Genomic DNA, 324708 nt, shown 5'->3' with positions numbered 1-324708 from the left:
TCGAACGTCACATGATCGAGAAGAGACAAGCCTCATCGGCCCTGCTGAGGACCGCTGTGGCATAGACCCGTCTCCACGCTTTGAGGGGATTGACACAACTCAACCGCCTGCGCCGCTACAAGAGCTGTAAGCCAGCCGCGGAGCCGACTACATTCAAATGACAGAACGATCGCGTCTGCGCCTCGTTGGCCGCACACCTGCAGATTGCGAGCGACCACCTGAACTGGCGACCACGACTCAAGCTCCTCACATCAAGCACTGCCGCCACGGCCCCAGGCATAGCCTCACCGAACGCGATGCTCCATGAGCCACCTCCGTGTCGCCGCCACGGCCCCACCCGCGCCGCGCCGCCGCCAAGCTCTCCGTCCTGGGCGGTCTCCGTCTCGCCAAGGTCAGCTGCCATGAGCCGCAGGGGCTCCGAGATCCACTGACCTGGCTGGCCGTGCACGACGTGGAACGGACGTCGCCCCCCGAACAGCTTGAACTCCTGGCCGCTGTCGAGCTGCACATCCGCCACCCTGCGAACGCCCCCTCGCTGTCCATCGCAGCTCTTGGTGTTTAGTCCGCAGGCGCCAGCTTGCCTGCGTGTTGCCGTGGCCACCCCGGCATGGAATCAAGATCGTTGGCCATCCGGCCGGCGCCTTGCCACTAATCAAGGCACATGAGCGCCCCCTGATACGCACGCCTTCTCCGGTAATCATGGCCGGACCTTTGCTTCGCCTGCTGTCCGAGTTCGGAGCCGACCACAGGTATTTGGAGAGATGACAGGGATCAGGTGGCCCGGCTGATTGGGCGCATCAGCATGACACCACCTCACCGCAGGGCAACACAACCGAACCACGTCACCCCGCCATGTAACGAAGCCGCCCTCGTCCACGCCGTTCAGCACTCCGGCGGCGCCCGGCTGGTGCCCGATGACACCATCAGTACCAGCCGATCGGCCATCCCATGCCGGCACTCGGTACACGGCTGCTCTATCTCCCTACGCGGACGAGCGCGCATGCACCCATGAGCAGGCTCTGCTCTGGGGTGTATGCGAGAGGTGATGCGCAGCTCGATGGCCGCGCGCAAGGCGGAGGCTGGCAGCGTCGCGGCCCGGCGGTGACCGTCGGATTCGGCTTGACCATTGCCGCCCAGGTGGGCGTCGATACGCCCGTCCGACACGGTCCTGAACGCGGTGGCGCGATCATCACGGGCGTGCTCGCGTGATCCTCCCCGCCGCATCATGCCGGGCCGAATGGCACCAGCTACCCCCGGGCTACGCCACACGGCCATGACCGGGTTTGCCGCACCCCGCCCAGCCAGCGCCGACCGTCGCCTGCCGGGCCACCCGGGGGCCAGAGCTCGCTAGGGGACACCCGCCTGGATCCGGCCTGCGGTCAGGCAGCGGCACCGTGCGAACGCCGCCCACCGAATCCAGCTCGCCACGACCGTCGGCTCGATCCAGCAGCACCCGAAGAGAAGGAGACACGACACACGATGGCTGAGGGACGTACGTTCAAACGCTGCTCCTGCCGTGACAATGATGGCAAGGCGCTTGGGCAGAAATGCCCCAAGCTGCGCCGTCCTGGTGGTGGGTGGAGCTACCGGCACGGCATCTGGAATTACCAGATCGAACTGCCGCCCGCCGCGGACGGCAAGCGGCGCGGGCCGCTGCGCCGCGGCGGCTTCGCCTCGCAAGACGCCGCCGAGGTCGAGCTCGCTCAGGTGCGTGACCTGCTCGCGATAGCCGATCCACGCGAGCCCGCCACCCGCACCCAGATCGCCGACCTGATCAAACGCACACTGGCCGAGACCGACACGCTCCCGACCCTGGAGACGGTCCGCCACAAGATCAAGACCGGACAGCATCTGACCCAGGAGATCACCGTCGAGCAGTGGCTGACCGAGTTTCTGCACCGTAAGCGGAGGATCGAGGAGACCACGCGCCGCTCCTACGAAAGCCACATCCGCCTCTACCTCACCCCATACCTGGGACGGCTCAGGCTGGATCAACTCAAGGTCAGCCACATCGCGTTGATGTTCGAGCAGATCGAGGAGTTCAACGACACCATCACCGAACGCCGCGCCGACCCCGACCCGCAGTTGCGTGAGAGCGTCAAATACCGGCGGCCGATCAGCATCGCCACCATGCACCGCATCCGCGCCACCCTCCGCCACGCGCTCAACATGGCCATGCGCCAGGACCGGCTGATCGACTTCAACCCCGCCGCCGTGCTGGAGATGCCCGCCCGCGTCCGGCCCAAGCCGCTGGTGTGGACCGAGGACCGGGTCCGCGCCTGGCAAGCCGACTTCGCCCAGCACCGGGAGGCGGAAAAGCAGCGCCGGAGCGGGCAGCGAGTCAACCCGATCGACGTCTACACCAGCGCTTCCCGCCCCTCCCCTGTCATGGTGTGGACGCCCGCTCAGACCCGCCTGTTCCTCGACCATGCCCGCCGCCACCGCCTGTTCGCCCTGTATCAGCTGATCGCGCTGCGCGGGCTGCGCCGGGGCGAGGCATGCGGGCTACGGTGGAAAGAAGTCGACCTCGACGGCCACAGTCTGACGGTGAACTGGCAGCTGGTGCAGCTGGCCTGGCAGGTCCACGAGGGCACCCCGAAGACCGACGCCTCAGTACGCACCATCGCCCTGGACACCGACACCACCCAAGTCCTGCGCGCCCACCGGCAGCAGCAACTCCAGGAACGACTGGCCATGGGCGAGGCCTGGATCGACACCGGATTCGTGTTCACCCAGCCCAACGGCAACCGCCTGCACCCCCAGCACGTCTCCGACCAGTTCCTGTGGCTGGCCTACTTGGCCGGCCTGCCGCCCATCCGGCTCCACGACCTCCGGCACGGCGCCGCCTCGCTCATGCTGGCCGCCGGAGTGGACATGAAGGTGGTGCAGGAAACGCTGGGACACACCTCCAGCGCGTTCACCGCCGACACCTACACCTCCGTCTACCCACAGGTGGCCACCGCCGCCGCAGAGAAGACCGCCGCCCTGCTGTTCGGGAGGGAAGACGAGGCAGAGCCCGAGAACCTCATCCCCTTGAGGAGCTGACAGTCGGATTAAGCATCCGGCCCCGCGCACGCCGCCTTCTCGTGGCGAGGCGGGGCCGCTGCTCTTGCCGCTCAGACCGGGGATAGAGGATGATCATGGTGTGTGCAGGGTTGGTGCAACCGAGCACGCATGGAGCACGCACACGCTAGACGAAAATTCTAGAACGAGTCCGACGCCACATAACCGCAGGTCAGAACATGATCAAAGCGCGCCCTGCAGGATTCGAACCTGCGACCGTCGGATTAGAAGTCCGGTGCTCTATCCAGCTGAGCTAAGGGCGCTCCTGCCTTATTGTGCATGATCCGGCGACTTGTCACGCACACGTTTTGGTCGTGTCAGGCAGACAGGGCGATCACCAGCCACATGAACAGGGTTCCCGAGACCGTGGCGGCCAGGGTCCAGCCGGTGGCGCGTCTCGTTGTGTGGGCCTCCGGGAGGATGTCGGAGATGGCCAGATAGAGGAGGAATCCGGAGAAAAGGCCCAGGTAGGCAGTCAGGATGTGGGCCGGGATGGCGATGAGGAAGGTCAGGGTGGCGCCGATCACGGGGGCGAGGGCGTCCAGGGCCAGGAGGGTGAAGGCGCGGCGGCGGGCGTTTCCGTACAGAGAGGTGATCGTGTACGTGTTGAAGCCGTCGGTGAAGTCGTGGGCGATGACGCCAATGGCGACGGCCACGGCGAGCGAGGCGTCCGTCTGGTAGGAGGCTCCGATGGCGGCGCCGTCCAGGAGGCTGTGGATGACCAGGGCGGATCCCGCTGTGACGCCTACGCCGGCTCGGGCGTGGCGGTGGGCGGCGTAGTCGCCTTCGTGGGCGTCGTGCATGCCCATGGAGCGTTCGACGATGTGGATGCCGAGGAACGCCAGGGCGAACATGAGCATCGGGAGCGGTACGCCGAGGACTTCGACGACGTCCCGGGTGAGGGCTTTGGGGAGGAGGTCGAAGGCCACCACGCCCAGCATCACGCCCGCGGCGGCGCCGAGGACGAGGTGGCGGTTGTTCTTGACGCGGTCGGCGACCAGCCCGCCCAGCAGCGTCATGAGGAAGGCCGCCAAGGAGAGCAGGATGGGCACGGTTCCTCAGGCTAGGGGGTGGGTCGGGGCGGCGGGTGGTGCGACACTCGGCCAGGGTTCGCGGCCACGCCTTGAGGACAGGGTCATGGCGGGACGCGGTGTCCCTTCGTCGGGAAGCCCTCGCTGTCACGGCGTCCGTACGTCAGGGATCCCCTTACCGTCTCGGTGTCTGTACGTCGCGGGTGCCCTCGCCGTCGCGGTGGCCGTACCTCGCGGGTGCCCTCGCCGTCGCGGCGCCCACGCATCACCACCACCCTCGCCGTCGCGGTGGCCGTACCTCGCGGGTGCCCTCGCCGTCGCGGCGCCCACGCATCACCACCACCCTCACCATCGCGGCCGCCGCACGTCGCGGACGCCCCTCGCCATCGCGGTGCCCGTACCTCACGGACGCCCTCACCGTCGCGGCGCCCACGCATCACCACCGCCCTCGCCGTCGCGGTGTTCGTTCGGCGCGGGTGTTCTCGTTGTCGCGGTGTCAGGAGGGCCGCGTGTCGATGGTGGCGGCATCGCGGCGGTGGGCAGTGGCGGGGCTGGTCGTTCGGGAAAGGGAGGGAGGGAGGGGGAGGGAGGGGCCGGTGGGGCGGGGTAATGGGCAGGCGGCCGTGGGGCAAATGGGGCTAAGCTGTTGTGGCATGGTCGCGACGCTCCTGCATGAGATTCCCCTGCAGGGCGGGGACGTGACAGACGGGGTGGTGCGCGTCGGTGACACGGTGCGCAGGCCGGTCGGTCCGGCCACGCCCGCCGTGCACGCCCTGCTCAGCCACCTTGAGGCAGCCGGGTTCGGGGGTGCGCCGCGGGTCCTGGGTACGGACGGTTTAGGCCGCGAGATGCTCACGTACGTCCCGGGGCGGAGCGGGTTGTGCCTGGCGAGTTCGACCGACGGGTTCCTCGTCGAGCTGGCGATGCTGGTCAGGGAGTTCCACGACGCGACCGCGGGGTTCCCGCTGGACGCCGGCGGATGGGAAGGCGGGTCGAACGACGACCGCGCGCCGGAGGTCATCGGCCATTGCGACCTGACGCCGGACAACGTGGTCTTCCACCAGGACGGCGACACCACCGCGACCCCCGTCGCACTGATCGACTTCGACCTCGCCCGGCCCACCACCCGCCTGTTCGACATCGCGACCACCCTGCGCCACTGGGCCCCGATCGCCGACCCCGTCGACCGTCCCCCGCTCCAGCGCAACGTGGACGTAGGAGCCAGGATCCGCCTGTTCTGCGACGCGTACGGTCTCGCGCCCCGCGAACGACGGCGGCTGCTCGAACTGTCCAGGCTGCGCTTCCACCGCTCCTACGACGTCATGCGCACCCGCGCCCAGGCCGGCGGCAACTGGGCCAAGATGTGGGCCGGCGGCGCGGGGCAACGCATCCGCCGGGCCGCGGCCTGGCTGGATGTGCACGAAGATGAGCTTCATGCCCATTTGGTATGACCCGCTAGGTCTCGCGCTCGGTGTCGCACTCGACCAGGTTCTCGGTGATCCGCGCAGCTCAGCCCACCCGGTCGCCCTGTTCGGACGGGCGGCCGCGAAGCTGGAGAAGTCGTCGTACGGCGACACGAGGTGGCGTGGGGTGGTTCATGTCGGGATCTGTGTCGGCGGCGTGACCGCCCTGGGCGTCCTGGCTCAGCGGAGCGGCGGCCGGGCCGTCCGTACGGCGGTGACGGCGTTCGCCACCTGGGCCGTGCTCGGCGGCACGACCCTCGCCCGCGAAGGCGTGCACATGGCCGAGGCCCTGGAGGAGGACGATCTCCAGCGGGCCCGGGCCCGGCTCCCCCACCTGTGCGGCCGCGACCCCTCGCGGCTGGAGGCGTCCGAGCTGGCCAGGGCGACGGTGGAGTCGCTGGCGGAGAACACCTCCGACGCCGTGGTCGCGCCGCTGTTCTGGGGCGCGGTGGCGGGCGTCCCCGGGCTGCTGGCCTACCGGGCGGTCAACACGCTGGACGCCATGATCGGCCACCACTCCCCCCGCTACGAACGGTTCGGCTGGGCCGCGGCCAGGCTCGACGACGTGGCCAACTACGTACCGGCACGCGTGACGGGCCTGCTGACGGCGGCGCTGGCGGCCGACCCCGCCGGGGCGCTGCGGGTGCTGCGGCGGGACGGCCACCGCCACCCCAGCCCGAACGCGGGCAGGTGCGAGGCCGCCTTCGCCGGCGCGCTCGGCGTCACCCTCGGCGGCACGAACGTGTACGGCGGCAGGACGGAACACCGCCCCACGATGGGCGACGGCCCCAAGCCGGACGTCAAGGACATCCGGCGCGCCGCCCGGCTCACCCGCGCGGTCGGACTGGCGGCGGCGGGGCTGGCCGTGCTCACCGCGTGGGGCCTGCGCCACCGCCGTTCCGGAGAACCGCGGTAATCAGCTGAATGGCGGTCAACTCAGTATCCGATTGAGATTGAGCGCGAGCCAGATGACGAAGGCCGCGACCGCGGTGACGGCGACGAGACCTTTCACCGCGTTGTGCGCGGTCTCCCGCCGTACCGTCACCTGCCTCTGTGTCTGCTTCCAGACCTGCCTGAGCATGATCATGCTCTGGAAGCGGCGTCCGAGCGCGAACAGGGCCAGCCCGATGAGGACGAACAAGATGACCCGACCATCGGCAGGTTCCACGACACGGCCCCCTTTTTCGGTCTGAAGAAGGTGTGCCCCCGCACATTTGGTCACTCAGGATACTCGTCTCGCAGCTGTTCGCTGATTAAATTATCGCGTCGAGATCCACCACGATGGGCGCGTGATCCGACGGGCCTTTCCCCTTGCGCGCCTCGCGGTCGACGTACGCCGCGCGCACCCGTTCGGCGACGTCGGCGCTGGCGTACACCAGGTCGATCCGCATGCCTTTGTTCTGGTGGAACATCCCGGCCCGGTAGTCCCAGTACGTGTACGGGTGCGGCCCCTTCATCGGCGTCGGCACCACGTCGCGCAGCCCGAGGTCGCGCAGGTCGGCGAGCGCGCGGCGTTCGGCGGGGGTGACGTGCGTGGAGCCGACGAACAGCGCGGGGTCCCAGACGTCGGCGTCGGTCGGCGCCACGTTGTAGTCGCCGCAGGCCACCAGCGGCGAGCCCGTCTCCTCGGCCAGCGCGTCCCGCAGCGCGGCGAACCACTCCAGCTTGTACGCGTAGTGCGGCGAGTCGACCGCGCGGCCGTTCGGCGCGTAGAGGGACCAGACCCGCAGGCCGCCGCAGGTCGCGCCCAGCGCGCGGGCCTCGGGACGGGCGGCGCCCACCCCGTCGAGCACGGCGAAGCCGGGTTCGCCGGGGAAGCTCCGCGTCACCTCCTCCAGCCCCACCCTGGACAGGACCGCGACGCCGTTCCACCGGCCGTCGCCGTGGGCGGCGGCGGCGTAGCCGAGCTCACCCACCTCCGCCACGGGGAACGACTCCGCGGGACACTTGGTCTCCTGCAGGCAGACGATGTCGGGCTCGGTCGCGGCCAGCCAGTCGAGCAGGCGCGGCAGCCGCGCTTTGACCGAGTTCACGTTCCAGGTCGCCAGGCGCATCCTCCTAGCCTGCCACGGCCGAACCCGTCGTCCGTGGTCAGACCGCCTTCATGAGAGGGGCCGAGATCTCGCGCAGGAAACCGCCTTCGCCCGCGTCGAGGGCGGCCTTGGCCTGGCGCACGGCGTCGAGGACGTTCCCGGCCGCGCTCGGCGAGTCCTCCACCACCATGCGCAGCTCCACCTCCAGCGGGGAGCCGCCGAACCCCTCGCCCTCCAGCCGGATGAACGCGATCTTGCGGTCGTCGAGGAAGGGCAGGTACTGGGCGCCGACGTGGGTGGACGTGCCCGCGCCGGTCGCCTTGGTGGCCCGCTTGCCCGCCATCCTGGCCGGGTCCTGGAGGTTGACGAAGTCCATGTTGCCCCCGGCCAGGAGCTGGTAGCCGTCGTGCAGGCGCACCCCGCTCGCGGTCAGGGCGTCGACCAGCGCCCGGTGCACGACCGTGGCGCCGAAGGAGCTCTTGAGGTCGTCGCCGAGCAGCGGCAGCCCCGTCCCGGCGAAGCGGTCGCGCCACCGCTCGGAGCGGGCGAGCACGGCGGGCATGCAGTTGACGAACGCGCAGCCGGCCTCGATGGCGGCCTCGGCGTACAGCTCGGTGGCGCGCTGGGCGCCGGTGGGCAGGAAGTTCACCACCACCTGGGAGCCGGTCTCGCGCAGGTGGGCGGCCACGTCGGCGACCGTGGCGCCGCCGCTCGGCTCGACCAGCTCGGCCGAGCCCTCGCCCACGCCGTCGGCCAGGATGCCCTCGCGCACCGGCACGTCCAGGTGGGGCACGTCGGCGAAACGGCGTGAGTTGTTCGGCGGCGCCCAGATCGCCTGCGACAGGTCCAGGCCGAGCTTGGCGCGGCCGACGTCGAAGGCGGCGGTGAAGCGCACGTCGGAGACGGCGTACCCGGCGCACACGGGGTTGAGCAGGCCGGAGGCCTCGCCGTCGCGGTAGTACTCGACGCCCTGCACCAGGGACGACACGCAGTTGCCCACGCCGACGAGGGCGACGTTCACGGTTGTCATGCCGGAGTTCATATCAGGCCGGTCCGGCGCGCCACGGCGGCGGCCTCCACGCGGGAGGCGGCGCCGAGCTTGGCCATGATGTTCGACACGTGCACGCCGGAGGTCCTGGCCGAGATGAACAGCCGCTCGGCGATCTGCCTGTTGCTCAGGCCCTCGGCGACCAGGCCGAGCACCTCCAGCTCGCGGGCCGACAGCCCCGGCGTCGCGGACAGGGCCACCCGCGCGGTGGCCGCCACCGCCTCCGCCTGCCGCCGCAGGGGCTCCGCGCCGAGCGCGGCGGCGATGGCCAGGGCCTCGCGCAGCGGCTCGCGGGCCCGCGCCGGGTCCTGCTCGGCCGCTCTGACCAGCGCCTGCCCCAGCCCGTACGGCTGCGCCACGGCCCGCCAGGCGGCCACCGCATCCGCCCACGAGCCGCCGAGCTCGGCCTCGAACGTGGCCCGGTACGCCTTCTGCACCCGCCCGACGGTGGACAGGCCCGGCGGCGCGGCGCGCACCCGTCCGATGCGGGCCGCGAGGGCCAGCAGCGGCCAGGCGTAGCGGCGGCTGCGGGTGAGGTCGTGCTCCGACAGCACGTGGTCGACCAGCCGCCGCGCCCGGTCCAGGTCTCCCCCGGCCTCGGCCAGGCGGCATTCGAGCAGGTCGGGCTCCAGGCAGGAGTCGTAGCCGCGCGAACGCCCGCGCATGAGCGGCCTGGCCTTCGCGAGCAGCGCGTCGGCCGCGGACGCCGAGCCCTCCCACACCGCGATCGTGCCGAGCACCAGCAGGATCCAGGCGCGGTAGATCGGCGGCGGGTCGAGGGCGAGCGCGGGAGCGGCGACCTCGCGGGCCTCCTGCCAGCGGCCCAGCGAGGCGAGCGGTTCGGCCAGGTTGGCGGCCAGGTGCGCGCCGCGCGAGCGGGCCAGGCCCAGCCGGGCCGCCTCGGCGATGCCGCGCCGCGCGACCGCCTCCGCCCTGGCGTGCTCGCCGGCGGCCTCCAGCGCGTCTGCCTCACCGGCGTAGGAGACGAGCAGCGTGTCGTCGTCGGGCGCGCGGACCCTGGCGCGGGCGTACAGGGCGGAGGCGGTGGCGAGGTCGCCGTCGAGGGCGGCGAGCGCGGCCAGCGTGGCCAAGGACCTGGCGTCGCCCAGCTCGTACGCCTCCTCGGCGCGGGCGCGGGCCTCGTCGTCCTCGCCGTGCCAGGCCAGCGCGCAGGCCAGGGCGCCGAGCAGCCTGGACTCGCGGGGGGCCAGCCGTACGGCCTCGCGCAGGTCGTCCAGGCCCTCCTCGCCGTGCAGGTCGCGGATGGCGACGCGCAGCTCCAGCAGGTGGGCCGCACGCAGCGGGTCGCCGACCTCGGCGAGCGCCCTGGTGGCCAGGTCCTCGGCGCGGTGGGCGTCACCGGCGCGCAGGGCGTCCCTGGCGGCGTTCTCGAGCACTTCGGCCCGGTCCTGGCCGTCGGCGTACGCCCACAGCTCCAGCACCAGGTCCCATCTGCGGGCCCGCCAGGCCGCCTCGAAGGCGCGCGGGCCGTCCCCGGCGGCGTGCCAGTGGTCGGCGGCCAGCTCGGGCTGGGCGGGGGCGCAGCGGGCGTGCAGGCGGCGGCGTTCGCCGGGGAGCAGGTCGTCGTAGACGGCCTCGCGGATGAGCGCGTGCCGGAAGACGTAGGCGTCGCCGTCCACGAGCAGCAGCCGCGCCCGTACGACCGGCCGCAGCGCCTCGTCGAGCGCCAGGTCGTCGAGCCCGGCGACCTGGCGCAGCACCTCGTGGGGCGTCCTGCGACCGGCCACGGCGGCGATCCGCAGCACGTCGAGCCCGGGGCCCGGCAGCTTCTCGGCCCCGGCGAGCAGCAGCTCGCGCAGCGAGGCCGGGGTCGTGTCGCCCGCCTCGGCCAGCGCCTCGGCGAACAGCGGGTTGCCCTCGCTGCGCGCCACGATCGCGTCCACGTCGTCGCGCCCGAGCAGCCGGGCCACCTCGTCGCGGCCGAACGGCGGCACCCTGACCACCTCGGCGCCGGGCAGCCGCAGCGGCTCGCGCGAGGTCACGACGACCATCACGCCGGGCCGCGTCAGGTTGCGCAGCAGGTACGCCAGCAGGTCGCGGCCCGCCTGGTCGGCCCAGTGCAGGTCCTCCAGCAGGATCACCAGGGGACGGCGCTCGGCGGCCCGCTCGACCAGCAGGAGCACCTCCTCGAACAGCCGGGCCCGGCCCAGGTCTGGCGTGTCGTCCAGCTCCCCCAGCTCGGGCAGCAGGCACGCCAGCCCCTTGCGCCCGCCGCCCGGCACGAGCCCGGCGCCGTACTCCCTGACCAGGCGGCGCAGCACGGGCACGAACGGCGCGTACGCCGGCCCGCCCGGATCGGCCCCGCCCTCGGCCACCAGCGCGTCCACCCCGCCGGCGAACTCCGCCACCAGCCTGGACTTGCCGATGCCCGCCTCGCCCACGACCAGCACCGCACTCGGGGTACGGGCCCATGCGGCGGCCAGCCGGCCCAGCTCGGCCTCACGTCCCACGAACACACCCCTCATTATGAAGAGGCGGCTACGCATCATGCCCGATCCCGTCCGGGACGGGATTCGTCATCGTCGAAGGCATGATGACGCGTTCGTTGGGCCTGATGATGGCCGCCTCGGTGACCGGGATGCTCGGTTTCTTCCTGTTGTTCTCCACCGTCCCCCTGTACGCGGCGACCGGCGGCTCCGGCGCGACCGGCGCGGGCCTGGCCACCGGCGCGATGATGGCGTCCACGGTCCTGGCCGAGCTGGCCGTCCCCTGGCTGCTGTCCCGGCACGGCTACCGCGCCGCGATGGCGCTCGGCCTGCTGCTGCTCGGCCTGCCCGCCCTGCTGCTCCCGCTGTCGGCGGAGCTGCCCGTGGTGCTGGCCGTGTCCCTGCTGCGCGGCGCGGGCCTCGGCGTGCTCGTGGTCACCGGCACCGCGCTCACCGCCGACCTGGTGCCCGCCGAGCGCCGCGGCGAAGGGCTGGGCCTGTACGGCCTGGCCGTCGGCGTGCCCTCGGTCGCCGGCCTGCCGCTGGGCCTGTGGGCGGCCGACGTGCTCGGGTTCGCGCCCGTCCTGGTGGTCGCCGGGCTGCTGCCCCTGGCCGGGCTCGTGGCGGTGACCGGCCTGCCCGCCGCCAGGCCCGTCACGGCCGGCGGGGGCGGGCGCACGGGCGGCGGCCTGGCCGCGCCGATGCTGGTCTTCGCCTCGGTCACGGTCTCCGTCGGCGTGCTGGTGACGTTCCTGCCGCTGGCCGGCACGCCCGCACTGGCCTCGGCGGCCATGCTCGCCCAGTCGCTCGCCACGCCGACGGCCCGCTGGTGGGCGGGCCGGTTCGGTGACCGCCGCGGCCCGGCCACGCTGCTCGTGCCCGGCCTGCTCGCCGCCGCCGCGGGCACCGCGCTGCAGGCGTGGACGGACGCGCCGGTGCCGGTCGTGGCCGGGATGGCGCTGTTCGGCGCGGGGTTCGGGGTGCTGCAGAACGCGACGCTGACCCTGATGCTCCAGCGCGGCGAGCCGGCCCGGGTCAGCGCCCTGTGGAACCTGGCCTACGACGCGGGGATGGGCGTGGGCGCGACGGGGTTCGGGCTGGTGCTCGGGCACACCGGCTACCGGCTGGGGTTCGTGCTGGTGGCCGCGCTGATCGCGGTGACGATCCCGCTGGCCAGGGTCAGGCCCGCGTACGCGCCACTCCCACAGTGATCTCGTGGCCGAGGCGGCGGCCGGTCAGCAGCTCCAGGTCGTCGCCGCTCCAGAACCTGCCGGGGTCGTACCAGTTGGGACGGCGTCCGCCGGGCAGCAGGCCCATCTCCTCGTAGGTGACGGCCACGACCTCCGCGCAGTACGCGCTCTCCAGCGTCCGGTCGTCCCTGGCGCGGCGCGGGATCCGGCCCCTGGCCCAGCGGGCGGCCAGCCGGGCCGTGGACGGGAACGGCGTGCCGTCGAGCCGGGCGACCGTGCGCAGCGCGGCGTCCTCCATCTCGGGGGTGGCCTGCGGTTCGAGCTGGCGCAGCCAGGGACGCTGGCCGTAGCGGTCGGCCCAGACGGTGACCGCGTCGCGCAGATCGTGCAGCTGGACGCCCCGGTGATGGGTGCCGTCCCACAGGTCGAGCAGCGACTTGCCCAGCTCGGCGTGCCACATCATGGGCGGCAGGTCCTCGATCACGATCGCCATGCCCACGTGGTTGACCGGGCTGTTGGTCATCGTCTGGATGGCCCGGTCGGGCACGGACCTCCCGCGGAAGATCCACAGATCGCCGGTTCTGGTCACCTTCACGGCCTCGTCGAGAGTCAGCACATCGCTAGCCTAGGCACATGCGCTGGTGGAAGATGCTCGGTCTGGCGGGAATCGCGGGAGTCGCGGCGACGGGGGTGGTGATCGCGCGCGCCGAGCGCCGGCGGCGGGCGTACACGCCCGAGGAGATCAGGACGCGGCTGCGTGAGCGTGTCGAGGCGTCCTCGGCGGAGGCGGTTCAGCCGGAGGGGCGCAGCTCGTAGGCGAAGACCACGTCGGGGTAGGCCGGGTTGTCGTCGTAGCCCTGGACGCCGCCCAGGTAGGCCCGCTGGTACCTCACCACCCAGGGCAGCGCCGCGGCGGCCCGCACGTCGAGCACGCGTCCGGTGGCCTGCCCGTAGGCCGCCTGCGCCGCCTCCTTGTCGGTCACGCTCAGCTCGGGCAGTCCTTCGAGCAGCTCGTCCAGGGTCCTGTCGCGCAGGTAGGCCAGGTTGAACACGGGCGGGTCGGCGCTGTGGAAGACGTTGCCGAACCACGAGTAGCCGTCGGCGTAGTCGGGCCACCAGTAGGTGACGAAGATGTCCTGGCCGCCTTTCCTGCCCTGCTGCCACTGGGCGTTCCAGGACATGGCGCGGACGTCGAGCGTGACGTTCAGCGGCTTCAGCTCGGCCGCCAGCCTGGTGGCCAGCAGCCGCTGGTCGTGGTCGCCCTGCGCGTAGGTCAGCCTCAGTTTCAGCGGCCGGCCCGCGGGCCCGTACCCGGCGCGGCCCAGCAGCCGCGCCGCGCCCGCCAGGTCCTGCCGGGGTTCGCGGCCCGCGACGTGGCCGGTCAGCCCCTCGGGGACGACGCCGCTGGCCGGCACGACCGCTCCCCTGAGCGCCCGGACCAGGCCGCGGTAGTCGACGGCCTTCTGCACCGCGCGGCGCACCCGCACGTCCTTCATGGCACCGCTCGCGGTGTTGAACAGCAGCAGAGCCGTCTGGTACGAGTCCCGCTCGCTGGTGCGCACCCCCGGCGTGATGGCGGCCCTGGCGAACAGCCGGGGGCTGAGCCGGTCCACGAAGCTCACCTCGCCGCGCGCCAGCATCCGCCACGCGCGGTCGGTGTCGGGCACGACGCGGTACTTGACCACGCTGTAGTGCGGCTTGTCCCATCCGCCCCAGTACTGGAGGTACGCCTTGAGCGTGAGCTCCTCCTCCTGGCCCGGACGCCAGGCCGCCACCGTGTACGGCCCCGACCCCGCGTCCCGGCCCGCGCCGAGCCATGAGCGCAGGTCGGGCGCCGCCTGCGTGTCGTAGATGTAGGCCGCGTACCCGGAGGAGGCCACCAGGTCCAGCGGTACGGCGTACTTCAGGGCGAAGGTGACCGTGTTCGGATCCTCGGCCTTGATGGAGGAGACGGCGTCCCAGATGTAGGACGCGCCCGTGCCGGTCTTCATCGTGCGCTCGATCGACGCCTTGACCGCCGCGGCGTCCACCGGCCTGCCGGTGTGGAAGGTCGCGCCCTGGCGCAGCGTGAACGTCCAGGTGCGGCCGTCGGGCGTCGAGCGCCAGGAGGTGGCCAGGCGGGGGGCCGACTTCTTGGTGAAGGGGTTCCAGAGGGTCAGGGTCTCGTAGACGTTCTGGAAGGCGATGAGCTCGTTGGAGTGGGAGGTCGCCGGGTCCCAGTCGGAGATGACGTCCAGGTTCTGCGCGTACACGAAGACCGACTCGGCGGCGGGGGGCCGGGCGACCTCCGTAGGGCCCGAACAGGCCGACAGGAGCGCCAGCGCGGCGGCCGCTGCGAGACGACGGCGCAACGCATCTCCCTCTGTAACCGATTTGGGGGAAACCTACTGCAAGATCACGGACACATGTCCAAAAGTCCCGAAAAATTGGGCAATTGGGTGATCGAATTGCTATCCTCTGGGCTTGTCCCGTCCGGGGTTGCCAGCAGGGGACCGACCGGAGTGAGGTGCCATGGGTCGTAGCCGGACGATCCGCATGAAGATCATCGGACTACTACTCGTGCCTCTGACCTCCATGGTCGTGCTGTGGGGCGTGATCACCGCCGTCACCGCCGGCGAGAGCCTGGAGCTGCGTCAGTACAAGACACTCTGGACGAACCTCCGCCATCCGGCGTACAAGTTGATCAGCGAGCTCCAGCACGAGCGTCTCTCCTCGGCCAGGCTGCTGCGCCGGGCCGCCTCCCAGAAGGACGTGGCCGACCAGCGCACCCGCACCGACGCCGCCAGGGACGCGTTCAAAAAGCTCTCCAGCAACTCCAAGGACCGATCGGAAGAGATCCGTGCGCAGGTGGACGCGGTGTACACGCAGCTCGGCAGGCTCGACGCGATCCGGGGTGAGATCGACGACGGCCTTTCCGACCGTCTGCTCGCCTCCGAGGCGTACAACACCGTGATCGACTCCCTCTACGGCCTGCACCGGCGTGTCGCGCTCATCGACGACATCCCGATCTACGAGCAGTCCCGCGTGATCATCGAGCTGGGATACGCCAAGGAGCTGCTGACCAGGGAGCAGGCCATCGCCCTGGGGCCCGTCACGCCGTCCGAACGCCGGCAGTTCACCCAGATCGTCGGCAACCGGCGCTTCCTGATCGACCAGGGGCTCGGCGAGCTGGACCCGAGCCTGCGCGACACCCAGGTCTCCCTCGTCACCTCCCCCGCCTACCAGCGCATGCGGCTGATGGAGGACCGGATCATCGCCGGCGCCATGCCGCCGCGCGGCTGGCTGAGCACGACCGAGTCGATCTCCAAGACGTACGGGGAGTCGCTCATGCGGGCCAGCACGCTGCTCAACTCGCGCGCCGACCCGGTGGCCGACCAGGTGCTGTCGCGGGCGTTCATCCTGGCCGGCACGTGTTTCCTGCTGGTCATCGTGTCGATCGTGTTCTCGCTGCGGATGGGCAACCGGCTGTCGAAGGAGCTGGGCGCGCTCAGGCTCGCCGCGCTGGAGGTGGCCCAGGAGCGGCTGCCGCACGTGGTGGCCAAGTTGCGCAAGGGCGAGCGGGTCGAGATGCCGGAGTTGTCGGTGGCGACCAGCACGGTCGAGATCGGCGACGTCGGCCAGGCCTTCTCCACCGTCCAGCAGACCGCCGTCGAGGCCGCGATCGGCCAGGCGCAGCTCAGCGAGGGCGTCGGGCACGTCTTCCGCAACCTCGCCAGGCGTTCCCAGGCCCTGCTGCACCGCCAGCGCATCCAGCTGGAGGACATGCAGCACCGCGCCACCGACCCCGAGGCCCTGGACGACCTGTTCCGCCTCGACCACCTGACCACCCGCATGCGCCGCCACGCCGAGGGCCTGATCATCCTGTCGGGCGCCACCCCGGGCCGCGGCTGGAGCAAGCCGGTGCCGCTGCTGGACGTGGCCCGCGGCGCGACGGCCGAGGTGGAGGACTACCGCCGGGTCACCGTCGAGCCGATGTCCGGCCAGCGCCTGGCCGGGCCGGTGGTCGGCGACGTGATCCACCTGGTCGCCGAGCTCATCGAGAACGCGACCGTCTACTCGCCCCCGCACACGCAGGTCATCGTGCGCGGCGAGGAGACGGCCCGCGGCTTCGCCTTCGAGGTCGAGGACCGCGGGCTGGGACTGAGCACCCAGGAGCTGGCCGAACTCAACGAGCGGCTGGCCAGCCCACCCGAGTTCGACCTGGCCGACAGCGACAAGCTGGGGCTTTTCGTCGTCTCCCGCCTGGCCGCCAGGCATGACATCCGCGTGACGCTACGCGGTTCACCATATGGAGGGACCACCGCGATCGTGTTGATCCCGGCTGAGCACGTCGCCGATCCGGAACCGGAGGCCGACGTGAAGGAGCCCGCCCGTCCTGTGATGCGGGTGGTGCCAAGTGAGTGACGAGCGCTGGCTGGACGAGGACGCCGGTCCGATCGTCCCGGCCTACCTGCTGACCAGGGGCCGTACGGTGCCCGCGAGCGAGGCCATCGACCTCATCGCGGTCATCGTCACCGCCGGCGGGCTGACGCCCCCGGTGGGCCTCGGGCCCGAGCACCTGATCATCATGCAGAAGTGCACCAAACCCACCCGGCTGGTGGACGTGGCCGCCGAGCTGAACCTGCCCATCGGCGTGGTCAGGGTGCTGGTCGGCGACCTGCACGCGCGGCAGCTCGTCCAGGTCGAGCTGCCGCCGCCCGCGCCGGACGCCAAGGTGCTGCTGGAAGTGATCAGTGGGCTGAAGGCGCTGTGACGGCCCGGCTGTTCAGCCTTCCGTAGACCGCGGCGAACACCGCCGCGACCAGCCCGGCCGCCGCGGCGGTGCCGAACACCCACTGGAAGCCCAGGACGCCGGGCCGCGCGGCCAGGATCGCGGCGATGGCCGCGCCCGCCACGCTGCCGCCGACGATGCGCACCAGCGCGTTCACGCCGGCGGCCAGCGCGGTCCTGGACGGCTCGACGTGCTCGACGGCCATCGTGCCCAGCGCCGCGTAACCGATGCCGAGGCCGACGCCCATGAGGGAGGAGGCCACGTACAGGGTGGCCGGGCTGCCGTGCTCGAACGCCAGCCACGCCCCCGCGAGCCCGGTCACCCCCGCGCCCGCCGCCACCATGAACGAGGCGGCGAACCGGCGCATGATCCGCCCCGCGAACAGCGAGATGACCAGCATGAACAGGGTGCTCGGCAGCAGGAAGAGCCCGACCTGCAAGGTGGAGGCGCCGAAGCCGTAGCCGGTCGCCTTCGGCACCTGGGCGAACTGCGACATGCCGGTCAGCATCGTGAAGAAGGAGAACCCGAGCAGCATCGAGGAGACCGTCGCGCCGATCGTGCCCCTTTGCACCAGCATCGACATCTCGACCAGCGGCTCGGCCACCCTGCGCTCGACCAGCACCCACACCACGGCCAGCACGGCGGCCGCGGCGAACAGGCCGAGCACGCCGGGCGACGTCCAGCCCCACGAGCCGCCCTCGCTGATCGCCAGCAGCAGCGCGACCAGCCAGGCGGTCAGCAGCGCGGCCCCGGCGAGATCGGGACGGCCCTTGCCGGCCGGCGCCACGTCCCGCACGAGGAAGGCCAGAATCACGACGGCCACCAGGGAGATCCCGCCGGTGATCCAGAACACCAGGTGGTAGTCGCCGGCGGCCAGCCCGGCCAGGATCATGCCGCCGCCGCTGCCGAACCCCATCGTCGCGCTCAGCACCCCGATGCCGGTCGCGAGCTGCTGCCTGGGAAGCAGGTCGCGGACCACCCCGATCGACAGCGGCACCAGCGCGGACACCGCTCCCTGGAGGATCCGGGCGGCGATCAGCCAGGGCAGCGACGTGGCCAGCGCCGCCATGACCGAACCCACCACCAGGAGGGACAGGGCGCCCAGGATCATCGGGCGCCGGCCGTACATGTCGCCGAAGCGCGACAGCAGCGGCGTGGACACCGCGGCGACCAGCAGGCTGATGGTGAGCGTCCAGCTCACGGCCGAGAGCGAGGCGTGCAGCTCGCGCTGCAGCACGGGAAGCAACGGGACCACCGCGGTGTTCTGGAGAGCGGCTATGGAGGCCGCGAACGCCAGTGAGACCACGGTGGGCCAGGGGTTGCGCGTCGACGTCCCACGCGTCCCGGATGCGACGGCTGTCGCCATGTCGGCTCCTTTAGATAACTTAGGTAAGTAACCGAGCAACGATGATACATACGTAAGTTAGGTAAGCAAACAGATGGGCGAAGATCTCAACAAGACGGTGGCGGCCTTCCGCCGGATGGTCATCACGCTCAACCGCGCCAAGGCCCACGAGTGGCTCACCGAGGCGGCCGGCATCCGGCTCGACCGGCCCGACGTGCAGATCATCGTCCACCTGCTGGACGCGGGCGAGCCGCGCAGGATCGGCGTGATCGCCGAAGGGCTGCAGGTGGAGAGCCCGCACGTGACCAGGCACGTCGCGGCTCTGGAGCAGCGCGGGCTGGTCGAGCGCGTACGCGACCCCGACGACCGGCGGGCCTGGCGCATCGCGCTCACCGAGGAGGGGGCCGAGGTGGCCGGCAGGTGCCGCCGGGTCACCACCGGGTGGTTCGAGGAGGCGCTGACCGACTGGCCGGAGTCGGAGCGGGCCGAGCTGTCCAGGCTGATGACGAAGTTGTCGGACGACCTCTGCGAGCGCATGCGCGCCCGGTACACCTGAGAAAACGCGTTGCGGGGCCGGCGGCGCGGGCGGCATGCTCCTGCCATGGTCATCCGGCGAATGCGCGCACCGAACCCGTCCGGGGGTTCCCGCCTTTGAGATCGGCGGCCCCCGGCTCGTTCCAGGCGGGTGGGGGCGCTGGTGTGCCCGGCGGTTTCATAAGCCGCTCCAGGCGGGTTCGATCCCCGCACCCGCCACCGCGTTGCTGATAGAGATGGGCTCATGCGGATTTCGGTGGCTGCCGACAGCGACGACGGAGTGGCCGGGCGCGTGGTGTCCGAGCTGCGCGGGCGGGGTCACGAGGTGCTGACCCACGGCGCCCTCCACGACGGCGAACGCGACGACTGGGCGTGGGCCTGCGAGCTGGCGGCCAGAGACGTCGCCGAGGGCCGCGCCGACCAGGCGGTGGTCTGCTGCTGGACGGGCACGGGCGCCTCGATCGCGGCCAACAAGGTGCCCGGCGTGCGGGCCGCGCTCTGCGTCGACGCCTACACCGCCGGCGGGGCCCGCAAGTGGAACGACGCCAACGTGCTGGCCCTCAGCCTCCGCCTGACCTCCGACGTCGTGCTCGGCGAGATCCTCGACGCCTGGTTCGCCGGACGGCCCAGCACCGAACCGGCCGACGTGGCCAACGTGGCGCACGTCGCGGAGATCTAGGCTCTGCGGCATGGACAACTTACGGTGCACGCATTGCGGCGCGGAAGGACTCGAACCCGGGTTCGTCGCGGACCAGGGCGAGCACTCCCGGGGGTACGCCCGTTGGGTCGAAGGGGCGCTGGCGCGCGGGATCTTCGGCGGCGCCCGGCTGATGGGCCGTCCCAAGTGGGAGATCGACGCCTACCGCTGCCGTTCCTGTCACCACCTCGAACTCTTCGCCACCCGCCCCGACTAGCCACGCCCGCCGTCCGCGGCGACTCACAACCCTCACACCCGGGGGCACGGAAATCGTCGGTGCCGCCCTTTAGGGTGCTGGGCATGACCGACGTGCTGATCCGCGGCGGGCGGCCCCGGGGGCTCGCGTTCCCCGCCGGCCCGCTCGTCCGCGACGGCCGCGTCCACCGGGTGGGCGCGTCCCTCGACGCGCCCGGAGCCCTCGTCCTCGACGTCTCCGGCCGGCTCCTCCTGCCCGGTCTCGTCGACGCCCCCTGCCACCTCGACAAGACGCTCCACGGCGGCCCCTGGGTCCCCCGCTCCCCCGTCGACGTGCAGCAGGTCGCCTTCCCGCGACACGGCGTGCTCGCCAACCCCGGCACGCCCTCGGGCTGCCCGGCTACGGCCTGGCTCCGGGCGACCGGGCCGACCTCCTCGTGGTGCCCGCGAGCGGCCCCGGAGAGGCCGTGGTCGTTCACCCTCGGCGCACTCTGGTCATGAAGGACGGCGTAGTCCTGCACAATTGACCGGCGGGACCATCGAAAGGCAGGCAAGTGCTCTCTATTCACCAGCGGATCGCGGCAGAGCTCGACGTGCGCGACGGGCAGGTGCAGGCGGCGGTCGATCTGCTCGACGGCGGCGCCACCGTGCCGTTCATCGCGCGCTACCGCAAGGAGGTCACCGGCGCCCTCGACGACGCGCAGCTCCGCACGCTCGAAGAACGGCTGCGCTACCTTCGCGAGCTCGACGAGCGCAGGGCGGCGATCCTGGAGTCGATCGAATCCCAGGGCAAGCTCGACGACGAGCTGCGCGCGCAGATCATGGCGGCCGAGACCAAGGCCAGGCTCGAAGACATCTACCTGCCCTACAAGCCCAAGCGGCGCACCAAGGCGCAGATCGCCCGCGAGCTGGGCCTTGAGCCGCTGGCCGAGAAGCTGCTCGGCGACCCGACGCTCCACCCGGCCACGGTCGCCGCGGAGTTCGTCACCGAGGGCGTGGCCGACGCCGGCGCGGCCCTCGAAGGGGCCAGGGCGATCCTGATCGAGCGGTTCGCCGAGGAGGCCGACCTCATCGGCGACCTGCGCGAACGGCTGTGGAGCCGCGGCCGGCTGGTGTCGAAGGTGCGCGAGGGCAAGCAGGAGGCGGGGGCGAAGTTCTCCGACTACTTCGAGTTCACCGAGCCCTTCACCAAGCTGCCCTCCCACCGCATCCTGGCGATGTTCAGGGGCGAGAAGGAGGAGGTCCTCAACGTCGCGCTGGAGCCCGACGAGACCGCCGACTACGAGCTGCGCATCGGCGCCCGGTTCGGCATCTCCGACAAGGGGCGTCCGGCCGACTCGTGGCTGGCCGAGACCGTGCGGTGGGCCTGGCGCACCCGCATCCTCGTGCATCTCGGCATCGACCTGCGGATGCGCCTGTGGCAGGCGGCCGAGGACGAAGCGGTGCGGGTGTTCGCCGCCAACCTGCGTGACCTGCTGCTCGCCGCCCCGGCCGGCACCCGCGCGACCATGGGCCTCGACCCCGGCCTGCGCACCGGCGTGAAGGTGGCCGTGGTCGACGCCACGGGCAAGGTCGTCGAGACCGCCACCATCTACCCCCACGAGCCCAAGCGCCAGTGGGACCAGTCGCTGGCCGTGCTCGGCGCGCTGGCCCAGAAGCACGGCGTCGAGCTGATCGCCATCGGCAACGGCACCGCCTCGCGCGAGACCGACAAGCTGGCCGGCGACCTGGTCAAGCTCATGCCGTCGATCACCAAGATCGTGGTGTCGGAGGCGGGCGCCTCGGTCTACTCGGCCTCGGCCTTCGCCTCTCAGGAGCTGCCCGACCTCGACGTGTCGCTGCGCGGCGCGGTCTCCATCGCGCGCCGGCTCCAGGACCCGCTGGCCGAGCTGGTCAAGATCGACCCCAAGTCGATCGGCGTCGGCCAATACCAGCACGACCTGGCCGAGTCCAAGCTGTCCCGCTCGCTCGACGCCGTCGTCGAAGACTGCGTCAACGCGGTCGGGGTCGACGTCAACACGGCGTCCGCGCCCCTGCTCACGCGGGTGTCGGGCATCGGCGCGACGCTGGCCGAGGGCATCGTGCGCCACCGCGACGCCAACGGGCCCTTCCGCACCCGCACGGCGTTGAAGGACGTCTCGCGGCTCGGGCCCAAGGCGTTCGAGCAGTGCGCGGGCTTCCTGCGCATCCCGGGCGGCGACGACCCGCTCGACGCCTCCAGCGTGCACCCGGAGGCGTACCCGGTGGTCCGGCGCATCCTCGGCTCGGTCCAGACCGACCTCAAGTCGCTGATCGGCAACACCGCGGCGCTGCACACGATCCGGCCTCAGGACTTCACCGACGACACCTTCGGCCTGCCGACCGTCACCGACATCCTGCGCGAGCTGGAGAAGCCGGGTCGCGACCCGCGTCCGGCGTTCAAGACGGCCGCCTTCAAGGAGGGCGTGGAGAAGATCTCCGACCTGGTGGCGGGGATGATCCTGGAGGGCGTGGTCACCAACGTGGCCGCCTTCGGCGCGTTCGTCGACATCGGCGTCCACCAGGACGGGCTGGTCCACGTGTCGGCCCTGTCCCGCACCTTCGTCAAGGACCCGCGCGACGTGGTCAAGCCGGGCGACATCGTCCGCGTCAAGGTCCTCGACGTCGACATCCCGCGCAAGCGCATCTCGCTGACCCTCCGCCTGGAGGACGAGGTCACCCAGCCGTCCGCAGACGGCCGCCCGCCCCGCAAGTCCGGCACCCGCCCGGACGGCCCCCGCAACGAACCCCGCCGCGACGGCGGCGCTCGTGACGGCTCCGGTCGTGACGGCTCCGGTCGTGACGGCACGGCCGCCCGCGGCGAAGGCGGCCGCGACGGTGGCCGTGGTGACGGCGCTCGCGGCGGTGGCGGTCGTGACGGAGGCCGCGGTCAGGGTGGTCGTGGCGACGGTGGCCGTGGCCAGGGCCGCGGCGACGGTCAGCGCGGCGGCCAGCGCCGCCAGGATCGTCCGGCTCCCATGGGCGCGATGGCGGAAGCCCTCCGCAAGGCGGGCCTGGGCGGCGACAACCGCTGATCCAGCCACTGGACGGTGGGCCGGTCAACCATTCCCGGCCCACCGTCCAGACCGCCTGACCCACCACCCCGCGACCCCGACCACAGCACCCCACCCACCACCCCACCACTTCACCACCCGCCAAGCCGACCACAGCACCACTCCACCAGCGGACACCAGCCGGCCGGGGCACGTCCGAGCGGAGGTGAGGTGGGCGCGCTGGGCTGCCCAGCGCGTCCAGGCGGGGGTGGGTGGCAGGGCCGGGTGGGCGGTGGGTGGGCGATACGGTCGGAGGGTGAGCACAACTGCGTTTTCCGCGGCCGTCAGCCAAGCCCGCGACCTGCTTCGCTGGCGCTCGCCGCTGCGGACCGAGCTCTGGGCGGCCCGGCTCACCGCCGGTCTGGAGCCCGATGAGGTGGAGCCGTTCCTGCTCGAGCTGGCCGAGGACGGGAGCGCGGAGTCGCGCCTCACCCTCGCCGCCCTGGCCGCGGTCGACAGGCCCGGTTGGACGGGGACAGACCCCCTTCCGGACGCCGATGACGAGCCGGGCGACACGACGGTCGATCAGCACGGGACGGGCGAAGATCGGGAGGGCTCGGGCTCAGGCGCTCCCGGCACGCAGGACCAGGACCGGGCTGCTCTCGCGGCGTCCGAGGGCCGGCAGCCGGCGGCGGAGGGACCGCTGCGGATTCTGGGGGTGGAGATTCCCGGGACGACGGACGCGGATCTCGGGCTCCCCGGCTGGGTACGTCGCATGGGCCAGGTGACTTGCGAAGGAGCCTGGGACGGCAAGGCCGACCCGTACGGCGAGCAGACCTTGGCCGTCCTGTCCTTCAGGTACGAGAACGGCAAGGAGCCGCACATCCTCGTCGTCGGCATCGACCAGCCCAACGGCGGCCTCGCCGTGGACGCCGTGGTCGAGGAGGTCAAGTTCCTCGACGACCTGGGCCTGGGCCCGGCCGAGCCCGGGGTGGTGGCCGGGCGGGTGCTGGACGCGTTCGAGCTGGGCGACCGGATCATGGGGGCTCAGGTGGCCGACACGCTGGCCGCCGTCCGTCCGCTGGCGATCGCGCGGGCTCTCGCCGTGCCGGGGCTCGTACGGCAGGCGCCCGACGGGACGATGACCGGCTTCCACGACCTGCCCGACGTGCCGGGGGCGCGGGAGGCGTTCGAGAAGTTGGTGGAGTTCGTGGGTGAGCGTCCGTTGTGGTGGAGTCCGGCGCGGGTGAGCCAGTTCCTGACGTCGTGGCTGCCGCGGGAGGCCATCCTGTCGGACACGGCGGTGGCCGCGATGCCGGAGGTGGTGCGGGCGTGGAGCCGCTTCAACGGCGACCATCCCGCCGTACTGCACCAGATCGACGTGGATGCGCCGCGCCTGCCCGCCCTGATGGCCGACGAGTCCCTGGCGGGGCTCGGCAAACGTATCGCCCGCCGGCACCTGTGACGCGGCTCGCCCCATGCGGGCCGGCAACGCCCCCCGACCGCGGCGAGCCCGGCCGTCGGCTGGGCCACTGACGGCGGCGACCTGGTGATGGCCTCCCACCTGGGTGAGGCCCGGCCGCCGCGAACAGCCGGCGGACGGCTGCGCGGCTGCAGGGAAGGCCGTGGACGGCGGCCGTCGGTCAGGCATGACGGGCGGTTGTGCCCTGAGGGAAGGGTGCGAGGCCGGGCGTTGGTGCGGATGTGTGACGGGGGTTGGGCCTTCGAGGGGGGCGGGCGTCGGGGATGTGGGTGGATCGGGACGCGGGTTGGGGCGGCTATGCTGCGCAGTGACGTTTAGCGGTGCCCCACTTGGGCGTTTCGAGGGAGACTTGCGCGATGTACAAGGAGTTCGCTGTCGAGGCCGTCATGTGGCTTGTCCCGGTTGCGGTGCTGATCGGGGTCGCGCTCCTCGTCACCTCCTGACCCAAGACCCGAGGAGAAACGAGGGCCGAGCACCAGCCGGCCCCCGTTCGCCGTCCGGGCCCGGCGGTGAGGCTCGAGGCGGGCCCGCGATCTCGCTCTGCGCCTTCAGCCCGCTGAGGCCGTACCGGAGCTTGATGACGGACGCCTCGCGCGGCGGCAGCGACGTGACCACCCGCTGGACGTCGGCGCTCATGGTCCGGTGCTCGGCCACGTGGACGGGCAGGCGTACGGTGCGACTCTTGTCGTGGATGCCGCCTTCGATGGCCTGGCGGATCCACCACATCCCGTACGTCGAGAACGTGTACCCGCGGGTGTGGTCGACCTCGTCCGCGGCGGAGAGCAGGGGGTTCGTTCCGATCTGCTTCAGGTGGATGCCGAGCAGATAGGGCTCTGCGGCCGACACGTACCGGCACTACCCGGTGAACGGCGGCGAGTTCCCGGCTTCGTTGAGTTCGGCGATCGCCAGCTCGGCTGTGCTGCGGATGTCGAAGAACTTGTCCAGCGCCGTGATCGCGAACAGATGCTTGCACCGGCCGTTCAGACCGGACAGCAGCAACTTGCCGCCGGAGGCGGTGACGGCCTTGTGCAGATAGACCAGAACGGACAGGCCGGAGGAGTCACAGACGCTGACGGCCTGCATGTCGATGACGAGGAGCGGCGGCTGGGTGAGGTCGAGCGCCTTGGTGACACGGTCGCGCACCTCGGCCGCGGACCCGAAGTCGAAATCCCCTGTCAGCCGCGCGATGACGCAGGGTCCCTGGAGTCCGAGGCTGATCGACAAGGCCTGCTCCGAAGTCACCCAGCTCCACCTACCCGCGTTGCTTTCCCGCTTGTCGTCACTTCTCGACCACTTTACGAGAAGTAGCGTCTCGGGTTGAACACCAGCATCTGCTCAATCTGGTCATCGGTGACACCAGAGCCGAGCAGTGCGGCCAAAACGTCGTCGTGAATGTGATCGTAGCGCCAGTTCGGCGCGAGCGTGCTTCTGGCCTCGTCCCATGCGCCGCCGAAGTAGTCCATGAAGCAGGCGGTGTCGTGGCTGAGGACCATGCGGTCGGCGTATCCGCGCCGGCACAGGGCCGCGACCGTGGCCACGCGCTGCTCGGTCGGGTTGTAGGCGTCGAGACCGAACCGGTCCATCCCCAGCGTCGCGCCGGTGTCGGCCAGGCGCATCAGGTAGTCGAGGTCGTTGCTGTCGCCCGCGTGCCCGATGACCACCTTCTGCAGGTTCACCCCTTCCTTGGCGAACAGGTCGAGCGCGAGCAGTCCGCTCTGGGTGAAGGCGTTCGTGTGTACGGTGATCGGCGCCCCGGTCCGTACGTGGGCCCGCGCGACGGCCCGGCAGATGCGCTCGACGCCGGGCGTCAGGCCCTTGTGCTCGACCACGCACTTGAGCAGTGCCGCCTTGACCCCGGTGTCGGCGATGCCCTCGGTGAGGTCCCGGACGAAGTCGTCGATCATCGGGTCCGGGACGTCGAGGAACAGGCCGGGGCCGCGGTGCTCGTACTGGTGGGGCAGTTCCTCGAAGGCGTAGAGCCCGGTGGCGACGACGATGTTGAGTCCGGGCACCCCGGCGGCCACGCGCTGGATGCGCGGGATGTGGCGGCCCAGGCCCCACACCGTCGGGTCGACGATCGTCCGCACGCCCTTGGCCGCCACCGCGTTGAGCTTGGTGATCGCGTCGGCGACCCGGAACTCCTCGTCCCACCAGGCGCCTTTGCCGTAATTGTCCACGTGCTCGGCGGCCACGACGAAGACGTGCTCGTGCATCAACGTCTGGCCGAGCTCCTCGACGTCGATCGGACCGCGGACGGTCTCGACGGTGGGCATGGGACCACCATACCAACTGGTCAGTGAGTGCGCCCAACGTAGGCCGCCCCTACGGCACCGTCAACCATCCCCGGCTCAGCACGTCCGCGCCGGGGCCGACGTGTCCGTACATGTCGGTATTCACCGGGTCAGGCCCGGGAACAACGGCTCCGGCCGCTCCCCCGCCACCACCGCACCGCGTTCACCAGCGCCACCGGGTCGGCGGCACCAGCGCTCGTGGTTCGCGCCCTCCAGGGCGGAGACGTAGTCGGCGAGAGGCGTCCCACCACACGTACACGACCTGTGGTGGGATCCCCGGCACGGGGATGCCCCAGCCGCGGGCGCCGCCGACCGCGAGACGCTGATGTCGGCGAGGTCGAGCAGGGCGTCCTGGTAGCGGGAGAGCCGGAAGAACCAGTTGCGCTCCGACACCGCCTGAAGGGCCGCCTCGTGCCCGTGTTGAACGTCATGTCCTCAAGCGAGTCCGGCGAGCTTGTAGAGCACCAGCGACCCGGCCACCGCCACGTTGAGGCTCGCCCCGGTGCCGATCATCGGGATCTCGACCACGGCGTCGAGCAGGTCCAGCGCCTCACCGGGGATGCCGGTGGCCTCGTGGCCGAGCACGACGACGGTGGGCTCGCGGGCCATGGGCAGATCGGCCAGCCTGATGGCGTTCTCGGCCAGCTCGACGCCCAGCACGCGGTCGCGCCGGGAGGCCAGCCAGGGCAGCGGGTTCACGAAGTGCACGCACGCCCCGGCCCGCAGCGTGTTCCCTCTGGCCAGCGCCTCGGGGACCCAGGGCAGGCGCGGCACGGCCATGCAGGCGCCGGCCGCGTCGCAGGTGCGCAGCAGGGTGCCGAGGTTGACGCCGTGCATGGGCCACAGGGGGGCGACGGTGAGGTGACCGAGGCATCGGGGCCGCCTGCGCCGCCGCTGGGCCCGGAGTTCTCTGGGGGTACGCACCCGGATGCCGCTCATGCGGCCGGGCGGAGGTTCCTTACGCGGACGTTCACGAGGAGGGCGCTTTCGTCGGCACGCCCGGGCCATCGTCGAGAGGAATCACGCCCACTCTACGCCCGTGAGCCGCTCGCGCGATGCCGTACGGCCCACGTGACCAGCCCCACGGCGAAGACCGCCACCCCCGCGAGCACGGACGCGAGCGGCAGCGTGAACGCCAGCACCAGGCACAGGACCAGCCCGAGCACCGGCACGGCCTTGACCGGGGCGCCCTCGGCCCGCGAGAGGGTCAGCGCGCAGGCGTTGGCGATCGCGTAGTAGACCAGCACCCCGAACGAGGAGAACCCGATCGCGCCGCGCAGGTCGGCCACCAGCAGCAGCACGACCACCGCGGCCCCGACCGCCGCCTCGGCCCGGCGCGGGACCCGGCGCTCCGGATCGACGGCGGCCAGCACGCCCGGCAGGTCGCGCTCCCTGGCCATCGCCAGCACGGTACGGGAGACGCCGAGCAGCAGCGCGAGCAGCGCCCCGAGCGAGGCCACCGCCGCCCCAACCCCCACGACCGGGACCAGCCACTCCGCCCCGGCCCGGCGCGCGACGTCGGCCAGCGGCGCCGGGGCCCCGGCCAGCCCGGACGCCCCGAGCGTGCGCAGGGCGGCCACCGCCACCAGCGTGTAGACGACGAGCGTGACGCCCAGGGCGATGCCGATCGCCCGCGGGATGGCACGGGCCGGATCGCGCACCTCCTCCCCCAGCGTGGCGATCCTGGCGTATCCGGCGAAGGCGAAGAACAGCAGCCCGGCGCCCTGAAGCACCCCCCACAGGCCGCCCCCGGACAGGCCGGCCTCCGGCGCCCCGGGTGACCGCTCCCCCGTCAGCCCGGCGACGATCACCGCCGCCAGCACGGCCAGCACGAGCACGACGATCACCCGGGCGACCGCGGCCGAGCGCTGGACGCCGTAGAGGTTGAGCAGGGTGATCGCGACGACGGCCGCGACGGCCAGGGGCCGGGCCGCGCCGGGGGCGGCGTACGAGCCGAAGGTGAGCGCCATCGCGGCGCACGAGGCCGTCTTGCCGACGGTGAAGCCCCAGCCCGCCAGATAGCCCCACAGCGGGCCGAGCCGCCGCCTGCCGTAGACGTAGGTGCCGCCGGACTCGGGGTAGAGGGCGGCCAGGCGGGCCGAGGACGTGGCGTTGCAGTAGGCGACGACGGCGGCGAGCGCGAGGGCGGCGAGCAGCCGGCTTCCCGCGGCCGCGGCGGCCGGGGCGAAGGCGGCGAACACGCCCGCGCCGATCATCGCGCTCAACCCGACCACGACCGCGTCGCCGGTGCCCAGCCGCCGCGCCAGGCCGTCAGCCATGCCGCCCCTTCCCCTGGACCGATGCCCCTCGTCCGGGGTCGCCGGTCAGGGGATCCCGAGGGCCCCCACTCTGCCGCACGCCCCCGACATTCCCGGAGCCGGGTCCGTCAGGAGGTCGCCTCGAGGCCCGGGACCACCAGCACGGGACGGCGGGCGTGGTGCAGGACGCGGTCCGAGGTGCTGCCGAGCAGCAGCGATCGCACCCCTCCCAGTCCCCGCGTGCCGGTGACGATGAGGGTGGCGTCGATCTCGTCGGCCACGTCCACGATGGTGGACCACACCGCCACCGAGTCCAGGTCACACCGCGGCGTGGCGTCGAATCCGGCCTCGCGGGCCAGCTCGGCGCCGTGTCCGGCCAGCTCGGTCATCGCCTGGCCGATCGCCTCGTCCTCGGCCGCGGTGTTGTCGAGGGTCATCATGAGCCCGGCCGAGGCGCGGGCCGAGGTCATCGCCAGCCGCTCCCACACGGTCAGCACGACGGCGGACCTGTCCTGCACGGCCCGTCCGGCGAACGCGATGGCGGCCTTGGCGTCGTCCGAACCGTCGTAGGCGATCAAAATGGTCATGTTCGCAGCTCCTTGCCCGAGGTCAGTGCCTCTCCTCTTTCCAGGAGCGGACCGTTCTCACGCGAAAAGGGGCGGGAAGATCATCCCACCCCTTTCGTACCGGTCCGGCGTCATGCCAGCACGGCCGACACCCGCCGCGCCGCCGGCCTGAGCATCGACAGGCCCGCCAGCGCCAGCACCCCGACCTCGGTCGCGACCACGACCCGCTGCGTCAGGCCCGCCGGGATGTCGTCGTTGCTCAAGGGGATGCCGAACATGCGCACCACGTACGGGACCACGACCAGCAGCAGCGCCCCGAGTGCCACGCCGCTCAGCACGCGCATCGCCGTGGCGTACCGGATCCTGGCCTTGGCCAGCAGGAACCCCGCGGCGGGCATCACCAGGAAGGCGGCGAAGGCGGCGTACCGGTGGATGCCTCCGGACAACGAGAGCGGCACCCCGGGACGGTCGGTCGGGAACGCCCCGATCAGGAACATGCTCGCCCCCCACGCCAGCAGCAGCGCGACGACCCAGCGGTTCGCGCCGGAGCGGCGCAGTGCCTCGGCGATCAGCCCGGACCCCACGGCGAACAGCGTCAGCGAGGCCGGCAGCAGCCATCCGGACGCCTGGAAGGCGTACTCGCTGATCACGCTGTGCAACGGGTCGAGGCCCGCTTCGGCGTGCAAGGTGAGCATGGCGCCGGTGCCGGTGCCGATCGCCGTGAATCCGCTGACAAGCAATCCCTTCATGCCTTAAAGCTCGCGGAACGCGGCCTTTACCAACATCGGAGATGAGCCCCAGCGTGCCCTGACTCATCCCCTAATACCTTGGTCGCGGAGGGTCAGGGTCGGGCTCCCGACCTGCGGGAAGATGACCCTGGGTAGGGTCTGCCCCCTCAGGGTGGCTACAGCCGGCGCCACCCCGATTTGACTTTGAGTGCACTCCAAGGGTGAACCTGGATACATGACGATCCAAGAGGCCGCCCAGCGTTCGGGCCTCAGCGCCCACACCTTGCGCTACTACGAGCGCATCGGGCTCATCCACTCGGTCGGCCGCAATCTCAGCGGGCACCGGGACTACGCGGATGAGGATCTCCAGTGGCTGGACTTCCTCACCAAGCTCAGGACGACCGGCATGCCCATCGCCGACATGTGCCGTTACGCGGAGCTGCGCCGTATGGGCGAGCACACCTCCGCCGAGCGCCTGGCCATGCTGGAGCTGCACCGTGAGCGCGTTCAGGCCAGGATCGCCGAGCTGAGCAAGGACATCAAGGTCCTCGACCACAAGATCGACATTTACCAGGGACGGGTATGAACAAGCGTGTTCTGGGGACCGGCGGCCCGCTGCTGTCGGCCCTGGGCCTGGGTTGCATGGGCATGTCAGAGTTCTACGGCCAGGGTGACGAGAAGGAGTCGACAGCGGTCATCCACCGCGCCCTCGACCTTGGCATAAATTTTCTGGACACAGCCGACATGTACGGACGAGGCCACAACGAGGAGCTGGTCGGCCGGGCCATCGAAGGCCGCCGCGACGAGGTCGTGCTGGCGACCAAGTTCGGCATCAACCGCGAGGACGGCGCCCGTACGGTCGAGAACAGCCCCGAGTACATCAGGGCGGCCTGCGACGCCTCGCTGCGGCGGCTCGGCGTCGACCACATCGACGTCTACTACATGCACCGCCGCAACCCCGACGTGCCGATCGAGGAGTCGGTCGGCGCCATGGCCGAGCTGGTCGAGCAGGGCAAGGTGGGCCACCTCGGGCTGTCGGAGGTGAGCGCGGACACGCTGCGCAGGGCCGCCGCCGTCCATCAGATCGCCGCGCTGCAGAGCGAGTACTCGCTGTTCACGCGGGGGCTGGAGGCCGAGATCCTGCCCGCGGCCAGGCAGGTGGGCACCGCGCTGGTGGCGTACTCGCCGATCAGCCGCGGCCTGCTCGGCGGCGCGCTGCCGAGCGCCGACCAGCTCCCCGACGACGACTTCCGCAAGCACATGCCCCGCATGTCCGGTGAGAACGCCGAGCACAACGCCCGCCTGGTCGAGCGGGTGCGCGAGATCGCCGACGCGGCCGGGATCACCCCCGCCCAGCTCTCGCTGGCCTGGCTGCTCGCCCAGGGCGACGACGTCGTGCCGATCCCCGGGACGAAGCGGCTGAGGTACCTGGAGGAGAACGCCGCCGCGGCCGACATCACGCTGACCGCCGAACAGCTCGACGCGCTGGCCGGGGCCGTGCCGGCGGACGCCGTCCGGGGCACCCGCTACCCGAACATGTCGGAGGTCGAGCGTTAGGCCCCGCGCCTGGTCCTCCCGGTCACGACCACCAGCGCGACCAGGACGACGGCCGTCAGCGGGATCGGCGCCGGCGTCAGCGCCGACAGCAGCACCAGCACGGCCGCGCCCAGGAAGGCCGCGCTGTCGGCCGGGCCGTAGCCGTGGGGCCGCACGTGCAGCAGCCAGACCATGAGCAGGAACACCGCGACGGGCACCGACACGGCCAGCGCCGCGCCCGTGCCGGACAGGTGGGCCGTGCCCGACATGGAGTCGATGCCCACCTCGACCCCGGCGCTGAACGCCCCGACGGCCGCGAAGATGGCGTAGTGGCCGTACCCCCACAGCAGGGCGTGCCTGGTGGAGTCGAGGATCTCGGCGGTCGGCGGGTCGAAGTAGAGCCACCACATGGCGAACGCGATCACCAGCGCCCCCAGGGCCACGACGATCAGCTCGGGCCGCAGGCCGCCGTCGCGCGCCTCGCCCTGGAAGGCGACCGTGGCGGCCAGCACGTTCTCGCCCATCATGATGATCGTGAACAGGCCGTACCGCTCGGCGATGTGGTGCGGGTGCCAGGCGGTCGGGCTGCCGCGCTCGGCCCATACGGGAACCGCGAGCTCCAGCGCCACGCCGAGCGCGAACGCCGCCAGGTACCACTCCCCCGGCGCGACCAGCAGCAGGATCCAGCCGGCCTGCGCGACGCAGATGCCGGTGGCGTACCGCACGGCCGTACGCCGTCCCGGACGGTCGCCGGAGGCCGCCCGCAGCCAGTGGGCGGCCATGGCCAGGCGCATGATCAGGTATCCGGCGTAGACCAGGCGGAAGTCGTGCTCCTGGAACGCCCTGGGCACCCCGGCGGCCAGCACCAGCACGCCCGACATCTGCACGAGCGTGGTCAGCCGGAACAGCCAGTCGTCGTTGTCGTAGGCGGAGGCGAACCAGGTGTAGTTCATCCACGCCCACCAGATGGCGAAGAACGTGGTCAGGTAGCCGAGGACGCCCTCGGCCAGGTGCCCTTCGCTGAGCGCGTGGTGGAGCTGGGAGCCGGCGAACGAGACCGCGACGACGAAGCACAGGTCGAAGAAGAGTTCGAGGTTGGTGGCGGTGCGATGGGACTCGCCCGCGTCGCGTGCCCGCATGGGCCGGAGCCGGATCATCCTCCGATGTCTACACCAGGGCGGCCGGCAGGTCGAAGTAGGCGCGGACCGCGGTCGCGCCGGGGCGGCTGTGGACGCGTACGAGGTCACTGAGCAGGTTGACGATGAGCAGGCCGCGCGAGCCGGAGCGCTGCGCCTCGACGGGGACGCGCCCGGCCAGCGGATCGGTGATGTGACCGCCGTCGGCGACCTCGCAGACCAGCCGCGCGTCCTCGGTCCAGAGCCTGATCAGTCCGGAGCCGCCGCCGTAGTCGAGGCTGTTGGCGCCGAGTTCGGCCGCCACGAGGCGGATGTCGTCGAGCCGGTCGTCCCCGAAGCCCGCCGCGCCGGCCCGCTCGCCCGCCAGGTTGCGGGCCGCGGACAGGTTGGCGCGGTCGAAACGCAGCGAGACGCACGCCGCCGGCTCGTCGAAGGGCCGGTTGTGCCGCGCGACGACCAGGTCGGGCGCGTAGCGGAGGCTGGCCCGCTCGCCGGCGGCGTCGCGCAGCACGGGGTGGGTGCGCTCGGCCTCGCGCAGCACCTCGGGCGTCAGCCCCTCCAGGTCGTACGGGCACAGGATCGTGACGCGCCGGCCCGCGAACGACAGGTTGATCAGCGCCTCGTGCTGGGCGCAGGCGGGGTACTCGGTCGCCGAGCGGCCGGGCCAGATCGGCTCGCCGATGATCCGCACGTGCTCGCCGGGATGCCGGTCGGCCACGGTCCGCAGCACGCCGGGGATGATGCGCCCCGGGTTGCGGCCCGCCACGCCCATGTCGAGCAGGGTCACCCGGGCCGCGTCCGCGCCGAGCCCGGCCTCGATCTTGGCCAGGTTCACGGCGGGTACGGCCACCGCCACGGGCTCGCCGGCGGCCAGCCCCTCGCGCACGAAATCCGTGGTGGCAGCCACATATTCCGGGTCACCTCGGTAGAAGAGGGCCGGATGTACGAAGAGGTCCACCGACATCAGGCATCACGGTACCTCCGCATGAGGACTCCTAGGCAATCAAATGGGTATTTATCGGGTGTGAAGAGACTTCAGCTGGTGCGCAGGCCCCTCCGGGGGCGCCGGTACTCCCACCTCGATCTGCGAACCCCTTCGGGGCGACGCCTCCCGTTCTGACCGCCGCGAACCTATGCTCGGGACATGTCGGAAATGCAGATGCGGGTCTCCGATGAGGACCGCGAGCGCACGGCAGGGCAGCTCCAGCAGGCCTTCGCCGAAGGCCGCCTGACGCGTCCCGAGCTCGAAGACCGGCTTGAGCTGGCGTTCACCTCCAAGACCTACGGCGACCTGCTCGGCCTGATCACCGATCTGCCCGCCGAGACGGCCCCGGCCGACGACGTGGTCGACCTGGAGTCCAAGAGCGGCCATGTGCGCCGTTCGGGCGACTGGGCCGTCCCCCGGCGGCTGCGGATCTCCTCCAAGTACGGCGGCGTCGAGCTCGACCTGTCCCAGGCCGTCATCCCCCACCCGGTCGTCGACCTCGAACTCGACCTCACGTACGGCTCCGCCAAGATCATCGTCCCCGAGGGCGCCGTCGTGAACGTGGACGCCTTCCGCACCGACTGGGGGCAGACCGTCGTCACCGACGTGCCCGGCAGGCGGCGGCCCGGCGTCCTCTACCTGGTGGTCACCGGCCAGGCCAAGTACGGCGGCCTGCGGGTGCGCTATCCGCGCAGGCGCTGGTTCACCCACTGATGGAAGGCCGAGATGTGGTGCTCGCTCGGCACCAGCACGCCGCCCGCCCGGTAGGCGCGTGACCCCATCCCGAGCTGGGTCCGCTCGCAGGCGTCGAAGTCCTGCTCGTTGACCCGGTGGAACAGCTCGACCGACGGCGACAGGTCGGCCCCGGAGGCCACCACATCCGGGTGGTAGAGCCAGTCGCACTCGACGACCGTGCGGTCGGCGGCCATGGGGAACATCCGGTGCAGGATCACGTGGTCGGGCACCAGGTTGACGAACACCTGCGGCTTGACGGTGATCGCATAGTAGCGGCGGTCCTGCTCCGGCGCCACGTCGGGGAGCCGGCCGAAGCCCGCGCCGCCGTCCACGGTGAAGCCCTCGACGCGCGGGGCGAACTCGGCGCCGTGGCCCACGTAGTACTGGGCGGCGTACCCGCCGGCGAACTCGGGCAGCACGGCCACCAGCTCGGGGTGGATGGTGGCGCAGTGGTAGCACTCCATGAAGTTCTCGACGACGAGCTTCCAGTTGGCCTTGACGTCGTAGACGACGCGGCGGCCCAGGGCGAGCCGGTCGACGTGGTAGTTCTCGATGGCGGCGGGGTCGCCGAGGCGCTCGGTGGCCGCGTACGTGACGGTGTCCTCGAAGGAGGGCGGCTCGTCGGCCAGGCACAACCAGGCGTACCCGAGCCATTCGCGCAGGGCCACGGGGACCAGGCCGTACTCGACGCGGTCGATGTCGGGCATCTTCGCCAGGTTTGGGGCGGCGGCGAGCCGGCCGTCCAGGTCGTAGGACCAGGCGTGGTAGGCGCACCTGATCGTCCTTCTGACCTCGCCCCGCTCCTCCATGCACAGCCGCGCGCCGCGGTGGCGGCAGACGTTGAGGAAGGCGCGCAGCAGCCCGTCGCGCCCGCGGACCACGATCACGCTCTCCCCGCCCACCTGGACGGTCCGGAACGCGCCGGGTCTCGGCAGGTCACCGGCCCGTACGGCGCAGAACCACATGGTCTCGAAGATCTTGGCCTGTTCCTCGGCGAACAGGTCGGGATCGGTGTAGGAGCGGCCGGGAAGCGTGGAGATCAGGCTGGACGTGGTGGTCAACCGACACCCCTTGTTGCGTAATACGCACCGAGTTGCTCTATATGCGACATCGTCCGGCGGCCTTCACGAGGCTGTCAAGAGGTAGGTGCTGAAGCCGCGCGGCGACGCCGCGTGGATCCCGGTCGCCATCCAGTCGGGGAGCAGGCCCGCGAACGAGCTCTGCCTGTTGGTCACCTCCGTACCGGCGATCATGGCGGGCCGCCGGGCGATCCGCGCCCTGACCCGCTCGTACCACAGCAGCCTGCCCGCGCCCGCCGGGATCAGCCCGCACAGCTCCCGCCGTCCGGCGATCATCACGGCCCGGCGGGACCGGGTCAGCGAGGTGGTCGCGGTGGTGAAGGACGCCGACCTGTGGCTCCTCACGGACCTGTTCGCGGGCCTGGTGACCTACTGCGGCATGCTCGACCTGCCCATGCCCGGCCCCGAGGAGGTCGTCCAGGTGCTGCTGCGCGGCTTTACGCCGAACTGACGGCCGGAATGTTAGTGGCATGCAAGCGGCGATCAAGCAGAGATCGCTAATGTCCTCCTCGTACGGAAAACCAACGAAGGGCACCAAAAATGACTCCCCCTCGCCGACTCGCCCTCGCAGTCGCGACGATCTCCCTTGCCGCACTGTCCACCGCCTGCGGTGTCGGCCAGGCCGTTGACTGCAACACCGCCGTCAACGAGCTCTCGAAGATCACCACCGAGTGGAGCGGCGCCATCACGAAGAACGCCACGGACGCCACGGCGGTCGGGGACGCCTCCAAGGCCGCCGCCGCCAAGACCAAGGAGCTCGCCGGCAAGTACGACGGCGACGTCGCGGCCGCCCTGAACGACTTCGCCGCCGGCTTCGAGAGCCTGCAGAGCGGCGACATCAGCAAGACGACCGAGTTCAGCGGCAAGATGAGCGGCTTCACCACGAAGATCACCGCCGCCTGCTCCTGACCGGTCCGCGGTCGCCGCACCGCCTGCGGGGGGCAGGCCGGCGCGGTGACCGCGTCATCCGATCCACCGGAACGGGGAACGGACAGGACCGGATGACGCCTTTACGCTTGCTGCCGTGACGGACGACACGGTGATCGCACGGCCCTCGGCAGGCACCGCACTCCCCGCCAGAGTGCGCTTCCGCCACCGTGAGCGAGTCGGCGCCCTGGCGCTGCTCGCCGCGGTGGCGTACGCCGTTCTGGGGCTGGTCAAGCTGGCCACCTTCCGCGCGACCACGTTCGACCTGGTGATCGTGGATCAGGCCGTGCGCAACTACGCCCGCTTCCGGCCGCCGTACGTGCCCGTGCTCGGCGTCTTCCACGAGCGCGGCACGGACTACCTCCAGCTCGCCGACCACTTCTCGCCGATCTACGCGCTGCTCGCGCCGTTCTACTGGGTGCACGACGGGCCCGAGTCGCTGATCGTGGCCCAGGCGCTGCTGTTGGCGGGGGCGATCCCGTTCCTGTGGCTGTTCACCCGGCGCGCACTGGGGGTCGTACCCGCCTACCTGGTCGTCGTGGCGTACGCGCTGTCGTGGCCGATCGCCCAGGCCGTCGCCTTCGACGCGCACGAGGTGATGTTCGTCCCGCTGCTCACCGCGATCATGATCGAGCGCTACCACGCCGGGCGGGTGCTGCCGGCGTTCCTGGCGATGCTCGGGCTCCTGCTCGTCAAGGAGGACATGGGGCTCCTGGTGATCGGGGCGGGTCTGTACCTGTTCGTCGTCGGCGACCGCCTGCGCGGCGTCGTGACCGCGCTGATCGGCGCGGGGGCCGTCGCGCTCGTCCGCGGCCTGCTGATCACCTCGTTCGGCGGCGACAGCAAAGACTTCTGGGCCTACGGCCACCTCGGCCCCGACGCGCCCGCCGCGCTGCTCGCGATGTTGCGCGACCCGCTCGCCGCCCTGCTGCTGCCCTTCAGCGACGAGGCCAAGGTCGACACGCTGTTCCTGCTGGTCTGGCCGACGTTGCTGCTGTGCCTGCTGTCGCCGCTGTCGCTGGCGGCGCTGCCGCACGTGCTCGAACGGCTGCTGTCCGACCGCCCCCAGTGGTGGCAGGCCGACTTCCAGTACAGCGCGTTCACCGTGATGATCCTCTTCTGCGCAGGCGTGGACGGCCTGGCCAGGCTGCTGCGCCGGACCGGCCGCGCCGACCGGCAGGGGCTCGAACTGGCCTGGGCGGCCGGGGCCTGCGCCGTCGCCCTCACCTTGGTGCCCAGGTTCGCGCTCGACCAGCTCTACCATCCCGCCTTCTACAAGGAGGACAAGGCCGCCGCCGCGGCCGAGGCGGTGAGCAGGGTGCCCTCGGGGGTGACGGTCGAGGCGGTCAACTCCGTCGGCCCGGCGCTGAGCTCGCGCACCACCGTCCTGCTGTGGAGCGCGGCCCCGCGCGGCGCACCGTGGATCGTGGCCGACACCGCACGCTGGGAGTTCCCGTTCGGCTCGGCCGACGACCAGCGCAACCGGGTCGAGCAGCTCCAGGGCGAGGGGTACACGAAGGTGTTCGAACGCGACGGGTACGTCGTGCTCCGGCGGAACTGACCGTACCCGCCGATGCCGCAGAATGTCGGCATGGGAATGATCGTGCTCACCGGCGCCGCCGGCATGGTGGGCGGCGCCGTACGCGAACGGCTCCGCCGGTCCGCCACCAGGCTCGTCCTGGCCGACCGGGTGCCCATGGAGGCAGGGCCAGGCGAGGAGGCCGTCCGCACCGACCTGTCGGACCTGGCCGGGACCGTGGCGCTGGTCAAGGGCGCCGACGCGATCGTGCACCTGGCCGGCGTGCCGGACGAGGCGCCCCTGCCCGACCTGCTCGACGGCAACGTGCTGACCACCCACCGCGTGCTGGAGGCGGCCCGGCTGGCCGGCGTGCCGCGCGTGGTGCTGGCCGGCAGCAACCGCCTGACCGGCATGTACCCGGCCACCACCACCATCTCCGCCGACCTGCCGCCGCGCCCCGACGGCCTGTACGGCGTCAGCAAGGCCGCCGTGGAGGCCCTCGGCCGCCTGTACACCGACAAGTTCGGCCTTGAGGTGGTCTGCCTGCGCATCGGCAGCCTGGAGCCCGAGCCGCGGGACGTCCGCCACCTGGCGACCTGGCTGAGCCCCCGCGACTGCGCCGGATTCGTACACGCCGCCGTCACCACGCCCGGCCTGCGCTTCCTGGCCGCCTACGCCGTCTCGGCCAACACCCGCGGCTTCTGGCTGCTCTCCCCCGAACTCGGCTACGAGCCCGAGGACGACGCCGAGTCGTACGCCGCCCGCGTGACCGGCGCGCCGGGCGCCTTCTTCACCGACGGCACCCCGCAGGGCGGGGACTTCGCCTCGCCCGAGTACACGCTGCGCAGGGGCGGCCTGGCCTAACGCGCGATCGCCTGCTCGTAGGCCCGGTCGAACCCCTCCAGCACCCCGGCCCACGAGCCCGCGACGGGCGGCGTCGAGCGGTTGTGGGCGGCGATCGCCCGGCGCAGCCCCGCGTCGGAGCACAGCCTCGCCACCGCCCCGGCCAGGTCGTCCAGCGTGCGACCGAGCAGCCCCTCGGTGCCGTCCTTGACGAAGTCGGCGACGCCGCTCTGGGCCCTGGCCACCACCGGCACGCCGGCCGCCCGCGCCTCCAGCGCCGCGAGGCCGAACGACTCCCTGGCCGCGGGGGCCACGAAGACGTCGGCCGACTCCAGCACCTTGGCGATCTGCTCCCGCGTGTAGCGGCCCGGCAGCGACACCCAGCCGGTCATGCCGTGCTTGATCAGGAAACGTTCCATACGGGCGCGCGCGGGGCCGTCGCCCACGATCGTGGCGCGCATCGGGATCTCGGCGGGCACCCGCGCCCGCGCGGCCAGCAGCAGTCTGAGCAGCCGTACGGGCTGCTTGCGCGGCGCCAGCCGGCCGACGGCCACCACGTGCGCCTCCGCCCGCGCGGCGGGCACGCCGGGAGAGGGCGCCCAGCCCGTCAGGTCGAGGCCGTTGGAGACCACCCGCACCGGCACGCCGGGCCCCGCCACCGCCCTGATCGGCACCGCCGCCGCCGTGCTCACCGTGGTGGCCACCAGCCCCCAGCGCTGCCAGCCGAACGCCAGCCGCAGCAGCCGGTAGAGCCCCCGCGTGACCGGGTCCCACATGCTGTGCACGGTCACCACGCACGGCACCCCGGCCCGCCGCGCCGCCCGCACCCCCATCCAGGCGAACGGCGAGACCGCGCCGGTGTGCACGTGCACCACGTCGGGCCGGACGACGGAGATGCCCCGAGTGAGATGCCCCACTCCGAACGGATGGACCGGCAGGTCGAACGGCATCCTGGCGACGACCCTGCGCACGCCCGGCAGCGCCTCGCCCCTGGTCGCCGTGGCCACGAGCACGTCGTGCCCGGCCTCGCGCTGAGCCCGCACAAGGTCGGCCACCTGGACCTCGATCCCCCCGAGTCTCGGCAGGTAACAGTCACTCACGTGAAAGATCCGCACCCCTCCCAGACTAATCTGGGCGTGTGCCTCCACGTACCGCGGTCTTCTTCCACGCCCATCCCGACGACGAGGCCCTGCTCACGGCGGGCACCATGGCGATGCTCGCGGCCGAGGGCCACCGCGTCGTGCTCGTGGTCGCGACGGCCGGCGAACGCGGCCTGGCCGAGATCGGCCCCGGCGAGGAGCTGCGCGAGACCAGGCTCAAGGAGCTCTACGAGTCGGCCGCGCTGCTCGGCTGCGCCCGCGTCGAGTGCCTGGGCTACGGCGACTCCGGGCTCAGCCCCAAGGGCGGCATCGCCGAGGAGCGGCCCGACAACGCCTTCATCGACGCCGACACCGAGGCCGCGGCCAGGGCGCTGGCGGCGATCCTGGAGGAGGAGAAGGCCGACCTGCTGTCGATCTACGACCCGGCCGGCGGCTACGGGCACCCCGACCACGTGCAGGTCCACCGGGTGGGCAAGCGGGCGGCGCAGCTCGCGGGCACGCCGATCGTCCTGGAGGCGACGGTCAACCGCGACCCGCTGGTGCGGCTGCTGCGCATGGCGGGCCGGGTGTACAAGTTCCCGCCGGAGTTCGACGTGCGCACGTTCGAGAGCGCGTACTCGGCGAGCGACACGATCACCCACCGGGTCAACGTCCGCCGGTACGCCCGGCAGAAGCGCGCCTCGATGGAGGCGCACGCCTCCCAGGCCAGCGGCGGCGACAGCGACCGCACCCTCGCCGTCATGCTGAAGGTCCCCGGCCCGCTCTACCGGCTGGTCTTCGGCACCGAATGGTTCGTACGCCGCGACCTGCCCCCCGGCACCCGGCTCACCCACCCCTTCGACCCATGGCCGAAGTAGCACCTGGGGGTGACGTGCCCGCTCCGGCGACCCGTCAGACTGGTGGGCGATGAAGAACAAGCCGCTCCAGATCGCCCTGTCCGTCCTGTCGCTCGGGCTGGCCGTGCTGCTCGTGGTCTACCTGCCGCAGATCGTGCGCACGCTCACCGGCAAGCCGGTCTCCTGGCACGAGATCGGCGCGGTCTTCGGGGCGCTCAGCGTCGGCCAGATCGCCCTGATGACGGCCCTGTGGCTGCTGAGCCTGCTGGCGTACACGTTCGTGCTGACCAACTCGCTGCCGGGGCTGACCAACCTCCAGGGCCTGACGCTCAACGCGGCGGGCAGCGCGGTCAGCAACCTGCTGCCGTTCGGCGGCGCGGTCGGGGTGGCGCTGTCGTTCGCCATGACCAGGGGCTGGGGCTTCGCCAACCGGCCCATCGTGGTGATGACGCTGGTCAGCGGCATCTGGAACACGCTGTTCAGGTTCATCCTGCCGGCCGTGGGCATCATCGCGCTGCTCATGGCGGGCGAGGTGCTCGACCCGACGTTCGTCAAGGCGGGCTGGACGGGCGCGATCTCCATCCTGGCGCTCTGCGTGATCGTGGCCGTCGCCCTCTACTGGGACCGCGCCGCCGCCGTGCTCGGCCGGGCGCTCGACGGCCTCACCCGGCTGCTGCGCCTGAAGGTGCACGCCTCCGACGCCTTCCACCGGCTGCGCGCCGACACCGCGGAGATCGTCCGTACGCGCTCGCTCGGCCTGTCGCTCGGCATGGTGTTCTTCCTGGGCTTCCAGTGGGCGATCATGGCGGCCTGCATGTGGGCCACCGGCGCCTGGCCGGGCCTGGCCCAGTCGATCGCCGTCTTCGCGCTGTCGCGCGTGCTGACCAGCGCCGTGGTCACCCCCAGCGGGGCCGGGATCATGGAGAGCGGGGTCGCCGCGCTGCTGATCACGTTCGGGGTGCCGGGCACTCCGGCGGTCGCGACAGCACTACTTTTCGGCTTCTGGACTTACACTATCGAGATCCCGTTCGGCGGCCTCGCGCTGGGCGCGTGGGCGCTTCTGCGCAGGCGCAACGGCCGGAACGCCGCCGCGGAGCCCCCGTCAGCGATCTCGAAGGCCCCCCAGTGACAATCCCAAAGCCATCAAACACCTTGTGCGCCATTCGGAAGCCCGCATAGCGTGGCGGCTGACATGGTGGCGTTCCGGGTTCTGGGGCCAGTCGAGGCGTACGAACACGACGACGAACTCGACCTCGGCGGGTTGCGGCAGCGGGCCGTCCTCGCCCGACTTCTCGTGGCCAGAGGTCAGGTCGTGCCGGTTGACACGCTTCTTTACGATCTGTGGGACGACGACGCCGCCAAGGGCGCCCAGTCGGGTCTCCAGGTCTACATCTCCCGCCTGCGCAGAGTGCTCGAACCGGGCCGTCCGCGCGGCGGCCCCAACCGCCTGCTGGTGACCGTCGCCTCCGGCTACGCGCTGCGCGTGGCCGCCGACCAGGTCGACGCGCTGCGCTTCGAGCAACTGGTCAGGGCGGCGGGCGAGCACCTGGAAGAGGGCGACCCGCAGTCCGCCCGCGGCCGCCTGGAGAAGGCGCTCGGGCTGTGGCGCGGCACCCCCTACTCCGACTTCGCCGACCAGCCCTGGGCCGAGGCCGAGGTCAACCGGCTGGCCGAGCTGCGCCTGGTGGCCCGCGAGCGGCACGCCGACACCGGCCTGCGGCTGGCCCTGCACGCCGAGACCGTGCCCGACCTGGAGGCGCTGACCACCGAGCACCCGCTGCGCGAGGAGGGCTGGCGGCTGCTGGCGCTCGGCCTCTACCGCTGCGGCCGGCAGGGCGACGCGCTGGCCGCGCTGCGCAGGGCCAGGAACATGCTGGCCGACGAGCTGGGCATCGACCCCGGCCCCGCGCTGCGCAAGCTGGAGTCCGACATCCTGGCCCAGTCCCCCGAGCTGGAGCTGGCCGCGCCGCCGCGCCCGGCCAGGTCCGCCCCGGTCACCGACACCTGGCCGCCGCGCCCGGCCGCCGCCCACGTCGAGCCGCCGCCGCTGGAGCCCGAGCCGTTCGTCGGCCGCGACGCCGAGCTGGCCAGGCTGACCACGGCCGCCTCGCGCACCGGCCGCTTCCAGGTCTCGATCGTGACCGGCGTGGCCGGCGCGGGCAAGACCACGCTGCTGCGCCAGCTCGACGGCAGGCTCGGCGCCGACGGCTGGATCACCGCCTCCGGCGCCTGCCCCGACTCCAGCGCGACCCCGCCGGGCTGGGCCTGGGTGGAGATCCTGCGCTCGCTGACCGGCGCGACCGGCGCCGGCGAGTACGCCCAGCTCCTGGCCCCCCTGCTCGACGACACCGCCCCCGATCCCGACGAGGACGAGGTCTCGGGCGGCTTCCGCCTGCACCGCGCGGTCGGCGGCTACCTCGCCGGCGTGGCCCGTCGGGCGCCGGTGCTGCTGACGCTGGAAGACCTCCACTGGGCCGACGACCAGACGCTGGCCCTGCTGCGCGCGCTGCCGAGCCTGCTGGCCACCAGCCGCGTCCTGCTCGTCGTGACGTGCCGGGAGAGCGAGCTCGACGACCGCCAGTCCGACGTGCTGGCCGCCCTGGCCCGTCTTGAGCCGCTGCGCGTGGGCCTGTCGGGCCTCGACCCCAAGGCCGTGGCCGAGCTGGTCAAGGCCACCTGCGTACGCGAGATCGACGAGGACGCGGTCGAGTCCATCGTCGAGCGCACCGGCGGCAACCCGTTCTTCGTGCGCGAGACCGTGCGCCTGCTCGACGCCGAGGGCGCGGCCGACCGGGCCAGCGCCACGCAGGTGCTCTCACGCGTGCCCTCGGGCGTGCGCGACGTGCTGCGGCGGCGCATCTCGCGGCTGCCCGCGGGCGCCCAGCAGATCCTGCTCCAGGCCGCGGTCATCGGCCGCGACGTCGACCTCGACGTGCTGGTCACGGTCGCCGGCGACGAGGACGCGGTGATCGAGGCGGTCGAGGCCGCGCTGCTGGCCGGGCTGGTGACCGAGCCGGGGCCGGGGCTGCTGCGCTTCGACCACGACCTGGTGCGCGACACGATCTACTCCGACGCCTCCCGGCTGCGCCGCACCCGGCTGCACGCCGCGGTCGCCGCGGTGATCGAGCAGCGCACGTCCTCCGACGTGGCGGCGCTGGCCCACCACTACTTCCTGGCCGACGCGGCCGAGAAGGCCGTCCACTACGCGGGCCTGGCCGCCGAGCAGGCCGAGCGCCGCTTCGCCCACCGCGAGGCGGCCACGCTGTGGGAGCAGGCCATCGCGGCCTTCGACCGGGGCGGCCCGCGTACCGAGGAGAAGGGGCGCGAGCCCGAACCGGCGCGCGCCAAGGAGCGGCTGCGGCTGATGTTGCGGCAGATCAAGGCGCTGGCGTTGTGCGGCGACATGACGGCGGCCAGGCTGCTGCGCCGCCGGGCCATGGACGCCGCGCTGCCGCTCGGCGACCTGGAGATCACCGCGAAGGTGGCGGCGTCGCTGGCCGTGCCGCACAAGGGCATGGCGCGCGACTTCACCCGCACCGCGTGGGAGATCGTCGACGTCACCGAGCAGGCGCTCATCGAGCTGCCCGCGGGCGAACAGCGCCTGCGCGCCAGCCTGCTCACCACGCTGGCGCTGGAGCTGGAGGGCTCCTCCTCGCCCGAGCGCGGGCGGCAGGCCTCGCTGGAGGCGCTGGAGCTGGCCCGGCAGAGCGGCGACCCGACGCTGATCGCGGCGGCGCTGAGCGGCCGGCTGCGCCAGTCCTACGACATCCCGGCCGTCGACACCCGCGAGGGCATCGGCAGGGAGCTGCTGGAGGTCGCCCAGCGCTCGGGCCAGATGGCCACGCAGGCCCTGGCCCACCTCGTGCTGCTGGAGTGCGCGGCGGCCAGGGGCGAGTTCGCGGCCGCCGACGAGCACGCCGCCGCCGCCGACCGCCTGGCCAAGCAGTACGACCTGTCGGCCCCCGCCGCCGTCGTCGTCTGGTACGCCGGCCAGCGCCTGATGATCTCCGGCGACTACGCGGGCGCCGAACGCACCTACCGCGAGGCCGCCAGGATGACCGCGCGGGCCGGCATGCTCGAAGGCCGCCAGGACCTCCCGCTGATCACGACGTTCTGCCTGCACCTGGTCGACGGCCGGGCGGCCGAGACCGTCGACCTGCTGGCGCCGGCCCACCAGCGCGGCGCCAAGTGGACCCTCGACGCCTACGCGCTCGCGCTCGCCTCGGCCGGCCACCTCAACGACGCCAGGGCGGTCGCCGCGACGCGCCCGCCGGTCCGGCCCGACTTCCTCTACGAGCTGGTGATGACCTGGCGGGCCCTGGCGGGCATGTTGCTGGACGACCGCGAGCGCATGGTCGACTGCTACGACAAGCTCAAGCCGTTCGCCGACCGGGTGGCCGGCGCGGGCACGGGCGTCGTGGCGCTGTGGCCGGTGGCGCTGACCCTCGGCGACCTGGCCATCCGGCTGGGCCAGCCCGACGCGGCGCGCGCGCACTACGAGAAGGCGCTGGAGGTGGCCCAGCGGGTGGGCGTGCCGCGCTGGGTCGAGGCGGCGCGGCGCTCGGTCAGCAGCTCACCTGGAAACGCTCGCTCATGACGGTCCCGCCGGGCCGGGCGATCAGCTCGACCCGGTACCACCCGGGGTTGCCCGAGATCTGCGGCTGCCACTCCACGCTCCGGCTGCCGCCGGCGAACCCGGAGTGGTCCGCCAGGTAGGTGCGCCACGTCCTGGCCGCCGGGCTCCAGCGCGCCAGCCTCCAGCGGTACAGGACCGTCGCCCCCGGCCGCGGGTTGACCAGCAGGCCGCGGGCCAGGAACGTCTTGCCGCAGCCGGGCGTGCCGTCGGTCAGGGCGCTGAGGGCGATCTCGCCCGCCCTGACGGGGGCGCTCTGCTGGGCGGGGGCGATGATGGGCAGCTCGCGGGCCGACAGGGTGACGGTCCGCACGGGCTCGGTGGCCGATCCGGCGCTGCTGTGGGCGGAGAAGCCGGCGTAGGCACTGGTGAAGGCGAGGGCCGCCACGAAGAGCTTGACCGCGTTGGCGGTACCGCCTGCCAGGACCACTGCGCTTCTCGACGACATGATCAACACCCCTTTTGCTCAGTTCAGGTATAGGGCGGGATGGTTGAGGGGTGGTTGTCGGCTACTTGCAGCCGGTGCCCTGGCCTTGCAAGCTGATGTGGCGGAATGCCTCTTCCTTGACTAAGGTAAGGCTGACCTAAGGTGTTGGAGTGGGGGTGAGCGGGCTCATGTGGCATGCGGCTGCCGCCCTCCCCGATCCCGCCCGGCCGTTCTGGTTCGGGCTGCCGTACTGGCTGGTGGGGGCCGTTCTCATCCTCGCCCTGTTCGGCGCGTTCCAGGTCTACTACTGGGTCGGCCGCAAGCTCGGCGAGAAGCTCTACGAGTCGCGGGTCGGCGTGCGGCTCGGCCGCGAGCGCGTCGCCCGGATCGAGGGCGTCGTCGAGAAGTGGGGCGCACTGGCCGTCTACGGCTGCTTCTGGGTGCCCATGCTGCGGCACACGCTGCCGTGGGTGGCGGGCGCGCTGCGGGTGTCCTATCCCTGGTACGTGGTGGCGAGCGCGCTCGGCTGCCTGACCTGGGCGCCGATCTGGTGGTTCGGGCTCACGGCGCTGGTGTGGGGCTGGCTGGAGCTTGCCGCCCACTCGCCCGTCAGCGCCCTGGTGCTGCTTGTGGCGGTCGCGGCCGGCGTGGCCTGGTTCTTCGTCCGCCGCCGGCGTAGGGCGCCGGCCTCGTCCTAGATCGTCGCCGGGGTCTGGTCGTCGATGGCGGCCTCGGGAGCGTTCCTGCGGACGGTCTCGATGCCGTTCACGCAGGCGGCCTTGCTCGGGTACCCCTCGCCCACCGCCAGTGTCTGCCCGTTGTTCGCGACGAGCGCGAAACGGAACGCGCCCCGCTCGTCCTGACTGATGATGAACCTGCCTGCCACGGCCTCGTCTCCCCGCAGATGTCGGATCTATCAAGCATTTACCCCCAACCGGGGGCCACTTACGGCCGAGTTTCGCAAACCAACCCTTGATCTCCTGCGAACATGTCTGGCATGCGTATTGGGGGTTTCATCGGCTCTGCCGTACTCGCGTTGCTTGTGGGGATCTCTTACCCGGCGTCCGCCGCGCGGGCCGCCGACGTCCCGACCGTGAAGGCCGGGGCGGCGTACGTGGTGGACTCGGACGGAACGATCCACTTCAGGAAGCGGGAGACCCGGCGCATGCCGGTCGCCAGCCTGGTCAAGGTGATGACGGCCTACGTCGTCCTGCGCGAGGGACGCCTGAACGAGCCGATCACGGTCACCGCCGCCGACACGAAGCACGCGACCAGCAACGGCGCGACCACGGCGGGCCTGCGGAAGGGCGAGCGCCTCACGGCCAGGGACCTGCTGTACGGCCTCATGCTCCCCTCGGGCGCCGACGCCGCCAACGCCCTGGCCAGGAAGTACGGGCCGGGCAAGACGGCGTTCGTGGCCAAGATGAACCGGGCCGCCCGCTCGCTCGGCCTCGGCGACACCCGCTACACCAACCCCGACGGACTGCCCACGCCGGCCAACGGCGGCTACTCGACCGCCGTGGACCAGGTCAAGCTGGCGCAGCGGGCGCTGACCGACCCGACCTTCCGCGCGGTGGTGGGCAGCCAGGTGCACAAGGTCGCCAAGTCGGCCCTGCACCGGGCGCACACCTGGCGCAACTCCAACAAGCTGCTCGGCCGGTCGGAAGGCGTGCTGGGCGTGAAGACCGGCTACACGAACGCGGCGCAGTACTGCCTGCTGTTCGCGGGCGAACGCGGCGGCAGGCTCGTGGTGGGCGTCCTGCTCCACGACGGGGACGAGCGCCGCTTCACCGCCGCCGGGCAACTGCTGGACTACGCGGGCGAGCAGATCGCAGTCGGCTGATGGGACCCGCGCCGGTCAGCCGAAGGTGAGCCGGCCCGCCGCGGGCAACGTGCTCAGCCCCCTGGTCGCGCAGGCCAGGATGCCCATGGCGGGGGTGATCGCGCCGCGGACGCGCTCGCCGGACAGCGGCCCCGAGGCGACCGTGCCGGTCAGGAAGCTGTCGGCCGGGCTCTGGGTGGCCAGGCGGTCGGCCCGCGTGCGCACCTGCGAGGTGCCGACCGGCCGCCCGTCGAGGCCGAACCAGGTGATGCGGACCGTGCCGTGGACGTGCCGGGCGCTCGCGCACGAAGCCTGGCCGACGCTCTTCAGGGTGACCCAGCCCGAGCGCAGGTAGGGGGCCGTGCCGTCGCCCGACAGGCAGCCGGTGAGCTGGAGGTTGCCGCGGACCGACACCGGCCTCGCGGTCAGGCCGATGCGCGGGCTGAAGGTCAGCGGCCGGCCGGCCGGGGAGCTGACGGTACAGGTCAGGGCGTTGCGATCGGGAGCGGTCCACGGATGGGAGGCCGCCCATGCGTGCGGGGTCGCCGCGACGGCGGCCGCGATGATCCAGGTCGGCTTCACAGGACCTCCGTCGGTCGCTCTGGGTGATCGGCAGATCACATCTTGCCGTATCCCCGGCGGGCGACGGTCCCCTGCCGGCCGGAAGGCGACGGCCCGGCCGGCGGAAGCACGATCACGGCTGTGCGATCGCGATTGAGGCGGCCGGTCTCGGGTACCCGCGGCTCGCAACCTGACAGCACTCAGGTGGACTTCGCCCCCCGAAGCCGATCTCAGGGTCGATTCACGCAGATAAGGTGGTGAATCTACCCCTCCGCGATAAGGGAGATCATGGCGGAATTCATCGAAGTCCGCACGACGATCGAGGGCCATGAGCAGGCCGCGGAGCTCGCGCACACGATCCTGCTCGCGGAGCTGGCCACCTCGATCGACATCGCGGAAGTCCCGGCCGCGGAGGCCGGGGTCTCCTGGCAGCTCACGCTCATCACACCGCGGGAGCGGGCCGCCGCACTGGAGGCGCACATCACCGCGAACGGCGGCGCCGTCGATGCCCAGCCGGTGCTGCACGACATCGACACCTACCCCGACTGGCTCACCGAGGACACCGACCGCCCCTGAACACGGCTGGTCGAGACGCCACCAGACCCACTCGCCGCCACAGGGAGGTCAGCGGCCGGCCGGGCGCATCAGCCCGTGGCAGGCGATCGCCGCCGCGGCCACCACGTTGAGCGAGTCGACACCGGCGTCCATCGCGGCCGGGCTCATGGGGATGCACACCGCGTGGTCGGCCTCGTGCAGCCAGTGGGAGGACAGGCCGTCGCCCTCGGCGCCGAGCAGCAGCGCCACCCGTTCGCTCATCGCGATCCGGTCGATGGGGACCGCGCTCTGGTCGGGGGTCAGCGCCAGGCTCTGGAAGCCCGCCTTCCGCAGCTCGCCGAGGCCGGTGTACCAGTCGTCGAGCCGCGCGTACGGGATCGAGAAGACCGCGCCCATGGAGACCTTCACGGCCCGGCGGTAGAGCGGGTCGGCGCAGCGCGGCGAGAGCAGGATGCCGTCCACGCCGAGCGCGGCGGCGCAGCGGAAGATCGCGCCGACGTTGGAGTGGTCGACCAGGTCCTCCAGGACCAGCAGCCGGCGGGCGCCCTTGATCAGGGTCTCGGCCGTGGGCAGCGGCAGGCGTTGCATGGAGGCCAGCGCGCCGCGGTGGATCTGGAAGCCCGCGATGCCGGTCATCAGCTCGTCGCTCACCTCGTAGACGGTGGCGTCGCCGATGACGTCGGACAGCGACTCGTACCAGCGCCGGGTGGTCAGGACCGAGCGGATCGGGTAGCCGGCGGCGATGGCCCGCCTGATCACCTTCTCGCCCTCGGCGAGGAACAGGCCGCGCTCCGCCTCCAGGCTCTTGCGCAGCTCGACGTCCCGCAGCCGGGTGTAGTCGGCGATTCGGGGGTCGTCGGCGTCGAATACGTAGTCAGGCACCTTCCGATACTGCCATGCGCCGCCTGACCTGCCAGACGATCGCGTAGCAGGCCAGGACGGCCGAGAGGCCGACCACGGTGCCGGCGCCCGTCTTGGTGAGCACGCTCCTGAAGCCCAGCGCGGGGTTGGGCTCGTCCACCAGCGGCCACAGCAGGGCGCCGGCGACCGTGCCGAGCGCGCAGGCGGCCAGCACGGCCCACCGTACGGCGGGCGCGAGCCGCAGCCGGCCCGGCACGTCGGCCGCCTCGATCCTGGACAGGGCGCGCCACGCCCACCACACGACCACGGCCAGCCCGACGGCCGACGAGGTGTACTGCAGCACGCTGAACAGCCTGGTCGTGCCGTAGACGGGGGTGTCCGGCCAGGCGCCCCAGCGGGCCGAGGCGTAGGAGTGGGTGAAGGAGTCCCAGAACACGTGGGTGGCCGCGCCGATCACACCACCGGCCACCACCGGGAGGACCCTGAGCCGGCCCGGACGCAGCAGCGCGGCGCGGCCGGCCGGCGACGGCGGCAGCAGCGAGATCAGCGGGTCGCGCAGCACGAGGTGGAACAGCGGCAGGAGCAGCAGCACCGCGGCCAGGTCGAGGGTGAGCACGCCCTGCCAGGAGTGCCAGTCGCCGTAGACGGGCAGGAACGGCAGGAAGATCGGCAGGTCGGGGACCATCGTCCCCAGCGCGAGCGCCCACGGATCGGCGAAGCGCCGCGCCCGCTCGGAGGCCACCAGCGGCAGCACGGCGGCGATGTGACTGGGCGTGAACGGCACGATCCCTCCCCCGGACGCGATCCCCGCCATTATCCGGTGAATCTTGAACATCCTTTGCCGCCGAGGGCTTAAGGTCACCCTGGGTCATGGGTACGTTACGTAACGCTGTCGACGGCCGGATAGCCGGGAGTTCGGGGGTTCATGGTGTCTGACCAGCGGATTCATGAGCATCCGGCCGCGACGGCCGGCTGGCTGAGGGCCGCCCGCGCCGCGCGCGCACTCTCCGTGGCCACGCTCGGCTGGCTGGCCGTGGAGAGCACGCTCGGCCTGGCCGCCGGGCTGTCGGCGCACTCCGTCGCGCTGATCGGATGGGGGCTGTCGGCCTTCGCCGAGGCGGGGGCGAGCCTGATCGTGGTGTGGCGCTTCACCGGCTCCCGCACGCTCTCGCCGCACGCCGAGACCACCGCGAGGCGCGCGGTGGCGGTGAGCTTCTGGCTGCTCGCGCCCTACCTCGTCGTGCATGTCGCGCACGACCTCGACGCCGGTCACCGGGCCACGCCGACCGTGCTCGGCATCGTGGTCACGACGGTCAGCCTGGTCAGCATGCCGGCGCTGGGACTGGTCAAGCGGCGGCTGGGGGCGCGGCTGGCGTCGGCGGCGACGTCCGGGGAGGGCACCCAGAACCTGATCTGCGCCGCCATGGCGGCCGGCGTGCTGGCCGGTCTGTGGCTGAACACGCTGGGCTGGTGGTGGGTCGACCCGGCCATGGCGGTGGCCCTCGCGGCGGTCGCGGTGCGTGAGGGGACGCGTGCCTGGCGCGGTCACGCCTGCTGCCATTGAGCGCCACTCTCCGTAATAGGCGCACCAAAAGAGCGGTTTTGCCACACAGAGCCCACCGAGTATCGTTCCCGGAGTATTGCGGAGCAACTCCCGCTAGGGTCTCCGGAAGGTCTCAACACACCTAAGAGGACATCGTGGGGCGACACCGGACAGACGAGCTCGATGGCGGCTACCGAGCCCAGGAACCCCCCTCCCGCAGGCGGTCCGTCAGCGGGCGTGGCAGGGTGCTCGTACCGCTGGCCGGGGCCGTCGCCCTGGCCGTGCTCCTCGGTGTCGCGGCGTTCGTGATCTTCAACCGCGAGCACGACTGCTCGGCCGGCAAGCTGCCGCTGCGCGTCGTGGCCACCCCCGACATCCACCCCGCGCTCAGCAAGATCGCCGCCAACTACACCAAGGCCATGCACTCGATCGACAGCAAGTGCGTCGAGGTGACCGTGGCCAAGGAAGGCGCGGCCAAGACCGCGAACGGGCTGGCCGCCGGCAAGTCCGGCGCGGACGTGTGGGTGGCCGACTCCAGCCTGCTGGTGGGCAACGTCCGCAACTCCCCCGCGGGCTCGGCACTGCCGGAGCCGGCCGGCTCGGTCGCCGTCTCGCCCGTCGTGCTGGCGACCGCCAAGTCCGCCGCGGCGAAGCTGTCCGGCAGCCTCACGCCGAGCTGGGCGGGCATGATCGCGGCGGCGAACGTGGCCAACCCCGACGGGCCGGGCAGGAAGGTCCGGGTGCTGGCGCTCGACCCGCAGAAGAACTCCGCCGGGCTGGCCGCGCTGCTGGCCGCCGCCACCTCGGCCAAGGAGGCCGGGCAGAACAAGGCGCTGGTGGGCGCGCTGAAGGAGATCTCCGGCCAGCTCGCCTCCGACCCGGCGGCGCTGCTGGCCAGCCTGACGGTGAGGTCGGGCAGCAAGGTGCCGGTCGGCGTCGCCTCCGAGCAGGCCGTCTACGCCCACAACGCCAAGAAGCCCGAGGCCCCGGTGGTCGCCCTCTATCCCAAGGAGGGCACGCTCAGCCTCGACTACCCGATCACGGTCGTCACCAAGGACGCGGCGGTCCAGAAGGCGGCCACGGACTTCAGACAGGACCTCGGCACGGACGCGTCCAAGAAGATCCTGCGCGCCGCGGGCTTCCGCAGTCCCGACGGCAAGGCCGGCGACGCGCTGTCGAAGGAGAAGGGGTTCGTCCCCGACAAGCCGGAGGCGCTGCCCAGGCCCGACGCCAAGACCGTGGCCTCGATGGTGCAGACCTGGTCCCGGCTGAACCTCGGCACCCGCCTGCTCACCCTGCTCGACGTCTCCGGCACGATGGCGCTGCCCGTCCCCGGGACGAACATGACCCGGATGCAGGCCATCAACAAGATCGCCATGGAGGGGCTGGGCCTGTTCCCGGCCGACTCCGATCTGGGCCTGTGGACGTTCTCCACGCACATGGACGGACAGGGCAAGGACTGGAAGGAACTCGTCCCCGTCGGCCCGCTCGCCGAGTCGACCGACGGCGTGCTCCGCAAGCAGGCGCTGGCCAAGCAGTTCGGGCAGATCCAGGCCAAGGCCACCGGCGACACCGGGCTGAACGACACCATCAAGGCGGCCTACGGCGAGCTGACGAAGACGTACCAGGAAGACAGGATCAACACGCTGCTGATCCTCACGGACGGCGCCGGCAACGACGACCCCGACGGCGGCGTCACGAACGCCCAGATCCTGCAGTACCTGAAGAAGACCTACAACCCGAAGCGGCCGATCAGCATCCTGCTCATCGCCTTCGGCCCGGAGGCCGAGGCGGGCAGGAAGCAGATGAACACGCTGGCCAAGACGACCGGCGGCGAGGCCTACATCGCCAAGGACGTGCTCCAGGTCCGCGACTTCTTCCTCCAGGGCATGGAACGCCGGCTCTGCGCCCCCTCCTGCGACGGCTGAGCCACTCCCGTCACAGAAATCACGAGGTCATGCCTGTTGGGCATGGCCGGGGCCGCGCCGGTCAACCTGGACGATCGAGGCGGCGTCCTCTCCCGCGTGGGGGCTTCTAGCGCCCGTTCCACCCGCGGGGAGGGGAATCCGTGCCTGGATGGCCGACGGTCGGCCGCGCCGACGATCAGGAACTGGTCGACGCCCTGCGGCGGGCCGACACCGACGCTCCCGCCAACCTGTACGACTCCTACGGCGAGCGGCTCTACGACTACGCCTGCTCGCTGATCGGCGACCGGGAGGCGGCCGCGGACGCCGTGCACGACGCCCTGGTGACCGCCCAGGGGTGCGTGGAGCGGCTGAAGGAGGCCGGCCGCCTGCGCGCCTGGGTGTACGCGCTGACCCGGTTCCAGGTCCGGGCCAGGATGGCGCATCGCGCCACACCCGCCGGGGGCGTGACGCAGGCGCCGCCCGCCGGGGAGCCGGACTCCGAGCTGGCCGCGCTGGTGCGCGAGACGCGGGGCGAGCTGAGCGGGAACGAGCGCGAGATCGTCGAGCTGTCGCTGCGTCACGGCCTGACGCCGATCGAGGTCGCCTCGGTGCTGGGGCTGACCTCCCGCCAGGCCGCCACGCGGCTCGGCCGGGCCCGCGACCAGTTGGAGAACGCCGCCGCGGCGGTCGTCCTGGCGAAGACGGGCCGCGCGCACTGCCCGGACCTGTCGGCGATGGTGGACTCGTGGGAGGGGCCGCTCACGTCGTTGCTGCGGCGGCGGCTGTCGGGGCACATCGCCGGGTGCGAGGTGTGCACCGAGGGCAAGCACCGGCAGGTCTCGGCCGCGCGCCTGCTCGACCTGGTGCCGGTGGAGTTCCCGCCGCTCTCGCTGCGCCGCCGGGTGGTCGACACCTGCGTCAACCCCGAGCGCGACCAGACCAGGACGCTGATCACCGACCGCGGTGACAGCTTCGACAGGACCGGCTTCCCGGTGGTCGCCGAGCGGCGCTCGCGCCGCCGCCGTCCGCGCCGCCTCGGGCCGGTGGTGCTGGCCGGCGCGTGCGTGCTGGCCGCGACCGGGGCGGTGGTCGTGATGAACGGCGGCGACACCGCGCGGACGGCGCTCACCCTGACGCCCACGCCCGGCCTCTCCTCCGTCGAGCCGCCGGTCACGCCGGACCCGGACCCGGAGTCGGAGTCGGACCCGGAGTCGGAGTCGGAGTCGGACGACGACCTGACGCCCGAGCCCACGCCGAGCCCCAGTGAGGCGGAGACGTCCCCGGCCCCCACGCCCACGGTCCGGCCGCCCGCGCGGCGGCCCAGCGGCAGGCCGGCCGCGCCCACCGTGAGCCGCCGCAGGCCGGCGCCGGTCGCCCGGCTCGGCACGTCGTGCCCCGTCTCGATCGCGGGGGCCGCCAAGATCGGGCTGCGCGCCCGCAACGCCGCGGTCTCCTGGGTGGCGACCGCGTCACAGGGCCTGGACGTCTTCCCGGCCAGCGGTTCGGTGAAGGCGGGCGGCTCGGTGTCGATCTGGGTGACCGTCATGGACCCGAGCGCCGCGGGCCGCGGCCGGGTCTCGTTCACCTCCAACGGCGGCGCCGCCACTTGCTCATTGGCGTGGAACGCCGATCGCGCCCCGCAGTCCGATCCGCCGTCCGAGATGCCGACGACCTCTCCCGAGCCGTCCGAGATGCCGAGCGAAGGTCAGACGTCGAATGTGGACGCCGCGCCACAAGGGTGACGAACAGCTCCCCAGATAAAGCAGACATCACGGGATAAACAGGACCCTGGCTCGAACATCATAGGCCACATAGGGCATTCTGGTTAGCTTGGGGAACACGCCTGGAAACCCGGAGTCACCATGTCATGTGGCGGACGTCACAGGAGAAACTTCGCCATGCGGGTGAACCTGGACGGCTTTCCAAGCGTCGGCATTGACGTGTCCGGACACGGGTTGATCCCATGAAAATCGATCAACCATGTCTTAACCAGAAAGAGCAGGAGAGAAACAGGAGATGCTCAAGCACCGCAGAGCGCTGGCATGGCTGCTGGCGCTCGCCTGCATAGCGGGGGCCGTGGTCGCCTTGTTCGACCTCGACACCCCGCTGCGCCCGTTCTTGATCTCCTTGTTCCTTCTGGTGGTTCCAGGGGCCGCGGTGGTGGGACTGTTGCGCGATCGTGACCCGCTTGCCGCACTATCAGTAGGAGCCGCGGCCAGCCTCGTCCTGAACGTGCTCCTCGCCGAAGCCATGCTGCTCTTCAACGCATGGTCGCCCAGAGCCGGGGTGGCGACGGTCGCCGTGCTCGGAGGGTTCATGTACGTGCTTCGCGTGTTGTACCGGGGGAAGAACATGCAGACGGAACAGGGGGCCAGGGCAAGGTGAACATCCAGGTAGTGCGCCCGAGAGACCTCGGAGACTCCGAACGCGCCCGATGGCGCGAGCTCCAGAAGGCCGACACGAGTCTGGACAACCCGTTCCTTTCGGTCGAGTTCGCCGTCGCGATGGACCGCTTGCGTGACTACGTGAGGGTGGCGGTCATCTCCGACGGCAACCGCATCGCCGGGTTCTTCCCGTACGAGCGGCACAGCTTCGGCATCGGGAAACCGCTCGGCGGTTTCCTCACCACCTGCCACGGCCTGATCGCCGTCCCCGACCTGCGGCTCGACGCGAAGGACCTGCTGCGCGCCTGCAAGCTCAGCGTCTTCGACTTCGACCACCTGGTCGCCGGCCAGCCGACGTTCGCCCCGTACGAGGCCGACGTGCGCCCGGCCCCGGTGATGGACTTCACCGCCGGCTTCGACTCCTGGCTGGAGCAGGTCAAGGCCAACTCCCCCAAGAACCTCAAGACCGTCCGCTACAAGGAGCGCAAGTTCGGCCGGGAGCAGGGCGGGCTGCGCTTCGAGTGGAACGCGACCGATCCCGAGGTCCTGCGTACGCTCCTGGCCTGGAAGTCCGACCAGTACCGGCGCACCGGCCGGGTGGACCGGTTCGCCCAGCCGTGGATCGTCGAACTGATCGACATGATGCATGCCGAGAAGTCATCGGATTTCTCCGGCATCCTCACCATGCTTTATGCCGGGGACGTGCCCGTCGCTGGGCATTTCGGCCTCCGAACCGCCACGACGCTTGTAGGGTGGTTCCCCGCCTACGACACCGAGTACGCCCGCTACTCGCCCGGCATCGTCCACCATCTGCAGATGGCCGAGGCCGCCGCGAATGACGGGATGCACATGGTTGACATGGGCAAGGGCGGCAAGGAGTACAAAGACTGGCTCAAGAGCGGGGTCCTGTACGTTGCCGAAGGCCGCATCTCACGACCGTCCGCGACAGCGGCCGTCCACTGGATGGGCCGAACTCCTTTCAACAAAGCTCGAACAATCGTGATGGATCGACCGTCTCTCTATAGGGCGGCCGACCGTGTCCTCAAGGGCTTTGGTCGGGTGCGCACCTCGATGCAGCAGCAGCAGGAGTCACCCAATGTAGTCAAGGAACCAACGGGAGCGAGCTGAGCGCTCCTGGCACCACCCCCCGGCACCAGCACACACCCTCACTCCACAGGACCCTCAGTGCACCGCTCGTCGGCTCCGCCATTCCCGCAGCACCCGGGGATGACTCCGGGCGGTGAGCAGGGCCGGGTCCCGGAAGGATATCCCTCGCCATGAGTCCCGAGATCACCAAGCACAACGGCAAGGTCCAGAAGTCGCCCTTGCGTTCCATGCCGCCGCCTTCGAGCTTCACGCCCGTCACCCCTCACCTGGCCATTTCCCCGACGGTGAGCGTGGTCGTACCGGCGATGAACGAGGCCGAGAACCTGCCGCACGTCTTCGCGACGATCCCCCAGTGGGTCGACGAGATCGTGCTCGTCGACGGCAACTCCGTCGACGACACGGTCGAGGTCGCCAAGCGCCTGCGGCCCAACGTGAAAATCGTCACGCAGACCGGCAAGGGCAAGGGCGACGCCCTGTCCGCCGGCTTCGCCGCGTGCACCAGCGACATCATCGTCATGATCGACGCCGACGGCTCGACGGACGGCCGCGAGATCATCTCTTTCGTGGGCGCCCTCGTGACCGGGGCCGACTTCGTCAAGGGCTCGCGCTACGCCGCCGGCGGCGGCAGCGACGACCTGACGCTCAACCGGCGCCTGGGCAACAAGGTCCTCACCGGCATCGTCAACGTGATGTACAAGACCAGCTACACCGACCTGTGCTACGGCTACAACGCGTTCTGGGCGCGTCACCTCGACGTGCTCGACCTCGACTGCGACGGCTTCGAGGTCGAGACCCTGATGAACGTGCGCGCGGCCAAGGCCGGGCTGAAGGTGCACGAGGTGCCCAGCCACGAGCGCAACCGCATTCATGGCGAGAGCAACCTGCGTGCCGTACGAGATGGCTTCCGTGTGCTCAAGACGATCCTGAAGGAGTGGCGCCGCCAGCCCTCCGCCCCTCAGCCTGAGCCCACCGCCACTCCCGCCGCTGACCGAGGCGTCGCGTAAGAGGAACCGTTGTGAACACGTCTGTTGTCATCTGCGTCTACACAGAAGAGCGCTGGGAGGACATCAGGCAGGCAGTCGAGTCGGTCGAGAACCAGAGCCGCCCGGCACACGAGCTGATCCTGGTGGTCGACCACAATCCGGACCTGCACCTGAAGCTCAAGCGCGCCTATCCACAGGCCATCGTGGTGGAGAACACGCACGAGCAGGGGCTGTCCGGCGGCAAGAACACCGGCGTGGCCACGGCCACCGGTGAGATCGTCGCGTTCCTCGACGACGACGCGGTCGCCGACGCGGGATGGCTGGAGGCTTTGGAGGAGGGCTTCCAGGATTCCGGTGTGGTGGGCGTGGGCGGGCGTACCGACCCGTTGTGGGCGTCCAAGCGCCGGCCCCGCTGGTTCCCGTACGAGTTCGACTGGACGGTCGGGTGCACGTACCGCGGCATGCCCGCGGTACGCGCGCCCATCCGCAACGTCATGGGCGGCAACGCCGCCTTCCTGCGCGAGGTGGTCGCCGAGGTCGGCGGCTTCCACAGCGGCATCGGCCGCAGCGTGCAGGGCCGCAAGTCGCGCCCGCTGGGCTGCGAGGAGACCGAGTTCTGCATCAGGCTGAGCCAGCGCAAGCCGGGCTCGGTCATGCTGTTCGAGCCCCGCGCGGTCATCGGGCACAAGGTGTCCAGGCAGCGCGAGGGCTTCGCCTACTTCAGGTCCAGGTGCTACGCGGAGGGCCTGTCCAAGGCCCTGGTCACGCGGGAGGTCGGCACCCAGGACGGGCTGGCCAGCGAGCGCGCCCACGCCATGAAGACGCTGCCGCTCGGCGCGCTTCGCGGGGTGGGCGACGCCCTGCGCGGCGACCTGTCCGGACTCGGCAGGGCCGCCGCGATCGTCGTCGGCCTGGCCTGGACGACCTGGGGTTACGTGGTGGGCACGGCAAGGCTGAAGGTGGCACGCTCATGATCCGCATTCCGATCCTGATGTACCACTCGGTCAGCGACACCCCCAACGACGAGACGCGCCCGCACGCCGTCCGGCCGTCCGACCTGGCCGAGCAGCTCGCCTACCTGTCGGAGAGCGGGTTCACCTCGCTCACGCTGGGCGACCTGGTGGCCGCGCTGAACAAGATCGACGGCCGTACGGTGCCGGAGAAGCCGATCGTCCTGACCTTCGACGACGGCTACGCCGACTTCCACAGCCAGGCGCTGCCCCTGCTCGACCGCTACAACTTCCCGGCCACGGTCTTCCTGACCAGCGGCTGGGTGTCCGACGCCGGCAAGGACGCCGCGGGCCGTCCGCTCGACGACATGCTGTCGTGGGGCCAGGCCCGCGAGGCGGCCCAGAACGGCATCGAGATCGGCGGCCACAGCCACAGCCACCCGCAGCTCGACCAGCTCCGCACCGACGAGCTGCGGCAGGAGCTGCGCAGGAACAAGGGCCTGCTGGAGGAGAAGATCGGCGCGCCGGTCGCCACCATGGCCTACCCCTATGGCTACTCAAGCGCGCGGGTCCGCCACGAGGTGCGCAAGGCCGGCTACTTCGCCGCCTGCGCCGTGAGCAACACGATCGCGGCCGACCGCCACGACATGCTCGCCATCCCCCGGCTGACGGTCGGCAAGCCGACGACCATCAGCATGTTCAGGCGCGCCGTCGAAGGCAACGCCGTACCTCTCATCTACCTGCGCGAACGCATCCTCACCAAGGGGTACGCGGTCGTCCGGCGGACGAGGTACGGGCTGCAGCGGGTGCGCGGAAATGTCTAGCCTTCGGGAAAAGATCCTCCGCGACCTCAGCAATCCGCTCTTCCGCCAGGGTTACGCCCTGATGGCCAACACGGTCGTCACGGGCACCCTCGGCATGGGCTACTGGCTGCTCGCGGCGCACTTCTACACCCCTGAGGAGTTCGGGCGCGGCCAGGCGGTGATCACCGCGATGCGGCTGTTCGCGTCGCTGACCGCGCTGGGCTTCGTGGGGGCGCTGGCCCGCTTCCTGCCGGTGGCCGGGCGGCGCACTCCCGAGCTCATCCTGCGCGGCTACGGCCTGGCCGCCGCCACGGGTGGGGTCGCGGCGCTCGGCTTCCTGCTGACGCTGCCGCTGTGGGGGAAGACGTACTCGGTGCTGGCCGGGTTCGGGCCGGGGCTGTTCTTCCTGGCCTCGGTGCTGGTGTGGGCCGTCTTCACGCTCCAGGACGTCGTGCTGACCGGCTTGCGCAAGGCCACCTGGGTCCCGGTCAACAACCTGGTGTTCGGCCTGGTCAAGATGGGCCTGCTGGTCGCGCTGGCCAGTGCGCTGCCCGACGGCGGGATCTTCGTCTCGTGGATGATCCCGACCGCGCTCGCGCTGATCCCGGTCAACTGGCTGATCTTCGGCGTCGTGGTGCCCCGCCACGTCAAGAGCCTCGGCGCCACCCACGAGCCGCCCGGACTACGGCAGATCGGCCGGTTCCTGGCCGGTGACTTCCCCGGGACGCTGTCGATCCTGGCGATCGTCTACCTGGTGCCCGTGGTCGTGGCGACCAAGGTGGGCGAGGCCACGTTCGGGCGCTTCTCGATGGCCCACACCCTGGCCAGCATGATCGAGCTGCTGGCCATGAACATGGCGGTGTCGCTGACGGTCGAGGGTTCTTTCGATCGTTCCAAACTGGCCCTGAACTGCCGGCGGGCGCTGCGGCGCGGTTTCATGATCGTGACCCCGATCATCGTGGTGGCGATCCTGGGGGCGCCGCTGATCCTGACCGTCTTCGGCGCCGAGTTCGCCGACGAGGGGTCCACGCTGCTGCGGCTGATGGCGCTGGCCGTGCTGCCGCGGGTGCTGATCGAGGTGTACCTGAGCGCGCTGCGGGCACAGAGCCACGCGCGCACGCTGGCGCTGGTGCAGATCGGGCTGGCGGTGCTGGTGCTGGTGTCCACGGTGGCGCTTTTCCCGCACTTCGGGGTGAACGCGGTCGGTTACGGGCTGCTCTTCAGTGAGCTGCTGGTAGCACTTTTGATCTTCGGAAATCTACGCAAAATTCTCAATTTTGGTGAAACTGGGCAGCCGACTGTCACTCAGGGGTCGTCCGGGGCCGCATGATGGTCAACGTGAGGCAACGGGACGGCGATGGCATGACTAAGGGGAAAACCGGCTCTTCCGACGTTCGCAAGGACGCCGGGGAGGAGACAGAGGCTCCCTTCGATCCGGAGGCCACGGGGGTGATCCCGCGGCTGACGTTCGACGGTGATCAGGAGGGCACGTCCGGCGAGGACGCTGCCGGCTCTTCGGATTCCGCTGATTCCCCGCCCGAGGTAAACGCCGACACGACGACGGCCTTCCGCATCCCCGGAACCGTGCACATCGGCCACCCTCCCACGACTGACGAGCCTTCTTCCGGGCCCCTTCAGGCGTTCGCGGAGCGTGGCGCGGAGGTGCAGCCGAAGACCGCTGGGCCCAACGCGTTCACCGCGCGGGCGCCGCACGCGCCGGACGCGTCCCCGGAGACATCCCCCGGAGGCCCGGCTTCCGGTGGAGCGGCCGCCGGTGGAGCGGCTTCCGATGGCCCGGTTTCAGGTGGCGCGGCTTCGGGTGGCGCGGCTTCGGGTGGCGCGGCTTCGGGTGGCGCGGCTTCGGCGTCGAAGGGCTCGCCGACGGCTGGGACCATGCCGATACCCACCACCGGCTCCTCTCAGGCTCCCGCCTCCCAGGCCGTCAAGAGCCCGGCTCCCACGGCCCCCGACGCCGGTGACGCCCCCGGCAAGGGCACAGCGGATTCGGACGCGGCGAGCCCGACGGCGTCCCCGACGGCGTCCCCGAGCACAGCGGCCCCGAAGGGCGCGAGCACGGCTGGTACGGCCCGTCCGGGCACCGCTGATGCGGCGGGTGAAGGCCCGTCGGGCGTATCCGGTGTGTCCGGTGGGACCGGTGGGACCGGCGCCAAGGCGCCCGATGCCAAGACGGCCGGTGCCAGTGGGGCCGGCGCCAAGGTGGCCGGTGCCAGTGGGGCCGGCGCCAAGGTGGCCGGTGCGAGTGGGGCCGGTGCCAAGGTGGGCGGTGCTGGCGGGGCTGCCGCCGAGGTGGGCCGTGGCGGTGAGGCCGATGGCGATGGGGCCGGGGACGTTGACGACAGGACCGTCGCGTTCCGGGCGCCCGCTTCCAGGGCGGTCAGTGCCGGTGCGGCGGGGGTTGGGGCTCCGGTCGTCGAGCGGGCCGACGTGGCTTCCGGCAAGGGGCAGGTCGCGGAAGGTGCGCGGGGCGGGGAAGGCGCGCCCGTGGCCGAGGCGCAGAAGGGCAGGGTCGCCGGAGGGCGGGTCGGGGCGCTGATCGCCAGTGCGCCCAAGTGGCTGCCCCTCGTCCTCGTGCTTGAGGGCCTGCTCATGTACATTCTCGCCCTGCGCGTGCCCCCGGGCCCGCTGCGGGGTGTGGACCCGGCGAACATCAACGGCCTGGGCCTGATCTCGGCGCTGCCGGCGACGGCGTTCATCGCCATCCTGATCATGATCGTGTCGTTCTTCGTCACGGTCGCCCAGAGCACCGACCGCAAGTTCCTGCTGCTGTTCCAGATCGCCGCCATCACGTTCGCCCTGCACGGCGCGGGCGCGCTGGTGGCCAGCGAGCCGCGATTCCCCACGGCGTACATCCATGCCGGGTTCGTGGAGTTCATCTCCAGGACGGGCGAGACGGCGATCAGCATCGACGCCCGCATGGGCTGGCCGGGCTTCTTCGCGTTGTTCGCGTTCGTCACCAAGGCCGCCGGCATCACCGACATGACGACGATCCTGCAATGGACGCCGTTGCTGTCGAACCTGCTCTATCTGCTCCCGTTCGTCCTGATCCTGCGTCAGGTGGTGGCGACGACGCGGGCCCGCTGGTTCGCGGCGCTGCTGTTCATCCTCGTGCAGTGGATCGGGCAGGACTACTTCTCTCCGCAGGGGTTCACGTTCGCCCTGTATCTGGCGTTCGTGGCGATCCTGTTGCGGTGGTTCGGACGGGTGGAGCCGCGTACGAAGCCGGTGCCGCCCAAGGGGCTGCGCAAGCTGCTCGGCAAGCTCGACGCGATGACACCCGGCGAGATCGTGAACACCGGCACCTACCGGGCCGACAAGCTGCTGATGCTGCTGATGCTGCTGGCGCTGTTCTTCGCGTCGGTGGCCTCGCACCAGATCACGCCGTTCATGATGATGGGCGTGGTGACGGCGTTCCTGATCTTCAAGCGGACCTCGCTAACGTGGGCGCTGCCGTTCTTCCTCGGGCTCGTGACGCTGGCGTGGATCAGCTACATGACGGTGGGGTTCTGGGCGGGCCAGATCGACGCGATCTTCGGCGGTCTGGGCAAGATCCTGCAGAACATCGGCAGCGCCACCTCCGACCGCGTCGAGGGCAGCGACCCCGCGCACGCGATGGTGCTGCAGGCGCGGCTCGGCATCCTCGGGGTCATCCTCTCGCTGGCGGCGGCCGGGCTGTTCCGGCGGCTGCGGCGCGGGGTGTTCGACCGGTCCGCGCTGATCCTGCTGTGCGTGCCGGTGCTGGCGCTGGGGCTGCAGAGCTACGGCGGCGAGATCGGGCTGCGCATCTACATGTTCGCGCTGCCGGGCTCCTGTCTGCTGGCCGCGTACGCGTTCTTCCCGAACCTGCCGGCCGACAGCGCGGACGTGCGCGAGGAGACCGTGCCGCTGCGCAGGCGGAACGTGCGTTTCAACCCCGAGCTGACCAGAAAGATCTCGGTCGTGCTCGCGGCCTGCTTCGCGGTGCTGTTCGCGTTCGCGTTCCTGCTGGCCCGGTACGGCAACGAGAAGTTCGAACGGGTCACCACCGGCGAGGTGGCCGCCCTGCACTACGTGTACGACCACGACAAGCCGAGCGCCAAGGTGCTCTACCTGGTGCCCAAGGAGGGCCCGGAGGTCACGCCGACCCTTCCGTGGGGCGAACGGGACGTCGAGCTGGTCAACTTCGGCGTGCAGGCGCTGGTGCACAAGGACCCGACGCAGATCTCCGACGCGGTGGCCAAGCTGAAGGAGCAGCCGCGCAACTCGTACCTGATGGTGAGCCGCGGGCAGGTCAGCTACCTGCAGCTCAACGAGGGCTTCTCCGAGGACTGGGGGCAGCGGTTCCGGGCCGCGCTGGACGCCTCGCCCGACCTGAAGAAGGTCTTCTCCAACGACGACGCCGCGCTCTACACCTGGAAGAAGTTCGTGAAGGGGACGGAGATCCCCGAACCCAACCCCTACAAGGGGCGTGGCGACCCCACGTCGCCGTGGACGCCCGTCGGCATCGGGGCGCTGGTCGTGACCTGGGTGGCGCTGTTCGGCTACGAGGTCATCGGGCTGAACGGGGCGAACCGGGCGCGACGGGCGCGCCGAGGGCTGATGTGGCTGGCCATCCCGGCGTTCTTGATCTCCATAGCAGTGATCATTGAGAGATTTATCCACATCGCACTAAATAACTGAATTCACAGGAAACGCTAAGGTTTTGCGGGATGATGTACGCCTGATGAGGACACAGGAGACACTTCCCGCCATGCCCGACGCACGACTCGCGGCTGCGAGGATCACTTCTGTAGACGCCCTGCGCGGCTTCTCCCTGCTGGGGATCCTCGTCGTCAACATCGCCTTCCTGGCCTCCGGCTACCGGATGGCCGGAATGGCGGAGCCCGGCTTCGACTCCTCGCTCGACTGGGTCACGCGCTGGCTCGTGACGCTGTTCATGGAGAACAAGTTCTACCTGCTGTTCTCCTTCCTGTTCGGCTACAGCTTCACGCTCCAGCTCGACTCGGCCGTACGGCGGGGGCGGGCGTTCGTGCCGATGTTCCTGCGCCGCCTGGCCGGACTGCTGCTGATCGGCCTGGCCCACGCGGTGCTGCTGTTCCCCGGCGACATCCTGACGACGTACGCGTTCGTCGGGATCGCACTGCTGGTGCTGCGCAGGATCGGCCCCAAGACCGCGATCGTGCTGGCCGGGCTGCTGACCCTGATGCTCGCGTTCGGGTTCCTGATGCTGGCCCTGCTGGCGATGGTCGGCCTGGACGCGTCCGGCACGGTCGCCGAGGGCACCGCCGAGGCCGCCAGGTCCGACACCGCCCTCGGCGGGGTGTTCTGGCAGATCATCTCCGAGCACATGCGCAAACTGTCGCTGATCGTCCTGCTGCGCGTGCTGTTCCAGGGGCCGGCGGTGCTGGCCGCGTGCCTGATCGGGCTGGCGGTCGGCAAGCTGGGCGTGCTGCGGAACCTGTCGGAGCACAAGGTGGCGCTGCGCAGGCTGCAGTGGACCGGGTTCACGGTCGGCCTGGCCGGCGCCTTCGTCTACACGCAGTCGGCCTGGAACGGCACGGTGAACAAGTTCCTGGGCGAGGCGGTGGACCTGGTGACCGCGCCGCTGCTGGCCGCCGCGTACGCGGCCACGTTCCTGCGGGTGCTGCCGTACCTGCCGCGGGTGGGCCGGGCCCTGGCCGCCCCCGGACGGATGGCCCTGTCGAACTACCTGGGCCAGTCGCTGATCTGTTCGCTGATCTTCACCGGCTACGGCCTGGCCCTGGTGGATCGGGTCAGCCCCGCCGTCGAGGTGCTGATCGCGCTGGCCATCTTCGCCGTCCAGGTGCTCTACAGCCATTGGTGGCTCAAGGGACACCGGTACGGGCCGGTGGAGTGGGTGCTGCGCTTCCTGACGTACTGGCGCAGGCCCACGAGCGAGCGGCGCAAGGCCCGCGGCTCCGCGCAGGTCGCCTGAAACCGTCTGCCCAAACCCCCCTTGGGCGAGGTACGCTCTCACGTGTAAGGAAAACCTTTCACGTGACGGGAAATCATGACCGATGCCGGGCCGACCGGTGACGACCTGGTCGAGATGCTGGCGGCGCTGGCCAACCCCCTGCGGGTGCGCATCGTCGCGACCCTGTCCACCGGCCGCGACTACGTGAGCCATCTGGCCCGCGTGATCGGCGTCAGCCGTCCGCTCCTCCACATGCACCTGCGGCGGCTCGAAGCGGCCGGCCTGATCGTCGGCACGCTGGAGCTCTCCGAGGACGGCAAAGCCATGAAGTACTACGAAGTCACCGACTTCGACCTCCACCTCACCGCAGCGGCGCTGGCCGAGGCGGCCAAGACCCTCACCGTGCCCGACCCGGAGCCCAAGGAGCGCCCCTGATGCCCACCGCCTGGCCCGAGGTGATCTTCATCCTCGGTGTGCTGCTCGTGACCGGCTTCCTGATCTGCCTGGTCATCGTCGGCCTCTTCGACTTCCGTAAGGCGAAGCTGGAGGCCATGCAGAAGGACGACCTGCGCCGGCTGGTGCACAGGTTCGAGCAGCTCGCCGAGAACACCCTTGACGCCCAGCAGCGCTCGGCCGCCGATCTGGCCGAGCTGCGCGCCCGTACGGCGTCGATCGAGCAGATCCTCAGAACCGTCGAGTAGGAGCGTGCCATGAAGGCCATCCGTTATGCCGCCTACGGGCCGCCCGATGCCGTCATCGAGCTGCGAGAGGTCGATCCGCCGGCGGTCGGCGACGACGACGTGCTGGTCCGGGTGCGGGCGGCGGCCGTCAACCCGGGTGACTGGCACTTCGTGCGCGGCCTGCCGTACGTCATGCGGGCCGTGTCCGGGCTGCGCCGGCCCAGGTTCGGCGGGCTCGGCATGGACCTGACCGGGCGGGTCGAGGCGACCGGCCGCAACGTCACCCGGCTGAGGCCCGGCGACGAGGTGTTCGGCCACTGCCAGGGCGCCTTCGCCGAGTACGTCGCCGTCCCCCAGGACAAGGCGCTGCTGGAGAAGCCGGCCGGGCTGACGTACGAGCAGGCGGCGGCCGTGCCGTCGGCGGCGCTGACCGCCTACGAGGCCCTGGCCACCAGAGGTGGGGTCAAGCCGGGGCAGAAAGTGCTGGTCGTCGGCGCGGCGGGCGGGGTGGGGACGTTCGCGGTGCAGATCGCCAAGGCGCTGGGCGCCGAGGTGACGGGCGTGTGCAGCGGCGGCAAGGCGGAGTTGGTCGCGTCCCTGGGGGCCGACGAGATCATCGACTACACCAGGCAGGACTTCACCCACCACACCGGCCGGTACGACCTCATCCTCGACAACGTGGGCGACCGGCGCCTCTCGGACTGCCGGCGCGCCCTCACCCCTACCGGCACCTACATCCCCAACTCGGGCTCCGGCGGCGGGTCCTTCCTCGGGCCGTCCGGGCGCATCCTGCGCGTGCTCGCGGCGAAGCCGTTCGTCCGGCAGCGCATGGTCAACTTCGTCACGGCCGAGGACCGGGACGCGCTGGCCGCCGTACGCGAGCTCGTCGAGGCGGGCGAGGTCGTCCCCGTCGTCAGCCGGACGTACCGGCTGGAGGAGGTGGCTCAGGCCATCGCCCACGTCGAGCAGGGCCACGCCACGGGCAAGGTCGTCGTCACCCTCTAGGCGCTCCCAGGCGGCGCTGGGCGGAGCGGAGCATGGCCTGGACGACGATCGGGTGCACGAGACGTACCGGCCAGAAGTAGAGGCGGCCGCGCCACCCCTTCAGCCGGACCGTGGTCGTCACCCGAACGAGCCGGGCCTCGCGATCGACCCCCACGCCGCAGCGGAAGTCGAGATGCCGGTCGTCGGCCGAGATCAGCGCCTCGTCCCCCTCGACCCGGCCGACCCGGAAGATGTCGCGCGGCGCGCGCGGGATGCCGACCAGCGGCACGATCGCCTGGCGCAGCCACATGGCGGCGGCGATCCAGCGGGGCATCGACGCGATCGAGAAGACGGCCTTCGCCCAGATCCGCGGATCGTCGGTCGCGCGGGGTGGCAGCACGCCGACGATCATGTCGGCGTAGTCGGGCGCGGGGATGTCCTCCAGGGCGGACGACCAGTAACCGGGTGTTCTCATGACGCCTCCATACGGTGCCGTATGGTCAGGACTATACGGTACCGTATGGCGAATGGCGCAAGGGGGCCGCCGGATCACGGCGGAACAGTGGGTGGACGCCGCGTACGCGCGTTTCACCAAGATCGGCCTGGACTCGGTGCGGGTCGAGGCCGTCGCCCGCGACCTCGGCACGACCAAGGGCTCCTTCTACTGGCACCACGCCGACCGCGGCGCGCTCGTCCGGGCCGTCATGGAACGCTGGGAGGCCGAGGAGACCGAGCACATCATCGCGGCCGCCTCCGCCGAGACCGAGCCGCGCGCCCGCCTGCGCGCCCTGTTCGGCACGGTCGCGGCCCGCGCGGGGCGGCGCGGCGGCGAGAGCCGCCTCTACCTCGACGCCGAACGCGAGGGCGTCGCCGACATCGTCACCCGGGTCACCCGGCGCCGCGTCGACTTCGTCGCCGGGCTCCTGGTGGAGCTGGGCTTCGGTGTGGAGGAGGCCGAGCGGCGGGCGCTGCTCGCGCTGGCGGTGGTGCTCGGGCTGCAGCAGCTCGAACGTGGCACGCGGCCGCACATCCCCCTCGATCACGCGCTCCTCACCGAGACCGCCTTCACGATGGCCGTCACGCCGCCGCACGCCCAGGTCGGGTGAGAGCTGTTCGTGCGCGTCGGGGCCGTCACGTGTTCGCGCACGTTCAGGCGTCCGGGCTGGTCAGGTGTCTGGGCCGTTGCGTTGTAGTTCCAGGAAGTCCTGGTCACAGCTCAGGCGGTAGCCCTCCGGAGTGCGGAAGTGCTCCTGGAGGTAGGCGGCGACCTCGTCCATGGCGGGCGGCTGCGACAACGGGACCACGTTGAGCATGAACTGCGCGATCGCCAGGGCGGTTTCCAGGTCGGGCATGGTGACGAAGGCCGGGTCCGTGCTGATGCCGATCTCCCATTCGGCGCCCGCGGTGGCGGCGAAGGCGCGCCCGAGGGCGTCCAGGTCGTAGCGGTGCCCGGTGAAGCGACGCAGCAGGCGCATGCAGTCGCTGTCGGGATTCTGCAGCACGACCACGGTGAAGCCGCCCTCGGAGGTCCAGGAGGCCAGCCGCTGGAGCTGGTGCAGCCATGTCTGTTGCGGCACGTAGTACAGGACGTGCGCGCACAGCACGAGGTCGGCCGCCTCCCCCGGATCGGCGGTGGCGATGTCCTGGCCGAGGACGGTGGCCTCCGGACACCGGCTGCCCAACTCCGAGCGCAGGTGCTCGTTGGGCTCGATGGCGATGGTCCGCTCGAACCGGGGGGCCAGCCAGGCGGTGGTCTCGCCCGTCCCGGCGCCGGCGTCGATCAACGTACGGTGGTAGGGCAGCCGGTCCACGACCCGGGCCAGTTCCTCGCGGGCCCGGATCTTCTGGTCGGTGTGGGCCAGGAAGGTGGCGAAGGCGGCGTCGTAGGCCGCGCTCATCGGGTCGAGGATGTGCACGATGGGCGGCTCGGCGTTGCTGTCGGTCATCACGGTCCCTGGCATCACAAGTCGGCTACTGTCAGCTTATGGACCACCACTCTACGTTCCCGGGTGTCCGGATCAGTGACGGGCTGGGGTGGGGGGCCGTGAGCGCCGTCAGGCGCCGCCTCTCCCGGCCCACTTGATCTCGTACGCCCCCAGCGTCACCGCCCTGCCGTCCACCGTCGCCGTGACCTCCCGGTCCGACGTGTTCACCATGACGACCTGCTGCTCCTGCGCCAGCACCTTCACCTTCGGGTCGGACGACGTCACCGCCCCGTCGAGCCGCGCCCCCGCCGGGAACCACCGGGTGAACCCGCTGAGCAGCCCCGCCATCGGCATCTCGTCCCCCCGCCCGGGAGCCCAAAGGCAGCCGGGGCAGTCACCCGAGCCCTTCACCTGGGGGTTCCAGTACAGGGCGGTGGTGACGCCGCTCCTGGCGAACTCCATCAGCGCGGCCGCCTGCACGGCCGTGCGCCGCTCCTCGCTCCACCCGGAGTTCTCCGGCTCGACGTACCACTCGGCCCACCAGACCGGCAGGTCGTCGCTCTTCTGCCGCAGCCACGTCGTGATCGCGCCGAACTTGCCGAGCGCGCCGAAGTCGTCGGGAACGTTCCCTTTGTCGGTCGTCATGGAGGCGCCGTCCACGACGATGAAGTCGGCGCCCTTCTTGTGCTGGATCCAGTACTCGATCGCGTCGAGCGCCCGCTGGTCCACGGTCCCCCACGGGCCCTTCAGCCCGGAGGGCCCGCCGCCCGAGCCGCTCTCGATCGGCATGTACGGCCCACCCACCTTGATCTGCGGGTTCACCTTCTTCAACGCCGTGTAGACCTTGTTGTAGAGCTGCGTGTACCCCTCGGCGTCCCACCGGTTGGTCGAGGGGTCCCAGAAGCCCTTGAACTCGTTCCACACCATGTAGTACTTGACGGTCGGGTACTGCTTGGCCACCCGCGCGGCCAGCTTGGCGTAGTCGTCGAAATGCTCTGGTTTGGGAGCGACGGTGTGGTTCTTGCTCCAGTCGGTACGTCCGGGCTGCCCGCCCTTCATCCAGTCGGGCGCGCAGCACAGGGTGATCACCGGCACCGCCCGCGACGACGCCATGAACGTCAGCCGCCGGTCGAGGTCGCGGAAGCTGAACTGGCCGGGGCTCGGCTCGGGGTTGCCCACCCCCCAGCCCATGATGTGCTGGTTCTGCAACATCGGCACCCGTCCCAGCATGCCCCTGGCCTGCTCGACGACCTGCCGCGGCTCGGTCTCCGCGCTGTACTGCGTGTGCGTGACGCCCCACCGGGGCCAGTCGTGGAGCACGGGCGGCTGTTCGAGCTGCGGCGGGGCCTGGGTCGGCCCGACCTCGGCCACCTCGCCGCCCTTGTACCCCTCGCGCGAGTTCGACCGGATGCCCGCGTAGACCATGATGCCGACGACGAGCACGACCGCGAGGATGCCCGCCCCTAGGGCGATCGGCCATGGCGACCGTCTGCGCGCGTGTCTGCCGTCGCTGGGAATCACGGAACGCTCCTTACCATCACGCAATGTACAAGGGCCAGGCAGCGCCCGGCCCTTATGACGGTAATCGTCCCGCTTGCAGCAGACTTGCCGTCAGTCAGAAGCGGGTGGCCGCTGACCGCCCGCAGGCCCGGGAACCCCCGAGTAACGGTACGGCACCGGCTGCCTGCCCGGCTGCACGACGAGAAGGGTGCCCGGCGTCTCGGCGTAGAAGGCGGACTCGACGGCGGCGGCGACGTCCTCGGCCGTGAGCAGCGGGAATCCGGCGTTCACGAACATGTCCCGCGCGGCGGCCACCAGCGGGGTGTCGGTGAATCCGGGGCAGACGGCGTTGATCCGGATGTTCTGCTGGGACAGTGGCTCAGCCAGCGCCCGGACCAGGCCGACGACGGCGTGCTTGGTCATCGTGTAGATCGGGTCGCCGGCGAAGGCCACCAGCCCGGCCAGCGAGGACGTGGCCACGATCGCGCCCCCGCCCGACCTGATCAGCAGCGGCACGGCGGCGCGCACGCCGAAGACGACGCCGTCCACGTTCACGCCGACGATCGCGCGGTAGCGCTCCACGTCGAAGGCCGCGAGGTCGACGCCCCCGGAGATGCCGGCGTTGAGGTGCACCAGGTCGAGGCGGCCGTACCGCCGCTCGGCGAGCGCGACGGCCTCCAGGGAGGCTTCCTCGGTGCTGACGTCGGCGGCCAGCCACGCGCCCTCGACCTCCTTGGCCAGCCGCTCGACCCCCTCGCCGTCGCGGTCGACGAGGACGCACTTCGCCCCGCCCGACGACAGCCGCCGGGCCACCGCGGCGCCGATGCCGCTCGCCGCTCCGGTGATGAGTGCAACTGTGCTCATGGCGCTCCTTGAGGGGGTGCGGGCTGGTCGAGATGCGATGGGCGCGGGGGGTGAGAGCTGGTCGAGAATGCGATGGGCTCGGGAGATCAGGGCTGGTCGAGCATGCGATGGGCGCGGGCGATCAGGGTCGGCACGGCCGCGCCGATGCGGTCGAACCCCTCCCCCACGGTCTTACCCTGCTTGAACCGGGCGTGGATACCCTCCACGATGACCGCGAGCTTGAAATTGCCAAAAGCCACATAAAACCCAAGATCTGAAATATCGCGGCCTGAGACCTTTGTGTAGTGGGCGGCGAATTCGGCGGCGTTCATGAATCCCGGCGCCACCGTCACGTCCCCCGACACCGGGATGCGGGCCCGCTCGTCGTCCCCGCGATCGTGCCAGTACGTCAGCGTCAGCCCCAGGTCGGCCAGCGGGTCGCCGAGCGTGGACATCTCCCAGTCGACCACGGCCATGATCTCGATCTCGGCCGGCGGCGGCGCCAGGCGCACCAGCGTGTTGTCGAGCCGGTAGTCGCCGTGCACCAACGTGCTGTCGGACGTGGCGGGCAGCCGCTCGCGCAACCGCCGTACGAGGCTGTCGTAGTCGGGCAGGTCGGCGGTCTTCGACCGCTCCCACTGCTGGCACCACCGGTCGAGCTGCCGGGCCATGTACCCCTCGGGCCGGCCGAAGTCGCCGAGCCCCACCTCGTGGTAGTCCACGGCGTGGATGGCGGCCAGCACCTCGGCCAGCCGCTCCGACAGCCGCCGCGTCTGGGCCGGCGTCGGCTCGCCCAGCTCGGCCCTGGTCTGGACGGCGGCGCCGGGCACGTACCCCATGACGTAGAACGGCGCCCCGACCACCTCTTCGTCGGCGCAGAAGGCGACGGGCTCGGGCACCGGGACGGGCGTCGGCGCGAGCGCGGAGATGACCCGCCACTCCCGCCGCATGTCGTGGGCGGTGGGCAGCACGTGACCCAGCGGCGGCCTGCGCAGCACCAGCCGGCGTTCGCGCGCCTCCACCAGGTAGGTCAGGTTCGACCTGCCTCCGGAGATCAGCGAGACGGACAGCGGCTCCCCGGCGTCCGGCACGTGCCTGCCCAGCCACGAGACCAGCCGCGGCCAGTCGATCCCTGGTACGGTCATGGACACACATTAGAACGTCACTCGGTCCTGAAAGCCAGCTGAGAGTTGCATAACACTCGGCCCGGCCTATCCCAGGCATGGATTCTTATCCTTTAACCTGGCCGTACACCTCTGACCGCATGCTGGTCAGATCGTGGTAAGCCGACAGTAGGAGCCCATGCGCGTCACCGTTGCCCACCCTCGCGAGCTGGGACAGCCCGAGCTCAGCCGATGGCGCGCCCTCCAGGAGTCCGACGCCGCCTTCGACAACCCCTTCCTGTCCCCGGAATTCACGGTCACGGTGGGCGAGTTGCGGGATCTCGTCCGGGTGGCCGTCCTGTACGACGGGCCGGACATCGTCGGCTTCTTCCCCTTCGAACGCCATCCGCTGGGCATCGGCAAGCCGGTCGCCGCGGGGCTCACCGACGCGCAGGGCCTGGTCTACGCCAAGGGCCTCGACCTCGACCCGTACCGCCTGATCAAGGACTGCGGGCTGTCGGTCTTCGAGTTCGACCACCTGGTCCCGGGCCAGCCGCTGCTCGACGGGCGGCACACGACGCACCCCTCGCCGATCATCGACCTGCGCGACGGCTACGGCCCCTACACCGAGACGTTGAGGGCCCAGTCCGGCAAGACGTACAAGTCGACCCTGGCCAAGTCGCGCAAGCTGCAGCGCGAGGTGGGTCCGGTTCGCCACGACTACGCGATCACCGACACCGGCCCGCTGCACACGCTGCTCGGCTGGAAGACCGACCAGTACCGGCGTACCGGGCGTACCGACCGGTTCGCCCACCGGTGGATCGTCGAGCTGGTCGAGCGGCTGCTCGCGACCCGGTCCGACAGCTTCGCCGGCGTGCTCGACATGGTCTACGTCGACGACCTGCCGGTGGCCGGACACTTCGGGGTGCGCACCCGTACGACGCTGGCCGGCTGGTTCCCGGCCTACGACACGCAGTACGCCAAGTACTCCCCCGGGCTCATCCACCACCTGGCGATGGCCGAGGCGGCCGCCGCTTCGGGCGTCCAGGTGATCGACATGGGCCGGGGCGAGAAGGAGTACAAGGACAAGCTGAAGAACGGCCAGTACGAGGTGGCCGAGGGCCGGCTCGCCAGGGCCGGTGTGGCGGCCGGGGTCCACTGGATGATGCGGGTGCCGGTGCGCAAGACGCGCGCCGCGGTGATGGCCAATCCGCTGCTGCTCAAGACCGCGGACAAGGCTTTGAAAACCTTTGGGCGACTGCGTACCGTCCTACAAGGGTGAGACTCATCGCGGAGCGCACCGGACGGCACTGCCTGTGGCTCCCTTCCAACCGCCTCGGCCTCTACCTCGCGCTGCGCCACTGGTGCCTGCCGGGTCAGCGGCTGCTCATGTCGCCGATCTCGGCCGACGAGATCCTCTTCCTGGTGCTGGCGGCCGGCCTGCGCCCGGTGATCGCGCCGCTGTCCCCGCGTGACGGCAACATCGACGTCTCCCGCGCCGACCTGTCCACCGTGGACGCCGTCCTGACCACGAACCTGTACGGCCTGCCCGACCAGGTGTCCGCCTTCTCGGGAAAAATCCTGATCGAGGATGTGGCGCACGCTCTGGAGACCGCTCCCGGCGGGCGTCCGCTGGGCACGTTCGGCCAGGCGGGGGTCTTCAGCCTGTCCAAGCATCCGGGCGCGGGCTCGGGGGGCGTGCTGGCCGTGACCGACCGCGCCGACCTCGAAGCGCTCGAACGCGCCCGCGACGAGCTGCTCGTCCCCGGTGCGCTCCGCGCCGACCTGGTCAGCGTCGCCACCTCCATGGCCCGGCAGGCCGCGCTCAGGCTCGACCTCGTACGTCCCGCGCTCGCGCTCATGCGCGCCCTCGGCATGCAGGAGGAGCGCGAGGGCTACCGCATCGCGCTGGAGGCCGACGCGCTGGAGCCGGCGCTCAAGCAGGTGCCCGCGCTGCCGCCGTTCGACCCGTGGGTACGTGCCGACCTGGCGGCCTACCGCGCCCGGCGGGGACGTCTGGTCCGCTGGTACCAGTCCAGGCGCCTGGCCAAGGTGCCCGGCGAGCGGGCGCGGCGGCTGGCCGGGATCGCCCGGCTGGCCGAGCTGCCCACGGTGGCGCCCGCCGTGCTGGACAACCTGGACCAGCCGCTGTTCCGCGTCCCGCTGCTGGTGCGCGACAGGGACGCGGCCGTCGCCGAGCTGGAGCGCCGCGGGGTGGCCACCGGCTACCTGTACGACCCGCCGTACGACGACTACGCCCCCGGCTTCACCGACGCCTCGCCGGACCCCGGCCCCGCCCGCTGGTGGGCCCGGCACGTGCTGCCCGTGGACCCGGTGTACGCCTCCCGCTCCCTGCCCGTCCTGCGCGGTCTTGAGCCGCCTACGCGGGGTCCGCGCGAACCAGCCTGAGGAACGCGCGCAACCCGGTGATGATCTCCTGGTTGTCGTTCAGGCCGTCCACGGTCTCCTCGAAGCGGCGGGCCATCAGCGTGATCCGCCGGCTCAGGTCGTGGTCGGCCTGTTCCATGTCGGCCCTGGTGGCCGCGAGCTCGCCGCCGATCTCCTCGACCTGCCGGGTGAGCCGTTCGGAGGCGGCGGTCAGCGTCTCGACCTGGTCGCGCAGCGCGATCACGTCGAGGCGCGGGTAGCGGACCTCGCGGCCCAGGGTCCTGACCCGCTCGCGCAGGTGCCCGACGTAGGCCCCGGCCGGCCGGAACGCGGTGGCCAGCAGGTAGAACCCGGCGAAGTAGTAGCCGACCTGCCGGCCGGAGAAGAACGTGACCACCGCGACCACGACGGCCGAGACCACGTGCCCGGCGACCGCGAGGACGAGCATGCGGCGGGCGATCGTCCTGGCCTCCTCCTCGCGGCGGGCCGGGACCTCGATGCCCGACTCGCGGGAGACCGCGATCTCGTGCACCACCTGGCGGGCGGCGAAGGACAGGTTCCACGGGAAGGTCAGCAGGACGACCAGCCAGACCAGGCAGATCGCGCCCAGGCCCAGCGACAGGAGCGTGGACAGGGGCACGCCCGCGTAGAGCACGAGCCACGCGGTGACCGCCGTGGCGAGCAGCGAGATCAGCAGGAGCCAGGGTTTCATGCCCGCCACCCTGCCGACGGCGGACCGGCCGCCGCCAGCGCTCAGATACTCAATCCGCCCTGAGCATCCCGGATCAGGGCGGCCAGCACCGCGCAGCCGCGCCGGACGTCCCTGAGCGAGGCCGAGCCGTAGCCGAGGACCAGGCCGTGCAGGCGGGCGCGGTCGTGGTGGTGGCGGTCGGCGGGGTCGAGCAGCACGCCGCGCTCCCTGGCCCGGTCCACGACCCCCTGGACGTCGCCCGCCGGCAGCTCGGCCAGCACGTGCAGGCCGGCGGTGTCGCCGCGCAGTCGGCAGACCGGGCCGAGGATCTCCACGACGGCGGCCCGGCGGCGGGCGTACTCCAGGCGCATCCTGCGCAGGTGGCGGTCGAGGTCGCCGCGTTCCAGGAGGGTGGCGACGGCCTGCTGGACCGGGCCGCTGGTGCGGTCGGAGACCGCGGCGCGGAGGGCGGCGATCCGGCTCACCAGGTCGGGCGTGCCGACCAGCCAGCCGACGCCGACGTCGGGGGCGAGGGTCTTGGACAGGCTGCCGAGCAGCACGACGCGGGTGGGGTCGAGGCCGTAGAGGGCGGGCAGGGGGGCGACGTCGTAGCGGAACTCGGCGTCGTAGTCGTCCTCGACGATCGTGGCGCCGGTGCTCCTGGCCCACGACAGCAGGCGTTCCCTGCGCGGGATCGGCAACCGGCCGCCCAGCGGGTACTGGTGGGCCGGGGTGGTGTACAGGACGCGCAGGTCGCGCGGGAGGCCGTCGACGATCACGCCGTCCTCGTCGACCGGGCAGGGCACGACCTCGGCGCCCCTGGCCGCGAACACCGTACGGGCCACGTGGTAGCCCGGGTCCTCGACGCCGGCCCGTCCGCCGCCGGCCAGCAGGGCCAGCGCGCACAGGTCGAGGCCGTTGCCGGTACCCCTGGTGACCAGGACGTTCTCGGGGCCGACGGCCATGCCTCTGGCCCTGCGCAGGTGGTCGGCGAGCAGCTCGCGCAGGCGCGGCAGGCCGTGGAGGTCGGGCGAGTCGCCGGGCGGCAGCTCGCCGGCCCTGCGCCAGGCCCGCTTCCAGGCGGCCCGGTCGTAGTCGCGCACCCAGGGATCGCCCGGGCGCAGGTCGATCCACTCGCCCTGGGGACGGCGGGCGGGCGGCGCCGGCTCGTACGGGCTCTCGCGGGGCGGGACGTGCGACTCCATGGCCGCCACGAACGTGCCGGACCCGTGGCGGCCCTCCAGCCAGCCCTCGGCGTAGAGCTGCTGGTACGCCTCGGTGACGACCGTCCGGCTCACCTTGAGCTGGTCCGCCAGCGCCCGCGTGGACGGCAGCCGCTCGCCCGGCGCGAGCGCGCCGCCCATCATGGCGCGCCGCAGCCAGCCGGCGAGCTGGGTGGTCAGCGGGACGGTCGAGTCGCGGGACAGGGATACCGGCAGGTCAATGTGGGTGCGCACGGAAGTGGTCTCTAGGAAGGGTCGGTTAGTGGCCCTACAGGATAGGTCCACTTCGCGATTAGCGTCGAATCATGCTCTCCTCCACCCCGCGCACGACTCTCGGCCGAGAGAAGCACCGCGGCAGCACCGACAGGAACGACCTCTACGAGGTGCTCGACGCCGGGCTCGTCTGCCACCTGGGCGTGGTGGCCGACGGCCATCCCATGGTCGTGCCCACCGGCTACGGCAGGATCGGCGACACCCTCTACCTGCACGGCTCCACCGGCGCCCGGTCGCTGCGGGCCGGCGACGGCGACGAGGTGTGCGTCACGGTCACCCACGTGGACGGCATCGTGCTGGCCCGTTCGGTCTTCAACCACTCCGTCAACTACCGTTCGGCGATCGTCTACGGCCGCGCCCGGCTGGTCACCGACGCCGACGAGCGGCTGGCGGCCCTGCGGGCGCTCACCGAGCAGCTCGCCCCCGGCCAGTGGGACTACGTCCGCCCGCCCACGCGCAAGGAGCTGGCCGCCACGGCCGTGCTGGCCCTGCCGCTGGCGGAGGCGTCGGTCAAGATCCGCCGCGGGGCTCCGGAGGACGACGAGGAGGACTACGCGCTGCCGATCTGGGCCGGGGTGCATCCGCTGGTCACGACCTGGGGCGAACCGCAACCGGATCCGGCACTTCCAGAAGGTATCGATATACCGGTTCACATCCTCCATCGGGAGTAGTTCCATGAATCCGGAACCACCTGGCAAACCCGACTCCTTGATCACGCGTCTCATCAGGTGGGCCGGCTCCTGATGGGAGAGGGCGATGGAGTGGAGTGCTCCCGGTTACACGGAGATCAGACAGCTCGGCGCGGGCGCGAGCGGGCGCGTCGTGCTGGGCGTGCACGACGAGACGGGCGTGAAGGTCGCGATCAAGTACCTCTCCGAGGCGCTGTTGCGCGACCCCGCCGCCCTGTCCCGCTTCCAGGCCGAGGCGCGGGTGCTGACCTCGCTGCGCGACCCGAACATCGCCACGATGTGGGAGTACATCCAGGAGCCGAACGGCGCCTGCATCGTGATGGAGCTGGTCAACGGCGTCTCGCTGCGCGCCCTGCTGCGTGAGAACGGCACGACCGAGCCCGAGGCGGCGCTCGTCGTGCTGAAGGGCTCGCTGCTGGGCCTGGCCAGGGCCCACAGGTCCGGCGTCGTGCACAAGGACTACAAGCCCGAGAACGTGCTCGTCCGCGACGACGGGACGAGCAAGCTCGTGGACTTCGGCGTCGCGGTGCCGCAGGGCACGGCCACACATCCGGAGGGCACGCCGCCGTACATGGCGCCGGAGTTGTGGGCCGGCCGGCCCGCCTCGCCGGCGACCGACGTGTACGCGGCCACCGTGGTCTTCTTCGAGTGCCTGACCGGGCACCGGCCGTACCGGTCCACCGAGGCCGGCGTGCTCGGCTACCAGCACGTGCACGCGCCGGTGCCCTTCCATGACGCGCCCGAGCCGGTTCAGGAGCTCGTCCGGCGCGGCCTGGCCAAGGAGCCGGGTGACCGGCCGCCGAGCGCCCTGGCCTTCGTGGACGAGCTGGAGGCCACGGCGCGGGCCGCGTACGGCGACGACTGGGAGGAGCGCGGCCGGCGACGACTGGCCGCGCTGGTGGCCCTGCTCGCGCTGCTCCTGCCGGCCCCGCCGCAGCCCGTCCCCGAGGTCACCACGTCGCTGGCCAGGACGGTCTTCCACGGCCTGCGTTCCAACGCGGTGCGGGTGGGCATGGGCACCGCCCTGGTGGCGGTGGTGACGGTGGCGGTGGTGGTCGCGCTCGCCGCCCGGCGGCAACCCCCCGAGCAGCCGGTCGGCGCGGCCGTCGCGGTGCCGCCGGCCACGACCGAGGCGGTGACCGCGCCGCCGAGCACCGCGGAGGCCGTGGTCGCGCCGCCGAGCACGCCCGAGGCGACGCCGCGGACCTCGCCGGAGGGGCCGCCGTCCCCGGCGTCCTCGCCCGAGCTGCTGCCGCCGCCGACGGCCCCCGCCTCGCGACCGCCCGCCACCTCCCCGGCCCCGCGCACGCCGACGGGCACGCCCACGAGGAAGCCGACCAGGACAGCCACGCCGAAGCCCCCGGTGACGCCCACCCCGGCCGCCACGCCCACCCCGACTCCCACCCCGACTCCCACGCCAACCCCCACCCCGACGCCCGTCGCGACCGTCCTCGGGGTGAGCGTGGGTGACGTCACGGTCGACGACGACGGCCTCGCGCGCGCCTCCGTCACCGTCCGGACCGGTGGGGGCGCCGCCGTCACCGCCACCGGGACGTGGACCGCGCCGGGCGGCGACGGCCACGTCCAGCGCCTGCGGCTGAGCGGCGCGACCTCCTACACCCGCGCCTTCACCTGGGACATCGGCGAACGTCCCTGCGGCAGGACCGTCACGCTGACCGTCGCCACCTCCCCCGCCGCGCCCGGCGGCCCCCGGTCGTCCTCGGTGTCCGTGCCGGCCTGCCCGACGCGGGTGAGCGGGCTGCGCGTCTCGCTGGCGATGCCCGACGCGCCGGGGCTGACCGCGCGCGCCCAGGTCAGGGTGACCGCCGACGGCACCGGCGCGATCCCGGTCGAGGCCGCGTTCGCGGTGGACGGCGAGACCGTCGGCACCCGTACGGCGAGCCTGTCCGGCCGGACGTCCTACTCCCGCCTGTTCACCCACGCCTTCCGGTCGCGCCCCTGCGGCTCCACCCTGTCGGTACGGGTCCGCGCCGGCGACCGCGTCCAGACCGCCCGCGCCGAGGTCACCTGCCCGCCCGCCGTGCGGAAGGTCTCGATCGTCCGGGCCGGGCTCGGCGAGAGCGGCCTCGTGGCGACCGTCTCGGTGGTCACGGCCGACGACCGGCCGGTGACGCTGGACGTGGGGTTCCTGCTCGGCGGCGAACCGGCCGGTTCGGAGCGGGTCACGCTGTCCGGCGACACCACGTACACCAGGACGGTGAGCCAGGCGCTCAGGACCGTCCCGTGCGGCACGACCTGGACGGTCACGGCGAGCACGTCGCCCGCGGCAGCCGAGGGCACGGAACGGGCGACCGGAAAAACCCCAGAATGCCCTAGAGAGACACCAAAGCCCGAAGAAACCCCAAAACCACAGGAAACGCCCAAACCGCAGGAATCCCCGCAACCCGATAAGCCCGGCACGGCGGACTAACCTCGCAAATTCGGCCATATCGGCATATCGGTGGTGGGAAAGCCCTTCCCTCTGGTTAAGCTACGCAGCGTTTGATGCGGGTGGGGGCCCGAATGACTCCAGAGGAGACCGTTATGTACGGCGAAGGGCAGTGGGGGGTCCCCGGCTATACCGAAGTCCGGGAACTGGGCAGCGGTGCCGCCGGTCGGGTGGTCCTGGCCACGCGCGATCACGACGGCGTGGAAGTCGCCATCAAATATCTCAATGACGAGCTCAGGTCCGACATGGGCTTCGTGGCCAGGTTCCGGCACGAGGCCCGGCTGCTCGGCACCCTGCAGAGCTCGCACCACGCGCGCCTGATCGACTACGTCGAGTCCGGGCAGGGCGCGGCGATCGTCATGGAGCTGGTCAACGGCGTCTCGCTGCGCGAGGTCCTGCGCTCCGAGGGGCCGACGGGGGCCGAGGCCGCGCTGGTCGTGCTCAAGGGCTCGCTCCAGGGCCTGGCCGCCGCGCACGCGATCGGCGTCGTCCACCGCGACTTCAAGCCCGAGAACGTGATGGTCCAGGGCGACGGCGACAGCAAGCTGGTGGACTTCGGCATCGCGGTCCGGGCCGGCGAGGGGGTCAGCGCCGCGGGCACGCCGCCGTACATGGCACCGGAGCAGTGGACGGGCGGGCCCGCCGGGCCGGCGACCGACGTCTACGCCGCCACCGTCGTGTTCTTCGAGTGCCTGACCGGCACCCGGCCCTACCGGGCGCCCAACATCGCCGCGCTCGCCCGCCAGCACCAGAGCGCGGCGCCGCCCGTCGAGGAGGTGCCGTCGGCGCTCCAGGGCCTGGTCGAACGCGGCCTGGCCAAGCAGCCGGGCGAGCGGCCGCCGTCGGCCGAGGCGTTCCTGACCGAGCTGGAGGCCATCGCGGCCGAGGCGTACGGCGCCGACTGGGAGGAGCGCGGACGCCGCCGCCTGGCCGCGCTCGCGGGTCTGCTGATCCTGCTGTTCCCGAGCCCGCTGCACGACCCCGCCGAGACGCGGACCGCGCTCACCGAGACCCGCTTCCCCGACCCCGCCCGCCTGCTGAGCAAGCTCTCGGCCAAGGTCGCGATCGGCGCGGTGGCCGTGGGCGTGGTGGTGGCCGTGGGCGTGATCCTGGTCAACTCCTCCACCGACGAGCCGGTGCTGCGGGCCCAGACGAGCGAGGTCACGCCCAGCGCGTCCGAGCCGGGAATCGACGAGGAGCCCACGGAGGAGGAGCCGACCGCGACGCCCGAGGAGACCACCTCGGAGCCGGACCCGACGCCGTCCTCCACGGACCCGGCCGTCTCGACCCCGCCGCCCGTCCTGCCGACGGCGACGGCGGCGACGACGACGACGGCCTCGCCGTCCAGGACGCCCCAGCCGACCCCGACGCGGAAGCCGACCAGGAGGCCGGTCAAGACACCGAAGCCGACCCCGACCGACTCCCCCGAGCCGGACATCACGGGCAAGAACAGCACGACCAGCGACGGCAGCAAGCCCACCTCGGCCGCCCCCACGCCCACCCCGACCCCGACCTCCGCCCCGCCCACCAGGACGCCCCCGAGCAGCCCGCCCCCGAGCAGCCCGGCGCCTTCGGAGACATCGCAGACGCCGACCAAGACCTCGACCGACGGCGGCGACGGCGGAGGCGGCACCGAGACGCCCACTCTGGACAAGGTCGGCAAGGCGCAGGCCGGACTCCTCGCGCTCGGCCTGATGACGTCGGGCGCGGTTCCGGTCACACTTGCGGTGAAACGTCGCATGACAGGACGCCACAGAAAGCAGCGCTAGACGCGCCGGGGGGCAAGGGGGATGGACAACCACAGGAACGGTATCGCCGGGTTCCGGCTGACCGAGCACACGTGGATGACCGAGCTGGGCAACTGGATCGACGCCATCTCGCCGGACGGCCGCAGGGCCGGGGCGCTGCTGTTCGACCCGCGGGTCATCGGCCTGCCCGGCGTCCGGGAACGGGTGGTGAGCACGGTCATGACCGACCAGCACCTCGTGCTGGGCGGCCTGGGCGGGCTGATCCCGGTGGCCGACGTGGTCGCGGCGGGCGACCAGGTGTGGCTGCTCACCGCGCAGGCGGTCAGCCCCACGCTGGCCGACCTGCTCGCCGGGGCGCCCATCGACCCGGCCGGGGCGGCGTCGGTGCTGATGGAGACCGGGCAGACGCTGCTCGCGCTGCACGCCGCGGGGGTCACGCACGGCTCGGTGCATCCCGGCACGGTGGTGATCACCGCCGAGGGGGCCGCGCTGCTGTCGGAGCGCGGCCTGTCCGACGCGATCCGCGGCCAGATCTCGCCGCGCGAGCGGGACGCGGCGGGCTGGGCGTCGCTGGCCCGCGGGCTGGCCGCCTCGTTCACGCAGACCGCGCCCCGGGCCGCCGGCCTGTTCGAACGGGCCGCCGGCACGGCCACCACGCTCGGCCTCGACGCGGCCCGCGCCATGCTGCACCAGGAACGCGCGGCGCTGCCCGGCGGCCTGATCAGCCGGGACGCGCTGGCGCGGGCGGCCCGCGGCAGGTCGGCGTTCGCGCAGGCGCCGTCGTTCGCCGCGCAGCCGCCGCCGGTGCCCCAGGACGAGGGCGACATCGTCACGCTGCTGCGCGTGCCGTCGTCGGGGTCGCCGCCGCGCCTGCAGTTCGGCCCGGGGGTCGGCCCGGGGGCCGGTGCGGGGGCCGGTGCGGGGGCCGGTTCCGCCGGGACCGCGCAGCAGCCCCGCCAGGAGACGACGGCCGAGCGGATCTGGCGCGAGGGACGTGACGGCGCCGCGACCGTCCACCAGCCGGAGAAGCGCTCCGGTGGCCGGGTGGCCAGGGTGTCGCGGCGACGGCGGCGGCGCACGATCCTGTCCACCGCGCTCTTCGCGGTCGTCATGGCGGGCGCGATCGTGGCCTGGTTCCGGCTGACGGACGTCCCCGAGCTGGCGGTGCAGTCGATCGACGTGGTGGCGCCGAAGAAGACGCTGGGCTGCGGCGGCGCGATCGTGCTCACCGGGACGGTGGTCACCAACGGGGGCGTGGGCGAGATCCGCTACGAGTGGCGCAAGAACCTGGACAAGGAGGTGGTCAAGGGCAGCCTGCGCACGAGCGCCGACAAGACGTCCTACTCGGTGCCGCTGCGCTGGACGTTGTCGGGCAAGAGCAACGTCAAGGCCACGGCCACGCTCAAGGTGCTCTCGCCGGGACCGGCGCGTACGGACAAGGCGAGCTTCACCTACAAGTGTTGACCTTCACTGAATGCGCAACAAAGCGGTTCTTACTAATCTGACGGGCATGACCACGCAGACCCCCGCGGGCTGGTACCCCGACCCGTACGGAGAGCCGCAGCTCCGCTGGTGGGACGGCAACCAATGGACGGACGCCACCCACGCGCAGGAGCGGCAGCCTCAGCCGCAGCAGCCGTCCTCCGGGCCGCAGCCAGGCCCGGGGCCACAGCCCCAGTCGTCGCCCGACTGGTCGGCCGGCCCGGCGAACCCCACGCTCCAGTACGGCCAGCCCGCCTTCGGCCAGCCCCCCTACGGGCAGCCGGCGTCCGGCGGGCAGCCCGCGCAGGGTCAGCCCCCCTACGGCCCGCAGCCCACCCAGGGTCAGGCCACCCAGGGTCAGCCCACCCAGGGTCAGCCCACCCAGGGTCAGGCCGCCTTCGGGCAGCCCGCCTTCGGGCAGCCCGCCTTCGGGCAGCAGCCCACGCAGTGGAGCGGCGGCCCGCTGCCCGGTCCCGGGCAGGCGCCGCCCAAGCAGGGCAACCCGCTGCCGTGGGTGTTCGGCGGACTGGCCGCGCTGGTCGTGGTCGCGCTGATCGTGGTCGCCGGGATCTTCTTCCTCAACCGGGGAAGCAGCACCCCGGTGGCCTCGCCCTCCACCGAGGAGTCGCAGCCGTTCCCGACCGAGGAGCCGCCCTCCGGGCAGCCGCCGACCGAGCTCCCCTCGCAGGGCGGCGAACTGCCGCAGCCGCAGGGCGGCCGCATCACCGACCCGGCGAGCGGCCTGTCCTACCAGGCGCCCGACGGCTGGAAGGTGCCCGCGTACGGCGACGTCAACGGCGCGGACCCGTCCCAGCAGATGTGGACGAGCGGCGTGCAGGCCAGCTCGCAGGAGAACTACGAGGGCGACAAGGACTGGATCGGCAACGCCTACGCCGGCCCGCTGGCCGGGCTCATCCCGTACGCGGGCGCCTCGGGGCTGGAGGAGACGGCCAAGGCGCTGTTCATGCAGTTCAGCACCGAGTTCTACGAGCCGCAGCACACGACCAAGATCATCGAGAACAAGGCCACGAAGATCGGCGACCGCCAGGCGTGGGTGATGCAGTTCCAGCTCGACTTCACCGCCGTCGCGGAGAAGAACGGCTACAAGTGGAAGAAGGAGAACGCCGCGATCGTGCTCATGGACCGCGGGCCGGGGCAGCGTCCGACGCTGCTGTACATCTCCGTTCCCGACAATCTGGGCACCGACGTGGTCGGAAAGGTTCTCGGCTCGCTCAAGCCCGCGTAAGCGGGGGCACTAGGCTGGTGGGGTAACAAGCGGGCGGATTGCTCCGAGCCGCTGGGCGAGGAGATCGAATGAGTGACGTGCTGGTCTGGATCGACTGCGAGATGACCGGGCTCGACCTGGGCCGTGACGCGCTGGTCGAGGTGGCGTGTGTCGTCACCGACAGCGAGCTCAATCAGCTCGACGAAGGCGTCGAGGTGGTCATCAAGCCGCCGCCGGAGTCGCTGGAGCAGATGTCGCAGGTCGTGCACGAGATGCACACCGCCTCGGGCCTGCTGCCCGAGCTGCCGGGCGGCGTCACGCTGGCCGAGGCGGAGTCGGTCGTGCTCGACTACATCCGGCGCCATGTGCCGGAGCCGAAGAAGGCGCCGCTGTGCGGCAACTCGATCGGCACCGACCGCACGTTCATCGCCAGGGACATGCCCGGGGTCGACGCCTATCTCCACTACCGCATGATCGACGTGTCGTCGATCAAGGAGCTGGTCCGCCGCTGGTACCCGCGGGTCTACTTCGCCGCCCCCGAGAAGCAGGGCGGCCACCGCGCGCTGGCCGACATCAAGGAGAGCATCAGGGAGCTGCGCTACTACCGCGCGGCGATCTTCGTGGCCCAGCCGGGGCCCGACTCGGCGACCGCCCGGCAACTCGCCGAGCGGGTCAGCGGCTAATTGGATGGCGTAAAGACTCCCGAACCCCGCTACACTTTTCCTGTGCCGTCACGGAGCTGGCGGCCATGGTGGGTGTAGCTCAGTTGGCAGAGCGCCAGGTTGTGGTCCTGGATGCCGAGGGTTCAAGTCCCTTCACTCACCCCAAGCGCACAGCCGGTCCCTCGGGACCGGCTGTTGTCGTTTTCTCCCGACAACGCCCCCAAATCAGGACAATGCGAGTTATGCTCGCTGTCTACCGCTAACGCCGGAAGCGCGGGGGCCATCGGCGATCAGACCGTCTGCGCGCCCCCGGAGGCCGGATGAGAGTCGACGACGCAGCGTTCGATAGCGTGTTCACCTCCTTGAGCAAACGCGAGGCCGAGGTCATGGACCTGATCGCCACGGGCGAGTCCAACGGCCAGATCGCCCAGCGCCTGTTCCTCAGCGAGAAGACCGTGAAGAACCACGTCAACCGGATCTACGCCAAGCTCGGCGTCGACTCCCGGGTCACGGCCATCGGGCTGTGGCTCTCGATCAGGAAGGACGGCTCCTGACCCGGCGGTGGTTCAGCCGGGCGCGATCCTGCGGCCGGTCAGGCGGGTGGGCCTGATCTTCAGGTAGTGCTGGCGCCGTCCGCCCGCCCACGGCTCGACGCCGGTGCTCTCGGCCTCCGCGCGTTCCTTCTCGGTCGTGACGTGGTGGAGCGAGCCGTGGACGAGCACGCTCCAGCCGCTCCGCGTCAGCTCCTCGATGCGGTCGACCTCGAACGCGACCTTGTACTCGACGTCCTCCACCCCCGTGCTCAGGTCCTCGTCGGTGCTGCCGCCCGCCACGGTGCGGAACACGATCGCCCCCTCGGACATGCGGAAGTTCACCGGCAGCACGGTCAGGCCGTGGCGGCCCTCGAAGGCGATCCGGCCCACTCCCCCGGGCCGCAGCAGGCGCAGGCACTCGTCCTCCTCCAGCGCGACCAGCGTCGGGTGCGCCGAGGCCGGGCCCGCGCCGACGGGCGTCTCCGCCACCTCTCCGAGCAGGCCCTCCACGGTCGTCTCCAGCGCCACGGCCAGGCGGGCCAGGGCCTCGCGCACCGAGATGCTCGACTGGTCCTCCAGATAGGCGACGTAGCCGACCGCCACGCCGGACCTGTCGGCAAGGTCCTGCCTGCTCAGGTTCAGCGATTCGCGACGTTCGGCTATCCGGCGGCCCAGACGTTCCATCGTGGTCACTTGCTCAGACATACGAAGTGCCCTACCCCGGAATCTCCCCTCTTCCCGGTGGTGCATCTGGCAGAAATGGTTTAACCGATGCTCTGGGTGCCATATGGACCATGAATCGGAATCCCGGGAAGGAACGTGGTCATGGTGCGGAGAGCGCGCGTCGTCGTCGTGGGAGCGGGCTTCGCCGGCCTGGCCGCGACGCGGGAACTGGCCAAGGGCGGCGCCCTGGTCACGCTCGTGGACCGGAACCCCTATTCGACCTTCCAGCCCCTGCTCTACCAGGTGGCCACGGCCGGGATGGGCACGTCCGACGTCTCCTACCCGATCCGTACGTTCGCCGCGAAGTGGCCGAACGTCCGCGCCCACCGGGCCGCGCTGAGCAAGGTGCACCCTTCCGACCGGCGGGTGGAGTTCGAGGACGGCTCCACCCTCGACTACGACTACCTGGTGATCGCCACCGGCGTCACGACCAACTGGATCCACGTGACCGGCGCCGAGGAGAACGCGCTGCCGATCTACTCGCTGCGCGACGCGGCCGTCCTGCGGCGGCGGCTCCAGCACTGCCTGGAGGACACCGCGGCGGGCCGGCGCGAGGGCACCCACGTCGTGGTGGTGGGCGGCGGCGCGACCGGCGTGGAGACCGCGGGCACGCTGGCCGAGCTGCGCCGCCGTACGGTCCCGCTGACGCATCCGGAGATCCGGCCCGACCAGACCAGCGTCACCCTGGTCGAGCGGTTCGACTACGTGCTGGCGCCGTACAAGCCACGGCTGCGGGACGCGGCGGCCGCGGCGCTGCGCCGGAGAGGCGTGCGGATGCGCCTGGGAGCCACGGTGGCGGGCGTGGAGCCGGACGCCGTCATCCTGGAGGACGGGACGCGGCTGGCCAGCGACGTGACCGTCTGGGCCCTCGGCGTCACCGCGCCCAAGGAGGTGACCGACTGGGGGCTGCCGCAGGGCAAGGGCGGCCGGATCACGCTCACCGACGCGCTCAACGTGCCCGGCCACCCCGAGATCTTCGTGGCCGGCGACCTCGCGGGGCAGCCGGACCCGCTGCCCCAGCTCGCCCAGCCGGCCATCCAGATGGGCAAGCACGTGGGCAGGCAGATCCTGGCCGCGGCGCACGGCCGGCCGCTCAGCCGCTTCTCCTACCGCGACCCGGGGATCATGGCCACGGTCGGCAAGGCCGAGGCGGTGCTGCAACTGCGCAACGGGCTGACCATGCGCGGCCTGCCCGCCTGGCTGGCCTGGATCTTCGTGCACGTGGCGTACCTGCTGGGCGGGCGCAACCGGGTCAGCGTGCTGCTGAACTTCTTCTGGCGCTACGGCGGGCCGCGCCGCAGCGCCACCAGCATCGCCTCGACCGAGTGAGCGGCGCTCAGAGCGCGGCCGACAGCGCGTTCAGGCCGTGTTCGAGGTCGGCCTCGGGGATGTTCAGCGCCGGGCGCAGGCGTACGGACCGGGGTCCGCAGGGCAGCGCCAGCACGCCGTGCTCCTCCCTGAGCCGGGTCACGAAGCCGTCGCGGGCGGCCTGGTCGGGCAGGTCGAAGGCGCACATCAGGCCCCTGCCGCGCACGGCGGAGACGGTGTCGGGGTGCTCGGCCTCCAGCTTGGTGAGCCGTTCGAGCAGGACGCCGCCGAGCGTGCCGGCCCGGGCGATCAGGCCGTCGCGTTCGATGATCTCCAGGATGCCGCGGCTGCGGACCATGTCCACCAGGCCGCCGCCCCACGTGGAGTTGATCCGGCCGCTGAGCTGGAAGACGTTGTCGGCCACCTGGTCGACCCTGCGGCCCGCCATGATCCCGCCGACCTGCACCTTCTTGGCGAACGCCACCACATCGGGGGCCAGTCCGAGCTGCTGGTAGGCCCAGGGCGTGCCGGTGGTGCCGCCGCCGGTCTGGACCTCGTCCAGGACGAACAGGGCGTCGTGCTCGTGGCACAGGTCCTGCATCGCGCGCAGGAACTCGGCCCGCATGTGGTTGTCGCCGCCCTCGCCCTGGATCGGCTCGGCGATGAAGCAGGCGATGTCGTGCGGGTGGCGCTCGAACGCCGCCCTGGCCTGGGCCAGCGCGCGTCCCTCGGCGGCCTCCACGTCGCCGAGGTGGATGGCCGGCACGTCGATGCGCGGCCAGTCGAACTTCGGGAAGCGGTCGGTCTTGCCCGGCTCGGTGTTGGTCAGGCTCAGCGTGTAGCCGCTGCGGCCGTGGAAGGCCCGGGTCAGGTGCATGACCCGGGTGCCCAGGTCGCGGGGGCGGCCGGCGGCCTCGTTGTGCCGGCTCTTCCAGTCGAAGGCGGTCTTGAGCGCGTTCTCCACGGCCAGGGCGCCGCCCTCGACGAAGAACAGGTGGGGCAGCTCGGGGTCGCCGAGCACGCGGGCGAACGTGTCGACGAAGTCGGCCAGGTGCTCGGTGTAAATGTCGGGGTTGGCGGGCTTGTTCCGGGCGACCTGGCCGAGCAGCGCGGCGAAGTCGGGGTCGAAGGGCGGGTTCACACCGAGCGGGGCGGAGGCGAAGAAGGTGTAGAAGTCCAGGTAGCGGCGGCCGTTGCGGGCGTCCACCAACCAGGAGCCACGGCTGAGTTCGAGATCGAGGACGAGACGGTAGCCATCGACGAGCAGGTGGCGGGCAAGGCGGGTGTGTACGTCCATGCCTTCTCCAATGTCGTGAGACAGGCCGGGGGTTCCTCACGAGGAACCCGGTCGTATCCGTAAAATTTACGGTATTCCTGCCCCGCGAATGAACTTCTTCAAACGAAGTGACAGCACAATCATCGCGATTCCATACAGGATCGCGAAAATGCCGATCAGCCAGACGAGGCTCAGCATTCCGGCGCCCGGCCAGATGAGCAGCAGGACACCGAAGATCACCGACAGGATGCCGGCCGTGATGAACATCCACTCGTTGTCGATGCTCTTGCGGAGCCGCACGCCCGCCACGATCTCGGAGATGCCGGAGATGATGGCCCAGAAGGCGATGAGGTAGAGCAGGGCGAGGGAGGTGATCCCCGGCCAGACGAAGGCGATGACACCCGCCACGATGCCGACGATGCCCGAGAAGATCAGCCAGGCCCGTGACCGGGCGCCGTGCCGGAAGGCGGCGAACAGCTCGAAGACACCGGAGACGATGGCGTACGCACCGAAGAAGATCACCAGCACCAGCAGCGTGATCCCCGGCCAGATCAACGCCAGCACACCGAAGATGATCGCGGCGATGCCACGAACGAGCAGCAGCCACCACGAGCGCGAAAGTTCCTGCATACTGCTCTGCTTTCCGTGATTCGCACGAAAAGAGACCAGCCAAGGGTCAAATGTCTGCCTACATGTGGGAATAGACCACGATCGACACCGCGATGTACTGCACCAGGTACGCGGCGATCGTGAAGGCGTGGAAAACCTCGTGGAAGCCGAACCAGCGCGGGGACGGATCGGGCCGGCGCAGGCCGTAGACGACGGCTCCCGCCGAGTAGAAGACCCCGCCCACGGCCACCAGCACGACGGCGGCCACCCCGGCCCCTTCGAGCAGCTGCGGCATCACGAAGATCGCGGTCCAGCCCAGCGCCAGGTACAGGACGGTGTAGAGCCAGCGCGGCGCGCCCATCCAGAACACCCGGAACAACACCCCGGCCAGCGCGCCGCCCCACACGACGGACAACACGGCGACCCTGGCCACGCCGTCGAGGGCCAGCAGCCCGAACGGCGTGTACGTGCCCGCGATGATCAGGTAGATGTTGGCGTGGTCGAACCGGCGCAGCACCTCGGCCAGCCGCGGCCCCGGCGTGCCCCGGTGGTAGGTCGCCGAGATGCCGAACAGCAACCCCGAGGTGATGGCGTAGACGCCGGCCGCCAGGCGGGCCTGCTGGGTCGGGCCGAGCGCCACGAGCACGAACCCGGCCACCAGCGTCACCGGCAGCGCCCCGGTGTGCAACCAGCCACGCAGCCTCGGCTTCACGGTGATGGTCGTCATGTAACCTACGGTACCGTAGGTTACGGATTGAGCTGAAGTGCCGCCGGTCACAGTCCGTTCAGGAAACGCACCGCGATCGGCACCGCCGCCGAGCGGCCGGAGCCCCCGTTCCGGACGAACACGCAGAACGCCAGGTCGCCCCGGTAGCCGATGAACCAGCCGTGCGACGTCCGGCCCTCCACCTCGGCGGTGCCCGTCTTGCCCGCCACGCCCTCCGGCAGCCCGGCCTGGCTCGCCGTCCCGTGGTCCACGACGGCGGCCATCATCTCCCGCAACGCCCCGACCACCCCCTCGTCCAGCCGGACGTCCGGGAACGGCTCGCCGTCCACGCGGCGCACGTCGTCCTGCGACAGCAGGCGGGGCGAGCGCCATGTGCCGTTCTGCACGGCGGCGGCCACGGTGGCCATGCACAACGGGGTGGCCACCACCGTGCCCTGGCCGATGACGTTCAGGGAGAACATGTCCGTGTCGTCGGTCTCCTGCATCGTGCCGCACCGGCCGCCCACGCCGGTCGCCATCGGCCGGTCGAATCCCCACCGGGCGGCGGTCGCGCGCAGGTCCTCCATGGTCAGCATGGACGTGGCCTGCTCGACGAAGGTGGTGTTGCAGGAGTAGGCGTAGGCGTCGGCGAAGGTGACGGTCCCCCGGTCCGCGCCGCCGTCGTTGCTGATCGGCGCCGAGAACGCCGGCGTGTACGAGGCCGGGCACCCCATCTCGTCGGCCGGGGTGACCCCCTTCTCCAGCAGCGCGGCGGCGACGATCGTCTTGAACGTGGAGCCGGGCGGGAAGGCGTCGCGCACCGCGCTGAAGTTGTCCTCCAACCGGTCGGCCAGGGCCAGGATCTCGCCCGTGCTCGGTCGGAGCACCACGATCGAGGAGTCGGCCACGCCGTCCAGGGCCCGCGCGGCGGCCGCCTGGACCGGCCGCGACAGGGTGGTGCGTTCGACGTTCGCCTTCGGCAGGCGGGCCAGCAGCGCCTTCTCGGGCCGGCCCGGCCCCCTCGACACCAGCTCCAGCCCGTGGTTGGCCTTGGCGAACTCGGGCTTGAGCGGGTTGAGGTAGGCGTCGGCGTAGCTGTCGTTGGGGATCTTGGCGCCCTCGCTGGTGACCAGCTCGGCCGCCGACGCCTCGACCTCCTCCAGCTCCAGCGTGCCGCCGTCCTTGAGCAGCGGGTGCAGCGTCTCGGGCGCCCACAGCACCCGCCACGCCCGATCCCGTACGCCCAGCCGCAACGTGCTGTCGAACGGCCACGGCCCGAGGTCGGTCAGCTCGCGCACGCCCACGAAGCGCACCTCGGCCGACTCCTCCCCCGTGCTGCGCACCGGCCCCGGGGTGAGCCGGATCGACTCGACACCCAGCTTCTGCGACAGAGAGCGGTGGCGGTCGAAGAAGTCGGCCGGCGGCCGGTCCACCAGCAGAGCCATGCCCGCGACGTCCCCCTTCCGCCAGGCGTCGAAGTACGCGGCGGCGGTCTTGGCGGCGCTGCCCTTGACCCGGCCGGCGGCCAGAACGGCGAAGGTGCCCGCCCCTAATATCGCGACAACCGCGATGACGAGCACAATCAGCCTTCTCCGTCGCATACGGTTCTCCCAGGGAGGGATCAGCGTGGCACGTGGACAGCGGGAACCGATGCCTGGCCTTTATCCGGTGACGTTCGGCGAGGTCGAACTTCTCCGGGACCTGGACAGGCAGGACGGCTGGGTGCTGTCCAAGGATGGCGTACCTCAGTCGTACGTTGACCTACAAGACCCGACATTTCTGGATTTCGAGTACGTCCGGCTCATGGCCGACGTCATCGACCTCCTGCCCGAAGGGCCGCTGAGCTGCGTGCACGTCGGGGGCGGCGCGTGCACGATCCCCCGCTACGTCACGGCCACCAGGCCGGGCTCCCGGCACATCGTGATCGAGCCCGACGGCCTGCTGGTGAACCTGGTCCGCGAGCAGCTCGACCTGCGCTCGGTCCCCCGGCTGAAGGTCATCGTGGCCGGCGGCCGCGAGGGCACGGCCAAGGTGTGGGACGACTCGTCCGACCTGGTCGTGCTGGACGCGTTCACGGGCGCCACGATGCCGGTGGAGCTGGCCACCGCGGAGTACATGGGCGACCTGGCGCGGGTGCTGCGCCCGGACGGCACGCTGCTGGTCAACATGGCCGACGGCAAGGGCCTGGCGTTCGCCAAGCGGCTGCTGGCCACGGTGTGCGACGCCTTCCGGCACGTGGCGCTGCTGGCCGAGCCGGGGATCATGCGGGGCCGCCGGTTCGGCAACCTGATCGTCGCGGCCTCGCGTACGGAGCTGCCGCTCGACCTGCTGTCCCGGCGCGCGGCCGGCGGCCTCACCCAGGCGCGCTGCGTGCACGGGGAGGCGCTGAAGAACTTCATCGGCGGGGCGTACCCGATCAAGGACGGCGACTCCGTCCTCGCCCCGGTCCCGCCCCCGGCCGTCTTCGGCTGAGTCAGCGGTCGGCCGGGCCGAGGTAGGCCAGGACGGCGGCCACCCTTCTGTGCACGTCGCCGCTGTTCTCCAGCCCCAGCTTGGTGAAGATGGCGTTCACGTTCTTCTCCACCGAGGAGATCGACAGGTGCAGGGCACGGGCGATGCCGGCGTTGGAGCGGCCGTGGGCCATCTCGCGCAGCACGTCGCGCTCCCTGGGGGTCAGCGACTCCCCCGGCTCGGAGCCGGGCCTGCTGGCCATGAGCTTCCTGGCCCGGACGGCCGACGGCCGGACGTACGTGGTGTCCACGGCGGCCGTGAACCCGGCCGCCCCCTTCCAGCAGGGGCCGGTGGCCCAGGAGCTGCTGGTGCTGACGCGGGGGGCGTTCGCGCTGGTCAAGTCCTCCTAGGGCGTCGATTCCTCACAGGGCGGCGTGGGCGAGGTCGATGAACAGGGCCGAGGACCAGCCGAAGCCGGTCGTGGCCCGGCCCGCCCGCCGTCCCGTGAGGGGGTTCCAGTACTCGTAGAGGCCGCCGCCGTCGCGCACCATGGCCAGGGTCCGCGCGGCGAGCTCGGCGGCGACGTCCGGGTGGCCCGAGCGGCGCAGGCCGTCGATCAGCAGGTAGTTGACGTTCAGCCAGACCGGGCCGCGCCACATGGCGTCGGGGTCGAAGCGCGGGTCGTCGAAGGCCACCGTGGGCACCGGACGCTCGGCCCAGAAGGCGGGCGAGGTCAGGTCCTGGACCAGGCGGTCGGCGATCTCGGCCGGGAGGCGGCCGGTGAGCAGCGGCATGAGGTCGAGCGGCGTGCGCACGTCGGCGTCGGCGGCTCCGGCGACCTTGGTGACGAAGCGGCGGCCGTTCCAGCGGCGTTCGACCATGCGGTCCACGAGCGCCTGGGCCCTGGTCCGCCATCCGGTGTCGTCCTTGCCGAGCGCGGTGGCGATGTCGCCCAGGCGGTCGTACTGGAGGGCCAGGTAGGAGTTCAGGTCCGGGGGCTCGGCGCGCGGGCCACCGTCCCAGATCGGGCTGTCGTCCAGGCCCGACGAGTACGGGTGCAGGTACTCGGCCAGGCCGTCGCCGTCCGGGTCGGAGCGGGCGAACCACCATTCCTGCGACCTGACCAGCGGCTCGTAGACCTCGGCCAGGAAGGCGGGATCGGGGTCCACCTCGTGGATCTTCCACACGGCCCACGCGGTGAGCGGCGGCTTGGTGACGGGCACGACGTGCCGGATCGGCTCGCCGCCGACGTGCTGGGCGAGCCTGGCCAGGTCGGAGCGGGGCAGGTCGGTGGTCTCGGCGAGCACGCCGTGGTCGTGCACGACGTCGGGGATCAGGCCGTCGGGCCGCTGGTTGTCGAGCAGGATGCGGATCTGCTCCCTGGCCAGGGCGGGGTCGGCGTGCCTGAGGGCGATGGCGTGGAAGTAGGAGTCCCAGTTCCACAGGCCGACGTAGCCGTACTTGGAGGGGACGAGGGACTCCCTGCCCTGGATGCGTACCAGGTTGACGGCCAGCGTCCACCAGGCCTGCTCGGCGCGTTCGCGCAGCTCGGCGGGGACGGCGGGCATCCGGGCGAACCAGGCGGCCCAGCGTTCGGCGGCCCGGGCCAGGACCTCGGCCCCGTCGCGGACGGTCGGCTCGCCGGCGAGGGTGACACAGCCGTCGATGGCGGTCTCGCCGCCGTCCCAGACGGCCCGTGCGCCCTCGCCGACCGCGACGAGGGTGCCGGGGTCGGCGAAGGCCAGGGTCACGTCGCCGTCGAGCTCCACCCGGTCGGGCAGGGCCCGGCGTACGCGCAGCTCCCGGGAGCCGGCGTAGAAACGCAGGCCGGCGCGGACGGTCGTGTCGTCGAGCCGGGTCTCGTAGAGCGCCTCGGCGACGCGCAGCGAGCCGTCGTCGGCCGCCATGACGAGCAACCGCGAGCCGCGCTCGGTGAAGGGGCGTTCGCGCAGGTCCAGCACTTACTTTCCTCCCAGGCCGGAGGCGGCCATCGAGTTGATGATCTTCCGCTGCCCGATCAGGAACGCGATCAGCGTCGGCACCACGGCGATCGCCGAGGCCGCCAGGATCTGCCCGTAGTCGGTCGCGCCGTGCTGCTGGGCGAACTGGCTGAGCAGCAGCGGGACGGTGAACAGCTCCGGCGTGTTCAGGAAGATCAGCGGGAACAGGAACGAGTTCCAGGACGCCAGGAACACGATGATGCCGAGCGCGCCGAGCCCCGGCCGGATGTTGGGCAGCACGATGCTCCAGAAGCACCGCCACCGGCCCGCGCCGTCGATCCTGGCCGCCTCCTCCAGCTCGATCGGCACCGCCCTGATGAACTGGCGCAGCAGGAACACCGCGAACGGGTTCGCGATCGTCGGGACGATCAGCGACAGGTGCGAGTCGATCCAGCCGAACTTGGCCAGCATCAGGTACAGCGGCACGATCGTCACCTGCGACGGCACCATCTGCGTGGCCAGGAACAGCACGAACAGCACGCCCGAGCCCCTGAACCTGATCCGGGCGAAGGCGTAGGCGGCCATCGCCGAGGTGAGCAGGGTGAGCACCACGTTCAGGGCGGCGATGTAGAAGCTGTTCCAGTACGCCAGCCCGAACGGCATGGTCGACAGCGCGTCGGGATAGTTCTGCCAGGTCCAGGGGGCCGGCAGCCAGGCCGTCGGGTCGTTGATCATCTGCCGCACGCCCTTGGCGGAGGTGAACAACATCCACACGAACGGGAACAGCATGAGCAGCCCGCCGACCGTGAGCGCGGCGTGCAGACCGATCTGCCGTGATCTCATGCGTACCGCCTCACGAGTCGTAGTGGACGAAGCGCTTCTGCGCGGCGAACTGGACCAGCGTCACCAGCAGCGTGAGCACCAGCAGGATCAGGGCGGCCGCGCTGCTCGGCCCGAACTCGAACTTCTTGAACCCGAGATCGAAGATGTGGTACACGATCGTGCGCGCGCCCTCGTTGTCCTTCGGGTCCACCAGCACGTAGATCTGGTCGAACGCCTGGAACGAGCTGATCACCGCGACCACGGTGGAGAAGAAGATCGTGGGCGACAGCAGCGGCAGCGTGACCGACCGGAAGATCCGGAAGGGGCCCGCGCCGTCGATCCGGGCGGCCTCGACGACCTGCGGCGGGATGGTCTGGAGCCCGGCCAGGAAGATCACCACGTTGAGGCCGAGCGAGGACCAGATCGTCACCACGGCGATCGCCACGATGACCCAGCCGGGGTCGAGCAGCCAGTCGGGCCCGCTGACGCCGAACCAGCTCATGAGCGAGGTGTTCAGCACGCCGTTCTCGTCGCCGGCCAGGATGACCTGCCACATCAGCGCGACGGCCACCGAGCTGGTGACGACCGGCATGAAGTACACGACCCGGTAGACGTTGCTGCCCTTGATGCTGTTCAGGGCGACCGCGATCAGCACCGCGAGGGCGAGCCCGAAGGGCACGGTCAGCAGCGCCAGCTTGAGCGTGTTCCACACCGCGCGGCCGAACAGCGGGTCGGTGAGCTGGCCGGCGAAGTTGGCCAGCCCCGCCCACGACTTCTCGCCGAGGCCGTCCCAGTTCATGAAGGCCAGCACCACGGCGAACCCGAGCGGGATCACCAGGAACACCACCAGCGCGCCGACCTGCGGCGCGAGGAAGATCGCGGCCCACCAGCCGTCCCGGTCGCGCAGCTTCTTGGCGGGCCGCGCGGCGGTCTTGCCGCGCGGCCCGGCGAGCACGGCCATCCGCTAGCCCAGCTTGCCGTCGACGAGGGTCTGCAGCTCGGTCATGCCCTGCTCGAAGCCGAGCTTGCCCTGCCAGACCTTCATCAGGTGCTCGTTGATCGAGGCGGTCAGGCCGGGCACCGAGACCTCTTCGGGGAAGTTGGCGAAGCCGGTGTCACGCACGTCGAGGAAGGTCTGGGCGTGCGCGGGGTAGTTGCCGTCCAGCACGACCTGCTCGGCGCCCTTGATGGACGGCACCGCGCCGCCGTTCTTGAGCCGCAGGAGCTGGCCCTCCTTGCTGACGAACTCCGTCAGGAAGGTGAAGGCCTCCTTCGACTGCTTGGTGCCCTTGTTGAGCGCCAGGTAGGACGCCGCCACGGCGCCGGGCATCGGCTCGCCGGTCTCGGACGGGAACGGGACGATGTCGTAGTTGTCCAGCTCGCCGCCCTTCTTGACGATGTCGATCACCCAGCGGCCGCCGGCGTAGAAGCCGACCTTGTGCTTGATGAGCTGGGTGTTCCCGCTGTTGCTCGCGGGCTGCAGGTCCGCGCTCAGGAACGTCTTGTCCTGGTAGCCCTTGGCCAGCGTCTCCAGCGCCTTGCGGGACTTGGGGTCGGTGGTGGCGACGAACTTGCCGCCGTCCCAGACCTTGCCGCCGAAGCCGGAGACGACCGAGTACGTGGAGCCGTACCAGTTCCAGTAGACGGACCCGCCCAGGCCCGCGGCCTTGAGCTTGGCGTTCATGTCCAGGTACTTGGCCATGGTCCACTGCTTGGACGCGTTGAGGGTGGCCGGGTCCTCGGTGATGCCGGCGGCCTTCAGCGCCTTCTTGTCGTACCAGAGGACCTCGGGGTTGGTGTCGTTCGGGACGCCGTAGATCTGGCCGTCCTTCTTGGCGCCGCCGTACACGCCGTCGAAGAAGTCCTCGGGCTTGCTCTTGGAGTCGGGGCCCGCGAGCTGGTCGTTGAGCGGCTGGACGACCCCGGCGGAGACGAACTTGCCGATGTTGTCGTCGCCCACGAAGAACACGTCGGGGGCGGTGCCGCTGGTGAGCTGGGCGAGCAGTTTGGGGTGGTAGTCCTCGTACTTGGCGACGGACTCCAGCTTGAGCTTGATGTTCGGGTGACGCTGCTCGAAGTCCTTGGTGAAGGACTCGTAGAGCTTGACGTCCTCGGCCGATCCCCAGGTGGACCAGCGGATGGTGACCTGCCCTGCGGCGGCGTTCCCGCTCACGCCTGGAACGTTCCCTCCACCGCCGCTGCAGGCGGTGGCGGCGGTGGCGAGCAGACCCAGTACGGCCAGCGCACGCTTCATGATGGGCTCCTTCAGGGGGTGGTGCTGTCGGGTGCTACGCGAGCCCGCCGCCGTCGACGACGAGAGCGGAACCGGTGACGTAACTGGCGGCGTCGCTCGCCAGGAAGAGGACGGCCTGGGCGATCTCCTCGGGGCTGCCCGAGCGGCCCATCGGCCGGTCGGCGGCGTCGGCCTCGAAGGCGGCCCAGTCCTCGTTGAGCTGGCGGGCCTCGTCCCGCAGCATCGGGGTGTTCGTGTCGCCGGGGTTGACGGAGTTCACCCGGATCCCGGCCTTGGCGTGGTCGATCGCCAGCGCCCTGGTCATGTTGACGACGGCCGCCTTGGACGCGCAGTAGGAGATCGCGTTCCCGCCGCCCTTGAGCCCCCAGCCGGAGCCGGTGTTGACGATCGAGCCGCCCTCGGTCATGAGCGGGATCGCGTGCTTGCACATCAGGAACACCGAGCGCACGTTGACCGCCATCACGCGGTCCCACTCGTCGGCGTCGAGGTCGAGCGCGGTGGTGCGGCGGATGATGCCCGCGTTGTTGAACAGCACGTGCAGGCCGCCGTAGGTGTCCACGGCCGTGCGGGTGATGCGCCGGCAGTCCTCCTCCGCGGACACGTCCCCCTGGACGGCGACGGCGGACGCCCCCGCCTGCGTGATCGCCTTGGCGGTCTCCTCGGCCCCCGCGCCGTCGATGTCGGCGACGACGACCTGGGCGCCCGCCTCTGCGAAGAGCAACGCCGTCGCGCGGCCGATGCCGGAGGCACCGCCGGTGACGATCGCGACCTTGCCATCTAGCCTGTTCATCCGTAGAACTCCTCACTTGCCGCACAAATGCGATAAATCGTGCTTTCGCGGTATCCGGTGATCACCCGTACGTGCGCGGCCAGCTTCCGGTCCAGCTCCTGGTCCCCGCTGTCGGCCAGCAGCGGCCGTCCACCGAGCCCGGCCAGCTTCTGCTGCGTGGCCAGCACGACCAGCCCGTCCCCGCCGCCCGGACCGCCGCCCTGACCGCCGCCGAGCACCTCGTCGAGCACGCGGGGGGAGACCTGCTGGTTGCCGCGGCCGAGCACGAAGCCCTGGCCGCCGATCACCGACAGCACGATGACCGCCTCCCGGCCGCGTACCAGCTCGAACAGCTCCCCCTCGGTCACGTCGGCGGCCACCAGGCCGGCGCCGCCGCCCGCGCGGGCCTCGACCACGTCCACGCCGAGCAGCGTGGTGGCGAGCCCGAGCTCCCTGCCCACGGCCGCCGTGGTGGCGCCGGGGCCGAGCACGTAGCGCGCCCCCGGCCGGAGCCGGGCCGCGACCTCGCGGGCGATGCCCTCGACCGTGGCCGGAGCCGCGTCCGAGGAGCCCGCCTTGCGTCCCGACAGGGCCGCGCGGCCTGCCGGGACGCGCAGGCTACCGTAGAGCCGGGGGCTGACGAGCCCGCGGCGGTAGCGCTCCTCGTCCAGGTCCACCACCTCGGCCTCGGCGGTCTCCGGCCTGGTCAGGAAGTCGGCGGCGACGAACCCGGCGGTGGCCGGGCTGAGCGCGAAGCATCCGGAGTACACCTTGACCCCGGCCGGGATCCCCAGCACGGGCGGCGCCTGGCCGCCCAGTTCCCGCGCGGCGTCGAGCACGTCGCGGGCCGTGCCGTCGCCGCCGGCGAACAGCAGCAGGTCGACGTCGGCGAGCGCGGCGACGGCCGCCCGCGTGTCGGCCGCGGTGGTCGCGTCCTGGACGCCGGAGGGCACCAGCTCGTACGGGACCGCGGCGGCGCGGGCGCTGTCCTCGCCCATCGCCCCCGCCACGGTCACCAGCCGGACCCCGGGACGGCGGGCGAGCAGCGTGGCGACGGCCTGCGCGGCCCGCCGCCCGGCCTTGGGCTCGGCGCCCTTGGCCAGGGCCGCGCGCTGCACGTCGGCGCCGTCGCTGCCCTTGAGCCCCACGGACCCGCCCAGCCCGGCGACCGGGTTGACGACCAGCCCGATCACGCCGTTCCCTCCGGACGTCATGGCTCAGCCGCCCGCGGCCAGGTGCTTGCGCACGTACGCGCGCCAGGTCGGCGCCCACTGCTTGGGGTCGTCGAGCGGCGTCGGGTCGATCTTGTGGATCGTCTGGTTGTACGGCGCGCCCTTGACGAACTCCGGGTCCCGCCGCGCCTCCGAGGCGACGTGCTCCAGGATCGCCGCGTACTCGTCCAGGTCCTCCCGCGAGTACGACTCCGTCGGCTCCAGCGTGAACGGCTCCGGCACCAGGTACGGGTGGTGGCTGGTCCAGTAGTGGACGCCGAAGTCGGCGGCGCGCACGCCGATCTCCTCCGAGTGCACCCCCGTCTCCTCCGACAGCTCCTGCCAGGAGTAGCGGACCTGCTCGATCCGGCGCTGGTCCCACGGCGCCGAGGCCCCGGGGATCTGCAGCACCTTGTGCATCAGGTAGTTGTTGTTCAGCACCGCCGTCTCGGCCACCTCGCGCAGGCCGTCCGCGCCCAGGGCCATGATCCAGGCGTAGGCGCGCACGACGTTCGGGGTGACGCCGAGGAACGGCCGGATCTTGCCGACGCTCTGCGCGGGCGTCTCCAGCCCGTACGCGGCGCCGTCGAAGGAGACCACCGGGCCGGGCAGGAACGGCTCCAGCTCCGGCGAGACGCCGCAGGCGCCGGCCGCCGGGCCGCCGCAGGCGTGCGGCGTGGAGAACGTCTTGTGCAGGTTGAAGTGGCACAGGTCGAACCCGGCGTCGCGGGCCCTGGTGATGCCGAGGATGCCGTTGGCGTTGGCCTGGTCGTAGCAGGCCAGGCCGCCGACCTCGTGCACCAGGTCCACGAACTCCCTGATCCTGGCGTTGTAGATGCCGGTGTCCTCGGGGTTCGTGATCATCAGGGCGGCCGTGCGCGGGCCGACGGCGGCGCGCAGGGCCTCGATGTCGGGCAGGCCGTTGGCGTCCGGCATGAGGGTGATGACCTCGTACCCGGCGGTCTTGGCGCAGGCCGCGTTCGACGGGTGCGAGAACATCGTGGTGATGACCTGGTCCCGGTGGCCCTCGCCGCGGGCGGCGTGGTAGGCCCTGATCATGGCGATGTTGGCGTAGATGGCCGCCGAGCCCGAACCGGGCTGCAGCGACACGCGCGACATCCCGGAGATCTCGGCCAGCATGCGCTCCAGCCGCCAGTAGATCTCCAGCACGCCCTGCACGGTGTCCTCGTGCTGCAGCGGGTGCAGCTCGGCGATCGCGTTGGCGAACTGGTCGTTGACCTTGGGGCTGTACTTCATCGTGCAGGTGCCCTGGCCGACGTCGATGTTGAGGTCGACGCCCAGGTTCTCCTGCGACAGCCGCAGGTAGTGCCGCAGCACGTGCAGCTGCGACATCTCGGGCAGCTTGGGCGGGGTGGCCCGCCCGACGCCCTCGGGCAGCTCGACCTTCTCCGCGCCCGGCTCGGGCACGGCCATGCCGCGGCGGCCGGGGCTGGACAGCTCGAAGATGATCGGCTCGTCCCAGCGCGCCTGGTGGAAGCGGCGCAGCGGCGGCTTGGGCGCCACCGGAAGCTGCGCGAAGGACTCGGCTCCGTGCCCGCTCATGCCTGCACAACCTCCTGTACGGCTGCCGCGAGCCGGTCGATGTCGTCGATGGTGTGGCGTTCGGTCACGCAGACCAGCACCGTGCGCTCGTCCAGCGGGACGCCGCCGTAGATGCCGCGCTCGCGCAGCCCGGCCAGCAGCGCCGCGGAGTCGGGCACCTCGATCGCGAACTCGCGGAAGTGCACCGAGCCCTCGTGCCGGACGGTGACCGACCGGGCCAGGGCGCCCATGGCGTACCGGGTGCGGGCCAGGACGGTCTCGCCGAGGTCCTTCATGCCCTGCGGGCCCATGAGCGCGAGGTAGACCCCGGCCGTGATGCCCCACAGGGCGGCGGCCGTGCCCACCCATTCCTTGCCCTCTTCGCGCAGGGCGAAGGAGGTGCGGTCGTAGAAGACGTCGCCGAAGCCGTACTCGCCGGGGACCTTCGTCGGCGCGATGCCGAACAGGCGCGAGGGGAACTCGGCGACCAGCGGCTCGTGGTCCTGGGTGGCGATGTAGCCGGCGTGGCCGCCGCCGTAGTTCTGGTGGATGCCGAGCGACTGGATGTCGCCGCAGACGATGTCGGCGCCGTAGGAGGCGGGCGGGGCCAGCACGCCCAGGGAGATGGGGTCGGCGCTGACGACCAGCAGCGCGCCGGCGGCGTGCGCGAGGTCGGCCAGCTCCCGGCCGCGGGCCTCGACGACGCCGTAGACGTTCGGGGTCTCCAGGTAGAGGGCGGCGTAGGAGTCGTCCAGCGCGACCTCGCCGATCTGCCCGTCCTCGGCCACCGGGGCGAGCTCGATGGTGATGTCGGGGGCCAGGAAGTCGCGCAGCTTGCTCAGCTTGTCGGCGCTCACCGCCCCGCTGACCAGCACCTTCGACCGCTTGGTGTAGCGGCAGGCCATGCGCAGCGCGGTGCCCGACGCCTGGAAGCCGTCGTAGGTGGGGACGTTGACGACGTCCATCTCCAGGAGCTCGCCCATCATGCTGACGTACTCGAACAGGGCCTGGAAGCGGCCGTGGTCCTCGTACGGCTCGCCCGCGTACGCGGTCAGGAACTCGCTCCTGGAGTTGACCTCGTCGCAGACGGCGGGCACGTGGTGCGGGTAGCAGCCGTGGCCGAGGAAGCTGAGCGCCTCCTCGGTGTCGGTGTTCCGGGCGAACAGGCCCTTCATGTGGCGCACCAGGTCGCGCTCGGCGGTGAACGGCGCCGGCAGGTCGAGCGGCCGGTCCAGCCGCAGCTCCGCGGGGATGTCGGCGTAGAACTCCTCGACGCTCGACGCGCCGACCGCCGCGAGCATCTCGGCTCGCACGCGCGGCTCGGCGTTGGGTATGTACGGGTGCGTCACTTGTCTCCTTCGATCCTGATCACGACGGCGTCGCGGGCGGCCAGCTCGATGCCGTCCCGCAGGTCGGCCCCGGTGAGCAGGTCCGTCCCCGGATACGGGAGCGTGACCGGCTGCGGGGCGGTGGTGTGGTTGAGGAGGAACAGGTGGCCGCCCCTCCTGACGGCCTCCACGCCCTCCGGCACGTCGATGCGCTCGATGCCGTCCAGCAGCGGCTCCAGCACCGGCGTCACGTCGTCGAGCAGGCAGCCGACGTAGGTGGCCGCGCCCTTGCGGGTAACGGCGGGCAGGCCGTCCAGGTCGCCGCCCTCGAACAGGGCGACGGGCTCGGCGCCCTCCAGCCTGATCCACTCGGCCCAGGTGCGGGCCTCGCCCAGGCCGGTCCGCTGGACGTCCCCGTCGGCGAGCGGCCAGAACTCCTCCACGGCGATGCCGAGCAGATCGGCCAGCGGGCCGGGCGCGCCGCCCGGGTGCACCTGGTCGCTCTCGTCCACCACGCCGCTGAACGGGCCCACGACGAGCCTGCCCTCGTACGCCTCCAGCGCCCTGGCCTGCTCGGCGGTGCACATGTAGAGGTTCGGGGCGATGACCAGCTCGTACGGCGACAGGTCCCGGCCGGGCGGCGCGAGGTCGACGGCGATTCCCCTGGCGTGCAGGGAGGCGTACCAGGCGAGCAGCAGTTCCTTGAGCCTGAGCCGGTTGGACGGCATGGACTCGGGCGCCTCCAGCGCCCACCAGCTCGGCCAGTCGAGCAGCAGCGCGACCTGGGCGCGGGTCTCGCTCCCCGCGACCTCCGACAGGCGCCGCAGGTCGGCGCCGAGCGCCAGGGTGTCGCGCCAGCCGCGGGTCCGCGTCCCGCCGTGCGGCAGCATCGCCGAGTGGAACTTCTCGGGGCCGTACCTGGCCTGCCGCCACTGGAAGAACATCACGCCGTCGGAGCCGTGGGCGAGCGCCTGAAGGCTGTGCAGGCGCATCATGCCCGGCGGCTTGGGGACGTTCACCTCGCGCCAGGACACCGCGGACGGCGCCGACTCCAGCAGCAGCCAGGGCGCCTGCCGCAGCGAGCGCATGAGGTCGTAGCTGAGCGCCACCTGCACGTGGGAGCCGGGGTCGGCGGGGTCGGGGTAGGCGTCGTCGCTCACCAGGTCCTCGGCCGCGGCCCACTTCCAGTAGTCGAGGCCGTGCAGGATGCTCATGAAGTTCGTGGTGACCGGGACGCCCGGCGTGATCGCGCGCAGCGCCGCCTTCTCGGCCAGGAACAGCTCCAGGAGCGCGTCGCTGCAGAAGCGCCGCCAGTCGAGGAGCTGGGCGGGGTTGACCGGGCCGGGCGCCGTCCTGGGCGGCTCGACCTGGCCGAAGGACGTGTAGTGCTGGCCCCAGCAGGAGGTGCCCCAGGCGGCGTTGAGGCCGCCGACGGTGCCGTACCGGTCTTCCAGCCAGCGGCGGAAGTGGCCGGCGGACTCGGGGCAGAAGCACTCCAGCGTGTGGTCGGCGTACTCGTTGCCGATGTGCCACATGGCCAGCGCGGGGTGGTCGCCGTAGCGCTCGGCCATCGCGGTGGCCATCCGTACGGCGTGCTCGCGGTAGACCGGCGAGCTCGGGCAGTAACCCTGCCGGGAGCCGAACTCCAGCCGCACGCCGTCGGCGTTGACCGGCAGCATCTCGGGGTGCTCGCGCACCAGCCACGGCGGCGGCGTCGCGGTCGCGGTGGCCAGGTCGGCGGCGATGCCGTGCTCGTGCAGCAGGTCCAGCACCCGGTCGAGCCAGCCGAAGTCGTAGGCCCCGCGTGCGGGCTCCAGGCGCGACCAGGAGAACACCGCGACGGTCGCCATGTTGACCCCGGCCTCGGCCATGAGCCGCGCGTCCTCGGCCCACACCTCCTCCGGCCACTGCTCGGGGTTGTAGTCCCCGCCGAACAGCAGCCCCGGTATCCGGGTCAGCCCCACTCGAACTCCTCGATCATGCAATGTAATATTTTGTATGCCGAATTCATAGTGCAGTATTTTGCATCACGTCAAGGGTTAGGATTCGGTTGACCTGAACGAGAGGGAGTCACCATGCCCATCGAGCGGCGACCGTTGCGCGAGCAGATCAGGGAAGAGCTGCTGAGCCGGCTCGATCGAGGTGACTTCGCCGCCGGCACCGACATCAACGAGGCGTCCCTGGCCGCCGACCTGGGCGTCAGCCGTACCCCGCTGCGCGAGGCGCTGATCACCCTGGCGGGCGAGGGCGTGCTGGAGAGCAACCAGGGGCGCGGGTTCCGGTTCGCCCCGGTGAGCCGGCGCGAGTTCCGCGAGCTGTGCGAGATCGTGGCCGCGCTGGAGTCGCTGGCCCTCGACTGCTCCGACCCGGCCCACCTGCGCTCGATCGCTCCCGACCTGCTGAAGCTGGCCCAGGACTTCCCCGACGACGTGGCCGAGCAGCAGGTCATCGAACGCCACGACGACGAGTGGCACGACCTGCTGCTGAGCGGCTGCCGCAACGAGCGCCTGCTCGACCTCATCACCAGCGTCAAGGCAGGCATGCGCCGCTACGCGCACCTGATCGCCGGGGACGACGCGCCTCTGGAGCGCGAGGCCGCCGAGCACCGCCGCATCGCCGAGTTCCTGCTGACCGGCGAGCCGGCCAAGGCCGTCCAGGCGTTGCGCGACAACTGGATCAACGGCATGGAACGGATGATGTCCCGCATCCCGTGACCCGTGGAATAGTTGAAATCTCAACTTGGTTGCATGGGGCAGATCCCGCTGGAAGGAGCGCGACATGCCCGCCGTAACCGTTGAGAACCCCCTCACCCTCCCCCGCGTGCCCGCGCCCGTGGCGGGGGTGCCGGAGCGGAAGGTGCTCGCCGTCGAGACCGCGCCCAGCGGGTTCGAGGGCGAGGGCTTCCCCGTGCGCCGCGCCCTGGCGGCGATCAAGCTCGAATACCTCGACCCGTTCGTGATGATGGACCAGATGGGCGAGGTCGACTACGCGGCCGGCGAGCCCAAGGGCACGCCCTGGCACCCGCACCGCGGCTTCGAGACCGTCACGTACATGATCGACGGCGTCATGGAGCACCTCGACTCCAACGGCGGCGGCGGCACGATCACCAACGGCGACACCCAGTGGATGACGGCCGCGTCCGGCATCCTGCACAAGGAGGCGCCGCCGGAGTGGCTCGTACAGAAGGGCGGGCTGTTCCACGGCATCCAGCTCTGGGTCAACCTGCCCGGCGCCAAGAAGATGATCGCGCCGAAGTACCAGGACATCGGGCGTTCCAGCGTCGTGCTGCTGAGCAGCCACGACGGCGGCGCGCTGGTCCGGCTGATCGCGGGCGAGCTGGCCGGGAGCACCGGCCCCGGCAGCACGCAGACGCCGATCACGCTGCTGCACGCCACCATCACCCCGGGCGCGCGGCTGACCCTGCCCTGGCGCAAGGACTACAACGCCCTGGTCTACGCCCTCTCCGGCCGCGGCACGGTCGGCGCCGAGCGGCGTCCGCTGCACGGCGGGCAGCTCGCGGTCTTCGACGGCTTCGGCAGCCGGCCGGGCCTGACCACGCCGGGCGAGACCATCACGATCGAGGCCAAGGACACGCTCGACGTGATCGTGCTGGGCGGCGAGCCGATCGGCGAGCCCGTGGCGCACCACGGCCCGTTCGTCATGAACACCCGCGCCGAGCTGGTCCAGGCGTTCGAGGACTTCCAGGCGGGCCGCCTCGGCACGGTCCCCGCCGAGCACGCCCACTCCTGACCGCCTCTCCCCGAAGGCCCGTGCGTTCCGCACGGGCCTTCGCGTTTTCTGGTAGACATTCACTGTGAAGGACGTACATAAATTTGACCAGGAGCCGGACGGCTCCCTCTTCGACCCGCGGGCCAGGGCGGCCATGAGTGAGTTCGTCGGCGGCGGCGACACCGCGCCGTTCGAGGCGGCCGCCGCCGTGCGGACGGCGTACCAGGCCGTCGAGCGCATGCGCGCGCACGGCAGCGAGGGGCGCGGGCTCAGCTCGGGCGCGATGGACGTCCTGCTGCGCCTCGGCGCGGCGGGCGCCGGCGGCGGCGGTATCAGCATCGGCGACCTGGCCCAGGCCGCCGGGGTCAGCTCGCGCAACGTCACGGGCCTGGTGGACACCCTGGAACGCGACGGCCTGGCGCGGCGGGTCCAGGACAGCCGCGACCGGCGCTCGGTGCTGGCCGTGATCACCGACGAGGGCCGGGCGTGGATCGAGGCGTTCCGCACGCCGTCGCAGCTGGCGATGCGGGCGATGTTCCAGGGGTTCTCGGCCGCCGACCTGACCGCGCTGCGGCACCTGTGCCTGCGGCTGGCCGACAACCAGCAGCGGCTCTCGGCTCACCTGGAGGGACGATGACGAGCGCCCGCGAGGTGGTCAGGGCCTACCACGAGGCCAGGCTCCGCGCCGACGTGCCGGCCGCGGCGGCGCTGATCGGCGAGGGCTTCTCCTTCAGGAGCCCGTTGGTCTCCTCGACCGACCCCGCCGGCCACCTGGCCGGCATCGAGGCCCTGGTGAGCGTGGTGACCGGCGTCGACCTGATCAGCGAGCTGTACGGCGAGTCCGAGGCGACCCTCGTCTACGACCTGCACACCGCCACACCGGTCGGCACCCAGCGCACCGCCGAGCACTTCAGGCTCGGCCCGGACGGGAGGATCCGGAGCATCATGCTGATCTTCGACGCCGCCCCCTGGCAGCCGATGGCGTCGGCGATCAGGTGAGCGGCAGGGCGGCCGCGGTCTGGCGCCAGATCCGGCCGTCCCTGACGACCAGCGTCCCGAACGTCGTGACCCGGTTCCCGCCGACGGTCATGACCGCGTTGTAGAAGATCACGTCACCCTCGATCCGGAGCGACGTGATCTCCTCCACCTGCGGTCCGGCCGCCAGGTAGGCGGTGAACAGCTCGCGGATCTCGGCGGCGCCCCTGGCCGCGCGGTCGAACCGGACGACCACCGCCTCGTCGTGGTACTGGGCGAGCAGGGCCTCCAGGTCGCCGTCGGCGATGGCGGCGAGCTGGCGGTCGAACACTTCCTGGGTCACGGTGTGCCTTCCGGGGAGGGGCGCAGCAGGTCGTAACCCACCTGGGCGGCGCCGTACAGCAGGACGAGCGGGAGCGCCGCCGCGACGGGCAGCGCGGAGGAGGCCAGGGTGAGCACGGCGGCGGCCAGGCGGACGGCGCCCGCCCGGCGGTCGGCCGAGCACAGGTGCTGCAGGCCGAGCACGGCGAAGACCAGGGCGGCCGGCACCCCGACGGCCCAGCTCGCCCCCGACGGGTGCGTGATCGCGTGCTCGATCCCGATGCCGAACGCCACCAGCCCCAGCGAGAGCGGTAGGTGCGAGTACACCCACACCTGCCCGGCCAGCTTGGTGCGCAGCACGACGGACTCGTCGACGTGGTCGAAGTACAGCCACCAGAAGGCCATCGCGATGGCCACCCCGGCCAGCGCGACCAGCAGCACGGACGGGGTGACGTCGTGCCCCTTGAGCCCGGTGACCACGGCGGCGACCACCTCGCCGAGCACGATCACGACGAACAGCCCGAACCGCTCCGGCAGGTGCTCGCTCTGCGGCGGGAGCCTGCTCTGGTGGCCGCGGCTGAGCAGCGGGGTCGCCAGGTCGATCACCATCGCCACGGCCCACATGGCGTACCGCTGCGGCGGATCGACGGCGAGGGAGGCCGGCCAGATGACCGCGGCGACGGTGAATCCGGCCGCGTACCGCACGGTGAGCGGCTTGGCCTCGGGCACGTGCCGGCCGGCCCTGAGGTAGGCGACGACCAGTCAGGATCCGGGCGGCCGCGTACGAGAGCGCGAACAGGGCCGAACGTTGCTCGATGTCGCTGACGCTGGCCGCCATCGTGGCCACCGCGAGGATCTGCGGCAGCGCGAGCAGGCGGTGGCTGACGTCGTCGGTGTCGAACCGGTTGGCGTAGAAGACGTAGCCCGCCCAGGACCACCAGACCGGCACGAACAGGCCGACGAAGGTGAGGACGCGGCCCGCGTCGGCGCCGCCGGCGAGCACGTCGGCCAGCTCCGCGACCGCGACGACGAAGACGAGGTCGTAGAGTAGCTCCAGCCAGGTGGCCCGGCGGTGCACCTGCTCGAACAACCGTAAACGGGGCGGCTGCCATCGGCGGCTAGTCAACGCTGGACCTCCACGATATGTAATTGTGTAATTATGCACGCCTTTCGGCTAGTGCAGCGTCAAACAGGCCACCCGAGGGCCCGCCTCGCCCGCGTGGGCGCCGCTCTTCTTGGTGGGCCTGGCGTGGATGACCAGCGACTTCGGCAGGGCGGCAGGGTCGAGGCTCCAGGAGTGACGGGACGTCGAGCGGCCCGCGCCCGACCCGTCGGTGGTGACGTCGAGCCAGATCTCGCTGGCCGGGTCGGCGTGGCCGGGGTTGTGCTGGAAGTGGCCGCCCGCGTCGTCGGGGTCGGTGCCGCAGGGCGCGGTGTGCAGGTGGGCGCCGTAGTGATGGCGGGGCAGGAAGCCCTCCACGACCAGCGAGGTGCGGGTCGTGCCGCCGCTGGACTCGGCCGTGAGGCTGGCCTGCGCGCCCTCGGGGGCCAGGCGGCGGTCGTAGGCGATCGCCGCGGTGTCACCGGAGGTGAACTCCCCGCCGCCGCTCAGCTCCGGCACGCCCGGCGGGCTCGGCTTCGTGACCTCCTGCAGCGGCGCCGGCGGCCCGGCGCAGGCGGCGGTCGTGAGCAGGACGAGCAGGAGTGCGGGTACGCGCATGAGGGACCCCCGGGGTGTGCTGGCGGAAGGCCCCTCACTCTAACGAGTAGCCGTACGGCTACGCCGCGTGTTCGGCGAATCTCACTTCAGCGCGCCCGAGCTCAGCCCGGACTGGATCTGCCGCTGGAAGATGATGTAGATGACCATCACCGGCAGGATCGTCATGCTCAGCGCGGCGAACAGGCCCGGCCAGTCCGCCTCGTAGCCGGCCCTGGTGGAGATCCTGGCGATGCCGAGCGTGAGCGGCCACTTGTCCGGCGCGCCGCCCATCAGCGCCAGTGGAAGCAGATACTGGTTCCACTGCCCCAGGACGTTGAAGATCGTGATGCTGACCAGGCCGGGCTTGGCCATCGGGACCATGATCTGGAAGAACGTCCGGGTGTGCGAGGCGCCGTCGATCAGGGCCGCCTCGGCGACCGCCTCGGGCAGCGTGCGGAAGAACGCGGCCAGGAAGAAGATCGTGAAGGGCAGCGAGTACGCGATGTAGACGATGATCAGGCCGATGTGCGAGTCGAGCAGCCCGAACTGCTTGACGACGAAGAACAGCGGCCCGAGCGCCAGGAAGATGGGGAAGGCGAGCCCGGCGACGAAGTAGTAGTAGATCAGCTTGCCGCCGACGAAGTCGTAGCGGCCCAGCACGTACGCCGCCATCGAGCCGAACAACATCGTGCCCGCCGTGCCGAAGAACACGACGATGACCGTGTTGAGCATGTACTGCCCGACGTGCGCCTTGTCCCAGGCCCGGCCCCAGGCGTCCAGCCGCAGCGCCCCGGGGAGCTGGAGCGGGTCGCCGAAGATCTCGGTGTTGGTCTTGAACGAGGCCAGGAACGTCCACAGCAGCGGCAGGATGATCAGCAGGGCCCAGACGGCCAGGGCCACATGCGAGAGCCCGCTCAGCACGCCGGGCCGCGGCCTGCCCGCTCCACGCGAAGCCATCAGAGCTCAACCCTTTCACGCCTGGTCGTGCGGAGCGTCAGCACGGCGAACGTCACGGTCAGGAAGAACAGCACGACGCCCATCGCCGAGGCGTAGCCGACCTTGTGGTAGTCGAAGGCGGTCTTGTAGATGGTGATGGGCAGGATGGTGGTGGCCCCGTCGGGCTCGCCCCGGTCGCCCGCCAGCACCTGGATCAGCGCGAAGCCGTCGAAGGCCGCGATCCCCAGGTAGATCCAGCCGACCTGGAGGGTGTCGCGCAGCAGCGGCAGCGTGATGGAGAAGAACAGCCGCACGCGGCCGGCCCCGTCGATCGAGGCGGCCTCGAAGTAGTCCTTCGGGATGGCGGCCATGCCCGCGGAGAACAGCACGACGTAGAAGCCGACCGCCTGCCAGACCATCACCGCGATGATCGACCACAGCGCGAGGCCCGGCTCGGTGAGCCAGCCGATCGGCTCGGAGAGCCCCAGCCTGGCCAGCGTGCCGTTGATCACGCCGTCCTCGTCGGGACGGTAGATGGCCTGGAACAGCACGCCGACCACGGCCACGGCGAGAACCTGGGGGAAGAAGAACACCACCCGGTAGAAATTCGACCCCCAGACCCCGCGCATTCCCGCGCCGCGGGTGCCGCCGCCGAGGTTCAGCAGGAACGACAGGAACAGCGCGATGACGATCGTCAGGAGCGGCAGCACCAGCAGCAGAATTCCGTGATTGCGCAGGGCCTGCCAGAAATTGTCGTCGTCGAACAACCGGCCGAAATTGTCCAGCCCCACGTATCGGACGACCGAGCTGACGCCGTTCCAGCTCGTCAGCGAGAGCTGGAAAGCCTGAACATATGGGCTGATCACGAAGACCGTGTAAAGCGTGACCGGGACGGCCAGGAACCCGATGACGAATCCGTACTTGCGCAACCGCTCCATGTGCTCAGGCGCTCCGCGTCTGCTTGGTGACGGAGTCGTCCTTCTTGACGTCGTCGGCCTTCTTCTGCATGCGCGCGCAGAATTCGTCGGGGGTGATGCGGCCGGACATCAGCACGTTGGTCTGCTCCCAGCCGTAGTCGAACAGCTCCTTGTACCAGCCCTCGAACCGGGCGTCGGTGATGATGTTCTCGCCGGCCGCGTCCTGCGCCTTGGCGGCGCTGACCAGGCCGGGCGGGAACTCGGAGCTGTCGGCGGCGCCGGTCACCACCGTGAGGTTGCTGGTCTTCTTGGTGAAGCCCGCCGCGCCCTCCTTGGACAGCATGATCCGCAGGTACTCCAGGCCGCCCTGCGGGTTCTTGCCCTTCGCCGCGACGACGAAGTTCTCGCCCACGCCGACCTGGATCGCGCCGTACGGCATCTTGTCGGAGGCGGTGACGTCGGGGATGGGGGCGAGGGCGTACTCGAAGTCGAGCGGGATGTCCTTGGTCATCTCGTTCTCCAGCCAGGAGCCGCACGGGTAGAACAGCACCTTGTTCTGGAGCTGCTTGACCTGGGTCTGGGTGTGGTCGAGGCCCAGGTACGCCTTGTCGCCGTACTTCTGCTGGACGTCCAGCCACGCGGTGACCGCCTGCTTGACCGCCTCGCTCTTCCAGGCGTTGTCGACGAGGTTGTCGATGTCGATGATGACCTGGTTGCCACCGATCTTGGCGGCCGTGTACAGGACGTTCCAGAGCTGGTAGTACGGGCCCTTCTTGCCGGGGTAGGCGAAGAGCGCGATGCCCTCCTTCTTGGCCGCCTCGCCGAGCGCGGTGAACTCGGCCCAGGTCTTCGGCACGCTCCAGCCCTTGGCCGCGAACAGCTTGGCGTTGTACCACAGCGCCCGGTGGGACACGGTGTAGTTGAGGACCAGGTCCTTGCCGTCGAGCTTGCCGTTCTGCAGCACGAGCGGCGTGATCGTGTCGCGGACCTTCTTGGACGGGTCGTCGAAGGAGGGCGCGTCGTAGAGCGGGGTCAGGTCGGTCAGGTGGCCCTCGGCGGCCAGTGCGGCCAGGTCGAGCGCCTCGGGACCGGAGTTGTTGATCACGTCGGGCATGTCGTTCCCGACGATGCGCGGGCGGAGCTGGGTGCCGATCTGCTGGGTGGCGGTGTGCTTGACCGTGACGCCGGCGTGGGCCTTCTTGTACAGCTCTTCGTGCAGGTCCTTGGCGTAGGAGTCGCCGTAGCCGCCGCTGAAGATGACCACTTCGAGCGGCTTCTTGGCGTCGACGCCGAAGGGGTTCCTGGGGTCCGCCGACGCCGCGATCGACGTGGAGGGCGCCGCCGAGGGCTGATCGCCGCCACCGCCGCTGGTCGCGCAGGCGCCCAGCAGGCTCGCGCCGGGCCCGGCCACGAGCGCGGTCATGCCGATACGGCGGAGCAGCTGACGCCGAGTAATCTCGCCCGGGTGGGTCATGGGGGCTCCCGAAGAGGATTCAGTTAGGAAAGTTTCCTAAACGTTTGCCCGAACGTACGAACGCCTGCCGACACGCGTCAAGGGGGCGCGATCGAGACGTGACCTTGCCGTGATCCCTTGCCTAGAACGACGTTCTAAAAGCAAGGTGGGTCACATGATTATCGAGTACGCGGACCGGGTGTGGCGCGGCGAGTCTGACGACAGCATCGTGGACACCGGCATGGAGGGCAAGGGCGTCCAGACCGTGACGGAAGGCGTGGGCTGGTGGCCGGGGTTCGGCAACGCGATCGCCTTCGAGACTGAGGGCGAGCTGCTGCTCTTCGACACCAGCGGGCCGTGGGCCGCCGCCCGCCTGCACGAGGACGTACGCCGCTGGTCACGGGCGCCGCTGACCACCGCGTTCTACTCCCACGGGCACGTGGATCACGTCTTCGGCACCGGGCCGTTCGAGGAGTCGGGCCCTCGGGCCACCGTTTACGCCCACCAGGCGGTGGTCGACCGGTTCGAGCGTTACGTGCTGACAAATGGTTACAACACAGTGATCAACCAGCGGCAGTTCCAGAACACCCGCCTCCGCTGGCCCACCGACTACCGGCGGCCCGACGTCACCTACACCGACGCGCTGACCGTACGGCGCGGCGGGCTGACCTTCGACCTGCTGCACGCCAAGGGCGAGACCGACGACGCCACCATCGGCTACGTGCGCGAACACCGGCTGCTGCTGCCCGGCGACCTGTTCATCTGGGTGACCCCCAACTGTGGCAACCCCCAGAAGGTGCAGCGATACCCGCGCGAATGGGTGCACGCGCTGCGCCGGATGGCGGCCCTCGACGCCGAGATCATGCTGCCCAGCCACGGCGCCCCGATCTTCGGCGCCGACCGCGTGCGGCAGGCGCTGCTGGAGACGGCCGAATGGCTGGAGTCGATCATCACGCAGACGCTCGACCTGCTCAACGCGGGCGCCAGGCTCGACGAGATCGTGCACGCGGTGAAACCGTCCGAACGCTGTGCCGACCGTCCTTATCTGCGGGCTCGCTATGACGAGCCGGAATTCGTCGTACGCAATCTCTGGCGCCTTTACGGCGGCTGGTACGACGGCAATCCGGCCAATCTCAAACCGGCTCCCGACGCGGTGGTGGCCAAATCCGTGGCGGAACTCGCGGGCGGGCCGCACGCGCTCGCCGACGCGGCGCTCAAGGCCCTTTCCGAGGGGGACGAGCGGCTCGCCGGACATCTCGCGGAAATGGCCGCACTGGCGGCTCCTGACGACTCCGGAGTACATCGGGTCAGGGCCCAGGTTTTCGCCGCGCGGGCGGCGGGGGAACAGTCGCTCATGGCGAAGGGTATTTTCACCTGGGCCGCCACTGAATCGTCGAACCGGGCCGATTAGCGGTACGCGCCGGAGACGGGCGCCTTACCCCGGAAGGGGGTACCCGCCTTTCCCGACGATGACGAGCACCCACCGTCCCCTCCCTGTGGACGCCGACCACCCACCGCGCCCTACTGGCCGCCACCGGCCGCTCGCTGTCCTCTCACGGCGGGCGCCGGCCGCCGTCAGCGGTGGGTGACGGGCGCCGGGGTCACTCCTTCCACCAGGGGCTCGGCATGGGGGCGGGCCGCGACCTGGGCAGGGAGTCCGGCGGGACCTCGGGTCCCGCCTTCACGTGCAGCTTGACGGTGTCCGATGCGATCCGCAGCGCGTACTCGGCCGTCCACTCGTCCTTGACGTACTGGGCGTCCACGCCGTACCCCGTGCCGCTGCCGTCGTCCTTCAGCCACATCACCACGTACTCGACCTTCAGCCCGCGCCGCGCCAGCTCGGCCCGGACCTCCCCGACGCTCCTGTCGCGGACGTCCAGCCCGTCCGGAGCCTCTTCCGGGACTCCCATCGGGGCAATGGCGGCGTACCGCTCGCCCGGCTCGGCCGGACGGCCGATGCCGAAGACGATCCGGCCCTTGTAGCCGGTGGGCATGGAGACCGTGCCGCACCAGGCCGACGCACAGGTCTCGACTGTTCTGACGGTCACGCCGGTGCCGGGCGGGAAGTTCCCGGGGGTGGCGGGGCCGAACAGCTTCCCCGCGTACTGAGGGGCGACCGGGATCTTCCGCACCTGCGCGTCCAGGCCGACGGCCTTGAACGCCTCGGTGAAGGTGGCCGCGTCGGCCTCGGGGTCGGTGATGGTGACGTCGATGAAGTCGTCGCCGGTCTTGAGGGTGACGGCGGCGTTGGCGTACTCGGTGGCCGGGCCGACGATCGGGAGCGTGACGGCGAGCACGGCGGCCAGCCCGGCCGCCACCGCCCCCAGCACGAACGTCCTGCGCGGCGCACGGCGGCGCGGGCTCCGGACGGGCACCCGCTCCTCGGACATGATCGACCGCATGAGCGCCCGCGCCCCCGCGCCGGACGCCTGCCCCATGGGCTCCCCCGCGAGCTCCTCGTCGCTCAGGCGGGCAAGATCGGCGATGCGCACAGTGAGCTCCTTGTCACGCACGCGAGCGGAATCGGCGTCGTTCACAGCGAGCTCCTCGTCATGCGCACGGGCCTGATCGGCGGACTTCACAGCGAGCTCCCTTCCAGGGCCACGGCGTGCGTGTGCTCGACCCCGGCCTCGGTCAGGCGGCGGGCGAAGCGCCGACGGGCCCGGTAGAGCCGGACCCGTACGGCGTTGCGGGTGATGCCGAGGGTCGTGGCGATCTGGCCGGTGTCCAGCCGCTCCCAGGCGACCAGGGTGAGCAGTTCCCTGTCGTCGTCGGAGAGCGTCCCGAACGCCTGGGCCAGCGGCGACAGATCCTCACCGGACGGCCCGGCGACCAGCGGCGCGGCGGCCAGTTCAGCGCGCAGCGCCTCGGTACGCCGCTCGTGGCGGCGCTCTCCGCGCCGGTGGTTGGCGAGCACCTTCCTGGCCACGCCGTACAGCCAGAGCCTGGCCCCCTCCCCGCGCGGCACCTCCTCGATCCGCCGCCACGCGATCATGAACGTCTCGGCCACGACGTCGGCCGCGTCGTCGGGGTCGGGACATCGGCGCAGCGCGTAACCGAGCAGGGGCCTGTAGGAGGACGCATACATCTCCTCGAACCGGCTCTCGGGATCGGCTCCCATCCGGTCTCCTCACGTGAGTGTCAACAACACTCACCCCATGTCCGGATATTTGGCAGCATTACAGCTCTTGGCGTGATGAGTCGGTTTTGCCAGTGAATCGGATCGTAGGCGTCGGCGTCGTGCTCACGGACGCTCCGGAACACGGGCCCTCGGCCCACCTCCGGGACCCCCGGCACGCCGCCATGCCTCGGCGCCCCGTCATCCCGAACACAGTCAGAGATCTGCTGCTGAACCAGCATCCGAATCGTCGAACATGTCACGGGCGGACTGGACGCTGCCCGCACGCAGAGCCCAGCGCCTCGGCCGTAATGCTGGCGGGCGAAGGGGCTGTAGACCGGCCAATCGGTAGACATCATGATCTCTTCCGTGAATGCCCGAACCACAAGAACCACTGACAGCAGCGTGGTCGCCGGATCTTCGACGATCCTCCTGCCGCACCAGCGGAGTGGAGGGCAGCTTCACGCCCATGAGGTCACGCAGGATCTCCACCGCCGGCCGGGGCCGGTCGGCGAACACCTGTCCGAGGACGTCATGTCGGGGGGGCGACATGACACTTATTGCCACACGGCGAGCACGTGGCGTGGCCATGCGCTATGGAGAGGGCTGGGGCCTACTGGTGAGCGGACAAGAGAACGGGCCCGCGGTAGACGCCGAAGGCGCCGTCCCGGGTGGGGTCCCGCACGCCCACCCGGTGACCAGGCAACTCAGGCGAAGTGGGTGCGGGTTTCGGTGAAGGCTTGGTCGGTGGCTTCCAGGGCGCGGGCCACGTCCTCCTCCGTGTGCGCCGCCGACATGAACCAGTTGTGCCAAGGGTGCAGGTACACCCCGTGCCGCAGGCAGGCGTCGCTCCAGTACAGGGCCGTGGACAGGTCGGCGTCGCCGTCGAAGCTGAGCCACGGGATGGTCACCGGGCCCGTCTGGTTCACGACGAACCCATGAGACTTGGCCTGGGCGTACAGGCCGTCCCTGAGCTGGGTGCCGGCGCGTTCCATGGCGGCGATGCCGTCCGTGTCGCGCAGGGTCTCGATGGTGGCCTTGGCCGCGGCCATCGCGACCGCCGAGAACCAGAACGAGCCGGTCGTGTAGAGGGTCTGCGCGGCGCCGCGCAGGGCGTCGGTGCCGGTGACGGCGGCGATCGGGTAGCCGTTGGCCATGGCCTTGGACCAGGCGGTCAGGTCCGGCCGGACCCCGTACGGCTCCCACGACCCGCGCAGGTCGATCCGGAACCCGGCCCGCACGTCGTCGATCACCAGGGCTGCGCCGAGGCGGTCGGCCAGGGCGCGGGCGCCGCGTGCGAAGGCGGGCTCGACCAGTTCCTGGTCCTCGAAGGAGTCGTGCTTGAAGGGGGTGCAGATGATCGCCGCGACGTCGCCCTCGACGGTGGCGGCGGCGGCCTCCAGGGACTCCAGCGAGTTGTAGGAGAACTCGACCAGGTCGGCGCGCTCGTTCGGGGTCGTGCCGGCGGTCGAGGGCGTGCACCAGGGGTCGGCGCCGTGGTACGCGCCGTGCGCCATCAGCACCTTCGTCCGCCCGGTGGCGGCGCGGGCGACCATGAGCGCCTGGGTGGTGGCGTCGGTGCCGTTCTTGGAGAACATCGCCCAGTCGGCGCTCGGCACGGTGTCGACCAGCAGCTCGGCCAGCTCGACCATGATCGGTCCGGGGCCGTTGAGGCAGTCGCCGAGGGCGAGCTGCCGGGCGGCGGCCTCCTCCACGCGCGGGTGCCGGTGCCCGAGCACGACCGGGCCCCAGCTGCACATGAGGTCGATGTACTCGCGCCCGTCCACGTCCCATTGGCGGCAGCCCTCGCCGCGCTGGAAGAACTGGGGGTAGCCGGGGGCGAAGATGGCCGCGTTGAGGTGCCCGTACATGCCGCCGGGGACGACCTTCAGCGCGCGCTCGCGGAGTTCGGCGTCTGTCATGCGAGAGTCCTTAGGGTGGATTCGAGGTCGGTGAGGCCCGCGTCGGAGCCGAGGCCGGTGGCCACGCGGGCCGCCGCGGCGGTGCCCCAGCGGGCGGCCTCCAGCACGTCGCGGCCGTGCAGGAGCCCGGTCAGGAATCCTGCGCAGTACGCGTCGCCGCACCCGGTCGTGTCGGCGACCTCCGTCTTCAGCGCCGGCACCCGCTCGGGGCCGCCGTCGGAGGTCAGCACGAGGCTGCCGGCCGCGCCGAGGGTGACGAGCACGCCCTTGGGGCCGTCTGCGAGCAGGGTCGCGGCGGCGGCGGCCACGTCGGTGTCGCCGGTCATGAGCAGGGCCTGCGACTCGTTGGGCAGCACGTAGTCCACGTGGGGCAGGAACGCGCGGGCCATCGCCAGCAGGTCGGGCAGCTCCGACAGCAGGTCCATCGTGACGATCGTGCCCGCGGCCCGTACCTCGTCCAGGAGGGCGAAGAAGGCGGGGTCGCCCAGGCCGAAGGTGACGTCCATGCCGCCCAGGTGGATCGCCCGCGCGCGGCGCAGGACGTCGGGGTCCAGGTCGGCGAGGGTGACGCCGAGGTTGGCGCCGGGCACGTGGAAGCTGGGCCGGCCGCCGTCGGGGCGGATGGGCAGGATCGAGGCGGCGGTCTGCTCGCCGGCCCTGCGGACCAGGCGGGAGGCGTCCACGCCGCGCTTGGCGAGGACGGCCTCCAGGAAGTCGCCGAGCTCGTCGTCCCCGATCGCGCCCATGGTGATCACCTCGTTGCCGAGTTTGACCAGGTCGACGGCCGTGCCGGCGGCGGCGCCGGCGGCCGTGAGGCGGATCTGCTCGACGAGTACGGTGTCCTGGCCCTCGGGGATGTGCTCGACGGGCCTGGCGAGGATGTCGACGATGTGCACGCCGACCGTGGCGACGGTCATGGACTAAATAGACAGACGTCCGAATAAAAAGTCAATATGCTGCTGGGAGTCGCCGCGACAAGAGGGGGATCCCGATGCCGAAGATCGTCGATCACGATGAGCGCAGGGCCGAGGTCCTGTCGGCGGCCCGCAGGGTGATCGTCAGGGACGGCATCGACGCCGCCACGACCAGGGCCATCGCCAAGGAGGCCGGCTACTCCAACGGGGTTCTCGCGCACTACTTCGCCGACAAGGACGAGATCCTGCTGTCGGCGCTGAGCCAGTCGCACCAGCGGATCAGGGCGCGGCTGACGCGCAAGGTCGAGGGCGTCACGGGCCTGGCCGCCCTGCGCGAGCTGATGCTGGACAACCTGCCGCTGGACGCCGAACGCACCCAGGAGAGCCGGCTGGAGGTCAGCTTCTGGAGCCGCAGCCTCGCCTCCGAACGACTGGCCGAGGTCCAGCGCGCCGAGGCCGACGAGCTGCGCGCCGCCGTACGCGAGCTGCTGGGCCAGGCCCGCGCGGCCGGCGAGCTGCGCACGGACGGCAACCTCGACGACCTCGCCGAACACCTGCTCGCCCTGGTCGACGGCCTCAGCCTGCACCTGCTCCTCTACCCGGGCCGGCTCACCCGCGTCGACCTCGAACGCCTCATGCTCCAGGCACTCGACCGCCTCTGACGACGGAAGCGCGCAGGAACCCCGCTGGAAGTATTTCGGACGACCGACTACTGTGCCGTCGCATGAGCCTCCGCGAGCAGTTGTGCGAGTACGGCAGGCGCGCCGTCGAGCTGGGCCTGGTCATCGGCACCTCGGGCAACCTGAGCGTACGCCGGGGCGACCAGGTGGCGGTCACCCCGTCCGGCGTGGCGCTCGACCGGCTGACCCCGGAGGCGTGCCCGATCGTGGACCTGGAGGGCCATCTGGTCGAGGGCGAGCTGCAACCGTCGTCGGAGACCCCCATGCACCTGGCCGTCTACCGGGCGACGGGCACTCAGGCGATCGTGCACACCCATTCGGTGTTCGGGACGGTCGTGGCCACGACGATGACGGAGTTGCCGCCGGTCCACTACAACGCGCTGCTGCTGGGCGGCGTGGTCAAGGTGGCCGAGTACGCCACGTACGGCACGCCGGAGCTGGCCGCCAACGTGCGGGCGGCGCTGGAGGGCAAGCAGGCCGCCCTGATGGCCAACCACGGCGGGGTGACCATCGGGGCGACGATGGAGCAGGCGTTCGAGGCCACCCGCCTGCTGGAGTGGCTGTGCGAGGTCTACGTGCGCGGGCTCTCCGTAGGCAGGCCGACGGTCCTGACCGACGAGCAGCTCGCCGCCGTCGTGGACCGCGCGGCCAACCCGCCGACGTTCCCGCGCCGGCCGGACTAGGCCGACGCGGGCGACGCAGGACGACGCAGGCGAGGCGGACGGGACGGTCAGGCCAGTGCGGCCTGTTCGGCCAGGCCCAGGGGCAGGCCGCCGGAGCCGGCGATCCGGTCGTGGAACTCGCGCAGCGTCCCGGTGAAGGACTCGCGGATGCGGTCGATCTCGATGGCCCCCGTCAGGTACGACGGCGCCTGCGTCGGCCAGGCGCAGTAGCGGTTCACCTCGCCCCGGGCGGTGCCGGGCGACAGCGACGCCTTGGTGGCCATGAACGTCTCGGCCTCCTCGATCGACATGTCCTCGCAGTGCAGCGCGGTGTCCACGATGATCCGGGCGGCGCGGAAGAGGCGGAAGTCCAGGTGGGCCAGCTCGGTGGCGGGGGTGTCGAAGTAGCCCTGCTCGTGCAGCACCTTCTCGACGTACAGGGCCCAGCCCTCGGTGAAGTACGGCGTCCTGAAGACCTTGCGGACCGTACGCGGGTTGTCCGCCATGTACGACAGGTGCCAGTGGTGGCCGGGGTAGGCCTCGTGCACGGCGATCGAGGGCATCTGGGCGCGCGCGTTGGTGCGCAGGCGCTGGCGTACCTGCTCCTCGGTGAAGTCGTCGGGGGTGTAGGGGACGAAGAAGATGCCCGTGCGCGAGCTGCTGAGCGGCGGCGGCGACAGGTAGTGGGCGACGTACAGCACCGGGCGGGCGTACTCGGCCGACGGCAGGACCTCGCACTCCTCCCCCTCGGCGAAGGTGACGAGCCCGCGCTCGCGGACGAACTCGCGGGCCCGCCGGGTCTCGGCCTCGTACTCGGACCGCATGGCCTCCAGGGTGGGCGGGTGGTCGTCCATGAGGGACTCCATCGCGGCCCGCCAGTCCTCGGTGCCGTTGACGCCGAGGGCGACCCGGCGCATGCGGGCGTCCAGGTCGGCCCAGGCGGCCCTGCCCTTCTCGTGCAGTTCGGCGGCGCCGTACGTGAGCATCTCGCGCTCGCGCAGCAGGGTGGAGTAGAGCTTCTCCCCCATCCGCCAGGTGCCGCCGCACCGGAAACCTTCGAGGAAGGCGACCAGCGTGTCGAAAGCGTCGGCGGCCGGCTCGGCGGCCTTGGCGAGCCTGGCGCGCAGGGCCTCGTCGCCGACCATCGCGGGGAGCGTGCGGGTGAGGAAGTTGCGGCCGGTACGGGCCTGGCCGAGCCCGCGCGTGACCAGCAGCGGCGCGGCGAGGTCGGGGTCCAGGTTGGCCTGGCAGGCGGCCAGCACGCCGGGCACCTCGGCGAGGCGCGAGACGGCGGCGGTGACCAGTTCGGCCTCCGGCTTGAGCCGCTGCTGGAAGGCGTTGAACAGCGATCCGAAGACGGCCGAGAGGTAGAGGCCCGGGTTGCGCCGCCACTCGGGCCAGGATTCGAGCGCGACCGAGCCCCTCAGCTGGGACAGGACCAGGTCTCGGTCGATGGCGTCGTCGAGCGAGTCGGCCGGGGACTCGGAGAGGCGTTCGATCCAGCGGATCTCCTCCCGGGCGCGGTTCTCCCAGGCGGAGGCGGTGAAATCGCCGAGAGTGTGGTCGTAGCCGTCGGCTCCCAATTGGCTGGCGACGACGGGACGGTCGGAAAAGTACCAGTTGAGAAACTCGTCCACCTACGCACCATATCCTGACGTTCATGCCCCTGCAGATCACTGGCGCGCTAGGCGACCCCGACCTCATCCGGCTCCCCTGGGACGTCCCGCTGGCCGACTGGCCCCGGCATCATCTGGTCGATCTGCCGCGCGGCATCTCCCGCCACGTGGTGCGGTTCGCCCGGCTCTCCGGCAAGGTCTACGCGATCAAGGAGATCAGCGAGCGGTACGCCAGGCGGGAGTACCAGCTCCTGTGGGACCTGGCCAGGCTGGACGCCCCGGCCGTGGAGCCCGTGGCGTACGTGACCGGCCGCGACGACGGCCTGGACGCCGCGCTGATCACCCGGCACCTGCAGTTCTCGCTCCCCTACCGTGCCGTGATGTCCGGCACCCTGCGCCCCGACACGCTCACCCGCCTGCTCGACGCGCTGGCCGTGCTGCTGGTGCGCCTGCACCTGAACGGCTTCTACTGGGGTGACTGCTCGCTGTCCAACACGCTCTTCCGCAGGGACGCCGGCGCCTTCGCGGCCTACCTGGTGGACGCCGAGACGGGCGAGATGCACCCGATGATCAGCGAGGGCCAGCGGCTGACCGACATCGACGTCGCCCACACCAACATCTTCGGCGAGATGCTCGACCTGGAGGCCGGCGGGCTGCTGCACCCGTCGATCGACCCCATGGAGACCGCCGAGGACATCGTCAACCGCTACCACCGCCTGTGGGCCGAGATCACCGACAGCGAGATCATCGACGAGGTCGACTGGCACCGCGTGGAGCAGCGCATCCGCCGGCTGAACCTGCTCGGCTTCGACGTGGCCGAGATGATGGTGCGGCGCAAGGTCGGCACCGGCCGGCTGATCGTACGGCCGAAGGTGGTGGACGCCGGCCACCACCAGCGGCGGCTGATCAGGCTGACCGGGCTCGACGTGGAGGAGAACCAGGCGCGGCGGCTGCTCAACGACCTGGACGGCTACCGGGTCGCCAAGGGCCTGCGTCACGAGGACGAGGCCATCGTGGCCCACCGCTGGCTCGCCGAGGTGTTCCACCCGACGGTCGACGGCATCCCCGCGGAGCTGCGCGGCAAGCTGGAGCCCGCGCAGCTCTTCCACGAGATACTCGACCACCGCTGGTACCTGTCGGAGGCGGCGGACGGCGACGTCGGGCTGGCCACGGCCGTGAAGTCGTACGTGGACAACGTGCTGGTGCACAAGCCCGACGAGAAGGCGCTGCTGCCCGACGACCCGGACGAGGACGATCAGTAGGCGACGGTGATGCGGGTGCGCGGGTGGGCGTTCTCCTCCAGCTCGTCCGCGATCGCCACCGCGTAGTCCTCGGCCGTGATGAAGCTGCGGCCGTCGGCGTCGCTCAGCAGGTCGTCGCGGCCGATCCGGTAGACCCCGGTACGCTCGCCCGGCGCGATCTCGGCGGCGGGCGAGACGTAGGTCCAGTTCAGGTCGGTGACCTCCCGGTAGAGCCCCAGCGCGGCCCGCGCGGACCTGGCCTCCTTCTTGTAGATCTCCGGGAAGCCGGGCGTGTCGACGAGGTCGAGGCCGGGGCCGGCCTTGAGGCTGCCCGCGCCGCCCACCACCACCACCCGGCTCACTCCGGCGGTGCGCAGGCCGTCGATGAGGGCGCGGTTGGCGGCCAGGAACGGCGGCTCGGGCTCGGTGCCGTCGCGCGGCGGGGCGATGGCGCAGACGACGGCGTCGTAGCCCTCGGCGAGCGTGGCCGCGTCGTGGACGTCGCCCTTGACGGGACCGCGGCGGCTGACACCGGTGACGTCGTGGCCGCGGCCGGTGAGTTCGGTGACGATGCGCTGGCCGATCATTCCGGTCGCGCCGAACACGAGGATCTTCATGAGAAGCACAGTATCCAATGGATACTGGTTACTTCATCGTGCTATAAGTACCTTATGGATACCGGTGATGCCTTCGACCCGAACTGCCCGACCCGGCTGGTCCTCGACCGGATCGGCGACAAGTGGTCGGTGCTGGTGCTGCTCAGCCTCAGCGACGGGCCGATGCGCTTCACCGTGCTGCGGGGGCGGATCGGCGGGGTGACGCCGAAGGTCCTCACGCAGACGCTGCGGGCCATGGAACTGGACGGGCTGATCACCCGCGAGGTCTTCGCCGAGGTGCCGCCGCGGGTGGAGTACGCGCTGACCGACCTCGGACGCTCGCTGCACACGCCGATCGCGGTGGTGGCGCGGTGGGCCGAGGAGAACGTTCACGAAATCATCCTTCATCGTGAAAAAGTCTCGTGAATTGATCATATTTCCGCACGAGTGATGCTTTTCTTCGCCCTGGCCGTATAAAAACGTATCCCCCGGTAAAACGCGCGCCTTCTGGTCTCTTGTGGCCCCCTACGCTTTCCCCCGTCCCACGACGGAAGGAGGCTCGCGGTGCTGGGAGTGGACACGTGCCTGGCGGAGGTCATGTCGATACCGGGCGCGCTCGACGCCATGCTGGTCGACGGCACCAGCGGCATGGCGGTCGCCTTCAGCAGCGCGTCCGGCGTGGACGCCGACAGGTCCGCCGCCGCGCTGACCGAGGCGCTGCGCGCCACCACCGACGGGCTGACCCGGACGTGTCCCGGCGAGATCGTGCGCATCGACGACATGCTCGTCACCACCGACCGGGGGCACCACCTGCTCCGGCTGCTGGAGACGGTCTTCGAGGGTCCGCTGGTCATCTACGTCCGCCTCGACCTGGAACGGTCGAACCTGGCCCTGGCCCGCTACCGCCTGCGGGCCATCTCCGACCTGCTGACCACCTGAGCCATGGCCGCGCTCGACTCACTCCTGTCCGGACTCGCCCGCGAACGCGCGACGGGGGCGCTCCGCCTGGGCCGGAACGGCACGATCTACCTGTCGAAGGGGCGCGTGACGTACATGGAGTGCGCCCAGACGCCCGGCGTCGAGCGGCTGTTCGCGGCCAGGGGGCGGATGTCGGAGTCGGCCCTGCGCGCCCTCCAGGCGGACGGCGGCCGGACCCGGCTGCTCCAGCAGGGCCCGGTCACCCTGGCCGAGCTCCAGTACGCCGTGCTCGGCGTGGTCCAGGACGCCGCCTTCTTCCTGCTGCCGGTGACCGGCGTGCGGCCGAAGTTCCGGCCCGGGGAGGAGCACTGGCTGGGGGGGCAGTGGTTCTTCGACGTCCCGGAGCTGGTGCGCGAGTGCGCCCGCCGCCGCGAGCAGCTCGCCGGCATCTGGCCCTCGTCCGACGTGGACACCCAGCCCGTACGGCCGATCCCGCGCCTTCCCGGGCACGGGGTGGCGCTCAGCCAGGTGCAGTGGGAGGTCGTCGTACGGGCCGACCAGAAGGCCACCCCGCTGGAGCTGGCCCGGCACCTGGGCCGGTCGGGCTACTCGGTGCTGCTGGCCGTCAGGAGGCTGGCCGCCGCCGGCCTCCTCGTCCCGCCGGACCCGGTGCGGCCCGCGCAGCCCCAACGCCGCCCCGACGACGGGGAGGCGCTGCCCAAACGGGTGCCGAGCCCCGTGACGGTCTCCGCCGGCGACGGCGCGGCCGGACCGGTCGCCGGACCGGTGCCGACGGGCGACCCGACCGATCTGAGGCTGCTGCGGCGGCTGAAGAAGGCGCTGGAGGAGATGCCGTGAGGTTCCCCTCACGACGCAGGAGGAGGCCACCCGTGGAGCTACGGCAAGAGGTCCTGGCGGAGATGGAGCTCCTGCGCGGGCGCACGCCGGACGTCACCGGCAGCGTCGCCTGCACCGTGGACGGCCTGCGCATCGCCTGCGACCCCGAAGGAGAGACCGGCGAGCAGGCGGCGGCGCTGTCGGCCGCGCTGCTCGCGATGAGCAGCCGGATGCTGACCATGGCGGGCCGCGGGACGTTCGAGGAGACCCTCGTGTCCGGCACCGCCGGGTTCGTGGCCTTCTACGCCGCGGGCCCCACGATCGTCCTCACGGTCCTGGCGGGACCCGGCGCCAACGTCGGGCTCCTCCGGCTGGAGGGCAGGAAGACGGCGGCCTCCGTGGCCGCCGTGGCACGCAAGCACTGACCATCCCACCGAAGCGGAGGAAAGCATGGCAGGCATGGACGTCTCCCTCAAGGAGATGATGAGCATCGACGGCACGATCGGAGCGGCGATCGTCGACCACGGCAGCGGCATGGCGCTCGGCACGCTCGGCGGCTCGAAGGAGCTGGACCTTCAGGTCGCGGCGGCGGGCAACACCGAGGTCATCAAGGCCAAACTGCGCACGATGGACTCGCTGGGCCTCAAGGACGGCATCGAGGACATCCTCATCACGCTGACCGCCCAGTACCACATCATCCGCCCGCTCACGGGCCGCAGCGGCAAGGGCCTGTTCCTCTACCTCGCCCTCGACCGCAACCGGGCCAATCTGGCCCTGGCCCGGCACATGCTCAAGGTCATCGAGGAGAAGCTGGAGCTCTGAGCGCCGCCTCACGGTTCCGTGGCGACCTCCGGCCGTACGGGCGCCGCGGAGCCGGTGTGGCCGGTGATCTCGGCGATGATCGCGGGCCAGAGGGGGCGGGGCAGGTCGTGGCCCATGCCGGGGTAGGTGACCAGGCGGGCGCCCGGGATGGCGGCCGCGGTGGCCCGGCCGCCGGCGGGCGGCACGAGCTGGTCGTCCTCGCCGTGGATGACCAGCGCGGGCACCTTCAGCCCGGCCAGCGCCGCCGTACGGTCGCCGGAGCCCATGATGGCGGCGAGCTGGCGGGCCGTGCCGGCCGGGTCGTGGCAGCGGTCGAAGGCGAGCCCGGCCAGCCGGGCGACGCGTTCGCGGTCCAGCTCGTAGCCGGGCGACCCGATGACGGCCCAGGTCGCCAGGGCGCCGGCGACGACCGTCTCGCGGTCGGTCGCGGGCTTGGCCAACAGCACCGCGGCGGCCGCCTCGGTCGGCGGGGCCGCCTGGGGGCCGGGCGTGGACATGATCGAGGTCAGGCTCAGCACGCGCGCGGGATGCCGGAGGGCCAGCGCCTGGGCGATCATCCCGCCCATCGAGGCGCCGACGACGTGCGCGGCGGGCAGGCCCAGGACGTCCATGAGCCCGGCGCTGTCGTCGGCCAGGTCGTCCAGCACGTACGGCGAGGGCGCTCCCCATGGGGGGACGCCCTCGTCGTGGAGGTGCGTGGACAGGCCCGCGTCGCGGTTGTCGAACCTGACGACGTGGTGGCCCTGATCGGCCAGGAGTTCGCAGAACTCGTCGTCCCAGTGGATGAGCTGGGCGCCGAGTCCCATGATGAGCAGCAGGGGCCTGCCCGCGGGTGAGCCGAAGCTCTCGTAGGCGATCTCGATGCCGTTGGCGGCTGCGCGCTGGATCACAGCGACCAGAATGTCATTCTGGTCGCCCGGCGTAAAGGCCGGTATGTCCGCGGGTCCGCAGTCGATCCACGGGTCAGCGTTGATCCGCGGATCCGTCGTTGATCCGCGGATCCGTCGTCGATGCGCGGATCAGTCGTTGAGGAGCTTGCGCAGGCGCTCGCTGCCGAGCACCGCGCCGCCGCCGGCCAGCACCAGCACGCCGGCCATGACGGTGCCGCCCATCGCGACGGTCTTCCCGACGCCACCCTGACCGCCGGCGGAACCGGTCGCGTCGTCGGCGGGCTTGTCGGCCAGGACCGTGGGGGGCTCGGCCGGGTTGGCGTCGTACCTGCCCCACGCGCCGCTGGAGAAGGCCACGGGGTAGTTCTTCTTGCCCTTGCCGTCGCCCCACTTGGTGATGACGTAGTCGATCTTGATGTGGCCCTCGCCGCCGTTGCCGTCCACGCCGAGGGTGTCGGGGTTGAAGGTGCCGCCGGTCAGCTCGGCGAAGGTCTTGGCGTCGAGGTCCAGCATGACGCCGCGGCTGGAGGGCTCGCCGGGGCCGCGGTCGCCCACGAAGAACGGCATCTTCTTGCCGTTGTACGTCACGTAGCCCTCGGTCATGAGGGGCCAGCTGGGGCTGGCGGCCAGGCCCTTCTGCATGGGCTTGCCGCTGGCGGGGAGACCGGTGTCGCCGGCGCGGCCGGAGGAGTCGTCCCAGAAGTAGGAGGCCTTGGTGGAACCCTTGAGCAGGATCTTCTGGTCGTCGCCGGTGTCGGCGTGGGCGCCGGTGGCGGAAATCGTCAGCGCGCCCACGGCGGACACGGACAACAGGGCGAGAGAGCGCAGGCCAAATCGAGACATGAAGCAGTGAAGTCCTTCGCGAGGGGACAGGGGGAACGCGCGTGACTACGGTGCGTAACCGGGCAGAGCGCCGAAAAGGTGGTTACGCGGCGCGTGGGGGAAAGTCAGGGAAGAGACCGCTCAGTAGGCGGTCGTCACTACACTGTCCGGGGGTACGACGAGCTGGTACATGCGGTGAAGTCCTCTCCATCTCGCCTACCGGGTTAGCTGACGGGTTCGGGCGTGGAGATGCCCTACCGGCACATGGCCGGATTCACCCCAATGAGATGGTTCCCCGGTTCCCGACAAGTCGGGATTCGGCGCCAGCTGTCGCCCCTCTCCTGGTAGGGACTACGCCACCAGCTGGTAATTGGTTAAGACGGTACCCAGAGATTCGGACAAATACAAACGAATCGTCATGAACCGGGTAAAGATCTACCTATCGAGGTAAAGAGAAAGGGGGTACGGCATGCCGTACCCCCAGTTAAATCGGGCCTTTCAGCCGCCGCTCTTGCGCCTGAAGGATCTTTTACTCCCGGCCGGACCGTGCGCCCCGTGGATCTTCGACGGGTCCACGCCCCTGCCACCCGCGGCCGAGTCGGCCTGCTGATCACGCTTGCGTTCCAACGCCTCGCGGAACTTGCGCTTCATCTCGTCCTCGGGAGTCTCGCTGACTTCCGGCTCCGGTGTTTCCGCCATGAGGACCTCCTGGTATTGGGGACATCCACAGCTTCGCATGACGCCGCTTACGACGCGAAACCGGCCTCCACTCTGCTTTCCTGTGCCGGCGGCCGCTCCAGCCGCCTGCCGGGCATCATGACCAGCGCGACCAGGGCGATCACCGCGCCCGCCACGCCGAGCGACGGGATCACCAGGGCCGCCGCCGAGGCGTGCGCGGCCGCGAGTCCGTGCACGGGCGCGTCCGTGGTGATGACCGACGTGTACGCCGTGCCGGCCAGGGCCAGCGCCACCGAGCCGCCGATCTGCCGGAAGAAGGTGAGGTTGGCCGAGGCGGTGCCGATGTACCGCGGCTCGACGGCCTGCCGCACGGCCACGGTCAGTCCCGACAACATCGGCCCCATGCCGAGCCCGAGGAGCACCATCCACCCGGCCAGCCACAGGCCGTCGGTGTGCGGGGTCAGGTTCAGGCAGAGCAGGCTGCCGGCCGCCAGCAGGAACGGCGCCCCGACCAGCCACGGCTTGTACGTGCGCGTCCTGGACATCAGCGTCCCCATGAGCGCGCTGCCCGCCACCATGGCCAGCGTCATCGGGTAGATCCGCAGCCCGGACTCGGTGGCGCTGACGCCCAGCGCCTGCTGGAAGTAGCGCGGCAGGAACACCACGCCGGCGTACATGCAGAAGGCCGTGACGAACGAGGTCGCGTTGACCAGCGTGTACGTGCGGTCCCGGAACAGGTGCATCGGCATGATGGGGCTCGCCGCCCGCAGCTCGACCAGCACGAACGCGACCAGCAGGACCAGGGCCAGCAGGATCGGCCCGGCCACGGGCAGGGAGGTCCAGGAGTTGCCGTCCACGCCCTTCTCGGTCAGGCCGAGCAGCAGCGCGCTGATGGCCACGGTGAACACCGCGATGCCCGGGTAGTCCGGCCGGCCCCCGCCGCCGGTGCCCGGACGGAACGGCAGCCGCAGCACCACGATCGCGATCAGCACGATCCCGAGCGGCACGTTCACGTAGAAGGCCCACCGCCAGCTCGCGTGGTCGGTGAACAACCCGCCCAGGAACGGCCCGGCCAGGTACGTCAACGCCATCACGCCACCGAGCGCGCCCTGCACCCGGGCGCCGTTCCGGCCGGGCGGGAACATCTCCATCACCAGGGCCAGCGAGAGCGGCAGCAGCGCGCCCGCGCCCAGCCCCTGCACGGCCCGGAACGCGATGAGCTGGGTCATGTCCTGGGCCAGGCCGCACAGCGCCGATCCGGCGACGAACACCGACATCCCGACGAGCAGCAGCGGCTTCCTGCCGTGCTGGTCGGAGAGCCGGCCGTACAGCGGCACGGTGAGGTCCCTCGGCCTTCGCCAGGTCCGCTCCGGCATCGCCTGGGCCGACGAGACCCTCGCCGCCCTGCGCGGCGAGGGTGAACCCGAAGGGTAAAACGGAACTCTTCGCTTCCTGGTGTTGCGTTGGAGAAGCGCCGGATATAGACCCAGGCATGATGCTCAACCTCCCAGTACGGCGATGAGCCTCCTGGGTCGTGACCTGGCGATCGACCTCGGTGCGACCGGCACGAGGATCTACGCCAAGGGCAAGGGCATCGTGCTGGACGAGCCCTCGGCCGTCCGGCGCGACAGGGAGACGGGGAAGGTCGTCGGCTACGGCGCCGAAGCCGCGGAGTGCGTCGACGACGCGGACGGCGAGACGTACTGGCCGATCAGCGACGGCCTGCCCCAGGACGGCGAGCTCGCCCGGCGCATGATCAGGCACTTCCTGCGCAAGGTGCACCGGCACCCCCTCCCCCGGCCGCGGCTGGTCATGGCCGTGCCCGACGAGTTCACGCCGATCGAGCGGGTGGCGCTGCGCGACGCCGGGTTCGAGGCCGAGGCCCGCGGGATCCTGCTGGTCAGGCACGCGATCGCCGCGGCGCTCGGCGCGGGCCTCCAGGTGCGCGACGGCGCCGGGCACATGGTCGTCGACATCGGCCGCGACGCCGCCAGGGTCGCCGTGCTGTCCTGCGGGGCCGTGGTCGCCGCCGGAGCCGTGCGCGGCGGCGGGCACGCCGTGACCCGCGCCGTCGCCCGCCTGGTCGAGGACGAGCACGGCCTGCTGGCCGGCGAACGCGAGGCCGAGTCGGCCAAACTGCGCGCGACGCGGGAGCCGACCGGGAACGTGCTGATCCGCGGCAGGGACTCCGGCACCGGCGAGGAGCGCGCGGTCGCGTTGCCCGCCGCCCTGGTCCGCGAGGCCGCCGTCCAGTCGGTCGAGCAGATCGTGCGGGCCGCCGAGTACACCATGGAACGCTGCCCTCCCGAACTGACCGCCGACCTGGGCGAGCGGGGCATGGTGCTGGTCGGCGGCGGCGCGCTGCTGCCCGGTCTGCGCCGGCGGCTGCAGGACGGCCTGTCCATGCCGGTGCGGCGCGCGGAGCGGCCCGGCGACTCGGTGGCCCTGGGCCTCGGCCGCTGCGTGGAGGACCTGGGGTTGATCGCCAAGCTGAGGCGCCGGTGAACGACCTGTTCGACCTGGGGGTCTCGCTCGCCGACAAGACCGTCAGGACGATCGCGGTCTACGTGACGATCGCCGTCCTGCTCCGCATCGCCGGCAAACGCGGCATCGCGCAGCTCAACAACTTCGACTTCGTGGTCATGCTGCTGATGAGCAACGTCGTGCAGAACGCGATCATCGGCCCGGACAACTCGCTGGTCGGCGGCCTGGTCGGCGTGGTGATCCTGGTGGCCGTCAACGCGGTCGTGGTGCGGTGGGCGGCGACCGTGCCCTCGGTCGGCAGGGTGTTCGAGGGCGCCCCGGTCGTCCTGGCCCGCGACGGGCACTACATCCCCTCCGCGCTGCGCCGGATGGGCGTACGGCAGGCCGACCTCAACGTGATGCTCCAGCTCAGAGGGGCCGAGAGCGTCACCGACACCGACCTGGTACGCCTGGAGCCCGGCGGCTCGCTCCTGGTCCGCCTGCGCCCCGAGGAGATGGACGTCGAACGCGGCGACCTGGACGAGCTGTGCCGGCGCCTCGACCGCATCGAACGCAAGCTGGACGACCTGAAAAGCGGACCCTCATGAGAATGCGCGGCCGACCGGCCATTTGATATCGCTCATTAATGTCGCGTTAATCGCGCTGCGCCCGGAATTGATCTCCGATATTGTGCCAATGTGCGCCTGGCTGGTCGCTCGGTCGTGATGTCCGCGGTGCTTATCTGCGTCGCGGTCGCGGCAGCCTGTACCTCCAGCCGCCAGTCCTCCTTCGAGGAGGCGGCCAGGCAACTCGCCGCCGACACCGACACCCTGCTCACCAGCGCCCCGCTGCGCGTCTCACCGGCCCAACGCTCCGACGAGACCGAAGACCGCTCGTGCGTGCCCGGCCAGGTGCGCCGGCTCGTCCGGGCCGAGGGCGAGGCCGCCGACGCCCCCGACGGGCTGCTACACACCCTCCAGGACATGGGCTACGACCAGATCGTGGAGGACCTCGACCTGCGTGACGAGAGCCCCGAGGTCTCCGTCGTGCGCAACCCCCGGACGAACCTGACGTTCGAGCTGACCGTCCTGGACGGGCCGAACGTCAGGATCGTCGGCAGGACGACCTGCTACGCCCCGCGCGAGGACCCCCGCTCCTGACACCCGGCCCCGACGCCCGCTCCTGACGCCTCAGGGCGCCGACAGCGCCTCCGTCGGCGACAGCCGCGAGGCGCGCACGGCCGGGTAGAGCCCCGCCACCGCGCCGATGAGCAGCGTGGCCGCCAGGCCCCCGACGGTCGCCCAGGCGGGCACCACGGCGGGCCAGTCGCGGGAGAAGGCGTAGGCGACGGTGACGCCGGTCCCCAGCAGGATCCCGCCCGCGCCGCCCATCGCGGACAACAGCAGCGACTCGGCGAGGAACTGGGTGCGGATCTGGCCGCGCGTCGCGCCCAGCGAACGGCGCAGGCCGATCTCGGCACGACGTTCCAGCACCGAGATGACCATCGTGTTGGCCACGCCCACGCCGCCCACGAGCAGGGCCACCGCGCCGACACCGAGCAGCAGCCCGGCGAAGGCCTGGCTGGTCGCCTGCTTGGCGGCCAGCGCGTCGGACGGGCGGGAGACGTCCACCTCGTTGGGCGCCTCGGGGTTGGCCGTGCCGGCCAGCACCGACCGTACGGACTCCAGCCTCGCCTCCTGCGAGCGGGTGTAGAGCGTGGTCGGATGCCCGTCGAAGTCCAGCCTGGACTCCGCGACCGGCCAGCCGACCAGGGCCGCGCTGTTCAGCTCCTCGGCCAGGGGCACCGGGTCGAGCACGCCGACCACCGTGAACCGGATGCCGCCGATCACCACCTGCGTGTCGGGGGTGACCGCGCCGATGCCGAGCCGCTGGGCGGCGACCGAGCCGAGCACGACGGCCGGGTAGCGCTCGGTGGCCGCGTTGAGCCAGGCGCCGCTGCGGACCGTCGCGCCCACGGTCGGCAGCAGGTCGAGGCGGGCGGCGACCGTGGCCAGGCCGTTGGTCTGCGGCACGGGGATCTCCTCGTTCCGGTAGACCTTGGCCTCGGGCACCTTGCCCGTGGACGAGACCGTCTCCACCGGGCCGATGCGCGCGATCATCGCCTCGGCGTCCAGGGGCATCTGGGCCGCCTCGCCCAGCAGCGTGGTGCCGGAGGAGACGGTGAGCAGGTTCGTCCCCAGCGCGGACAGCGTACGGTCCAGCTCGGCGCTGGAGGAGGACGAGATCCCCACCACGCCGATCATCGCGGCGATGCCGATCGCGATGCCCAGCGCCGACAGGAACGCCCGCAACGGGCGGGTACGCAGGCCGACCGCGCCCACGCGCATCACGTCGCGCGGGCGCATCCTGGCCGGCGAGAGCCGGGGACGCTCCAGCGTGGCCATCACGCCACCTCGGTTTCGACGGATTCCCGCACACGCTCTTCACACGCCCCCGACCGCTCCCCACCGAAGCCGGAGCCCGAACCGGAGTCGGAGCCGGAGTCGGAGCCGGAGCCGGAGCGGGGACCCGGACCCGGGCCTGAGCCGGAGCCGAGGTGGGGATGCGAGGCCGTGCGAGGGCCGGAATCGGAGACGATGCGGCCGTCCCGCATGCTCACCTGGCGGGGCAGGCCGGCGGCGATCTCCCGGTCGTGCGTGATGATCACGATGGTGGTGCCGCTCCCGTTCAGCTCGTGCAGCAGGTCCATCACGCCGGTGCCCGAGACCGAGTCCAGCGCGCCGGTGGGCTCGTCGGCCAGCAGCAGCGGCGGGTCGCCGGCCACCGCCCTGGCGATGGCCACGCGCTGCCGCTCGCCGCCGGACAGCTCGTGCGGCTCGTGGTCGATGCGGTGCCCGAGGCCGACGCGGCGCAACGCCGTCCCGGCCCTCCGGCGGCGTTCGGCCAGGGGCAGGCCGGTGTAGATCAGGCCGTCGGCCACGTTGTCCAGGGCGGTCACCTTGGCGGCCAGGTGGAAGTGCTGGAAGACGAAGCCGATCGTGGTGGCGCGCAGGGCCGAGAGCTGGTTGTCCGACAGCTTGGCGACGTCGTAGCCGTCGATCTCGATGCGGCCCGCCGACGGGCGGTCGAGGGTGCCGACGATGTTGAGCATCGTGGACTTGCCCGAGCCCGACGGGCCGACGATGGCGACCCGCTCGCCGCGCCGGATCTCCAGCGACACCGAGTCCAGCGCCGCCACCCCGCCGGGGTAGGTCCTGGAGACGTCGGCCAGCACGATCATGGCAGGCGTCCCCGCGGGGACCGGAGCGGGCGTCCCCGCGGGAGACGGGGTGGGGGTTCCGTTGGGTGGGGTGGGAGGGCCGGAGGGGGGCGTGGTGGGGGTCATTTCGGGATTCCTACCGTCATGCCGTCGGTGAGGCCGTCGCCGGAGATCTCGACACGACCCCCCGCGAACAACCCCGTCTTCACGGCGACATATCGGGACCTGCCACCTTCGACCACCTCCACCCCGAACCCGCCCTCCCGCAACGCCACCAGCGCCGACACCGGGACGGTGAGCACGCCCTTCCGCCGGTCGGCGGTGAACGTCACCTTCACCGCGGCCTTGTCGAGCCCCTTGGCGGCCCTGGCGTTCCCCAGCGAGATCAGCACCTCCAGGCGGGTCTCCGGATCGGCGTTCTGCCCCTCCCCCGGCTCGATGATCGTGGCCACCTCGGTGATCCGGCCGGTCACGTCCTTGCCGTCGGGCATCGTGACCGCGACCTTGGTGCCCTTCCTGGCCATCCGCTGGTCCTCGGCCGCCAGCTTGGCCGTGACGACCTTCTTCGTGCCCGTGTAAGTGAGGATCTTCTGCCCCGGGCCCGCGGGCTGGCCCTTCTCGGCCTCCAGGCTCTCCACCCGGACCTTGCCGGGGGCGAAGACGACCCGTCCCAGCTCCACCACGCCGGTCTCGTCGAGGCCGCGGTCCTCCTGCCACTCCTTCACCGCCTGGGCGGTGTCGTAGGTGTACTCGTCGTCCACGGTGAAGCCGTCGTAGCCGAGCTTGCGCAGGTTGCGTTCCAGGTTCTCGACGTCCTTGCCCTCGGCCCCGATCCGCAGGTCGCGGTAGGCGGGGGTGGTGCCGTACAGGAGCATGACCGGCTTGTTGTCCAGGCGGTACAGGGACCGGCCGCGGGTGATCTGGTCGCCGCTGTCCGGGAGCCAGGTGACCGTGCCCGGTTTCCTGGCCATGGCCGTGGTGACCGGGCCGTAGCCGAGTTCGCCGTCGGCGTCCCTGGTGTCGTTCAGCGTCTGCCGGGTGACCGGGGCGGTGGCCGGGGGCAGCGCGGCGGCCGAGGTGGCCGGGGCGGCGCCGCCGTTCAGCAGGCCGCCGGGGTTGACCGTCAGGACCCCCGCCCCCGCGACGGCGACCACCCCGATGAGGGTGGCGATCGTCCGCCCGCCGCCGCGGCGGCGGCGGGCGTGCGGGGACGGGGTGTCCGGCTCGGCCTTTCCGTCGATGGTGGCCGTCCCCATCAGGAGCCTCCCTGTCCCCCGCCGATGTTCATCCGGCACTTCTCCTGCGCCGCCTTGAAGTCGGGGTCGTCGCCGACCTCGGGCGTGATGCGCACCATGCCGCCCTCGGGGTCGGGGAACGCCTCCACGCCGTTGTCACGCATGCACTGCGCCTGCTTGCGCATGTTCTCGGCCTGCTTGGGGTCGCCGCCCTTGCCCGAGGTCATGCCCTGCGGCTGGAACTGCTTGCAGGCGTCCATGGCCTTCTGGACCTTCTCCGGGCCGCCGGAGTTCTTGTCGAACTTCATCTCCATCCGGCCGTCCGGGCCGGGGTCGGGGATGTCCAGGCCCTGTTCGCGCAGGCAGGTGGTGTACTTGACGGCCTGCTCGTTGCGGTCCGTGGTGGCCGAGGCGCCGGCCGACGGCCGGGCGCCGGTGCCGGTCACCGACGCCACGTCCGATCCGCCCTCCTTGGCCCCGCACGCCGTCAGGAACAGCGCGGCCGCGGCCAGCGCCATGAGCGTTCGTCCTCGCATGAATGGTCTCCTCCGTCGAAGCCGGTGGCCTACGAGGGGAGATGCAATACGCGACCGTGTTTCTCCAGCGTTTCCATCCCGACTTATCCCGATCAAATGCCACCCGCGCCAGAATCGAGCCGGAGGTACGGAATGCGGGTGCTGGTGGTGGAGGACGAGCGCATGCTCGCCGGCGCGATCGCCGGGTGGTTACGCGACGAGACCCATGCGGTCGACCTCGCGCACGACGGCGAGGCGGCGCTGGAGCGGATCGCGGTCAACGACTACGACGTGGTCGTCCTGGACCGCGACCTGCCGCGCGTGCACGGCGACGACGTGTGCAGGGAGCTGGTCGCCTCCGAGTCCGACGCGCGGGTGCTGATGCTCACGGCCGCCGCCCAGCTCGACGACCGGGTGAGCGGGCTGTCCATGGGCGCCGACGACTACCTGCCCAAGCCGTTCGCCTTCCCCGAGCTGGCGGCCCGCGTCCTGGCGCTGGGACGGCGCTCGCGGCCCGCCACTCCCCCGGTGTTGCGCCGGGCCGGGATCACGCTGGACCCGGCGCGCAGGGAGGTGTTCAGGAACGGGCGGTTCGTCCCGCTGTCGAAGAAGGAGTTCGCCGTCCTGGCCGAGCTGATGCGGGCGCAGGGCACGGTCGTCTCGGCCGAGCACCTGCTGGAGAAGGCGTGGGACGAGCACGCCGACCCGTTCACCGGCGCGGTGCGGCTGACGATACTCAAGCTGCGCCGCAAGCTGGCCGACCCGCCGGTGGTGGAGACGGTGCCGGGCGTGGGGTACCGGATCGCATGAGACCGCCGCACCCCACCCTCAGGCTACGCCTCACCCTCGTGTACGGCGCCCTCTTCCTGGTGGCGGGGCTGGCTCTGCTGGGCGTCACGTACCTGCTGTTCAACCAGCAGCTCACGGAGTCGTTCGAGAGCCGCTTCCCGGTCAACAACGCCCTCCGCAAGAACATGATCTTCCTCAAGCAGGACGGCGTCGAGCTGTCCGGCCCCGCCGCCGTCGACTGGCTGCGCCAGCAGGAGCTGCGCCTGCGCGAGGCCGCCGTGGCCTCGCTGCTGACCCAGGGCGCGATCGCGCTCATCGTCGTGTGCGGGACCGCCGTCGGGCTCGGCTGGGTGGTGGCCGGACGCGTCCTGGCCCCGCTGCACCTGGTCACCGCCACCGCGCGCCGGATCGCCGCCGCCCCCATGGCCGAACGCGGCCTGCACGAGCGCATCGCGCTCAGCGGCCCCCCGGACGAGGTCAAGACGCTGGCCGACACGTTCGACACGATGGTGGAACGGCTCGACCACTCCTTCGACGGCCAGCGCAGGTTCGTCGCGAACGCCTCGCACGAGCTGCGCACGCCCCTGACGCTCAACCGGGCGCTGGTGGAGCTGGCGATGCACCGGCGTACCGCCTCCGACGACGTCAAGGAGCTGGGCGAGAACCTGTTGCAGATCAACGCCCGCCACGAACGGCTCATCTCGGGGCTGCTGCTGCTGGCCCGCTCCGAGCGGGAGATCGCCGACCGCTCCCCGGTGGACCTCGCCGACGTCGTCGCGCACGTCGTCGCCCAGACCGCCCGCGACGCCGAGGAGGCCAAGGTCGTCGTCAAGGAGGAGGCCGGGCCCGCGCCGACCCTGGGCGACGCGCTGCTGCTCGAACGGCTGGTGCACAACCTGGTCGAGAACGGCGTCCGGCACAACCTCGGAGACGGCGGCGGCTGGGTCCGGGTGGTGAGCCGTACGGTGCCCGGCGGGCTGGTCGAGGTGGAGGTGAGCAACACCGGGCCGAGCGTGCCGCCGTACGACGTGCCGCTGCTGTTCAAGCCGTTCCACCGGCACGGCGCCGAGCGGGTGGTCACGGGGATGAGCGCGGGGCTCGGGCTGTCGATCGTCCGCTCGGTGGCCGTCGCGCACGGAGGGGACGTGACGGCCCGCCCCCGCGAGGGCGGCGGCCTGATCGTCACCGCCACCCTCCCCGCCGGCTGACCCGGCTACTGGTGGGCGGCCGTGCGGAGTGAGCGGTAGAGCAGGCGGGGGTCGCCCAGGTGGTGGCGGAGGAGCTTCTCCAGGCCGCCGATCGGGACCAGGTTCTGGGGGGCGCGCGGGTCTTTGTAGTCGACCCCGGCCAGCGCCGGCAGCGCCAGCGTGACCGCGTCGGCCAGCTCCACGACCTGCGCCGGGTCGAGGTCGGCGCTGGCCTCGCAGCGGGCGATCCCCGCCCACGGCGCCGACGACTGGACCGGGAGCCGCAGGTACCAGGCGTGCCTGCGCCAGCTCGTGCCCATGAGGAACACCGGCGTACGCTGCCCCGGCGTGAGCGCGGCGACCACGGCCGACTGCGGCTGCGGCAGGTAGGCCGCGTGGTGCGTCTTGATGTAGCCGACCGTCCGCGGCAGATGGGTACGCCCCCGCAGCGGCCCGTCGACCAGCAGCAGCTCGTCGCCCAGCGACCGGTGGCGGACCGCCAGGTCCACCTCCAGCTGGGTGACCTGGCGTTGCAGGGCGAGCGACAACTCCTCGAAGCTGGAGTCGGCCGCCTTGTTCGGCCGGTAGGAGGCGTGCGCGGTCTTGACCTCGGGCGCGTACGGCGAGGCCGAGATCAGCGACCTGTCGACCTCGATCGCGGCCAGCTCGGCCCCCGCGCGCCCGCAGCGGACGATCCCGGCGGCGTAGGAGGCGGCGATCCCGGGGACGGGCATCGGCAGGTCGGGGTCGTGCACCCACACGCGGGCGTCGATCCGGCGCACACCGTCGGCGACCAGCAGCGTCTCGGGGGCCGCGGCGCCGGGGCCCGGCGTGACCGGCTTCCAGTCGGCGACCGGCCGCTCGATGTCGAGGACCAGCTCGGCGCTGGTGGCGCCCAGCTCGGACAGGGCCTCGACGGCGATCGCGGCGGCGTAGCCGGGGTCCCAGGGATCGACGGTGAAGCCCGAGGCCCCGGGGGTCGCCGACGTCACTGCCCCACCTTCCGCACGTGCGAGCCCTTGGCGTCGCGCAGCACCTCGAAACGCGCGGGCACCCGGTCGGCCAGCGCCGGGACGTGGGTGACGACGCCGATCATGCGTTCCTGCCCGGCGGCCAGGCGTTCGAGGGTGGTGGCGACGGTGTCGAGGGTGGCGGGGTCGAGCGTGCCGAAGCCCTCGTCCAGGAAGATCGAGTCGAGCCCTCTGGCGACGGCCCCCGACAGCGCCAGGGCCAGGGACAGCGCGGCCTGGAAGGTCTCGCCGCCGGACAGCGTGCGGGCGCTGCGCCGCAGGCCCGCCTCCCCGTGGTCGATGACCTCGATGTCGCCGGTGCGTTCGCCGAGCGCCAGCTCGTACTGGCCGTCGGACAGCTCCATCAGCGTCTCGGACGCCGTGGCGACCAGCACGGCCAGGGCCTCGGCGCACAACCACCGCTCGAAGGCGTTGGCCCGCAGGCGCAGCGCCAGCTCGTGGGCGACCTTGGCCTCGTGCTCCTTCTCCGCGACGGCGGTCTCCAGCTCGGCGGCCCGCCTGCGTTCCTCGCGGACCCGTTCCAGGGCGCCGTCGGCCCGCGCGACCGCGCCGGCGACGGCCGCGCCGAGCTGGTCGGGGGTGGCGTTGCGCGGGACGGTGACGCCGTGCTCGGCCAGGCGTTCGGTCAGCTTGTGGCGCTCGGCGGCGAGCCTGGCGGTGGCCTGGGCGAGCTCCCGCTCGCGCTCGGCCAGGGCGGCGCGGGCGGACTCGGCGGCCCGGTCGCGCCAGCCGAGCAGCTCGGTCCAGGCGTGGTGGAGGTCGTCGCGGGTGAGCGCCGGCGGCGCGTCGCCGGAGGGCGCGAGCACGAGCAGCCGGTCGCGGGTGGCGCCGAGGGTCTGCCAGGCGCTCTCGGCCTGCCGTTCGACCTGCTCGGCGGCGGTACGGGCGCGTTCGAGCTTCTTACGCGCGTTGCGCGCGGCCGTACGGGCCTCGGTGGCCAGGGCCTCGGCCTTGGCGATGGTGGCCAGGCGGCCTTCGATCTCGTTGCGGTCGCCGGGGGCGGGCAGCGTGGCCAGCTCGGCGTCGATCCTGCTCGACTGCGCGGCCAGCATCGACGCCGACGTCTCGGCCTTGGCCAGGGCCGCCCGGCCACGGCCGGCGTGGTCGCGGGCGGCGGCCAGGGCGCGGTCGGCGGCGCCGAGATCGGCGGGCGTCTCGTGGCGGGGCAGCTCGGCGAGCGGGCGCAGGCACACCGGGCACGGCTGCCCCACGGCCAGCCGGTGGGTCAGACCGGCCGCGGTGTGGGCGTCGCGCAGCCGCTCGCGCTCGTGTTCGGCGTCGGTCAGCGCGCGTTCGGCGTCGGCGACCGCGGGCGTGAGGCGGTCCAGCGCGACGGCGGCCTCGGCCGCCGCCTTCCGGGCGTCGGCGGCCCGGGCGGTGAGGCGTTCGCGGGCGTCGAGCGCGGCCAGCGCCGCCACCGGTTCGGCGCGGTCGCCGAGCGCGGCCAGCGCCTCGAACGCCTCGTGCTCGTCGGCCTCCGTGGCCGCCGCCTCGGCCTCCAGCGCGGCGACCGTGTCGGCGGCCTCGCGGCGGGCCGAGGCCAGCGTCGGCACCGCGGGCGGTATGCGCAGCGCGGCCAGCGCCGACTGCCGCTCGGCCACCGACGCGCGTTCCTGCTCGGCCCGCCCGATGTCGCCCTCGCGGGAGCGCAGCAGGTCGAGGTCGGTGTCGATGGTGCCGGCCAGCCGCCGCAGCGCGGCCAGCCGGTCGGCCAGCTCCCGTTCGGCCTCGTCGGACGCGCCGGCCAGCTTGGCGAGCTGGTCGCGGGCGAAGGCGGCGGCGTTGCGCGCGGCCTCCTCGTCGCGGGCGGCCCGCTGCCTGATCAGCTCGTAGACGTCGGCGTCGAGGAGCTGCACCAGCAGGTCCTGGCGCTCGCGCGGCGCGGCGTGCAGGAACTCGGCGAACCGCCCCTGCGGCAGCACCACGCACTGGGTGAAGAACTTGTACTCCAGGCCGGTCACCCGCTGCACCTCGGGCGTGACGTTCTCGCCCTCGGCGAGCGGCTTCAGCACCATCTCGTACGCCTCGTCGAGCGGGGCCGCCGGGTCCAGCTCGTCGATCCTGGCCTCTTTGGTACGCACGGTGCCCTTGGCGTCGCGGACCAGCGAGCGCACCACGCCGTAGCGCCGCCGGTCGCTCTCGAACACCAGCGCCACCTTGCCCGCGCTGGCCGACGGCGCCAGGGCGTGCGCGATGACGTTCTCCTTGCCCCAGCGCGGGACGGTGCCGTACAGGGCGAAGCAGATGGCGTCGATGATCGTGCTCTTGCCCGCGCCGGTCGGGCCGACCAGGGCGAAGTACTCGGTGTCGGAGAAGTCGACGACGGCCGGCTCGCGGAAGCTGCCGAAGTGGTCGAGGTGCAGCAGCAGGGGACGCATCAGCCGGTCACCTCGTCGTAGAGCCGGTCGAACAGGGCGGCGACCTGGTCGTCGTGGCGGCCGGTCGCGGTCAGGTACTCGCGGAACAGCTCGCGCGGGCTGCGCGCGGCCGACCCCGCCCGCCGCACCGCGGGCACCGGGCGGAACCGTTCGTCCAGGACGACGTCGACCGAGCCGGGCAGCAGGTCGCGCACCTGGTCGGACAGGCCGACGCGGGGTTTCTCCTCCACGATCACCTTGAGCCAGTCGTCGCCCGCCTCCAGGCCCTCGAGCTGCTCCAGCGTGCCGCGCACCGTACGCAGCCTGCGCGCCGAGGCGAACGTCAGCTCGCGCACCACGGCGGGCCGCCCCGGCGTGACCTCCACCAGCAGCGCGCCGGGCGTGTTGCCCTCCTCGCCGAAGTCGACGGCCAGCGGCGAGCCGCTGTACCAGATCGGGCACGGCCCGGGGATCTGCTGCCTGCGGTGGAGGTGGCCGAGCGCGGCGTACTGGGTGGAGACCGGGAAGGCGTTGGGCTCGAAGTAGTAGGAGAAGATCGACTGGGCCTCGCGCTCGCCGCCGCCGAACGCGCCGCCCGGCAGGGTGCCGTGGGTGGTGATCAGGTTGACGGTGTCGCTCTGGAAGCCCGCGGTCAGCGCGCCGACCAGCTCGGAGATGCGGGTGGCGTAGTCGCGGTTGTGGTCGGCGGTGGTGCCGGTGAGGACCTCCGCGGCGCGTACGACGTAGCGGTGGGACAGGAACGGCAGCACACCCAGCCGCACCGGCTCCCCCGAGCGCGCCGTGAAGGCCAGCGTGCCGCCCGCGTCGGGACGGCGGAAGACGCCCACCACGTGCATGCCGAGCTTGCCCAGCACCGGCCGGTAGACCTCGAAGAGCTGCGGGTTGTCGTGGTTGCCGGCCAGCACCACCACGTCACGGCCGTCGCCACGCAGCGCCATGAGCGCGTTGAGCACCAGCGACTGGGCCTCGGGCGTCGGCGCGGAGGTGTCGAACAGGTCGCCGGCCACCACGACCGCGTCCACGTCGTGGGTACGAGCCGCCGCGACCAGCTCGCGCAGCACGGCGCGGTGCTCGTCCATGCGGGAGCGGCCCTTGAGCACCTTGCCCACGTGCCAGTCCGCGGTGTGCAGGAATTTCACCGAGCTCCCTTCAGAACGGCGGAATGTCGTCTTCGACGCCCGGCAACCCCTGGAACGGGTCGGCCGACGGGCTCACCCGGGACGCCGCCTCGGAAGGACGGGTCGCCCAGGCGGGGAACGGGAAGGCGACGGCCAGCGGCACCGGGATCTCCGGCTGGGCGACGAACATGGTGCCCGGTTTGGCGATCGTGGCGCGTTCCCTGACGGCCGAGGGCAGCCAGCCGTACTCGGAGCGGGCGGCCTCGGCCGGATCGAGGCGGCCCGCGACGCGTACGGCGCTGTTGGAGACGATGCGGCGCTCCACCTCGGAGGCGGTCTGCTGGGCGCCGATGAGGATCACGCCGAGCGAACGGCCGCGCTCGGCCACGTCGAGCAGGATCTCCTTGATCGGCGAGTCGCCCTCGCGCGGCGCGTACTTGTTCAGCTCGTCGAGCACCACGAACAGCAGCGGCCTGGCCGTGCCCGAGGTCTCCTTGCGGTGGAACTCGCCGCGCAGCACGACGCCCACCACGAACCGCTGGGCCCGTTCGGGCAGGTTGTGCAGGTCGACGATGGTCACCTGGGCGTCGGACGTGCGGACCGAGTGGGCCCGGAAGAACGGCAGGTCGCCGCGGACGATCGGGGACAGCGGCTTGACCGCGCTGCGCAGCCTGCGCAGGAAGGCGTTGACCGTGCCGAGCGGGGTCTGGGCGCCGGTCCACTCGATGCGGGTGGCCTCGTCCTGCAACTGGTCGGACAGGAGCTCGACCAGGTCGCCGAAGGTGCGGCAGGCGGTGCCCCTGATCATGACCGCGCCGCCGTCGCCCACCGGCTCGGCCCACGACTTCAGCCGGGCCGCCACCTGGCCCACCAGCAGGGAGTACCCGGCGCGCTCGTCGTCGGAGTCGGCGAAGACGAACCGCAGCAGCTCCTCCTCGCACAGCTCGACCAGCGTCCAGTAGAACGAGCTGACGCCCTGGGTGCGGGCGGACACGTGCGGCACGCCGTTGGGGTCGCCGGGCCGCGGCGGCGCGAACACGTGCACGCTGCCGAACGGCTGGGCGGGCAGCCCGAGCCGGGCGTACGCGGCCCGCGCCCCGTCGTCGAGCCGGACGTTGTCGTGGTCGAGGAAGAGCAGGTCCTCGCCCTTGACGGAGAAGATCAGGGCCTTGGTGTTGGCCGACTCGGCGTCGAGCACGCCCGAGTTGAAGATCGAGTAGAGCAGGAACGTGGCGAAGGACGTCTTGGTGGCCACGCCGGAGACGCCGGAGATCGACACGTGCGCCCCGCGGGTGCCGTCGAGGAAGTCGAAGTTGACGTAGAGCGGCAGGCCGTCGCGGCCCGTGCCCATGGGGACCCGGCGGTCCATCACGTCGAAGTAGAGCGCCTGGTCGCGGTCGCCGGCCCCGGCCAGGAAGACCTTGGAGCCCGGCAGCGGCGGCACGAACACCTCGGGCTCGACCCTGGTCACCCGCACCTCGGCCACCTCGATCACGGCGGCGGGCAGCGCGCCCTCGGCGATGAGGAACACGTCGGAGTCGTAGGCGGCGCCCTCGTGCCTGGCCTCGACCGTCGTCACCACGCCCGCGACCAGCACCGGGCCGTGGCCCGGCACCTCGCGCCTGGTGACCACGACGTCGTCGAGCTGCAGCACCTTGCCGGGCTCCAGCCCGACCCAGAACGACAGCGGCGAGGCGGCCTGGGTGCCCAGGACCCGGCCGACCGCCTCACCGGACGCCATCGCAGCAGGAGACGTCTCGCGGCTCGCAGCCCCGTTGACCGTCACGAATCCCTCCACCACCAGACATGCCCTTCCAAAGGAGAGTAGTCGGGGCCCGGGGATGCGTCCGGCTCATCGACGCCTTCGCCGCGCCGCGTCAGAGCGCGAAGGCCGCCTTGGTCCAGGCGTACTGGGCGTCGAGCACCTCGCCCAGCAGGCCGGCCAGCGTGGTGTCCGGCTCCTCCGCGGGCCGCCTCGGCCCGATGCGGCCGCCCTCGGCGCTGCGCCCGGCCACCAGCAGCACCCGTGAACCCTCGCGATCGACCGCCAGGGCCGCCGCGGGCTCCCACGCGCCCTCCCTGTGCGCCGTGGCGGGCCTGCGCAGCCCCTCCCGGTACGCCGGAGGTCTCCACCCGCCCTCGCTCTCGGCGGGCGCCAGGGCATGCGCGGGGGCGACGACCACCAGCGCGTCGACCCGCATCGCCGTCGCCACCCGCCGCCGCGACTCGTCGAAGGCGCCCTCGGGCGGCACGGGCTGGGCCCGCATCGACTCGGCCATCATGCGCAGCAACGCGGGTAGGCCGAGCTCGCCCGGCGGCGCGGCCAGCTCGTACTGCAGGTAGCCGACCAGCGGGAACGGCGGATCGGGGAGGGTGTTGTAGCCCAGGAACAGCCTCGGCCACCCGGCCGCCTCGGAGGGGCCGGTCAGCGCGCCGTGAGCCACCCGCCCCAGCTCGCCGCACCCGTGGTGAGGCAGGCCATTGACTGACCGCAACATCGCCATGCACGAATTGTTGCAGACCGATTACCTTCAGTTGCGCGTTCTCCACGAGAGCCCGGGGCCTCCGCCGTCCAGCGTGATCGTCTTGATGGGAGCCATGGATACCAGCCGGGTCCGACAGAACCGGCTCCGCACAGCACGGGTTGTCCGGATGTGGACGGCTCCGTCAACCTGGGGCCGCCGTCCGCCGTCCCCTCTGTGCCACATCCGCCACAAAGGCGCGCCCCCGCCACCGGCCTGGCCGGCGAGATCAAGCTGTACGCCTACGCCGCCGTCAGCGGCATCGACCGGCTGACCTCGGCCACGGGCGTCGGCAGCCCCGGCCTGATCGTCCCGGGAGCGGTCATCCCCCTCCCCACGGCCACGGTCGACCTGCGGACCACGCCCCGGCATCCGGGAACCGGCACGGTGCGGCCCGCGTCCGTCAACTTCGGGCCGACCCCGCAGAAGCGCCTGGTCGAGTGCGAACTCCAGGACAAGGAGGCGCCGGCGTCGTACCCCCTGACCGTCACCGCCGCGGACGGGGACGCTCCGACCACTGCGGACACCCCGGCCCCCGAAAGCACGCCTCCGGCCGAGACCCCGGAGGAGAAGACGCCCGCCGCGACGCCGACGGGCGGCGCGGACACCGGCGGCGGGGGCGAGGCGGGCCCCGACGGGCGCGCGCTGGTGCTGGGCGGCTCGCTGGTGCTCGCCGCCGCCCTCACGGGCTCACGCCTGCGACGCCCGTCGCGCCCATAGCCCTGGAAAAAACGAAAACCGCCTGGCGAGCCAGGCGGTTTTCGTGTGCGCAGGTGCGCCGCCAGGGACTCGAACCCCGGACCCGCTGATTAAGAGTCAGCTGCTCTAACCAACTGAGCTAGCGGCGCTTGCAGAGAGGAATATACCGGTGATCCGCATGTTGGTCGAATCGACCTCGGATGAGCTCCTACCGCTAGAATAAAGTTCGGCCTGCAGACAGGGAGCATCGATGTTCGACTCGCCCGCCGACGTGACGGCGCGGCTCGCCGCCGTGGACTACCTCTCCGACGACGCCATCTCCACCTCGGTGTTCCTCGCCGCGGCGCTGGGCAAGCCGCTGCTGGTCGAAGGGCCCGCGGGCGTGGGCAAGACGCAGCTCGCCAAGGCCGTGGCCCAGGCGACGGGGTCCGAGCTGGTCCGCCTCCAGTGTTACGAAGGGCTCGACGAGGCCCGCGCGCTGTACGAGTGGAACTACAAGAAGCAGCTGCTCCGCATCCAGGCGACCAGCGCCGACGACGACATCTTCACCGAGGAGTTCCTGCTGGAACGCCCGCTGCTGAAGGCGATCAGGTCGGCCGACCCGACCGTGCTGCTGATCGACGAGACCGACAAGGCCGACGTCGAGGTCGAGGGGCTGCTGCTGGAGCTGCTGTCCGACTTCCAGGTCACCATCCCCGAGCTGGGCACGATCGCCGCGACGCGCAGGCCGTTCGTCCTGCTCACCTCCAACGCCACCCGCGAGCTGTCCGAGGCGCTCAAGCGGCGCTGCCTCTACCTGCACATCGAGTACCCGACGCCGGAGCGGGAGCGCGACATCGTGCTCGCCCAGGTGCCGACCATCCGCGCCGACCTGGCCGAGCAGCTCGCCAGGACGGTCGCGACCATGCGGGCGCTGGAGCTGAAGAAGGCGCCCTCGGTCGCCGAGACCGTCGACTGGGCCAACACGCTGCTGGCCCTCGGCCGGGAGGAGCTGGACGAGGCGACGGTGGCCGGGACGCTGGGCGTGGTGCTCAAGCACGCCTCCGACCAGACGCGGGCGATCAAGGAGCTGGGGCTGCCGGATGCCTGAGCGCATGTCGCTGGTGGACCGGCATGTCGGGTTCGTGCACGCGCTGCGCGGGGCGGGCCTGCCGGTCTCGCTCGCCGAGGGCCTCGACGCGACCCGCGCGCTGCGGGTGATCGACCTGAGCGAGCGCGAGTCGCTGCGGGCCGCGTACGCGGCCACGCTGGTCAAGAAGCCGGCCTACCGCCCCGGCTTCGACGTGCTGTTCGACCTGTGGTTCCCGTCGTCCACGACCGGCATGTACGCCCCGCGCCCCGACGACGCCCGGCTCGACCCGCGGACGGCCCCGGTGAACGAGTTGCGCGACCGCCTGGCCGACCTGCTCACCGCCGGCACGGACGCCGAACTGCGGGAGTTCGCCCAGGCCATGGTCGAGCGGTTCGGCCGCCAGCAGACCACCGGGCCCGGCCGCCAGAACTGGTTCTCCTACAGTGTCCTGCGCGCCCTGTCCCCCGAGACGCTGATGGCCCGCATCCTGGCGAACGTGCTGGCCGGGCAGGAACGCGGCGGACTGGCCGAGAAGACCGTGCGGCAGCGCGTCAACGGCAACGTCCGGCGGTTCGAGGAGGCCGTGGCCACCGACGTGCGCCGCCGCATCGCCGAGGACTCGGGGATCGAGCGCATCGCCCGCTCGGCCGTGCGCCCGCCGCTCGACCAGATCGACTTCCTGCGCTTCACCAAGGCCGACCTGGCCAGGCTGCGCAAGGAGGTCTATCCGCTGGCCAGGCGGCTGGCCGCGCGGCTGACGATCAAGCACAGGAAGGGGCGCAGGGGGCGACTGGACTTCCGGCGCACCGTACGGGCCTCGCTGCAGAGCGGCGGCGTGCCGCTGACCACGCACTTCAAACCGCCCCGGCCGCACAAGCCCGAGCTGGTCATCCTCTGCGACACCAGCGACTCGGTCTCGTCGTTCGCCCACTTCACGCTGCTGCTGACGTACGCGCTGCGGGAGCAGTTCACGAAGGTGCGGGCGTTCGGGTTCGTGGACAGGGTGGATGAGATCACCCGGTTCTTCGTGCCCGGCGCCGACGTCGTGGAGGCCATGACGAGGCTGGCGAACGAGTCCGACATGGTCCGCTTCGGCCGGACGAACTACGGCCACGCCCTGGAGGGCTTCGCCGAACGCCACGCCGACGCCATTGGCCCCAGGACCTCGCTGCTGATCCTCGGCGACGCCCGCTCCAACTACCAGCCGCCGGCCCTCGACGTGCTCAGGCGCCTGACGTCGGGGGCCCGCCACGCCTACTGGCTCAACCCCGAGCCCAGGCCGCAGTGGGACACCGGCGACTCGGTCGCGAGCGAGTACGGCACCGTGGTCGAGATGCACGAGTGCCGCAACGTCGCCCAGCTCACCGCGTTCATCGAGACCCTGGCCTGACGGCGGTCAGACCTTCTGCAGCTCCCTGGCCGCGGTGCGGGCCAGCAGCTCGACCTGCGCCTCGGTGAACACCACGCCCTCGACCGCCTTGATCCGCCTGGCGACCAGGCGCGGCTTGAGCAGCGTGAGGCCCTCGCCGGCCACGACGCCGCCGCGCGGCAGCAGCCCGCAGTGGACGGCCAGCATGGGCGAGATCGTGACCTCGACCCCGGTCTCGCGGGTCAGCAGCTCGGCGAACGCCTCGGCGGTGTCGACGAGCGGCTTGGCCCATTTGGTCCCGTACTTCTCGCTGAAGAACAGCCTGCCGTTGTAGCAGCCGATCTCGGTGTCGGGGCTCCAGGACTCGTTGTCGATGACCCAGATGCCCGTCGGGCCGATCACGAGGTGGTCGATCGAGGCCTTGTCGCGGATCGCGCGGCCGTCGAGCACCTGGTAGCCGTGCCTGCCGAGCTGCCTGCGCAGCAGCCGGCCGGTGATCAGCTCACCGCGCCGGGCTCCCCGCCAGACGGCCGTCGCGCGGAACGAGCGCCAGTCGATGTACCAGTCGACGGCGGCCACCAGACCGGCCGTGACGGCTCCCCAGAACAGGATGAACTCCGAGCCGAACCTCAGCGCGAGCAGGACGCCGGCCACCGCGCCCACGCCCGCCTTGACGTACCTGGACCGACGCCGGTTGGGGGCGTCCTCGCGCCAGAACTTCTCGTACCACCACTGCTGGGATGAGCCTGTGTACTTCTCGTCCTGCTGCACGTAGATAGAGCCACCGGGCACGGCAAACTCCCCGAAATGAGTAGAAACCTTCAGGATCTGCCACACCGAAGATCCCTCGCCGGTCTAACTGATACCCAAGCACGAACCAAGGTGAGCCTAAGGTGACGTAAATAAAACCCGCAAGACCGTCAACCGACCAGTCGGTATGCTGTGGCAGGTGACTAGGGGGACGATGTGAAGGAAGAACCCGTTCGGCAGCGGTTGCTCGCCGAGGCGACCAGGCTGTTCGCGGCCCGTGGATTCGAGGGGACCTCGGTCCAGGAGATCGTCCTGGCGGCCGGCGTCACCAAGGGCGCCATGTACCACTATTTTGACTCAAAAGACGATCTGCTGCACGAGATCTACGCCCGCCTGCTCCGCATGCAGATGGACCGGCTGACGCGCATCGCCGACGGTCCCGGCACGGTCCGCGAGCGGCTGCACCGGGCCGCGGCCGACGTCGTGGAGACGACGACCGCGAACCTGGACGACTCCAAGATCTTTTTCAGGTCGATGCACCTGCTCGCGACCGAGAAGCAGAAGACCGTACGCGCCGAGCGCCGCCGCTACCACGAGCGCTTCCGCGACCTGGTCGCCGAGGGGCAGCGCACGGGCGTCCTCAGCGACCGGGTGCCCGCCGAGCTGGTCGTCGACTACTTCTTCGGCTCGGTGCACCACCTGGGCACCTGGTTCCACGCGGACGGGCCGCTGACCGGCGCCCAGGTGGGCAAGCACTTCGCCGACCTACTGCTGAACTCCCTCGGGGCCGGGGACGCCGGCGAGTGAGGCCAGCGCCTCCCGGTGGTCGCCGGGCGTGCCGAGCGCGATCTCGGTGGCCTTGGCGCGCTTGAGATACAGATGCACGGGGTGCTCCCAGGTCATCCCGATCCCGCCGTGGAGCTGCACCGCCTCCTCGGCGGCGTGCACGGCCACCCCCGCGTTCCACGACTGCGCCACCGCGACCGGGATGTCCCCGGGATCGGCGGCCGCGCCGCGGGCGGCGGCCCTGGCCCTGACCACGTCCAGCCAGAGGTCGGCCAGCCGGTGCTTGATCGCCTGGAACGAGCCGACCGGCCGGGCGAACTGGTGGCGCTCCTTGACGTAGGCGAGCGTCGTGTCGAGACACCACTCGGCCACGCCGAACTGCTCGGAGGCCAGCAGGCCCGCCCCGAACCGCAGCACGCCGGTCAGGTCGCACGCACCGACGTCGCGGACCTCCGCCCCGGAGAGGGTGACGGTGGCGACCGGCCTGGTCAGGTCGAGCGAGGGCACGACCTCGACGGTGGCGCCCTCGACCTCGTACAGCCTGCCCTCGAAGGGCACGAGTAGCACGTCGGCCACGTCCGCGCCGGCCACGCCGGCGACGGTCCCGGACAGCCGCCCGCCCTCCAGCCGCAGCGACGACCCGCGCCCCGGCCGGTACGGCGAGGCCGCGAACGACACGACCAGCGCCGCCGTCCTGCGTCCCTCGGCCAGCTCGCCGAGCAGGGCGTCACCGGTGGGCAGCAGCGCCCGCGTGGCCAGCACCGCGCTGGTCAGGAACGGCACCGGCGCCACGGCCCGGCCCAGCTCCTCCAGCACGACGGCGACCTCGCTGGCCGACGCGCCCGCGCCGCCCAGCTCCTCGGGGACGAGGAGCCCGGCGACCCCGATCTCGCCCGCCAGCGTCTTCCACAGGTCCAGGTCGTAGGGCCGCGACTCGACGCGCCCGAGCACCGCGGCCGGCGGGCAGCGGTCGGTGAGCAGGCCGCGCACGGCCGCGCGCAGCTCCTCCTCGACCTCGGAGTAGAGCAGAGTCATCGCGGCAGGTCCTTCCAGGGCACGTCCTTGTCGACGCGGGGCTCGGAGGGCAGGCCGAGCACCCGTTCGGAGATGATGTTGCGCAGGATCTCGGACGTGCCGCCCTCGATCGAGTTGCCCTTGGCCCGCAGGTAGCGGTAGCCGGGGCCGCGGCCGTAGAAGTCGACGTCCTCCGAGCGGCGGAACGTCCAGTCGTCGTAGCCCAGGTCGCGGCGGAGCTCGACGTCGAAGCCGGACAGCGCCTGGTTGAGCCTGGCGAACGACAGCTTCATGCCCGAACCCTCCGGGCCGGGCTGGCCGGCGGCGAGCTGCTCGCGCAGCCGGGCCCCGGACAGGCGGGTCACCTCGGCCTCCACCCACAGCGCCAGCAGCCGCTGGTGCAGGTCGTGGGTGCGCAGCTCGGGGTGCTCGCGCCAGGCCTCCAGCACCGCGCCGACCATGCCGCCGCCGCGCCGCACGGGCGCGCCGCCGATCGCGACGCGCTCGTTCATCAGCGTGGTCTGCGCGACCCGCCAGCCGTCGCCGACCTCGCCCAGCCGCAGGTCGTCGGAGAGCCGCACGCCGGTCAGGAACACCTCGTTGAACTCGGCCTCGCCGGTGATCTGCCGCAGCGGCCGCACCTCGACGCCGGGGGCGTGCATGTCGCAGATGAAGTACGTCATGCCGCGGTGCTTGGGGACGTCCGGGTCGGTGCGGGTGACCAGGATCGCCCACCGCGAGTGGTGGGCGCCCGACGTCCACACCTTCTGGCCGTCGACCACCCACTCCTCGCCGTCCCTGACCGCGCGGGTGGCGAGGGTGGCCAGGTCGGAGCCGGCGCCTGGCTCGCTGAAGAGCTGGCACCAGATCTCCTCGCCGGTCCACAGCGGGCGCAGGAAGCGCCGTTTCTGCTCCGGCGTGCCGAACGCCAGGATCGTGGGCGCGGCCATGCCCAGGCCGATGCCCTGGACGCCGCCGTTGATCTGCGGCGTGCCGGCCAGCTCGTGCTCGACCACCTGCTGCAGTTCCCTGGCCGCGCCGAGGCCGCCGAGCCCTTCGGGGAACCAGACCCAGGCCAGCCCGGCGTCGAACCTGGCCCGCAGGAACTCCAGCCGGTCCCCGTCGGGGTCGTGTTCACCCAGGAACGCGCGTACGCGCTCCTGGATCTGCGCTTCGTTCACATGAACCTCTTCAGCTCGCGATAGGCCAGGGACCGCTTGTGGACCTCGTCGGGGCCGTCGGCCAGGCGCAGGGAACGGGCGCCCGCCCAGAGCGCGGCCAGCGGGAAGTCCTGGGAGACGCCGCCCGCGCCGTGCACCTGGATGGCCTTGTCCAGGATCCATTCGACGGTGACCGGGGTGGAGATCTTGATGGCCTGGATCTCGGTGTGGGCGCCCTGGTTGCCCACGGTGTCCATGAGCCAGGCGGTCTTGAGCACGAGCAGGCGGAGCTGCTCGATCCTGATCCGGGACTCGGCGATCCAGTCCTGGACCACGCCCTGCCGGGCGATGGGCTTGCCGAACGCCGTCCGGGCCACGGCCCGCCGGCACATCAGCTCGACCGCTCGCTCGGCCATGCCGATCAGGCGCATGCAGTGGTGGATGCGGCCGGGGCCGAGCCTGGCCTGCGCGATGGCGAAGCCGCCGCCCTCCTCCCCGATCAGGTTCTCGGCCGGTACGCGTACGTCCTCGAAGATCACCTCGGCGTGGCCGCCGTGGTCGGCGTCGGTGTAGCCGAAGACGTGCATGCCGCGTACGACGCGCAGCCCCGGGGTGTCGCGCGGCACCAGGATCATGCTCTGCTGCCGGTGCTTGGGCGCGTCGGGGTTCGTCTTGCCCATGACGATGAAGATCTTGCAGTTGGGGTTCATCGCGCCGGAGATGAACCACTTGCGGCCGTTGACGACGTACTCGCCGCCGTCGCGGACGATCGAGGTGGCGATGTTCGTGGCGTCGGAGGAGGCGACGTCGGGCTCGGTCATCGCGAAGGCCGAGCGGATCTCGCCGTCGAGCAGCGGGCGCAGCCACTCGTCGCGCTGCCACTGGCTGCCGAACATCGACAACACTTCCATGTTGCCGGTGTCGGGGGCGGCGCAGTTGGTGGCGGTGGGGGCGATGCCGGGACTGCGGCCCATGATCTCGGCCAGCGGGGCGTACTGGAGGTTCGTCAGGCCGGCGCCGTGCGCGCCCGGCAGGAACAGGTTCCACAGGCCGCGCTTCCTCGCCTCGTCCTTGAGGTCGTCGAGCAGCGGTGGCGGGCTCCAGCCGGCCGCCGCGGCCTGCTCCTCGAAGGCGGGCTCGGCCGGATAGACGCATTCGTCCATGAAGCGGAGCAGGCGCTCGCGCAGGTCCTCGGTGACGGTGTCGAAGGCGAAGTCCATGCCGGTGAGCCTACCGACCGGCCGGTATGGCTGTCGACAGGTGGTTCCCCGCAAAAACCGACAGGTGGCCGTCAACCTGCGACGGGACCGCGTCCTATCGTGGCGGCATGACCGCCAAGCTGCCCGCGCCCGTGGTGCTGGAGAACGACGTCGTACGCCTCCAGCCGCTCACCCTGGACCACGTCCCGGACCTGTTCGCCGCCGGCGGCGGGGACGACGAGCTCTGGCGCTGGCTGCCGATCGCCACCCCGCGTACGGAGGCGGACCTGGCCAGGACGGCCCGCGCGCTCATCGACGACGACCACCACGTCCCGTTCGCGGTGATCCCCAAGGAGACCGGACGCCCGGGCGGCTGGACGACCTACATCGACGTGCCCGGCTTCGACGACAGCGTCGAGATCGGCTGGACCTGGTACGGCCGCGCCCACTGGCGCACCGCGGTGAACACCAACTGCAAGCTGCTGCTGCTCGACCACGCCTTCGGCCTCGGCCACAACCGCGTCCTGCTCAAGACCGACGTGCTGAACCTGCGTTCCCAGGCCGCCATCCGGCGCATCGGCGGCGTGCACGAGGGCACCTTGCGCCGCCACCGCAGAAGGCCCGACGGCACCTGGCGCGACACGGTCTATTTCGGCATCCTCGAAGAGGAATGGCCGGAGCACCGGGCTCGACTGAACCGCTGAACGGAAGGCGGCATCTAATCCCGCATGACTGATCGGCTGGGAGGCTACTGGCTCGGCGCCCGGCTCGACGGCGGCGGACGGACGGCCGTCCGCGAGGCCTACGACGAGTCGGGCGGTCGCCATGCGCTCCACCTGCCTGGGCCGGGCGCGTACGCGCAGGTCCGGGAGGTGCGTTCGGTGCACGCCGCGCGGCTGGTCGAGGCGTGCCCGCAGGGCGATCCGCCGTATCTGGTCAGCGAGTACATCGAGGGGCCGACGCTGCGCCAGGTCGTCGACCGGCACGGCCCCTTCGCCGGCGACGACCTCTACCGCCTGGCCGCCGCCACGGCCACCGCGCTGGCCGCGGTGCACGAGGCGGGGGCGGTGCACGGGTCCCTCACGCCCGACAAGATCATTCTGGGCGCCGAGGGGCCGCGCCTGGTGGGGCTGGGGCTGGCCGACGCGGAGGCGGGGCCGGCCGGTGACGTCCAGGCGTGGGGGCGCGTCCTGCTGTTCGCCGCGTACGGGCTCACCGAGCGATTAGGCAACGGGGAGCGCCTCGACCGGCTGTTACGCGGCCTGGTCGCCGCCGCGCTCCACGACGACCCCGAGCAGCGCCCGGACGCCCGCCGCCTGCTCATGTCCCTGCTCGACGCCCCCCAGTCGCAGCTCGGCCGCCTGCTGCCGCCCGAGCCCGTCGACGACCCGCCGCTCGGCGCCCGCGCCGAGGCGATCTACCTCCAGCTCTGCCGGGCGGACCAGGATCTGGTGCCCGAGGTCTTCCTGCGCCTGGTCGGGCTCGACGAGTCCGGCGGCGACACCGTGGCCCCCGCTCCTCGCGACGATCTGGTCGCCGGACGCGCCCCCGACGAGGTGGCCGCGATCGACCGGGTCCTGGAGGCGTACGGGAAGGCCGGGATCCTGACGATCGCCGACCAGGGGCCCCTGACGATCACGTACGCGGCGCTGCTGCGGGCCTGGCCGCGCCTGCACGAGTGGCTGGACAGCGAGCGGGACGGCCTGGCCGTGCACCGGGAGCTGGCCCGGGCGGCGCGGGCGTGGGAGGCGGGCGGGCGCCGCGAGTTCGACCTCTACCAGGGCGAACCCCTCGACCGGGCGATGGCGTGGGCGGCCGGCGGGCGGCGGCGGGTCACCCTGAGCGCCGGCGAGCAGACCTTCCTGGACGAGGGCCTCGCGCGGGCCCGCGGGGGCGCGCGCAGGCGGCGGGCGCTCATGGCGGGGCTGCTGTCGGTCGCGGTGCTGGCGGCGCTGCTCGCGGTGTGGCAGCGCGGGGCCGCCGACGGGCGGCTGGAGCAGGCGATGGCCAAGGTGGCCGCCTCGCGGGCCGAGGCGCTGCGGGTGGCCGATCCGGTGACCGCGCGCCGGCTGAGCCTGGCGGCCTGGCGGCTGGCCCGGGTGCCGCAGGCGCGGCGGGCCCTGACGGCGGCGGCGGCCGACCCGGCCGTGGACGTCTTCACCGCCCCGGACGCCGGGCCCCGCACGCTGTACGCGATCAGCGACGACGGCTCGCGGCTCGCCGCGCTGACCGACGACACGGTACGCGTCTACGACGTCCCCGGGCACCGCGGGCTCGCCGAGACGGCCGGTCCCGAGCAGAGCGTGCGGGCGATGGCCTGGTCCCCCGACGGGCGCACGCTGGCGTTCGTGGGCGTGGACCGGTCGTACCTGTGGGACACCTCCTCGGGGCAGGGCGTGGGGCCGCCGTTCGGGAGGGGGCTGGGGGCGCCGGGCGAGCAGTCGGCGTGGTTCAGCCCGGGCGGCGGGCTGCTGTTCGCCGCGGCCCGGCAGTCGGGCGAGCGGTGGGCCTGGGACCTGCGGGCCCGCCGGGCGGCCTTCGTCGGCGAGTACGCCGTGGCCGGGCCGGGCGACCGGGTGGCGCTGACGTTCGAGGGACGGCGCTCGGCGATCAGGCGCGGCGACCGCGTCACCCCCGCGCCCTGGCTGGACCGGATGCCGTGGGAGTACACGACGTTCGCGCCCGACGGCGAGCGGGTGGCCATCGCCGAGGAGACCGGCATCCAGATCTACGACCTGGACGGCGTGCCCGTTCTCGGCGCCCGGCTGCGGCCCTCGCCCGGCCACCTGCGCTTCAGCCCGGACGGCCGGCTGCTGGCCGGGACGGACAACGACCGGGTGCGGGTGTGGCGCGTCCCCGACCGCACGTTGCTGGCCGAACGCCAGGTGCCGGTGGGGGGCGCGGACCGGCCGGCGCGGGCGGTGCTCGCGGGCGACGGGCGCACGGCGCGCGTGCTGACCGCGGGCGGGACGGTGCTCACGCTGGACCTGGCCCGGTCGCCCGCGGCCGGCGACCCGGCGTCGGCGGTCTGCGCCCGCTACGGGGGCCTGTCGGCCGCGGACTGGGCCCGCCACCTGCCCGAGGTGCCCTACCGCGCGACCTGTCCCGGCTGATTCCCGGCCATACGCGAAATTTTCTCGAATTCGTCCGGTGGATCGTGAACCAACCCCCTTGCCCGGCACGTAACTGTAGTCATACGGTCACCGTGAGCTGTTGGTCGAGAGAAGGAGAGTTCCCCCCGTATGGGCAGGCATGAGGCACCCCCCAAGGACGAGTCGCCGGAGGCCGAGCCCGGCGCGGCCGACGGCCACCGGGAGCCTCGCGGCAAGCACGCGAGGGACGGCCAGGACGCGGGCGGCGAGGAATAGGCCGCCGAAGGCCATAAGCGGTCGACACGGGCGTCGGCGGACCTATCCGCCGGCGTCCTCGTTCCGCAGCATGCCGGCCAGCAGGTCGCGCAGCGCGAGGGTGAGCTCGTCCAGGGTGGGCACGGCGCCCGCGCCCGCGATCGCGTCGAACATCAGCCCCTCCCCGAAGGCCACGAGCTGGCGGGCGTGGCGGACCGGGTCCTTCGAGCCCAGGGCGGCCAGCATGGCGAGCGCCGGGTCGCGGAACCGGCGGCCCGCCCGGTTGTAGATCTCGCGCAGCTCGGGGCGCCTGGTGGCCTCCAGGGCCAGTTCGTAGCGGGCCAGGGTGCGCCTGCGGTCGCCGAGCTGCACGTGCAGCACCTCGGCCAGCAGGGCGGGCAGGCCGTCGGGGGTGAGCGGCCCCGGCTCGTACGCCACGGCCATGACCTCCATCTCCAGCTCGGTGAGCCGGGACAGGGTCAGCTCCAGCAGCGCGGCCCGGGTGCGGGCCAGGTTGGACGTCGATCCGGGCGGCAGCCCGGCCGCCTCGTCCACGGCGCGGTGGGTGAGGCCGCGCATGCCCCGCTCGGCCAGCAGGGTGATGGCCGTGTCCGCGACGGCGTCCGCTCGTTTCACGGATCGAATACTACAGGGGTAGTGCGACCGAACTACAGGCGTAGTACGGTGACACTACAGACGTAGTGAACGAGGAGGCGTCATGCCCAAGGCTGTGGTGATCGGTGGCGGTATCGGAGGGCTGGCTTGTGGCGTGGCTCTGCGCCGCAAGGGGTGGGAGGTGAGCGTCCTGGAGCGGGCGGCCGCCGTCGAGCCCGTCGGGTCGGGGCTCGCGGTCGCCGCCAACGCCCTGAAGGCGCTCGACACGCTGGGCCTGGGCGACCGGGTGCGCGAGCTGTCCACGGTGGAGGGGCCGCTCGGGGTGCGGCGGGCGGACGGCCGCTGGCTGACGCGTACCACGGCCGACCACGCCGACGCCCGGTACGGGGACTCGGTGGTCGTCATGCTGCGGGCGACGCTGATGGACGTGCTGGCCGACGCCCTGGAACCGGACGTCCTGCGGCTGGGCACCACCGTGACGGGCGTGGACGCCGAGCGCGGGATCGTGCGTACGGACGCGGGCGAGGTCGAGGCCGACCTCGTCGTGGGCGCCGACGGCATCCACTCGGCGACGCGGCGGGCGCTCTTCCCCGGGCATCCGGGGCCGGCGTACTCGGGGGTGACGGCGTGGCGGGCGCTCGTCCCGCGCGACGGGCTGGCGATCCCCCGGTCGGAGAGCTGGGGAAGGGGGCTGGTGTTCGGCATCCACCAGCTCACCGACGACCTGGTCTACGTGTACGCCACCGACCTGTCACCCGCCGGCGCCACCCACGAGGACGAGCGGGAGGAGCTGTTGCGCAGGTTCGGCGGCTGGCACGAGCCGATCCCGGCGCTGCTGCGGGCCGCCGACCCCGCCCGGATCATCCGCAACGACGTCCACTACCTCAGGACGCCGCTGCCCGCCCTCCACCGGGGCAGGGTGGCGCTGGTGGGCGACGCCGCCCATCCGATGACCCCGAACCTGGGCCAGGGCGCCTGCCAGGCGCTGGAGGACGCCGTGGTGCTCGCGCACCTGGCGGGCGGCGACCTCGCCGCCTACACCGCCGCCCGGCTGGCGCGCACGTCGGCCGTGGTGCGGCAGTCGATGACGATCTGCCGGGTGACCAAGGTGCGCAACCCGGTCGCGGTACGGCTGCGCGACCTCGCCATGACCGTGGCGGGCCGGCTCAGCCCGGAACTGATGTTGCGCTCGATGGACGACGTGCTGTCCTGGCGCCCGCCGGCCGAGGCGGTCACTGACCGGACGCGGGCCGCTGACCGGTGACCGTGCCCTCGGACGCCGCCTCGGCGGCCACCGTCGCCGAGGTGAGCACCGGCGGCACGGGAGCGGGGGCGGGGGCCGGCTTGGAGTGGTCGGGGGTGAGGCGGCCCAGGGTGATCGTGCCGCCGATGGTGAGCGCCCCGGCCAGCAGGGCGGGGACCGCCGTGGACGGGCTGGTGGGCAGCGGTTCGCCGAGCAGGATCGCCCCCGCCAGCACCGACGTGATCGGGTCGATCACCTGGACGCCGGCGTAGGCGATGCCGAAGTAGCCGACCGCGTACGAGCGCTGGAGCAGCACCACCGCGCAGACCAGCAGCACCGGCACGGCCAGCGTGAACCAGTGGATCAACCGGCCCCACTCCCCCTGGAGGCCGCCGCCGACCACCCGGACGAACGTCGAGACGCTCGCCGTCACCACGCCGGCGCCCACCGACAGCAGCAGCGCCCGCGCGGGCCCGTGGAAGCGCCGCGCGAGCACCTGGGAGGCCAGCGCGATCGCCGCGATGACGCCCAGGAAGCCGAGCGCGGCGCCGCTGCTCAGCCGGGGGGTGACGTTGTGCTGCGGCACCAGCAGCATGAGCCAGAGCAGGCCCACCGCCACGGCGATCGAGCCGAGGATCTCCGCCCGGTACGGCTTGCGGCCGTACATGAAGGCGGCCAGCGGCACGGCGAACACCAGGGTGGCCACGCTGATCGGCTGCACGGCCACCAGGGGCGCGAAACTGAGCGCCACGGCGTGCAGGCACGCCCCGGTGAAGCCGATCACGCCGCCGATCCACCAGCGGGGGCGCCGGACCAGCTTGAGCGAGGCGCCCGCGGCCACGGCCTCGTACTGTTGGAGGGCGGCGCCGAGCGCGTATCCCAGCGCTCCGGCCAGCGCGATGAGCAGTCCGACCCAGGTCATCGGCGCCCGCGCAGGGGCAAGGATCCGTGCAGGAGCATTGCTCAAGCTTATGAGCCGAGCGGAGCACTACCATCATTCTTTAGGCTGATAAATCACCTAACTACGGCTGCCACCTGCACGAACATGTTGCCGATCCTTGATGCCCCGCGAGGGCGTCGCGGCCCCTACGATTGCTCGGGAACCACGCAGAACAGGTGGCCCTCCGGGTCCTGCAGCACGATCCAGCGCGTCCCCTCCTCCGTGACGCCCGGCTGGAACTCCGGCTTGACCGCCCCGAGCGCGGTGTACTCCTCGACCGCCTTGTCCAGGTCCGGCACGCGGAAGTCGAGGTGGAACTTCTTGTCCGGGCTGGGCCAGGTGCCCGGCTTGTAACCCGGGACGCGGCCGAAGTAGATGCTCGTGGAGCCGTCGCCGATGGCCGCGTACTCCTCCTCCGAATACTGGATCTCGAAGCCGGTCACCTCGTGGTAGAACGCGGCCAGCTTCCGCGGGTCGTCGCAGTCGATGGTGAAGGCGATGAGCTTGGCTTTCGTTGTCATACGTCCATGCTGGCAGGCGTACCTGTCATCTTCCGTCAGGTACGCCCGGCGGGTCAGCCGCGGCGCGTGGCGGCGGTCACCCGCTTGAGGATCCGGTCCCATTCCGTGCCGAACGGGTTGTCCTGCACCAGGTACGTCCACGTGGCCGACGGGCGCTTGAGGTCGGGCTCTGGGGCCTCGAAGGACTCCAGCGAGCGGCGTTCGACCTCGGCCTGCAACGCCTTGTACTCGGCCACGGCCTCCCGCTGGAACTCGTCGACCGGGCTCATCCGGCCCAGGGCGCGCAGGTGGATGCCCTCGCGCAGGTCGTTGAGGAAGGCCAGGTGCTCGGTCCAGCAGGTGTCGATGGCGTGCAGGACGATCTGGCGGGCCGTCTCGTCCCTGGTGTCCTCGGGCAGCTCGGCCCAGCGCTCGGGGTCGGCCTCGGCCAGCGCCTTGGCGGCGGCGTCGCCGTGCAGGACCTTGTCACGCCATTCGAGGATCAGCTCACGCTGGTGTTCGAGCAGCCGGGTGTAGCGCCAGGTGTTGCGGTGGATCTCCAGGTTGACGCCCTCGGCCACCCGCTGGGCGTGGCCCACGATGTACGCCCCGCGCCGGTGGCGCACCAGCCCGTCGGGGTCGGCGGCCGGCGGGCGCTCGTCGGGGACGAACTGGGTGATCAGGTCGTCGGTCATGCTGACGAAGAAGACCGAGCCGCCGGGGTCGCCCTGGCGGCCGGCCCGGCCGCGGAGCTGGTCGTCGAGGCGGCTGCTGGCGTGCCGGCCGGAGCCGATCACGTAGAGGCCGCCGAGCTCGGCCACGCCCTCGCCGAGCCGGATGTCGGTGCCGCGGCCGGCCATCTGGGTGGAGACGGTGATCGCGCCGCGCTCGCCCGCCCTGGCGATGATCGTGGCCTCTTCGGCGTCGTTCTTGGCGTTGAGCACGACCGGCTCCATGCCGCGGCGCTGCAGGAGCTTGGCGAGGTTCTCCGACTCGGCCACGTCGAGGGTGCCGATGAGGATCGGCCGGCCCGTCTCGTGGACCTCCTGGATCTCCTCGACCAGCGCGGCGTCCTTGTCGGGGACGGTCGGGTAGACGCGGTCGGGCTCGTCCTGCCGCACGCACGGCCGGTTGGACGGGATGACCGCGACCTTGAGCCCGTAGAACTCGCCGAGCTGCTCGTTGACCGCGACGGCGGTGCCCGTCATGCCGCAGATCTGCGGATAGCGGCGGATCAGCCCCTGGACGGTGATCGAGTCGAGGATCTCGCCCTTCTCGCTCGGCGGCAGCGCCTCCTTGGCCTCGACGGCCGCCTGGAGCCCGTCGGGCCAGCGCTGCAGCAGCGCCACCCGGCCGCGCGAGGGGTTGATGAGCTGCACCCTGCCGTCGCGGACGATGTAGTCGACGTCGCGGGCGAGCAGCGCGTGGGCGTGCAGGGCGAGGTTGAGCTCGATGAGGGTGCCGGGCTCGTGCTCGTCGTAGAGCTCGACGCCGAGGATGTTCTCGATGCTGTCGGCGCCCTTGGGAGTGAGGTAGACGTTGCGCGCCTGCTCGTCGATCTCGTAGTGGTAGCCGCGGACGAGCGTGCGGACCAGCGCCGCCATCTCCGGCACGGCGCTGCCCGGGTCGGCCGCGCCGGCCATCACCAGCGGCACCCTGGCCTCGTCGACCAGCACGGAGTCGGCCTCGTCGATCAGGGCCACCTCGGGCGCGGGCACGATGATCTCGGCGGGGTCGGTGCGCAGCCGGTCGCGCAGCACGTCGAACCCGATCTCGCTGACCGGCCCGTACGTGACGTCCTTGGCGTAGGCGGCGCGGCGCTCCTCCGGGGTGGAGTTCTGGTCGATCCAGCCCACGCTGACGCCGAGCGACTCGTAGAGCGGGCCCATCCACTCGGCGTCGCGCCTGGCCAGGTAGTCGTTGACGGACATCACGTGGACGCGCTTGCCCTGCAACGCGTAGCCGGCGGCGGCCATGGCGCCCGACAGGGTCTTGCCCTCGCCGGTCGCCATCTCGGCCACCTTGCCGTCGAGCAGGGCGAGCGTGCCCAGCAACTGCACGTCGTACGGCCTGAGCCCGAGGGTGCGGTCGGCGGCCTCGCGCACCACGGCGCAGAACTCGGCCAGATCGTCCATGGCCGGCGTCGGCAGCTCTTCGAGCTTCCCGATGCGGGCCGCGCGCTCGTCGGCCGCCTTGACGATCTTCAGATAGGGGGTCAGGTTCACCCCGCCTGGACGATCCAGGAGGTTCCTGAACATTCCCTTTATCGAGGCCACAGTTCCTCCAACGCACGTTTCGCCGGCGCCGTTCCCTTATGCCGAAACGAGAGAGCGGAGCGACGATACGGCAAGCGTCGCCGTACCGGACCTTAACTCATCACGGGCCCTGGACCTCACATCTCCGTTTCCGCTTTCAGCGCGAGAACGGCGACGGCGGCCAGCAGCAGCGCGCACCCACCCCAGGCGAGCGGCGTGAGCCGTTCGCCGAACAGCACGACGCCGATCAGCGCCGCCCCGGCCGCCTCGCCCAGCGAAATGATCGAGACCGTGGTGGCGGGCAGCGCGGTGAGCGCGCGGAAGAACAGGCCGTAGGCCAGGGCGGTGGGGACCGCGCCCAGGTAGAGCAGCAGCGCCACCGACGACACGCTCAGCTCGGGCAGCACGCCCGCCGGCAGGGCGAAGGGCGCCAGGCAGGCTGCCCCGACCGCGAAACCGCCGACGGCCGTGCCCTGCGGGTCGGTGCTGTGGCGCCGGGAGAAGAGCGTCACGCCGGCGTACCCGGCGGCCGAGAGCAGGGCGTACCCGATGCCGGCCCCGACCCCGGCCCCCACGCCTGCCGGGGACCCGGCCCGGACGACGGACTCCCAGGTGAGCAGGACGAGCCCGGCCGGCGCGACGGCCAGCGCGACGCGGGTGACCGGGCCGAGCGGCTCGCGCAGCAGCAGGCGCCCGCCGAGGGCGGTGAAGATCGGCGTGGCGCCCATGGTCACGACGGTCGCGACCGCGACGCCGGAGCCGGCGATGGCCGCGAAGTACGCCGTCTGGTAGACGGCCATGCCGGCCCCGACCGGCAGCACGTGCCAGGTGAGCCGCCGCAGGCGCGACGGGCGGCGGGTGAGCGCGAGGAGGAAGGCGGCGCCGAGCAGGTAGCGCCAGAGCGAGACGCCGACCGGGCCGAGCCCGCTGGATTCGAACAGCAGCGCGCCGGCGGCGCCGCCGGTGCCCCAGGCGGTGGCGGCCACGGAGACGTAGACGGCGCCACGGCGGGCGGAGACAGGGGTCATGACAGGAGTTCTCCGGATGGAGTGGTCGGAATGGGCCCGTGTGCGGGCAGCAACCACCCCCGGATCCGTCAGACCCGGAAATTCCTGGAACGCCGCCGCCCGCTAGAGGGCGGGCGGCGGGGAGCAGACGAGGAAGCGACGCGGCATGGCCGACACCCTAGCCGTCACCGGTCGCGCGGGGCACCAGGATTACGGCTTGCGGGCCACGCCTCCCAGCAGCAGTTCCTCCCAGGGGGCCAGCGGGCCGGGCAGCCGCTCGTCGGGGTGCCATTCGGGGAAGTGCACCACCCCGGGCTCGACCAGGACGAGCCCGTCGAAGTACGCCTCGATCGCCGCCCTGTCGCGGAAGTGGCCGGTGCCCATGGTGGCCTGGAGCAGGGCCTCCAGTGCCTTGGCCTTGGGGTTGCCGGAGGCGAGCATGTTGGAGACGGCCAGGTGGCTGCCGGGGGCGAGCTCGGCGACGTACCGCCGGACCAGGCCGTGGGGGTCGTCGCCGTCGGGGAACAGGTGCAGCAGCCCGACGGCCAGCAGGGCCGTGGGCTGGTCGAGGTCGATCAGCCGGCCCAGTTCGGGGTGGCCGAGCACGGCCTCCACGTCGCGGGCGTCGGCGGTGATCGCGGTGGCGTTGGGGTTGCCGCTCAGGATGGCGCGGGCGTGCGGCTCGACCATGGGGTCGAGGTCCACGTAGACCACCCTGGTACGGGGGTCGGCGAACTGGGCGACCTCGTGCGTGTTCTCGATGGTGGGCAGCCCGGCGCCGAGGTCGATGATCTGCCTGACGCCCGCCTCGCGGACGAGGAAGTCGACGATCCGGCCGATGAAGGCCCGGTTGCACCAGACGAGGTCGACCACCTCGGGCACGGCGTCCTTGAGCCGGCGCGCCACCGAGCGGTCGGCGGAGAAGTTCTCCACGCCGCCGAGCAGGCAGTCGTGCACGCGGGCCACGCTGGGACGCGTGACATCGACGCCCGGAGGGGCCCACTCCTGCGCTTCGCCGAGAGTCATCCGGCCCCCTTTCCTGTCCGTGACGCGGATCGTATCCGCCGCCACCGACGCTTTGTGGGGGGTTTACCGGAGTCTGTCCGGGTAGCGGGAGTCTTGCCCGAGAAAAGACGGAAGAAGAGAGGAAGAGAGCCCGATGGAGCTCTGGAACTATCGCACTGACGTCTATGACCGGGGTCAGAGTCTGGATCTCGTGGGGTACCACGTCCAGGCGACCGACGGGAAGATCGGGTCCGTCGACGAGGCGACGTACGAGGTCGGCGAGAGCTACATCATCGTCGACACCGGTCCCTGGATCTTCGGCAAGAAGGTCATGCTGCCGGCGCAGGTCGTCACGCGCATCGACCCTCAGGAGCGCAACGTGCACGTCGCGCGCACCAAGGCCGAGATCAAGGACGCGCCCGAGTTCGACGAGGGCAGGTACAAGGAGCCCGAGTACCGTACGCGGCTGGGTGACTACTACGGCCGCTACGGCGGGTGACCCTCGCAGTCTGCCCTGGAAGGAGGGCCGCGTCCGATCCGGACGCGGCCCTCCGCCCGTCCCGGGCGGCCTCCGCCAGTGCCTCCGTCAGTGCCTCCGTAAGTGCCTCCGCCAGTGCCTCCGTAAGTGCCTCCGTCAGGGCCATCGGCTCTCGCCGCCGGCCACCACCGGCTCGCTCAGCACGCCCAGCCGCTCCAGCAGGGTGACGAACGTCGTCGCGTACGGCGAGTCCGCCGTCACCGCCACCACCCTCGACCAGTCGACCTGCTCGCGCAGCGCCCGCACCTGGGCCAGCAGCGCCCCGTAGTCGCAGGCGTGCTCCGACAGCGGCAGCAGCCACGAGATGACCAGGTCGGTGGCCTCCAGCACGGGCACGATCACCGCCGACGCCTTCAGCGGCTCGGCCCGGTCCAGCAGTTCCTCAGTGATCTCGTGGTCGGAGACCCGGAAGATCAGATCCACCAGCCGGCCCTCGTCGTACGCCTTGACCAGCCAGTCCTCCGGCGGTTTGGCGGTCTGGAAACCCAGCCCGCGCAGGGCCTCCAGCGCGGCGGGCACGTCATGCTCGGTGAGGACGAAATCGACGTCGTGCAGGGAGGGGGCGGCGCCTCTGGCGTAGGCCGCGCAGCCGCCGGCCAGCGCGAACTTCACCCCGGCGTCCTTCAGCCCGGAGCTCGCGCGCTTCAACGTGTCAAGGATGGCGTCAGTGACCGCGTGACCATGGCTGCTCATGGTTCCGGGCTACCCGCACGATCGTCATGTAGGCGTTGCGGACGGCGCGTAGGGACAGGGGTTGAGGGTAGCGCCACACCCTATGACCGAGATGCTGGAGAAGACGGAACGGACGTACGGCAACGGGCATGATCGGCCGCTGGGCGGCTACATGGGCATCCTGGCCACGTACGGCGCGGGGGTGGCCGGCGCGGCGATGGCCGTCGTGCTCACCAAGAGGAAGCTGCCCGAGCGGGTCGGCGTCCTGGACATCGCACTCATGGCGGCCTGCACACACAAGGTCTCCCGGCGCCTGGCCAAGGACCCGGTCATGAGCCCCCTGCGGGCGCCGTTCACCAGGTACGAGGGCCAGGGCGGCCCCTCCGAGGTCCAGGAGGAGCCGCGCGGGCCGATGGGCGAGCTGCTGGCCTGCCCGTTCTGCCTGGCCCAGTGGGCCGCCACCGCGTACGCCGTCGGCCTGGTCTGCGCCCCCAGGGTGACCAGGCTCGTCGGCGCCACGATGACCGCCGTGGCCGTCTCCGACTGGCTGCAGCTCGGCTACGCCAAGCTGATGAAGTCGGCCGGCTGACGCACCCTCGGGAGCACTTCGCGCTCGCAGAACGGCCTCGTCCTCGGTGACCGACTCGGAGATCCACAGGGTCCCGAAACCGGCGCGTTCGGCGGCCTTGGCCTGACGTACCAGTTCTTGGGGGTTGTGTTCTTCACACGACAAGAAATTGCCGAATGTCCGTCATGAACCACCACCTGCCCGTTACGGCGGAGGAAAACATGTTATGGAGTCGCGCGTGGGGGCAGTTGCAATCCCATGGCTACTTTGCTTTGGATCATCGCCGTCATCCTCGTCATCTCCGGGATCTACGTGATTCTGGCCCGGCGCGACCTCCTCTGGGGGATCGTGCTCATCGTCCTCGGCTTCCTCGTGGGCCCGGGCGGGGTCAGCATCTTCAATGTGTAGGGCGGACGCCGCACCGCACTCCGCCCACCCTCACCCGCCCACCCTCACCCGCCCACCCTCACCCGCTGGGCCGAACCTCGAGAACGGCCCAGCGGGACCACATAGCTTTGCCGAAACATCAGCAGCATCAGCCCTCAATCCCGATTCATCGGGCATGGGGAGCGAGTGAGCAGATTTCCGCCGTTCAGCCGCTACGAGATGAACGCGGCTTCGGCAAGGGTCCGTGAGCAGCTCGCTCGCCTGCGCCGCCACCTGCGTACCCAGGCCATCCTCGACGAGGCCACGGCCCGCCTGGCCACCCGGCTCAACATCCGCCCAGGCGAGGCCGCCGTGCAACTCGCCAGGATGGCCCAGCACAGCGGTCTGGAGCTGACCGAGGTCGCCAGGGGCATCGAACCGCCGCCCGAGCAGGAGCTCGAACGGCCCGAGGTGCCCGAGTGGGTACGCGGCATGCTGGCGGGCGTGCACGCCTCGGCCCTCTTCCTCACCCCCGTCCAGGACGACGCGGGGCGCGTCGTCGACTTCCGGGTCCTGGCCGCGAACCAGCACGCCAGGACCCCGGCCGGACGCACGGCCGACGACCTGGCCGGGGGCCGCCTCCTGGCGGTCAGCCCAGGCGTGGCCAGTTCCGGCCTGCTCGACGACTACATCGCCGTGTACGAGACGGGCGAGCGGTCTCCGGATGGGAACGTGCCCAACGCCTGGCCGAGCTGGGCTGGGGCGAATGGAACCTGGCGACCGAGCGCACGCTGTGGACGCCGCAGATGTACGAGATGTTCGGCCGCGACCGCGCGGACGGCCCGATGGCCCTGGAGGAGCTGCCCAGCGTGGTCGTCCCCGACGACCTGCCGCTCGTGGACGAGCAGATCCGCACGCTGCTGGAGTTCCGCGAGGCCGTGGAGAACGAGTTCCGGATCCAGCACCGGCACGGCGTACGCCACCTGTGCGTCTACAGCGAGCCGATCCTCGACGGGGACGGCGTGCCGGTCAAGGTCCGCTCCCTGGTCCAGGACGTCACCAAGAACCGCCGCAGGGAACGCGCGCTGGCCGTGGCGCACGAGCGGGCGACCAAGGAGAAGGAACGGGCCGAGCTGGAGCACCGGATCACCGTCCAGCTCCAGGACACGATCCTGCCGGTCCGCCGGGGCCTCATCAGCCTGCCGGGGCTCACCGTCGGCGTGCGCTACCTGCCGGGCGAGGAGCTGACCCGGCTCGGGGGCGACTGGTTCAAGGCCCGGCTGATCACCGACGGCCGCGTCCTGCTCGCCATCGGCGACGCCATGGGCCACGGCCTGACCGCCGCGAGCATCATGCTGCAGATGCGCTCGGGGCTGGCCGGGCTGGCGTACACGGGCGCTCCCGCGGGCCGGCTCGCCACCTGGCTGAACGACCTCATCGGCGCGGGCAGGACCTGGATGCCGGGGTCGCCGCGCTCGTCCTGGCCTCGCACGCGTGTGTGGGGGACGATCCCGAGCAGATGATCGACTGCGTGCTGCGGCGGCTCGGCGCCGACAGCGCCACCGACGACGTGTGCGTCATCGCCGCACGGGTGTTGTGACGGCCTCGGCCTGGGCGTGGCGGCGTCAGTCGTCGTAGTCGTTGCCGGGCTCTTCCAGGCAGTAGACGCCGTACGCCTTGCCCAGGACGGGCAGGGCGACATTGCGGACGCGGATGCCGCCCGAGGTCATGCCCTTCTCCGTGCCCTTGTGGGCGTGCCCGTGCAGGACGAGGTCGGCCCCCGCCGTGTCCACCGCCTCGGCCAGCAGGTAGCTGCCGAGGAAGGGGTAGATCTCCAGCGGCTCGCCCTCCAGCGTCTCCTTGATCGGGGAGTAGTGGGACAGCACCACGCGCTGGTCGGCCACGAGCTCCTTCAGCGCGACCTTCCACGCCTCGGCGATGTAGCGCGTGTGGGAGATGAAGTTCTTGATCTCGCGCTCGCCGAACTCGCTCGCGCTCTTGCCGGCGAACCCGCCGCCGAACCCCTTGCCGCCGACCATGCCCAGCTTCCGCTCACCGCACTGGATCACCGTGCCGTCGTCGTCGAGCACGATGACGCCGGCGTCGCGCAGCTCGGCGGCGATCTCGTACTGCAGGTCGGAGTGGTAGTCGTGGTTGCCCAGCACGGCGACGGTGGGGATGGGCAGGCCGCGCAGCTCGTCGGCCACGAGCCGCCCCTCCTCCAGCGTGCCGTGCCGGGTGAGGTCGCCCGCGAGCATGAACACGTCGGCGCGTTCCTCGATGCCCTCAAGCCTGCGCCGGTACTGGCCTCTGACGTCCTCGCCCAGGTGGATGTCGCCCACCGCCGCGATTCGCAGGTCAGTCAAGATGCTCATCCTCCCCCGGCGCCGAGACGTCGACCACCCGTATCTCGTTGTGCACGTGCAGCTCGGGCGCGATCTCCCGCGCCACCTGGCCGAGCCTGTCGCGCTGCTCGGCTCCGCTCACCTGGCCACGCAGGAACAACTGGTCGCCGCGGACGTCGACCCGTATGCCGAGCTCGTGCGTGCGTCCGTCCTCGGCCAGCGCCTGTTGGACGCGGGCCGCGACGTACTGCGGAGCTTCCATCGCTTGCCTCCTTCTCTTGTCGCCGCATGCCCGGTGATGTACGGCTCAAACGGTGCGAATCAGGTCTATAACGGCCCGTTCCACCGTCCCGTGTGTGGCTAGCTGCCCGTAGTCGGCGTCGGCTCCGAGCTCCGTCAGGGCCGCGGCGATCGTCCTGTCCTGGTCGTACGCCTCCACCACCCGCGGGTCCACGTACGACGCCCGCGCCACGGTCGGCGTGTTGCCCAGATACTCGGCCACCTCCCGCATCACCCGGGTGACCGCCCGCTTCCTGGCCGTGCCGCTCCCCCGGGCGTGCTTGGAAACGGCCAGGCCGACGGCGGCCAGGACGGTCGCGTGCCAGGTGCGGAAGTCCTTGGCGGTGACCTCGTACCCGATCAGTTCGCGCAGGTAGTCGTTGATGTCCTCGCTCCTGACGTCGTCCCAGCCGCCTTCCCGGCGGCGGTAGCGCAGCAGCTCGCCCTCCACGCCGAGCGCCTTGAGCGAACGCAGCACCGTGCACGCCCCGGGATCGCCCACCTCGACCTCGCGGGAGATGTCCCCCTTGGCCTGGTAGGCGCAGGTCACGACGCCGTTCCTGCACGTCACGTGCTCCATGCGCAGGGTGGCCAGGCCGTAGGTGTCGTAGTTCTCGCCGCCGATCCTGAAGAACCCGATGTCCAGCAGGCGGGCGGCGGCGGCGAGCACCCGGTCCCTGGTCAGGCCGCGGCCCTTGAGCCGGTCGTCCACGGCCTTCCTGAAGGCGGGCAGGCGCTCGGCCACCTCCAGCACGCGGTCGAACTTCGCCCTGTCCTGCTGCTCGCGCCACAGGTCGTGGTAGCGGTACTGCCTGCGTCCGGCCGCGTCCGTGCCGACGGCCTGGAGGTGGCCGCGCGGGGACGGGCAGATCCACACGTCCTTCCAGGCCGGGGGGATGACGAGCGACCTGATGCGCTTCAGTGTCGCGCTGTCGCGCACCGGCCGCCCGTCCGGCCCTTCGTAGCTGAAGCCACGCCCGCGGCGGCGCCTGACGATCCCCGGCTCACTCTGATCACTCGGATGCAGCTCGGGCACGCAGGGCGGCTACCCAGCACGTTAGGCAACAAACAGGACGGGCAGGTGAGCGGCATGCCTGAGAACACGGATGACGGTAGATGGCACGAAGAGGGTGACCGCAAGGGTCATCCCATGGTGCCCGCCACACCGCGCGACGTGGTGCACATCAGGGTGGGATCGTTCATTCTGGTGTTCCTCTTCGCGTTCACGGTGTTGGGCCTCATAGCGGGCGCGCCAGTGATGGCAGGGATCGCGATCGTGCTGTTCATCGTCACGATCGTCGACATCGCCATGGCGGTCCGGCGGCAGAAGCAACGAGACACGGGAGAGGCAGGCTGACAACCGACATGGCATCCCTTCGAGGACGCGTGGTAGTGGTGACGGGCGCGAGCGGCGGGGTCGGCCGGGCGGTGGTGCGCGAGCTGGGCGCTCGCGGCGCCCGGGTCGCCCTGATCGCGCGCGGCACGGCGGGCCTGGGCGCCGCCGCCGTGGACGTGGGAACCGCGGGCGGGGACGCGAAGGTCTACGAGGCGGACGTGGCCGAGTACGAGCAGGTGAAGGCGGCGGCGGAACGCGTCGAGGCGGAGATGGGGCCGATCTCGGCCTGGATCAACACCGCCTTTTCCTCAGTATTCGCCAAGTTCACCGATATTTCGCCAGATGAGTACGCTCGTACCACTTCGGTGACGTACCTCGGCTACGTGTGGGGTACCAAGGTCGCCCTCGACGTCATGGGCCCCCGCAACGCCGGGACGATCGTCCAGGTCGGTTCGGCCCTGAGCCATCGCGGCATCCCCCTGCAGTCGGCGTACTGCGGGGCCAAGCACGCCATCAAGGGCTTCACCGAGTCGCTGCGCACCGAGCTCCTGGCCGACCGGAGCGGCATCGACGTCACACTGGTCCAGCTCCCCGCGGTCAACACCCCTCAGTTCGAGTGGGTCCTGTCCAAGCTGCGGCGGCACCCCCAGCCCGTACCCCCGATCTACCAGCCGGAGGTCGCGGCCCGCGCCATCGTGTACGCCGCCGAGCACCCCGGACGCAAGGAGTACTGGGTCGGCGCCAGCACTGCGGCCACCCTCATGGCCCAGCGCGTCGCCCCCGCCCTGGTGGACCGGTACCTGGCCAGGACCGGCATCAAGTCCCAGCAGACGGACGAGGAGCAGCCGACCGGCGTGTCGAACCTCTGGGAGCCGGCCGACGAGGACAAGGACTACGGGGCGCACGGCACGTTCGACAAGCGCTCGCACGGGCACAGCCCCCAGGTGTGGCTCTCCCAGCATCGGCGCGCGGTGATGCTGGCGGTGGGGGGTTTGGCGGCGGCGTTCACAGTGGCCCGCCGCCTCAACCACTGACAGTGCCCGTCACCTGGTCACCGGGTGGGCCTACGGGACCCCACCCGTTGCCCGGCCACCGGCTGGGCAACGGGAGCAATCCCCGACCGCTGTGTTCTCCAGAGTCATGGCTCTCGGATTCACCGGGCCTCCCCAGAGGCCCGAGGTGGTTCGGCTCAGTGGCCGGGTACGGCTCGCTCCAGCTCGATCAGAGCCAGCGGAGGCCCCTCGTCGAACTCGTGGTCGTGGGTCCTGCCGGTCTCGGTGAAGCCGTTCTTGGCGTAGAAGCGGCGCGCCTGCGCGGAGTCCCGGAGCGTCCACAGATGCACGTCGTCGTACCCGGCGTCGCGCACCCCGTCCAGGACGGCCGTCAACAGGACCTTCGCGACGCCGCTGCCCCAGACGTCGGGGTGGGCGAAGAAGGTGTGGATCTCCGCGAGGCCGGGGCGGAAGGTGGAGGCGCCGAAGCGGGCGAAGGCCCCGGGCCGCTCGTTCAGGTGCGCCAGCAGGATCGGGTCACCGCCCTCGGCCAGGATGCGGTGCCACTTGCCGCGCCGCTCCTCGATCCCGGCCTCGGCGACCTTCGGCGCGCACAACGGGCCGTGCGAGACACCCCAGGACAGGGCGTGGATCTCGCCGAGGACGTCACCGTCACCGGGTTGCGCGGGTTGGATCGTGATCACATCAGCCATGAACCAGACACTACTGTCTGCCGTCGTCGCCACCTCGTCCGGGGATGAAGGCCCGCCCCTCAGCCCGCAGTCATCCCCCGTATTCCCCTTCGACGAATCGTCCAGCTCGTCATACTTCACTTCACTGAGGACAACTGAGAAGTGGGTTCTGGACGACGTTACTCAGTTGTTCTCAGTACGTGCCTCCGGCAGACGCGCGCTCTCTCAAGGGAGGATCGCGGTGGCTTCGACCTCGACCAGGTGGTCGGGGACGGCCAGGGCGGCGACCCCCAGCAGCGTCGCCGGCGGGGTCGCCGTCACCCCCAGCTTCGCCTTCGCCCGGGAGATCCCCTCCAGGAGGGCGGTCATCTTGTCGGGGGTCCAGTCCACGACGTGGACGGTCAGTTTCACCACGTCGTCGAACGAGCCGCCCGCTCCGGCCAGGGCGGTGGCGACGTTGAGGTAGCACTGTTCGACCTGCGCGGCGAGGTCGCCGGCGCCGGCCGTGGTCCCCTCGGCGTCCCAGGAGACCTGGCCGGCGACGAAGACCAGCCTCGTCCCCGACGCGACCGCCACGTGGTGGTAGACGTCGATCTCGGGCAGCCCCTCGGGGTTCAGCAGGGTGACGGGCATGGGCGTGCGCCTCCTTGATACGGGCGGCCGGGACGCGTGCGCGACCACCCAACAGTCTCTTGTGGTTACTGAGGAACTGTAGGAGAGTGTCCGCTGACATGGAAGAACGCACTTTTCAGTGACTGGGGAACCTCATGGTGACCAAGCAGTTCAAGGGGCCGGACGGCGAGGCGGACCTGAGGCGGGCCGACTCCCTGGCGCGGGAGATCTTCTCGGACGTCGCCAACAAGTGGGCGTTTCTGATCATCGAGGCCATCGGCGAGGGCACCCTGCGGTTCGGCGAGCTGCGCGACCAGGTCGAGGGCATCAGCCACAAGATGCTCACCCAGAACCTGCGGATGCTGGAGCGCAACGGGCTGGTCGAGCGGAAGGTGTATCCGACCGTGCCGCCGCGGGTGGAGTACACCCTCACCGAGCCGGGGCGCGCCCTGCGCGCGACGGTCGACGCGATGTGCCACTGGACGCAGCGCCACCTCGGTGACATCGAGACCGCCCGCCGCCGCTTCGACGCCTGACACGCCGAGCAAGGATCGTCCGACACCAGGACGGCCGGAGCGGGACCGCCCACGCTAGGGATGTTTCAACTGTGGATAAATGGGGTTACGTGGCGTCAAGCCCGAGTTAAGCCGCGCCCAGGGGGTAGGCGGCGTGAAACTCACGAGGAGGGTCTTGATGCCTGAACGCGATCTCCAGTATTTGACCGAACTGGCCGCGCAACTGCGCGTCGACTCCGTACGCGCCGCCGCGGCGGCCGGTTCCGGGCACCCCACCTCGTCCATGTCGGCGGCGGACCTGATGGCCGTGCTGTTCGCCTGCCACCTCAGGTACGACTTCGACCGCCCCGACAACCCCGGCAACGACCACTTGATCTTCTCCAAGGGCCACGCCTCCCCCCTTCTCTACTCGCTCTACAAGGCGGCGAAGGTCATCGACGACGACGAGCTGCTGTCCTTCCGGCGCAGGGGAAGCAGGCTGGAGGGGCACCCCACCCCCCGGCTGCCCTGGGTCGACGTCGCGACGGGCTCGCTCGGGCAGGGGCTGCCGGTGGGCGTGGGCGTGGCCATGGCGGGACGGCTGGAACGGTTGCCGTACCGGGTGTGGGTGCTGTGCGGTGACAGCGAGCTGGCCGAGGGGTCGATCTGGGAGGCGGCCGAGCACGCGGGGGCCGAGGGGCTGGCCAACCTGGTCGTGATCGTGGACGTGAACCGGCTGGGCCAGCGCGGCCCCACCAGGCACGGATGGGACACCGGGGCGTACGCGCGCCGGTTCGGCGCCTTCGGCTGGCACACGATCGAGATCGACGGGCACGATCCCGGCCAGATCGACTTCGCGCTCGGGGACGCCTGCAACACCCGCCGCCGTCCCACCGTGATCCTGGCCAAGACCCGCAAGGGCGAGGGGGTCGTCGAGGTCGAGAACCGGGAGGGCGCGCACGGCAAGGCGCTCAAGGACCCCGACAAGGCCATCGACGAGCTGGGCGGCCCGCGCAGCGTCCGGGTGGACGTGCACAGCCCGGAGGGCGAGGCCGAGCCGTACCACTTCGACACGCGACCGGCGACCGTGCCCGAGTACGAGGTCGGCGGGAAGGCGGCGACCAGGGCCGCGTTCGGCGCGGCGCTGGCGGCGCTCGGGGCGGCCCGCGGCGACGTGGTGGCGCTGGACGGCGAGGTGGCCGACTCGACCAAGACCGAGGAGTTCGGCGAGGCGTTCCCCGAGCGCTTCTTCGAGATGTACATCGCCGAGCAGCAGCTCGTGGCGGCGGCCGTCGGCCTGTCGGTACGCGGCTGGACCCCGTACGCGGCCACCTTCGCGGCGTTCCTGACCAGGGCGCACGACTTCATCAGGATGGCCGGCGTGAGCCAGGCGTCGATCCGGCTGGTCGGCTCGCACGCCGGCGTCTCGATCGGCGAGGACGGCCCCTCGCAGATGGGCCTGGAGGACCTGGCCATGATGCGGGCGGTGTACGGCAGCACGGTGCTCTACCCGTGCGACGCCAACCAGGCGGCGGCGCTGACCGTCGAGATGGCGGACGTGTCAGGCGTGTCCTACCTGCGCACCACGCGCGGGGAGACCCCGGTCATCTACCCACCGGGCGAACGGTTCCCGGTAGGCGGCTCCCGGGTGCTGCGGCGCTCGCCCGACGACCGGGCCACGATCGTGGCGGCGGGCATCACGGTGCACGAGGCGCTGGCGGCGGCCGAGGAACTCCAGGCGGCCGGCATCCCGGTCGGCGTGATCGACCTGTATTCGGTCAAGCCGGTGGACGCGGCGGTGCTGGTGGAGGCGGCCACGACGACGGGCAACCTGATCACGGTCGAGGATCACCGGCTGGAGGGCGGTCTCGGTGACGCCGTGCTGGACGCCGTCAGCGAGCTCGGCCCGCGGGTGGTGAAGCTCGCCGTGACCGGGTTGCCCGGGTCGGCGACGCCTGAGGAACAGCTCGCGGACGCCCGCATAGACCGCCACGCGATTGCCGAGGCGGTCAAGCGGTTGCTCTGAAGGAACTAGCGGGCCTTCGCCGTGGCCTTCCTGTTGGCCTTCTTGATGGCGTCCACCAGTTCCTTCTTGGTCATCCTGGATCGGCCGGGCACCCCGAGCCTGGACGCCACGCCCTGCAAGTGCTCCTTGCTGGCGTTGGCGTCCACGCCCTCAGCGGTCCTGCCGGAGCGGTCGGTCGCGCCCTTGTCGGACGGTCCCTTCTGCCCCTTCGGCTCCCAGTGGTCTCCGACCTTCTCGAAGGAGTGCTTGAGTGCGGCGAACGCGGTCATGTGCGCGCGCCGGCCCTCTCCGTACTCCTTCACGGCGGAGTCGTGCGCCTTGATCCACGTGTTCTGTGCCTTCTTCGGCGAACGCTTGATGGTCGACGGCAGCTCGTCAACGGCTGGCATGTCGATTCACCTCCTAGAGCGGCGGCTCGTCGTAGTGGCGGCGCTCCTCGTACACCGTGGTCCTGCGGGTCTCCGGCTCCTCGTAGATCTCGTGCCGGTGCACCGGCTCGTCGATGGGGCCGACCGCCCTGCGGGTGACGCTGATCCGGTAGATGCCGAACAGCAGCCCCGCCAGGCCACCGAGCATGAGGATGACGCCGACGACGTTGATGTCGAGACCGGCGAGGTCGAACTCGACGGCCCAGGTGAGGATCGCACCGAGCATGATGAGGATGATGCTTCCGGCGATGGTCATCAGATTTACCTCCTTGACACGAAGGAACCTCTATCCACATGTCGAAAAACAAACCAGTCGTGGTGATCGGGCTGATGGGATCGGGTAAGACGACCGCGGGCCGCCTCCTCGCCACAGCGCTCGGGATGCCGTTCACGGACAGCGACCCGTTCCTGGAGAAGGAGCACGGCGGCACGGCGGCGCAGATCGCCGCCCGCGAAGGGGCCGACGCGCTGCACCGGTACGAGGCCGAGCACGTGCTGGCGGCGCTGGCGGGCGAGCCGCAGGTGATCGCGGCGGCGGCCAGCACCGTCGAGGACCCCCGGGTGCGCGAGGCGCTGCGGGACGTGTTCGTGGTCTGGGTGGACGCCTCCGACGCCGTCCTGACGCGGCGCATGCGGTCGGGCGCGCACCGCCCCGAGTTCCGGCCGGCGGAGATGCGGGCCCGGCGCGAGCGGTATTTCCAGCAGGTCGCGGACCTGACCTGTGACGTCGGCGTGCTGACCCCGGAGGACGTGCGCGACGCGGCACTGAGGAAAATGGGTTTGCCAGCCGATGACCAGGGCTGATACCCAGAGGGGATGTTCGCCGAGAAACCCACTTTGACGGGGAAGCTTGTCAGGTTGCTCCCGGTCGGCCCCGAGCACGTCGAGGGCCTGCTCACGTTGGTCAGCGACCCGGAGGTGACCCGGCTGACAGGCACCCACGGCGAGGTCGACCGCGAGGTGGCCCGCCAGTGGTACAGCACGAGAGGCGAGCACCCCAACCGGCTCGACCTGGCCGTCATGGCCGGCGACGAGTACGTGGGCGAGGTCGTGCTCAACGAGCTCGACCGGCACAACCTGGCGTGCAACCTGCGGATCGCGCTGACCGGCTCCCGGGTCTTCGGCAAGGGCTACGGCACCGAGGCGATCGAGCTGGTCCTCGGCCACGCTTTCGCCACCACGCCGCTGCACCGGATCAGCCTCACCGTCTTCACCTTCAACGAGCGCGCGCGGCACGTCTACAAGAAGATCGGGTTCGTGGAGGAGGGCGTGCAGCGCGACACCCTGCTGTGGGAGGGCGAGTGGCACGACTCCGTGACGATGTCGGTGCTGCGGCCGGAGTGGCAGACAAGATCCGGAAGCCTGGCATAATGATCATGACGCATGGGTCCCCCGAGGCGCGCGGGGGACCTGTGGTCGTTCACCCACAACCAACGGCCGGTCCGGCGCATCTAAGCATCAGTGACGATGCGCTTGGTGCCTGGTGATCCCGAGAGGCTGGGCGGCTTCTGGCTGGCCGCCCGGCTCGGCGCGGGCGCGCGCGGAGTGGTCTACGACGCCTACGACGACGAGGGCCGCCGCTACGCGGTCAAGGTGCCGCGGGTCGAGGTGGAGCCGGTCGAGCGGGTGACCTGCCCGCATCTGGCGGAGGTGGTCGCGTCCGGGGTCGATCACGGCGTCCCTTACGTGGTGAGCGAGTTCGTCGACGGGCCCGACCTGCGGCAGGCGGTCGAGCGGCACGGGCCGTACCGGGGCGCGGAGCTGGCGGCGCTGGCCGGGGCGCTGGCGGGGGCGCTGCGCGAGCTGCACGCGGCCGGGCTGACCCACCGTGACCTGCGGCCGGAGAGCGTGCTGCTGGCGGCGGGCGGCCCCAAGGTGATCGACATGGGAGTCGCGGTCGGCGGGTCGCTGGGGGCGACGTGCACGTACCTGGCCCCGGAGATCCTGACCGGCAGCGGCCACGAGCCGGCGACGGACGTCTTCTCCTGGGGGGCCGTGGTGCTCTACGCGGCCACGGGCGGCGATCCGTTCTCCGGGCGGAGCCTGGGCGCGGTGCTGCACCGGCTGCTGACCGTCGATCCCGACCTGAGCGCCCTGCCCGAGGGGTTGCGCGAGCTGGTCGGGCGGGCGCTGGCCAAGGACCCCGCCGCCCGGCCCGCGGCGGACGAGCTGCTGGTCGAGGCCGACACCGCCGCGCTGCGCCCGCCGCAGGGCGTGGCCGGCCACAGGTCGCTCGGCGAGCTGGCCGAGGACGTCTACGCCGGGCTCACGCCGCGCCAGCAGGAGGCGGTGCCGGGGCTGCTGCTGCGCCTGATGGACGGCGACGAGCCCCACGACGAGGGCGGCGTGCTGGCCCCGCTCATGGACGCCGGGCTGCTCGTCCGCCGCAGCGTCCGGGTGCCGCCGACCGAGACCCCGGTCGGCAAGCTCGTGGCCGTGCGCGACGACCGGGTGGCGCCGGCCAGCGCCGCGCTCTACCGGGCCTGGCCGCGTCTGCGCGGCTGGGTGGCCGACGAGCGCGACGGTCTGGCCGTCCACCGGGAGCTGCGCCTGGCGGCCGGCCGGTGGTCGCGCCACCGGCGCGGGCGCACGTACCTCTACCGGGGCGACCGGCTCGACACGGCGCTCGGCTGGGCCGCGGCCAAGCGCCGCCACCTGCGCCTGAGCCAGCTCGAACGCGACTTCATCGGCGCGAGCGTGGCCATGTCGAAGCAGCGCAGGCGGCTGCTGCGTCCGTCGGTGGCGACGCTGGCCGCCGCCCTGGCCGTCGCGGTGTCGATGTCCGCCGTCTCCCTCAACGGCGAGCAGGCGCTGCGGGGGCAGCTCCTTGAGGCCAACGCGCGGGCCGTGGCCGCCCGCGCCGAGGCGCTGCGCTCCTCCGACCCGCGTACGGCGATGCGGCTGAGCGTGGCGGCCTGGCGGATGTCGCCGGTGTTCGAGGCACGGGCGGCGTTGCAGGCCTCGCTCGCGCAGCCGGAGCTGGGCGTGTTCACCGACCCCGCGGCCGACGAGCGGGCCGGCTACCTGCTGCGCGGCGACGAGCTGGTCAGGTGGCGCGACGGCACGCTGACCGTCTGGGACGTCCGCGGCGGCCGACAGCTCGCCACGCACGCGCTCCCCGAGGGCAGCGCCGCCCTGAGCGAGGACGGCCGGTACGCCGAGGGCCCCGGCGGGCAGCCCGTCGAGGTCGCCACCGGCCGCGCCCCCGCGACGGGGACGTACACGATCACCAGCGGGAACCGGACCAGGGTGTACCGGGGCGGCGAGGTGCTGTTCGACGTGAGCGACAGCCGGGTGGCGGTGTCCCGCGACGGGAGCCGGGCCGCGATCTCCGGCCTGGACGGGCGGGTCGAGCTCTGGGGGCTGCCGGGCCGGACCAAGGAGCGGGAGGTCACCGTACGGCCGCAGTCCGGGCCCGACCGGTCGGCGCCACCCCTGGCGTTCAGCCCCGACGGCCGCACCCTGGCCGTCGCGGGCCGCGACGGCGTGACGCTGGTCACGCCCGGGACCGAGCCGCCGAAGGGCGCTCCCGCCCCCGCCGCCTTCGCGGCGGAGGCGGGCGAGGGGGAGCGGCTGTCGGACACCTCCACCGGCACGCCCGTGTTCAGCCCCGACGGCAGCCTGCTCGCCCTCCCCGGCCGGGACGAGGTGCGCGTCTGGAGCGTGGCCGACCGGCGGATGGCCGGCGCCTACCGATTCCGCGGCGAGCAGCACGGCGGCCTGGCCTTCTCCGCCGACGGCCGCACGCTGCGCTACCTGAGCGGGCTGGGCTCCGTCGTCTCGCTCGACGTCTCCGGCCTGCCCGCCCCCTCCCCCGGCGTCCGCACCGCCGCGTTGTCGAGCGACGGCAGGGTCGCGGCCAAGGACGTGGGCGACGCCATCCGGCTCACCGACGTGGTGGCTCGCAAACCGCTGGCCGAGATCGCCGCCACCGGCGACGTGACCTTCGACGCGGCGGGCAGGCTATTGGCCGTGGCGGGCGACCCGGTCACCGTCTGGGAGGCGTCGGGCGGCAGGAAGGTGACCGCCATCGACGCGGGCGGCGACGTGCCGGCCGTGGCCCTGTCCCCCGGCGGCGACACGCTGGCCACCGCCCGCGGCCACCTGCTGGAGACCTGGGACGTGCGCGCGGGCCGCCGGATCAAGGTCTACGAGGGGGCCGGCGACCTGGCGATGGCCTTCAGCCCCGACGGCTCGACGCTCGCCTCCGGCACGAACCTGCTCGACCTGCGTACCGGCGAGGTCACCCCGCTGGCCCCGGCCGCCGACCGGCCCACCGCGCTCGCCTTCTCCCCCGACGGCCGCACCCTGGCACTCGGGCTCGGCGGCGGACGCGTGGAGCTGTGGGACGTACGGGAGCGCGAGCGGGCCGGCGCGATCGAGACCGGCACGGCCCCCGTGCACGACCTGCGTTTCTCCCCCGGCGGCGACCTGCTGGCGATCGACGCCGGACGCACCTCCCTGTGGGACGCCGGCACGCTGCGCGAGGTCGGCCAGGTGGGGTCGTGGGCCGAGGGGCTGGCCTTCAGCCAGGACGGCCGCAGGCTGCGCGGCGTGGCGGCGGACGGCAGCGTACGCGAGAGCCCGGTCGACCCCGCGCTGACGGCGCAGGAGGTGTGCGCCCGCGCGGGCGGGCCGCTCAGCCAGGACGAGTGGAGCCGCCTGATCCCGGAGAGCGGCTACCAGGGCGGCTGCTGAGCCGGACGGCCGGTCAGGAGGCGCGGTAGGTCTTGAGCACCCGGCCCTGGGGATCGGCCACCAGGTAGCCCGTGCGGTAGGCGTCACTCAGGTAGACGAGCAGGACCTGCTTGGTGCTGGTGAAGACGAAGTTGGGATCGACGATGAGGTAGCGCGACGTGGGCTTGCGAACGCCGAGGACGCCCTCGGCCTTCTTGACCAGGCCGGGCATGGCGTCCCAGTTGTACTTGGCCAGGTCGACGGTGGGGGTGCGGACCGTGGAGCCGGCGCCCTCACGGGAGGCCACGCCGTCGCGGTAGGCGTAGCGGTCGTAGATGGTCGGGTCGCCCTTGACCGGCGCCTCGGCGGAGATGTACGTCGGGTAGACGACCATGCGGACGACCCTGGTGCCGCCCATGACCGGCTTGAGCGCCTTGATCGCGGCGCGGATGCCGTCGGCGGTCAGCAGGTTCTCCGGCTGCGGCTTCGGGTCCTCGGTCTCCGCCGGCTCCTGGACGTCGGCGGTCTCCATCGGCGTGACCCGCGGCGTCTGCGGCTGCTCCGGCTCCTCCGCGCCGCGCACGCCCGGGAGCAGCGCGTAGACCAGCACGCCGGTCACCGCCAGCGCGCCCACGGAGGCCGTCACGGCGGCGACCGGCGAGCGCCGTGAGCGGCCCGACGACACGGTCCCGTCCTGCGAGAACGACGGCGCCGGGCCCCACGGCTTCGCCGCCCCCGGCGGCACGGTCGCCCCGCGCGAAGCCCCCGGCGGCACGGTCGCCCCTTGCGGCGGCCCGTGGTGGAGCGGTCCCGGCGAAGAGGGCGCGTGGCCCTGGTGGAGCGGTCCTGGCGACGACGGCGCGTGGCCCGGGTGGAGCGGGCCCGAGGGTGGGGAGGGGTGGCCTGGCTGGAAGTGGGGCGGGGGTGGCGGGGGGTAGGCGTGCGGGGCGGGGCCGGGGTCGGTGAGGGGGGCGAGCATGCGGTCGAGGGTCTCGGCGTCGGGGCGGCCGGCCGGGTCGCGGCGCAGCAGGGCGCCGAGCACGGGACCGAGCGGCCCGGCCCGCTCCGGCGGCGGCACCTCCTGGTTGAGCACGGCGGCCAGCGTCGCCAGGGTGGTGCTCCTGCGCAGCGGGTGGCGGCCCTCGACGGCCACGTACAGCAGCATGCCGAGCGACCACAGGTCCGAGGCGGGGTCGCCCTCGTGCCCGTTGATGCGCTCCGGCGCGATGTACTCCGGCGAGCCGATGAACGACCCGGTCGCCGTCAGGCTGGTCGACTCGCGCACGGCGGCGATGCCGAAGTCGGTGAGCACCGAGCGGCCGTCCTCGCGCAGCAGCACGTTGGCGGGCTTGACGTCGCGGTGCTGGATGCCGACCGCGTGCGCGGCGCGCAGCGCGGACAGCACCTCGCGGCCCAGGCGGGCGGTCTCCCAGGGCGTCATCGGCCCGCGCGTGAGGCGGTCCTGGAGCGAGCCGCCGGTGACCAGCTCCATGACGATCCACGGGTAGCCGTCGCCGCCCGGATCGACGATGTGGTGGATGGTGGCGACGTGCGGATGGTTCAGCCGGGCCAGCGCGCGGGCCTCGCGCAGCACCCGGGCCCGCAGCTCGCGGGCGCCCTCCGGGTCGTGCTCCTCGAACGACGGGTCGGGCGGCCGGACCTCCTTCAGCGCGACCTCGCGGTGGAGGGCGGTGTCCCAGGCGCGCCACACCAGGCCCATGCCACCGCCGCCGAGCCTCTCGGTCAGCTCGAAGCGGTTGTCGATCACGCGTTTGTGCATGGGAAGCAGCGTAGGGCCGCGTCGTGGTCGCCGTCATCAGGGCGGCATGGCGGGGTGGGACGGGCTGGTTGGATGGGCGCCATGAACGCAGGCGATCACCAGCTCGGCATCTACCTGACGGGCATGCTCGAAGGCCGTGCGCCGGAGCTGACCACCGACCTCTCCGCCCTGGAGGTCGCGGCCGGGCGGGTGCTCTCGCCCGAGGCGCTGGGCTACATCGTGCCCAGCGCGGGCAGCGGCTCGACCGCCCGCGCCAACCTGGCGGCGTTCGAGCGGCGCAGGATCGTGCCGAGGATGCTGCGCGGCGTCGAGCGGCAGCGCGACCTGTCGTGCGAGGTGCTGGGCACGCGGATGGCGGCGCCGGTGCTGGTGGCGCCGATGGGCGTGCAGACGCTGGCCCACGAGGAGGGCGAGCTCGCCACTGCGCGGGCCGCGGCCGCGGTCGGCGTCCCGTACGTGCACTCGACGGCCGCCGCCCACGACTTCGAGCAGGTCGCGGCGGCGGGCGGGGACGCGCCGCGCTGGTACCAGCTCTACTACCCGACCGACCGGGACGTGTGCCTGAGCTTCCTGCGCCGGGCCAGGGCGACCGGCCACTCGGTGCTGGTGGTCACGCTGGACACGACGCTGCTCGGCTGGCGTCCGGCCGACCTCGACCGCGGCTACCTGCCGTTCCTGGCCGGCATCGGCATCGCCAACTACCTGAGCGACCCCAACTTCGCCGGGGTGGAGAACCCGGTCGCCCATTGGGCGGGCATGTTCCCCAACCCGGGCCTGAGCTGGGACGACCTGCCGTTCCTGCGCGACCACTGGGACGGGCCGATCGTGCTCAAGGGCATCATGAGCACCGAGGACGCCCTGCTGGCCGCCGAGCACGGCATCGACGGGATCGTGGTGTCCAACCACGGCGGCCGTCAGGTCGACGGCGCCCTGGCCGCCCTCGACGCGCTGCCCGGCATCGCCGAGGCGGTCGCCGACCGGCTGACCGTGCTGTTCGACTCGGGCGTGCGCACCGGGGCGGACGTGGTCAAGGCGCTCGCGCTGGGCGCGCGGGCCGTGCTGGTCGGCCGTCCCGTGCTGTACGGGCTGGCGCTGGGCGGGCAGGCGGGCGTCGAGCACGTGCTGCGCTGCCTGCTGGGCGAGCTGGACATCACGCTCGCCCTGTCCGGCTACTCTGCCCCGGCCGAGCTGGGCCCCGACGCGCTCGCCTGAGCCCTTGGCGCGGCGACGGGGCTACCGGCGGCGGGCGTGCCAGTTGAGGTAGGCGACGGAGCTCAGGTAGGAGCCGTACTGCGGCTCGACGGCGCGGGCGTCGTAGATCGAGCGGGAGTGGGTGAACACCGCGTCGTCCCACTGCGCGACCGCCATCCACCGGGGCGCCTGAAGGTACTGCCCGGGGGTGGTGGCGCCGCCGGTGCCGTCGACGCGCACGTAGGCGGTCGGATGGCCGTCGTCACCGATCGGGGCGATCAGGTTCTTGCTGTACGTGCGCGCGAACCTGGCCATGTCCCGGCCCGTGAAGAACAGCTTGTCGCGGAAGGCGACGGCGGCGAACTCGACGTCGATCGCACCGTGGCTGAGGTCCTCGACGCTGCGCACCGGGTTGCTGGACGGGGTGTACTCGGAGACGTCGTCGGCCTTGGCGAAGCCGTTGTACGTCCTGCCGAACCTGGGCCAGTACGACCACACATAGGCGTCGTCGGCGTCCACCGTGAGCTCGCGGGCGAACATGCGGGCCATCCGCCGGGCCCGGTCCCGGTAGAACGGGTCACCAGTGGCCGCCGCCAGCTCGGCGTAGGTCTGGCCGAGTGCCAGGCTCTGGTTGGTGGGCTGCTCGGTGCCGTCGTAGCCGAGCGGGGTTCCCTTGTTCCATACGAAGTAGCCGTACCCGTCGTCGGTCTGGCGCCACTCGTCGTCGTGCACGGCCGCCGCGTCCCGCGCCGCCTTCAGGTACTCGACCGCCTTGCGCCGGTACTTCGCGACGGCCGCCAGCCGGGGATCGCGCAGGACGATCTTGGCGAACGACGCCATCGGGTAACTGATCATCCCGGTGTGCACGGTGAAGACGAGCGGCTGCGAGACGAACGCGGTCGTTCCCGGGGCGGGCGCCGCATCGCCGGACGGCGAGGGCCGCAGGTCCTTGGCGGTCACCCGCGCCGGCGTCGGGAAGGCGTCGAGGATGCGGCGCACCGCGTAGTCCGCCGCCGCGGGGTCCAGTGACAGGTCGGGGAAGGTCGAGACCACGTTGGTCCGGTTGTTCCTGACCTCCAGGGTGAAGCGGCCCTCGGAACCGCCCGCGGTCACGGTGGCGACCGCGTCGTCGGCGTAGGTGAGCGAGGTGCGCACCTCCAGCAGTGGCGTGCCGTCCGTGCCCTTCAGCGTGACGCTCCCGGCGGTGTACGGCGCCCTGGCCCGCCAGGCCGGCAGCGAGCGGCCGCGATAGTCCGTCACCCCGCGCGCGGAGTCCCGGCCGGCCAGCACCAGGTCGATGTTGGTGATCAGCCGGTCCAGGTAGTGGGTGTCCCGGTATGCCTCGTACATGCGGATGAATCCGGCCAGGATGTACGACTGCCCCCAGGCGAGCCCACCGGCCTCGTTGGTGTCGCCCGGCTGCCCGACGGCGCCGCTCGCGTGGAAGGCCCGGTCGAACAGGTCGAACGTCTCGCGCGCGGTGTAGTCGTAGCCCGCGGTGGCGCGCGCGGTTCCGGCGAGCGCGCCGGTGAAGGGCGCCAGGGCGCCCATGGCCAGGGCGCCGGTGGTGAACTGTCTGCGGGACAGGTGCATGGGGACTGCCTTCCGAGGGGGGTGGGACGCGGTGTCAGCCTTTGACGGCACCGCGCATGCCTTCGAGGACGTGGCGTTGCATGATCATGAAGAAGACGACGACCGGCAGGATCGAGATCACCGTGCCGGCGGCGAGGCTGCGGACGTCGGTGCCCGTGATGCCCGCGAGGTAGGCGATGCCGAGCGCGATGGGATAGAGCGAGGAGTCCTTCAGCACGACCATGGGCCAGATGAAGCTGTTCCAGACCGAGATGAAGCCGAAGACGCCGAGGATGGCCAGCGTGGGCCGGGCCGCGGGCAGCATGATGTGCCAGAAGATGCGCAGCTCATGGCAGCCGTCCGTCCTGGCGGCGTCCACCACCTCGCGCGGCACCCCGGCGAAGGTCTGGCGGAGCAGGAAGATCCCGAACGCCGAGAGCACCCCGGGCAGGATCACGCCCAGGTAGCTGTCGGCCATCCCGATCTGGGAGACCACCAGGAACCTGGGCAGCAGCATGACCTCGCCCGGCATGAACATCGTGGCCAGAATCGCGAAGAAGATCAGGCTCCGGCCCCGGAAGCGCATCTGCGCGAGGGGATAGGCGCACAGCGCCGACACCAGGATGTACAGGGGCACCGTCACCCCCACCAGGAGCACGGAGTTGAGCAGGTAGCGCAGGAAGGGGATGGCCGTCCACGCCTCCTCGGCCCAGGTGAGCACGGGCGGCCGGGGGATGACGTCGGGCGGGAAGGAGAAGACGGCCTGTCCGGCCGGCTTGAGCGCGGCCGACAGCAGGATGAGGAAGGGGCCGACGAAGACCAAGGCGATCGTGACGAGCAACGCGTACATGCCCGCGCGCCGGGCGTAGAAGCCGAGCCTGTGGATCAACGCTCCGCCTGCTTTCCGCCGGTGAGCCGATAGTTGAGCAGGGCCATGACGATCAGCAGCACCCACAGGACGAGCCCGACGGCGCTGGCGTAACCCATGTCGTACTTCTCGAACGCCTCGGACCAGATGTAGTAGCCGAGCATGAGCGTGGCGTCCTGCGGCCCGCCCTTCGTCATGACGAACACCGTGGTGAACGCCTGCATGGCGTCGAGCATGGCCATCGTGATCGCGACCGCGATGTAGGGCATCATCAGCGGGACCGTGATGCTCCGCATGCGCCGCCAGGCGCCCGCACCGTCGACCCGCGCGGCCTCGTACAGGTTGGCGGGGATCGTCTGCAGACCGGCGAGGTAGATCATCATGTAGACGCCCATGCTCTTCCAGCCCTCCACCAGGATGAGCGCGGGCAGCGCCCAGGCCGGGTCGAGGAGGAACTGCACGGGCTCGTCGAGCAGCCCGAAGCCGGTGAGCATCCAGTTGAGGACGCCCTGCTGGTGGAAGACGTAGTTCCAGGCCACCGCCACCGCGACCATCGAGGTCACGACGGGCAGGTAGTAGAGCATCCGGAACGTCTTGATTCCCGGCAGCTTCTGGTTGATCAGCGCGGCCAGCGGCAGCGGGAGCACGACCAGCAGCGGGAACAGCCCCAGCAGGAACAGCAGCGAGTTGCGCAGCGCCGTCCAGAACCGGGTGTCGCCGAGGATCCTGACGAAGTTGTCCACACCGCTGAAGACGGGCGGGCTCACCCCGTCGTAGTCGGTGAAGGAGAGCTGAAGCGCCGTGATCGCGGGCCAGGCGAAGAAGACGCCGAACAGCACGAGGGCCGGGATCGGAAAGAGGTACGGCGTGTACCAGCGCTGTCCGGGGATCCGGCTGATGGCCATCGGCATCACATCCCTCAAAACCTAATTGTGCTGGCCGAAGCTCGAATAAAAACTGGCCAGAATGTGGAGGGAGCCTATAAACGGCCAATCAAAGCCGTCAAGGTCCACGTAGGCAGAGACTTGACGGCGCCAGCAGCCTCCTGCCATGGTGCCGAAAGAAGAATTAAGGACGGCCATAACAGCCAGGAGGTCCGCGGTGATGAGAACAGGCGCCTTAACGGCAGGAGCGCTCGCCCTGTCGCTCCTGACGTCCGGATGCGTCGCGGGCACGTCCGGCGGCACCACCGGAAAGGCCGACGACCTGCCGTTCGAGGGCGAAGTCGAATTCTGGACGATCAACCTGAAGAAGAACTACGGCCCCTATATCGACGGCCTGATCGCCCAGTACCAGAAGGACCACCCGAAAGTCACCGTGAAGTGGGTCGACGTGCCCGGCCAGGACATGGCCACGAAGCTGCTCGCCGCGGTGGCCAGCGGCGACGTCCCCGACGCCGTCAACCTCGCCTCCAGCGACCTGGGCAGGTTCGTCCCGTCGCTGGCCCCGCTCGACTCCCTCATCAAGCCCGCCGACCTGGCCGACTTCCAGCCGAACCTGGTCGAGCCGCTGCGTGTGGACGGCAAGCTCTACGCCGTGCCCTGGTACAACGGCGGCACTCCGGTGGGCATCTACCGCAGGTCCGTCGTCACCAAGGCCGGCTTCGACGAGAAGGCCCCGCCGAAGACGTTCGACGAGGCGCTGGCCCTGGCGGACAAGGTCTACGCGGAGACGAAGGTCTACGGCACCAACGACATCCCCGGCATCAACGCCGCCTCCGTCCTGCGCTACTACGGTGTCGAGCTGCTGTCGGCGGACAAGAAGAAGGCCGCCTTCAACACCGCGGAGGTCGCCGAACTGCTCGGCACCTTCAAGAAGAGCTACGACAGCCATGGCATCGCGCCCGGGGCGATCTCCAAGGACGTGCGCAACTTCCCGCAGAGCCTGGAGAACGGCCAGCTCGCCCTGTCCGCGAGCACGTTCGCCGCCACGCTGCTCAACATCCAGAAGAACGCGCCCGACATCTACGACGACCTCGTGATCACCGAGCCGGTGCAGACCGGGACCGGCGGCTACCTGCTCCTCGCCCAGCAGACCTTCGCCATCCCCAAGGCCTCGGCCCACCAGCGGGCCGCGGCCGAGTTCGTCAAGTTCTTCGCCAACGGCGCCAACCAGCTCGCCTTCTGCAAGCTGGTGCCGATCTACCCCTCGACGATCTCCTCGACCAAGGACCCCTTCTTCGCCGGCCAGGGCGGCGACGACCCGATGGACGTGGCCCGCCGCGTCATCGTGAAGGGACTGCCGAAGCTGGAGTACACCCCGCTCGGCACCCAGAAGGACATGGAACTGTCGGAGTCGCTGGCCGAGGAGCTCAGAGCCTTCCTCCAGGGCTCCAAGACCGCCGAAGAAGCACTCCAAGCCGCCGAGAAGCAATGGAATGACGCACTTGCCTAAGCTCAGAATCGGGATCGTCGGGGCCGGGATCATGGGACGCGGCCACGCCGAGGTCCTGGCCGCCCACCCGCACGCCGAGATCACCGCGGTCGCCCGCCGCCCCCTGGACCACGCCCCGCACGCGGCGCTCTATCCCGGCTACCGGGAACTGCTCGCCTCCGGCACGGTCGACGCCGTCTCGATCACCACACCGGACCACCTGCACGCCGACGTGATGGTGGCCGCCGCCGAGGCGGGCGTGCACATCCTGGTCGAGAAGCCGTTCACCACGACGGTCGAGGACGCCGACCGCTCGCTCGCCGCGATCCGGCAGGCGGGCGTGACCGCGATGTGCCTGTTCAACCACCGCTGGGTGCCCGCCTACGCGCAGGCCAAAGACCAGATGCCGCTCATCGGCGAGCCCGTCGTGGGCTACGCCCGCAAGGACGACACCATCCACGTGCCCACCGAGATGATCCGCTGGGCCGACCGCACCACCTGCGCCTGGTTCCTGTCCAGCCACGACATCGACCTGGTCACCTGGCTGTACGACGACCGCGTCGTCGAGGTCTTCGCCACCGCCCGCTACGGCAAGCTGCGCGGGCTCGGCATCGAGACCCCCGACGCGATGCAGATCCAGGCCAGGTTCGCGGGCGGCGCGGTGGCCACGTTCGAATCGGCCTGGATCTACCCCAGCACCTTCCCGACCATGGTCGACAGCTACGTCACCGTGGTGGGAGAGTCGGGCGTCATCCAGCTCGACCGGCAGAAGGAGAACATCCAGCTCGCCACCGAGCAGGCGTACTCCTATCCCAGGAACATGCTGCAGCGGGTGGTGCACGGCGTGCCCGCCGGCGCCTACCGCGACGCCATCCACCACTTCGTCGACTGCGCCCGTACCGGCGCGGAGCCCCTCGTCAGCGTGGAGAGCTCGCGGCACGTGACCGCCGTGCTCGCCGCCGCGCACGAGTCGGCCCGCACGGGGCTGCCCGTGAAGCCGGCATGAACGACGCGATGAGCCACGTGGAGAAGCCGCCGCATGTCGATCACGAGCGGATGCGGCACATAAGCGACGAGGCGCTGCTCGGCGTGCTGGGCGCGTCCGGCGTCGCCGAGGCCAGGCGGTGGATGCGGCCCCGGCCCGTGCCGGCCGCGCTCCCCGCCGCCGGTGCGGACGAGCTTCTCGGGGCCGAGGTCGACTTCCTCGACAGGGGTCACGGCCGCTCCCGGCTGTACGGCTTCCACTACCTGCGCTGGATGAGCCCGCTGGTCACGGCCTACGCCGAGACCGGCGACCCGCGCTACGCCGCCGAGTGGGACCGCCTCTTCCGCCAGTGGTACGACGGCCGTGACCAGGTCCGGGGTGACTGGCCGGGCCTCGACGTCGTCTGGTACTCGCTCGGCGTCCGGGCCCGCGCCATGTACGTCACCGAAGCCCTGGCCGTCCTCGCCGACGAGCCCGCCCTGAGCGACGGATGCTGGCTGCGGATGATGAAGACCGTCATCGGGGGCGCCCGCTGGGCCGCCGAGGAACACGACGCGTTCAGGCACGGCAACTGGCAGTTCGCCACCGCCTGCGAGCTGCTGCACACCGCCAGGCTCTTCGCCGACCTGCCCGAATCGGCCGGCTGGGCCGCCGTCGCGACGGCCCGCATCCAGGAACACCTGGAGCACGACGTACGGGCCGACGGCGGGCACCACGAGCGCTCGCCCGGCTACCACGGCATGTGCCTCGAAGGGCTCGCCCGAGCCGCGGCCGTCGAACCCGAGCTCGACGCGCACCCCCGCTACCGGGCCATGCGCCGCTGGCTGACGATCCTGTCGACGCCCGCCGGCTGGGTGCCGCACCTCCAGGACAGCGGCGTCGTCTGGCTCGACGGCGACCGGCCCGCCGAGGGCTCGCACAACCTGGCGGCCAGCGGCTACGCGACCTTCCGGCACGACCACTTCCACACCGTGATCAACTACGGCCCGTACGTCGGCCACGAGCTGGAGCCGCACAGCCACCACGCCGCGCTCGACTTCGTGCTGTCCGGCTGGGGCATGCCGCTGGCCTGGGAAGGCGGCGGCCCGCCGTCCTACGACGACCCCGGGTATTACGACTGGTACCAGGCGACCAGGGCGCACAACACCCTGCTGGTGCCGGGTCAGGAGTACACCGAGGACCGCCGCGCGGCCTGCGACGTCTATTCCGTCACGCCGGAGGCCGACGTCTTCGCCGGGCACCACCACGGCTTCGGCGCCCGCCATGACCGTGAGATCCGCTTCGTCAAGGGCCCGTCGCCGTACTGGGTGATCACGGACCGGATCGACGCCGAGGCGATCTGGCAGATCCACGGCCTCTCGCCGTGGACCGCCCACTCCGGCGGCCACATCAGCGGGTCCCGCGGCCGGCGCGGTCCGGGAATCCTCGTCGTCCCCCTCGACCCCCCCGACGAGATCCTGTACGGGAGCGGCCCGGCCAGGATCCCCGACCCGACGACGCGTACGGCCGAGTACGGCGAGATCCACTCGATCGGCCTGCGCCGCCGTGACGGCCGCTTCACGGTGGGCGTGTTCCCCTACCGCGACGAGCCGCCGACGATCCCCGACAGTTGGACGGTCCATGCTCATTGACGCTGACGCCATGCTCGGCCGCCACCCCCGCAGGGACACCGGTCCGGGAACGGTCACGCGGGCACTGGCGGGGATGGACCGCTTCGGCATCGCCGAGGCCGTGGTGAGCCACACGCTGTCGTGGCTGCACGACCCCGAGACGGGCAACAGGGAGCTGCTCGGCCTGGTCGCGGCCGAGCCCAGGCTGCACCCGTGCTGGGTGATGCTCCCTGACACGTGCGGGGAGACCGGCACGCCCGAGCGGTTCGTCGCCGCCGCCCTCGACGGGGGCGTCCGCGCCGTCCGCGCCTACCCCGCCGACCACGGCTATGACCTGGCGGGCAGGGACGCGGCGCCGATGCTCGGTGCGATCGCCGAGGCCGGGCTGCCGCTGCTGGTGGACGCGCCGCAGATCGGCTGGGCCGCTGTGGAGGCGATCGCGGTCGCGCACCCGGGCCTGCCGATCGTGGTCGGCTCGCTCGGCTACCGTCTGCTCAGGCAGGCGTCCGGCGTGCTGTCGCGCACCGGCAACGTCCACCTCGGGCTGGCCAACCTGTCCTCGCACTGCGGGCTCGAATGGCTCGCCGAGCGGTACGGCGCGCACCGCCTGGTCTTCGGCACCGGGGCACCGCTGCGCGACCGGGGCGAGGCCGTGACCCGCCTGCTCTGGGCCGAACTCGACGACGCCGCCGTGGCCGCCATCGGCTCCGGCACCCTGCTGGGACTGCTGAAGGCGGAGGCCGCGTGAACCCGCTCGTGTCCGCGCTGCGCGAGCGGCGCCCCCAGACCGATGTCCGGATCGTGGACGCGCACGCGCACGCGGGCCCGTACAGCCTGTTCTTCATCCCCGACTCGGGACCGGAGGCGATGGTCAGGGTCATGGACCGGTGCGGCGTGTCGCACGCCGTCATCTCCAGTCACCTGGCGATCCAGCTCGACGCCGCCGCCGGCAACGCCGCCACCGCCGCGGCGGTGGACCTCGCGCCCGGCCGCTTCACCGGCTACCTGACCGTCAACCCCTGGCAGGACCCGGTGGGGGAACTGGAGAAATGGGGAGGTGACGAGCGCTTCGGCGGCATCAAGCTGCACCCTGACCTGCACGACTACCCCCTCACCGGCGCACGTTACGCCCCGGTGTGGGAGTTCGCCCAGCGGACCGGCTGCCCGGTGCTCACCCACACCTACGACGGCTCCGCCTACAACGACCTGCCCATGGTGGACCAGGTGGCGGCGGCCCACCCCGGCGTGGTGATCCTCGCGGGACACGCCGGAGCCACCCCGCTCGGCTTCGAGCTGGCCATCGAGGTCGCGCTCCGGCGTCCCGGGGTGGTGCTGGAGGTCTGCGGCTCCTTCAACACCGGGGCCGACATCTCCAGAATGGTGCGCGAGGTGGGTGCGGACCGGGTGGTGTACGGGTCCGACTTCCCGTTCATCGATCTCCGGATGTCGCTCGGCCGGGTAATCTTCAGTGACCTTGCCGAGCAGGAGCGGGCGGCGGTGCTCGGCGGAACGATGACCCGCCTGCTTCGATGGCGTTCGGGAGTGGGGTGATCAGTAGCATGGATCGGTTGCGTCCCGAGACACGGTCCAGGGTGGGGATCGGGGTGGTGGGCCCGCACGACCTCGTCGAGCAGATCGTGATGGTGGCCGCCGACCTGCCCGCCGCAGCCGACTGGCGGCTGGTGGGCGCTCCCCATGGGGGCGAGCACGAGACGTACGAGAAGTTCTCCCGGATCGCCGACAGCATCGACGTCGTGCTGTTCACCGGCCCGCTCCAGCACGACCTCGCCAGGCAGGCGGGCGAGCTGCCCGTCCCGGCCACGCACGTCCCGATGAGCGGGGCCGCCCTCTACGCCAGCCTTCTGCGCGGGGTGCTCACCCGGGGCATCGACCCGGCCAGGGTCAGCATCGACTCGCTGCCCGCCGCCGACGTGGACGAGGCCTACGGGGAGATCGGGGTCGGCACCGCGGGCGTCCATCTGTCGGAGTACGACGAGCCGGAGTCCGTCCGTGGCTTCATCGGCTTCCACGAGCAGCTCTACCGGCAGGGCGCCACCACCGCGGCGCTGACCACGATAAGGAGCGTCGCCAAGGCGCTGACCACCGCCGGGGTGCCCGCCTTGCGGATGACGCCGACCACGCACACCCTGCGCCTGGCACTCAACACCGCCGCCCTGCTCGGCACCGGCAGCAGGCTGGAGGAGGCGCAGATCGCCATCGTCGTGGTCGAGCTCGCCACCTCCGCCCGGCCCAGCTACGCGGGGCCCGGCAACTACTGGCAGCAGGAGCTCAAGCTCAAACTGCACCAGGCGCTGCTGGCCGACGCCCGGCTCATGGGGGCGACCGTGGCCCCCCGCGACGAGAACAGCTACGTCGTCACCGCCACCCTCGGCGCGCTGGGCCAGGCCACCGACGGGCTGCGGGCGGCGCCCTTCATGGACCGGATCCGCTCCGACACCGGCGTCGAGGTCGAGGTCGGCATCGGCCTGGGCGGCACCGCCAGGGACGCCGACGCCAACGCCATGGTGGCGGTCGAGAAGGCGCGCAACGCGGGCGCGGCGGCCGCCTTCCTGGTGGGCGTCGACGGTGCCGTGCTGTCCCTGCCGGTACGCCGGCGCAGGCGTGCCGAGATCGAACCCGCCGTCACCACCAAGGCGGCCCAGTTGCTGGAACGCCTGATACAAGGGCTCGACGACGGGCCGGACGCGATGGTGGTGGACGCCGAGATCGTCGCCGACGTGCTGTCCATCGCGCCGCGCAGCGCCCGCCGGGTGCTGCAGAGCCTCGCGGAGGAGGGGCTGGCCTGGCCCGTGCCTCCCGTCAAGGGCGCCCAGGCGGGGCGGCCGCGCCAGCCGTACCGGCTGGTGCGCGCCTGACCTTCTGGGCCTTCACGCGTCTCCCAGCCGTACCCGGTCACCGTACCCGGCCAGCAGTTTCTCGTTGTGCGCGTCGCCTCCGGGGGTGTTGGCGGACCTGTAGACGGGCGGTTCCTGTCCGGCGGCCAGAAACCTGCCGGTCACGTCGGCCACCAGGAGCTGGGCGATCAGGATGCCGGTCACGTTCGACACCGGGCATACGGCGCCGCCACCGGGCAACGGCACGGCCGCGTCCCCGTACGGCGCCCCGTTGTCGATGACCACGTCGGCCAGCCCGTCCAGCCGCGCCCGCACCCCGGTCGCGGCCTCGGGAGCGCCGGCCGCCGCTCGCTCGCGGGTGGCGGCCTCGGCCGCGTGGGCGCGCGAGGTGATCGCGATCACCGGGTGCCCGCGCTCGCCCGCCAGCCGGGCCATCTCGACGATCGCCGCGTTGCCGCCGGAGTTCGAGATGATCACGAAGACGTCGGCCGGCTCGATGTGGGCCAGCTCCCAGATGCGCAGGGCCAGCCCCGGTTGCCGCTCGATCTTCGGGTCGAGGATGTCCTGGAGCGGGGTGTCGCCGTAGTAGGCGAGGTCGCGAATGCCGAGCTGGTTCGCCGGGACCAGCCCGCCGGCCCGCCCGACCAGCTCCAGCGCGACCGCCCTGGAGTGCCCTGTGCCGTACGCCTGCACCACCCCACCGGCCCGCAACCCGTCGTGGATGAGACGTCCGGCCCGTTCGATCGCCGGCCGCTCCGCGTCGAGCACCCGCTCCACGGCAGCCATGGCGACGTTCGCGTACGCGCTCTGGTCCATCACATGTCCTCCAGCAGTTGTCGCGCGGCCCCGGCCAGCGTCTCGGCGCTGCCCGGGGCCACCTGGCTCACCAGCACTTCGTACTCGGCCCGCCGGTACGCCTCGGCGGTCGGCAGGTAGCCGGGATACCCGTTGACGTATCCCAGCACCATGACCGGTCCCTTCGAGGTGATGCTCCCGGCCACGGCAAGGAACGGCTCACCGGGCAGGCCGGCCACGGACAACTCCCCGATGCGGGCGACATGCACGTGCACACCGATCGGGTTCGCGCGGGCCGAGCGCGCCCGCACGCCCTCCAGCCTGCTGCGGGCCATCCGGACGGTGACCGGATCGCCGCTCTCCTCGGCCGCACGCAGGCCGGCTGCCAGCTCCGCCGGATTCGCGGCCAGGGCTTCCTCGCCGGGCGCCACCGGGTCGAGCACCAGCCGCCGGGCCGCCCACGCGACCCGAGAACCCGCCGACCAGGCATGGGCGGGAGGCTCCCGCAGCAGCTCAAGGCAGCGGTCGGCGACCATCCCGGCGAGGCGGTCCAGCTCGGCCGCGTCCTGCCCGCGCCGGGTGTGGCGCGTGCTGATGTCACCTGCCGCACCCGTGGCGACCACCGCCCACACGTCCGGTCCGAGCCTGGCCCGCAGCGCCCGCCGCACGGCCCCGGCCAGGTCGGCGCTGACCAGCCGGCTGGTGGCCGGCAGCACCGTGGGATGAACGGGCAACACCACCAGCACCCCTGCGACCCGCTCGTCCTGCTCCGATCTGTCATGAACGGCGATCACGGTGAGCGGGACCACCGCCGGGGCGGATGGCCGGCTGCGGTCGGCGCCGACGCCGTGGAGTTCGCCCTGGCGCGCCTCGCCGTCGCCCGGGCGCTCGTTGTCGATCGCGCGCCGTACGGCCGCGCTCACCACCTCGCTGAGCCGATCGAGCCAAGGGCCGGGCGTGGGCCCTCCGCCTGGCACGCAGCCGGTTTCCGGCCCCGAGTGCGTGTGGGTGGCGGCGAGCCACAGCTCGCAGCCGAGTGACCGGGCCTGCGACCTGACCCGGTGGGCCAGGTCCTCGTTCACGCAGATGACGTCGGCGGTCGCGAGCGCGAAGCGGCGTTCGCCGTCGAACCAGGTGATGGCCTCCACCGACAGCGGGTCGAGGGAGCCCGCCGACGGGCCGGGACGGTCAAGGTAGCCGCCCATCGGCGTGCCGTCGGGAACGGGCAGGTCCGCGCTGCCGTGGCCCACTCTCATCGTCGCACCGTCCTGATCATCGCTTCGTAGGGTCCTGGTTCTGCGGCGGCGGCCAGCCGGGCGGCACCCGCGAGGCTGTCGCCGTCCGGCGGGCGCGGGCGGGCCCGGGGAACAAGGCGCACCAGTTCCGCCTCGAACGTGGCCCGCAGCGTCGGGTCGCGTAACAGCCGGCCGGTCCACGCCACGGGCACCTCCGTGTCACCGGGCAGGGCGCGGGCGGCCGCCGCCACAGTGGCCGCCAGCTCCCGTGCGGCCTCCGCGACGATGGCGCGGGCCGTGTCGTCGCCGGTCGGGTCGCCGCGAGCCACTTCGAGAACGTGGAGGGCGAATCGCGCCACCTGCGCCACCCCGTCCGGGGCGAGGTAGAGCCTGGCGGGCAGTTCGGACAGGTCGCCGAAGACGTCGTGGGCACGCCGGGTCAGCGGGCCGTCCGCGGCGCGGCCGTCGAAGCCCCGGGCGGCCGCCTCCAGCCCGCGCCGTCCGATCCAGTAGCCGCCGCCCGCGTCGCCGTACAGGAATCCCCATCCGTCCACCTGGCGGACGGCGACGGGCCGGGAGCCGCTGCCGGCGCTCACGCCCAAGGCGATCGCGCCCGTGCCCGCGGCCAGTACGACGCCCGGCCCGCCGGAGAACGCGCCCGCGTGCGAGGTGACCACGTCGGTGGTGACCAGCACCCGCCGGGCCGTCCTGAGCAGCCGGGTGGCCAACCCTTCCGGGTCGTCGAGGATGGTGGTCAGGCCGAGGCAGACGGTGTCGAGCTCACCCCAGCCGTCGCCGATCCGTGACAGCACCGCCTCCACCGGCGAGCCCTCGGCGTAGGACAGGCCGGGTCTGTCGTGCACCTCCCGGATCCGGCCGCCGCTCGCCAGGGCGAGGCGCAGCCCCGTCTGGCCGCCGTCGATCGCCAGGTCCATGGGCCCTCCATCACGAGCCGGGCCGGAGGCCGGCCCTGCGGTATTCGGTCGGGGAACAGCCGACGTGCCGCCGGAACGCGCCGCGCAGCGCCTTCGCGCTCTGGTAGCCGGTGCGGGCCGCGATGACGTCGATGGGCAGCGGTGAGGTGGTCAGCAGCCGCCGCGCGTGCTGCAACCTCAGGCCGGTGAGGTGCCGCAGGAAGGTGGTGCGGCGCTCCTCGGCGAACAGGTGCGAGATGTAGAACGGGCTCGCGCTGACCGCCTCCGCCACCGTCGTCAGGCGCAGCCCCGGATCGGTGTAGTGCTCGGCCAGGTACGCCTCGGCCAGCGCGAGCACGTCCCGGCGCGGAGGCTGCGGCATGAGCCGGCCGAGCGTCTCGCGCAGCCAGATGTGCAGGTAGGAGCGCTCGTGAATGTCGCCGACCGAGACAATGTCCTCGATCGGCAGCCGGGCGCACGCCTCCACCCAGTCGGTCGAGCCGTCGGTCAGCCTGGACCGGTTGGCCACGTCCACCACGAACAGCAGTTGCCCGATGAGCCAGTTGCGCAGCGTCCGGGGGTCCACGTCCCGCTCGCGGGCACACCGGTCCACCCATCCCGCGAGCAGACCCGCCGCACCGTTGCGGTCGCCGGCGCGTACCCGTCTGGAAAGCTCCTGCTCGATGCGGACGGGAGGCGCGAGCGGCGCCCGCGCGGACGACGGCCGGGCGATCACCCGGTCGCCGCCGAGCACGAGCTTGTAGTCGTTGGCCAGCCTGGCGTCGTGCTCGGCCGTCCCACCGCCCGCCGGGCTCGGCGGGCCGAAGCTGACGGTGGCGGTCCACGCCGTCTCGCGTACCATGCACGCGCGCACCTCTTCGGCCAGCGCCGCCGCGTCGCTCATGAGGGCATCGGGGTCGGCTCCGGTCAGCAGGACGAGCCACTCCTCGGGCGGCTGCGGCCGGCAGGTGGCCCCGGGGCGGCTGCGGGTGGCCGCCCGCACCACCTGGTCGGCGTGCTGGAGTTGGCGGCGCGCCCACGGCCTCCCCCGCGCCTGCTCGGAGACCATGTAGTCATCGATGTCCACCAGGGCGGCCACAGCGTAGTCCATGCCCCTACTTTAGGCGGACCGAAATTTGACCGTATTTACGAGCGTGCCGACCCCCGCGACCGTGGCCCGCATGGTGTCGCCGTCCTTGAGCGGCGCGATTCCGGCCACGGTTCCGGTGGCGATCAGGTCTCCGGGCATCAGGGTCATGCCGTCGGACAGGTCCTCGATCAGCCGGGGGAGATCGAAGACCATCTGCTTGGTGTTCGCCTGCTGCCTGACCTCGCCGTCGACCTCCAGGACGAGCTCCAGCGCCTGCGGATCCGGCACCTCGTCCACCGTCGCCAGGAAGGGGCCGACCGGCGCGAAGGTGTCGAACCCCTTCGACTGGTCCCACGGAGCGTTCCTGGCGATGTTGGCGAGTTGCAGGTCGCGGGCCGTCATGTCGTTGATCACGGTGTAGCCGGCCACGGCCTCCCGCCACCGCTCCGCGGGCAGGTCCCTGGTGACCTGGCCGACGACGACCGCCAGCTCCACCTCGTGCTCCAGATGGCGGGTACGGGCGGGCGCCACGACCGGCCGGTTGTGGCCGGTGAGCGCGGATGGCGGCTTGAAGAACAACACCGGCTCGGGCGGCACCTCCATGCCGCTCTCCTCCGCGTGGGCCTGGTAGTTCAGGGCCAAACAGCAGATCTTCGTGCAGGTGGCCACCGGAGGCTCGAAGAGCACCGCGCTCTGGTCCAGCAGAGGCCCTGACGAACGTTCGTCCACCAGCTCGGTGAGCCGGTCGAGTCCGTACGCGCTCAGGGCGGCCACCGGGTCGTCGCCGAGGTCGGCCAGGCTGAGCAGACCGCCGTCCGGGTGCAGGGCCACCAGTTCGACCGGGCCGGAGGGAGTTCGCCGAATACGTCCAAGGAACATGACCGCAACCCCATCAAGGGCCCGCGACCACCACAAGCACCGAAATTTGCGCTGACAACCTGTTTCTTGCCCTCTTTCTTGTCGCCCGGCGACATATCACCGTTTGATGGTGGCCATGACCCGGACTCTGGACGTCAGCCGCGCCCTGTACACCACCGCCCAGCGCCACCTCGCCGGCGGCGTTTCCAGCGACGCCCGCCGCATGGCCGGCGTTCCGCTCTACGTGGACCGGGCGGCGGGCGCGCGCCTCTGGGACGTCGACGGCAACACCTATCTCGACTACGTGCTCGGTCAGGGACCGGCGCTGCTCGGCCACTGTCCACCCGCAGTGGTCGAGGCCGTCACCGCGCAGGTGTCCAGGGGCATCGTCTACTCCGCCCAGCACGCGGCCGAGGCCCGCGTGGCCGAACGGCTCTGCGCCATGGTGCCCTCGGCCGAGCGTGTCAGGTTCAACACCGTGGGCTCGGAGGCCGTGCACGCCGCCTGGCGGTTGGCGCGCGGCTTCACCGGGCGGCCCAAGATCCTCAAGTTCGAGGGGCACTACCACGGCTGGCTGGACCCGGTCCTCTACAGCGTGCATCCTGCGCTGGAGGCCGCCGGGCCCGCCGACCGCCCTGTCGCCGTACCCGGTACGGCGGGTCAGCCGGAGGCCGCCGACCTGGTGATCTGCCCGTGGAACGACATCGACGCCCTGTCCCGGCTGATGGACGAGCACGCGGGGCAGATCGCCGCCGTGGTCACCGAGCCGGTGCTGTGCAACACCGGCGCCATCGAGCCCGATCCCGGCTATCTCCAGGCCGTGCGCGAGCTCTGCGACCGACACGGCAGCCTGCTCGTCTTCGACGAGATCATCACGGGCTTCCGGCTCGCTCCCGGCGGCGCCCAGGAATATCTCGGGGTCTCCCCGGACCTGTCGGTCTTCGGCAAGGCGATGGCGGGCGGGATGCAGGTGTCGGCGCTGGCCGGACGCGCCTTCGTGATGGATGCCATCTCCTCCGGCAAGGTCGCGCACGCCGGCACGTTCAACTCCCAGCCCATCGGCATCGCCGCCGCCGAGGCGACCCTGCGCATCCTCGACGAGCAGCGGGAGGAGGTGTACGGCACCCTGTACGCGCGCGGCCGGGAGCTGATGCGCGGCCTGTCGGAGGCGGCGGCCAAGGCGGGCGTCCCGATGCTGGTCGACGGGCCGGGACCGGTCTTCCAGACCTACTTCACCGAGGCGCCCGCCGTGCGCGACTACCGCGACTTCGCGGCGACGGACCGGGCCATGATGGGCCGGCTGCACGCCGCACTGCTCGACCGCGGGATCAACATGGTGCCGCGCGGCCTGTGGTTCCTGTCCACCGCGCACACCGAGGAGGACATCGCCGCGACCGTCGAGGCGTTCTCGGCGGCGCTGAACTCGCTCTGACCCTCACGGACGCCCCGCCCATCGAGGTCCGGGAACGGCCGCAATAGCCCCTACCTTTGTCCCCATGGATCCCCTCATCTCCCAGCGCGCGCTCAACCGGGCCACCCTCGACAGGCAACTGCTGCTGCGCCGCGGCGGCGGGAGCGTGCAGGAGGTCGTCGAGCGGCTCGGCGGCCTCCAGGCGCAGACCCCCCACACGTGGTACGTCGGCCTGTGGAACCGCATGGAGGGGCTCAAGCCCGAGGACGCCTCCGGCCTGCTGGCCTCCCGCGAGCTGGTGCGGATCGCGTTGCAACGCTCCACCATCCACCTGGTGACCGCCCGCGACTGCCTGGCCATGCGGCCGCTGTTGCAGGTCGTCACCGAGCGCATGACCCGTACGACGTTCGGCAGGCGGCTGGCGGGCGTCGACCTGGACGAGCTGGCCGCGACCGGGCGGGCGCTGCTGGAGGAGCGGCCGATGACCTTCGCCGACCTCGGGCGGGCGCTGGCCGAGCGGTGGCCGGACCACGACCAGCACGCGCTCGGCCAGGGCGTGCGCTGGCTGCTGCCGCTGGTCCAGGTGCCGCCGCGTGGCCTGTGGGGCAGGAGCGGGCCGGTCGCGCACACCACGGCCGAGTCGTGGCTGGGCGGGGCCGGGGTGCCGCAGATGACGCCCGCCGAGCTGGTCCGGCGCTACCTGGCCGCGTTCGGCCCGGCCTCGGTGCAGGACGCGCAGACCTGGTCGGGGCTGACCCGGCTGGGCGAGGTCGTCGAGTCCATGGACCTGGTCCGCTTCAGGGACGCCGCCGGCCGGACGCTGTACGACCTGCCGGAGGCCGTCCGGCCGCCGGAGGACGTCCCGGCGCCGGTGCGGCTGATGTACGACTTCGACAACCTGTTCCTGTCGCACGCCGACCGCTCGCGGGTGATCAGCGAGCGCGGCGCGGCCGTCATGCAGGGGTCGTTCATGGGCACGAACGTCGTCCCCCGGATCATCCTGGTGGACGGCGTCACCGCCGGCGACTGGACGGTGACCAGGGCCAAGGGCGTCTCCACGCTGAACGTCCACCAGTGGACGCCGATCGGCGAGCTGGACGAGGTCGAGCGGGAGGCGCGGCTGCTGCTGGAGTTCCTCGCCCCCGGCGACAGGCACGACGTCTCAGTCCTTGACCGCCCCTCCAAGCCCTGACACGAGCCGCCGCTGCACCGCCACGAAGAAGATCAGCACCGGGATCGTCATCAGCGTCGAGGCCGCCATGATCCCGCCCCAGTCGTTCTCGTTGGGCTTGAAGAAGACGAGCAGCGCCGCGGGCAGGGTCTGGTTGTCCTTGGCCGAGATGATGAAGGTCCGCGCGAAGACGAAGTCGTTCCAGGCGGTGATGAAGGAGAACACGCTGGTCGCCACCAGGCCGGGGGCGACCAGCGGGAACAGGATGCGCCACAGCACGGTCGCGCGGCCGGCCCCGTCGATCATGGCGGCCTCCTCCAGCGCCTCGGGCACCCCGGCGACGAACCCGCGCAGCATCCAGATCGCGAACGGCAGCGTGAACGCGAGCTGCACGACCACCAGCGAGGCCAGCGTGTTGAGCAGCCCCAGGTCCCTGACCACGAAGAACAGCGGGATCGTCAGCGCCTCGACCGGGACCATCTGCGCGACCAGGAACATGATCAGCACGGTCGTCCTGAACCGGAAGGCGAACCTGGTCACGGCCACCGCCGCCAGGAAGGCGATCCCGGCCGACAACACGACCACGACGAGCGCCACGATCGCGCTGTTGAGCAGGTAGCGGGCGAAGTTCTCCCCGGTCAGCACGCGGACGAAGTTGTCCAGCGTCGGGTGCGACGTCCAGGGCCTGACCTCCAGCGACTGGATCTCCCCCGCGGGCTTGAGCGCCGACAGGACCATCCAGTAGAGCGGGAACGCGGTGAGGAAGGCGACCACCAGCGCGACCGTGTTGGGCAGAAGACGTCGTCGGTTCACAGGCGTTCCCCACTGCGCCGCAGCGCACGGATGTAGAACAGGGTGATCACGAGCAGGATCAGCGTCATGACGACGGCGACGGCCGAGCCGAGGCCGTACTCGGAGGAGCCGAAGGCGATCTGGTAGGCGTAGACGTTGAGCACGGTGTTCTGCCCGGCCACGCCGCCGCCGTTGGTCATCACGTAGATCTGGGTGAAGATCTTGAAGTCCCAGATGACCGACTGGATGACCACGATCGTGACCAGTGGCCGCAACATCGGCACGATGATCCGCCAGAATCCCTGCCAGGCCGAGGCGCCGTCGAGCGCGGCGGCCTCCAGCACCGAGGCGGGGACGGCCCGGATGCCCGCGTACAGGGTGATCATCACCAGCGGGAACGAGTGCCACACGACCGTCGCGCCGACCACGCCGAAGGTGACCCACCGGTCGTAAAACCAGTTGAACCCGTCGATCCCGAGCACCTGGTCGACCAGGCCGAGGTCGGCGTCGAACAGGAACATCCACACGGTGGAGCCGGTCATCGCGGGCGCCGCCCACGCGCCGAGCGCGGCCAGCGACAGGGCCGTCCTCGGCACCGGCCCGGTCCTGGTCAGCAGCACGGCCAGGGCCGCGCCGACCGCCAGCGTCGCGACGACCAGCGCCGCCGCGAACCCCACGGTCTGCGCCAGCACCTCCCAGAACCGCCGGTCGCCGAGCAGCGCGGCGTAGTTGCCGAACCCGACGAACGTGCTCGGCTGCCCGCCGCTGACCTGCGCCTGCCGGTAGTCGAAGACCGACAGCAGGCCCAGCATGTAGACCGGATAGCCGAACATCGGGACCAGCACGGCCGCCGCGGGCAGCAGATAGAGCCAGGGACGCCCGCGGCGGGCGGTCGTACCTCGGCTCACGAGCGGCCGAAGGCGGTCTTGACGGCCGCGGCCGCCTCGGTGGTGGCCTGCTCGACCGTGGACTGACCGGTCGCCACCTTCTGCAGCATCGTGGGGATGACCTTGCCGTTGTCGATCTTCACCCAGGCGGGATCGATCGGCACGAACCGGGTGCCCTTGGCCACCGTGTCCAGGAACGGCTTGACGAACGGGTCCTTGACCGCCAGCTCGTCGCGGGCCGAGGTGAGCGTCGGAAGGTTGCCCATCGCGTCGTACATCCTGGCCTGGTACGCCTTGCCGCCCAGGAGCTTGACGAAGTCCGCGGCCAGGGTGCGGTGACCGGCGTTCTTCAGCACGCCCAGGTTGTTGCCGCCGGCGAAGGCGGGCGCGATCGAGCCCTCGGCCGCGCCGGGCAGCGGGACGACGGCGTACTTGCCGGCCGCCGCGCCGGCGTCCACGGCCGAGCGGTTGAAGTTGCCCAGGATGCCCATCGCGGCCTTGCCACCGGCGAACAGCTCGACCGTCCTGCCGCCGGTCAGCGAGACGCACGCCTGCGGCGGGCAGACCTCGTCGGTCAGCAGGTCCGTGTACGCCTTGACGCCCTTGCGCGACTGCGGCGAGTCGAGCGAGGTGATGTCGCCGCCGGCGTCCCAGACGAAGGGCAGGGCGCCGAAGGTGTACTCGCCGCCGACGGCGATGCCGTACAGGTCGGGCTTCTTCTTTCGGATCGTGCGGGCGGTCTCGGTCAGCGCGGCGAGCGACGTGGGCGGTTTCAGGCCCAGCTCGTCGAAGACGTCGGTGCGGTAGTAGAGGGCGCGGATGCCGATGAACCAGGGCAGGCCGTACTGCCCGCCCTGGACGGAGGCCGACCTGACCAGGTCGGGGGTCAGGTCCAGGCCCTTCAGGTCGGCGGTGAGGTCGGCGAAACCGCCGGCGGCGGCGTACTCGGCGAGGTCGGTGTTGCCGTACTCGGCGACGTCCGGGGAGCTGGCCGGGTCGTTGAAGGCGCCCTTGAACTTCTCGTGCCGGGCGGGCGAGGTGGGGATGTAGGTGACCTCGACCTTGACGTCCGCGTGCGCGGCGGTGAACTCCTTGATCGCCTCGTTGACGACCTTGTCCTTGGGGGCGCGGTTGGGTTCGTCGAAGAGCCAGACGCGCAGCGTCCCCGTCCGCTCGTCGCCGCCGCCGGAGGCGGGAGCGGTCGAGGGTGCGCAGGCGGCCAGCGTGAGCAGGGCCGTTCCGGCCGCGCAAAGTAAAGAAACTTCACTATTACCTCCTGAGCGCAGACACTAGGAATTCGTCCAGGGGTCGAGAAGACTTGTCAGAAGATGTTGTGCACTGCACAACAGGGTGCTGCATTTCGCGAAATTTCATCGAATATGGTGACGTTCGTGCCCGAACGCAACCAGTCCGCCTCGCTCCGGCGGGCCCTGGCCGTCCTGGACCACGTACGCGGCCACACCGGCCTGTCGCTCACCCAGCTCGCCGAGGCCGTCGGCCTGTCCAAGAGCACGGTGCTGCGGCTGACCGTCCCGCTCGTGGAGGCCAGGCTGCTCGAACGCGACCGCAGGACCGGGGCGTACCGGCTGGGGCACGGCACCCTCCAGCTCGGGCAGGCGTACCTGGCCACGCTCGACCTGCGCGCGGTCGCGGCCGAGGAGTCGCACCGGCTGATGAGCGAGGTGCGCGAGACCGTCCACCTGGTCGTCTACGACCACCCCCACGTCGTCTACATCGACAAGGTGGAGAACGAGACGAACGTGCGGATGGCCTCGCGCATCGGCAGCCGCGGCCCGGTGCACGCCACGGCGGTCGGCAAGGCGATCCTGGCCTGGCAGCCGGAGGACGCGCTGGCCGGGCTGGCGCTCGAACCGATCACCAAGCACACCATCACCGACCCCGACCGGCTGCGCGCCGAGCTGACCCACATCCGGCGGCGCGGCTACGCGGTGGACGACCGCGAGAACGAGCCCGAGGTGCGCTGCGTCGCCGCGCCGATCTTCAACCACAACGACGCCGTCGTCGCCGCCGTCTCGGTCTCCGGGCTCACCTCGCGGATCCCCGCCGCGCGGGTGCGGGAGCTGGGACCGCTGGTGGCCGGGGCGGCGTCGCGGATCTCCAGAAAGCTGGGCAGGCCGACCACATGACCGAACTGGTGACCTTCGGCGAGACCATGGCGCTGTTCGCCGCCCGGCGTACCGGGCCGCTGCGCTTCGCCCGCGACTTCGACCTGGGGCTCGGCGGCGCCGAGTCGAACGTGGCGATCGGCGTGGCCCGGCTCGGCCACCGCGCGACGTGGGCCGGGCGGGTGGGCGACGACGAGTTCGGCGACCTGATCCGGGCCACGCTCGCCGGTGAGGGCGTGGACGTGCGCGCGGTCGCCGACCCGGACGCCCCCACCGGACTGATGATCAAGGGCAGGCGCACGGCCGATCTCGTGGACGTGCGCTACTACCGCAAGGACAGCGCCGGGTCCCGGCTGCGGCCGGGCGACCTCGATCCGGCGCTGATCTCCTCGGCCCGGGTGCTGCACGTCTCCGCGATCACCCCGGCGCTGTCGCCGTCGGCCCGCGAGACCGTGGCGCACGCGATCGCCGTGGCGCGGGCGGCCGGCGTGCTCGTCTCGCTGGACGTCAACTACCGCCGGGCCCTGTGGGCGGCGAAGGAGGCCGGTGCCTGGCTGCGGGAGACGGTCGGCGGGGTGGACGTGCTGTTCGCGACCGTGCCGGAGGGCCGCCTGATCGCCGACGTCGAGGACCCGGCGGAGCTGGCCGAGGCGCTGGCCTCGCTCGGGCCCTCGTACGTGCTGGTCAAGTCGGGGGCCGAGGGCGCGCTGGAGCTGTCGGGCGGGGTGCTGCGGCGGGCGCGGCCGTACCGGGTGACGGAGGTGGACCCCGTGGGGGCCGGGGACGCCTTCGCGGCCGGGTGGCTGGCCGACTGGCTGGCCGGGGCCGAGCCGGAACGGCGGCTGGACACCGCCTGCGCGGCGGGCGCGTTCGCGGTGACCTCGCAGGGCGACTGGGAGAGCCTGCCCCGCCGGGCCGACCTGGGCCTGCTCGGCCGGGCCACCGACGACGTGAGCAGGTAGCCGCCCCGAGGACGAGGTTTTGCCCGTTTCCGATCCGGCCTTGAGGGCAGCCGGGGAAGATCTCGTCCGGGGAGAGGAACAGTGCGATGACAGACGTCTCCAGCAAGGGTCCGCAGTCGGACGACGAGCGCGAGGTGCTCACCAACCGGCAAGGGCATCCCGTCTACGACAACCAGAACCAGCGGACGGTCGGCCCGCGTGGACCGGCGACGCTGGAGAACTACCAGTTCCTGGAGAAGATCAGCCACTTCGACCGCGAACGCATCCCCGAACGGGTGGTGCACGCCAGGGGCACGCTGAGCTACGGCTACTTCGAGGCGTACGGCAGGATCGGCGACGAGCCGGTCAGCCGCTACACCAGGGCCAGGCTGTTCCAGGAGGCCGGCAAGCGCACCGACGTGGCGCTGCGCTTCTCCACCGTGATCGGCGGCCGGGACTCCGCCGAGACCGCCCGCGACCCGCGCGGTTTCGCGATCAAGTTCTACACCGAGGACGGCAACTGGGACCTCGTGGGCAACAACCTGGCCGTCTTCTTCATCAGGGACGCCATCAAGTTCCCCGACGTCATCCACTCCCTCAAGCCCGACCCGGTCACCTTCCGGCAGGACCCGAACCGCATCTTCGACTTCATGTCGCAGACGCCCGAGGCGATGCACATGCTGGTCAACCTGTTCAGCCCGCGCGGCATCCCCGCCGACTACCGGCACATGCAGGGATTCGGGGTGAACACCTACAAGTGGGTCAACCAGCAGGGCGAGACGTTCCTGGTCAAGTACCACTGGATGCCCAAGCAGGGCGTGCGCAGCATGACCGAGGCGGACGCGGCGGTCGTCCAGGCGGGCGACCTCGGGCACGCGACGAAGGACCTGCACGACGCCATCGAGCGCGGCGACTACCCCGAGTGGGAGCTGCTGGTCCAGCTCATGAGCGACGAGGAGCACCCCGAGCTGGACTTCGACCCGCTCGACGACACCAAGGTGTGGCCGGAGAACGAGTTCCCGGCCAGGCCGGTCGGCCGCCTGGTCCTCAACCGCAACGTCGACAACCAGTTCGCCGAGAACGAGCAGGCCGCCTTCGGCACCGGCGTCCTGGTGGACGGCCTCGACTTCTCCGACGACAAGATGCTGGTCGGCCGGACGTTCTCCTACAGCGACACCCAGCGCTACCGGGTCGGCCCGAACTACCTGCAACTGCCGGTCAACCAGGCCAGGAACGCGCCCATCAGGACCAACCAGCGCGACGGCCAGATGGCGTACTTCGTCGACACCGGCGGCGAGGACCCGCACATCAACTACGAGCCCTCGCTCCGCGGCGGCCTGCGCGAGGCCGAGTACCCGACCCTGGACGAGGAGGGCCCGGTCATCAACGGCCGGGTCATGCGCGGGCGCATCCCGAGGACCAACGACTACAAGCAGGCGGGCCAGCGCTACCTGCTCATGGAGCAGTGGGAGCGCGACGACCTCGTGCGCAACTTCGTCGACGCGCTGAGCCGGTGCGACCGGCGCATCCAGGAGCGCATGGTCTGGCACTTCCTCCTCGTGGAGGACGACCTGGGCCTGCGCGTGGGCGAGGGCCTCGGCATCACCCCGGACGACGTCTCCCGGCTTGAGCCGCTGGCGGGCCAGGAGCTCACCGGCGAGGACCGGGAGCGCCTGGTCAAGCTGGGACACAACGGCCCGCGCGACGTGGAGGGGCTGAAGATGACCCACTGCGTGCCCAACGAGCGGGCCGCCCACGCCGACGGCCTCTGAGCGGCGGCTACAGCAGCCCGGCGGCGGCCAGCAGCTTGCCGATGCGGCCGGTCTCGTCGTCGTTCAGCGGGATCTGCGGCAGCGCGGTGAGCGGGCAGTCGATGACGCCCCGCAGGTGCAGTGCGGCCTTGAACGCGCCCAGCCCCGCCGAGCTGCCGCCCATGCGGCGCGCGCCGACCCGGACGATCTCGAACAGCCTGACCAGGCGTTCCTGCTCGGTCCTGGCCGCCTCCCAGTCACCACGGGAGGCGGCCCGGTACAGCTCGGCGTACCCGTGGGGGTCCACGTTGCCGAGGCCGGGCACGACGCCGTCGGCGCCCATCCACAACGCGGAGTCCACGGTCACCTCCGACCCGGTGAGCACGCTGAACGGCGCCCGGCGGCCCAGGATGACCTGGCGCATGCCGCCCTCGTCGCCGCTGGAGTCCTTCACCCCGGCGAGCGCGCCCTCGGCGGCCAGGTCGAGCAGCAGGTCGGCGCCCAGCTTGGTGTGCACGCTGACCGGCAGGTCGTAGGCGTAGACCGGCAGGCCGCCGCGGGCGGCGATCGTCCGGAAGTGGGTGCGGATCTCGTCGGGATGGGTGCGCGTGTAGAACGGCGCGGTCGCCACCAGCGCCGACGCCCCGGCCTCCGCCGCGACACGGGCGTGTTCGAGCACCCGCGGCGTGGTCATGTCGATCACCCCGGCCAGCACCGGCACCTGACCGCCCACGTGCCCGACGACCGTGTCCAGCACCACCCGCCGCTGCGCGTCGGTCAGATAGGCCACCTCCGAGGAGGAGCCGAGCACGAACAGCGCGTCCACCCCGCCCTCCAGCAGGTGGTCCACCAGCCGCGTCAGGGAGGCGGCGTCCACCTCGTGGCCGGGGGTCAACGGGGTGCAGACCGGGGGGATCACGCCGGTCAAACTCATGAGTGCTCCTGGATCAGCTCTAGGTCGGTGGCTCCGGCCGCCACCGGGTGGTGGCAGTGGAAGAGGTGGTCGTCCCCGGCCCGCGTGGCGGCGGGCGGCTCGGCCGCGCACAGGTCGTCGGCCCGCCAGCACCGGGTGCGGAACGGGCAGCCGCTCGGCGGCCTGGTGGCCGACGGCACGGCCCCCACCAGCGGGATCGGGTTGATGGGCGAGATCAGCCCCGGGGTGGCGGAGAACAGCGCCCGCGTGTACGGATGCCTGGCCCGCCCCGGCACGGACTGCGCGGGCGTCTGCTCGACGATCCTGCCCAGGTACATGGTGACCACGCGGTCGCTCATCCTGCGTACGGTCTGGATGTCGTGCGAGATGAACACCAGCGCCAGCCCGAGCCGTTCCTTGAGGTCGAGCAGCAGGTTGAGGATCTGGGCGCGGACCGACACGTCGAGGGCGCTGGTGGGCTCGTCGGCGACGACCAGCCCGGGTTCGAGCGCGAGCGCCCTGGCCACGGCCACCCGCTGCCGCTGCCCGCCGGAGAGCTGGCCGGGCAGCGCGCCGCCCGCGCCCGCGGGCAGGCCGACCAGGTCCAGCAGCTCGCGCACGCGGTCCTCGCGCTGGGCGGGGGTGCCGTGGCGGTGGACGTCGAGCGGGTCGCGCAGGATCCGCCCGACCGGCAGCCGCCGGTTGAGCGCCGTGGACGGGTCCTGGAAGATCATGCCGACGCCGCCGCCGACGAGCGCGCGCCGCTCGCCCTGCGCCAGCGTCCACAGGTCGCGGCCGTGCAGGCGCACGTTTCCCGAGGTCGGCCGTTGCAGGCCGACCAGCACCTTGGCCAGCGTGGACTTCCCGCAGCCCGACTCCCCCACGATCCCGACGGTCTCGCCGGGCGCGACGGTCAGCGACGCGGCGGTCAGGGCGTGCACGCGGTCGCGCGAGAACAGCCCTCCCGACCGGGCCTTGTGCACGACGTGCACGTCGTCCAGCTCAAGCATGTCGCTCACTCCCCACGAGTTCGACCGCCGGGTGGTGGCAGGCCACCGCGTGCCGCCTGGCCTCTCCGGCCAGCACCGGGGTCTGCGTACGGCACACGGCGGTGGCCATCGGGCATCGGTCGGCGAACCTGCACCCGGCCGGGAAGTCGGCGGGCGCGGGCACCACGCCGGGGATCTGCGTCAGCCGCTCGGCCCCCGACTCCAGCGACAGCACCGCGCCGAGCAGCCCCCGGGCGTAGTGGTGGGCGGGCTCGCCGACCAGGGCGGCGGTGGCGCCGGTCTCGACGATCTGGCCGCCGTACATGACGACGACGCGGTCGGTGACGTCGGCGACCAGGGCCAGGTCGTGCGAGACCAGGATCAGCGCGAACCCCAGCTCCTCGCGCAGCCGCAGCAGCAGCTCGATGACCTGCGCCTGGACGGTCACGTCGAGCGCGGTCGTCGGCTCGTCGGCGACGATCAGCTTGGGGTCGCGCGAGAGCGCCATCGCGATCAGCACCCGCTGCCGCTGGCCGCCCGACAACTCGTGCGGGTAGGCCGACAGGGTGCGGCGGGCGTCGAGGCCGACCAGTTCGAGCAGCTCGGCGGGGGTACGCCGGCCGCCCCTGCGGGTGACCTGCCTGAGCTGCGCCTTGATGGTCATGGCCGGGTTGAGCGAGGACAGCGCGTCCTGGTAGACCATCGCCATCTCGTGGCCGAGCAGGCGGCGGCGGGCGGCGCGCGGCAGCGCCAGCAGTTCCTTCCGGTCGAAGCGCACGTGCCCGCTGACGTGGGCCTGGCGCGGTTGCAGGCCCATGATGGTCAGGGCGGTCAGCGACTTGCCGCAGCCGGACTCGCCGACCAGGCCGACGACCTCGCCGGGCCACACCTCGAAGCCGATGCCGTCCACGATGTCCACGCCCGGCTCGAAGCCGATGCGCAGGCGTTCGACGCTGAGGATCGGCCGGCCCTGCGGCAGGGGGCGGGCGCGTTCGGCCAGCCGGCGCGCCGCCTCGGCCAGGCCCGGCAGTTCGAGCACCTGGCCGGTGCCGGGGGCGGCCTGCTCGAACGCGTCGTCCTTCTTGGGGGCGGCCCTGCGTACCGGGGCGGCCCAGGCGTCGGAGATGCCCTCGGACAGGATGTTCAGGGCCAGCACGGTGAGCAGGATCAGCAGGCCGGGGAAGACCGTGGCCCACCAGCCGCCGAGCAGCACCAGGTTCTTGCCGTCGGCGATGACGCTGCCCCACGACGGGTTCGGCGGCCGTACGCCGGCGCCGATGAACGACAGCGACGCCTCGAACACGATCGCGTCGGCCACCATCACCGTGCAGAACACCAGCACGGGCGCCGCGCAGTTGACCGCGACGTGCCTGAGCACGATGTACGGCGTGCGGGCGCCGATGACGCGTTCGGCCGCCACGTAGTCCTCGCCGTACTGGGCGATCACGTTGGCCCGCACGACCCTGGCCACGGACGGCATGTAGAGGAAGGCCATGGCCATGACCAGCACCGGGATGCTGCCGCCGAACACCGCGACCAGCACGGCGGCCAGCGCGATGCCGGGGAAGGCCATGATCACGTCGAGCACGCGCATGACGGTCTCGTCCACGACCCGGCGCGAGGTGGCCGCGACCGCGCCGACGACCGCGCCGGCCACCAGGGCGAGGCCGGTGGCGCCGAGCCCGATGATCAGCGACCAGCGGGCGCCGTACAGGAGCCTGGACAGGATGTCGCGGTTGGCGCTGTCGAGGCCCATCCAGTGCGCCGCCGACGGGCCGCCGCCGGCGGCCTCCTGGAAGTACGGCGAGTGCGGCGCGATCAGCGGCGCCAACAGGGCCGCCAGCACGACCACGACGATGACGCCGACCGCCGGCCACGACGCCAGGGGCAGCCGCCGGAAGGCGACGCCGGGCCTGGACAGGCGTTCGGTGAGTCCGCTTCTCATCAGGCGGCACTCCTCAGGCGGGGGTTGACCAGCAGGTAGAGGATGTCGACGACCAGGTTGACCACCATGAAGCCGATCGCGATGGTGAGCACGACGCCCTGCACCACGGCCGGATCGCCGTCGCGCACCGCGTTGATCATGAGCTGGCCCATGCCGGGCAGGCCGTAGATCGTCTCGATCACCACCGTGCCGCCGATCAGGTAGCCGACGCGCAGGCCGAGCACGGTCAGCGGGTTGATCAGCGCGTTGCGCAGCACGTTGCGGCCGACCACGACGATCATCGGCAGGCCGCTGCCGATCGCGGTGCGCACGTAGTCGCGGTCCAGCTCCTCGACCATCGACGTGCGGATGATGCGGGTGAGCTGGGCGGCGATCGGCAGCGACAACGACAGCGCGGGCAGCGTCATCGACTGCAGCCAGCCGGTGAGGGAGTCGGCGGGGTTGATGTAGCCGCCGGTCGGGAACAGGCCCTGGCCGACCGCCAGCCACTGGATCATCAGCAGCGCCAGCCAGAACGCCGGGGCCGCCACGCCGACCAGCGACACGACCCGGATCGCCTGGTCGGGCCAGCGGTCGCGGAACAGCGCCGCGGTCACGCCGAACACCAGCGAGAGCACGATCGCCACGGCCAGGCCGAGGAACGTGAGCTGGAGGGTCAGCGGCAGCGCGGTCGTCACCGACTCGACGACCGGCTTCTTGGTGAGCACGCTGGTGCCCATGTCGCCCTGGGCGAGGTCGGCGACGAAGCGCGCGTACCGCAGCGGCAGCGGGTCCAGCAGGCCGTTCTCCTCCTGGAAGCGGTGGATCTGCTCCGCCGTGGGGTTCGCGCCCTGGAAGTAGGCGTACTCGGGCTTGACGCCCGAGAAGCGCATCACGACGAACACGAATGCGACCACGCCCAGGACCAGCGGGATCAGGATGAGGAGCCGCCGCAGCAGCATCCTGAGTACGAGCGTCATGTCCTCTTGGCCTGCAGCAGGTTGATGCCGGGGTAGGGCTGGGCGCGGATGCCGGAGAGCTTCTTCGGGTCCCAGGCGGTCATCAGCTCGTTGTGGACGACGGGATAGAGCACGGCCTGCTCGGCGACCAGGTCCAGATATTCGTGGATCTGGTCGGCCTTCTTGGCCTTGTCCGTCTCCTTTCCGGCCGCGTCCATCATGGCGAACAGCTTCTCGGCGTCCTTGCTGCCGTCCCAGTGGCTGTACTTCATCCACAGGCCGCCGGGCACGTAGTTGTAGTGCAGGATCAGGTCGGCGTCCATGCCGAACTGGTTGGGGTTCGAGGCCGCCGCGACCACCTGGTAGTCCTGGAACTGGTCCATCTTGGTGAACAGCGCGGCCGTGTCCTGCGGCTCCAGCGTGGTCTTGATCCCGACGGCCTCCCAGGAGGCGGCGATGGTGGGCAGGCAGTCGACGATCCAGCTCACGTTGACGGCCATGAGGTTGACCGTCAGGTTCGTCACCCCCGCCTCCTTCAGCAGCGCCTTGGCCTTGTCGGGGTCGTGGTCGTAGACGACCGAGGCGCGCCGGTGGTCGGGATGGCCCTCGTTGAGGAAGGAGCTGGAGGCCGTGCCGTGGCCCTTGAGCGCCACGTCGATCATCTTCTGCTTGTCGATGGCGTAGTGCAGGGCCTGGCGGACGCGTACGTCGTCGAAGGGCTTGGCGGCGGTGTTGAACATCAGGAACATGTGGTTCATGCCCTTGCCGCCCTCGACCGTGAGTCCCTGCTGCTTGAGCTGCTCGACGTTGGCGTACGGGATGTTGTCGGCGATCTGCGCCTCGGCCGAGCCGCCGGAGATCTTGGCCACCCGGGCGGAGGCGTCCACGATGGTCAGCCAGTTCATCTTCTTGACGGTGGCCGGGCGCGGCCCGTTGTAGCCGTCGAACGCCTCGAAGGTGGTGTTGGATTTCGGGTTGTGCGCCGTCTGCTTGTACGGCCCGGAGCCGACCGTCATGCCGCTCTTGGCCTTGTCCCACGCGCCCCCCTGGCTGAACACGTGCTTCGGCATGATCTTGGCGATGGTCAGCCGGGGCGCCGCGTCGGGGAAGGGGAACTTGAGGACCAGCTCCACGTTCCGGTCGTCCACCTTCTTCACCTCCTGGAGCCAGGACTTGAAGAAGTTGCCGGTCAGCACGTTGTCTGGGCCGAGGATGCGCTCGAACGTGAACACGACGTCGTCGGCGGTGACCGGCTGCCCGTCGTGCCACTTGGCGCCCTCGCGCAGGGAGAACGTCCAGGACGTGGCGTTCGGGTCGGTGGGCAGCGCCGTGGCCAGGGCCGGGTACGGCTCCCGGGTGACCGGGTCGGTGTCGAGCAGTCCTTCGTAGATGTGGCTGATCCCGGCCATCGCGAACGCCGACGCGGTCTGCGTCGGGTCCCAGCTCTGGTCGTTGCCGTAGCCGATGACGGCGGTGATCAGGTCTTTGTTCGATCCGGCGCCGACCGAGCCGGTCGAGGCCGGGCCTCCGGAACAGGCGGAGAGGGTGGTCGCGATGAACGCCGCCGCACCCGTGGCCCCGCTGTAGCGCAGGAAGTCACGGCGGCTGAACTCAGAGCTCACGGATGCCTCCTGGGGGGAAAGGTAGAACGTAGGACATCCCATGTCCTATCTTGTGCGTAACGTGGACGCTAAACGCCAGGGCGTCTTGAGGTCAACAGAGGATTTCCGGAATGTTACCTACGACGAAAGGAAGCTCCATGACCGCAGTCCCGCGTCCGGCACGCCCCAGCCGGGCCGTCGAGGCCCAGGAGGGCGTCAAAGACCTGATCGTCAGGCGCGGGCTGGTCGCGGGCGACCCGCTGCCCACGGAGTCGGAGCTCATGGAGGAGCTCCGGGTCAGCCGCAACTCCGTCAGGGAGGCGCTGAAGGCCCTCCAGGCGGTCGGCATCGTGGACATCCGCCACGGCTTCGGCATGTTCGTCGGCCGGATGTCGCTGTCCGGCCTGGTGGACGAGCTGGCCTTCCACAGCCGCATCACCCTCCAGAACGGCCGCAACAACCTGGCGCACCTCATCGAGATCCGCGAGATCCTGGAGAGCGGCCTCGTCCAGCGGCTCATCGACCTGGGCCCGGCGGCCGACCTCGCCCCGGTGGCCGACGTCATGGCCCGCATGGACCACGAGTCGCAGGTCGGCGAGGTCTCCCCCGAGACCGACCGGCTCTTCCACGACCTGCTCTACCGGCCGCTCGGCAACCCGCTGGTCAGCCAGCTCCTCGGCGCGTTCTGGGACGTCTACCACCAGCTCCGCGACCACCTCGGCGCCCCCGACGAGCCGCCCGGCGACGTGGCCAGGCGGCACCGCGACATCTACGCCGCGGTGCTGGCCGGTGACCGGGCCGCCGCGGTGTCGGCCGTGTACGCGCACTTCGACGGCGTGCGCAACCGGCTGGCCCGGCTGGGAGGTTAGTCCGGGTAGCGGGCCACGCGCCTGGCCCATGGCCGCCGCCACTCCTCGTACCACTCGGCGAACCAGGGGTGGGGCGCGGCCAGCGGCACGATGCAGGAGACGGTCTCCTGGTAGTAGCTCTTCTGGAACCGCCAGTGGAGGCGCTGCAACTCCTGCACCTTGCTCACCCGGTCGGCCAGCTTCACGAGCACGGCCTGCGCCGGGGCCTTGGCCAGCGCGGCCAGGTGGTCGGCCTTCGCATGCCCCGCGGGCCTGGTCACCCAGCGGACGAGCCCGGTCACGTCCGCCCCGAACCGCCGTGCGAGCTCCCGCTCGGTGCACGCCGTGTCCTCCAGCACGTCGTGCAGCACGACCGCGGTCAGCACGTCGGGGTCGCGCACCTGCGCCCCGGCCACCGCCACCTCCAGCGCCTCCAGCAGGTGCTCCACGTACGGCCGCCCGGTGGGACGCTGCTGCACGCCGTGCTGCGTCCGCGCGAAGCGCACCGCCTCGCGCAACCTCGTGACGGCCTGCGACGGGAGCGCCTCGGCCAGGGGTCCGGCGGCCTGGCCCCACGACATCCAGCTCGTGAAGATCTTCATCGGGCTCCTCTCGACGTCCTAGGCTGAGAATATGACCGAGATCGCCGTTCCCGACGGCTCGTGGACCTTCAATGGAGAGATGCTGCGCATCGTCCCCGGCGGCGACAAGAACGTCCACGAGCTCCGCAAGGTGCTCGGCGAGGTCGCCGTGCCGCTGGAGGCCATCGCGACGTGCGCGTTCGAGCCCGGCCGCAAGGGCGGTCAGCTGCGCCTTCGCCTGCGCTACGGCGCAGACCCCCTGTCCGACCTCGTCGCCGGATCGCTGGCCGCGCCCGCCGACCCCTACCGGCTGGCGGTGCCCAAGGAGCGCGCCGGCGCCGCCCAGTACTTCGCCGACGAGGTCCGCGACACCCTGGAGATCAACCAGACGCCGAGCGGCCCCTGCGAGCACTACCTCCTTCCCGGCCCCGCCATCCCCGTCTCCGCCACGGCGGGCGACGGCACGGCGATCTTCGACGGCGAGCGGGTACGCCTGGAATGGTCGGGTTTCGCCAGCTCGGAGAAGGAACGGGCCGGGTCGCAGGAGTTCCCGCTGGCCGACCTGGTGGGCGTGGAGTGGAAGCCGCAGTCCGGCCTGGGCTACGGCACGCTGCGCTTCCGGCTCAAGGGCGACGGGCCGGGCGTCAACCCGCAGAAGGACCCTCACTGCGTCTCCTGGGGCATCCAGCGCTTCGGCGGCGCGACCGCGCTGGTCGGCGCGGCGGTGCTGGCCCGGCTGCCGCGCGAGGTGCCCGCGGAGCTTGAGCCGCCGGCCCCCGGCGGCGACGCGCACGACGCGGTGCTGCGCCGCCTGGCCGAGCTGGGCGAGTTGCACCGCTCGGGCGTGCTGACCGACGAGGAGTTCGCGGCGGCCAAGCAGGCGATGATCCGCCGGCTGTGACCTGCCGCCTTTGATCTGGCGGCCTTATCCGCTTGGCGGCCGTTCGCCCTCTGTGGGACGGTTGAGCCGTGCGCGACACGCTGGACGCGTGATCAGGTCAGCACCTTGGTGATCTTGGCCAGGTCCAGCAGCCGGAACTCGGCGGGCTCGTGGCACCACACGTCGAGGTCGGCGCCGCGCACCTCCGGGCCGCTGACCGTGAGGTCCTCGCCGTCGTAGGTGATCCGGGCCGTGCCGTGGTACTGCAGCTCCATCGCCACCCGATCGCGGGCCTTGGGGGGCAGGGCGGTGGCGCACCGGCTGAACACGTCGCGCAGCCCGTGGAAGATCGGGGCCGGCTCGCCGGCGGTGGTGACCAGCCAGGCGGCGGCGCGTTCGGGGCTGAGCACCGCATGCTCGCGGCGGGCCGGACGGGCGGGGGCGCGTCTGGGCGTCCGGCCGGTCACGGCGAGCGAGCCGTCGGCCTCGCGGGCCACCGGCGCGTACCCGGCCTCCCTGAGCAGGGCCAGGGTCTGCGCCGGGTCGAGGGCGCTGGCCAGGACGGTGGGGGCGAGCAGGCGCGGACGCAGCTTCGCCAGCCTGCGATGCGCGGCCAGCTCGGCCAGCAGGGCGTGGTCGCCCACCACGCAGCAGCCCACCGGGACCACCTCGATCTCCCCGTGCCGCCGGGCGACGTCGTGGACGAGGTACGTCAGGGGCTGCGGCAACGGCCCGGAGGCCACCTCGGCCAGGGCGGAGACGAGGTCGGCCGCGGTGTGGCCGGCGTCCAGGGCGCGGCGTACCGAGGCAGGGCCGAACCGCCACGTGCCACCGGGCTCGCGGTCGGCTGCCCGGTCGAGGACCTCGGCCAGGGCGGCGGCGGGCGGGCCGGTGACCACGGCGGTCAGGTCGGTCCCGAACAACGCCTGCTGCCGGGCCACGGCCAGCAGCGCCTCGGCGGCCTCGGCCACCTGCGGGGCTGAGGGCGTCCGGAGGGCCAGGCCGGGCGGGCTGAGGGCGTCCGCGCCGACCAGGCCCAGCAGCCTCGACTCGGCCAGGACCGCCAGCACGACCTCGCGGCAGCTCGCCCGCTGCACCAGCGGAAGGTGCCAGCTCGCGGCCGCCGCCACCTCCTCGGCGTCCACCACGGCCGCCGCCTCTCCTGCCGCCGTTCCGTCCGGGAGCAGCTCGAACACCACCTCGCGGATGACGCTGGACGGCGTCCCGGTCCCGGCGGGGGCCAGCGGGGTACGCGGCTTGCCGTCGTACCGGCGGGTCGGGCTGATCGGCAACCGCCACCACGCCTCGACCAAGGCCGCGTAGCGGTCGGCCGGCTCCAGACGCAACCACGCGTCGTAACCCCTGGTCGGCGAGACCCCGCTACGCCGCGTCTCGGTCGCGCGCCGGGTACGCACCTGCGTGACCGGGTTGGCGGCCAGCAGCCCGGCGGCGTGCGTGACGTCCAGCAGCAGGCGGACCTCGTCCTCGGCGCTGCCCAGCCGGCCGGCCAGGCGGCGCACCTCCTTGACCCCGACGCCGCCGCCCTTCAGCTCGGGCAACGACTCCGCCGCCGCGGCCTCCAGCAGGGCCGCGGCCCGGTCCAGGAGGCGGAGGGCGGCCACGGACGCCTCGTGCGCGACGAGCTCTCCGGCGACCGGCCGCGTACGGACGGCCGGTCGCTCGACCGGCAGATCGATCCGGTGGTCACGCCCGCGCAGCGCGAGCGCGACCTCGATGGGCATGACGTACGTGCGCTCCCAGTCGACGCTCCAGACGAGACCGTGGTCGCGGGCCCAGCGCGCCGGGGTCATCGCACGCCGCGGCTGGTACTGGCCGCGCGGCGGGAACTCGTCGAGCACCCGCGCGGGCCCTCGTTCGACGAAGTCGTCCAGCAGCTCGCGGGTGCCCGCCGGGGCGCGGGCGACCAGCCGGGCAAGCCTGTCGGGGTCGCCGAGGACCGCCGCGATGGACTCCATCAGCATCGCCTTGCGCCCCGTGCCGGTGCCGCCCAGCCGCCGGTGCATGTCGGTCAGCTCGGCCACGGTGACCTGCGGGAGGAGCGCGGCCAGGTCGGGACCGAGCCCCAGGGGCGTGGGCAGCACCGCGGGCAACCCGGCGGCGAGACGCAACGCCCCGCCCTCACCCCGCCGTACGAGCGCCGCGCGTTCGAGCCGGTCGATCAGCTCCGAGCGGTCGACCCCGGCGTCCACCAGCTCGGACAACGGCCGCCCGGTACGGGCCGACACCAGGATCGCCTCGGTCAGCAGCAGGCAGGGCAACGGCGTCCGGGACAGCGCCAGGTGCACGGACTCGGGCGCGTCGAGCCGCTCGGCCAGCTCGACCAGCCGCCGCGGCGGCACGGGCCGCAACACGTCCGGCCGCAACGCCAGCACCTCGGCCAGCCTCTCCGCACCCAGCCCCGCCAGCCACCTCAGAAACATCTCGTCCACCGACCGATTGTCGCAAGCCGTTGGCACCGAAGGGGCCCGGAAAGCAGCGAAACCGCCTGGGAGACCAGGCGGTTTCGGTGAGGTGGTGCGCCGCCAGGGACTCGAACCCCGGACCCGCTGATTAAGAGTCAGCTGCTCTAACCAACTGAGCTAGCGGCGCAACAGGCTTAACTGTATCAGCCGCCGGACGGTGCCCGCACATCAGCCGAGCCGCTCCCCCAGCCTCCCGTACGCCCCCAGCACCAGGTCCCAGAACCCCTTCACGTCCACGGACGTCGCCACCAACGCGTTCGCCGCACGTCCGCGCAGGTTGAAGTCGGTGACGGTCATCCCCCGCGTGTACGTCCCGGCGGTCTCCACGTTCACCACGGCCGGCACGCAGGTGAACAACGACGGGTCCAGCACGTACGCCACCGCGCAGGCGTCGTGGATCGCCGGGCCGCCCTCGGCCGTCACCACGCCGTAGAACCGCGCGGCGGGCACCAGCAGCTCCGACAGCCGGCCGAGCGGCCGCATGCGGTCGAGCACGTCCGCGGTGACCAGGGCGGACAGGGTCACGTCGAGGCCGAGCTGCCGTACCTGCCAGCCGGCCTCGAAGACGATCGCCGCGGCCTCGGGGTCGGCCAGCATGTTGAACTCGGCCGCCGGGTTGTGGTTGCCCCGCGTGTACGAGCCGCCCATGATCACCAGCTCGCGGGCCCACTCCACGACGCGGGGCTCGCGGCGTACGGCGAGGGCGATGTTGGTCAGCGGGCCCACCGCGACCAGCGTGATCTCGCCCGGGGCGGCACGCAGGGCGTCCACGATGAAGTCCACCGCGTGGCCGTCCGACAGGGGGCGTACGGGGGCGGGCAGGACGACGTCCCCGAGGCCGGTGGCGCCGTGGACGTGGCCGGCGCGGACCGTACGGTGCAGCAGGGCGCCCGCGCTGCCGGGCGTGACCGGCACGTCGCCGAGGTCGAGGAACTCCCTGAGCGCCAGCGCGTTGGCGGTGGTCAGCTCCAGGTCGACGTTGCCGCCCACAGTCGTGACGCCCACCACGTCGAGGTCCGGGGAGCCGGCGGCGAGGGCCAGGGCGAGCGCGTCGTCGATGCCGGGGTCGCAGTCGATGAGAACTTTCTTCACACCACAGGACAATACGCATGAGCCACGGCTCACCAGTTCCCGGATGTGGAGTGAAGGCGGGCGGCGGGCGGGCCCATCAACAGGAGGCGGGGAGACGGGGGGACGGCAGGGGGGATGTGGGTATGGATCGGGGCCGGGCAGTTCCCCCAAATCTGCCCGGCCCCGATCGGTGGCGGTCCAGGCCGACGTCTTCCCCCAAAAACGTCGGCGGTCCCGCACTCGCGGACCGCGGTCCCCCTCCGCGTCCGCATCGGTGAAGGTCTGTTGTGGCCTCTCGACCTGCTACAACGCTACCGAGACGAATGCAACGGTCGCGTCATAACGGGGTCGAATAAGCGTTTAATCCGACTAGGGAAGCTCCAATCGAACCTCTGTACCGTCCTGCAACGATCTGCTCACCGTGCAGTACTTGTCGTGAACCCGCCCGGCCACCGCCCTGAACACCTCGTCGGCCTCCTCCGAGGGCAGTTCCACGTCGTAGGTGACCGTCACGGGCCCGAGCTTGTTCGGCTCGACCTTCTCCGACTCCACCGTCATGGCCAGGCGCACCAGCCGGTGCCCGCGCTTGGCCGTGAGCGGCTCGACGGTGACGATGTTGCATCCGCCCACCGCCGCGAGCAGCAGCTCGACCGGGGTGAACACGCCTTCCTCGTCGCCGCCACCCATCCTCACCTCGGCGCCGCGGGCGTTCGTGGCCCGGAAACCGCCGTCTTCTGTCCGCTCAACACGCACGTTAGCCATGTTTCAGACCTTACTCAGAAAGCTCTCATGTTCCTTCAGCATCGTCGTAGACATGGCTAGTGAGGTGAATGCGAGTCACGGTCCCATCCTCTTCTGGTGCGGGGTCGCGGTCGCCGAGTTCGGCGCGATCCAGCCGGGGTTCGGCTCCCCCTGGCGGCCCACCGCGTACGCCGCCGCGGCGCTGCTCGTCGCGCTCGGCTTCGCCACCGTCAAGGCCGCCGACCTGCTCCGGACGGAGCAGGCCAGGCAGCGGCTGCGGCTCGGCGGTTACCTGGCCGGCGCGCTGCTGGTGGCCCACGAGCTGAGCTCCACCGCGTACGTGACGGAGCTCAGCCGCGTCGGGTCGCTCCTGCTGTACGCGATGGCGGCCGTCATGGCGGTCCGCAGCCACACGGTGGCCCCCGAGACCAGGGGCAGGGTGCTGATCGCGTCCGGCATGGACGCGGAAACCCTGCGCGCCCGGCTGACCGGCAATACCGGGCGCGACACCGGGCGCAGCACGGGGGCCGACATCGTGGCCGTCTACCGGACCGAACGCGCCAGCACCGAGCTGCGCGACCTGGAAGCCAGGTACGGCCTCATCCTCGTCACCGGCGCCGAGCACGACCCGAGGGCCAAGGAGCGCATCAGCGCCTCCGGCCTCAGCCGCGAGATCCCCGACATCGCCGAGCGCGAAGTGGTCGTCGAGGGCCCACGCCCGTTCACCCGGTACGTCGGCGGCGCGTTGTCACGCCTCGCGATCCCCAGGTCACAGGTTCATTTCAAACCAGGGCAAAAGGTTTAGCCCCACGTTACGGCCGACGTGAGAGCGTGGGCAGCGGACAAGGAGGCCAGGTGACGATTTTCCCCGGAAGCGCCCGTGTCGACACGGTCATGGGCATGCCCGTCAGCGTGGACATCCGCACGGCTCTGCCGGCCCGAGAGCTCACCCCCCTGCTGGACGACGCCTTCTCCTGGTTGCGCTGGGTGGCCGACACCTTCAGCCCGGCCAAGGAGGACAGCCAGATCTGGCGGCTCAACCACGACCTGACCATCAGGCAGATCCCCGAGCTCGTCGAGGTGCTGCATCGCTGCGAGGAGCTGGGCGAGGCGACCGGCGGCTGGTTCGAGCACCGGATCAACGGCGTGATCGACCCCTCCGGCTACATCAAGGGCTGGGCCCTCGAACGCCTGTCGCGGGCCCTGTGCAACGCGGGCGCCGGGGACCACCGCATCAACGCGGGCGGCGACATCAGGGTGCGCGGCTCGGCCGCCCCGGGCAAACCCTGGCGCGTCGGCATCCGCGACCCGCGCACCGACGTCGTCAGGAAGGCGCTGTTCGCCCACGACCTCGGCATCGCCACCTCGGGCGGCGCGGCCGTGGTGGACCCGCGCACCGGGGAGCGCCAGCAGACGCTGGGCTCGGTCACCGTGATCGGCCCCGACCTCGGCGTGGCCGACGCCTACGCCACCGCCATGTACGCCATGGGCCCCACCCTGGCCAGGCGCTTCGCGGCCGACCTGGCCGACGCGGGCGCGTACGAGACCATGATCGTGCTGCGGGACGGCCAGGAGGTCAGCACGCCGGGCATCTCGGGGATCGCCGCGGGGGCGCGCCTGGCCGGCTGAGCGCGGCTCACGCGTCGGGGTGATCGCGCAGGTATTCCAGGTAGATCGGGCGCAACGCCTCGCCCAGCTCGCCCTCGCCCGCCGCCAGCGCGTCGCTGAGCAGCGCGGAGACCCGGCTGAGGTCGTTGGCGGTCTCACTCTCATGACCGCTGGCGGCCTCGGCGGCCGGGATCACCTTGAGCAGGTTCCACAGGAAGCCCAGATCCCCATGGCGTACGGCGTACCGCACCGCTCGGTCGTGCAACTCCGCCGCGGGCAACGACTCAAGACCATTAGCGTCCATCCCGCTCCCTTTCCCGACATGAGTCACAGGTAACCGCCACTACTGTCAGTGATCGAACGGCGTCCTGCCGTCCGTCTATCGCGCCGGCGATCGCGAAGTGGGAGGATCAACCAGCGTGAGATTCATCATCAGAACCGTGGCCGCGGCCGCCGCCCTCTGGGTCGCCATCCAGCTCCTCGACGGCATCAAGATCACCGCCCCGGAGAACTCGGCCAAGTACTGGGGCGTCCTGCTCCTGGTGGCCCTGATCTTCGGCGTCGTCAACGCCATCGTGAAGCCGATCGTCAAGGCGCTGGGGTGCGCGGTCATCGTGCTGACCCTGGGGTTGTTCCTCCTCGTCATCAACGCGGGCATGCTGCTGCTGACGAGCTGGATCGCCGGTCAGTTCGACATCCCCTTCCACGTCGACAACTTCTACCCCGCCGCCTTCTGGGGCGCGATCATCATCAGCGTCGTCAGCTGGCTGCTCGGCCTGTTCATCCCCGACAACGACTGACCCCCTTCCCATGCAGCTCAACGGCGCCGGCCTGACCTGCGCCCACGTGCACGAAGCCGCCCACGGCCGGGCCCGGGTCACGATCGCCTCCCTCGATCGGGCCCGGGCCTCGTGGGCCACCGCCCAGGGGCTGAGCGGCCCGGTCTACGGCCGCAGCACGGGCGTGGGCGCCAACCGGGACGTCCGGCTCGACTCCCCCGGCCTCGACCTGCTGCGCAGCCACGCCTGCGGAGCGGGTCCCCTGGTGGAGGCCGAACGCGCGCGGGCGATGCTCGTCGTGCGGCTCAACCAGCTCATGGCGGGCGGCTCGGGCATCGACCCGGCCGTGCTGCCCGTCCTGGCCGACGCGGTCGCCGGCGGCTTCACGCCGCCGGTCCGTACGTACGGCGCGATCGGCACCGGCGACCTGACCGCGCTCGCCACCACGGCCCTGTGCCTGCTGGGCGAGGTGCCCTGGCGGCGCGCGGGCGAGGAGACGGCCGGGCCGCGCTTCGCGCTCGCCTCCGGCGACGCGCTGCCCTTCATCAGCTCGGGCGCGGCCACGCTGGCCGACGCCGCGCTGGCCTGCCACCGGCTGGGTGATCTGCTGGAGGCCGCGGTCGACGTGGCCGCCCTGTCCTTCACCGCCGTGGACGCCTCCGCCGAGCCGCTGGCCGCGGCCGTCCAGGAGGCCAGGCCGCATCCGGGCCAGTCGCGCGTGGCCGCACGCCTGCGCGGCCTGCTCACCCACGAGCTGGCCACCCGCGTCCAGGACCCGTACGGCTACCGCGCCTTCGCGCAGGTGCACGGCGCGGCCGTGGACGCGTTGGAGCGTGCCACCGCGACCGTCGAGACCGACCTGAACGCCGCCACCGAGAACCCGCTCGTCACCGGCACCCTGGCCTGGCACAACGGCAACTTCCACTCGGCCCCGGTGGCCCTGGCCCTCGACGCGCTGCGGGCCGCGCTGGCCCACACCGCCCAGCTCAGCACCGCCCGCCTGGCCACCCTCATGAACCCCGCCTACACCGGGCAGCTCCCCTTCCTGGCCGACCGGCCGGGCGCCTCCGGCCTCATGATCCTGGAGTACGTGGCCCAGGACGCCCTGGCCGAGCTGCGCCACCTCGCGGCCCCCGTGACGACCGGGACCGCGGTGATCTCGCTGGGCACCGAGGACCACGCCGGCTTCGCCACCCAGGCCGCCCGCCACGCGCTGCGCTGCCTCGAACCGCTGGAGATCGTGCTGGCCTGCGAGCGCGCCGCCGCCGTACGGGCCCGCAAGGGGGCGCGGCCCGACGGACAGCTCACCGACGAGCTGGACGAGGCGCGGGCGGCGCTTGCGCGACCGAGCCACGCTCCCTGAGCGTCGGCTCCTGGACCACGCGGCGCCGCCGGGTGCCGCCGTCGGCCGCGGCCGCGATGAGCCGCACCGCGGCCCTGACGATGCCGTCGATGTCCCAGTCGACGGTGGTCAGGCCCGGGGTGAGCAGCCCCGACATGGGATGGTCGTCGTAGCCCATGACCGACACGTCGCCGGGGATGGACAGGCCCAGCTCCTTGGCCGCGGCGTAGACGCCGTAGGCGATGGAGTCGGCGAAGCAGAAGACCGCGCTCGGCCTGGACGTGGAGAGGATCTCGTGGGCCGCCGAGGTGGCCGCGGCCAGGTCGTGGGGGGCCGTGACGACCTCGATGTCGAGCCCCAGCCGGTCGGCCTCGGCCAGGACGTGCACGTCGGCCGGACGGTCGGGGGTGCTGGCATGGGTGGGCGTGAGCACGGCCACCCGGCGGTGACCGAGGCCGGCCAGATGTTCGAGGGCCAGGGTGACGCCCCGGCGGTTGTCGAAGACGACCTCGCCGGCCGTGCCCGCCAGTGAGTCGCCGATCGCGACGACGGGCAGCGACTCGCACAGCTCGGCCCAGAACGGCGCGGCCGGGTCGACCGGCTGCACGATCATGCCGTCGACGCGCTGGTCGCGGAGCTGCTGGGCGAGCACGCGCTCGCGGTCGGGGTCGCCGACCGCGTCGAGGATCAGGGCATAGCGGTCTTTCTCCCGCAGGCCCCTGCTGATGCCGACCGCCAGCGACTGCTGCCACAGGTCTTCGAGCGAGCCGCAGAGCAGGCCGATCATGCCCGTGCGGCCGCTGGCCAGGGCCCTGGCGATGGGGTCGGCCTCGTAGCCGAGCTCGGCCGCGGCGGCGCGGACGCGCTCCATCGTCTCCTCGGAGACCTGCATACCGCGCAGCGCATAGGAGACGGCCGCCGGAGACAGACCGGTCGCGCGGGCCACTTCCCGAATCGTCGCTCTCTTCCGCGGCATCCAGCCAGCCTATTGCCTGCCACCGACAGAAGCCGGATTCCCGCTCAGGCTCGCGGGGTTCTTCCTGACCCGGCCTCGACGTGCGAACCGTTGACAAACAGGACAGTGAAGCGGTTCACTGAACCGTATCACTGAAACGGTTCACAGGCTTGATTTCGCAGTACAGTTCGTTTACCTGTAATCTCAGTAGGAAATAGAGGGAGGTGTGATCGTGAGCATCGACGTGCATCAGCATCTGTGGACGGATTCGTTCGTCGCGGCGCTGCGCGCTCGCACCGCCCCTCCCCGGCTCGACGGCTGGACCCTGCTCCTCGACGGCGAGCCGCCGTACGAGGTCGATCCGGCCGACCACGAGCACCGGGACACGACCGGGCTCGACCTGGCGCTGGTGTCGCTGTCGAGCCCGCTGGGCGTGGAGTTCCTGCCGCCGGAGGAAGCCTGGCCGCTGATCGACGCCTACCACGAGGGCGCGCTCGCGCTGGGCGAGCCGTTCGGGGTGTGGGCGGCGACCTGCCACAGCGAACCCGATCCGGAGCGGCTGGCCGAGGACCTCGACCGGGGGGCGGTCGGGCTGCAGATCCCGGCCACCGCCGTACCGGACGATCGGCTGCTCGACGTGCTCACCGAGCGGGATCTGCCGCTGTTCGTGCATCCCGGGCCGGCCGCCGTGGCGCCGCCGCCGGGTGCGCCGTCGTGGTGGCCGGCGCTGGTGCCGTACGTGCAGCAGATGCACGCGGCCTGGCACCACTTCCACGCCGTGGTCAGGCCCCGGCACCCTCGGCTGCGGGTGTGCTTCGCGCTGCTGGCGGGCCTGGCGCCGCTGCACTCCGAACGGCTCATCGCCCGGGGCGGCACCGGGCGCGGCCTGGTCGACCCCGGCTTCTTCGTGGAGACGTCCTCCTACGGGCCGCGTGCCATCGACGCGATCGTCCGCGAGCTGGGCATCGACGTCGTCGTCAACGGCTCCGACGCCCCGTACGCCACCGCCCCCGACCCCGGCCTCGGCGCCGCCGCCCTCCACGCCATCCACTCCACCAACCCCCGCCGCCTCCTGTCCCTCCCCAAGCCATGACCCCCGCGAGGGAGCGCCCGCGCCGGCACGGGCGACCGAGCCCGCCGAACGGAGTGAGGCCATCAGACCCGCGAGGGAGCGCCGGCGCCTGGAGGAGCGGCGGGAGCGAAGTGACCAGAGCGGGGGAAGGCGCCGGCATTCAGGCGACCGAGCCGCCTCACGGAGTGAGGCCATCAGACCCGCGAGGGAGCGCCGGCGCCTGGAGGAGCGGCGGGAGCGCAGCGACCAGAGCGGGGGAAGGCGCCGGCATTCAGGCGACCGAGCCGCCTCACGGAGTGAGGCCATCAGATACAGAAGGGAGACTCGTACGTGAGTGACATCCAGATCCAGGGCGGGGGCGTGTGTGCCGGGCTTCCGGAGCGCGCGCTCGACCGGCGTGAGCTGCGCGACCTGGTCGACGAGCTGGCCGCCAACCCGCAGGAGTGGCGCGAGCTGGTCGACTTCCCCACCGACGGCGGACGGCACTACGCCTCCCTGTACCGGGACGCCTACGTGGACGTCTGGGTGCTGTGCTGGCGTCCCGAGGACGATACGGGCTGGCACGACCACGACATCTCCTCGGGCGCGGTGCACGTCGTCCAGGGGGCGCTTCAGGAGTGCAACCCGCGCATCGGCGGCGAGCACCTGGAGACCGTGGTGCCCGCCGGCCAGTCGTTCTCGTTCGGGCCCGACCACATCCACCGGCTCGGCGGCGCGGTGGGCGAGAGCGTCTCGATCCACGCCTACTCGCCGCCGCTGTGGCGGCTCGGCCAGTACTCCATCGACGACAGCGGCGTCATGCGCCGCGTGTCGGTGAGCTACGCCGACGAGCTGCGCCCTATGGACGAGCCGGTCGCTGTGGCCTGAGCACGCAGCAGCTCCCGCACGCCTCGGCGTCGGGCAGGGTGATCCACAGGCAGCACGTCCTGCGGAAGTAGCCGTCGTCGGCGGGCTCGACCAGCCCGTCGACCGGTTCGCCGATCTCGGCGAGCAGGGCCATGTAGTCGCCCTTGACGATGGTGACGAGCGGGTGGGCGAACGCCTCGGCGGTCGAGCCCCACAGCGTGCGCTCGCCGACCTTGGCGAGCGCGCCGATGGCCTTGACCAGCGGTTGCTGCGCCTCGGCCAGCGACTCGCGGATGGGCTCGACGCCCGTGCCCCAGCTCACCCGGCCGGCGGCGATCGTCACGCCGGCGTCGGAGACCTTGAAGTAGGTGTCGGCCAGGCGCATGACCGGGATGCGGCCGTCGAGGGCCCAGCCGAGCGCCATGGGCAGGCTGTGCCAGTAGCCGAAGGTCTTCCAGAACAGCGCCGCGCCGACGTGCCGCGGCGCGTTCCAGCGCGCGGCCGTCTGCGCGACCAGGTCCTCCAGCAGCGTGTACGGCTCCCGCACCAGGTCGGCGGCGGGCGTCCAGCTCTCGTCGGGGTCGATCACGAGGCCGGGCTCGACCCCGATGACGCCGCCCCGGGCGTCGGCCAGGCGCTGGAGAGCCTCGGTCAGCACGCTGCGGATCCCTTCTATAGGTTAGCCTTACCTAAAGTAGCAGGGCGTCCGGCGAACCATCCAGCCACCAGCTGAGCGCCGAGGACCCCCAGGCCGACCGTCAGCGGGAGGGTCCAGCCGCCCGAGACCTCCCTGAGGTAGCCGAACAGCAGCGGGCCCAGGGCGGCCACCACGTACCCCACCGACTGGGCCACGGCCGACAGCGCGGTCACGCCGGCGGGATCGGCCGGGCGCAACGCGATGATCAGCAGCGCCAGCGCGAACGAGGCCCCCTGGCCGACGCCGAGCACGATCATCCACACCCACGGCAGGGTGGCCGGGGCCAGCAGCACGCCGAGGTAGCCGAGCACGGTCAGCACGCCCGCGCCCACCACGTACGGCACCTGCGAGGCCCGGCGCCCGGCCAGCACCGGCACCGCGAGCGAGGTCGCGACCTGGACCAGGTTCGTCAGGCTGAGCAGGTAGCCGGCCTGGTCGGCGGGCAGCCCGGCGTCGAGGAAGATGGTCGGCAGCCAGGCCAGCATGACGTAGAAGGTGAGCGACTGCAGGCCCATGAGGGCGGTCACGTACCAGGTGACGCGGCTGCGCAGGACGACGCCGAACGGCCTCGGGCCGCCCTGCTCGGCGGGCCTGCCCCGGACCGCCTGCGGCAGCCAGAGCAGGGCCGCGACCAGGGCGGGCACGGCGAGCAGCGCCGAGACGCCGCGCCAGTCGAAGCCGGTGACCCGTTCCAGCGGGATCACCAGGGCCGAGGCCCCGGCCGCGCCGGCGACCACGGCCGCGACGTAGACGCCGGTGAGCAGGTTGACCCGGGTCGGGAAGTGCTGCTTCACGATGCCGGGCATGGAGACGTTCATGACGGCGATGGCGGTCGCGGCCAGCGCGGAGCCCAGGTAGAGCATGGGAACGCCGTCGAGCCCGCGCAGCAGCTCGCCCGCCGCGACGACGAGCAGGCCGGCCAGCAGCGTCCTGTCCAGGCCGATGCGCCGCGCGAGCAGCGGGGCCACCGGGCCGAACACGCCCAGGCAGAGCACCATGACGGTGGTGATCGCGCCGCCGGCCGACGGCGACAGCCCCAGGTCCTTCATGACCTCGTCGAGGAGCGGTGAGAGGCCCGCGATGGCGGGCCTCAGGTTGAGCGCGGCCAGCACGAACCCGGCAACCAGCAAGGCGTGTCTCAACGGCATAGGGCACCTACTCTGGCACAGGCGTCTGACAGCGTTGTCCGCCCGGGTGGAGTAGGACATGATCCATGCGTGAGACCGACGATGAAGGACGTCGCGTCGGCGGCGGGCGTGGCGCTCAAGACCGTCTCGCGCGTCGTCAACGGCGAGCCCGGCGTCCATCCGGCCACCGCCGAGCGGGTGCGGGCGGCCATCGACCGGCTGGGCTACAGCCGCAACGAGAGCGCCCGGGGGCTGCGCACCGGCATGACCGCCACGATCGGGCTGGTCATCGAGGACGTAGCCGACCCGTTCTACGCCGGTCTCAGCCGGGCCGTCGAGGACGTCGTCATCGACCACGGCTGCCTGCTGCTCAGCGGCTCCTCGGGCGAGGAGCCGGGCCGGGAGCGCGAGCTGGTCGAGACGTTCTGCGCGCGCAGGGTGGACGGGCTGATCGTCGTCCCGGCCGGCGACGACCACGCGTACCTGCGGGGGGAGCTGGAGACCGGCACGCCCGTGGTGTTCGCCGACCGGCCGCCCGAGCCGGGGATCGACGTGGACACCGTGCTCGCCGACAACGCGGGCGGGGCCGAGCAGGCCGTACGGCACCTGCTCACGTACGGGCACCACAGGATCGCGTTCCTGGGGGACGATCCGGCGATCTACACCGCGGCCGAGCGGCTGGCGGGCTACCGGCGGGCGCTCGGCGGGCTGTTCGACCCGCGGCTGGTGGCGATGCGCACGCCGTCGCTGGACGGCGTGCGGGCCGACCTGCGGCGCATGCTGGCCCTGGACGCGCCGCCGACCGCGCTGTTCACCGGGAACGGGCGGCTCACCGTGACCGCGCTGCGGGCCCTGGAGGGGCGGCGGCTCGCGCTGGTGGGGTTCGACGACTTCGAGCTGGCCGACCTGCTGCGGCCGGGGGTGAGCGTGGTGGCGCAGGATCCGGCGTGGATGGGCCGGGTGGCGGCCGAGCTGCTGTTCCGCCGCCTGCGCGGTGACGGCGGGCCTTCGGAGCACGTCGAGCTGCCCGTACGTCTCATCCCGCGGGGCTCCGGCGAGCTTCCGGCTGCGTGACCCCACCGGGCGACGTGACCCCACCGGGCGACGTGACCGCACCGGGCGACGTGGCGGGGCCGGTGGGCGGGGCTGGGCGCGGTGGGCGGAGCGACCGGACCAGGGCCAGGGCGACCAGGACGCCCGCCGCGCCCGCCGCGACGATCGCCGGGCCGGGCCCGATCGACTCGCCCAGCACGCCGACCAGCGCCGCGCCCGCCGCCTGGCCCGTCATCAGCCCCGCCGACTGCAGCCCGAACGCCTGCCCGCGCCCCTCCTCGGGCACCGCGTCCACGAACCGCCGCTGCAACCCGAGCTGGTACGACAGCCCCGCCGCCGCGCACCCGGCCAGCACCGCGGCCCACCCCATGCCGGGCCCCACGAGACCGAGCTGGCCTCCATGCGCCGGACCCCGGTCGGCCAGGCGCACGAGGGGATCGCCAGGGTGCCGGCCAGGCTGCCGCCGCCACCGGGGCCGGTCCGGGACCTGCTGTTCTCGCCGCGGGTGGTGGACACATCGAGGTGCGCCTGCACACCCACCACGGCCGCCACGCGCTGGGCGGCAAGGGCCTGGTTCCTGCCGACCGTCTTCTCCCCCTCGGCCGGCGTGTACCTGGGGGAGGCGTGGCCCAACGCCCTGGTCTACCCGGCCCGGGGCACCGGCGCCGGGGTCGGGGTGCCGGACGGCGACCTGGCGCTGCTGATCGGGCGCACCCGGGCGCGCGTGCTCACCGAGCTGGCCGTGCCCGCGAAGACCACCCATCTCGCCGCCCTGCTCGGCCAGAGCCTCGGCGCCACCGGCGGGCACCTGGCCGCCCTGCGCCGGACGGGCCTGGTCGCCGGCACCCGCACCGGCCGTTCCGTCCTTTGTGCGCGTACGCCGCTGGGTGACGCGTTGGTCGGCCGATCGCTGGCGTAGCGGGCCGGCCTGTCCCTCGCGGCCCGAGGCCGTATAGTCGTCTTCGCATGTGTTCAGCAATTGTGTTCACGCACCATCGAGGGAGCGCGCGCATGAATGCCGCCGACGTCGCACCGGAGGCGCAGGCCAGGTTCCCCCACGAGCTGATGTACGCCGCGGCCCAGCAGTACTACATGGAGGACGCCACCCAGGGCGACATCGCCACGCGGCTCGGCGTCAGCAGGGCGACCGTGAGCAGGCTGCTCACCGAGGCGCGCAGGCAGGGGATCGTCGAGATCAAGGTCCACCGCCCGGCCACGCTGGCGGACGGCCCGCTGGCCGCCGAGGTGGCGCGGGCGCTCGACCTGGAGCGCGTCCACCTGGTGCCCAAGGTCAGCGGCCCCACGCTGGGCCCGTGGCTGGCGCCCGGCGTGGCCCGCGCGCTGGCCGCCGTGGGGCTGGAGTCGGGCGACGTGGTGCTGGTCTCCTCGGGCACCACCGTCTACGAGTGCGCCCGCGAGGGCCTGGGCCAGTTCCCCGGGGTCACGATCGCGCCGGCCGTCGGCGGCCAGGAGGAGCCGCAGCCCTGGTTCCAGACCAACGAGACCACCCGCATCCTGGCCGAACGCGCCGGCGGCGTGCCCGCCTACCTCTACGCCCCCGCCTTGCCGGGCCCCGAGCTGTTCTACTCGCTCCAGCACGAGCCGTCCGTGCGCCGGGTCATGGACCTGTGGGCGCACGCCAAGTGCGCGATCGTCGGCGTGGGCTCGGCGCCGCTGATGCGGCAGATGGTGCCCGCGCTCATGCCCCGCGACGCCGATTCCCTGCGGCACGCGGTGGGCGACGTCTGCATGCGCGTCTACGACAGGAACGGCGACCCGGTGACGTACCCGGGCAGCGAGCGCCTGGTGGCCCCGCGCCCCGAGGAGCTGCGCCGCATCCCGGCCACGATCGCGGTCGCGGTCGGCGCGGAGAAGGTGCTCTCGATCGTCGCGGGGGCCAGGGGCGGCTACTTCAACCAGCTCGTCACCGACACCCCGACCGCGGAGGGCCTGGTGGCAGCCGCGCGTCAGCTCTGAACACTTTTGCTGGACAAATATTCTGACCTCGCGCTAACGTGAGCCGCACCACAGGGCTCGCCCTCCTGTGAGGGCGTGCCCCGGTCTCGGGGGCATCGAGCGTGATGAATGAGCGAGTGAGGAATGAACCCGTGAACAGAGCTCAGACGCGGACCTATGCGTTCGCCGCAATGGCAGTGCTCGCAGGCTCGGTGCTGGCCGCCTGCGGCTCGGACTCCGGCTCCGGCGGTGGCGGGAACACCGGCGGCGGTGGTGGGAGCGCCGAGAACGCGAAGGTCGCCTTCCTCATGCCCGACCTCGCCTCCACCCGGTACGAGCTGCAGGACAAGCCCCTGTTCGAGGCCAAGATGAAGCAGCTGTGCCCGAGCTGCGAGGTCATCTACCAGAACGCCGACTCCGACGCCGCCAAACAGCAGCAGCAGGCCAACTCCGCGCTGGCCCAGGGCGTCAAGGCGATCGTCATCGACCCGGTCGACTCGGCCGCGGCGGCCACCATCGTCAAGACGGCCCAGTCGCAGCAGGTCCCGGTCATCGCCTACGACCGTCCGATCCCGGCCACGCCGGCCGACCACTACATCTCCTTCGACAACGAGAAGATCGGCGCGATGATCGCCCAGTCGCTGGTCGACCACCTCAAGAAGGAGAACGCCGAAGGCGGCATCCTCCAGGTCAACGGCTCCCCCACGGACGCGGCGGCCGGGCTGATCAAGAAGGGCATCCACAGCGCGGTCGACCCGAGCGGCTTCAAGCTGCTGGCAGAGTACGACACCCCCGACTGGCAGCCCGAGAAGGCCCAGACCTGGGTCAGCGGCCAGATCACCCAGTTCAAGGACCAGATCGTCGGCGTGGTCGCGGCCAACGACGGCACCGGCGGCGGCTCGATCGCGGCCTTCAAGGCGGCCGGGGTCAAGGTGCCGCCGGTCACCGGGAACGACGCCGAGATCGCCGCCGCCCAGCGCGTCATCTCGGGCGACCAGTACAACACGATCTCCAAGCCGATCAAGATCGTGGCCGAGGCCGCCGCGGACACGGCATACCAGTTCATGCAGGGCAAGAAGCCCGCGGGCAAGGACACGCTCTACGACACGCCCTCGCAGTTGTTCGTCCCCACGGTCGTGACCAGGGAGAACATCAAGGAAGTGCTGTTCGACAGCCAGATCATGAAGGCCGCCGACGTCTGCACCGGCGAGTACGCCAAGGGCTGCGACGAGCTCGGCATCAAGTAGGAGGCGCCGATGACCGTCCTGTCCCTGCGGGGCATCAACAAGACCTTCGGTGCGGTGGCCGCCCTCACGGACATCGAACTCGATGTGGCGGCGAGCCAGGTCGTCGCGGTCGTCGGCGACAACGGCGCGGGCAAGTCGACGCTGGTCAAGATCCTCTCCGGCGTGCACCCGCCGGACTCGGGGACGATCACGTTCGGCGGCCGGGAGGTCGAGATCCCGAGCCCGGCCGCCGCGCACCGGCTCGGCATCGCCACCGTCTTCCAGGACCTGGCGCTCTGCGAGAACCTCAACGTGATCCAGAACCTGTTCCTCGGCCAGGAGATCCGCCCGCTGCGGCTGAACGACGTGGCCATGGAGACCCGCTCGTGGGAGCTGCTCCGGCAGCTCTCCGCCAAGATCCCGAGCGTGCGGGTGCCGGTCGCGGCGCTGTCCGGCGGCCAGCGCCAGACGGTCGCCATCGCGCGGTCGCTGCTCGGCGACCCCAAGATCATCATCCTGGACGAGCCCACCGCCGCACTCGGCGTGGCCCAGACCGCCGAGGTGCTCAACCTGGTCGAACGCCTGCGCGAGAACGGCCTCGGCGTCATCATGATCAGCCACAACATGGCCGACGTGAAGGCCGTGGCCGACAAGGTGGCGGTGCTGCGCCTCGGCCGCAACAACGGGGTGTTCGACGTGGGCGACGTCTCCGCCGAAGAGATCATCGCCGCCATCACCGGCGCCACCGACAACGCGGTCTCCCGCCGGGCCCAGGCCAGAGACACGAGGGAGGTCACCCCGTGACCATGACCACAGACCGTCAGGACGAGCGGCTGCTCGACCGGCAGGGGCTGCGCGGCGTGCTCGCCGACGTGGTGGAGCGGGCCCGCGGCGGCGACCTCGGCGTCATCCCCGTCGTGGTCGGCCTCGTCGTCATCTGGACGGTCCTGCAGATCCTCAACCCGATCTTCCTGTCCAGCGCGAACCTGGTGAACCTCACGCTGGAGTCGGCCGCCGTCGGCGTCATCGCGCTGGGCATCGTGTGCGTGCTGCTCGTGGGCCAGATCGACCTGTCGGTCGGCTCGGTCAGCGGCCTGTCCGGCGCGGTGCTCGCGGTGCTGTTCGTGAGCAACGGCCTGCCGGTCTGGATCGCGATCGGGGCCTCGGTGCTCATGGGCGCGGTCATCGGCTGGTTGTACGGGCAGCTGTTCAACCGGTTCGGCGTGCCCAGCTTCGTGATCACGCTGGCCGGTCTGCTCGCCTTCCTCGGCCTCCAGCTCTACGTGCTGGGCACCAAGGGGTCGATCAACCTGCCGTTCGACTCGGGGCTGGTGAACTTCGCGCAGCTCGACTTCGTGCCCGCCTGGTTGTCGTACACGTTCGCGGTGGTCGCGGCGGGCTGGTTGTTCGTCAGCGGCTTCCTGCACGCCGGGCAGCGGCGGCGGGCGGGGTTGTCGGCCAGGAGCGTGCCGCTGCTGGCGGCCAGGAGCCTCGCGCTGCTGGCGGTGCTGGCGTTCGTGGTCTGGTACCTCGGGCGGACGCGCGGCGTGGGCTGGATGTTCGTCTTCTTCGTGGCGCTCGTGCTGGTCATGCACTACCTGCTGTCGCGGACGAAGTGGGGCAGGGCCGTCTACGCCGTGGGCGGGAACGTGGAGGCCGCGCGCCGCGCCGGAATCAACGTCAGGGCCGTCTACACCTCGGTGTTCGTGCTCTGCTCGACGTTCGCGGCGGTGGGCGGCATCCTGGCCGCCGCGCGGCTGGCCGCGGCCAACCAGAGCAGCGGCGCGGGCGACGTCAACCTCAACGCCATCGCGGCGGCCGTCATCGGCGGGACGAGCCTGTTCGGCGGGCGCGGCACGGCGTTCGGCGCGCTGCTCGGCATCGTCGTGATCCAGTCGATCTCCAGCGGCCTGACGCTGCTGAACCTGGACTCCTCGATCCGGTTCGTGGTCACCGGCGCCGTCCTGCTGCTCGCGGTGATCGTCGACTCGGTGTCGCGCCGGTCGAGGACCTCGCACGGCAGGGCCTGATGGCGATCATCTGCGTGGACGCGGGCACCACGGTCATCAAGGCGGTCGGCTACGACGCCACCGGCGCGGAGACCGCCGTCGCCCGCCGCGCCACGACCGTGTCCAGGCCCGCGCCCGGCCACGCCGAGCAGGACATGCACGCCGTCTGGGACGCGGTCGCGGACGCCGTGCGCGAGGTCGCGGCCGAGCTGGCCCCCGTGGACCCCGTGGACCCCGTGGACTTCGTGGCCGTCACGGCCCAGGGCGACGGCTGCTGGCTCGTGGACCGCCACGGCGACCCCACCGGCCCGGCGATCCTGTGGAACGACGGCCGCGCCGCCGCCCTGATCGACGCCTGGACCAGGTCCGGCCTCGCCGCGACCGCGTTCGCCGTGAACGGCTCCTCGGCCGCCTCCGGCCTGCCGCACGCCGTCCTGACCTGGCTGCGCGAGCACGAACCCGACCGGCTCGAACGTTCGGCCGCCATGCTGACCTGCGGCGGCTGGATCTTCTCCCGGATGACGGGCGAGCTGGTCGCCGACGAGTCCGACGCCTCGGCCCCCTTCATGGACCTGCGCGCCCGCGCCTACTCCCCCGGCCTGCTGAGCGCGTTCGGGCTGGAGTGGGCCGAGCGGCTGCTGCCCCCGATCCGGTCCTGCCACGTCGCCGCGCTCACCTCGGACGCGCTCGGGCTGCCCCTGGGCACCCCCGTCGTGATGGCGCCGTACGACATCGTCAGCACGGCGCTGGGCGCGGGCGCGGTGCTGCCCGGCCAGGCGTGCGGCATCCTCGGCACGACGTTGTGCACCGAGGTCATGGTCGAGTCGCCGGCGCTGGACGGCGAGCCGACCGGCATCACGATCGCGGCCCCCGGCGGCTACCTGCGGGCCTTCCCCACGTTCGCGGGGACCGAGGTCGTCCAGTGGGCCTGCCGCCTGCTCGGGCTGCGCGATCCCGCCGAGCTGGGCGAGCTGGCCCTGCTGGGCGAGCCGGGCGCGGGCGGGCTGGCGTTCCTGCCGTATCTGTCGCCCGCCGGGGAGCGGGCGCCGTTCTCCGACCCGCTGGCCAGGGGGGCGCTGCTCGGCCTGTCGTTCGAGCACGGGCGCGAGCAGGTCGCGCGGGCCGTGCTCGAAGGGCTCACGATGGTGATCCGCGACTGCCTGTCCGCCACCGGCGCCCCGCCCACGGAGCTGCGGGTGTGCGGGGGCGGCTCGGCCAGCGCGGCCTGGCTGCGGCTGATCGCCGACGTCACCGGCCTGCCGGTACGGCGTCCGGCCGACGCCGAGGTCGGGGCGCGGGGGGCGTACCTGGTGGGCCTGGCGGCCACGGGCGGTGCGGCGTCCGTCGCGGAGGCGGCCGGCCGGCACGTACGCCTGCGCGCGGCCGTCGAGCCCGACCCCGGCCCGCACGAGCGGTACGACCGGCTGTTCGCCGACTTCCTGACCCTGCGGACGACCGAGGCAAACTCGTGGCCGCTGCTGGCCGGGATGCGGAGCCGGGCATGAGCGTGTGGATCGGCATCGACCTCGGGACCCAGAGCGTACGGGCGATGGCCGTGGACGCGGACGGCCGGGTGCTCGGCGCGGCCGTCCGCCCGCTGACCAGCCACCGCGACGGCCCCCGCCACGAGCAGGACCCCGAGCAGTGGTGGCGCGAGCTGGCAGCGGCCACCCGCGAGGCGCTGCGCGACGTGCCGCCCGGCCGGATCGAGGGCGTGGCCGTCGACGCCACCTCGGGGACGATCCTGCTCACCGACCGGGACGGCGCCCCGCTGACCCCCGCCCTCATGTACGACGACCGCCGCGCCACCGCCGAGGTGGACCGGGTCAACGAGGCCGGCGGGCACGTGTGGGAACGGCTCGGCTACCGGCGCATGCAGCCGAACTGGGCCCTGCCGAAGCTGCTGTGGCTGCTGCGCGACGCCCCGCCGGGCGTGCGCGCCGCCCACCAGAACGACTTCGTCAACCGCCGCCTGGTCGGCCACGAGGTGTCCACCGACCTGAGCAACGCGCTCAAGACGGGCGCCGACCTGATCGGCGAGCGCTGGCCGGACGACGTCCTGGACGCCCTCGGCGTGCCCCCCGGCACCCTGCCCGGGGTGGTGCGCTCGGGCACCCGTCTCGGCGCGGTCTGCGCGGGCGCCGCCGAGGAGACCGGCATCCCCGCGGGCACCCCCGTGATCGCCGGGACCACCGACGGCTGCGCCGCCCAGCTGGGCGCGGGCACCAGGCGGATCGGCAGCTGGAACTCGGTACTCGGCACCACCCTGGTGCTGAAGGGCGTCACGAAGGACCTGCTCCACGACCCCCTGGGCGTGGTCTACTCCCACCGCGCCCCCGACGGCTCCTGGCTGCCTGGCGGCGCCTCCAGCACGGGCGCGGGCGTCCTGACGAGGGACCTGCCGGGCCGCGACCTGAACGCCCTGAGCACTCAGGCGGAGACCCGTCGCGGCGACCTCGGGTCCGCGCCGATCACGTACCCGCTGATCGGCAGAGGGGAGCGATTCCCGTTCGCCGCTCCCGGGGCCGAGGGGTTCACGATCGGCCGCGAACCGGCCGACGACGTCGAGCGGTACGTCGCCGTCCTGCTCGGCGCCGCCTTCGTCGAACGTCTGTGCTTCGACTACCTCGACCTGCTGGGCGCGCCCGTGGACGGCGAGATCGTCCTGACCGGCGGCGCGACCAGGAGCGCCTTCTGGAACCAGCTCAGGGCCGACGTCCTCGGGCGTCCCGTGACGCTGCGCGAGAACGCCGAGCCCGCCCTGGGCATGGCCGTGCTCGCGGCGGGCGGCCCCGGCCACATGATCAGGACCCGCGCGGTGATCGAGCCGTCGGCCGCCGGCCTCCACGAGCCGTACCTGCGGTTCGTCGGGGAGCTGGAGCGGCGCGGCTGGCTGCCCGCGAACGCCGCCGGGCACGCCCGGAAGAGGAGCAGCTCATGACCGACCTCGTCCTGGTCCGCCACGGCGAGACCGTCTGGCACGCCGAGAACCGCTACGCGGGCGTCAGCGACATCGAGCTGACCCCGCGGGGCCGCGAGCAGGCGGCCCTGCTGGCGGACTGGGCGGCGCGGGCCGGGCTGGCGGCGGTGTGGTCGTCCACGCTGAGCCGGGCCCGGCTGACCGCCGGGCCGAGCGCCGCCGCGGCCGGCGTGCGGCCGGCCGTGGACACCCGGCTGCGGGAGCTGGACTTCGGCGCGGGCGAGGGCCTGACCTCGGCGGAGATGCACGACCGTTTCCCCGAGGCGCGGGCCGCCTTCGAACGCGACCCGGCCGCCCACCCCCTGCCCGGCGGCGAGGACCCGAACGAGGCCGCCGGCCGCTTCGTCGCGGCCCTGCACGACATCTCAGCGCAGCATCCCGGCGGGCGGGTGCTCGTCGTGGCCCACACGACCGCCATCAGGCTCGCCCTGTGCCGGCTCATCGGGGTCCCGCTCGGCGAGTACCGCCGGCTCTTCCCGCGCCTGGACAACTGCGCCGTGACCGAGCTCCGCACGGGCACGGGACGGCCGGCGATGCTGCGGTACAACTCCCCGATTGGAGCCGTTCGTTGACCATCCGAGTCCTCGCCGCAGGCGACCACTTCGTCCAGAACCGCCTGCTCATCGACGCGCTCAGGCGCGAGGTGCCCGGCGAGGTGCACATCAGCGAGCTGACGCTGCCGTGGCCGGTGGAGCCGTTCGGCCGCGTGGGCGAGGTGGACGAGGCGTCCGACGTCGAGGACGCGCTGATCGAGGCGCTGCGCGGCGTCGAGGTCTGCGTGACCCAGATGGCCCCGCTGACCAAACGCGTCCTGGACGCCTCCCCCGACCTGCGGCTGTTCTGCGTGAGCCGGGGCGGGCCGGTGAACGCCAACCTGGAGGCGGCGGCCGCGGCGGGGGTCGCGGTGACGTACGCGCCGGGCCGCAACGCGGTGGCCACGGCCGAGCACACGCTCGCCATGCTGCTGGCCGCCACCCGGCGCATCCCGCGCACGCACGCCGACCTGGCCGGCGGCGTGTGGCGCGGCGACTACTACATGTACGACAACGTGGGCCCGGAGCTGGAGGGCGGCACGGTCGGCCTGGTCGGCTACGGCGCGATCGGCCGCCGGGTGGCCCGCATGCTGGCCGGCTTCGGCGCCGAGGTGCTGGTCCACGACCCCTACGTCGAGGTCCCCGGCCGGGTCGAGCTGGACGAGCTGCTCGAACGCTCCCGTTTCGTCTCGCTGCACGCCCGCGCGACCCCGGAGACCGCCGGGATGATCGGCGCCGCCGGGCTCGCCCGCATGCCGGCCGGCTCGGTGCTGGTGAACTGCGCCCGGGGCGCGCTGCTCGACTACGACGCGCTCTGCGACGCGCTGGAGTCCGGCCACCTGTTCGGCGCCGCCCTGGACGTCTTCCCCGAGGAGCCCATCCCGCCCGGCTCCCGCCTGCTGACCGCGCCGAACCTGGTCATGACCCCGCACCTGGCCGGCGCGAGCAAGGAGACGGCGGCCAAGGCGGCCGGGATCGTCGCCGCGGACGTCGCCAGGTACGTCCGCGGCGAGCCCCTGGCCCACCGGGCCAACTAGCCCTTCAGCGCCCCGGCCATCAGGCCGCGCATGAAGAACCGGCCGAGCAGCACGTAGATCAGCATCGTCGGGATCGAGGCCAGGACGGCCGCGGCCATCTGCTGGCTGTAGGGGGTGGCCTGGGCCCCGGCGATGTTGACCAGCATCACGGTGATCGGCCAGCTCTGCGGCCCGGTGATGAAGACCGCGAACAGGAAGTCGTTCCACAGGGAGGTGAACTGCCAGATGATCACCACCGCGATCGCGGGCCACGACACCGGCAGCACGACCGACCAGTACGCGCGCAGCATCCCCGCGCCGTCCACCCGCGAGGCCTCGATCAGCTCGTCGGGGATCGTGACGTAGTAGTTGCGGAAGATCAGCGTGCAGATGGGGATGCCGTACACGACGTGCGCGAGCACCAGGCCCGGGATGCCGCCGTAGAAGACGCCCTCCAGCCCGGTCTGCTCGTTCAGCCAGACCAGGAGCTTGACCAGCGGGATCATCACGCCCTGGTACGGGATGAACATGCCGAACAGGAACAGCGTGAACAGCACGTCCGAGCCGGGGAAGCGCCATTTGGACAGCACGTAACCGTTCATCGACCCGAACGCGCACGACAGCAGCGAGCCGGGGACGGCCAGCAGCACGCTGTTCCACAGGCCGGGGGCCAGCTTCTCCCAGGCCACCCGCCACGCCTCGGTGGTCCACGTCAGCGGCAGGTTCCACGCCTGGCCGGGGTCGGCCTCGGTGAGCGGCTTGAAGCTGGTGGCCAGCAACACGTAGATCGGGACGAGGACGACGACCACCAGGGCGAGCAGCAGGCAGAACCGCACCACGGCGAACCCGGTCCGGCGCCCGCCGGCGACGGCCGTCATGGCCTGCGCTCCTTGCGCACCGACCAGATCAGGTACGGGATCACGAAGACCGCCACGCTGAGCACGATGTACGACGCGATCGTGGCCCCCTTGGCCGGGTCGTGGGAGTCGTAGACCGCCACCCACATGAACACCGCGGGCACGTCGGTGATGATCTGCTTGCCGGACACCGCCACGATGAGGTCGAAGACCTTGAGCGAGATGTGCCCGAGGATGATCAGCGCCGACAGGGTGACCGGCCTGAGCATGGGCAGCACCACGTGCCGGTAGACGCCCCACTCGCCGGCGCCGTCCACCCGCGCGGCCTCGCGCAGCTCCTCGGGGACGCCGCGGAACCCCGCCAGGAACAACGCCATGACATATCCGGACATCTGCCAGATCGCTGGGAGCGCCATCGCGGCCATCCCCCAGTCCGGATCCCTGAACCACTGCCACTGCGGCAGCCCGATCGCGTCGAACAGCCGGTTCAGGCCGACCGCCCGCTCACCCGTCCCCGAGTTCATCAGCCACCGCCACACGATGCCGGTCGCGACGAACGACACGGCCATCGGGAACAGGTAGATCGCCCGGAACGTGCCCTCCCCCCAGATCCCCTTCTCCATGAGGAACGCCAGGAACCAGCCCAGCACCAGCGCCCCCGCCACGAACACGATCGTGAACACGATCGCGTGGTCGACCGACAGGCGCCAGCGCACCTGGTCCCAGATGTCGACGAAGTTCTTCAGCCCCACGAACGTGCCCTCGGACACCTCATCGTGCTGGTCGGTCATGGCCAGGCGGAAGTTCCAGCCCAGCATGCCGTACACGAACACGCCGATCGCCACGATCGACGGCGCGACGAGGAGGAGTCCGGGCAGCCAGGTGCGTGCCCGCCTCACAACCGTTTCCCTTCGCGCGGGTACGGCGGGAGCGCCCCGCCGTACCCGCATGCGTCACTGAGCGTTGGCCTTGGCCGCGTCCGCCAGGGCCTGCTGCAGGCCCTTGACGTCCTTGCTGCCGATGAACAGCCCGACCGCCTCGTTGATCGAGGCCAGCCACGGCTGGCTCACCGAGACGCCGTGCTGGATGGAACCGGCCAGCTTGTTGCCCGACCAGTCCTTCAGCGCGTCGGCCAGGTAGTCGGTGTAGAGCGACTGGTCGGCGTCCTTGCGGGCGGGGATGGAGCCCTTCTTCGGGTTGAAGGCGTCCTGGCCCTCCTTGCTCGCCGCGACCTTCAGCCACGCGACGGCCCCGTCCCGGTTCTTGGCGCCCTTGGGCAGCGTGAAGCTGTCCGACAGCCACATGTAGGTGCCCTCGGTGCCGGGCGCGGGCGCCCAGTCGAAGTCCGTCTTGGACGTCTTGCCGAGGCCGCCGTCCGGCGGGTTGTGGAAGTAGCCGTAGGCCCAGTCGCCCATGATGTTGAACGCCGCCTCGCCGTCGGCCACCTGCTTGGCCGCGGGCTGCCAGTCGTCCTGCGGGTCGCCCGCGTACGACATGATCTTGGCGTAGTTCTCCAGCGCCTTGGTCATCTGCGGGCCGCTCCAGTCGGCGCCCGGCTTGAACAGCGCGTTGTAGGCGTCGGTGCCGAGCGAGCCGAGCAGCACGTTCTCCAGCAGGTGGGTGGCGGTCCACTCCGAGCCGATGGAGATCGGGATCTTGCCCTTGGCCTTGACCTTCTCCAGGTCGGCGACGAACTCCTCGATCGTCTTGGGCGCGCCCGCGATGCCGGCGTCCTTGAGCACCTGGGGGTTGAACCACAGGACGTTCGACCTGTGGATGTTGACCGGCACCGAGTAGATCTTGCCCTCGACGCTGATCTGCTCGACGAGCTGGGCGGGGAAGACGTCCTTGAGCTTCAGCTCGTCGTACAGGAACGTCAGGTCCTCCAGGTTGCCCGCCTTGATGTAGCCCTGCAACTCGGCGCCGGCGTGCCCCTGGAAGGTGTCGGGCGGCGTGTTGGCCTGCAACTTCGACTGCAGCAGCGCCTTGGCCTTGTCGCCCGAGCCGCCCGCCACGGCGGCGTCGAAGAACGTGTAGTTCGGGTTCTTGTCCTCGAATATCTTCTTCATCGCCTGGAGACCGTCGGCCTCACCGGGGCCGGTCCACCAGGAGAAGACCTCCACCTGCTGCTTGCCGCCGCTGCTCGGCGCGGCCGACCGAGAAGCCTGACCGCCGCCGCCTCCGCCGCAGCCCGCCAGGCCGAGAACGCCCGCCATCGTGATCGAGACGGCCGCTAACCACCGTCGCATCGCACACCATTCCCTTCGCGATCCCCCGAAGTTGGTGACCTTTGACAACGTTGTCAACAACGGCTATCAACCCACTTCGCGCGCGCCGACGTCAAGGGCGGAGCAGGTAACAGGTCCGCATACTCAGCCGACGCGCTCCAGCGCGCCGCCGGGCCCGGTGAGCACGGTGACGCCCGCGTCGTAGCCGTGACCGGGCAGGTCGCCGGGGCCCGCGGCCACGATCAGCGCGCCCTTGGACACGGCGAGGCCGACCAGGGCGGGCAGGTCGGCGCCGTCGCCGGGCGGCCACGTGCTGAGCACGACGTCGGACTCCTTCAGGCCGACGGGCGCGTCCAGCTCGTCCATCCTGGCCAGCAGGCCGGCGTGCGTGAGCCGGGCGCCGCCGGGGAGCGCCAGGGCGTCCTGCCGCTCGGCGTCGAGCGCGGGCAACGCGATCGGCTCCAGCACGAGCAGGCCGCGGAAGTCGATCGTGTCGAGCGCCGGGCCGAGGGAGACCACCTGGCGCACGCGGGAGCCGTCGGCCGCCGCGATCGCCGTCCCGGCCAGGTCGGGGGTGGTGATCAGCATGCGGGCGTCACACTCGCGCAGCCGCTCGGCCACCTCCTCCGCGCCGAGCCCCGGATCGACCGGCGCGGCCACCCCGCCCGCCGCCAGCACGGTGTGCAGGGCCACCGTCTGCGTGCCGGCCGTGGAGACGTGCACCCCCACCACCTGGTCGCGGCGCGCTCCCCTGCGCACCAGCCCGGACGCCGCCCTGGTCACCTCGGTCACCAGGCTGCGGTAGCCGTAGACGTGGCCGCCGCGCAGATCGATGAGCGCCGGCTGCTCGCCCCGCTCGTAGGCCCGGCCGAACACCTCGTGGATCACGGTGCCGGAGGACGAGGCGGACGGCGTCATGCCCGTCAACGTACGGTCGCCCGCGCGCCGGCCGCATCCACCGATCTATGTAGACCGGTGTGCATTTCCCCAGCCCAGGGGCAAGGTGGGCGGGCCCGAGCCCTGCGCGACTCGAGCCCGCTGTCACGCGTCCGGGAACCGGGCCCCCACCCCTCCGAGAAGGCCCGGCTCCGTCGGGACGCGTGACGTCCCTCGGTCGATCGGCCGCCACGGCCCCCGGCGCGAGGACGAGGAGCGCGGGGCGCGTTCGATCACAGGCAGAACGGTAGGCGTTCGGACCACGGCGGCACATGCGCTGACATGGCCATTCGACGATGTAACCGCCGGACGGCGGCGATGTGTAGAGAACCCGCCGGGATCAGCGCGCGCCGATCACCCATGCGGCAATCTGTGTACGCGTGGAGAAGCCGAGCTTGCCCAGGATGTTGGCGACGTGCCGCGCGGCCGTGGCCGGACTGATCACCAGTTCGTCGGCGATGGCCCGGTTGCTCAGCCCGCGGGCCACCAGTTCGGCGATCTCGCGTTCCCTGGCCGTCAGCCTGCTGTCCTGGACGACCCCGGCGACCGGCGCGGCCACGGGCTCGGACAGCGGGCCGCCGAGCGCGCAGGAGACCGCATGGTCGGCCGTCATCGTCATGCCCTCGGCCCACAGCAGCGCCACCACGGCCTCGCCGAGCCGTTCGCGGGCGGGGGCCATCAGTTCCTCGGTCCGGGCGTCGGGACGGCGGTCACGCAGCCCCAGCGAGGCGGCGGCCAGCAGGACCGCGCGCCGGTCGTCGCCCTCGGCCGCCACCAGGCGCGCCCAGGCCGCCAGCCGCCGGGCGATGCTGTCGCGCAGGCCCGCGTCGCGGCTGAGCACCAGCGCCTCGGTGAGCCGGGTGCGCGCCTCGGCCAGGTCGCCCTCGTCGAGCGCGACGCGGCCGAGCCCGGCCAGGCAGCTCACGATCTGCTGCCGGGCGTCGACGTGCCGCAGCAGGCGCAGGCCGGCCTCGTAGTGCCGCCTGGCGCCCGCCCGGTCGCCGGTGCGCCGGGCGATCTGGGCCAGGCCGACGTGGCCGTAGGACTGGCCGAGGTGGTTGTCCAGCCGCTCGCTCAGCGACAGGACCTCCTCGAACGCCCGCCGCGCCTCGTGCAGGCGACCGGCCCGCAGGCCGAAGTCGGCCCGGGTGCCCTGGGCGAGCGACTCCAGGATCGGGTCGCCGCGCCGCCGCGCCGCCTCCAGGGCCGGGGTCAGCGGCTCCTGGTCGCCGGTCGCCTGGGCCAGCATGATCAGGCCCACGGCCTCGCCGTAGGCGTCGCGGGCGTCGACGCACAGCGCCAGCCCGATCTGTACGCACCGCGCCGCGAGCTCCGCCTCGCCGGCCGCCAGCGCCAGCTCACCGCGCAGGATCAGGGCCTGCCCGCGTAACCCCTCGGGCACCTCGGGGGCGTCGAGCGCGAGCAGCCGGTCGAGCCGGTCGGCGATGTCGAGCCGGCGTCCGCTGGCCATGAGCAGGTAGCGCACGTCGGTCAGCAGGCGCAGTGCGGTCCGCGGGGAGCCGCTCGCCGCGGCCCAGTCGCAGGCCGCGCCCACCTCTGCCTTGAGCCCGTCAAACAGGTTGACGAAGCGCTCGACGACGGGCCACGACGTGCGCGCGTCCGGCGCGAGGACGTCCTTGAACCGCCCGGCCAGCCCGGCGAGGGCGGAAAGGTGCGCGCGCCGCAGCGCCACCTCCTCGCCGGACTCCGCGAGCTGCTCCAGCGCGTATTCGCGGACGGTCTCCAGCAGCCGGTAGCGCGCCTCGCCGGCGATCTCGCCGTCGAGCACGACCAGCGACTTGTCGACCAGGTCGCACAGGCGCGGCAGCACGTCCTGCTCGGGCAGGCCGGGGCCCGCGCACACCCCTTCGGCCAGGTCGAGCGTCCAGCAGGAGCGGAAGACCGCGACGCGGCGCAGCAGCAGGCGTTCCTGGGGGCTGAGCAGCCGGTAGCTCCAGTCGACGGCCGCGCGCAGCGTACGGTGCCTGGCGTGGGCCGTACGGGCGCCGCCCGCCAGCACCCTGAACCGGTCGTCGAGCCGCTCTACGAGCTGCCTGACCGACAGCACCCGCACCATGGCGGCGGCCAGCTCGATCGCCAGCGGCAACCCGTCGAGCGCCCGGCACAACACGATCGCCAGCGGCAACGTCTCCTCGGTCAGCTCGAAGCCGGGACGCGCGGCGGTGGCCCTGGTCACGAACAGGCGCACGGCCTCGCTCTCCTCGCCGACGAGCGAGAGCGGCGGCACCCGCCAGACGGTCTCCCCCGGCACGCGCAGCGGCTCGCGGCTGGTGGCCAGCACGGTCAGCCTCGGGCAGGCGCCGAGCAGGTCGCGGCAGAGCTCGGCGCACTCGCCGATCACCGGCTCGCAGTTGTCCAGGACGAGCAGCACGCGACGGCCGCCGACGGTGTCCGCCAGGTCCTCGGCGACGCCGAGCGCGGCCGAGACCCGGGCCCGCAACTCGCCCTTCTCCAGGTCGGCCAGCTCGACCAGCCACACGCCGTCGGGGTGCTCGGAGGCGATCCGGACGGCCAGGCGCAGGGCGAGGCGCGTCTTGCCGATGCCCCCCGCGCCGCACAGCGTCACCACCCGCGACACGCGACTGAGGTGCACCAGCTCATCGAGATCGGACTCCCGGCCCACGAACAGGTTCGGCTCGGCCGGGAGGTTGCGGAAATCGGCGGTTCGCAGCATCACTGTGAGTGTGGCATCAACTACCGTTCGCGCCCAGACTCAAATCCGTGGAGAACCCGGCGCACGGCGGTCAGGCGAGCGCCGCCTCCAGCACCGCGCGGGCGACCCCGGCCACCGCGGCGGCCCGGGGGCCCGGGTGCTCCAGCACCACGCCGACCGCCACCTCGGGGGCGCCCGCCGGGGCGAACGCCGTGGCCAGCGCGTGCTCGCCGTCCGTCACCGCGATCTTGGCGGCCACCTCGACGCCGGGGACGGCCACCGCCGCGCCCGGCCCGCCCGGGTGCGTCCCCGTGGTCATCATCGCGGCCAGGTAGCGGGCCTGGGCGGGCGTCATGGTGGTGCGGTACGGCGTGGCCCCCGCCCGGCCGAGGAGCGAGCCGTCCGGCAGGCTCACCTCCTCCACCAGGTACGGCCGCATCAGCACGCCGTTGTTGGCCACGGCCGCCGACAACATCGCGACCATCAGCGGGGTGGCCCGGTCCTGGTCGCGGCCGACGGCCGACAGGGCGGTCCGGGCCCGGTCCATGCCCTGCGGGTACGTGCTGGGCGCCGCGGCCAGCGGCACGCGCAGCCCCCCGTCGCCGAACCCGAACGCCTCGGCCTGGTCCCTGAGGATGTCCTGGCCGAGCTGGACCCCGATGCCCGCGAACGCGGTGTCGCACGAGGTCTGGAAGGCCCGCAGCAACGTGGGACGGGCCCTGCCGCACGGCCCGGCGAGCGACGCGGGCAGCCGCAGGCGGACGGCGGCGTCCACGGGCGCGGTGGGCGTGTACTCGCCCGAAGCCAGCGCCGCGGCCGTCGTCACCAGCTTGAACGTGCCCCCCGGCGGATAGACCTGGTTCAGCGCCCGGTTCAGCAGGGGCCGTCCGGGGGCCTCCCGCAGCTTCGCGAGCGTGGCGTCGAGCCGGGCGGGGTCGAAGGTGGCCAGGGCGTTGGGGTCGTAGGACGGGTAGCTGGCCAGGGCGAGGATCGCGCCGGTCGCCGGGTCGACGGCCACGGCCGCGCCGGGCACGCCGGCGGCCTCCAGCGCGTGGTAGGCGGCCCACTGGGTGCGCTGGCCGATGGTCAGCCGTACGTCGGCGCCGGCCACGTCGCCGTCGCTGACCATTGAGCGCACCTTGACCTTGGCGTCGTCGCCGGACAGGACGCCGTCCTCGGCCTCCTCCACGCCCGTGGAGCGGTAGAGGGACATGTAGCCGGTGACGGGGGCGTAGAGCTCGCCGTCGGTGTAGACCCGCTGGAACCGGTACGGGCCGCCGCCGGGCGCCGGGCGGCTCCTGGCCATGGTCGCGCCGTCGTAGGTCAGGATGTCGCCGCGCGGATGGGCGAACCGGGCGATGAGCGAGCGTTCGTTGCGGCGGTCGGCGTTGAGCGCCCGCGTCCCGAACGCCTGGACGACCGTGATGTGGGCCAGCAGGACGAACAGCAGGGCCGCGCAGAGCGCGGCCATGCGGCGCAGCGGGACGTTGATCCGCTTCGCCCCGGTGCCGGCCATGGTCTTTGGTCTAACAACCGGACCACCAAGGCAGGGCTACAGGACGCTGCGGTAGTAGGAAATCTTGCGGTGGATGTAGTTCTGGCGCTCGGTCAGGTTGGCGATCTGGGCCTGGACCTGCCGGTCGTGCTCCTCCAGGAGCCTGATGCGGTCGGGGATCGTCCGGTCGCCGCCGCGTACGAGCTCGGCGAAGCGCAGCAGCATGGCGATGGGCATGCCGGTGTCGCGCAGGCATCGGATCATGCCGAGCCAGCCGACGTCCTCCTCGCTGAACCTGCGCTGCCCGGCCGCGTTGCGCTCGACGCGTTCCAGCAGGCCGATCTTCTCGTAGTAGCGGAGAGTGTCGAGGCTGAAGCCGGTCTCCTCGACGACCTCGGCGGGTGTGTACACGCTCACGCGTCCCAGTCTTTCACCTGGAGCGCACTCCAGGTCAACGGCTTGACATGGAGTGCGCTCCAGGCCAGAGGGTCGGGCCCATGAACATCGCACTCGGCACGATCCCGTTCGGCACCGGCGTCGGCCTGCGGGAGACCTTCGCCGTCCTCGACCGCTTCCAGGACGCCGGCGGCACCATGCTGGACACCGCCAACAACTACCCCTTCTGGGACGAGGGCCGCACCGGGGACGAGAGCGAGGAGGCCGTCGGCGCCTGGCTGGCCGCGCGCCGCAACCGGGACCGGATCTTCATCGGCACCAAGGGCGGGGCCCGGCCGACCGTGCCCGGCGACCGCACGCTCGGCTCGGCCGAGGGCCTGTCGGCGGCGGCCGTCGCGCGGGCCGCCGAAGGCAGCCTCCGGAGACTGCGGACCGATCACATCGACCTGTACTGGTCGCACATCGAGGACCGCTCGGTGCCGCTGTCGGAGACGCTGGGCGCCCTGAACACGCTGGCCGAGCAGGGCAAGGTCCGCGCGCTGGGGGCGAGCAACATCGCCGCCTGGCGGCTGGAGCGGGCCAGGAACGTCTCGGGCGCGCGCGGCTGGCTGCCGTACGGTCACGTGCAGCTCCGCCACACCTACCTGCGCCCGCGGCCCTTCACCCGGCTCCCGGAGGGCGGCCACACGCTGGCCTCGGACGAGACCCTCGACTACGTCGCCGCCGAGCCGGACGTGACGTTGTGGGCGTACAACACGCTGATGTCGGGGGCGTACACGCGGGCGGACCGGCCGATGCCGGAGATCTACGACCACCCGGGCACCGCCCGGCGCCTGACCGTGCTGCGCGAGGTCGCCGGCGAGCTGGGGGCCACGCCCAACCAGGTGGTGCTGGCGTGGCTGATGGCCGACGGTCACGTGCCCGTGGTCGGCGTGTCCACGACGGCCCAGCTCGACGAGGTCGTCGGCGCCGCGGACGTCAAGCTGGACGCCGAGCTGCACGCCCGCCTGAACGCGGTCGCCTAGCGCAGGTCAGGGCAGGTGGTCGGCGAGGTAGCGGCGGACGAGCTGCTTGCACTCGGCGACCAGGTCGGCGTCGCCGCCGGGATCGACCCGGAAGGCGAGCTTGAGCACGGCGTCCGTGGCCTCGACGGCCACCACGAGCGCCCGGTCGAGCCCGGGGCCGGCGGGCGCGTCGAGCAGGGCGAGGGTGAGGGCGCGCAGCCGGTCGGCCACGATGACGTTGTTGTCGAGGGCGCTGTCGAGCGTGCGCTTGGTGCCCTCCAGCGGCGGCCCGCCGGGGGTGGGCAGGACCTCGCCGAAGTCGACCACCGCGAACCCCGGGGTGGTGCGCTTCATGTCGACGAACTCGTCGATGGCCAGGTCGACCAGGTCGGTCCAGTGGCCGAGGTCGGCCTCGGCGATGCGTTGGGTGACCCGCTGGAGGAACGCCTCCAGGTTGCGCAGCGCGAGGGCGCGCACCAGGCCCTGCTTGTCGTGGAAGAACTGGTAGAAGGTGCCGATGGGGACCTCGGCGCGGCGTGCGACCTCCTTCGTGGTCAACGCCTCGTAGCCGACCTCGTCGAGCAGGATCGCGCACTCGTCGAGCATCCGCTCCACCCGCTCCACGCTCCGGCGCTGGGCGGGACGGCGGCGCAAGGTACTCGTCATGTCCCCCATCCTGGCTTATTACCAGCAGGTACAGCCCGGCCACTTTGCCGTCCGTTAACATGAGCCATACTCGCATAAAGGAGCCGAGATGTTCTTTTGGGGTACGGCGACCGCCGCCTACCAGATCGAGGGCGCGGTGGCCGAGGACGGCCGCGGCGCGTCGATCTGGGACACCTTCGCCCACGAGCCCGGCCGTACCAGGGAGGGCCACACCGGGGACATGGCCTGCGACCACTACCACCGCTGGCGCGAGGACATCGGGCTCATGTCCGGCCTCGGCGTGAACGCCTACCGCTTCTCCATAGCGTGGCCGCGCGTGCAGCCCCTCGGCGCCGGCGAGGTCAACGCCGAGGGCCTCGACTTCTACGAACGCCTCACCGACGGCCTGCTGGCGGCCGGCATCCAGCCCGTGCCGACGCTCTTCCACTGGGACCTGCCCCAGGCCCTCCAGGACCAGGGCGGCTGGACGAACCGCGACACGGCCGGGCGATTCGCCGACTACGCCGCGATCGTCGCCGAGCGCCTGTCCGACCGCATCCCCCTGTGGATCACCCTGAACGAGCCCTTCGTCCACATGGCCTACGGCCACGCCATGGGCATCCACGCCCCCGGCCAGGCCCTCCTGTTCGACGCCCTTCCCGTGGCCCACCACCAGCTCCTCGGCCACGGCCTGGCGGTCGGGGCCCTGCGGGCGGCGGGCGCGCGGCAGGTGGCCATCACCAACAACTGCACGCCGGTCTGGCCCGCGTCGCAGGAGGAGGCGGACGTCAAGGCCGCCGACGCCTACGACATCCTGCACAACCGCCTGTTCAACGACCCCGTACTTCTCGGGAAATATCCAGACCTTTCGGCTTACGTCCCCACGCTCGACTTCCTCCACGACGGCGACCTGGAGACGATCTCGGCCCCCCTGGACGCCCTCGGTATCAACTACTACAACCCCACCCGGATCGCCGCTCCGCCCCCCGGCGAGGCGCTCCCGTTCACCGACACCGGCGTCACCGGATACCCCACCACCGCGTTCGGCTGGCCGGTCGTCCCCGACGGCCTGCGCGAGCTCCTGACCGGCCTCAAGGCCCGGTACGGCAGCGCGCTCCCGCCGATCCACATCACCGAGAACGGCTGCTCCCAGCCGGACGAGCTCACCCCGCGGGACACCGTCGAGGACCAGGCCCGCATCGACTACCTGCGCGCCCACATCGACTCCGTCATGGCGGCGCGGGCCGAGGGCGTGGACGTGCGCGGCTACTTCGTCTGGTCGCTGCTGGACAACTTCGAGTGGGCCGAGGGCTACCACCAGCGCTTCGGCCTGGTGCACGTGGACTTCGCCACGGGCCGCCGCACCCCCAAGGCGTCCTACGCGTGGTACAGGGAGCGCATCGCTCAGAACACCGACACGTGAACGTGGTCGTAGTGGTTGGCGGTCACGCCGCCCCGGTCGGACATGGGGTCCCAGCCACCGCCTGACCGGATGTCGTAGTACCGCTGCTTCCAGATGATGTACATGACGCCGATCCGCGAGCCGTTCTTGATGAGCCATTCGGCCAGGGCGTCCCCGCGGTCGGCGTCGGCCCCCGAGGCCATGGTGCCGCCGCGGGACATCATGAAGTCGCAGGCCCGGCCCTTGCCGTGCTCGCCGGGGTCGCCGGGGCGCAGGCAGCCCACGCCGTACTTCATCGGGAAGTTCTGCATGATCTCGGCGCGCACGGCGATCAGGCGCGGGGTCAGGCCCTCGGCGCCGCCGGGCTGCTGGAAGCCGTACTTGGCGAGCAGGCGCTCGATCTCGCGCCGCTTGCCCTGAAGGGTCCTGATCTCCTTCTTCAGCTTGCTGATCTTGTCGTTGGCGTTGAGCTTGGCCTCTTTGGACTTCGCGATGAGCTTCTGGATGCTCTGGACGCGCTCGGTGCGCTCGGTGGCGATGTACGACATGTTCGCGGCCTGCCCGAGCGCGACGGCCGGGTCGACGTTCAGGCCGAAGAGCTGGACGCCGTCGAGCGGACCGTTGATGTAGGTCTGCCGCGCGATGTCGGCCACGTCGGCCTGCGCCGCGGCCAGGCGTGCCGCCAGGTCACCGGAGGTGTCGGTGGCGTTCTTGGCCTGGAGCCTGATCTCCTCCAGGCTCTGGATCTGGCCACGGTAGAGGTCGTTGAGCCGGGACGCCTGTTTGGTGAGTCTGCGCAGCTCATCGATGTTGGGATCGGCCGACGCGGGCCGCGGGAGGGGAAGGCCGAGCAGCCCGGAGAGGACGACGACGACCGCGGCGAGCCGCCAGATCCTCACACCCGTCCCCTCCTCGCATAGACGGACCGAAACTATAGAAGATGATCTTGATTGCTGTCATCCGAACGTGCCAAGTGGCGCACCTTTGGCAGGGCCCGGCCTGCGGGCGTCCTCCTCGACGACGTCAAGGTCACCCTGGACGGCGCCGCGGCCGGTGACGCCTCCTTCGAGTCCGACCTCGGCGGCTGGACCGTCGCGGCCCCGCCGACGCCGTCCCGAGGGGCGCGGCACGCCGCCGCCGCGCAGCTCTTGCGCGTCCGGACAGAACATGGTTCGGTCGCCTTGAGGCGTACGGCCAACAAGCAAGCATTCGGTCAAGCAGGAGGCTCACGACATGCGCCAGCACGACAAGCTGTTCATCGGGGGCGAATGGGTGACCCCCGCGGGCACCGGGACGATCGACGTCATCTCCCCCCACACCGAGGAGGTCGTGGGCCGCGTACCCGACGGCACGGCCGAGGACATGGACCGCGCGGTCGCCGCCGCCCGCCAGGCGTTCGACCACGGGCCGTGGCCGCGCATGACGTTCGCCGAGCGGGCCGCCGTGATCGAGCGGCTGGCCGCGATCTACAACGAGCGGCAGGGCGAGATGGCCGCCCTGATCACCGAGGAGATGGGCTCGCCGATCACCTTCTCCAACCTCGCCCAGGCGCCGCAGCCGCTCGGCATGCTGCAGTTCTACGCCGGGCTGGGCAAGGAGTTCGCGCAGGAGGAGGAGCGTCCCGGGCTGTTCGGGCCGATCACCGTGCGGCGCGAGCCGGTCGGCGTCGTCGCGGCGGTCGTCCCGTGGAACGTGCCGCAGTTCGTGACCATGACCAAGGTCGCGCCCGCGCTGCTGGCCGGGTGCGCGATCGTGCTCAAGCCCGCGCCCGAGACGCCGCTGGACGCGTACCTGCTGGCCGAGTGGGCGGCCGAGGCCGGGATCCCGGCGGGCGTGCTGAACATCGTGCCCGCCGGACGCGAGGTGGGCGAGCACCTGATCTCGCACCCCGGCGTGGACAAGGTGGCCTTCACCGGCTCCACCGCCGCGGGCCGCCGCATCGCCTCCATCTGCGGCGAGCAGCTCAAGCGGGTCAGCCTGGAACTCGGCGGCAAGTCCGCCGCGATCATCCTGGACGACGCCGACCTCCAGGCCGGCATGGGCTTCCTGGCGATGGCCACGCTGATGAACAACGGCCAGGCGTGCGTCGCCCAGACCCGCATCCTGGCCTCGCGCAGCCGGTACGACGAGGTCGTGGACGCCGTCGCGAACATGGTCAACTCCCAGCCCGTCGGCGACCCGGCCGACCCGGCGACCGGTATCGGCCCGCTGGTGGCCAAGCGCCAGCAGGAGCGCGTCGAGGGCTACATCAAGATCGGCATGGACGAGGGCGCCAAGGTCGTCGTCGGCGGCCTCGACCGTCCCCACGACCGCGGCTGGTACGTCGCCCCCACGGTCTTCGCCAACGTCAGCAACGACATGCGCATCGCCCGCGAGGAGATCTTCGGCCCGGTCCTGGCGGTGATCCCGTACGAGGACGAGGCCGACGCCCTCCGCATCGCCAACGACAGCGACTACGGCCTGGCCGGCACGGTCTGGACGGCCGACCCCGAGCGCGGCATGAACGTCGCCCGCCAGGTGCGCACCGGCACCTACGGCGTCAACTGCTTCATGCTGGAGTCGAACGCGCCCTTCGGCGGCTTCAAGGCCAGCGGCATCGGCCGCGAGCTCGGACCCGAGGGCCTCAACGGCTACCTGGAGTACAAGACGATCGCCCGACTGGGCTGACGGCGGCGGAGAGGGACCCCGCGCGCCGCGAGGCCCCTCTCCGGGCCGGGAAGGCACCCAGCGTGCCCCCGCGACGCTAGGTGCCGGATCGGCCGCCTACAGTGGGCGACTGCCCGACTACTGAAGTATGTCCTACGGTCACCGCGAAGGCGGTTTCCTTCCCCAAGGACTTTTCTCCCGGCGGATCCTTTCCATCCGTCTTAGGTAGACGCGTATTACTCACGAAAGGTTCGAGGAGATCCATTTACCGATACGCCGGATGAGTTCGGGGCTCGCGGCCGACTCCGCGTGCCCGTAGCCGGGCTCGATCCACAGCTCCTTGGGCTCGCGGGCGCCGTCGTAGAGCTGGTGGGCGTGCTCCAGCGGGAAGAAGGCGTCGGCGTCGCCGTGCACGATCAGCAGCGGCGCGGGCGAGACCAGCGCGACGGCCTCGTGCGGCGGCATCGGGATCGGGTCCCACTGCCCGCTCGCGATCCTGGTGCGCTTGGCCACCCGGGCGGCGAACCTGCCGAACGGCTGCTCGATGGCCCAGTGGACCTGGCGCATCGGCTTGGTGCCCCGGTAGTACCAGCGGGCCGGGCCGCTGACCGCCGCCACCGCGTCCACGCCCCGGCGCAGCGCCGCGTGCCGTACGGCCACCGCCGCGCCCATGGAGAAGCCCACGACCGCGATCCGGCGGTAGCCGGCCACGCGGGCATGCCGTACGGCGGCCTCGACGTCGAGGATCTCCAGGTCGCCCACGGTCGTCTCGCCCCCCGAGCGACCGTGCCCGCGGAAGTCGAACGCGAGCACGCCGCCGTACCCGCTGAGCACGTGCGCGATGCGGCGGGCGGTGCGCTCGCGCCACGATCCGGTGAAGCCGTGCGCCATGACGATCCCGATGTCTCCGGCCGCCGAGGGGGTGTGGACGGCGTCGATGCGTACACCGTCCTCGGTTCTGAGCATCACCGGGAAATTGGGCGCGAAAGGCATGAATACCAGCTTATGTGGGGTGCGATTCGACGCCGTGCTCGGTGGCCCACACCGCGATCTGGGCACGGGAGGCGAAGCCCAGCTTCTCCATGATGTTGGCGACGTGCCGGGCCACCGTGGCCGGGCTGATCACCAGCTTCAGGGCGATGGCCCGGTTGCTCAGCCCGCCCGTGAGCAGCGCGGCGATCTCCAGCTCCCGGCCGGTCAGCCCGCCCTGGCAGGGGCCCTGCACCGGCCGGGGCCCGTCCGCCGGGACGCCCTGGCCGGGGTCGAGCACCCGCCTGGCCACCTCTTCGGGCGACTGCCGGGCGCCCCTGGCCCACAGCAGCGACACGCGCCCCTCGCCGAGCCCGCTCCTGGCCCGCGTGAGCAGCTCCTGGACCGGGCCGGGGACGCCGTACTGGCCGATGGCCTCGCGCAGCGCGGTCGCGGCGGCGGCGGCCAGCACCGCGCCCTCCAGGTCGCCCTGCTCGCCGGCCAGCGCCGACATGGCCGTCAGCGCCCGCACCACGCCCCTGCGCTGGCCGGTCCTGGTGCTCAGCGCCAGGCTCTCGGCCAGGTGCAGCCGGGCGGCCGGATAGTCGTGCATCCGGGCCGACACCCGGCCCAGCTTGGCCCGGCAGCGGGCCAGCTCGACCCGGTTGCCCATGTCCTCCAGCAGCGGCAGGGCCGAGGTGTGGCAGGTCATGGCGGCCTCCAGGTCGCCCGCGGCCTCGGCCACCGCGCCCAGGTGGGTCAGCGCCCTGGCCAGCGTCCAGTGGTGGCCGGCCTCCCTGGCCAGGGCCAGCGCCTCCTCGCCGCGCCGGCGGGCCTGGCGGAGCTGGCCGCGGAAGAGCGCCAGGTTGAGCTGGGCGATGCGGACCGTGGCCAGGTTGAACGGGTCGTCGTGCACGGTGGCCGCCGCCTCCAGCTCCTCCAGGTAGCGCAGCGCCTTCTCGCTCTGGCCGGTGCGGAAGAACACGGCCAGCGCGACGCCGTAGGTGACGCCCAGCCAGTGGGTGTACGGGTGCCTCTTCTGCTCCTCGACGCCCTGCACCACCAGCTCTTCGGCACGGGCCAGCTCGTCGCAGATCTCCAGCCCGTACGCCAGGCCGCCCTTGGCCACGGCCAGCACGTCGGAGGGCACCCGCGACAGGTCGAGGGCGAGCAGCCGCTGGTGCCAGCCGACGGTCTCGCCCAGCTCACCGCGTACGGCCAGGATCGCCAGGGCGGCGCGGGCCAGGCGCAGCCCGAGCACCGGGTCGGCCGACTCCACCGCCCGATCCACCGCCGCCCGGCAGTCGTCCATCAGCGCGCGGCCCCTGGCGAAGTGCGGGACGCGGGCGGCCCAGGGCATGCGCGGGTCGAGCGTGCCGGCCTCGTAGCAGCGTTCCATCTCCTCGCAGATCACCCGCAGGTGCCGGTCTCGCAGCCGTGTCAACTCGCCCGCCTCGGCCAGCCGCTCGGCGGCGTACTGCCTGATGGTCTCCAGCAGGCGGTAGCGCCCGTCGTGGTGGAGCACCAGCGACTTGTTCACCAGGCCGCTGAGCAGGTCGAGCAGCTCGGCCCTGGGCACGATGCCGCCGTCGGCGCACACCCGCTCGGCCACGGCCAGGTCGAACAGCCCGGCGAAGACCGACAGCCGCCGCAGCAGCACGCGCTCCTTGGGCCGGAGCAGGTCGTGGCTCCACTCGACGGTGGCCAGCAGCGTCCGCTGGCGGGCGGGCGCGGTACGGTCGCCCCTGGTCAGCAGGGTGAACCGGTCGCCGATGCGGTCGGCGATGCGGCCGGGGCTCATCAGGCTCGTACGGGCCGCCGCCAGCTCCAGCGCGAGCGGCAGGCCGTCGAGCGCCCGGCACAGGCGGACGACGTCGTCCATGCTGCCGGTCACCGACCGCGCCCCCGCCGCCAGCGCCCGCTCGACGAACAGCAGCACGGACTCGGCGTCGGGGTGATGGTCGTCGGGCAGTTCGAGCGGCGGCACCCGCCAGACCAGCTCGCCGGGGATGCGCAGCGGCTCCCGGCTGGTGAGCAGGAAGCGCAGCTCAGGGCAGTCGGCGATCAGGCCGGCGACCAGCTCGGCGCACCGGTCGACCAGATGCTCGCAGTTGTCGAGCACGATCAGCGCCCTGGCCTCGCGCAGCCGTACCCGCAGCCCTTCGAGCAGCCGCCCCGGGGCCTCGTCGCGGACGCCGAGCACGTCGGCCATCTCGTTGACGATCAGGGCCGGGTCCGCCAGGCGGGCCAGCTCGACCAGCCAGACGCCGTCGGCGAAGCCCGGCGCGGCCCTGGCCGCCACCCGCAGCGACAGGCGGGTCTTGCCGATGCCGCCGATGCCGCTGAGCGTGACCACGCGTTCGTCGTGGACCAGCGTGCTCAGCTCGGTCAGGTCGCGCCCGCGGCCGACGAAACGGTTGGGCTCTGCGGGCAGGTTGTGCGGAACTGGCGGAGTCATGTCGGCGCCCAGGGTCAGCGGAGGATCACATTTCCGCTAAGTCTCCACCTCCGGCCAGCCCCGCGCGATCACTTTCCGTGGACTGTCCGCGACTGTTCGGATACGGATGCCGCCCGCTCAGCTCGGCGACGCTCATCACGATCCGCACCCGCGACTCCTCGGCCGCCTCCAGCGCGGCCGGCACGTCGGAGATCATCACCCGGGCGCCGCTGGATCGGATGCGCTCGCCCAGCCCGGCGGGGTCGAGGTCCACGGGCACCGGCCAGACGACGCCGCCCGCCGCCATCACCGCGTCGGCCGCCACCAGCAGGTCGGGCCCGACGGGCAGGCAGACGAGCACCGTGTCGCCCGCGCGCACGCCTCTGCGCCGCAACTGGGCGGTCGCGATCGACGACCGCTCGTCCAGTTGCTTCTCGGTGAGCTCCAGGCCCGTGCCCGAGTCCACCATGACGATGTGCTCATCCATGGCGTCCACGGTAGGGAGGGGGTCACGTGCCTACATGGGGCGGAATATGCAGATCCCTATGCAGAAGCGCTGGGGTGCTCGGCGGCCCACACCGCGATCTGGGCGCGCGAGGTGTAACCCAGCTTCTCCATGATGTTGGCGATGTGCCGGGCGACGGTCGCGGGGCTGATCACCAGTTCCTCGGCGATGGCCCGGTTGGACAGGCCGCGGGTGAGCAGGCCGGCGATCTCCTGCTCGCGCACGGTCAGCAGCGAGTGCCTGACCGGCTCGGCCGCCACGGGCGGCGGGGACGCGGGCCGCTCCCCCGACAGCACCTGCAGGGCCGCGGCGTCGGGGCTCATCGCCCGGCCGCGGGACCACAGCGAGGCCGTGCGGCCCTCGCCGAGCTTGGCGCGGGCGCGCGAGAGCAGCTCCTCGATCCTGATCGTGGCCGAGTGCTGGCCGATCGACTCGCGCAGCGTGGCCGCGGCGGCGGCGGCCAGCACCGCGCCGTCGAGGTCGCCCTCGTGCTCGGCCAGCACCGACAGGCCGGCCAGGCACCGGGCCACCCCCTGCCGCTGGCCGGTCTGCCGGCTCAGCGCCAGGCTGTCGGCCAGCCGTTCCCTGGCCACGGCGAACTCGCCCAGCATGGCCGCCACCCGGCCGACCCTGGCCAGGCAGCGCGCCAGCTCCGAGTCGCTGCCCAGCTCGCACAACCACGGGACGGCCAGCTCGTACTGCGACTTGGCGGTCTCCAGGTCGCCGCGGGCCTCGGCCACCGCGCCGAGCTGGGCGGCCATCCTGGCCATGAGCCAGCGGTGGCCGTGCTCGCACGCCCGCGCCAGGGCCTCGTCGCCCAGCCGCTGGGCCTCGCGCAGCCGCCCCCTGGTCAGCGCCACCGCCGACAGCCCGGCCAGCCCCGCCGCCTGGTTCCAGGCGTCGCCCGACTCGGTGGCCTCGGCCAGGCCCCGCTCGGCGTGGTGCAGCGCCTCGTCGATGCGGCCCATGCGCAGCAGGACGATGACCACGAGGCTGTGCATGACGCAGCGCGTGAACGCGTAGTCCCCGCCGTCCCCGCCGTCCTCGCCGTTCTCGCCCAGGCCCGCCAGGCTCTCCGTGGCCACCTCCAGCGACCGGCTGAGCTCGTCGCGGGCCTCCAGACCGTAGGCCAGGTACGCCTTGCCCTGCGCGATCTGCTCGTCGGGGACGGGTGAGAGGTCGAGCGAGAGCAGCCGCTCGATCCAGCCGACGATCTCGGTCAGGTTGCCGGAGATCGGCAGCAGGGCGGTGCTGGCGGCGCACAGCCGCAGGCCGAGCCCCGCGTTGCCGGACTCGGCGGCCCAGTCGAGGGCGGCCCGCTGGTCGTCGAGGAGCTGCTTGCCGGCCATCAGGCACTCCAGCCGCTCCGGCCAGGGCACGCCCGGCCGGACCATCTCGGTCGTGAAGTGGCGTTCCTGAAGGTCGCACAGGACGGTGAGGTGCCGCTCGCGGACGACCTCGCGCTCCCCCGCCCGTTCCAGCCGTTTCATCGCGTACCGCTTGATCGTCTCCAGCATCCGGTAGCGCCTGCGTTCCTCGTCGCACAGCACGAGGGACTTGTCGACCAGGCCGCCGAGGAGGTCGACGATCTCCGCCTGGGCGATGGGCGGCTCGGCGCAGACCTGCTCGGCCAGGTCGAGGTCGAAGTCGCGGGCGAAGACCGACAGCCTGCGCAGCAGCACCTGCTCCTTGGCCGACAGCAGGTCGTAGCTCCAGTCGACGGTGGCCAGCAGCGTGCGCTGCCGCGCCGGGGCCGTACGCCCGCCCGTGGTCAGCAGGGCGAAGCGGTCGTCGAGCCGGTCGGCGATCTGCCCGGGGCTGAGCAGGCTCGTACGGGCCGCCGCCAGCTCCAGGGCCAGGGGCAGCCCGTCGAGCGCCTGGCACAGGCGGACCACGTCGGGCAGGGTGTCGTACCCGAGCCGGGTGCCGGCGGCGGCGGCGCGGTCCATGAAGAGCTGCACCGACTCGGCGTCGGCGTACCCCATCTCGGGCAGGTCGAGCGGCGGCACCCGCCAGATCAGCTCGCTGGCGATGCGCAGCGGCTCCCTGCTGGTGGCCAGGATGCTCAGCCGGGGGCAGCAGGCGACCAGCTCGGCGGCCAGCTCGGCGCACCCGTCGACCAGGTGCTCGCAGTTGTCGAGCAGCAGCAGGCAGCGCAGGTCGCGCAGCCGGGCGGTGACGGTGTCGAGCAGCGGGCGGCCGCTCTCCTCGCGCACCCGCAGCACCCGGGCGATCTCCTGGACGATCTGATCGGGACGGCTGACCCGGGCCAGCTCGACCAGCCACACCCCGCCCGGGTAGCCGTCCACCAGCCCGGCGGCCACCCGAAGGGCCAGCCGGGTCTTGCCGATGCCGCCGACGCCGCACAACGTGACCACGCGCGTCTCGCCGAACAGCCCGCGCAGGTCGTCGAGGTCGCGTTCGCGGCCCACGAACCGATTGGGCTCTGCTGGAAGATTGTGCCGGGGGGCCTCTGGCATGTGATCACCCTGCGTCGCCGAAGGCTCACACTCTTCCACAGTGCCGCACTTTTCACAGGCCAAGCGAGCTGACGATCGCCCTTTCGTCCACAACGCGCAGAATGGGGCTTCCCAGCAGCCGCCTGGCGACGTCGTACGGCGCCACGACCATGGTGGCCCTGCGCTCGGCGGCCAGCACGCGGCAGCCGATGACGGTCGGCTCGTTGGCGGCGATCACCACGTGGGCGCCGGACATCAGGGCCAGGTCGAGCACCCGCAGCCCTTTGAGCAGGTCACCGGCCGCGTTGACGACGACGTCGTCCTTGCCGATCACCAGGCGGGCGGCCAGGTTGCGCAGGTCGGCGGCGAGCTCGTCGTGGTCGAGGACGCGTCCGCCGCCCAGCGCCAGCGCCGCGCCCGCCAGCGGGCCGAACTCCACCGGGTTCGCGTTCAGCAGCCCGGCGAACGGCACCGCGCCGGGCGAGGGACGGAAGGCGTAGACCCGGTCGGCGGCGACCGCGCCGAGGTCGCGGGGGCCGCGGGTGATCATCATCCGGGCCGGGCCGGAACCGCTCAGCACGGCGACGCCGCCCGCCCAGGCCACCGCGTGGACCGCCACCGTCAGGGACACGCCGAGCGGAAGGTCGATGAGGACGCGGTCGCCGTAGGTCAGACCGTCGCGCCGCAGCCCGCCCGCCGCGCGGGTGACCCGCCTGGCGAACTGCGCGTACGACAGCACCTCGCCGGTCCTGACATCGCTCACCGCCGGCTGGTCGCCCTTGCTCGGTGCCGAGCCCATAACCAGCTCTGTCCAGGTCATGACGACAATGTAGGGACCGCGGCGGCTCCTGCCATGCACACAAATGTGCAACCTGCTATGTACGTCCCGGCTCGCGCTCGTACAGCTCGCCGAGGGGGGCGAGCCGGTCGGCGGGCACGTTCAGGCGCAGGCCGGCGTCGGTCTCCTCCCGCCAGGTGCCGTGCTCCCAGGCGAGCTGGTCCCAGGCCACCAGTTTGCTGCCCTTGAGCCGGTGCCTGATCAGGGTCTCGACCAGCCAGGGGGCCCGGCCGCCGGGGCCGCGCTCGTAGCCGAAGAGCTTGCCGGTCCGGCGGGGCACGACGATGAGGTCGCTGATCCTGAAGGCGTTCTGCACGCCCATCAGCAGGGGGCCGTCCTGGCGCAGCCGGACGTCGGCGACCCGGCCGACCACCTCGCCCGCCGCGTCGGTCACCGTGCGGCCCCTGAACCAGCTGATCGTCGGGACGGGACCGGTGGCGTGCACGACCTCTCCGCCGGGCGGGCGCCCGCCGCCGCTGCCGGGGATCCTGGCGACCACGTTCTCGCGCGCCCAGCGTTCGAGGGCGGCCTCGGCCGGCTCGCCGCTCACCTTGATCGCGCTGCCGATCTCGGTGACCAGGTGCATGGGGATGCGCCGGGGCTGCGGGTGCTCCTCGGACCTGAACAGCGTGGTCACCGACCTCATCAGCCAGCCGGGCAGGCCGCCGATGCGGGGCGCGAGCGCGAGCGGCCCGGCCAGGACGGCCGCCACGTACGGCGGGTCGCCGGCCAGCTCCAGGTCGTCCACCTTGCACACGGGGGCGTCGTCGCCGGCCCGGACCACCTGCCGGTCGAGCAGGTGCAGGTCGGCGTGGAGTTCCCTGGCCCTCATCGCCCCGCCTTCGTGGCGATCAGCAGCGGGATCGCCGCCACCGCGACCACCGTCAGCAGGATCATGTACGCGGTCCCGAGGGCGTTGGTGAACCGGCTGTTGACCCGGTCGTCCATGTAGTCGGGATCGTTGGCGATCATCAGCACGGGCAGGTACGTCAGCGGCAGCGCGGCGGCCGAGAACACCAGCGAGTACTCCGTCACCATGACCGGGTCGACGGTGGTCAGGACGAGCGCCGCGGCCAGGACGACCGCGACCAGCACCACGACGTGGAACCTGGCGGCCTCCCTCGGCCGTACCTCCTTGCCCCACCGCCAGCCGAAGTACTGGCTGAGCGTGTACCCCGACGACAGCGCCGTCTCCAGCGTCGCGCCGAACGTGGCCGCGAACACCCCGAAGATCGCCAGCACCAGCCCGATCTTCCCCAGGCCGAGGCCCACCGGCAGCATCATCTGCGCCAGCGACTCCACCTGCGCCTGGACCGGGAGGAACACCAAGGTCGCGCAGACCATGATGGTCAGCGACAGCGCGCCGCCGAGCGGGAAGCCGACGAACACGTTGGTGCGGGCGGTCACCAGGTCCTGGCGCGTCCACTTCTCCTCGACGCCGCCGGAGGAGAAGAAGAACACCTCGTACGGGGTCATCGCCCCGCCGAGCAGCGCGACCGCGTAGTACCAGTAGGTCGCCGCCCCCTCGGCCTGCGGCGGCGAGGCGAGCTGACGGCCCAGTTCGCCCCAGTCGGGACCGATCTGCCAGGCCGCCACCCCGAACACCACCAGCGCGAGCCCGGCCAGCCCGAACACCCGCTCCATGGTCTCGAACCTGACCCGCCACATCACCAGCCAGGCGACCAGCGCCACCCCGGGCACCCACAGCAGGTAGTTGACGCCGGTGGCGATCTCCAGGGCCAGCGACGCGCCGCCGATCTCCGCGGCCAGCGTGAGCAGGTTGACGAGGAACGACGCCGCCAGGTTGAGCAGGCCCGCCCTCGGGCCGAGGCGCTCGCGTACGAGGTCGAAGACCGGCCGGCCGGAGACCGCGGCGATCCTGCCGGACATCTCGGCGAACAGGCAGATGCCCACCACGCCGACCACCACGACCCACGCCAGGGACATCCCGAACCGGGCGCCGACCAGCGAGTTGGCCACGAGGTCGCCGATGTCCACGAAGCCGCCGACGGCGCTGAGGATGCCGAGCGTGACGGCGAAGAGCTTCTTCACCCCAGCGCCTCCAGCTCACGCACCGCGCCGGCCGGGTCCTGGATCCGGTCCCGCCGGACCTGGATGAGCAGGTCGTCCACCAGGCTCTCGGCCCGCTGGATGCGGTCGAGCAGCCGGTCGCGCACCTGGTCGGACCGTTCGGACGGCGGCTGGACCCCGCCGAACTGGTCACCGACCGCGTCCAGCTCCCCGGCCGCGTCGGTGAGCAGGGTCTTCAGGTACGGCCTGGTCAGCCGGTGGGAGTTCTGGACGGCCAGGCGGACGATCCGCAGGGTCGAGGAGACGCTCTCGTCCGACTGCTTGGCCTTGAGCGCGTAGTCGTGGTCGTCCCAGGCGGGGCTCACGCAACCGGCCACGAGCGTCGCGAGCAGCACGAGGAGGGCCGCCGCCCGCTTCACGTCCGCCCTCGGAGCAGGAAGTAGGCCAGCAGCCCGAGAAGCACGGCGAACTGCCCCCACGCGGCGAGCAGCACCAGTCCCTCGTCCCTCACGGTTGCTCACTGCCCGCCCGCTCGCGCGTCCAAGCGAAGGGGCGGGAATCAGACACCCCGGCCGGAACGTTCACCCCTACAGCGCCGCAGACGCGTTGTCCCGCTCTTGCCACGAGAGGGGATCAACTAGACTTGGTGGGTCGCGACTTCGCGCGGCCGCCCCCACGACACAGAGCGAGAAGTCATCATGCCTTTGAACAGCCGCGACGACCTGCGGAACATCGCGATCATCGCGCACGTCGACCATGGCAAGACCACGCTGGTCGACGCCATGCTCTGGCAGTCCGGGGCCTTCCGCGCGAACCAGGACGTCGACGACCGGGTCATGGACTCCAACGACCTGGAGCGCGAGAAGGGCATCACCATTCTCGCCAAGAACACCGCCGTCCAGCACGGCGGCATGACCCTGAACATCATCGACACCCCCGGCCACGCCGACTTCGGCGGCGAGGTCGAGCGCGGCCTTTCCATGGTCGACGGTGTGGTGCTGCTGGTCGACGCCTCCGAGGGCCCGCTGCCGCAGACCCGGTTCGTGCTGCGCAAGGCCTTCGCCGCCAAGATGCCGGTCATCCTGTGCATCAACAAGGTCGACCGCCCCGACGCCCGCATCAAGGAGGTCGTCGACGAGGTCTACGAGCTGTTCATGGACCTCGACGCCACCGAGGAGCAGATCGACTTCCCGATCGTCTACGCCTCGGCCAAGGCCGGCCGCGCCTCCCTGAACCGTCCCGACGACGGCGGCATGCCCGACTCGGAGGACCTGGAGCCGCTGTTCGACATCATCAAGTCGACGATCCCGGCCCCCACGTACGACCCCAACGCGCCGCTGCAGGCGCACGTCACCAACCTCGACGCCTCCTCCTACCTGGGCCGCATCGCGCTGTGCCGGATCCACCAGGGCGTCATCCACAAGGGTCAGCAGGTCGCCTGGTGCCGTACCGACGGCACGATCCAGAAGGTGAAGATCACCGAGCTGCTGATGACGGAGGCGCTGGAGCGCAAGCCGGCCGAGCAGGCCGGTCCCGGCGACATCATCGCCATCGCCGGCATCCCCGAGATCATGATCGGCGAGACGCTGGCCGACCCCGAGGACCCGCGCCCGCTGCCGCTGATCACGGTCGACGAGCCGGCGATCTCGATGACGATCGGCACCAACACCTCGCCGCTGGTCGGCAAGGTGAAGGGCTCGAAGGTCACCGCCCGCATGGTCAAGGACCGGCTCGAGAAGGAGCTCGTCGGCAACGTGTCGCTGCGCGTGCTGCCCACCGACCGTCCCGACTCCTGGGAGGTGCAGGGCCGCGGTGAGCTGGCGCTGGCCATCCTGGTCGAGCAGATGCGCCGCGAGGGCTACGAGCTGACCGTGGGCAAGCCGCAGGTGGTCACCAAGACCATCGACGGCAAGGTGCACGAGCCGGTCGAGCGCCTGACGGTCGACTGCCCTGAGGAGTACCTCGGCGCGGTCACCCAGCTCCTGGCCGTCCGCAAGGGCCGCATGGAGCACATGACCAACCACGGCACCGGCTGGATCCGCATGGAGTTCGTGGTCCCGGCCCGCGGCCTGATCGGCTTCCGCACCGAGTTCCTGACCGAGACCCGCGGCACCGGCCTGGTCCACCACGTGTTCGACTCCTACGAGCCCTGGTTCGGCGAGCTGCGCACCCGCAACAACGGCTCGCTGGTGGCCGACAGGTCGGGCCCGGTGACCGCGTTCGCCATGCTCAACCTCCAGGAGCGCGGCGTGCTGTTCGTCGCGCCGACCACCGAGGTCTACGAGGGCATGATCATCGGTGAGAACTCGCGTTCCGACGACATGGACGTGAACATCACCAAGGAGAAGAAGCTCACCAACATGCGCTCGTCCACGAGCGAGGAGACCGAGAAGGTCATCCCGCCGCGGACGCTGTCGCTGGAGCAGGCGCTGGAGTTCATCCGCGAGGACGAGTGCGTGGAGATCACGCCCGACGCGGTCCGCATCCGCAAGGTCGTGCTCGACGGCGCCACCCGTGGCCGCGCCGCGGCCCGCGCCAAGCGCGCCTGATTCGTTTCGTCCGCACCACGGCCGCGTGTCACCTTTCCCGGTGACACGCGGCTTTCGTGTCAGCGGAACCTGTCAACCCTCGCGCCACGCACGCGCGATGGAACGCCTCCGCCGTGCTCACGGCGTGCGCAGCCTGGCCGCGCCGATGCCGGCCCTCCTGCCGGCCGCGGGCACGACGGCGGCCGGCTCGGCGGCCGGGCAGACGGTGGACCGCATCGGCGACCAGGTCACGACGGGCGGGCGGCGAGCTCAGCGGCGCGGCAGCTCGCTGCCCCTGACGTGCGCGCACTGCCACTCGACCAGCGCCGCGCAGTCGCGCCAGGCCCGCTCGACGCGCCCGCGCACCTCGGCCGTGTGCACCCACTCCTCGGGCTCGTGGCGGACGCCCGCGTACAGGGACCTGTGGCGCAGCAGCTCGATGCGCGGGTGGTCCTCGTCGAAACCGCGCGGTCTGGTCTTCAGGCGGTCGCCGCCGATCGTGTAGCCGGCCTCGGCGAGCCTGGCCGTGATCGCCTCCAGCGGCTTGCCCGTCAGGTCCTCGTCCACGGCCGCGCGGTAGCGGGCGACCTGGTCGGGGGCCTGGGTGTAGCGGCCGCCCGCGACGTACAGGCCGGCGGCGCTGATCTCGACGTAGAAGCCGATGCCGGGCATCAGGTCGACGAACGCGCCCTGATGGGTCTTGTACGGCGTCTTGTCCTTGGAGAAGCGCACGTCACGGTAGGGCCGGAAGAGCTGGGCCGGGCCGAACTCGTCGGCCAGCTCGTCGGTGAGCTCCGTCATGGGCGCGCGGACGGCGTCCTCGTAGAGGTGCTTGTTGCGGGTGAAGTAGGTCTTGGAGTTGTCCGCCTCAAGACCCTCGTAGAAGATGAACGCCTCGTCGGGGAAGCCGGTGAAACCCATGGCCCAAGGGTGCCATGCCGCTCAGCGTGCGGTGTACGTGCGGCCCGGCGTGGGCGGGCGGCCGTACAGCTCCGAGACGGTCACGAACGTGTAGCCCTTCTTGGCGAGCGTGTCGAGCACCTTCGGCACGGCCTCGACGGTGGTGGGGTGGATGTCGTGCATGAGCACGATCGACCCGGCCTTGGCGGTGTCGGCGCGTCTGACCACGGCGGCGGGCTCTCGGTGCAGCCAGTCGAGGGTGTCGACGTCCCACAGGATCTGGGCCAGGCCCTCGCGGCGGGTCTCGGCGGCCACGGCGTCGTCGGTGCTGCCGTACGGCGGGCGCATCACCCGCATCTTGACCCCGGTCAGCCGGTGGACCAGCTCTTCGGTGTGCCCCAGCTCGTGCTGCAGCCCCTCGCGCGACAGGCCGGTCAGCGACGGATGGGACCAGGAGTGGTTGCCGATCTCGTGGCCCTCGTCCACGATGCGGCGGGTGATGCGGCCGCCGCTGTCGGCGGCCACCATCTCCCCCAGCACGAAGAACGTGGCCTTGACCTGGCGTTGGTGCAACAGGTCGAGCAACTTGCCGGTGTAGGGCCCTGGACCGTCGTCGAAGGTCAGGGCCACACACTTGATCTTGCCGCAGTCGAACCTGCGGCGGCGCGGCCAGTCGGCCTGCTGCGCGACCAGCCGCTTGGCCAGGACCTCAGGACTGACCTGAGGCCGGATCACGGCGGATTGTCGGCGCGGCACCGGTTGAGCGGCACAGCCCACGAGAACGAACAGGACAAGCGGCAAAGCCCAAATGCGCATGTTTTCCCCCGAAACACCGCACGCGGGGGCCTCACGGATAATCCTGAACCGGTCTCCCCCGTAGTTCCCTGGTCAGGTCGTCCCACCAGGGTGGGATATCCGCGTGCAGCTCCTTGTAGCGGCGCGCCACACGCATGGCACATCCAACCGGATCCGTACCCAGATGACGACGTTTAACCGGACCTTCCTGCCAACGGTAAAAACCGTCCCTGTAGTGCACGACGAGACCTATCCAGACCGAGATGGTCGCTCCGTCCCCCACCTCGTACGCGCTGGTGACACCCAGCCCGTGCAGCTCCGCCTGGAGTTTCTCCGCCGCCGCGCGGGCTTCGGTCACACGCCACCCCCTGCCGACGTTCGCATACACGAGAGATGTACCCAGCAACGGGCAACAGCCGTCCAAGACATGGAGTAATCATCAAACTCCGCTGGGTCATCCGCAGGCCGTTCGACGTTATTGGTCCGGTTGCACAGCCGGGCGGCCCTTGTTACGTTTCGGCCGTGCACCGTGAGCGGGCACCGTCGCTGAAGCACGTCGCGGTACCGTACGACTCCGATCGGGCCTTCCTCGACCTCGTCGTCCCGCGCGTGCGCACCGCGCTGGACGAAGACAGGCGCGTGCTGGTCATCAACCGCCCCGACCGGCTGGCCCTGCTGTCGGAGGCCCTCGACGGCGACGCGCGCCGCATCGACAGCCGCCTGTCCAGCGCCTGGTACGGCCACCCCCACCGGATGCTGGCCGCCTACCACGAATACACCCGCGGGCGGCCCACGCTCGTCGTCGGCGAGCCCGTCTGGACCGGCCTGAGCGGGCCGCGGATCCAGGACCTCATCCGCTACGACTCGGTCGTCAACGCCGCCCTCGCCGCGGCGCCGTCCGTCATGATGTGCCTGTACGACCTGCGCCACGTCCCGGAGCCCGTCCGGGAGCTCACCTCGGTCGTGCACCCTCTGGTGCTGGGGGCCGGGGGCGAGACCGCGAGCGGCCGTTTCGTGCAGCCCCACGAGCTGGTGCTCGACGGCGACGACGCGCCGTTCCCCGAGCCGGGCCCGGGGGCCTGCCTGGTGCGTTTCACGGCCCGCGAGCTCAAGCGCCTGCGCCAGAGCGTCGGCGACTACGCCAGGACGGCCGGCATGGGCCGCAACCTCATCTCGTCGCTGGTGCTGAGCGTCTCGGAGATCGCCGCGAACTCCGTCGAGCACGGCGCCGGGTTCGGCACGATCACGATGTGGGTGGAGGAGCGCGACCTCGTCTGCGAGATCGCCGATCCCGGCGGGACGCTCGACGACCCGCTACCGGGCTACATACCGCCGGAGCCCGAGTCCCCACGGGGGTACGGGCTCTGGATCAGCCGGCAGCTCTGCGACCGGGTGCAGATGCGCGACGAAGGCGGCGTGTTACGCGTCCGCCTACGTCTGTCCCTGGACTCGCCCGGTTCGTCCTAGGCGGCTGCGCGGGGGGCCGGAAGGCGCACGGCGCCCTCCTCCCGCGCGTAGTCCTCCAGCATGCCGCGGAGCTGGCGGCGGCCACGGTGCAGGCGGGACATCACGGTGCCGATGGGCGTCCCCATGCGCTCGGCGATCTCCTTGTACGCGAACCCCTCGACGTCGGCCAGGTAGACGGCCACACGGAAGTCCTCGGGCAGGGAGCGCAGGGCGTTCATCACGACACTGTCGGGCAGCCGGTCGAGTGCCTCGGTCTCGGCCGAACGCAGGCCCGTGGAGCTGTGGGACTCGGCGGCGTGCAGCTGCCAGTCCTCGATCTCCTCGGCGGCCGACAGCTTCGGCGAGCGCTGCTTCTTGCGGTAGTCGTTGATGAAGTTGTTGGTGAGGATGCGGTGCAGCCACGCCTTGAGGTTGGTGCCCTCGCGGAACTGGTGATACGACGTGTACGCCTTGGCGACCGTCTCCTGCACCAGGTCCTCGGCGTCGGCTGCGTTACGGGTCAGGCGCATGGCGGAAGCGAACAGCTGCGACGTCACGGGCACGACATCGCGCTCGAACCAGTCCTGACGCTGCTCATCGGTCATAGTGATCAATTCATTCCCCCTTGCGCTATCCCCCGTTCGGCACAAGCCGCCTGACAGCGTTCCTCATCCTCGCAACTCCCAGGTAAGGGACGCGTTAGGAGAGTCCGCATAGGCCAGAAGGGGTTTGAGTCCATCTGCTCGCGGCGTGCGTGGTCACGTCCACGGCCGGACAAGTCTCATTATCATAACACTACCCACCCAATATCGTAGGAATAGTGGCCAGAGTCACAGGGGATAGCGTATGGGCATGGATTCTGTGGACCGTCACGACACGGGGACACGTCGGTGGGTGGCGGAGGCCATCCGCAAGGTGGAGGCCGACGCCAACCGGAGCTGTGACACTCACCTGCACGTCTTTCCGCTTCCCTCGGACTGGGGGGTAAACCTCTATCTGAAAGACGAATCGGTGCACCCGACCGGTTCACTCAAGCACCGGCTCGCACGGTCCCTCTTCCTGTACGGCCTCGCCAACGGCTGGATCGGCCCGGCCACCACGATCGTGGAGGCGTCCAGCGGCTCGACCGCGGTCAGCGAGGCGTATTTCGCCCGGTTGCTCGGGCTGCCGTTCATCGCCGTCATGCCCGCGTCCACGTCGCCCGAGAAGTGCCACCTCATCGAGTTCTACGGCGGGAAGTGTCATCTGGTCGCCGACCCGGGGGCGATCTATGACGAATCTCACCGGCTGGCCGCCGAGACCGGGGGCCACTTCATGGACCAGTTCACCTACGCCGAACGCGCGACCGACTGGCGTGGCAACAACAACATCGCCGAGTCGATCTATTCCCAGATGTCCATGGAGCCGCATCCCGAGCCCGCCTGGATCGTGGTGGGCGCCGGCACCGGCGGCACGTCGTCCACGATCGGCCGCTACATCCGCTACCGCCGCCACCCCACCCGGCTGGCCGTGGTCGATCCGGAGGGCTCGGCGTTCTACCCGGGCTGGGTCTCGGGCGACTCCTCGGTGACGGCGTCCGGGTCACGGATCGAGGGCATCGGGCGTCCCCGGGTGGAGCCGTCGTTCCTGCCCAGCGTGATCGACCGCATGATCGCCGTCCCCGACGCCCGGTCGATCGCCGCCATGCACTGGACCCGCGAGGTCACCGGCCTGGACGTCGGCGGCTCCACCGGGACGAACATGGCGGCCTGCGTGGACCTCGTCAGGGAGATGCGCGAGGAGGGCCGCCAGGGCAGCATCGTCACGCTGGTCTGCGACCGCGGCGACCGCTACAAGGGCACCTACGACAACCCGGAATGGCTGGCCGGCCAGGGGCTGGACCTCGAACCCCACCTGGCCGACCTGCGGGCCCTGCTGCCGCGCTGAGCGTCCGCGCCGGTCAGGAGGCGGGCTTGGCGGGGTCGACCGAGAACGTCCCGGCCAGGTCGTCCAGGATGGCGTGGGCGCCCTGGATGCCCACGGCGCTCATCCAGGTCAGGTCGCTGACCTCGTGCTTGGCGCCCTTGAGCCGGCCCCACAGCGGGTTGCCCACGAACTTCTCCTTGGGGCCGTCGCCGGCCGGGTCCGGGTAGGTGGCGACGAAGATGTGGTCGGCGTCGAGGTCGGCGATGCGCTCCTGGCTGACGTCCACGGCGATGGCGTCGTCCTTGGTCGGCTGGCCCTGCGGACGCGGGAAGCCGACGTCCTTCAGCACGACCCCGGAGTACGACTTCTCGACGTAGAGCCGGACGGTGGGCTCGCCGGCGAAGCGCACGATCGAGATCGTCGGCAGCTTCCCGCCCTCCTTGTCCTTGATCGCGGCCCCGATCCTGCCCGCGCGCTCCTCGAACGCCTTGATCTTCGCGTCGGCCAGGTCCTCCTTGCCCAGGGCCCGGCCCATGAGCCGCAGGTTGTCCTTCCAGATGGCGCCGGTCGTCTCGCTGAAGACGGTCGGCGCGATCTTCGACAGCTTGTCGTACAGGGCCTCGTGCCGGACCTTGGCCGACACGATCAGGTCGGGCTTGAGCGCGGCGATCTTCTCCAGGCTCGGCTGCTCCAGCGTGCCGACCGCGGTGGCCTCCTTGCCGTACCGGGCGACGAGCGGGCCGAGGTAGTCGGGCAGCTTGGTGTCGATCGACCGGTAGGTGGTGTAGCCGATCACCGGGGTCTCCAGCGTGAGCACCGCGTCCACGAAGCTCTGGTCGAGCGCGACGACCCGCTTGGGCTGCCCGGAGATCTTGGTGGAGCCCATCGCGTGCTCGATCGTCCTGGCGGCCGGATCGGCCGGCGCGGCCGAGGACCCCGCCGAAGGCCCCGAGGGCTCCGTCGAGCCGCATGCGGCCACCCCCGCCACCAGCAGCACACCGGCCAGCAACCGCCACGCTCTCATCGGAACCCTTTCTCGAAGTAAGGCGAACCTAAATTAGGTTAGCCCTGCCTAACCTGGCATACTTCACCACGATCGGGCAAACAAGGGGAGGAAAACTGGTGACCGCGCTCGCGCCCCGCCTCCACGGCATCCGGCGCCGGCGGCTCGTCCTCCTGCTCGTCCTCCTCGCCGCCGTCGCGGTCGCGGTGGTGCTGAGCATCACGGTCGGCTCGAAGTCCGTACCGCCGGGCGCCGCCTGGCAGGCCCTCACCGCGCCCACGGGCAGCGAGAACGACATCATCATCCGCTCCCTGCGCGTGCCGCGTACCGTGCTCGGGGTGCTGGCCGGGATCGCGCTCGGCGTCGCGGGCGCCCTCATGCAGGGCCACACGCGCAACCCGCTCGCCGACCCCGGCCTGCTGGGCGTCACGCAGGGCGCGGCGTTCGCCATGGTGGCCTCGATCATCCTGCTCGGCGCCTCCAGCCTGCTCGCCTACATCTGGTTCGGCCTGGCGGGCGCGCTGGTGGCCAGCGTGGCGGTGTTCGCGCTCGGCATGACGGGCGGCAGGGGCGGCCCCACCCCGGTCACGCTGGCCCTGGCCGGCACCGCGGTCAGCGCCCTGCTGTACGCCATGACCTCGGCCATCGTGCTCCTCGACGAACAGGCCATGGACGTCTTCCGCTTCTGGCAGGCCGGTTCCATCGCCGCCAGGGGCCCCGACGTGGTCTGGCAGGTGCTCCCGTTCATCCTCGCCGGCCTGCTGCTCGCCCTGGTCAACGCCCCGGGCCTGAACGCCCTGTCCCTCGGCGAGGACGTCGCCCGCTCACTCGGCCAGAACATCGCCCTGACCAGGACGGTCGGCGTCGCCTCCGTCACCCTGCTGTCGGGCGCGGCCGTGGCGGCCTGCGGCTCGCTGGCGTTCGTGGGCCTGATCGTGCCGCACCTGGCCCGGCCGCTGTCGGGCACCGACCACCGGTGGCTGCTGCCGTACTCGGGGCTGGTCGGGGCGGCGTTGCTGCTGGTCGCCGACGTGATCGGCCGTGTGGTGGCCCCTCCGGGCGAGCTGGAGGTCGGCGTGGTCCTCGCGCTGCTCGGCGCCCCCTTCTTCGTCGCCCTGGTCCGCCGCAGAAAGCCGGTACGGCTATGACCGCGCTCCCCCTGCGCCTCGGCGCCCTGTCCTGGCGGCTGCGCCTGCGGGCCGTCGCCGTCAGCGTGACCGGCCTGGCGCTCCTGATCGTGCTCATGGCGCTGAACATGCGCATCGGCGACCTCCCCATGAGCCTGCCGGAGGTGCTCCGGGGCACCTTCGACGTCGACAGCGCCGGCCATTTCGTCATCATGGAGCTGCGCCTGCCGCGCGCCCTGACCGGCGCCCTGGTCGGCGCCGCGCTCGCGCTGTCCGGCGCGATCATCCAGTCCATCGCGCGCAACCCGCTGGCCAGCCCCGAGATCCTGGGCGTCACGACCGGCGCCTCGGTCACCGTCGTGGCCGGCGTGGTGGCCAGCGGCAGCGTCTACGGCGGCACCAGCGGCCTGCTGGCCGGCCTGGGCGTCCCCGCGCTCGCCCTGCTCGGCGGCCTGCTCGGCGCGGCGGTCGTCTACGGCCTGGCCTGGCGGCGCGGCCTGGACGGCTACCGCCTGGTCCTGGTCGGCATCGGCGTGGCCGCGGTGTTCACCAACGTGAAGTTCTGGCTGCTGACCGTCGGCGACGTGAACGACACCGGCCGGGCCATGGTCTGGATCAGCGGCTCGCTCAACGGCCGGGGCTGGGAGCACGTCGTCCCCGTGGCGCTCGCGCTGGCCGTGCTGATCCCGGCCACCCTGCTCGGCACCCGCTCGCTCGACGCGCTGCGTTTCGGCGACGACGTGGTGACCGCCCTCGGCGTGCGCGTGAACGCGGCCCGCGCCCTGCTGATCCTGGCCGCCGTGCTGCTGGCCGCGGTGGCCACCTCCTCGGCCGGGCCGATCGCGTTCGTGGCGCTCGCCGCGCCGCAGATCGCCCTCAGGCTGGCCCGCTCGGCCCGGCCGCCGCTGCTGTGCTCGGCGGTCATCGGGGCCGTGCTCACCGCCGGGGCCGACCTGATCGCCCGGACCGTCTTCTCGCCGATCGAGCTGCCCGTCGGCATCGTCACGGCCGTGCTGGGCGCACCGTACCTGATCCACCTGATCTGGAGGGCACGCAAATGAGGCTGCAGGCCGCGGGCGTCAAGCTCGGCTACGGCGACCGGACCATCGTGGACGGCCTCGACCTGGGCATCGAGGCGGGCACGGTGACCACCATCATCGGCCCGAACGGCTGCGGCAAGTCCACCCTGCTGCGCGCGCTGGGCCGCCTGCTCAAGCCGCAGGGCGGCCAGGTGCTGCTGGACGGCAAGCGCATCGACGCCATCCCCACCCGCGAGGTGGCCAAGATCCTCGGCGTGCTGCCGCAGGCCCCCACCGCCCCCGAAGGGCTCACCGTGGCCGACCTGGTCGCCAGAGGACGCCATCCGCACCAGACGTGGTACCGGCAGTGGTCCTCCGACGACGAGTCGGCGGTCGCCGCGGCGCTGTCCATGACCGGCCTGGCCGACCTCGCCGAACGTCCCCTCGACGAGCTGTCGGGCGGCCAGCGGCAGCGCGCGTGGATCTCCATGGCCCTGGCCCAGGGCACCGACCTGCTGCTGCTCGACGAGCCCACCACGTTCCTCGACCTGGCCCACCAGGTGGAGGTGCTGGAGCTCGTCCGGCATCTGCACGAGCAGGCCGGCCGCACGGTCGTCATGGTCCTGCACGACCTCAACCTGGCCGCGCGCTACGCCGACCGGCTGGTGGCCATGCGCGCCGGCAAGGTCGTCGCCGCCGGCACCCCGCACGAGGTGCTGACCGAGGAGCTGCTGCGCGAGGTGTTCGAGCTGGACGCGAAGATCATCGAGGATCCGGTCGCGGGGACTCCTCTCGTGGTGCCGATCGGGCCGCTCGCAGCTCCGCGAGGCTGACCCGCCGCACCGGCGACAGCGCCACGCCCGCCGCGATGACCAGCCAGCTCACCCCGGCGAAGGCCATCAGCGCGTACGCGTTCCGCACCGCCGACTCGAACACCCCCGTGACCAGCGACGCGATCGGGATGGAGAAGAACGCGATCATCCGGGCCGTGCCGAGCACCCGTCCCAGCAGATGGTCGGGCCCGGCCGGCACCTGGCCACCAGCCTGCTGCCCAGGACCGCGCCGATCACCGCGCCCGCGCCCTGGAAGGCGTACACGACGCCGAAGTTGCAGGCCAGGGCGGACAGTGCGGTGGTGAGCACCACCCTGTCGCCGCCGGTCAGGAAGCGCAGCCCCTCGCGCATGTCGCGAGCACCGACCACTTCCGCACCGCCGCAGCAGTGGCGGGCGCGGTCCTGACCAGCGAGATCAGCAGCGCCGACAGCAGGAACGTGCCCGCGTCGGCGTAGACGGCCACCTGGTAGCCGAGGTTCACCACCAGCGCGCCGCCGATCACCCCGCCGAACATCCCCAGCAGCAGGTACGGCAGGTCTCGGTCACGTACACCAGCCCCGTGCCGAGCGCCGACCCGGTCAGGTCGTAGACGAGCAGCGGGAGGGCCGGCCGGTGGATCCAGGTGCCGAGCGAGGAGGCGAGGAAGGCCCCCAGCAGGAGCCAGTACCGGCCACCCATCCCCTCAGACCTCGGCCAGCGCCCGCCCGACGTCCTGGTCGTCCGGGGCCAGCTCGGCGGCTCTGAGCAGGTCCTGTCTGGCCTCCTTCGCCCTTCCCAGCTCCCGGTAGACCATCGCCCGGTTGAACAGCAGTTCGGCCGTCTCCGTCAGCTTCAGCGCGCGGGTCAGGTCGGACAGCGCGCCGTCGTGGTCGCCGCGCTCGAAGGCGGCCACGGCCCGGTTCCCCCACGCGGCGGCCAGGTCGGGGTCGATCTCCAGCGCGGTGTCGAAGGCCGTGTACGCCTCCGGGTAGCGGCCCTGGGCCGTCTCCACCTGGCCGAGCACGCACAACAGGTGGGCGTCGCGCGGCCGGAGCGCGAGGCCGCGCTCCACGTCCCGTCTGGCCCGCTCGTACTCGCCGTGGAGGGCGAGGAGGCCGCATCTGTTGACGTACGCGGGGGCGAAGTCGGGGTCGAGCTCCAGCGTGCGGTCGAGGTCGGCGCGGGCGCCTTCCAGGTCGCCGGCCGCGAACCGCAGCTCCGAGCGGTTGTAGTACGCCTCGGGGAAGGGCGGGCTGAGCCGCATGACGGCCTCGTAGTCGGCCAGGGCCTCGGCCGGTCTGCCCAGCTTGTTCAGCAGGTTTCCCCGGTCGAGGTAGTAGTCCGGATAGCCGGGATCGGCGTCGATCGCCGCGGTGTAGTCCACCAGCGCCTCCTCGTACCGGCCGGCCTGGGCCAGCAGCTGGGCCCTGTTGGCGCGCAGCACGAGCCGGTGCACCGGGTGCTCACCCGACAGGTGCTCGTCGGCCAGGGCGATGGCCTGCTCGACCAGCCGGAGCGCGGCGTCGGCGCGGCCGGCGCGCAGCTCGACCAGCGCCTTGCCGTTGAGGTCGAAGCCGAGGTGGAAGGCCCGTTCGCGGGGGTCGGGCAGCAACGACGTGATCGTGACGGCCTCGTTGATCCAGGCCATCGCCTCGCCGGGGTCGCGGCGGGCGGGGTCGTGGTGGCGTACCAGGATCATGGCGGTGGCGTAGGCGATCGTGGCCCGGTGCTTGGGGTCGGTGCTGACGCGCCGGGCCCGGTCGTAGAGCGCGCGGGCCTCCTCCTCTCGTTCCACGGCCTCCATGGCCGCGGCGACGCGCTGCACGAGGGTCCGCCACCCTTCGGGGTCGTCCTCGTACGCCATGCCGCGCAGCGCCTCCGTCCCCGACTCCGCCATCGCGTGGTGGAAGCCCTCGTCGCGGTAGCGGTCGAAGTCCGCGCACAACGGGCCCTCGCCGGGCGAGGACGGGCCCTCCTCGACGCGCAGCAGCCCCGGGTCGATCCGGCGGCGCAGCACCTCGACCAGCTCGGCGTCGGTGTGGTCGGCCTCGCCCAGGTTCGACACGACGAGCGTGAGCGGCCCCGTGACGGTCAGCAGCCCACGGACGAACTCGGCCAGCCCGTTGGCGATCCTGAGGCTGCGGCGCGCCCCCGGGATGAGGATGCGCTGCGCCCTCGGCAGGTCGTCGGCCAGCGAGCGCCTGCGTACGGGGACGAGCGGCCGCAGGCGTGGCGCCGCGACCCGCAGCTCCACGTCGTGCGCGGCGACCAGGTCGGGCCGCCGGTCGAGCGCCTCGGGGACCAGCAGGTCGAGCAGCGCGGCGGCCATCGTGTAGGGCCCGGCGGCCCGGCGGTCCGCGTCCAGGGCGATCGTCCTCACGACCGCCCCCTTCCCAACGGTCGGCGTTCCCGGGTGGAAACGCCGACCCAGAGACAGGTCAAACGCCGTGTCGCGGTGAGGCGAGCGTGGAGGGCCTGACAGTCCCGGGACGATGAACGACGATCTTCTTCATGGGCATCCCTTAGGTGATCGCGGATAACCCGAACATGTCAGCACAAAGCTAACTAACGACTCAAGACTTTTCTGGTAATGGCCATTTCGGTATGAATTAGGACATGGCCGTAAAAAGGGGCTAGTCGCCCAGGATCGCGTCCACGAACACCTCGGGGTCGAAGGGCGCCAGGTCGTCGGGGCCCTCGCCGAGCCCCACCAGCTTGACCGGCACGCCCAGCTCGCGCTGCACGGAGATCACGATGCCGCCCTTGGCGGTGCCGTCGAGCTTGGTGAGCGCGATGCCGGTGATGTTCACCACCTCGGCGAACACCTGGGCCTGGCGCATGCCGTTCTGGCCGGTGGTGGCGTCGAGCACGAGCAGCACCTCGTCGACCGTGGCCTTCTTCTCGATGACCCGCTTGACCTTGCCCAGCTCGTCCATCAGGCCGGTCTTGGTGTGCAGGCGGCCCGCGGTGTCGACGATGACGACGTCGACCTTGTCCTCGATGCCCTTGGCCGTGGCGTCGAAGGCCACCGAGGCCGGGTCGCCGCCCTCCGGCCCGCGCACCGTCTCGGCGCCGACCCGCTCGCCCCACGTCTGGAGCTGGTCGGCCGCCGCCGCGCGGAAGGTGTCCGCCGCGCCGAGCACGACCTTCTTGCCGTCGCCGATGAGCGAGCGGGCGAGCTTGCCCGTGGTGGTGGTCTTGCCCGTGCCGTTGACGCCGACGACGAGGACCACGGCGGGCCGCTCGCCGTGCTTCTGCACGTGCAGGCCACGGTCGAGGTCGGGGTTGACCTGGGTCAGGAGCTGCTCGCGCAGCAGGGCCCTGACCTCCTGAGGCGTACGGCTGCCCAGCACCTTGACCTTGGTGCGCAGCTCCTCGACCATCACGCGGGTCGGGGCCACGCCCACGTCGGCGGTGATCAGGCTCTCCTCGATCTCGTCCCAGACATCGTCGTCGAGCCGGTCGCGGGACAGCAGCTCCAGCAGGCCGCGGCCAAGGGCGCTCTGCGAACGCGCCAGGCGCGAGCGCAGCCGCACCATCCGCCCCGCGGACGGCGGCGGCACCTCGACCTCGGGCGCGATGACCATCGGCTCGGCCGGCGCGACCGGCGGCGGCACCGTGGTGACCGCGCCGTCGACCTCCTCGACCGGGCCGGCCGGCCGCTTCTCCTCCTCGGGAAGCGGCGGCGCCTGCGGCGGCGGCACGGGGGGCGCCGCCTTGCCACCCGGCCTGAACAGCAGGAAGAGGCCGCCGGCCGCCAGCAGGGCGACGACGACCACGATCACTATGACGCCGAGGTAACCATCCACAAGATGTCAGTTTTCCAGATCGACCGGCATGGTCATGCCCAAGGCACACGGATGATGACAGGCCGGATCAGGCGGATTCGCGCTCCCGCAACCGCTGGCTGACCACCTGCGTCACACCGTCGCCGCGCATCGACACGCCGTAGAGGGCGTCGGCGATCTCCATCGTGCGCTTGTTGTGGGTGATGACGATGAGCTGGGAACTCTGCCGCAATTCCTCGAACAAGGTGAGCAGGCGCTGGGTGTTGGTGTCGTCGAGGGCGGCCTCGACCTCGTCCATCACGTAGAAGGGCGAGGGCCGGGCCTTGAAGATGGAGATCAGGAACGCCACCGCGGTCAGCGAGCGCTCGCCGCCCGACAGCAGGGACAGCCGCTTGACCTTCTTGCCCGGCGGCCTGGCCTCGACCTCGATGCCCGTGGTGAGCATGTCGGTGGGGTCGGTGAGCACGAGCCGCCCGTCGCCGCCCGGGAAGACCCGGGTGAAGATCTGCTCGAACTCGCGGGCGACGTCCTCGTACGCCGAGGCGAACATCTGCTCGACCCGGTCGTCGACCTCCTTGACCACGGTCATCAGGTCACGGCGGGTCTTCTTGAGGTCTTCGAGCTGCGAGGTCAGGAAGGCGTGGCGCTCCTCCAGCGCGGCGAACTCCTCCAGCGCCAGCGGGTTGACCTTGCCGAGCTGGGTCATCTGCCGTTCGGCGGCCCTGGCCCGCTTCTCCTGCTCCTCGCGCACGTACGGGACGGGCGGATCGCCGGGGACGGGGGCGCCGGGGCCGTACTCGGAGACCAGCGTCTCGACGTCGACGCCGAACTCCTCCATCGCCCGCTCCTGGAGCTGCTCCAGCCGCAGGCGCTGCTCGGTGCGGGCCATCTCGCTGCCGTGGGCGCGGTTGACCAGCTTGTCGAGCTCCTGGCCCAGTTCGCGCACGCGCACGCGCACCTGCTTGAGCTCGGCGTCGACGGCGACGCGGGCGAGGTCGGCGTCGTCGCGCTCGCGGGAGGCGAGCTGGATCGAGGAGGCTAGCCCCCTGAGCACCTGCCTGGCGCCCTTGCTGACCGCCTCGGCGAGCACGGCCTGCCGCCTGCGCCTGGCCCGCTGAGCGGCGGCCTGGGCGCGTTCCTGGCGCTCACGCTGGGCGGCCCGCAGCAGGCCGTCGGCGCGGCCCTCGATGCCCTTGACGCGCTCCTCGGCGGTGCGCACCTGCAGCCGGGTGTCCATCTCGCGCTGCCGGACGGCCTCGCACGTGAGGGCCAGCTCGTCACGCAGGTCGGTGGTGGGCTCGGTCTCCAGCTCCTGGGCGTATTCGGCCTCGGCCAGCCGGATCTCCAGCTCGGCCAGCTCCTCCAGCCCCTCGGTACGGGCGTCCTGGGCCGCGGTGACGCTGCGGGCCAGGCGTTCGGCCTCGGCGTGGGCGGCGTGCGCGGCGGCCTCCAGCTGGGCCAGCCGCCTGGCCGCCGCCGCGTTGCGCTGGTCGGCCTCCCGCTGGCGGGCCCTGACCTGGTCGAGGACGCCCTGCGCGGCGCTCACGCCGGCCTGGGCGGTGGTGACCGCGCTCTGGGCCTCGTTGACGTGCGCCTGGGCCGCCTCGACGGCCGTCTGGGCCGCCTGCTCGGCCTCGATCGCCTGGTCGAGCGCCTCGGCCGTCGCCTCCGCCCTGGACTCGGCCTCCCGCAGGTCGTGGACGGCCTCGTCGAGCGCCGCCCGCACTTGGAGGACGGAGGTGCCGCCGGCGGACCCGCCACTGGCCAGATGGGCCCCGAGCACGTCGCCGCCCTCGGTCACCACGCGCAGGCCGGGACGCCGCCCCACCAGCTCGCGGGCCGCTTCGAGGTCGCCGACCACCACGACCCCCGCCAGCACGTGGTCGAGCGCGGGCCTCAGCTCGTCGGGCACGACGACCAGATCGGCGGCCCACCGCCCGCCCGGCGGCGCCTCGGGCCGCGATCGCGCAACCTGGGAGTGATCGGCGGTGTCCGAAACCCCGGCCTCGGCCACCAGCAGCGTGACCTGCCCCGCGTCGGTGCCGCGCAGCAGATCGAGCGCCTCGACGGCGCTGTCGAGCGTCTTGACGGTGACGGACTCGGCGACCGGGCCGAGCACGGCGGCGACGGCCAGCTCCGCGCCCGGCGTGACGTGCATGGAGGCGGCCAGCGGGCCGAGCACCCCGGCCAGGTCGGCGTCGAGGAGCGCGGCGCCGCCGTCGCCCTTGGCCAGGCCCAGCTCCAGGGCGTCGCGGCGGGCCTGGAGCGCGGCCACCGAGCGCTGGGCCTCCTGGTCGGCGGCGCGGGCCGTGGTGACGCCCGCCTTGGCGACCTGGAGGGCGGCACGCGGCCCGTCGAGCCCGGCCTTGGCCTCGTCTGCGGCCACGCGGGCCTCGTCGGCGGCGGCCCTGGCCTCCTCGACCACGGCCTGCGCGGTGGCCAGCTCCTCGGCGAGCGCCGGATCGGCCGCGGGCTCCTCCTCCTGCTGGGTCTCCAGGTCGGTCAGGGCCTGCCGCTCGCGCTCGGCGGCGTCGGCCACGGCCTTCTCCAGCCGCCCGATCTCCTCCTCGGCCGCCCGCGCCCTGCTGCGTACGGAGCCGACCTGCCCGCGCAGCCTGGCCAGGCCCTCGCGGCGGTCGGCGGCGGCCCGCGCGGCCATCGCCAGGCGCTGCTCCTCCGCGCTCAGCTCGGCCTCGGCCGCGGCCCGCCGCTGGACGGCCTCCTCCAGCAGCTCCTGGGCGTGCTCGAGCTCGGCTCCCAGCATGTGCTCCTGCTCGCGCACCTCGCCCGCCTCGCGTTCGAGGTCTTCGGGGTCGCGGCCGCGGCGTTCGATGGCGGCGGCGTCGAGGGCGTGGCGGTGGCGCTCGGCGGCGAGCTGTTCGAGGCCGGTGATGCGCTCGCGCAGCGAGGAGAGCCTGAAGAAGGTCTCCTGGGCGGCGCTCAGCCGCGGCTGGGCCTCGGCCTCGGCGGCCTCCAGGGCGGCCTCGCGCTGCTGGCCCTCGGCCAGCTCGGTCTCGACCTGGTGGCGCCTGGCCATGACGGCGGCCTCGTCGGCGGCCTCGCGTTCGAGCGTGGCGCGCAGGATGCCCAGGTCGTCGGCGAGCAGCCGCAGCCGGGCGTCACGCAGGTCGGCCTGGATGACGGCGGCCTTGCGGGCGATCTCCGCCTGGCGGCCGAGCGGCTTGAGCTGGCGGCGCAGCTCGGTGGCGAGGTCTTGGACCCGGGTGAGGTTGGCCTGCATGGCGTCGAGCTTGCGCAGCGCCTTTTCCTTGCGCTTGCGGTGTTTGAGCACGCCCGCGGCCTCTTCGATGAAGGCGCGGCGGTCTTCGGGGCCGGCGTGCAGCACGGCGTCGAGCTGGCCCTGGCCGACGATGACGTGCATCTCGCGGCCGATGCCCGAGTCGGACAGCAGCTCCTGGATGTCGAGCAGGCGGCAGGTGTCGCCGTTGATGGCGTATTCGCTCTGCCCCGACCGGAACATCAGCCGGCTGATCGTGACCTCGGTGTAGTCGATCGGCAGCGCGCCGTCGGAGTTGTCGATGGTCAGCGTCACCTCGGCGCGGCCCAGGGGCGGCCTGGAGGAGGTGCCGGCGAAGATGACGTCCTCCATCTTGCCGCCGCGCAGCGACTTGGCGCTGTGCTCGCCCATGACCCAGGCCAGGGCGTCGACGACGTTGGACTTGCCCGAGCCGTTGGGGCCGACGACGCACGTGATGCCCGGTTCGAGACGCAGGGCGGTCGCCGAGGCGAAGGACTTGAAGCCGCGCAGGGTGAGGGTCTTCAGGTACAAACGCCGACCCCCTGTCTCCCCGCCCTCCGGCTGAACGGGCTTCGGAAAAGCCTACTGGTCCCGGCCGCCCGTCGTGGGCATGTCGATGACCAGCGCTTTTTCACCAGGGAAAATAACAAGGGACGCCTCTTCGAGACGTCCCTGGGTCTTGCGCTCCGATCACTCTCAGGTGAGTGCCGGCTCGCGCTCCTGCAAGCGACTGAGCGCTTCGTCGCGGGTCTGCGCCGCAAGAGCGTCGTTCGTGGCCTGAAGTCGGATGAGTTCTGCCTCCAGATCCCGGATACGCTGCTGCAAGCGGCGCATCTCCGAGACCATCCGAGGGTCAGGACCGCCGACGTGGCCGAATAGAGCCTTCGCCATGGTAAAGGGTCCTCCACGCTGAGTGACCAGACTGGTTCGCGCACTTCTATTCCGCGGGAGGGGTGCGCGTGGTACTTAACAAGAGTCGCACCGGCAGTGTGGGCGGTCAAGTCGATCCAACCGCAACGCCCTACTGATAGGCACTCCCGACATACAACTATACCCTATTTGGGCCGTTTAGCAAAAGCGACTACCGCTCTACAAAACCGGCCAAACTACCTCGGGCTTCACTCCATCGTTCCACCACTCCATCGACCCTTCCCGGCGTGTCGCAACCTTTGAGCAGCTCCAACAGCTTGACGCACGCCTCCCTCGGCCCCTCGGCGACGACCTCGACCCGGCCGTCGTCGGTGTTCCGCGCCCAGCCGGTCAGGCCGAGCTCCAACGCCCTTGCGCGCGTCCACCACCGGAAGCCCACTCCCTGGACCCTCCCCCGCACCCAGGCGGTTACTCGGACGTTTTCCGAAGCTTTATCGCCATTACTCTTCGTATCCGTCATGCCGCCACCGTCTCATGCCGCCGTACGACTTCCATGGCCAACTCGTTGAAGGCCAGGATCGCGGCCGTACGTCCGGCCCGCAGCCAGGCCAGGCCCAGGATCGACGGAGGCAGGCCGGTGACCGGCACGAACGCGATGTCGGGCCGGCGATGGTGGTCGGCGCTCGGCTTGCAGAAGAGCATGCCGCCGCGGTTCAGCGCGACCTGCGTCAGGCCCTCCTGGGTGGTGGCCACCGAGCCGGCCCGCGCGATTCGCCGCCCCGAAGGGGTGAGGGTGGGGGCGATGTGCTCCTGCCAGCGGCGCGGGGCGGGGTCGTCGAGGCCGAACAGGGCGACCGAGGCCAGCTCCTCGGCGTCCACGCCGGCGCGGGCGGCCAGCGGATGGCGTACCGACAGCCCCAGCTCGACCGGGCAGTGGTTCAGCTCCGCGCCGCCCTCCAGGTCGGGCTCTTCGAGGGGCAGCAGCGTGAACGTCAGATCCACCCGCCCCTCGCGCAGCTTGCTGAACGGGTCGGAGAGCGGCACCTCCACCAGCTCGACCATGCAGCCCGGATACCGGCGCTCGAACGCCGCCACGCTCCCGGTGACGATCTCGGTCGGCGTGGCCAGGAACCCCACCCGCAGCAGGCCCGCCACCTCCCGGGCCGAGGCCGTCGCCCGCGACACGGCCGCCGCCATGCCGTCGTAGGCGGGCCGCAGGTCGGCCAGGAACCGCCGGCCAAGCGGCGTCAGGCGCACCCGCCTGCTGGTGCGGTCGAACAGCCGGCCGCCGATCCGGGTCTCCAGCGCGCCGATGAGCTGGCTCACCCTGCCGGGCGACAGATACAGGCGCTCGGCCGTACGCGCGAAGTGCAGCTCCTCGCTCAGCACGACGAAGCACTCCAGTTCCCTGAACTCCATGCCACTCCCCGGACGCGATCACTTAGCCTGCCTAAAGCAAGGCTTCGAGCTTCGTCATTGTTCCGCCCCCCGCCGATGACCAGGCTGAACGGCATGACGACTCTTGAGACCTCCACCGTCGCGCGGGCCCGCTGGCTCGCCGTGCTGTCCGTCGCGGTGGGCACCTTCACCATCGTGACCAGCGAGATGTTGCCCGTCGGCCTGCTGACCTCGATCGCCTCCGCCTTGGGGGTGTCCGACGGCACGGCCGGGCTGATGGTGTCGCTGCCGGGGCTGGTCGCCGCCGTCTCGGCGCCTGTGCTGGCCCTGGCCACCCGGCGGCTGGACCGGCGCGTCCCCTTGCTCGGCCTGATGGCGTTGCTCGCGGTGGCCAACCTGGCGGCGGCGTTCGCGACGAGCTTCCCCGTCATGCTGGGCGCGCGGGTGCTGACCGGGATCAGCATCGGCGGGTTCTGGGCGTTCGCGGCCGGGCTCGGCCTGCGCCTGGTGCCCGAGCGTTCGGTGGGCCGGGCCACGTCGGTCATCCTGGGCGGCGTGGCGGTGGCCTCGGTGCTCGGCGTGCCCGCGGCCACGCTCATCGCCTCGGCGGCGGGGTGGCGCACGTCGTTCGGGGTCATGGGCGGGCTGGCGCTGGTGCTGCTCGGGCTGCTCGCCGCCGTGCTGCCGCCCATGCCGGGCGAGGACGCCGCCGGCGGCTCGCGCGCGCCGCTGCCGGGCGCGCTGAGGGTCGTGCTGGCGGCGACCGTGCTGATCATCACCGGGCACTTCGCGGCCTACACCTACGTCCGGCCGTTCCTGGAGCAGGTCTCCGACGCCGGTCCCGGGCTCGTCAGCGTCGCCCTTTTGGTGTACGGCGCCGCCGGCGTCGTCGGCAACTTCGTCGCGGGCGCCAGGGCGGCCAGGAACCCCAAGCCGGTGCTGATCGTCCTGGCCCTGCTCATCGCCGTGTCCACGGCGGCGCTGGCACTGGTCGGGCTGCCGCTGGTCATGCTCGTCGTGTGGGGACTCGGCTACGGCGGCGTCGGCGTGGCACTACAGCTGTGGATCATGCGCTCGGGCGGGGGCGAGCTGGGCACCGCGCTGTTCGTGGGCGCGTTCAACGTCTCGATCGCGCTCGGCTCGTTCGCCGGCGGCCGGGTGGTGGACGGCGTGTCGATCTCGTCGGTGATGTGGCTGGGCGCCGCGCTGGCCCTGCTCACCGCGGCTTTCGCTGGCATTTGGGGCAGGAGTACGACGACCGGTTCATGAACGCCTCCCGCCTGATGGGCGTTCCGCAGCGGGAGCACGGCAGGTCGCGGCGGCCGTAGACCTCCAGGGAACGGTCGAAGTAGCCGCTCTCGCCGTTGACGTTGACGTAGAGGCTGTCGAAGGAGGTGCCGCCCTGCCGGAGGGCGGCGCCCATGACCATGCGGACCCCGGCCAGCAGTTCGGCGACCTTCGGACGGGTCAGCGTCTCGGTGGGACGCGCCCAGTGCAGCCGGGCGATCCACAACGCCTCGTCGGCGTAGATGTTGCCGACGCCGCTGATCAGCGACTGGTCCAGCAGCGCCCGCTTGATCTCGGTGCGTCTGGCCCTGAGCCTGCGGGTGAACTCCGCCTCGTCGAACGACTCCTCGAACGGGTCGGGCGCGATGTGCGCGATCGGCGCGGGCACACCGCCGACGAGCGGGGTCAGCATGACGTGGCCGAACGTGCGCTGGTCGACGAAGCGCAGGTCGGGGCCGCCGTCCTCGAAGCGGAGGCGTACGCGCAGGTGCTTCTCGGGCGGCGTCTGGGGATCGACGACGAGCAACTGGCCGCTCATGCCCAGATGGGCCAGGAGGGCCTCCTCGGCGCCCGACAGGGGCAGCCACAGGTATTTGCCGCGCCGCTCGGCCGACAGGACCGTACGGCCCTTCAGGCGGGCGGCGAACTCGTCGGCCCCCGGCAGGTGCCGCCTGATCGCGCGCGGGTGCAGCACCTCCGCGGCGGCGATCTCGCGGCCGACGACCCATTGCGCGAGGCCGCGCCTGACGACCTCGACCTCCGGCAGCTCAGGCACCGTGCACCACCCGTTCTCTCGACTCCGCGCCCTCGACGCCCCCGACGCCCGGACCGGCTGGGCGCGCGGGGACCGGCGGGCGTGGACCCCCAGGCACAACGCCGGGCGCCCGGCAGGGCTTCCCGAGCGCCGGGGTCAGCTCGCGGGCTGGCTCTCGCGCTGCTCCCGGCGGGCCCGGATGCGCGTCCAGGCCGCCTCGGCCGCCTGCTGCTCGGCCTCCTTCTTGCTGCGCCCGGTGCCCGAGCCGTAGGACTCGCCGCCGACGCGGACCATCGCCGTGAACGACTTGGCGTGGTCGGGCCCGCTCTCCTCGACGTGGTACTCGGGCACGCCGAGCGCCTCGGAGGCGGTGAGCTCCTGCAAGGACGTCTTCCAGTCGAGCCCCGCGCCCAGCGAGGCCGAACGCACGATCAGCGGGTCGAACAGCAGGTGGACGACCCGGAACGCCTCGTCGAGGCCCTTGTCCACGTAGATCGCGCCGATCAGCGCCTCAAGCGTGTCGGCCAGGATCGAGGACTTGTCGCGCCCGCCGGTGCCCTCCTCGCCCCTGCCGAGCCGCAGGAACCGGCCGAGGCCCAGGTTGCGGGCGACGTCGGCCAGCGCGCGCATGTTGACCACCGCGGCGCGCAGCTTGGCGAGCTGCCCCTCGGGCAGGTCGGGGTGGTTGCGGTAGAGGGTGTCGGTGACCACGAGACCCAGCACCGAGTCGCCGAGGAACTCCAGGCGCTCGTTGGTGGGCAGGCCGCCGTTCTCGTACGCGTAGGAGCGGTGCGTCAGGGCCCGCTCCAGGATGTCGGGGTCGAGGCCGACGACCAGGACCCGCTGCAGCTCTTCCCTGGCGACCTCCACGGCCACCGGCTTAGGACCTGCGCCCACGTGTTTCCTCCTCGGACATCTTCACAAGGCGGCCGCGGAAGATGCCCGAAAACGTGGTGGGCGTCGGGGTAACGCGTTAGCCCCGGCGTCCACCACGGCCGCGGGCGAACCGCCGCCGTACGCTTCTACAGACGTTAACGCCGACCGAGGCACAATGGCACCCGGTCGGCATCACGTCAACTGCTGACGGTGAGCCCGCCGCCGGTGTGACGGGCGGGCCTGCTGTCAGTGTGATCAGGCGGACGGCTCGATGACCTGACGACGGTTGTAGGTGCCGCAGGTGGGGCACGCGATGTGCGGCTGCTTGGGCGAACGGCACTGCGGGCAGCTCACCAGGGCGACAGCAGTCGTCTTCCACTGGGAGCGACGGGCGCGGGTGTTGCTCCGCGACATCTTTCGCTTCGGGACGGCCACGTCACTTCTCCTGATCGTTATCGTTCTCGGAAACCAGACCTTGCAACGACGCCCAGCGGGCATCGATCTTCTCGTGCCGATGATCGGCGCCGGCCTCGGCCAGCTTGATCCCGCACTCCGTGCAGAGCCCCTCGCAGTCCTCGCGGCACACGGGGCTCAGCGGCAGTGCGAGCACCACCGCGTCGCGGAACGTCGGCTCGAGGTCGAGCAGCTCTCCGTCGAGCAGTGAGTCCTCCTCCGAGGCGTCCTCGTCGGAGTAGAAGAACAGCTCCTGCAGATCGACCTCGATGTCCGAGGTGATCGGGTCAAGGCACCGCGCGCACTCCCCGGCGAGCGGGGTGTGCGCCGTGCCCGAGACGAGCACGCCTTCCATCACTGCTTCGAGCCGGAGGTCCAGCTCGACTTCGGCGTCTTTGGGGACACCGATCATGTCGACGCCGAGGTTAGCCGGTGCCGGAAGGGACAGGGTCATCTGCCGCATCGTGCCCGGTCGCTTCCCCAGATCATGAGTGGAGAGCACCCAAGGGGAGCGGGGGTCGAGGTGCTGAGTCATCCTGCTCTCGCTAGGCATGGCGAAGACGTTCGCCGTCGTACAAGGCCGAAATGAAAGGATACCAGGTCGCGGTCAGCCCCTGAGACGCTCGATGAGCAGCTTGTGCACCAGGTCAGGGACCAGGCCGGACACGTCGCCACCATACCGCGCGATCTCCTTGACCCGGCTGGAGGACAGGAAGGAGTACTCGGGATTGGTGGGCATGAACAGCGTCTCGACCCCCGAGAGGCGGTAGTTGAGCTGGGCCATCTGCAACTCGTAGTCGAAGTCGCTGACGACCCTGATGCCCTTGACGATGGCGGGGATGTCGTTGTTCTTGCAGAAGTCCACCAGCAGGCCGTGGAACTTCTGCACTTTGACGTTGGGGTACTCCTTGGTCACGGTCTGAAGGATCTCGATCCGTTCGTCGACCGTGAACAGGCTGCTCTTCTCGATGTTGATGAGGACCGCCACGACCACCTCGTCGTACAGGCGGGCGGATCGGCCGATGATGTCGAGGTGGCCATTGGTGATGGGGTCGAACGACCCCGGGCAGACAACGCGGCGCAAGACGCCTCCCAGGTCTACGGGTTCCCGGCGGCGCGACCGTACCAAACGGATGCTTCGCCGTATCTACGGACCCTCTCCTCAACATAACCTTCCGGCCATATCAAGGACTTTCCCCTGGTTTCCCGCTCGAATGCCACCAGCCCGTCGTCCACCAGCCAGCCGTTGTCGCGCAGCAGCTCCAGGACCCGCGTCACCTCGCCGTCGCCCAGCGCGTACGGCGGATCGGCGAAGACGATGTCGTACGGCTCCTCCGGCGGCTTGGCCAGGACCCGTTCCACCTTGTCGCCCACCAGCTCGGCGCCTTCGAGTTCGAGCGACCGGATGTTGGCCCTGATCGTCCGGATCGCCTTGGCGTCGGACTCGACGAGCAGCGCGTGGGCCGCGCCCCTGGACAGCGACTCCAGGCCCACGGCGCCAGAACCGGCGTACAGGTCGAGCACGCGGGCCTCACGCAGGCCGTAGAGGGAGTCGAGGGTCAAGAAGATGCCTTCCCTGGCCCTGTCGCTGGTCGGCCTCGTGCCGCGCCCCGGCGGCACGGCCAACCGCCGCCCACCCGCGCTCCCCGCGATGATCCGAGTCATAAGGACCATTGTTCCGCATGTTCGCGCAGGTCAAGAGTGGACAAGTGTCGGCCTCGACTGCGCAAGGGTGATTCACATCGGGCGGATCGGCCCGCATGATGAGTCTGCGGCCTTCAAGGTGACCCACATGAAGGCCGACCGGCGTGATCGTGAGCCCTTCCGCACGCCGGTTCCCTCGGCACCTGACCCGAGGGTGGGCCCAGCCGGGGACGGCATTCGGGGGGAGGCCGTCCCCGCGGCTGGGTTTTCACATCTTCTTCTCTTACGGCTTCGCGTGGTCTCCCACTCGCCTTACTTCGGCTGATGGCCGTCCATGTAACGGCCTCTGACCCTTCACCGGCTCGCCGCCGTCACGCGAGCCCTTGTTGACCGGCTCCGCGGTTTCCCGGGCCCTCACGTCTTCTCCAAGTACTCCGCCTTCTCGTCCTCCAGGAGGCGGGCTATCTCGGCGCGCAGGCCCTCATGGTGGGCCAGTTCGGGATCATCCGACAGGAGATTTGCGGCTTCGTCCCTCGCTGTTGTGATGAGGTCTTCGTCTCGCAGGAGCTGGAGGAGTTTCAGCGAGCTGCGCTTGCCCGACTGGGCCGCCCCCAGGACGTCGCCCTCGCGGCGCTGCTCCAGGTCGACGCGGGACAGCTCGAAGCCGTCGAGCGTGATGGCCACCGCGTCGAGGCGGGCACGGGCCGGGGTGCCCTCGGGGAAGTCGGAGACCAGCAGGCACAGGCCGGGCAGGCCGCCCCGGCCCACCCGCCCGCGGAGCTGGTGTAGCTGGGAGACGCCGAAGCGGTCGGCGTCCATGATGATCATGACCGAGGAGTTGGGCACGTCGACGCCCACCTCGATGACCGTGGTCGCGACCAGCACGTCGACCTCGCCCTTCGTGAAGGAACGCATGATCGCGTCCTTCTCCTCCGGCGGGAGCTTGCCGTGCAGGGTCTCGACGCGCAGGTCCTGGAAGGGGCCCTGGGTCAGCAGCTCGGCGACCTCCAGCACGGCCAGCGGCGGACGCCGCTCGTCGTCGCCGCCCGAGGCCAGGTCGCCCTCGTCGCCCTCCAGGTCGCCGATCCGCGGGCACACGATGTACGCCTGCCGGCCCAGCTCCACCTCCTCGCGCACCCGCTGCCAGGTGCGTTCGAGATAGTGGGGCTTCTCGGCGGCGGGCACGACGTGCGTGGTGATGGGCGCGCGCCCCGACGGGAGCTGCGACAGCGTCGAGACCTCCAGGTCGCCGAAGACGGTCATGGCGACCGTGCGCGGGATCGGGGTCGCGGTCATCACCAGCACGTGGGGACGGCCGCCGCCCGCCTTCTCGCGCAACGCGTCACGCTGCTCCACGCCGAAGCGGTGCTGCTCGTCGACCACCACCAGGCCCAGGTCGGCGAACTGGACGTGCTCCTGGAGCAGGGCGTGCGTGCCGACCACGATGCCCGCCGTGCCCGAGGCCGCGTCGAGCAGCGCCGAACGCCGGGCCGCCGCGCCCATCGAACCCGTCAGCAGGGTGACCGCCGTGCCGCCGAACATGCCGCCCTGGGCCAGCTCGCCCAGCATGTTCGTGATCGAGCGGTGGTGCTGCTGGGCCAGCACCTCCGTGGGGGCCAGCAGCGCGGCCTGGCCGCCGGCGTCGACCACCTGGAGCATCGCCCGCAGCGCCACGACCGTCTTGCCCGCGCCCACCTCGCCCTGCAGCAGCCGGTGCATCGGGTGCTCCAGCGCCAGGTCGGCCGCGATCTCCTCCCCCACCTGCGCCTGCCCCTCGGTGAGCGTGAACGGCAGCCGCGCGTCGAAGTCGGCCAGCATGCCGTCCGAACGCCTCGGACGCGCCTTGGCCGGCCACGCCGTGGCCGCCTGGCGGCGCTGGAGCAGCACCGCCTGCAGCACGAACGCCTCGTCGAACTTCAGCCGCTTGCGCGCCCGGCCCACCTCGGCGAAGTCCTTCGGCCGGTGGATGGCCACCAGCGCCTCGGCCAGCGGCTGGAGGCCGTGCCTGGCCCGCAGCTCGGCGGGCAGCGGGTCGTCGAGCGGGCCCAGCGTGTCGAGCACCACGCCGACCGCCCGCCTGATCGCCCACGGCGTCAGGTCCTTGCCCGCGGGGTAGATCGGCACCGGCGCCGAGGCGAACTCCTCGGCGCTCGCCTCGCCCTCCTCGAACAGCTCGAACTCGGGGTGCGAGAGCTGCCAGCGCGGCTTGGACCGCGCCCCGAACAGCCCCACCTTGCCGGCGAACATGCCGCGCCGCCCCGGCTTGAGCCGCGACTCGGCCACATGGGAGCCCTTGCCGAAGAACGCCAGGTAGATCCGGTTGCCGTTGCCGTCGACGACCTCGGCCTCCAGCCACGTGCCGCCGCGGTTGCGCATGGGCTTGCGCATCAGCCTGGTCACCTCGCCGACCACGGTGACGTGCTCGTCGACCTCCAGCGCGTCGAGCGAGGTCAGCTCGCCGCGCTCGGCGTAGCGGCGCGGGTAGTGGCGCAGCAGGTCGCCGACCGTCTCCAGGCCGAGCACGCTGTGCAGCAGCTTGGCGGTCTTCGGGTCGAGCGCTTTGGTCAGGGGCTCGTCGAAACGGCTCACGGGATCCAGTTCTACCGCCTGTGGCCGACAGGAATCCCGCACCGGGCCCCGGAGTCGCCCGCGGAAGGGGCCAGGACCGCTACTCGACGCCGATCAGCAGCGGGTAGCCGCCCTGCTCTCCGTCGTAGACGGCCAGGTCCACGTCCGGCCGGGTGCGCCGCAGGTGGTCCTCCAGGCGGACGGCGAGCCGTTCGGGCAGGCCGGAGCCCGTGACCAGGGTCACCAGCTCGCCGCCGCCCGCCAGCATCCTGTCGACGATCAGCCTCGCCACGCGTTCCAGGTCGCCGCCGATCACCGCCACGTCGCCGTCGATCAGGCCCAGCACGTCGCCCGGCCTGCACACGCCCGCGCTGGTGAAGGCCTCCCTGTCCGCCACCGTCAGATGCCCGTGCCTGGTGTGGCCGGCCGCGTCCGTCATGGCCACCACGTCGTCGTCGAACCGGCGCAGCGGGTCGTGCACGGCCAGGGCCGACAACCCCTGCACGGTCGCCTTGGTCGGCAGGACGCTGACGACCACGCCGTCCTCGCGGGCGATCTCGGCCGCCGCGACGGCGACCGCGAGGACGCCCTCGTCGTTCGGCAGCACGGCCACCTCCGCGCCCGCCTGCCTGATCGCGGCCAGCAGCTCGGGCAGCACCGGACGGGTGCCGGGCGCGCGGCGCACCACGACCGCGCCGCTCTCCTCGAACAGCGCCGCGATCCCGTCGCCCGCCGCCACCGCCACCACGCCGCTGCCCGCCCTGCCCCGGTGCGTCCGCTCGGCCAGGTAGGTGATCCTGATCCGGTACGGACGCCCCGCCCGCAACCCCGCCTCCACGGCCGCCCCCGCGTCGGCCACGTGGACGTGCACGTTCCACAGGCCCTCACCGCCCACCACGACCAGCGACTCGCCCATGGCGTCGAGCTCGTCGCGCAGCACGGCCACCGCCCGCTCGTCGGCGTCCAGCAGGTACATCACCTCGTAACCGGCCCCCACCTCGGTCATCGGCGTCACCCGGGCGGTCGGCGCGGGCACGTCGTAGTGGTCGCTGTAGGAGTCGGTGAGCACGGCGGCCAGGGTCTCCAGCATGATCGCCGCCCCCGCCCCGCCCGCGTCCACGACCCCGCTGCGGGCCAGCACCTCAAGCTGCCCCGGCGTACGGCGCAACGCGGCCCGCGCCTCCCGCGCCGCCTGCCGGGCCACCTCGCACGCGTCGCCGTCCACGTCCTGGGCGGCCCGTGCGGCCGACTCCAGCACGCTCAGCACCGTGCCCTCGACCGGCCTGGCCACGGCCTCCCTGGCGAGCGTGGACGCCCTGAGCAGCCCGGCACGCAGGTCCGGACCGTCCTTGAGCACCTCGGCCAGCCCGCGCAGCGCCTGGCTGACGATGACCCCCGAGTTGCCGTGCGCCCCGACCAGCGCGCCGTACGCGAGCGTCTGCCACACCACGGCCGCGTCCACGTCGTCGGGCAGGGACTCGACGGCCTCGGCCGCGGACAGCATGGTGAGGTGCAGGTTCGTGCCGGTGTCGCCGTCGGCCACGGGGAACACGTTGAGGGCGTCGATCTCCGACCTCGCGCTGCCGAGGGCGTCGGCGGCCAGGCGGGCCCAGCGTCGCACCGCGGGCGGGTCGAGGGCCTTCATCTGCGCTCCTTCGACCTCCCCGCATGCGCTACCTTGTTGGAGGAGAATATCCCCGCACCGGCCACCGTCCAGTGCTCTGGTTCGCGCCCAATGGTGTGGATCAGATATTCTCGTCTGGCTGGCCGGTTGTCCCGGCATGCCCTCCGCCCGGAATGCATCAGCGGACAGGGCTACATCGACTGTTTTAAGGAGCGATACCGTGGCTTCCGTCTGCGATGTCTGCCGCAAGGGGCCGACCTTCGGCAACAACGTGTCCCACTCCCACCGCCGTACCCGTCGTCGTTGGAACCCCAACATCCAGACGGTCCGCGCGGTCATCGGCGGCACGCCGAAGAAGCTGAACGTGTGCACCTCGTGCATCAAGGCGGGCAAGGTCACCCGCTAGTTCTCGTCTTTCGCGAAGCCCGTCACTCCTGGTCGTAGGAGTGACGGGTTTTCGTCGTGCCCGCCCCCGCCGACCCCGGCGCCGACCCCGCTGTGGCGGGGGCAGGGCAGGCGTGGAGGGCGGATCTCAGCGCCGGAGCCGGGCGTGGAGGGGCCGGGGGTCAGCGCCAGAGCCAGGCGTGGTCCACCGGGCCGATGCCGCCGCCCAGGGGGAAGCCGCGGGCGATCGCGCCCGTCACGTACTCCTTGGCCTTCCCCACCGCCGTCGGGACGTCGTCGCCGAGCGCCAGCCGGGAGGCGAGGGCCGAGGCGAGGGTGCAGCCCGTGCCGTGGGTGTGGCGGTTGTCGAGGCGTTCGGCGGCGAAGCGGTGCTCGGTCGTGCCGTCGGTCAGGAGGTCGACGGGGGCGCCGGGCAGATGGCCGCCCTTGATGAGGGCCCAGGCCGGGCCGAGCGAGAGCACGGCGTCGGCGGCCCTGCGCAGGTCGTCCTCGTTCTCGACCTTGACGGAGGTGAGCTGCTCCACCTCCCACAGGTTGGGCGTCACGACGGTGGCGACGGGCAGCAGGCGGGTCCTGAGCGTGTCCACGGCCTCGGGGGCGAGCAGGGAGTCGCCGTGCTTGGACACCCCGACGGGATCGACCACCACCGGCGCGTCGTACGCCCCCAGCACCTCGGCCACCGTCTCCACCAGCACCGGTGAGGCCAGCATCCCGGTCTTGACCGCCTGCGCCCCGATGTCGCCCAGCACGGAGTCGAGCTGCGCGCGCACGGCCTCCGGCGGCAGCTCCCAGTAACCCTGGACGCCCAGCGAGTTCTGGGCCGTGACGGCGGCGATCACGCTCATGCCGTGCACGCCCATCGCCATCATGGTCTTCAGGTCGGCCTGGATGCCCGCGCCGCCTCCCGAATCGGAGCCCGCGACGGTCAGCACACGTGGAGGGGTCGTCATGACCCCATCCAACCACTCGACCGGCACTTATCCGGCACTCAGCCGATGGCGCACTCCCCGCCGACCAGCCCGCACGCGCCGGGCTCCTGCGCCTTGCCCGTCGCCGAGTACGTGACGTCCACCGAGTCGCCGGCGGCCAGCGAGCCCGACAGGTCGATGATCAGCAGGTCGCCGTCCTGGGTCCAGGTGCCGCCGTTCACGTCCATGACGCGGCCCTCGACCGGGAGGGAGAAGGTCGCGTCGTCCAGCGGGGCCTGCGACTGGTTGGTGACGCGCAGCTTGGCCGAGTACGTGGTGAGCCGCTGCTTGACCGTCTGCCGCACGTTCACCGAACCGCCGCTCCCGCCGGACCCGGCCGTCGAGGTGGTCTCGGGCACGGCGCTGCTGCCCACCGTGGGCACCACGCCGGTGTCGGAGTTGCCCATGGACGTGGCGTCGTCGGTCGGGGTCTCGGAGATCGTCTCCTCGGTGGACGGCTCGGGGGCGCGCGTCGGCTTGGCCGAGGGCTTCGGCCTCGTCCTGGTGGGCGTGGGGGTGGGGGCCGAGGTGCGGCGCGGGGGGCGGTTGCCGTACGTGGGGGCGGTGGTCGTCGGGGCGTCGGAGGGCGTGCTCGTCTCCTCGTCCTCCGACGGCTCCTCCGTGGGCTCCTCCTCGTCCTCGGTGGGGTCGGAGACCGCGGCGGTCGTGGGGCTGGTGCTGGTGTGGACGGCGGCGCAGCTCGCGTCCGCGCACGTGCCGGAGTCGCCCGAGGAGCTCATGAGCTTCACGCCGGCGACCGTGCCGCCGAGCACGACGGCCACGGCGGCGACCGACAGCAGCGCCATGCGGCCCTTGCCGTTGCCCTTGCCCCTGCCGCCGCCGGTGGGGGCGTCCGGGCCGTCGTCGTCGCCACCGCCGCCGCCCCTGGACGACTTGCGCCGGCCGCCCCGGCGGCGGCCGCGGGACTCGTCGGGCTCGTCGAGGTCGTCGAGGTCCTGGTCGGAGGACCAGCCCGAGCGCAGGAAGCCGGTCTCGGCCTCCGCCCAGGCGGGGGTGTGCACGGCGGTGGGCTCCCCGGCCACCTTCACGTCACCGGGCTCCGGCGGCCTTCCCGGGAAGGCCGCGTCGGAACCGCCGGGCACGTCGAACCTGGCGGTGCCGCCGGATTCGGGAACGTCGAACCTGGCCGTGCTCCCGGGCTCCGGTGCGTCGAAGGGCCCGGTGCTCCTGCCCTGACCGTCGAACGGGCCCGTGCTACGACCGGACGCGTCGAACGGGCCGGTGTTGCGCTGAGGGGCGTCGAAGGGGCCGGTGGTGCGGCCGGAGGCGTCGAAGCTCGGCGGGGCGCCGAAGGCGGCCGTGGCGTCCGGCTGGGACGAGGGCCCGGCGGAGGGGCCGACGGCGTCCCAGTCGGCCGGGCGGGCGAACGCGCCCGTCACCTCGAACGGCCCGGCCCCGTTCGGCTCGGGATAGGGAGACCCCGAGAAGGCGGGCCTGTTCGGCTCGGAGTACCCGGGCCCGGAGAACGCGGACCCGGACGGCTCGGAATACGCAGACCCGGAGAAGGCGGGCCCGGACGGCGGCGGAAAGGAGCCTGCGGGGTCGTCGGACGGCGTGAACCCCGGGGTGGCGTCGGCGGGCAGCGCGAAGGCCCCCGTGGTCTCGAACGGCTCGGGCTGCCTGCCGGGCCGCGGCGGGCCGTCCTCGCGGCGCGGCATCGGGGCCCACTGCCCCGTCACCTCGACCTGGTCCGGCAACGCCGGCCAGCCCGGCGCCTCGGCCGGATCGTCGGGACCCCAGAAAGCGCTGCCGTTCCCCCGTTCATCCCCATCGTCGGATCCACCGGTGCCGTGGCGGCCCATGGCTGCCCTTTCTCGCGGTTGCAGTGGCCGCCAATCTTCATAACACCTTTACTACGTCCTTGTCACAATAATCCCGATAGTGCCACCCCAAACCAGGAAAATTTCACGTAAATCAGGACAAGTCATCACCGAAAGTGATCCCAGCCACCTTGTCCCATGTCACGGCCGTACACCAGGACGCCCTCGCCCTCGACCACCCGGCCCACGACCTGCCACGACGACGGCAGCCGTACGTCCGGGGGGAAAACCGCGGCGAGCGCGTGATCCTCGCCACCCGTGAGCACCCATTCGAGTGGATCGTTCCCCAGCTCCTTGGCCGCCGCCGCCACCGGCTCCCCCACGGTGAACGCCTCGGGATCGAGCTCGACGCGTACGCCACTGGCCGCGGCGACGTGCCCGAGGTCCTGCACCAGGCCGTCGCTGACGTCGAGCATCGCGCTCGCGCCCAGAACGGCCGCCCGCGGCCCCTCCTCGTACGGCGGGCAGGGCCGCCGATGGGCGGTCACCGCCTCCTCCAGCACGGCGGACTCCGCGGCGACCCCGGCCTCCAGCAGCGCCAGCCCGGCGGCGGCGTACCCCAGCCGCCCGGCCACGGCCACCACCTGCCCCGGCCGCGCCCCGGACCGCGTCACCGGCGCCCGCCCGCGCAGGTCGCCCAGCGCGGTCACCCCGATGACCACCAGGTCGGACCGGGTGATGTCGCCCCCGACCACGCTCGCGCCGACCACCGCGCACTCCTCGCGGAACCCGTCGGTCAGGGCGTCGAGCCAGGCCACGGGCAGGTCGGCCGGGATGCCGAGCCCGACCACGATGGACGTCGGCACGGCCCCCATGGCGGCGATGTCGGCCAGGTTCTGGGCGGCGGCCTTGCGGCCCACGTCGCGCCCGCCGGACCAGTCGAGCCGGAAGTGCCTGCGCTCGACCAGCAGATCGGTCGACACGACCACCCGGCCGTCGGGCGCGGCGACCATGGCGGCGTCGTCGCCGGGGCCGAGCATGACTCCCTCTCCCTGGGGCAGGCGTCCGGCAATACGATTTACGACACCGAATTCGCCGAGATCTCCGACTGTGATGACGCACCTCCTGACGCACACAGGGTACGGTGGCCCTTCGGCGTGATCCAATCGCCCGGGAGGACGTGATGGTGCAGGCCTACATCCTTATTCAGACCGAGGTCGGCAAGGCCGCCGCCGTTGCCGAGGAGATCTCCGGAATTCCGGGGGTCACCCAGGCGGAAGACGTGACGGGGCCCTACGACGTGATCGTCCGCGCGGAGGCGCGCAACGTCGACGAGCTCGGCAAGCTGGTCGTGGCGCAGATTCAGGCGGTGGAGGGGATCACGCGTACTCTTACGTGTCCGATCGTTCATATCTGACACATTCGAGGACCGGGTTCCATGCGCGCCGCCGCCGTTCTGTTCGTTCTTCTGGCACTCGCCGGCTGCGGCGGCGCCGTACGGGTCGATCCGCCCAAGCCTTCGGGGGAGGCGGCGGCGGCCTGTGACCGGCTCGCGCCCCTGCTGCCCAAGACGCTCGACGGCGCCGAGCGCGGCACGTCGGAGCCGGCCTCGCCGTACGTGGCGGTCTGGGGTGAGTCGTCCATCGCGTTGCGCTGCGGCGTGCCGCGTCCTGCCCGGATGGCGCCGACCGACCAGCTCCAGGAGATCGACGGAGTGGGCTGGTTCGCCGACCCGGACAGGCCCATCCTGTTCACCGCCGTGGCCGCGCCCACGTACGTGGAGGTCACGGTCGGCGGCGACCACGCGGCGTCCGACGTGCTCGCCAAGCTGTCGGGGCCGATCGGGCGGGCCGTGTCAACGCAGTCCGGGTGAGCGCGACAGCGCGAGCTGGATCAGCCGGTCGACCAACTGCGGGTAGGACAACCCCGAGGCCGCCCAGAGCTGCGGCGCGACCGACAGCGAGGTGAACCCGGGCATCGTGTTGATCTCGTTGAAGACCAGCCGGCCGTCGGGCGTGTAGAAGAAGTCGACCCTGGACAGGCCCTCGCACTCCAGCGCCTCGAAGGCGCGTACGGCCATCGCGCGCAACTCTTCCGCGGTCTCGGCCGGGATGTCGGCGGGCACGGTGAGCGACATCTGGTCGGGGTAGTACTTGGCCTCGAAGTCGAAGAACTCCTGGCCGCCCTCGACCCTGACCTCGCCGGGCATCGACGCGGCGGCGGGCTCGTCGCCGAGCGACTCCAGCACCGCGCACTCGATCTCGCGGCCCTCGATCGCGGCCTCGATGAGCACCTTGGGGTCGTGCAGCCGGGCGGACTCGACGGCCGCCTCCAGCTCGGCGCGGTCGTGGGCCTTGGAGATGCCCTGGGAGGAGCCGGCCCTGGCGGGCTTGACGAACACCGGGAAGCCGAGCTCCTCGGCCTCCTTCAGCACGCACTCGCGGTTGAGCCGCCAGTCGCGGTCGCGGACGACGACGTAACGGCCGATCGGCAGCCCGGCGGCGGCCATCACGGTCTTCATGTGGGCCTTGTCCATGCCGACGGCGCTGGCCAGCACGCCGGAGCCGACGTAGCGGACGCCGGCCATCTCCAGCAGGCCCTGGATGGTGCCGTCCTCGGCGAACGGGCCGTGCATGACGGGGAAGACCACGTCGACCGAGCCGAGCTCGACCGGGATGCTCCCGGGGTCGTAGGCCACCAGCCCGGCGCCGCCGCTGGGCAGCGCGAGCGCGGCGCCCGAGGTGTCGACCTCGGGCAGTTCCCCGGCCTCGATGGCGAACCGCTGGTCGGACGCGGCGAGCACCCACCTGCCGTCCTGGGCGATCCCGACGGGGATCACCTCGTACTTACTCCTGTCGATCACATCCAGCACGCTGCCCGCGCCCATGAGGGACACGGCATGCTCAGAATTGCGACCTCCGAAAACGACGGCGACGCGTGGCTTGCTCATGACGTCCGAATCTACCGGGGTGTCCCCCTGACAGCGAGTCGAGCGCGCGGTGACGTCCGGATTCACACGCCGTACCGTTCCGGTTTGGGCGAGCGGGACATGAGCAGCATGCCCGCCTCCGACGGCGACATGCCGTCGTGCACGACCCCGACGACCACCTCGGTGATCGGCATCTCGACGTCGTGCTTCCTGGCCAGCTCAAGGACGGACTCGCAGGACTTCACGCCCTCGGCGGTCTGCTTGGTGGCGGCGACGACCTCGGCGAGGGTCATGCCGCGGCCCAGGTTCTCGCCGAAGGTGCGGTTGCGCGACAGCGGCGAGGTGCAGGTGGCGACCAGGTCGCCCATGCCGGCCAGCCCGGCGAAGGTGTGGGGGTCGGCGCCGAGCGCGGCGCCCAGGCGGGAGATCTCGGCCAGGCCCCTGGTGATGAGCATGGCGCTGACGTTGTCGCCCATGCCCATGCCCGCCGAGACGCCGACGGCCAGCGCGATCACGTTCTTCACCGCGCCGCCCAGCTCGACCCCGACCACGTCGGTGTTGGTGTACGGCCGGAACCACGGCGGCAGATGGCAGGCCGCCTGAAGGCGTTCGGCGACGGACTCGTCGGTGCAGGCGACGACCGTGGCGGCGGGCTGGCGGTGGGCGATCTCCTTGGCCAGGTTGGGCCCGGACACCACAGCGACGCGCTCCTCGGGCACCTCGGCGACCTCGCGGATCACCTCGCTCATGCGCTTGGTCGTGCCCAGCTCGACGCCCTTCATGAGGCTGACCAGGACCGCCCCGGACGGGATGTGCTCGCGCCAGGCGGTCAGGTTGGGCCGCAACATCTGCGAGGGCACGGCGAGCACCACGAAGTCGGCGCCGTCGAGCGCGCGTACGGGATCGGTGGTGGCGCGCAGGGACTCGGGCAGCGTCACGCCGGGCAGGTAGTCGGGGTTGGCGTGGTCCTTGTCGATCGCCTCGACCAGCTCGGGCCTGCGCCCCCACAGCGTGACCTGGTTGCCCGCCTCGGCGAGGACCATGGCGAACGTGGTGCCCCACGAGCCCGTGCCGAAAACGGCTACCTTTGTCATGCCATCACCGCCCGGCGGGATCGTAGGGAGACTCCGGGGCCTTGTCGCCGCGCAGCTCGGTCAGTTGCTCGGTGATGGCCGCCATGATGTCGGCGGTCGCCTCCCGCAGCACACTGGCGCGCAGGGGCTGCCCCTCGTACTTGGACAGGTCGACCGGTGGGCCGACGGTCACGTGGAAGGTCTTGCGCGGGAACAGCCTGGGCTTCTTCGCGCCGTACGGGAGCAGTTCGTGGGCGCCCCAGTGGGCGATGGGGATGACCTTCACGCCGCTCTCCAGCGCCAGCCGGGCCGCGCCGGTCTTGCCCACCATGGGCCACAGGCCGGGATCGCGGGTGCAGGTGCCCTCGGGGTAGAACAGGATGGCCGCGCCGTCGCGCAGCCGCTGGGCCGAGGAGCTGAGCGACCTGGCCGCCTCGCTGCTGCCCCGCTCGACCGGGATGGCCAGCAGGCCGTTGAGCGCCCGGCCCAGGAAGGGCACCTTGAACAGCGCGGCCTTGGCCAGGATGACCGGCCAGCGGCCGTTGTTGAACAGGAAGTGCGACAGCAGGACGGGATCGGCCCAGGACAGGTGGTTGGCCGCGATGATGATGCCGCCGGTGCGCGGGAGGCGCTCGCCGTTGCGCCAGTCCTTCTTCACCAGGAGCCACGACAGCGGTTTCACCACCGCTACTGCGAATGACTCCCAGAAACGCGAAGGTCTCGTGGGGCGGCTCATGGTCTCCTCCAACCGGTACGGTATTCGCCCCAAGTCTCCCGGTTGGCCGCGTGGGATGTCGAGGCGAGATGCTTAAGCCTATGAGCAACCGCTGGTCTCTGGTCATTCCGGTGAAGACGCTGGTCGCGGCGAAGACCCGGCTGGCCGCCGCGACGGGACCGCACCGTACGCGACTGGCCGTGGCCGTGGCCTGCGACACCGTGGCGGCGGCGCTGGCGTGCCCGGCGGTGGCGCGGGTGATCGTGGTGACCGCCGATCCGGCCGCCGCGGGGCCGCTGGGGGCGCTGGGCGCGGAGGTGGTGCACGATCCCGACCGCGGGCTCAACACCGCGCTGCGCACGGGCGCGGCCCATGCCGTACGCGTCGCGCCCGGCGACGCGGTGGGCGCCCTCCAGGCCGACCTGCCGGCCCTGCGACCGGCCGAGCTGGCGACGGCGCTGACGGCGGCGGCCGAGTTCGACCAGTCGTTCGTGCCGGACGCCCAGGAGGTCGGCACGACGTTCTACGGCGTGCTGCCGGGGCGGCCGTTCACGCCGCGGTTCGGCGGCGAGTCGCGGGCCAAGCACCTGGCCGGCGGCGCGAAGGAGTTGTGCGTGCCGGGCATCGACTCGCTCCGGCGGGACGTGGACACCCCCGACGACCTGCGCGCGGCCCTCGCCCTGGGCCTGGGCCGGCACACGGCGGCGGTGGTCGCCGACCTGTGGCCGCGGGAGTGATCCTGCGGGCCGCCTCTCGCCCGCCGGGCGGCGGTCGGCTTAGGCTGGTCGGCGTGCAGGCGACGGTACGCAGCTTCGACGAGGTCACCCGTTCCGGCTCGGTCTTCCTCGACGACGGGACGGTGCTGGAGTTCGGCACGCGCGCCTTCGACGCGGGGCCGCTGCGGCTGCTGCGCACGGGTCAACGGGTGAATCTGGCCACCGACGGCGGGGAGATCACCTACATCACGCTGTCGACGTTCCCGATTCCCGGCGCCTGAATGACGGCGGGGTCCCGGAAAACAGCGAACGCCCGGGCGTGGGCCGCCCGGGCGTGATGTCCGCTGAGACTATTTCTTCTTGCCGATCTGCTTGCCGCCCTCGTTCACCAGGTCCTTGAATTCGGAGCCGGGACGGAACTTAGGCGCCCAGCTCTCGGCGACCTTGATCTCGGCGCCGGTCGACGGGTTCCTGGCAGTGCGGGCGGGCTTGTTCACCATCTCGAACGCGCCGAAGCCCGTGATCGAGACCTTGTCCCCGCTCGCCACAGCTTTCTGGATGGCCTCGATGACCGCGTTGACGGCCTCGGTGGCCGTCCTTTTGTCGCCCACCCGATCGGTGATGGCGTCGACGAGCTCTCGCTTGTTCATGAAAGTCCTGCTCCCCCAGTGACGGCTCGGGGTTCCAGCTCTCGAGTTCGACGTAGAAACCCCTTACGCGCTCGAAAGTAGGCGGGATCGCGGGGGAACTCAATCACCCAGCGTGTTTTCCCCCTCGCGTGGCGTGTCGAGCGCGCTCAAAAAGGCGTCGAGGCGGGTGGCCGCCCTTTCCGGATCGCGCTTGGCGAGATCGCAGATGGACAGGTAGCGGCGGGCCGCGCGTTCCTTGTCGGCGGCGGGGAGCAGGCGGACGCGGCGGTGCGCCTCGCGCAACCGCCGCGCCAGTTGGTCGTCCTCTAGACGGTCGTCGGCAGCCATGGCTGCCGACCATTCTCGTACGCGGCCACGTCGTCGGCGTGACGCAGGGTCAGCCCGATGTCGTCCAGGCCCTCGGTGAGGCGCCAGCGGGTGTAGTCGTCGATCTCGAACGGCACGACCTCGCCGGCCCAGCGGACCTGGCGTTCCAGCAGGTCGACGGTCACCTGGAGCGTGGGGTCGGCCTCGACGGCGGACTGCAGGGCCTCGACCTTCTCGCCGGGCAGGACGACCGGCAGCAGGCCCATCTTGGTGGAGTTGTTGCGGAAGATGTCGCCGAACCGGGCGGCGATCACGGCGCGGAACCCGTACTGCTGCAGGGCCCACACGGCGTGCTCGCGGGAGGAGCCGGTGCCGAAGTCGGGGCCGGAGACCAGGATCGAGCCGCCCTCGTAGGAGGGGTCGTTCAGGACGAACGTCGGGTCCTCGCGCCAGGCGGCGAACAGGCCCTTCTCGAAGCCGGTGCGGCTGACCTGCTTGAGCCAGACGGCCGGGATGATCTGGTCGGTGTCGACGTTGCTGCGGCGCAGCGGCACCGCCGTACCGGTGTGGGTGGTGAAGGCGTCCATCGGTCGGTTCTCCTTACAGGTCGGCGGGGGCGGTCAGGCGGCCGGTGACGGCGGTCGCGGCGGCGACCTGCGGCGACACCAGATGGGTGCGGCCGCCCTTGCCCTGGCGGCCCTCGAAGTTGCGGTTGGAGGTGGAGGCGCTGCGCTCGCCGGGCTGGAGCGTGTCGGGGTTCATGCCGAGGCACATCGAGCAGCCGGCCTCGCGCCACTCGGCGCCGGCGGCCTTGAACACCTCGTGCAGGCCCTCCTGCTCGGCCTGGAGCTTGACCAGCATCGAGCCGGGCACGATCAGCGTGCGGGTGCGGACCTGGCGGCCGCGCAGGATCTCCGCGGCCGAGCGCAGGTCCTCGATGCGGCCGTTGGTGCACGAGCCGACGAAGACGGTGTCGACCTCGATCTCGCGCAGCGGCGTGCCCGCGGTCAGGCCCATGTACTCCAGCGCGCGCTCGGCGGCCGAGCGCGCGACCGGGTCGGCGAAGCTGTCGGGGCTGGGCACGGACTCGCCCAGCGGCAGGCCCTGGCCGGGGTTGGTGCCCCACGTGACGTACGGGGTCAGGGTCGAGGCGTCGATCTCCACGACCTTGTCGAAGACGGCGTCGTCGTCGGTGCGCAGCGACTTCCAGTACTCGACGGCCTGGTCCCACAGCTCGCCCTTGGGGGCGTGCCGGCGGTCCTTGAGATAGGCGAACGTGGTCTCGTCCGGGGCGATGACGCCGGCGCGGGCGCCCGCCTCGATGGACATGTTGCAGACGGTCATGCGGCCCTCCATGGAGAGCTTGCGCACGGCCTCGCCACGGTACTCGACGATGTAGCCCTGGCCGCCGCCGGTGCCGATCTGGGCGATGATCGCCAGGATCAGGTCCTTGGCCGTGACGCCGTCGGGCAGCTCGCCCGAGACCTCGATGGCCATCGTCTTCGGCCGGTAGGCGGGCAGCGTCTGGGTGGCCAGGACGTGCTCGACCTCGGAGGTGCCGATGCCGAACGCGATGCCGCCGAAGGCGCCGTGGGTGGAGGTGTGCGAGTCGCCGCACACGATCGTCATGCCCGGCTGGGTCAGGCCGAACTGCGGGCCGATGATGTGCACCACGCCCTGGCCGGCGTCGCCCATCGGGTGCAGCCTGATGCCGAACTCGGCGGCGTTCTTGCGCAGCGTCTCGACCTGGCCCTTGGAGACGGGGTCGGAGATCGGGCCGAGGACGGTCGGGACGTTGTGGTCCTCGGTGGCGATGGTGAGATCGGGCCTTCGCACCTTCCGGCCGGCGAGACGGAGTCCGTCGAACGCCTGCGGACTGGTCACCTCGTGAATGAGGTGCAGGTCGATGTAGAGCAGGTCGGGTTCGCCCTCCGCACGGCGGACGACGTGCTGCTCCCAGACCTTCTCGGCCAGTGTGCGGCCCATGATCTCCTCCTTGAGATTGCCTCCGACTTGCTTTCTCATATGTCGAGACGGCAGTATCGGTGTATGGACAACTCTAGCGGAGTCGGAGTACTCGACAAGGCCGTTCTTGTACTCAATGCCCTCGAAGCGGGGCCCGCTTCCCTGGCTCAGCTCGTCCAGGCCACCGGCCTGGCCCGCCCCACGGCCCACCGGCTGGCCGTCGCACTTGAGCACCACCGCATCGTGAGCCGCGACACACAGGGCCGGTTCGTGCTCGGGCCGCGGCTTTCGGAGTTGTCCACGGCGGCCGGCGAGGACCGGCTGCTGGCGGTGGCCTCGCCCGTGCTGACGCAGCTGCGCGACCTGACCGGCGAGAGCGCGCAACTCTACCGGCGCCAGGGTGACGAGCGGGTCTGCGTGGCGGCGGCCGAGCGGGCCAGCGGCCTGCGCGACACCGTCCCGGTGGGCTCGGCGCTGCCGATGACGGCGGGCTCGGCCGCCCAGATCCTGCTGGCCTGGGAGGAGCCGGACCGGCTGCACAGGGGCCTGCGCGGCGCCAAGTTCACCGCCGCCACCCTCGCCTCCGTACGACGCCGCGGGTGGGCCCACAGCGTCGGCGAGCGCGAGCAGGGGGTGGCCAGCGTGTCCGCTCCCATAAGGGGCAGCGGAGGCAAGGTGATCGCCGCCGTCTCGGTCTCCGGACCCATCGAGCGGCTCACCAGAGCGCCCGGCCGGCTGCACGCCGTGCCCGTCATGGCGGCCGCCGAACGCATCACCGAGGCCATGCGCCGCACGTCATGATCGGCGAAAGCTCGTATTTCGGGGGCCGACTGCCTCGTGGGCGCACTAGCCTGAGTGCGTGACAGATCGCATCGAGGTAGCCGCCACTGAGCTGCGACCCCTGCTCGAAGAGTTCATCATGTGGGCCCGCTCCAACGCGCCCGGAAGCGACCCCGAGCTCGTGGGGCCTGCCGCACTCTGGCACCGTCTCGCCTTCTCGCAGGACCTCGGCACGTGGAAGCGTGCTGACCTGCGCAACCTGCTGCTCGACCGCATGCCGAAGGTGGTGGAGGATCCCGACGCCGCCGCCGACGGCATGCTGCCCGCCGTCGACGCGTACCTGACGTTCCTCTCCCAGACCGGCAGGCTCGCCGAGGGCTCTGACTCCCTCGCCGACCTTCAGGCCGAGCTGGACGACGTCGAGGACGAGTTCGTCGAGCTCATGGAAGACCTGCTCGACGACGACGGCGCGGGTGACGAGGAGGACGAGACCGGCGACCTGGGCGACTTCGAGGCGTTCGCCGACGAGCTGGCCGAGCTCGACACGATCAGGCTGCGGCCCGACTCCGAGCTGGCCGCGGCCGCCCGCCAGGCGCCGCTGGTCGCCAAGGCCCGCGACCTGGCGCTGTGGGTGGGCTCCGGCCGCCGCGTCGGCGAGGACACCCTGCTCACCGACGCCGAGGTGGAGGAGGCGCTGGCCACCGTCGGCCTGCCCAGGCCCGAGACCGACGGCCCGGTGGCCGAGGTGGTCCCGCAACTCTGGAACATCTGGAACCTCGCGGTCGACCTGGAGTTCCTCGAACCGGGCGAGGGCAACACCGTCGCCGTCCAGGACGACACCTCCGAGTGGCCGTTCGACGACGACGAGGACGTCCTCGACGCCTGGATGCTCGGCCTGCACTCGGTCGACTACGGCGACCCCGAGCTCGACGACGACGACCTGACGATGGCGCTGGCCGGCCTGACCCGGGGCCTGCTGGTCAGGCTGCTGCTGGCCGGCGGCTCGCGCGAGCGCGACGACCTGGCCCGCGAGCTGGCCGAGGCCGCCGCCGACCTCGACGAGCTGGGCGGCGACGCCTGGGAGGCGGCCGGCGACCCGCTGGTCCCCGCCATCGACTGGCTGGTCGGCTACGGCATGATCGAGGTCGAGGGCACGACCGTGCGCCTCACCCCGCTGGGCACCGAAGGGGTCGTCCACCTGGTGGACGACGCCGACATCGAGGTCGACGCCCGGCCCGCGATCGAGTCGATGAGCGCCCACGAGCTGCTCGCGCTGAGCGCCGAGCTGCCCGAGGAGGAGGCCGACGCCGAGTTCGCGGCCTGGATGCGGCTCAGGGAGCCGGCCAAGGCCGCCGAGGAACTGCTCGGCGCGGCGGCCGAGGACGAGAGCGACGCCCTGATCCGGGTGCAGGCGGCCAGCGTGGTAGGCACCCTGGGCGAGGCCGCCGTCCCGGCCTGGCAGGCGGTGCTCAAGCAGCCGTCGCTGCGGCCGTACGCGGCGACGCACCTGAGCCAGCTGGAGGTCGAGGGGGCGCCCGAGCCCACCCAGGACGACACCCACTGGCTGATCCTCGACATGTGGACGATCTCGGCCGGGCTGGGGCGTTCCGAGTTCGTCAGCAGCCTGCGGGACATCGGCCCCGACATGGTCAACGGGCTTCTCGAAGTGATCTGGAAGATCCCGCACGCGCACGTGGAGGAGCTGCTCGACCTGATCTCGCAGGTCCACCCCGACAAGCAGGTCGCCAAGGCGGCCCGCCGCGCCCTGTTCAAGGCCCGCTCCTCGGCCTGACCCCGCAACGGCCAGGGCTCCGCGCGTTCCGCGTGGGGCCCTGTTCCCGTTCGCGGACGGGCCCGTACAACGCGAAAACGCCCCGATGCTTGACGCATCGGAGCGTTTTGGGTGAACGTAGTCCCGACCGGATTCGAACCGGCGCTACCGCCTTGAGAGGGCGGCGTCCTGGGCCACTAGACGACGGGACCTTCGCTCAGCTTGTGACAGTGGTAGTCCCGACCGGATTCGAACCGGCGCTACCGCCTTGAGAGGGCGGCGTCCTGGGCCACTAGACGACGGGACCCTGTTCACAAGCTGGTGCCGGGTCTCCCCGGCGACGCAGGTAACTCTACCGCACCCCGCAGACCACAACCAACCCGTTGTCAGCGCATGAGATCGGGCCTGAGGCGGCGGACCCAGTCGCCCATCGGCCCCCGTTCCCACAGCGGGTCGATCTCGCCCAGCGGGATCGCGACCTCGGGCCGTCCGGTGACGGGGTCGGCCGGCTGGGTGTCCACCACGTCGATCCTGGAGATGTCGGGCCAGCGCAGGCGCACCCGGAAGCCGCGGGCGTCGGCCAGTTCCACGCCCTCCGGTGTGAACCGCACCACCGTGCCCGCGACCAGTCGGCGGTGCTTGACGACGAGCACGCCGAACAGGGCCGCCGTGGCCACCGCGCCGATCACGACGCCCAGCGCGGAGCTGCCGGTGAGGATCGCACCGAGGAGCAGGCAGACGGCGAAGAAGAGCCCGAGCGGCGCGGCGAAGGGGGGCGACGAAGCGGGCCAGGCCGCCCTCGCGCATGCGGAATTCGTCCATGAGCCGGGGGACGCTACCCGCCGGGCAGCCTGCGGCGGAAGCCCTCGGCCACGACGTCGGCACGGTCGCGGACGTCGAGCTCGCGCGGGCCCACCGCCGCACCCCTCCGCCCCGAAGCCCTCAACAGCCTCCTGCGGAACGAAACCCGCGTCCGTCGTCACGGGATGTCGAACATGCCGACTTCGCCCCTGTACGACAGAGTCAGGGCCGCCCTGGTGGCATCGGCGTGCTTGGCGACGTTGGCCGGCGCGGGTGGACGCCGGGCACGCGGCCACGGCGGCGGAGTACCGCGGGATCACCGAGATCCTGGACGGCCTGACGAAACGAAAAAACGGACATCTCTCAAGGAGACATCCGTTTCAGGAACTTGCTGGGGTACCAGGACTCGAACCTAGACTAACTGAACCAGAATCAGTCGTGCTGCCAATTACACCATACCCCACCGCTGCGAACCCCTTCGCGGAGCGCGCTTGGCGACGTCCGAAAGAATAGCCCAGCTAGGGGGGTAAGACCAAAACGATTGCCGAAGCGGTGTCCGGCCGACTGCGGCAGGGGCTCCGACGTGCCAAGCTGAAGAGGACAAAACACCACGTGGAGGAGCCCCAGCGTTGGCCGAGAACCCGTTCTTCGCCCCTAGTAGCCTGCCGTACCAGCTGCCGCCGTTCGCGGACGTCCGCGAGGAGCACTACCTGCCCGCGTTCGAGCGCGGCATGGCCGAGCACCTGGCCGAGGTCGACGCGATCGCGAACAACACCGAGCCGCCCACCTTCGACAACACGATCGCGGCCCTGGAGCGTTCTGGGCGGATCCTCGACCGCACGGCCACGGTCTTCTTCAGCATGGCCGCGTCCAACTCCAGCGACGGGATCATGGAGATCGAGAAGGAGATCTCCCCGAAGCTGACCGCGCACAACGACGCGATCCGCCTCAACCGGGCGCTGTGGGCGCGGATCAAGCAGGTCGGCACGTCCGACGCCGAGGAGGCGTGGCTGCTGGAGAAGTACCGGGAGGACTTCGTCCGGGCCGGGGCCGACCTGTCGGAGTCGGAGCAGGACCGGCTGCGCGAGCTCAACGGTGAGCTGTCGAAGCTCTCGACCGAGTTCGCACAGACCCTGCTCAAGGCGTCCACCGAGGAGGCCCTGGTCGTCACGGACCCCAAGGAGCTCGACGGCTTCGACGAGGCCAGGATCGAGTCCTTGCGCAAGGACGACGGCACGTACGCGCTGCCGCTGCTGAACTTCACCAACCAGCCCGGCCTGGCCCAGCTCACCGACCGCGACGTGCGCCGCCGCCTGTACGAGCTGAGCGTCGAGCGCGCCCCGGCCAACTTCGGGCGGGCCGCCAGGATGGCGACGCTGCGGGCCGAGCGGGCGGCGCTGCTCGGCTTCCCCGACCACGCCGCCTACTCGGTGGCCGACCAGACGGCCAAGACCGTCGAGGCGGTCGAGGAGATGCTCGGCCAGCTCGTCGGCCCGGCCGTGCGCAACGCCGGCAAGGAGGCCGAGGCGCTGACCGAGCAGGCCGGGTTCGGGATCGAGCCGTGGGACTGGTCGTACTACTCGGAGAAGGTGCGGCTGGCCCGCTACGACTTCGACGCCGACGCCATGCGGCCCTACTTCGAGCTGAACCGGGTCTTCAGGGACGGCGTGTTCTTCGCCGCCACCCAGCTCTACGGCATCACCTTCACCGAGCGGCCCGACCTGCACGGCTACCACCCCGACGTGGCCGTCTTCGAGGTGTTCGACGAGGACGGCGGCCCGCTCGGCCTGTTCCTGCTCGACCCGTACGCCAGGGCGAACAAGCGCGGCGGCGCGTGGATGAACAACCTGGTCGACCAGTCGCACCTGTTCGGCGAGCTGCCGGTGGTCATGAACAACCTCAACGTCACCAAGCCGGCCTCGGGGCCGACGCTGCTGACGTACGACGAGGTGAACACCGCCTTCCACGAGTTCGGGCACGCGCTGCACGGGCTGTTCTCCGAGGTGCGCTTCCCGCGCGTGTCGGGCACCAGCGTGCCGCGTGACTTCGTCGAGTACCCCTCGCAGGTCAACGAGATGTGGGTGACCTGGCCGGAGGTCCTGGCCAACTACGCCAAGCACCACGAGACGGGCGAGCCGATGCCCGCCGAGCTGGTGGAGAAGCTCAACGCGGCCGAGAAGTTCAACCAGGGCTTCACGACGGTCGAGTACCTGGCGGCCACGCTGCTCGACTGGGCCTGGCACAGGCTGGCTGACGGCGAGCAGGTGGCCGACGCGCAGGCGTTCGAGCAGGAGGCGCTGAAGGCGGCCGGGATCGACGTGGCGCTGGTGCGCCCCCGCTACCGGACGAACTACTTCGCCCACATCTTCTCGGGCGGCTACAGCGCCGGCTACTACTCCTACATCTGGAGCGAGGTGCTCGACGCCGAGAGCGTGGAGTGGTTCAAGGAGAACGGCGGCCTGACCAGGGCGAACGGCGACCACTTCCGCCGCGAGCTGCTCTCCAGGGGCGGCAGCCTCGACCCGCTGACCGCCTTCCGCAACTTCCGCGGGCGCGAGCCGGGCATCGGGCCGCTGCTGGCCCGCCGCGGCCTCGACTGACCGCCACTCCCCCGTCTTTTCCGATGGGGCTTCTCCTATGGCTCCGGCAGCTCCTCGATGCGCTGCCGGAGCCATTCCTTCTCCGCCCGGCTCGACGCGCGGGCGATCTCCAGCATCCCCCGCCGGTACGGGTCCGGCTCGTCCTTGATCCGGACCGGCCGGCCGCCCTCGTGGAAGAAGCTCGCCGGGGCCTCCAGGAAGGCCAGTCTGCGGCGCAGCACCCTTGACCGGTCGGCGGGGTCGGGCAGCGCCGACAGGAACGTCAGCAGGGCGAAGAAGCGCGTCTGGTCGCTGATGTCGAGCTCGCTCGGGTCGCGCAGCCGCCGCAGCAGCTCCTCGCGGCCCTTCCCGGTGAGCGTGAGCACCTGCCTGCGGGCCGCCGCCGCGCCCGCCTCCTCGTGCCGCTCGACCAGCCCCTTGGCCTCCAGTCTCGATATGGCGGGGTAGAGGGCGCCGTCGCTGACCGGGCGGAGGTGGCCGGTGAGCGCGGTCAGGCGCGCCTTGAGCTCGTAGCCGTGCATCGGACGCTCGTTCAGGAATCCCAGGATGGTGAGGGACAGATCGCCGCCGCTTGCCATGGCGTGCATCGTAACGCTATACCTCTAAAAGAGGTACAACGAAACGAGGTATTGGCATGCTCAGGCTGGCTCTCCCCATCTACGTGGAGCTGCTCACGGCCGTGGTCGCCGTGGGGGTGATCGACCTGCTGTGGGTCTCGGGGCTCGGGGAGGGCGCCATCGCGGCCGTCACCGTGGGCACCACGGCCGAATACCTGGCCTACGGGCTGTTCCTGGCCGTCCCGACGGGGGTGACCGTGCTCATCGGGCGGCGTGACGGGCACGCGCCGATCAGGCCCGTGATCAGGACGGGCTGGGTGTTGTGGGCCGCGTTCTCGGTCGCCGTCGCCGTCCCGGGCGTGCTGCTGCGCGAGCCGCTGGCGGCCCTGTTCACCGACGATCCCCGGCTGACGGCCGGTTTCTTCCTGGTCTCGCTGGGCGGGCTGCCGGTGTTCTTCGCCCAGACGGTCGTGGACGGGATCCTCAAGGGACTGGGCAACACGAGGATCCCCATGCGGAACGCGCTGATCTGCAACGCCCTGGTCATCGCCCTGGACCCGCTGTTCATCTACGGCCTCGACCTGGGCGTCCAGGGAGCCGCGCTGGCCACCGTGGCGGCGCGGCTGGTCACGCTCGGAGTGGCGGTCACCTCCGTCGTACGGCTCCGCGCCCCCGCCGGGGACGGCCTGCTCGCCGGCGAGGTGCTGCGGACCGGCCTGCCCATGTCGGGCGACTTCCTGGCCCGCTCCCTGGTGGGCATGGCGCTGGTGGAGATCGTGGCCGGGTTCGGCACGGCCGAGGTCGCCGGGTACGGCATCGGCCAGAAGATCATGCTGGCGGGGGTCATGGTCTTCTACGCGCTGCGCCAGGCGGCGATGATCCGTACCGCGCGGTCGGAGCCGGTCGGGTCGCCGCTGCGGCTCGGGCTGGTGACGGGGGCGGCGGTCGCGGTCGTGCTCAACGTGGTGGCCGCGCCCGCGGCCGGGCTGTTCACCGACGACCCGGCGGTGGCCGTGGGCTTCCTGCGGTGGATGGCGCTCTACCTGGTGCCGTTCGGCGGGCTGATCGCCGTCGGCGGGGTGCTCCAGGCGAGCGGAAGGGGCAGCCGCCTGCTCGCCGCCACGCTGGCGGGCTTCGCGGTGCAGCTGCCCCTCGCCTACCTGCTGAGCTCGTGGCTCGGTGTCACGGGGGTGTGGCTGTCGATGGCCGTCGGGGCGTCGCTCAGCCTCGCAGGCGCGCTAGCGCCGCTCGGATCCGCTCCGTGGCACGCTCGCGGCCGAGCACCTCGATCGACTCGAACAGCGGCAGGCCCACGGTCCGGCCGGTGATCGCCACGCGTACGGGGGCCTGGGTCTTGCCCAGCTTGAGCCCGAGCGGCGCGCCGACCTCCTCCAGGGCCTCCTTGAGCGACTCCGCGTCCCAGGGGACCGTCTCCAGGCGGTCGAGGTAGGCGGTGAGGATCTCCACCGGGGAGTTCTTCATCGCCTTGTCCCAGGACGGCTGGTCGAAGACGGGCTCGTCGAGGAAGAGGAAGTCGACGTTCTGCCTGATCTCCGACAGCACGCCGATGCGGGTCTGGGCCAGCGCCGCGACCTTGCTGAACAGCTCGCGGTCCCAGGTGGGGTCGAGGTAGGGCGAGCAGCGCTCCTCGAAGGTCTCCAGCGGCAGCGCCCTGATGTACTCGCCGTTGAAGGCCCGCAGCTTCTTCTCGTCGAAGAAGGCGCTGGCGGAGTTGACGTCCTCAAGCCTGAACAGCGGGACCATCTCGGCCCACGGCATGATCTCGCGGTCCTCACCGGGGCCCCAGCCGAGCAGCATGAGGTAGTTGACCATGGCCTCGGCGAGGTAGCCCTCGTCGCGGTAGTCCTCCAGGGCCACCTTGTCGCGGCGCTTGGACAGCTTCTTGCGCTGCTCGTTGACGATCACCGGCAGGTGGGCCCAGACCGGCGGGGTCGCGCCGAGCGCCGGCCACAGCAGCACCTGCTTGGCGGCGTTGCCCAGGTGCTCCTCGCCGCGCACGACGTGCGTGATGCCCTGGGTGATGTCGTCGACGGCGTTGGCCAGCACGTAGAGCGGCGAGCCGTCGGTGCGGGCGATCACGAAGTCTTCCTGGGCCTCGTTGGGGAACTCGACGTTGCCCCTGATCAGGTCTTCGACGACGGTGACGTCCTCGTCGGGGGTGCGGAAGCGCACCGCGCCCTCGGTCAGGCCGCGCTCACGGCAGAACCCGTCGTAGCCCTTGTGCTCGGAGCCGGTGCGGGCCACCAGGGTCTCGCGGGTGCAGTCGCAGTGGTACGCCTTGCCGTCGGCCAGCAGCTTGGCCACGGCCTCGCGGTGCTGCGGCTCGTAGGCCGACTGGAAGTAGGGGCCCTCGAACACCGGGTTGGTGCCGTTGATGCCGATCCAGTCGAGCGCCGAGATGATGCCCTCGGTCCACTCCGGACGGTTGCGCGTGGCGTCGGTGTCCTCGATGCGCAGGACGAAGCGGCCGCCGGACTGTTCGGCGAGGGCCCAGTTGAACAGCGCCGTACGGGCGCCGCCGACGTGGAACATGCCGGTCGGGGACGGGGCGAAACGCACCCGTAGATCAGTCACGGGAGACCACCTTGTTCGTGAGAGTGCCGATGCCTTCGATGCCGACGCTGACCTCGTCGCCGATCTCCAGCGGGCCGACGCCCGCCGGGGTGCCGGTCAGGATGACGTCGCCGGGGATCAGCGTCATGACCGCGCTGACGTAGGCGACCAGCGCGGGGATGTCGTTGATGAGCTGGCTGGTGCGGCCGCTCTGCCGGATCTCGCCGTTGACCGTGGTGGTCAGCGCGAGGTCGCTCGCGTCGAGATCGGTCTGGATCCAGGGCCCGAGCGGGCAGAACGTGTCGAAGCTCTTGGCCCGGGTGAACTGCACGTCCTTCTTCTGCAGGTCGCGGGCGGTGACGTCGTTGGCGCAGGTGTAGCCGAAGATGACGTCCTTGACCCGGTCGACGGGCACGTCGCGGCAGAGCCTGCCGATCACCACGGCCAGCTCGCCCTCGTAGTCGACCCGGTCGGACAGCGAGGTCGGGTAGGCGATGGCCTCGCCGTGGCCGATCACCGACGTGGACGGCTTCATGAAGATGAGCGGCTCGTCGGGCACCTCGTTGCCCATTTCGCGGGCGTGCTCGGCGTAGTTCCTGCCGATGGCGACGACCTTGCTCGGCAGCATCGGGGCCAGCAGCTTCACCTGGGACAGCGGGAAGCGGTCACCGGTGAACTGCACCTGGCCGAACGGATGGCCGGAGACCGTGGAGACGAACTCCTCTCCAGGGCCGCCTTCGACCACGCCGAACGACACGCCTTCGCCTGTGGAGAACCTCGCTATACGCACCTGACAAGGCTATCGCCGCCGCCGCAGGGGTCCGCCCACCGCCGCAAAAGTCAGGAACCCTCCATAAATGCCCCCAGAGTCCGTTTTGTGGGGCATCGGAGGTGATTAACCGGATATCTCTGCTTATCAGAGACTTCTAGGAGGTGACGGAACGTGCCGGACACGATGGTCAACCAGACTTCTGCCGTACCGCGGGCCAGAACGCAGGAGGGTGGACCGGCGACCTCGCTGGTCACCGACAAGGGCACCACCAGCATCGACGACGTCGTCGTAGCCAAGATCGCCGGGCTGGCCGCCCGCGAGGTCTCCGGCGTGTACGCCATGGGCGGCGGCGCCGCCAGGGCGCTCGGCAGCGTGCGCGGCATGGTCGGCGGCGAGCGCAGCGTCGCGCAGGGCGTCTCGGTCGAGGTCGGCGAACGCCAGGCGGCCGTGGACATGGACCTGGTCGCCGAGTACGGCACCGCCATCCCCGACCTGGCCGCCGCCGTGCGCAGGAACGTCATCGCGGCGGTCGAGCGCATGTGCGGCCTGGAGGTGACCGAGGTCAACATCCGGGTCGACGACGTGCACCTGCCCGGCCAGGACCGCGACAGGGACAGGGACGACGGTCGCCGCGAGGTCATCGAGCAGCCGGAGCCCCGGGTCCAATGACCCGGCCCGACGCCCCGGCCTGCGACAGGGCCGACGCCGAATCCGACGCCAAGGCGGAGGCCGGGGCGCTGGCCGAGCTCGTACGGGCCTGCCCCGGGGTGGCGGGCCTCTCCGGGGGCCCGTTCGGGACGGTGGCGACGTACCTGCGCGGCGAGCGGGTCACGGGCGTCTCGGCCGACGGGGACGTGGTGGAGGTCGCCATCGTGGCGACCCTGGAACGGCCGCTGCCCGAGACCGCCGAGGACGTCCGCCAGGCGGTGTGGAAACTGGCCGGCGGGCGTCCCGTCAACGTACGCATCGACGACGTGGTGGAGGAATCATGAGCAACGTCCCTTGGCTGCCGGTCATCGGCATGGCGGTCGGCATCATCCTCGGACTCGCGGGGGCCTTCGGCGGCCTCGGCGCGTTCCTGCTCGTCCTCGTGCTCGGCGCGGTCGGCTTCCTGGTCGGCAAGGTCGCCGAGACCGGCGAGCTGAACCTGTCGGGCCTGACCGCGAGGCGGCGATGACCACGACCGCTCCCCAGGTGACGGTTCCCCGGCAGCGGCTCGCGCCCGCGGACGAGCCCGAGCGGCGGGGCCGTACCGAGATCGCCGACCGGGTGGTCGCCAAGATCGCCTGTTGCGCGGCGCGGGAGGTTCCCGAGGTGCGCGACGTGCGGCTGGGCGGCGTGCCGTGGACGCGCTCGTCCAGCGCCGAGGTGCGCGGCGAGCGGGCCACCCTGAGGCTGAACGTGACCGTCGGCTACCCGGCCCCGCTGCGCGCCGTGGCCGCGCGGCTGCGGGAGCACGTGCGCACCCGGGTGGCCATGCAGACCGGCCTGAACGTCACCCGCCTCGACGTGACCATGACCGATCTGGCGGGAGGCCCGGAATGACCCGCCCCCTCCCGTCCCAGGAGCCTGAGGAGACGCGGGGGGCCGTCCCGGCGGGCGGGGCGGGGGCGCATCGGGACGAGCCGGGCGCGGCGCCGCCGCGGGACAAGGGGGCCGACCGGGCCGCGGTGCGCGCCTTCCGGCCGCAGCGCCGGGTGCCGGCCATCGTGGTCGCCGTGCTGCTCACGCTGCTGGGCCTGCTGGTCGCCGCCGAGACGGTGTCCGCGCTGGTCGGCAGCCCGCTGCGGTGGCTGCCGTACGACCGGATGCTGGCGTGGGCGTCCACGACGCCGTGGTCGCACCCGCTGGTCCTGGCCGGGGCCGCGATCGTGGCGCTGATCGGCCTGGCGCTGCTGGTCACCGCCCTGGTGCCGGGACGGCCGCGGATGGTCCCCGTACGGACCGGCGACCCCGACCTGATCATCGGGGTGCGTCCCAAGAGCTTCACCAGGGCCCTGGAGCACGCCGCCGAGGAGGTGCCGGGGGTTCGCTCGGCGCACGCCACCCTCCGCGGCCACACGGTCGCCGTCACCCCCGCCACGTCCGGCTGGGACGACGAGGGCTTCGGCCGGGCCGTGCGGGAGGCCGTGCTCACCAGGCTCGCCGGGCTGGACCCGGTGGAGCCGTACCGGGTGGCGGTCAACGTCAAGGAGCGCCGATGAACAGGCGGACCGGACGCGGCAACCGCTGGGGGCTGGCCCTGGTCGGCCTGGCGCTGGCCGTCCTCGGCGCTCTCGCGCTGGCCCGCGGCCTGCTGGGGCCGTCCACGCCGATCGTGGACGCGGGCACGCGCGGGTTCTTCGCCCGCAACAGCCCGCTCGTGTGGTGGGCCGTGGCCGCCGTGTCGGTCCTGGTCGCGCTGCTGGCCTTGCGCTGGCTGGTCGCGCAGGGCCGCAGGGACGCCCGCACCCGCCTGCGCCTGGAGAGCGGCCCGGACGGCGTCACCGAGATCGCGGCGGGCGGGATGGCCCACGCGGTCGCCGCCGACGTCGAGGCCAGCCCCGCCGTCCTGAACGCCGACGCCGACCTGGTCGGCCCGCGCGGCCACCCGGAGGTACGGCTGCGCGTGGCCGCCGACGAGGCCGCCCCGATCGCCGAGCTGAGCGAGCACCTGTCCAGGGTCACCCTGCCGAACCTGCGGGACGCGCTGGACAGGGATCACGTACCGGCGGTGGCCCGCGTTAGCCTGGAGCCCTCACCTGCGACGCAGCGGGTCGTGCGCTAAGACTTCGCCGAGAGGGGTCCTCCGTTGTCCATCGTGAAGATCAACGTCCTGACCGTGCCCGCCGAGATGCGCGAGGAGCTGGAGAAGCGCTTCTCGGGCCGGGCCGGGATGGTGGAGTCGGCCGACGGGTTCGAGTGGTTCGAGCTGCTGCGGCCGGTCGAGGGCACCGACCAGTACCTCGTCTACACGCGCTGGCGCAGCGAGGAGGACTTCCTGACCTGGCAGCAGGGGCAGGCGTTCCAGCGTGGCCACGCCCAGGCCGCCGCCGCGGCCGGCGGGCAGGGTCATGGGCAGGGTCAGGGGCAGGGTCAGGGGCAGGGTCACGGACACGGTCAGGGCCCGGCGGCGACGGACTCCCAGGTGTGGAGCTTCGACGTCGTGCAGAGCGCCGGGCCCAAGGGTTAGGCGTCGAGGGGGTTGGCGGCGATCCGGTCGGCGATCCCGTCGCGGACGAACCGGCCGGCGAAGCTCGACGGCTTGCGCGCGCCCTGGTCGGAGATGCAGGCGGCGAACTCCTTGGCGATCTCCAGCCGCGGGTAGCGCTCCAGCACCTCGCGCCGCACGCCGTCGGGGATGTCCTCGGTACGCCGGCCGGAGATGTCCATGCCCGTGGAGAGCTCCAGCAGGTGGCCCTCCGGGTCCTCCTCCACCGGCACCTCCTCCCACATGTGGCGGACGATCACCTCGGAGGCGCGCAGCCTGCGCTCGGGCGACCAGCCGGCCCCCGCGCAGAAGGCCCAGGCCACATGACCGCCGGCCTCCTCGTACGGCACCGTCTGGCTGTCGAACTCGGCGACCAGGCCGATGTCGTGCAACATCGACGACACGTAGAGCAGCTCGGCGTCGAAGTCGATCGCCCGGCTCCGGGCGTACGCGGCGGCCCACAGGTAGGCGCGCACGCAGTGGTTGAGCAGCGAGGGCGTCTGGTAGCGCGTGGCCACCTCCAGCGCGCCGCGGCAGGCGGGCGTGTCGGGCAGCACGATGTCGTCGAATCTCACAGCTCCCAGCATGACATCCGCGGCGCCGCAGGCATCGGGCCGTTAACGATCCGGCACGCGACTTGACCGCTTGATCGTGATTCCGAAAGCATGTCCCGCCCTCACTTTCTTGTCCGGAAGGAACCCTGGCGTGCGCCGGCTCGCGATACCTCTTGCCCTCACACTCGCGATCAGCGGGCTGGTGAGTCCGGCGCAGGCCGCCGACAAGGTGACCCGCACCGCGCAGTGCCAGGGAGACTGGCTGCCTGGCACGCCGACGGCCGAGGACGTCATGAAGGGCGAGATCTCCCTCGTGGGGCTGCCGGCGTACAAGCTGGGCAAGGACATCGACTGGGGGGCGAGCCCGTACCGGAACCGGTCGTGGGAGTTCGTCTTCCAGTCGCTGCGCTGGATGGGCACCCTGGTCGTGGCCTACGAGAACACCGGCGAGCAGCGTTATCTGGATCGTGCCACCGAGATCGCCAAGGACTGGGTGGCGAGCAACCGGCGCGGCGCCGCCGCGACCAAGCCGTACGTGTGGAAGGACCACCCGGTCTCGCTGCGCACGCAGCCGCTGCTGTGCCTGAGCATGCACGTCAAGGACAGCTGGCTGAAGGACAGCCTGGCCGACCACGCCAAGCTGCTGTCGGACGCGCGGCTGTACAAGAAGGGCCACAACCACGGCATCGACCAGGACATCGCCCTCATGGGCATCGGCTGCCGCTACGGCCGCTCCGACTGGTCGAACCTGGCCTCCAGGCGGCTGACCGGCACGGTCAAGCTCGACGTCGACTCCCAGGGCGCGCTCATGGAGCAGGCCCCCCGCTACGCGGTCTACGTGTACGGCCGCCTCCAGGTCGCCATCACCAACATGAAGGCGTGCGACCGCAAGGTGCCCGCCGAGATCAGCCGGCGGGCCGAGGCGCTGAAGGACTTCATCGCCCACTCCACGATGCCCAACGGCTACATGGCCCCGATCGGCGACGGCAGCGCCGAGACCGAGCCCAAGATGGAGACCGGCACCCCGAAGCAGAAGGTCAAGGTCTACAAGGCCGGCTACGTCTACGGCCGGACGGCCTGGGGCAAGCCGAACTCGTCGTACTACTCGATCAGGTTCGGCCCGGCCATGAAGTTCCACGGGCACGAGGACCACCTGGGCGTGACGTACTACGCCCAGGGCCGCGACATCCTCATGGACGGCGGCTTCCACTCCTACGAGAAGAGCGCCTACCGCTACTGGACGCTCTCCCCCGAGGCGCACAACGTGCCGACGGTCGAGGGTGCCCGGTTCCGGCCGCGCACCTCGTCCAAGCTGACCAAGACCTCCTACGGCAAGGACCGGCAGGCCTTCCGGCTCACCGACAGGGCCTACGGCGTGAGCCGGACGCGTTCGGTGCTGGTGAACCACGGCGAGGACCTGATGGCGGTGCTCGACACGGCCTCCGGGGGCAAGAAGGTCAGGAACCTGTGGCGGTTCGCGCCCTCGTACAAGGTCGTCTCGAACTCCGGCGGCAAGGTGGTGCTGGCCGACGGCGCCTTCAAGGTGACGCTGATGCAGTTCTCCTCGTGCGAGCGGGTCGGCGGGCAGAAGGTCGAGCGCGGCGGCAGGCTGGGCTGGGTGTCGCCCACCTACCTGGCCAAGGAGGCCACCAACGTGGTGGTGTCGCCGGCGGCCAGGTCGCTGCTGACGGTGATCGTGCCGGGGACCGACTCGCCGAAGGTGTCGTGCTCGGGGGGCAAGCTCAAGGTCGAGGGCCAGACCTTCTCCGCCGGCCTGCTCTAGAACGCGATCCTGCGGTACCACTCGTTGGAGAGCATCTGGGCGCGGGCCCGCTCCGGCAGGCCGGTCAGCATGGTCATCGACGCGCCGCGCCCGACCTCGGATTCGTGGGCGAGCATCGCCGCCCACTTGCGCTCCGACCAGCGCGACACGTCGATCGCGGCCGAGACCTGGTCGTCGGGGACGCCCGGCAGGGCCTGGCCGGGCTCCGGGTCGGCGCCGAAGACCGCCCGCCAGTGTGACGTCACGACCGAGCGCGGGATGGTCGCCAGATAGAGCGCGTGCGGCCGCCAGGGGTCGCCCGCGTCGCGGTGGAGCTGGTCGTAGCCGGCCGCCTCGACGGCGGCCAGTGTGACGCGGTGCACGTGGATGTGGTCGGGATGCCCGTAGCCGCCGAAGCCGTCGAAGGTGAGCACGACGTCGGGCCTGACGTCTCTGATGTGCTCGACCAGCAGGCCCACCGCCTCGTCGAACGGCACGTCGAGGAAGCGCGGGCGGCCGGGGGCGGACTCGGGCTTGCGCGCGTCGGCGAAGCCCAGCAGCCGGGGCTTGCCCGCGCCGAGGATGTCGAGGGCCCGTTCCAGCTCCTGCGCGCGCCGGGTGCCCTCGGCCCAGGTGCAGGTGACGACGGCCGTCCTCGCGCCCTCGTCGGCGTATTTGGCGAGGGTGCCGCCCGTCCAGATCGCCTCGTCGTCGGGATGGGCGTGCACGCCCAGCACACTGAAGCTCATGGAGCACCATCGTATGGAAGCCGGGCACCGCTCCGGACCCGCGTAGGCTCTGGGCGAGACATCCGGCGCGAGAGAAATGACCCGATGAGCGAGCCCGTACCCCATGATCTGCTGGAGATCGCCGACGCGCTCGTGCCCGGCCTCCCCCTCGGCACGGCGCGGCTGGCCCGTGGCGGGATGCACGACGTCGTCCTGGTGCCCGGAGTGGCGGCCGTACGGGTGGCCCGGCGGCCGAACGCGTCCGAGGCGCTGCCGCGGCGGACCGAGCTGCTGCGCGCGATCGCGGCCGCCGGGCTGCCGTTCGCGGTGCCCGAGCCGCTGACGCCGGTGACGGCGTTCGGGGAGCGCGCGGCCGTGGCCGTGTCCTGGGTGCACGGGACCGGGCTCGACGAGGGCCGGGGCGACCCGGCGCTGATCGGCGACCTGCTCGGAGCCCTCCGCGAGCTTCCCGTCACCCCGGAGCTGCGTGCCCTGCTGCCCGCCCCGCGCTCGTACGCCGGGCCCGCGAGCTGGAGCACGATCCTCGCCGAGGAGGTGCTCCCCCGCTTCCCCGCCAGGTGGCGCGACGAGGGACGGCGACGCCTGGACGACGCCCTGGCCCTGGAAGCGGTCCCCGACTCGCTGGTCCACGGCGACCTCGTCGGCGGGAACGTCCACTGGGACGAGAACGGCAAGCTGGTCGGCGTCCTCGACTGGGACCGGGCGCACCTGTTCGACCCGGCGATCGACGCGGCCTTCATGGGCTGGCACGGCTGGGACAACCTGCGCGCGGCCGTCGACGCCGGAACCTACCGGCGGGCGGTCACGTGGGAGCGCGCGTTCGGGGTCAACCAGCTCGTCGCCCTGCTCGTGCTCGACGGCGGGCCGCTGACCCTCGCCGACAGCTTCACGACCCACGTCGTGGCCTGGCTGGACGAGGACGGCGGCCCCGACCGGGCCGCCGGTCCCGGGCACCGGGTTCCACGCGGAAGGCGGGCCGAGCGGCCCTGAGGGTGGAGCCCCCAGGGCTCGGGGTCAGCCGCAGTCGCGGCCCGCGCGCAGCAGCCCGTACGTGACCGCCTGCTCCAACGCCTGCCAGGAAGCGTCGATGATGTTCTCGGCCACCCCCACAGTCGCCCACTCGGCGGTGTCGTCGCTGGAGGTGATGAGGACGCGGGTGACGGCGTCCGTACCGTGGGTGCCTTCGAGGATGCGGACCTTGTAGTCCACCAGCTCCAGCCTGGCCAGCTCGGGGTAGAGCTGCTCAAGCCCCTGCCGCACGGCCTTGTCGAGGGCGTTGACGGGCCCGTTGCCCTCGCCGGTGGCGACGATGCGCTCGCCCTTGGCGTGCAGCTTGACGGTGGCCTCGCTGACCAGCTCGCCCCCCTTCGTACGCTCGACGATCACCCGCCACGACTCCACCTCGAAGTGGCGCCGGCGCGCCCCCTGGACGGTGTCGCGCAGCAGCAGCTCGAACGACGCGTCCGCGGCCTCGAAGGTGAACCCCTGCGACTCCAGCTCCTTGACGCGCTCGACGAGCGTCTTGGTGTGCTCCGGGGTCAGCTCGTAGCCCAGCTCGCGGCCCTTGAGCTCGACGGAGGCGCGGCCGGCCATGTCGGAGACGAGCATGCGCATGTCGTTGCCGACGGCGGCCGGGTCGATGTGCTGGTAGAGGTTGGGGTCGACCTTGATCGCGCTGGCGTGCAGGCCGGCCTTGTGCGCGAAGGCGGACATGCCGACGTAGGGCGCGTGGGAGTTGGGGGTGACGTTGGTGACCTCGGTGATCGCGTGCGCGATGCGGGTCATGTCCGCCAGCGCCTCCTGCGGCACGAGGTCGAAGCCGCGCTTGAGCTGGAGGTTGGCGACGACGGTGAAGAGGTTGGCGTTGCCCGAGCGCTCGCCGTAGCCGTTCGCGCAGCCCTGGACGTGCGTGGCGCCCGCCTTGACCGCGGCCAGGGTGTTGGCGACGGCGCAGCCGGTGTCGTCGTGGCAGTGGATGCCGACGCGGGCGCTGGTCTGGACGGCCGCGTGCACGGTCTCGGCCAGCTCGTCGGGCAGCATGCCGCCGTTCGTGTCGCACAGGGCGATGACGTCGGCCCCGGCCTCGGCGGCGGTCCGCAGCACTTCGAGCGCGTAGGCTGGGTTGGACTTGTAACCGTCGAAGAAGTGCTCGGCGTCGAGGAAGACTCGCTGTCCCCCCGCACGAAGGTGAGAGACCGTGTCGCGGATCATCGCGAGGTTCTCCTGGAGAGTCGTGCGGAGGGCCAGCTCCACGTGCCGGTCGTGGCTCTTGGCGACAAGGGTCACGACCGGCGCGCCGGATTCGCGCAATGCGGCTACCAATGGGTCGTCGGCGGCCTTCACACCGGCCCGGCGGGTCGCGCCGAACGCGGCGAGCTGCGCGTGCTTCAGGTCGAGCTCTGTTCGAGCGCGCCTGAAGAACTCTGTGTCCTTGGGGTTGGCGCCAGGCCAGCCCCCCTCGATGAAACCGACGCCCAGGCTGTCCAGGTGCCGCGCGATGGCGAGCTTGTCGACGACGGTGAGGTTGAGTCCTTCCTGCTGCGCGCCATCGCGCAGCGTCGTGTCGTAGACGTGGAAGCGGTCGTCGGCCATGAAGTCTCTTCTTTCGGATCCGTGTCCTGGAAAACAAAAAGACCCCTCACGGACGTGAGAGGTCTGCGCGCTGGCGGTGTCCCTGTGTCAGCCAGCGCGCCTGCCGATAATGAGCAGACTGTAGAACATGGTGCCTGTCAGTCTGCCACAGGGATTCACCATCTGGCACATCGGTCTCAACTCGTGGACACGACCTTTACACTTGCACGCCGGCGCCGCCGGTGACGGCGCGTTCGAGCGCCGCCGGGTCGAACACCTCGTTGCCGAGCTGCTGCCCGTTGAGCAGGACGGTCGGCGTGCCCTGGATGTGGATCTTCGCGGTCTCCGCCAGGTGCGTCTTGGCGTACGACTGCGAGGTCACGCACTCGTCCACCGAGGCGCCGGCCTTCCTGGCCGCCGCGACCAGCTCCTGCACGGTGAAGCCCGAGGCCGTGCCGTGCGGGGCGGGCTGCATCGCGTAGAGCTCGTCCCTGAAGGCGAGCCAGTTGTCCTCCGGCATGCATCGGGCGGCGGCCGCGGCCCTGATGGAGTTGGAGCGCATGGGCTCGTCCTGGAAGATCGTCACGGGGTGGAAGACGACCTTGAGCCTGCCCTCCCTGGCCAGCTTCTGGATCGTGCCGTCGACCTTGGAGTGCATCTCCTTGCAGATCGGACAGTCGAAGTCCTCGTACACGTCGAGCACGGGCGCGTCGCTGGACCTGTCCGCCAGGACCATCGAACCGTCGAGCTGCCTGGTCAGGCGTACCGACCCGGCCGTCTCACCCGGCTCCGAGAAGGCCAGCACACCCAGCACCACCAGCGCCGCACACGCGACCACGACCGCAACCAACCGCTTCATCATCCGCCCACTTCCAGCTCACCGATCGCGCAGACCCTACCAACGACAGAACCGCTCTCCGGACAGCCGCCAGGGCCGGGCCCGGCGCGGCGGCCGTCGGCGGACCTCTCATTGGTACCTGATGACGGTGAGAGAACGCTGTGAGGAGAGAATGACCTTCATGAAGGCGAACCTCCTCGACCCCGCGGTGGGCCGGTACATCCTCGACCACTCCACCCCGCCCGACTCCCTGCTGGAGGAGCTGGCGCGGGAGACCGCCGAGGCGACGGGCGACCGCGCCGGCATGCAGATCTCCGCCGACCAGGGCCGGTTCCTGACCATGCTCACCCAGCTCGCGGCCCCGGCCGTGGCGGTCGAGGTGGGCACGTTCACCGGCTACTCCTCGATCTGCATCGCGCGGGGGCTGTCCGGCGGGCGGCTGCACTGCTTCGACGTCAGCGAGGAGTGGACCTCGATCGCCCGGCGCTACTGGGAGAAGGCGGGCGTGGCCGACCGCGTCTCGCTGACCCTCGGGCCCGCCCTGGAGACGCTGGCCGCCTTCGACGAGCCCGTCGATCTGGCCTTCCTCGACGCCGACAAGGACAACTACCCCGGTTACTACGAGTTGCTGGTCGAGCGGCTGCGGCCGGGCGGCCTGCTGCTGGCCGACAACACCCTGCGCAGCGGGCACGTGGCCGACCCGGCGCACGCGGAGACGACGACGGTGCAGATCCGCGAGTTCAACGACCTGGTGATCGAGGACCCGCGGGTGAGCGTGGTCATGCTGCCGGTCGCCGACGGGATCACGATGATCAGGAAGAACCACTAGATCACGGGACGCCGGAACCGTGCCGCCATTACTC

The 324708-nt window shown here is 71.6% G+C and carries 323 protein-coding genes, 8 tRNA genes, 2 pseudogenes and 1 riboswitch; of the genes and pseudogenes, 153 read left to right on the top strand and 180 right to left on the bottom strand.

The genetic code is table 11. The features are described from left to right. Window positions 1–1008: 1008 nt before the first annotated feature. Entirely contained in the window at window positions 1009–1209 is a 201-nt protein-coding gene (locus tag ACIHAD_RS19615) for a hypothetical protein (RefSeq protein WP_397355895.1), read from the top strand. Between the two features lie 270 nt (window positions 1210–1479). After that, complete coding sequence (locus ACIHAD_RS19610) at window positions 1480–3045, top strand: tyrosine-type recombinase/integrase (protein ID WP_397355894.1); 1566 nt, start codon at window positions 1480–1482, stop codon at window positions 3043–3045. Between the two features lie 207 nt (window positions 3046–3252). Here ACIHAD_RS19610 and ACIHAD_RS19605 read toward each other — a convergent pair. After that, a tRNA-Arg gene (locus tag ACIHAD_RS19605) sits at window positions 3253–3326 on the bottom strand. Window positions 3327–3380: 54 nt separating this feature from the next. Then, window positions 3381–4115, bottom strand: coding sequence for a ZIP family metal transporter (locus ACIHAD_RS19600; RefSeq protein WP_397355893.1), 735 nt, complete (start codon window positions 4113–4115; stop codon window positions 3381–3383). A gap of 677 nt (window positions 4116–4792) precedes the next feature. On the opposite strand from ACIHAD_RS19600, the gene ACIHAD_RS19595 reads away from it, so the two are divergent. Next, the gene (locus tag ACIHAD_RS19595) at window positions 4793–5545 is read left to right on the top strand and encodes a phosphotransferase (protein WP_397355892.1); all 753 of its coding nucleotides are present in this window, start codon (window positions 4793–4795) and stop codon (window positions 5543–5545) included. Beyond that, window positions 5529–6473, top strand: coding sequence for a cobalamin biosynthesis protein (locus ACIHAD_RS19590; protein ID WP_397355891.1), 945 nt, complete (start codon window positions 5529–5531; stop codon window positions 6471–6473). The genes ACIHAD_RS19595 and ACIHAD_RS19590 overlap by 17 nt, the downstream gene beginning before the upstream one ends. 15 nt (window positions 6474–6488) lie before the next feature. On the opposite strand, the gene ACIHAD_RS19585 is transcribed toward ACIHAD_RS19590, so the two are convergent. The 4 genes from ACIHAD_RS19585 to ACIHAD_RS19570 all read right to left on the bottom strand — a co-directional run bounded on the left by ACIHAD_RS19585 (window position 6489) and on the right by ACIHAD_RS19570 (window position 11115). Continuing rightward, window positions 6489–6725, bottom strand: a complete 237-nt coding sequence (locus ACIHAD_RS19585) for a hypothetical protein (protein WP_397355890.1) — start codon at window positions 6723–6725, stop codon at window positions 6489–6491. Window positions 6726–6810: 85 nt separating this feature from the next. After that, entirely contained in the window at window positions 6811–7611 is an 801-nt protein-coding gene (locus tag ACIHAD_RS19580; RefSeq protein WP_397355889.1) for an exodeoxyribonuclease III, read from the bottom strand. Window positions 7612–7648: 37 nt separating this feature from the next. Continuing rightward, window positions 7649–8620 carry an inositol-3-phosphate synthase gene (locus tag ACIHAD_RS19575; RefSeq protein ID WP_397355888.1) on the bottom strand — a complete coding sequence of 324 codons (972 nt, stop codon included), beginning with the start codon at window positions 8618–8620 and terminating at the stop codon, window positions 7649–7651. Window positions 8621–8628: 8 nt separating this feature from the next. Then, on the bottom strand, window positions 8629–11115 hold the full coding sequence (locus ACIHAD_RS19570) for an ATP-binding protein (protein ID WP_397355887.1): 2487 nt from the start codon (window positions 11113–11115) through the stop codon (window positions 8629–8631). A gap of 74 nt (window positions 11116–11189) precedes the next feature. On the opposite strand from ACIHAD_RS19570, the gene ACIHAD_RS19565 reads away from it, so the two are divergent. Next, on the top strand, window positions 11190–12296 hold the full coding sequence (locus tag ACIHAD_RS19565; protein ID WP_397355886.1) for an MFS transporter: 1107 nt from the start codon (window positions 11190–11192) through the stop codon (window positions 12294–12296). Here the strand turns inward: ACIHAD_RS19565 and ACIHAD_RS19560 are convergent. Next, window positions 12265–12888, bottom strand: coding sequence for a hypothetical protein (locus ACIHAD_RS19560; RefSeq protein ID WP_397355908.1), 624 nt, complete (start codon window positions 12886–12888; stop codon window positions 12265–12267). The two genes, ACIHAD_RS19565 and ACIHAD_RS19560, sit on opposite strands and share 32 nt — an antisense overlap. Before the next feature lie 20 nt (window positions 12889–12908). On the opposite strand from ACIHAD_RS19560, the gene ACIHAD_RS19555 reads away from it, so the two are divergent. Beyond that, the gene (locus ACIHAD_RS19555) at window positions 12909–13091 is read left to right on the top strand and encodes a hypothetical protein (protein ID WP_357699477.1); all 183 of its coding nucleotides are present in this window, start codon (window positions 12909–12911) and stop codon (window positions 13089–13091) included. On the opposite strand, the gene ACIHAD_RS19550 is transcribed toward ACIHAD_RS19555, so the two are convergent. Continuing rightward, complete coding sequence (locus tag ACIHAD_RS19550; protein ID WP_397355885.1) at window positions 13067–14626, bottom strand: ABC transporter substrate-binding protein; 1560 nt, start codon at window positions 14624–14626, stop codon at window positions 13067–13069. The genes ACIHAD_RS19555 and ACIHAD_RS19550 overlap by 25 nt on opposite strands. 208 nt (window positions 14627–14834) lie before the next feature. Here ACIHAD_RS19550 and ACIHAD_RS19545 point away from each other — a divergent pair, with 208 nt between their 5' ends. Both ACIHAD_RS19545 and ACIHAD_RS19540 read left to right on the top strand, forming a co-directional pair. Further along, window positions 14835–16679 (top strand): nitrate- and nitrite sensing domain-containing protein, encoded by a 1845-nt coding sequence (locus tag ACIHAD_RS19545; RefSeq protein ID WP_397355884.1) that lies wholly within the window; start codon window positions 14835–14837, stop codon window positions 16677–16679. Beyond that, on the top strand, window positions 16672–17028 hold the full coding sequence (locus tag ACIHAD_RS19540) for a DUF742 domain-containing protein (protein ID WP_352328721.1): 357 nt from the start codon (window positions 16672–16674) through the stop codon (window positions 17026–17028). The genes ACIHAD_RS19545 and ACIHAD_RS19540 overlap by 8 nt, the downstream gene beginning before the upstream one ends. Here ACIHAD_RS19540 and ACIHAD_RS19535 read toward each other — a convergent pair. Further along, window positions 17006–18412, bottom strand: a complete 1407-nt coding sequence (locus ACIHAD_RS19535) for an MFS transporter (protein ID WP_397355883.1) — start codon at window positions 18410–18412, stop codon at window positions 17006–17008. The genes ACIHAD_RS19540 and ACIHAD_RS19535 overlap by 23 nt on opposite strands. A 73-nt stretch (window positions 18413–18485) precedes the next feature. Here ACIHAD_RS19535 and ACIHAD_RS19530 point away from each other — a divergent pair, with 73 nt between their 5' ends. The 7 genes from ACIHAD_RS19530 to ACIHAD_RS19500 all read left to right on the top strand — a co-directional run bounded on the left by ACIHAD_RS19530 (window position 18486) and on the right by ACIHAD_RS19500 (window position 24293). Continuing rightward, window positions 18486–18947 (top strand): MarR family winged helix-turn-helix transcriptional regulator, encoded by a 462-nt coding sequence (locus ACIHAD_RS19530; RefSeq protein ID WP_397355882.1) that lies wholly within the window; start codon window positions 18486–18488, stop codon window positions 18945–18947. Between the two features lie 124 nt (window positions 18948–19071). Further along, window positions 19072–19144, top strand: a tRNA-Met gene (locus tag ACIHAD_RS19525). A gap of 25 nt (window positions 19145–19169) precedes the next feature. After that, entirely contained in the window at window positions 19170–19604 is a 435-nt protein-coding gene (locus ACIHAD_RS19520) for an RpiB/LacA/LacB family sugar-phosphate isomerase (protein ID WP_397355881.1), read from the top strand. 10 nt (window positions 19605–19614) lie between these two features. Beyond that, window positions 19615–19839 (top strand): hypothetical protein, encoded by a 225-nt coding sequence (locus ACIHAD_RS19515; RefSeq protein WP_397355880.1) that lies wholly within the window; start codon window positions 19615–19617, stop codon window positions 19837–19839. An 83-nt stretch (window positions 19840–19922) separates the two neighbouring features. Further along, window positions 19923–20318, top strand: coding sequence for a hypothetical protein (locus ACIHAD_RS19510; RefSeq protein ID WP_397355879.1), 396 nt, complete (start codon window positions 19923–19925; stop codon window positions 20316–20318). A gap of 53 nt (window positions 20319–20371) precedes the next feature. Then, window positions 20372–22870: a Tex family protein gene (locus ACIHAD_RS19505; protein WP_397355878.1), complete on the top strand. Its 2499-nt coding sequence runs from the start codon at window positions 20372–20374 to the stop codon at window positions 22868–22870. Window positions 22871–23144: 274 nt separating this feature from the next. After that, complete coding sequence (locus ACIHAD_RS19500; protein ID WP_397355877.1) at window positions 23145–24293, top strand: hypothetical protein; 1149 nt, start codon at window positions 23145–23147, stop codon at window positions 24291–24293. Window positions 24294–24743: 450 nt separating this feature from the next. Here ACIHAD_RS19500 and ACIHAD_RS19495 read toward each other — a convergent pair whose 3' ends face one another. The 7 genes from ACIHAD_RS19495 to ACIHAD_RS19465 all read right to left on the bottom strand — a co-directional run bounded on the left by ACIHAD_RS19495 (window position 24744) and on the right by ACIHAD_RS19465 (window position 30175). After that, the gene (locus ACIHAD_RS19495; protein ID WP_397355876.1) at window positions 24744–25157 is read right to left on the bottom strand and encodes a hypothetical protein; all 414 of its coding nucleotides are present in this window, start codon (window positions 25155–25157) and stop codon (window positions 24744–24746) included. A 9-nt stretch (window positions 25158–25166) separates the two neighbouring features. Continuing rightward, a complete protein-coding gene (locus ACIHAD_RS19490) occupies window positions 25167–25553 on the bottom strand; it encodes an STAS domain-containing protein (RefSeq protein WP_352327166.1) in 387 nt (128 codons plus the stop codon). A 53-nt stretch (window positions 25554–25606) separates the two neighbouring features. Next, window positions 25607–26584 (bottom strand): phosphotriesterase, encoded by a 978-nt coding sequence (locus ACIHAD_RS19485; protein ID WP_397355875.1) that lies wholly within the window; start codon window positions 26582–26584, stop codon window positions 25607–25609. 453 nt (window positions 26585–27037) lie between these two features. After that, window positions 27038–27439: a TrmH family RNA methyltransferase gene (locus tag ACIHAD_RS19480; protein ID WP_397355874.1), complete on the bottom strand. Its 402-nt coding sequence runs from the start codon at window positions 27437–27439 to the stop codon at window positions 27038–27040. A gap of 194 nt (window positions 27440–27633) precedes the next feature. Next, a complete protein-coding gene (locus ACIHAD_RS19475; RefSeq protein WP_397355873.1) occupies window positions 27634–28881 on the bottom strand; it encodes an APC family permease in 1248 nt (415 codons plus the stop codon). 107 nt (window positions 28882–28988) lie between these two features. Further along, complete coding sequence (locus tag ACIHAD_RS19470; protein WP_397355872.1) at window positions 28989–29447, bottom strand: universal stress protein; 459 nt, start codon at window positions 29445–29447, stop codon at window positions 28989–28991. 110 nt (window positions 29448–29557) lie between these two features. Next, window positions 29558–30175: a DUF998 domain-containing protein gene (locus ACIHAD_RS19465; RefSeq protein WP_397355871.1), complete on the bottom strand. Its 618-nt coding sequence runs from the start codon at window positions 30173–30175 to the stop codon at window positions 29558–29560. Window positions 30176–30389: 214 nt separating this feature from the next. Here ACIHAD_RS19465 and ACIHAD_RS19460 point away from each other — a divergent pair, with 214 nt between their 5' ends. Together ACIHAD_RS19460 and ACIHAD_RS19455 are read left to right on the top strand one after the other, a co-directional pair. Beyond that, a complete protein-coding gene (locus ACIHAD_RS19460) occupies window positions 30390–30740 on the top strand; it encodes a MerR family transcriptional regulator (protein WP_397355870.1) in 351 nt (116 codons plus the stop codon). Next, window positions 30737–31711: an aldo/keto reductase gene (locus ACIHAD_RS19455; protein WP_397355869.1), complete on the top strand. Its 975-nt coding sequence runs from the start codon at window positions 30737–30739 to the stop codon at window positions 31709–31711. The genes ACIHAD_RS19460 and ACIHAD_RS19455 overlap by 4 nt, the downstream gene beginning before the upstream one ends. On the opposite strand, the gene ACIHAD_RS19450 is transcribed toward ACIHAD_RS19455, so the two are convergent. After that, window positions 31708–32847 carry a low temperature requirement protein A gene (locus ACIHAD_RS19450; RefSeq protein ID WP_397355868.1) on the bottom strand — a complete coding sequence of 380 codons (1140 nt, stop codon included), beginning with the start codon at window positions 32845–32847 and terminating at the stop codon, window positions 31708–31710. The two genes, ACIHAD_RS19455 and ACIHAD_RS19450, sit on opposite strands and share 4 nt — an antisense overlap. A 10-nt stretch (window positions 32848–32857) precedes the next feature. Then, window positions 32858–33790: an anti-sigma factor RsbA family regulatory protein gene (locus ACIHAD_RS19445; RefSeq protein WP_397355867.1), complete on the bottom strand. Its 933-nt coding sequence runs from the start codon at window positions 33788–33790 to the stop codon at window positions 32858–32860. Between the two features lie 180 nt (window positions 33791–33970). Between ACIHAD_RS19445 and ACIHAD_RS19440 the strand changes: the two genes are divergently transcribed. Further along, on the top strand, window positions 33971–34525 hold the full coding sequence (locus ACIHAD_RS19440) for a DUF1707 domain-containing protein (protein ID WP_397355866.1): 555 nt from the start codon (window positions 33971–33973) through the stop codon (window positions 34523–34525). Here the strand turns inward: ACIHAD_RS19440 and ACIHAD_RS19435 are convergent. Then, complete coding sequence (locus tag ACIHAD_RS19435; RefSeq protein ID WP_397355865.1) at window positions 34495–35607, bottom strand: SRPBCC family protein; 1113 nt, start codon at window positions 35605–35607, stop codon at window positions 34495–34497. The two genes, ACIHAD_RS19440 and ACIHAD_RS19435, sit on opposite strands and share 31 nt — an antisense overlap. An 85-nt stretch (window positions 35608–35692) precedes the next feature. Here ACIHAD_RS19435 and ACIHAD_RS19430 point away from each other — a divergent pair, with 85 nt between their 5' ends. The 4 genes from ACIHAD_RS19430 to ACIHAD_RS19415 all read left to right on the top strand — a co-directional run bounded on the left by ACIHAD_RS19430 (window position 35693) and on the right by ACIHAD_RS19415 (window position 38935). Continuing rightward, window positions 35693–36076, top strand: a complete 384-nt coding sequence (locus ACIHAD_RS19430) for a hypothetical protein (RefSeq protein ID WP_397355864.1) — start codon at window positions 35693–35695, stop codon at window positions 36074–36076. Between the two features lie 89 nt (window positions 36077–36165). Next, window positions 36166–36534: a hypothetical protein gene (locus ACIHAD_RS19425; RefSeq protein ID WP_397355862.1), complete on the top strand. Its 369-nt coding sequence runs from the start codon at window positions 36166–36168 to the stop codon at window positions 36532–36534. A 115-nt stretch (window positions 36535–36649) separates the two neighbouring features. After that, window positions 36650–38113, top strand: coding sequence for a DUF2079 domain-containing protein (locus ACIHAD_RS19420; protein ID WP_397355861.1), 1464 nt, complete (start codon window positions 36650–36652; stop codon window positions 38111–38113). A 30-nt stretch (window positions 38114–38143) separates the two neighbouring features. Further along, on the top strand, window positions 38144–38935 hold the full coding sequence (locus ACIHAD_RS19415) for an NAD-dependent epimerase/dehydratase family protein (protein WP_397355860.1): 792 nt from the start codon (window positions 38144–38146) through the stop codon (window positions 38933–38935). On the opposite strand, the gene ACIHAD_RS19410 is transcribed toward ACIHAD_RS19415, so the two are convergent. After that, window positions 38932–40014, bottom strand: a complete 1083-nt coding sequence (locus tag ACIHAD_RS19410) for a glycosyltransferase (RefSeq protein WP_397355859.1) — start codon at window positions 40012–40014, stop codon at window positions 38932–38934. The genes ACIHAD_RS19415 and ACIHAD_RS19410 overlap by 4 nt on opposite strands. A 38-nt stretch (window positions 40015–40052) precedes the next feature. Here ACIHAD_RS19410 and ACIHAD_RS19405 point away from each other — a divergent pair, with 38 nt between their 5' ends. The 3 genes from ACIHAD_RS19405 (at window position 40053) to ACIHAD_RS19395 (ending at window position 45447) form a co-directional block, all read left to right on the top strand. Further along, window positions 40053–40871 (top strand): PIG-L deacetylase family protein, encoded by an 819-nt coding sequence (locus ACIHAD_RS19405; RefSeq protein WP_397355858.1) that lies wholly within the window; start codon window positions 40053–40055, stop codon window positions 40869–40871. Between the two features lie 49 nt (window positions 40872–40920). Then, window positions 40921–41979: a YbhN family protein gene (locus ACIHAD_RS19400; RefSeq protein WP_397355856.1), complete on the top strand. Its 1059-nt coding sequence runs from the start codon at window positions 40921–40923 to the stop codon at window positions 41977–41979. Between the two features lie 63 nt (window positions 41980–42042). Continuing rightward, a complete protein-coding gene (locus ACIHAD_RS19395) occupies window positions 42043–45447 on the top strand; it encodes a BTAD domain-containing putative transcriptional regulator (protein WP_397355855.1) in 3405 nt (1134 codons plus the stop codon). Here ACIHAD_RS19395 and ACIHAD_RS19390 read toward each other — a convergent pair. Continuing rightward, the gene (locus tag ACIHAD_RS19390) at window positions 45416–45931 is read right to left on the bottom strand and encodes a hypothetical protein (RefSeq protein ID WP_397355854.1); all 516 of its coding nucleotides are present in this window, start codon (window positions 45929–45931) and stop codon (window positions 45416–45418) included. The genes ACIHAD_RS19395 and ACIHAD_RS19390 overlap by 32 nt on opposite strands. Window positions 45932–46098: 167 nt before the next feature. On the opposite strand from ACIHAD_RS19390, the gene ACIHAD_RS19385 reads away from it, so the two are divergent. Continuing rightward, window positions 46099–46608 carry a DedA family protein gene (locus tag ACIHAD_RS19385; RefSeq protein WP_397355853.1) on the top strand — a complete coding sequence of 170 codons (510 nt, stop codon included), beginning with the start codon at window positions 46099–46101 and terminating at the stop codon, window positions 46606–46608. On the opposite strand, the gene ACIHAD_RS19380 is transcribed toward ACIHAD_RS19385, so the two are convergent. Continuing rightward, the gene (locus ACIHAD_RS19380) at window positions 46605–46796 is read right to left on the bottom strand and encodes a DUF1508 domain-containing protein (RefSeq protein WP_358287976.1); all 192 of its coding nucleotides are present in this window, start codon (window positions 46794–46796) and stop codon (window positions 46605–46607) included. The two genes, ACIHAD_RS19385 and ACIHAD_RS19380, sit on opposite strands and share 4 nt — an antisense overlap. Window positions 46797–46952: 156 nt before the next feature. On the opposite strand from ACIHAD_RS19380, the gene ACIHAD_RS19375 reads away from it, so the two are divergent. After that, the gene (locus tag ACIHAD_RS19375; protein ID WP_397355852.1) at window positions 46953–47753 is read left to right on the top strand and encodes a D-alanyl-D-alanine carboxypeptidase family protein; all 801 of its coding nucleotides are present in this window, start codon (window positions 46953–46955) and stop codon (window positions 47751–47753) included. A 15-nt stretch (window positions 47754–47768) separates the two neighbouring features. Here ACIHAD_RS19375 and ACIHAD_RS19370 read toward each other — a convergent pair whose 3' ends face one another. Then, window positions 47769–48314, bottom strand: a complete 546-nt coding sequence (locus ACIHAD_RS19370; RefSeq protein WP_397355851.1) for a hypothetical protein — start codon at window positions 48312–48314, stop codon at window positions 47769–47771. Between the two features lie 267 nt (window positions 48315–48581). Between ACIHAD_RS19370 and ACIHAD_RS19365 the strand changes: the two genes are divergently transcribed. Next, window positions 48582–48869, top strand: a complete 288-nt coding sequence (locus ACIHAD_RS19365) for a hypothetical protein (RefSeq protein ID WP_397355850.1) — start codon at window positions 48582–48584, stop codon at window positions 48867–48869. A 48-nt stretch (window positions 48870–48917) separates the two neighbouring features. Here ACIHAD_RS19365 and ACIHAD_RS19360 read toward each other — a convergent pair whose 3' ends face one another. Next, a complete protein-coding gene (locus ACIHAD_RS19360; protein WP_397355849.1) occupies window positions 48918–49730 on the bottom strand; it encodes a TrmH family RNA methyltransferase in 813 nt (270 codons plus the stop codon). After that, the gene (locus tag ACIHAD_RS19355) at window positions 49723–50493 is read right to left on the bottom strand and encodes a DUF4184 family protein (RefSeq protein WP_397355848.1); all 771 of its coding nucleotides are present in this window, start codon (window positions 50491–50493) and stop codon (window positions 49723–49725) included. Before ACIHAD_RS19355 ends, ACIHAD_RS19360 begins: the two co-directional genes overlap by 8 nt. 141 nt (window positions 50494–50634) lie before the next feature. Here ACIHAD_RS19355 and ACIHAD_RS19350 point away from each other — a divergent pair, with 141 nt between their 5' ends. The 14 genes from ACIHAD_RS19350 to ACIHAD_RS19285 all read left to right on the top strand — a co-directional run bounded on the left by ACIHAD_RS19350 (window position 50635) and on the right by ACIHAD_RS19285 (window position 67003). Continuing rightward, a complete protein-coding gene (locus ACIHAD_RS19350) occupies window positions 50635–51273 on the top strand; it encodes a hypothetical protein (RefSeq protein WP_397355847.1) in 639 nt (212 codons plus the stop codon). 224 nt (window positions 51274–51497) lie between these two features. Further along, on the top strand, window positions 51498–53180 hold the full coding sequence (locus ACIHAD_RS19345; protein WP_397355846.1) for a substrate-binding and VWA domain-containing protein: 1683 nt from the start codon (window positions 51498–51500) through the stop codon (window positions 53178–53180). 140 nt (window positions 53181–53320) lie between these two features. Beyond that, the gene (locus ACIHAD_RS19340) at window positions 53321–54901 is read left to right on the top strand and encodes a sigma factor (protein ID WP_397355845.1); all 1581 of its coding nucleotides are present in this window, start codon (window positions 53321–53323) and stop codon (window positions 54899–54901) included. Window positions 54902–55175: 274 nt separating this feature from the next. Next, window positions 55176–55544, top strand: coding sequence for a hypothetical protein (locus ACIHAD_RS19335; RefSeq protein ID WP_357699284.1), 369 nt, complete (start codon window positions 55176–55178; stop codon window positions 55542–55544). A gap of 11 nt (window positions 55545–55555) precedes the next feature. Next, window positions 55556–56671: a GNAT family N-acetyltransferase gene (locus tag ACIHAD_RS19330; RefSeq protein ID WP_397355844.1), complete on the top strand. Its 1116-nt coding sequence runs from the start codon at window positions 55556–55558 to the stop codon at window positions 56669–56671. 149 nt (window positions 56672–56820) lie between these two features. After that, on the top strand, window positions 56821–57654 hold the full coding sequence (locus ACIHAD_RS19325) for a glycosyltransferase family 2 protein (RefSeq protein ID WP_357978338.1): 834 nt from the start codon (window positions 56821–56823) through the stop codon (window positions 57652–57654). An 11-nt stretch (window positions 57655–57665) separates the two neighbouring features. Next, window positions 57666–58607: a glycosyltransferase family 2 protein gene (locus tag ACIHAD_RS19320; RefSeq protein ID WP_397355843.1), complete on the top strand. Its 942-nt coding sequence runs from the start codon at window positions 57666–57668 to the stop codon at window positions 58605–58607. Continuing rightward, window positions 58604–59407: a polysaccharide deacetylase family protein gene (locus ACIHAD_RS19315; protein ID WP_397355842.1), complete on the top strand. Its 804-nt coding sequence runs from the start codon at window positions 58604–58606 to the stop codon at window positions 59405–59407. The genes ACIHAD_RS19320 and ACIHAD_RS19315 overlap by 4 nt, the downstream gene beginning before the upstream one ends. Beyond that, entirely contained in the window at window positions 59400–60716 is a 1317-nt protein-coding gene (locus tag ACIHAD_RS19310; protein ID WP_397355841.1) for a lipopolysaccharide biosynthesis protein, read from the top strand. Before ACIHAD_RS19315 ends, ACIHAD_RS19310 begins: the two co-directional genes overlap by 8 nt. A 1172-nt stretch (window positions 60717–61888) precedes the next feature. Beyond that, window positions 61889–64063, top strand: a complete 2175-nt coding sequence (locus tag ACIHAD_RS19305; protein WP_397355840.1) for a hypothetical protein — start codon at window positions 61889–61891, stop codon at window positions 64061–64063. A gap of 70 nt (window positions 64064–64133) precedes the next feature. Continuing rightward, window positions 64134–65339: a DUF418 domain-containing protein gene (locus ACIHAD_RS19300; RefSeq protein ID WP_397355839.1), complete on the top strand. Its 1206-nt coding sequence runs from the start codon at window positions 64134–64136 to the stop codon at window positions 65337–65339. A 75-nt stretch (window positions 65340–65414) separates the two neighbouring features. Then, window positions 65415–65753 carry an ArsR/SmtB family transcription factor gene (locus ACIHAD_RS19295; RefSeq protein ID WP_397355838.1) on the top strand — a complete coding sequence of 113 codons (339 nt, stop codon included), beginning with the start codon at window positions 65415–65417 and terminating at the stop codon, window positions 65751–65753. Next, the gene (locus ACIHAD_RS19290; protein WP_357699267.1) at window positions 65753–66019 is read left to right on the top strand and encodes a hypothetical protein; all 267 of its coding nucleotides are present in this window, start codon (window positions 65753–65755) and stop codon (window positions 66017–66019) included. The genes ACIHAD_RS19295 and ACIHAD_RS19290 overlap by 1 nt, the downstream gene beginning before the upstream one ends. Before the next feature lie 9 nt (window positions 66020–66028). After that, window positions 66029–67003, top strand: a complete 975-nt coding sequence (locus ACIHAD_RS19285; RefSeq protein ID WP_397355837.1) for an NAD(P)-dependent alcohol dehydrogenase — start codon at window positions 66029–66031, stop codon at window positions 67001–67003. On the opposite strand, the gene ACIHAD_RS19280 is transcribed toward ACIHAD_RS19285, so the two are convergent. Beyond that, window positions 66993–67457, bottom strand: a complete 465-nt coding sequence (locus tag ACIHAD_RS19280) for a DUF2867 domain-containing protein (RefSeq protein WP_397355836.1) — start codon at window positions 67455–67457, stop codon at window positions 66993–66995. The genes ACIHAD_RS19285 and ACIHAD_RS19280 overlap by 11 nt on opposite strands. 52 nt (window positions 67458–67509) lie before the next feature. On the opposite strand from ACIHAD_RS19280, the gene ACIHAD_RS19275 reads away from it, so the two are divergent. Beyond that, on the top strand, window positions 67510–68088 hold the full coding sequence (locus tag ACIHAD_RS19275) for a TetR/AcrR family transcriptional regulator (protein WP_397355835.1): 579 nt from the start codon (window positions 67510–67512) through the stop codon (window positions 68086–68088). Between the two features lie 60 nt (window positions 68089–68148). On the opposite strand, the gene ACIHAD_RS19270 is transcribed toward ACIHAD_RS19275, so the two are convergent. The 4 genes from ACIHAD_RS19270 to ACIHAD_RS19255 all read right to left on the bottom strand — a co-directional run bounded on the left by ACIHAD_RS19270 (window position 68149) and on the right by ACIHAD_RS19255 (window position 72395). After that, a complete protein-coding gene (locus tag ACIHAD_RS19270) occupies window positions 68149–68928 on the bottom strand; it encodes a class I SAM-dependent methyltransferase (RefSeq protein WP_397355834.1) in 780 nt (259 codons plus the stop codon). 108 nt (window positions 68929–69036) lie between these two features. After that, on the bottom strand, window positions 69037–70428 hold the full coding sequence (locus tag ACIHAD_RS19265; RefSeq protein ID WP_397355833.1) for a xylan 1,4-beta-xylosidase: 1392 nt from the start codon (window positions 70426–70428) through the stop codon (window positions 69037–69039). A 90-nt stretch (window positions 70429–70518) separates the two neighbouring features. After that, a complete protein-coding gene (locus tag ACIHAD_RS19260) occupies window positions 70519–71271 on the bottom strand; it encodes an SDR family oxidoreductase (RefSeq protein ID WP_397355832.1) in 753 nt (250 codons plus the stop codon). 86 nt (window positions 71272–71357) lie between these two features. Beyond that, on the bottom strand, window positions 71358–72395 hold the full coding sequence (locus ACIHAD_RS19255; RefSeq protein ID WP_397355830.1) for a phosphotransferase family protein: 1038 nt from the start codon (window positions 72393–72395) through the stop codon (window positions 71358–71360). 157 nt (window positions 72396–72552) lie between these two features. Between ACIHAD_RS19255 and ACIHAD_RS19250 the strand changes: the two genes are divergently transcribed. Both ACIHAD_RS19250 and ACIHAD_RS19245 read left to right on the top strand, forming a co-directional pair. After that, window positions 72553–73635 carry a GNAT family N-acetyltransferase gene (locus ACIHAD_RS19250; protein ID WP_397355829.1) on the top strand — a complete coding sequence of 361 codons (1083 nt, stop codon included), beginning with the start codon at window positions 72553–72555 and terminating at the stop codon, window positions 73633–73635. Next, window positions 73632–74762, top strand: a complete 1131-nt coding sequence (locus ACIHAD_RS19245) for a DegT/DnrJ/EryC1/StrS family aminotransferase (protein WP_397355828.1) — start codon at window positions 73632–73634, stop codon at window positions 74760–74762. The genes ACIHAD_RS19250 and ACIHAD_RS19245 overlap by 4 nt, the downstream gene beginning before the upstream one ends. On the opposite strand, the gene ACIHAD_RS19240 is transcribed toward ACIHAD_RS19245, so the two are convergent. Next, on the bottom strand, window positions 74734–75453 hold the full coding sequence (locus ACIHAD_RS19240) for a hypothetical protein (protein ID WP_397355827.1): 720 nt from the start codon (window positions 75451–75453) through the stop codon (window positions 74734–74736). The genes ACIHAD_RS19245 and ACIHAD_RS19240 overlap by 29 nt on opposite strands. A 41-nt stretch (window positions 75454–75494) precedes the next feature. Continuing rightward, window positions 75495–76889 (bottom strand): PLP-dependent aminotransferase family protein, encoded by a 1395-nt coding sequence (locus ACIHAD_RS19235; protein ID WP_397355826.1) that lies wholly within the window; start codon window positions 76887–76889, stop codon window positions 75495–75497. Window positions 76890–76960: 71 nt separating this feature from the next. Here ACIHAD_RS19235 and ACIHAD_RS19230 point away from each other — a divergent pair, with 71 nt between their 5' ends. The 8 genes from ACIHAD_RS19230 (at window position 76961) to ACIHAD_RS19195 (ending at window position 85737) form a co-directional block, all read left to right on the top strand. Next, window positions 76961–77599 (top strand): pyridoxamine 5'-phosphate oxidase family protein, encoded by a 639-nt coding sequence (locus tag ACIHAD_RS19230; protein WP_397355825.1) that lies wholly within the window; start codon window positions 76961–76963, stop codon window positions 77597–77599. 85 nt (window positions 77600–77684) lie between these two features. Then, complete coding sequence (locus ACIHAD_RS19225) at window positions 77685–80048, top strand: protein kinase (protein ID WP_397355824.1); 2364 nt, start codon at window positions 77685–77687, stop codon at window positions 80046–80048. Between the two features lie 74 nt (window positions 80049–80122). Continuing rightward, complete coding sequence (locus ACIHAD_RS19220) at window positions 80123–81835, top strand: protein kinase (RefSeq protein ID WP_397355823.1); 1713 nt, start codon at window positions 80123–80125, stop codon at window positions 81833–81835. 21 nt (window positions 81836–81856) lie between these two features. Beyond that, a complete protein-coding gene (locus ACIHAD_RS19215; RefSeq protein ID WP_397355822.1) occupies window positions 81857–83278 on the top strand; it encodes a hypothetical protein in 1422 nt (473 codons plus the stop codon). Window positions 83279–83324: 46 nt separating this feature from the next. Next, the gene (locus tag ACIHAD_RS19210) at window positions 83325–84542 is read left to right on the top strand and encodes a DUF2510 domain-containing protein (RefSeq protein WP_397355821.1); all 1218 of its coding nucleotides are present in this window, start codon (window positions 83325–83327) and stop codon (window positions 84540–84542) included. Between the two features lie 68 nt (window positions 84543–84610). Beyond that, on the top strand, window positions 84611–85204 hold the full coding sequence (gene orn / locus ACIHAD_RS19205; protein WP_397355820.1) for an oligoribonuclease: 594 nt from the start codon (window positions 84611–84613) through the stop codon (window positions 85202–85204). Window positions 85205–85272: 68 nt separating this feature from the next. After that, window positions 85273–85348, top strand: a tRNA-His gene (locus tag ACIHAD_RS19200). 197 nt (window positions 85349–85545) lie between these two features. Then, complete coding sequence (locus ACIHAD_RS19195; RefSeq protein WP_397355819.1) at window positions 85546–85737, top strand: LuxR C-terminal-related transcriptional regulator; 192 nt, start codon at window positions 85546–85548, stop codon at window positions 85735–85737. Between the two features lie 12 nt (window positions 85738–85749). On the opposite strand, the gene ACIHAD_RS19190 is transcribed toward ACIHAD_RS19195, so the two are convergent. Next, window positions 85750–86421 (bottom strand): helix-turn-helix domain-containing protein, encoded by a 672-nt coding sequence (locus ACIHAD_RS19190; RefSeq protein ID WP_397355818.1) that lies wholly within the window; start codon window positions 86419–86421, stop codon window positions 85750–85752. Window positions 86422–86541: 120 nt separating this feature from the next. Here ACIHAD_RS19190 and ACIHAD_RS19185 point away from each other — a divergent pair, with 120 nt between their 5' ends. Beyond that, on the top strand, window positions 86542–87768 hold the full coding sequence (locus tag ACIHAD_RS19185) for an NAD(P)/FAD-dependent oxidoreductase (protein WP_397355817.1): 1227 nt from the start codon (window positions 86542–86544) through the stop codon (window positions 87766–87768). 7 nt (window positions 87769–87775) lie between these two features. On the opposite strand, the gene lat is transcribed toward ACIHAD_RS19185, so the two are convergent. From lat to ACIHAD_RS19165, 4 genes are all read right to left on the bottom strand, one after another. After that, window positions 87776–89044, bottom strand: a complete 1269-nt coding sequence (gene lat / locus ACIHAD_RS19180; protein ID WP_397355816.1) for an L-lysine 6-transaminase — start codon at window positions 89042–89044, stop codon at window positions 87776–87778. Between the two features lie 66 nt (window positions 89045–89110). Continuing rightward, window positions 89111–89653: an HdeD family acid-resistance protein gene (locus ACIHAD_RS19175; protein ID WP_397355815.1), complete on the bottom strand. Its 543-nt coding sequence runs from the start codon at window positions 89651–89653 to the stop codon at window positions 89111–89113. A gap of 58 nt (window positions 89654–89711) precedes the next feature. Continuing rightward, a complete protein-coding gene (locus ACIHAD_RS19170; protein WP_397355814.1) occupies window positions 89712–90359 on the bottom strand; it encodes a hemolysin III family protein in 648 nt (215 codons plus the stop codon). A gap of 47 nt (window positions 90360–90406) precedes the next feature. After that, window positions 90407–91918 carry a penicillin-binding transpeptidase domain-containing protein gene (locus ACIHAD_RS19165; RefSeq protein ID WP_397355813.1) on the bottom strand — a complete coding sequence of 504 codons (1512 nt, stop codon included), beginning with the start codon at window positions 91916–91918 and terminating at the stop codon, window positions 90407–90409. Window positions 91919–92006: 88 nt separating this feature from the next. Here ACIHAD_RS19165 and ACIHAD_RS19160 point away from each other — a divergent pair, with 88 nt between their 5' ends. Next, a complete protein-coding gene (locus ACIHAD_RS19160) occupies window positions 92007–92810 on the top strand; it encodes a spermidine synthase (protein WP_397355812.1) in 804 nt (267 codons plus the stop codon). 1 nt (window position 92811) lies between these two features. Here ACIHAD_RS19160 and ACIHAD_RS19155 read toward each other — a convergent pair whose 3' ends face one another. Beyond that, window positions 92812–93051 carry a response regulator transcription factor gene (locus ACIHAD_RS19155; protein ID WP_397355811.1) on the bottom strand — a complete coding sequence of 80 codons (240 nt, stop codon included), beginning with the start codon at window positions 93049–93051 and terminating at the stop codon, window positions 92812–92814. Here ACIHAD_RS19155 and ACIHAD_RS19150 point away from each other — a divergent pair. Then, window positions 93050–93199: a hypothetical protein gene (locus ACIHAD_RS19150; RefSeq protein WP_397355810.1), complete on the top strand. Its 150-nt coding sequence runs from the start codon at window positions 93050–93052 to the stop codon at window positions 93197–93199. The genes ACIHAD_RS19155 and ACIHAD_RS19150 overlap by 2 nt on opposite strands. Window positions 93200–93211: 12 nt before the next feature. Here ACIHAD_RS19150 and ACIHAD_RS19145 read toward each other — a convergent pair whose 3' ends face one another. From ACIHAD_RS19145 to ACIHAD_RS19105, 9 genes are read right to left on the bottom strand one after another with little or no spacing between them, the layout of a single operon-like run. Continuing rightward, window positions 93212–94750 (bottom strand): amylo-alpha-1,6-glucosidase, encoded by a 1539-nt coding sequence (locus ACIHAD_RS19145; protein WP_397355809.1) that lies wholly within the window; start codon window positions 94748–94750, stop codon window positions 93212–93214. Next, window positions 94751–95572: a carbohydrate ABC transporter permease gene (locus tag ACIHAD_RS19140; RefSeq protein ID WP_364084620.1), complete on the bottom strand. Its 822-nt coding sequence runs from the start codon at window positions 95570–95572 to the stop codon at window positions 94751–94753. A gap of 10 nt (window positions 95573–95582) precedes the next feature. Continuing rightward, window positions 95583–96512 (bottom strand): carbohydrate ABC transporter permease, encoded by a 930-nt coding sequence (locus tag ACIHAD_RS19135; RefSeq protein ID WP_397355808.1) that lies wholly within the window; start codon window positions 96510–96512, stop codon window positions 95583–95585. Window positions 96513–96515: 3 nt separating this feature from the next. Then, entirely contained in the window at window positions 96516–97805 is a 1290-nt protein-coding gene (locus ACIHAD_RS19130; RefSeq protein WP_397355807.1) for an ABC transporter substrate-binding protein, read from the bottom strand. Between the two features lie 34 nt (window positions 97806–97839). Continuing rightward, complete coding sequence (locus tag ACIHAD_RS19125; RefSeq protein WP_397355806.1) at window positions 97840–98595, bottom strand: SDR family NAD(P)-dependent oxidoreductase; 756 nt, start codon at window positions 98593–98595, stop codon at window positions 97840–97842. Next, the gene (locus ACIHAD_RS19120; protein WP_397355805.1) at window positions 98592–99788 is read right to left on the bottom strand and encodes an ATP-NAD kinase family protein; all 1197 of its coding nucleotides are present in this window, start codon (window positions 99786–99788) and stop codon (window positions 98592–98594) included. Before ACIHAD_RS19120 ends, ACIHAD_RS19125 begins: the two co-directional genes overlap by 4 nt. A 3-nt stretch (window positions 99789–99791) precedes the next feature. Next, on the bottom strand, window positions 99792–101348 hold the full coding sequence (gene gcvPB, locus ACIHAD_RS19115; RefSeq protein WP_397355804.1) for an aminomethyl-transferring glycine dehydrogenase subunit GcvPB: 1557 nt from the start codon (window positions 101346–101348) through the stop codon (window positions 99792–99794). Beyond that, window positions 101345–102676, bottom strand: a complete 1332-nt coding sequence (gcvPA, locus tag ACIHAD_RS19110; RefSeq protein ID WP_397355803.1) for an aminomethyl-transferring glycine dehydrogenase subunit GcvPA — start codon at window positions 102674–102676, stop codon at window positions 101345–101347. Before gcvPA ends, gcvPB begins: the two co-directional genes overlap by 4 nt. Further along, on the bottom strand, window positions 102673–104619 hold the full coding sequence (locus tag ACIHAD_RS19105) for a beta-galactosidase (RefSeq protein ID WP_397355802.1): 1947 nt from the start codon (window positions 104617–104619) through the stop codon (window positions 102673–102675). The genes gcvPA and ACIHAD_RS19105 overlap by 4 nt, the downstream gene beginning before the upstream one ends. Window positions 104620–104730: 111 nt before the next feature. On the opposite strand from ACIHAD_RS19105, the gene ACIHAD_RS19100 reads away from it, so the two are divergent. The 4 genes from ACIHAD_RS19100 (at window position 104731) to ACIHAD_RS19085 (ending at window position 107383) form a co-directional block, all read left to right on the top strand. Beyond that, window positions 104731–105369: a GntR family transcriptional regulator gene (locus ACIHAD_RS19100; protein ID WP_397355801.1), complete on the top strand. Its 639-nt coding sequence runs from the start codon at window positions 104731–104733 to the stop codon at window positions 105367–105369. A gap of 64 nt (window positions 105370–105433) precedes the next feature. Further along, window positions 105434–106405 carry a pirin family protein gene (locus tag ACIHAD_RS19095; RefSeq protein WP_397355800.1) on the top strand — a complete coding sequence of 324 codons (972 nt, stop codon included), beginning with the start codon at window positions 105434–105436 and terminating at the stop codon, window positions 106403–106405. A gap of 64 nt (window positions 106406–106469) precedes the next feature. Next, complete coding sequence (locus tag ACIHAD_RS19090; protein WP_397355799.1) at window positions 106470–107021, top strand: MarR family winged helix-turn-helix transcriptional regulator; 552 nt, start codon at window positions 106470–106472, stop codon at window positions 107019–107021. After that, the gene (locus ACIHAD_RS19085; protein ID WP_397355798.1) at window positions 107018–107383 is read left to right on the top strand and encodes a hypothetical protein; all 366 of its coding nucleotides are present in this window, start codon (window positions 107018–107020) and stop codon (window positions 107381–107383) included. Before ACIHAD_RS19090 ends, ACIHAD_RS19085 begins: the two co-directional genes overlap by 4 nt. Here the strand turns inward: ACIHAD_RS19085 and ACIHAD_RS19080 are convergent. From ACIHAD_RS19080 to ngcE, 7 genes and pseudogenes are all read right to left on the bottom strand, one after another. Next, the gene (locus ACIHAD_RS19080) at window positions 107376–107702 is read right to left on the bottom strand and encodes a nuclear transport factor 2 family protein (RefSeq protein WP_397355906.1); all 327 of its coding nucleotides are present in this window, start codon (window positions 107700–107702) and stop codon (window positions 107376–107378) included. The genes ACIHAD_RS19085 and ACIHAD_RS19080 overlap by 8 nt on opposite strands. Further along, a complete protein-coding gene (locus ACIHAD_RS19075; protein WP_397355905.1) occupies window positions 107699–108442 on the bottom strand; it encodes a low temperature requirement protein A in 744 nt (247 codons plus the stop codon). Before ACIHAD_RS19075 ends, ACIHAD_RS19080 begins: the two co-directional genes overlap by 4 nt. A gap of 58 nt (window positions 108443–108500) precedes the next feature. Next, window positions 108501–108758: pseudogene (locus tag ACIHAD_RS19070) on the bottom strand (low temperature requirement protein A); the annotation flags it as partial. Window positions 108759–108854: 96 nt separating this feature from the next. Continuing rightward, window positions 108855–109400 (bottom strand): superoxide dismutase family protein, encoded by a 546-nt coding sequence (locus tag ACIHAD_RS19065; RefSeq protein WP_397355797.1) that lies wholly within the window; start codon window positions 109398–109400, stop codon window positions 108855–108857. An 81-nt stretch (window positions 109401–109481) separates the two neighbouring features. Beyond that, on the bottom strand, window positions 109482–110336 hold the full coding sequence (locus tag ACIHAD_RS19060; protein ID WP_397355796.1) for a carbohydrate ABC transporter permease: 855 nt from the start codon (window positions 110334–110336) through the stop codon (window positions 109482–109484). Beyond that, entirely contained in the window at window positions 110336–111253 is a 918-nt protein-coding gene (locus ACIHAD_RS19055; protein WP_397355795.1) for a carbohydrate ABC transporter permease, read from the bottom strand. Before ACIHAD_RS19055 ends, ACIHAD_RS19060 begins: the two co-directional genes overlap by 1 nt. Before the next feature lie 4 nt (window positions 111254–111257). Beyond that, window positions 111258–112655: an N-acetylglucosamine/diacetylchitobiose ABC transporter substrate-binding protein gene (gene ngcE, locus ACIHAD_RS19050; protein ID WP_397355794.1), complete on the bottom strand. Its 1398-nt coding sequence runs from the start codon at window positions 112653–112655 to the stop codon at window positions 111258–111260. A gap of 205 nt (window positions 112656–112860) precedes the next feature. On the opposite strand from ngcE, the gene ACIHAD_RS19045 reads away from it, so the two are divergent. Next, window positions 112861–114096, top strand: coding sequence for an alkyl sulfatase dimerization domain-containing protein (locus ACIHAD_RS19045; RefSeq protein WP_397355793.1), 1236 nt, complete (start codon window positions 112861–112863; stop codon window positions 114094–114096). Window positions 114097–114286: 190 nt separating this feature from the next. Here the strand turns inward: ACIHAD_RS19045 and ACIHAD_RS19040 are convergent, their stop codons facing one another. From ACIHAD_RS19040 to ACIHAD_RS19025, 4 genes are all read right to left on the bottom strand, one after another. Beyond that, window positions 114287–115222: a hypothetical protein gene (locus ACIHAD_RS19040; protein WP_397355792.1), complete on the bottom strand. Its 936-nt coding sequence runs from the start codon at window positions 115220–115222 to the stop codon at window positions 114287–114289. Between the two features lie 41 nt (window positions 115223–115263). After that, on the bottom strand, window positions 115264–115806 hold the full coding sequence (locus tag ACIHAD_RS19035; RefSeq protein WP_397355791.1) for an RNA polymerase sigma factor: 543 nt from the start codon (window positions 115804–115806) through the stop codon (window positions 115264–115266). A 704-nt stretch (window positions 115807–116510) separates the two neighbouring features. After that, entirely contained in the window at window positions 116511–117725 is a 1215-nt protein-coding gene (locus ACIHAD_RS19030) for an aminotransferase class III-fold pyridoxal phosphate-dependent enzyme (protein ID WP_397355790.1), read from the bottom strand. Further along, window positions 117722–118642, bottom strand: coding sequence for a carbohydrate kinase family protein (locus ACIHAD_RS19025; protein WP_397355789.1), 921 nt, complete (start codon window positions 118640–118642; stop codon window positions 117722–117724). Before ACIHAD_RS19025 ends, ACIHAD_RS19030 begins: the two co-directional genes overlap by 4 nt. A gap of 74 nt (window positions 118643–118716) precedes the next feature. Between ACIHAD_RS19025 and ACIHAD_RS19020 the strand changes: the two genes are divergently transcribed. Together ACIHAD_RS19020 and ACIHAD_RS19015 are read left to right on the top strand one after the other, a co-directional pair. Then, window positions 118717–119301, top strand: a complete 585-nt coding sequence (locus ACIHAD_RS19020; RefSeq protein ID WP_397355788.1) for a TetR/AcrR family transcriptional regulator — start codon at window positions 118717–118719, stop codon at window positions 119299–119301. A gap of 62 nt (window positions 119302–119363) precedes the next feature. Beyond that, on the top strand, window positions 119364–120002 hold the full coding sequence (locus ACIHAD_RS19015) for a class II aldolase/adducin family protein (RefSeq protein ID WP_397355787.1): 639 nt from the start codon (window positions 119364–119366) through the stop codon (window positions 120000–120002). Between the two features lie 47 nt (window positions 120003–120049). Here the strand turns inward: ACIHAD_RS19015 and ACIHAD_RS19010 are convergent, their stop codons facing one another. Next, window positions 120050–121618: a DUF885 domain-containing protein gene (locus ACIHAD_RS19010; RefSeq protein WP_397355786.1), complete on the bottom strand. Its 1569-nt coding sequence runs from the start codon at window positions 121616–121618 to the stop codon at window positions 120050–120052. 23 nt (window positions 121619–121641) lie between these two features. Here ACIHAD_RS19010 and ACIHAD_RS19005 point away from each other — a divergent pair, with 23 nt between their 5' ends. Continuing rightward, entirely contained in the window at window positions 121642–122859 is a 1218-nt protein-coding gene (locus tag ACIHAD_RS19005) for a DUF4032 domain-containing protein (protein ID WP_397355785.1), read from the top strand. On the opposite strand, the gene ACIHAD_RS19000 is transcribed toward ACIHAD_RS19005, so the two are convergent. After that, entirely contained in the window at window positions 122853–123455 is a 603-nt protein-coding gene (locus ACIHAD_RS19000; RefSeq protein ID WP_397355784.1) for an NAD(P)-dependent oxidoreductase, read from the bottom strand. The genes ACIHAD_RS19005 and ACIHAD_RS19000 overlap by 7 nt on opposite strands. A 54-nt stretch (window positions 123456–123509) precedes the next feature. Between ACIHAD_RS19000 and ACIHAD_RS18995 the strand changes: the two genes are divergently transcribed. The 5 genes from ACIHAD_RS18995 (at window position 123510) to ACIHAD_RS18975 (ending at window position 126011) form a co-directional block, all read left to right on the top strand. Beyond that, complete coding sequence (locus ACIHAD_RS18995) at window positions 123510–123860, top strand: winged helix-turn-helix transcriptional regulator (protein WP_397355783.1); 351 nt, start codon at window positions 123510–123512, stop codon at window positions 123858–123860. A 138-nt stretch (window positions 123861–123998) separates the two neighbouring features. Continuing rightward, window positions 123999–124373 carry a roadblock/LC7 domain-containing protein gene (locus ACIHAD_RS18990; RefSeq protein WP_357699147.1) on the top strand — a complete coding sequence of 125 codons (375 nt, stop codon included), beginning with the start codon at window positions 123999–124001 and terminating at the stop codon, window positions 124371–124373. 3 nt (window positions 124374–124376) lie between these two features. Continuing rightward, window positions 124377–125210, top strand: a complete 834-nt coding sequence (locus ACIHAD_RS18985) for a DUF4388 domain-containing protein (RefSeq protein ID WP_397355782.1) — start codon at window positions 124377–124379, stop codon at window positions 125208–125210. A gap of 32 nt (window positions 125211–125242) precedes the next feature. Continuing rightward, on the top strand, window positions 125243–125614 hold the full coding sequence (locus ACIHAD_RS18980) for a roadblock/LC7 domain-containing protein (protein WP_397355781.1): 372 nt from the start codon (window positions 125243–125245) through the stop codon (window positions 125612–125614). A 25-nt stretch (window positions 125615–125639) separates the two neighbouring features. Further along, on the top strand, window positions 125640–126011 hold the full coding sequence (locus tag ACIHAD_RS18975) for a hypothetical protein (RefSeq protein WP_352352019.1): 372 nt from the start codon (window positions 125640–125642) through the stop codon (window positions 126009–126011). Between the two features lie 8 nt (window positions 126012–126019). Here ACIHAD_RS18975 and ACIHAD_RS18970 read toward each other — a convergent pair whose 3' ends face one another. The 4 genes from ACIHAD_RS18970 to ACIHAD_RS18955 form a co-directional block, all read right to left on the bottom strand. After that, complete coding sequence (locus tag ACIHAD_RS18970; protein WP_397355779.1) at window positions 126020–126901, bottom strand: alpha/beta fold hydrolase; 882 nt, start codon at window positions 126899–126901, stop codon at window positions 126020–126022. Between the two features lie 129 nt (window positions 126902–127030). Continuing rightward, window positions 127031–127744 (bottom strand): hypothetical protein, encoded by a 714-nt coding sequence (locus ACIHAD_RS18965; protein WP_397355778.1) that lies wholly within the window; start codon window positions 127742–127744, stop codon window positions 127031–127033. A 177-nt stretch (window positions 127745–127921) separates the two neighbouring features. Next, window positions 127922–128056, bottom strand: a riboswitch (cyclic di-AMP (ydaO/yuaA leader). 165 nt (window positions 128057–128221) lie between these two features. After that, window positions 128222–128422 carry a DUF5302 domain-containing protein gene (locus ACIHAD_RS18960; RefSeq protein ID WP_397355777.1) on the bottom strand — a complete coding sequence of 67 codons (201 nt, stop codon included), beginning with the start codon at window positions 128420–128422 and terminating at the stop codon, window positions 128222–128224. A 47-nt stretch (window positions 128423–128469) separates the two neighbouring features. Beyond that, on the bottom strand, window positions 128470–129777 hold the full coding sequence (locus ACIHAD_RS18955; RefSeq protein WP_397355776.1) for an MFS transporter: 1308 nt from the start codon (window positions 129775–129777) through the stop codon (window positions 128470–128472). Between the two features lie 142 nt (window positions 129778–129919). On the opposite strand from ACIHAD_RS18955, the gene ACIHAD_RS18950 reads away from it, so the two are divergent. The 3 genes from ACIHAD_RS18950 to ACIHAD_RS18940 all read left to right on the top strand — a co-directional run bounded on the left by ACIHAD_RS18950 (window position 129920) and on the right by ACIHAD_RS18940 (window position 132024). Further along, entirely contained in the window at window positions 129920–130906 is a 987-nt protein-coding gene (locus tag ACIHAD_RS18950; RefSeq protein ID WP_397355775.1) for a rod shape-determining protein, read from the top strand. Then, window positions 130903–131472 carry a DUF421 domain-containing protein gene (locus tag ACIHAD_RS18945; RefSeq protein ID WP_397355774.1) on the top strand — a complete coding sequence of 190 codons (570 nt, stop codon included), beginning with the start codon at window positions 130903–130905 and terminating at the stop codon, window positions 131470–131472. The genes ACIHAD_RS18950 and ACIHAD_RS18945 overlap by 4 nt, the downstream gene beginning before the upstream one ends. Window positions 131473–131589: 117 nt before the next feature. After that, window positions 131590–132024, top strand: coding sequence for a hypothetical protein (locus ACIHAD_RS18940; RefSeq protein WP_397355773.1), 435 nt, complete (start codon window positions 131590–131592; stop codon window positions 132022–132024). A gap of 30 nt (window positions 132025–132054) precedes the next feature. Here ACIHAD_RS18940 and ACIHAD_RS18935 read toward each other — a convergent pair whose 3' ends face one another. The 4 genes from ACIHAD_RS18935 to ACIHAD_RS18920 all read right to left on the bottom strand — a co-directional run bounded on the left by ACIHAD_RS18935 (window position 132055) and on the right by ACIHAD_RS18920 (window position 135855). Further along, on the bottom strand, window positions 132055–133269 hold the full coding sequence (locus ACIHAD_RS18935; protein WP_397355772.1) for an ABC transporter permease: 1215 nt from the start codon (window positions 133267–133269) through the stop codon (window positions 132055–132057). Further along, a complete protein-coding gene (locus ACIHAD_RS18930; protein WP_397355771.1) occupies window positions 133269–134105 on the bottom strand; it encodes an ABC transporter ATP-binding protein in 837 nt (278 codons plus the stop codon). Before ACIHAD_RS18930 ends, ACIHAD_RS18935 begins: the two co-directional genes overlap by 1 nt. Before the next feature lie 101 nt (window positions 134106–134206). Beyond that, window positions 134207–135340 carry an efflux RND transporter periplasmic adaptor subunit gene (locus ACIHAD_RS18925; RefSeq protein ID WP_397355770.1) on the bottom strand — a complete coding sequence of 378 codons (1134 nt, stop codon included), beginning with the start codon at window positions 135338–135340 and terminating at the stop codon, window positions 134207–134209. Beyond that, on the bottom strand, window positions 135340–135855 hold the full coding sequence (locus tag ACIHAD_RS18920; protein ID WP_397355769.1) for a hypothetical protein: 516 nt from the start codon (window positions 135853–135855) through the stop codon (window positions 135340–135342). Before ACIHAD_RS18920 ends, ACIHAD_RS18925 begins: the two co-directional genes overlap by 1 nt. 132 nt (window positions 135856–135987) lie before the next feature. Between ACIHAD_RS18920 and ACIHAD_RS18915 the strand changes: the two genes are divergently transcribed. Together ACIHAD_RS18915 and ACIHAD_RS18910 are read left to right on the top strand one after the other, a co-directional pair. After that, the gene (locus ACIHAD_RS18915; protein ID WP_397355768.1) at window positions 135988–136644 is read left to right on the top strand and encodes a response regulator transcription factor; all 657 of its coding nucleotides are present in this window, start codon (window positions 135988–135990) and stop codon (window positions 136642–136644) included. Continuing rightward, complete coding sequence (locus ACIHAD_RS18910) at window positions 136641–137831, top strand: sensor histidine kinase (protein WP_397355767.1); 1191 nt, start codon at window positions 136641–136643, stop codon at window positions 137829–137831. Before ACIHAD_RS18915 ends, ACIHAD_RS18910 begins: the two co-directional genes overlap by 4 nt. Window positions 137832–137836: 5 nt before the next feature. Here ACIHAD_RS18910 and ACIHAD_RS18905 read toward each other — a convergent pair whose 3' ends face one another. The 5 genes from ACIHAD_RS18905 to ACIHAD_RS18885 form a co-directional block, all read right to left on the bottom strand. After that, window positions 137837–138802 (bottom strand): hypothetical protein, encoded by a 966-nt coding sequence (locus ACIHAD_RS18905; protein WP_397355766.1) that lies wholly within the window; start codon window positions 138800–138802, stop codon window positions 137837–137839. Beyond that, a complete protein-coding gene (locus ACIHAD_RS18900) occupies window positions 138799–141219 on the bottom strand; it encodes an AAA family ATPase (RefSeq protein WP_397355765.1) in 2421 nt (806 codons plus the stop codon). The genes ACIHAD_RS18905 and ACIHAD_RS18900 overlap by 4 nt, the downstream gene beginning before the upstream one ends. After that, window positions 141219–142358 (bottom strand): exonuclease SbcCD subunit D, encoded by a 1140-nt coding sequence (locus ACIHAD_RS18895; RefSeq protein WP_397355764.1) that lies wholly within the window; start codon window positions 142356–142358, stop codon window positions 141219–141221. The genes ACIHAD_RS18900 and ACIHAD_RS18895 overlap by 1 nt, the downstream gene beginning before the upstream one ends. 10 nt (window positions 142359–142368) lie before the next feature. Then, window positions 142369–144078 carry an ATP-binding protein gene (locus ACIHAD_RS18890; RefSeq protein ID WP_397355763.1) on the bottom strand — a complete coding sequence of 570 codons (1710 nt, stop codon included), beginning with the start codon at window positions 144076–144078 and terminating at the stop codon, window positions 142369–142371. A gap of 136 nt (window positions 144079–144214) precedes the next feature. Then, a complete protein-coding gene (locus tag ACIHAD_RS18885) occupies window positions 144215–144781 on the bottom strand; it encodes a hypothetical protein (RefSeq protein ID WP_397355762.1) in 567 nt (188 codons plus the stop codon). Between the two features lie 255 nt (window positions 144782–145036). Here ACIHAD_RS18885 and ACIHAD_RS18880 point away from each other — a divergent pair, with 255 nt between their 5' ends. Continuing rightward, complete coding sequence (locus ACIHAD_RS18880) at window positions 145037–145579, top strand: hypothetical protein (RefSeq protein ID WP_397355761.1); 543 nt, start codon at window positions 145037–145039, stop codon at window positions 145577–145579. Between the two features lie 54 nt (window positions 145580–145633). On the opposite strand, the gene ACIHAD_RS18875 is transcribed toward ACIHAD_RS18880, so the two are convergent. Next, window positions 145634–145707, bottom strand: a tRNA-Lys gene (locus ACIHAD_RS18875). A 101-nt stretch (window positions 145708–145808) separates the two neighbouring features. Here ACIHAD_RS18875 and ACIHAD_RS18870 point away from each other — a divergent pair. After that, window positions 145809–146648, top strand: coding sequence for an AAA family ATPase (locus ACIHAD_RS18870; protein ID WP_397355760.1), 840 nt, complete (start codon window positions 145809–145811; stop codon window positions 146646–146648). Further along, window positions 146641–148020, top strand: coding sequence for a VWA domain-containing protein (locus ACIHAD_RS18865; RefSeq protein WP_397355759.1), 1380 nt, complete (start codon window positions 146641–146643; stop codon window positions 148018–148020). Before ACIHAD_RS18870 ends, ACIHAD_RS18865 begins: the two co-directional genes overlap by 8 nt. 6 nt (window positions 148021–148026) lie before the next feature. Here ACIHAD_RS18865 and ACIHAD_RS18860 read toward each other — a convergent pair whose 3' ends face one another. Beyond that, entirely contained in the window at window positions 148027–148791 is a 765-nt protein-coding gene (locus tag ACIHAD_RS18860) for a nuclease-related domain-containing protein (protein ID WP_397355758.1), read from the bottom strand. 174 nt (window positions 148792–148965) lie between these two features. Here ACIHAD_RS18860 and ACIHAD_RS18855 point away from each other — a divergent pair, with 174 nt between their 5' ends. Beyond that, complete coding sequence (locus tag ACIHAD_RS18855; protein ID WP_397355757.1) at window positions 148966–149556, top strand: TetR/AcrR family transcriptional regulator; 591 nt, start codon at window positions 148966–148968, stop codon at window positions 149554–149556. On the opposite strand, the gene ACIHAD_RS18850 is transcribed toward ACIHAD_RS18855, so the two are convergent. Genes ACIHAD_RS18850 through ACIHAD_RS18840 form a run of 3 tightly spaced genes read right to left on the bottom strand, consistent with a single transcriptional unit; the run spans window position 149515 to window position 152929 of the window. Next, window positions 149515–150570 carry an acyl-CoA dehydrogenase family protein gene (locus ACIHAD_RS18850; RefSeq protein ID WP_397355755.1) on the bottom strand — a complete coding sequence of 352 codons (1056 nt, stop codon included), beginning with the start codon at window positions 150568–150570 and terminating at the stop codon, window positions 149515–149517. The genes ACIHAD_RS18855 and ACIHAD_RS18850 overlap by 42 nt on opposite strands. Then, complete coding sequence (locus ACIHAD_RS18845) at window positions 150567–151730, bottom strand: acyl-CoA dehydrogenase family protein (protein ID WP_397355754.1); 1164 nt, start codon at window positions 151728–151730, stop codon at window positions 150567–150569. Before ACIHAD_RS18845 ends, ACIHAD_RS18850 begins: the two co-directional genes overlap by 4 nt. Next, a complete protein-coding gene (locus ACIHAD_RS18840; protein WP_397355753.1) occupies window positions 151727–152929 on the bottom strand; it encodes an acyl-CoA dehydrogenase family protein in 1203 nt (400 codons plus the stop codon). Before ACIHAD_RS18840 ends, ACIHAD_RS18845 begins: the two co-directional genes overlap by 4 nt. Window positions 152930–153036: 107 nt before the next feature. On the opposite strand from ACIHAD_RS18840, the gene ACIHAD_RS18835 reads away from it, so the two are divergent. The 3 genes from ACIHAD_RS18835 to ACIHAD_RS18825 all read left to right on the top strand — a co-directional run bounded on the left by ACIHAD_RS18835 (window position 153037) and on the right by ACIHAD_RS18825 (window position 156276). Beyond that, window positions 153037–153612 carry a GNAT family N-acetyltransferase gene (locus tag ACIHAD_RS18835; protein WP_397355752.1) on the top strand — a complete coding sequence of 192 codons (576 nt, stop codon included), beginning with the start codon at window positions 153037–153039 and terminating at the stop codon, window positions 153610–153612. Window positions 153613–153636: 24 nt separating this feature from the next. Further along, window positions 153637–156021, top strand: a complete 2385-nt coding sequence (locus ACIHAD_RS18830; RefSeq protein ID WP_397355750.1) for a hypothetical protein — start codon at window positions 153637–153639, stop codon at window positions 156019–156021. 129 nt (window positions 156022–156150) lie between these two features. Further along, entirely contained in the window at window positions 156151–156276 is a 126-nt protein-coding gene (locus ACIHAD_RS18825) for a hypothetical protein (protein ID WP_397355749.1), read from the top strand. 42 nt (window positions 156277–156318) lie between these two features. Here ACIHAD_RS18825 and ACIHAD_RS18820 read toward each other — a convergent pair whose 3' ends face one another. Then, on the bottom strand, window positions 156319–156891 hold the full coding sequence (locus ACIHAD_RS18820) for a TetR/AcrR family transcriptional regulator (protein ID WP_397355748.1): 573 nt from the start codon (window positions 156889–156891) through the stop codon (window positions 156319–156321). An 82-nt stretch (window positions 156892–156973) separates the two neighbouring features. On the opposite strand from ACIHAD_RS18820, the gene ACIHAD_RS18815 reads away from it, so the two are divergent. Beyond that, window positions 156974–158134, top strand: a complete 1161-nt coding sequence (locus ACIHAD_RS18815; protein WP_397355747.1) for an FAD-dependent monooxygenase — start codon at window positions 156974–156976, stop codon at window positions 158132–158134. Here ACIHAD_RS18815 and ACIHAD_RS18810 read toward each other — a convergent pair. The 5 genes from ACIHAD_RS18810 to ACIHAD_RS18790 form a co-directional block, all read right to left on the bottom strand. After that, window positions 158103–159035, bottom strand: coding sequence for a DMT family transporter (locus ACIHAD_RS18810; RefSeq protein ID WP_397355746.1), 933 nt, complete (start codon window positions 159033–159035; stop codon window positions 158103–158105). The genes ACIHAD_RS18815 and ACIHAD_RS18810 overlap by 32 nt on opposite strands. Window positions 159036–159199: 164 nt before the next feature. Then, a complete protein-coding gene (locus ACIHAD_RS18805) occupies window positions 159200–159574 on the bottom strand; it encodes a VOC family protein (protein WP_397355745.1) in 375 nt (124 codons plus the stop codon). 53 nt (window positions 159575–159627) lie between these two features. Next, complete coding sequence (secA2, locus tag ACIHAD_RS18800) at window positions 159628–161811, bottom strand: accessory Sec system translocase SecA2 (protein ID WP_397355743.1); 2184 nt, start codon at window positions 161809–161811, stop codon at window positions 159628–159630. A 134-nt stretch (window positions 161812–161945) separates the two neighbouring features. Continuing rightward, a complete protein-coding gene (locus tag ACIHAD_RS18795) occupies window positions 161946–162836 on the bottom strand; it encodes a DMT family transporter (RefSeq protein ID WP_397355742.1) in 891 nt (296 codons plus the stop codon). A gap of 189 nt (window positions 162837–163025) precedes the next feature. Then, a complete protein-coding gene (locus tag ACIHAD_RS18790; protein ID WP_397355741.1) occupies window positions 163026–163841 on the bottom strand; it encodes an SAM-dependent methyltransferase in 816 nt (271 codons plus the stop codon). A gap of 190 nt (window positions 163842–164031) precedes the next feature. Between ACIHAD_RS18790 and ACIHAD_RS18785 the strand changes: the two genes are divergently transcribed. Beyond that, window positions 164032–164319, top strand: coding sequence for a PRC-barrel domain containing protein (locus tag ACIHAD_RS18785; RefSeq protein ID WP_352352063.1), 288 nt, complete (start codon window positions 164032–164034; stop codon window positions 164317–164319). A 135-nt stretch (window positions 164320–164454) separates the two neighbouring features. Here ACIHAD_RS18785 and ACIHAD_RS18780 read toward each other — a convergent pair whose 3' ends face one another. Then, on the bottom strand, window positions 164455–165006 hold the full coding sequence (locus ACIHAD_RS18780) for a nucleotidyltransferase (RefSeq protein ID WP_364084808.1): 552 nt from the start codon (window positions 165004–165006) through the stop codon (window positions 164455–164457). A 127-nt stretch (window positions 165007–165133) separates the two neighbouring features. On the opposite strand from ACIHAD_RS18780, the gene ACIHAD_RS18775 reads away from it, so the two are divergent. The 4 genes and pseudogenes from ACIHAD_RS18775 (at window position 165134) to ACIHAD_RS18760 (ending at window position 167487) form a co-directional block, all read left to right on the top strand. Next, entirely contained in the window at window positions 165134–165619 is a 486-nt protein-coding gene (locus ACIHAD_RS18775) for a DUF1360 domain-containing protein (protein ID WP_397355740.1), read from the top strand. 237 nt (window positions 165620–165856) lie between these two features. Next, window positions 165857–166006 carry a GPGG-motif small membrane protein gene (locus ACIHAD_RS18770; protein WP_165959640.1) on the top strand — a complete coding sequence of 50 codons (150 nt, stop codon included), beginning with the start codon at window positions 165857–165859 and terminating at the stop codon, window positions 166004–166006. A 198-nt stretch (window positions 166007–166204) separates the two neighbouring features. After that, window positions 166205–166387, top strand: a pseudogene (locus ACIHAD_RS18765) (ANTAR domain-containing protein); the annotation flags it as partial. Window positions 166388–166443: 56 nt separating this feature from the next. Then, complete coding sequence (locus tag ACIHAD_RS18760; protein ID WP_397355739.1) at window positions 166444–167487, top strand: PP2C family protein-serine/threonine phosphatase; 1044 nt, start codon at window positions 166444–166446, stop codon at window positions 167485–167487. Window positions 167488–167589: 102 nt separating this feature from the next. On the opposite strand, the gene ACIHAD_RS18755 is transcribed toward ACIHAD_RS18760, so the two are convergent. The 3 genes from ACIHAD_RS18755 to ACIHAD_RS18745 are packed head-to-tail and all read right to left on the bottom strand — an operon-like array spanning window position 167590 to window position 169624. Beyond that, window positions 167590–168330 carry a metallophosphoesterase gene (locus tag ACIHAD_RS18755; RefSeq protein ID WP_397355738.1) on the bottom strand — a complete coding sequence of 247 codons (741 nt, stop codon included), beginning with the start codon at window positions 168328–168330 and terminating at the stop codon, window positions 167590–167592. Beyond that, window positions 168323–168571, bottom strand: a complete 249-nt coding sequence (locus ACIHAD_RS18750) for a BON domain-containing protein (protein WP_397355737.1) — start codon at window positions 168569–168571, stop codon at window positions 168323–168325. Before ACIHAD_RS18750 ends, ACIHAD_RS18755 begins: the two co-directional genes overlap by 8 nt. Before the next feature lie 45 nt (window positions 168572–168616). Next, entirely contained in the window at window positions 168617–169624 is a 1008-nt protein-coding gene (locus tag ACIHAD_RS18745; protein ID WP_397355736.1) for a DNA topoisomerase IB, read from the bottom strand. A 54-nt stretch (window positions 169625–169678) separates the two neighbouring features. Between ACIHAD_RS18745 and ACIHAD_RS18740 the strand changes: the two genes are divergently transcribed. Continuing rightward, window positions 169679–169945: a hypothetical protein gene (locus tag ACIHAD_RS18740; RefSeq protein WP_397355735.1), complete on the top strand. Its 267-nt coding sequence runs from the start codon at window positions 169679–169681 to the stop codon at window positions 169943–169945. 8 nt (window positions 169946–169953) lie between these two features. Further along, entirely contained in the window at window positions 169954–170958 is a 1005-nt protein-coding gene (locus ACIHAD_RS18735) for an SDR family oxidoreductase (RefSeq protein WP_397355734.1), read from the top strand. A 155-nt stretch (window positions 170959–171113) separates the two neighbouring features. On the opposite strand, the gene ACIHAD_RS18730 is transcribed toward ACIHAD_RS18735, so the two are convergent. Together ACIHAD_RS18730 and ACIHAD_RS18725 are read right to left on the bottom strand one after the other, a co-directional pair. Beyond that, window positions 171114–171629 (bottom strand): GNAT family N-acetyltransferase, encoded by a 516-nt coding sequence (locus ACIHAD_RS18730; protein WP_397355733.1) that lies wholly within the window; start codon window positions 171627–171629, stop codon window positions 171114–171116. A gap of 204 nt (window positions 171630–171833) precedes the next feature. Further along, window positions 171834–172241 carry a RidA family protein gene (locus ACIHAD_RS18725; protein ID WP_397355732.1) on the bottom strand — a complete coding sequence of 136 codons (408 nt, stop codon included), beginning with the start codon at window positions 172239–172241 and terminating at the stop codon, window positions 171834–171836. Between the two features lie 134 nt (window positions 172242–172375). Between ACIHAD_RS18725 and ACIHAD_RS18720 the strand changes: the two genes are divergently transcribed. Both ACIHAD_RS18720 and ACIHAD_RS18715 read left to right on the top strand, forming a co-directional pair. Further along, window positions 172376–172756: a winged helix-turn-helix transcriptional regulator gene (locus tag ACIHAD_RS18720; protein WP_397355731.1), complete on the top strand. Its 381-nt coding sequence runs from the start codon at window positions 172376–172378 to the stop codon at window positions 172754–172756. Between the two features lie 157 nt (window positions 172757–172913). Next, window positions 172914–174740 carry a transketolase gene (locus ACIHAD_RS18715; RefSeq protein WP_397355730.1) on the top strand — a complete coding sequence of 609 codons (1827 nt, stop codon included), beginning with the start codon at window positions 172914–172916 and terminating at the stop codon, window positions 174738–174740. Window positions 174741–174745: 5 nt separating this feature from the next. Here ACIHAD_RS18715 and ACIHAD_RS18710 read toward each other — a convergent pair whose 3' ends face one another. Next, window positions 174746–175129 (bottom strand): ChaB family protein, encoded by a 384-nt coding sequence (locus tag ACIHAD_RS18710; RefSeq protein WP_397355729.1) that lies wholly within the window; start codon window positions 175127–175129, stop codon window positions 174746–174748. A 13-nt stretch (window positions 175130–175142) separates the two neighbouring features. Continuing rightward, a complete protein-coding gene (locus tag ACIHAD_RS18705) occupies window positions 175143–175424 on the bottom strand; it encodes a hypothetical protein (RefSeq protein ID WP_352319513.1) in 282 nt (93 codons plus the stop codon). Between the two features lie 38 nt (window positions 175425–175462). Here ACIHAD_RS18705 and ACIHAD_RS18700 point away from each other — a divergent pair, with 38 nt between their 5' ends. The 3 genes from ACIHAD_RS18700 (at window position 175463) to ACIHAD_RS18690 (ending at window position 179866) form a co-directional block, all read left to right on the top strand. Further along, a complete protein-coding gene (locus tag ACIHAD_RS18700; RefSeq protein ID WP_397355728.1) occupies window positions 175463–175972 on the top strand; it encodes a shikimate kinase in 510 nt (169 codons plus the stop codon). A 33-nt stretch (window positions 175973–176005) separates the two neighbouring features. Further along, window positions 176006–176539, top strand: coding sequence for a GNAT family N-acetyltransferase (locus ACIHAD_RS18695; RefSeq protein ID WP_397355727.1), 534 nt, complete (start codon window positions 176006–176008; stop codon window positions 176537–176539). A 96-nt stretch (window positions 176540–176635) separates the two neighbouring features. Next, window positions 176636–179866, top strand: coding sequence for a protein kinase (locus ACIHAD_RS18690; RefSeq protein WP_397355726.1), 3231 nt, complete (start codon window positions 176636–176638; stop codon window positions 179864–179866). Window positions 179867–179879: 13 nt separating this feature from the next. Here the strand turns inward: ACIHAD_RS18690 and ACIHAD_RS18685 are convergent, their stop codons facing one another. Continuing rightward, window positions 179880–181625 carry a protein kinase gene (locus ACIHAD_RS18685; protein WP_397355725.1) on the bottom strand — a complete coding sequence of 582 codons (1746 nt, stop codon included), beginning with the start codon at window positions 181623–181625 and terminating at the stop codon, window positions 179880–179882. Window positions 181626–181706: 81 nt separating this feature from the next. On the opposite strand from ACIHAD_RS18685, the gene ACIHAD_RS18680 reads away from it, so the two are divergent. Continuing rightward, window positions 181707–182837: an alpha-hydroxy-acid oxidizing protein gene (locus tag ACIHAD_RS18680; RefSeq protein WP_397355723.1), complete on the top strand. Its 1131-nt coding sequence runs from the start codon at window positions 181707–181709 to the stop codon at window positions 182835–182837. Between the two features lie 21 nt (window positions 182838–182858). Here the strand turns inward: ACIHAD_RS18680 and ACIHAD_RS18675 are convergent, their stop codons facing one another. Genes ACIHAD_RS18675 through ACIHAD_RS18665 form a run of 3 tightly spaced genes read right to left on the bottom strand, consistent with a single transcriptional unit; the run spans window position 182859 to window position 186170 of the window. Then, window positions 182859–184409 (bottom strand): hypothetical protein, encoded by a 1551-nt coding sequence (locus ACIHAD_RS18675; RefSeq protein WP_397355722.1) that lies wholly within the window; start codon window positions 184407–184409, stop codon window positions 182859–182861. Between the two features lie 34 nt (window positions 184410–184443). Beyond that, window positions 184444–185277: a carbohydrate ABC transporter permease gene (locus ACIHAD_RS18670; RefSeq protein ID WP_397355721.1), complete on the bottom strand. Its 834-nt coding sequence runs from the start codon at window positions 185275–185277 to the stop codon at window positions 184444–184446. Next, window positions 185274–186170, bottom strand: coding sequence for a carbohydrate ABC transporter permease (locus ACIHAD_RS18665; RefSeq protein ID WP_397355904.1), 897 nt, complete (start codon window positions 186168–186170; stop codon window positions 185274–185276). Before ACIHAD_RS18665 ends, ACIHAD_RS18670 begins: the two co-directional genes overlap by 4 nt. A gap of 190 nt (window positions 186171–186360) precedes the next feature. On the opposite strand from ACIHAD_RS18665, the gene ACIHAD_RS18660 reads away from it, so the two are divergent. Genes ACIHAD_RS18660 through ACIHAD_RS18635 form a run of 6 tightly spaced genes read left to right on the top strand, consistent with a single transcriptional unit; the run spans window position 186361 to window position 193100 of the window. Further along, complete coding sequence (locus ACIHAD_RS18660) at window positions 186361–187650, top strand: ABC transporter substrate-binding protein (RefSeq protein WP_397355903.1); 1290 nt, start codon at window positions 186361–186363, stop codon at window positions 187648–187650. Continuing rightward, the gene (locus tag ACIHAD_RS18655) at window positions 187634–188635 is read left to right on the top strand and encodes a Gfo/Idh/MocA family protein (RefSeq protein ID WP_397355720.1); all 1002 of its coding nucleotides are present in this window, start codon (window positions 187634–187636) and stop codon (window positions 188633–188635) included. Before ACIHAD_RS18660 ends, ACIHAD_RS18655 begins: the two co-directional genes overlap by 17 nt. Then, window positions 188632–190245, top strand: coding sequence for a heparinase II/III family protein (locus tag ACIHAD_RS18650; RefSeq protein WP_397355719.1), 1614 nt, complete (start codon window positions 188632–188634; stop codon window positions 190243–190245). Before ACIHAD_RS18655 ends, ACIHAD_RS18650 begins: the two co-directional genes overlap by 4 nt. Then, window positions 190235–190972 (top strand): amidohydrolase family protein, encoded by a 738-nt coding sequence (locus tag ACIHAD_RS18645; protein ID WP_397355718.1) that lies wholly within the window; start codon window positions 190235–190237, stop codon window positions 190970–190972. Before ACIHAD_RS18650 ends, ACIHAD_RS18645 begins: the two co-directional genes overlap by 11 nt. Further along, complete coding sequence (locus ACIHAD_RS18640; RefSeq protein WP_397355717.1) at window positions 190969–191775, top strand: amidohydrolase family protein; 807 nt, start codon at window positions 190969–190971, stop codon at window positions 191773–191775. The genes ACIHAD_RS18645 and ACIHAD_RS18640 overlap by 4 nt, the downstream gene beginning before the upstream one ends. A gap of 17 nt (window positions 191776–191792) precedes the next feature. Then, window positions 191793–193100: a transcriptional regulator gene (locus tag ACIHAD_RS18635; protein WP_397355716.1), complete on the top strand. Its 1308-nt coding sequence runs from the start codon at window positions 191793–191795 to the stop codon at window positions 193098–193100. Between the two features lie 12 nt (window positions 193101–193112). On the opposite strand, the gene ACIHAD_RS18630 is transcribed toward ACIHAD_RS18635, so the two are convergent. From ACIHAD_RS18630 to ACIHAD_RS18610, 5 genes are read right to left on the bottom strand one after another with little or no spacing between them, the layout of a single operon-like run. Continuing rightward, the gene (locus ACIHAD_RS18630; protein ID WP_397355715.1) at window positions 193113–193895 is read right to left on the bottom strand and encodes a sugar isomerase domain-containing protein; all 783 of its coding nucleotides are present in this window, start codon (window positions 193893–193895) and stop codon (window positions 193113–193115) included. Next, complete coding sequence (locus ACIHAD_RS18625; protein ID WP_397355713.1) at window positions 193895–195130, bottom strand: hypothetical protein; 1236 nt, start codon at window positions 195128–195130, stop codon at window positions 193895–193897. The genes ACIHAD_RS18630 and ACIHAD_RS18625 overlap by 1 nt, the downstream gene beginning before the upstream one ends. After that, the gene (locus tag ACIHAD_RS18620; RefSeq protein ID WP_397355712.1) at window positions 195127–196044 is read right to left on the bottom strand and encodes an N-acetylglucosamine kinase; all 918 of its coding nucleotides are present in this window, start codon (window positions 196042–196044) and stop codon (window positions 195127–195129) included. The genes ACIHAD_RS18625 and ACIHAD_RS18620 overlap by 4 nt, the downstream gene beginning before the upstream one ends. A 10-nt stretch (window positions 196045–196054) precedes the next feature. After that, complete coding sequence (locus tag ACIHAD_RS18615) at window positions 196055–197134, bottom strand: helix-turn-helix domain-containing protein (RefSeq protein ID WP_397355710.1); 1080 nt, start codon at window positions 197132–197134, stop codon at window positions 196055–196057. Between the two features lie 9 nt (window positions 197135–197143). Further along, a complete protein-coding gene (locus tag ACIHAD_RS18610; protein ID WP_397355709.1) occupies window positions 197144–197992 on the bottom strand; it encodes a fumarylacetoacetate hydrolase family protein in 849 nt (282 codons plus the stop codon). Window positions 197993–198107: 115 nt separating this feature from the next. Here ACIHAD_RS18610 and ACIHAD_RS18605 point away from each other — a divergent pair, with 115 nt between their 5' ends. Together ACIHAD_RS18605 and ACIHAD_RS18600 are read left to right on the top strand one after the other, a co-directional pair. Further along, complete coding sequence (locus ACIHAD_RS18605; RefSeq protein WP_397355708.1) at window positions 198108–199403, top strand: aspartate aminotransferase family protein; 1296 nt, start codon at window positions 198108–198110, stop codon at window positions 199401–199403. 64 nt (window positions 199404–199467) lie between these two features. Continuing rightward, window positions 199468–200574: a winged helix DNA-binding domain-containing protein gene (locus ACIHAD_RS18600; protein WP_397355707.1), complete on the top strand. Its 1107-nt coding sequence runs from the start codon at window positions 199468–199470 to the stop codon at window positions 200572–200574. On the opposite strand, the gene ACIHAD_RS18595 is transcribed toward ACIHAD_RS18600, so the two are convergent. Genes ACIHAD_RS18595 through ACIHAD_RS18585 form a run of 3 tightly spaced genes read right to left on the bottom strand, consistent with a single transcriptional unit; the run spans window position 200545 to window position 203329 of the window. Then, window positions 200545–201366: a carbohydrate ABC transporter permease gene (locus ACIHAD_RS18595; protein WP_397355706.1), complete on the bottom strand. Its 822-nt coding sequence runs from the start codon at window positions 201364–201366 to the stop codon at window positions 200545–200547. The two genes, ACIHAD_RS18600 and ACIHAD_RS18595, sit on opposite strands and share 30 nt — an antisense overlap. Beyond that, complete coding sequence (locus ACIHAD_RS18590) at window positions 201363–202253, bottom strand: carbohydrate ABC transporter permease (protein ID WP_397355705.1); 891 nt, start codon at window positions 202251–202253, stop codon at window positions 201363–201365. Before ACIHAD_RS18590 ends, ACIHAD_RS18595 begins: the two co-directional genes overlap by 4 nt. Continuing rightward, window positions 202250–203329 (bottom strand): extracellular solute-binding protein, encoded by a 1080-nt coding sequence (locus ACIHAD_RS18585; RefSeq protein WP_397355902.1) that lies wholly within the window; start codon window positions 203327–203329, stop codon window positions 202250–202252. The genes ACIHAD_RS18590 and ACIHAD_RS18585 overlap by 4 nt, the downstream gene beginning before the upstream one ends. Window positions 203330–203623: 294 nt before the next feature. Here ACIHAD_RS18585 and ACIHAD_RS18580 point away from each other — a divergent pair, with 294 nt between their 5' ends. From ACIHAD_RS18580 to ACIHAD_RS18570, 3 genes are all read left to right on the top strand, one after another. Next, window positions 203624–204379: an IclR family transcriptional regulator gene (locus ACIHAD_RS18580; RefSeq protein WP_397355704.1), complete on the top strand. Its 756-nt coding sequence runs from the start codon at window positions 203624–203626 to the stop codon at window positions 204377–204379. Then, complete coding sequence (locus ACIHAD_RS18575) at window positions 204376–205320, top strand: sugar kinase (RefSeq protein WP_397355703.1); 945 nt, start codon at window positions 204376–204378, stop codon at window positions 205318–205320. Before ACIHAD_RS18580 ends, ACIHAD_RS18575 begins: the two co-directional genes overlap by 4 nt. 86 nt (window positions 205321–205406) lie before the next feature. Further along, window positions 205407–207071: a catalase gene (locus ACIHAD_RS18570; protein WP_397355702.1), complete on the top strand. Its 1665-nt coding sequence runs from the start codon at window positions 205407–205409 to the stop codon at window positions 207069–207071. Between the two features lie 7 nt (window positions 207072–207078). Here the strand turns inward: ACIHAD_RS18570 and ACIHAD_RS18565 are convergent, their stop codons facing one another. The 5 genes from ACIHAD_RS18565 to ACIHAD_RS18545 are packed head-to-tail and all read right to left on the bottom strand — an operon-like array spanning window position 207079 to window position 213457. Further along, on the bottom strand, window positions 207079–207984 hold the full coding sequence (locus ACIHAD_RS18565; RefSeq protein WP_397355701.1) for a dihydrodipicolinate synthase family protein: 906 nt from the start codon (window positions 207982–207984) through the stop codon (window positions 207079–207081). Then, entirely contained in the window at window positions 207981–208973 is a 993-nt protein-coding gene (locus tag ACIHAD_RS18560; protein ID WP_397355700.1) for an oligopeptide/dipeptide ABC transporter ATP-binding protein, read from the bottom strand. Before ACIHAD_RS18560 ends, ACIHAD_RS18565 begins: the two co-directional genes overlap by 4 nt. Next, window positions 208966–210897: a dipeptide/oligopeptide/nickel ABC transporter permease/ATP-binding protein gene (locus ACIHAD_RS18555; protein WP_397355699.1), complete on the bottom strand. Its 1932-nt coding sequence runs from the start codon at window positions 210895–210897 to the stop codon at window positions 208966–208968. The genes ACIHAD_RS18560 and ACIHAD_RS18555 overlap by 8 nt, the downstream gene beginning before the upstream one ends. After that, window positions 210897–211856 carry an ABC transporter permease gene (locus tag ACIHAD_RS18550; RefSeq protein ID WP_397355698.1) on the bottom strand — a complete coding sequence of 320 codons (960 nt, stop codon included), beginning with the start codon at window positions 211854–211856 and terminating at the stop codon, window positions 210897–210899. Before ACIHAD_RS18550 ends, ACIHAD_RS18555 begins: the two co-directional genes overlap by 1 nt. Beyond that, the gene (locus ACIHAD_RS18545) at window positions 211853–213457 is read right to left on the bottom strand and encodes an ABC transporter substrate-binding protein (RefSeq protein WP_397355697.1); all 1605 of its coding nucleotides are present in this window, start codon (window positions 213455–213457) and stop codon (window positions 211853–211855) included. The genes ACIHAD_RS18550 and ACIHAD_RS18545 overlap by 4 nt, the downstream gene beginning before the upstream one ends. Before the next feature lie 137 nt (window positions 213458–213594). On the opposite strand from ACIHAD_RS18545, the gene ACIHAD_RS18540 reads away from it, so the two are divergent. Continuing rightward, entirely contained in the window at window positions 213595–214305 is a 711-nt protein-coding gene (locus ACIHAD_RS18540; RefSeq protein WP_397355696.1) for a FadR/GntR family transcriptional regulator, read from the top strand. Here the strand turns inward: ACIHAD_RS18540 and ACIHAD_RS18535 are convergent. Then, entirely contained in the window at window positions 214302–214886 is a 585-nt protein-coding gene (locus ACIHAD_RS18535; RefSeq protein ID WP_397355695.1) for an HD domain-containing protein, read from the bottom strand. The genes ACIHAD_RS18540 and ACIHAD_RS18535 overlap by 4 nt on opposite strands. A 31-nt stretch (window positions 214887–214917) precedes the next feature. Between ACIHAD_RS18535 and ACIHAD_RS18530 the strand changes: the two genes are divergently transcribed. Further along, a complete protein-coding gene (locus ACIHAD_RS18530) occupies window positions 214918–215766 on the top strand; it encodes a DUF4429 domain-containing protein (protein ID WP_397355694.1) in 849 nt (282 codons plus the stop codon). Window positions 215767–215858: 92 nt separating this feature from the next. Here the strand turns inward: ACIHAD_RS18530 and ACIHAD_RS18525 are convergent, their stop codons facing one another. From ACIHAD_RS18525 to ACIHAD_RS18510, 4 genes are all read right to left on the bottom strand, one after another. Then, window positions 215859–218186, bottom strand: coding sequence for a helicase-associated domain-containing protein (locus tag ACIHAD_RS18525; protein ID WP_397355901.1), 2328 nt, complete (start codon window positions 218184–218186; stop codon window positions 215859–215861). A 92-nt stretch (window positions 218187–218278) separates the two neighbouring features. Further along, window positions 218279–218355, bottom strand: a tRNA-Lys gene (locus tag ACIHAD_RS18520). Between the two features lie 41 nt (window positions 218356–218396). Next, complete coding sequence (locus tag ACIHAD_RS18515) at window positions 218397–219320, bottom strand: nucleoside hydrolase (protein WP_397355693.1); 924 nt, start codon at window positions 219318–219320, stop codon at window positions 218397–218399. A gap of 348 nt (window positions 219321–219668) precedes the next feature. Then, the gene (locus tag ACIHAD_RS18510; protein WP_397355692.1) at window positions 219669–220061 is read right to left on the bottom strand and encodes an OsmC family protein; all 393 of its coding nucleotides are present in this window, start codon (window positions 220059–220061) and stop codon (window positions 219669–219671) included. A gap of 52 nt (window positions 220062–220113) precedes the next feature. On the opposite strand from ACIHAD_RS18510, the gene ACIHAD_RS18505 reads away from it, so the two are divergent. Then, window positions 220114–220845 (top strand): hypothetical protein, encoded by a 732-nt coding sequence (locus ACIHAD_RS18505; RefSeq protein WP_397355691.1) that lies wholly within the window; start codon window positions 220114–220116, stop codon window positions 220843–220845. A gap of 50 nt (window positions 220846–220895) precedes the next feature. Then, the gene (locus ACIHAD_RS18500) at window positions 220896–221669 is read left to right on the top strand and encodes an FAD:protein FMN transferase (RefSeq protein ID WP_397355690.1); all 774 of its coding nucleotides are present in this window, start codon (window positions 220896–220898) and stop codon (window positions 221667–221669) included. Between the two features lie 7 nt (window positions 221670–221676). Here the strand turns inward: ACIHAD_RS18500 and ACIHAD_RS18495 are convergent, their stop codons facing one another. Beyond that, window positions 221677–221952 (bottom strand): hypothetical protein, encoded by a 276-nt coding sequence (locus ACIHAD_RS18495; RefSeq protein WP_397355689.1) that lies wholly within the window; start codon window positions 221950–221952, stop codon window positions 221677–221679. Window positions 221953–222067: 115 nt separating this feature from the next. Here ACIHAD_RS18495 and ACIHAD_RS18490 point away from each other — a divergent pair, with 115 nt between their 5' ends. Together ACIHAD_RS18490 and ACIHAD_RS18485 are read left to right on the top strand one after the other, a co-directional pair. Then, window positions 222068–222448 carry a phage holin family protein gene (locus ACIHAD_RS18490; protein ID WP_397355688.1) on the top strand — a complete coding sequence of 127 codons (381 nt, stop codon included), beginning with the start codon at window positions 222068–222070 and terminating at the stop codon, window positions 222446–222448. Window positions 222449–222458: 10 nt separating this feature from the next. After that, window positions 222459–223790, top strand: a complete 1332-nt coding sequence (locus tag ACIHAD_RS18485; protein ID WP_397355686.1) for an aromatic amino acid ammonia-lyase — start codon at window positions 222459–222461, stop codon at window positions 223788–223790. Here ACIHAD_RS18485 and ACIHAD_RS18480 read toward each other — a convergent pair. After that, complete coding sequence (locus ACIHAD_RS18480; protein ID WP_397355685.1) at window positions 223732–224745, bottom strand: LacI family DNA-binding transcriptional regulator; 1014 nt, start codon at window positions 224743–224745, stop codon at window positions 223732–223734. The two genes, ACIHAD_RS18485 and ACIHAD_RS18480, sit on opposite strands and share 59 nt — an antisense overlap. A 211-nt stretch (window positions 224746–224956) precedes the next feature. Here ACIHAD_RS18480 and ACIHAD_RS18475 point away from each other — a divergent pair, with 211 nt between their 5' ends. Further along, window positions 224957–225817 carry an amidohydrolase family protein gene (locus ACIHAD_RS18475; protein WP_397355684.1) on the top strand — a complete coding sequence of 287 codons (861 nt, stop codon included), beginning with the start codon at window positions 224957–224959 and terminating at the stop codon, window positions 225815–225817. A 309-nt stretch (window positions 225818–226126) separates the two neighbouring features. Further along, on the top strand, window positions 226127–226663 hold the full coding sequence (locus tag ACIHAD_RS18470; RefSeq protein ID WP_397355683.1) for a cysteine dioxygenase: 537 nt from the start codon (window positions 226127–226129) through the stop codon (window positions 226661–226663). Here ACIHAD_RS18470 and ACIHAD_RS18465 read toward each other — a convergent pair. Both ACIHAD_RS18465 and ACIHAD_RS18460 read right to left on the bottom strand, forming a co-directional pair. Next, on the bottom strand, window positions 226635–227300 hold the full coding sequence (locus ACIHAD_RS18465; protein WP_397355682.1) for a hypothetical protein: 666 nt from the start codon (window positions 227298–227300) through the stop codon (window positions 226635–226637). The two genes, ACIHAD_RS18470 and ACIHAD_RS18465, sit on opposite strands and share 29 nt — an antisense overlap. Before the next feature lie 14 nt (window positions 227301–227314). After that, on the bottom strand, window positions 227315–228481 hold the full coding sequence (locus ACIHAD_RS18460; protein ID WP_397355681.1) for a CynX/NimT family MFS transporter: 1167 nt from the start codon (window positions 228479–228481) through the stop codon (window positions 227315–227317). Window positions 228482–228556: 75 nt separating this feature from the next. Between ACIHAD_RS18460 and ACIHAD_RS18455 the strand changes: the two genes are divergently transcribed. Next, the gene (locus ACIHAD_RS18455; RefSeq protein ID WP_397355680.1) at window positions 228557–229540 is read left to right on the top strand and encodes a LacI family DNA-binding transcriptional regulator; all 984 of its coding nucleotides are present in this window, start codon (window positions 228557–228559) and stop codon (window positions 229538–229540) included. Here the strand turns inward: ACIHAD_RS18455 and ACIHAD_RS18450 are convergent. Beyond that, window positions 229503–229901 carry an MFS transporter gene (locus tag ACIHAD_RS18450; protein WP_397355679.1) on the bottom strand — a complete coding sequence of 133 codons (399 nt, stop codon included), beginning with the start codon at window positions 229899–229901 and terminating at the stop codon, window positions 229503–229505. The genes ACIHAD_RS18455 and ACIHAD_RS18450 overlap by 38 nt on opposite strands. Before the next feature lie 18 nt (window positions 229902–229919). On the opposite strand from ACIHAD_RS18450, the gene ACIHAD_RS18445 reads away from it, so the two are divergent. The 9 genes from ACIHAD_RS18445 to ACIHAD_RS18405 all read left to right on the top strand — a co-directional run bounded on the left by ACIHAD_RS18445 (window position 229920) and on the right by ACIHAD_RS18405 (window position 239260). Continuing rightward, window positions 229920–230438 carry an ArsR/SmtB family transcription factor gene (locus ACIHAD_RS18445; RefSeq protein WP_397355678.1) on the top strand — a complete coding sequence of 173 codons (519 nt, stop codon included), beginning with the start codon at window positions 229920–229922 and terminating at the stop codon, window positions 230436–230438. A 92-nt stretch (window positions 230439–230530) separates the two neighbouring features. Next, entirely contained in the window at window positions 230531–231496 is a 966-nt protein-coding gene (locus tag ACIHAD_RS18440; protein WP_397355677.1) for a sugar-binding transcriptional regulator, read from the top strand. Window positions 231497–231666: 170 nt separating this feature from the next. Further along, a complete protein-coding gene (locus ACIHAD_RS18435) occupies window positions 231667–232722 on the top strand; it encodes a sugar ABC transporter substrate-binding protein (protein ID WP_397355676.1) in 1056 nt (351 codons plus the stop codon). 9 nt (window positions 232723–232731) lie between these two features. Then, window positions 232732–233505, top strand: coding sequence for an ATP-binding cassette domain-containing protein (locus ACIHAD_RS18430; RefSeq protein WP_397355675.1), 774 nt, complete (start codon window positions 232732–232734; stop codon window positions 233503–233505). Between the two features lie 2 nt (window positions 233506–233507). Next, window positions 233508–234731 (top strand): sugar ABC transporter permease, encoded by a 1224-nt coding sequence (locus tag ACIHAD_RS18425; RefSeq protein WP_397355674.1) that lies wholly within the window; start codon window positions 233508–233510, stop codon window positions 234729–234731. Continuing rightward, on the top strand, window positions 234731–236215 hold the full coding sequence (locus tag ACIHAD_RS18420; protein ID WP_397355673.1) for an FGGY family carbohydrate kinase: 1485 nt from the start codon (window positions 234731–234733) through the stop codon (window positions 236213–236215). The genes ACIHAD_RS18425 and ACIHAD_RS18420 overlap by 1 nt, the downstream gene beginning before the upstream one ends. Further along, window positions 236212–237651: an FGGY-family carbohydrate kinase gene (locus ACIHAD_RS18415; protein ID WP_397355672.1), complete on the top strand. Its 1440-nt coding sequence runs from the start codon at window positions 236212–236214 to the stop codon at window positions 237649–237651. The genes ACIHAD_RS18420 and ACIHAD_RS18415 overlap by 4 nt, the downstream gene beginning before the upstream one ends. Beyond that, window positions 237648–238262 carry a histidine phosphatase family protein gene (locus tag ACIHAD_RS18410; RefSeq protein ID WP_397355671.1) on the top strand — a complete coding sequence of 205 codons (615 nt, stop codon included), beginning with the start codon at window positions 237648–237650 and terminating at the stop codon, window positions 238260–238262. Before ACIHAD_RS18415 ends, ACIHAD_RS18410 begins: the two co-directional genes overlap by 4 nt. Window positions 238263–238264: 2 nt before the next feature. Further along, window positions 238265–239260, top strand: coding sequence for a 2-hydroxyacid dehydrogenase (locus ACIHAD_RS18405; protein WP_397355900.1), 996 nt, complete (start codon window positions 238265–238267; stop codon window positions 239258–239260). On the opposite strand, the gene ACIHAD_RS18400 is transcribed toward ACIHAD_RS18405, so the two are convergent. The 7 genes from ACIHAD_RS18400 to ACIHAD_RS18370 all read right to left on the bottom strand — a co-directional run bounded on the left by ACIHAD_RS18400 (window position 239257) and on the right by ACIHAD_RS18370 (window position 247846). Beyond that, window positions 239257–240117 carry a carbohydrate ABC transporter permease gene (locus ACIHAD_RS18400; RefSeq protein ID WP_397355670.1) on the bottom strand — a complete coding sequence of 287 codons (861 nt, stop codon included), beginning with the start codon at window positions 240115–240117 and terminating at the stop codon, window positions 239257–239259. The two genes, ACIHAD_RS18405 and ACIHAD_RS18400, sit on opposite strands and share 4 nt — an antisense overlap. Further along, window positions 240114–240995, bottom strand: a complete 882-nt coding sequence (locus ACIHAD_RS18395) for a carbohydrate ABC transporter permease (RefSeq protein ID WP_397355669.1) — start codon at window positions 240993–240995, stop codon at window positions 240114–240116. The genes ACIHAD_RS18400 and ACIHAD_RS18395 overlap by 4 nt, the downstream gene beginning before the upstream one ends. 54 nt (window positions 240996–241049) lie before the next feature. Beyond that, window positions 241050–242345 carry an ABC transporter substrate-binding protein gene (locus tag ACIHAD_RS18390; RefSeq protein WP_397355668.1) on the bottom strand — a complete coding sequence of 432 codons (1296 nt, stop codon included), beginning with the start codon at window positions 242343–242345 and terminating at the stop codon, window positions 241050–241052. Window positions 242346–242468: 123 nt separating this feature from the next. Further along, window positions 242469–243242 carry an AMP-binding protein gene (locus ACIHAD_RS18385; protein ID WP_397355667.1) on the bottom strand — a complete coding sequence of 258 codons (774 nt, stop codon included), beginning with the start codon at window positions 243240–243242 and terminating at the stop codon, window positions 242469–242471. A 358-nt stretch (window positions 243243–243600) separates the two neighbouring features. After that, window positions 243601–245955, bottom strand: a complete 2355-nt coding sequence (locus tag ACIHAD_RS18380; protein WP_397355666.1) for an ATP-binding protein — start codon at window positions 245953–245955, stop codon at window positions 243601–243603. Window positions 245956–246025: 70 nt separating this feature from the next. Continuing rightward, on the bottom strand, window positions 246026–247450 hold the full coding sequence (locus ACIHAD_RS18375) for a penicillin-binding transpeptidase domain-containing protein (protein ID WP_397355665.1): 1425 nt from the start codon (window positions 247448–247450) through the stop codon (window positions 246026–246028). A gap of 36 nt (window positions 247451–247486) precedes the next feature. Next, on the bottom strand, window positions 247487–247846 hold the full coding sequence (locus ACIHAD_RS18370) for a MerR family transcriptional regulator (RefSeq protein ID WP_397355664.1): 360 nt from the start codon (window positions 247844–247846) through the stop codon (window positions 247487–247489). An 80-nt stretch (window positions 247847–247926) separates the two neighbouring features. On the opposite strand from ACIHAD_RS18370, the gene ACIHAD_RS18365 reads away from it, so the two are divergent. Continuing rightward, the gene (locus tag ACIHAD_RS18365; protein WP_397355662.1) at window positions 247927–248850 is read left to right on the top strand and encodes an aldo/keto reductase; all 924 of its coding nucleotides are present in this window, start codon (window positions 247927–247929) and stop codon (window positions 248848–248850) included. A 6-nt stretch (window positions 248851–248856) separates the two neighbouring features. Here the strand turns inward: ACIHAD_RS18365 and ACIHAD_RS18360 are convergent, their stop codons facing one another. Then, the gene (locus tag ACIHAD_RS18360; protein WP_397355661.1) at window positions 248857–249495 is read right to left on the bottom strand and encodes a TetR family transcriptional regulator; all 639 of its coding nucleotides are present in this window, start codon (window positions 249493–249495) and stop codon (window positions 248857–248859) included. 88 nt (window positions 249496–249583) lie between these two features. Here ACIHAD_RS18360 and ACIHAD_RS18355 point away from each other — a divergent pair, with 88 nt between their 5' ends. Then, window positions 249584–250897 carry a GH1 family beta-glucosidase gene (locus ACIHAD_RS18355; protein ID WP_397355660.1) on the top strand — a complete coding sequence of 438 codons (1314 nt, stop codon included), beginning with the start codon at window positions 249584–249586 and terminating at the stop codon, window positions 250895–250897. Here ACIHAD_RS18355 and ACIHAD_RS18350 read toward each other — a convergent pair. Further along, window positions 250879–251775, bottom strand: a complete 897-nt coding sequence (locus ACIHAD_RS18350) for a coiled-coil domain-containing protein (RefSeq protein WP_397355659.1) — start codon at window positions 251773–251775, stop codon at window positions 250879–250881. The genes ACIHAD_RS18355 and ACIHAD_RS18350 overlap by 19 nt on opposite strands. Before the next feature lie 334 nt (window positions 251776–252109). Here ACIHAD_RS18350 and ACIHAD_RS18345 point away from each other — a divergent pair, with 334 nt between their 5' ends. Continuing rightward, on the top strand, window positions 252110–253543 hold the full coding sequence (locus ACIHAD_RS18345) for an aldehyde dehydrogenase (protein ID WP_397355658.1): 1434 nt from the start codon (window positions 252110–252112) through the stop codon (window positions 253541–253543). Window positions 253544–253762: 219 nt separating this feature from the next. On the opposite strand, the gene ACIHAD_RS18340 is transcribed toward ACIHAD_RS18345, so the two are convergent. The 8 genes from ACIHAD_RS18340 to ACIHAD_RS18305 are packed head-to-tail and all read right to left on the bottom strand — an operon-like array spanning window position 253763 to window position 263180. Further along, entirely contained in the window at window positions 253763–254488 is a 726-nt protein-coding gene (locus ACIHAD_RS18340) for an alpha/beta hydrolase (RefSeq protein WP_397355657.1), read from the bottom strand. A 37-nt stretch (window positions 254489–254525) separates the two neighbouring features. Then, complete coding sequence (locus ACIHAD_RS18335; protein WP_397355656.1) at window positions 254526–256949, bottom strand: LuxR C-terminal-related transcriptional regulator; 2424 nt, start codon at window positions 256947–256949, stop codon at window positions 254526–254528. Window positions 256950–256974: 25 nt separating this feature from the next. Next, entirely contained in the window at window positions 256975–257415 is a 441-nt protein-coding gene (locus ACIHAD_RS18330) for an AMP-binding protein (protein WP_397355655.1), read from the bottom strand. Between the two features lie 56 nt (window positions 257416–257471). After that, window positions 257472–259913, bottom strand: a complete 2442-nt coding sequence (locus ACIHAD_RS18325; RefSeq protein WP_397355654.1) for a LuxR C-terminal-related transcriptional regulator — start codon at window positions 259911–259913, stop codon at window positions 257472–257474. A gap of 52 nt (window positions 259914–259965) precedes the next feature. Beyond that, complete coding sequence (locus ACIHAD_RS18320; RefSeq protein WP_397355653.1) at window positions 259966–260712, bottom strand: AMP-binding protein; 747 nt, start codon at window positions 260710–260712, stop codon at window positions 259966–259968. Between the two features lie 55 nt (window positions 260713–260767). Further along, window positions 260768–261562 (bottom strand): hypothetical protein, encoded by a 795-nt coding sequence (locus tag ACIHAD_RS18315; protein WP_397355652.1) that lies wholly within the window; start codon window positions 261560–261562, stop codon window positions 260768–260770. Next, window positions 261559–262782 (bottom strand): NRAMP family divalent metal transporter, encoded by a 1224-nt coding sequence (locus ACIHAD_RS18310; protein WP_397355651.1) that lies wholly within the window; start codon window positions 262780–262782, stop codon window positions 261559–261561. Before ACIHAD_RS18310 ends, ACIHAD_RS18315 begins: the two co-directional genes overlap by 4 nt. Next, the gene (locus ACIHAD_RS18305) at window positions 262779–263180 is read right to left on the bottom strand and encodes a hypothetical protein (protein ID WP_397355650.1); all 402 of its coding nucleotides are present in this window, start codon (window positions 263178–263180) and stop codon (window positions 262779–262781) included. The genes ACIHAD_RS18310 and ACIHAD_RS18305 overlap by 4 nt, the downstream gene beginning before the upstream one ends. 279 nt (window positions 263181–263459) lie before the next feature. Between ACIHAD_RS18305 and typA the strand changes: the two genes are divergently transcribed. Then, complete coding sequence (gene typA, locus ACIHAD_RS18300) at window positions 263460–265310, top strand: translational GTPase TypA (RefSeq protein ID WP_397355649.1); 1851 nt, start codon at window positions 263460–263462, stop codon at window positions 265308–265310. A 249-nt stretch (window positions 265311–265559) separates the two neighbouring features. Here typA and ACIHAD_RS18295 read toward each other — a convergent pair whose 3' ends face one another. From ACIHAD_RS18295 to ACIHAD_RS18285, 3 genes are all read right to left on the bottom strand, one after another. Beyond that, window positions 265560–266210, bottom strand: coding sequence for a DUF2461 domain-containing protein (locus ACIHAD_RS18295; RefSeq protein WP_397355648.1), 651 nt, complete (start codon window positions 266208–266210; stop codon window positions 265560–265562). Between the two features lie 21 nt (window positions 266211–266231). Beyond that, the gene (locus ACIHAD_RS18290; protein ID WP_397355647.1) at window positions 266232–266924 is read right to left on the bottom strand and encodes a polysaccharide deacetylase family protein; all 693 of its coding nucleotides are present in this window, start codon (window positions 266922–266924) and stop codon (window positions 266232–266234) included. A 112-nt stretch (window positions 266925–267036) separates the two neighbouring features. Further along, window positions 267037–267342 carry a hypothetical protein gene (locus ACIHAD_RS18285; RefSeq protein ID WP_397355646.1) on the bottom strand — a complete coding sequence of 102 codons (306 nt, stop codon included), beginning with the start codon at window positions 267340–267342 and terminating at the stop codon, window positions 267037–267039. Between the two features lie 164 nt (window positions 267343–267506). Here ACIHAD_RS18285 and ACIHAD_RS18280 point away from each other — a divergent pair, with 164 nt between their 5' ends. Continuing rightward, window positions 267507–268451 (top strand): anti-sigma factor RsbA family regulatory protein, encoded by a 945-nt coding sequence (locus tag ACIHAD_RS18280; RefSeq protein WP_397355645.1) that lies wholly within the window; start codon window positions 267507–267509, stop codon window positions 268449–268451. Here the strand turns inward: ACIHAD_RS18280 and ACIHAD_RS18275 are convergent. Further along, window positions 268448–269035, bottom strand: a complete 588-nt coding sequence (locus ACIHAD_RS18275) for a sigma-70 family RNA polymerase sigma factor (protein ID WP_397355644.1) — start codon at window positions 269033–269035, stop codon at window positions 268448–268450. The two genes, ACIHAD_RS18280 and ACIHAD_RS18275, sit on opposite strands and share 4 nt — an antisense overlap. A gap of 247 nt (window positions 269036–269282) precedes the next feature. Between ACIHAD_RS18275 and ACIHAD_RS18270 the strand changes: the two genes are divergently transcribed. Beyond that, window positions 269283–270356 (top strand): PLP-dependent cysteine synthase family protein, encoded by a 1074-nt coding sequence (locus ACIHAD_RS18270; protein WP_397355643.1) that lies wholly within the window; start codon window positions 269283–269285, stop codon window positions 270354–270356. Between the two features lie 13 nt (window positions 270357–270369). Here the strand turns inward: ACIHAD_RS18270 and ACIHAD_RS18265 are convergent, their stop codons facing one another. Beyond that, a complete protein-coding gene (locus ACIHAD_RS18265; RefSeq protein WP_397355642.1) occupies window positions 270370–271359 on the bottom strand; it encodes an ABC transporter substrate-binding protein in 990 nt (329 codons plus the stop codon). A gap of 98 nt (window positions 271360–271457) precedes the next feature. Here ACIHAD_RS18265 and ACIHAD_RS18260 point away from each other — a divergent pair, with 98 nt between their 5' ends. The 3 genes from ACIHAD_RS18260 to ACIHAD_RS18250 are packed head-to-tail and all read left to right on the top strand — an operon-like array spanning window position 271458 to window position 274317. Next, window positions 271458–272486, top strand: a complete 1029-nt coding sequence (locus tag ACIHAD_RS18260; RefSeq protein WP_397355641.1) for a FecCD family ABC transporter permease — start codon at window positions 271458–271460, stop codon at window positions 272484–272486. Continuing rightward, window positions 272483–273526, top strand: a complete 1044-nt coding sequence (locus ACIHAD_RS18255) for a FecCD family ABC transporter permease (RefSeq protein ID WP_397355640.1) — start codon at window positions 272483–272485, stop codon at window positions 273524–273526. The genes ACIHAD_RS18260 and ACIHAD_RS18255 overlap by 4 nt, the downstream gene beginning before the upstream one ends. Next, entirely contained in the window at window positions 273523–274317 is a 795-nt protein-coding gene (locus ACIHAD_RS18250; protein ID WP_397355639.1) for an ABC transporter ATP-binding protein, read from the top strand. Before ACIHAD_RS18255 ends, ACIHAD_RS18250 begins: the two co-directional genes overlap by 4 nt. Here the strand turns inward: ACIHAD_RS18250 and ACIHAD_RS18245 are convergent. From ACIHAD_RS18245 to ACIHAD_RS18200, 10 genes are all read right to left on the bottom strand, one after another. Next, on the bottom strand, window positions 274247–274516 hold the full coding sequence (locus tag ACIHAD_RS18245) for a hypothetical protein (RefSeq protein WP_397355638.1): 270 nt from the start codon (window positions 274514–274516) through the stop codon (window positions 274247–274249). The two genes, ACIHAD_RS18250 and ACIHAD_RS18245, sit on opposite strands and share 71 nt — an antisense overlap. Then, complete coding sequence (locus ACIHAD_RS18240; RefSeq protein ID WP_397355637.1) at window positions 274462–274668, bottom strand: hypothetical protein; 207 nt, start codon at window positions 274666–274668, stop codon at window positions 274462–274464. Before ACIHAD_RS18240 ends, ACIHAD_RS18245 begins: the two co-directional genes overlap by 55 nt. After that, entirely contained in the window at window positions 274644–274832 is a 189-nt protein-coding gene (locus tag ACIHAD_RS18235) for a hypothetical protein (protein WP_397355636.1), read from the bottom strand. The genes ACIHAD_RS18240 and ACIHAD_RS18235 overlap by 25 nt, the downstream gene beginning before the upstream one ends. Next, window positions 274817–274996, bottom strand: a complete 180-nt coding sequence (locus ACIHAD_RS18230) for a hypothetical protein (protein WP_397355635.1) — start codon at window positions 274994–274996, stop codon at window positions 274817–274819. Before ACIHAD_RS18230 ends, ACIHAD_RS18235 begins: the two co-directional genes overlap by 16 nt. Before the next feature lie 4 nt (window positions 274997–275000). Further along, entirely contained in the window at window positions 275001–276677 is a 1677-nt protein-coding gene (locus ACIHAD_RS18225; protein WP_397355634.1) for a tetratricopeptide repeat protein, read from the bottom strand. Between the two features lie 253 nt (window positions 276678–276930). Further along, window positions 276931–278106: a signal recognition particle-docking protein FtsY gene (gene ftsY / locus ACIHAD_RS18220; RefSeq protein ID WP_397355633.1), complete on the bottom strand. Its 1176-nt coding sequence runs from the start codon at window positions 278104–278106 to the stop codon at window positions 276931–276933. A 67-nt stretch (window positions 278107–278173) separates the two neighbouring features. Continuing rightward, window positions 278174–281875 (bottom strand): chromosome segregation protein SMC, encoded by a 3702-nt coding sequence (smc, locus tag ACIHAD_RS18215; protein ID WP_397355632.1) that lies wholly within the window; start codon window positions 281873–281875, stop codon window positions 278174–278176. A 165-nt stretch (window positions 281876–282040) separates the two neighbouring features. After that, a complete protein-coding gene (locus tag ACIHAD_RS18210; protein ID WP_397355631.1) occupies window positions 282041–282235 on the bottom strand; it encodes a hypothetical protein in 195 nt (64 codons plus the stop codon). Between the two features lie 190 nt (window positions 282236–282425). Continuing rightward, window positions 282426–282734, bottom strand: a complete 309-nt coding sequence (locus ACIHAD_RS18205) for an acylphosphatase (protein ID WP_397355630.1) — start codon at window positions 282732–282734, stop codon at window positions 282426–282428. Further along, complete coding sequence (locus tag ACIHAD_RS18200; protein WP_397355629.1) at window positions 282731–283633, bottom strand: LysR family transcriptional regulator; 903 nt, start codon at window positions 283631–283633, stop codon at window positions 282731–282733. Before ACIHAD_RS18200 ends, ACIHAD_RS18205 begins: the two co-directional genes overlap by 4 nt. A gap of 93 nt (window positions 283634–283726) precedes the next feature. On the opposite strand from ACIHAD_RS18200, the gene ACIHAD_RS18195 reads away from it, so the two are divergent. Then, window positions 283727–284881, top strand: coding sequence for an MFS transporter (locus ACIHAD_RS18195; protein WP_397355628.1), 1155 nt, complete (start codon window positions 283727–283729; stop codon window positions 284879–284881). On the opposite strand, the gene mutM is transcribed toward ACIHAD_RS18195, so the two are convergent. The 8 genes from mutM to ACIHAD_RS18155 form a co-directional block, all read right to left on the bottom strand. Beyond that, window positions 284829–285674 (bottom strand): bifunctional DNA-formamidopyrimidine glycosylase/DNA-(apurinic or apyrimidinic site) lyase, encoded by an 846-nt coding sequence (gene mutM / locus ACIHAD_RS18190; protein ID WP_397355627.1) that lies wholly within the window; start codon window positions 285672–285674, stop codon window positions 284829–284831. The genes ACIHAD_RS18195 and mutM overlap by 53 nt on opposite strands. A 135-nt stretch (window positions 285675–285809) precedes the next feature. After that, a complete protein-coding gene (gene rnc / locus ACIHAD_RS18185; protein ID WP_357697776.1) occupies window positions 285810–286529 on the bottom strand; it encodes a ribonuclease III in 720 nt (239 codons plus the stop codon). 255 nt (window positions 286530–286784) lie between these two features. Then, window positions 286785–286964, bottom strand: coding sequence for a 50S ribosomal protein L32 (gene rpmF / locus ACIHAD_RS18180; protein WP_033409409.1), 180 nt, complete (start codon window positions 286962–286964; stop codon window positions 286785–286787). Between the two features lies 1 nt (window position 286965). Beyond that, window positions 286966–287535, bottom strand: a complete 570-nt coding sequence (locus ACIHAD_RS18175; protein ID WP_397355626.1) for a YceD family protein — start codon at window positions 287533–287535, stop codon at window positions 286966–286968. A gap of 54 nt (window positions 287536–287589) precedes the next feature. Then, the gene (gene coaD / locus ACIHAD_RS18170; RefSeq protein ID WP_397355625.1) at window positions 287590–288066 is read right to left on the bottom strand and encodes a pantetheine-phosphate adenylyltransferase; all 477 of its coding nucleotides are present in this window, start codon (window positions 288064–288066) and stop codon (window positions 287590–287592) included. Window positions 288067–288080: 14 nt separating this feature from the next. Beyond that, on the bottom strand, window positions 288081–288647 hold the full coding sequence (gene rsmD, locus ACIHAD_RS18165) for a 16S rRNA (guanine(966)-N(2))-methyltransferase RsmD (RefSeq protein WP_397355624.1): 567 nt from the start codon (window positions 288645–288647) through the stop codon (window positions 288081–288083). A 393-nt stretch (window positions 288648–289040) separates the two neighbouring features. Further along, complete coding sequence (gene recG, locus ACIHAD_RS18160) at window positions 289041–291215, bottom strand: ATP-dependent DNA helicase RecG (RefSeq protein ID WP_397355623.1); 2175 nt, start codon at window positions 291213–291215, stop codon at window positions 289041–289043. Window positions 291216–291294: 79 nt separating this feature from the next. Continuing rightward, the gene (locus ACIHAD_RS18155) at window positions 291295–292839 is read right to left on the bottom strand and encodes a DAK2 domain-containing protein (RefSeq protein WP_397355622.1); all 1545 of its coding nucleotides are present in this window, start codon (window positions 292837–292839) and stop codon (window positions 291295–291297) included. Between the two features lie 199 nt (window positions 292840–293038). On the opposite strand from ACIHAD_RS18155, the gene rpmB reads away from it, so the two are divergent. Beyond that, window positions 293039–293224, top strand: a complete 186-nt coding sequence (rpmB, locus tag ACIHAD_RS18150) for a 50S ribosomal protein L28 (protein ID WP_049556934.1) — start codon at window positions 293039–293041, stop codon at window positions 293222–293224. Window positions 293225–293384: 160 nt separating this feature from the next. Here rpmB and thiD read toward each other — a convergent pair whose 3' ends face one another. From thiD to ACIHAD_RS18135, 3 genes are all read right to left on the bottom strand, one after another. Continuing rightward, on the bottom strand, window positions 293385–294173 hold the full coding sequence (gene thiD, locus ACIHAD_RS18145; RefSeq protein ID WP_397355621.1) for a bifunctional hydroxymethylpyrimidine kinase/phosphomethylpyrimidine kinase: 789 nt from the start codon (window positions 294171–294173) through the stop codon (window positions 293385–293387). Window positions 294174–294211: 38 nt separating this feature from the next. Beyond that, on the bottom strand, window positions 294212–295909 hold the full coding sequence (locus tag ACIHAD_RS18140; RefSeq protein WP_397355620.1) for a hypothetical protein: 1698 nt from the start codon (window positions 295907–295909) through the stop codon (window positions 294212–294214). 230 nt (window positions 295910–296139) lie between these two features. Further along, window positions 296140–297087, bottom strand: a complete 948-nt coding sequence (locus ACIHAD_RS18135) for a thiamine-phosphate kinase (protein WP_397355899.1) — start codon at window positions 297085–297087, stop codon at window positions 296140–296142. 68 nt (window positions 297088–297155) lie between these two features. Between ACIHAD_RS18135 and ACIHAD_RS18130 the strand changes: the two genes are divergently transcribed. Together ACIHAD_RS18130 and ACIHAD_RS18125 are read left to right on the top strand one after the other, a co-directional pair. Further along, entirely contained in the window at window positions 297156–297389 is a 234-nt protein-coding gene (locus ACIHAD_RS18130; RefSeq protein ID WP_125637145.1) for an Lrp/AsnC family transcriptional regulator, read from the top strand. A 21-nt stretch (window positions 297390–297410) separates the two neighbouring features. Then, window positions 297411–297845, top strand: a complete 435-nt coding sequence (locus tag ACIHAD_RS18125; RefSeq protein ID WP_397355619.1) for a DUF3515 domain-containing protein — start codon at window positions 297411–297413, stop codon at window positions 297843–297845. Here ACIHAD_RS18125 and ACIHAD_RS18120 read toward each other — a convergent pair. From ACIHAD_RS18120 to ACIHAD_RS18110, 3 genes are all read right to left on the bottom strand, one after another. Next, window positions 297828–298922: a D-alanine--D-alanine ligase family protein gene (locus ACIHAD_RS18120; RefSeq protein ID WP_397355618.1), complete on the bottom strand. Its 1095-nt coding sequence runs from the start codon at window positions 298920–298922 to the stop codon at window positions 297828–297830. The genes ACIHAD_RS18125 and ACIHAD_RS18120 overlap by 18 nt on opposite strands. Window positions 298923–298984: 62 nt before the next feature. Further along, window positions 298985–299995 (bottom strand): NAD(P)H-dependent glycerol-3-phosphate dehydrogenase, encoded by a 1011-nt coding sequence (locus ACIHAD_RS18115; RefSeq protein ID WP_397355617.1) that lies wholly within the window; start codon window positions 299993–299995, stop codon window positions 298985–298987. A gap of 4 nt (window positions 299996–299999) precedes the next feature. Continuing rightward, window positions 300000–300656 (bottom strand): lysophospholipid acyltransferase family protein, encoded by a 657-nt coding sequence (locus ACIHAD_RS18110; protein WP_397355616.1) that lies wholly within the window; start codon window positions 300654–300656, stop codon window positions 300000–300002. Window positions 300657–300790: 134 nt separating this feature from the next. On the opposite strand from ACIHAD_RS18110, the gene cofC reads away from it, so the two are divergent. Both cofC and ACIHAD_RS18100 read left to right on the top strand, forming a co-directional pair. Continuing rightward, entirely contained in the window at window positions 300791–301426 is a 636-nt protein-coding gene (cofC, locus tag ACIHAD_RS18105) for a 2-phospho-L-lactate guanylyltransferase (protein ID WP_397355615.1), read from the top strand. 53 nt (window positions 301427–301479) lie between these two features. After that, window positions 301480–301686, top strand: coding sequence for a hypothetical protein (locus tag ACIHAD_RS18100; RefSeq protein WP_397355614.1), 207 nt, complete (start codon window positions 301480–301482; stop codon window positions 301684–301686). Between the two features lie 69 nt (window positions 301687–301755). On the opposite strand, the gene ACIHAD_RS18095 is transcribed toward ACIHAD_RS18100, so the two are convergent. The 4 genes from ACIHAD_RS18095 to leuC form a co-directional block, all read right to left on the bottom strand. Then, a complete protein-coding gene (locus ACIHAD_RS18095; RefSeq protein ID WP_352352161.1) occupies window positions 301756–302055 on the bottom strand; it encodes an HU family DNA-binding protein in 300 nt (99 codons plus the stop codon). 99 nt (window positions 302056–302154) lie between these two features. Next, the gene (locus ACIHAD_RS18090) at window positions 302155–302382 is read right to left on the bottom strand and encodes a hypothetical protein (RefSeq protein ID WP_397355613.1); all 228 of its coding nucleotides are present in this window, start codon (window positions 302380–302382) and stop codon (window positions 302155–302157) included. After that, window positions 302361–302948: a 3-isopropylmalate dehydratase small subunit gene (gene leuD / locus ACIHAD_RS18085; protein WP_397355612.1), complete on the bottom strand. Its 588-nt coding sequence runs from the start codon at window positions 302946–302948 to the stop codon at window positions 302361–302363. The genes ACIHAD_RS18090 and leuD overlap by 22 nt, the downstream gene beginning before the upstream one ends. A gap of 13 nt (window positions 302949–302961) precedes the next feature. Then, on the bottom strand, window positions 302962–304347 hold the full coding sequence (gene leuC / locus ACIHAD_RS18080) for a 3-isopropylmalate dehydratase large subunit (protein ID WP_397355611.1): 1386 nt from the start codon (window positions 304345–304347) through the stop codon (window positions 302962–302964). A gap of 63 nt (window positions 304348–304410) precedes the next feature. On the opposite strand from leuC, the gene ACIHAD_RS18075 reads away from it, so the two are divergent. Continuing rightward, the gene (locus ACIHAD_RS18075; protein WP_357697664.1) at window positions 304411–305127 is read left to right on the top strand and encodes an IclR family transcriptional regulator; all 717 of its coding nucleotides are present in this window, start codon (window positions 304411–304413) and stop codon (window positions 305125–305127) included. A 58-nt stretch (window positions 305128–305185) separates the two neighbouring features. Then, on the top strand, window positions 305186–306898 hold the full coding sequence (locus tag ACIHAD_RS18070; RefSeq protein ID WP_397355610.1) for a hypothetical protein: 1713 nt from the start codon (window positions 305186–305188) through the stop codon (window positions 306896–306898). A 118-nt stretch (window positions 306899–307016) separates the two neighbouring features. Here ACIHAD_RS18070 and ACIHAD_RS18065 read toward each other — a convergent pair. The 4 genes from ACIHAD_RS18065 to ACIHAD_RS18050 form a co-directional block, all read right to left on the bottom strand. Next, window positions 307017–307089: transfer RNA gene (locus ACIHAD_RS18065), tRNA-Glu, on the bottom strand. A gap of 19 nt (window positions 307090–307108) precedes the next feature. Continuing rightward, window positions 307109–307184 (bottom strand) — tRNA-Glu (locus ACIHAD_RS18060). 79 nt (window positions 307185–307263) lie between these two features. Then, complete coding sequence (locus ACIHAD_RS18055; protein WP_397355609.1) at window positions 307264–307566, bottom strand: hypothetical protein; 303 nt, start codon at window positions 307564–307566, stop codon at window positions 307264–307266. Window positions 307567–308069: 503 nt separating this feature from the next. Beyond that, window positions 308070–308141, bottom strand: a tRNA-Gln gene (locus ACIHAD_RS18050). Between the two features lie 166 nt (window positions 308142–308307). Between ACIHAD_RS18050 and ACIHAD_RS18045 the strand changes: the two genes are divergently transcribed. Beyond that, the gene (locus ACIHAD_RS18045; RefSeq protein ID WP_397355608.1) at window positions 308308–310278 is read left to right on the top strand and encodes a M3 family metallopeptidase; all 1971 of its coding nucleotides are present in this window, start codon (window positions 308308–308310) and stop codon (window positions 310276–310278) included. Window positions 310279–310313: 35 nt separating this feature from the next. Here the strand turns inward: ACIHAD_RS18045 and ACIHAD_RS18040 are convergent, their stop codons facing one another. Beyond that, a complete protein-coding gene (locus ACIHAD_RS18040) occupies window positions 310314–310856 on the bottom strand; it encodes a PadR family transcriptional regulator (RefSeq protein ID WP_397355607.1) in 543 nt (180 codons plus the stop codon). Between the two features lie 56 nt (window positions 310857–310912). Between ACIHAD_RS18040 and ACIHAD_RS18035 the strand changes: the two genes are divergently transcribed. Continuing rightward, on the top strand, window positions 310913–312163 hold the full coding sequence (locus ACIHAD_RS18035; RefSeq protein WP_397355606.1) for an MATE family efflux transporter: 1251 nt from the start codon (window positions 310913–310915) through the stop codon (window positions 312161–312163). On the opposite strand, the gene gltX is transcribed toward ACIHAD_RS18035, so the two are convergent. Further along, entirely contained in the window at window positions 312057–313430 is a 1374-nt protein-coding gene (gltX, locus tag ACIHAD_RS18030) for a glutamate--tRNA ligase (RefSeq protein ID WP_397355605.1), read from the bottom strand. The two genes, ACIHAD_RS18035 and gltX, sit on opposite strands and share 107 nt — an antisense overlap. Next, the gene (locus ACIHAD_RS18025) at window positions 313423–314199 is read right to left on the bottom strand and encodes a fumarylacetoacetate hydrolase family protein (RefSeq protein WP_357697644.1); all 777 of its coding nucleotides are present in this window, start codon (window positions 314197–314199) and stop codon (window positions 313423–313425) included. Before ACIHAD_RS18025 ends, gltX begins: the two co-directional genes overlap by 8 nt. A gap of 165 nt (window positions 314200–314364) precedes the next feature. Between ACIHAD_RS18025 and ACIHAD_RS18020 the strand changes: the two genes are divergently transcribed. From ACIHAD_RS18020 to ACIHAD_RS17990, 7 genes are read left to right on the top strand one after another with little or no spacing between them, the layout of a single operon-like run. Then, window positions 314365–314850, top strand: a complete 486-nt coding sequence (locus ACIHAD_RS18020) for an Asp23/Gls24 family envelope stress response protein (RefSeq protein WP_397355898.1) — start codon at window positions 314365–314367, stop codon at window positions 314848–314850. Continuing rightward, the gene (locus ACIHAD_RS18015; protein ID WP_397355604.1) at window positions 314847–315173 is read left to right on the top strand and encodes a hypothetical protein; all 327 of its coding nucleotides are present in this window, start codon (window positions 314847–314849) and stop codon (window positions 315171–315173) included. Before ACIHAD_RS18020 ends, ACIHAD_RS18015 begins: the two co-directional genes overlap by 4 nt. Next, window positions 315170–315358: a hypothetical protein gene (locus tag ACIHAD_RS18010; protein WP_352352177.1), complete on the top strand. Its 189-nt coding sequence runs from the start codon at window positions 315170–315172 to the stop codon at window positions 315356–315358. Before ACIHAD_RS18015 ends, ACIHAD_RS18010 begins: the two co-directional genes overlap by 4 nt. After that, complete coding sequence (locus ACIHAD_RS18005) at window positions 315355–315726, top strand: Asp23/Gls24 family envelope stress response protein (protein WP_397355603.1); 372 nt, start codon at window positions 315355–315357, stop codon at window positions 315724–315726. The genes ACIHAD_RS18010 and ACIHAD_RS18005 overlap by 4 nt, the downstream gene beginning before the upstream one ends. Then, window positions 315723–316385 (top strand): DUF6286 domain-containing protein, encoded by a 663-nt coding sequence (locus tag ACIHAD_RS18000; RefSeq protein WP_397355602.1) that lies wholly within the window; start codon window positions 315723–315725, stop codon window positions 316383–316385. The genes ACIHAD_RS18005 and ACIHAD_RS18000 overlap by 4 nt, the downstream gene beginning before the upstream one ends. After that, window positions 316382–316948: an alkaline shock response membrane anchor protein AmaP gene (locus tag ACIHAD_RS17995; RefSeq protein ID WP_397355601.1), complete on the top strand. Its 567-nt coding sequence runs from the start codon at window positions 316382–316384 to the stop codon at window positions 316946–316948. Before ACIHAD_RS18000 ends, ACIHAD_RS17995 begins: the two co-directional genes overlap by 4 nt. A gap of 24 nt (window positions 316949–316972) precedes the next feature. Then, window positions 316973–317353: an antibiotic biosynthesis monooxygenase family protein gene (locus ACIHAD_RS17990; RefSeq protein ID WP_397355600.1), complete on the top strand. Its 381-nt coding sequence runs from the start codon at window positions 316973–316975 to the stop codon at window positions 317351–317353. Here the strand turns inward: ACIHAD_RS17990 and ACIHAD_RS17985 are convergent. After that, window positions 317350–317946 (bottom strand): HD domain-containing protein, encoded by a 597-nt coding sequence (locus ACIHAD_RS17985; protein ID WP_397355599.1) that lies wholly within the window; start codon window positions 317944–317946, stop codon window positions 317350–317352. The genes ACIHAD_RS17990 and ACIHAD_RS17985 overlap by 4 nt on opposite strands. 130 nt (window positions 317947–318076) lie before the next feature. Here ACIHAD_RS17985 and ACIHAD_RS17980 point away from each other — a divergent pair, with 130 nt between their 5' ends. Next, complete coding sequence (locus tag ACIHAD_RS17980; RefSeq protein WP_397355598.1) at window positions 318077–319708, top strand: heparinase II/III family protein; 1632 nt, start codon at window positions 318077–318079, stop codon at window positions 319706–319708. On the opposite strand, the gene ACIHAD_RS17975 is transcribed toward ACIHAD_RS17980, so the two are convergent. Continuing rightward, window positions 319705–320436 carry a PIG-L family deacetylase gene (locus ACIHAD_RS17975; RefSeq protein ID WP_397355597.1) on the bottom strand — a complete coding sequence of 244 codons (732 nt, stop codon included), beginning with the start codon at window positions 320434–320436 and terminating at the stop codon, window positions 319705–319707. The two genes, ACIHAD_RS17980 and ACIHAD_RS17975, sit on opposite strands and share 4 nt — an antisense overlap. Before the next feature lie 84 nt (window positions 320437–320520). Here ACIHAD_RS17975 and ACIHAD_RS17970 point away from each other — a divergent pair, with 84 nt between their 5' ends. Continuing rightward, entirely contained in the window at window positions 320521–321426 is a 906-nt protein-coding gene (locus tag ACIHAD_RS17970) for an aminoglycoside phosphotransferase family protein (protein WP_397355596.1), read from the top strand. A 24-nt stretch (window positions 321427–321450) separates the two neighbouring features. Here the strand turns inward: ACIHAD_RS17970 and cimA are convergent, their stop codons facing one another. After that, window positions 321451–323028, bottom strand: coding sequence for a citramalate synthase (gene cimA, locus ACIHAD_RS17965; protein ID WP_397355595.1), 1578 nt, complete (start codon window positions 323026–323028; stop codon window positions 321451–321453). 196 nt (window positions 323029–323224) lie between these two features. Further along, on the bottom strand, window positions 323225–323869 hold the full coding sequence (locus ACIHAD_RS17960) for a DsbA family protein (protein ID WP_397355594.1): 645 nt from the start codon (window positions 323867–323869) through the stop codon (window positions 323225–323227). A 157-nt stretch (window positions 323870–324026) separates the two neighbouring features. Here ACIHAD_RS17960 and ACIHAD_RS17955 point away from each other — a divergent pair, with 157 nt between their 5' ends. Continuing rightward, on the top strand, window positions 324027–324674 hold the full coding sequence (locus ACIHAD_RS17955; RefSeq protein ID WP_397355593.1) for an O-methyltransferase: 648 nt from the start codon (window positions 324027–324029) through the stop codon (window positions 324672–324674). Window positions 324675–324708 lie beyond the last annotated feature (34 nt).

Origin of the sequence: Nonomuraea sp. NPDC052265, from assembly GCF_044547985.1 — a bacterium.
In the GTDB taxonomy this organism is placed as follows: Bacteria; Actinomycetota; Actinomycetes; order Streptosporangiales; family Streptosporangiaceae; genus Nonomuraea.
The sequence above is the reverse complement of the archived record's forward strand: the minus strand, read 5'-3'. Positions and strand labels throughout refer to the sequence as shown.

Excerpts from the sequence above, each read along its gene's own strand:
- ACIHAD_RS19615 (WP_397355895.1), top strand. The coding sequence starts at position 1,009 with ATGAGCAGGCTCTGCTCTGGGGTGTATGCGAGAGGTGATGCGCAGCTC.
- ACIHAD_RS19610 (WP_397355894.1), top strand. The coding sequence starts at position 1,480 with ATGGCTGAGGGACGTACGTTCAAACGCTGCTCCTGCCGTGACAATGAT.
- ACIHAD_RS19590 (WP_397355891.1), top strand. The coding sequence starts at position 5,529 with ATGCCCATTTGGTATGACCCGCTAGGTCTCGCGCTCGGTGTCGCACTC.
- ACIHAD_RS19580 (WP_397355889.1), bottom strand. The coding sequence starts at position 7,611 with ATGCGCCTGGCGACCTGGAACGTGAACTCGGTCAAAGCGCGGCTGCCG.
- ACIHAD_RS19575 (WP_397355888.1), bottom strand. The coding sequence starts at position 8,620 with ATGACAACCGTGAACGTCGCCCTCGTCGGCGTGGGCAACTGCGTGTCG.
- ACIHAD_RS19565 (WP_397355886.1), top strand. The coding sequence starts at position 11,190 with ATGATGACGCGTTCGTTGGGCCTGATGATGGCCGCCTCGGTGACCGGG.
- ACIHAD_RS19555 (WP_357699477.1), top strand. The coding sequence starts at position 12,909 with ATGCGCTGGTGGAAGATGCTCGGTCTGGCGGGAATCGCGGGAGTCGCG.
- ACIHAD_RS19535 (WP_397355883.1), bottom strand. The coding sequence starts at position 18,412 with ATGGCGACAGCCGTCGCATCCGGGACGCGTGGGACGTCGACGCGCAAC.
- ACIHAD_RS19530 (WP_397355882.1), top strand. The coding sequence starts at position 18,486 with ATGGGCGAAGATCTCAACAAGACGGTGGCGGCCTTCCGCCGGATGGTC.
- ACIHAD_RS19520 (WP_397355881.1), top strand. The coding sequence starts at position 19,170 with ATGCGGATTTCGGTGGCTGCCGACAGCGACGACGGAGTGGCCGGGCGC.
- ACIHAD_RS19515 (WP_397355880.1), top strand. The coding sequence starts at position 19,615 with ATGGACAACTTACGGTGCACGCATTGCGGCGCGGAAGGACTCGAACCC.
- ACIHAD_RS19510 (WP_397355879.1), top strand. The coding sequence starts at position 19,923 with ATGACCGACGTGCTGATCCGCGGCGGGCGGCCCCGGGGGCTCGCGTTC.
- ACIHAD_RS19485 (WP_397355875.1), bottom strand. The coding sequence starts at position 26,584 with ATGCCCACCGTCGAGACCGTCCGCGGTCCGATCGACGTCGAGGAGCTC.
- ACIHAD_RS19480 (WP_397355874.1), bottom strand. The coding sequence starts at position 27,439 with ATGCACGGCGTCAACCTCGGCACCCTGCTGCGCACCTGCGACGCGGCC.
- ACIHAD_RS19475 (WP_397355873.1), bottom strand. The coding sequence starts at position 28,881 with ATGGCTGACGGCCTGGCGCGGCGGCTGGGCACCGGCGACGCGGTCGTG.
- ACIHAD_RS19470 (WP_397355872.1), bottom strand. The coding sequence starts at position 29,447 with ATGACCATTTTGATCGCCTACGACGGTTCGGACGACGCCAAGGCCGCC.
- ACIHAD_RS19465 (WP_397355871.1), bottom strand. The coding sequence starts at position 30,175 with ATGAAGGGATTGCTTGTCAGCGGATTCACGGCGATCGGCACCGGCACC.
- ACIHAD_RS19460 (WP_397355870.1), top strand. The coding sequence starts at position 30,390 with ATGACGATCCAAGAGGCCGCCCAGCGTTCGGGCCTCAGCGCCCACACC.
- ACIHAD_RS19455 (WP_397355869.1), top strand. The coding sequence starts at position 30,737 with ATGAACAAGCGTGTTCTGGGGACCGGCGGCCCGCTGCTGTCGGCCCTG.
- ACIHAD_RS19450 (WP_397355868.1), bottom strand. The coding sequence starts at position 32,847 with ATGATCCGGCTCCGGCCCATGCGGGCACGCGACGCGGGCGAGTCCCAT.
- ACIHAD_RS19445 (WP_397355867.1), bottom strand. The coding sequence starts at position 33,790 with ATGTCGGTGGACCTCTTCGTACATCCGGCCCTCTTCTACCGAGGTGAC.
- ACIHAD_RS19440 (WP_397355866.1), top strand. The coding sequence starts at position 33,971 with ATGTCGGAAATGCAGATGCGGGTCTCCGATGAGGACCGCGAGCGCACG.
- ACIHAD_RS19425 (WP_397355862.1), top strand. The coding sequence starts at position 36,166 with ATGACTCCCCCTCGCCGACTCGCCCTCGCAGTCGCGACGATCTCCCTT.
- ACIHAD_RS19415 (WP_397355860.1), top strand. The coding sequence starts at position 38,144 with ATGGGAATGATCGTGCTCACCGGCGCCGCCGGCATGGTGGGCGGCGCC.
- ACIHAD_RS19400 (WP_397355856.1), top strand. The coding sequence starts at position 40,921 with ATGAAGAACAAGCCGCTCCAGATCGCCCTGTCCGTCCTGTCGCTCGGG.
- ACIHAD_RS19395 (WP_397355855.1), top strand. The coding sequence starts at position 42,043 with ATGGTGGCGTTCCGGGTTCTGGGGCCAGTCGAGGCGTACGAACACGAC.
- ACIHAD_RS19390 (WP_397355854.1), bottom strand. The coding sequence starts at position 45,931 with ATGTCGTCGAGAAGCGCAGTGGTCCTGGCAGGCGGTACCGCCAACGCG.
- ACIHAD_RS19385 (WP_397355853.1), top strand. The coding sequence starts at position 46,099 with ATGTGGCATGCGGCTGCCGCCCTCCCCGATCCCGCCCGGCCGTTCTGG.
- ACIHAD_RS19365 (WP_397355850.1), top strand. The coding sequence starts at position 48,582 with ATGGCGGAATTCATCGAAGTCCGCACGACGATCGAGGGCCATGAGCAG.
- ACIHAD_RS19350 (WP_397355847.1), top strand. The coding sequence starts at position 50,635 with ATGGTGTCTGACCAGCGGATTCATGAGCATCCGGCCGCGACGGCCGGC.
- ACIHAD_RS19335 (WP_357699284.1), top strand. The coding sequence starts at position 55,176 with ATGCTCAAGCACCGCAGAGCGCTGGCATGGCTGCTGGCGCTCGCCTGC.
- ACIHAD_RS19325 (WP_357978338.1), top strand. The coding sequence starts at position 56,821 with ATGAGTCCCGAGATCACCAAGCACAACGGCAAGGTCCAGAAGTCGCCC.
- ACIHAD_RS19315 (WP_397355842.1), top strand. The coding sequence starts at position 58,604 with ATGATCCGCATTCCGATCCTGATGTACCACTCGGTCAGCGACACCCCC.
- ACIHAD_RS19310 (WP_397355841.1), top strand. The coding sequence starts at position 59,400 with ATGTCTAGCCTTCGGGAAAAGATCCTCCGCGACCTCAGCAATCCGCTC.
- ACIHAD_RS19300 (WP_397355839.1), top strand. The coding sequence starts at position 64,134 with ATGCCCGACGCACGACTCGCGGCTGCGAGGATCACTTCTGTAGACGCC.
- ACIHAD_RS19295 (WP_397355838.1), top strand. The coding sequence starts at position 65,415 with ATGACCGATGCCGGGCCGACCGGTGACGACCTGGTCGAGATGCTGGCG.
- ACIHAD_RS19290 (WP_357699267.1), top strand. The coding sequence starts at position 65,753 with ATGCCCACCGCCTGGCCCGAGGTGATCTTCATCCTCGGTGTGCTGCTC.
- ACIHAD_RS19285 (WP_397355837.1), top strand. The coding sequence starts at position 66,029 with ATGAAGGCCATCCGTTATGCCGCCTACGGGCCGCCCGATGCCGTCATC.
- ACIHAD_RS19280 (WP_397355836.1), bottom strand. The coding sequence starts at position 67,457 with ATGAGAACACCCGGTTACTGGTCGTCCGCCCTGGAGGACATCCCCGCG.
- ACIHAD_RS19275 (WP_397355835.1), top strand. The coding sequence starts at position 67,510 with ATGGCGCAAGGGGGCCGCCGGATCACGGCGGAACAGTGGGTGGACGCC.
- ACIHAD_RS19270 (WP_397355834.1), bottom strand. The coding sequence starts at position 68,928 with ATGACCGACAGCAACGCCGAGCCGCCCATCGTGCACATCCTCGACCCG.
- ACIHAD_RS19260 (WP_397355832.1), bottom strand. The coding sequence starts at position 71,271 with ATGAGCACAGTTGCACTCATCACCGGAGCGGCGAGCGGCATCGGCGCC.
- ACIHAD_RS19255 (WP_397355830.1), bottom strand. The coding sequence starts at position 72,395 with ATGACCGTACCAGGGATCGACTGGCCGCGGCTGGTCTCGTGGCTGGGC.
- ACIHAD_RS19250 (WP_397355829.1), top strand. The coding sequence starts at position 72,553 with ATGCGCGTCACCGTTGCCCACCCTCGCGAGCTGGGACAGCCCGAGCTC.
- ACIHAD_RS19240 (WP_397355827.1), bottom strand. The coding sequence starts at position 75,453 with ATGAAACCCTGGCTCCTGCTGATCTCGCTGCTCGCCACGGCGGTCACC.
- ACIHAD_RS19230 (WP_397355825.1), top strand. The coding sequence starts at position 76,961 with ATGCTCTCCTCCACCCCGCGCACGACTCTCGGCCGAGAGAAGCACCGC.
- ACIHAD_RS19225 (WP_397355824.1), top strand. The coding sequence starts at position 77,685 with ATGGAGTGGAGTGCTCCCGGTTACACGGAGATCAGACAGCTCGGCGCG.
- ACIHAD_RS19220 (WP_397355823.1), top strand. The coding sequence starts at position 80,123 with ATGCGGGTGGGGGCCCGAATGACTCCAGAGGAGACCGTTATGTACGGC.
- ACIHAD_RS19215 (WP_397355822.1), top strand. The coding sequence starts at position 81,857 with ATGGACAACCACAGGAACGGTATCGCCGGGTTCCGGCTGACCGAGCAC.
- ACIHAD_RS19210 (WP_397355821.1), top strand. The coding sequence starts at position 83,325 with ATGACCACGCAGACCCCCGCGGGCTGGTACCCCGACCCGTACGGAGAG.
- orn (WP_397355820.1), top strand. The coding sequence starts at position 84,611 with ATGAGTGACGTGCTGGTCTGGATCGACTGCGAGATGACCGGGCTCGAC.
- ACIHAD_RS19190 (WP_397355818.1), bottom strand. The coding sequence starts at position 86,421 with ATGTCTGAGCAAGTGACCACGATGGAACGTCTGGGCCGCCGGATAGCC.
- ACIHAD_RS19185 (WP_397355817.1), top strand. The coding sequence starts at position 86,542 with ATGGTGCGGAGAGCGCGCGTCGTCGTCGTGGGAGCGGGCTTCGCCGGC.
- lat (WP_397355816.1), bottom strand. The coding sequence starts at position 89,044 with ATGGACGTACACACCCGCCTTGCCCGCCACCTGCTCGTCGATGGCTAC.
- ACIHAD_RS19175 (WP_397355815.1), bottom strand. The coding sequence starts at position 89,653 with ATGCAGGAACTTTCGCGCTCGTGGTGGCTGCTGCTCGTTCGTGGCATC.
- ACIHAD_RS19170 (WP_397355814.1), bottom strand. The coding sequence starts at position 90,359 with ATGACGACCATCACCGTGAAGCCGAGGCTGCGTGGCTGGTTGCACACC.
- ACIHAD_RS19150 (WP_397355810.1), top strand. The coding sequence starts at position 93,050 with ATGAGCTTCCTGGCCCGGACGGCCGACGGCCGGACGTACGTGGTGTCC.
- ACIHAD_RS19155 (WP_397355811.1), bottom strand. The coding sequence starts at position 93,051 with ATGGCCAGCAGGCCCGGCTCCGAGCCGGGGGAGTCGCTGACCCCCAGG.
- ACIHAD_RS19140 (WP_364084620.1), bottom strand. The coding sequence starts at position 95,572 with ATGAGATCACGGCAGATCGGTCTGCACGCCGCGCTCACGGTCGGCGGG.
- ACIHAD_RS19135 (WP_397355808.1), bottom strand. The coding sequence starts at position 96,512 with ATGGCCGTGCTCGCCGGGCCGCGCGGCAAGACCGCCGCGCGGCCCGCC.
- ACIHAD_RS19130 (WP_397355807.1), bottom strand. The coding sequence starts at position 97,805 with ATGAAGCGTGCGCTGGCCGTACTGGGTCTGCTCGCCACCGCCGCCACC.
- ACIHAD_RS19125 (WP_397355806.1), bottom strand. The coding sequence starts at position 98,595 with ATGAACAGGCTAGATGGCAAGGTCGCGATCGTCACCGGCGGTGCCTCC.
- ACIHAD_RS19120 (WP_397355805.1), bottom strand. The coding sequence starts at position 99,788 with ATGACGTCCGGAGGGAACGGCGTGATCGGGCTGGTCGTCAACCCGGTC.
- gcvPB (WP_397355804.1), bottom strand. The coding sequence starts at position 101,348 with ATGAGCGGGCACGGAGCCGAGTCCTTCGCGCAGCTTCCGGTGGCGCCC.
- ACIHAD_RS19100 (WP_397355801.1), top strand. The coding sequence starts at position 104,731 with ATGCCCATCGAGCGGCGACCGTTGCGCGAGCAGATCAGGGAAGAGCTG.
- ACIHAD_RS19095 (WP_397355800.1), top strand. The coding sequence starts at position 105,434 with ATGCCCGCCGTAACCGTTGAGAACCCCCTCACCCTCCCCCGCGTGCCC.
- ACIHAD_RS19085 (WP_397355798.1), top strand. The coding sequence starts at position 107,018 with ATGACGAGCGCCCGCGAGGTGGTCAGGGCCTACCACGAGGCCAGGCTC.
- ACIHAD_RS19065 (WP_397355797.1), bottom strand. The coding sequence starts at position 109,400 with ATGCGCGTACCCGCACTCCTGCTCGTCCTGCTCACGACCGCCGCCTGC.
- ACIHAD_RS19060 (WP_397355796.1), bottom strand. The coding sequence starts at position 110,336 with ATGGCTTCGCGTGGAGCGGGCAGGCCGCGGCCCGGCGTGCTGAGCGGG.
- ACIHAD_RS19055 (WP_397355795.1), bottom strand. The coding sequence starts at position 111,253 with ATGGAGCGGTTGCGCAAGTACGGATTCGTCATCGGGTTCCTGGCCGTC.
- ngcE (WP_397355794.1), bottom strand. The coding sequence starts at position 112,655 with ATGACCGCGCTCGTGGCCGGGCCCGGCGCGAGCCTGCTGGGCGCCTGC.
- ACIHAD_RS19045 (WP_397355793.1), top strand. The coding sequence starts at position 112,861 with ATGATTATCGAGTACGCGGACCGGGTGTGGCGCGGCGAGTCTGACGAC.
- ACIHAD_RS19035 (WP_397355791.1), bottom strand. The coding sequence starts at position 115,806 with ATGGGAGCCGATCCCGAGAGCCGGTTCGAGGAGATGTATGCGTCCTCC.
- ACIHAD_RS19030 (WP_397355790.1), bottom strand. The coding sequence starts at position 117,725 with ATGACAGACGCCGAACTCCGCGAGCGCGCGCTGAAGGTCGTCCCCGGC.
- ACIHAD_RS19025 (WP_397355789.1), bottom strand. The coding sequence starts at position 118,642 with ATGACCGTCGCCACGGTCGGCGTGCACATCGTCGACATCCTCGCCAGG.
- ACIHAD_RS19020 (WP_397355788.1), top strand. The coding sequence starts at position 118,717 with ATGCCGAAGATCGTCGATCACGATGAGCGCAGGGCCGAGGTCCTGTCG.
- ACIHAD_RS19015 (WP_397355787.1), top strand. The coding sequence starts at position 119,364 with ATGAGCCTCCGCGAGCAGTTGTGCGAGTACGGCAGGCGCGCCGTCGAG.
- ACIHAD_RS19005 (WP_397355785.1), top strand. The coding sequence starts at position 121,642 with ATGCCCCTGCAGATCACTGGCGCGCTAGGCGACCCCGACCTCATCCGG.
- ACIHAD_RS19000 (WP_397355784.1), bottom strand. The coding sequence starts at position 123,455 with ATGAAGATCCTCGTGTTCGGCGCGACCGGAATGATCGGCCAGCGCATC.
- ACIHAD_RS18995 (WP_397355783.1), top strand. The coding sequence starts at position 123,510 with ATGGATACCGGTGATGCCTTCGACCCGAACTGCCCGACCCGGCTGGTC.
- ACIHAD_RS18985 (WP_397355782.1), top strand. The coding sequence starts at position 124,377 with ATGGCCGCGCTCGACTCACTCCTGTCCGGACTCGCCCGCGAACGCGCG.
- ACIHAD_RS18975 (WP_352352019.1), top strand. The coding sequence starts at position 125,640 with ATGGCAGGCATGGACGTCTCCCTCAAGGAGATGATGAGCATCGACGGC.
- ACIHAD_RS18965 (WP_397355778.1), bottom strand. The coding sequence starts at position 127,744 with ATGTCTCGATTTGGCCTGCGCTCTCTCGCCCTGTTGTCCGTGTCCGCC.
- ACIHAD_RS18960 (WP_397355777.1), bottom strand. The coding sequence starts at position 128,422 with ATGGCGGAAACACCGGAGCCGGAAGTCAGCGAGACTCCCGAGGACGAG.
- ACIHAD_RS18955 (WP_397355776.1), bottom strand. The coding sequence starts at position 129,777 with ATGCCGGAGCGGACCTGGCGAAGGCCGAGGGACCTCACCGTGCCGCTG.
- ACIHAD_RS18950 (WP_397355775.1), top strand. The coding sequence starts at position 129,920 with ATGAGCCTCCTGGGTCGTGACCTGGCGATCGACCTCGGTGCGACCGGC.
- ACIHAD_RS18940 (WP_397355773.1), top strand. The coding sequence starts at position 131,590 with ATGTCCGCGGTGCTTATCTGCGTCGCGGTCGCGGCAGCCTGTACCTCC.
- ACIHAD_RS18935 (WP_397355772.1), bottom strand. The coding sequence starts at position 133,269 with ATGGCCACGCTGGAGCGTCCCCGGCTCTCGCCGGCCAGGATGCGCCCG.
- ACIHAD_RS18930 (WP_397355771.1), bottom strand. The coding sequence starts at position 134,105 with ATGATCGTGCTGGCCGACGTCTCCAGGACCTACCCCGGCGGGGTGGCG.
- ACIHAD_RS18925 (WP_397355770.1), bottom strand. The coding sequence starts at position 135,340 with ATGGGGACGGCCACCATCGACGGAAAGGCCGAGCCGGACACCCCGTCC.
- ACIHAD_RS18920 (WP_397355769.1), bottom strand. The coding sequence starts at position 135,855 with ATGCGAGGACGAACGCTCATGGCGCTGGCCGCGGCCGCGCTGTTCCTG.
- ACIHAD_RS18915 (WP_397355768.1), top strand. The coding sequence starts at position 135,988 with ATGCGGGTGCTGGTGGTGGAGGACGAGCGCATGCTCGCCGGCGCGATC.
- ACIHAD_RS18910 (WP_397355767.1), top strand. The coding sequence starts at position 136,641 with ATGAGACCGCCGCACCCCACCCTCAGGCTACGCCTCACCCTCGTGTAC.
- ACIHAD_RS18900 (WP_397355765.1), bottom strand. The coding sequence starts at position 141,219 with ATGCGTCCCCTGCTGCTGCACCTCGACCACTTCGGCAGCTTCCGCGAG.
- ACIHAD_RS18890 (WP_397355763.1), bottom strand. The coding sequence starts at position 144,078 with ATGGCGTCCGGTGAGGCGGTCGGCCGGGTCCTGGGCACCCAGGCCGCC.
- ACIHAD_RS18870 (WP_397355760.1), top strand. The coding sequence starts at position 145,809 with ATGTTCGACTCGCCCGCCGACGTGACGGCGCGGCTCGCCGCCGTGGAC.
- ACIHAD_RS18865 (WP_397355759.1), top strand. The coding sequence starts at position 146,641 with ATGCCTGAGCGCATGTCGCTGGTGGACCGGCATGTCGGGTTCGTGCAC.
- ACIHAD_RS18850 (WP_397355755.1), bottom strand. The coding sequence starts at position 150,570 with ATGACTCTGCTCTACTCCGAGGTCGAGGAGGAGCTGCGCGCGGCCGTG.
- ACIHAD_RS18840 (WP_397355753.1), bottom strand. The coding sequence starts at position 152,929 with ATGGACTTCGCCTTCGACACCGTCACCGAGGACCTGCGCGAGCGCCTG.
- ACIHAD_RS18835 (WP_397355752.1), top strand. The coding sequence starts at position 153,037 with ATGACCGCCAAGCTGCCCGCGCCCGTGGTGCTGGAGAACGACGTCGTA.
- ACIHAD_RS18830 (WP_397355750.1), top strand. The coding sequence starts at position 153,637 with ATGACTGATCGGCTGGGAGGCTACTGGCTCGGCGCCCGGCTCGACGGC.
- ACIHAD_RS18825 (WP_397355749.1), top strand. The coding sequence starts at position 156,151 with ATGGGCAGGCATGAGGCACCCCCCAAGGACGAGTCGCCGGAGGCCGAG.
- ACIHAD_RS18815 (WP_397355747.1), top strand. The coding sequence starts at position 156,974 with ATGCCCAAGGCTGTGGTGATCGGTGGCGGTATCGGAGGGCTGGCTTGT.
- ACIHAD_RS18810 (WP_397355746.1), bottom strand. The coding sequence starts at position 159,035 with ATGACCTGGGTCGGACTGCTCATCGCGCTGGCCGGAGCGCTGGGATAC.
- ACIHAD_RS18805 (WP_397355745.1), bottom strand. The coding sequence starts at position 159,574 with ATGACAACGAAAGCCAAGCTCATCGCCTTCACCATCGACTGCGACGAC.
- secA2 (WP_397355743.1), bottom strand. The coding sequence starts at position 161,811 with ATGTTCAGGAACCTCCTGGATCGTCCAGGCGGGGTGAACCTGACCCCC.
- ACIHAD_RS18795 (WP_397355742.1), bottom strand. The coding sequence starts at position 162,836 with ATGACCCCTGTCTCCGCCCGCCGTGGCGCCGTCTACGTCTCCGTGGCC.
- ACIHAD_RS18790 (WP_397355741.1), bottom strand. The coding sequence starts at position 163,841 with ATGACTCTCGGCGAAGCGCAGGAGTGGGCCCCTCCGGGCGTCGATGTC.
- ACIHAD_RS18775 (WP_397355740.1), top strand. The coding sequence starts at position 165,134 with ATGACCGAGATGCTGGAGAAGACGGAACGGACGTACGGCAACGGGCAT.
- ACIHAD_RS18770 (WP_165959640.1), top strand. The coding sequence starts at position 165,857 with ATGGCTACTTTGCTTTGGATCATCGCCGTCATCCTCGTCATCTCCGGG.
- ACIHAD_RS18750 (WP_397355737.1), bottom strand. The coding sequence starts at position 168,571 with ATGGAAGCTCCGCAGTACGTCGCGGCCCGCGTCCAACAGGCGCTGGCC.
- ACIHAD_RS18740 (WP_397355735.1), top strand. The coding sequence starts at position 169,679 with ATGCCTGAGAACACGGATGACGGTAGATGGCACGAAGAGGGTGACCGC.
- ACIHAD_RS18735 (WP_397355734.1), top strand. The coding sequence starts at position 169,954 with ATGGCATCCCTTCGAGGACGCGTGGTAGTGGTGACGGGCGCGAGCGGC.
- ACIHAD_RS18730 (WP_397355733.1), bottom strand. The coding sequence starts at position 171,629 with ATGGCTGATGTGATCACGATCCAACCCGCGCAACCCGGTGACGGTGAC.
- ACIHAD_RS18725 (WP_397355732.1), bottom strand. The coding sequence starts at position 172,241 with ATGCCCGTCACCCTGCTGAACCCCGAGGGGCTGCCCGAGATCGACGTC.
- ACIHAD_RS18720 (WP_397355731.1), top strand. The coding sequence starts at position 172,376 with ATGGTGACCAAGCAGTTCAAGGGGCCGGACGGCGAGGCGGACCTGAGG.
- ACIHAD_RS18715 (WP_397355730.1), top strand. The coding sequence starts at position 172,914 with ATGCCTGAACGCGATCTCCAGTATTTGACCGAACTGGCCGCGCAACTG.
- ACIHAD_RS18710 (WP_397355729.1), bottom strand. The coding sequence starts at position 175,129 with ATGCCAGCCGTTGACGAGCTGCCGTCGACCATCAAGCGTTCGCCGAAG.
- ACIHAD_RS18705 (WP_352319513.1), bottom strand. The coding sequence starts at position 175,424 with ATGACCATCGCCGGAAGCATCATCCTCATCATGCTCGGTGCGATCCTC.
- ACIHAD_RS18700 (WP_397355728.1), top strand. The coding sequence starts at position 175,463 with ATGTCGAAAAACAAACCAGTCGTGGTGATCGGGCTGATGGGATCGGGT.
- ACIHAD_RS18690 (WP_397355726.1), top strand. The coding sequence starts at position 176,636 with ATGCGCTTGGTGCCTGGTGATCCCGAGAGGCTGGGCGGCTTCTGGCTG.
- ACIHAD_RS18685 (WP_397355725.1), bottom strand. The coding sequence starts at position 181,625 with ATGCACAAACGCGTGATCGACAACCGCTTCGAGCTGACCGAGAGGCTC.
- ACIHAD_RS18680 (WP_397355723.1), top strand. The coding sequence starts at position 181,707 with ATGAACGCAGGCGATCACCAGCTCGGCATCTACCTGACGGGCATGCTC.
- ACIHAD_RS18675 (WP_397355722.1), bottom strand. The coding sequence starts at position 184,409 with ATGCACCTGTCCCGCAGACAGTTCACCACCGGCGCCCTGGCCATGGGC.
- ACIHAD_RS18660 (WP_397355903.1), top strand. The coding sequence starts at position 186,361 with ATGAGAACAGGCGCCTTAACGGCAGGAGCGCTCGCCCTGTCGCTCCTG.
- ACIHAD_RS18655 (WP_397355720.1), top strand. The coding sequence starts at position 187,634 with ATGACGCACTTGCCTAAGCTCAGAATCGGGATCGTCGGGGCCGGGATC.
- ACIHAD_RS18650 (WP_397355719.1), top strand. The coding sequence starts at position 188,632 with ATGAACGACGCGATGAGCCACGTGGAGAAGCCGCCGCATGTCGATCAC.
- ACIHAD_RS18645 (WP_397355718.1), top strand. The coding sequence starts at position 190,235 with ATGCTCATTGACGCTGACGCCATGCTCGGCCGCCACCCCCGCAGGGAC.
- ACIHAD_RS18630 (WP_397355715.1), bottom strand. The coding sequence starts at position 193,895 with ATGGACCAGAGCGCGTACGCGAACGTCGCCATGGCTGCCGTGGAGCGG.
- ACIHAD_RS18625 (WP_397355713.1), bottom strand. The coding sequence starts at position 195,130 with ATGAGAGTGGGCCACGGCAGCGCGGACCTGCCCGTTCCCGACGGCACG.
- ACIHAD_RS18620 (WP_397355712.1), bottom strand. The coding sequence starts at position 196,044 with ATGGACCTGGCGATCGACGGCGGCCAGACGGGGCTGCGCCTCGCCCTG.
- ACIHAD_RS18615 (WP_397355710.1), bottom strand. The coding sequence starts at position 197,134 with ATGGACTACGCTGTGGCCGCCCTGGTGGACATCGATGACTACATGGTC.
- ACIHAD_RS18610 (WP_397355709.1), bottom strand. The coding sequence starts at position 197,992 with ATGTTCCTTGGACGTATTCGGCGAACTCCCTCCGGCCCGGTCGAACTG.
- ACIHAD_RS18605 (WP_397355708.1), top strand. The coding sequence starts at position 198,108 with ATGACCCGGACTCTGGACGTCAGCCGCGCCCTGTACACCACCGCCCAG.
- ACIHAD_RS18600 (WP_397355707.1), top strand. The coding sequence starts at position 199,468 with ATGGATCCCCTCATCTCCCAGCGCGCGCTCAACCGGGCCACCCTCGAC.
- ACIHAD_RS18575 (WP_397355703.1), top strand. The coding sequence starts at position 204,376 with ATGACCGAACTGGTGACCTTCGGCGAGACCATGGCGCTGTTCGCCGCC.
- ACIHAD_RS18570 (WP_397355702.1), top strand. The coding sequence starts at position 205,407 with ATGACAGACGTCTCCAGCAAGGGTCCGCAGTCGGACGACGAGCGCGAG.
- ACIHAD_RS18565 (WP_397355701.1), bottom strand. The coding sequence starts at position 207,984 with ATGAGTTTGACCGGCGTGATCCCCCCGGTCTGCACCCCGTTGACCCCC.
- ACIHAD_RS18560 (WP_397355700.1), bottom strand. The coding sequence starts at position 208,973 with ATGCTTGAGCTGGACGACGTGCACGTCGTGCACAAGGCCCGGTCGGGA.
- ACIHAD_RS18555 (WP_397355699.1), bottom strand. The coding sequence starts at position 210,897 with ATGAGAAGCGGACTCACCGAACGCCTGTCCAGGCCCGGCGTCGCCTTC.
- ACIHAD_RS18550 (WP_397355698.1), bottom strand. The coding sequence starts at position 211,856 with ATGACGCTCGTACTCAGGATGCTGCTGCGGCGGCTCCTCATCCTGATC.
- ACIHAD_RS18540 (WP_397355696.1), top strand. The coding sequence starts at position 213,595 with ATGACCGCAGTCCCGCGTCCGGCACGCCCCAGCCGGGCCGTCGAGGCC.
- ACIHAD_RS18535 (WP_397355695.1), bottom strand. The coding sequence starts at position 214,886 with ATGAAGATCTTCACGAGCTGGATGTCGTGGGGCCAGGCCGCCGGACCC.
- ACIHAD_RS18530 (WP_397355694.1), top strand. The coding sequence starts at position 214,918 with ATGACCGAGATCGCCGTTCCCGACGGCTCGTGGACCTTCAATGGAGAG.
- ACIHAD_RS18525 (WP_397355901.1), bottom strand. The coding sequence starts at position 218,186 with ATGTTTCTGAGGTGGCTGGCGGGGCTGGGTGCGGAGAGGCTGGCCGAG.
- ACIHAD_RS18510 (WP_397355692.1), bottom strand. The coding sequence starts at position 220,061 with ATGGCTAACGTGCGTGTTGAGCGGACAGAAGACGGCGGTTTCCGGGCC.
- ACIHAD_RS18505 (WP_397355691.1), top strand. The coding sequence starts at position 220,114 with ATGGCTAGTGAGGTGAATGCGAGTCACGGTCCCATCCTCTTCTGGTGC.
- ACIHAD_RS18495 (WP_397355689.1), bottom strand. The coding sequence starts at position 221,952 with ATGGACGCTAATGGTCTTGAGTCGTTGCCCGCGGCGGAGTTGCACGAC.
- ACIHAD_RS18485 (WP_397355686.1), top strand. The coding sequence starts at position 222,459 with ATGCAGCTCAACGGCGCCGGCCTGACCTGCGCCCACGTGCACGAAGCC.
- ACIHAD_RS18480 (WP_397355685.1), bottom strand. The coding sequence starts at position 224,745 with ATGCCGCGGAAGAGAGCGACGATTCGGGAAGTGGCCCGCGCGACCGGT.
- ACIHAD_RS18445 (WP_397355678.1), top strand. The coding sequence starts at position 229,920 with ATGCGCCGGACCCCGGTCGGCCAGGCGCACGAGGGGATCGCCAGGGTG.
- ACIHAD_RS18440 (WP_397355677.1), top strand. The coding sequence starts at position 230,531 with ATGAATGCCGCCGACGTCGCACCGGAGGCGCAGGCCAGGTTCCCCCAC.
- ACIHAD_RS18435 (WP_397355676.1), top strand. The coding sequence starts at position 231,667 with ATGGCAGTGCTCGCAGGCTCGGTGCTGGCCGCCTGCGGCTCGGACTCC.
- ACIHAD_RS18430 (WP_397355675.1), top strand. The coding sequence starts at position 232,732 with ATGACCGTCCTGTCCCTGCGGGGCATCAACAAGACCTTCGGTGCGGTG.
- ACIHAD_RS18425 (WP_397355674.1), top strand. The coding sequence starts at position 233,508 with ATGACCACAGACCGTCAGGACGAGCGGCTGCTCGACCGGCAGGGGCTG.
- ACIHAD_RS18420 (WP_397355673.1), top strand. The coding sequence starts at position 234,731 with ATGGCGATCATCTGCGTGGACGCGGGCACCACGGTCATCAAGGCGGTC.
- ACIHAD_RS18415 (WP_397355672.1), top strand. The coding sequence starts at position 236,212 with ATGAGCGTGTGGATCGGCATCGACCTCGGGACCCAGAGCGTACGGGCG.
- ACIHAD_RS18410 (WP_397355671.1), top strand. The coding sequence starts at position 237,648 with ATGACCGACCTCGTCCTGGTCCGCCACGGCGAGACCGTCTGGCACGCC.
- ACIHAD_RS18400 (WP_397355670.1), bottom strand. The coding sequence starts at position 240,117 with ATGACGGCCGTCGCCGGCGGGCGCCGGACCGGGTTCGCCGTGGTGCGG.
- ACIHAD_RS18390 (WP_397355668.1), bottom strand. The coding sequence starts at position 242,345 with ATGCGACGGTGGTTAGCGGCCGTCTCGATCACGATGGCGGGCGTTCTC.
- ACIHAD_RS18385 (WP_397355667.1), bottom strand. The coding sequence starts at position 243,242 with ATGACGCCGTCCGCCTCGTCCTCCGGCACCGTGATCCACGAGGTGTTC.
- ACIHAD_RS18380 (WP_397355666.1), bottom strand. The coding sequence starts at position 245,955 with ATGCTGCGAACCGCCGATTTCCGCAACCTCCCGGCCGAGCCGAACCTG.
- ACIHAD_RS18375 (WP_397355665.1), bottom strand. The coding sequence starts at position 247,450 with ATGGCCGGCACCGGGGCGAAGCGGATCAACGTCCCGCTGCGCCGCATG.
- ACIHAD_RS18365 (WP_397355662.1), top strand. The coding sequence starts at position 247,927 with ATGAACATCGCACTCGGCACGATCCCGTTCGGCACCGGCGTCGGCCTG.
- ACIHAD_RS18360 (WP_397355661.1), bottom strand. The coding sequence starts at position 249,495 with ATGACGAGTACCTTGCGCCGCCGTCCCGCCCAGCGCCGGAGCGTGGAG.
- ACIHAD_RS18355 (WP_397355660.1), top strand. The coding sequence starts at position 249,584 with ATGTTCTTTTGGGGTACGGCGACCGCCGCCTACCAGATCGAGGGCGCG.
- ACIHAD_RS18345 (WP_397355658.1), top strand. The coding sequence starts at position 252,110 with ATGCGCCAGCACGACAAGCTGTTCATCGGGGGCGAATGGGTGACCCCC.
- ACIHAD_RS18340 (WP_397355657.1), bottom strand. The coding sequence starts at position 254,488 with ATGCTCAGAACCGAGGACGGTGTACGCATCGACGCCGTCCACACCCCC.
- ACIHAD_RS18335 (WP_397355656.1), bottom strand. The coding sequence starts at position 256,949 with ATGACTCCGCCAGTTCCGCACAACCTGCCCGCAGAGCCCAACCGTTTC.
- ACIHAD_RS18330 (WP_397355655.1), bottom strand. The coding sequence starts at position 257,415 with ATGGATGAGCACATCGTCATGGTGGACTCGGGCACGGGCCTGGAGCTC.
- ACIHAD_RS18325 (WP_397355654.1), bottom strand. The coding sequence starts at position 259,913 with ATGCCAGAGGCCCCCCGGCACAATCTTCCAGCAGAGCCCAATCGGTTC.
- ACIHAD_RS18320 (WP_397355653.1), bottom strand. The coding sequence starts at position 260,712 with ATGACCTGGACAGAGCTGGTTATGGGCTCGGCACCGAGCAAGGGCGAC.
- ACIHAD_RS18315 (WP_397355652.1), bottom strand. The coding sequence starts at position 261,562 with ATGAGGGCCAGGGAACTCCACGCCGACCTGCACCTGCTCGACCGGCAG.
- typA (WP_397355649.1), top strand. The coding sequence starts at position 263,460 with ATGCCTTTGAACAGCCGCGACGACCTGCGGAACATCGCGATCATCGCG.
- ACIHAD_RS18295 (WP_397355648.1), bottom strand. The coding sequence starts at position 266,210 with ATGGGTTTCACCGGCTTCCCCGACGAGGCGTTCATCTTCTACGAGGGT.
- ACIHAD_RS18275 (WP_397355644.1), bottom strand. The coding sequence starts at position 269,035 with ATGACCGATGAGCAGCGTCAGGACTGGTTCGAGCGCGATGTCGTGCCC.
- ACIHAD_RS18270 (WP_397355643.1), top strand. The coding sequence starts at position 269,283 with ATGGATTCTGTGGACCGTCACGACACGGGGACACGTCGGTGGGTGGCG.
- ACIHAD_RS18265 (WP_397355642.1), bottom strand. The coding sequence starts at position 271,359 with ATGAGAGCGTGGCGGTTGCTGGCCGGTGTGCTGCTGGTGGCGGGGGTG.
- ACIHAD_RS18255 (WP_397355640.1), top strand. The coding sequence starts at position 272,483 with ATGACCGCGCTCCCCCTGCGCCTCGGCGCCCTGTCCTGGCGGCTGCGC.
- ACIHAD_RS18250 (WP_397355639.1), top strand. The coding sequence starts at position 273,523 with ATGAGGCTGCAGGCCGCGGGCGTCAAGCTCGGCTACGGCGACCGGACC.
- ACIHAD_RS18240 (WP_397355637.1), bottom strand. The coding sequence starts at position 274,668 with ATGCGCGAGGGGCTGCGCTTCCTGACCGGCGGCGACAGGGTGGTGCTC.
- ACIHAD_RS18235 (WP_397355636.1), bottom strand. The coding sequence starts at position 274,832 with ATGTTCGGCGGGGTGATCGGCGGCGCGCTGGTGGTGAACCTCGGCTAC.
- ACIHAD_RS18230 (WP_397355635.1), bottom strand. The coding sequence starts at position 274,996 with ATGGGTGGCCGGTACTGGCTCCTGCTGGGGGCCTTCCTCGCCTCCTCG.
- ACIHAD_RS18210 (WP_397355631.1), bottom strand. The coding sequence starts at position 282,235 with ATGGCGAAGGCTCTATTCGGCCACGTCGGCGGTCCTGACCCTCGGATG.
- ACIHAD_RS18205 (WP_397355630.1), bottom strand. The coding sequence starts at position 282,734 with ATGACGGATACGAAGAGTAATGGCGATAAAGCTTCGGAAAACGTCCGA.
- ACIHAD_RS18200 (WP_397355629.1), bottom strand. The coding sequence starts at position 283,633 with ATGGAGTTCAGGGAACTGGAGTGCTTCGTCGTGCTGAGCGAGGAGCTG.
- ACIHAD_RS18195 (WP_397355628.1), top strand. The coding sequence starts at position 283,727 with ATGACGACTCTTGAGACCTCCACCGTCGCGCGGGCCCGCTGGCTCGCC.
- ACIHAD_RS18175 (WP_397355626.1), bottom strand. The coding sequence starts at position 287,535 with ATGCCTAGCGAGAGCAGGATGACTCAGCACCTCGACCCCCGCTCCCCT.
- rsmD (WP_397355624.1), bottom strand. The coding sequence starts at position 288,647 with ATGACTCGGATCATCGCGGGGAGCGCGGGTGGGCGGCGGTTGGCCGTG.
- ACIHAD_RS18155 (WP_397355622.1), bottom strand. The coding sequence starts at position 292,839 with ATGAAGGCCCTCGACCCGCCCGCGGTGCGACGCTGGGCCCGCCTGGCC.
- thiD (WP_397355621.1), bottom strand. The coding sequence starts at position 294,173 with ATGACGACCCCTCCACGTGTGCTGACCGTCGCGGGCTCCGATTCGGGA.
- ACIHAD_RS18130 (WP_125637145.1), top strand. The coding sequence starts at position 297,156 with ATGGTGCAGGCCTACATCCTTATTCAGACCGAGGTCGGCAAGGCCGCC.
- ACIHAD_RS18125 (WP_397355619.1), top strand. The coding sequence starts at position 297,411 with ATGCGCGCCGCCGCCGTTCTGTTCGTTCTTCTGGCACTCGCCGGCTGC.
- ACIHAD_RS18120 (WP_397355618.1), bottom strand. The coding sequence starts at position 298,922 with ATGAGCAAGCCACGCGTCGCCGTCGTTTTCGGAGGTCGCAATTCTGAG.
- ACIHAD_RS18115 (WP_397355617.1), bottom strand. The coding sequence starts at position 299,995 with ATGACAAAGGTAGCCGTTTTCGGCACGGGCTCGTGGGGCACCACGTTC.
- cofC (WP_397355615.1), top strand. The coding sequence starts at position 300,791 with ATGAGCAACCGCTGGTCTCTGGTCATTCCGGTGAAGACGCTGGTCGCG.
- ACIHAD_RS18095 (WP_352352161.1), bottom strand. The coding sequence starts at position 302,055 with ATGAACAAGCGAGAGCTCGTCGACGCCATCACCGATCGGGTGGGCGAC.
- ACIHAD_RS18090 (WP_397355613.1), bottom strand. The coding sequence starts at position 302,382 with ATGGCTGCCGACGACCGTCTAGAGGACGACCAACTGGCGCGGCGGTTG.
- leuD (WP_397355612.1), bottom strand. The coding sequence starts at position 302,948 with ATGGACGCCTTCACCACCCACACCGGTACGGCGGTGCCGCTGCGCCGC.
- leuC (WP_397355611.1), bottom strand. The coding sequence starts at position 304,347 with ATGGGCCGCACACTGGCCGAGAAGGTCTGGGAGCAGCACGTCGTCCGC.
- ACIHAD_RS18075 (WP_357697664.1), top strand. The coding sequence starts at position 304,411 with ATGGACAACTCTAGCGGAGTCGGAGTACTCGACAAGGCCGTTCTTGTA.
- ACIHAD_RS18040 (WP_397355607.1), bottom strand. The coding sequence starts at position 310,856 with ATGGCAAGCGGCGGCGATCTGTCCCTCACCATCCTGGGATTCCTGAAC.
- ACIHAD_RS18035 (WP_397355606.1), top strand. The coding sequence starts at position 310,913 with ATGCTCAGGCTGGCTCTCCCCATCTACGTGGAGCTGCTCACGGCCGTG.
- ACIHAD_RS18020 (WP_397355898.1), top strand. The coding sequence starts at position 314,365 with ATGGTCAACCAGACTTCTGCCGTACCGCGGGCCAGAACGCAGGAGGGT.
- ACIHAD_RS18015 (WP_397355604.1), top strand. The coding sequence starts at position 314,847 with ATGACCCGGCCCGACGCCCCGGCCTGCGACAGGGCCGACGCCGAATCC.
- ACIHAD_RS18010 (WP_352352177.1), top strand. The coding sequence starts at position 315,170 with ATGAGCAACGTCCCTTGGCTGCCGGTCATCGGCATGGCGGTCGGCATC.
- ACIHAD_RS18005 (WP_397355603.1), top strand. The coding sequence starts at position 315,355 with ATGACCACGACCGCTCCCCAGGTGACGGTTCCCCGGCAGCGGCTCGCG.
- ACIHAD_RS18000 (WP_397355602.1), top strand. The coding sequence starts at position 315,723 with ATGACCCGCCCCCTCCCGTCCCAGGAGCCTGAGGAGACGCGGGGGGCC.
- ACIHAD_RS17995 (WP_397355601.1), top strand. The coding sequence starts at position 316,382 with ATGAACAGGCGGACCGGACGCGGCAACCGCTGGGGGCTGGCCCTGGTC.
- ACIHAD_RS17975 (WP_397355597.1), bottom strand. The coding sequence starts at position 320,436 with ATGAGCTTCAGTGTGCTGGGCGTGCACGCCCATCCCGACGACGAGGCG.
- ACIHAD_RS17970 (WP_397355596.1), top strand. The coding sequence starts at position 320,521 with ATGAGCGAGCCCGTACCCCATGATCTGCTGGAGATCGCCGACGCGCTC.
- cimA (WP_397355595.1), bottom strand. The coding sequence starts at position 323,028 with ATGGCCGACGACCGCTTCCACGTCTACGACACGACGCTGCGCGATGGC.
- ACIHAD_RS17960 (WP_397355594.1), bottom strand. The coding sequence starts at position 323,869 with ATGATGAAGCGGTTGGTTGCGGTCGTGGTCGCGTGTGCGGCGCTGGTG.
- ACIHAD_RS17955 (WP_397355593.1), top strand. The coding sequence starts at position 324,027 with ATGAAGGCGAACCTCCTCGACCCCGCGGTGGGCCGGTACATCCTCGAC.